Source organism: Vibrio sp. QJM3NY_27 (assembly GCF_057785955.1).
In genome coordinates this window covers 346,029-807,401 of record NZ_CM173511.1, presented here as the reverse complement: position 1 = coordinate 807,401, position 461,373 = coordinate 346,029, and the positions used below count along the sequence as shown (strand labels likewise).

The following is a 461,373-nucleotide window of genomic DNA, read 5'->3' as shown; positions in this document are numbered from 1 at the left end:
GCCAAGAACGGAGACGAGCTTTGTTGCGGTGTTTCAAGTTCTACTGAGTAAGAACTGGCGCTTTCATTTAAGGTAATGGAATGGACAGGTATGTATTCTACAAGGTGCTGTAATAAAGGTATTTTTTGATCATTGGTAGGTAGAGTTTGCTCAATGAACCTTTCCGCAGACTGCTGCATTAGTGCGATGAATGTTGTAGAGGGTAACTTATCATGCGCCTCTTTAAGTAACGTCGAAAAGGCAGAAAATGACGTGAACTGAGTTGAACTGGTTTCTAAATAAATAGGAACGTTGGCACTTTTCACCAATGGCCAAACATCATTTACTTCACGTTTGAGAGACTCAATAAAAGTAATGACTGCGTATTTATGGATCAGAGGGATCAACTCACACTCTCCTATCTCAACTTTTGTGGCTATTCACATACTAAAACGCTCACAATGTTTGATTGTGAGCGTTAAGTCTTGTTACGAAAAAGAGCGGTTAGACTCTATTTCCAAGTTTGCTCATAAACGCGTAATAGGTTACCACCGAATAGCTTAGCGAGGTCGTCATTTGAGTAACCCATCGCCCATAAACTATCAACAACGCCTGCGATGTGTTTTGACAACTCAGCACAGCCCGTCGCCCCTTTGTTAAAAGCACTGACCATGTAGCCGTTGTCTGCATACTTATCTGGATTTGCAATGGTGAAAGGCACGACTTTCGCTGTGGTCATCATATCATCGGTTGCGATACCGACATGATCAATACCAACCACTTTGACGGCTCCATCAATCATTTCTGCAAACTGCTTAGGTGTAATGTCTTCAGGCCAAACACCATCCATCATCCACTCAGTCGCGGTCACTGCAATAACACCGCCCATATCAGCCACTGTTTTAGCCTGCTCATCCGAAAGTAGGCGGTAACAAGCCGCTAGACGAAAATCTGGGTCACCTTTTTTGAGGTTCTTCTTCGCCATGCGCTTCTCTGTTTCCGTCAAGGTCTCGTGTGGTTCACAGCCATAAGTCGAGGCGATAGGAGAGTGAGAGTAGATGACAGGGACACCTTTATGGTGTTTCTGCATGTAGTCTGTAATGCCTTGCGTAGTGTAGTGAGATGTGTGAGAAAGGTCGATGGTAATACCGTGTTTCACCATCTCATCAAGTACTTCTTTACCAAACTCAGTCAAACCACTGGTATCTCCGTTGATCATTGAAATCACGCCAGAGCCTGTCAGTTCGGTTTCGTTGTAAGTGAGCTGCATGGTTTTGACGCCATACTCAGCCATGACTGCCACGTTTGCTGCATCGCCCTCTAACGGCATGGTGGTTTGGTTTGCCCACATGATGGCGTACTCGCCATTGTCGTGCGCTTTTTGAAAATCATCGACGCTCTTAACGTAACGAATCGGTGTTTTTGCTGAAGAAGACGCTTTAGTCCATTTTCCGTGCTCAGATTTAAACGCAAGCAGGTTAGGTGTATGTGGTGCGCCAAGGGTCACCGATGCGCCAGTGATGCCACGCTCATGAGCCAAATCAATATAGTTCGCCACTTCAGAATCTTTGCTAAAACCTGTACCGCTTGGAGAAGCGTAGAAGTCGAGTACGATGTTGTCGGCGACATATCTTTGAGCGTCTTTAGATGCAAATTCGTGCCAATCTTTGGTTTCAACAGATGCGGTTGCCGCAGTAGAGAGCGAGGCAATGGTCGTCGCAAGGAGTAATTTACGCATGGTAGTCCCTTATCCAATATGTGTAATGTTTAATAATTGTTTTATTTGATTGTATTGAAATAGTTAATAATTTCAACTAAGTATAGAGCATTATTTAGTATATTAAGTGACGTGTGAGTTATAGTTTGAGCAATGGGAAGGATAAGAGCGCAATGTTTGAGGCTCGTCACTAAAGGCTTAGGAAAGTGAGCTATGCTCTTCAATGTCGCAAAATGCCTATATTTGCCCAATATGAACTCTACACTCATCGAAAGGAAGTCGAGATAATGAGAGAAGCTTTAATGAATATGAAATTGTCCTCACTAAGTTTAGCGATAGTGGCCACTATGGGCTCTGGGCCTATTTGGGCTGCCAATTTTGATAGCCCAGACTCGGTTGAAAATACCATAGCGCAGCAGAAGTCTGAGCAACTCGATTGGCGCGAGTCGTTAGCGGCTGAGGGCTTTACGTTTGGTGCGGATTACTTCTCTTTGGCGATGCAGTCACCAGATGGAATCAATGGTGATTCGGTTGATGCTTCGTCTGGTGTAGCGCGTGTTTATGGTTCTTGGCACCTAACGGGTAAAAGCACAGAAAACAGCGGCAGTATCGTCTGGAAGGTAGAGCACAGACACTCATACACAGATACGTCACCGAAGCAGTTTGCTTGGCTTGGGCAAGATCAAATCGGCTACGTTGGTATGATTGGCCCGGCGTATAGTGATCAAGGTTTTCGCGTGACCGACCTCAACTGGAAGCAAAAAATCAACGATGGCAAAGGGACGATCATTGTCGGTTGGCAAGATGTTACCAACTATGCGGATGTTTATGCGTTGGCGAGTCCGTGGTCAGGTTTTACCAACCTTGCGTTTTCAACGGGTGCAGGGGCAATGGGATTACCTGATGATGGTGTTCTAGCGCTATCTGCTGGTCATATGCTGGGGGAAAATTTCTACGTTGTAGGCGGAGTTGCCGATGCTAAAGGTAAGTCGGATGATATTTTTGAAGGCTTTGATACGCTGTTTAACGACACGACGTTATTTACCACACTAGAACTTGGCTGGACGGCATCACAAGAGCAAATTTATACCGACAATTTCCACGTGACGTTTTGGCATATGGATGCGGGCTCAAGACACAGTTTGTCTTCAACGGTATTGGTTGATGGTACAGTCGTAGGTGGTGAGTCAGGTCAAGGTGTGAATTTCTCATGGAGCCAATTTGTTACGCCTCAAGTGATGTCGTTTGTTCGTGGTGGTATATCGGAAGGTGATGTTGCGCTGTATGACAAATCGTTATCAGTTGGTGTAGGCTACTTTGGCCTTGGTAAACCGACCAATAACCTCGGATTAGCAGTGAACTGGTCAGAAACGAACAGCGATACGTTGCAAACGTTCTTGAATGCAGGAAAAGACCAAATGGCTGCCGAGCTTTATTACAACATGCAGTTTGGCGATCACGTACAAATTACGCCAGATATTCAATACATCAAAGAACCAGCATTCTCCAACGAAAGCAGCGCATGGGTGTTTGGTGTAAGAGCTCGAGTGTTTATTTAAATTACTTTCTATACGTTCAACATTTATATCAGCATCGAGTTCACTGAGGGATACACAGGTTAAAAAAGTAAGTTGATTCGGCGTATCGGATGTCTCTTTTAACCTCGTTTATGCAATTGTTCTGTACCATTTATACTGGACATAAAGTTAACGACTTTCCATACCTGTAGTTATCTATGAATTACTAATTTAGGAGAAGCACTGACACACTTTTGTCCAAAGACGTGCTGACGCCGATCTCGGCAAACACGTCTTTGTCGGGTGGACGACACTTGTTACCAAGTGCCGTCTCCCTAAGAACCCAGCGTGCAACTTTCACTGCACTAGGCTCAAGCCTCCACAAAGGCATCAAATGATACCCAGCAACTTATAACGCAGTCGGGACAGGCTCTTTCCAAGAGTTACGGGCTAGCCTTTTGGACTTTCTCTTTGCCAAGTACTCTTGGTATTGAGGGTCAAATGGTGTCGCTGCACTTCGGATTTTCACATGTCTTTCTATCGGCACTTTAGCTATTTGGAAGAGATTGAACTGGCAATCCATATCCATGATCTTCTGCCAACCGTGAAACTGCCATTGTCCTTTACGGTTGATGAAGTATTTTAGGGCGATCCAAGTTTTAGACTTTGTTGGATGACGCCTTTTCGTCCAGTGCCATAACGTATGGAATAGTTTGTGACCTACATAACCGAATATCTGTTTTGCCACGCAGTGTCGATAGTAGTTCGACCATCCCCTGAGTTTCGGATTTATCAGTTTGATAAGATCATTCACTGGAAGGGTTACGTGCTTTTTGATGAGTTCACGCAGATTACTTAAGAACATTAACGTGTTGGATTTACTCGGCTTAATGAGCAATTTTCCTTTGTACTTCCTATGATTAAAACCTAGGAAATCAAAGCCATCGTTGATGTGAGTGATGTGCGTTTTCTCTTCGGAGAGTGTTAAGCCTCGTTCAGCTAAGAAGTCAGCAATCAACGGTTTGATATCGTTCTCAAGCACTTCCTTTGAAGCGCAAGTGACGATGAAATCGTCGGCGTATCCAATAAAGTTGGCTCTTGCTCCCTTTTTGAGAGCGGTAGACTTAATTTGCTGTTCGAGACCAGAGAGCGTCATTAACATCAAGGTTGGGGATATAATCCCACCTTGAGGCGTGCCTTTGTTGGTGTCATAGAACAGCCCTTTGTCTATAAAGCCAGACTTTAGCCATTGTCCCAACATACGCTTATCAACGGCAACATTATTCATCAGCCATTGATGCCCGATTTTGTCGAAACAGGCTTTGATGTCCCCTTCAAGAACCCATTGCGCTGAACGCTTCTGACTCAGGCAGATGAAACACTGTCCGATAGCATCAGCCGTGCTGCGTTTTGGTCGAAAACCGTAACTGTTAGGGTCTGCAAGGCTTTCCGATACGGGCTCTAACGCTAATAGGTGAAGCGCTTGTTGCGCTCTGTCTATCATGCACGGGATACCCAGTGGTCGAAGTTTGCCATTCTTTTTGGGGATATAGAGACGCTTGAGTGGTCTAGCTTGGTAAGCTTTTCGACTCAATTGATTAACTGCTTTCATGCGGCGTGTATCTGTATTCCAGATAACACCATCTATTCCAGGCGTTTTACTGCCTTTGTTTTGTGACACTCGCTTAACAGCAAGAAGTTTTGCTGAACGCGAGTGAGTCAGTATCCATTGCAAAGCTTTCACTTTGCCGTGTTTACCTTCTCGAGTTGCCTTTGCGATACGCATCTGGAGCTTTAATACGTGCGACTCAACAGATTTCCAGTCGATTGACTGCCATTGAATGCTGTCAGGAGAGGCACTAATCTCTTTTGAAATCATCATTTGCGTTTCTCCTTGAATAAAGTTCTTCAAATTCTCTCGCAACGGGAGACCAGTCGGAAGTGGGCTCACTTTCGTGATCAGACACAGGTCTGTATCTGCATCGTTACAATGCAGCCTTCGCTTTTTACAACCTCCTATACCTGCATCACTATCGGCCACATAGGCTTTCCCAAAGGGAGTGATACAGGCTTACCGTGTTCCGTATGTTGCGCAATGTCAGGGTAGATGCCCGCTATGGTGCGAAGAGTTCAATGATCACGAAAGAGCATGGGGCAATCTCTTTCCGACTCTCGTGCCTTTTGGCTACAGCGTATTAACCACTTCCGCTGTTTCATCACATAACGCACCTTACGCGGATTCACTTCTGTTCATCATACTGACTACCTAGCACTCACCCGATTGTGGTTATCAGGAGGATCGTTCTCTCACGATTCAGATCCCGATTGGCTAATAGCCAATCTTCGTTACATTGTCAGACTCGCTACTTTATTCAGAGCCTTAGGTTCATCTGGTGATACAGATGGTTCACACATTAAGCGGTGAACAGCGCTTCATACGACTTCACGTCGCACGCCCCATTATGAGTTAGAAGATAATTTTTCGGCGATGAAATCTACAAGTAACTTTGATATGTGTGAATGAAAATTTATTGCACGATGATGAATGAATATTGTCAGTGGAGATAAATCATAATCTACAGAAACTTGTTGTAATTCATTCTGTTTTATTTCATCTAAGCAGAAGCTACTGGGCAGAGCGACAAACCCAAGCCCACGTTGTGCAAGAGCTTTTGCCGTAAATCCACCATCTACTTTTATTCTCGATTTTGGCGATAGTGACTTATACTCATTTGACTCTGGAATAGCAAAAATCCAAGGATCACCTCCAAAAGATTTATAGCTTGATATACAAGGCATTGACTCCAGTTCAGTTAGGTTTTTTGGCAAGCCATAGCGGTTAATACACTCTTTAGAAGCCAAGATAATAGTGTCCCATTGGCAAAGTGGCTTCGATACCCAATCTCTGTCATCGAGTTCTCCTCGCTCACAGCTAATAATAATATCGGGGTCGTTTGAGATAGCATTTTCAATCGCAGTACTGTGCTCACAGTACAGTGTAATGTCTGTATATGTGGCTAAAAAATCCGCTAAAACCTCACCAATAATAGGTATATCTGGAGAACTAAGTCGAATGCTTCCTTTAAGGGAGGTCTGTGCCTCACTTAGTCGCTGTAGTGACTGATTGAGGTTGTACAATGGTTCTCTAATTTCTTGGAAAAAACGCTCACCCATCAGTGTTGGGGTTACTTTACGAGTTGTTCTATAGAATAGCTTTTCACCCAATACCGACTCTAGTTGTTGGATGTGTCTGCTGACGTTGGAACTTGGAATTGCTAGGTGTTCGGAGGCTTTAACAAAACTATGGTTTTCATAAACGGAAAAAAATGATTGTAGCCAAACATTATCAATTCTATCTAACATGATTATCCCAAAATTTGAGCTATAGAAACCCATATTAGCTCATTTAATAGGCCTAAACCATATCCTAGAATGGTTCCATAACAACCAGAGTGAGTATATAAATGAACGATAGAAATCCTTTACTTGTCCATCGTGATAATTATCATTTACAAGTCGAGCAGCATGGAACAGGCCCACATTTGTTAATTATTGGTAGTGTGAACTACTACAAGAAAGTCATTCCCGAATCTCTGCACAATTACTTTACTTGTGTGTATGTGGATCATCGCGGATTCTCAAAATGTGATGCTGTAAATCCAGTTGAGTTTGTCAGCTTAGATACTATCACTCGTGATATTCAAGCAATATGCGACAGCCTAAATCTAACTAAAACTAGTGTTTTAGGCCATTCAGGTCATGCGTATATGGCAATGCACTTTGCAAGTCATGCGAAAATAAAGATCGAAAAGTTGATTGTAGTTGGTGCTGCGCCAAGTCTGTCAGGTGATATGCAAGAGAAACAGTTTACTCATTGGTCTGAAAACGCTTCTGAACAACGAAAAAAGTTGCTAGATACAAGTATGGCTAGACTAGAAAGTGATATTGCCAAACAGCCAGAACGTAAGTTTGCGCATATCTGTCGTAGATTAGGCCCAATGAGATGGAAAGATGCATCATTTGATGAGTTACCTTTGTGGGATGATGTTGAAATGAATACACCGCTACTAGATACGCTTTGGGGAGAAATATTCAGAGATATCGAACTTACGCAGTTTTCTTCAAACTTGGATGCCACCGTCATTAATGGGGAACTAGATTTTAGCATTGCTCCGATTGAGGTGTGGGAAAGCATTGAAGGCGCATTTAAATCATTACAGCTAATTAAGTTAGAAGATGTATCGCATACGCCAATGCTAGAAGAACCAGAAAAATTTATTGAAACGATCCTGAGTATATTTAACCATTAGATAAAATTCATAGTTATGTGTAGTTGATAGTTCAAACAATAAGGAGCGGAAGTTTGAGTAGTTCAGACTCTAACAAGCTTTTGTCCAGAGGCTTCATATACCTGAAGTTTTACTCGTGGCACTTTTCTCAAAAAGTGCCAGTTAGCTCAGATCTGCCCCAATATTAGTTTCAGCCAGAACATGCACTTTCTTAGCCAGCCTAAATTCTGCTAATGTCAGATGAAATACGCGAAAAAGAACTAGACTTAAAGTCAATATCGATTTTAACGGACTGAAAGCTCTATGAGTATAGATTTTCTTACAAGAAAGAAATATTTAACGAGTCATGACTTCTATCGAGATCTCATTGATTTTTTTGTACAAGAAGCCAAGAGCGATATCGGATATTTCCACTTCTATTCTCATACTAACGAAGAAATCGCATTAAATGTTTGGTCAACCTCTGTTTTGGAACATTGCCATTGCAGCTATGAAACCCACTATCCACTATCATCTGCAGGAGTATGGGCAGATAGTATAAGAACTAAAAAGCCCGTAATACACAACCACTATGATGCAAACTATTCCATAGATGACTCTTTACCGAAAGGCCACATAAAACTAACTCATCACTTCAGTCTTCCCGTAATACAAAATAATGACGTAGTTGCGGTCATCGGTATAAGCAACAACAACGCACCATACAGTCATGACTTCGTAAGTTATTTTTACAGTATGATCAATGACATCTGGCCTCAGGTACAAACAAAGGTAAGTAAGATTGAATCTGGATTAGCTAAAAACAAGCTAGAATTTGATTCTTCTACCCCCATCGCGATTATGACTAATATGCTAGGCTCAATATCTCGTGCGCTTGAAATTCGTGATGAATACACTTCCTCTCACCAACGTAATGTCGCTCATATATGCGATCTTATAGCTAATAAACTTTCACTAGAAGACTCTGTGAAAGAAGGACTAGTCATTGGAGCATTGATTCACGACATCGGGAAAATTACGATCCCGTCTCAAATCTTAAATAAGCCTGGGAAGCTCATGCCAGCAGAGTACAAGTTACTCCAAAGTCATTCAGAAGTAGGAGCAAAGATTTTTCATGAAGTAATTTTTCCTTGGCCAATCGTCGAAATGATCAAACAGCACCATGAAAGGTTGGATGGCTCGGGCTACCCAAACGGAATCAAAGGGAATGAAATTTTACTTGAGGCTCGGATTATAGCTGTTGCAGATACCTTCGATGCTATGGCAAGTGATAGACCATATAGGAAGGCTGTCGGAGCGGAGAAAGCTATCAATACCTTAGAACAAGGCCGAAATAAGCTATACGACCCCTGTGTAGTAGACGCTTTCCTTACTTGCTACAAACAAGATGAGACTTTAGGTGGGTTGTATACACCTGTGAATTTACAATACAAATGTAGTAATAATCTTTAGCAAAGCTCCAAGTTAGCCTATTTCTAATTGTTTGGTTTGCCATAAAAAAGGTAATTCGAACATACTCAATTTAAGTAATTGCCCTAAATTATTTTTGTCCAGAAACGTTTTTAAAATTGATCAAACTCTATTGTCCTCCGACAATAATCGCTAGATATAGAGCGAGCATAGGGTCAGATAGTGTTTAAAAGTAGGTAGTGGTTAGGGGGAATTGGTGATCTTAATTACACATCCCTGTGTAACGTATTCTGAATGTCAGTTGGCTTTAAAGCGCTTCATAAATTGACTAAAGCGAGGAATCAGGTTTTGCACAGTCGGCGCATCGGGAATCTCATTTACAAAAATCATAAAGCGCTGTGCTTTACTTTTATCTCCTTGAGCAGTCCCTGCTAGTATTGCTTGAGCTAAAATTACATGCTCAGCGGTAACGTCCTTATTCGAAAATTCATGAATCAACATAGAAAATCCTAATAAGTATAAATACGGATGTAATAATACAATATGTTGATATTTATATCGATAGCTTCTGGCATTCATCAATGTCAGGTTTGTGTAAAAGCAAGACAATGATGTGCACCATCAATACTGGACAGTGAGCTTAGTGACTTTCCATACTTATGCTAATTCGTGATTTGCTAATACTTGGTTCTCCGATACTCATTTCTGTCCAGAGGCTTCATAGATCTGAAGTTTTACTCGTGGCACTTTTCTCTCAAAGTACCACTAGCTCAGATCTGCCCCTTTTTTAATCTCGATTATTGATAAGCTTAAGCACAGATGCCTTCGCCGAGCGCAAATTTTAATATGTAGACTCAAGCGGCTTTTGCAACTAATTGCTTATGGGTTACAATGTCCTTTTATCTATATGGTTATGGGGAATATGATGGAAAGAGGTGTTATTGCGTTACCGATGAACATTCAGTACAACATGACAGGTTTGTCATTCAGTTCGAAACTAACTCCTGAGATGGTTAGGTACTATATGTTGTACTGGGACAAGATGATTGTTCCCGACAACAACCTCATATCTTTCGGTATTCCCGACCAAGAAGACCTCGTCGCAACAGGAAAAGTTCTGAGACCTAAATTGAGCTTTGGCAATGGACGATACTCTAGCCAAGATATTGCTGATGCAATGCTATTAGAGCAAGCTGAACTAGCTAAAATGTTCAACAAAGATCCTAATGTTGATTGGCTTATTCATCAATCTGATTGTAATCAGTTCTACTTACCTCCTGAGTTGTCCGAGCAAAACGATCATATTCGTTTTGGCTTGACTAACGTGCTTCCTGTTCCTGATCGTTCGGTGAATATTAACGAGATACTTGAATTCAAAGATTACCGAAGTGACGAGCTAGGTGATTTACATAACTGCATAAATGAAATGTATAAAGAAGTGTTATCTGCACCCGATCAAACTCTTGAGGGCAAACAAGCAATAACTAGATTTCAAAACTCGATCAATAACCTTGACCAAGTATCAAAGGAAAGATTCCGTATTTTCAATAAGTTTGATATTGACGTTCAATACAAACTTTCTGGGAAAGACCTAATTCAAACAACAGGTTTGGCTAACCTCGGGGGGGCAGCATTACCGGCTTTTGGAATCGATATGTTCACAGGTTATTCTTTTACTATGGCAACTGCGGTTGGTGCTCTTGCTGGATTTGTGTCTGGTTTAGAAGTTTCTGTGTCAAGAGGCCAAGCATTGAAAGAGCCCACCAACAACCCATTAATGTACCTGTCTAAAGCATCAGAAGTTGGAATAATCACGATTTAAGGCTTGTAGTGATCTGAACCAGCAGAACTGGACACCTCACTGAGCGACTTTCCGATAGCAAAAGTTATCCGAGTTTTTCTATTTTACGTGATCACATATTTTACGTGATTACTCTAAGAAGGCTTTGTTCAAAACCAGTTTAGAGCATTTGATCTAAATGGTTTATGCCCCACCTTTTACTCATTCATATCCTGTTCATGGGGTTTTGTCCTACTAGAAGTTATCCATTCTTCAAATGCTGTTCGTCGTGAATCCCCGTGTTGTATCACGGGGGTAAATTCGACCAACTCAACAGAGTGCGCTTAAATGGCTTCAATAATTATGAACTAAGTGATTTTTTTATGAAGTGGTTTTCGTTATCAGTTTCAAGAACGAATAAGCACTGAAAATACTCATTTTCTTCTATTTTATTTGGTTCACATATTTTTATTAAGTTAAGAGCAAGTATGCTATAGCGGTTATACCAGATAAAGTACTCTGTACAGACATGAGCTTCCTTCTCGTCTTCTGTTTCAATTATCTTATGATTCATCATATGGCTATACGTATAAGCACATTGGACAAGAACGTTTACACTCCCAAGAATGGAATGAGCAAGCTTCAACATCTCTTGCTCTTCTTCGTTAGTAAGAACCCTAGTTGTATGTGCGTACGCTTGTAGTATTTCAACAATTTTTTTCCCTTCTAGCTCATTGTGAAAATTTTTATTGTTTACTCGAAGATTGATTTTTTCATCGAAAGCCTCTTTAAACCTTAAAAGTTTATCTTTATATGAGTCCACTTCAATTATAGCGACATTTTTTCTGTAATTTTTTCGTTCAATTTCTAATGTTTTATAAACAAACCATGCCGCTATTCCTGAAGCAGCAAACGTAAGTGGCCCAATTATTACACCGCTAAAGAATGTTGAAAAATGTGCCCAAGGTTCAGGATCATTGCTTATAGGAAGTTTATAAAAATTCATGATGTATAGCCCTAACCAAATCACAGCCCAAGATGTTACAACCCAGATTAAAGCTACTGTCTTATTTTTTTTCATTGATAATCACTTTTAATAGTCATAAGGACAAATTGTCAAACAGACACAAACCACCTCGATTGAGCATGGTGATTTCTATGAATTATATTGATTTAAGTTCTTTGACAATAGTTCTTTATAGTCCTACCAAGAAAGAAATCAATGTAGGTTCAGATAAGTTTAATAATTACTTCGTCTAGTTAAGATTACCTTCCCCTGCTAGTTAGAGGTGATTATACTTTGCATAGACTAAGTAATCAGAGGTTTAATTAATGAGTTCGAATTTTTTCGATCCCCATAAGAGTTTTTTAAGTCTTAATGTAGTGAGAGTAACAGCGTTTGCTCTACTTTCCTTTTCAGTATCAATTGCAATCACAATAGCTTGTAATTCAAACCTTACGTTTAATTGGAGTTATGACGGTTTCAATCTATTTTTTATGGTTTTCAAATTCCCTCTTTCTATTGCCGCCCTAATTATTCCAGTAATCGCTTTGCTTGCAGCGAACCACCGTTCAGAACAAACAAAGGAACAAATTCGCGTCACCAATGAACAGAATGTATTCTCCAACTACTACAAACACATAGATGAATTCACCAAGTACCTATCTCAACGTGTAGATAAAGAGATTGATTTAAGATTTGCTCATAACAATATCTACCCAGATGCGCCGACTGGCAATTATGCGATTAATCCGTTGCTATTAGCTTTACTGTCAAGACTTGACCTAGTTGTTAATGAGATTGAAAGCTCATACACTAACGCTATAGATTCAAATTTGGATCAGGAAACCCAGAAGCGTTACTACAAAATAATTTGTGACCTCTATGACTTTATGTACAGAGATAGCCAGGACTATGTGAATTTTCTGGCTGTCAAAGCTAACTCACAATACTCAAACTCTTATCTTTATCAATCTATGAGTTTTATTTATGTGTCTCGACTGGTAATTGAAAAAATAGAATTACTTTGCAAATTTTCTATCGATTACGCTTCCCCGATAAAACGATTAACATCGATACACCTCGATTTAAATAAGATCTATGTACAGACAACGCCCGACAGTCAAAAGGGATTGGACATGGGGGTCTCAAAAAAAGAAGACCAAACATTAGAACAAGCAACCACAAAATTTATGGGATTTGTACATAAAGCTTTAGAATAAAGTAAAATAAAAAAGCCGAACCCTCTCGATAAAGGTTCGGCTTATTTCTCCTTGATATGACCAAAAAGGAGGACTGACTAATCCACTAAACAAGGTATATCTTTGTGCCAGTCAAGGTAACCATATCAACGAAAGATTACCTAGTTAACTGATGCAACCTAGACTTTGAATTCGCATTGATAAAACCATACTTTTCTAATCCTATTTCTTAATATTCGCTATCGCCCTAGCTAATCCAAGTAGGTGTGTTGAAGTCTTAATCTCTAACTCTGATTGAATCCCCAACTGCTAGTATTTGTTGTGGCTTCACCACTTGGCCTGTCGACAGCTCCATACTGTCGTATAACATTTTGAACTGCACCCAATCTTCACGAATGCTAAGTTCTCTACCTTTGGCCATCCGCATAAGTCTTGTGCACTCAGGAGGTATTGGTTTTTCCTCATCTCAAGCTGTGACTGTTCTCACAGTTTTAAAACACAGTTCAGCGACTTCGTCATTTAGCACTCTAACTCTCGAAAAATGTAATTCTTACTCATTTCGCGATACTTCAATGAGCCCCCCCTAAACACAAGAGGTTGACTGATTTTACAAGGTATGCACCATTAAACATAATCAGACAAAGTGCGCACTGTACAAAGGCGTATTAATTGGCAAACTGGCCTTATAAAAAGTTATTCATGAATCACTAATATTAGAATCCCTGAAACTCAATTTATGTCCATCTTTGAGCTAGCTCATAGCTTATTCTGTGATATGTGGCGAATTTCAACCTAAACGGTGTCGGTTGAAATTGGCCGAGTTTTATCATGTTATAAAGAAAAGCTTGGGCTTAGTAGCTATGAATGTTACTGCCCGAATGGAACATGAATTAGCGGTCTTGTATCACGACTTACGTCTATGACGTGTTGGTCTGTTTCCGCTCAGAAATGTATATTTTAGAGTCGGTTATTACGCTAGTGGCTTTGCGATTAATAATATAACCTGCTTATTTATTGGACTATCGACGGATTAATCTTGATAACGAAATACATCAACAATTTGCTGTCTAAAGTCACCAACGATATCAAAATAGTGGTTGTTAGATTCAGAATTTTGACTCATTAGGTTTGCTGATTTTTGATCTTTTTGAGTTGTTCGTGATGCTTCCCATCTATCCATATCGAGTGAGTCATCTTGGCGAGTGTCGTTGGATGGTTGAGGTTCATGCTTCTTTGGGAGCGTCGAGCTTTTGGCATCTATGTGTTTGTGATGTAAGACATTGTGTTCAGGGATTTCTTCAGCAACTCGGTGTGCATATTTCACTAAGTTGGGCTCGGCGAAGGTGTACAACCACGCTTCTTGGTTCAACCCTTGGTTTATCCTCAATATACGGCCTAATACCTGCCTAAAATAAAGCTCTGTTTTTACGTTGCTTAAGTGACAACAGACTTGAAGCCTTGGAATGTCGGTTCCTTCACTGATCATTCCCACACTGACGATCCAATCAGTATCATTGCTTCTAAAATCATCAATAATGCTTGGTGGGTCATCATGCTTATAAGTAACAATAGCCGCTTTCTTTTTAAACTCCCCAGAAATAATCGCATGTAATCTAATCGCATGTTCGATGGATGAAGCAACCACTAATCCCGCGGCATTCGACTTCTTTTGTTGAATGGCTTCTAGTGTTGCTATGCCAGACTTTATTAGATACCTCATGCAGGTATCATCATTGATGATGCTTTGATAGCGAGCACAAGGTTCATCGAGATAGTCACTAATGGATGAGAAATAGCGAGCTTCGGATTCGCTAGAGGTAGCTGTGATCTGATCGTTATCTACTAAAACAATATTGGGTAAACGGCACACGCCATCTTTAACAGCTTGGCTTAACCCATATATATAATCGCATTCAATTTTTGTATTGGCGGTGTTATAGCTCGATAAGCTAATTGGTGCTTTATCTGAACGCCATGGCGTACCAGTTAGTGAAAGCGTGTAACGGGCATGAGATTGAATATGTTCAATAATCGTTTTACCCCACGCATTTGCCTCCGCAATATTTAGTCCTGCACAGTGGTGAATTTCATCAAATACCACCAGTACACGATGGTTTCGCAATAGTGTCCAAAAGGACTCATCAAAGAACGGCAAACACTGATAGGTGTACGAGGCTCCTAGAGCGCCGATAACGCCATCAAAGCGACAATTAAGACGAGCCTTAAAGGTGCGCGACAACCCTTTAGATATAGCGGAAGAAGGCGAAAAACAGAGTACAAAATCAATTTTATCTTTTTGAAATAGTCGGGATGCGACTTCTGCAGCCATGACGGATTTTCCCGCCCCTGGTGTAGCGAGGCAAAGAAAGTGATGTTGGCCTTTTTGGTAACGATTTAAAGCTAACTCTGTACACTCAGATTGCCATTGTCGTAAAAGCATCATGAGAGGGTTAATGCCATTTTGATGGCTCGTATTTCCCCGACGAGCTTTGAGCTCTGTACTTTAGTTTTATGCCTTACATCATAAAGGCTTTCTTTTAGGTGGGGGAACTGAGAACTCAGGTCCTGATAGGTTTCAAACTCATGTAAGCATGCCAAGAAATCACTTTCACACTGTTCTAGCCTTTCTTGAAGTATGGCTTTAGGGAGCGCTAGCTTGCTTTTACAAGGTGTTTTTTTTTGGCAAATAGTTTGGTCATCCCCAGTGGTTTCCCATGATGTTTTGGAAAATAGAGCTGTCTTTTGGTACGTAGCTTTCTGACCTTCATCAACGCATACCTTATTGAGTAATTTTTTCTTCACTAGACGTAAGATATGTCGATATACAAATCTTCTTGCTGTTGCTTTATCGAGCTTTGGATCAGAAAGTACCATGAAGCGATCTCTAAGTTCTAACACAGAGAAATCATCAAGTTGTTCTTCAACGAGTATTTGATAGAACTGCTGAATTAAGGTGATTGGCTTGCTTGGCATTTTGTTGACCAGAATTTCGAGTTAAACTTTTAATGCGGATTATAGTCCGTGGCTTTGTATACCGCAACTAAGGATAGTTTTCATTTTTACTTGGACTAAAAATGAAAGACTTAGCGGTTAAATTTGGCATGAAACTACGTGACGTGCGCAAAAAAAATGGCATATCTCAAGATAAGCTCGCATTGATTGCTGACATCGATAGAAGCTATGTTGGCCGTATTGAACGTGGAGAAGTGAACATCACATTAGAAAAAGTTTATGGTTTAGCGCAAGCATTAGAGTGTAATGTTACTGAATTACTACCAGGAGCTTAGTTATTCGGAATCGTCGGTCATCGTATTCAAGAAACGTAGTGCTCCCCATTAAGTATCCTGTATACACTGTTTTTTGAAATATATAATTATCGATCGGTCTCTGTGATGTACGGAATGCTTAGTTGGCTAACGATCACAGAATAGTTATGAGTTAGTTCAATAGCACTAGCTCTGTTTTACCTCATTCTTGTTGAGATCATTACTATCTATCAGTTTGTGAATCATTATTTGGCCTATTTTTCTTAATGTAGGTATGGTGTATAAGACCTATCACATAAACTTAGGCGGGGTTTAAAGTGAATAAAGAAACCAAAAAGAATTATGACAAAGCATTTCTGACTGCGCTAACACTCTTTGGAAGTGAAGAAGCCGCTAATCATTGGTTCAAGAACCCAGTTCGAGGACTGGGTAACAAACGACCAATTGATATGCTTTCGACAGCCGAAGACACTAAGGTTGTAATCGATTTTATCGGCCGTTTAGAGCATGGAGTGTTTTCGTGAGATTTTTATCCGTGGTACTTTCTAGCTCGAAAGTGTCCAGAGACGTTTCAGCGAGTGTCGTAACTCGCCTCTGTCCAGAACCTTAAAAGTCTAACACTTTACTCATGATAAAAATTTATTGTCCACCGACAAATATAACGAACGCATAAGTACAAGTTTGATTTAGAATGTTGGTATGAAAGTAGTACATTGATGAGTCATGATTTACTCTACCCGAAGAAGTAACTAGAACAACGACGCTGAGTTTAGATTGAATAAAAATAAAAAATGCAACTTACCCGAACATCACATTACTCCTGAAAATTTTGTGCGTCATGCTTGGGAGATGGACTTTAGAATCTCTACTGCTGACTCATCAGTACTTCACTCTGATTTCATTAAACATACCTCATTACTCGCCGAGCAAAAAGGTATCGGTGTTCACTATTTAGATTTTTCAGAATATGACTCAGCAGCTGCAGCATTCTCCGCAAAAGAAAATTCAAGATTTCTTGAAGCTATCGAAAATGGAAGCAAAAAAACTTTGTTATGGTTTGTTAATTGCGGATCACTGGCTCATTTAAATGTTGATGTTACGTACTCTCTCAGAACCATTTTGACGACTAGGTATGGAAGCAACACACAATCAGTATTCATAACAACTAAAGCATCATTATTAAAGATGTTTGCAGATCGCGAAGCCCCTTTTTACCAAAGTCACTTTAGGTTGACTGGCTATGGTTGCTAGCTTTGCAGCTCACTTATCATAAAACGTGTCTTACTTTTAACTTTCCGGAAAAATACTCTCTGAAGTAGAATTTCAGCACTTCATTTGCATGTACGATGTCAGTACAAGACATGCTTATAGGGCTTTTAAGTCTATTTCCTTGACCACCTCGCTTGATAACGTAACGTTGATGGGCGCATTAAAATAAAGTTAACTTAGCTAAATAGGAAGTTACAACCCAAGCTTCACTTTCAAATCCAAAGGTATTTTATCAACAGCTAAATCAAGAACATCTTTTGTCGTTTTAGCTTTCAACTCACTCAGTTCTTTATCGATATTTTGATGAATCTTAACGATTAAGTCTTTTTTCTTAGCTCTAATACCTGTGTTCATTTGTCTGCGTCTTTGTTTTAACTGCTCTTTTCCATAAGACTTTAACAAATCAGAATTGGTTTCATCAAAAAAGCCCAGAATCATAGGGCTAAATTTTGACATTCTAAAAATGCTTTGTGCACTGACTCCCAAACTTTTAGCCACTTCAGATTTTGTTATTTGATATAGTGATTTAGGAGTTTTTTCATTGGCAATCTTTCCATAGTTTTTAATGTTCTTTTCTTTTTCTTTTTTAAGTTCCAAGATCATTTCCCAGGACCTATAACTTGTATGACTCTCATTACCGACAACCCAGTCAGGTTTAATAAGAACCTCAGTCCGAGCACTAACCTTATCAAGGTCATCAAGAAATTCCTCACTCATCAGTTCATCTAAATCAAAGTCTGTCTTATCCATAATTCAACCTATCTTGTTCCAATTTAGACTCAATAGCACTTATCGAATTTTCAATAGCACTCAATATCTGTCCCACTTGTTCTTTATTTGGAGCAGTTGCCTGCAACTCTCTGATTCTCTTGTAGCCGGAACGGAGTGTTGGAAGGTGATTTTCTAACATAAATCCCAATGCATCCTTATTGAGAGCCTCTTTGACCATCGGTTGAATTGCTTCCCAAATCCCGCGAATATGACCTTTTGTAATAACTGAATTTACACAATGAAGACAAAACTCTGGCTTAGCGTCCTGCGGGTTTATGCTACCAAACTTGGCACATTTCGCACGCTTCTCACTACCTTCCCTAGGGACACAAATAGCAAAAGGACTTGGCTCAATGGTAATAATACGACGGTTAATCGTTTCTCTTAACGCTTTAACTTCACTTTCAGAAATCGCTTTTGTTAAACTCTTGGCTTTTTTTACGTACCTTGCAAAACCTCCAAGATACTCTTCTCCAATCTTATCAGCATCAAGCAGTAGCATTTCAACTATAGAATTAAGATAACGCTGCCTTGCTACCTTAATTAGACCACGTGCATCCTTATCTCTAAGGTAAGCCATAAAAAAAGAGTTATCTAGATGACAAAATTGATGCTGAATAACAGCTCCGACATCTCCTTGGTAGCGAGTTAATACGGCCTCGGCCCATACATGCCGTAAAGAATGACAGGATGGGTAACGAACTCCTTCAAGTAACTCATTCATAAGATCTGAAATAGATTTGGTGTCTAGTACCACGAAACGAGAACGAAGCAGTGACTTAGTAACATCTGACAGATAAATTTCAAACAAATTCTGATGTTGTTCATCAATTGCTTCACCAGTTTGAATATAAGATTCAAGTGACGCTTTCAGCTCTCGTTGAGCTTTGGGGGACTTAAAAGATGTAAAACGTAACCTTTTATCCCAGTCTTGCCTTACTTTAATAGCTGTTGTTAGTAGATGCGTGTAACTAGCACTCCCAACCCTATAACGCGCACTCAATTGTTCTAAATCTTGTATGTCACGCTCATCAAGCGTATTTTTTTTATGTAATGAATCTAGCTGTATTGCATCAATAAAAGGCTGATAATTTAATACGAAAAACTCCCAGTTGGACTTCACTCTCATTTCAATAAACATCCCTGATTCGTTTGTTCTTTCCTTAACGAATGTAGGCTCGTACAGACATGGGCCACCTTCTACAGGGGAAAATGCGTCATTAAGTTGAACGGCGATTTGGTAACACTGAGAAGTAATTTCCCTGTTGATTTTTGTTGATTTATTAGTTTTAGGTACAATCCATTTCAGTTTAAAGCGAAAAGGAATATACGAATTATCAAGAATATCTTGATTTCTTTCTATATGAATGGCGTCAAGTGGGAAGCCAAATTCACTTTTTCTGTAACCCAACCAAGCAGCAACAAGCGTAAGCATTGAGTGAAACACTCTGTTCAATTCAGCCCTAAAGGATCTATAATTAGGTCTAGTACCTCTTTCTAGAATCCTACTACCAAAATCTACTATATCTCTCAAAAAATCTATTTTACTTAGCTTTTGGGTCTCCGTTATATCATCCATTTGTGAATACACTTCATCAACATGCACTTCTGTCAGGTTTCGAATGTCTAGAAAACTCTTTTCGAGCGAAGATATATACCCTGCCCACACTTCCTCCGGTGATTTATGACAGCCTAAATCATAGAACTTCTGGAGCATTAAAATCCGTATAACTTCAACGACATCAAATCGCATCCCCAAACCTAATTTCAAGGCCAATTCTTCTATGCATTTTTCATTTAGTGACATAGCTTTATCAAATTCAGCTAAATACTGAGAATAGATAAATTCTTTTACTTCCTTAAAAAGGTCATTATGACGAACGCCTCTAGTAATCATGGTGTTACTTTGTAAATCATAACTGCTCATCGCAGATACAATCACACCTAGGAGTCTTGAGTATAAGCCTTTATCTCTTTCTCTAGTTAGGCCGTACTTTGAAATAAAGAAGGTAAGGGTCTTTTTATAAATGATTGTGTAGAGATAATCTTGCTGATAATTCTGCCTGAGGTAGTCAATGTAGTATTGACCAAGCTCTAACCCCAAGAAATTGAAGCTGCCTCCCTTTCGATATTCATTTAATGTAATATTGAGAGTAGAACGGCACACATCATCAAGTTTGGACTCAATTTTTTTCTGTGTGAGGCTTTCATCAATAACCCCAATAACACCTAACGATTTAAGGTGATTGCGAATTTTAGCTAGAGGCAAAAACTTGATAGCCCCGTTATAAGATGGGGGTGACAACCGGTTGTAAAAACCATTTTCATTTACCGATTGGATTAAGTAAGACTCCCAGAATGCATCTATATTACTTGAATCAATCATTTGGTACTGTGAAGCATTTAGAAAAGCAAAAATATGCTCTATCATTTGCGGAATAGCTGTAGCGCCATAGATATTTTTTTCGGGCAGAGCTGCAACAAAAAACAGCTTGCCGTACTCCTTCGCTGAAAGCGAATATCGGAGCCCATCAAGGCATAATGTAGCTGCCACATCACGATTTACATGAGGACAGTCTAAAATTGAAAAATCAATCTTAGTTACAGATTTAACAGTCTTATGATTAAAATAAACTGCATCATCAAAAAGAGTTCCTTTCCCAACAAAAAAATCAGGATGTGCTATCAGTTTTTTATTTTCACTTTCCCAAAAATCACAATAACGACTATCAAGCTTCTTCACCTCCATAATAAATCCCCTTATAATCAGCCAAATACACTCACCACCACACCGTTCCTGAGAGACTTTTCAAACATTATCAATCCAATTTTTTGACTATCTTTCGATAATTGACTTAAAGTATGCTCTATCCACTCTACTGTAGGTAATACTGTTTTATAGAAGTATTCTGGTTTTTTAGATAGTAGCTTCTTATAATCTTTCTTAAATTCATGTAAATAATTATTCATCTTCCATGCTGTTATTGGGCTATCTATAACATACAAATGGGAGAAACCGGTATTATCATCAGTACCTTGGTGTACAAACACACCAACTTCATTCATTTTCCCTTTCTTCTTACCGGTAACGACTTTAAGCCTTGCTAACATCTCTTCGGATCGGTAAGAAATATTTTCCGTTACGACCATAAACTCGCTATTAAACTCCTCGACTACCTCTTCTCTATTGTTCGGAGGCAATTTGTCAAAATTCAAATCGAAAACATTATTTATAAGATCTAACATTACCTCTCTGGTAATACGACCTGACGAATTTATCCACGCCTCATTTTCACTATTTAAGTAATTTTCTTTTTCAGTTCTATTAGTGTGGGAGTTTCTATTTACCAAGTAATTGAGCGTATAAGGATCACTATATGCGTGTACGGCACTGTTTTTTATCATTTTTAGACCAAAAATCACCGATGGACAAGTTGTTCCAAATTTATTAACTATCTGAGTTCTTTCTCGATTTGAAGTGCTAACTGGATTAGATATAGAATTATAAATGTACTTCCCGTTCCCAAGTAACTTTTCCAATGCTCTGGGAATGACCAGTGGTAAATTATCTAGCTTTAAATGTTGTTTAATTAGGCTAACTTGTATGGAATTCGTTGTTAGTAAACCATAGAGGCTACCATTTAATGAGTTTAATCCCATCAAAATAGAGGATTGAGCCTTTCTTACACACAGAGGGCTTCCTTCTTTTTTCATTGATAGATAAGTAACAAGAGCTTTACCTTCAAGGGTTTTAGTCGATAATGAGCGAATAGTACAATACACTTTAGCTCGACTCTTAAAGTACTTGCATTCAATTTCTCTTATTGCCCCACCGACTTTTAACATGCGGAATGAGTTATGGGTTAGTTTTGGGATATCATATGGTTGGACTGTTAAAGACGCCATCAGCCATGAAAACATTAACTCATCGAGAGCAGTAGTTGGACAAGAGAAGTCATTTTTACTAAGCTCCCTCAGTACCTCCAAACTAAAAAGGTTACCTGACTCTACTTGTGAAAAGTTATCTGCACAAAAGCTAATACTCACCTTTTTTTTATCTCGATTCTTATTGAGAAAAAGATCATTACAATATTCTTGAGAAATTAAAGAAAATTTAATTCTTTCAAATGACTTAAAGCTATTTGCAGTTGATAATAAAACAATTTCTAACGCACCATATAACCTTGGATTTGGGTTTATTGATTTGTGATAAAATGAAATAATTTTATATAGTAAGAGTCCAACAAACTCCCTTTTTTTTGTATGAGATAAATCTTTAGGGAGAGTAAATTCCGAAACTTTAAAATCAAAAAGTTTGAAAAAATTATGTAATTCAAGCTTGCTCTTGTACAATTCAAGAATAATATTGGATGCACTCAAACTCAACGATTGAACCGTAAGTTTCGGAGAGGCTAATATACTATATAAATCACTTCCAATTCCTACATCACTCCGCCTTAACCAATCGATCCCCCCAAAATAAGTTGCTAAAGACTTATGCGACTTATTCAAATTCGGGCTAACTCTCGTCTTCCTCAAATCGTGAAGGTACCGCAACTCTTCTGAGGTCAAATACTCATAAAGTTCTATTGAGCGATCTAATGCATGTGTAAATATAGTTTTTATAGAGAGCAAGGCACTAGACCCGCCATGATTATCAAATAAATCGAAATGATATGCTTCATAATTCTTTAATACATCATAACGGTTATCTATTTCTGTCTCGTTTAACCAATCAATAAATCGAGGAACTGCCGAACAGAATACATCGACCGACGATATAGCTGCTGATTTATCATAAAATGAATAATTATACGCCGCAATAACTAGCTTATATAAAGCTTCTTTCTCTGGGCTTTTGCTATCAGTCATAATTATTTTTAGCGGAGAAAATTTTTGCCTACTGCGAGATCTAATGATCAATGTTCTCGTGCTAAGTGGGTATATTGATTCTCTGATAGACTGATTACTACGAAGCTCAGCTTGCAGCTTTTGTTCGTAATAATCACTGTCTCGTGGGGCATCACGCTCAGGGTTTGGGTTTGGGTTGCCAACCCTCTTATCCCTCATTGGTCGCCTTTAATAAACTATCTATATGCCCACACGAATGTATGTAGGTTTTAGTCGTTTGGTTACCATATTTAGCATCTACTTTATGTCCCATGAGCCTTGCTGTCTCAATATAAACTGCAGATTCAGTAGTAATTGAATCATAAATCTTCCCCCTTTTCCTACACTCTTCGTAAAAAATGTCTGTTCCAAAGGAGTGCCGTAAATGATGGTAAACAGCACCTTTCTCAAGAGTTTGAAATCCCCGATACATATAGGGCTTATCTTTCATATCTTTAATCATTTCGTTCAATATTGCATGAAATGTATCTGACGGAAATCTCGATGATATACAGTTACCTTTGGAACCATTATTAGAATTTGATACAAAAAGGTGATTAGAATCACTTTCTGGCCTCTCTGTATCATAATAACGTTTCATCTTAATCAATAATATTCTTGGTATGTATAATGTTCTAGAGCGCCCATTTTTGGTGTATATGGAGGACAAATGATATTCAAATTCATCCTTCTCTGTTTTTTTTTCCAATTGGGAGAACAAAGTCAAAAGACCGCTATGTTTGTTTTTATTGGTTATGAAGTCCTCCAATAAAAATCCTCTATTCTCACTAGCCCTACAACCTAATTCCCCACCATTTCGTAAAACAACTTCTTCAAGCAACGTCGCGGCTCGACGATAGAGCAACTCTCTTGTTGCCGGCAAGAGGTACTTAACCAATAGGTTTTCTTTATTGTTAGATCTCGCTAGTTCTCTGTGAGAAGAGAATATAAAAATATTTTTATAGGCATTCCCAAAAAAATAATGCAACCAGTTGTAGTAACTCCTTAACGAGTAAACAGCTCTGTTTACAACAACCTCACTCTTACCTTGGCTACAAATCAGGTAATCGTTAATGTAGCTATTAATAAGTTCACTGGGCATTGCAGTATGATTCGTCAAGGATAATTGACTTCCAGAAATATTTTGTTCTTCAACCCACTCCAAAAATAATCCTATTTGATTAGATCGTACATATTGTCCATTTGTGCCTATTTCAACTTCTTCAAAACAGTGTTCAGTTTTGGATAAAATTCGATCAAATTTTGACTTCAACTCTATAGACACACCCTTATGAGTTGTATAGCGAGCATACAAAGAAGGCAAGAGTATAGGTGTATTAGAATCATCCAAATAAATCCAGTGACCATTAAAAACTTTGTCGCTGATTCTCTGCATACACTCTCCTACACAAGACAATACCTCAAAGTTTAACAGTAGCAGAGAACCGTCTACTTACAACCTGCTACAAATGCGCAACACCCTCAAGTTTAAAAACAATCCATATCAACATGGATTATTTTTCTAACTTTCTCTTCGCCCGCACTACACATTTAGGAATAACTCAACCTTACAACTGTATCTATGAACAGTATAATCAATTATTCCTAGATTTAAAATGATCTGGAGTCCAGCTCAAGAGGTTTCTCTTCAATAGCCGCCTACTATTCTGATAGTATTGTTAAGGAGTATTTAGTCTATAAGTAGGGATAGCTTTTGAGTGAGAAAATACTAGTAGTAGAAGACAGTCGTGCATTCAGAAACTACCTGTACCAGCAATTTAAAAATGATGGCTATGATGTTTCACTGGCTGAATCTGTAGCAGAAGCCAAAGCTATCTTAGAGCAAGAGACGGATTTCTTGTGTGCGGTGCTCGATTACTGCTTACCCGATGGCCAAGATGGTGAGATCATTGATTTGGTACTCGGCTATCAACAAAAAATCATTGTGCTCACGGGCATGTTCAACAACACACTTCGAGAGCAAGTACTCGCAAAAGGTGTGCTTGATTACATCCTCAAAGACAGCATGTCGTCAGTTAGTTACTTACTTCCTCTGGTTAATCGAATCTCGAATAACCGATACCATAAAGCTTTAGTTGTTGATGATTCTGCTGTGGTTCGTCGATATGTCGTCCAACTTCTTGAGCATCAATATATTCAAACGATTCAAGCGGAAGATGGAGAGCAAGCACTAGAGCTCCTCCAAAACGATCCTGATATCACTTTTGTCGTTACCGACCATGACATGCCGAACAAAGATGGCATTTCGATGACCCGTGATATTCGAGTCCAACACGATCGTAATCAACTCGCTATTCTCGGCCTATCTGGCAGTGATGATCGCACAATGACTGCTCGCTTCCTTAAAGCTGGCGCCAACGACTTCCTTTATAAGCCATTTAACCAAGAAGAATTTTTCTGCCGTATTCACCAATTACTCGACATGAAAGAAGCGACCAACGAGCTGTTTCGTCATGCAAACGAGGATGCTCTGACCGGACTTTGGAACCGTCGCTACCTATTCAATAAAACATGTAAAGGCTGCGAACATCGCAGTATCGCCATGATGGATATCGACTTTTTTAAAAAGGTGAATGATACCTACGGCCACGACGGTGGTGACGCGGTATTAATTGAGATTGGTAAAATCATCAAAGAGCACTTTAAAGATGATTTAGCGGCTCGCTTCGGTGGCGAAGAGTTTTGCATTCAGTCATGCGAACCATTTGAAGATTTTATAGAGACCTTGGAGTCGATGAGAGTCGCAATTGAAAATCATGAAGTGCAGCATGATTCACATGTGATTAAAGTGAGCATGAGCATTGGCGTGACCGACCAAGAAGGCTCTTTAGACGAGCAAATCAAAGCAGCAGACGAGCTACTTTATACCGCGAAAAAGCAAGGTCGAAACCAGTTGATATGCGCTCGTAATAACCTTCAACGCGTTAATGAGTAACTCCTGTTTTCCTAGAGCACGAATCGAGTCAGCCTTTAAAATGAAAAGCCCAAGGTGTTAACCTTGGGCTCTTTGTTTTTTGAGGAGCAGGTTTCGCTCCTAATCGTTATTGCTGCTAATCGCAATTAAGCAATACGATCTTTATTCCAAGAAGCTTCTTTTTGCTGACGCTCAGCCAGTTTCTCTTCGCGGTACGCTTCACGTGCTTCACGCTTTTTGCGCGCATCACAAGGTTCAGGACAGTTACATACTTTATCAATACCAACAGCACCTAAGCCACCACAGCTACCCTTCACAACTTTCTTTTGGATAATATAGCCAATAGACATCGCTGCGATTACTGCAAGAAAAACACCAAATGTAATCAGAAATGTATTCATAATTCTCTCGCTTACCTTATTTACCTAAGTATGGCTTAAATGCTTCTGAAGCAATTTCTTTAAAGCCATCTGCTGTTTTAACCACCATAAACGCTGGGATGTTATGCTGGTTAGCGATTTCCATTCCTCTTACTTCACCTAAGACCATAAGGCCTGTAGATAAGCCATCTGCAGTCATTGAAGACGGGTTTAAAACGGTTACAGAAACCACTTTATGATGAAGCGGCTTGCCTGTTTCAGGGTTGATGATGTGTGAGTAACGAACACCATCGCGCTCAAAATAGTTACGGTAGTCACCAGATGTTGCGATCGCCATATCACCCGGCTCGATGATCTCTTGAATGTTGCGCTCGTCGACAGTTGGCTTCTCTATGGCGATACGCCAACCCACACTTTCACGGTTTAAACCCTTCAAGCGGATTTCACCACCTACTTCAACCATGTAATTATGAATACCAATTGAATCAAGGTAATCAGCAACGACATCCACACCCCAACCTTTTGCGATAGTTGAAAGGTCAACATACAAGTTAGGCAAGTCTTTGCTTAGCTTATTACCTTCAACGCTTAAGTGATGAATACCAACCTTAGCCTTGCGAGCCGCAAGCTCTTCATCTGATGGAACCACTTCAGGACGAGCTTCAGGACCAAAACCCCAAAGGTTAACTAATGGTCCAACCGTAACATCCAATGCACCTTCAGTAAGACCGTTCAAACGAATCGCTTCTTTCACAACAATAGCTGTTTGTTCAGATACTTCGAATGCATCGGCACCTTGATGCTGGTTAAAACGGCTCAGTTCTGAGTCCTCACGGTAGGTCGACATTTGATCATTCACTTCTTCAAGCAGACGGTCGATCTCGGTATGAACTTCGTTAGACTCAGGAAATTCATCACCATTGATGTACTTAATATTGTAACTGGTACCCATTGTAGGGCCACTTAAATGCACTTGCTCTCTTGCCTGATCACAGCCCGCAAGAAAAATCAAAGAAGTTAATGCAACAAGCCAAATTCTCACTTGCTTACTCCTGTTTAAGGTTAAGGATTTATATAAGGAAAAATAAGAGTAAAAAATAGGTATTTTGAATGCCTTACTCTTTCTTATATAAGCCAGTTTGTTGTGACGAGTAGTCTTAGAAAAACAAATGGCTGACTCGTAAGAGTCAGCCATAATATCAATCACTTAAATGGATTAACCACCGAAGTCATCTAGTAGAATGTTTTCATCTTCTACACCAAGATCTTTCAGCATGCCGATAACAGCCGCGTTCATCATTGGTGGACCACACATGTAGTACTCACAGTCTTCAGGAGCTTCATGATCCTTCAGGTAGTTTTCGTACAATACGTTGTGGATGAAACCTGTGTAACCATCCCAGTTGTCCTCTGGTTGAGGATCAGACAGTGCACAGTGCCACACGAAGTTCTCGTTTGCAGCCGCTAGGCCATCGAAATCTTCAATGTAGAACATCTCACGCTTAGAACGTGCACCGTACCAGTAAGACATCTTACGAGTAGAGTTAAGACGCTTAAGTTGGTCGAAGATATGTGAACGCATTGGCGCCATGCCCGCACCACCACCGATGAATACCATTTCATTGTCTGTGTCTTTAGCAAAGAACTCACCAAATGGACCAGAAATAGTACATTTGTCGCCTTCTTTAAGAGACCAGATGTATGAAGACATCACACCAGGAGCTACATCAGGGTTATTTGGCGGCGGAGTTGCGATACGCACGTTAAGCTTGATGATGCCTTTCTCTTCTGGGTATGAAGCCATAGAGTAAGCACGAATCGAATGCTCTTTAACGATAGACTCGTAACGGAACAAGTTGAACTTATCCCAGTCACCACGGTATTCGTCAGGAATATCGTAATCTGCGTATTTCACGTGATGTGGTTCAGCTTCAATCTGAATATAACCACCCGCGCGGAATGGAACTTCTTCACCTTCAGGGATAGCAAGTGCTAGCTCTTTGATGAAAGTAGCTTCGTTATCATTAGAGATAACTGTACATTCCCACTTCTTAACACCAAAGATGTCTTCGTCTAGCTCAATCTCCATGTCAGTTTTCATAGCAACTTGACATGCAAGACGTTCGCCTTCGCGAGCTTCGCCTTTGGTGATGTGATCAAGTTCAGTTGGTAGGATGTCGCCACCACCAGACTTAACTTTTACACGACACTGACCACAAGAGCCACCGCCACCACAAGCAGACGATACGAAGATACCAGCGCCAGCTAGGGCACCAAGTAGCTTGCTACCAGGTTGAGTAACGATCGCCTTTTCAGGGTCGCCGTTTACAGCAATAGTGATGTCACCTGATGGTACTAGCTTAGACTTAGCGAAAAGAATCACTAGTACTAGAGCCAATACAATAATGGTAAACATCGCTACGCCAAGAATAATGCTTTGCATTTGTTATTCCTTATTACTGGGTGCTTACCCTACAGTTGAACACCAGAGAAAGACATAAAGCCTAACGCCATCAGACCAACAGTAATGAACGTGATACCAAGGCCACGTAGACCTGGAGGTACGTCAGAGTACTTCATCTTCTCACGGATACCCGCAAGAGCAACGATAGCTAACATCCAACCCACACCAGAACCGAAGCCGTAAACAACAGATTCAGCAAAGTTGTAGTCACGAGTTACCATGAAAGATACACCACCAAAGATTGCACAGTTAACTGTGATCAATGGAAGGAAGATACCTAGTGCGTTGTACAAAGGTGGGAAGAAACGGTCTAGAACCATCTCTAGGATTTGTACAAGTGCAGCGATAACACCGATGAATGCGATGAAGTTAAGGAAACTTAAATCGACACCGGCAACAAGTGCATTTTCTTTTAGGATGTGTGTGTAAACAAGGTTGTTTACAGGAACAGCGATTGTAAGTACTACAACTACCGCAACACCAAGACCAAAAGAAGTTTTAACTTTCTTAGAAACCGCTAGGAATGTACACATACCTAGGAAGAAAGAAAGCGCCATGTTTTCGATGAAAATCGATTTAACTAGCAGACTAATATAATGTTCCATGACTACCTTACCCCTTCGCTTCTACTTGTTCTGGTTTGAACACACGAATTGCCCAAATCAAGAAACCAATTAGGAAGAATGCAGAAGGTGCTAGAAGCATCAAGCCGTTTGGCTGATACCAACCACCGTTGCTCACTAGAGGTAGTACTTCCATACCAAATAGTTTGCCAGAGCCTAGAAGCTCACGGAAGAAACCAACAGTGATAAGAACGAAACCGTAACCAAGACCGTTACCAAGACCATCGATGAAAGATGGGATTGGCGCAGACTTCATTGCGAATGCTTCAGCACGACCCATTACAATACAGTTAGTAATGATTAGGCCAACGAATACAGATAGCTGCTTAGAGATATCGTATAAGTATGCTTTAAGCACTTGGTCTACCACGATTACTAATGATGCGATAATTGCCATCTGAACGATGATACGCACACTGTTAGGAATGTGGTTACGGATCAAAGAAACGAAGAAGTTAGACAGAGCAGTAACGAACATTACCGCGATAGTCATAACAAATGCAGTTTCTAGCTTAGTGGTTACCGCAAGAGCAGAACACACACCAAGAACCTGTAGCGCGATTGGGTTGTTATCCAACACAGGCGCTAAGATGCTCTTTTTAATTTCTTTTGCACTAGACATTAGTTCAGACCTCCGTCACGAACTTTTGCTAGGAACGGACCAAAGCCCATATCACCTAACCAGAAGTCAAATGTATGTTGAACACCAACGCTGGTCAGTGTTGCACCAGAAAGGCCATCTACACCGTGCTCAGAACCTTGAGGAGCGCCACCTTTAACAACCTGGATAGCAGGTTTGTGGTTTTCGTCGAATAATTTCTTACCAACGAATTGAGCGCGCCAAGTTGGGTTCTCAACTTCACCACCAAGTCCAGGAGTTTCACCTTGCTCGTAGTAAGTGATACCAGAAACTGTGTTGCCATCAGTTTCTACCGCAACGAATGCGTACATCATTGACCATAGACCGTTACCGTGAACAGGGATGATAACTTTAGAAGTTTCAGCGCCATCTTTCACTAGGTATACCGTACCCGTGTTAGCACGACGAATGATCTTTGCGATGTCATCTTCAGCTGAAAGCTTGATTGACTGAGCAGGATCTTTTGCCGCTTTACGTTGGTCGTATGCAGCAGCGTCGCCGTCAACGAAATCGCCAGTAGCGAAATCGACTAGACGAGGTTCGATGTTCTCTGCGTACAGTGCTGGGATATTACCCGCAAGTTCAATGCCCGCAACTTCAAGGATCTTAGTTTGCTGATCCAGAACTGCGTTAGCTTGTTGCTTAGGTTTAAGAACAACTGCAGCTGTTGAAACGATGATTGAGCACACTAGGCTCAATGCGATAACAACAAACAGCGTCTTTTTAATGCTATCGTTATTACTTGCCATAGCGCGCTAGTCTCCGCTTAATGTTCTTCTCGATTACAACGTGGTCAAACAGAGGAGCAAATAGGTTTGCGAATAGAATCGCAAGCATCATGCCTTCTGGGTATGCAGGGTTAACTACACGAATCATTACACACATTGCGCCGATTAGGATGCCGTACCACCACTTACCTTTATTGGTAAATGAAGCTGATACTGGGTCAGTCGCCATGAAGAACATACCGAATGCGAAACCACCTAGAACTAGGTGCCAATGCCAAGGCATGCTGAACATTGCATTAGTGTCAGAACCAATCACGTTAAATAGTGTTGATACTGCAACCATACCGATCATTACACCCGCAATGATGCGCCATGAAGCAATGCCCATGTAAACAATCATTGCTGCACCAATCATAAGTGCAAGCGTTGAAACTTCACCGATAGAACCTGGAATGTTACCAATGAATGCGTCCATCCAAGTGATTGCTTCACCTGATGTTACGTTCATTAGTGCACTACCGCCGCCTTGAGCCCATTGGCTAAGAGCAGTTGCACCAGAGAAGCCATCTGCAGCAGTCCAAACTACGTCACCTGAAATCTGTGCAGGGTATGCAAAGAACAGGAACGCACGACCAGCAAGAGCAGGGTTCAAGAAGTTACGACCCGTACCACCGAAGATCTCTTTCGCAACAACAACACCAAAGGTAATACCTAGTGCTGCTTGCCATAGAGGAAGCGTTGGCGGAACGATAAGCGCAAATAAGATAGAAGTAACAAAGAAACCTTCGTTGACTTCGTGCTTACGCACCATACAGAACAGTACTTCCCAGAAACCACCAACGATAAATACCGTTGCGTAGATAGGTAAGAAGTAAGTCGCACCCAAGAGCATCTTACTGCCCCAACCTGCATCGGCCCCTAAGGAGGCTCCAAGCATTTCGGTTAGCCAGTAGTGCCAGTTACCATCAATGATAGAAACTAGTTCTGCACCTGAATACATGTGGTTTAGTGCTGCGATAGCCTGACCACCTGCGTTGTACATACCCCAGAACATTGCTGGGAATACCGCAAGCCAAACCATGATCATGATACGTTTTAAATCAACGCTATCACGGACATGCGAGCTTTTCTTTGTAACAGTACCTGGTGTGTAGAAAAGTGTTGCTGCTGCTTCGTAAAGCGCAAACCACGTTTCGTGTTTACCACCTGGTTCAAAATGATGCTCGATGTCTTCAATAAACTTTTTAAGGCCCATGAAAATTACCCTTCCTTCACAATTGTATCTAGGCATTCACGAAGTAACTGACCGTACTCGTACTTACCAGGACATACAAAGGTACACAGTGCTAAATCTTCTTCATCTAGCTCTAGCGCACCAAGTGCTTGTGCACTATCAACGTCACCAGCGCATAGATCGCGAAGCAGCAAAGTAGGCTCCATATCTAATGGCATTACTTTCTCGTAGTTACCAATTGGAACCATAGAGCGATCGCTACCGTTCGTTGTCGTTGTCATGTTGAACAACTGACCTTTAAACACGTGACCAAGGAATGAACGAGTAACAGAGAACTTGTTCTTACCAGGCATAGCCCAGCCGAATAGCTCTTTATCACGACCTTCACGAAGAACCGAAACTTGTTGATGGTAACGGCCAAGGTAAGCATGTGGACCTGAAGCGTGAACACCAGATAGCACTGAACCTGAGATCAGGCGAACTTCACCTGGCATCAACTCGCTGTCCGTCAACTCTTCAAGGCTAGCACCAATTTGAGTACGAACTAGACGAGGGTTGTTAACTACTGGACCAGCCAGAGAAACAACGCGCTCAGAGTAAATCTCACCAGTAAGGAAAAGCTTACCGAATGCGATCACGTCTTGGTAGTTAATGCTCCACGCTACATTTTGTGCATTTACCGGATACAGGTAATGCATATGCGTGCCTGCAAGACCTGCAGGGTGTGGGCCATCAAAAACATGTTCTTCAACGTTTGACTGAGCTGAACGAGGTAAGCTAGTACCTTTTTTACAAACGTACACTTTACCGTTAGTCAGAGTTGAAAGAAGATCTAAACCAGCAACGAAAGCATCAGAGTGCTCGTTAATGATTAATTCTGGCTCAGCTGCTAGCGGATTAGTATCCATAGCAGTAACGAAAATAGCCTGAGTTTCAGAATCAACTGCTGGAACCTTGCTGAACGGACGAGTTCGCAAAGCGGTCCATGCGCCAGACTCAACTAATTGAGCTTTAACCGTTTCACGGTCAAGGCCTACTAGTTGGTTAGCTTCATAGCTATTGAACGTGATTTGCTCATTGCCTGCTACTTCAATCACTACTGATTGAAGAACACGCTTAGCACCACGGTTCACTTCAATAACTTTACCGCTTGCTGGAGAAGTAAATACAACACCTGGGTTCTTTTTATCTGCAAAAAGAACTTGGCCTTTCTTCACTTCATCACCAACGCGAGCATGCATCGTAGGACGCATACCAACGTACTCTTCGCCAAGCAAGGCGACTTTAGTGATGGACTTACCATCATTAATCACCTGGGATGGAGTTCCTGCGATAGGAAGATCCAAACCCTTCTTTATTGTAATCATACGCACTTGCACTACTTTATCGGGAAAAAGATTCTTTTAATTGCGTAAATTCAGGACGTTTTAAAATCGCCCTTAGACACGACATTACAGTGTCCGGTTTTGGTAAATTTGAGATACCAAAATCGCAACAATACATTAATAAACTCATCACAAGAATTATGTGAGATTTATCAGGTGCCATATTCTAGCATTTTTTGACAACTTGATGCCATGACCAATAACTTGAATACGGCCTTTATTTGGTGAGATTTGAAGCATATGGACTCTCAAATATGTATAAATTTGACGAGCCGCACAGATAGAATGGCTTTTAGAACGTGTTTTAAACAAGAGATTAATACTCTGTCACAAACTAATATTTTACGTGTTATGTTGAAACACTGTTAATAAAAACATTACTCATTGTAGGTATTTTCGCTAGGTCAATTTACCATCAGCTTGAGTGATATAACAACAGAAAACAGATAGATTTTGAGACAAAAGAGGCGGTCTAGCCGCCTCTTCTATATGGGTTAATTATCTTACTTACCACCACCCATACACATCGGGCTATCTGGCACGTTATTTAGCTGCTTCATCCATTCATCTTTTGTATAAGTGTGAATGGATAGTGCGTGAATATTATTCGCTAACTCTTCTGATAGTGCTTTATTCACCGCTCTATGACGAGCAATAAGACGCAAACCTTCAAACACATCGCTGACAACAATCACTTTAAAATGACTCTCAGAACCAGCCGGAACATTGTGCATATAGCTCTCATTCACCACGTTTAAATGACTTGGTGAAAACTCATTGTGCAATTTTGTTTCGATAACTTCTTGGATCATCGTGATTCCTTAAATAGCGTATTGGCATTATCTGTCGCTCCAGTATAAACCCTAACTAACCGACTGTCTGAGTATTTCATCGCTGACTCGAGGGGTTTAGTCGAGTTTTTTATATCTTGTTCAGGCTGCATTTGAGACAATATCTTTGTTATTTCTTACATAAGTATCTCAAGCAATGAAAACTGAACTTACCCTTCACGATAGAACTTTAACCCTAAATCGTTTCCCCAACCGTTCAAATGAAACCCTTCAAGCTTGGGATGCCGGCGACGAATATCTGATTAGCCATGTTGAAGAGATGAACCTTGAACCTGGTAAACACATCCTGATCATGAACGACAGTTTTGGTGCCCTATCCGCTTGGTTCTCCAAAGATCATGACGTGACCATGATGAGTGACTCTTTCATTTCTCATCGCGGAACGCTAAAAAACTTACAGCGCAATCAAAGTAACCGAGTGAACTTCTTGAACACGATGGATGATATCCCACACGGTATCGACCTTGTGATCATGCAATTGCCAAAAACCAACCGCCACCTAATATGGCAATTGAGCCAGTTGCGCCAAGCATTACCTGAAGGTTGCCAAGTGATTGGTGTGAATAAAGTAAAAGAGATTCACACTTCAACACTGAACCTGTTTGAAAAATATCTGGGTGAAACCAAAACCTCTCTGGCTAAGAAAAAGCATCGTCTTGTGTTCTCTTCTCCAAACTGCCAACCGATTCAAACAGTAGAACCTTATGTTGAATGGGACGTAGACGGTGAAGATATCCGCCTGAAAAATTTACCAAATGTTTACTCAGGGGAAGCACTCGATCAAGGCGCTCGTTATATGCTAGAGCACATCCCTCAAGATCCTGAGCTACGTCATATTATCGACTTAGGCTGTGGCAACGGTGTATTGAGTGTAAAAGCTGGGCAATTGAACCCACAAGCTCGTATCACCTGTGTGGATGAAAGCTTTATGGCGGTGGAATCGGCGCGCCAAAACGTCAAGGATAACCTTGGTGAAGAAGGCAACTTCCAGTTCATCGCCAACAACTGTTTAGATGGCTTCAAGAAGAACAGCACTTACTTAGTTATGTGTAATCCTCCGTTCCACCAGCAACAAGCGATTACAGACCACATTGCATGGCAAATGTTCTGTGATGCAAAGCATGTTCTAAGCAATGGAGGCAAATTAATTGTTATTGGCAACCGCCACCTCGGATACGATGTCAAACTAGCAAGATTATTTGGTGAAGCGAACGTCGAAACGCTTGAGTTGAACCAAAAATTTGAGATATTACAGGCAACAAGAGAACCTGCTAATTTTAATAAATAGGCAGTAGACTGCTTCATAAGAATTTAAAATACCGAGCTTCTGGTGTGAATTTAGAAAGGATAAAGGAATGAAAAAACTGATTTTGGCTGCCTCTATTATGGCTTTAACAGCATGTTCAGCCCCTCAGCAAGAACAGATCAATGTAATGCCAGAAGCTTCGCTAAGCTCAAGCAACCTTGTACAAGGCAAAACATACACACTAACCAGTAAAGATGTTCGTGCAGCTCAGTACGTAGCATTAGTTGATAGTGGCCGTTCAAATATCCAGCCGATTCACGCTAAACAGAACATGCGTATTTCTCTAGAGGACGCATTAGCAAAACAACTGGAATCCCAAGGTTTCCGCGCAAGCGTAAACAGTGAAAACTCAATTGTTTTAGAGATTCAAGAAGCACTTGTTACCGTAGAACACACCATTATGGAAAACCAAATGGACGGTAAAGTCACACTTGAAGTTACCGCTGAGACACCTGAAGGTAAGCTGGTAAAAACATTCAACGGCACTGCAACTCGTACCGGAGCATTAAGCGCTTCAAACGACGACATTTCAATGGTTCTAAACGATGTGATCAACTTGGTTCTTACTGAAATCGCGAACGACCCTGAACTACAAAACTACATGAAGGAACGTTTCTAATGAGCCGCATTCTAACTTCTATCGCATTAATGCTGGTTAGCGTAAGCGTTTGGGCTGGCCCTAAAGTGAACGTAGAGACAACATTAGGCGACTTCACTATCGAGCTGAACCAAGAGCAAGCACCGGTTAGTGTTGATAATTTCCTTAAATATGTCGCAGACGGCAGCTACGAAGGCACTATCTTCCACCGAGTAATTCCTGGCTTCATGGCTCAAGGTGGTGGCTTTGACCAAGATATGAATCAACAAGCAACTTATGCTCCTATCAAAAATGAAGGCAGTAACGGTCTAAAGAATGATACAGCAACGATAGCAATGGCTCGCACTAATGCGCCAGATTCTGCGACTCGTCAGTTCTTTATCAACTTTTCGGATAACGACTTCTTGAATGCAAAAGGTGGTAACCCGGGCTACGCTGTTTTTGGCACGGTAACTGAAGGGTTTGATGTCGTACAAAAGATGGCAACCATTCCGACTAAGCGAATGGGCCGCATGTCCGATATTCCAGTCGACCCTATCATCATCAACAAAGTAACACTTCTTAAGTAATCTCATACAGCGCCCTTAACCTCTTAAGGGCGTTTTTCTATACAAGGACGCCCCATGTCATCTGGCACTCCCTCTCTTTCTTGGATGCAGACTTTCCGTAGCTACCTAGATAAACGCCTACTTTGGGTGTTTATGTTGGGTTGTTCGAGTGGCTTTCCTTGGGTTCTTATCGGCTCTAACATGTCAGGCTGGCTAAAAGATGCAGGATTAACTCGTGCTGCTATCGGTTATTTCGGTAGTGTATTTGCCGTCTATGCCATTAACTTTCTTTGGGCACCACTGGTAGACCGAGTCAAACTGCCGATTCTACATGCGATATTGGGTCAACGACGCAGTTGGATATTTCTATGCCAAAGCTTTGTATTGATCTGCACGCTGTTCATTGCCGGGGTGAACCCTGCCAATGACTTGATGTTCACCTCAATGTTGGCTCTCGGAATTGCGATTGCGTCGGCAACCCAAGATATAGCCATTGATGCCTTCCGTATTGATTCATTTCCTAAATCTGAATCTACCAAATTACCGCAAGCATCCGCAATGGCAGTGATGGGATGGTGGACAGGCTACTCTCTTCCTGGTTATCTCGCATTTATCAATGCCGATACCATAGGTTGGAATGGTGTTTATTACGGTATGGCCGGTGTCGTTATCATTCTGATGCTATTCACCCTGTTTGTCGGAGAACCAACAACACAACGTGAAGCATTACAAAAAGAAGCACAACAGCGCCATAATAAAGTTGTGGGCTCTAAAGTTGTGGCCTGGCTAAGCGTTACAGTGTTGGAACCTTTCTACGATTTCTTTAAGCGAAACGGTGTTCAAGTTGCTATTACGCTTCTGCTGTTCGTATTCCTGTTTAAGATAGGTGAAGCCTTCTTAGGCAGAATGTCGATTCCCTTCTATAAAGAGATCGGCTTTAGCAATGAACAAATCGGCCACTACTCCAAGTTAATTGGTTGGGGTGCAACAATATTCTTCACCTTGCTAGGCAGTGTCTTCAATGTGAAATTTGGTATTGTACGTGGGCTAATGATTGGCGGCGTAGCAATGGCAGCCAGCAACCTAATGTTTGCATGGATTGCTCAAGTAGGACCCAATGAAAACTTATTCCTTGCAACGATTATTGTCGATAACTTCACAACCGCCTTTTCGACAGTGGCATTCGTTTCCTTCTTAACGCTACTAACTGGGCAAGCTTTCTCGGCAACGCAATACGCCTTGCTAGCATCATTGGGAAATTTCGGTCGTACAACTCTGGCTTCATTTAGCGGTGAGCTGGTCGACTTCCTCAATGATTGGTCAACCTTCTTTATACTAACGTCATTAATGGTGATTCCAAGTTTGATCATGCTCTACTCGTTACGCCACTTTTTCACTGATTTATTAGAAAAAGCCAAAAACAACCACGAATAAGAGTAGAAGAGAAGAGGGTAGCTCAGTGCTACCCTCTTTTACTTTCTGCCAGCAGAGACTTAAACGCTAATCTGTTGTATCACTTACGATTAAGTTAAAACCGGTTCCCGTCGAGTCATCAATCGCGACGACTTGATACACAACTCCGTTAGCCAAAGTTGCAGGCGCAGAGTCAATGGCAACAGTAGTTGGGTCTCCTGCTACAGTAATCGTCACGTAGTAAGATCCCGCTGCCACATAAATACCATTCGCGTAATCTTTGAACTTCACATCACTTAGTGCCGGAGTGCTACCAGAGATTCCCACGTTCTCAGTCAAGTAAATATCAACCGATGCTGCAACTGGGTTTGCCGCCGCATGAGTAATGTTTAACACCGCACTGGTCGCAACCGGGCGACGGTTTTCAGGGACAACTAGTGGTTCCAAATTGCGTGGACTTACCGTACCCACTGCATAAATGCTGTAATCCATTCCGGCAAATACAGCTAAACCATCAACATCGATAAATGTTGGAGTCGTCGTTGCAGTTTCATAAATATCAATATCGAAACTACCTGCAGCCAAGTCTAGGAAGCCGCGAATCTCTTTAAACATCAGAGCATCAAGAGGAGCAAACTTAGTAGCGTTAACGAACACATCGACATCAGGTGCACCATCAACCAAATGCCCCACTCTCACTTCTGCCTTTTCTGCCATATCGTAGATTAAAGATGATCCAGTTCCGTCCATCACCATCAATTTTACCGGTGAAGCGCTATTGGAGTCAGCTCTTGGCACCGCCGCTATGGTTAGCTCACTACCGCCAGACAGAGTGATTTCTCCAGAGTCAAAAGCAATAGCACTGCCACTTACCGTTTCAAGTCTCACACGATATTGTCCTGCGGGAATATTGAGTACGTCAGTAAAGTCTTTATAACCGAGAGTGCCAAGCGGAGCGCCCAATGGATCATTCGGTGCCGTTACGTATAAGTTCACATCTCCAACCCCTGTTGCCGCGTGAACAACTTGCACATCTAAACTTGAACTTGTTGCCGTTCCCTCAGCAGGCCTTGTAACAACTAACGCCTCAACCGGGTTATTAGAACCATCAGCATCGCCGACCACCATTACGGTGTAATCTAGATCACCGCTCAAATCGAATTGGCTTGGCGGAATCACAGTCGCTACTGCGTCACCTGGGAGTTGGGCATCTACTTGCAGGGTGGTTTGACCTTCATCTACTGAGGCATATCCGGATGCTTGAGCATAATCGACACCGCTCCAACGAGCCTGACTATTTACTAAGACATTAGCCAACGGAGCATCTGGCGATGCATGTACAGCTTGTAGTTGAGTTGTTGGTTCATCGTCATCATCACACCCAACAATGAACAGGGCTGACAACGCAACAGCGAGTAATGGTGAATATTTCATCGGTCTTCTCTCCAAAAAAGTTAGACCAGTTCGTCACACAAATGATTAGTCCAATAACTAATCTTTAAAAATTGTCTCAAAATCTAGTGCAGTGAACTGTCTTTAATTCTCCGTGATTCAAAAAGTAGCTAGGTTGAAATTCCTAGTCAGTCATCACATGAGTTGTTCATCAATTGATTCCAACATCACTACGCAGTTGGTCAAAAATAGATCAAAGACAAGATTGAAAGGAGGTTTGAATGAGTCATTTTTAAAGAGAAAACTATTAGAAAGGAATACTGTTGATTTTGATATGCATGTCACTCTATTTAGTAGAATCGTTTGCTTAGCGCAGTATTTCACCGATTTATCCACAAAATAATCTAATTTCACAAAATCAATAGAAACATGGGTGCATCAAGATGCATTGCCATCTTAAAGTTCCATCATTTAGATCGTTAGTGTGATCAACCTCACCATAATAATTATAGTTTTCACTCTGTCTCACTTTTATTTGAGAACAAAATCGCTATTATGCTCGGCATTCGGACATACAAACACGCACGGATTAGCGGGTTACTTATTTTAAACATAGAGAGTTCCATTATGCGTAAATCACTTTTAACTCTTGGCCTACTTGCAGCAGCTTCTGCTCCGGTAATGGCAGCGGATTATTCTGACGGCGATACTCACAAGAACGATTATAAATGGATGCAGTTCAACTACATGTATGTAATTGGCGAAAAAGGTCCTGGTGAAGAATCTGACCACGATTACATCGAGATGGAGTTTGGCGGTCGTTCTGGAATCTGGGATCTTTATGGTTACGTTGATTTCTTCAACCCAACAGGTAACCCAAGCAGCGATAAATCAGGTTCTGACAACCTGTTTGCTAAAATTGCCCCACGCATGTCTATTGACGGCTTAACGGGTAAAGACCTTTCTTTCGGTCCTGTACAAGAATTATACGTAGCCAATGAAATGAATATTTATGGTGGATCTTTTGAAGGTCTACAGAAAATAGGTCTAGGTTCTGATGTAATGGTTCCATGGTTCGGTAAAATGGGTTTAAACCTTTACGGTACGTACGACCTAAATCATAGAGATTGGAACGGTTTCCAAATCTCCACCAACTGGTTCAAACCATTCTTCTTCTTCGAGAACGGTTCATTCATCTCTTATCAAGGTTACGTCGATTACCAATTTGGTATGGAAGATGAATACTCTCAAGCGAGTAATGGTGGTGCCATGTTCAACGGCATCTACTGGCACAATGATCGCTATGCAGTTGGTTACGGTCTAAAACTGTACCATAATGTATACGGCTTTGAAGATGGTGAACCAGCATTTGGCCCAGGTTCAGCAGAAAGTGACTCTTCAGGTGTAGCTCACTACTTCGACGTAACTTACAAGTTCTAATTGAACTTCTAAGAAAGTTTCCTAAATGGCACCCTCCGGTGCCATTTTTTATTGCTTTCATTTAATGCCTCGCTATCCTTGCAGCATCACTTTTTTATCTCGGTATCGCTGTGAACATCACGATTGTTGGGCCAGGGGCCATCGGCTCTTTATGGGCAATAAAACTACTTCAAGCTGGTCATAATGTCTCTTTGTGGAGTCGTTCCACTGATAACTCAATTGACTTATCACTTGATGGACAAGCTTCCCTTTCCTTCAGTAACAACAATATCGAAAAGCTATCAGCGAGTGACTTGGTTATTTTCACGGTCAAAGCTTGGCAAGTAGAAGAAGCAACCACTCCACTGCTTCAACATCTCGATCCCGACACCATTCTCATGTTCATGCACAACGGAATGGGCGCGGTCGATCAGATAGCAACTCAAATTGATACTCACCCGGTAGTACTAGCGACCACCACCCAAGCGGCATTCAAACCCAATCGCAACAATGTATCCCACACAGGAATAGGCCAAACTCAACTAGGTGCTTTTAACCTCAAAGGTCAGCAATGCACTTTTTTAGTTGATGTGTTGGAGCATGCCCTACCTGTTGTAAGTTGGAATCCTGAGATAAAAACAGCGCTATGGACTAAGCTCGCCATCAATTGTGCGATCAACCCACTGACTGGGTTGGAACAGATCAAAAATGGCGAGCTTACAGATAAAAGGTTTGAGGATATTTTGAGTTCTATCGTTAAAGAGCTCACGCAGGTTATGCAAGCCGAAGGGATCGTTTGTTCATTCGATGAATTGGAAGCAAGCGTCAAACAGGTTATCCAAGCCACGGCGCAGAACAACTCATCCATGAAGCAAGATATGTTTTACCAACGCAAGACAGAGATCGACTTCATTAACGGCTACCTTATTAAGACCGCACTCAAGCATCAGATAGACGTTCCCGTTAACCAAAGACTGTTCGCTCAAGTCAAAGGGCAAGAAAATCGCTGGAATCATCAAGATTAGTCAGCAACAGTTAACAAGTCGCGATAAAATAACAATACCGCTAAGCACAACGCTAGCACCAATTTCCAAGATTTTAGGTAAGAATAGATGCTTGATATCAATCACATCCGAGAGCAGTTTCCTGCGCTATCACAAACCATCAATCAACAACCATTGATTTACTTAGACAGCGCGGCAACGACACAAAAACCTCAGGTGGTTATTGATGCCATTAGCCAATATTACTCCAAGCAAAATGCTAATGTTCACCGTGGTAGCCACAGCTTAACAGCTCAGGCGACCAGTCAATTTGAAGCAGCAAGAGACAAGGTCGCTCAGTTTATTGGCGCGACATCGTCAAAAGAGATTATTTGGACTCGCGGTGCCACCGAAGCACTTAACCTGATCGCACAAACATACGCAAGAAGCACCCTTCAACCTGGCGATGAGATCTTAGTGAGTGAAATGGAGCATCACGCCAACATTGTGCCTTGGCAAATTGTGGCTGAACAAACTGGTGCTAAAGTTGTGAAAGCACCGATGACATCAGATTGTGAGTTTGACCTTGTTGCGTTTAACGCTCTGTTGAATGAGCGAACCAAGATTGTTGCTCTGGCTCAGAGAACCAATGTCACTGGTTCTCGCCAACCGATTGAAGCAGTCATCAAGAAAGCACATAAAATGAATGCCATCGTTGTGGTCGATGGTGCGCAAGGTATCGTTCATGAGCCCGTTGATGTTGCTGCTTTAGGCGCTGATTTCTACGTTTTCTCAGGACATAAACTCTATGCTCCTGCAGGTATTGGTGTGCTTTACGGCAAGCTTGAATTGCTCGAAGCGATGCCACCTTGGCACGGCGGTGGCAAAATGGTTGAGCGCGTCTCTTTTTCCGGCACTACTTTTTCAGAACTGCCTGGCAAATTCGAAGCCGGAACGCCAAATGTGGCCGGAGCGATAGCATTAAGCACTGCATTAGAATGGTTAAGTGGTTTTGCACAGCAAGATGTCGAAAATCATATCCACCAGCTTCAACACGAAACCTACCGTGCACTCAGTAAACTGGATGATATTCAGGTTTTGGGGTATCAGCCCAACGCAAGCGTGATTACTTTTGTGATCGATGGTGTTCACCATCAAGACATTGCGACACTGTTGGATCAGCAAGGGATCGCGGTACGTGCAGGGCATCATTGTGCTCATCCATTGATGGATGCGCTTAATGTAAAAGGAACGGTTCGAATTTCATTTGGTATTTACAACAACATGGATGACGTTGATAAGCTTATAGCTGCGATAGAAAAAGCCGTTGATATGCTGTAGCGAGTAGCGAGTAGCGAGTAACGAGTAGCGAGTAGCGAGTAGCGAGTAGCGAGTAGCGAGTAGCGAGTAGCGAGTAGCGAGTAGCGAGTAGCGAGTAGCGAGTAGCGAGTAGCGAGTAGCGAGTAGCGAGTAGCGAGTAGCGAAATTATTTAGGGTTGGCGTTTAGCGTCAACCCTTTTTATTTTTGTGTATCTAAGAGATATTAAGCACTTAGTTCTTGGATTTGAGCAACGATCGCTTTTAGTCCATTACCGCGAGATGGGCTTAGGTGGGTGACTAAACCGATGTTTTCAAAGTAACCATCAATATCAAACGCTTGAACCTGCTCTGATGTTTTTCCATCATACGCAGCCATCACTAATGCAATCAGACCGCGCACGATACGAGCATCAGAATCAGCACAAAAATACCAAACACCGTCGATGTTTTGAGACACTAGCCAGACTTGGCTTTCACAACCAGAAACTACAACCTGCTCACTCTTCAGCTCATCAGGCATGCTAGGTAATTTCTTACCCCATTGAATCACTTGGCGATAACGATCTTCCCAGCCGCTGAATGTCTGCATTTTCGCGACAATATCATCACTGGTAATTTCAGTACCAAATGGAGAGCTTGGGAATGACATCATTTTAATATCCAATAGATTATGACTAAATGTACAAGTGACAATGGTTTAGTTCTTAAGCAAATAATAGAGAACTATTTAGAGTGTTTTTGAATCAGCTTTTCAACAATACGCGAAACAGCCACAAAACCAAAAGTTGCAGTGACTACTGTCGCAGCGCCAAAACCCGTCGCACAGTCCATGCGCTTTGGCCCTTCTGCTGTCGCTTTCGCAGCACATACACTGCCGTCGGCTTGAGGGTATTTCAGTTGCTCAGTCGAGAACACACAATCGATACCAAACTTACGCGCAGGGTTCTTAGGGAAATTATGATGACGACGAAGGGTGTCTTTTAGCTTCTTCGCTAGCGGATCCTGGATCGTCTTAGTCAGATCGGCCACTTTAATTTGAGTAGGGTCGATTTGTCCACCCGCGCCACCGGTGGTGATCACCTTAATTTTGTTACTACGACAATATGCCAACAGTGAAGCCTTAGCTTTCATACTATCAATCGCATCTAACACAAAGTCGAACTCTTTCGATAGGTATTCAGCCTGATTATCAGGGCCAATAAAGTCGTCAATCAGGTTCACTTTACACTCAGGGTTAATCAGTTTGACGCGTTCTGCCATCACTTCGATTTTGCTTTTACCAACCGTGCCCGACATCGCGTGGATCTGACGGTTGATGTTAGTCACGCAAACATCATCCATATCGATCAAAGTCAGCTCACCTAAACCGGTACGAGCAAGCGCTTCAACAGCCCATGAACCTACACCGCCAATACCGATCACACACACATGTGCTGCTCTAAGTATGTCGACTTCACTATTGCCATATAAACGACGAGTGCCGCCAAATCGTTGGTCATAGTTTTCTGAAGCTGGAGTGGTCAATTCACGCATTATTGCCGCCAATTTATTTCTGAGAAAAAGAAAAGAGTGCGTTTTATACGCACTCTTGAATTAAAAGTCTAGGGGATTAGCGATTCGCTTTCAATGCCCTATTTTATTGTTGTTTACTCGACCTTTTCTGGAGGCAAAGCCCAAGGCGCTTCGGTTGCACTGCCATCTAAGCCAAGCTTCCATACACGACCAAAATGCTTGTAATGACCCGCTTCAGTTCCCGCTCTTGGCCCCATTCCGTGGTAGAGATCCAAATGGTTCTGCTTAACTGCGCCACCAGTATCCAAAACCAGTAACAGTCTTAGTTGGTGCGCACCGCTCCAAGTACCGTCTGCATTCAGTAATGGAACCTCAGCTAGGATTGGCGTCCCCATTGGCAATATAGAGCGATCGCCCGCGACTGCCGCCATAGGTAATAGGGGGATGCCCGCGCTACCCATTACTGATAGGTCATCTCTCGCTTCAAAAAACACGAAAGATGGGTTTTGCTCAAGCAGCTCTTTGACTACTTCAGGATCGTTTGCCAATACCCACTCTTTGATTGCTTTCAGTGACATTTTTTCGCGTGGAACTAAGCCTCGCTCGATCAAAACACGGCCAATGCTCACGTAAGCTTTATTGTTCTTACCCGCGTATGCGAAATACTGCAACGTATCGTCATCACCGAAATGCACGAATCCACTGCCCTGCACTTCCATCATAAATGGATCGATGCGGTTCGCCGAGTAACCTAACTCAAGGCCCTGGCCTTCTAATGCACCGTTGTAGATCTCTTCGCGGGTTGGACACTCTTTATCACACTCTGGAAGTCCATAAACAGGGAAACGGTATTCTTCACTCGCTTCGTGGCGTAGCTCCATTACGGGAGAAAAGTACCCCGTGAACAAAACGTTGCCTTGCTTATCACCACCACCCAATTGAGCAGTTTGAACGCCAAAGTTAGCGAGCTCGCTTGGATCTCCACTTTGCATCGCCCACTCATTGAGTTGCTGATAAAGCGGCTCATAGATTTTAGCCATCGAAGGGGATTTAGAAACCACCATTTCAGCTTGCTCTGCAAATGCGGTGTAGTCTCTTGGTTTATTGGATTCAACCTGATCGACCTTATTTAAGGTGCGGGGAAATTCGTCATCAAGGTGTTGTTGAGCAAGATCAGTCGGTTGAGCACAGCCAAATAAGAAAGAGGCAGCGACAAGGGGAAGCCATTTTTTAATCACAAGAGTCATCCTAAAAATTCTATGCATCGAGGATGACAAAAACAGTCAGATAACACAATCGTAGATTGTAAGAGTTTACAATAAGATAACCTATCGGACTGAGTTCTCGATATGGCCTTTAAGGCGGAAGACGGGATTGTAGTGATTATCAGAATCGAGCACCATTTCTGTGTTGTCAGAATTGGTCATGCGGAAGCGATAGGTTTTATCACCCGCTTTATATTCGAAGTAGTTACCATCAAAGTCAAAGCTCGTCGAAACAACAGACCCACGCACTGACACGCCATTAGCGTTTAGTCGAAACTCGTCCGTCGCATAATGTGCAACGTCCTGCTCTACCCACGTACCGTATATCAGATTGTCGGGCGTCGCCGCATCTTGTACTCGGGAAAGCACATCACCGAACAAAGAAACCACAGCAAACGATCCCACCAAAGCTAAAACCATTAAACAGCGTTCAATAATCTTACGCTTCAACTTAGATTGATTGCGTTGCTCAGCTTCACTGTAGAGGCCTTGGGTAATCTCATCGATCTTATTCTTTGTTGCTGGAGCTTGTTGCATTCGGTTACGACTCATAAAGATGCTATGTGCATTCTACACTGAGACAGTTTATATAATGAACCCTAGATGAGAATAGTTTGCGCTTTATTCCAAAAAAGGTGTTGTTTATATTTGAATTTAAATGCTAAATTATCGAATAAATAAACACAAATGGACTTGTTCTGTGAAATTAAGAAGTACAGCGCTAGTAAAAGGTTTCAGACAATCAACCCCTTACGTGAACGCTCACCGTGGCAAAACCATGGTTATTATGCTTGGTGGCGAAGCCGTTGCCGATAGAAACTTTGGCAACATAATTAGCGATATAGCCTTACTCCACAGCCTTGGGGTAAAGATTGTTCTCGTTCACGGAGCAAGACCACAGATCAACCAACTATTAGCAAGGCAAGATTGCCACACGCCTTACCATAAGAATATTAGAGTTACTGACGAATATTCTTTAGGTGTCGCGATGCAGGCTGCTGGTCAACTACAACTAGCCATCACAGCTCGACTTTCAATGAGCCTAAACAACACCCCGATGGCAGGCACTCAACTCAATGTGATGAGTGGTAACTTCATTACCGCTCAGCCGCTAGGTGTCGATGATGGTACGGATTATTGCCACAGCGGACGTATTCGTCGAATAGACATCGAAGGGATTAATCGCACACTTGACCAAGGTTCCATCGTTCTTCTTGGGCCTATTGCTAGCTCCGTGACTGGCGAAAGCTTTAACCTGCTTTCTGAAGAGGTCGCAACCCAAGTTGCTATTCGTTTAAAGGCCGACAAGCTGATTGGTTTTTGCTCCGAGCAAGGGGTAACCGATGAAAGCGGTGATGTACTCGCCGAACTCTTCCCTAAAGACGCCAAGCAAATTCTAGAACGCTTAACGGAATCTCAGAACCCTAAAGAAGATATGAGCACTGGTACATTACGCTTCTTAAAAGGTGCTATCTCTGCTTGTCGTGCTGGGGTACCTCGTTGCCATCTAATTAGCTACAAAGTGGATGGCGCATTAATCCAAGAGCTATTCTCTTTTGATGGTATTGGCACCCAAGTGGTCATGGCAAGTGCCGAGCAAGTAAGACAAGCTCAGATTGATGATATCGGTGGCATCTTTGACCTCATTCGTCCACTGGAAGAACAAGGCATCTTAGTTCGCCGTTCAAGAGAGCAGTTAGAGCAAGAGATCTATCGCTTTACCATTATCGAAAAAGACGGCCTAATTATTGGTTGCGCTGCGCTATACGCGTATCCAGAAGACCACATGGCAGAGATGGCCTGTGTTGCTATCCACCCAGACTATCGCGATGGAAACCGTGGCCAGTTACTGCTGGATTACATGCGCCACCAATCAAAATCTCGTGATATCGACCAGATCTTTGTCCTTACTACGCACAGCCTTCACTGGTTCCGTGAGCAGGGGTTTTACGAGATAGGCGTGGACGAGTTACCGATGAAAAAACAAGGGCTATACAACTATCAGAGAAACTCAAAAATCTTAGCGCTAAACGTATAAATAAAGTTTTGGAGCGGAATCTCAATTTAATAGAAAAATAATTGCAAATGTAATCGTTTACTATATGAGATTTATCAAATATGCACTTTCACTCACACGAATAATTGTATAGAATTTAGGCGCTTTATAATATTAACAAAAGTTTTTATTGGAATTGCCATCTCGATAGTCATATCGAACTCATTGAGATGGTCACTGCACGGATTGCTATACCCGTTGACGGTCAACACGCTAGAAGCCGTTCTGACCGTTGATATAAACAGCAAAAAGAGCAACATTGATATGAGAACCATTGTTTGTAACTCGCTGCAAAGTTTTTGGGATATGGCTGATAACCAATTCTTAGAAGGGCTAGACGTACACTGCGTATTCCCTGTTAGCGAGAATCTAAAAGAGTTTATTTTGAATTGCCAAGCAAAGTACAAGATAAACCATATATCGTTTACTCGAGCGTTTTTAAGCAAAGAGTCTTAATAACGTTCAAAGCAACCAGGGATGGTTGCTTTGTGTTTATCTAGCTCTAAGTTCAAGCCCTTTTCTAGCGGCCATTAACGACTAATTCGTTAAGCGACTGCCTAAACCACTCACTCGCTCTGTTTTCACCTTAATCCCACGCTTCAACACATTTGTGTCGCTGAACATCATCAGTCGTTTCTTAGCACGCGTAATCCCTGTATAGATAAGCTCGCGCGTTAAAATGGGGCTGAAATCTGGCGGTAAGATCATTAAGGTCAAATCAAATTCACTGCCTTGAGATTTGTGTATCGTCATCGCATAAGCGGTCTCATGATCGGGGACTCGGCTTGGAAGCACGGCTTTCACACTGCCATCGGGCAACTCAAAATACACCTTCAGTCTAGGTGTGGAATTCGCACTATTTGACTCTAAAGTCGTTGAATCGGCTTCGAGCATACAGATACCAATATCACCATTGTACAAACCTAAACCATGATCATTACGCGTCACCATGACTGGTCGCCCGTGATACCACAATTCATCGTTGTGCGGATTCACCAAACGTCTTGCGGCAAGCGCCCTTTCGATTCTGTGGTTGAGGCCTTTAACACCAAAATCCCCTTCACGAATAGAACACAATAGTCGACATTGACTGAACAAATCGAGCACCGACTTCGCTCGCGCTTCTTGGGTTTCTAGCTCTTCCAACGGCACATTCATTCGGTTGAGATACGCACCATACTCATTAACCAAGGTACGCAGCATCAAATTATAGCTGTCACTCGACAGGGGATGATTTTCGATATCGCCAAATCCTTTAGCAAAGACTTGATCCACCTGACTCGCAGAACCATTATTGATTGCTTTAGCCAGTTGGCCGATACCTGAACGCGCGTCGAAGCGGTAACTCTTCTGCAGCATACACAAACTATCTGCAATCGCAGGCGGATTCACCGCTCCAGCTTTGTCTTGTCTTGGTTTAGCTATCGCATCAAAGCCTGTCATCTCCGCAATCAAATTGCCTTGCGCTGAACTATACCCGACAGAGTTGAATGAACAGATATCACCGAGCACAGCACCTGCCTCTACTGAAGCGAGTTGGTCTTTATCACCCAATAAGATGAGCCTTGCGTGCTCAGGAAGCGCATCCACCAGCTTATACATCATAGATAGATCGACCATCGATGCCTCATCCACCACCAAGATATCAAGGTGAAGTGGATTACGTCGGTTATGTCTAAATTCCGCTCGATTAGGAATCGCGCCGAGTAACCTATGTAAAGTACTGGATTCAGTCGGTATGTTGGCCTTTACTTCAGGCGCTAAAGGCAATTGCTCAATCGCTTTACCAATTGACTCAGTTAAGCGTGCCGCCGCTTTACCTGTCGGAGCCACCAGCTTGATCGTCGGTGTTTTACCTTGGCTTAGTGATTGCTCAACCATCGCCGATAGTAATTTGGTTACCGTAGTGGTTTTACCCGTGCCCGGCCCACCAGAAATCACCGCGAAACGACGACTTAACGCCACCGCTGCCGCGACCTTTTGCCAGTTCAAACATGCAGATAACGGCACCAAACCGTCTAGAACATCTAAGTCCGTTACCTGCTTAGCTTGGACAATCGCTTGGTCGATTGCACCCCAATTCAGAGATTGCTCATCGACGATATCAAGATGATCACACACCAGCTGTTGGCGTAATACCTGAGACGTTTGTTGGTTTGCTTCAGCCTTGGCTAAGGCATTAAACAGAAAATGGTAACTGCGTGCGAATAACTGATTCAACGTTTCGGTTAGCGCTTTTTTCTGTTCAATATTGAACTCTACCGGCTTACTTAAACGGTTTAAGGTGTCAGCCAGCACAACTTCGTAGTTCCAATAACGCTGTAAGTAGACACGCTGCCCATCAAACATCAGCGGCTTAACACAGTCATTGGTTGTACCTACTAGGTTTGACGATTGAAGTACCGCCACCCAATCAATCCCCAACAATTTTAGGTTCAGTTGCAGCGCCGTTTCACCATACAAACCGAGTAACTGAGCTAGATCTGTCGTTAGTTCAGGGCCTGCCGTTTGAGCTTGTATAAGCTGAGTACAAATATGCCCCTTGCCTAATTCATGGCTCACGACCCCAGCAAGAAAGCCAATCTCTTGAGAATGACTCGTCGCTTGCTGCGCAATAAAACGGGCAAATTGATAATCCAATTGGCGAATCGAACCCTTATCCGCGAGGAACTTTAATACATCCATGAGCTGTTCAGGGATAAGTGAAACTGGCTTAACTGAGCTCGCTGTTTCTATGCTGGTATTAATGGTCGTTGTTGTCATTATAGAAGCCCCATCTGTCCAGTTTCATCGTCATTCAATTGTGCTGAACGTCTGTCTATCACTTTACCGTCAATCAATTGATCCATTTCATCGAGCAAAGCCAAGGTTGGTTTAGCCGAGAAAATACCTTGTTGAGATTGGCCGTCCATTCCTCTTAAAAACAAGTAATAAACCCCACCGAAATGTTGTTCATAACTATAATTTGCAACACGGCTGCGTAAGAAGCGATGCAATGCCAACGCATAGATTTGATATTGCAGATCGTAGCGGTGGTCGGCCATCGCCGATTTCAATGCTTCACCATGGTAGACGGCAACGTCATCACCTAGATGGTTCGATTTCCAGTCGAGTACATAGTATTTACCTTGATGCTCAAACACCAAATCGATGAAGCCTTTCAGCATGCCTTGTACAGTTTGAAAACCTAGGTCACCCGCTTTTGCCGACAATGGATCGTGATACTGGATGGTTTGATTAAGTTCAGAGGATGCTAATACTTCGATCGGCAACAAGAATTCCATCTCAACCAGTCGTTGAGTTGAGTCTTTCTCACTCAGCTTTAGATTTTTGCCATCTAATGCGGTGTTAAGCACCGTATCGACAAGCTGTTGAAGTACGGGTAACCATTCGAGTTCGTATTGCTCTGACTCTAACAAGTGAGTGATTACTTGCGTGTTATGGTCACTGGTTGCAGGCTCTGTAAATTCAACATCCTCAAACAAGGTATGTAAGAAGGTACCTGGGCGAGCACCGCGAGGGAACGTGAATATAGAACGTTCCGGTTCAATAAGTTCCGACTCATCTTGCTCATCGGCTGAATCAATATCGAAGCCAGACACCTCAATCGTAGCGTCATGGCTTGCTCCATGACTGCCTTGTTTTACAAGCCCCGAGTAACTGGTGATTCGCCAAGCTCGGTCAATTGAAGCCTTCAGTTCACTAGCATGTAAGTCTTCACTCACTTGTTCTGTTTGTACAAAAACGTGCTCATGAGCAGTCGGAGTTTCAGACAGTAATACGCTTGAATTCTTACCCTCAATCGCTGACAAAGCTTGATTCAACTCGGCAATGCCTTGTTCTTGTCCGTTTTGAACCAAGTAGCCCATGGCACTCAAATGAACACCTGTCGGCTCTTTGGTTGAGCGCCCTTTACGTAAAGGAGCCATACCAATAAAACAGCCATAAACCGCACGGGTGAGAGCTACGTAAATCAAACGTAGATCTTCTGCCAATCGTTCTTTATCCGCTTGTGCTAAAGCACTATCACTGCCCGTAATATCAAGCACTGTGGTATCTGATTCATGGTCGTAGAATTTGCCTTCGCTCGCTTCACGATAGCTTGCAACGAACGGCAAAAATACTAGGTCATATTCCAAACCTTTCGACTTATGAATGGTAACGATTTGAACCAAGTTTCTCTCTGATTCAAGGCGTTGAATGTCGTCTTCACTGCCACCTAAACCATTTTGAGCATCGGAAATCGCTTCTGCCAACCAACGCAGCAAGCCATAGTCGCTGTCGAGCTCCTGCCTTGCTTGTTGCAGCAGTTCGCCAATGTGCATCAAATCAGTGAGTGAGCGCTCACCATTTTCTTCTTCCAGTAAGCGTTCCGCGAGGTGTCGTTTGCTGATCACGCTGCGTAACATTGGCAACACGCCACGTTGCAGCCACAACTTACGGTATTCTCGGAATTCGTTAACGACGTTTTCCCAAACCACTTCATCGTTGTTGAGTTCATCCAATGAGGCCGCATCCAGAGCAAACAATTCCGACGCTAAACTGGCGCGCAACGCACGGTCATTTTCCGGTGTCAGCACCGCCTGTAATAGGCGCTGAATATCTTGCGCGACCAAGCTGGTGAACACGCTATCTCGGTTGGACAAGTACACGCTCGCGATACCTTGTTCAGACAACGCGTTCTTGATCAGACGACCTTCACTACCAGTTCGAACCAAGACAGCAATATCACCTGCATTCACGGCATGTTGTTTTTTACCGTTATCAAAATAGGCTTGCTGGTTTTGAGAAGCGGTCAGAATGGTTTGAATTTGACTCGCCGTCGCCTCAGCCATTGCCTTGTGATATTCGCCTTTCGGTAAGGGCTTATCTTCTGCATCCTGCAGCCAAAAGGTAAGCGCGTGCTGAGTTTGACCATTCATCACCCATTGGCGTTTGTCAGCCGATGGGCTCGCTGCTACGGGCAAAAATGGAATGTCTTGGTCGTAGATAAACGGGCTATCCGAATTCATAAACACTTGGTTTACCGCGCTGACCATATCAGCACTCGAACGCCAGTTAGTGCCTAACGTATAGTGAGCACTAACTTGGTTTCTTGCCTTAATGTAGGTAAAGATATCCGCGCCACGGAAGCCATAGATAGCCTGCTTCGGGTCGCCGATCATAAACAGGCCGCATTGCGGGTTATCTAGGTAGATTCGGCTAAAAATACTGTACTGCAGCGGATCGGTATCTTGGAATTCATCGATCATCGCCACCGGGTAGAGCGTGCGAATTCTTTCCACCAGCAATGACTGTTCATCAACGTCAATCGACGCAGATAACTGAGTCAACAAGTCATCAAACGATAGCCACTGCTTCTGCTGTTTAGCCTTAGCCAACATAGTTCGACAATGAGTAATCGCATGTGCCAACAATGGGGCTTTTAGATCTGCTGGAGAATTTAAGAAGTCCTCAATCGCTTCGAAAACTACGTGCTGAGGTGCAGTACCCTTCGGCGTTTTTTCAATTAGAGTGGCTTGAGAGAACTTCTCTAGTTTATCTGGGAACTGGTAATCATGAGTGTCGCTTTGCGCCCATGTTGTGACGACTTCTAACCATGTCGGTAGAGACTTCTTGGTGTAGCTGCGCTTATTCACATCCGATCCTGAAATCAAAGCAAAAAAGTCCGCTTCGGATTCACACCACAACGCTTTAAGCTGCTTCACTTTGTCTAGGTTCTGATTGTGCAGAGTTTGCAGGTCGCCCGACATCGCATCTACCGTCAACTTCAGCGGAGAGCCCGTCAGGTAGCGATTTACGTCAGCTAATAGCGAAGCGGGAGAACCCCAGATATTACGAACCTCACCAGCTAATTGAATCGGCAGCGGGTAGAACTGTTTACGCCAATAGTCGGCAACCACTTGTGCTTTTAGGTGGCTTTCATCGGTCACAAATTCATTATCAAAGCGGCTTCCAGACTCGAAGGCATTTTGAGTCAACATTCGCTGACAGAAACCGTGAATGGTGTAGACCGCTGCTTCATCCATTTGTCTTTCAGCGTTAAGCAAAGTTTTTGCCGCGCCAGCATGATCATCGATAGCTTGTAACAAAGGCGCAATCACTGGGTCGTCACTTTGCCCGCGAGCAAACGCGATACGTGCATCATGGATTCGAGCACGGATACGATCTCGTAACTCAGCGGTAGCCGCTTCAGTAAAGGTCACCACCAAGATTTGGTCTACGGTCAGCGGCTCATGGTGTCGAGTAGCTTCCGTCAGATCGCCTTGCGGCGCAGCAGTGCCGTGCCCGAGCAGTAAGCGCAAATACAAGCCAGCAATAGTAAATGTTTTACCCGTACCCGCTGATGCTTCAATTAAACGCGCGCCATGAAGTGGAAACGTCATGGTATCAAGTGTTTGTGGAGCGATTACCTGAGCACTGCTTGTGGTCGTCATGCCTTACTGCCTTCTGATAAATGTGTTGTTACAAATGTGACCTAGCGTGGAAAACGTCATTCAATTTACGTCCTACGCTGATTTGTTAATAGTTAGTGCGATCTCTCTCACGGATCAATTCAGATCGCCTCGCTACTATGCGCCCACGAGTTCAGGAGCCCGATTCGAGTTTTATACTCATGCGTTACTTTGAACCACAGAATAATGGTCCCTCTGACCTGTGGCCGTACAGCGAACGCCCTACACTAATAATGATTTACTGGCGGCCACTTTATTTCCTGTACCTTGATTCCTCATAAACGACTTCCTCTCGTCATTTTATAAGCCCTGCACACCAAGTTTACATCTAACTCTTTATTTCCCATGCTTTTATTCAAACGCATCTCTTTGATAAACATATTGTTGGTGATCTTGCTGATCACTGCCGATTATTCCTGATCTTCAAGATCGGCAGCGGCGAGTCTTGCGGCCTGCAGCACAAGCGTTGAATACATTCGCGACTCAGCAGCCAGAGCATCATCCCACTTAGACCAAATACGTGAGATGTAGGTATCTCGACCCTCGCCAGTAAAGGCGAAGCTGTCATTAAAGGTATCAGCCATTTTCTTTAGGGACTTTTCTTCGTCATCAACCCATTTACCGCGGCTAAAGCCCGCTTCAACACCAGCTAACGAGGTTTTCGGGAGGTAAGGTAATGGCGTTGTCATACCTTGATAAAACAGTCGTATTAATTCAGCCAGTAAACTCTTCGCCTGTTGCACATCGCCAATAGGCTGTAGTGTTTGGTGAACCACGCCCTCTTTTCTGTCATAGCCAATAATATGAGTCGTTTTTCCGTGCCCCATAACAGCGCAAGATAGATGATCAATCCACGCAGCCAAGTAATCTTGAGAGCGTATTTTGCCGCTACGGAAACGCACTAGACCTGATTGGTAGTTTTGAGTTAACCACCCCATCAAACGAACAGGTTTGCCTTCGCCTAACACGTCAAACTCGATATTCACTTCGAGATCTTGCTGCGGCGAACCGCTCACAAATCGAATCTCTTTGGCTAAGTCTTCCGCTTGAACACGGTTAGTTTCAAATTCGATATCACCAAAAGCGCCGACCGGTAATCGGCCCTGTGCTTTTTGCTCAGAGACAAACAATCGAACCGCTTCGTCTGCGCCTTCAGGGTGGTCCAACAACACTTGCAGCAAAGCATCCTTAAGTTGGAAACTCTCTAAACCATTAAGTACGAACGGTTCATCATCTTCCATCACAGGAAGTGGCGGTTCAAACACCACTTTTAGACGGCGATTAAAGAAGTACTGTACTGGTAAACGCCAGAAACGTTGCAGTTCAACCAGATCCAACTCCAACGGGTACGTTGCACCGAACAAATAGTCATCCAATGCACGATTGAATTCACCACTGCGTTCACCGGAACGGTTAGCCGCAGGAAGCCATTCTTTGGCGTAACTCAGCACATGGTTTGCATCACCTTGAGTAAAGGCTGCAGGGCTGAACGGTGTCATGGTGTGTTCAAAGCTGATCGCTTGAGTCAGGTTGATGCCTGAATCATCACTTGGTAGCGCTTGGTCTTCGCTTAAACAGTAGTTCTGTTGGCAGTACTCTATCAGCTCTGAAACGAGCACCGATGGCACTCGCTCAGTATTATCTTGAATCGAACGGCCGACATAGCTGATGTACAAGCATTCTTGCGCTGACAGCATCGCCTCTAAGAAAAGATAGCGGTCATCATCACGACGAGAGCGATCGCCTGGACGAGCTAGACTCTTTTTGCCTACGCCATTCGGCGAGCGAGTTTGGGCGCTCATCAAATCAAAACCTTCTGGCGGCATTGAGCGAGGGTAAACACCATCATTCATGCCTAACAAACAGACGGTTTTGAACGGAATAGAACGCATCGGCATCAAGGTACAAAAGTTAACTTGGCCCGCTAAGAAACGTTGGCTAATACGAGCGCCAGATAGCTTATTATTGAGGTACTGATAGATAATGCTCGGCGACAACTCTTGTTCGTACAAGGCATCATCAAGTTGTTCATTCAGTTGTGAAAGCGCATCACGAATCGATTTGAGCACCACCTCGCCTTCCAGCTCAACCGCAAAGAAATCATCAATCATTTGCAGCAAGGTTTCACGCCACATATCGATAGATTGTGTTTCAGTTAAACGTTGGCGGTAATGGGCAATACGATCGATAAAGTGCGCTAACTTACCAGCAAGTTCGGCGTTAATGCCTTGAACTTCGTTATAAGCGGCAATCGGAGAGTGTTCAGTTTCAAATAAACCCGCAGAGTCTGACATCGCATAGCCTAAGAGCATGCGCTGAATACCGAATAGCCAAGTATTTTGCTCGGTCGCAGGTAGATCAAATTCTGTTGCAGTAGAAGAATCAACGCCCCAACGGATACCCGCTTCTTCAACCCATTGCTTGGCTTGCTCAAATTGAAACTCATCAATACCAAAGCGTGCCATCATCGCTGGGATTTCTAATAGCTCTAGCAATTCAGAGGCTAAACAGCGCGTGTTCGGTAGCGCGACCAACTGCATGAAAGCGGTCAGAATTGGGCTTTCTTGGTCTGCGGTTCTATCAGAGATCGAGTAAGGGATATAACGCTCACCCGGAGCATTACCAAATACCGCCTGAATCGCTGGGCTATAAGCATTAATGTCAGACACCATCACGATAATATCGCGTGGTTTTAGTGTCGGGTCGGCATCAAACATCGCCAACAACTGGTCATGAAGAACCTCAACCTCACGCATTGGGCTGTGACACGCATGTACGGTCAGAGATCGGTCGCCCAGTTCAACCACCTGTTTATGGTTACTGGAATCTAAGATGTGGTCGTCTTGATGCTCTTCTAACTGGAGAATATCGGCTTGCAGTTGATGCAGCAGGTTATCCCTCTCAACATCAATAAAGAACTCGTGCTCTTCGCTATCTGACTGAGACAGTAAGAGCAGGTTATCTCGGCCTAATTTTCCCATAGACGCAAGCAGGCTGTTACCTACGGCTTGGCTGATATGCAGTTCATCTTCAACATTGGCTTCAATGCCATCTTTCAATGGTGAAGCTTCGCCCTCTAATTGAGGTAAGCCATCGACCAGAGCAAACTGCTTACGGCGCTGGGCCTCGACTCTCGCCAAATATTTACGGTCACGAATATCACCCCAGTAATGCTGACAAGGGTTGGTAAACATTAAGTGAACATCAATCTGCTCACCGAGTGCTTTCAACGCATCCATGTAACGAGGTGGCAGCGACGAAATACCAAATACAAATAAGCGTTTCGGCAGATGCTGCAGTCGACCTTGTTGATTGGCTAACGCTTCAATGAAGTCGTGATACAAGTTGCCACGGTGGTATTTTGATTGGCCTTGAGACAGGGTCTGGTCATAAAGTGCTTGCCACAAAATTGGCTGCCAAGGGTGATCTTGTTGTCCTTCATCATCGACTAATTCAGCAACGGGTTCTCCTGCTTCCCACATCGCCATCCATTCAGGTCGATACACCAAGTATCCATCGAAGATATCGGCAATTTTCTCTGCCAATTGATACAGCTTCGAATCATCTTCGTCGTTTTCAAGATAGCGTTGCAAGGGTAAGAAATCAGGGTGGTCAAGCTTAGCAGGTAGCAAACTCATCAACTTCCACGTCATCGCTTCTTTGTTAAAAGCACTGCGTTTAGGTACATCAGGAAGCACTTGGGTAAACATATCCCAAATGAAGGTTGCAGGAAGGGGAAAGTCTATATTTGCTGCTACACCAAACTCTTTGGCGAGTTCCATCTTAAGCCATTGAGACATACCTGGGCTCTGAACCAAGATCTGCTCTTTTTCGAAAGGATTGGCTAAAGGATCACTTTTGATTAAGTGAACGAGAAGGATTTTTAAAGTATCGACTTTATTGGAATGGTAAACAGTAAACAAAGTGCACTCACGCTAATCTTGCCACAATATAAAGCCAGATTAGCATAAGTGCCGAGTTTGGATTAGGAATATAAGCTTATGAAATACTGAAAACTTAAGGTCCGTTTATCTTTTGAACTATTGCTTCTTACAATCTACTGCCTACCGCGCTTAGTACACGATGAGGTTTGTAATTCATGTAATAACGAACCGCAACATAACCCACTACAAACGTTGCCACAATCAATTCTAGATACGCTAGGTTGAAGACTTGATCCACATAGTGAGTTTCCACACCAACAGTTTGCATCCAAGCCGCCAATTTGAATAACGCCGTTGCACCAATCACGATTGGGAAGGTAAACGCCGCATAACCTGGGCTAAATGGCAGACGAAGTAGTTTGAAAAACGCAATGTAGATAATAAAGGTCATTAACACTGCAATGCCAAAGAGTAACCCAATGATCACTGGCGAAGGGTTTGCCGTCACCGTTAGGTAGCCTGCTAAAGATAAACTGGCTGGTGCCGCCATAATCGCAATCGTTGGTTTTGCTGCGTCAGGCACTTCATGAGAGAAGATCAAACGGTAGATCATGAGAGGTAGCATTACAGCATAAACCAATAAGCCAAAGACTAAAGTCGCGTGAGCAACGGGTTCTAAGATCGGGTTACCTGAAAAAGAAACGTCTGCCACGATAATACCGATTGGTGGTACAAACCAGCTTGGCACCATATGGTGGATCTCAAAGTTTTTAGCTCTGTGGTATAAGAAGCTCACCAAGAACACGACATGTAACGCTACCGAAGCCAACCACATTGCTTCTTGAAGAAACGGAGATATTGGAGCCAACGAAGCAGACACCACCATACAACCCATCGCGAATGTGGGTACAACACTGCCGACAACAGGGTGAGCAAGGTCTTCACGTAATAAGTGGCCGTGAATCAAAAATTTCACAGCTAAAACAAGAAGTAATACCGCCGCAATACCCGCACTGATCCACTGCACCAAACCCGGAGTGTGTAAAGTACCTTGTGCGACTAAAACACCATCCCAACACCAGCCTAAGCTTGCAATTGCGAGTGCTAACCCTGCCATGGGTGTTGGAGCTCCTGTTAATCTATATTTAATACGTTGAATCATGTCAGCCTCTCTTAAACTTAATTCACTAAACTTGTGAACTCATCAGCTTGTTGAAGCCATAATACGCTTGCGCTTCGTTAAACAATATCCAATTATATATAACAAGTGTTCATTAATACTGAACGATAACTTTCCACCAGCAGCGTAAAACTAGGAACCTGATGGCTAATATTTCAATCAAACAACTCAAAGTGTTTGTCACCATTACCCAACATTCGACGCTTACCGCCGCATCGGAAGCACTGTTTTTGTCTAAGGCTGCTGTCAGCATGGCGCTGGGCGAAATGGAGAAACAATTGGGCCACTCTCTATTTGACCGGGTCAACAACCGATTAATTCTCAATCAAGAAGGACAAAAGCTACTTCCTTTGGCTGACGAGATTCTTCACAGAGCCGCAGGCATCGATGTTTTGTTCCGCAATGACCAACCATTAAGTGGCAATTTAAAGGTTGGCGCGAGTGACACGATTGGTAATCAGGTCGCACCGTTTATTCTGTCTGGCTTTAGAGAGCGTACTCAGCATCAAGATCAGAGCTTGTTTATTTCAAACAGTGCGCTGATATGCCAAAAGTTGGTGGATTATGAACTGGATATCGCGTTAATTGAAGGAAAAACACTCCATCCGGAGTTGATCTCTAGCCAGTTCAGTAGCGATGAAATGTGTATTATCGTTAGCAATCAACACCCTCTCCTTTCTCAAGACAAAGTTGCATTGCAAGATTTAGAAGGCAGCCATTGGATACTGAGAGAGTCAGGTTCAGGAACTCGCGAGTTTTTCCTGCGTGCTGTCGCACCTCGTATTGAGCATTGGTATGAGTCCTTTGAACTCAACACCACCGAGGCCATCATCAATTCAGTTTCTGCAGGGCTTGGGCTCGCTTGTTTATCGAGGTTAGCCGCACAACGAGCGATTGATTCCGGCCGAGTAAAAGCACTCGATGTCCCGCTCGACATGAAACGCCGATTCTGGATGCTGGTGCACAAAGACAAATATCAGAGCCCGCTGCTGAAATCTTTCATGGGTTATTGTGAAGACTGGGCTACACATCAAGATTGAGGCCGCATAGTTAGGTCATCAACTGGACTTTTTGCATCAGAAACTGTATAAAAAGCCAGTAAAATTTATCAAACTTAGAGGATTAACCATGGCTGTTATCGTCAAGTACGTGGTCGAACGCAACGGAGAAGAGAAAATGACTTTTACCTCTAAAGCCGAAGCTGACGCATACGACAAAATGCTGGATATGGCTGATGAGCTTTTTGAACTGTTAAGCAAAAGCGATTTAGTTGAAGATGAAGGCAAGCAAGAAGAACTTGCAATGTACCTAGCGAAGAATAAAGAAGAAGTTCTTTACGCACTAGGTGCTAAGCGCAAACCAGCTCCGAAAAAAGAAAAGAAACTTGAAGCTGTTGAAGACGCAGAAGAAGATGCAGCATAACTAGCTGATATTTTTATAGAAAACGTCAATAACGCCTCTTATCGGAGCTCGTTATTGGCGTTTTTTTATACTTATTGAAATATAATGAAGCCTGTTTATAGTCGAAATCGCTCTAAACATTCGCTTGCACAAAAGTGTGATTAAGATCTAATCTATAGTCATCAGGTGATGGGGTTCCACCTAAGCTTTTGCTTCAACCGCCCGTTCTTTTCGAACAGTGCTAATGACTCCTACAGAATCGAAAACAGGTAATACTGTTGGATGTATCGCTATTCCTCCATTTTGAAATGGACTTAGTCTATTAAGACCGAGCTTCATGACACCTTTGGATTACCGATACTCAAGATCTGTAGTGAATTAGCCGCACCTCTTCCAACACGTCCTGTTTTCTCAACGCCCTAGGTCTTAAATGGCTCTATCAGTGAGAAAACATTATGCACTACTCTTCAGAAATTCAATCAATGTGCCCTATTCAAAGGGGTGATCTTCACACTTCAGCTCCCATTCCAGTTGAAGGCGCCATGGTTAGCCCAAAAGATGTCATCGCTATTTCTGGCTTAAGCCATGGCGTAGGCACTTGTGCACCACAACAAGGTGCAGCCAAACTGACGCTAAACGTAAAAAACGGCATCATCGAAGAAGCGCTAATCGAAACGATTGGTTGTTCAGGCATGACTCAATCAGCCGCGATGGCAGCCGAAATCCTCACTGGAAGAACCATTCTTGAAGCCCTGAATACTGACTTGGTGTGTGACGCTATTAACGTAGCCATGCGCGAAATCTTTCTGCAATTCGTTTACGGTCGAACTCAGTCTGCATTCTCTGAAGGCGGCCTAGAAATTGGCGCTGCATTAGAAGACTTAGGTCAAACACAACGCAGCCAAGTGGGTACTAGCTACTCAACCGCAGCAAAAGGTGTTCGTTACCTGGAGCTTGCAGAAGGTTACGTGACCAAGCTTGCACTTGATGACCATAGCGAAGTAATTGGCTACGAATATCTCAACCTCGGCAAAATGATGAAGGCGATTAATCAAGGTATGCCAGCCAATGAAGCAGCAGACCTTGCTATGGGAACCTACGGTCGCTTCGATGAAGCCGTCACCACCATTAATCCACGCCAACAATAATTTTTGCCAATTTAGAGGAAAGATATGATGAACACTCAATTTAATGAATCAGTAACTCGCGTATTGGCAGAAATGAACTTCGACTCTTTAGAGCAAGCGAACCAATACTGTCTATCACACAATGTCGACCCAAAAGCGTTAGTGATGGATACCCAACCTATTGCTTTTGAAAGCGCTGCCGATGCTTATATCCTTGGTTCAGCACTAGCGCTATTCCGCAAAGCAAGCAACGCTGAACAAGCTGCGAATATCATTGGCGAAGGCCTTCAAGCATTCACCAAACCTGGCAGTGTTGCTGAGCAACGTCAAGTAGGGATCGGCCACGGTGCGCTAGCTGCGCGTCTTCTCAATGAAGAAAGCCACTGCTTTGCTTTCCTTGCGGGCCATGAATCTTTTGCTGCAGCAGAAGGTGCGATTAAAATCGCACTCAACGTCAACAAATCACGTCACAACCCATTGAAGGTAATCTTAAATGGCCTGGGTAAAGATGCGGCTTACTTAATCTCTCGTATCAATGGTTTTACCTATGTACGCACTCAATACGATTACCAAACGGGTGAGCTTGTTGAAACAGAACGTCGCCGCTTCTCACAAGGCCCTCGCGGAGAGATCTTGTGTTACGGCGCTGATGATGTACGTGAAGGCGTGGCAATCATGCACAGAGAAGAAGTGGATGTAAGTATTACGGGTAACTCAACGAACCCAACGCGCTTCCAACACCCTGTTGCAGGTATCTACAAAGCAGAACGTACTCGCCAAGGTTTGCCTTACTTCTCAGTTGCTTCAGGCGGCGGTACAGGTCGAACATTGCACCCAGATAACGTGGCAGCAGGCCCAGCGTCTTACGGCATGACAGATACCATGGGCAGAATGCACGCTGATGCTCAGTTCGCCGGTAGCTCTTCCGTCCCTGCTCACGTGGCAATGATGGGCTTCATCGGTATGGGGAACAACCCAATGGTCGGTGCGACGGTTGCATTGGCTGTGGCTGTGAGCGAATCTCAAAACGCATAACGACAACGTTGAGCGCCATGATCTATCCATAGAATAGAATCCGTTAACTGAGAAACAAGCAACAACAGACGACCAAAACTCTACACCTATCACTAAAACCAAACAGCCAGCCTTATGCTGGCTGTTTTTTATTCACACTTGCTCTACTATCTATTTCTAATAATTATTTGTATCTAAGATTAAATACACAAACTATTGGTATTTAACTGCATCTTTTCAAAGGAATAATATGAAAGAGCTCATCATTCATACCATTACCGTGTTCATGGGCTTTTTTGCCATTATGAACCCTATCGCTAATACGCCAATCTTTCTTGGATTAACCGGTGATAATGACAGGGAAACGGTTAAATCTATCGCATTCCGATCGGTACTTATCGCCTTCGTTATCGTCAGTACTTTTGCGATTTCTGGCAAACTGATCTTTGACCTCTTTGGTATCACGCTGTACGCACTGCGCATCACAGGCGGCATTCTGGTCTTTTTGATTGGCTTCCACATGCTGCAAGGTGATTCAACACATTCAAAAGCAAAAGAGAAAGTAAACTCAGACGCCCAGCGCGACGCTGCGTTAAGCATCGCTGTATCACCTTTAGCCATGCCAATACTGGCAGGCCCAGGCACCATTGCCACTGCGATGAATTTTGCCAGTACTGAAGGGATTTACGAGACCATCATTACCATTGTGGCATTTGGCCTCCTCTGCACCCTAACCTACGTCTTGTTTGTATTCGGTGAACGCTTCGTTAAAGCGGTTGGACCAAGTGCACTAAACGTGATTACTCGAATGATGGGTCTAATACTCGCAGTTATCGGTATGCAGATGTTGATTGAAGGGATTGAACAGGCTTACAAGGCGCTGTTTATTTAACGTCTAATTCCACTAAGTTTTATACAAATATAGCCAGCAACTTGCTGGCTATATTTATTTTATTGTTAATCTATGACCTTGTATTTGAAGGCTTTCATTAACAATACATGACACTCCTATAAGAGCGTATCAATACTATTTATATTCCATCGTTGTTGTTTCAAATCCTAGTGGCTCTAATACTTTCTTATGCTCAGCCCAAGAAATAAATGATTCGGCATCAGTATTACATACGTCACCTGAGCTTTCCGCACATGGTTTAGTACCACCATCATAGTTGACGCTATATTTCTCGGTACTTCCATCGTATGTCAGGTTATTAACTTTGTAAGTTTTAAAACCATTGCCTGAAATGACAATGTCTTGACGATCTGTTGATGTTAATTGAGCATCGCCTAATACATTCCAACCATCACTACCACTTGCATTATAGTTATTAACGATAACAGTGTAGTTATCAACATCGTTCATTGTCGTCCACACTGGATTGTCTTCTGTTCCAGTATTTACCTCAAGAGCCGTCACTGTGCCAGATACACCTTTCACATCTTCTGTAAACGTGTAACGCATGCCCGAGACGTACGGAAACTTACCAGCATGAGCACCTTCCGCAAGCGTAGGCTCAATTGTGCTGTCGATTAGATTTCGAATCACTTCGCCTTTAACGGTTAAAATCGACAAGTAGTTCGAGAATGGTAATAATTCTAATGTCGCATTGCCTTCCCTGAAATCACCTGACGCAATATCCGTTCGAACACCACCAGCTCCCACCAAACCAATCTGAACATTTTTACCGGTAACCGCTGTTACCGACGGTTGATTTGCCCAATAAATCATACCTTGAGCAATCATCGGAGCAACATCTGAACCGTGCTTATCAGTTCCAGCATCACCAGGACGGCGCTCATGACTGATTTCAGTCGGTGCAGCTGCAACAACATCACCATACGCAGCATCGAGAGCTGGCTTATAAGTTGCGTCGATACGGGTTCTTAAATCAATATCTTCATCTTTTATCGTGATTTTTTCATTATTATCAATAAACGACGTTACATCATCTTTATCAGTGCTAATCATTTGATGTTCTCGATGAGAATCATGATAGAACTCATCATTTGATAATAAAGTATTGTTCCCAACGCATGACATGAGATTGCCATTTATGTCAAATGATACATCAACGTCTCCAATAGCTTCCGCATATTGGCCCGCTTGAACCACACAAGTATTTTGTGTTTTGTCTTTTTGTGGAATCATTTCGGCGTAAATACCATTATTACCTTGATCAAGATCGGTAAAATCACCAAGTAAAGTATGAGAATGACCGCCAACAATGATATCGATACCCGTTGTATTGGCAGCAAGCTCCTTATCGGCAGCATTACCTATGTGTGATAGAACGATGATTTTATTCACACCCTTGGTTTTTAAATCATTTATAGTGGCTTGAGTTGCTATAATTTGGTCACTAAATGTCACATCACCAGTGCCGGTAGCAATCGTTGGCATATCCCCCAAAACAACACCGATTACCGCAACAACTTTCTCATCATCACTTGCATCAGAAACAGAGATAATTGCTCTTTTTTCTGAGCCTTCAAATGCAAATAGTTGATACGGATATAAATTATCTACATTACTTAAAGACTGATCTTTTGATGCATCCATATTATTTGCTAATACAGGAAAACTAACTGTATTGATGAACGATGCGAGCTTGTCGGTATCTAAGTCGAATTCATGGTTCCCAAGTACCATTGCATCTAACCCCATCTGGGACAATAAGTCTGCGTTTGCAGCCCCTTCATTTAGCTTAAAGTAAGCGGTACCTTGCCATGCATCACCACCATGCAAGAATAACAAAGGTTCTTTGTCTGCTTTAGCCCCCGCTTTGATATCGTCAGCGGCTTTCAATAGGCGAGGATAACCGCCAAATTCGTTATAAACCTTCTTGCCATCAGCACCCATAGTAAAACTGGATTTTACAGGATCAAAATTTGAGTGGGTGTCATTCACATGTGCTATGCGCAATGTCATATCGGGGGCAATAATATTGTCGTCATTGTCCGAGCCACAACCAACCATCGCTACGCCGATAGAGAGCACCAGTAAAGACTTAGTAAAATTCATAGAAGATCCTTTATTAATCGTTTTAATGTCGTTATGGCAGGCAATATACTGACATCTTGCAGGGTTTTAGTGATCGTTCTCTTAATTACACGTCTGGAAATTGAGTATTTACCCTAACTGTAGGCACAAGCGATTAATCAACAGAAGTCGAATAATTCTGATAATAAACATGAATTTATAAAGAAAGTGTGACTCACTCTATTGATACTGCTAACAAGAGGATGGGCTAAAGATAAGTGTCAGGTGTGGAAATGAAATGGCACCGCGCTACTTAAGTAAGCGCGCCCATATTTAAGAGCGAGGTATAATATCCGGATAATGAAAACTATCTCTAAAAAGACAAGCAATATCATTTTACAGACTTTATCCCGATACGCCCTTTCATAACGAGGGCGCTCTCTTTATGATGAACGCAATTAAATTAACTTTGCTAACGGCAGCACTCATTATTCGAGTCACTGCTATGAATAGCAAAATCAAGACTCAACACATGGAGATTCAACATGGCTTACTTTTCACTAGCCTTCGGTACGGCAACCAAAAACCGCGACAATAAAATCATTGAAGCGTTCTTCCCTAACCCACTTCTAAACCCAAGCGACGCTCTTGTAGCAGCTGTAGCTGAAGTGTCAGGTTACGCTGAAGGCAACCAAGCTATAGAAATCTCTGCTGCACAAAGTGCAGAACTAGCGAAAGCATTCGCAGTAAACGACGATGCAGCAAACGCATCTTTCGCAGAAAAAGCGGCAGCGTCTGAACAGCCACTTGTTCTTGTTGTTCTTGCAACTGACGAGAAGCCAGCATCTGTTGCTGAAGGCTTCCTAAAGCTACAACTTATCTCTAACCGCCTAGTTCAACCACACGGTACGGTACTGGACGGCATCTTCGGTCTACTTCACAACATTGCATGGACAAACGAAGGCCCAATCGATCTTCCAGAGCTAGCTGAGCGTCAAATCGAAGCTCGTCTTGCGGGTCGTGCTCTCACAGTAGATTGTGTAGACAAATTCCCTAAAATGGTGGATTACGTGGTACCAACCGGTATTCGTATTGCTGATACTTCTCGTGTTCGTCTTGGCGCACACGTAGGTGAAGGCACAACAGTAATGCACGAAGGTTTCATCAACTTCAATGCAGGTACTACTGGCGTAAGCATGGTTGAAGGTCGTATCTCTGCGGGTGTTGTTGTGGGTAACGGTTCTGATATCGGCGGCGGCGCTTCTATCATGGGCACTCTGTCTGGTGGCGGTACTATGGTTATCTCTATCGGCGAAAACTGTCTACTAGGTGCAAACGCAGGTCTTGGCTTTCCAATGGGCGACCGTTGTACAGTTGAGTCAGGTCTTTACGTAACTGCGGGAACTAAAGTTCGCATGCTAGATAAAGAAGGCAACGAAGTAGAAATCATTAAAGCTCGTGACCTTGCTGGCGTTTCTGACCTTCTATTCCGCCGTAACTCGATCACTGGTCAAATTGAGTGCCTAGCGAACAAGTCTGCTGTTGAACTGAACAGCGAGCTACACAGCAACAACTAATCTACGCGCTAGATGCTAAATTACTAGATATTAAAAAATACGAGGCCGCTGGGGTTTAATCCAGCGGCTTTTCTTTTATAGCGGTAAAGCTGAGAAGATTATGCTTTTTCTGCTGCTAACTGCTCAAGGGCTTGAATTGAAGTTTCTGAAACAAGCGCTCCATCCATGTAGTAACTAACTTTGTCGCCATCACGAACACCCATCAGTACAGCTTTTTGGCCATCATTGTAGGTAATGTCCATACGTATGGTATTTTCATCGATTTGTTGCATTTCGCCTTGTTCGATATGGCGATTGTTGAAGCCAAGTGGGGCTTCTTTCAATGAATCATCTAGGCTGTCGTTCACATCAATCATGGTATCGACTTTGCTATCAAAGATGTGAGGCGCGCCAGTGAGTGGGTTTTTACCTGCCCAGAATTCGATCGAGTTAAATACGATGTAATCGGCTGCAAATGTTAAAGCGTAAACTGGAGCAAGCAAGAAGTTGACCCCAGCACGAGCGTAACGGTTATCTACAACTTCAACGTTGAACTTCATTAATTTACCAGTAACGGCATTACTACCGACACACCCTGCTAACGACATGACAATCGCTGCCACTGCAACTGCTTTTGTGATTGTTGTTTTCATAGATCCCTCTTATGCCACGATGATTGATTCATTTTTTTGTAAGGCCAAACGAGGTTCTCTCTGCATAAATACAGAAACTCGTGAGCTAACAAATTGATTCCATAACATTTAGCGTAGTGGAGATTTTTAGAACAGCAAACTGCAAACCTAATTTGTTTCGCGTTGGTTCCTAAAATTTGTGTAATAAAAAAGCGCAGACCTTTCGAGCTGCGCTTTTAGCTTTTAGTTTTTAGTTAATCCAATCTAGATTAACGCAGCATGTAGGTAAGTGATTAACCCACATTCTTACGTGCGTTTTGGAACATACGCATCCAAGCACCATTCTCGCCCCAACCTTCTGGAGACCAAGAGTTTGCTACCGTACGGAATACACGCTCGGGGTGCGGCATCATGATAGTCACGCGGCCGTCTGTAGTCGTTAAACCAGTGATAGCGTTTGGCGAACCATTCGGGTTGTTCGGGTATTGCTGCGTTTGGTTACCGTTGTTATCAACGTAACGTAGAGCAACCGTGCCTGAATTTTCGATCGCGTTTAGGTGGTCGTTGTCACGCACTTCTACGCGGCCTTCACCGTGAGAAACAGCGATTGGCATATGAGAACCTTCCATGCCGTTGAAGAATACAGAATCAGACTTCTGAACTTCTACTAGGCTGAAACGAGCTTCAAAACGCTCAGATTCGTTACGAACGAAACGTGGCCAGTACTCAGCTCCAGGGATAAGTTCACGCAAGTTAGACAACATCTGACAACCGTTACACACACCTAGAGAGAAAGTATCTTCACGCTTGAAGAAGTTTTCAAATTGGTCACGCGTAGAGTCGTTAAACAGAACCGATTTAGCCCAACCTTCACCAGCGCCCAATACATCACCGTAAGAGAAGCCACCACAAGCCACAAGGCCGTTGTACTCTTCTAGTACCGCTTGTCCCGTTAGGATGTCGCTCATGTGAATATCAGTTGCTTCGAAGCCTGCACGGTCGAATGCTGCTGCCATTTCAACGTGAGAGTTAACACCCTGTTCACGTAGAATCGCCATCTTAGGCTTAGCGCCCGTGTTGATGTAAGGAGCAGCAATGTCTTCATTTACGTCGAAGCTTAGTTTCACGTTCAGACCTGGGTCTGAGTTGTCTTTCTTCGCTTCGTGCTCTTGGTCTGCACACACTGGGTTATCACGCAGACCTTGCATTTTATGCGTAGTCTCAGCCCAGATAGTACGCAGTTCAGTACGGTTACGCTCAATCACTACAGACTCGCCAGACTTAATCACTAGCTCATCTGAATCTTGAACCGAACCAATCACGTGTGAACACGCTTCTAAACCGTTTGTTGCAAGAGTAGAAAGAACAGCGTCTAGGTCATCGTTGCGAACTTGGATTACCGCACCTAGCTCTTCGTTGAAGAGTGCTGCTAGCGTGTCTTCGCTATTCTCTGATGCAGATAAAAGCGCCGCAATATCAGCATTAACACCACAGTGACCTGCGAACGCCATTTCTGCTAGCGTTACGAATAGACCACCGTCACCTTTATCGTGGTAAGCCACAACTTGGTCGTTAGCAACAAGCGCTTGAACGCCTTCGTAGAAACCTTTTAGTTGCGCTGCGTTGTCTACATCTGCTGGCTTATCACCAAGCTGCTTGTAAACTTGCGCTAGTGCTGTCGCACCCATACGGTTTTTGCCGTTACCTAGGTCGATAAGTACTAAGCTTGTAGCGCCTAAGCCTTCAAGGTTATTCGGGGTGCGAAGCTGAGGCGTAATCGTCTTACGAACATCTTCAACACGTGCGAACGCAGTGATAACAAGAGATAGCGGAGACGTTACTTCTTTCTGCTCGCCGTTCTCTTCCCACTTAGTCTTCATCGACATTGAGTCTTTACCCACTGGGATAGTTAGACCCAGTGCTGGACATAGCTCTTCACCGACTGCTTTCACCGCTTCGTAAAGGCCTGCATCTTCACCTGGGTGACCTGCTGGAGACATCCAGTTAGCCGACAGTTTAATGTGTTTGATATCGCCGATATTAGTCGCTGCAATGTTAGTGATTGCTTCACCAACCGCTAGGCGAGCTGATGCACCGAAGTCTAGTAGTGCCACTGGCGTACGCTCACCAAGAGACATAGCCTCACCGTGGTAAGAATCGTAACTTGCTGCAGTTACTGCGCAGTTAGCAACTGGAACCTGCCATGGGCCAACCATTTGGTCACGAGCGACAAGACCCGTTACCGAGCGGTCACCGATAGTGATAAGGAATGTTTTCTCTGCCACTGTTGGTAGGCGAAGAATACGGTCAACCGCTTCGTTTAGTTCGATACCAGAACGATCAATCGCAGGGTTGTTTGCTTTTAGCGTCTTCGCGTCACGGTGCATCTTAGGTGTTTTACCTAAAAGGATGTCCATTGGCATATCGATTGGCGTGTTGTCGAAGTGTGAATCTTCTAGTTTCAGATCACGCTCTTCAGTTGCTTTACCAACCACTGCGTAAGGTGCACGCTCACGCTTACAAATCGCGTCAAATGTTGCCATGTCTTTATCAGCAACTGCCATTACGTAACGCTCTTGAGATTCGTTACACCAGATCTCAAGTGGGCTCATGCCCGGCTCATCGTTTGGCACGTCACGTAGATTAAAGATACCGCCACGCTCACCGTCGTCGACTAGCTCAGGAAGTGCATTCGAGATACCGCCCGCGCCCACATCGTGGATGAATGCGATTGGGTTCGCATCACCAAGCTGCCAACAACGGTCGATAACTTCCTGACAACGACGTTCCATCTCTGGGTTTTCACGTTGTACAGAAGCAAAATCTAAGTCTTCAGAAGAAGAACCAGAATCCATTGAAGATGCAGCACCGCCACCAAGGCCGATGTTCATTGCTGGACCGCCAAGAACGATTAGGCTTGCACCTACTGGGATCTCTTTCTTCTGAACATGATCATCACGAATGTTACCTAGACCACCAGCCAGCATGATTGGCTTGTGGTAACCACGCACTTCTTCACCTGCGTGAGAGTTTACTTTCTCTTCGTAAGTACGGAAGTAACCTAATAGGTTTGGACGACCAAATTCGTTGTTGAATGCTGCGCCACCAAGAGGACCTTCAAGCATGATATCCAGAGCAGTAACGATACGGCTCGGCTTACCAAAGTCAGTTTCCCAAGGTTGAACGAAGTTCGGGATCTTAAGGTTAGATACAGAGAAAGCAACTAGACCCGCTTTTGGCTTACCACCAATACCTGTCGCGCCTTCATCGCGGATTTCGCCGCCTGAACCTGTTGACGCGCCCGGCCATGGAGAGATTGCCGTTGGGTGGTTGTGCGTTTCAACTTTCATCAAGATGTGTGTTTTCTCTTGGTGATAGTTGTACTGACGAGTTTCTGGATCTGGGAAGAAACGACCGACTTCAGAACCTGTCATTACCGCTGCGTTATCTTTATAAGCAGACAGAACGTGTTCTGGTGTCGTTTCAAAGGTGTTCTTAATCATCTTGAACAATGATTTTTCTTGCTTAACGCCATCGATAGTCCAATCAGCGTTAAAGATCTTGTGACGACAGTGCTCTGAGTTCGCTTGTGCAAACATCATTAGCTCGATGTCAGTCGGGTTACGACCTAGCTTCTCAGTGAAGCTTTCAAGAAGGTAATCAATCTCATCTTCTGCAAGTGCTAGACCTAGGGTAACGTTTGCTTTTTCAAGCGCTTTACGTCCACCAGTTAGTAGGTCAACTTCCGCATAAGGAGCAGGCTCAGCAACAGTGAACAGCGCCGCTGCTGATTCGAAGTCAGTGAAAACCACTTCCATCATACGGTCGTGCAGAATTGCTTTCAGCTCAACAAGTTGAAGCTCAGAAAGTTCAGAAGAGGTTTCAATGTAGAAAGCAGTACCGCGCTCTAGACGTGACACTTTAGCCAGTCCGCAGTTGTGTGCGATATCTGTTGATTTTGAAGACCAAGGCGAGATAGTGCCTGGACGTGGCGTTGCAAGCAGCAGTAAACCTTCAGGTTCATGCTCTTCAATCGTTGGACCGTAAGTCAGTAGCTTTTCTAGCTTCTCAACTTCAGACTCATCTAGGTCTGCCGTTAGATCAGCAAAGTGGGCAAACTCAGCGTAAATACCTGTTACAGGTAAGCTTAATTCACGACAAAGCTCTAAAAGCTTGTTAACACGAAACTCAGATAGAGCTGGGGAGCCACGCAAAATTCTCATGTGCTTACGTCTCTTATGCAGTTGATTAAGGTAGTATTGGAATAAATTCAGTGGGTTATAGGAACAACCTAACTGTTTTCTTCGAAGCTATTCCCGAAGGTTGCCAAACCTATGCCGATTCCACCTCTTCAATGCGAGCGCATTATAAAGCATTTCTTTTTGTGACGTAACACCAAAAGCAACCGTTTGCGTTATTTTTTTTATCTTTCTGCGTAAATGGTACTTTTGCTGCATTTATCACCACTTTTACAACTGTTTAAATAAACCTGCTTTGCCAGCCTTGCGGGGTTTGGTATAAAGGGGCTTCCACTTTTCGAGATTTCATTTTGATGCCTAAATTTACGCTCATCTTTTCGTCTAAGTTCCTTCTGCTCGCTATTGCCCTATTTGGGTTGGCTGGATGCCAGATTGAATCTGAACCTAAAAGTGTCCTTGAGCAGATACGAGAGCGTGGCGTTCTTCGTGTCGGCACCCTAAATAACCAACTCTCTTATTACATCGGTCCAGATGGTCCTGCTGGCTTGGATTACGAGTTAGCTCGCGAGTTTGCAGAAGAGCTTGGTGTAAAGCTTGAGGTTAAACCCGCTTACCGTCTATCCGGCCTATTTCCGGCGTTAAAGAAAGGCGAGATCGATCTTATCGCAACGGGGTTAACACAAAACAGCAACCTGACACGTGCCTATCGCGCTGCGCCCGCTTATTACTATGTAAGCCAGCAGGTCGTGTACAAAAAAGGCCAGTGGCGCCCAAGAAACCTTGAGCAACTGATCAAGTTTGAGAATGAGCGTCAGGCTGATTTCGTAAAAGCACAAACGGAACCAGAAGAGGTAGCGTCTACTGACACATTGACGCCATCTTTGGTTGTAGTGAAAGACTCACACTTTGAGCCAACACTAAAACAGCTGCAAAACACGCACGATGACTTTATCTACGATGCGATCGGCAATGCTGACATCAACGACCTGCTAAAAGAAGTCTCTACAGGGGAACGCTTGTTTACTGTGGCGGATTCGATTGAGCTGTCACTCGCACAACGTTTATACCCAGACGTGGCTTTGGCTTTTGAACTTACAGAAGACCAACCGATCTCTTGGTATTTACAGAAGTCTGAAGATGAAAGCCTTTATGCGCTGCTGATTGAGTTTTTCGGTAACCTAAAGCAGTCTGGTGAGCTCGCTTCACTAGAAGAGAAATATATTGGCCATATCGGCACCTTCGATTATGTCGATACTCGTGCCTTTATCCGCGCTCTAGACAGCAAGCTACCGAAATGGTCGCCACTATTTCAGAAATACTCGCAAGAATTTGATTGGCGCTTAATCGCAGCTTTGGCATACCAAGAGTCACACTGGAACCCAGTCGCGCGTTCTCCTACAGGTGTTCGTGGCATGATGATGTTGACGTTGCCAACCGCGAAGAGCGTAGGTGTAACCAATCGTCTTGACCCGAAACAGTCGGTACAAGGTGGCGTGGAATATTTACGTCGTATCGTGAATCGAGTTCCTGACTCAATTACTCAACATGAAAAGATCTGGTTTGCCCTAGCCTCATATAACGTAGGTTACGGTCACATGATGGATGCACGTCGCTTAACCAAAGCACAAGGCGGCAACCCTGACGCTTGGGGTGATGTAAAAGATCGACTTCCTCTATTGAAACAAAAGAAGTACTACAGCCAAACTCGATACGGCTATGCGCGTGGTGATGAAGCAAGGAATTACGTTGAGAATATTCGCCGTTATTACCAAAGCATTATTGGTCATGTGAATAAGCGAAATAAAGAAGAAGAAGCGAGCCTCGAAGGTTTGGTGGTTATCCCACCTTTAGAGATCTCGGGCGCTGAATCGACAATCAGTGCGGCTGAATCCGCTGTCGACGAAGCTGAGTCTTCCAAATAAATAAAAAGAGCAATGCCATGTAGCGTTGCTCTTTTTTTTATACATGAGCCACTGGTTCGTATTGGCTAGTTCGCATTGAGAAACTAAACCAACAAAGTGACCGTTAAATTTTAGGTGTCATATTGCAGTAACAATCGAACTTTATAACGACACACCATAAGCGCCATGATGTTCTGTTGTATTCAGACACTGACAATCGCGATGGTTACTCAAAAAGTATCGCTAAGTTCGCGGCAGAGATCATAAACAAGTAACCACTATAATTAAAACTGAAGTCATAATTACAAAGCCAGACGACAAATAGGAAATCGTTGAAATGATGAAGAGTAAACTGAAATCGAAGCGCCTTGATAAGACCGTTGCTGCAAACCGTCGTAAGCGTATGCTTTCAAATAATAAGAAGAAAATCATTTGGCGCAACCGTGCTTTCATGCAGATACTTTCTGAGTAAATATACCGAGTAAGTTTTCTGCGGCACTCTTGCGATAGAGAGTGCCGAAAGCTTGCTGCTATTTTTTGTTACAGACCTTGTTCTTGTTACTGACCTTATTCTTATTACTTGCCTTGTCAGATTCTAAACACTGCTCTTCCAACAGACGGTCTTGCTTCCGTTTTTCTTTTATCTCTTTTCTACGACGCTTGAAAAACGCCTGCAACTGCTCACGACATTCTGCTTCTAATAAGCCATGCTCAACATCGGCATAGTGGTATGAGGCTTGGCTTTCAAAGAGATTCAATACCGTACCCGCAGCACCCGCTTTTAAGTCAGGTGCACCAAAGACAATCCGCTTCACTCGGCTGTGTAACAAGGCACCAGCACACATTGGGCAAGGCTCAAGCGTGACGTATAAGGTGGTATCAAGTAAGCGATAGTTTTCCAAGGCTTGGCCAGCTTTACGCAAGGTTTCGATTTCTGCGTGTGCCGTGGCATCGTGGCTGCCAATCGAACGGTTCCAACCTTCAGAAATAATCTCCCCCTCTTTCACCAACACAGCACCAACGGGAACCTCTCCCTCTTTCTCTGCTTGCTTAGCAACCTCAATGGCGCGTCGCATGAAGATTTCATCTTGAGGGGTGAATTGATGGTCTGACAAAGGGAACTCCAGAAAACAAAGGATAAGAACAAAAAAAGGTATGCGGAGAAGCATACCTAATCTTAGTAATAATGAACAATAAAGAGATAATGAACAACAAGCGTTGGCTTGTTCGTTTAATCTCTCGCTAGCGGCTTATCTAACTAACATCATCGCCTAGCTCATTGACTAATCTTGTCGCTTTAACACTCACGATACGGTTGTTCTCAACCGAGATGATTTCAAACTGCCATTGCTGACACTGAACCACTTCTCCCGTATCGGGTAAACGCCCAATCAGCCAAGTGACAAGGCCATTCAATGTTTGGAAGCCTTCGCTTTCCCCTTCTAACTCTGACAGCTCTAAGCGGTTCTTGAGCTCACTGATAGGGATTAATCCATCCACCAGCAATCCGTCTTCCACTTGTTCTGTCCATAGGTCATTGGGGTTATTGGATAACTCACCTGCAATCGCTTCAAGAATATCATAATGAGTCACAAGGCCTTGCACATCACCATATTCATCGACAATGAATGCCATCTCGGTACCCGACTCTTTAAAGTAGCCAAGTAGCCGCAGTGCCTTCATCGATTCTGGAACGTAGATCGGCGACTTAGACAACCCCATGATAACTTGAATACTTAAATTGCCTGCCTGATTCAGCAAGGCTTTGGACGACACCGTACCGACCACTTTATTGAGGTGATCTTGGCACAATGGAAATACACTGTGCTTTGAAGAGCGCAGTTTCTTAAATATCTGCTCTACAGGTTGCTCAATATCTAGAAAGTCGACATCTCGACGTGGCGTCATCAATGAGCTTACAAGGCGATCATCAAGCTGCAAGATATTACGAATCATCTCTTGCTCGCCGCGCTCAATCACTCCAGATTCTGAGCCCTCTTTCACCAGTGCATGGATATCGTCTTCAGTGACACTATCTTCTTCACCGCCACGCCCCATCAGCTTTAAGATGCCTTCGGTTGACGCAGACAACGCAAACACAAACGGCGTTGCGATTTTAGATAACCAGAAGATTGGTAGCGCGACTAACACAGCAATGTTTTCAGCTTGAGACTGAGCAAAACGCTTTGGTACCAACTCACCCACAACAATCGCGAAGTAAGTAATACCGACAACGACTACCGCAGTAGACAAAATATTCGCTTGTGTTGGGTCGAATCCCCACAGTTCAAGTTGAACCGCAAGTGGAGCTGATAGCGTAGCCTCGCCCACGATACCGCTGAGTAGGCCGATTACCGTAATACCGATTTGAATGGTTGAAAGGAAGCGGGTTGGGTTTTCTTTGAGCTCAAGAGCAATCTGAGCGGAGCGATGTTTTTCGGCCAAGCGTTTCAACCGACTATTTTTTGCTGCTACCAGTGCAATCTCAGACATGGCAAACAGACCATTTAAAACAATTAACCCTACTAAAAGCAGAATCTTCATGTGGCTTGGATTTCCTAATTTTACCGGCCAACAATTAGCCGTAATCCGGAGTATAAGCTGAGTGCGTTTCTTTTGGATATAGAAAGTTTTGGATATAGAAAGTCTTGGCTATAAACATCTTGGATAAAAAAACGGAAAAAAATAACGAAAAAAAGCCCGCACATTTCGGTGCGGGCTTCGATGATTTTATCTTACTAACTTTTGCTTTTATTACTTAGCGTTACTTATCTTACATTGTGTAAGTGTAAGGAGCTTGGATACCTAGTGGGATACCAAGAGCCCAGTAAGCTAGCAAGAAGATTGACCAACCGATTAGCATAGCAATCGAGAATGGCATCATTAGAGAAGCTAGAGTACCGATACCTGTCGACTTAACGTAACGTTGACAGTAAACAACAACCAATGGGAAGAACACCATCAGTGGAGAGATGATGTTAGAAACTGAATCACCTACACGGTAAGCCGCTTGAGATAGCTCTGGAGAGATACCCACAACCATCAGCATAGGAACTAGGATAGGACCAATCAGTGCCCACTTAGCTGAAGCAGAACCTACAAGAAGGTTAACTGCAGCCGTTAGTAGAATCATACCAACAACCGTTGCTTCACCAGGAAGATCCATCGCTTTCAAGCCTTCAGCACCGTAAAGCGCCAGCATAGTACCGATGTTTGATTGAGCGAATGCAGAAAGGAACTGAGCACAGAAGAACGACATTACAATGTATGCGCCCATCGTTGCCATTGTCTCAGACATCGCTTTGATAACATCGTTGCTATTCTTAAATGTACCCGCTACACGGCCGTAGACGATACCCGGAATGATAAACAGGATGAAGATCAGAGGAACAATAGACTTCATTACTGGCGCTGAGAACGCTGTTAGCTCACCTTCAGGCGAACGAAGTGCTGAGTTTTCAGGAACTAAAGCTGCGATAAGCAGACCAATACCCGCAACCATTGCCCAACCAGCAAATTTGAATGCTTTAGATTCAATCGCCGTGAACGTACCTAGATCCGGTGCTTGTTCAGCATCTTCATCTACAGGTGTTTTTGCAAGACGAGGTTCAATGATCTTCTCTGTCACATACCAACCGATACCAACAATGAGAACTGAAGACAAACCAGTAAAGAAAATATTCGCTAGAGGGTTAACCACGTATGCAGGGTCAAGAACGTTTGCCGCTGTTTGAGTGAAGCCTGCTAGTAGCGGGTCAATACCTGAAGGAATGAAGTTCGCTGAGAAACCACCTGATACACCAGCAAACGCTGCTGCAATACCCGCTAGAGGGTGACGACCCGCTGCGTGGAAGATAATACCGCCAAGAGGGATTACTAGAACGTAACCTGCATCTGCTGCTGTGTGAGACACGATAGCAACAAGGATTAGCATTGGCGTTAATAGCTTAGCTGGCGTGAAGTTCAGCATCTTCTTAAGGCCAGTCGTAATGAAGCCTGAAGAGTCAGCAACGCCAACACCTAGCATAGCAACAAGTACGATGCCTAGCGGTGCGAAGCCTGTGAACGTGGTAACCATATTCGCTAGGAAGCTAGCAAGCGCTTCGCCAGTTAATAGGTTGTTTACTTCTAGAGCAGCACCCGTTTGAGGGTTGATTAGGTCGAATGAAAGATTCGATAAAAGTGCAGATGCTACCCATACGATAACTAGAGCCCAGAAGAACAGAATTGCAGGGTCTGGAATTTTGTTGCCGGCGCGTTCAATGAAGTTTAGAAAGCGGTCCATCCCACTGATCTTCTCAGTCGATGGTGCTTTTTTTACAGCTTGGTTACTCATTGTAACTCCATATGTGATGTTGTTTGTTTAGGCCTAATAAAAGTTTTGACCATGGCCTATTGGTACAGCACATATTCTATTAAAGTCGCTGTTAAAAAGCACAAGGTTCCACATCATTTTCCATAAATGGAGACATATTTTGCAAAAATACTGTACAACAGCAACAATATAAAAACACAAAAAACACCATTCCATATACAGAGTTTTAACTGGCACGTAAACAATGTCCGAGGAGTGAAAACTATCAGTAAAGAGGATGCTTAGGCCTTGGCATGCAGTAAACGTTTGCTTAGGGATCAGTCAAACTCACTGTATTTGGAAATCATAGTATGTAATTCGATAACTCGATTACTACCAAACCGGTCTTCCCATGAACTTGTTATCTGAACGGTCTTCAGCGATCCAGATAAACTATTCGTCACTGTCCAATCAAGTTGATATTTAACATGCGAGTGATCCATACCATCAACAATATCCGTAGCAAAATCCGCAGGCGTTATACTCGATAAAGCGGCAGATGCACCACGAGTTCTAAACCATTCCAGCTTATTTTCAGCCAAATGCAGAGCTTCTACACTATGAATAGCAAAGTCAGATTTTTGCTCAACATACGTTTGTAATTTAATTAGCCCTAGAGAACCAACACCGATCAACAAAAACGAAATAAGCACTTCGATTAGGCTAAAACCTTTCTGTTTACAAATCATTCCATGAACCTTTTTGCCATCTTGGTTTAGGTGAAAAGCCGAACTCATCAATGACATCTGAATTAAATGAAAAATTCAGAGAGTTATTAAATAGCGCCATTTGCCCTTCTGTATCAAAAAATTGCCCTCCTGTGAAACTGAATGCGCCCGCTTGCGCATAAGTTGCATGGTATGGCGTAAGAGTGCTTGATGAACCATACATAGTATTAATTAGGTCACTAAATACAGTATTTACAAAAGGTTTCACTTCCGTCATCGAGTCCCATTGGGAAGGTGTGGGAGAGTAAGTATTATTAAAATGAAAAAATACACCGCTAATATCGCCAGAGCCAGTGACCCCAAAAACACCGTCATGAACAAGTAAAAACAAATCTGTTCCCGGGTGTGCAGCCTGTAAGTTTACAATATTCGTCACATCAGCTGGCGCTAGTTGGCAAGAGCCATCAATCCAAACTTTATTGGGCTGTCCATTCACTATTGAATCAGAAAATTGGCTGTAGCAATCAACACTACTAGAGGGCATTGAAACTTTAATAAATTCGTTATCTACATCATCACGAACCTCTTGCCACTTACTTTTATCGACTCCGAAAAAATCTTTAAAAGGGTCAATAGTGTCATCTCGCTGAATATCTAACCCAACATTATGAGAACTTATCACTCCAAAGGAGTTCTCCCATATCCCTGATTTAGCGGCTGTCGATGTCTTATGAGAAGGCTTACAATCCTTAGTGGGGTCATGCCCAGATCCTGGAGATTCAATAGAACTACTTACGCCATGATTGGTAATACCAGTCGCAATAAACCTATATTTAACCACAGCCCCTATACACTCATAAGCATCAGCATCCGAGTCAAATTCACCAGGGTCTGGTGGTGAAAAAAGTGCTGAGCCAAAAGAAATAACATCAGAAGTCGACCTCATAGATCCATAACCACCTGAAGATGAGAATATTATTGTTTTATTAACACTGCTATGACCAACTTGAGAAAGCAAAATTTCAGGGTTTGTAAAGTCCGCATTTAAAGAGGAAAAACTATACGAGTTACAAACTGTCGCCAAATTATTGGGTATTGATTGCAATTTTTGATTCACAATGTAAGTAAACCCACACTCTAGACCACCTTCAGCCTCCCATTGCTGCTTACGTGCTTCGACTTCATTTTGAGATCTTTTTATTTGATAAAAAACTGAACGATAACTACCAAAAGTCAACATTAACGCCGTAACTAGTAATACACTTGTTGTAAGTAAAACAACCGCACCTTGTTGATTTTTATTCATCGCCAATTCCTATTTTTTACAATCACACTTGATGAATAATTAACGGACGTATCTCCTACTAATTCAGCAGAAATCGTAATAGTTGCCATGCCTGAACTAACACCTTGAGCTTCAATACTTGATTGATTGACATTGAAATCAATCACTCGTATTTGATTCGGCTCAAAAATTGAAGAACATCCACTAGTAGCCGCTGATACCGTTTTTACGATACTGGAGGGACTATCACAAACTTTGACTAAGCCGGAATCAAATACAAAAGCAACATTTCGAATCTCTGATTGATGAGCATATGCAAACGCGACAATTTTGGAGTCTGGCGAGATATATAAGGTATTTGTGGCTCCTGATAATTTTAGAGACACACCTGTCCCTCCATCGTAGCCTGCTCGCTGGATATCCTCTTTAAAGTATTGAAGAGTGCCTGAAACTTGTTGTAATAATAGTAATTCTTTACTTCTCTCGGATGCGATGTTTTGTCCCGATATAAATACCGACCCCACACTTCCAATAACTACAATTCCCAAAATAGAAGAGATCATTAATTCGACTAATGTTGCACCGAATTGCTGCCTCTTAAGTGCAGGTCTGATAACCATAAAAGTCTCCTCCCACACCACAGATTCTCATTCTTCCAGAAGTACTATATGTTATAAGCTTTAAAGGCTTAGAGTTCATATCAAATAAAAGATGCCCATCTTTAGCTTTACCGTTTACTCCACTAAATTTAATTTGTTCAGAACTGTAGTTAACGGTGAAATCTATGTTTCGAAATGAAACTCCTTCCATTGTAAGGATTGCGGTACCGGTATTCGGAACATCGAATTCAGTCAATTCAATTTTCCAATCACCGGTGTCATTTGAGTTACCATTCATTAGAAAATGAGCCCAAAGATCGGTATTTCTCATAACTGCCTCAGATTTCGCCTGCATCATAAAACCATTCAGCTCGGTAGCTAGCCGTTGCATTTTCACTGTTTCCGAGACCGAACTAAAACTTGGAGCGGCAACTGCCAATAATATAGAGAGCACTGATATGGTTATGAGTAGCTCTAAGAAGGTAAACCCGCGAGACATTTCCCAAATTCCTATGTAAACCGATACGTAACCGTATTTAATCTTGCAAGGATGCTACCACCGAAGAAAAATAGGCTGAATATAGAGAAGGAACTACTCGTGATGATTCGAAAAAATAAATGTAACAACAACAACTTAAGTAACAAAGGGATGACATTGATCGAACTATTGATCGCAGTGGCTCTTATTGGAGTGCTAACCGCTATTGCCTACCCAAGCTATACCGAGCATGTAATAAAATCCCATAGAACAGCAGCATTAGCTGATATGGCAAAAATACAACTCACGCTTGAGCAGTCTTACAATGGTGTATATAGCTGGGGAAGTATTGTTTCAGGAGGGGCTTGTACTATGTGTGAATCACCAAGTGATCGCTATGTATTTTCTGTCGCAAGTTCAAGCAGCATGGCATATATAATAACTGCCACGGCACAGTCAACTAAGGGGCAAAGTGGTGACTCTTGCTTAGGCACACCCAAAACAATGACGCTAAAATCTTCAGGTGAAGAATCCCCTGTAGATTGCTGGAACTAGTAGAAATTAATGCCCTTGGTTTGATTAAAGAATGACTAGGCATATACATGGCTGCATTTTTTAACTAAACGAGATGATCAAAAAAGCCTGCACACTGGCAGGCTTTAAGATTTTCAAATAACTATCAATTACTTAGTTAGGTCATCGAAGAAGTTTTTCACGCCGCTGAAGAAACCTTCAGACTTTGGCTTGTGCTTGCTTGCAGCTTCACCACAACATGTCTCTTCGAATTCACGCAGTAGTTCTTTCTGACGAGAGCTTAGCTTAACCGGTGTTTCAACCACTAGTTTAACGATTAGGTCACCTACACCGCCGCCACGAACGCCTTTCACGCCTTTGCCACGCATACGGAACATACGGCCCGTTTGTGTTTCTTCTGGCACTTTAAGGTTTACACGACCATCTAGTGTTGGAACTTCAACTTCACCACCTAAAGCTGCCATAGAGAAGCTTACTGGCACTTCACAGTAAAGGTTGTTGCCGTCACGCTCAAAGATGTTGTGCTCTTTTACGTGTACTTGTACGTACAAGTCGCCAGCTGGAGCGCCGTGCTCTCCTGCTTCGCCTTCGCCAGATAGACGAATGCGATCACCAGTATCAACACCTGCTGGGATCTTAACGTTAAGCGTTTTCGTCTTCTGTTTGCGACCTTGACCATGACATGAGTTACATGGGTCTTTGATGATCTTGCCTTTACCGTTACAAGTAGGACAAGTCTGTTGAACCGCAAAGAAACCTTGGCGCATTTGTACCTGGCCGTGGCCATGACAAGTACCACACGTTTGTGCAGAAGAACCCGCTTTCGCGCCGCTACCGTCACAAATATCACACTCTACAAGAGTTGGTACTTCGATTTCTTTAGATACACCACGAACGGCTTCTTCTAGAGAAAGCTCCATGTTGTAACGCAAATCAGAACCACGTTGTGCACGCGCTTGACCACCACCGCGACGACCGCCGCCAAAGATATCGCCAAACACATCACCGAAGATATCGCCGAAGTCACCTTGGCCACCGCCGCCGTAACCGCCGCCACCCATGCCACCTTGTTCAAAAGCTGCGTGGCCGTATTGGTCGTAAGCTGCTTTCTTTTGAGAATCGGTTAGGATCTCGTACGCTACTTTTACTTCTTTAAATTTGTCTGCTGCGCTGTCATCACCCTGATTACGGTCCGGGTGGAATTTCATCGCTAAGCGTTTGTACGCTTTTTTAATATCGCGCTCTGATGCATCGCGGCTTACGCCTAATACTTCGTAAAAATCACGTTTTGACATGTTCTAGGTCACCAAATAATTGCTACTACCGAATAATCACTTCAGTAGTCTATGTATCAATCTAGATAAAAGTTCTGCCGGCTGAAATGCCGAATAAAGCTATTATCTAGATCGACAAGTCTAAATACAAATTTACGGGCGTGAGAGTTACCTCTGACGCCCGTATTAATAAGTCTTTGAGACAATGAATTTCTAAGCAAGTAGCTTGAGTTCTAGGAGGAAGCGCGGAGCCTACGCTAGTAGGTGAGCACTTCCGACAACGAAATCAGGCTACTCTGCGACGAAATTATTTTTTATCGTCTTTAACTTCTTCAAACTCTGCGTCTACCACATCGTCGTCTTGCTTCGGTTGTTCACCAGCGTCAGCACCAGCTTGTTCAGCTTGAGCTTTCTGTTGAGCAATTTCCATTAGCTTTTGAGCTGCTTGCATAAGTTCTTGAACTTTAGCGTCGATAGCTTCTTTGTCGTCACCAGACTTAACTGATTCTAGAGCTTCGATAGCTGCTTCGATTTTAGCTTTCTCGTCTGCAGGTAGAGCTTCACCAGCTTCTTCTACTTGCTTCTTAGTGCCGTGAATCATTTGGTCAGCTTGGTTACGTGCAGTTACTAGCTCTTCGAACTTTTTATCAGCTTCTTTGTTAGCTTCTGCTTCTTGAACCATTGCTTCGATCTCTTCCTCAGACAAACCGCCTGATGCTTGGATAGTGATCTTCTGCTCTTTACCCGTTGCTTTATCTTTAGCAGATACGTTCAGGATACCATCAGCATCTAGGTCGAATGTTACTTCAACTTGTGGCATGCCACGTGGTGCTGGTTGGATACCTTCTAGGTTGAACTGACCAAGAGACTTGTTGTAAGTCGCTTGCTTACGTTCACCTTGAAGAACGTGGATAGTTACTGCGCTTTGGTTGTCTTCAGCTGTAGAGAACACTTGATCCGCTTTAGTAGGGATAGTTGTGTTTTTCTCGATAAGCTTAGTCATTACACCGCCCATCGTTTCGATACCGAAAGATAGAGGAGTAACGTCTAGAAGAAGAACGTCTTTAACTTCACCAGCTAGTACACCACCTTGAACAGCAGCACCCATTGCAACAGCTTCGTCAGGGTTCACGTCTTTACGTGGTTCTTTACCGAAGAACTCAGTTACTTTAGCTTGAACCATAGGCATACGAGTCTGACCACCAACTAGGATAACGTCAGTGATTTCGCCTACAGATAGGTCAGCATCTGCTAGAGCAACTTTTAGTGGCTCAAGAGAACGTTGAACTAGGTCTTCAACTAGAGACTCAAGCTTCGCACGAGTCACTTTGATGTTCATGTGCTTAGGACCAGTCGCATCAGCAGTAACGTAAGGTAGGTTTACGTCAGTTTGAGTAGTAGAAGAAAGCTCGATTTTCGCTTTTTCTGCTGCTTCTTTAACACGCTGCATTGCTAGTGGATCAGATTTAAGGTTGATACCTTGCTCTTTCTTGAACTCATCTACTAGGTAGTTGATCATGCGGTTATCGAAATCTTCACCACCAAGGTGAGTGTCACCGTTAGTTGAAAGAACTTCGAAAGTCTTCTCGCCTTCTACTTCATCGATCTCGATGATAGAGATATCGAATGTACCACCACCAAGGTCGTATACAGCGATAGTGCGATCACCACCTTGCTTGTCTAGGCCGTAAGCCAGAGCAGCAGCAGTTGGTTCGTTGATGATACGTTTAACATCTAGACCAGCGATACGGCCAGCATCTTTCGTTGCTTGACGTTGAGCATCGTTGAAGTAAGCAGGAACAGTAACAACTGCGCCAGTTACTTCTTCGCCTAGGAAGTCTTCAGCTGTTTTCTTCATTTTCTTAAGAACTTCAGCAGATACTTGAGGAGCAGCCATTTTTTGGCCTTGCGCTTCAACCCATGCATCACCGTTATCAGCTTTAACAATGTTAAAAGGCATGATTTCGATATCGCGTTGAACTTCTTCATCTTCAAAACGACGACCGATTAGACGCTTAATCGCGTATAGCGTGTTTTGAGGGTTAGTAACTGCTTGACGTTTCGCAGGTTGACCAACTAGCGTCTCGCCTTCAGTGTATGCGATTACCGATGCTGTTGTGCGTTCGCCTTCAGCATTTTCTAATACGCGTGGTTTGTCACCGTCAAGAACAGCAACACAAGAGTTAGTAGTACCTAAATCAATACCAATGATTCGACCCATCAGGCTTTCTCCGAATAAATTCTATTTAGTTTTTTGCTATACCCACTATGTGGGGGGTAGTAATCAGGGATTCAACCCTAATACACAAAATTTAAATGCAAATGTATTTTGCTTTCGTATGCACCATAGATAAGGGCTGCAAACTAATTTTCAAGGGAAATAGGTAAAAAAAATCTGTTTTTCCCTCTATCTTTCTACTTAAAGGTAAAAAGTGGCTTACCCCTTACTGCTTAAGGCTCGAAAGTTGACATATTCACGTGTTCATCTTCATAAATAAAATGTCTCCCTATTCTATCTCGCATAAAAAAAGACCTTCATATGGAAGGTCTTTTTTCAACTAACAGCGCGTCGAACCGTTATTGATTCGGCAATATTTTTGATTAGGCAATATTATTGATTAAGAACTAACTGGTAGAAGCTTGCTTGGGTGTAGTCACCCGCTTCCATACCACGCCACTCACAGGCGGAACTCGACTTCTTAGTATTACACTGGTTATACGCACCCGCTTTGAAGTACATCCAATCTTGACCATAGCCAAGATCGATATCGTGCCCCTGATATTTACCCTTTGCCAAGTCAACATCATACGTCTTCACAATAGGATCGGCTGAGTTTGGATTCTTCGTAAAGGTTAAGTGCATGATGTTATCTTTGATATTCACATCGTATGAGAATACTTCACCTAACTTGATACCATCAGTAGGATCCGAGCTGCCTTTTTTCAGATTGTATTGGCCAAATACATCATGGCGAATGTCTTTACGAAGCTTCTTACCATTTTCATCCTTCGCATTTTTCATCTCTGTTGGCGGATTTAATTCATAGTTCCACGTTAACGAACCATGCTCGTGCTCTGGCAATTTACGGTAAACAATTTTCAGAGGTTCATTATCCGAGCCGTGGATTTGACCAATAACCACAGAGAATGCACCAGTTTTCTTATAGTTACCGCTGGTACTCACCTGATCAACAGAAAGTGTTGCCGTCATCTGCCCACCGATAGAGCCAAACTCTTCCGCGTTCTTATGGCTTGAAATCGCGAAGTTGTTGCTCGGCGCAGAGTAGCTATCCGCTAGCATCGCTCTTAGCTCACTACGCGTGTTTTTACTGTTTGGCGTCGTTGGAGCTGTATTCGGAGCCACAAACACCATCGCACCAGATTCAGCATCCGTGTAGAACCATTTAGGGTGAACGTAAGGCGTGTCTACATTCGACAGTTCCTTTTTTCCAATCTCCAGCGTTTTACCTTTTCTAGACCCTTCAGTCGTCAGCTCCGGTAAGTTAATTTTCCATTTAGATAAATCGAAGTTTTGTGCTGGTGCTTTTGCAGGGTCAAGATTGAACTGTTGACCAATATCGTGATTAGAAGCAAGAGCGGGAGCGGCTAAAAGGCTGGCAGTCAATAGGCTAAGGTAAGACAGCTTCATTATTGGGTTTCCTTTATGTCGTCATAATGTAGGTTGCCAGAACAATAAAATAATATTGTATTATTATATGTGATCTATATTAAAGATTGAAAACTGATGGCCAATTCGGCACGAGTAAAAAGAAAAAATGAGACTTAACACCAATCAAAGATCTTTTTAGCTAAGTTATCAGATAGCCCAAAGCACTTATCATCAGAAACAAAAAAGCCCCGCTCTCATTGAGCGGGGCTTCTAATTATCTAATCTTAATTAAGAATTATGCTTCTGCTTTCTTTAGCTCAGCTTCTTCGTTAGCTTCAACGCCGATTTCGTTTTCAGATTTCGCTACGATAGTGTTAACCGCAGTATCACCAACAACGTTAGAAGAAGTACAGAACATGTCACAGATACGGTCAACAGCAGCAACAATCGCTAGACCTTCTGGTGGCAAACCTAGTTGGTGCAATAGAACACCGACCATAACCACACCACCACCAGGAACACCACCAGCACCGATAGACAGTAGCAAGATAGTTAGACCTAGAGTAAAGATATCAGCAGTGTTGATTGGCTGACCGAATGCGTTTGCTACGAACATAGTTGCTAGTGCGATGTAGATAGATACACCAGACATGTTCATTGTTGCACCTAGTGGTACACCGAAACCTGCCACTGACTTAGATACGTTCAGTTTGTCCGTCAGAGTACGCATTGTTACTGGAATCGTCGCGTTCGAACTTGCAGTCGATAGTGAGAAAAGGATTTGCTCACGAGTTGCACGTAGGAACTGCTTTGGAGAAATACCAGTGAATGAACCAACCATCATTGGGTAGAAGAAGAAGATCCAGAACACAAGCATCGCTACAACAAGCGCTACATAGCCAGCAACTGACATTAGCGTGTTTGCATCAAGTGTTGCACCCAGTTGAATCATCAGAGCAAATACACCGTATGGCGCAAGGCTCATTACTAGGCCGATAAGCTTCATCATGATCTCGTTAGCCATCTTGAATGTCTTGATAGCTGGGCCACCACGAGAATCAAGAGCTTGGATAGCAAGACCAGTCAGAATAGCCATGAAGATGATTTGTAGCATGTCTCCACTTGCAAATGCTTCTACAGGGTTGCTAGGAACGATATTAACAACAAGAGAGAAGATATCTGGCGTTTCAGTTGTTGTAAGCGCAATTGTCTCAGAAACTGTACCCGCTAGATTCGCACCAGCACCCGGTTGGAAAATAAGACCAATCGTTAGCGCTGCAGAAATCGCGATGATGGTGTTAATAATGTAAAGACCAAAGGTTTTACCACCAAGACGACCGAATGAACGAATATCTTTTAGCTCAACGATACCGCAAACAATAGATACGTATACAAGAGGTACTACAAGCAACTTGATAAGTGATACGAACATACCACCAGCACCTTCAGCAGCGCCGAGTAGGTACGTATCAAAAATAGCAATGCCGCTGAATAGGTACTGAATAGCAGTACCAATAATAAGGCCGGCAAACAAGCCTACAAAAATCTTACTTGAGAGCGATTTGTCCATCGTTCTTCTCCAGTTTGTTGTGTTTAAAAATTGTACTTTTATAGTTATATATGCGACCCAAATCGCTATATTGCAGTGGATTTTACATACAAAGGTAACAATTAAAAGCATTTATTTACAAAAACATTACAAGTGTGACATCAAAACATTTCTTCATTAACAACCAGTTTCATAATATAAAACTCTAAATCACTGTTCTGGATAAAATAAAAAGAACGGCATTCTTAATGCGATTTTGGTGACTATTCACGTGGACTCTCAAGTTACAGGCATAAAAAAAGAGAGGCATATGCCTCTCTTTTCATTTCACGTTAACCAGTGAATTGTTTTGTCGCCGCTATTGTCTTACTTCGCAACTGCAATAATCAACTGCTTAGCAAGCGGCTACTCAATTACTTAGCAACCATTACCATTGCAGGGCGAATAACACGGCCGTTAAGCTCGTAGCCTTTCTGCATAACAAACATCACAGTGTTTGACTCGTGGTCTGGGCTTTCTTGAATCGACATTGCTTGGTGGAATTCAGGGTTGAATGCTTCACCTTCAGGGTTGATCTCTGTAAGACCAAATTTAGCCACTGTATCTACGAACGTTTTGTGAGTTAGCTCAACACCTTCAAGAATCGGCTTAACCGCTTCGTTCTCAGCATCTGCAGCTTGTACTGCACGCTCTAGGTTATCGATAACAGGTAGTAGGCCTTCAGCGAATTTGTTTAGCGCGTATTTACGTGCTTTATCCACTTCTTGCTCAGTACGACGACGCATATTCTCAACTTCAGCCTTTGCGCGAAGAACAGAATCTTGCTGCTCTTTCACTTTAGACTCACTAGAAAGCAGTGCGGCTTCTAGTTGAGCAATTTTTGATTCCTGCTCATCAGCCGCGTCTTCATTCAGTTCAGCTTCTTCAACTTTCTCAGCTTCAGCAATGATCTGATCTAGCTCTTCTTCGGTTACTTTGTTTTCTTCGTTGCTCATGATATCTCCAGAATTCGTTTTCAATGCCAGTGACAGGCGTGTTTGCGCCTCAAATTGATATAAAACACTCGCATAGACGTTCAACTTGCCTTTATTATGGGGATGAAGAATTTTGATTCAAGCCTAATTCGTTTGGAAACGTTATGAAAAAGCCATTTGAAGTCATCGCAATTATTGGTAAACCTCGAGATCAGCAAGCAATTCAGACTCATAGAGAGCTCTATCAGTGGTTAAGTACTGAGGGTTATCAAGTGTTTGTTGATGATAGGCTCTCCAGCATTTTGGACGATATCCCACAAGAACATTTTTCTAGCCTGATTGAATTAGGTAAACGTGCCGATCTCGCGATTGTAGTGGGTGGTGATGGAAATATGCTCGGTGCCGCTCGTATTTTGTCGCGTTTCGACATTTCAGTCATCGGTGTTAACCGAGGCAATTTAGGTTTTCTGACAGACCTGAACCCTGAAAACTTCCAAACCTCACTCACCGATGTACTTAAAGGTGAGTTTATGGAAGAAGAGCGATTCCTACTCGAAACAGAGATACATCGTCACGGCCAAATAAAAAGCCACAACGCGGCACTCAATGAAGCCGTACTTCACCCAGGTCAAGTCGCGCACATGATCGAGTTTGAGGTGTATATCGATAACAGCTTCGCCTTCTCACAGCGTTCTGATGGCTTGATCGTCTCAACACCGACAGGTTCTACCGCTTATTCGCTTTCTGGCGGCGGCCCTATCCTGTCATCAAGCCTAAATGCTATCTCACTAGTGCCAATGTTCCCGCACACCCTTTCAAGCCGCCCACTGGTGGTGGATGGCAAGCGTCGAATCAAGCTTATCGTATCGCCTGATAACCGCGGTACACAGGAAGTCAGCTGCGATGGCCAAATCTCGCTACCGGTTTCTCCTGGCGATGAGATCCACATTTACCAAAGCCCGAATGTACTTAAGTTGATCCACCCTAAAGACTACAACTACTACCATGTTCTACGTAACAAACTAGGCTGGTCGAGTAAGCTGTTCTAAACAAACGACTCTAGTAATAACCGAAATTTGAAAGGCTGACGACATGCGTCAGCCTTTTTTATTGCTAGTAAAAAGCCCGCCATCTCTCTTCGTCTCAATGATTCACATCGTCATTCCCAAGAGAGAGGAACGACTGAGTTAGGAATCTATAGCGGTTTCAGTGATCTACGAACAACCTCAATTCTGATAACGGTCACAAAAAATTTTCACCTGTCGACTTTACTGTATAAAGAAACAGTATATACTGAGCTTATATACAGTATTGTTCAGTTATACAGGTAAATAAAAATGCTGGCTCATCTAAGTGTTAATAATTTCGCTATTGTTAAGTCTTTACAGCTAGAACTCTCTAAAGGCATGACAACAATCACCGGTGAAACGGGTGCAGGTAAATCTATCGCTATCGATGCTTTAGGCTTATGTCTTGGGGGAAGATCAGATGCGGGAATGGTTCGACAAGGTGAAGAAAAAACCGAAGTCAGTGCCGCTTTTTTACTTGAGAACAATCTGCATGCTACCCGCTGGTTAGAAGACAACGAACTGCTTGATGGCAGTGAGTGCATCCTGCGCAGAACCATCTCAAAAGAAGGTCGTTCTCGTGCGTTCATCAACGGCAGTCCTGTTCCTCTTTCACAGTTAAAATCGCTTGGGCAGCTGTTGATCAACATTCATGGTCAACACGCGCACCATCAGTTGATGAAAAGCGATTACCAAATGGCCATGCTTGATCAATACGCAGGTCACTTGAACCTATTGAAGTCGACACGTAACGCCTACCAATCATGGCGACAAGCCGATAACCACTTAAAAGAGTTACGTGAAAATAGCCAGCAAAACCAAGCTCAAAAACAACTTCTTGAATACCAAATCAAAGAGTTAAATGAGCTGTCTATTGGGGAGGAAGAATATGAAGACCTCGAACAAGAGCATAAGCGCCTCTCCAATAGCGGAGAATTGGCCACAACCTGTCAGCAAGCTATCGAGCTTATTTATGAAGGCGAAGAAGTTAATGCGCTTGGTATTCTGCAATCGGCCAATCACTCCTTAATTCAGTTAGCGGAGCTAGATGAAAGATTGGCTGAATTACCTAATTTACTTTCTGAAGCCATTATTCAGATTGAAGAAACCAACAACGAGTTAAGAACATACCTAGACAGCATTGATGTTGATCCCGGTCGTATGGCTTACGTTGAGGAACGCTTCTCTAAAGTGATGTCGATGTCTCGTAAGCACCACGTGTTACCAGAAGAGCTTTACAAGCACCATCAAGACTTATTACAACAGGTTGAAGCACTTGATTGCTCGGATGAAAAACTCGAAGAATTAGCAAACGAGGTAGAAAACCAATACCAGTCGTTCGTGGCTAAATCAGAGAAGCTTCATAAATCTCGAACTCGTTACGCAAAAGAACTCAACAAGCTGATCACGCAAAGCATGCACGAACTGAGCATGGAAAAAGCGCAGTTTGCCATTGAAGTGAACAACACCAACACACACCCTTCTCCATTGGGTATGGATAACGTGACCTTCATTGTTTCGACCAACCCAGGCCAACCAATGCAGCCAATAGCTAAAGTGGCCTCTGGTGGTGAGTTATCACGAATCTCATTGGCGATTCAGGTGATCACAGCGCAAAAAGTCGATACACCAAGCCTGATTTTCGATGAAGTCGATGTGGGTATCAGTGGACCAACCGCTGCGGTTGTCGGAAAAATGCTACGTAAGCTGGGCGAATCTACGCAGGTGATGTGTGTGACTCACTTACCTCAAGTTGCCGGTTGCGGTCACCAACAGCTGTTTGTTGCGAAGAACACGAAATCAGGTAAAACCGAGACTCAAATGCACACGCTTGATGAACAACAACGCGTTTCAGAGCTTGCTCGACTGCTTGGTGGCAGCCAAATTACCGAATCGACACTTGCCAATGCAAAAGAGTTATTAATCGCAGCTTAGGTTACATATTTGGCAACTTTCTGATAATTTACCGAAAATTCTTGGCAATTTTGCAACTTAATTCAAAATTGCCAGTCATAACAAGCTCAAAGCGCAAGGAGCTTTTTACTTCTTGCTGGAGCTTGTTTATTATCAGGCAGTATTTTAGCGAAGAAAGATCTCAAACTATGCGAATTAAAAAGTGGTTAGTTGCAGTTCCACTTGCACTAACAATGTTGACCGGTTGCTCTCTACTAGAGAAGTTGGTTTATCGAATTGACATCAATCAGGGTAACTATGTTGAACAAGAAGCTGTCGATCAGCTCAAGTTTGGCATGACAAAAACACAAGTTCGTTACGTTATGGGCTCACCAATGCTTATCGAAAACGGCTACCCAGATACGTGGTATTACATTTACCACCACCAAAAAGGCCATGAAGACCCTATTCAGAAAAACCTAGTCGTTAACTTTGATGCCACAGGTACTCTAGTAACGATCAACGGTGATTTTGAAGCCAGTGATGAGTTCTTCGAAAGCCTTCGCTAGCTTTCAACCAACGAAGCTTTCCCGTCGACAAAGCTATCGGTCGACAAAGCAATAATCGCAAAAGCCTGCTCATATGAGCAGGCTTTTTAATATCAGCTAACAAATTAGCTGCGTGTCTAACCAACAGGCACAAAAAAGCTCGCCAACATAGCGAGCTCTCTTCTTAGTCAAACTTGTTTAGCACTACGATTTAGCTGCGGCCGCTTTCGCTTGTTCAGCACGCTTACGACGAATCTCTTTTGGATCAGCCAATAGCGCACGGTAGATTTCGATACGATCTTTATCGCGAACCGTCGCATCTAGCTTAACGTTACGGCTAAACACACCAACCTTGTTTTTCGCTAAGTCGATCTCTGGATACAATTCCAAAACACCAGACTGTGCGATGATCTCTTCAACGGTCGCGTTCTTGTTCACCACCAAGGTAAACACACGCTGCTCGTGCGGAAGCGCAAACACAACCTCTACATGGATCATATCCGATTCAATAGTCATGGCTTAATAAACCTGTTTCGCGCGTTGAGTAAAAGCACTGACCATATTGCTCGTCAGCTCATTGAAAACCTTACCAAATGCCATTTCGATCATTCGGCTAGAGAATTCAAACTCTAACTTAAGCTCAACCTTACACGCTTGCTCATCGAGCGGAGTAAAGTACCAACCACCCTGCAGCTTTTTGAATGGGCCGTCCACCAGCTCCATCAAGATCTCAGCACCATCCGCTAAGCGGTTCGATGTGGTAAATGTTTTGCTGATACCAGCTTTAGAGACATCAACCGAAGCCACCATAGTTGAATCTGAAGATTCGATCACACGTGAACCAGAACACCCTGGCAAAAACTCGTGATAACGAGCAACATCATTGACCAAGCTGAACATCTGGTCGGCACTAAACGACACTAATGCTGAACGAGTAACCTTTGGCATATAGACTCCTGTTAAAGACAGCGTTACATTAACACAAACTGCAATTTTAATTGTATTGGGCCAGAGCGCAAATAAAAAGGATTCCCCAACTAGGGTGCAATCCGTATAATGAGGCCATTATGGCAAAGAATAAATCAAAATCAAAAGCCGGTAGCAATACCATTGCGCTTAATAAGAAAGCTCGCCACGAATATTTCATCGATGATGAGATAGAAGCGGGGCTTGAGCTACAAGGCTGGGAAGTAAAATCCCTACGTGAAGGCAAAACCAATATCGCAGAAAGCTACGTCTACATCCGAGACGGCGAAGCATTCATCAGTGGTATGACGATTACTCCGCTAACTCAAGCGAGCACTCATATCGTGGCGAACCCAACACGTATCCGTAAACTACTTATGTCGAGAAAAGAGCTCGACAACCTTATCGGTCGTATTAACCGTGAAGGCATGACACTTGTCGCAACCGCACTTTACTGGTCTCGCTCTTGGGCGAAGATTAAAGTTGGCGTAGCGAAAGGTAAAAAGCTGCACGATAAACGTACTGATATGAAAGAAAAAGATTGGGCGAGAGATAAAGCACGAATTATGAAGAGTAATTTGCGTTAATTTTAAGCACTTAAACGCACAGTGCTAGACAGGCAAAGCTTTTCTGGTACTATGCAAATAACACTTGGGGCTGATTTAGGATTCGACAGGAATTTTGAAGTCTGAGGTGCATGCCGTGGGGCGGTTGGCCACGTTAAAAGCCGCAAAAAAATAGTCGCAAACGACGAAAACTACGCACTAGCAGCTTAATAACCTGCTCAGAGCTCTCTTACCCTAGCTTCCGCTCGTAAGACGGGGACCAATAAGAGATCAAACCCAAACTAGCTAGCGCGGATTCTCCCACCTGAGAGGAAAAGCGCGAATAACAATTCAGGTTAGCCTTTAACTAGCGTGTCGGTTCGCAGGTTGCTGGTGAAATTAAAGATCGACTAAGCATGTAGTACCAATGATGAATGATTTTTGGACGCGGGTTCAACTCCCGCCAGCTCCACCAAACGTTTGGAAAGGGCCAACTCGAAAGAGTTGGCCCTTTTTTTATGTCTCATTTGAGGATGTCTTTTTACATTAGTGAACGTACGCACTATATGATTAGATTTAGTGCATTTCCTCTAAGCCACTCTTTATGCTCTTTATAGTCGGGCATGACTCGTTCAACTTCTTTCCAGAACTGTGGCGAATGGTCATGGTGGATTAGATGACAAAGCTCATGCACCACTACGTAATCAACAACCCTGTTGGGAGCCATGACAATCACCCAGTTAAATTCTAAATCACCGTAAGGGGTACAACTGCCCCATCTACTCTTAAACTCTTTAGTACGAACAACTCCCGTTTCAACGCCCACCAACGATTCGTAACGCCTTACCTTCTCTCGAATCTTCTTATCAGCATGGCTGCTTATACCAATTCGTTAAAGCTCGGCGAATATAGTGCGTTTGTGTGGATGGGTCGGTAACGGTGACCGTAATACGTCCATTAAGTAGTTTTGTAGGCTTTAAGTCGCCTTTAAGCTCTTTTAAGCGATAATTCCGCCCTAAGTATGGCAATGACTCACCTGACACATACTCTCGCATTGTCGTAGGGCTGGTGGGGCAATGAAAGAGTGCAAACACAACAAATCATCGATGCAATCCATGATTTGCATAACATTTCATATTAATATCTATTTTTTATGCAATTAAACACCCGTGATGTATGTAAAATATCTATTACGTAAACAAATCATGAGCAGAGCACTATCAACAACGATACCCCGAAGCCCAAATTGGCTACGCCCTCTTTAAAACACTATTTACAGCAGGCTGATTGGACATTAAGTCGCTTGCTAGGATTTATTTTAAAAGCGTTAATTTACATTTTCCTCGTCAGTATGAGTATTGCAGTCATCAGTTTTGAATTACTCAATATTTTTGAATATCAAGATGGATTCTCTGATGTATCAACCATCGAGATTATCTTTTTTATCTCATTTCTTGTGTTGCTAAAACGCTATTGGGTATATACAAAACAAACCTCACTTCGCTGGTGGCATATCATTAGCACCCCGTTTTTATGGCACGGAAAATTCGTTACGGCTGCGTTACTTTGTGCCAGTACGATTGTTTTTATTGACCTATTCGAAGGTACCGAGCACTTTAAAAACCTGTTATTGCTAGAGCAAAGTTACGACCAAATCTTTTCTTTCAGCATTATATTACTGTGCTTGTATATTGCAGTTCCAAGCCAGGATCTGATTCTAAACCCAGGCTCAGACACCCCATTAGAAACCCCAAATAACGACAACGATACTAAACAAGCACAAACGGACGCTGAGGTAACAAATGCTCAATAAAAAACACGCCATGCTTGCTATTGCACTAGCGATCTTACCAATGGTTTCCAATGCTAAAAAACTCTCTCTGGTCGATAGCTGTGTTGAACTTATCAATATTTATGACTCCAAAAGTTCGAAACGATTGTTAGCGGCACAAACCACATCGCTATCAGAAAGTTTACGTGCAGGATACTGCTTGGGAGTGATTGACCAATATGAAAAGTCCGAATATGGCTGCCGTTCAGATTGGTATGAGCGAGCACAGTTTATTGCACGCGAGTCATTAAAAGATAAGCCGTTGCCAGAGCGAAAACTATTGGAGCTATCGTGTGAAATCTAACGATAGCTACACCTCAACCGATAGCTACATCTCAACGCCTGATGCAATTAAGAAGCTATTTAACATAAAGTTAGCCGAACATAAATCATTCAAAGATTTGGTGTACCCACTAGTAAGAAGCAAAGGTTTCTTTGAGGTTAAAAAAGAGCCTATGGCGCTGGGCTCAACAAAGAACAACTTGCTCATTGCAAGTAATAGCCTAACCAAACTCCATAATGCCGTTTTGCTACAAGGGTTCTTTGCTGATAGTAAACGAGTCAAAGAGATCTTTTCTCATTCTAAAAAACGCATAGAAGCGGCGGACTTTTTAGAAACAGTCGTCATGGGTAGACAATCTATTCTCGCAGTTGGCATTCAAACGACTGCGCTGTCAGAGCTGATCGTAAAATTAAAATCAGAACACATCGACCTGAGTAAGGAAAAGTTACCAAAACCTTTTCAAGAGTTACCGCAACTTTCTCTCAATGGCGTAACCAGTGTAATGCAGGCTCTATTGGCTCAAAGCGCCTTGCTGACACAAGGTGAATCAATGATCATGCACTTTTTCAATCAGGATATAGAAAAAGCCTACCTTGCAGCATGCTCTCTAGGAAATACAACTCCTGCGCTGGCTCAATACCAAACCCTTATCAAGCAGAAATACCTCGAAGCCGTCGAGTTCGATGACCTATTAAATAATTTATTAAATTAGTTGTTGCGAGTGCAGTGCACTCAATCATTCTTGCTATCAGTTCATCAGGGAGAGCAAGAATGACTTCAACTAAACAGCTTATTGATACATTCCAGTCTCAACTTCCTTCATGCTATGCAGAGCGAGCTTTCAGTATTGAAGCCCAACTCAGAGCAGGAGCTTTATACCCAAACTTAGGGGGTAAGAAGATCCGCTCTTGTCCGACCTATATTAGGTTTAAGTTGGGTAGAGGGTTCCGGTTTGTTTGGCGTGTTGCTCCTAATGGGCTTTATCCCAAAGCAATCACAACTAGGCAAGGATTTGAGCGAATCATTAAACAAATCCGCAAGGCTAGTTATTAAACAAGGAAATTGATAATGGCTAAGAAAATCACACCAGCAGACAATGCAGCAAACATCCCGAATTCTAACAAGGGAACAAGCGGCACTAACCGTCAGCATGACCAGAATCAAGGTAACCGTGGCAAACAAATAAACCCGAACCAACAAGGGAAGAAATAGTATGCCGGACTCAAGTGACATGTCTCAAGATGAGCTAGACGTTTGGTCAGACATTAACAACCCAAACAACGATGCTGATATGGATGATTGGTCTGATACACATAACCCAAATAATGATGATTATTTAGGTGATGACTAAGTAATAAGCGGCTCTCTAAGGAGCCGCTTTTTTTAACTTGTTCACAAGGCATTAATGGTTAGCCGTTTAGGCTCTTAATAAAAACCACACATCCCAATACTGAAATGTGTGGCTGTTTAGAACTGTTCTATTACGCACTTAGATAAGTTTAGAGGTTAATCCATCTCGCCCAGCAAGTAATCTTCATCGCTACTTACTACCGCGCCGTGCTTCAAGAAGTTCTTACCTAGGATCATGCTGTATTCAAAACGAGAGCGATCTTGAAGGTTTACTCTCACCTCTTTCTCTAGATCACCCAACTTAACCTTCATTTCAACGACAGGACGAATGTTCACCTTCTCGCCTTTCTTAGCTTTGATGCGCATTACATCAATCACTGGCTTAGTGAAATCTTGCTTATCGCCTTGATTGTTTTGATAGGTAAAGCTCACCATGTCTTGGCCGTCTTTCTTAAACCGTTTGATGTTGACTCCGTTCATTGAGCTTACATCAGCACCTGTGTCTAACTTGGCCGGGAACTTCATGCCGTTCACTTCAACAACTTCGATGTGCCCTACTTTAAACAGCGGCTCAGCTTTCAAAAGGTAGTCAGATCGAGTGTTCACATACACCCCATCTTTTGCCATCTTCTTGCCTAAAATAAAGTACGCTTCTTTCTCATTTGTATTGAGCACGTCGATGGCAAACTCTTGCGTACGAACGTTTCCAGAGACCGCAAACTCACCACTAACGACCGGACGAGTGTCATCACCGACTTTAAGCTTCTTAATAATTGGCTTTGTTATCTTCTGCTTCTCACCATTTACATCTGTAAGATAAAATTCAACAGAAGCATCTTTGCCTTTACCTGTCATTTCAAAACTGTCGACCTTCAACAAAGGCGTGTTGACAGTAAATGAGGCAACGGCCTTGAGAGGGAAGTCATCAAGGGTGATGTCCTCTTCTGGAGAAATAACCAAAGGTTCACTCTTTTTAGCGACATCACTAAAGCTTTCTGAACCTTCAGAAAGAATATTTTCTGCATTGGTATCAATCATGAAAAGTTCACTGGCGGTACTGGTACCAAATCTCAACTGCGACTCACTACTCGAGCGCTCACGTAGGTACACCAGAACGTCTTTAGTTGTGTTTTCATCGAGTTGAACCGGCACATACACCAAAGGTCTTTTCTTACCACTCACGCTTAACATACGAACTAATGGCAGTGTCATCTCTTTCTGCTTGCCATCGTTATCGAACATATCAAACGTCACTTCACTGTTCTTCTTATCTACATCGATGTCTTTTGCATGAAGGATGCTGTAGCGATTTTTTAATGAGAAGGTCGCGTTCATCGCCATTCCCGAGATAGACACTACCTCTTTTCGACCTACTACTGTCGCGTTTTCCTGCTCTTGCAAGTAGTCATAGCCCGCAAACACTAAAGCGTTGTCAGCAAGGAAGGTTTTACCAATCAGCACTGGCGCTGAAAAATGGCTTCTGTCGGTCAGGTTAACATCGGTTTTTAGCTCTTGGTCTGCAATGGTGAGCGACATTTTTACGGTAGGACGAAGCAAAGGCGTGCTGCTAGTGCGGCTGCGTATCATACTGACACGCTCTAAAGGCGCTTCGATTAATACCATGTCTCCCGTACGCGGGTTTTGAACCTTAAAAGACACCACAGCTTCATATTTCGCAAAGGTACTGCCATTCCAATCATCGTAATCAACATCGGAATTGTTCAACAGGTCTTCGGTTAATGCCGCCATCAGCTCTTTGTCTTTAAGATTCTTGTAATCGGCATTCGTACTCTTCACATGAATGTCTTCAGCGTGCATAGAGGTGGTTTCTGCACCAGTATCGATTTTACCAATGAAAGGAACGTCTTTTAGCCCTTGAACGCTAGATAGGTACACGCTCTCAGTACGGCCTAATACCGCCTTACCATCGAGTTCGTAAGTAGGGTTTTGCGTGGTAGGTGAAGTATCAGTAGCCAAAGCATATTGTGAAAAAAGTAGCGTACTTAGAAGAGTTAGAGCCAAAGGTATCTTTTTCATTAGTTGGTCCGTTGTGATCAGTTCACTAATAATACTGGCGTTTCGGCGAAGAGTTCCCCTACCAGTACAGGTTCTCACATAACGTTAACGCTATGAGTTTTTCAATGACAAACCGATGACTTTGCGCTGCATTCGCTTATCGATTATTGACTAATGGATACCCAATAACCTTTTCAATGCTCGGTGTTCTATTGAAGAAATGAATACAAAAAAAAGCCAACGACGAGCGCTGACCTTAGCTATTCAAAACACACCTGAAGCGAGTTTAACTTGCTAAAACACAAACGGTTCTAGATAAACATAGCACTAAAAAGTCCCGACTGTTTTCTTTGCACAGATAGCCCGAGCTTTTTCTGCGTCCTCACCTTTATTTTTGAGATAGCATTGTCGATAAGATTCGACGTAACGCTCAAATAACACCTTGGCTTCAGGTTGTGGTTTAGAAAGCAGCTGGTTAACGAATTTTCTTGAGCCGACCTCAAAATGTTGAGTATCGATGGGGCTATTCCAATCCCCTCCCCAGATCATAAATCCGTGATGGGCAAAAAGCTCAACCACATCTTCTGCCATGCCACTGCGTTCAATTTCATCACGCGCGCGAAAACGAGTACGATTCACATAGCGAGTCGCAGATTGTGAAGGCTTTACCGTGATTCGTCCGTTGCTATCGAACTCTAAGAAAGGGTTTTGAACTGGGTTGATGTCGATTGCCACACCATAGGCATGTTTCGACCAACCTCCTCCGCCAGTAATAGGACGAGCGTTAAACGCACTGCTGTTGTTCGCGTCCATTGAGGCGTTATCGTCACCTCTGAATTCACGCATTAAGCGAGCAGAATGAAGAGGAAAATTGCGCTGTTTAAGCTCTGAAAAGATTTGTTCAACAGCAAGTGCAACCACATCAAGCACGATCATATTGCCCTGTTGCGTTTCCCCTTTGAAATTAATGAAGTCGAAATCCACTTTGGATAGTCGCTCACAACCAACAGGCGCACCACTACTCAAGACATTGTTCTTTTTCATCATGTCGCATTGCCATTGAGATATAGGGGCAACTTGGGCATAACTCGCAGCACTGAGCACAGTGGCCAGCCAGCCGACAATAAAACGTTTCATATCAAAGACTCAAAAATAGTAAGAGTGAAAAGTAGCAGAGTTGGAAAATAACATATTAAGCCAAGTGGAGCGCACGCTTTGTTAGCGCGTTTTGTCCCAATAGACAATCTCTCGAACTCGTCCGTTCTGATCGACATCCGCTTCTCCACCAACATCAGAAGGCTCTGGTAAGGTCGATAATTGCGGAGCGTAATAGGCAACCAACATAAGTACAAAAGCATCGTAAATATCGTCTATCGCGACGTCTTTACGCTTGGTGTTTGAAATGGCCAACGACAAGCCGTCACACCATTGAGGGGCGAGTTGCTGAATAATAGAAAGCCGTTCTTCTTTGCCTTCTTTTGTTCGTTTAGAAAAGGTCAACGGTTCGCCTTTCAAAGCTGCAAACACCACCTCCGGGTGAGATTCTCTGATCGATAAATTTGGGAGCTCATCGATGAGTTTATCCAACTCTCGAATTTTAGGAACAATCCCCCAAGTTTGCTTAGAGAACTTCTTACCAAGCTGCTGCACATTGGCATTACACGCCGCAATGTAATCAGTTTGGTAAACCGCCTCTCGGCACGGCACCGGAAACACCGAAGAACCACGCTTGCTGGTTAGAAAACGTCTTGCCGCTTTATCGCATAATCTATCTGGAGTAAGCGAATCGCTAAAGCCAATCGGCATATCGATTAACGTTGTTGCTCCCATAAGATCATCGACCAACTCATCGAGCCTGTTTACCACTTTGAACGTAGGTGGCTCATTGCCTGAGACAATCCAAGCGATCCACCCCGCCTTGCAACCATCAATTCCGATGTATTTCATTATGTTCTCGATGATTAATTTGTTGAGGGCTATTTGGGATAACTAGCCCACTTAATGTTCAGTGCCACTCACTAATCAACAGTCGGCTTTTTACACCACGTATCTGCAATCCCATTGCATCGAACACCTCTTCAAAGTCTCGACACTGTGCAGGGATGTTAGGTAACGAAAGAGCGGCTTCTGAAAAGAATTGTTGTTCAAAATGAGCCGAATCGTTCCAAGCGAGTTGCCACCACTCTAGAATCCGCGACTTGGACGAGCGAAGCTTTTCAGCCGTAGGAACTTTGTCACTTTTACTTAAGTTCTCTTTGCTTGTAGTAGGAAAGAGATTCCACTTATCGTTGTTTGGCCAGTAAGCGAAAGGCAAACAGTGATCAACGTGATACTCATTTTTTAATGATTTTCCACTCCATACGCTGACAATACCGGCACGATCAGTTCTAAGTTGCTCGACACGTTTACGCACATCGCGAGTATCATGCTTTTGATCGATCCATACCAAGCAGTCGTGATAAGTCTGTAGTGAGATACTTCGCTGTCGGTTCAACTCGAAGCGCTGCATCTCCATTACCCATTGGTTCACCACCAGCGGTTCAATCCAAGAGTGGTAGATTCTAAAGCACTCCCACAGGCTTTCATCGAGTATGAAATAACCAAAGCTTTCTAGGAACTCACTATCAATGATCAGCGATTCTCGGCTCTTCCGTCGTTTTTTAGGAGGGTATATATCGAATAGTCGGGTGTCTTTCGAGCCTTGATAAATAAAAGTCACAGGCCCTGATTTAATGGTGCTGATCGTTTGTGAAAATAGCTTTTGTAGAGCCTTAGCTTCATCGCCGAGAAACATAGCGCCTATCGCTAGATCATCAGCACTTAAGTGTTTGAGTTTATTCCATCCGTCCTCTTTTACAAACCCAAGTCCCTTCGTTGTGTTGCTATTTTGCTGAATCCCAGCGCCTTCTATGTCGATATCAATCAGTCGCTTAAACTGCCTAACCCAATACAGAGCAACCAAGCCCACTGGTAGAGAAATTTTCCCATCAGTTCGATCAATCACAGAGCCTGAATGAGCATCAGCAATTCGCAGTAATGTTCTCAACAAAGCCAACTTGTATGTCGCCGACTTGTTGTCATTCACAATAATGTGGCGCACCTTGTTCAAGTCGCCAGAACCATCATCTGGTAATGTCATCACAACGGTTTGCCACCACACTTCACTGCGGTTCAATGTATCTTGGCTATCATCGACATGACGAACCAACAAGGCGCTGTTTTTTGATAAACGCTCAAGCTCTTCAACCGAGACTTGATACCCTTGCCGACTGTCTTGAAACTCTCCATGACGTAGAGTGATCACCAGCTTGCCATTTGGAGCTAGCAAGTTAGACAACTTTCTAAATGCACGCTCTCGATGAGACGGAGCGAGATGCATCCAAACCGCACTGACCAATATCAAGTCAAAACGCATTCCGAGGTTTTCAGTGCGGCTAAGCGAGGGAAGTGAATCATCAATCCAGGTAACACTTGGGCCTGTATATTTCGAGCCTTGTTCGCGTAATGAAGCACTTGGTTCTATCGCAATAACATCAGCTCCGGCATTGTGCATCCATAACGCATCACGACCGCTCCCAGCACCGACATCTAGTACTTTATCGCCCTCTAAAGGCCAATAAGCTTGCCAGCTTTTATGCACCGTCTCGAACGTCACTGAGTTGTACTGTTCACAAAGTGTGTAAGCATTTTTATCGTAAAAAGAAATCGATGAGGACATATGCGCTATTAGAGTAAGGAGCCTATCTCAATAGTAATGGGGAGCTTGGGTGATTGCTAGCGGCACATGTAAGTTCAGCAACACGAATCGACATTAATCGTTAGTGACTGTTTTATATCAACATCTACCTAATGAGCTCATCAGGCGAGTCACATCTCGAATCAGTTTCGTCAGAAAAATAAAACAAACAAGGTGCAAGGCGACGTGCTAACGGAGATAATTGCTTTGATAATTAAACCAACCTCAAGCACCTAGCCGATAAAAGACTAATGACCACATACTCGTACATAGACATCCCATTTAACCTGCGCCACACCTGTTGGTTTTGTGGTGAACCTTCCAATGATGTTGTTGAATTCCCTAAGACTGCACAGGCTATTGCCAAGATAGACTATTCACCGATTGCACTGCCTGCTTGCAAGGAGTGCGCGAGTGTTAGGTATGCAAAGGATCTAACCTCAATTTGGGCTGTGCGCGATCAGATAAAACACGCACTCATCGATAAATACGCAAAGCACCTAGGGATTGGTGAGAACTGGACGGAGCAAGAGCTTATTGATTCAGATTTCTCTGGCTCGACGCTCGGTGGGTTTGGGCGCAGTGCTTGGAAGATGTATCAAATCGCCAAGCAGCGAATCGACTATAAAGGTTGGCCTTTGTCGGTTGATGACATTGTAATCGAGGCCTACGACGAAACCAGTGGCTTTGAATTCGACGGTACTCGTTATGCTTCAATCAATTCATGTATCGACTATTTCACCAAGGCTGCGGGCGTAGACAAAGAACTGCTATCGCAACTTGTCGACATCGTTTCAACAGACCGTTTTAGCTACGCACTGCGAATCGCCAAGCTGAATAAGAATGTCTCTAATACCAAACGCTCAGAGATCATCGAAGAGGTGTTACAGCAAGAGTCTGAGCAAGAAGAGATACAGCTTGAGCAAGCCAATTCACTGTTCAACCCAAATGTCGAAGAAGTCAGCATTTCAGGTTCGACGGCTCCGGTGTTCGCTATTCAATGGGCAATGATGAATAACGTTAAAGATTTAGCTCACCTTTGTTCACTCGAAGATGATTATTTTGACTATTTCGAACATCTTGGTGGCCCTGCAGCTTTCATGTCCTATAACGGCCTACAACTCTATTTAGAGTCGCGTCAAGATCCGGAATGGGTAGAAAAGTCGGATCCAAATAAACAGTATTGGTGAACATGCCTCGCTACTGGTGAACACGTGTAAGCTCGATGATCGTGTCAAACACCCATTGTTAGTCATTGTTTTATATAAAGATCTAAAAACAGCCCCCTACAACAGTTAATTGTTGCAATTCGGTTAAATAGAGTGAAAACTTCAAGCATCTAAAACTATTTAATCACTGCAATCTTGCGGTGAGTAAGGAGTGAATTGTGCTTGCTGTTCTTCGTATAATTTTGGCTACGGTGTTTATTATTTTCACCACCCTCTGTGCTTTTGTTTACTGCTTGTTTAGCCCCAAGAATCCCAAGCATGTGTACGTTTTCTGTCGTTGGTTCAATCAGCTACAAAAGATCGTCGGTGTAAAACTGGTGCAGCGCGGCCTAGACAATGCGCCAACGTCAGAAAAAAGCGTATACATCTCTAACCACCAAAGCATATTAGACTTTGTGACTGACCCAGGGATGCTAAGGCCTCGTACCGTTTCTTTAGGCAAGCGTGATTTGTTGTATGTGCCTTTCTTTGGTCTGCTGTATTGGATCACCGGTAACATCATGATTAACCGCGAAGATAAATCTAAAGCACGCGATACGATCAAGCAAGTGGCGGAAGCCATTCATCAGCGAGATCTGTCTGTTTGGGTTTACCCAGAAGGAACACGCAGTAAAGGGCGTGGATTACTGCCATTCAAAACGGGCGCTTTCCGAATGGCGATTGAAGCCGGTGTACCTATCACCCCTATGTGTACCAGCACCACGCACAATAAGATTGACCTCAACCGAGTTAATAATGGCATTGTGATCACTGAGATGCTTGAACCTATCGATGTGTCTGGATACAAGCTCAGCGATGCAAGAGAGCTGGCCAATCGCTGTCACGCAATTATGGCTGAAAAAATAGCAGAGCTTGATGCCGAAGTGGCTCGTTTAGAGGCTCAACAAAACCCAGAGCTGGATTCAGACCGTTCTTCTACGCGTTAATAAGGTAGTCACAGAGGGAACAGGAGCTAACTCGCAACGAATACACTGAGTCATCGCTCAGTTACTTAAAAAGACACTCAACGATCGCAACTCTCATTGTTCTTGTTTTACATGCCGGCGCTTATCCGCAAAATAAAAACAGGCGTTAATGGCTTTATAGAGCAATGGGAGTAAACGATGGAAGTGATTCACCATGGCGGCAAACATACCGTCACAGGATCTTGTCACGAATTAAGAGATTCAGGCCAAGCGGTACTCATCGATTGTGGCCTTTTTCAAGGTTTAGATCTTCAAGGTAAAAAGCTTCAAGGGGAAGACGCACGCCCTCTTGATATTGAATTTGAAACGTCCCACCTTAACGCTCTGCTGCTGACTCATACTCACATTGATCATATTGGTCGATTACCTTGGTTACTCGCCAGTGGCTTTAACCAACCGATTTATTGCACTCAGGCGACGGCTGAACTCGCTCCTTTAATGATTGAAGACGGCTTAAAACTGCAAGGGCTCAGCCATAAACAATCCAAACTCATCCTTAAAAAAATTCATTCGTTGATTGCTCCCAAGCCTTATGGAGAGTGGTTTCCAATTGTCTCTAAACAGCAAAACGACGGAAGGGATCATCATAGGCCAAATACTCTGTATGCTCGTTTTCAAACTGCTGGGCATATCTTAGGCTCCGCCTATATTGAGCTTAAGTTACCAAACCAAGAAGTGGTGGTCTTTTCAGGCGACTTGGGCCCAAGTAACACGCCACTGCTGCCGGATCCAAAACCACCACAACAAGCCGATTACCTATTTATTGAATCCACTTATGGCACCAGCACGCACGACGATATTGCAACACGCTCTGAGCGTCTCAAAGCAATTATTGACCGTTCACTACTCAATGGTGGTGTCATCCTGATCCCGGCATTTAGTATCGGAAGAACACAAGAACTGTTGTTTGATATTGAAAACCTGATCTTTGAGCATCAACTCAGCGCCGATATTCCTATCATCCTCGATTCGCCTATGGCAGAGAAAGTAACGCGTTCATACCGACGCTTTAAAGAGTTATGGGGTCAAGAAGCTAAACAGCGCCTAGAGCTGAAACGTCACCCACTCGCTTTTGAGCAATGCATTACCGTTGATGGGCATAGAATGCACAAGAAAATCGTCAATCGTCTTAAGTCGACAGGTGAACCCGCAATTGTGGTCGCAGCTTCTGGAATGTGTCAGGGCGGCAGGATCATGAACTACTTATCGGCTTTGCTTCCAGATAAACGCACCGATTTGATTTTAGCGGGCTATCAAGCACACGGAACGCTCGGGCGCGAGTTGCAACAAGGTAAAACACAGGTTTTTATTGATAACAAAGACGTTGAGGTTAATGCTCAAATTCATGGCATGTCTGGCTACTCGGCTCATGCCGATAAAGAGGATCTCAACCGATTTATAGCAGGAATTTCCGTTCCACCAAAAGAGCTGCATTTGATACATGGCGAACCAAATACTCAGTCTGAGTTCGCTCAAGAACTACAGGCGCGAGGGTTTGTGGTTGTTTGAAACACGCATCAAACTAGCCACTTTTACTCAGTAAACATTAAGGCCAGAATTATCGAGCCTTCAAAGGCACAGTTTCTTAGACCTGCGAGATCACTCGATGAAGGTGATATATTCCAATCAAATCCATCTCGCCACTCATATATCAGCCGTTCATGCTAATCGGTTTTCACCGCTGTTTTTCTCGATTTTGTCTCTTCTGCATGGCTCAAATTTCCATTTTTGTATTAATCACTATTTATTCACTCTGCAAAACGCCAGAAAATACATACAGTTGCATATGAAGTTAAATGGAACGATTATCGAATTAGAACTAAGCGTTAACAAACCTCCTCTGTAACTTGCTTTATGTCACAGTAATCCTAATGCGCAGTTAAATAATTTAACACTTGGGTTACAAGTGAAGTATTGTGTTGTTCGAAAAACAATCATAAGTAAAACTAACAGGGAAAATACTCATGCAGTCATTCGTTGATTTTTTGAATGGAATAATCTGGAGCCCAGTACTTATCTACCTATGTTTAGGTGCAGGTTTGTTCTACTCCATCATGACTCGATTTGTTCAAATCCGTCACTTCTTTGAAATGTGGCGCTTGCTACTATCAGGTAAAAGCTCTACAAAAGGCATCTCGTCTTTCCAAGCTCTTGCCGTTTCGCTATCTGGCCGTGTAGGTACAGGTAACATTGCCGGTGTTGCTGCCGCTATCGGTTTCGGTGGTCCGGGTGCAGTATTCTGGATGTGGGTTGTAGCCTTCTTTGGCGCCGCGACTGCTTACGCAGAATCTACGCTAGCGCAAATCTACAAAGAAGAAGACGAAGGCCAGTTCCGTGGTGGTCCGGCTTACTACATTGAAAAAGCGATGGGCCAGAAGTGGTACGCATGGATCTTCGCTATCTCAACTATTTTTGCATGTGGTATTTTGCTTCCAGGTGTTCAGTCAAACAGTATTGGTAATGCTGTAGAAGCTGCATTTGGCTCAGGCGACATGATTGAAACAGCTATCGGTACATTCAGTTTCGCTAAAATTTTCACTGGTACTGTTGTTGCTATCATCCTTGCTTTCATCATCTTTGGTGGTGTTAAACGTATTGCGAACTTCACACAAATTGTTGTTCCATTCATGGCATTGGCTTACATCATTATCGCGTTCGTCATCATCTTGCTAAACATCGGTCAAGTGCCAGCTGTTTTCGGAATGATTCTTGGCGATGCATTCACACCTATGGCGGGCTTTGGTGCTGCAATTGGTTGGGGTGTTAAGCGTGGTGTTTACTCAAACGAAGCGGGTCAAGGTACTGGTCCTCACGCGGCAGCGGCGGCAAATGTAGATCACCCAGCTCAACAAGGTTTGGTACAAGCGTTCTCTATCTACATTGATACTCTTCTAGTATGTTCTGCTACAGCGTTCATGATCATCATCACTGGTGCTTACAACGTTCACGGCGGCGCTGAAGGCGTGTTCCTTGTTCAGAACCTAGCAGCAAACATTGGCGCGAATGGTCCTGTATTTACACAGCTTGCTATTGAAAGTGCACTACCAGGCATTGGTAAGCCATTCATCGCATTTGCTCTGTTCTTCTTCGCATTTACAACGATTCTTGCTTACTACTACATCGCAGAAACGAATATTGCTTACCTACGTCGTACCATCAAGATCCCTGGCATGATGTTCGTACTTAAGCTTGTTCTTATCACTGCGGTTTTCTATGGCACAGTCAAAACAGCTAACCTTGCATGGGCAATGGGTGATGTTGGTGTTGGCTTGATGGCATGGTTAAACATCGTAGGTATTCTGATCATCTTCTTCATGTCTAAGCCAGCGCTTAAAGCACTTGCTGATTATGAAGAGCAACAGAAACAAGGCGTAACTGAGTACACATTTAATCCTGTAAAACTAGGTATCAAAGGTGCTACTTACTGGGAAGAGAAGTACAAGCGTAAAACAGGTAAGTCTCCTGAAGCAGAAGCTGCAGACACTAAACCTGTAGAGCAACCTTCAGCTTAAGCTTTCCTTAGCAAATAGATCGCTTTAACAAATAGCGCTATTAATAACGCATAAAAAAGGGGTTAGCCATTTCGGCTAACCCCTTTTGTTTTATTCATAACCAATAAACGGCTTATAACAAACTAACTGTTCCCGAGTTAGAGTATTAAGCAGCGATTTCTTGTGTTGCCATTTGAGGTGCTTTCTTCTCACCGATAGGCAGTACTGTACGGCCGTATTCGTTGTTGATTACTTGTGCCATTGCAAAGTAGATAGCTGAAGCGCCACAGAAAATACCTTCAAAACCAGCGATAGTGCCGATTAGTTCACTGCCAGTGAAATCACGAGCTGCAAGTAGGAAGAACAGGATCGTTAGTGAACCGAATACTACTTGCTTCGCTACTGGGTAACATAGAGAACCGATGAACATGAAGCCTGTGAAGATGCCCCATAGTAGTAGGTACCAACCCATGAATGCAGCAGGGCTTGCTGGAAGACCCATGTAAGGCATCACGATCAAACCAACTAGAGATAACCAAAATAGGCCGTATGAAGTAAATGCTGTCGTACCGAACGTGTCACCACGTTTGAAACACATAGTGCCCACGATAACTTGGCTCAAACCACCGTAAAAAATACCCATTGCAAGAATCATAGAATCGATTGGGAAGAAACCTGCGTTGTGGATATTAAGAAGAATAGTGGTCATACCGAAACCCATTAAGCCTAGTGGCGCTGGGTTAGCTAGTTTGGTGGACATTGCGAATTTACCTTATTAAAGTGGTTGATTAAAAAAAAACGATAAAAATTATCAGAAAATTTTAATCTATAAACCGTACAACTAGGTAATCCAGTTATCGCAAACTAAGATTGTACAAATGATCTTATGGAAAATTAGTTTCATAACCAGCTTGTTTAATTCACCGAAACTATCAATAAACAGATTCCCTATCACGCTATAAAAAAGATGCGAGTAACGAGATACGAGATGCGAAAAAGTCTTTAGATTCGATTAAGCGGGATACGAAGAGCGTGTTTAGATTGAGTAAGCGAGAAACTAAATAGCAAACACGAGTAATAATAAGACGAGCTTTTCGTTACTCGTTTACTCGCATCCCGTATCTACTCATTAGAGCGTCATTCCAGAATCGAGGAACGAGATATCTGGAATCTGCCTTTCAATATATACACCAACAGTAAACGCGAGAGATTCCCTACTACGCTCATACCTCGCTATAGGGAATGATGGATAGAGTAAGGAATATGAGGTATAAAGTGACGAACGATAGGGAGCGAGCTTTTCGCTACTCGTTTACTCGCATCCCGTATCTAGTCTCTCATTTGTAATCTTAAATTACGCTTGTTGAACTTTAGAATCAGACACTTGAGATTGAACTTCTGAAGAAGCGTTTTTACTTGCATCGCGCTTAGCTAACAGAGTCACAAGGATAAGCTGAGCAACAAGCGCACCTAGAACCACCCATGCACTTCCAGTAAAGCCTGCCACGACAAAACTAACCAAAGCGATAGAGCCGTTCATCAATGCATAAGGTAGCTGCGTCTTAAAGTGTTCAAACTGGTCACACCCTGCCCCTGTTGAAGAAAGAATCGTTGTTTCAGAGATCGGTGAGCAATGGTCACCAAACAAACCACCAGACAACACAGCGCCAATTGCGACGAGTAGCGGTGCGTCAATCGCAATCGCGGTTGGAATAACCAATGGCATCATTATCGCGAAGGTTCCCCACGATGATCCTGTAGCGAATGAAATAATCGCCGACAACAAAAAAGCGACCGCTGGTACTAACCAGTATGGAAAGCCGCTCTGTGCTTGCTCGGCGATATAGGCCGCTGCACCTAGCTCTTTACCGACTGTGCTTAACGCCCACGCCAATACTAAGATGATCGCTACGGGCATCATGTTTCCCATGCCTTTTAAATACACTGAAACACCATCAGACAGTTTTCTTACACCGTAGTAAGCCATGAGTGAGATCAAGGTAATCGCCGCAAAGAAATAAGCCGATGATAAAGCAGCTCTGAACGATGAACCCGCGACCTTTTGAAACGGGAAGCCTTGTGGAACTAACATGGCACACAACACCACCAGCATCACTAACAATGGAGCCCAAACAAAAGATGCCTTTGCATTTTTATGCGAGAACGGATTCAGTGAGTCGCTATTCACGCCAGTATCGATTCCCGCTTGGCAATCACGCTCGGCTTTTGCCATTGGCCCAAAGTCTAAACCTTTAACGGACACTAACGGGACTATGAAAATCGCTAGGAATGCGTAGAACTGAAAAGGAATCGCACCGATGAAGGCATCCCAATCAGACATGTTGACATTCAACGCCGTGAGTTCTTTTTGAATCAGACTCATGATGTAAACGCCCCATCCAATGAAAGGGATAAGAATAGCAACGGGCGACGAGGTTGAGTCGATGATGAATGCTAGCTTCTGTCTTGAGAGTTTCAGTTTATCGAAAAGGGGACGAAAAACAGGGCCAACAATTAAAGGGGTGCCTAAGTCTGAGAAAAATATAACGATTCCACCAAACCATGCTGAGATTTGAGCTTGGCATTTGTTGCTTACCCATTGAGTAACACGCTTGGCAAATGCAACGCCACCACCTGATTTCTCCATCAGAGCAACAAAGCCACCGATGAACACCAACAGCATGATCACACCTGCGTTGTAGCTGTCGGTAAGTTGAGGGACTAGGTAACCTTTAACCATAGTACCAAACGTATCAAGCGGGTTAAGTTCGCTAAACATACCAGTAAGCATCGCAACGCCACTGAGTACACCAGCAAAAAGGCCTATCACCACATTCCTTGTCGCCAACGACAACACCAAAGTAATCACAATGGGGATGAGTGACGTGATATCTGTCTGTTCCATAGGTACACCTTAACCCTAAAATAAAAAGAATAAATATAAATTAAATTTGAATATAAATTCACAACCACCATTTGTACAGAACTTTATCCTCTAACTGGATAATTAGTCTTTAAATGCGCTTCAACATAGCCAAATAGACCAATAGCCCTGCTTAGATAGCCAAGTTCGAAACGAAAAAAAGCCGAAAGTAGAAACTTTCGGCTTTTGATTATTTATATCATTATGGTCGTACTACTGAACTCGTCGGTTAGACCGCTTTTCAGTATTCAGACGATCAATTACAGCTAATTTCATCCCAGAACCAATTCGACTGAACCGGGCTTTCCCATACACCCGGGCCGTTTTTAGCCACGAAACACTTGCCGTTATGTGTCACCTTGTCACCGTTACTCACTTGGCTAACGCCCGCTTGCCATGTGATAAACACCGATGGATCAACGACGACAGGCGGCTCAGTAACAGGCGGTTCTGTGATTGGTGGGTCTACCGGAGCAGGATCGACAGGTGCAGGGTCAACTGGCGATGGATCTGTCACGGGTGGAGTTGGCTCTCCAGTAACCAATTTCCAAGGGCCACCATTGGCAGGGTCATCCCCTTGTGTCCACCATTTCGCTTCGTAGGTTGCACCGTTGTGAGTAACTTGGTCGCCAGCGTTATAAACCTTAGTCGCACTCCAACCATTACCACCCGGATCTGTCCCAGGATCTACCGGATCAAGCTTATCGACCACTTTAACTTCTGGCCAGCTCGCATGAGAACCATAAAAATTGGTCACACACTTCTCGTAATCTCCAGCAACCAAGGCAGAGTATGCAGTTTGGAAACCAACAAGTTCACATTCAAATGAGTACCCTTCAGGACGGTCTGCGTAGTATTTCCAGTTGCCATCCCAGTTGGTGTACAACACATCGGTTGCACCGTTGAGGTTCAAGCTTCCGTAAGGCGTTTGCTGCCAACATGTATTAGCTTCATCCGCCTCTACAGGAATTTCATAATGCGCCGCTAACCCTTCCCAATAACGAATACGGTTAACGGGTTGGCCTTTGTCTTTATTTTGCTCGCCACACTCGATACCGCCATTAATCACGTTGATCGTGGTACCAAATCCATAACCAATTCCCGCATCCAATTCACGTTGAGATGGTGTCCAAGTACGGTCAATAACATGCAGCATTGCAGGCTTAGGTGCTTGTGGGGTTAAGAAGAACCAAATAGCAGAAGCTAAGTTCAACCATGAATCAGCAACCAAACCTGGATTATTCAATAGAACCGTTGCATCGCCATCGAACATCACTTCAGAGAACGCGCCGTAGTTAAAATGGTAAGAAAGCTGTTTAGCACCACGCCCGAAGTAGCCCTGCCCTGCCGCACATGGCCAGCGCGCATTCTGCCAGTCATTCTGGCCACACCCCGTGGTGTAACCTTCTTGGCCTTCTGACCAGCCCATTTCACGAACATGCACCAGCGCTTGCTGCCACTCTTCTAGCGCTAATGGGTTATCAGAGGTGTTGTCTATCGCGATGTGCCCGCCCGTCTCTTGAGAGAAATGAGCAAAGGCCGTGATGATGGATTTCTTACAGATGGCGTCGGAGTCACGGCCATCGGTGTACTCTCCACAGAAGGCTGGGAATTTACCAATCGCGCGTAAGAAGCGAGTGTATGTGTATTCAGGTGCAGCCATCTGAGTGAGGAAGTCCCATTCAGATTGAGGGAACACACGCTCGACTCGTTTCACGTTTTCAGGGTTAGAGGCTAAACCCGGCTCAATCGCTTCAACAATACTGTTGGGACGAGTTTGTAATGCTTGTGACCAGATCGCATACATAGGATCGGCTGTTTTCGCTTGTTCTGCAGCTTGTAATGCCGACTTTTCAACAAGGTAACCATTCGGGTTTTGCGGATCAGGTTGAATGTTCAAAGACGCGTAACTGTGTGCTGCTAAAGTGCAGCCAACTACTGTCGCCAAATATTTGATTTTTAACATGATGGATTCTCTTATCTGTCCTTAATAAGTCCATCAAAGAGTATGCGGCGCGTGGGAAATGACCTAGTTGTTGCGGTATGAATTTATAAAAAGTGCGAGTGATAGTTTTATGTATAGTTAAACGTAACAACGCGTCTCATACTTTCTTGAGCTGATATCTAGTTTCCAACTCATTCGGTTTCTAGCGGTTATATATAGCTCTTTAATACCCAGAATCAGAAAGAAAAAAGCCCCGAACTGAGTTCGAGGCTTAAGATCTTAATCAAAACTGGTTAAATCTCTAAGAGATTATTCCCACTCGATAGTTGCTGGTGGCTTACCAGAAATATCGTAAACAACACGTGAAATGCCGTTAACTTCGTTGATAATACGGTTAGATACCTTACCCAGGAAGTCGTATGGTAGGTGTGCCCAGTGAGCAGTCATGAAGTCGATAGTTTCTACTGCACGTAGAGATACAACCCAATCGTACTTACGGCCATCGCCCATTACGCCAACTGAACGTACAGGTAGGAATACCGTGAATGCTTGAGATACTTTGTGGTAAAGGTCAGCAGCGTGAAGCTCTTCAATGAAGATAGCATCAGCACGACGCAGTAAATCACAGTACTCTTTCTTCACTTCGCCAAGTACACGAACACCTAGACCTGGACCCGGGAATGGGTGGCGGTAAAGCATATTGTATGGAAGACCAAGCTCTAGGCCGATCTTACGTACTTCATCTTTAAACAGTTCACGTAGAGGCTCAACAAGGCCCATTTCCATATCATCAGGAAGGCCACCAACGTTGTGGTGAGATTTGATTACGTGTGCTTTGCCAGTCTTAGATGCTGCAGACTCGATTACGTCTGGGTAGATAGTACCCTGAGCAAGCCATTTAGCATTCTTCAGTTTCTTAGACTCTTCGTCGAAGATATCTACGAATACGTGACCGATGATCTTACGTTTCGCTTCTGGTTCAGCTTCGCCTTCCAGAGCGTTAAGGAAACGATCTTCAGCATCAACTTTAATGATGTTAAGGCCGAATTTGTCACCAAACATGTCCATAACCTGCTCGCCTTCGTTTAAACGAAGAAGGCCGTTATCAACAAATACACATGTTAGTTTGTCGCCGATAGCGCGGTGAGCAAGCATCGCAACTACAGATGAATCAACACCACCAGAAAGACCAAGGATAACTTCATCGTCACCTACTTGTTCTTTAATACGTGCAACTGCATCTTCAATGATAGACGCTGAAGTCCACAGACCTTCACAACCACACGCGTTAAGAACGAAGTTCTCAAGCATTTTCAGGCCGTTTTTAGTGTGCGTTACTTCTGGGTGGAATTGAACACCGTAGTATTTCTTATCTTCGTTTGCCATTGCTGCGTATGGACAAGTGTCTGTCTCTGCGATTTTTGTAAAATCAGCAGGGATTTCAACCACTTTGTCACCGTGGCTCATCCAAACATCTTGAGTCGTCTCAAGGTCAGCGAAAAGTGCAGATTCACCCGTTACTTGTACCGCTGCGTAGCCGAACTCGCGCTCAGTAGACGTTGCTACTTTACCGCCAAGTTGCTCAGCCATCGTTTGCATGCCGTAGCAGATACCGAAGACAGGAACACCTGAATCAAATACGTACTGAGGTGCACGTGGAGAATTCTCTTCCGTAACACTTTCAGGGCCACCAGATAGGATGATACCGTCTGGATTGAATTCACGAATATCCGCTTCTTCTACGTCCCAGCTCCAAAGTTCACAGTAAACACCGATCTCACGAATACGACGAGCTACTAGCTGTGTGTATTGAGAACCGAAGTCCAGAATTAGAATACGTTGGTCATGAATATTTTTAGTCATTGTAAGCAGTCTTATTGGCTATGTGATAAAACGGAGGCGAGTTTACTCACCTCTGATTAACTCTTCAAGAAATAAAGCAAACGTTTTCGTTAGATATCTTTAACCACGTGTTTTGAGAAAATCGGACTTTTAACAAAACAGACGGTAGATAAAATAATGTGCCGACTAAATCAGCACATTATTCAAACGTTTGGACGTATTATTAACCTAAACGGTAGTTAGGTGCTTCTTTCGTGATTTGAACATCGTGTACGTGAGATTCTTTCATGCCCGCACCAGAGATACGAACAAACTCAGCTTTAGTACGCATATCTTCAACAGTTGCAGAACCCGTTAGGCCCATGCTTGAGCGTAGACCGCCCATCTGTTGGTGAACGATCTCTTTTAGACGACCTTTGTATGCGATACGACCTTCAATACCTTCTGGAACAAGCTTGTCTGCAGCGTTGTCAGATTGGAAGTAACGGTCAGAAGAACCTTGAGACATAGCACCAAGAGAACCCATACCACGGTAAGACTTGTAAGAACGACCGTTGTAAAGGATAACTTCACCCGGTGCTTCTTCAGTACCCGCGAACATTGAACCAACCATCACACAAGATGCGCCAGCAACGATAGCTTTACAGATATCGCCAGAGAAGCGGATGCCGCCATCTGCGATTACTGGAATACCGTATTCGTTAGCCACTTCAGCTGCGTCTGCGATTGCTGTTACTTGAGGAACACCAACACCAGTAACGATACGAGTCGTACAGATTGAACCCGGGCCGATACCTACTTTAACCGCACTAACACCCGCTTCGATAAGAGCACGAGCGCCAGCGCCGGTTGCTACGTTACCACCGATGATTTGTAGATCAGGGTATGCAGCACGCGTATCACGGATACGGTTAAGTACACCTTCAGAGTGACCATGTGAAGAGTCGATAAGTAGAACGTCTACGCCAGCTTCAACAAGCGCAGCAACGCGCTCTTCGTTACCAGCACCAGCACCAACAGCTGCACCTACACGTAGGCTGCCGCGCTCATCTTTACAAGCGTTTGGTTTACGTTCTGCTTTATGGAAATCTTTTGCAGTGATCATTCCAGTTAGCTGGAAGTCATCATTTACAACAAGAACTTTTTCAACGCGCGCTTCGTGCATTTTCTCTTGAACTTCTTCACGAGTTGCACCTTCTTTAACAGAAGCAAGGCGAGCTTTAGGCGTCATTACTACATCAACTTTCTTAGAAAGGTCAGTCACAAAGCGAACGTCACGGCCAGTAATAATACCAACAAGTTCGTTTGTTTCAGTAACAACAGGGAAACCGGCGAAGCCGTGTTTTTGAGTAAGGGCTACAACATCAGCGATTGTCGCGTCAGGGTTTACAGTCACAGGGTGAGAAACCACACCTGCTTCGTAAATTTTAACCTGGCGAACCATTTCAGCTTGCTGTTCAATAGACATGTTCTTATGAATGAAGCCTATTCCGCCTTCTTGTGCCAGTGCAATCGCTAGGCGAGCTTCTGTCACAGTATCCATCGATGCAGAGATCATTGGGATGTTTAGGGAAATATTCTTCGTCAGCTGAGTGCGAAGATCAGCTGTATTAGGGAGAACGGTGGAGTGTGCTGGCACTAGCAGTACGTCGTCGAATGTCAGCGCTTCTTTGGCAATTCTTAGCATTTGCAATATCTCACAATAATAGGAGTAAAAAGAAACAATCCAATCTCATCGTTTCGCCTAATGAGGGCAGCCAATTAAGGAAAATCAAACTGCATTTGGATTAGATATTGCGGACGGATTATACGGCCAACGAAATCGCTTGGCTACACATTTTTGTATTTTTAATTTGCATTTACCCCCTTGCTATGTATTATATTGCCGCTATCTTCCATACTCACGCCCTGTGAGATTCCAAGAAAGACCTTCCTTCAAGGAAAGATAGTGCTTCTATGACTAATCCAAACATCTTTACTGTTTCTCGCCTCAACTCAGAGGTTCGTCTCCTATTAGAAAACGAAATGGGAATAGTCTGGCTCGTTGGTGAAATCTCAAATTTCTCTGCACCTGTCTCTGGTCACTGGTACCTCACGCTTAAAGACTCTCGCGCTCAAGTTAAGTGCGCTATGTTTCGTGGCAATAATCGCCGTGTGACTTTTAAGCCTCAGAACGGTAATCAAGTTTTAGTCAAAGCACGTCTGTCTCTTTATGAGCCACGCGGTGACTATCAGCTGATTATCGAAAGCATGCAGCCAGAGGGTGATGGTAAGCTTCAGCAAGAATTTGAAAAACTTAAGATGAACTTGGCGGCGGAAGGCTTGTTCGCTCAATCCAGTAAGCAGATTCTGCCAGAACATCCTAAGTGCGTCGGTGTCATCACCTCTAAAACCGGCGCAGCCCTCTTCGATATTCTCGATGTTCTCAAGAGACGCGACCCTTCATTGCCAGTCATCGTGTATCCGACCATGGTACAAGGTGAAGGAGCTTCGATTCAGATCGCTCAAGCGATTGGACGTGCCAATGAGCGCAACGAGTGTGACGTATTGATCGTGGGTCGTGGCGGCGGTTCATTAGAAGACTTATGGTGTTTCAATAACGAGATCGTCGCTCGCACCATTGCAGCAAGCCAGATCCCGATTATCAGTGCCGTTGGGCATGAAGTCGATGTCACTATCGCGGATTTCGTGGCAGATATGCGAGCTCCAACGCCATCAGCAGCCGCTGAATTGGTTAGCCGTGACAACAGTCATAAAGAGCAAGCTTATGCGTCTAAACGTGCTCGTTTAGTGAGTGCGATTCGTCATGTGCTAATCAAACAAGCACAATCAACTCAAACGTTGAAATACCGTTTGGAGAAACAGCACCCGAGCTACCAACTGCAAAAGCAGAGTCAGCAGCTTGATGACTTAGACATGCGTTTACGTCGTGGTATGACTCAATACCTAAAGCAACATGCACAGCGTGTTGAACGTAAACAGCACCAGCTTCAATTAAACTCACCAGTAAAGCGCCTTGGTGAACAAAAACTGCATCTACAACGTTCAGAGCAAAAACTATTGGATGCAATGGATAAAACACTGCTAACCACTCGCCACCAGCTAGCCATGGCTGCCGAGAAGTTAGAGACCGTTAGTCCACTTGCAACCCTAAAGCGTGGCTACAGCATTACTCATTCAGCATCGAGTAAGACCGTGTCATCGATTAATGACGTCGAAGTAGGTGAAGTGATCACCACTCAAGTTGAAGATGGCGTGATTGAATCGCAAGTGACAACAAGAGTCGCGAAGAGCGAGCTTTAGATTCAACTAGGACGTTAAAAATCATTTAAAACCAGAAAGCCCTATCGAATAATCGACAGGGCTTTTTTGTATCTATGGCTTCAAAAGAAAACGAGCAGATTCAAACTCTACTCCCTACTCACGACTCAGTCGTAGAAGGCTCCTTCATGGTTAGCATCCCTTCTGTCACGATAAAGTTGATGATGAAGTCTAAGCCTTGGCTCTCTTTTAGGTTGGTGAACACATATGGCTTGGTTGGTCGCATGCGCTGCGTGTCTTGCTCCATCACCTCAAGCGACGCTCCTACATATGGTGCTAAATCGATCTTGTTGATGACTAGCAGATCAGAACGCGTAATACCCGGCCCACCTTTACGTGGGATCTTCTCCCCTTCCGCCACATCGATTACATAGATAGTAAGGTCGGCTAATTCAGGACTGAACGTGGCACTCAGGTTGTCACCACCGCTTTCGACGAATACCACATCGAGGTTCTTGTGTAACTTAGCCAGCTCTTCTACTGCCGCGAGGTTCATCGACGCATCTTCACGAATCGCCGTGTGCGGACAGCCACCCGTTTCTACACCAATAATACGATCCGGTTCTAGAGCCTCTGCTCGCGTAAGTATCTTGGCATCTTCTTGGGTGTAGATGTCGTTGGTTACCACGGCAATGTTTAACTTGTCGCGAATCGCTTTACATAGCACTTCTAATAGCGCTGTTTTACCAGACCCTACCGGGCCACCAATACCAATTCGAAGGGGTTGCTTATAACTTTCCATTGTCTACTTCCTTATATTCTTTTTACTACACCGTTCTAGCTGGCCGCTACGAACGAAATAGTCGTGTGTATTGTGTTTCGTGCAGTGAGCTCGCTAATGCCATCGAAGGCGAAAAGCTCCCTATCATCCAATCTTCTATCGTGCGTGCTTTCTCAATGATCTCGGGAAACGTGTTGGTGATATTAATCAATGCCAACTGCCCATCGGTTTGTCCCAAAGGCACCAGTTTCACGCCTGCGGTAACGATATTTTCAAGCCAGCTCCATAAGTAACCTTGCTTGAGACTTTCTAAATCAATGCTCCAATGCTGAGCCGCCATACACATGCCCAACAATTGGTTTGGATGACTATCAACAGAATCCACCAGCGAAATATCGATATCTAAGCGCTTCAACAAGGTGTTCAATGCATGCCCGCGCTGCTTTTCTTCCGCTCGTAATTCACTGGTTTCGCGGCTTGAGTATAAGTAGTTACACCAATGCTCAATCTCATCGATTTCACCCTTTTCTAGAGCATGATAAAGACGCTCTAAGATGGGTAATTCCAAGGTCGCGACACTGGAACTAACAATGGTATTAAGCCACTGTTCCATGCTATCGCGATTGGTCACCCACCCCGCTTCAACCGCTAACTCTAAGCCTTGCGAATAAGTGAAACCACCAATCGGCAACGATGGACTGATCAATTGAAAGAGACGATAAATGGCGACATTTTCTGTTGTGGTCATACTCTTGCTCTCTGTCTTCTAGAATCGAAAAGTTCGAGAGCTTACGCGCCTAACAACAATAGTGCGCTTGCTGAAGCCACACCGACCGACATCCATTTAGAGAAAACCGCGCGGCCAACAAAAGTACCGATAACCATTAATGCCAGAGCACTGATGCTCATACCGGTTGCGAATTGAGTCAGATTACTCGCGGCTTCAACACCGTGTGCGTAACCATGGAGAAACAACATAGCGATGGAAGCGACTAATACGCTGTTTACACGCTTGGTTGATGGTGAGAATACGTGCCATAAACATAAGCTGACGACGAACAGAGAAGCGATAATGGCTGGCTCAACAATTACAGAGAAACCTAAGGCTTGGCCTGCAATAAGCCCTACCACTAAAGACGCCAATCCACCGCCAATCTGAGCGGCTTTTATCTTGGTTGAAAACGACAGTGCGCCAATTAATAGACCGAAAGCGATCAGCATAATCAGATGATCCATGCCTGTCACCGGGTGAGTTAAGCCAGACATAAATGAGTGGGACTCATGAACCGAGTGAGATCCATGACCAGGGTGAGCCAAAGCCAATGTTGATGTTGTTAGAGAAGTTATGGTGAAAGTGCATAAGCCTGCAGCTGTTTTAAAGTTCATCGCGAGTTCCTTGCGTTTATAGTTATTAATATTTGTTGTTATATAAATCGTTTAGTGAGTCATCAATGACTCGATTAATGATGGTGATGATGACCACCTGAGCGACCGCCATAAGCGCCGCCTTCTGGTTCAAACGGTTGTTTCTCGGTAGTCACTTTAGCGCCTAAGCCTTCAACCATTTCATCCAAAACATGGTCGTGTTGATAACGAACCCAACCCGCTTCCACTTGCAACGGAACATGACGGTTACCAAGGTGGTAAGCCACTCGCGTTAGCAGGAGCAGGTCTTCACAGTAAACAGTCGAAACGGTTTCAGGTGCCGCTTTCACTTCCACGATCAAGCCACATTCACTTGAGAGTTGTTCGCCGCCACGCAAGATATGACCTCGTGGTAGAAACAGCCCTGCATTGCGCCCATCATCTAGCATCACCTTAAGACGGCTTTTGATGCGGCTATCGATCGGTAGGCTTAGAAAGCCATCTGGAGCCGTGTTCAACTCGGCTTGAATTTGAGTAAGTTCAATCATGCTATTACCTCAATCTCCTTGTGAGATTTATAACGTTCAAAATAAGAGCCTTCAGCCGAGCTCTTAAAATAGAAAATATCTTTGAGCCATTGGCAGTTCTTCAGCTGGTTCACACGTCAGTAATTCCCCATCGGCGCGCACTTGATACGTCTGAGAATCCACCTCAATTTTTGGCATCCAATCGTTAAGCTTCATGTCGGCTTTGCTGATGTTCCGGCAGTTGCTCACTACGCCAATCAAGCTCTGTAAACCCAGTCGCTTATCGATGTTCTGCGCTTTGGCTTCCTTAGAAACAAACAGCATTGATGTGTTCTGACACGCCTTACCATAGCTACCAAACATAGAACGATAGTGAACTGGCTGAGGGGTTGGGATTGAAGCGTTTGGGTCACCCATCGGCGCCATGGCGATCATGCCGCCTTTCAAAATTACACTCGGTTTCACACCAAAGAAAGCGGGCTTCCACAACACTAAATCCGCCAGCTTTCCTGCTTCAATAGAGCCGATTTCATGAGACATACCATGAGTGATCGCTGGGTTGATGGTGTACTTAGCGACATAGCGTCTTAATCGGAAGTTATCGCTGTAGTCTGAATCTTCTTTTAGGCTGCCGCGCTGAACTTTCATCTTGTGCGCGGTTTGCCAAGTTCGAGTTATTACTTCACCCACTCGCCCCATAGCTTGTGAATCCGAAGCGATCATCGAGAACGCGCCTAAGTCATGAAGAATGTCTTCTGCGGCAATGGTTTCACGGCGAATACGCGATTCGGCGAACGCAACATCTTCAGCAATCGATGGTGAAAGGTGATGACACACCATCAACATATCTAAATGCTCATCGACGGTATTGATGGTGTAAGGTCGTGTTGGATTGGTTGAGGAGGGCAAAACGTTCGGCTCACCTGCAGCACGAATAATATCGGGAGCATGACCACCGCCCGCACCTTCGGTGTGATAGGTATGAATCACGCGATCACCGATTGCGCCAAGTGTCGATTCAACAAAACCAGACTCATTCAAGGTATCGGTATGAATCGCGACTTGTACGTCCATTTCATCGGCAACGCTCAAGCAGGTATCGATTGAAGCGGGTGTGGTTCCCCAGTCTTCGTGCAACTTCAAACCCACAGCACCTGCCGCTACTTGTTCGCGTAGAGCTTCTGGCTGACTGGCATTGCCTTTGCCTAACAAACCAAAGTTCATCGGGAATTGATCGAGTGACTCCAACATGCGGTGCATGTTCCAAGGCCCCGGCGTGCATGTGGTCGCGTTAGTACCTGTGTTTGGTCCCGTGCCGCCGCCGATCATGGTCGTCACACCTGACGCCAGTGCTTCTTCAATCTGTTGTGGGCAAATAAAGTGGATGTGCGAATCAATGCCACCAGCAGTCAGGATTGAACCTTCACCTGCTAAAATCTCCGTGCCCGGGCCGATCACAATATCAACGCCCGGTTGAACATCTGGGTTGCCCGCTTTGCCCAATGCCTGAACGCGGCCATCTTTGATGGCGACATCGGCTTTTACGATACCCCAGTAATCCAACACAATCGCGTTAGTGATCACCAAATCTGGAGTTTCGGCACTTGGACGTTGGCTTTGCCCTTGTCCATCACGGATAACTTTGCCGCCGCCGAATTTCACTTCGTCGCCGTATACCGTGTAATCCTTTTCAACTTCTAGCCATAAATCGGTGTCAGCAAGACGCACTCGGTCACCGACTGTTGGCCCAAACATTTCGGCATAAGCCTGTCTGGATATCGTCGCCATGTTCAATCCTTTGTTATTTTCATTATTCCGTGGGAGCGCTTAGAGCTTGCCCATCACTTTTCCTTGGAAGCCATAGATCTCTAACTTACCGGCGTAACGCACTAACTCGACGCTGCGCGACTGACCCGGCTCAAAGCGGGTTGCAGTACCTGCAGGGATATTGAGTCGAAAGCCTTTAGTAGCTTCTCGGTCAAAGATCAGCGAAGGGTTTGCTTCATAGAAGTGATAATGAGAGCCAATTTGAACAGGACGATCGCCAATGTTTTGCACCTTAACGGACGTTGTGTCGCGGCCTTCATTGAGAGTGATGTCACCGGGAGCGGTTTCGACTTTTCCGGGAACGAATCCTGAGTATTGCTTTGTGGAACCAGCCATATTACTTCTCCCTACACGATAGGTTCATGAACGGTCACCAGCTTGGTGCCATCAGGAAAAGTGGCTTCGACTTGTACATCAGGGATCATGGAAGGGATCCCCTCCATAACGTCATCGACAGTAAGCAGTGTGCGTCCAAAATCCATCAACTCTGAAACGGTTTTACCCTCGCGGGCACCTTCGAGAATGGCAATGCTGATCAGTGCAATAGATTCTGGGTAGTTGAGTTTTAAGCCTTTTTGTTTGCGCTGCTGTGCCAGCATTCCTGCGCAGAAGATAAGTAGCTTATCTTTTTCTCTTGGTGTTAATTCCATTTAGCCGCCCGCTGTTAGTGTTGTTTTCTTAGTGCTCAAAAACACATGAGCAGTAAGTGGGATTCAATCACAGCAAGCTTGAAAAAATGTACCTAGGGTCGGAAGTCACCCTAGGTACAAAAAGGGCTAATCGCTAAGTCGCCCAAATCCTTGGTAAATCAGGAGTCGTACCACATAAATGAGAGCGAGTTGCTTGCCATATCTGACCAAAGGCCTGGAGGATGTCTTCACTCCAATTACCCAAGGCTCGCACCACAATCAATCCTTCTATCTGAGTCACGCCCAATATTAATGTGGGTTCACTCGACGCTTTTGATGTAACTGATTGCTGTGAAGCTTGCTGTGTAATAGATAAGAGCAAGCTCTGTACCAACTCTAAATCTTGCTTCTCATTTGAGGTGATATAAAAGGTTCCCATCATTGAATAATCAAGTAACCCCATATTTATCATTAACTTATCGCCACCGTGAAAATTAAAACCTTCAGTCAGAAGCCTTTGATTATCAAGATAGATTTCTGTTTTCCCAACGAGGTGACCATGCTCGAATCCCTCATTCTGTGCAGGGCGTCCAAAACAGTGCATCTCCCAACCCCAAAACTGTGCACCCTTTTCTAGGCGAATTTCAGTGTCTAAACGAACGTGTGCATTCGGGAAAAAGATGTTCTCTTGCGGCATCCATTCCAAGCGTGCACCTTTCTTCACTCGTAGGGTCTGCTTCTGCTTGGCGTACTTGTTATTTGAGCGATAAAACTTGGTCGCACCGGGTGTGGTGATCAACGCATGCGCACCGCTTTCGATGGTCGCTTCAATATTGAGAGTGTCACCACCTACCACTCCGCCGGGGGGATGAAGTAAGTAGGTGTGACACGTTTCCCCATCAGGATACAAGGGACGTTGCACCGCAAGCGGACCAGACTGCTGGCGATTCTTTAATACGGTTTTATCACCACGGTCGACAAAGGTGAGGTTTAAACTCGCTTGCCAACCGTCTCGGATATCTTGCTCGATGGTCTCATTCAGAGACAACACTCCCGCTAAAGAAGTGTTTATTGCTTCACTCGAAGAATATAGAGAGCTCATACGGTTAGGTACTCCTTAATCAAAGACTCATTGAGCCCTTTCATTTCTCCTTCAGCTACCTGACGACCACGGTCGAGAATGCAAAATCGGTCACCGACCTTTCTCGCAAATGGCAGCTTCTGTTCAACAAGCAGGACTGTGAGTCCCATCTTCTCGTTGAGCATGCGAATGATGTCACCAATCTCTTGCACGATATTGGGCTGAATACCTTCGGTCGGTTCATCCAAGATCAATAGCTTTGGATTGACCACCAGCGCACGCCCAATCGCCAGTTGCTGCTGCTGACCACCAGATAAGTCACCTCCGCGACGATGCAGCATCTCTTTTAACACTGGGAATATATCGAAGATGAGCTCAGGGATCTTACGGTCGCCCTTTTCTCGAATCGGCAAGCCTACTTCTAGGTTTTCTTGAACCGTGAGCATCGGAAAGATCTGACGACCTTGCGGCACATAACCGATACCTTGGCGCGCACGCTCTTCAGCGTCGGTTTTCAGCAGCGACTCACCCGATAATGAGATATCACCGCTTTCGACCTTAACCAATCCCATGATGCATTGCAGCAACGTCGTTTTACCGACACCGTTTCGTCCCATTAACACTGTGCACTTGCCTTCAGGGATCTGCATATCCAAATCCCACAGCGTGTGGCTCTCACCGTAATATTGATTAACTGATTTAACCTCTAGCATCCTATTCTCCGAGATAAACTTGTTTAACTTCAGGGTGAGCCTGCACTTGATCCATGGTGCCTTCGGCCAACACGTGACCCTGGTGAAGTACGGTGACATGGCTAGCAATTGAACGAACGAAATCCATATCGTGTTCAACCACTACCACTGAGTGCTTGCCTGCCAGTGAGTTAAGTAACTCAGAGGTACGATCCATCTCTTGGTGAGTCATGCCTGCAACGGGCTCATCCACCAGCAACAGCTTGGGGTTTTGCATCAATAACATGCCTATCTCTAACCACTGCTTTTGCCCGTGAGACAGATTACCTGCCAAATTCGCCGCTTCGTCTTTTAAATGAATCAGCTCAAGTACCGAGGTCAGTTTGTCTTTCTGTTCGCCAGACATCACAGCTGTGAAAGTCGCCCATACTGAGCGATCGCCGGCCATGGCTAATTCAAGGTTCTGCCACACAGTTAAACATTCAATCACGGTCGGTTTTTGGAACTTACGCCCAACGCCTGCATTGGCAATTTCAGCTTCGTTCATCTTCAATAAGTTGATGTTCGAACCCAACCACACCTCACCAGTATCTGGCTTAGTTTTACCTGTGATGATGTCCATCATGGTGGTTTTACCTGCGCCATTAGGGCCAATGATGCAGCGAAGCTCTCCTTCATTGATGTAGAGGTTCAGATCGTTTATCGCTTGGAAACCATCGAAGCTTTTGTTAACGCCTTCTACATACAACAGCACGTTATGGCGAGTATCGATAGCGGGATGAATATCAGGTTTAAGGTAATCAAAGACTTGGTCTCGACGAGTGAACGCCTGAACCGATTCCTTTACGCTATTAAATGTGGTCATGCGATCACCTCCTTGGCTTTGTGCTGATCATCCTTATCTTCATCTTGGTTTTTCCCATTTGATGCCTTGCGTAGCTGCTGCCATTTTTCACTGACAAAGCCAATTACACCTTGTGGGAAATACATGGTCGAGAGAACGAATAGCCCACCCAGAGCAAATAACCACACCTCAGGGAACTCAACCGTAAACCAACTCTTGGCGTAGTTGATGATCAATGCCCCAACAATGGCGCCAAACAGAGTGGCACGACCGCCTAAGGCTACCCAAACCACAATCTCAATCGAGTTAAGCGGAGCAAATTCTCCCGGGTTAATGATGCCAACTTGGGGAACATATAAAGCCCCGGCAATACCCGCGATAACAGCAGAAAGAACGAAGACCCACAGCTTGATGCCATCGACGTCGTAGCCCATAAAGCGAGTGCGTGACTCGGTATCACGAATCGCTAATGCCACACGACCTAATCGACTGGTCACCACCATACGACAAGCGATGTAGCTGAGAATAAGCGCAATACCAGTCGCGACAAACAGACCTATCTTGACCCCATCACTCTGCAAGCTCAGGCCGATGATGTCTTTGAAATCCGTCAGTCCGTTGTTGCCACCAAAGCCCATTTCATTGCGGAAAAATGCCAGCATCAATGCGTAAGTTAACGCCTGAGTCATGATAGAAAGGTAAACCCCTGATACGCGAGAGCGGAAAGCCAGATAACCAAACAAGTAAGCCAATGCGCCCGGCACCAACACCACCATTAAGCACGCGAACCAGAACTGATCAAAACCCTGCCAGAACCACGGCAACGCCGACCAATCAAGGAACACCATAAAGTCAGGCAGGATTGGATCACCATAAACCCCACGGTCACCAATCTGGCGCATCAGGTACATACCCATGGCATAGCCACCAAGCGCAAAGAAAGCACCATGGCCTAAGCTCAAGATCCCGAGGTAACCCCACACAAGATCGAGTGCCAACGCCAATATTGCATAACTCAGGTATTTGCCCATTAATGAGATTGTAAAAGTCTCAACATGAAGCGGGTGTCCACTTGGCAACATGGTGTTAGCCAGTGGAATAAGAATCACGGCCGCAAGAATGGCAAGGATGGTCAGTTGACCACCTTTGTCACCACGCATCGCCGAAAGTACAAATGATTTAGACTGCATGATGTTGTCCTTAACCTTCAGCCGCACGACCACGTTGCGGGAACAGTCCGCGTGGGCGTTTTTGAATAAATAGAATGATGAAAACCAGTACTAAGATCTTGGCGAGAACCGCACCAGCCCATGGTTCTAAAATCTTATTAAATAAGCCAAGGCTGAGCCCTGCGACTAGTGTGCCCCATAAGTTACCAACCCCGCCAAACACCACCACCATGAACGAATCGATGATGTACGCCTGCCCCATATTTGGGCCAACGTTAGTCAGCTGAGAAAGCGCGACACCCGCGACACCGGCAACACCAGAGCCTAAACCGAAGGTCATCGCATCAACACGTTCCGATCGAATACCCATTGCACGAGCCATACCACGGTTTTGAGAAACGGCACGAACCTGCAAGCCTAGTGGTGTCTTTTTCAGAACCATTAATAAGCCCATAAACACCAAACCACAAAACAAGATGATATAAAGTCGGTTATAAGTCAGAGACAGCATTGGGTTTAATTGAAGTGCGCCAGACATCCATTCAGGCGTGCTTACTGAGCGGTTCAATGGAGAGAAAATAGAGCGAACGGCTTGCTGCAAGATTAAGCTGATACCAAAGGTCGCGAGTAAGGTTTCCAATGGGCGACCATAAAGATGACGAATCACACTTCGCTCGATCACAATGCCCACCAAACCAGAAACAATAAACGCAGCAGGGATAGAGAGTATCAGTGCCAAACCAATATGATTGGGCATCAACAATTGCATGACATAGGTGGTGTAAGCGCCAATCATGATTAGCTCGCCATGAGCCATGTTGATAACGCCCATTACACCAAAGGTAATCGCCAAGCCAATGCCCGCCAGCACCAATACCGAACCTAAGCTCAAACCAAAGAATACCGTTTCAACCCCCGAATAGAGTGCTTGGCTCTGTTGATAACCGTCCATCGCACGCTCTGCCGCTGCCAAGACTTTTGGGTCTTGCTCAGTGCTCAGTAGTTGATTCAGTGTTTTCAGAACAACCGAGTGTTTGAAGTCACCGACTCGCTCAATCGACGTGACTCGATCTTCAATGGTTGCGCTTTTATCAAGAGAGGTATAAATAGCCAATGAGAGGTCCATTAGCTCGGCTACTTTGCCATCTGATTCATTTGCTCTGAGTTCAGTGAGTCGTTCGATGATGGCAGAATCTTTGGTTCCTAATAGATCCAGAACCGCTTTGTAACGCACCTCTGTATTACTGCTGTTCAGTCCAATATAAGCAATTTCCCCGCGTAACATCCCGCGAAGTTTGTTATTCACACGAACTTTTTTAAACTGTCTAGCATTGTCGATATTAAGCGTTGAATCAGTCCATACTGACTGAGCTGACGTTGCCGTTTTGATGTTTTGAATGAGGTAGAGCTGTTTGTACTGCTCGCTCTGTTTCTCATTGAAGTAGTAAAGGTTTCCGTTTAACCAGCCATCTAAAATAGGTTTCGACACATCTTCCGTTTGCGTCTCAACCACCCAATCGATAGCTAATTCTTTATCCGATGTTTTCTTACCAACTAGCGCCTTGGTAAAGCTAGCTTCATCCGTTATTCCAGCAAAAGCCAACTGAGCACTGACTGCTATGAGCAACAGCGCCTTAAATACGTTTAATACGTTTTTCATCCCTGCTTCCTTAACCAACCAAGTTAGATATTGTTATTTTTACTTGGAGGATGTGTGGATAGTGGTTGTTACCTGAAACGATGAGCCTTCCATTCGCTTCGCCCGTTAAACAGACGCGTTCTTCCCAAACCGGAAGGCTCAATATTCCTGAATTGACGCTCTAGTTACCGCCAGAACACTTCTTCGTTTCTACGTTAAACGCACCGCATGAGAATGGCTTCGACCAACTAGAGAACAGTTTTGCCGATTCAGGTAAGTAACTCGACCAAGCATCACCCGCCACTAGTCCAGTGGTTTCCCAAACAATGTCGAATTGACCATCGTCTTGGATTTCACCGATCAGGACTGGTTTAGTAATGTGGTGGTTTGGCAGCATGGTAGAGTAGCCGCCAGAAAGGTTAGGAACAGACACGCCAATCAAGGCATCTTGCACAGATTCAGGATCGGTTGTGCCCGCATTAGTGACCGCTTGAGCCCACATGTTGAAGCCAACATAGTGCGCTTCCATTGGGTCATTGGTGACACGCTTTTCACTCTTGATGAACGACTGCCACGTTTCAACGAACTCTTCATTGGCTTCGGTATCAACACTCATGAAGTAGTTCCATGCCGCTAGGTGACCAACCAGTGGTTCTGTATCCATACCTGACAGTTCTTCTTCACCAACAGAGAATGCAATAACTGGGATGTCTTCAGATGAAATGCCTTGAGCACCAAGCTCTTTATAAAAAGGTACGTTCGCATCGCCATTCACAGTAGAAACCACAGCGGTTTTCTTGCCTGCTTCGCCGAACTTTTTGATGTCTGAAACGATAGATTGCCAATCAGAGTGACCAAATGGCGTGTAGTTGATCATGATGTCTTCTTCTGCGACACCTTTATCTTTTAGGTAGGCTTCAAGGATCTTATTGGTGGTACGTGGATAGACGTAATCGGTACCTGCAAGTACCCAACGCTCAACTTCAAGCTCTTCCATCAAGTAATCCACTGCAGGAATCGCTTGTTGGTTTGGCGCGGCACCGGTGTAGAAAACGTTTTTAGAAGACTCTTCGCCTTCATACTGTACTGGGTAGAAAAGGATGCTGTTGAGTTCTTCAAAAACAGGCAGCATGGATTTACGTGATACCGATGTCCAACCACCGAACACCACATCCACTTTCTCTTTTTCGATAAGTTCACGTGCTTTTTCTGCAAATAGCGGCCAGTTTGACGCAGGGTCAACCACGACAGGCTCTAGCTTCTTGCCAAGCAAACCGCCCTTTTTATTCTGCTCTTCGATAAGCATTAGCACGGTATCTTTTAGCGTGGTTTCACTGATCGCCATAGTGCCAGAAAGTGAGTGTAGAACACCGACCTTGATGGTCTCATCAGCAGCAAACACTGTTGCAGAAGAAAATGAAAGTGTTGTACACAGTGCAGCTAGCGATAAATTGAACACCTTGTTCATGATATTACTCCATAATTGTATTTTTGTTATTCAATTACAGAGTTACAAGAAGAGTGCCAAACTTATAAACCAACAAAATTATTTATAAGTAATTGTATTTATGGAAGTTAAAAGAAACTCACACCAATGGAGTGCATAGCGATCATGTCACTATGTTTCATGCTGGTGCAGTGGCGATGAGAATGAACCAAGATGACACATTCCTGTTCATCAGATACAAAAAAGACCCAACACTTTGGTATTGGGTCTCTGGTATAACATAACCAATGGTCGTTCAAACCATGCTGTTTAAGGCTATTCCGCTGGTTGGAATTCGAATTTTACTCTCGACTTAGACTTCAATTCGTTGCAATCGGCATTACAAAAATAACTCGCCGCACCACAGGCTTGAAGCTTCTCAAGTTGGCTGCTGCACTCAGGGCAAAACCCAACTTTAGTAAAGTGAGCCTGACAACTTTCACAGTGATACTTGCCATCCCAAGCTAGCTCAGACTGACACTTAGGGCAGATATTTTCACTCATTAGCATTTCCTAATTTACGACTATTTTTACAATCTACTACCGCTGAGACTTCGCTTGCTTGATTTGGTACATGTTCTTATCAGCTTGTGCGATCAACAGGTCTAATCCTTGAGGATCTTTCTCACAAGACAACCCAACACTCACTGAGAACTGCACATCATTGATATAAAGCGCTTGTTGCAGTGCTTTCTCTAAGCTGTGGTAGAAACTAACAACGCTTTCTTGATCATCAAAGCAAGAGAACACCACAAACTCATCGCCACCGTAACGCCCTATCTTGGCACATGCTGTGGTTGCCTCATCAAGAACTTCGGCAACCGCCAACAGCACATCATCACCAAAACTATGACCATAGGTATCGTTGATCGATTTGAACTTATCGACATCAACAAACAGACACGCCATCACCTTTTCTGAAAAACATCGCTTAGCCAACACTTTTTCGGCTTCATTGAACAGTGCACGACGATTCAAGCAATGAGTTAGAGAATCACGATTGGCGAAAAAGTTAAGCTGATTCTCCAGCTCAAACTTCTCTAGTGCTACCGAGTACAGGGAAGCCAGTAGTTCTAAGATCTCCAGCTCAAATTCATGCGGTTCAGAGATGTACTGACTATAAATAGCAAAGGTACCCAACACATTACCGCGCGACGAGATAATGGGTACCGACCAACAGGCATGCAGATTCGCTTGATTGGTGAGGGCTAAAAAAGGTGCCCAGTTTGGGTGTGCATTTATGTTGGAGACCATCACTGCTTTCTTGAGTGCAGCCGCCTCGCCACAAGAACCAATCCCTGCACCAATCCCAACCCCTTCTATCTGCTGATTGTAAAAATCAGGCAGGTTTGGGGCATATTCAAGGTGTAAAGTTTTAGACTCTGAGTTAAGCAGTAAAATTGAAGCCATACGCTGCCCAAAAATCTGCTCGGTAAGCTGAATGATCTTATGGTTTAAATCTTTGCGATCCATCCCAAGAGCAAGCTTGCGCAGCAAACTATTGACGGCTCGATGGCCTTCTAATAAAAATTGTTGTTCCATTCACTAAAGCTTTCAATTGTGTAATAGGGTACAGCTTGTTCTTATGCAAGCTTACTATTGGTTAATAATAACACACTAAATAAGCCGTACACACAATCGAAGATCATAGGTTGATCTTTCGCTTTATCTATTTTGATCAGCGATCTACCCCAAAAAGAATATTTATATCACCACACACCGAAAGCATAAGTTACATGTGCTGCATTTCAATTTTAAACAGTCATTTATGTTAAAGGTTACCTATTAAAACAAAACAAACAGCATAAGCCATTTCGATCTGTAGTCTAAATCATCGTATTACATGCGTCAGCATTTCAATATGCTGGTCATCTAACTGGGTTAACTTAACCGATAAAGACTTAAGCTCTGACGTATTCTCGATGTGAGTACCACCACAAGGAATAGACACTAAAGTGTCGCTATCCAACTGCCATTCCCAATAGCGAGAGTCTGTTAATGCCTCACCTTCCAGTCTCATTGCTACTGGCGTCGAGTCTGCGAGCCAACCTTTAATCATCTGATTGATGTCGGCTTCGATACCATCAAGATTGGTTAGCATGTCTGCAACATTCAAACCGCGCTTCTTCAGGGTTTTTCCCAAACGATATTTATCGGTACACAACTCGGGAGTCACAAAGCTAGTCACTTGCGCGTAGCTATTGAAGTCATAACTGCCAAGCGGATCTTTTCTATCTGCATCTTTACGCCAGTAGCTCTCAGCCAATACTTTATTCAAGGCTAGGAAAGCGATGTGGCCAGCGCTGTGACCACGGCTCAAACTAGCTTGATACTCTTTATCAACCGTCAACATGACTTCGTCGCTAACCTTAATCATAGAAGCAGATACAGGTAGCTGGTGGACAACCACAAACGTCCACCCTTCCGTATCACGCTTAACAGGGATATCTGCTGCGATATGAAGCTTGCCAGTAGATTGTTCTATTGCACCAACAAGACAGTCTTCAACGGGATATTGCACGTCACCAACATTAACAAAGCCTTGGTCTGCAGGGTGATCTGGCCAAATATGACTCACTGGGTGGAAAGGTGTCATGTCGGTGATCAGGTAGGTTTTGCTGTCATCGTTTTCAACGTACAACGCCTTTGCTTTGATCTGCCAAGCCTGATGACAAAATTGAGTGATGGTTGGTGTGATAACTATTATTGGTTTCATGGATGTCGCTGGTGTCATGGAATCGCTAGTGGTCATATCGTTCTTCTTTTGAAATTGAGTCTAATTCGTTAACCCATCACGATATGGAGATATGAGGTTATGGCTTAACGTGAATTTTGCTTAAAAAAATACCCGAGACAGGCTCGGGTATCAAATCTATTGGAATAGGTTTACTTACGACCTTTAACCATGCTCATCATACGCTTACGTTTACGTTCTTGAGAAATTGTCAGCTTGGTTGTCTTAGCTTCAAATGGGTTCTCGCTGTTCTGGAATTGAATGCGAATAGGTGTACCCATAATCTCTAGTGAACGACGGTAGTAGTTCATCAAGAATCGTTTGTATGAATCTGGCAAGTTACGTACTTGGTTACCGTGGATAACGATAATCGGTGGGTTGTAGCCACCAGCGTGCGCGTATTTCAATTTAACACGACGGCCACGAACCATAGGCGGTTGGTGATCATCAGTCGCCATCTTCATGATACGAGTTAGCACAGAAGTACCAACACGAGTCGTCGCTGACTTGTAAGCTTCTTGAACAGATTCAAACAAGTGACCAACACCTGTACCGTGAAGTGCAGAGATAAAGTGAATACGTGCGAAATCAACGAAACCTAAACGACGGTCTAGTTCTTTCTTAACGCGATCTTTAACATCGCTGTCTAGACCATCCCACTTGTTTACTGCAATAACAATTGAACGACCAGCATTCAACGCAAAGCCTAACAAGCTTAAATCTTGATCAGAGATGTTGTCTCGAGCATCAATAAGCAGCAATACAACGTTAGCATCTTCAATTGCTTTCAGTGTTTTAACCACTGAGAACTTCTCTACTGTTTCGTTGATATTTTTACGACGACGAACACCTGCAGTATCAATCAGAACGTATTCACGCTCATCACGCTGCATTGGAATGTAGATAGAGTCACGAGTTGTGCCTGGCATATCGTAAACAACAACACGTTCTTCACCAAGAATACGGTTAGTTAGTGTTGATTTACCTACGTTAGGACGGCCAATGATCGCTAGCTTAATTGGTTGATCTTGAAGGCGCTTGAATTCTTCTTCAGCTTCTTCTTCAGTGAAATCAACTTGCTCTTCTTCTTCGTCTTCAAACTCAGTTAAATCGCTTACTTCGCCATTCTCTGCTTTTAACGCTTCTGCGAACGGGTTAAGAGCAAGATCAATCAACGCTGTTACGCCACGACCGTGCGCTGCGGCGATTTGGTACATGTCTTCTACGCCTAGTTGCCAGAAATCAGCACTTGCAGCATCAGGGTCGATACCATCAACCTTGTTTACTACTAGCATTGAAGGCTTTTCTAGTTGACGAAGGTGCTTAGCGATAGCCACGTCTGAAGGTGTTAGACCCGCACGGCCATCTACCATAAATAGAACGACATCAGCTTCATCAATCGCCGCTAGCGACTGTTCAGCCATTTTAGTTTCAACACCTTCTTCGGTACCGTCGATACCACCAGTGTCAATAACAATAAAGTCATGCTCGCTAAAATGAGCATGACCGTATTTACGGTCACGCGTTAAGCCAGGGAAATCCGCAACCAATGCATCACGAGTTCGAGTCAATCGGTTAAATAACGTAGATTTACCTACGTTCGGACGCCCTACTAGAGCAACAACAGGTACCATAACAACCTCTACAATTTCTTCTCTAAATGTAGTTATAGGTAAGCACTTGATCGCAAGTTTAAACTCTTACCTATAACCACACGGTTTATTAATTTATAACAACAAAACGGCTCCTAGCTGTTACCAACCAGGAGCCGACTGTGAATTGTATCACGCTTTTATTGGCTAATCGTTAGTTTCTTTACATCGCCATTGCGAGTCGTCACTAAGTAGCCTTCAGGCATTTCAATTGGCGCAACCGCAAAGCCGCTATCATCGACGAGCTGTTGAGCAACAAACTCACCCGATGAACGATCTAACCAGTGCAGATAACCTTCTGTATCACCCACAACTACATAACCATTAATAATAGCAGGTGCTGTCAGTAAGCGGTTTTCTAACAATGGAGTGCTCCAAAGTTCAGTACCACTACGCGCATCAACCGCAACCACATGGTCTTTGTCGGTAACAACGAACAAACGGCTGCCATCACTTGCTAAATCAATCGCTGACGAGTAGTTACGCTTCCAAATTGGCTTACCAGAACGAAGATCGATAGCGATTAGCTGACCATTGATACCTACTGTATACAGGGTGCCGCCAAGAACAATCGGTGATGCATCAACATCAACCAAGCGATCTATTTCCGTTGCACCTTTTGGTGTGCCTACTGGCTGTTGCCAAATAAGCTGACCACGGTCAACAATAGCAGCTGCTAAACGACCATTGGCAGTCCCCCAGAATACACCGCCAGAAACAGCAACAGGCGAGCTATCGCCACGAAGTGTTAGGCTTGGAACTTCAGTGCTAATCGTCCATTTTTGTTCGCCGCTTTCTTGATCTAACGCGATCAACATACCACGACTGGTATGAACAATAACCATGTTGCTTTCAGTTGCTGGGGATGCAAGCACCTCACCATTCACTGATACACGCCACAGCTCTTCACCGGTTGATTCATCCATAGCGATCACTTCGCCATTTTCAGAACCAACAAATATTTTGCCGTAAGCCGCCGTTAAGCCACCCGATAAACGAGCCAGTACTTCTTTTTCAAGATCGACTTTCCACAGCTCTTTACCTGTTTCAGGGTCAAGCGCTTTAACCATACCTTCACGGCTCGCAACAAACACTTTGTCGTAAGCCAACTCTGGCGTTAGTTTTGAAAAGTAGTGGCCAACACCATCACCAACCGACGTAGACCATTCCTGGCTAGGAGTAAACTCGCTATTTACTGTTGGTACTGGCGCCATGATTACGGTGTCTTCTTCACCCGCACAGCCAGCCAATAGGCCAAGAGCAATCGCACACAACGCCGCTTTTGGAAACATCTTCTTCATTCAAAGCGCCTTATTTAGCTAGGTCGTCAAGTTTGATTTGAAGCGTTTGGCTCGCATCAGCTGCTTGTTGTGCTTCAGAGTAAGCACTGTAAGCCGCATCTGTATCGCCTTTACGAAGTGAGATATCACCACGCAGTTCAGCAACACGGCCTGTCCAAGATTCGTCAGTCATCGCTTCAAGATCAGTCAATGCTGCGTCAAATTCACCTTGCTCAGCTTTGATACGTGCAGCACGGTAAGTCAGTAGTGGCGTAAGTGCCGCATCCTTAGTTGCCGATTTTGCCCACTCAAGCTGTTCAAGTGCAGCTGCAAGGTCACCCGCTTGAACTTGCGCTTTTGCTAATTGCATAGCAGCAAGTACAGAGTATTCAGCGTCTTTGTTAGCGTCGATAAAAGCTTGAATATCAGATTGAGCATCAACGCCCTTAGCATCAAGAGCTGAAATTACAGAGGTGTAGCCTTCTGAAGCGACTTCACGTGCTTCAACGACTGAATCTTGGTAATAGCGCCAGCCAAATAGACCGCCTAAACCAATAACTGCACCAAAGATTACGGCTTTACCGTTCTCTTTCCACCAATCTTTAATGGCTTCAACTTGTTGCTCTTCGCTATCGTAAAGTTCCACTTCCTGTCCTCTTTAATTCTTTAAACGCCAGCATAGTGCTGACGTTGATATTCATGATGAGCGTTTGCTCAATGGCTAATTAGATTAGCGCAGCAACTTTCTCTGCAACGTCCGTTTGAGACACGGTTTCTTGCTCGCCGCCAACCAGATCTTTTAGCACAACTGTATTGTCAGCAACTTCGTTCTCACCAAGTACCAGTGCTACAACAGCACCTACTTTGTCAGCACGCTTGAATTGCTTCTTGAAGTTACCACCACCGAAGTGGTTCATTACGCGTACGCCTTCAACGGTATCGCGTAACTGATTCGCTAGTTGCATGCCTGCGATCATAGTACCTTCGCCAGCAGCAACCACGTATACGTCAACGCTACGGCGAACTTCTGTCAGCTCTAGCGTTTCCATCATAAGAACCAGACGCTCTAGACCCATTGCGAAGCCAACAGCATTGGTTGCTTTGCCGCCTAGTTGCTCAACAAGACCATCGTAACGACCACCGCCACAAACTGTACCTTGAGCACCAAGGCTATCAGTGATCCACTCAAATACGGTGCGGTTGTAGTAATCTAGGCCACGTACTAGACGCTCATTAACTTGGTATTCGATACCAACCGCGTCAAGAAGTTCACACAAACCAGCAAAATGTTGCTTCGATTCTTCACCTAAATATTCAGATAGCCGAGGTGCGTCACCTAAGATCGCTTGAACATCTGGGTTCTTAGTATCAAGTACACGTAGAGGGTTAGTGTGCATGCGACGTTTACAGTCTTCATCTAACACATCAATATGTTGCTCAAGGAAAGCCACTAACGCTATACGATAGCTAACGCGATCTTCTTGAGAACCGATTGAGTTCAGCTCGAGGCGAACGTGCTTATCAATGCCTAGTTCACGCCATAGACGTGCTGTCATCATGATAAGTTCTGCGTCAACGTCTGGACCGTCTAGGCCAAACACTTCAACACCACATTGGTGGAATTGACGGTAACGACCTTTTTGAGGACGCTCGTGACGGAACATTGGACCCATGTACCATAGGCGCTGCTCATCACGGTTGATAAGGCTGTTTTGAATACATGAACGTACACAACCTGCTGTGCCTTCTGGACGCAGCGTTAGGCTATCACCATTGCGGTCATCAAAGGTGTACATCTCTTTAGAAACAACATCAGTTTCTTCACCAACCGCACGGCTAAATAGGTTCGTTTCTTCAACGATAGGCATACGTACTTCGTTGTAACCGTATGCACTCACCACACTTTTAACTGCGCTTTCTACTTTCTGCCACAGTGGTGATTGAGTTGGAAGGCAGTCGTTCATGCCTCGAATTGCTTGGATATTTTTAGCCACAGTATTTATTCCGTAATTTCTCACGACCAGGTGTTAGTGCGAATAGACAATCACACCCCATCGCGTTGTATTAATCTTCTAAGTTTTCTACATCAATGCGATTTTCTTTATCAAGCACTGACGCTTTTGCACGAATCTTAGCTTCAAGTTTGTCGACAAGGTCATCGTTGTCAAAACGCTCTTTCTGACGCTTACCGTCTTCGTAGAAGGCACTCTTACGAGCACTACCCGCAAGGCCTAAGTGAGACACTTCAGCTTCACCAGGGCCGTTAACGACACAACCGATTATTGAGACGTCCATTGGAGTCACTATGTCTTCTAAGCGTTCTTCAAGGGCGTTAACGGTGTTGATAACATCGAACTCTTGACGAGAACAACTTGGGCACGCAATGAAGTTGATGCCACGCGAGCGAATGCGCAAAGATTTAAGAATATCAAAGCCCACTTTGATCTCTTCGATTGGATCTGCTGCTAGCGAGATACGCAGCGTATCGCCGATACCTTCAGACAATAACATGCCCAAACCTACAGCCGATTTCACAGAACCCGCACGTGCTCCACCCGCTTCAGTAATACCTAGGTGAAGTGGTTGATCAATCTGCTTAGCAAGCAAACGGTAAGAACCGACGGCTAGGAATACATCAGAAGCCTTCACGCTGACTTTGAATTGATCAAAGTTCAGACGGTCTAGGATATCGACGTGACGCATTGCAGATTCAACCAGCGCTTCTGCTGTAGGCTCTGTGTATTTCTCTTGGATCTCTTTTTCAAGAGAACCGCCGTTAACACCAATACGAATCGGGATATTCATATCACGAGCACAATCCACAACAGAGCGAATGCGGCTTTCGTTACCGATGTTACCTGGGTTGATACGCAGACAGTCAACCCCATACTCTGCCACTTTAAGAGCGATACGGTAGTCGAAGTGAATGTCAGCAACCAAAGGAACAGAGACCTGCTGCTTGATTAGCTTAAAGGCTTCAGCGGCCTCCATAGTCGGTACAGATACGCGAACGATATCTGCCCCCACTTTTTCCAAAGCTCGAATTTGAGCGACGGTCGCGGCGACATCTGTTGTTCTTGTGTTGGTCATGGATTGCACAGCAATTGGTGCACCATCACCGATCGGCACATCACCCACATAAATACGGGTTGATTTGCGACGAATAATAGGAGATTCGTGTTGCATATTAACTCTAAGGTAAGGTTATTCTAGCTACTTTGCCTGAAGTATACCCAGAAAGGTCGACAGGTTCACTTGCAAATGTCATCGATACGCCTTCAGGCGCACCCAGAATCACTTTATATGGTGCAGTTCCAGAAAGATTTAATGTCTGGCCTGCTTTTTTAATGCCAGTAGATAACGTTTTGCCCGAAGCATCTTTCACTTGGATCCAGCAATCAGCAGAAAACTGCATCACTAGCTCGTTAACCACAGCTTCAGGCGCTACAGTCTCTGGTTCCGCAGTAACCGAAGCAACGTCTGCTGCTTCTGGTGCTTCTTCAATGACTTCAACAGGGTCAAGAGTTACTGAATCTTCAGCTGAACTCACTTCAGTAAGCTCATCAGAGTTTTCAGTAACAGGTGATGTCTCTGTGTTTTGTTCTGCTTCAATCACTTCTAATGAAGTCAGCTCAGGATCAAGCGACTCTTCTACCACTAGCTCTTTCGAGCTTTCAGTATTGGCTAAAGATTGAGATAAGGTGTCTTGCTGTTGATTCTGCCACCACCAAAGAGAGGAGATACCCACAATCACAGCAAAGATGCTCCAAGTAAGGAGCATAATACGGCTATTGTGCTTCTCGGTTTTAGTCTTACGAGAGAAGCTCAACATTTCTTGTTCTTGATGTTGGGCATCACCAGAATGATGAAGCGCGTTCAACACGACTTTTTCATCAAGATTGACGTATTTCGCGTATGAACGAATGTAACCACGCATAAAGGTGGCAACCTGATCTGACTCGAATTGGTTTTCTTCAATTTGCTGGATAAGCGTAACGCGTAGCTTCAAGCGATCAGAGATCTGCTTTTGTGTTAAACCAAGAGATTCTCGTTTATTTTTGAGCAGCGTTCCCGCTTCAATTGCTGGAGCGACAGTTTCTTGCGTTTGTGTTTCTTGTTCTGTGTTCATAGAGAGTGAACTTCTAAAGTATTATTGCAGGTTGATGAGAGCATTTTTTATTTTCGTTTAAGCTCAATCTTACAACCTACTATGTGGAATTTTTCCTGTCACCCGGTTCATCAACCCTTAAAGTAGAAAACCACACACTGTTGGTGAGCGACTTTCTCAGGAAGCTAGTTTATCAAGTAGCCAACCTAAATAGACACATTGACGATTATCGGGTAACAAGCGAGCACTTAAATTAATTTAAGATTATTTAATCATAAGCTAATGCCATTACAAGGCAAAAACACTTTCGACAAAATTTACCGTCAGCTCATGGTTTTGTCCAAAATTTAACGAAAAATGTAAGAAAGCGTGGGGAAAAAATCCAATTTTTGGAAATTCACCTTCCAGAAAAGCAACAAGCCAGAAGGAATCCTTCTGGCTTGTTTAGATCTAAATGGTATTTAAACCGCTTTTACTTGAATCACATCACCTGCGATTAAGTTGGCTTCAGAGGCGGCTTTCAGCATTTTAGTACGCTTGGTTCTATCAATAACATCACCAACCAACTGACCACATGCGGCATCAATATCATCGCCACGTGTTTTACGAACCGTTACTGTGTAGTTGTATTCCATCAGCGTTTTTTGGAAGCGATCAATACGAGAGTTGCTTGGCTTCTTGTAAGGCGAACCCGGATAAGGGTTGAATGGAATCAAGTTGATCTTACAAGGCGTATCTTTCATTAGCTCAGCAAGTTCACGAGCGTGGTCCATATCATCATTCACATGATCCAATAGAACGTACTCAACCGTTACTTTACCGCGGTTAGCATTTGAAGAAGCAATGTAACGACGAACCGATGCTAGGAAATCTTGGATATCCCAACGGTCGTTGATTGGCATGATTTGGCTACGTAGTGCATCGTTTGGTGCGTGTAGAGAAATCGCCAGAGCCACATCGATGTTGTCTGTCATCTGATCAAGACCAGAAACAACACCAGATGTTGATACTGTCACACGACGCTTAGACAGTGAGAATCCTAGATCATCAAGCATCAGCTCTAATGATGGAATTAGGTTCTTCATGTTAAGCAGAGGCTCCCCCATACCCATCATTACGACGTTAGTAATTGGACGACGACCCGTATCTTTCTCTAAACCGATTTCACGTGCAGCACGCCAGATTTGACCAACGATCTCTGAAACTTTCAGGTTACGGTTGAAGCCTTGTTGAGCCGTAGAGCAGAATTTACATTCTAATGCACAACCAACCTGTGAAGATACACATAGCGTCGCACGGTCACCATCTGGGATGTATACCGTCTCAACGTCTTGGTCACCAACGCTCATCGCCCATTTAATGGTGCCATCTGCAGAGTGCTGAGCTTCAGAAACGATAGGTGCAACAATCTCACAGCGATGCAGCAGTTTCTCACGTAATTTTTTGTTGATGTTGTTCATTTGTTCGAAGTCATCGACACCGAAGTGATAAATCCACTTCATCACTTGCTCTGCTCGAAACGCTTTCTCATTCAGTTCTTCTGTGAAAAATTTACGAAGACCTTTACGATCAAAATCGAGTAGATTGACTTTAGCTGTGGTCATGATGCCTCTCAATGACGGAACAATAATTAAGGGCGCGAATTGTACAGGCTTTACGCAACTTCAACAAGCGCTGTAAAACCCTGTGTTTATTAAGACATTCAAAGTTAAGCGATTAAAACTTGAGCAATTGTTTTGTTCGGTCTGAGAATACCTAAATTAAAGAAAAGATTCCCGATTACGCTCCTCCGTCGCTTTCGGGAATGACGTAAATAATCTCCACAAGCTCACCAATACTTACCACAAGATTGTGGCCCCGCCATTCATCGCTATCAGGTCATGAACTCCTCAAAGCCCGTCATTCCAGAACTGAGGAACGAGGTATCTGGAATCTCCAACAACTAACAGAGATTCCCGATTACACTCCTACGTCGCTCTCGGGAATAACGACTAAATAGATTATCGAGAATGCAAAGACCACATACGAAAAAGGCTTCACCGAAGTGAAGCCTTTATTGATATTTGCTGTTGTCTGCTTATTCAGCTGGACGTGGGCAAATTTCAGATTCTGGGAAGAAGAATTCGATTTCGCGAGCTGCAGACTCAGGGCTGTCACTGCCGTGTACTGAGTTGTAACGCATGCTGATTGCGTAGTCAGCACGGATAGTGCCGCAAGCCGCTTCTTCTGGGTTAGTTTTACCCATTAGTTCACGGTAACGAGCGATCGCATTTTCGCCTTCAAGTACTTGAACCATGATAGGACCAGAAGTCATGAACTCTTTTAGTGGTCCAAAGAACTCTTTACCTTCATGTTCTGCATAGAAGCAACTTGCTTGCGCTTCAGTAAGAGAAACCATTTTAGCGGCAATAATCTGTAGGCCTGCTTTTTCAATGCGGTGGTAGATTTCACCAACAAGGTTACGCTTAACTGCATCCGGCTTAACAATTGAGAACGTTCTTTCTAGAGCCATAGGGATTCCTTCACTTCATTTTTTTGTTATTAAATACTGAAATTACTAAGATCATTCGATCTGAGTTTATGAATAAGCGGTATCGAAATACCGCTCACTCTTATTATTATTTTGCTTGGTCGATAAGAAGACGAGCCAGTGTACGAACACCCATACCAGTCGCGCCTGCAGCCCACTTATCACTTGATGACTTACGGTAAGTACCCGCGCAGTCCATGTGGATCCAACCTTTTTTGTAATCATCGACAAAGTAAGAAAGGAACGCAGCAGCGGTACTTGCACCCGGAGTGTAATCACCAGAGCTGATGTTTGAAAGATCAGCAAAGTTTGAAGGCAACATGCCACGGTGGAAATCAGCAAGAGGCAATGGCCATAGACCTTCTTTCTCTTGGTTTGCCGCCGTTAGTGCTTGGTGAGATAACTCATCATCGAAGCTCAATAGTGCGTGATAATCATTACCCAGTGCGTTTTTAGCCGCGCCGGTAAGCGTTGCACAGTCGATGATCAACTCAGGGTTTTGTGCACTTGCGTACATCAAACCATCAGCAAGAACCAAGCGACCTTCCGCATCAGTATTCATGATCTCGACAGTCTTACCATTTTTGTAAGTAATGATGTCGCCAAGCTTCAATGCACGACCAGAGATCATGTTCTCTGCACAACATAGGATAAGCTTGATACGCTTGTTCAGGCCGCGTTCAATCGCTAGACCTAGACCACCCGTAATAGTTGCTGCGCCACCCATGTCAGCCTTCATTGCTGTCATGAATTGACCAGGCTTGATGCTGTAACCGCCTGAGTCGAAAGTGATACCTTTACCAACCAGACAAGCAAATACAGGTGCGTCTTCGTCGCCGGTAGGGTTGAAGTCCAGTTGAAGCATTGCAGAAGTACGCTCAGAGCCGCGGCCTACCGCGTAGATGCCTTCCCAACCTTCGGTTAGTAGGTCTTTGTCTTTAACGATTTTCGCTTTAACTGTGCCCGCAGGAGCCACTGACTTGATGTATTCCGCAGCCATCGTCGCTAATTGACGAGGTGCCACTTCTTCAGCGGTTTTGTTGATAATGTCACGAGTCCAATCAGTAGAGCGAATGCGAGCTTCTAGCTCAGCTTGGTCGGTTTCTGAAAGTGCATCCCATTCCAATGCATTCTTTTTCTTTGGTCCACGGTAGCCTTGGTAGAAAGCCCAAACGCTTTCTAAATCCCACCCTTCACCGCTAAGTGAAACCAATGCGATACCTTGTCCGTCAAGCGTACGACCAGCACGTTGAACCGCCCCTAAATCGTGGCCTTCACCAATGTGAATTGTCGCTCCCGCTTCAGAAAACGATAAAATAGCTCTTGCTCCCCACTGAGGCTGGGCAGCTTCTTGACTTAAAAATACTGACATCTGTGTAGACATGATTTCTCCTTGTCATGAACCACCTTGAGTGTGTGGTTCTGATTATTTTTTATTAGCGGACTGATGTTAGCATTATGTAGGAGAAAAATGTCATTTTGATAAAAAAACGGACCATAAGGTCCGCTTTTTTTAGTAAGAATTGTTAACTTGGCTGTGTTTTATATTGGATAAATTCCAACCAACGGCCAAATTATAGAACAAGAGGGCTAGTCCATCTCATCCATCCAGCACAAAATAATGGCCTCTAGAATTTTCTCATTCGAGTGATTCGGCTCATCATCAAAATCTTCAAGATCTAACACCCATTGATGCAAGTCCGTAAAACGCACCGTTTTAGGATCGGTATCTGGGTATAAATCACATAGTTCAATCGCAATATCTCGCGAATCAATCCATTTCAAGCTCATAACACTTCCTTATATTTATCAGCGACGATTTGTCATCTTCATGATTTATATTCTATGCCAGTTTTACTAACAGTTTTAGCCGAGCTGAGTTCTTAGTGCTCTTCAGAAGCTAGGTTCAATGTGTACTTTGGAATCTCAACAACAAGGTCAGTATCCGCCACTTTAGCTTGGCAACCAAGACGAGATTCCATTTCCAGACCCCATGCTTTATCAAGCATGTCGTCTTCTAGGTCATCACTTTCTTCTAATGAGTCGAAACCTTCACGAATCACAACGTGACATGTAGTACATGCACACGACTTTTCACATGCGTGTTCAATACCAATACCGGCCTTCAGTGCAACATCAAGAACCGTCTCACCAGTTTTTGCTTCTAAAACAGCGCCTTCTGGACATAGATCTTCGTGAGGTAAAACAATAATCTTTGGCATGTTTATCTATTCTCTAACTATTAAATATTATCGACTGACTGACCTGACAGTGCAGCTCGAATTGATTTATCCATACGACGAGAAGCAAAGTCTTGGCTCGCTTTGTCGGTATTCTTAATTTCTAGTTCAATGGCATCGGCATTGTCGCCATTACGCACTTCGATCAGTGCTTCAATCGCTTGAACAAGTTGTTGTTTTCCTTGTTCATCAAGCAGCTCGTCACCATCGGCTTGCATTGCAGCAATAAGGCCTTCGATAACACGATCCGCTTCTACGCGTTGCTCAGCCAGAGCGCGCGCTTGCATGTCTTCTTTTGCAAACGTCATCGAATCTTTCAGCATGCTAGCCACTTCGTTGTCACTTAGACCGTAAGAAGGCTTAACTTGGATTTCAGCTTGAACGCCAGTGCTCTTCTCCATCGCGGTAACCGATAGCAGGCCATCAGCATCCACTTGGTAAGTGACACGAATATGCGCAGCACCTGCTGTCATTGGCGGAATGCCTTTCAGAGCAAATCGAGCTAGTGAACGACAGTCGTCGACCATTTCACGCTCGCCTTGCACGGTGTGCACTGTCATTGCAGTTTGACCGTCTTTGAACGTGGTAAATTCTTGTGCGCGAGCAACAGGGATCGTGGTGTTACGAGGGATAATCTTTTCGACCAAGCCACCCATAGTTTCGATACCTAAGGAAAGTGGGATAACATCTAGAAGTAGCATCTCAGAGTCAGGCTTGTTGCCAACTAAGATATCCGCTTGAATCGACGCACCAATCGCAACCACTTCATCAGGGTTAATGCTGGTTAATGGAGTACGACCAAAGAAGCCACCCACCATTTCACGGACAAGTAAGGTACGAGTTGAACCACCAACCATAACCACTTCCAGAACTTCGTCCGCGTCAACTTCAGCATCTTTCAGTGCGCGACGGCACGAAAGTAGCGTTTTCTTAACTAGTGGCTTGATGAGCTCTTCAAACTCTTCACGAGTTAATGAACCAGACCAACCTAGTACGTCAACATCAACACTTTCAGCTTCAGATAAGCTAATCTTCGCTTCTGTTGCTGCGTCTAGAAGAATACGGTTCTGCTCTGCCGTTAGCTCTGATAAGCCCATTTGCGCTTGGAAATGTTCTGCAACCAAATGGTCAAAATCATCACCACCTAACGCAGAGTCACCACCCGTAGCTAAAACTTCAAAGACACCTTTAGACAGGCGTAGGATAGAGATATCAAACGTACCACCACCCAAGTCATAAACGGCGATTACCCCTTCTTTACCTGAATCCAGACCGTAAGCAATCGCTGCGGCAGTAGGTTCATTAAGAAGACGTAACACGTGAAGACCAGCAAGTTGCGCCGCGTCTTTCGTACCAGCACGCTGTGCATCATCAAAGTACGCAGGAACGGTAATCACTGCACCAGATAGCTCGCCACCGAGTGTTGACTCAGCACGTTGACCTAGCGCTCGCAGAATGTCTGCTGATACTTGAATTGGGTTCTTGTTGCCTTGCTCTGTGCGAATCACAGGCAAACCATTATCACTTTCTTCAAACTGATATGGCAGAGACGGGTATCGCTGTTGAATATCCGACAGTGAGCGACCAATTAATCGTTTTACTGAGATAATGGTATTTTTAGGGTCAGTCTGCGCGTTAGCACGAGCTTCATCGCCAGTCGTATAAGATTCCAACTGGTAGTGAACAACTGAAGGTAAAATGCTTCGACCTTGTTGATCAACAAGTGTGCTCGCCTCGCCACTGCGTACTGCAGCAACCAACGAGTTTGTTGTACCTAAATCAATACCCACTGCAAGCTTATGCTGGTGAGGAGCGGCGCTTTGCCCTGGTTCTGCAATCTGAAGTAGTGCCATGGATGTGTCCTTGTTATACAAACTAGCCGATCAAACGATCTTCAACTAATTCGATTTCATTCTTTAATTTTGCAATAAACTTAAGCTTTCTTACTCGGTCTGCAGCTTCTAGCCAAGCTTCGCTTTCGAGTTCTTGTTGGATAGCACTTAATTGTTGTTTATACATTTTGCTAACCTTGCCTTCAAATGCAAATAGCGCATCTTCGGGATCAGAACTGTCTGCGATATCCTCCAGCTCTTCACGCAGTTCCATTTGCTCCATCAGGAACATAGGATCTTGCATGGTTTGTTGTTCACCACGAATGTCTTCTCCGTGCTGAACCAACAGGTATTCTGCTCGGCTGATTGGATTCTTCAATACCTGGTACGCATCGTTGATTTGTGCCGCTTTTTGCACGGCTAATAAGCGGTCACGCTCAGAAGCTATCGCAAATTTATCAGGATGGAATTGGCGTTGCAGATCTCTAAACTGAGAAGAAAGAAGGCTACCATCCAGTTGAAACTGAAGTGGTAGCCCAAATAATTCGAAATGATTCATGTAAAGGTGGTCCTAAGTTTAGGCTCTTTGTTCAGAGCCTAATTTTATTCTTCGCTTACAACGCTTAACGATTCAAGCGTTTAAACATTGAAGCTCTCACCACAACCACATTCGCCTTTCGCGTTAGGGTTGTTGAATTCAAAACCTTCGTTTAGGCCTTCTTTTACATAATCAAGCTCAGTACCGTCTAGGTATACTAGGCTCTTTGGATCAATGATGACCTTCACACCTGAGTGCTCAAACACTTCGTCTTCTTCGTTGAGCTCGTCAACGAATTCCAGTACATACGCCATACCCGAACAGCCAGTAGTTTTTACTGCTAAGCGTAACCCGAGACCTTTACCACGGTTATCTAGGAAAGCTTGAACTCGGCTTGCTGCCGTATCTGTCATGGTGATGGCCATACTACAACCTTGTGTTTTATATAAATTGAGAACTCAGGTGGGAGCACAAAGGGTGCTCCCAAATATTACTTATTTTTCGACGTGATTACGGTATTGAAGCGATTAGTGCTTCTTTTTGTAATCCGCAACCGCTGCTTTGATTGCATCTTCAGCAAGAATTGAACAGTGAACTTTCACTGGTGGCAACTCAAGTTCTTCTGCGATTTCAGAGTTTTTGATTGCAGCTGCTTCATCAATACTTTTACCTTTAACCCACTCAGTTACTAGTGAGCTAGAAGCGATTGCGCTACCGCAACCGTAAGTCTTGAATTTTGCGTCTTCAATAATACCTTCTGCAGATACTTTGATTTGCAGTTTCATTACGTCACCACAAGCTGGAGCGCCAACCATGCCGCTACCTACACTTGGGTCTTCTTTATCAAACGAACCTACGTTACGTGGGTTTTCGTAGTGATCAATTACTTTTTCGCTATATGCCATGATAGTTACCTCGAATCCTCTATTTCCGTGAGATTAGTGATGAGCCCACTCAACAGTGTTCAAATCAATCCCTTCTTTATACATATCCCATAGAGGAGACATGTCGCGTAATTTATTTACCGCTACACGAATTTGTGCAATCGCGTAGTCGATTTCTTCTTCCGTTGTAAAACGGCCGAATGAGAAACGTACTGAGCTGTGTGCCAGTTCATCGTTCAGACCAAGAGCACGTAAAACGTATGAAGGCTCTAGGCTTGCTGATGTACATGCAGAACCTGATGATACTGCTAGGTCTTTGAGAGACATAAGCAGAGATTCACCTTCAACGAAAGCAAAGCTCACGTTTAGGTTGTGTGGTACACGTTGGTCTAAGTCGCCGTTTACCGTTACTGCTTCTAGATCTTGAACACCTTTCAATAGGCGCTCACGAAGTGCTAGTGCGTGATCGTAATCTTTCTGCATGTCTTGTTTAGCGATAGCAAACGCTTCGCCCATACCCACGATTTGGTGAGTAGCAAGAGTACCAGAACGGAAACCACGTTCATGACCGCCGCCGTGCATTTGCGCTTCAAGGCGAATACGTGGCTTACGACGAACGTACAAAGCGCCGATGCCTTTAGGGCCGTATGCTTTGTGTGCAGACATAGAGATAAGATCAACTTTCATCTCTTTTACGTCTAGTGGGATTTTACCCGCAGACTGCGCCGCATCAACGTGGAAGATGATCTTGCGTGCACGACATAACTCGCCGATTGCACCGATATCTTGGATTACACCAATCTCGTTGTTAACGTGCATGATAGAAACTAAAACAGTATCTTCACGCATTGCAGACTGTAGCTTGTCTAGATCAATGATGCCGTTTGCTTCTGGCTCAAGGTAAGTTACCTCAAAACCTTCACGCTCTAGTTGGCGACATGGATCAAGAACCGCTTTATGTTCTGTTTTACACGTAATTACGTGCTTACCTTTCTTCTCATAAAAGTGCGCTGCACCTTTGATAGCAAGGTTATCTGACTCTGTAGCACCTGACGTGAAAACAATTTCACGTGGGTCTGCATTTAGTAGATCGGCAATTTGCTCACGAGCATTATCTACTGATTCTTCTGCCTGCCAGCCGTAACGGTGTGAACGAGATGCAGGGTTACCGAAGTTACCGTCCATCGTCATGCATTGAACCATTTTTTCAGCAACACGTGGATCGACTGGGCATGTAGCTGAATAGTCAAAGTAAATAGGCAGTTTCATTTTCTACTCCAATGTAAAAACTGACCGCTAAGAGCGGGCATTAACACCGTGAGGTGCTGCACTAATCGTTGTAGTGCTCGTATTTTTATGTGCAAAACCATTATTAACCGCAAGATCGATATCTTGGCGATCAGAAATCTGTAAAACTTCGTTATCTTTCATTAGCTCACCGAGCGTAATGTCGTTTAAGAAGCTGCTGATTCGGGAGCTTAAATCACGCCATAAGGTGTGAGTTAAACAACGACTACCACCTTGGCAGTCTGCTCGACCGTGACACTTAGTTGCGTCCACTGATTCGTCGACTGCAGCAATCACAGTTCCGACAGCGATGTCGCTCGCTTCAGCACCTAAACGGTAACCACCGCCAGGACCACGAACACTAGCAACTAAGCCAGCTTTACGTAACTTAGAAAATAGCTGTTCTAAGTAAGATAACGAAATACCCTGTCGCTCTGAAATGTCAGCCAGAGGAACTGGGCTTTTTTGCGAATGCAGTGCTACATCTAGCATAGCTGTTACCGCATATCTTCCTTTAGATGTAAGTTTCATATCACACCGTATCCACATTGTTTATGTGGTTGGAATTTTCCCATACCCGACTAAATTGGTCAAGTATTTAGTTGACTATTTTAGTCAGGTATTCATCCCTACAAGCAGAGTGGGTTTTATTTGTCGTTTTTGCTCTTCTCAATTGAAGTCAAAATGCCACGTAGAGTATTGATCTCTTGCAGTTCAGGACGAGCTCGGCTGAACAGACGACGTAGCTTGTTCATCACCTGACCCGGTTTATCCTTAGAGATAAATTGGGTATCAATGATCACTTTTTCAAGGTGTTCATAGAACATTTCTAGTTCTTCGTGACGTGGGTACTCATCTTGTTGCTGTGGCTGATATTGGCTCGCAACCATATCAAGGTGTGCCACGCGAACTTCATAGCTTAGCGTTTGCACGGCCATCGCTAGGTTCAATGAGCTGTACTCAGGGTTAGCTGGGATACATACATGGAAGTGGCACTTCTGAAGCTCATCGTTAGTCAAGCCCGTGCGCTCACGGCCGAACACTAATGCAACTGGGTGCTTTTGACCTTCAACGGCAAACTTTTGTCCGCATTCACGAGGCTCTAGCATTGGCCATTCAAGCGTTCTTGAACGTGCACTTGAACCGACCACCAAACCACAGTCTTTTACTGCTTCATCCAATGTAGACACAATGGCCGCGTTTTCTGCGATGTCACCCGCACCCGCAGCCAGTGCTAAGGTCTGCTCGTCAACTTCACATTGAGGGTCTACAAGAACTAATTGACTCAAACCCATCACTTTCATTGCGCGAGCTGCTGATCCGATATTCCCTGAATGAGACGTACCAACCAGAACGACTTTTACATTGTCTAACATGCTATATGACACCACTTTAAAAATAATCGCGAGATATTAACACATAGCAAAGTAAAATGGTCAGACCCTTCTCGGAATGTGAAACTAAGAGTTCAAAAAATAACCACTTCCCTTTTGGGGAAACTTTGGTATACTCGCCGCCGCTTTAAATTGTTCTTTAACATCTTGTGGGAAAAACCATATGCATCCAATGCTAAACATTGCGATACGCGCTGCGCGTAAAGCTGGCAACCATATTGCTAAATCTCTAGAAACAACTGATAAGATCGAATCGTCTCTAAAAGGTAACAACGATTACGTTACTAACATTGCTCAAGAAGCTGAGTACATGATTATTGAGACAATCAAATCATCTTACCCAGAGCACAGCATTATTTCTGAAGAGTCAGGCCTGACTGAAGGTAAAGATTCTGACGTACAATGGATCGTTGACCCACTAGATGGCACCAACAACTTTGTAAAAGGTTTCCCTCACTTCTCTGTATCTATTGCTGTTCGTATTAACGGTCGTACAGAAGTTGCTTGTGTTTATGACCCAATGCTAAACGAGCTATTCACAGCTCAACGTGGCTCTGGCGCTCAACTTAACAACGCTCGTATGCGTGTTACTCAACTTAAAGACCTTCAAGGTACTGTTCTAGCGACTGGTTTCCCATTCAAGCAAAAACAACACTCTGAATCTTTCATGAAGATCATCTCTGGTCTATTCGTTGATTGTGCGGACTTCCGTCGTACTGGCTCTCCAGCACTTGACCTATGTTACCTAGCGGCTGGCCGTGTTGACGGTTACCTAGAACTAGGCCTTAAGCCATGGGATCTAGCAGCTGGCGATCTAATCGCTCGTGAAGCTGGCGCTATCATGACTGACTTTGCTGGCGGTACTGATTACATGACGTCTGGTAATGTTGTTGCTTCAAGCGCACGTGGTGTTAAGTCTATTCTTAAGCACGTTCGTGAGAACTCTAACGAAGGTATGCTGAAGTAATTCAGACCTTACGTTAATGCTCTTTAGTTAAGAGCAGAAGATTTTCAAAGCCTCGCTATTGCGGGGCTTTTTTGTATCTGCGATACGAGATACGAGATACGAGATACGAGCAAGATGGCGGTTAGTTTGCGACGAGCACAACGCAATTCGCCAATAAGTTGCGTAGAGCTTATCGACAGAATACAGACGTAAAAAAACCGCTAGTTGCCTAGCGGTTTTTTTTGGTTCAGCGAAAATTGTTAAGCCAAGGCCTAAGGCATTTCGTCAAACTCTTCACCTTCTTTATCCACTTGTGGTGGCATTAGGTGTTCACGCGTAATACCCAACTTCATAGCGAGTGCAGATGCAACGTAGATAGAAGAATAAGTACCAACGGTAATCCCCAATAGAAGTGCAGTCGCGAAGCCGTGAATCATAGCACCGCCCTGAGCGAACAGCGCGATAACTACGAATAACGTTGTACCAGAAGTAATCAATGTACGGCTCAATGTTTGTGTGATTGAGCTGTTCAGTACTTCGGGTGCTTCACCCTTACGCATCTTACGGAAGTTCTCACGAATACGGTCAAATACTACTATGGTATCGTTGAGGGAATAACCGACTACCGTTAGCAAGGCTGCTACGATGGTAAGATCCACCTCAATTTGCATTAGAGAGAACACACCCAGTGTGATGATAACATCGTGCGCCAGTGCTAATACCGCACCTGCTGCCAAACGCCATTCGAATCGCACTGACACATAGATCAAGATACAGATCAGAGAAACAAGGATAGCAAGGCCACCCGCTTCTGTTAGCTCGTCACCCACATTAGGGCCAACGAATTCGATACGACGCATCTCAACTTGCTCACCAGTACCATCTTTAATTGCAGACAGGATCTGGTTACCAAGCGTTTCGCCAGCAACACCGTCACGTGGACGTAGACGTACCATTACCTCACGCGCAGAACCAAAGTTCTGAACCGTAGCATCACCAAAGCCTTCCGCTTCTAGTGCACTACGGATATCAGGTAGGTTTGCTGGTTGCTCAAAACCCACTTCAATCAGCGTACCACCGGTAAAATCTAGCCCCCAATTCAACGATTTCGTTGTTAAGGTAAAGATGGCAGTACCAATCATCAAGATTGAGAATAAAAAGGCAACCTTTGACCAACGCATAAAGTCGATCATTTTTTCTGCTTTTAGAATCTGAAACATATTAATTCCTAGCCTTAGATCGACAGTTTCTTAACGCGTTTGCCGCCATACATCAGGTTCACGATACAACGTGTTCCGACAATAGCTGTAAACATTGAAGTTAAGATACCGATAGACAGCGTTACCGCGAAGCCTTTAATTGCACCTGTACCTACAGCAAATAGAATGATTGCTGTCAGTAGTGTGGTGATATTGGCATCGGCGATAGTGCTAAATGCGTTCGCATAACCTTGGTGAATCGCTTGTTGTGGACTGCGTCCATCTCGAAGTTCTTCACGTATACGCTCAAAGATAAGTACGTTGGCATCGACCGCCATACCAACCGTCAATACGATACCGGCAATACCTGGCAGAGTCATAGTAGCCCCCGGGATCATCGACATAACACCGATAATCAACACCAAGTTAGCCATCAGAGCAACGTTCGCAATCAAACCGAAAGTACGGTAGTAGAGCAGAGTAAACAACATTACTGCAGCCATACCCCAAACCATCGCCATGATACCCATATCGATGTTTTGTTGCCCCATAGATGGACCAATCGTACGTTCTTCTACAATCGAGATAGGTGCAATCAATGCACCAGCACGTAGTAAAAGTGCCAAGTTATGAGCTTCAGCCGTTGAGTCGATACCCGTAATACGGAAGTTACGACCTAGCGCAGATTGAATCGTCGCTTGGTTGATCACTTCTTCGTGCTTACTTAAGATCACTCGACCTTCTGGTGTTTTACGACCGCTGTCTTTGTACTCTGCAAATACCGTAGCCATAAGCTTACCGATATTCTGACGAGAGAATGTAGACATCTTGCTACCACCTTCGCTGTCTAGCGAGATGTTAACTTGTGGGCGACCATATTCATCAACACTTGAGCTTGCATCAGTAATACTTGAACCGCCTAGAATAACGCGCTTCTTAAGTACCACAGGGCGACCATCACGGTCTTGCTTGATTTCGCTACCCGCAGGGGCACGACCAGAAGCGGCAGCGGCTAAGTCAGCACTACTATCAACTTCACGGAACTCAAGTGTCGCAGTTGCACCAAGAATTTCTTTAGCGCGCGCTGTGTCTTGAACACCAGGCAATTCCACTACGATACGGCTAGCACCTTGACGTTGAACCAAAGGCTCAGCAACACCAAGTTCGTTAACACGGTTACGTAGAATGGTAATGTTTTGCTCTACTGCGTAGTTACGGATTTCTTGAAGACGAGCATCTGTAAAACGAGCAACCAAAGAGAAACGACCATTAGATTCTGAATCTACGAACGTCATATCTTGGTGCTTAGATTGCAGTAGCGATTTCGCTTCAGCAAGCTGCTCTTCGTCACGTAGAATCACTTCAACTGCATCTTTACCCGATGGGCGAATAGCACGGTAACGAATTTTTTCTTCACGAAGTTCACTACGGAAGGCTTCTTCTTGTTGACCAACTAGCTTTTGCATCGCAGCATCCATATCCACTTCCATTAAGAAGTGAACACCACCACGTAGATCAAGACCCAGTTTCATTGGTGCAGCACCAATAGATTCAAGCCAATCAGGAGTTGAAGCCGCAAGGTTTAAAGCAACGATAACATCATCACCTAGTGCTTCTGTGATGATATCACGGGCACTAATTTGCGTATCTGTATCATTAAAGCGAACAAGAATGGAACCGTTTTCTAGAGCAACGGATTTAGTAGAAAGGTTCTCTGCTTCCAGAGCATTGGTGACAGCATCCAGCGTAGACAGATCTACAGAGGCGCCACGCGCCCCTGTAACTTGAACTGCCGGATCTTCACCGTATATATTCGGAAGTGCGTACAACGCGGCGATAGCGATGGCAAACACCACCATCAAATACTTCCATAACGGATAACGGTTTAGCACAGCGAGGATCCTCTAGCTGTTTATAGTGATTTCAGAGTACCTTTTGGTAGCACTGCTGTAACGAAGTCTTTCTTGATAACAACTTCGTTGTTTGCGTTCAGTTCGATAGCAACGTAGTCGCTGTCTTCTGCAATCTTAGTAATCTTACCGATTAGACCGCCGCTTGTTAGAACTTCATCGCCTTTGCCCATAGAAGACATAAGGCTCTTATGCTCTTTTACGCGCTTAGCTTGTGGACGGTAGATCATGAAGTAGAAGATCACAGCGAACATACCTAGCATGATAAGCATTTCGAAACCGCCGCCTGCTGGTGCACCTTCTACTGCTGCGTGAGCTTGAGAAATAAACATTAAAAACATCCTCTATTATATTTTGGTAATTGTTTGTCTAATTGGGTTGTACCCCTTTATTTTCAAGCCCCATCTCTAGGAATAGAGATGGGGCTCGCAAAAAAAGAAATACTAAGATTCTTTACCTAACGGTGGCACTTCACGCCCCATTCTTGCGTAGAACTCAGCAACGAACTCTTCAAAACGGTCTTCATCAATAGATTGACGAATGTCTGACATAATTCGTTGGTAGAAACGCAGGTTATGAATCGTGTTCAGTCGAGCACCTAGGATTTCGTTACAACGATCCAAATGATGCAAGTACGACTTGCTGTAGTTCTTACAAGTGTAACAGTCACAATCTGAATCTAGTGGTGTTGTATCCGTTTTATGCTTCGCATTACGGATCTTGATCACACCTTCAGTGACAAACAGGTGGCCATTACGTGCATTTCGCGTTGGCATTACACAGTCAAACATGTCGATACCGCGACGAACACCTTCAACCAAGTCTTCAGGTTTGCCTACGCCCATTAGGTAACGTGGCTTATCTTCAGGCAGTTGAGGGCATGTGTGCTCAAGAATACGGTGCATGTCTTCTTTTGGTTCGCCTACTGCTAGGCCGCCAACAGCGTAACCGTCAAAACCAATCTCTGTTAAGCCTTTAACGGATACATCACGAAGGTCTTCGTATACGCCACCTTGAACGATACCGAATAGTGAGTTCGGGTTTTCTTGCTTGTCAAAGTGATTGCGTGAACGCTGAGCCCAACGAAGAGACATCTCCATTGAGTCTTTAGCTTCTTTATGCGTTGCAGGGTAAGGCGTACATTCGTCAAAGATCATTACGATGTCTGAGCCTAGATCCTTTTGGATTTCCATCGACTTTTCAGCGTCCATGAAGATCTTGTCACCGTTTACAGGGTTACGGAAGTGAACACCCTCTTCAGTGATTTTACGCGTCGCACCTAGGCTGAATACTTGGAAACCGCCTGAATCAGTCAGGATAGGTCCTTTCCAGTTCATGAAATCGTGCAAGTCACCGTGCAGTTTCATGATTTCTTGACCAGGGCGTAACCATAGGTGGAACGTGTTACCTAGCAAGATTTCAGCACCTGTGTCTTTCACTTCTTCAGGCGTCATGCCTTTAACCGTACCGTAAGTACCTACAGGCATGAATGCTGGTGTTTCAACGCTACCACGTTCAAACTGAAGTTGACCACGACGTGCGCCGCTGTTTGTTTTTTTAAGTTCGTATTTTAATTTCACGAAGCCTCCAATATGCCAGAGAAACAATCTGACTGATAATTCAGAACCTTAAGCTAAACATAAGTTCAATCTAGCGAGTTCTATGAGGAGCGGTCGCGTATTCCTTGCGAGAGATTAGACAGACACCCTGCCCGACTCCTAGCTTACTGCTAGCACCCGTAAATTCTGCTTATATCGTTTATAACCAGCTAAAATTAGCTCGTTTTCTTATTGATGAACATCGCATCACCGTAGCTGAAGAAACGGTATTCGCTCTTCACTGCGTGATCGTATGCGCCCATCACATTGTCATAACCAGCAAATGCACTCACCAACATGATCAGTGTTGATTCTGGTAAGTGGAAATTGGTAATCAAGCAATCCACCAACTGGTATTCATAACCAGGGAAGATGAAGATTTCTGTGTCACCAAAGAAAGGAACTAACTCAGTGCCATTTGTCAATGCATCTTGAGCCGCACTTTCTAGTGAACGCACAGAGGTTGTACCGACAGCGATAATGCGTCCGCCGCGAGCTTTTGCTGCTGCAACGGCATCAACCACTTCTTGCGGTACTTCAACGTACTCTGCGTGCATGTGGTGATCGTTGATATTATCTACTTTTACCGGCTGGAACGTGCCAGCACCAACGTGAAGCGTCACGTAAGCAAACTCGACACCTTTTTCTTTCATGCCAGCCATGAGCTTGTCATCAAAGTGAAGACCTGCTGTTGGCGCTGCAACCGCACCCGGCTTTTCATTATAGACAGTCTGGTAGCGCTCTTTATCTGCATCTTCATCAGGACGATCGATGTAAGGAGGCAGTGGCATGTGACCAACGCTGTTAAGAATCTCTAGAACACTTTGATCGGATGTGAAATGGATTTCAAACAACGCATCATGACGCGCTACCATTTCAGCTTCATACTCATCGTTCTCACCAAGGAACAACTTCGTGCCCGGCTTCGGTGATTTAGAACAACGAACATGCGCAAGAATGCTTTTCTCATCGAGCATACGCTCCACTAGCACTTCAAGCTTACCGCCTGAGGCCTTGCGACCGAATACACGAGCAGGAATCACGCGAGTGTTATTAAAAACAACAAGATCGCCTGGCTCAACCAAGTCTAAAACGTCTTTAAACGAACCATCAGCTAGGTTACCGCTGTTGCCATCTAATTTAAGCAGGCGGCTTGCTGTGCGCTCCTCTTGAGGGTAGCGAGCAATAAGTTCATCTGGTAGGTCAAAGTGAAAATCTGAAACTTGCATGTTTGTAGTCTTGTCTTAGTTGATGAGATTTGTGCTGTTGACGAAGAATAAATCATGGTTGCAGATCAATCGTTACGGTAAGTCAATCGTTACCAGAAACACATCACAAACACGACTAAAAATTTCGCAGTGGGCTAGTATAGGCACACGAGCCGCAATAGCAAGGTTTACAGCACTGGATTATTGTAAAAAGGCGTAAAATAGTGCTACTGATTCACCACCTCAAACTAAAGAATTAGTTGCATAAAACTCACCCAAGAATGCGTCAGATCTCAGTTATTTTTTGGATAAAAAACTATAGTAATAGCAACAAATGAAAAAGAAGGAGGTTCGTATGATCAAGGTTGAAGATATGATGACTCGCAACCCTCATACCCTATTGCGCTCACACTCACTGGCCGATGCTAAGCACATGATGGAAGCGCTTGATATCCGCCATATTCCGGTCGTTGATTCCGAGAGGCAACTACTTGGCGTCGTCACACAGCGAGACGTTCTAGCCGCTCAAGAATCCAGCCTGCAAAACATCCCACAAGCTCAATCATTTACTCTTGCTACACCGCTCAACGACATCATGCACAAAAGCGTAATGTCTGTAGAACCACGAGCAGGATTGAAAGAATCAGCTGTTTATATGCAGAAACACAAAGTGGGCTGTTTACCTGTCGTAGAAAACCACGAACTAGTAGGCATTATTACAGACAGCGACTTTGTCACGATAGCGATTAACTTATTAGAGCTACAGGAAGAAGTCGAGCCAGAAGAAGCGGAAGTAGAGTGATATGACAATAAGAAGAGCCTCATAAAACTATGAGGCTCAATATTAGGTAACTTTAATCGATAGAAATGCACTGCCGCTTACCCCGTAACTCATTACAATAAACAACCAATCCGCACACCATATCAAATATAAAACCAGTTGAATAATGTATTGATGAAGTTTATATTACCCGCCATATACAACCACCTCCGTAATAAAGTGAAAAAATCATATTTATCAATAGGCTTGATGCAGAGGTTATAACGAATTCAGCTCCTGTCATTGCTTGTATCACTGTTGTTACATTCACAGTAGAGGATGTAGCTGCTTCTTCCGGAGTGTTGGAAACTTATATAAAAGCAATTGACGACTATTCATTTGGTCCACTTAATGGTTCGGAGAATATACTGGCATCTCATAATGAGGAGCCCAAAAAGTTACGGTTCTTTAGAGTACAAATGAAAGTATCAAACTATAAAAATTCAATAATATGCCTAGTTATCATCACTGTATGCAGTTACCCATTCATATACTTCCCTTCTGGAGAGTATGATTCAGATAGAGTTTACTTTGTTACTGTACTAAGCTCATTTTTTGTATTTTTTCTCTTAGTGTTTACCGTGGCACAGTTAGCACTGATAATAAAAAATAGGGATGATAAGTACCAAACTAAAAATCATCATATCGGTATTTATTTTATCATAGCCATATCGCTATCTACTTTTTATTACTTTAAGGTTGAAGAGTATAAAGAAACAAGCACTAGTCATGTATATTGCGGATCAATATTAAAGATGAGAAGTTCTCTGGGGCTTTTAGAAAAGTTTGCGCTTTCAAAAGAAAAATGTGGTAGCGGTTTATGAATAAATCATTCCCATATTTAAAGTTTTCTTTTTTCTAATAGGCTATGCTGTTGTATCTTTTGCACTTTACGAAATTGTTGGAGATACATACAAATTCTGGACATCTGGCATAGAAAAACAAGCAAAAGTAACACAACTTGATCATATTAACGTCCATATGAGAGGGTTAAAAACCTATTACTATCTATTAGATATAGAGGGAAAGCGCTCTGTACATAAGTTCAATTTTGAATTGATAGAGAAGCGATACTATAACGTATTATTTATCAACGATGGGGAAAAATAATACTAGGAAATAAAAATAGTAGCCTACTTGATGTTTATTCATCCTTGTTTGGAACACTTCCTGCTTATATGAGTATTGCAGTGATTTTTTATTTAATTTATGGAGCTTTAAAGTCTCACTTAACAAGACCTAGAAATCCATACAACTAGAAAACTCAGGTTTATCTATCGAATAAATTATCGAGATTGAATAAGATTTACAGCAGATCATAACTTCCGATAAAAATCAGGTTAAATAAAATTAAAAAATATAAATTTCAATCACTTACTAGCAGCTAACAGTGCTGTAGCAGAATGAACACAGGAAAAGATATGAAACTACGCAAGCACAAACAAGCTATTAGGTTTACGATTATATTATTAATCAGTTCTTACCCTATATTATACTTCCCACTCGGCTCTTATAGAACCGATAAAATATATCTCTTATCAATACTACTTACTCCTGCTTTCTTTTGGGCTTTTTTCATAAGTATAGTTCAATTAAAATTAATATTTAAAACAAAGAAAGATCATATTAGAATGAAGAATAAAACTTCATATGTTTTACTTGCTATATCGTTCATTCTTTCTTTTCTATATTATTTTAAAATGGAAGATTATAAAATAAACAGCCCAACTCATATATACTGTGGCCCAGAACTAGAATTAAAAAGCTCGCGTGGTATATTTGAAAAATTCGCCATCACTGAAGAAATGTGTAATGAATAAAAATATCATCAAATACTACAGGTTATATAAACCTATAGTAAAAAGAATGGATTCAATAAAAACAATCAGGTTATCTAGTAGATTATTCAAATTTTATAGTTTATTTATGTTATTTTTCATAGGTATGAGCCTAATAATATCAGGGGGGGATTCTTTAATTCCTTTAGCTACCGAATTAGTAAAAACTATAGTTATATTATTATCATCTTATTATGTAAATAGTTCAATAAATCGATTCTATGCAATTATTTTAGCGCTAACCCCACTGCTAGACATTGGAATTGGATTTTTTTATGATCTGCCAATGGAGCCTTTAAACATAATGCTTAGCTTTATTGCATTAAAATGTTTATATGCCGTATTAAAATACCACCAGTTTACAAAAAATAATTAAATACGAGCCTTACCCTGCCACTATGCAAGGTAGGGTGGGGACATCTATAACTCAGACTACTTATTACAACAACTCAGAAACCACATCCGCTAACTGATGGAATGTCTCTAGACGCGACGAACTTGGTCGCCAGACAAGACCAATGTCTCGGTATGCCTGTTGGCCTGGAGGATCGATCACCACTAGGTTTTGGTTTTCAAGCAAACCGTGGTCGATAGCCATCTGCGGAATAAAGGTGGTTCCTAAACCATTTGCTACCATTTGCACCAATGTGTGCAAGCTCGTTGCCGTGAACGGATTGATCTTCTCTTTATCAGTTAACTTGCACGCTGACACCGCATGTTCGGTTAAACAGTGCTCGTTCTCCAACAAGAATACAGACTCATCTGGCAAATCATCGTATTTAATCGGAACACGAATGCCATCGGCTTGATTACGACTGATCACCATTCTGAACGGGTCTTGCCCGACAACTTTACTCTCCATGTTGTCGATATCGACAGGCAGAGCCAGAATCAACACATCTAACTCACCATGACGTAATGCAGCCAATAAGTTAGTCGTCGTGTCTTCACGTAACAGTAAGTTCAACTGAGGAAAACGATGATTGGCTTCTTGAACCAAATCACACAGAAGAAATGGCGCAATGGTAGGGATACACCCGACTCTTAGCTGCCCTTGCATCGCATCCCCATTACACAAGTTTCCAAGTTCGACAAGATCTTGCCCTTTCGCCAATAGCTCTCGACCGTGCTTAACCACCAGCTCACCCGCTTGAGTGAAAACCAATGGGCTCTTTTTATCTTTCTTCTCATAAAGAGGACAACCAATCAGCTCTTCGAGGTTTTGAATGCCTTTACTTAGCGTAGATTGACTGACGAAACAGCGATCCGCCGCATCGCTAAAGTGACGGGTTTCGTGAAGGGTAACAAGATAGTGAAGCTGCTTAAGACTTGGCCATTTATTCATGAAATTACTTTGTAATATGAGTAGGATAAGTTACGTAAAGGTCAGTAGACCTAAGGACTGGACAAAGATTAAGCTCATCGCTTTTTTCGATTAACTTAATCTATTTAATTCGCTTTTTTCTATAGTACCGATTGTACTATAGTTTGTCCCGTAGAAACGGAGCCCAAACAAAGATGTGTTGGGCCAACTAATTTTTTAGGAGATTCCAAATGGTACTAGTAGGTCGTCAAGCCCCTGACTTTACTGCAGCAGCTGTTCTAGGTAACGGTGAGATCGTTGATAACTTCAACTTCGCAGAATTCACTAAAGGTAAGAAAGCTGTAGTTTTCTTCTACCCACTAGACTTCACTTTCGTTTGTCCTTCAGAGCTAATCGCTTTCGACAACCGTCTAGAAGATTTCCAAGCTAAAGGCGTTGAAGTAATTGGTGTTTCTATCGATTCACAATTCTCTCACAACGCATGGCGTAACACTGCTATCGCTGATGGCGGTATCGGTCAAGTTAAATACCCTCTAATTGCTGACGTTAAGCACGAGATCTGCAAAGCATACGATGTTGAGCACCCAGAAGCAGGCGTTGCTTTCCGTGGTTCTTTCTTAATCGACGCTGACGGCCTTGTACGTCACCAAGTAGTTAACGATCTTCCACTAGGTCGTAACATCGACGAAATGCTACGCATGGTAGACGCACTAAACTTCCACGAGAAGAACGGTGAAGTTTGTCCTGCACAATGGGAAGAAGGCAAAGCAGGTATGGACGCATCACCAACAGGTGTTGCAGCGTTCCTATCTGAGCACGCTGACGACCTAAGCAAGTAATTACCTCTTAAGCCCGAACTCAACACGGGTTAATGGTTGGAAGACTCTCTATAAAGAGAAATAAAGCATAACCTAATAGCGCAAAGCGCACCGCCAATCAGTTAAGAAGTAAAGTCCTATTAAAAGCCCGAAGTTAACGCTTCGGGCTTTTTGTTTTTACACGACCTCACCACTCCCCTACCTGAAAGTGAATTGGGGTAGCGACAAAGCAAAAGTTTACCCCTATTTCCCTCTGCTAACACCTATTCAAAATCATACCTAGATTGCTATTATTTAGTCAGTATCTCTTTAAATGAGCAAACATGATGAACATCGAAATTGAAGTCTGTATCGATAACTTAGAATCTCTACACAACGCGCTGTCTGGCGGCGCGAATCGAATTGAGCTTTGCTCGTCATTGGCACTTGGCGGGTTAACTCCAAGCTTCGGAATGATGAAACAAGCGGCAAAAATTTCGTCCGTTCCTGTCTACGCGATGATACGACCAAGACAAGGCGACTTCATTTTCGATAATGACGATATGCTATGTATGCTTGAAGATATTGAAGCTTGTGCAAGTGCTGGGTTGGATGGAGTCGTACTTGGTGTATTAGCGCCGAACGGAAGTATTGATATGCCAAAAATGCATCAACTGGCTGACAAAGCGCACTCATTGAATCTTGGAATGACGTTTCATAGAGCCATAGATCAATGTACCGATTACCAAGTTGCTTTAGAACAGGTCATCTCACTTGGATGTGAAAGAATCCTGACATCAGGGCTTGCTGTTAATGCCGAACAAGGCATCCATGTATTAGCGGATATGGTCAAGCAAGCCGATGGAAGAATCGATATCATGGCTGGGGCTGGCGTCAACGCAACAAATGCTAAGATTATTCGAAACAATACCCAAGTGCCTGCACTTCATCTTTCAGGTAAATCGACAAGACCGAGCCGAATGGAAAAGAGCTCTAGTGCTCAAATGGGTAACGATAACGTTGATGATTATCAAATCCCGGTAACTGATGCTAGAAAAATATCCGATATGAGAGCCGCCCTAGCTATTTAAGAGCAATAGCCATTAACAAAAATCTAAGATAACCTCACTGACTAATCTATCCCGCTAACGTATATTAGGTTTAATAGTGCAGTAAACTTTTCACGGATAGATATGGCTAAAGACTTATTCAGTACTCTTGATTTAAACCTGTTACGAACATTCCTCATCGTTTATCAAGAAAAAAACACCAGAAAGGCTGCGGAGCGTTTATTCGTTTCTCAGCCAGCGGTTAGCCAAGCCCTACAAAAGCTAAGACACCACTTCAACGATGACCTTTTCGTAAAGGTTCATGGAGGATTGCAAGCTACCTCGTTCAGTGAGCAACTCATCAATGAGATAACACCTCACTTTGATGGCTTGATGACGGCAGTAAATGCATCCAATAAATTTGATCCCAACGACATTGACTACCCTATAAAGATCGCGCTATCTCCTGTGGTACTCGCTTGCTTATCCGGCACCTTATACAAAGAACTCATGAGCCAAGCGCCAAACTCGAAACTCGAGCTAGTAAGCTGGTCTACTTCATCTTGTGAAGATATACAGAAAGGAGAGGTTCTGCTAGGCGTGGCTTACGAGCTCCCTTTTACATCAAAAGAGATCTATGTAAAAAAACTGGTTGAGATTACAGGCCGATTATTTGTAAGAAAAGATCACCCAATTAAACAAGCTTCCGTGAGTCCTGAAGAATTAGCAGGTTTTGAAATAGCATCAATGATATCTCCCGGCTGGAACGACAGTTTTAGCCATGCGGCCAACATATTAGAATCACGTTCAATTCCACACAGTATTGGCTTCCGCTCCGAAATGTTGATGGCTATCATCGATGTCGTGGCGAACTCCGATATGTACATGCCTCATTCCAACCTATTCCCCATAGATAACTATCCAACACTGCGGGCTATAGATGTAAATCTTGATGCCAAATATAAAAACATAAGCGTTTACAGCCATATACACACAAAAAATCGTAACAACCCTTTAATATCTTGGCTTTTCGATGTAATCAAAGATGCGCTATTACAACAGATTAATAAGTAATGCTTATTACAGATATACGAGAACCTATTTAGCTTAAAAATATAACACTGTTTAATATTCACTCCATCGACAGGGAGTCAATCAAATATAAGGATGCAATAATTAAACATTAAGAGCGTTATTTATATGAAATTATTAACTACAGCACTAACCGTTATCGCAATTACTTCTGCTTCATCAGCTTATGCTCAGAAAGACTATTCTGGACATCGTATTGGTTTCGGTATTGTTTCTAGTGAAGTCGATCACCTAGATTCTGATTTTTCTCGAAGCGATCTAGGTAACGGGTTAAAGCTCGAATATGGTTATGACATCAACCGAATCTTTGGTGTGAACATTTCATCCGATACGAGTAAAGAAGATGAAAAATTTGAAGGCTATGGATATGAGACTAAAGTTTCAACCTTCAAAATAGACACAGACATCGGCTATGCATTCTTCCTCAATGACTTTGATATAAAACCATACGGTGCCATTGGTCTTGCTCGTGTAGAGGAAAAGATCACGTTAAATACGCCTGACGGTAGTGCTAGTATCAAAGACAACAATACTTCCCTATTGCTAGGCACCGGAGTTAGAGCAAATTTTGATTTCGGTCTTTATACCGACCTACGCTTCAACTTCATCATGATGGATGACTATGACATCGATCAGTTATCTTTTACTGTCGGATACAAGTTCTAAGAATAGCTTTCCATCAATTAAACACTTTGTTCACAATCTGTTTGGGTTGTGAGCAAAGTAATCATGCGTACCAATAAGTAGGCATTATCACCGATATAACCAATACGAATTAGCCTACTCTTTCTAAAATATTACAATATGAGTGTTATTCAATTGCTTCACTGGTTTTACACATGGAGCGACCTAATGCTAAGGAGAGCAAACAATTACTTCGGTGGTACCATGAAATTTAAAACACTTCTTTTAGCTTCTGCTTTATTCTCAACCTCTGCATTTTCAAATGGTCTTCATTTATCCCCAGAACTAAAGATTGGTTCTTATCATGGTTTTGGAATGCAAGCAGGTATTACTGATGTGGCAAATCTAGGCGCAGTTTACCTGAGCTATTCTCACCTATGGTATGACAGCGATCGATATGATGAAACGGTTGATGCGTATCGCGTTGGTATCCAGAACATGTTTGGAAGAAACCAAAACCACGGCTTTCAGGCGGAGATTGGTGTAGCGAGTTATGACGGTACAAAAACGCGCTCAGGCGAAGTTGAAGAGAAGACTGCACATGGTTTAAGCCTAGGCGGTGCCTACGTGTACCAAGCGACACCAATGCTTGGGCTACGTGCTGGTGTTGATATGAATATTTTTGATCACAATAAGACCTTCGTGCCTTACGACACAACAATCAACCTTAACCTTGGTGCAATAATTCACTTCTAAAGTTCATGCCTACTTCAGTGCGTCATCTAGGCTTTGATCACCAAGGTGGCGTACATCTTTACCTTTCACAAAGTAAATAATGTATTCGCAGATATTTTGGCAACGATCGCCCACTCGCTCAATCGCACGGGCTGACCACATCACTTGTAGAATATTGGGGATGTTCTTAGGATCCTCCATCATGTACGTCATCAACTGACGAATCACAGCTTCATATTCCGCATCCAGCTTATCGTCAAGTTTATGTACTTCTGCCGCCGCATCGACATCCATACGAGCAAAAGCATCTAATACTTGATGCAACATAGTAATTGCCTGACGACACAATGGCTCTAACGAGACGTGAAACTTTTGCTCTTTCGTAGAAGGGATCTCAATCGCACCCTGTGCGATTTTAGAAGCAACATCGCCAATACGTTCTAGATCAGTAATGGTTTTGATGATCGCCATAATCAAACGCAGATCTTTGGCAGTCGGCTGACGCTTCGCGATAATACGAGTACATGCTTCATCGATTGAAACTTCCATCGCATTCACTTTATGGTCGTCACGAATTACTTTTTTGGCCAGTTCCGCGTCATCTTTATGAAGCGCTTGCATCGCAAATGACAACTGCTGCTCTACCAATCCACCCATAGTTAATACGTGTGTACGGATAGATTCTAATTCGACATTAAACTGTCCTGAGATATGGCGACCAAAATGCATGTCAGCTCCTTAAAAGAAATGAATAAAGTCGTTTATTTCAGAGTGACTTAGCTCTAGATAGCGCGAACTTAAACGTTAGCCGTACCTACCTGTAATGTAGTCTTCCGTTTGATTTTTCAATGGCGAAGTAAATATAGAATCAGTATCTGAGTACTCGATCAACTTACCCATATGGATAAAAGCGGTGTGGTCACTCACGCGAGCTGCCTGCTGCATGTTATGAGTAACAATAACAACGGTGTATTGGGTTTTAAGTTCGTTGATCAACTCTTCAATCGTCAATGTCGAAATCGGATCGAGTGCCGATGTTGGCTCATCCAATAACAACACTTCAGGTTCGATGGCAACCGCACGAGCGATAACCAAACGCTGCTGTTGACCACCCGATAAACCAAAAGCGTTTTCATGCAAACGGTCTTTCACTTCATCCCACAACGCCGCGGCGCGCAGAGAGCGTTCAACTGCATCATCAAGATCTCGGCTGTTGCTCACACCTTGCAACCTCAATCCATAAACCACATTCTCATAGATAGATTTAGGGAAAGGGTTTGGACGTTGAAACACCATGCCGACACGACGTCGTAAAGTCGCGACATCCACCTTAGGGTGATAGACGTTCTTGCCATGAAGCTTCACTTTTCCTGAAACCTTACAGCCTTCAACAAGATCGTTCATGCGATTAATGCAGCGCAAAAGAGTCGACTTACCACAGCCAGAAGGGCCGATAAAAGCCGTCACCTGCCCCTTAGGGATCTGCATTGAAATATCATCGAGTGCTTGGCTCTCTTTATAATAAAGGTTCAGCCCTTCAATCGAGATAGCAATTTGCTCATCCTTCAGGTTATGTACATCAAGTGGTGCTTGGTAACCCAAGGTTTCATTAATCGAGAACATCTAATCTTGTCCTAAGGTTCGGTATTTTTCACGCAAGTTATTACGGATATTGATAGCGGTTAAGTTCAAGCCAACGATCACCGTAACCAGTAAAAATGAAGTCGCATACACTAAAGGCCGTGCCGCTTCGATATTAGATGTTTGAAAACCAACATCGTAGATATGAAAGCCTAAGTGCATGAACTTTCTCTCTAAGTGTAGATATGGGAACTGACCATCTACAGGTAAGCTTGATGCTAGCTTCACAACACCTACCAGCATTAATGGAGCCACTTCCCCCGCAGCTCTCGCGATTGCCAATATCAACCCCGTGATAATCGCAGGGCTTGCCATTGGTAAAACAATGCGCCAAAGCGTCTCAAATTGAGTAGCGCCAAGCGCCAATGAACCATGTCTCACCGAGCTAGGGATACGCGTTAAGCCCTCTTCCGTTGTTACAATAACAACGGGCAATGTTAATACCGCCAAGGTCAATGCGGACCATAACAGGCCTGGAGTACCAAATGTCGGTGCTGGCAATCGCTCTGCATAAAACAAAGAATCGATAGAACCACCGATGGTATACACAAAGAAACCTAAGCCGAATACGCCATACACAATCGACGGTACACCCGCTAAGTTAATTACAGCAATACGGATCAAACGTGTCAGTGCATTGTTTTTTGCATATTCATGGAGATAAATAGCAGCAACGACACCAAGTGGCATCACTACGATCGACATGAGAATAACCAGCAACACAGTGCCGAAGATCGCAGGAAACACCCCTCCTTCAGAGTTTGAATCTCGTGGATTCTCTGATAAGAACTTCCAAACTTGTTTGCCCCAATGCCCAACCTTTTCAAGATAAGACATATTATTCGGGTACCAATAATCCAAGATATGACTGAGCGAAATTTCAACCTGCTCTCCTGTCATATCTTCCACCAACAAGCTTTCGACATTGAGCTGTGTTCTAAGATGCTCAAGCTTTACTTCTGCTTCCGCTAACTGGCGATTTAGTTCCAGTTTAGTTTGAGTATAGGTTTTAAGATATTCGTCGCTCACTGACTCATTGAGTTCAAGCTTACGTTTTTCTAAGCGCAGATTTTCCAATTGCCAACTGATATTGCGGATTTCTTGGTTCACAACACGCGACGTTTCTTTACGTAACGTATCAGCGAACGCCAAGCCTTGTTCGAGTTTTTGGTCTATGTTCGAATCAAAGGTGCCAGAAGCGGTTTTAAAACCCACCGGCTTACCAAAGAAATAACCACCTCGACTTCGTTCAATCACAATCCAATCAAGCGGCGTTGTTGGTTCTCGTAAGTTAACATCCAGAATAGAAACAAAGTCCGCAGGGTACAGTTCTCTGTTGGCGACTTTGATACTTAAGCGCTGAATTAGTCCCGTCGACAAATTTTGAGGCGACAAGAGGTCGTGTACTTGTGGAACTTGCTCTATCGGGATGTATTTACGTTCATATAACTGACCAATCAATACATCTTGCTTTGATACCGTTTCGTCAAGATCGACTACTAACGATAAGTCTTTGGAGTCGACTTGCCATTGATACAAAGGAGCTGGCCAAAAATAGGTTAAACCCTTCCAGCCAATCAACAGCATTAGACCAAGAACAGAGAGCATACTGATGCTCACCGCACCGCCCGTAAGCCAAATCCACGGAGAGCCTGATTTAATCCAAGACAATAATGACTTCAGTTTATTCATCATGGACGACCTTGCTCTGACGTGCTGAACCCAAGAAAAAGCCAAGTTTGTGAGATACGCTAATCAAACAGCTAAGAGCCATTGATAGAGGTTGAGGTGAACCTTTAAAACTACAGCGCACGATATTTATCTCTCAGTCTTTGTCTAACCCACTCTGCGACTGAGTTCACCGCGAACGTGAAAATGAACAGCAAGAGTGCAGCTAAGAACAACAAACGGAAGTGAGAACCACCTACCTCGGATTCTGGTAGTTCGACAGCAATCGTTGCGGATAGCGTCCTCATCCCTTCCAAAATATTCCAATCGAGAATTGGTGTATTACCTGTAGCCATCAAGACAATCATGGTTTCGCCAACCGCTCTCCCTAGTCCCATCATGACCGCTGAAAAGATACCTGGGCTAGCCGTCAATAACACCACATAAATTAGGGTCTGCCACGCCGTCGCCCCCAACGCCAGTGAGCCATCGGATAAATGTTTTGGCACAGAGAAAATAGCGTCTTCTGCAATCGTGAAAATGGTAGGGATGACAGCGAAGCCCATAGCGAAACCAACCACCAACGCATTACGTTGATCAAAGTCGATGCCATAGCTAGCTAAGAAGGTGCGAATATCACCATCAAACAACAAGGCTTCAATGCTGTTTCCACCAGCAAATACAGCGACCACGGTAATCATCAATACCGGAATCAATATCAAGGCGTGCCAACCATTAGCGAAGCGGCTCGTCACCATCTTCGGCAAACAGTACCAAACAAGTCCAGTCAACAATGTGCTCAGTGGTAACAACACCATTAATGAGAAGACTGCCGTTAGATGCGTTTCGACAATTGGAGCAAACCAAAGCCCAGCCAAGAACCCTATGATAACGGTCGGAAGAGCTTCCATCAGTTCTATCGACGGCTTCACGACTCTTCGCATTCTTGGAGACATAAAGTATGCGGTGTAAATGGCTCCGAGCACAGCAACTGGCACGGCAAACATCATCGCAAACAGAGCGGCCTTGATGGTACCAAACGTGATAGGGACTAAACTGAATTTTTCTTCAAAGTCATCGTTCGCCGACGTTGATTGCCAAACGTATTGCGGCTCTGGGTAGCTTTCGTACCAGACTTTTTGCCAAAGCGATGAGAATGATATTTGCGGATATTCGTTATCGACCTTAGCCACACTGATGGTGCCATCAATCAACGTAGCCAGATGCAGTTCGTTGGCAGACATAGCCGCTAATTGTGGTGACTTATCAAATGCGCGCTCGAACAGCGACAGCTTTTCACTGGTCGTATAGTGGCTTTGTAATGTGCCATTCTTATAGAAACTATAAAAACCCTTTCTATAAGTATCGGGCAAAATAAATTGCACTTGTTCAGCAAGTTGGAAGTCTCGAATATGGGTCAGGCTACGCTTTTCATCTTTGAGTACATCGAACCACTGAGAAACCTGTCCGTCCTCATGCGTAACCAACAGCGAATAGGCCCCAGATAGTAAATCGATACTTTTCACCGAGTGCTTCGCATCATTCAAGCTAAGATCAATCACTTCACGAACATCAAAACCGTTATCTGATAACTTCAATACCACTAAATCCGATTGTGCTCGAAGATATAAGGTTTGACCATCAGGTGTGACTAACAACTGTTGCTGTAAACCCAACTTATCCGACAGCCATTGACTCTTCTGAAAAACATACTGACCAGTAACATCACTCTGGTACCACTTCACCAAAACTCGTTGATCGCTTAGCTGAGCGGCAACCGTGATACCACGTCCATTCTTAGAGAACGCGAATTTTTCGATTGTTGCTCCGTTTGATGATTCATCATTTAAAAATGGTTCAGGGAGATCGATTTGCTCAATTTTAGGTTCGGCTTCACTGCCCTTTTGCAGCACGGGCGCACTATACTCAGGGTAGAAAAAGGTAAGGTTGCTTGCGCTATCGGCAAAGGCAAACCAGTTTTCAGATGGGGTATTTCGAGAAAAAGCGATGGGTTTAGCTAAAACATTACGCTCAAAGTAAGAATGTGTATTTTGAGACTCTAAATCCCAAAACTGAACCAAACCGGATTTTTCGATAGTAAACGCATGCTGACCGTATTCATCTACGGATAAGGCGATAGGCTTTTCTACAGCAACGGTCTTCACGGCTTGGTCAGTCTCTAAACCAGTATCAGAAAATACCGGTAAAATGACCATCGCCAAGTAAACAAAGATCAGCACCAGAGCAGCTAGAACACTGACTGCACCACATGTCACCGAAAAACGGACGAGACGATCTTTCAACCATCTTTTTTTGTCGCGCTCTTTCAATGAAAATTGGGCTGAAGCCATCTGTTTATCTACCTTTTTTTAGCTACTGACATAATATGTACGTTAGATGACAATTATATTACAAGTTACGTTAAACAACTGAAACTAATAACAAGTTTGTTGACCATATTTCTTAAAGTAAGATCATAGATTTTGTGAATTTTGTCATTCTAAATTAAAGTAATCAGCTCTATAGCCAGCACTAAAGGATTATCATCTCGATGGAAAAAGACTATGTCACAAAAGAACTTAGCTGGTTATCCTTCAATGAAAGAGTGCTCCAAGAAGCAGCCGACAAATCAGTACCCTTAATCGAAAGAGTTCGTTTTTTAGGTATTTACTCGAAAAACCTCGATGAGTTTTACAAAGTCCGATTTGCTGATGTGAAACGAAAGATCTTACTTCAAGATCCTCAATTACCTGCCAGCTCGCAGAAAACCCTACTAACTCAAATGCAGAGCAAAGCAAGTAAGCTCGATGCTCGATTCCATGAACTGTATAGCGACTTACTATTGGAACTGGCGCGCAATCGTATTTTTCTGGTCAACGAACAGCAAATCAGCGAAGAGCAAAGTGAGTGGATCAAAAAGTACTTTAAGAAAAAAGTGCTTCCACATTTAACTCCGTTTCTCTTGAACGAAGATAGCCAGTTGCTCAATATTATGAAAGACGAGCAAAGTTACTTAGCCATCGACATTGAGCGAGAGACATCTTCTCAATACGTGTTACTCGAAATTCCATCAGAAGCCCTCCCTCGGTTTGTTAAGCTACCGGAAGCTTCTGGTTCACAGCGTACGACTTTGATCTTGTTAGATAATATAGTTCGATTTTGTTTAGATGACTTGCTCAAAGGGTTCTTTGAGTATGACTCATTACGTTGTTTTGCTATAAAAATGACTCGTGACGCCGATTATGACCTTCAAGAGAACAATGAAAGCAGCTTATTAGAATCTATGTCTTTAGGTTTAGAACAGCGCTTAACGGCACTACCGATACGCCTTATCTATGAGTCAGAAATGCCAGCTGAAATGCTCAGTTTCTTACAAGTCAGACTAAAACTATCTGACTACGACAGTGTTATCGCCGGAGGTCGCTATCATAACTTCAAACATTTCTCTGAGTTCCCAAGCCTTAATCGACGTGATTTAGTTAATCGTCCACTACCCGTGATTAAGTGCGCGCATTTCAGTCACTACCCAAACTATTTCGAAGCGATCAAAGCTCGTGACATCTTGTTGCATTACCCTTATCACACCTTTAATCACATTACTGAACTCGTGAGGCAGGCTTCCTTTGACCCGAAGGTAACCTCCATAAAAATAAACGTTTACCGTGTTGCAGAAGGCTCAAAACTCCTTAGCTCGATCATCGATGCGGCACACAATGGTAAAAAAGTAACTGTCGTCGTTGAGCTGCAAGCCCGCTTTGATGAACAAGCCAATATTCAGTGGACAAAGAAACTTCAAGAAGCCGGTATAAAAGTCATCCATGGTATCCCAAGTTTGAAAATTCACTCTAAGCTGCTGCTCATTAAACGGAAAGAAGGCAAGCATACGGCGCATTACGCTCATATTGGCACCGGTAACTTTCATGAAGTAACAGCGCGCGTGTATACCGATTTTTCTCTGCTCACTGCGAATGAAGATTTGACCCAAGAGGTGAGACAAGCCTTTAAGTACATTGAAAACCCTTATCAAGAATCACAGTTCAAACAACTGATTGTGTCACCAAAGAATACAAGAAAACGTCTGTATCAATTGATAGATAATGAAATACAAAACGCGATAGAGAACAAGCCTGCAAGCATCACTCTAAAACTCAACAATTTGGTCGACCGAGAGATCATTGAGAAGCTCTATCAGGCCAGCCAAGCCAATGTAAAAGTGAGAATGGTCATTCGTGGTATGTGCTCTCTCGTACCAGGAGTCCCCAACATCAGTGAGCAGATTGAGATTGTTAGTGTGGTCGATCGTTTTCTCGAACACCCAAGAGTGATGATCTTTGGTAACGCTGGAAATCCAAAAGTCTATATCTCCTCTGCCGACTGGATGACACGAAACTTTGATCATCGCATCGAAGTTGCAGCCCCAATTTTAGATCCAAAGATCAAGCAAACCATTATCGATATCACCGAGTTTCATTTCGATGACAGCAACAAAGCCCGAGTGCTAGAGCAATCGATGAGCAACCCTTACATACAACCACCAGCAAACTCACTTGATTACCCGACGTCACAACTCTCCACTTACCACTATATTAAACGTATGGAGAAACTTGCTCGCAAGAAGAACAAACAAGAGAAGAAGTCATGCCGCTAATTGATAACAAACATTCTCGATGTATTGCCGCTATCGATTTAGGTTCGAACAGCTTTCATATGGTGGTTGCCCGAGTATTCGAACAACACCTGCAATTAGTCAGCAGACATAAACAGAAAGTGAGGTTAGGCGATGGGTTGGATGAGCGTAACTTCTTATCCGAAAGCGCTATCGAACGGGGATTGGAGTGCCTCAAGGTATTCGCAGAACGACTAGCGGATTTTGAACTTGATGATGTCAGAGTCGTCGCGACTCATACCCTAAGAAAGGCTAAAAATACCAAAGACTTCTTAGAGCAAGCTAAACCATTGTTTCCTTTTCCAATAGAGATCATCTCAGGTCAAGAAGAAGCTCGAATTATCTATAACGGCGTAGAGCACACTCAAGCCGCTTCCGAGTCCAAATTAGTTATTGATATCGGTGGCGGGAGTACCGAAATCGTCGCAGGGCAAGGCTTTACACCCCAAATAATGCGTAGCTTACCGATGGGATGCGTCAGTTTTACTCAGCGCTTCTTTGCCGATGGAGGACTGACATCACAGCACTTCTCCGATGCTTATGTCTCTGCTACTCGCCTGTTGATGCCATTAATTGAAGAATATAAACAAATCTCTTGGGAAGTTGCCTTTGGCTCATCAGGGACGGCTAAATCAATAAAAGAGGTACTCATTGGCCTAGGGTTCACCGATGGTCTCATTACGCCGCAACGCCTATCCTATTTGAAGAACCACTTATGTGAATTTCCATCATCTAAGGGATTAGACCTTTCAGGTTTAAGTGATGAAAGAAAGCCGGTGTTTGCCGCTGGCGTCACCATTCTTTCAGCAGTTATGGATATGCTCAACATCAATGAATTGCATTTCTCCGATAGTGCCTTAAGAGAAGGGGTTCTTTATGACATGGAAGATCGGTTTAAAGATATTGATGTTCGAACAAGAACCGCCGAAACGCTTGTCTCTCGATACCATGTTGACGTAGTTCATGGCCAGAAAGTCAAAGCACTCGCCCTTTCATTACTGAAACAAGCGCAACCTCAGGTGAGTACTGCGGTAAATAATGAACTTTATGATCTAATTGGATGGGCTGCATTGCTTCATGAAGTTGGACAAAGTATCGCATTCCAAGGTTATCACCGTCATTCAGCTTATCTACTTAAACATACGACTATGCCCGGTTTCAATACTGAGCAGCAGCGTCTGATCTCAACATTAGTTCGCTATCAAAGAAAAGCGATTAAGCTTAGTTACTTACCGGATCTCACGCTATTCAATACAGGGCAGGTAGCGTTGTTAATTCGAATACTGAGGATAGCAATCCTGCTCAATCGACAGCGAAGCCAATCGCCAATACCGAATGTAAAATTAACCATTGAGCAAGATGAGAATTGGTGTTTAGAAGGAGATACCATCGACTGGTTAGCTGAAAATCAACTGCTTGATTATGAACTCAAAGAAGAACAACGACGCTGGCAAGATGTTGGGTGGTCGTTGAAGCTTGAATGATGCGCCTACAAAATAAAAACAGCCTGCGGCTAGCAAGCTGTTCATACGTTAAATTTCTACGTTCATTGTACCTAAATCAGAGTCCGATTTTTGCCAACTCTTGCTCAGCAAACTCTGACGGTATCGCTAAATAACCATCTTTCTCTACCAGTTCTTGCCCTTGCTTTGAGAACACAAAAGTGAGGAACTCTCTTTCAACAGGAGAAAGTGGTTTATCTGGGTGCTTATTCACATACACATAAAGAAAGCGAGATAGAGGGTAATCACCGCTCAAGATATTCGTTCGAGTCGGCTCTACATAATCAGAACCGTACTCTGCGATAGGAATTAACTTAACACCGGCCACTCGATAACCAATACCTGAGTACCCTATCCCGCTGATTGATGAAGCGACCGACTGTACAACCGACGCAGATCCTGGCTGTTCATTGACTCGGTTTTTGAAGTCGCCACTACATAATGCGTTTTGTTTGAAGTAGCCGTAGGTTCCCGAAACGGAATTACGACCAAACAGTTGGAATCTATGTTTTGCCCATGGCTGGCTGATACCTAAATCTTGCCAATTATTTAGCGGCTTAGTCGCGCCACAGCGCAATGTCTCTGAAAATATGCTGTCAATTTCGCGAAAATTAAGCCCCTCGATAGGATTATCACGATGTACAAAAAGACCAATCGCGTCGATAGCAACTCGAAGCGCCGTCGGCTTATAGCCATGCTCCCTTTCGAACGCTTCCACTTCTCGTAGGCGCATTGGACGACTCATCGGCCCAAGGTGAGCAGTACCTTCCGTTAATGCAGGAGGTGCAGTGGATGATCCAGAAGCCTGAACTTGAGCATTCACGTTCGGGTAGTAAGACTTAAACTCTTCAACCCATAACGTAGTCATTCCCGCTAAAGTATCCGAACCGACAGACAACAAGCTGCCAGAAATACCCGGTACCTTAGAATAATCAGGAAGAGAATCTACACCTTGCTCGGCATGAACTGGGTTAACCAAAGCAAATGTTAACAATAAGCTGACGGGTAAACGCATCCTGCGAGTCAAACAACTCATGACACGGTCAATCGATTAGGTAGCGTGAAATGGAATCGGCTACCAACGCCAACTTCACTTTGAATTTCTAAATGTGAGTCATGATGGCTAAGCGCATGCTTCACAATCGCTAACCCAAGACCACTACCACCAGTATCGCGTGAACGCGCTTTATCAACACGATAGAAACGCTCTGTAAGTCGATGCAAGTGTTGTGGTTCGATACCGTCTCCAGTGTCTGACACATCCAAACACGCGCCTTGACTGGTTTGGTACCAACGCACCTTTACGGTCGCACCAGACGGCGTGTATTTCACTGCATTGTAAACTAGATTCGATATCGCACTTCTTAACTGATCTTCATCAGCTAATACGCGTAAGCTCTTATCAATATCAAATTCCAGCTTGTGTTCTCGCTCTCCACTGAGACTAGCGGCTTCTTTTTCAAGAACTTCCAACATCGCCGGAACGTTAACCACTTCATCCAATTCATGCATTGGCGCCGCTTCTATCTTAGAAAGAGTAAGAAGCTGATTGACCAAACTGTTCATGCGATTCAATTGCTCTGTCATCACACCATGAGCCTTAGGCCACATAGGCCCAACGACCATGTCTGGATCTTCCGTCATTTCAAGATAGCCCTGAAGTACGGTCATTGGAGTGCGTAGCTCGTGAGAAACGTTAGCGAAAAAGTTACGACGCATGCCTTCCAGTTGTTTTAGCTGGGTAACATCACGTACTACCATCAAATGCTCACCTTCAGTGTAAGGCACGATACGCAGCTCAAGCATGCGCTCCACGTTAAGTGGCGAAGGCATCTCTAACGGTTCTGAAAAGTCTTGTTTATTAAGATACTTGATGAAGTCCGGCGTGCGGATCAAGTTAGAGATCGGTTGACCTGAATCGTCTGGCCAGCGAAAACCCAGTAAATACTGAGCAAGCTTGTTACACCAAACAATATTGCCTTCACCGCGAAACACCACAACGGCATCGGGTAAGGATTCAGCACCATTTCTGAAACGGCGGATCAGGTTAGTCAGTTCTTTTCTTTTACGGCGCTGTCTCTGCTGCATACGATAAATACCGTTAAACAGAGATTCCCAGTTTCCAGAACCTGATGGTGGTGTTAAACGCTTTTCATCCCATAACCAAGCGGACAAACGCATTTGATAATGTAGATGCCAGCCGAGCTGCAATACCGTAGCAGCCAGCAATAACCAAGGTAAGTAGCCGAATATCCAACCGACTAAAACCCAAGGTGCGTAAAAAAAAGCCAGCTCCCAAGCCAGCTTTTTCCAGGTTAACTTTTCAACCATTCAGGACTCCGTAAACTGGGTAGCGAAGCCACATTAAGCCTTTGTAGAAAAACGGTAGCCCGCGCCGCGAACCGTTTGAATTAGCTTATCGTGACCTGCAGATTCAAGTGCTTTACGCAGGCGTCGAATATGTACATCAACAGTGCGATCTTCAACGTAAACGTTGGTACCCCAAACGTTGTTCAGTAGTTGCTCTCGACTGTACACACGCTCTTGGTGAGTCATAAAGAAATGCAGCATTTTGAACTCTGTTGGTCCCATATCAACTGGACCTTCGCTTGCGGTAACACGATGAGATACAGGGTCTAGCTTAAGGCCTTGTACATCAATCACATCTTCTAATGCAGTAGGCGTTACACGGCGGATAACCGCTTTCAGGCGAGCCACGAGCTCTTTGGGTGAAAATGGCTTGGTGATGTAATCATCAGCGCCCACTTCTAAACCACGCACCTTATCTTCTTCTTCGCCACGAGCCGTCAGCATCACCACTGGGATGTTGCGAGTTAACTCTTCACGCTTCATGTGCTTGATAAAGTTTATCCCGCTACCACCAGGTAGCATCCAATCTAGTAATACTAGATCTGGGAAAGGTTCACATAGCTTGTTTACCGCTGTATCGTAATCTTCAGCCTCTACTGCTTGGTAGCCTTTTTGCTCAAGTACAAAACACAACATCTCACGAATAGGTGCTTCATCTTCAACGACCAGAATCCTTCTCGACATAATTGAATAGCCTTAGTATTTAATCAACGCATTGCATTATCTGGTTTAATTATGACACTTTTGTGACCTTTGAAAACAAATTTTCATATAACTGTCTCAAACATTTCACTTTTAATTTTTATTGCAGGTATAAGACAAATGGATCGAAATCTCCTATGATGAGCGTCTTCAGATAAAGGTATGAGAAATATTTATGTGGTTTAAGAATTGCCTCGTCTATCGCTTTAATCGTGATATAGACTTCAACGCAGATCAGTTAGAGAAACAACTTGAAGAGTTCCGTTTTACCCCTTGTGGTAGCCAAGACAAACAGAAGTTTGGTTGGGTAAATGCGATGGGTAGACACGGCGATATGATGACGCACGTATCAGAAAACCGCATTCTCATCTGTGCAAAGAAAGAAGAGAAAATGCTTCCAGCTTCTGTGATCAAAGATTCATTGAATGCAAAAGTAGAAACGCTTGAAGCGGAGTCTGGTACTCCTCTGAAAAAGAAAGAGAAAGACAGCCTAAAAGAAGACATCATCATCGATCTTCTTCCTCGTGCTTTCAGCCGCAGTAACTTCACTTACGCACTGATCATGCCGAAAGAAGGCTTTATTGTAGTTGATGCTAGTAGCTACAAAAAAGCAGAAGATGTATTGGCATTGCTACGTAAGACAATGGGCAGCCTGCCAGTAGTACCTGCAATTCCAGAGCAAGCGATTGAAACAACGTTAACTGAGTGGGTTAAATCAGGCGATACGCCTCAAGGTATCACTATGCTTGATGAAGCAGAGCTTAAATCAATCCAAGAAGACGGCGGCATTGTTCGAGTTAAGAAACAAGAACTAGAAGCGGATGAGATTAAAAACCACATTGAAGCCAACAAAGTTGTGACTAAGCTTCTGATCAACTGGCAAGATCGCATTGAGTTCATCCTTGCTGAAGATGGCAGCATCAAGCGCCTGAAATTCAGTGATGAACTAAAAGATGAGAACGACGATATTCCTCGCGAAGATCAAGCTGCGCGTTTTGATGCAGACTTCTCTCTACTTTGTGGTGAGTTCAGTGTTTTCCTTCCAAACCTATTTGAATCATTAGGCGGGTTAACTCAACCTAACGCTTAATTGTTTCGATTTAGAGCTCAGGTGTCGACGATATCTGAGCTTGTTTTCTTCTCCACCCCGCTTATCAACACCTAACAACACTCTTCGCAATACCATTGTTATCTTTAGGGCTATCAACCAAACTCATTTTAGCGTAAAATTTGCGCCCCTTTGATATCACTTGGTGGTATCAACCTGACTTGAGATCAGATTAGAGAACGAAGCAATGACTACACAAAAACCATTTGTACCTGAACTATTATCACCGGCAGGAAGCCTTAAAAACATGCGTTACGCATTCGCCTACGGCGCAGATGCAGTTTACGCTGGCCAGCCACGTTACAGCCTTCGTGTTCGTAACAACGAGTTCAATCACGAAAACCTACAAATCGGTATCGATGAAGCTCATGCTCAAGGCAAAAAGTTATATGTTGTATGTAACATTCAGCCACACAACTCTAAATTAAAAACATTCATTCGCGACCTTAAGCCAGTTGTTGAGATGGGCCCAGACGCTCTTATCATGTCAGATCCAGGTCTTATCATGATGGTACGTGAATCATTCCCTGAAATGCCGATCCACCTTTCAGTTCAAGCAAATGCCGTAAACTGGGCGACCGTTAAGTTCTGGTCAACTCAAGGCGTTGAGCGTGTGATCCTATCTCGTGAGCTATCTCTTGAAGAAATCGAAGAGATTCGCGAACACTGCCCAGAAACAGAGCTAGAGATCTTTGTTCACGGCGCACTATGCATGGCTTACTCAGGTCGTTGCTTACTTTCTGGTTACATGAACAAACGCGATCCAAACCAAGGTACTTGTACTAACGCTTGTCGTTGGGAATACAAAACCGAAGCTGCGAAAGAAGATGAAAACGGTCAGATCGTTGAAGCAAACCCAACAGGTGTTGCAATTCAAGAAGTAGAAACTCAGGGTATTGAAGTTCAAGACGAACGTCCAGATAACACTCTAGGCCTTGGCAAGCCAACTGATGAAGTCGTGTTGCTTTCTGAGTCACACAAACCTGAAGAGAAAATGGCAGCGTTTGAAGATGAGCATGGTACTTACATCATGAACTCAAAAGATCTTCGCGCAATCCAACACGTAGAGCGCTTAACTAAGATGGGTGTTCACTCATTGAAGATTGAAGGCCGCACTAAGTCTTTCTACTACTGTGCACGTACAGCACAGGTCTACCGTAAAGCTATCGATGATGCGGTAGCTGGCAAACCATTTGATGAAAGCCTTATGGGTACGCTAGAGAGCCTAGCTCACCGTGGCTACACTGAAGGTTTCTTGCGTCGCCACACTCACGACACATACCAAAACTACGAGTACGGTTACTCAATCTCAGATACTCAACAATTCGTAGGTGAATTCACTGGCAACCGCCGTGGTGACTTAGCGGAAGTCGAAGTGAAGAACAAGTTCCTAGTTGGCGATAGCTTAGAAATGATGACACCAAAAGGTAACATCGTTTTCAAGTTAGAAGTTATGGAGAACCGTAAATCTCAGCCAGTAGAGGACGCAAAAGGTAACGGTCACTTTGTATTTATTCCAGTACCGGCTGACCTTGACCTAGAATTTGGTTTGTTAATGCGTAACTTGAGCGCAGGCCAAGATACACGTAACGCTTCAGGTAAATAACTTTACCTAGAAACTCTACTGAGAAGAAAGCAATGGCTCTGTTAATAACTGACAAGTGCATAAACTGCGATATGTGTGACCCAGAATGCCCAAATGGCGCAATCACGATGGGTGACAGTATCTTCGAAATCGATCCTGATTTATGTACTGAGTGTAAAGGTCACTATGAGAAGCCAACATGTCAGTCAGTGTGCCCTATTACAAAGTGCATAATCACTGACCCAAACCATATTGAAACTGACGACGAGCTACTAGAGAAGTTTGTTATCATTCAAGGCTTGACCTAAAAAAGAAAAGGTTCAACTTAACCATAAGTTGAACCTTTTTTTTATCCCGATTTACCAATTGGATAAATATTGCAGAAGAGCTCTTTTTCAAATTGATATTCGAGTCGCTCTCGCCAATTTATCGCTTGCGCTATAGGAACAAGATAAAAATTTTCCCTACTGGTGTCTGTTACAAATGCCATTCCATACTGCATTAATTCATAGTGCACATCATTGACGAAACTGGGGGCTAATCGTTGTCTACCGGTCAGTTGATTAATATCATCTCTTGAGATAGAAATACCTGAGTTTTCCGTACTGAACCTATGTCTTAACCATTCTGAAAATTCCTTTGCACAAATCATAGTCATAGTCTTATCCTTGAATTATCTATCGACGGGTATCAGACTCTGATTTCACAACTGCACATAAGCCGTATCTTTCACCCCAAAACTCTCCATCCCTGACCAAACGTTATCAAATTCGCCATTGTTACTACTGTTGTCGTTGTTGTTTTTTTAATATCAAACGATGTTCTTAATTACGTGTTTATAAACTCTAGGCAAAAGTGTGACATTTCTCCAGTTTTAAGGTCAAGAAAACCAGTGGCATTACCACTGCAAAAAGCCTCGATAAACTCGATTACTTATTCGATATCAAAGCCAAACACTGGCTAGGCATCACTTTAACTTTCTTTTTTTTCTTACTGTTAGCCACTTTTTTAGGTGGAGGAACTGGAATGGTCTGCGGAGCCCAACTTGCAAGTTCATCTCCACAACCATCACCTTTTGGCGGATTTGCTTGAGCTATACAGTTAGAACTGCCTTTAGGACATTTTAAACGAACATGAAAATGAGAATGGTGTCCCCACCAAGGCCTGATTTTACCTAGCCAAGCTCGCTCATTAGCATCAGAATTTTCTTGGTCACAAAGAGTTTGTTTAATGACAGGATGAACAAAAATTCGTACCACTTTTTCATCTTTGGCTGCATAGCGAATCACTTGAAAATGATCATTGGTCCAATTTGATTTACGTAATTTGTAATTGGTAAGGTCGACAACGCTTATAGGCTTAGGAACCGCGAGTTCATTCTCGGAAAGTCTCTCATCAGTGAGCCTTAACCATATATCAATATCCAACCCTGTCTGGTGGCTTGAATGACCAGATGAGAAGCGTCCCCCTCGAGGTAACGAAATGTCGCCAACTAATAAGTTGGTGTTGAACTGCTCGCTTGTAATTACACCTAGTCTTTCAACAAATTGAATGGCCTCGGTATGACCATAGTAGCGTTCTCGCTGAGGGCGAATAATTTGGTAGCCCTGCCCATCAATAGGCAAAGCCTCTGCGCCATCAAGGCACCCATTGGCATAACTTCCGATTGATGAGGTTGAGTGTCTTGTCGGGCTCTTTTCTTTTTCCCATGAGGTTGCCGATACGTAAAACGAACAAAAGATAAGAGCTGATGTACAAAATAACCTCATAACAATTCCAAATAAATGATCTCTATTTTCATACTAGTCGTCATTAGGAAATAGGTGCATATCGAGGATGATATTTTGAAGATAAAGAGAGGTTTTTATTTGGATAGATGGTTAATATCCAAATAATAGAAAACAAAGAGGCTCGAGCATTTCTGCCGGGACGCGCAGTCTAGAGCCTTAAATATGGCAGGGGTGGAGAGATTCGAACTCCCAACACGCGCTGTTTTGGTAAGTCGGGGAATCCGCTGCTTTGCTAATGGCGTATATTAGATTCAGAAAGCAAAAAGGCTCTAGCATTTCTGCTAGAGCCTTAAATATGGCAGGGGTGGAGAGATTCGAACTCCCAACACGCGGATTTGGAATCCGCTGCTCTGCCAATTGGAGCTACACCCCTATTTCAGTTTTAAAGAGCTGAACCTCTGAATAAGTGGCGGAGTGGACGGGACTCGAACCCGCGACCCCCGGCGTGACAGGCCGGTATTCTAACCAACTGAACTACCACTCCGCAGTGGTCAACTCACTAAGTGAGCGTCCATATCTCCAGGTCGGTCAACCTAAAGACTTAATTTAAAGCCTGGCGATGTCCTACTCTCACATGGGGAAACCCCACACTACCATCGGCGCTATTGTGTTTCACTTCTGAGTTCGGCATGGAATCAGGTGGGTCCACAATGCTATGGTCGCCAAGCAAATTTTAAAATTCGGAAAACTGATTTAAAAGTTATATCTCTTCAAACTCATTCAAGGTCTGGTACATCTGAGTCCACAAAACCCCTTGGGTGTTGTATGGTTAAGCCTCACGGGCAATTAGTACAGGTTAGCTCAATGCCTCGCAGCACTTACACACCCTGCCTATCAACGTCGTAGTCTACGACAACCCTTTAGGACACTTATAGTGCCAGGGAAAACTCATCTCAAGGCTCGCTTCCCGCTTAGATGCTTTCAGCGGTTATCGATTCCGAACTTAGCTACCGGGCAATGCCATTGGCATGACAACCCGAACACCAGAGGTTCGTCCACTCCGGTCCTCTCGTACTAGGAGCAGCCCCTTTCAATTTTCCAACGCCCACGGCAGATAGGGACCGAACTGTCTCACGACGTTCTAAACCCAGCTCGCGTACCACTTTAAATGGCGAACAGCCATACCCTTGGGACCGACTTCAGCCCCAGGATGTGATGAGCCGACATCGAGGTGCCAAACACCGCCGTCGATATGAACTCTTGGGCGGTATCAGCCTGTTATCCCCGGAGTACCTTTTATCCGTTGAGCGATGGCCCTTCCATTCAGAACCACCGGATCACTATGACCTGCTTTCGCACCTGCTCGAATTGTCATTCTCGCAGTCAAGCGGGCTTATGCCATTGCACTAACCACACGATGTCCAACCGTGTTTAGCCCACCTTCGTGCTCCTCCGTTACTCTTTGGGAGGAGACCGCCCCAGTCAAACTACCCACCAGGCACTGTCCGTAATCCCGATTCAGGGACCAACGTTAGAACATCAAAACTACAAGGGTGGTATTTCAAGGACGACTCCATCACATCTAGCGACGCAATTTCATAGTCTCCCACCTATCCTACACATGTAGGTTCAATGTTCAGTGCCAAGCTGTAGTAAAGGTTCACGGGGTCTTTCCGTCTAGCCGCGGGTACACTGCATCTTCACAGCGATTTCAATTTCACTGAGTCTCGGGTGGAGACAGCGTGGCCATCATTACGCCATTCGTGCAGGTCGGAACTTACCCGACAAGGAATTTCGCTACCTTAGGACCGTTATAGTTACGGCCGCCGTTTACCGGGGCTTCGATCAAGAGCTTCGTCCGAAGACTAACCCCATCAATTAACCTTCCGGCACCGGGCAGGCGTCACACCGTATACGTCATCTTACGATTTTGCACAGTGCTGTGTTTTTAATAAACAGTTGCAGCCACCTGGTATCTGCGACTCTCGTCTGCTCCATCCGCAAGGGACTTCACTGATAAGAGCGTACCTTCTCCCGAAGTTACGGTACCATTTTGCCTAGTTCCTTCACCCGAGTTCTCTCAAGCGCCTTGGTATTCTCTACCCGACCACCTGTGTCGGTTTGGGGTACGATTCCTTACAATCTGAAGCTTAGAGGCTTTTCCTGGAAGCATGGCATCAATGACTTCACTACCGTAGTAGCTCGACATCGTATCTCAGCGTTAGTAGTGGTCCGGATTTACCTAAACCACCCGCCTACATACTTGAACCTGGACAACCGTCGCCAGGCCCACCTAGCCTTCTCCGTCCCCCCATCGCAATTGTAAGAAGTACGGGAATATTAACCCGTTTCCCATCGACTACGCCTTTCGGCCTCGCCTTAGGAGTCGACTTACCCTGCCCCGATTAACGTTGGACAGGAACCCTTGGTCTTCCGGCGAGGGAGTTTTTCACTCCCTTTATCGTTACTCATGTCAGCATTCGCACTTCTGATACCTCCAGCATGCCTTACAGCACACCTTCAACGGCTTACAGAACGCTCCCCTACCCCACATACCCTAAGGTACGTAGCCGCAGCTTCGGTGTATAGCTTAGCCCCGTTACATCTTCCGCGCAGGCCGACTCGACCAGTGAGCTATTACGCTTTCTTTAAATGATGGCTGCTTCTAAGCCAACATCCTGGCTGTCTGAGCCTTCCCACATCGTTTCCCACTTAGCTATACTTTGGGACCTTAGCTGGCGGTCTGGGTTGTTTCCCTCTCCACGACGGACGTTAGCACCCGCCGTGTGTCTCCCGGATAGTACTTACTGGTATTCGGAGTTTGCAAAGGGTTGGTAAGTCGGGATGACCCCCTAGCCTTAACAGTGCTCTACCCCCAGTAGTATTCGTCCGAGGCGCTACCTAAATAGCTTTCGGGGAGAACCAGCTATCTCCAGGTTTGATTGGCCTTTCACCCCTAGCCACAAGTCATCCGCTAATTTTTCAACATTAGTCGGTTCGGTCCTCCAGTTGATGTTACTCAACCTTCAACCTGCCCATGGCTAGATCACCTGGTTTCGGGTCTAATCCTAGCAACTGTACGCCCAGTTAAGACTCGGTTTCCCTACGGCTCCCCTAAACGGTTAACCTTGCTACTAAAATTAAGTCGCTGACCCATTATACAAAAGGTACGCAGTCACACCACGAAGGTGCTCCTACTGCTTGTACGTACACGGTTTCAGGTTCTATTTCACTCCCCTCACAGGGGTTCTTTTCGCCTTTCCCTCACGGTACTGGTTCACTATCGGTCAGTCAGTAGTATTTAGCCTTGGAGGATGGTCCCCCCATATTCAGACAGGATATCACGTGTCCCGCCCTACTCGTTTTCACTGATTATGATGTGTCGGTTACGGGGCTATCACCCTTTATTGCGAGACTTTCCAGACTCTTCACCTGCATCATTAAAAGCTTAAGGGCTAATCCAATTTCGCTCGCCGCTACTTTCGGAATCTCGGTTGATTTCTCTTCCTCGGGGTACTTAGATGTTTCAGTTCCCCCGGTTTGCCTCCTGTTGCTATGTATTCACAACAGGATACTTGCTTATGCAAGTGGGTTTCCCCATTCAGGAATCCCAGACTCAAAAGGTTATTACTACCTAATCTGGGCTTATCGCAAGTTATTACGCCTTTCATCGCCTCTGACTGCCAAGGCATCCACCGTGTACGCTTAGTCACTTAACCATACAACCCGAAAGGGTTTCTATTTGCTTTCACTTTAAAAAGTGAAGACAAATAAGCGTATGGCAACTAACCAAGGTTTTTGGTTGTCATTAAGAAGGGTTAATTCTCAATGACTGTTTGCCGGACTCAATTGTGAATCAAATAAATTTGATTCGAATACAAGACACTTGAATGTGTTTGTTGTGTTTATCTAATGAAAGATAAACATTGAGAACTTTTAAATTTGATTGAATTACTCGTAAGTAATCAATCAGTCAGCTTTCCAAATTGTTAAAGAGCTTGATTCAACTTCTACTAAAAGAAGGGAACCATTTTTAAATATTTTCAAAGAAAAACACTTAAAGATGGTGGAGCTATGCGGGATCGAACCGCAGACCTCCTCGCTGCCAGCGAGGCGCTCTCCCAGCTGAGCTATAGCCCCATCTGGAAAAGTATTTCTACTCTTTTACTTTCTAAACCTAATCAATCTGTGTGGACACTCATCGTGACTATCTTCGTATAAGGAGGTGATCCAGCCCCAGGTTCCCCTAGGGCTACCTTGTTACGACTTCACCCCAGTCATGAACCACAAAGTGGTGAGCGTCCTCCCCGAAAGGTTAAACTACCCACTTCTTTTGCAGCCCACTCCCATGGTGTGACGGGCGGTGTGTACAAGGCCCGGGAACGTATTCACCGTGACATTCTGATTCACGATTACTAGCGATTCCGACTTCATGGAGTCGAGTTGCAGACTCCAATCCGGACTACGACGCACTTTTTGGGATTCGCTCACTATCGCTAGCTTGCTGCCCTCTGTATGCGCCATTGTAGCACGTGTGTAGCCCTACTCGTAAGGGCCATGATGACTTGACGTCGTCCCCACCTTCCTCCGGTTTATCACCGGCAGTCTCCCTGGAGTTCCCGACATTACTCGCTGGCAAACAAGGATAAGGGTTGCGCTCGTTGCGGGACTTAACCCAACATTTCACAACACGAGCTGACGACAGCCATGCAGCACCTGTCTCAGAGTTCCCGAAGGCACACCTGCGTCTCCGCTGGCTTCTCTGGATGTCAAGAGTAGGTAAGGTTCTTCGCGTTGCATCGAATTAAACCACATGCTCCACCGCTTGTGCGGGCCCCCGTCAATTCATTTGAGTTTTAATCTTGCGACCGTACTCCCCAGGCGGTCTACTTAACGCGTTAGCTCCGAAAGCCACGGCTCAAGGCCACAACCTCCAAGTAGACATCGTTTACGGCGTGGACTACCAGGGTATCTAATCCTGTTTGCTCCCCACGCTTTCGCATCTGAGTGTCAGTATCTGTCCAGGGGGCCGCCTTCGCCACTGGTATTCCTTCAGATCTCTACGCATTTCACCGCTACACCTGAAATTCTACCCCCCTCTACAGCACTCTAGTTCACCAGTTTCAAATGCAGTTCCGAGGTTGAGCCCCGGGCTTTCACATCTGACTTAATGAACCACCTGCATGCGCTTTACGCCCAGTAATTCCGATTAACGCTCGCACCCTCCGTATTACCGCGGCTGCTGGCACGGAGTTAGCCGGTGCTTCTTCTGTTGCTAACGTCAAGATGCGCAGCTATTAACTACACACCCTTCCTCACAACTGAAAGTACTTTACAACCCGAAGGCCTTCTTCATACACGCGGCATGGCTGCATCAGGCTTTCGCCCATTGTGCAATATTCCCCACTGCTGCCTCCCGTAGGAGTCTGGACCGTGTCTCAGTTCCAGTGTGGCTGATCATCCTCTCAGACCAGCTAGGGATCGTCGCCTTGGTGAGCCATTACCTCACCAACTAGCTAATCCCACCTAGGCATATCTTGACGCGAGAGGCCCGAAGGTCCCCCTCTTTGGCCCGTAGGCATTATGCGGTATTAGCCATCGTTTCCAATGGTTATCCCCCACATCAAGGCAATTTCCTAGGCATTACTCACCCGTCCGCCGCTCGACGCCCATTAACTCACCCGAAGGATTGTTAGTGTCGTTTCCGCTCGACTTGCATGTGTTAGGCCTGCCGCCAGCGTTCAATCTGAGCCATGATCAAACTCTTCAATTTAAGATTTTGTGACTCAACGAATACTGACTTCAAAACTAATATTTACCGCTCTTTCGAAAAAGAACAGAAACATGTAATTCTAAAGCTATTACCATTCCAACAGAATGATAATGAATTGACTGTGCCAAAATTAAGTAAACTTAATTTTGTATTGGTCACTCAGTTCATTGAAATCAAGTTTGTTACCGAAGTAACTGTCATTACCTAAGTAATAACGTTTTGATATTCATCAACGAGTGCCCACACAGATTGATAGGTTTAAATTGTTAAAGAGCTTTACTTATTGAGCGTTCCTTTTAGTAAGGAGCCTCTCTAAGTGGACGGCCATTCTAGCGAATTGGGTTCCAGTGTCAAACACTTTTTCCAGCTAATTTTTCAAAGCATCTTAAATGCTTAATGTCGTCTCGTTACTTAGTTCAAACTGCTTAGTTATCCCTGGCAACGGAGGCGCATTATAGAGAGAATCCCCCTTTGTACAAGGCCAAAAACGAAAAAAGACCGCAGCAGGCGATCGTTCGGATACTATTCACACAAAGCGTTCAAAATAGGTACGATTACGTCTTAATTTCGACTAATCGTACCTATCGTTCTTACCTTAATTATTGGTGAGCAATAATTCGGTCGTTATTCACTAATAGCTGCACTTTCTTATCCGGATTGATTTTCCCTGCAAGTATCGCTTTAGCTAATGGGTTCTCAACACTCTGCTGAATTGCTCTTTTAAGAGGCCTCGCACCATAGACAGGATCAAAGCCGACTTGAGAGATCAACTTCAGTGCTTTGTCCGAAACTTCAAGCTCATAGCCGTTGTCTTCCATTCGTTTCTTCAAATGCTCAAGCTGAATAGCGGCTATTGACTCGATGTGAGCTTGGCCTAATGGATGGAACACGACACTTTCATCAACACGGTTCAAAAACTCAGGGCGGAAATGCTTACCTACCACTTCCATCACCTCATTCTTTATTCCTTGGTAATCGAGCGTATTGAAGTTTTCTTGAATTCTCGAAGAGCCAAGATTAGATGTCATGATCACTACGGTATTTCTGAAATCGACCGTGCGACCTTGTCCATCGGTTAATCGTCCATCATCTAAAACCTGCAATAGAATATTGAAAACATCAGGGTGCGCTTTCTCTACCTCATCAAGCAGAATCACAGAATAAGGTTTTCGACGAACAGCTTCAGTTAAGTAACCACCTTCTTCATACCCAACGTAACCTGGAGGAGCACCAACCAAACGAGCCACTGAGTGTTTCTCCATAAACTCAGACATATCGATACGAACCATGGCATCGTCACTATCAAACATGAAGTTAGCCAATGTTTTACACAGTTCGGTTTTACCTACGCCCGTTGGACCAAGAAATAAGAAAGAACCAATCGGCTTATTTGGATCTGATAAACCAGCACGACTACGACGAATTGCATTCGATACCACTTCTACCGCTTCGGCTTGCCCAATAACCCGCTTATGCAGAACACCTTCCATTTTCAGAAGCTTCTCTTTTTCTGCCTCTAGCATTTTAGAAACCGGAATGCCGGTTTGCTTTGAAAGAACATCGGCAATTTCAGCATCAGTTACCTTATTACGTAATAAGGTCATTTCTTGCATTTCAGCTTGAGTCGCGAGGTCTAACTGCTTCTCCAACTCTGGGATTCGACCATATTGCAATTCAGACATTCGGTTAAGATCGCCAGCACGCCTTGCAAAGTCCATATCCATACGAGCTTGTTCTAACTCTGATTTGATATGTTGCGTCCCGGAAAGCGCCGCTTTTTCAGCGTTCCAAACTTCTTCAAGCTCAGCAAAATCCCGCTCCTTCTCAGAAAGTTCACTTTGCAGCGTGCGAAGCCTCTTTTCACTGGCTTCATCATTTTCATTAGTGAGAGCTTGCTGCTCGATCTTCAATTGAATGATTTTGCGCTCGAGCTTATCTAGCGACTCAGGTTTTGAATCGATCTGCATGCGAATGCTCGAAGCCGCTTCATCAATGAGATCAATCGCCTTATCTGGTAACTGACGATCTGAAACGTATCGATGAGATAACGTTGCCGCCGCTACAATCGCTGGGTCAGTAATTTCTACATGATGGTGAAGTTCATAGCGCTCTTTCAAACCACGAAGAATCGCAACCGTGTCTTCAACGGTTGGCTCATCGACTATCACTTTTTGGAATCGACGCTCTAATGCAGGATCTTTCTCTATATACTGACGATGTTCATCGAGTGTCGTTGCGCCTACACAATGCAGCTCACCACGAGCCAATGCTGGTTTCAGCATATTACCGGCGTCCATAGAGCCTTCGCCTTTACCTGCTCCTACCATGGTGTGAATTTCATCGATGAAGAGAATAATGTTGCCCTCTTCTTTCGATAATTCGTTGAGAACCGATTTCAAGCGCTCTTCAAATTCACCACGATATTTAGCACCTGCAATCAAAGAGCCCATGTCTAATGAAAGAACTCGTCGCCCTCTCAAGCCTTCCGGTACTTCATTATTGATAATGCGCTGCGCCAAACCTTCAACGATTGCCGTTTTTCCGACACCAGGTTCACCAATAATAACGGGGTTATTCTTAGTACGGCGTTGAAGTACTTGGATAGTACGACGGATTTCATCGTCTCGACCAATCACAGGATCTAGTTTGCCTTGCTCTGCTCTTTCAGTCAGATCAATGGTGAACTTCTCTAATGCTTGGCGTCTATCTTCCGCATTCGGGTCATCGACTTTTTGACCACCACGAACTTGCTCGATAGCTTGAGATAGTTTTTGCTCAGTAAGGCCTAACTCTTTAAGTAAGTTCCCTAAAGGACCTTTGTCTTCAATTGCAGCGAGTAGGAATACTTCTGAAGATATGTAACTGTCTTGGCGCTTTTGCGCGACCTTGTCACATAGGTTGAACAACGTTCCCATGGCATTCGAAAGCTGAACATCACCACCAATACCACTTACTTTTGGCACTCGGTCTAATATTTCGCTCAATTTAGAACGCAATTGAACAACATCAATGTTCAGCATAGTAAGCAATGGACGAATCGCACTGCCATCTTGATTAAGCAAAGACACCATTAGGTGTACAGGTTCTATATATTGGTGATCACGACCTAATGCGAGCGACTGAGCATCAGATATCGCAATTTGGAATTTACTAGTGAACCGATCGAGACGCATGCCAACCTTCCTACTCTTAGATATGTTTATCTTATGGTTAGAAGATGGATACGGTAACGCGGATTTTCAAGGGATAAGAGTGAAGAATAGAGCTTATATGAAAATATAAATGAGCTGGATGAGTGGTTGTGCTAGCCAGAGATTACTCTAACCAAATAAATGTAGCCTGACGTCCAGTAATGCCATCACGGCGATAAGAATAGAAAGCATCTGAATCTGCGTATGTACATAGATTCGAGTCTGTCACTGAAGTCACGCCAACTTTCATTAATCGTTGAGTCGCGAGTTGAGACATGTTTGCCAGCCATTTGCCAGATTCAGCTTTGGTTTGAAATGCTAATCTCGCTTGAGTGTCAAAACGAACAAAAGCTTCCAACACATCGTTGCCAACCTCAAATGCATCTTTGCCAATTGCTGGGCCAAGCCAAGCCATGATCTGATTATCTGAATCTAGATTTGAAAACTTTGCGACGGCATTTTCAAGAATGCCACCAGCAAGACCACGCCAACCCGCATGAACAGCCGCGACTTGAGTGCCTTTGGTATCGGTAAGAAGTACTGGCAAGCAATCAGCCGTCATCGCTGAACACACGACACCTTTTGCAGAGGTAAATGCACCATCAGCATCAAGAACATTCGTCACCGGTTCTAAAACCGTAACGACATCCGTTGAGTGAGTTTGATTTAGCCATACTGGAGCTGTGGGCATCTTAGATTGTTGCTTTAGCCATATTCGATTGCTTTCAACAAACGAAGTATCATCCCCAACGTGCATACCGAGGTTTAACCCTTGATAAGCACCTGTAGAACAACCATCGAAACGAGTCGAAGCAAATGCTTTCACGTTTTTTGGTGCGTTCCAGTCAGGGATGATCATTGACACGATTAAATGTCGTCTTCTATGTTTTCGCGAGCATCAACACGTAATGCTTCTGCCATCACAACCATGTCATTTGGAACAGGTGCGTGGAACTCAACTTCTTCACCAGTAATAGGGTGAACAAATTTAAGCATTACAGCATGTAGCGCTTGGCGATCAAAAGAACGAATCATTGTCGTCAGCTCTTCAGATGCACCTTTTGGAATACGTGCACGACCACCGTATGCAATATCACCTAACAGAGGATGCTGAAGGTATGACATGTGAACACGGATTTGGTGAGTACGACCTGTTTCTAGGCGTAGACGAATACGAGTATGTTCGCGGAAGTGCTCCGCAACACGGTAGTGAGTTACCGCAGGCTTACCCAATTCATTCACGTCCATTAAAGTACGTTTAGTTGCATGACGGCTAATGCCTTTCTCAACCACACCACCCGCGGTCATTTTACCAATAGCAATTGCTTCATATTCACGAGTGATACGACGTTTAGCAAGTGCACGTACAAGGCGAGTTTGAGCTGGAACCGTCTTAGCCACAACCATAAGACCGGTTGTGTCTTTATCAAGACGGTGCACAATACCCGCACGAGGTACTTCTGCAATCTGAGGGTAATGGAAAAGCAATGCGTTTAGTATGGTTCCATCCGGCGTACCTGCACCTGGGTGTACAACCAGATCGCGAGGCTTATTGATAACCAATAAATCATCATCTTCATAGACAATGTTTAACGGAATATCTTGTGCTTCCCAGCGCTCTTCATCTGCAAGCTCCGCTTGTAGGATGATCGCTTCACCGCCCAAAACTATGGTGCGCGGTTTAGTGATAACTTCGCCATCCACTTGGATTTTGCCGTCAAGAAGCCACTCTTTAATACGAGAGCGAGAAAAATCGGTAAATAGTTCAGCGACAGCTTGGTCTAAACGTTGACCTAACTGGCTGCTTTTTACTGTGTCTGTTAATGTTATCTGCTGAGCCATATCGAACTTTTTTAAAAACCGTGAGACTAATACCCATTAGTATGGATAAAATAGAATAATTGCATCATTGTATCTGTTACTGGTTAGAAAGTAACGGAAGCTTACGAAATATTTAATTCAAGGAATCGACGCCTGACATGAAACACCTTACTTTATCGGGTCTATTAGCCGTATCACTCTTAGTTGGCTGTTCAAGTACTGAAGAAATAGTACCGGATGTACCACCATCGGTTCTTTACTCTGACGCTCAAGAGTCCCTGCAGAGCGGTAGCTGGCTTTCTGCAATCGAAAAGCTAGAAGCTTTAGATTCTCGTTACCCATTCGGCGCCTATTCGGAACAAGTACAGCTAGATCTGATTTACGCGTACTACAAAAATGATGACTTGGCGTTAGGCCTTGCCACCATTTCTCGATTCCTACGCTTAAACCCGACTCATGAAAAACAAGACTGGGTGCTTTACATGCGCGGCCTAACGCACATGGCACAAGACCGTAACTTCATGCACGACATTTTTAATATCGACCGTAGTGACCGAGATCCAGAGCCAGTGAAACTCGCGTTTGCTGACTTCAAACGACTACTGGAACGCTTCCCTAGCAGCCCTTATGCGGAAGATGCGCAAAAACGCATGTTCGCACTTAAGAACCGCCTCGCAGAGTATGACTTAGCAACCGCTGATTTCTACCTACGCCGTGAAGCTTGGATTGCAGCTGTAAACCGAACACAAGAGCTGCAGAAGACTTACCCAGACACCATCGCTGCACGTAAGTCTTTGGATATTCAGTTAGAAGCTTATAAACAACTAGGTTTAGAAGACGCAGCTTCAAGAACAGAAAAATTGATTGAGTTAAACCCACTGCCTTAATCAACGTTGTCATATTTATTCGAAAACGCGCTAATTTATTAGCGCGTTTTTTTTGAACTTAATTTCGTAAACTTGATGAATCGCATAATACACGGTATCTTCAAAAGATAACTTTTAACAAAACATCAACATGGAGTGTGGATGTGAGTAGGTTGTTATTATTTATCTGGATATCGCTATTTAGCCAATTATCCTACGCATTAGAACTGTCCCCGTTAAGCAACAAGCCTTACATGGGTGACTTAGATGTGCTCAAAACCAAAGGGACGGTTAGAGTGCTCGTGTCTGCTGATCTTGGTTTTTATTATATCGAGGATGGCAAACCAAAAGGCATCGTGGCTGAAATGCTCTACCACTTTGAGAAGAGCCTTCGTAAGAAACACCCTTACCTCAATGTTCAAATCATCCCAGTGCAGCGAGATGATCTACTTCCCTCATTAGAATCTGGTTATGGCGACGTCGCTGTCGCGAACCTGACGATCACCGACAAGCGATTGCGAATCATCGATTTTTCCGACCCAATGATTAAAGATGGAAAAGAACTGATTATCACCGGCAAGAACTCAGCCCCTATCACCGAAATCAAGCAACTGAGCGGTAAAGAGGTTTGGATCCGTGCAAGTTCGAGTTACTTCGAGAGTGTACAAAGAGTCAATAAAGAACTGAATGAATTAGACTTACCACCGCTGCATGTCCACTTTATTGAGGAGTCATTACAAGACTACGAGCTGATAGAGTTGGTCAACCAAGGCTATATACAAGGCACAATCCTAGATAGCCATAAAGCAAAGTTATGGACTGACGTAATGGAAAACATTCAGGTCCATCACGATTTGCCCTTACGTGAAAATGGCCAAATAGCGTGGGCATTAAGAAAAAATAGCCCTCAACTAAAAAAAGAGATCAACAAATACGTTAAAACATCCCGCAGTGGCACCTTACTCGGCAACGTGATTTATCAAAAATATATCGATAACACTCGCTGGCTAGGACGAGCTCTCAACCCCAACAAAGTCGACAGAGTGGCTAAACTCGCTGATGTGTTTGAAAAATATTCTAATGAATACGAATTTGACCCTTTGATGATGTCTGCACAAGGTTTCCAAGAGTCAGGACTTGATCAGAGTAGGGTTTCTCATCGCGGGGCAATTGGTGTGATGCAGGTGTTGCCGAGTACCGCCAAAGACAAAAACGTCAACATCAAAAACATACATAAGGTGGATAACAACATCCATGCGGGCGTGAAATACATGCGTTTCATTAAGGACAGGTATTTTGACGACCCTGCCATTACGCCAGATAACCAAATCTACTTCACTTTGGCTTCTTACAACGCTGGTCCTGCTAAGATCAGAAAGATGAGGCGCATTGCCAAGCAGAAAGGTTACAACCCAAACATCTGGTTTAAAAACGTAGAAATCATCACTCGTAAATACGTGAGCAAAGAACCGGTGACCTATGTCGCCAACATCAACCGTTACTTTGTAATCTATAAGCAGTTACAAGCTATCAATGCTATCCGAGAAAATGGGACAGCGAGACTACTAAAAACCAACGATTAGTTTGTCTTAAACCCTAAGAGCCTGAGGATCAAAGGTACTAAGGTAAATTAAAAACACAAAAGCCGCATAAGAAAACTTATGCGGCTTTTGCTTATCAAATTCAGAGAAAGCTTATATAGCGATATACATTACGAGATCTACATCACAAAACACTATTGAGTAAATTTCAATCAAACACTTTCAATAAGCTGTAAGGCGCCCCTAAAAACTGGTTTAATTTTTAGCGAAGCCTTGCCTCCAAGTTATCGTTTTTCATAGAGATAACAAGCATTTTTCGCCAAAAAGATACTAAGACTTGCGTGAGATCACATTTGATTTTAATGCTTATCCCACCCAACCAAAACAAGATCTAGATCACATTCTTTATTCCTGAAAGTCGTAATCTGAAGTTAACCCATGAGGGATACAACAGAGGAAAACTTCTATGAAAATGAACATCACTGGTAAAAACATCGACATTACCTCTGCAATCCGTGATCACATAGAAAGCAAATTTAAAAAGCTGGATAAATGGCAAGTAGACATCATTGGCTGCCAAGCGAGCTTTAGCGAAGAACCAAACAAGAAGAAAAAATTTGAAGCGGTTCTAACCGTACCAAAAGGCCAACTTGTTGCTTCATCAATCCATGACGACCTCTACGTAGCTATCAACGAAGTAGAACAAAAACTAGAGCGTCAACTCAACAAGCTACGCCATAAACCTGAAGCGCGCCGCGCTGAAAAGCCTGAAATCGAAGAGCTAGAAGCTGAAGTAGAATAAGGAAAGAGAACAGATTAAAAAATAGCGCCTCAGGGCGCTATTTTTTTGCTTGACGCTCGTAGCTCGCTTGCTTATTGTGTTTAAACATTCATAAAACAATCACTTTTTATGCACACTCAATCTTTGTTTATTTTTGACTTCTTTTTTCTTCCGTAAATCGGAGGCTGAGTCGTTTTAGAAAAACAAGTCAAAAACGAACAAGAAGCCTCCCACACTAGGGAGGCTTTTTTATAAGGACACATTTATGACTGACCGTTCAATTTCACTGGATGATATCCGCCTTCGTCTTAATGATTTAGATGACGAACTGCTGAGTTTACTTTCCGAACGTCGCAAACTCAGTATCGAAGTTGCGAAAAGCAAGGTAGAAACATCAAAACCTGTACGCGATGCCGTTCGTGAGCAGCAGCTTCTGGTTAAGCTGATTAACAACGGCAAAGATAAATATGAGCTTGATGCGCAGTACATTACTAAACTGTTTCACACCATCATCGAAGATTCGGTTTTACTACAGCAGTCATACTTACAAAACCTAGCGAACCCGCAAAGCCGTAAACCTCTGGCTCGAGTTGCATTCTTAGGTTCTAAAGGTTCATATTCTCATCTTGCTAGCCGTGAATATTTCAGCCGCAAGAATATGGAATTGATAGAGCTTAACTGCAATCACTTCAAAGAAGTGGCATCGACGGTGGAATCTGGTCATGCCGATTACGGTGTGCTGCCGATTGAGAACACCAGTTCTGGTTCAATCAACGAAGTTTATGACCTTCTGCAACATACAACGCTATACATCGTGGGTGAGCTGTCTCAGCCTATCGAACACTGCTTAGTTGCGAAAAATGATATTCGTTTAGAAGACATCAAAACCCTCTATTCACACCCACAACCTCACCAACAGTGCAGCGAATTTTTGAGTCGTCTTAAAGGTGTCAGCCTTGAGTCTTGCGCAAGTACAGCTGATGCAATGAAGAAGGTTAAAGATCTGGAGGGCGATGATGTGGCAGCAATTGGCAATGCATCGAGCGGCAAGCTTTATGGGCTTCAGCCAATCCAAGGCAACATTGCAAACCAAACTGAGAACCACACTCGTTTCATCGTTGTGGCGCGTAAGCCGGTAGAAGTATCAACTCAAATCCCAGCTAAAACGACACTGATCATGTCGACTTCTCAAGAGGCGGGTTCTTTGGTAGAAACTCTACTAATCCTACAACGCTTGGGTATCAACATGACTAAGCTGGAATCTCGTCCTATCATGGGTAACCCATGGGAAGAGATGTTCTACGTTGATTTAGAAGCACACTTGGATGCAGATAATATGCAGCAAGCGATAACAGAACTAACTGCCATTACTCGTCACCTAAAAGTGTTGGGTTGTTATCCAAGTGAAAACATCAAAGCGACGCAGGTTAAGTTGTCATAGCTTTTAACAAACATAAGCTCTTAACAAACATAAGTTTTCAGCGAATATAAGCTGTTGGCAAACATAAGCTTTGGCGAACATAAGTTTTTAACGAACAAACGTTTAAAGCTGGCATAAGTTTAAATCTCCTATATGCATTTGGCCTACAGTAGGCCAAATGCTAAAACCAGCGGCTAGTGGAATAACTCGTACTCAGGAATACTCACACTACGTATTCCTGAGACATGACTCGATTATTTCACTGGCTGTACATGCCTTCCAACCCACACCATTCAACACCTTCTTAACAAAAAACTCATTAGTGGCTTTTTTATCAATAAAGACAAAACCTTACCCCCTTCACAGGAAATCATCGAACTACGTGTAATTAATAGCGAGTAAGTATTAAGTAACATAAACTTACGCGCTTAAATTATAAATAGTGTTGTCATTAACTATGAAGCTAAGTACGAAAATCTTACTACTGATAACCCCTGTGATACTGATCAGTACCGCAGCTTCTAGCTATATTATTTATTCAACGCAGAAAAGCAGTTTTATCAAACGCGAAGACAACGCACTTCAGCTGAACATGGAAAAGTTGGCAGGATATTTTCGACAGTCTCGCTCGTTCCTAAATAGCTACTCTTACACCTTGACCCAAAGTGACATGGTGAAGCGTTACTTTCTCACTGAACAAAACTTATCTCGCGATCTTGAACTGGTTAGTAACCTTCGAGAAGCCATACACTTCTTGCAAGATGACGATGAAAGCTATACCGGGTTAGCGCTTCTCAATAGTCAGCGAAAGTTGAGTTATTACGCTGATAATAACAGCGACTCACGCACTCAGATTGACAGCAAAATATTGGATTTTGTGGATCAGTACTATCAAGACACCTTAGCAGCATCAAGTACCAACTATATTCAAAACTCTCAAGGTGAAGGGATGTTGGTTCACTACGAAAAGGTAGACAAAAAAACGATTTTCCCAACCGCAAACAATCACCCCGACGATGTGTTCTTTGTTGTTGTGTCAGTCTCTCTCGATAAATTTAATGCGCTGAGAAAACAGATAGAGTTCGACTACCAAACCAGCTTATTCTTCACATCTATAGCGGTTTCTCTGGAAAATAATGTCACCCACTCAGTCAAGCTTGCGCCAGAACTATACGCCACAGTTGACCCGGCGCCATTCCTATTGGAAAACAAGCTCGAATCAATTTGGAATAAGCTGAGTTTGTCCTTTGCACTATCCGCGTTTGTGACGGTTGCTCTGCTACTCATGCTTTTGTCTCGCAGTGTGATATCCCCGATAACACGACTCGACCGACAACTGCAGCAAGTCGAAAAAAAACAACGTAAGAACATCGAACGCTTAGGCACTCGTGATGAGCTTGGCCGCCTATCACAGCGTTTTTATGACATGTACCAAGAGTTAGATAACACCTACCAACAGACCAAGCTATTGGCCGAGAATGATCAATTAACCCAAATAGCCAATAGGCATCAATTTCAAACCTTCGTTCAGCAATCATTACCCAAGCCTAGCTCGAATACCAAAACCTGGGTTCTCTACTTTGACCTAGATAACTTCAAGTTTGTGAACGACAAATATGGACATCAAATCGGCGACTCCATTCTAGTCAGTTTTGCTCAGCGTATTTCAGATATTTGTAGCCACTATAAAACAGAGTTTGACGCTCATTGTATGCCAGCCCGACTTTCTGGAGACGAGTTCGTTGTGTACATTAACGCGCCTACTCGCCAAGGGAATATCGCGCATAGATTCTCTGATAGCTTACTGACGCCACTACAAAAAGGTTTTATCACAGAATCAGGGAGCTTTCCGATCACGGTCAGTATTGGTATTGCTACCTACCCCAATGATGGCCACTCCATCGAAAAGCTACTGTCGAACGCTGATACCGCGATGTACCAAGCCAAACGCGCAGGTAAAAACCAATTTGCTGACTATTCACGAGATTTAGACAAAGCGATTCAACGCCAAGCAAACATTGAACGCGCACTCAGAGACAAGAACTTTGATGATGAATTTAGGCTCGTTTATATGCCGTACATGGATTCAACCGGAACCCATGTTATTGGTGTTGAGGTGTTATTACGTTGGAATTCGGAGCAACTAGGCTTGGTTCCACCTGATGAATTCATTCCAATTGCCGAGCAGACTGGATTATTCGATCAGGTTGATCAGTGGGTCATTCAGAATGCATTTGCTTCTTTTCATCGACTTCAGGCTCAGTTTGATCACGCAATTCAGTTGTCGATTAACTTATCTTCTGCTGGGATTGAAACGACTGATCTTGCTGACTTCATCAAAGAGCACGCCGATTTAAATCGAATTCCGCCAAGTTTGATTGATTTTGAAATTACCGAAACCTTTTACTCAAACTCTGAAGGTTTTCCGCTGCTTAACGAACTATCTGATATGGGCTATCGATTAGCCATTGATGACTTTGGATCTGGCTACACCTCCATCACTCAACTGGTGCAGTATCCAACTCAAAAAATTAAGCTCGATAAAGCCTTTTTAGACACCTTAATTGAAACCGATAATCAGAACATAGTAAAACCGGTTATCGGGTTATGTCATGCTCAGGGTAAGAAGGTCACAGCCGAGGGCATCGAAACTGAAAGCATGCATCAGTGGTTGCAAGAAGCACAGTGCGATATGCTACAAGGCTATTACTTCGGTAAACCTATGCCATTAGAAGAACTGAGTGATTGGTACCGACAGCATCAACTCAATTTAATCGATAACAAAAAGAATCCAATACATGAAATCTGTAATCATCGCATCGCTGAACCCAGCTAAAATTAACGCAGTTAAAAGTGCATTCTTATCTGCTTTTCCTGATACTGAATTGGATTTCAAAGGCATCAGCGTCCCTAGCGGTGTCGCCGATCAACCGATGAGCAACGACGAAACCTATCAAGGTGCGGTAAATCGCGTTAACAACGCAACTCAAGCTCAACCTGATGCGGATTTTTATGTTGGATTAGAGTCTGGAATAGAAGGAAAGGTTACATTTGCTTGGATGGTCGTTGAAGCAAACGGTCAGCGCGGAGAATCTCGATCTGCAAGCTTGATGCTGCCACCCGTTGTGCTTGATAAACTCCAGCATGCGAATGAGCTAGGTGATGTGATGGATGAAGTCTTCGGCACCGACAACATAAAACAAAAAGGCGGTGCGATTGGCTTATTGACACATAACCAACTATCTCGCAGCTCTGTATATAGCCAGGCTTTAATCTTAGCGCTGATCCCATTTGTTAACCCTAAGCACTTCCCTGCTTAGTCTTGTTTAAGAAACACGATATTTCGCCTCTCTAGAGGTAATATCATTGAGCGGGATAAAAACAAAAAACGCTAACCTATGGTTAGCGTTTTTATCAAGTTCTTAAGGCTTACTGTTTTAAATGCTTACTTGAGTAACAGCTCTGCAATTGCCGCTTTCTCTTGCTCAGATTTAGCCTTTAGCTCATTAGAGCCTCGCGTGATCGTAGCCACACCCACACCTAACATTTGGCTCACCTGTCTTTGTGACATGTCCCCTTTCATGAGTTCACAAAGAATATTCACTCGAGCGACCAAAGCGTCTCGCTCATCAGGTGTCATCATCATGGTCAACAACAGTTCATGCTGATCTTTCTCAGCCGCTGTTTTTACCAAATCCATTAGTTGTTGCCAATTCTCATATTCAGGTTGTGATGCCATATCTCTACACTTACTTTTAAATTTTGGCTTGAAGTAGCCGCTTAATGATTGAAAGCGTTTAACACTTTATACCGAAACACTTGCTTTGATCCAATGTAAAAAGGCAGCAAGTGGAACTGGTTCGCACTCACTGCCTTTAATATTACTCAGTTTCGGAGAAAGTACCGACCCCCTAGTATTTCGTTTCGGCCTCATGAGGCGCTAAAAACACCCCTTTCTCGCCCAAGATATCTCGATAGTAGGTCTCAAACATCAAGATATTCTGAACGTAACCACGAGTCTCTTTGAATGGAATCATTTCGATAAAAGCAAATGCATCGAGCTTTTCATCGCTGCGTGAACGCCATTGTTTCACACGACTCGGGCCTGCATTATAAGCAGCAAATGCAAAAATACGGTTGTTATCATATTGAGCTAATAGGCCATCTAGATAGTGGCTACCAATCTCAATGTTCTTGCCGACATCATAAAGATCATCGCTGTCCTGGTACTTAATCTTATGTTTTTTAGCCGTATATTGAGCCGTCTTTGGCATAATTTGCATGATGCCACGCGCGCCAACTGGAGAGCGAGCCTCTGAATCCATCGCACTCTCTTGCCTCGCTAAAGACATTAAGGTAATCGGGTCTATATCGTGCTTTTCTGCATAGAAGTTAAACCACCACTTATGAGCAACAGGGAAGCGTAAAGCGATGTTGTCCCACATCTTCGCAGAGATGCTCGCAGTCACTGTAAAGTGGTTCCAACGCTGCGTCGCAGCATGAGCTGCGAGCATTGATTTCTGATCTTTATCAGCATTGGTTAACAACCAACGCCATTCACTCTTCGCTGCCGCAATTTTATCTCGGTCAATCAGCTCGCTGATTCGAACCAAAGAAGTCTCAAATGGCTTTACTGTTTCAGCGTTGTATTTGAGTGTCGATGTTGGGTACTGAACTGGCTTACCTAACTGCTTAGCCGCAGCCACACTGTAGAAATTACGCTGACCCAAGATATCTGACAGTCGTTTGTTACCCTTAGCAGTATCACCGAGTGCTATCTCTGCTCTACCCTGCCAATACTGCCAGCGAAGCGAAGCTTGATGCTTATCATCTAAGCGCGCTATCCACTCTTTCAAGCCAGTCCAATCTGCATGCTGAATAGCTAAACGAGCACGTCTTTCCAACAAGACTTGCTTTGATGAACTCTCGAGCATTTTGTCTCGCCACGCCATCAACTCTTCAGAGTCGGTATTGATCAATCGGAACGTTAGGTAGTCCGCTAGCTCTTGGGATTTTTCTTTAGATAACTTTTGAGCTTGAACAACATCATTAAAAATCTCTTGAGCGCTGCTTGCTGATTCCCTTGCTAACTTCTCGAAACCAAATTCGGTTTGAGCTTGGTAGAATTCATTTGCAGGGTGCTTCTTGGCAAACGCGAGAACATCTTCAGGCTTGTTGAACAACGCCTTCATCTGCCTGGCTTGAGCAATTGCCTCATCATGATCTAATTGCTTGACCAGATAAGTCATTAATTTGCCGTTTCGTTTATCAAATGCCAGTAGCATTCGCTCTAGTATTAGCTCATCCGTTCTTAAGCCAGCTTCATCCCAACTTTCGAAGAGCGGGTCACAGGCGTCATCAACACCATTACCACTTAACCAAAGCTGTTTCGCACCTTTGAAGGCAAGCTCTTTGTTTCCTTGCTCATAGTTCGCACGGTAGTAGATACATTGGTATTTTTCACCAGTCGGCTCTTGGGTTTGAAACTCAAGGATCGTCTTCCACTGTTTTTGAGCCGCCAATAAATCTAAATAAGGCGCACGCATACGATTCGAAAATGGTAGGGCTTTATTCTCTTCAATAAAGGCATCCACTTCAGTAGGTGTGCGATCACCTAAACCTAATAAGAAGGCTCGATAATCAGTGTAAGGCGTTAACGGATATGTTTGAATTTTGTTACGTAGCGCGGAATAAGCTTCTAGATCGCGGTTGTCTAAAATCTCTTGCGCTCTGTCATAAACATCACGCTGCATTTCAAGCTCGGAGGCATTGCTAGCCATAGCCATCGGAGCCAGTGAAAATGAAGACAAAATTGCCGATGCAGCCACAGCAATTTTCGTATTACCAATGCGGAAAAACATTCGCTCTTTCCTTAGTGCGTGTATGAATACGTGAAGTCTATTTACGCCCGACATCACATCAAATGTAAAGAGATTGAGTGTAAATATTATTAATATTTAACACTTCGCCTCAGAAGCTTATTAAATATAGTTTTAATGACCAATGTGACAATAATAGGTAAGGATTAGTTCAAGAATGGCTTTTCTGTCCTAGGAGTAACATCTTTGGGGATATTGGTATAAAATAGACGACAATTTTGAACAATAAATTAGGATCGATCGGCAATGGCTGAATACGTATATACCATGTCTCGGGTGAGCAAAACTGTTCCACCTAAGCGTCAAATTCTTAAAGACATTTCTCTTAGCTTTTTTCCTGGCGCTAAAATCGGTGTTTTGGGTCTAAATGGTTCAGGTAAATCTACCCTACTACGTATCATGGCTGGTATTGATACTGATATTGATGGTGAAGCTCGTGCACAACAAGGTCTTAAAGTCGGTTACCTACCGCAAGAGCCTGTACTAGACGAATCAAAAACAGTGCGTGAAATCGTAGAAGAAGCGGTTTCTGATGTTGCAGATGCACTTAAGCGTATCGATGCGGTTTACGCAGCTTACGCTGAACCCGATGCAGATTTCGATGCTCTTGCTAAAGAGCAAGGCGAGCTTGAAGCACTTATCCAAGCGAAAGACGGCCACAACCTAGAGACAGCTCTAGAGCGTGCTGCTGATGCCCTTCGTCTTCCTGAGTGGGATGCGAAAATCGAATTCCTATCAGGTGGTGAACGTCGTCGTGTTGCGATCTGTCGTCTACTTCTAGAGAAGCCAGACATGCTGCTTCTTGATGAACCAACCAACCACTTGGATGCAGAATCAGTGGCTTGGCTTGAGCACTTCCTTGTTGATTACAGCGGTACTGTTGTGGCAATTACCCACGACCGTTACTTCCTAGACAACGCAGCTGGCTGGATTCTAGAACTTGACCGTGGTGAAGGTATTCCATGGGAAGGTAACTACACATCTTGGCTAGAGCAGAAAGATGAGCGTCTGAAACAAGAAAAATCAGGCGAAAGCGCACGTCAAAAGACAATCGAGAAAGAACTTGAGTGGGTGCGTCAAAACCCTAAAGGCCGTCAAGCTAAGTCTAAAGCTCGTATGGCTCGTTTTGAAGAACTAACAACTGGCCAATACCAGAAGCGTAACGAAACCAACGAACTGTTCATCCCGCCGGGTGAGCGTTTAGGTGACAAGGTACTTGAAGTTAAGAACCTAACTAAGTCATTTGGTGACCGTGTTCTTATCGACGACCTATCGTTCAGCATGCCTAAAGGCGCTATTGTAGGTATCGTAGGTGCCAACGGTGCAGGTAAATCAACACTATTCAAGATGCTAAGCGGCGCAGAACAGCCAGATTCAGGTTCAGTTGAATTAGGCGAAACGGTTAAGCTTGCTTCTGTTGATCAGTTCCGTGACAGCATGGACGACACCAAAACAGTATTCCAAGAGATCTCTGAAGGCGCTGATATCATTAAGATCAACAACTTCGAAATCCCTGCACGTGCTTACTGTTCTCGTTTCAACTTCAAAGGCAACGACCAACAGAAAATCATCGGTCAGCTTTCTGGTGGTGAACGTAACCGTGTTCACCTTGCTAAACTGCTGAAAGCGGGCGGCAACGTACTGCTACTCGATGAACCAACCAATGACCTTGATGTCGAAACTCTACGTGCACTTGAAGAAGCGCTGCTTGAGTTCCCTGGCTGTGCAATGGTTATCTCGCATGACCGTTGGTTCCTTGACCGTATTGCGACCCATATCTTAGACTACCGTGATGAAGGTCAAGTTAACTTCTACGAAGGTAACTATACTGAATACACAGAGTGGCTGAAGAAGACTCTGGGCGCACAAGCGGCTGAACCGCACCGTATCAAGTACAAGCGTATTGCTAAGTAAATTAGCTTGTATTTTGAACAAAGGCCGCGATAATAGCGGCCTTTGATATATCTGGCTTACTATTTACCCATTGATATAGAGAAATTACCTATGCTTGAAAGACGTCAATTTTCACGAGTTATTTATCAAGTCCCGACTGAGATCTCACAAGGACAAGTAAATGTATCAGGCTCGGTGCAAGACTTATCTCTTCATGGTTTACTCATTCAGTGTGATAAATGGCAACAACTCAGCCACGATGCTCCTGTTCAAGTCAGCTTTAAGCTCACCAACAGTGATATCAATATTCAGTTAGAAGCAACGATAGTCTCTACCATCAATACCTCAATGCGTTTACGCATAGAGCATTTAGATATTGATAGTATTAGCCACCTTAAGCGCCTTGTTGAGCTTAATGTCGGCGACGATGAACTGCTTTACAGAGAGATTGAACACCTTACCGATTTGGGTAAGGAATAATGTCTCCATTACCCTTTTTTCTATTAGAAGCATTTAGTTAATACAGAACCATGTCTAAAAAAATTTCCATTACTATTCCCTCTAACAATGGGGAACAGACGTTTTACTTCGGCCGAAAAGCCGTGCTCATGTGCACCACTGCCATTTTTTCAGTACCACTGTTAATTGGCGGAGCTGCATACATGCACGTCGAAGGTAAACAAGAGCTCGCAATGCAAGCGGGTGATGCACAACAGTTGATTGAAACGCTGATTGTTGAAAAAGAGCAAACCGAGTTTCTTTACGCTGAGCAAGTAGAAACCAACCATTCGCTATCGCAAACACTGACAGAAAAAGAAGGCACCATTCAACTGCTTGGTAAGCGTGTATTTGATGTGGAATCCGTGCTGGGTCTTGCTGATGAAGAACTGCTTACCGATGATATTTCTTTAGAAGATCGCATTGATGCGGCTGCAGTCGATTCAGCAGTAAGAGCGACTATGTTCCGTTTGATTCCAAACGACAGTCCGATGGCTTATCAACGTATCTCTTCTTCTTATGGTAGCCGCACTAACCCTATTTCAGGTAAACGCCATGTACATACTGGTATCGATCTAACGTGTAAGCGTGGTGAAGATATTGTCGCGCCCGCAGATGGCGTTATTGAAACGGTACGGCCAAGTAAAAAAGGCTTCGGTAACTTTATTACTATGCGTCATTCGTTCGGCTTCATGAGTTCTTACGCACATCTACAAAAATTCAAAGTTCGCAGCGGTCAGTTTGTTAGTAAAGGTGATGTGATTGCGAGTTGTGGTAACTCAGGTAACTCAACCGGGCCACACCTGCATTATGAAGTACGCTTTCTTGGTCGCTCCCTAAATCCGCAATACTTAATGGATTGGACACCGGAAAACTTCAACTACGTGTTCGAGAAAGAGAAAAAGGTTAAGTGGGGTCCACTGGTTCAACTGATTGATAATGTGGTTCGCTTGCAGATCAACCTGACGAATGTGCCTTACATTAGCTCGACTATCGACACGGTATCAAGTGAAGATACTAAAAAGCCTATCGCGACTAACTAGTTATTAGCTGTTGGTTATTAGCTATTGATTATTAGGGCCAGTTGGTTTGGCCTATGATGATCTAATTGCTTTTAGCCTACTGTAGGCCAACTACTTTTAGTCCTGAATTAGATAAAAAAAGAGCGACCATCAGGTCGCTCTTTTTTTATAATTTCAAATAGTGATTAGCCACGATGAATAGAGTCATGTGCTTGTTTTAAAAGGTTTTGGCTCTCTTGCAAGAACTGTTGCGAGTAATCTCCAAACCAATCACTGACTTGATTAAAGCTATCAACAAACTTGGCTTTATCTTTCCCATCCAAGATTTCTAATGCTTCACCGAAACGACTGTGGAAGCGTCGAATCATCTCAATATTCTCATCCGAAGAAAGAATGATATCACCGTACAAGTTCGGGTCTTGAGCAAACAGACGGCCAACCATCGCAATTTCAAGTCGGTAGATTGGTGAGCTTAGCTTCAGAAGCTGATCAATGTTCGGGTTCTCTTTACTCAGGTGCAATCCGTAAGCAAAAGAGGTGAAGTGGCGAAGTGCTTGAATCAAGGTCATGCCGTGGTCGTGTTCAGCAGCATCCATTTGGCACAGGCTCGCGCCCCAAATACCAAATTGATTCAGCAACCATTGGTAGCTTTCAGAACCACGTCCATCACTGTAAACAATCACTTGTTTCGCAAGGCTTGGAACATCAGGACCAAACATTGGGTGTAATCCAACCACTGGGCCTTGGTGCATGTTCATCATGGCTTGTAGAGGTTTTGATTTAATCGACGTCAAATCACAAAGAATACAATCGCTTGGTAGGTTACCCAGCTTCGCAATAACACCTTCAGTTAGATGAATTGGAACCGTTACAACCACAAGGCCAGCATTATCTAAGATCTCATCGGCTTTATCCCAATCTTGGCTGCCGAGAATTTTCACTTCGTAACCAGAAAGCTTGAACATACGTCCAAACAAACCGCCAAGCTGACCATTACCACCAACGATAACCACTGAACGCAACTCGGGGTTAAGGCACTTAAAGCCAGAGTCTTTCTCACTGGCATAAGACTCACGCATAGTACGACGCAAAATATCTTCGATTAACTGCGGTGGAACCCCTATTTTCTCGGCTTCTTGACGACGAGATGCCAGCATCGCAGCTTCGCGCTCTGGTACATAAATAGGTAAACCATGTTCGCTTTTCACTTCGCCTACTTTCTCTACTAGAGCAAGACGTTGAGCCAGTAAATCCAACATTTGTTTATCGACAGCATCGATTTGGTCGCGTAATTCGTTCAGTTCAACGGCCATTTTATTCCTTACTCATCTATAAGCCCGTGCTAATCTTTAAGCCCACCTGGCGCAGGTTCGTTAGCAACAGATCTTAAAATGCCCCATTAGATGAGGCACTTAAATTTTAAACCCTGACTAACCTTTCAAGCGGTTCTCTAAGAACGGGACTAATTCCGTATGTGCATGCTTCAATAGTGCCTCAGTTGACTCCCAATTGATACACGCGTCCGTGATAGATACCCCGTATTTCATCTCATTGAGAGGTATATCTGAAGATTGGTTTCCTTCGTTAATATGGCTCTCAATCATCAGGCCGATAATCGACTTATTACCTTCACGAATCTGATGGATGACATCTTCAGCCACCAGCGGTTGGCGACGGAAATCTTTACGAGAGTTCGCATGGCTACAGTCAACCATTAGTGCCGCCTCTAAGCCAGACTTACCCAGCTCTTGCTCACATTCGTGTACAGATACTGAATCGTAGTTCGTCTGCTTACCGCCACGTAAAATTACGTGACCATTTGGGTTACCTTGCGTCGTGAGTAGTGCGACTTGACCTTCACGGCTGATACCCATGAAACGGTGGCTAGAAGAAGCCGCCTGCATTGCATTGATTGCAGTACCTAGATTGCCATCCGTACCATTCTTAAAGCCGATTGGCATTGAAAGACCACTCGCCATTTCGCGGTGGGTTTGTGACTCAGTCGTACGTGCGCCGATTGCTGCCCAGCTGAATGTATCTGCTAGGTATTGTGGGCTGATTGGGTCTAGCGCTTCGGTCGCTAGTGGGATTTCCATCTCAGCTAACTCAACTAAAAGCTCACGACCAACATGCAGACCATGCTCAATATCGAACGTACCATCTAGATGTGGGTCATTGATCAAGCCTTTCCAACCAACAGTGGTACGAGGCTTTTCAAAGTAAACACGCATAACAATATACAGTTGGTCGCTCAGTTCTTCAGAAAGTGCTTTGAGGCGTTTCGCGTACTCTTTCGCAGCTTCAATATCATGGATAGAACATGGGCCACATACTACAAGCATGCGATGATCTTTCTTATGAATGATATTTGCTATAGTTTCACGAGACTCTTGAATGAAACGACGAGCATTATCACTCAAAGGCAGTTTTGCTTTTAACTCCTCTGGAGTAATCAGTACCTGTTCGTCGATGATATTGACATTGCTTAATTCACTTTTCTGCATAACTCAACCTGTATATTTATTTTTACACCCAATATTTCCATTTGGGCTGACAATCTTTAAAAACACAATAACAGCTACAAAAACGATTGCAAGTGTAAACAATAAAAAACATTTACTGTAAATTTAAATTTACACGCTCTCTTTAGTTCACTCTGATACACAAACCAGTTTAAACCGCGCCCCACACATACAAAAAAGGCGATATTTCTCATATCGCCTTCTTCAAACTTATAGAGTGTTTATTTATCACCCAGCGTTTAACATTCGCTTAATTTGCTCTGAGGCCTTTTTCCATCGACTATCTGAGTGAAGCGTCGATAAATCAAAGCTGTGCTTTTTAAGCAATGAGTTGGCTAAAAGCACCTCTTGAATCGCTAAGTGATCAAGAGCCTCAATTTGTGCATCTCGCTTATTACACATCAGCACCATGTCACACCCCGCATTCAGAGCAGCCTTCGCTCTATCGGCTGGCCCACCCATAATCGCAGCACCTTCCATAGTTAGGTCATCAGAGAACACCAAGCCTTTAAATCCAAGCTGTTGCTTCAATACTTTCTGCAACCAATACTCAGAGCCACTCGCTGGCTGATCATCATAGTGCGAAAAAACCACGTGCGCAGGCATCATCGCATCTAATATTCCAGCTTCAATTTGAGCCTTGAAGATGGCCATGTCGGTTTCAAAGATGTCGTCTCTAGGATCGTAAGGCGTTTCAAGATGCGAATCAGCAATCACACCGCCGTGTCCTGGGAAGTGCTTGCCTGTTGTCGCCATGCCAACCGATTTCATGCCCTTAATAAAAGCACTACTGTGGCGAACGATAGTATCAATATCTTCACCAAACGCTCGGCTACCAATCGCTTTACACTCATGGCCTTTGTCTAATACAGGCGCAAAGCTAAGATCGATATCATGGGCAATCAATTCCGCCGCCATCAACCAACCGGCTTGTTCTGCTAACTGCTCACCATTATTCTTAGTCGCGAATTCTTGAGCGGCAGGGGTAATTGAAAATCCATCGCGGAAGCGCTGAACTCGGCCACCTTCTTGGTCAACACCAATCAAAATAGGACGTTTCGCTACCTTGCGGATCTCTTTGTTTAACGCCGAAAGCTGTTTGCTATCGTGGTAGTTTCGAGCAAATAAGATGAGACCACCAACGGTTGGATGCTCTAAAATTTCTCTGTCTTCAGCTGTTAGCTCATAGCCCGCAACATCTACCCACAACGGTCCCATATTTATCCCTTATTAAACCTAATTTCATAAACTTCCCGAGATTATTCTCTTTAAATTTGCTTTACAATGTTTTTAAACCAATCTGTGGAAGACTTTAAGAATGCAGGGCAAGAGCTTAGGAATGGATCATAAAGAACTGTATATAGGTGTGATGTCGGGGACGAGTATGGACGGCGTTGATACAGCGTTAGTCTCGATTGAAGACGATAGTATTACATTACTGGCTCATGATGAGTTCCCTATGCCAGATGGTCTCAAAGCCCGTCTGCTTGAAGTTTGTATTGGTCAGAAAACGGATTTGATTGCTATTGGTGAACTCGACCACCAGCTTGGTCATCTATTTGCTGATGCCGTTCTGCAACTTCTCGATAAGTCAGGTACACCTGCATCCTCTGTGAGTGCGATTGGTAATCATGGCCAAACGGTATTCCACCAACCAACGGGTGATTCGCCATTTACCATGCAGTTGGGTGATGCCAATATCATTGCCGCTAAAACACAGATTCAAACAGTCGCTGATTTTCGACGTAAAGACATGGCACTTGGCGGGCAAGGGGCACCGTTAGTACCGGCTTTCCACCACACTATTTTTCACCCGCAAGACAGCTCGGTTGTGGTCTTGAATATTGGTGGTATCTCGAACATTTCAGTACTGCGCCCTAATCATCCGACGCTTGGCTATGATACTGGCCCGGGCAATATGTTAATGGACGCTTGGGTAGATAAACACATCGGTGATAAGTTTGACCGTGATGCGCAGTTCGCACTAAAAGGCCAACTTAATCAAGCCTTGCTCGAACAGCTTCTAAGTGAATCTTATCTATCTCAAATGCCACCGAAAAGCACTGGTAGAGAGCTGTTTAATATACCGTGGCTAGAACAACAACTTACAGAATTTAAATACCTTGCGGCAGAAGATGTTCAGCGCACGCTTTGTGAATACACCGCATTAACGATAGCCAATGAAGTAGAAACTTATCGCTTGGGTAACCAACCTGCACTGTATGTGTGTGGCGGTGGTACGAGAAATCCATTGTTGATGAAGAGACTGTCTGAACTGCTTCTTAGCTGGGAGGTTGAGTCGACGACCAGTAAAGGCGTTGATGCCGATTACATGGAAGCCATGGCCTTTGCGTGGCTTGCTCAACGTCATATTCATCAACTGCCAAGCAATTTACCGGAAGTGACTGGCGCAAGCAGAGCGGCCTCTCTAGGCGTTCTATATCGTGCAGATTAACTTGATAGCCGTGCTGACTTAGTAACAATACTGACTTCGCGGTGCTGTCTAAACAATTTTAGAACCATCATTTAAGGATCACTATGAGTAACGACGCTCTCATATCAGCGCTCTCGCACCTCGTTTCGGAGGGGAGAAACCCTGATACTATGGATATTGATCTGCTCACCTCTCTCGAAGTGGTTGAAAAGATTAATCAACAAGATAAGCAAGTCCCACTGGCAATCGAAGTAGAGCTGCCACAGATAGCTCAAGCCGTTGATAAAATCGCTCACGCCTTTCAACATGGTGGCCGATTGATTTACATGGGCGCAGGAACCAGTGGTCGATTGGGCGTGTTAGATGCCTCAGAATGCCCTCCGACTTTCGGCGTTTCAGACAAGATGGTTATCGGTCTCATCGCTGGCGGACCAGAGGCGATTTTAAAAGCCAAAGAAGGTGCGGAAGACTCGCTGACTCTCGGAATTGAAGATCTCAAAGCGATTCAGTTTTCAGAAAATGATGTCGTGGTAGGCATCGCTGCTAGTGGCCGTACACCTTACGTAATTGGTGCACTCAACTACGCAAATCAAATAGGAGCAGTAACGGTTGCGCTGTCTTGTAATCCTGGCTCTCCGATTGCTGAGATTGCTCAAATCGCGATAAGCCCAGTGGTTGGCCCGGAAGCATTGACTGGCTCAACACGCCTCAAATCAGGTACGGCGCAAAAATTAGTGCTAAATATGCTAACGACTGCCAGCATGATTCGTATCGGTAAGAGCTACCAAAATCTGATGGTCGACGTAAAAGCAACCAATGAAAAATTGGTTGCCCGCGCTGCTCGTATCGTTATCCAAGCGACGGAGTGTGATAAAGCCCTTGCTGTTTCGACACTTAAAACCACCGATTATGATGTGAAACTGTCTATTTTGATGATTCTGACAGGGCTGGGGTTAGAACCAGCTAAGGCTCAACTTGATCAACAAAATGGTTTCTTGAGAAAAGCGGTCGAGAATAATCAGTAATCTTAATTTGGTTTGTAGCTTCTCATTTAGACAGCTACTTTAACGACATACAAAAAGACCAGTACACATGCGGCACTGGTCTTTTTATTTTCTAATCGCTAGTTTGAGCTTAGTAGTCGTTAGAAAACTCATCCCAGCCGCGCTGCCATTCCATACGGAAACGTTGAGCGTCTTCCGTACCTGAACAAACGCCTTCATAAACCTGGCCAGATAAGCCAATTTGATAAGCATGGTTTGGGTTGCAGTATTCAGCAACACCTAGATAGTAACCTTTGCTGTAGCTTGATTGGTCTACCGTTCCAAGCTTAGTCATCTCTTGGTAAGAACGTTGAGTGTTACCTTTGATACCGTCACGATAGCCAATCTCTTGCCAATTGCCTTCGGCCGCTAAATCTTGAACATTGGCGCTGCATCCTGCAAGGCTAAATGCCACAGCGAATAGTGCTATTATTTTTTTCATTTCAATCCTTTATATTGTTACTTCACCACTTCCTACGAAGCGCTGCCATTGTGGCGATTCTCCGCTGAACACGTACTGATGTCCACTCATTGTCTATTGTTGTCCTCTTAAGCAAGAGAACAAACCGCTCAATCAGTTATAACACCACTTAATTAGCTATTCGACCACTCACTCTCATAGCGGAAGTTTCTTCTCATACACTCCTTTAATATACACCCTGACTTAATTAATACATTCAGGGATAACAAATTATGATGTGGTTTCTTACCTGTGTTGCAGCACTCATTGGTGGCTACTTTATTTACGGTGCCTTTATCGAGAAGATTTTCGGTATCAATGAAAAGCGTCAAACACCCGCTCACACCAAGCAAGACGGCGTGGACTTCGTTCCAATGTCGACGCCAAAGGTTTACCTAGTTCAACTGCTTAACATTGCAGGTGTAGGTCCAATCTTCGGCCCTATCATGGGTGCCCTTTACGGCCCAGCAGCAATGCTTTGGATTGTACTAGGTTGTATCTTCGCAGGTGCAGTACACGACTACTTCTCAGGTATGTTATCTATCCGTAATGGCGGTGCTTCGGTTCCAACCATCACTGGACGTTACCTAGGCAATGGCGCAAAACACTTTATGAACATCTTTGCCATTGTTCTACTGCTTCTTGTTGGTGTGGTATTCGTTTCTGCTCCAGCAGGCATGATCACTAACCTAGTGAACGACCAAACTGATTTCGTAATGTCTACGAGCACCATGGTTGTCATCATCTTTGCTTACTACATCATCGCAACGATTGTCCCTGTCGATAAAATCATTGGTCGCTTCTACCCACTGTTCGGTGCACTGCTTATCTTTATGTCTGTTGGCCTAATCACTGCGATTGGTCTATCTGACGAGCACCAAATCATGGGTGGCTTCGAGATGAAAGACATGTTCACTAACATGAACCCTAACGATCTACCGCTTTGGCCAGCTCTATTCATCACCATCGCTTGTGGTGCTATCTCTGGCTTCCACGCAACTCAGTCTCCACTAATGGCGCGTTGCATGGAAAACGAGAAAAATGGTCGCTTCGTATTCTACGGTGCAATGATTGGTGAAGGCATCATCGCTCTAATCTGGTGTGCGCTTGCTCTGTCATTCTTCGGTTCAGTTGAGTCTTTGTCTGACGCGATTGCAAACGGCGGCCCTGGTAACGTGGTATACAGCGCTTCATTTGGCCTACTGGGTGTATTTGGCGGTATCCTTGCTTTCCTTGGCGTGGTTATCCTACCTATCACTTCTGGTGATACAGCGTTCCGTTCAAGCCGTCTTATCCTTGCTGAATACTTCAACATGGAACAGAAGACACTGCGTAACCGCCTACTGATGGCTCTACCACTGTTCGTTATCGGTGGCATCCTGACTCAAGTAGACTTCGGCATCATCTGGCGCTACTTCGGTTTTGCTAACCAATCAACAGCAGTCATGATGCTATGGACAGCTTCAGCTTACCTACTTCGTCACAATAAACTGCACTGGGTAACAACGGTTCCAGCTGTGTTCATGACATCTGTATGTATCACATTCATCCTGAACAACAGCCAACTGGGCTTCGGTCTACCAATGCAGCTTTCAACCATCATCGGCGTAGTGAGTGCATTCGGAATTGCGGCTTACGTTATCAAAATTTCAAAAGGCAAAGGCGATATCGACCTTGCTGATGAAGAAGAAAAAGAAGCAAAAGGCGTCACCAAAACCGCCTAGTTCTTTCAGACTCTTGAGAACAAGAGACACGTCTTCATAGAGAGACAAAAGAACAAGCCAAACACACTTCGCTTGCTCCCGTAATCACCCAGTGATTCGTGGAAATTAAGACTAAAGCCCGTCCTCTGTGATTAATGCCGTTCGGATAAGCATTACTGCTTGAACCTAAACGGATATTTGGCTGGAACAAAGAGGACTGAACGTGGAAACGTTCGGTCCTTTCTTTTATCTGGAAGAATGAAGTGACTCAGACTTTCTCTCATCCTTTTAAGTTTGACTGGTAGGGTTCCGTCTGGACTTAAAGCTAACCAACGTAACTGAGCATCTATAAGGTTAATTGCAGCAGTAAAGCTTACCCTAGTCGCTCGAACCCCGGCTTCTGAAGCTATCTTAACCATCTCTAATCGCACTAAGTTATAGGCAAGTAATACGCCCCAAAGCTCTTGCTTCACACCGGCAGAAAAACGACTTCGTAAAGTGACGTGACTTTGCAGTTGAGTCTGTTTAATTTCACCATAACCCTCTTCAATCTCCCAGCGTTGCCAATAAACACGCAGCAGGCTTTCTAGCGAGTATTTGCTAGGGTCTGTAAGTGAAGTAATAAAACCTTTTATCTCACCTTTTGGCTCTTGATATAGGACTAATCTGGCTTCCCAACGTGCGGGTAAATTCGGATTCTGCCGTTGAGCTTGAGGAGAGATAGGCATTGAAATGAGCATGTCGTTTTCCGCATATTTCTCCAACACTTCATAGCGTAGTTTACGTTTTGCAGGCATTAACCAGTGAGTATTTTCCGCACTCTCTTGCCACGACAACAAAAGGTCTGCCGAGAAATAACAACGATCAAGTAAGGTCAATGAGTGTGCGGGGATATCATTGAATAGGCGCTTAGCTAAGGTCGTTTCACCGACATGACAACCATCAAAAGCCGCCCCCATAATCATTCGTGTTTCTGTTGACATCAAAGCGACTAAACGAAGTTGAGGGTAAGGTTTCAATTTTTTAGAGATGAACCCAAATTCTTCAGCGTTCTCTGTGGAATCTTGACATCTAAATGTTGTTCCATCCACAGCAAGTACATTAAGTTCTAAGTCTCTGTCTTGTTGAAGGATATCTCCGTGCCAAGCCTTCACCGTTGTGTTAAATAGAGCTGCTAATGGGCTCTCATCTAGACGTCGACGTGAATCAGTTAGGACACTAGGTGCGACACGAGACCAACTATCTTCAGGTTTAGGCTGAAGCGCAATGTCTAATGAACTGCATACCTCTTTGATAGACATGTTGCGTTGCAACCCCATCCAAATAACTAACCAGACAGCTTGCTGCGCGGGAAGTCGGCGTCGTCTTATGCTCGCTTTATTTGTTTCAAGAAGAGCTTGTTCTATCCACTCAATCTGAATAGCGTCGACGACAGATTCATAATTATCGGCATCTTCAATGGTCTCGTGTGCCATTGCTAATTCTTGTTCAAGCATAAAAAATCCCCATCAACATTGTTGATGAGGATTATCTTCTAACTGCAGGATCGTTCAAGTCTTCTTAAACGATCGGCATTAGTCCTCTGTGATGGGCTTTACTGTATCTCAGCATTGGTACATCAACATTAGTACATCAATATTGGTATCTCCGCCTGAAAAGCAATCGCAACTCGATATAACCAACGAAAACACAAGCAAAGCTACCGTTACCAAGCAATGAGCTTTACACTTAACAAGCGTCTCAATAGGTGAAAATATGGAACTCATTCTCTCTCTGCTGCAACAAACCTGTGTCTACTTAGTGATTGCTTACATGCTCAGTAAGACTCCACTGATTCTCCCTTTGTTGAGCATCTCTTCGCGCTTAAGTCATAAAATAAGCTGCTACGTTCTGTTTTCCCTGTTCTGTATTATGGGCACCTATTTTGGCTTACAGATCAATGATGCCATCGCCAACACGCGCGCGATGGGAGCGGTCATGGGTGGTCTGTTTGGTGGTCCGGTTGTCGGCTTTGCGGTCGGTTTTACTGGCGGTATCCATCGTTACTCTTTGGGTGGGTTCACCGATCTAGCTTGTGCGATTTCAACCACAGCAGAAGGCTTGATTGGCGGCCTATTGCACGTTTACCTAGTGAGAAAGAACAAAGCCAGCCAGCTGTTTAATCCATTGGTGGTTTTCTCTGTTACCTTGTTTGCAGAGATTATTCAGATGCTAATTCTTTTAGCGGTCGCGAAACCATTCGAGCAATCCTATGCTCTGGTTTCTGATATTGCCGCACCAATGATCATTGCTAACTCTGTGGGTGCCGCATTGTTCATGAGCATCATCCAAGACAGGAAAACCATCTTCGAGAAGTATTCGGCAACTTTCTCACGCCGCGCATTAACCATCGCCGAGCGTTCAGTGGGTATTTTGCATGGTGGATTCAATTCGGATAATGCGCAAAAAATCGTGCGTATCATTTACGAAGAGACCAATGTTGGCGCAGTGGCGATCACCGACCGAGAAAAAATCCTAGCGTTCATCGGCATTGGTGATGAACACCATATTCCGAACACCCCTATTTCATCGCAGAGCACGCTCACTTCGATGGAACAGAACGACATCATCTACCTTGATGGCAAAGAGAATCCATACCAATGCTCCCTTTCGCAGGATTGTAAGTTAGGCTCCGCGCTAATTATCCCGTTAAGAGCAGGAAACGAAGTCATCGGAACCATCAAACTGTATGAGCCAAAGTTGAAACTATTCTCGACCATCAATATGTCGATGGGTGAAGGTATCGCTCAACTATTGTCGAGCCAGATCCTGTTTAGTAATTATCAACAACAGCAAACGCTACTTACCCAAGCAGAAATAAAACTGCTGCACGCTCAAGTGAACCCACACTTCTTGTTCAATGCGCTTAACACCATCAGCGCAGTGACACGTCGCGACCCAGATAAAGCTCGGGAGCTAATTCAGCATCTGTCTCACTTCTTTAGAAGTAACCTGAAGCAGAACATCAACACTGTAAAACTCAAAGATGAACTGGCACACGTTAATGCGTATCTAACCATAGAGAAAGCACGCTTTACCGATCGATTAGAAGTGGAATGGGATATCGACCCACAACTGTATGAGTCGCAACTGCCAAGCTTTACCCTGCAGCCACTGGTTGAAAACGCCATCAAGCATGGTATTTCAAACATGTTGGAAGGCGGCCAAGTGAAGATCTATAGCGAAGCCTTCGAGGGTGGATTTAAGCTGATCGTGGAAGACAATGCAGGCAACTATCAAAAGCCTTCTCAAGACCATGTCGGTTTAGGGATGGAAATTGTTGATAAACGACTCACTAATTTCTTTGGACAAGATTCAGCACTAAAAATAGAATCTCAACCACAGCAATTCACTCGAATGAGCTTTATCATACCTATACTAAAATAAAGGTATTTTCGGAGACGAATCGCTCCGAGTTGAAACATTTAGAAGCAGACATTTAAAAGATAAGCGTAAATCAAGCAGGGATAGAACCAAGATGAAGATTGTAGGATGTTAAAGGCATTAGTTGTCGATGATGAGCTTTTTGCTCGCGAAGAACTGATTGAACTACTGACCGAAACCGGAGAAGTGGAAATCATCGGCCAAGCAAGTAACGCGATCGAAGGACTTAAACAGATCAATCAGCTCAAGCCTGATGTGGTGTATTTGGATATCCAAATGCCGCAGGTTACCGGGATTGAACTGTTAAGCATGCTTGATCCAGATACCATGCCTTACGTGGTATTCGTCACTGCCTACGACCAATATGCAATTCAGGCATTTGAAGATAACGCTTTTGACTACCTACTCAAGCCGGTTGAACCTTGTCGATTAAACAAGAGTGTTTGTCGTCTGAATAAGGTCATCAAGCAGAACCACAAAGCGCCGGAACAAGACATCTCTGCCATTGCTCCTTGCCGTTTAGAACAGATCCCATGTATCGGCCATAACCGCATAGTGATTATGGCAAGCCAAACGGTCGAGTGCGCTTATTCGGATATCAGTGGTGTGCATGTTCGTAGCTCCTCACAAACGGCGACCTCACAGTTAACGCTCAAGATCTTGGAAGAAAAAACCGATTTGATCCGTTGTCATCGACAATATTTGATCAACATAAAATCAATCCAAGAGATCAAACTGTTGGAAAATGGATTAGCGGAGATCATCACAGTGACTGGTTTTAAAGTGCCTGTCAGCCGTCGCTACCTCAAGACACTGAAAGAGCTACTCGGTCTCCAGTAACCCGTTCGAAACTCGACAACCGGCTCCAAAGCACGATCAAAAAAGCCAACGCATCAACGTTGGCTTCCTGCTGTTTACAAATCGATAGAGTTACGAATCGATCTTGTCACACATCAATAGTGATTAGTCGACTTGCTTAATCTGCAGCTCTTTCGGTACTTCGAAGAACATGTTCTCTTCACGACCTTGAATCTCTTCAACCTCGGTAGCACCCAGCTCACGAATACGATCTAAGATTTGGTTTACCAACTCTTCAGGAGCAGAAGCACCGGCTGTTACACCGATTTTCTTTTTCCCTTCAACCCATTCAGTTTGAATGTCTTCAGGGCAGTCTGTTAGATAACCTGGCGTACCGAGCTTCTCAGCTAGCTCTTTTAAACGAGTTGAGTTCGATGAGTTCTTAGAACCAACAACTATCACCACATCAACATCACCGGCCATCTCACGAATTGCGTCCTGACGGTTTTGAGTCGCGTAGCAGATGTCGTCTTTACGTGGGCCTTGGATCTCAGGGAACACGCGGCGTAACTCTTCAATCACATCAGCAGTTTCATCAACGGACAATGTGGTTTGGCTAACGTAATGCAAGTTACTCGGATCGTTTACCACTAAGTTCTGTACGTCCTCTGGTTTCTCAACCAAGTACATTCCACCGGTTTTGCTAGCGTACTGACCCATGGTGCCTTCCACTTCAGGGTGACCCGCGTGACCAATCAGTACTACTTCCATATTCTTGCGGCTCGCACGAGCAACCTCCATATGGACTTTGGTTACCAAAGGACACGTTGCATCAAATACGGTGAGTTCGCGCTCTTTCGCTTCTTTACGAACGGCTTGAGAAACACCGTGAGCAGAGAAGATCACGATGTTATCGTCTGGCACTTCACTTAACTCTTCGACAAAAATAGCACCACGTTGCTTTAGCCCTTCAACAACAAAGCGGTTGTGTACCACTTCATGACGAACATAAATCGGTGGCTGGTACATTTCGAGTGCACGCTCAACAATACTGATCGCACGATCGACACCGGCACAAAAGCCACGAGGGTTAGCTAACATTATTTTCATTTCATTGCTCATCATTTACCGCGGTACTAAGGTTGCTTCTATAGAGTTCGCTGTCAGCGAGGCTCGCATTCTACAGTGAAGCGCCTAGACAGTGAAGCTCTGGGTTACATCACAGCGGTAAGGTGATGTTATTCAACCGTCAAGATAGCGATTCTAACGTTAAGATAGTTATTCTAACGCTAAGATAGTTAGTCCACCGCTAAAATAGTTAATCCACTGCTAAGATGTTGACGTCAAACGTAACGTCTTGGCCTGCTAATGGATGATTAAAATCAACCGTCACTGAATCACCCGCGATCTCAGTGATAATACCTGGGATTTCCATACCATCAGGACCTGAGAAAGCCATAATAGTGCCAACTTCGACTTCAGAATCGCCAACAAACTTAGCACGATCCATATGATGGATATGATCTGGATTTGGCATACCAAAGGCGTCTTGCGCCTTCAATTCGATAGACTTTTCAGTCCCCGTTTCAAGACCAATCAGGCACTGTTCAAAGTTCTCACTTAGGCTGCCATCACCCATAACGAACTTCGCAGGCTTACCCATATTTTCGGTGCTATCGGCAACTGAACCATCCTTCATTTTAATCGTAAAATGTAGAGTTACTGCTGAATCATTTTTAATTGCTGCCACGTTACTTTCCTTAGATTTCTTTATTATTTGAGGATGCGCTGTGCTTTGCTTCCTTGTTGACTGAAGCATAAAAAAAAGCGCCGTCGGAATCAACCGACAGCGCTTAGGGCTATTCTATTCTGTGAGTCATAGACTGACTTTAGGGCAATCTATTTAAAAGCGATTTACTTAATACTCATTAATGCTTGAGTCGCCTATTTACTTTCATCTTTCTTGCGAAAGCCATCTAAGATAATCATCGCAGCACCGATACAGATCCCCATATCAGCCAAGTTGAATGCAGGCCAATGGTAAGTACCCCAGTAGAAATCTAAGTAATCGACAACAAAGCCGTGTACTACTCGGTCAAATACGTTACCTACCGCGCCACCAATGATGATCGCATAAGCAATGTTATTCCACTTCTCTGCTGCAGGTAGTTTACTCATCCAGTATGTCAGCATGCCAGTTACCGCAAAGGCGATACCAGTAAACAACCAACGTTGCCAGCCACTCTGATCGCTCAGAAAGCTAAATGCTGCACCATAGTTATGGACATACAAAAAGTTAAAGAATGGTAACACCTCAATACGGTTTGCCCAGCCATAACCCATATTGTCCATAACGAATAGTTTGATGCCAATATCTGCAAGGAAGACCAACAGAGCCAGCCATAACCAACGCACACCAGATTGTTTTAACGAAACTTCACTCATTTCTATTCCTAGTATCTACTCAGTCAAATCATCTCATTATCCACTCTCAAGAATAAACACGAGAAGTCAGCTTGGTTAAACACATTTCCTATAATTAAAAATAACCCCAGTTGATACTGGGGCTATTATTTTTACAAAAAGTTCAGTCTTTCTCTGAGTCGTTATGCGAACTTACGCACTTCGCCTTCACCGTCGATGTTCGACACACAACGACCACAAATTTTCTCGTGACCTTCGATTGTGCCTACATCTGGAGTGTGGTGCCAGCAACGGTCACACTTCTCAGCTTCAGTTGCTGCAACTTCAACGTATAGGCCTGCAACGTCTGTCGCTTGAGCTGTATCAGACTTATCGCTAAGCGGCTTAACAACAGCAGCAGAGGTGATAAGTACGAAACGTAGCTCATCTTCTAGCTTGTTGATTTTAGCAGCAAGTGCGTCGTCAGCGTATAGAGTCACTTCAGCCTGCAATGCACCACCGATCGTTTTCTCTTTACGAGCATCTTCAAGAAGCTTGTTCACTGCGCCACGAACTGACTGGATTTCAGTCCAGAATTCGTTGCTTAGCTCTTCGTCATCAGCAAGACCAAATAGGCCTTCGAACCACTCGCCAGTGAATACAAACGTGTCGCGTTCGCCAGGCATCTCGTTCCAGATTTCATCTGCAGTGAACGACATGATAGGCGCCATCCAACGAACTAGAGCTTCTACAATGTAGTAAAGCGCCGTTTGACAGCTACGTTGAGCATGGCTGCCCTGTTTCGCTGTGTACTGACGGTCTTTAATTACGTCTAGGTAGAAAGAACCCATTTCGATAGAACAGAACTGCATTAGACGTTGAGTTACACCGTGAGTGTTGTACTCACCGTATGCTTTAACGATCTCTTCTTGTGCAGCTTGAGCACGGCCAACAGCCCAGCGATCAAGTGCGACCATTTCTTCAGCAGGTACTAGGTCAGTTTCAGGGTTGAAACCGTTCAAGTTCGCTAGGAAGAAACGAGCCGTGTTACGAATACGACGGTATGCATCAGCAGAACGCTTAAGGATCTCGTCAGAAACCGCAACTTCGTTAGTGTAATCCGTAGAAGCAACCCATAGACGTAGAATATCGGCGCCTAGCTTGTTGGTTACATCTTTAGGAGCAACAACGTTACCGATAGATTTAGACATCTTACGGCCGTTACCATCAACCACGAAACCGTGCGTTAGTACTTGCTTGTATGGTGCTTCGTCTTTCATCGCGATAGATGAAATCAAAGATGACTGGAACCAGCCACGGTGTTGGTCAGAACCTTCAAGGTAAAGATCAGCACTGTGCGTTCTTTCTTCATTCGGGAAGTTGTACTCTTCACGTGAATCCACAACAGAGAAGTGCGTTACACCTGAGTCAAACCATACGTCTAGCGTATCAAGTACTTTCTCGTACTTGTCAGCGTCTTCAGCACCCATCAGTTCAGCAGCATCTACATCCCACCAAGCTTGAATCCCTTTTTCTTCCACAAGCTTCGCTACTTTTTCAATAAGAGCAGGGCTTTCTGGATGAAGTTCTGACGTTTCTTTGTGAACGAATAAGGCAATAGGTACACCCCAAGTACGTTGACGAGAGATACACCACTCAGGACGACCTTCAACCATACCTTCGATACGGCTTTGACCCCATTCAGGCAACCACTCAACACTCTTGATTGACTCTAGTGCTTTCGCACGTAAGCCAGCTTGATCCATAGAGATGAACCATTGTGGTGTTGCACGGAAGATGATTGGAGTTTTGTGTCTCCAACAGTGTGGGTAGCTGTGCTCGTAAGCATGGTGATGCAATAGTGCACCTTTCTCTTTTAGAACTTCTAAAACAGAATCGTTCGCTTTGAATACATGCTGACCAGCGAATAGCTCAGTATCTGGCAGGTAAACGCCATTTGAACCTACTGGGTTAGCGATTTCTAGGTTGTATTTCTTACCAACCACGAAATCCTCTTGACCGTGACCAGGCGCAGTGTGAACCACACCAGTACCTGAATCCGTTGTAACGTGATCGCCAAGAACGGCAGGAACAGTAAAGTCGTAGAACGGGTGGTTGAACTGAGAAAGCTCAAGATCAGCACCAGTAGCAAAACCAAGATTATGGAAGTGCTCGATACCTGCACGATCCATAACGTCTTTTGCTAGTTCAGAAGCAACAACGATACGTTGAGCTGGCTGTTCGCCATTAGCTTCAACTTGGATAAGTACGTATTCAAGATCATCACGTAGACATACTGCGCGGTTCGCCGGCAGAGTCCATGGTGTTGTTGTCCAGATAACGATAGAGATTTCGCCTTGACCAGCGTGGCCTTCAGCTAGAGTAAATTTCTCTAGAAGAGCCGCTTCGTCAGCTGCAGAAAATTTCACATCGATAGATGGAGAAACTTTATCTTTATATTCAACTTCAGCTTCAGCCAAAGCAGAACCACAGTCAGTACACCAGTGAACTGGTTTGAAACCTTTAAGAAGGTGACCTTTGTCTGCGATTTTGCCTAGAGAACGAATGATGTTCGCTTCAGTGCCGAAATCCATAGTGCGGTAAGGTTTATCCCACTCGCCCATGATACCAAGACGTTTGAAGCTCTCTTTCTGACCTTCAACTTGGCCCGCAGCGTACTTACGACACTCTTCGCGGAATTCAGCAGCCGAAATCTTCTGACCAGGCTTACCTTTCTTCTTCTCAACCATTAACTCGATTGGAAGACCGTGACAGTCCCAACCTGGGATGTACGGTGCATCAAAACCAGAAAGGGTCTTAGATTTGATAATAATGTCTTTAAGAATCTTATTCAGCGCGTGGCCAATGTGAATGTCGCCGTTCGCGTATGGAGGGCCATCATGCAGCACGAAAGATTTTTTACCTTTCTTTGCCTTACGGATTTCACCGTAAAGGTCTTCTTTGTACCAACGCTTAAGCATTTCTGGTTCACGATTTGCCAGATTGCCACGCATTGGGAACCCTGTTTCTGGTAAGTTCAGGGTATCTTTATAATCACTCATCGATTCTTAATTCCGTTATATTGGGCGAAGTTAGACATTATGTTAATCGGTGGAATCATCCGACTAATTCTTTAGCTGAAGCAGCCACACCCTTGCGGCTTCAGCATCCAATTCTATTTGATTCTTTAGTGCGTCGAACGATTCAAATTTTATCTCGTCGCGCAGTTTGTGCAAAAGTCGTACTTCTAACTGTTTACCATATAAATTGGCTTTAAAGTCAAAAAAGTGCACTTCTAATTGCTGCCTTACACCATTAACCGTTGGTCGTTGTCCAATATTAGCAACGCCACCGACAGGAACACCGTCGATATCCAATGCTTCAACAACATACACTCCCGATACAGGAGAAACACAACGTTTTAATGGAATGTTAGCGGTAGGGAAACCGATAGTTCTCCCTAATTTACGACCATGAGACACACGACCACTAATACTGTAGTCACGCCCTAACATGGTAGCACTTGCAGCCAAATCATCGACCGCTAGTGCATTCCGTATCTCAGTACTGCTTACTCGTAATTGATTTAAGCAATAGCTTTGGGTGCTTACCACCTCAAAACCATATTTTTCACCCGCTTCTTTAAGCATCGCGAAATTACCTGTTCGACCTTTGCCAAAGCAAAAATCGTCACCAACCACCAAGAATTTCACACCAAGCTTATCAACCAAAAGATCCTTAATGAATGCTTCTGCGGATAAGCTTGCAAAATACTGATTAAAATTCACACACAACAATCGACTGATATCTAGCTTACTCAATTGCACATATTTATCTCGTAAGCGAGTTAAACGTGCTGGCGCTTTACCTCGGGCAAACAGCTCCATAGGCTGTGGTTCAAACGTCATGACAACAGAAGGGAGCCCTAATGCTGCAGCTTGTTTAGAAACCTGACTCAGAACCTCTTGATGTCCTAAATGAACACCATCGAAGTTACCTATGGTTAATACACAGCCATGATGCTGCGCTTTAATATTGTGTATACCTCGGATCAGTTCCATTATGATCAGCTAAAACCTGTTATTTGCATCATTTATTGTGTGAAACCGACGGATTATATACTAATCAGTATTAATCTGTCGCTGCTTTTAAATGTTTTACTCGGATACCTAAAATCAGTACCGAAACAATATAAACAAAGCCACCAAGTCCAATCAAGCCTGTTAATGTCAGCGCTCTCTGGCTAAAGCTCCATTCAAGCCAATGTTGCATATTATCCAACTGCCATAAAATCGCCGCGACCATCACTACGCCAGAGATAATCAATTTGGCACTGAACAACAAGGTTGTCTTAGATAATTGATACACACCAGCAAGATGTAATCCACGATACAACAAGGCCATATTCACAAAGGCAGACAATGCCGTCGCTATCGCCAAACCAACATAACCATAGAAATACGCAAAAATCGCGTTGAACACCATGTTGGTGACCATGGCGATAATACCGTACTTCACAGGGGTTTTAGTATCTTGGCGAGAGTAATAGCCCGGAGCTAACACTTTAATCAGCATGAAGTTAAGCAAACCCGATGCGTAAGCAACCAATGACATTGATGCTTGCTGTACATCATGTGGCGAAAACTCACCACGCATGAAGAGCACCATCAGCATCGGCTTAGCTAACACTATCAGGCCTAACATCGCAGGAATGCCAAGCAGCAACACCATACGCACACCCCAGTCCATTGTGTGCGCAAACCCTTCACCTTGAGCTTCAACGTGTTTACGAGACAAAGCAGGAAGAATGACAGTCGCAATCGCAATACCGAATAGACCTAGTGGGAATTCAAGCAGTCGGTCTGAATAATACAACCAACTGATCGAACCGGTCGCTAGGAAGCTAGCAATAAAGGTATCAAACAATAAGTTAATTTGGCTGACCGATACACCGAACAGAGCTGGGATCATTAGCGTGCGGATCTTTACAACACCCGGATCTCTCCAGCCCCACTTCGGCTTAACCAGAACACCCGCTTTTATCAAGAAAGGCATTTGGAAAAGGAATTGGACTAAACCACCAAGAAACACACCGATTGCCAAGCCAATTTCAGGCTGTTCTAAATTAGGAGCAAGAAACCAAGCACAAGCAATGATCATTACGTTCAAGAACACAGGCGTAAATGACGAAACCGCAAACTTACCTAATGTGTTAAGAATGGCACCAGATAAAGCAACAAAGGTAATAAACCATAAATAAGGAAAGGTAATCTTGAGCATAAAGCTCGCCAGCTCAAATTTAGGGGCTGCTGGGCCGTCATTCAACCAGTCGATAAACCAACCCGCACCAAACATCGCAGTGATCACACCCGAGCCCAAGACTCCGATAACGGTCACTATAGACACTAAAACCCCGAGCGTACCCGACACTTTAGCAATTAAATCTCGTGTCTTATCTTTATCACCTGCGGCGTGATATTCTGTTAATACAGGAACAAACGCTTGAGAAAACGCACCTTCTGCAAAAAGTCGACGTAAGAAATTAGGAATTTTATTAGCGAAGAAAAATACGTCGGCACTCGCTCCTGCTCCCATCAAATTTGCTACTACTACATCACGTACTAGCCCCAACACACGGGAAACAAAAGTCATTGCACTGACAATCAGGCCTGACTTTAATAGTCGTTTACTCACAGAAACCTCTGACACTGGTTGATTACTTTCAAGCAAGGATAAATACTATCCTGTCCTTAGAAGCATAATTATTAGCATTGGTCTAAAAATGCTGTTAGAATCCCCGCCATCTTAACCGCGATGACCTTTCCATACCAAAATTTGTTTTGGCTGAGATTGGTTTTTGCACAAATCATTTGACAATTAAGCGCCTATGAGGGATAGTCCTCGCCCTTAAATTGTCACCGAACTAAGTTTTTGGGAGTTAGACCTTGGCAAACAGTAAATCTGCTAAGAAGCGCGCTATCCAAGCTGAGAAACGTCGCCAGCACAATGCTAGCCGTCGTTCTATGATGCGCACTTACATGAAAAAAACTATTGCAGCTATTGAAGCTGGCAATAAAGAAGCTGCAACTGCTGCTCTTGTAGAAGTTACACCTCTTCTAGACCGCATGGCGACTAAAGGCCTTATTCATAAGAATAAAGCTGCACGTCATAAGTCTCGTTTCGCTGCTGCAATCAAAGCTCTTTAATAGAAATTTGATTACAACGCAAAACGAAAAAAACCGGCCTCGGCCGGTTTTTTTATATCTAAATTTTGAGTAACACAGCGATTTTTCTTACTGAACATTACTTAGCTTACTTAAAAGCACGTGGTTTGCCGACAGACACCAGCTTACTAAAAGGCATTTGGCTAACTGACACGCATTTGCTTACTAAAGGTATATCGCTGACTACAAGATATATCGCTGACTACAAGATATATCGCTGACCGATAGACAACTAAGCATATAAAAAACAGACAACTAGAAAATAAACAGACAAGAAAATAGATAAATAGGTAGGTAAATAGATAGGCACTAACATTCGACATGAAATACTGACACTTCCTTGTGTCATTCTATCACTGATAAGAAATCCCCCTCCTACCAGCAATAAGCTACTTGCAGTAAATACCATGCAGTAGGTTAATCATCGCTTTTACTTCTTCACTGCTCAATGTGTAATACACAGTTTGAGCTTCTTTGCGAGTTTCGACCAAACCATCTCTTCTCAACCAAGCAAGATGTTGAGATAAAGCAGACTGACTCAGTTCCAACTTGCCACACAACTCCCCAACTGACAGTTCAGTACCATGTAATAGGCACAAAATCTGTAAGCGACGCTCGTTGGCCATGGCTTTGAGTAGAATCACAGCTTGCGCTGAGTTCTTCTCCATCTCTTTTAAGTTCATAGTTTGGCTCCCTACAACCTTTACACCAACTACGGCTATTAGTATTTCCGGCATATGGTGGCGTTATGATAATCGATATCAATTCATTAACAAACCGCCTCACTCGAACAATTTGCTAAAATCTGCGTCACATACATTTTTTACTGCTGGATGTTGGATCATCCTCTCAGCAAATATGACGTAGTACTCCTCTTTTAACTCTTCAATACCAACCAATAACTGCAGTGATGAATCCTCTTCAACTTCAGACATATAAAGCGTAGGCGCTAAGAAGATAGCGTCATCGTGATAACGAGCAAAGGCCTTCATCAATGCCGCGTCATCAAACTCACCCAAAATATCGGGTTTAAGTCCTTGTCTATCAAACCATTGCAGCACTTTACGCCCCATCGAGGTTCGACTTCCTGGGATCAAAAGCTTTCTTTGCTCTAATACAGCCGGGAAGCTAACACCTTCAACCTTACCCGAACTGAAAAAACTCATTCCACTCTCACCCAACTTCTTACTAAACAGGCCAGGACTTTGACTAGAATCCACCGGACAGTCAGACAAGATCATATCGAGCTTATGTTGAGATAATTGCTCAAGTAGCATTTCATGGGTCGATTCAAAGCAGCGTAAATGAATACTGTTATCTGGGGGAATAGTCGACATCAGAATCTTGCTAACAAGCCTTTTAGACAGCGCATCTGCAACACCAACATCAAACAGAATATTGGAGTGCTGGCTGTAATTCACTATATCCAACATCTCGTAGCTCAGGCCAAACATACGATCGGAATATTTAAAGACTAGCTGTCCAAGCTCTGTAGGCTCAACACTGCGACCATTGCGCTTGGTCAACTTGCCATCCATACGCTCTTCTAATGCTTTTATCTGACCTGTTACCGTTTGTGGTGTTAGGAATAGAGCTTCTGCTGCTTTAGTAACAGAGCCTTGCTTGCAAACCATCCAGAAGTAATAAAGGTGGTTATAGTTGAGGTGCGACATAGATGTGCCGTAATAAAAGAGTAGATACCCTTGTTATATCAAATATGACACCTTCGCTCAACAAACTCGGAAAAACCTAACCAAACTAGTTATTACCACTTATTTTTTCGAAGTGTCTGATTTCATAATGTAATATTTCAGCAATTATTTTTAATTTTTCTCTAACTTTTAAGATCTATATCACCTATCAAAAACACGAATAAAACCCTATAAAAACAACAAGTTAAACCAACACCATTTCAAGACCAAATATTTAAAGGGCAAATCATCACAAAAAAGTCTCACCTAAACCAAAATGTAATATTACTGAAATATTTATTCTCTAACATCACGCTCAGATTAAACAAACAGACCAAACACAGACTTAAACGGTCCAATGGAGAAAACATTATGAACCAAGCTACTACTGCAGCAGCGCCTATCTCGAGCACAACTCGTTGGCTACGCTGGGCTAACTTGGCATTCATGCTTTACCTACTATTACTTTCAGTTTCAATGGTTGGTACAGGCTTCAAATGGGCAACAGGCGAGCAAGCAAAGGTTCTTTTCGAATTTGCTTCACACCCAGTTGCAGGCTTAATGATTGGTTTAGTGGCAACAGCACTTATTCAATCATCAAGTACAGTTACTTCAATTATCGTTGGCCTTGTGGCAGGTGGTTTACCTGTTGAGCTAGCAATCCCTATGATCATGGGTGCGAACATTGGTACTACAGTAACCAATACGCTAGTTAGCCTTGGTCATGTTCGTTGTAAAGATGAGTTCAAACGTGCATTCGCAAGTGCGACGATTCACGACTTCTTTAACCTATTAGCTGTTGCTATCTTCCTACCACTAGAGATGGCGTTTGGTATTCTAGAGAAGATTTCTCACTGGTTAGTATCACCGATGCTAGCAACAGGTGATATGAGCATGGGTGGTCTTAACTTCATCAAGCCAATCACTAAACCAGTAGTCAGTGCGATTAAAGAGCCACTATCGACATTTGGCGACACTGTTGGCGGTATCATGCTTATCGTTCTAGGTATAGCGACTATCTTCGTAGCTATCACGGTAATGGGTAAGCTAATGAAGAGCCTGATGGTGGGTCGTGCTCGTGAGATTCTAAAGAACGCAATCGGTCGTGGTCCTATCCACGGTATCGCTTCTGGCTCTATCGTTACTATCCTTGTTCAGTCTTCTTCTACGACAACAAGCTTGATGGTTCCACTAGTAGGTTCAGGTGTTCTTAAAGTACGTGACGTTTACCCATTCACTCTGGGTGCAAACATCGGTACGTGTATTACCGCGCTATTAGCAGCGACAGCAGTATCTGGTGAGTTCGCAGTATTCGCACTACAAATTGCTCTAGTACACTTGGTGTTCAACATCATGGCAACGGTATTCATCTTTGGTATTCCGTTCCTACGTGAACTACCAGTAAAAGCCGCTGATATTATTTCTGACATGGCTGTGAAGAATAAATCTGTAGTGGCTGGTTACCTTATTGCGGTATTCCTTGTACTGCCTGGTACCGTGTTAGCACTGACGGCTTAATCGCTAAATAATTAGATAGCTTAACCGCTAACAAGACACATCGCTTATAACAAAGCCCGCAACCTCCTAGGTTACGGGCTTTTTCTTTTTAAGAGCAGATGAGGGAAGAAAAAAGCAGATACGGGATGCGAGTGAACGAGTAACGAAGAGCTAAAAGCAGATACGATATTCGGGTAAACGAGTAACGAAAAGCGACTGCCTCTCATTATCTGCGTTTTGATATTTCGTATCTTACTGACTCAAATCTAAACACGTTCTTCGTATCCCGCATCTCGTTTACTCGTATCTAGCTACCCTTCGTATCTCACATCCCGTTTATTCACATCTAAAAAACCACTTACTTACCCTGCTCGTTACGAAGGTACATAATGGCAACCATGCCAAAGCCGATAAATTGCCATAAATACTGCCCGTCGCTTGCGCCAGTGATGGTTTGAGTGAAAGCCATACAAGCAGTCACAAACAAAGAAGCGAAAGCAGCATAGAGCAACCACGGACGCTCTTTACCCACCATGAACTCACCTGCAAGTACCGAACGGATAACCAGTAAAAACGGCACACATTGCAAAGCAATCAAAATAGGGAACATAAAATCGAATGTTGGACTCAGTAGAGCATGACCGATTTGGCTCTTATCCCAAGTTCCTACAATATAGCCTTTCCAGCCAGCCCAAGTGTCACCTGAATAAGCGGTATCTGGCGTAATAAAGCCAAGCACAACGCCCATCACTTTATCGATAAAGCCATTTTTGAACCAAAAGACGAATAAGAAGATCTGAATTGGAATGATCTGAAAAGCAAACTTCTTCAACATGTGTGTACCCCAAATAATTAATGATTTGGTTACCAGTATGTGGAAGTCGATGTTTTTACGCTTGATGCAAGGCAATCGAGCCTAAGTCCAAACAATAATCAAACATGTTGAGAAGCCTGTTGGCACAAGGAAACCTTGCGGAAGAGCCGTTACTATTAGCGGTAACTCAACGTCTTCACTTCAGAGAGAATTTTGTGGTTTAGGAAAGGTTTGTTTTTTATAAAGATTCAATAAGATCAAACAGTTGGCCATTATACTCTTTTTTCACTTCGGTATAGCGCTGATAGTTGTATTGCGAACCTTCGGGATTATCCGACAGCTTGTCAGCCACACTAAGTAGATAAAAACTGATTGGGCTCGGTGTACTTTCGGCCGCGTAAAAAAGGTAAGGGAAAGCTTGATTGGCATGTTGGTTAATTAACAATGCAAGACCCAAGGTAAGATTAGCGATGTCACAACGTGGGTTCATCTCGAAGGCTTGCTTTGCCAGTTGCAGTGCATGTTCGCGATCTTCTTGCTCATGACTTTGCAAATAAGCCAAAGATTCCGAATACGACAATAAGGCATTGACCAAATAATTGTCTCTTCCTTGCTGTTGAATCGTATCCAACTGAAGTGCGATATCTGCAAATGGCTGTCCACCTTTGCCTTGGTAGAAAAGCGATATTCCCTCTGAAATAACCTTCCAATCATCGTAGTTATCAATAGCGGTCACTCGATGACTGACTACGCCGTATTCTGAACTCATAGGGGCAATTATGGCTTTAATCTCAAGAATCACATCCCCAATGGCATCAAAGAAGTTGTCTTGGCTAAAGCTCTTTTCCACTTTCTGGCTTTGATTGGGCTGGCGGTTGTTTTGTATCAGCACGCTCAGTACATAGTCACCGCCCTTTTTCTTGAGCCAACCTTTAAGTTCGACACCATTATTGGCAAGTGATTGCTTGCCCTGTTTCGATAGCTGAGAGAAGTGGTAACCCGATAAGTTTTTAGCCGAATTCAATCCATAGAAAAGATAGTTGTATACACTTTCCGACATCTCATAATCGTCCGCAGAATCGAGCGTAATATCATGGATATAAACGGGAATCACATTACTTTGATTAGCGGCAATACCCACAGTGTCATTGGTTGGGACATCGTTTTTCCATGCCAAAATTGCGATCAAACCGAACGCTAATACAGCGGTTGTAATAAAGGCGATAGTTCTATTTTTGGTCTTAGAAACAACAACTTTGGTTTCAGGTGGGAGTATATCTTCTACAGGAGTAGTCTCAACGCTAGGCTGAATTATCTCAATATCAAACAGATAACCTCGCTTAGGAATGGTTTGAATGATGCGATACGGACGTGCTTTATCCAGAAGCTGACTACGCAATAAACTGATGACCTGTCTGACCAAGTTGTCAGACACTTGAGTTCTTTGCCACACATCAGCAGCTATCTGCTGAGTGCTCACGACTTGCCCGCGATTTTCGATGAAATAGCTGAGCAACTTTGCCTGTAATGGCTCTAAATGAATCGCTTCACTATCAACCACCAACTGATTTTTGTCAGGGTAGAAAGCAATAGGAAAGTCGTGTTGCAATACAAAGCAATGCGAGCGAGTCATAGTAGTTCTGTAGTTAGAAAAGACCACTCAAGATTATTGGTTTTACAAATAGTAAGCAAGCCAAGCATCAGAAATAAAAAAGGCTGCACAGAGGCAGCCTTTCAATCAAACAAAGCTAATTAAATTAAACCGAGAATGGGTACTTAATCGCTTCGTGGCATTCGTAGCCTTCAACCCAGAAGTCATCCATCGTTACCCACGTTTCTAAATCTTCTAGAGACTTAATTTCAGGATTGATATGGAATGTAGGGCCAGCTAGAGGCTCACGCTTCAACTGAACATCGCGCATTGGTGCAAGTTGATCTTCATAGATATGAGCGTTAACAAGCTTGTGATAAGCCACACCCGCTTTCTTGCCGGTGATCTGCGCCATGATAGCGAGGAACACATACACTTGAACCATATTGAAATTCAAACCTAAAGGTACGTCACAAGAGCGCTGAGTACTGTTTAGGTACAGAGTGTCACCAAGCAGAGAGAAGTGGTGGCTATACATACACGGACGCAAACAACCCATGTGGAACTCACCTGGGTTATAGAAGTTTAAGATCTCGCCGCGGTCATCAATGCCGTTTGTTAGATCATCAACAATCTTCTTCAGTTGGTCGATATGACCGCCGTCAGGTTTTGCCCATGCACGTCCTTGAACGCCATAAACACGGCCCATGTCGTCTTCACCCTTGCGGTAAGGGTTATTCAGCCATGCTTCATTCAGGTTAGAATTCGCATCCCAAGTTTTAGTCCCTAGTTTGCGAAAATCTTCAGCATTGTCGTAACCGCGGATATAGCCAAGCAGCTCAGCAACTGCGGCTTTCCAAAAACTTTTACGTGTTGTTACCAGTGGGAATTGGTTATTACCAACATCATATTCAAGGTCAGCATTGATTACGGTTAGGCAGCGCTTGCCTGTGCGTTCATTTTCAATCCAAGTACCGTCATTAACGATACGCTGACAGAGATCTAAATACTGTTTCACACCAATTCCTTACTTCGTTTGTTGTGGTAATTCATCTTTGTAGTGACCACGCTTGTATGCCCAAACCATCATCAGCACACCGATGATAACCATTGGCAGTGACAAAATTTGTCCCATAGAGATAAATCCACCGAACAAACCTAGCTGAGCATCAGGTTCACGTACGTATTCAACTAGGAAGCGGAATGTACCATATCCTGCTAGGAATAACCCTGATACAGAACCAAGAGGGCGCGGCTTTTTGATGAACCAATTCAAGATGAAGAACAGTACAATACCTTCAAGCGCCATTTCATAAAGCTGAGATGGGTGACGAGGAAGTGGACCACCGTTAGGGAATACAATCGCCCATGGCACATCAGTAACACGACCCCATAGCTCACTGTTCATGAAGTTGCCCATACGCCCCATACCTAAACCAAATGGCACTAATGGTGCAATCATGTCAGCGACACCAAAGAAGGTTCGACCGTTCTTTTTGGCATACCAAAACATCGCGGTGATCACACCAATCAAACCACCGTGGAAAGACATACCGCCAGTCCATACCTTAAATAGGTAGAGTGGATCTTCAATGAAAAGGCCAAAATTGTAGAAAAGTACGTAGCCAATACGACCACCCAATACCACACCTAGAAAGCCGGCAAACAGTAAGTCTGATACTTGCTCTCGAGTCCAACCACTACCGGGTTGATCAGCTCGGCGATTTGCTAACCAAAGAGCAAACATAAAACCGACAAGGTACATTAGGCCGTACCAACGAACTGAGATTGGTCCTAGTTCAATAAGAACAGGATCGATATTTGGGAATTCGATAAAACCCTGAGACATACTTGGCTCTCTATCTAAAATTGAATAACGGTTAACTCAACAGCTAACAGAAAAGACACTACAGCAGCATAGTGGCTGCTATAAACATTAAAAATACCGCAAAGAATTTCTTCAGCACGGGGGTTGGCAATTGAGTGGCCAGTTTAGCGCCAACTCGTGTGGTCAGAACTGAGGTACAAGATATCGCGATCAAAGCCGGTAGATAAACATAACCTAAGCTATACGCCGGAAGATCATCTACAGAAGAGCCATGCCAAATAAAGCCTAACATTCCCGAAATCGCGATAACACAACCACATACAGAGGATGAGCCAACCGCTTTGCGCATTTCCACACCGTGATGGTTAAGGAAGGGTACCGATAAAGAACCACCACCAATACCAGCCAAGCTTGAAACCAAACCAATACCGCCACCACATAACATGGTCTTAGCTGAACCCGGCATCAACTTTTGACTCTTAGAGCGGATCGACAACAGCATCTGCAACGCCAATACCAAGACAATCACACCAAAGACTTTTGGCAGATATTGAGCTGGAATAACGTCGGCGACAAAAGAACCTAGGAAACCACCAATCACCACGCCAGGCATCAACCACTTAACGACAAAAAGCTCCACATTACCCAATTTTAAATGGTTAATCGCAGACGACCCTGAGGTAACAATAATGGTTGATAACGAGGTTGCCAATGCCATTTGCATCGCAAACTCTTGAGGAATACCCGCTTTAGGAAGCAAAAACAGCAAGGCAGGAACTACCAGCAAACCACCGCCAATGCCTAGCAAGCCAGCTAAAACACCAACAATAGCACCAAGGCCTGCTAACAAGCCTATCAGTTCATATGACACGTTAAATCCTATTTTTTACCTGCTCGAATGAAGCCTGTAAATTCACGCTCTTCGAAATAGTTCAGCATCATACTATATATGTCACTACCATATGGTTTTGAAAGCGCTCTATTTGCCAAATCCTGTAATTCACTCAAGTTAGATTGGCGAATCAAATATTTAGTCCTCGCGACATTTGAGGTATTCATACTTAACGTCTCATACCCCAACCCAATCAGTAACAACGCGCCCATAGGATCACCGGCTAGCTCGCCACAAATACACACAGGTAATTGATGTTGCTTACAAGTATCATGAATTTGTTTTAATGCCATGATCACCGCTGGGTGCATTGATTCATAGACATCAGATACTCGTGAATTGTTCCGATCAACCGCTAATAAATATTGAGTTAAGTCGTTGGTACCGACTGAAACAAAGTCGACCTTATCAGCAATCAGCGGCAGTATGTAAAGCATTGATGGCACTTCAATCATGATACCAACGCGAGGCATACGCACTCGGTTATCAAGCTCATGCACTTCGTCATACGCTTGTTCAATAAGTTGTAGCGCGTCATCCAGTTCCTGAGCACCAGAGATCATCGGCAGCAAAATACTCAAGTTATGGCTTTCACAGCTCGCACGTAGCATGGCACGTAACTGAATAATAAAGATGTCAGGATGATCGAGCGTAAAACGAATACCACGCCAGCCAAGGAATGGGTTGTCCTCTTCGATTGGAAAATAAGGTAAGGCCTTATCGCCACCGATATCGAGTGTACGCATCACCACTTGCTTCTCAGGGTAGCTCGCGAGTACAGAACGGTATTGCTTGAACTGTTCGTCCTCTGACGGAAACCTCTGCTGCAACAAGAAAGAAATTTCGGTTCGATACAGACCCACCCCATCAACGCCTTGGTTGATAGCGATATTGGTGTCGGCACTCAAGCCCGCATTAAGCAGGATCTCGACTTGCTGGTTGTCTTGCGTTTTTGCCGGTAAGTATAATTCTCGATTGACCATAGAAGAGAGCTCACTCTCTTCTAGAATCAGCCCTTGATATTCTTTGAGCAGGTTTTGAGTCGGCTCAATAAAGATCTCGCCACTATACCCGTCAACAATCGCTTGCTTACCATTAGCTTGAGCAAGATTTAGGTTAACCCCCATAACAGAAGGAATACCCAAAGCTCGAGATAAAATCGCGGCATGTGAGTTCGCCGCCCCTTCCAAAGAAATAACAGCTAAAAGTTTTTCTTTGGGAATAGAGGCCAATACCGAAGCCGTTAACTCTCGAACCACCAAAATAATTGGCTTATCTAGCGTGCGAAGTTCATGTTCAGAATTGTGAAGGAAATACAGCAATCTTTGACCAAGCTCTCGGATGTCTTGTGCCCTCTCACGAAGGTAAACGTCTGACATACGAGCAAAGCGATTCGAGTAACTCTCAACAACCTGCCTTAATGCCCAATCGGCTTTATCGCCTTTCTGGATTTGGCTCTTAAGATCCTTACGCAACATTGGATCGTTGAGTAAGTGAGTAAACAGGTCAAAGATCGCCAACGCGTCTTTATTGATTTCACTGTCTAGGCGCTTTCGCATTCGCTTAAAGTCATTGAGAGCATTTTCGACGGCGACTGCCAGCATTTCATGCTCTCTTTCAACATTAAGCGTCGATGCTGGATAAACATCGGTGAGTTCAGGCTGAGTGTTATCCCACCATAAATCACCAATCGCAACTCCCGATGAAGCTGCAATGCCTTTAATCTTAGGTAGCTTCTGTTGCTCTAAAAGCCAATGGCCTTGAGTTTGAGCGTGCGCCACAATGACCGCAAGTTGTGCTGAGAGTGTGACAAGGAAGGATTCTTCCATCTCACTGAATAAACGAGGAGACTTCTGTTGAATGACCAATACGCCAAGCACTTGCTTGCGATGGATAATCGGAGTGCCGAGAAAAGAGTGATAAACCTTTTCTCCAAGCTCTGGAAAAAACTTATAAGCAGGGTGAGCAGACGCTTGTGCAAGGTTGATAGGTTCAGCACTTCTTTTGACAAGGCCAACCAGACCTTCGTCAAAACCAATGTGAATGCTATTGCCTTTGAAGATCAGGCCTTGAGTTGCCATCAACTCAAGACGCTGCATATCATTATTTGCCAAATACACGGTGCAACATTCCGTCTGCATCGCACTGCATGTCTCTTTAACCAAAATATCAAGAGCCGTCGACACATCTTCAACTCTTGATACGTGTTCAACTATTTCCCTTAGTTGACTGAGCATGCTTAACCTCTACGCAATTTGCGTTTTCCTTTTGTTTTTCGCTCTTTAAACGGCATTGCTAAAGATGCGAATTCTTTCATCGCTCGACGGTAAACATCTCGCTTGAAAGAAACAACTTGTCGAACTGGGTACCAGTAACTCACCCAACGCCAACCATCAAACTCAGGTGTACTTCCACGCTGCATATTGATCTGCGATTCATCGCAATCTAAGCGTAAAAGGAACCACTTCTGTTTTTGTCCAATACAGACAGGTTTAGAATCCCACCGAACCAGTCGTTTGGGCAGCTTATAGCGTAACCAATGACGACTTGTCGCGACGATCTTTACATCCTTTTTAGTAAGGCCAACCTCTTCATACAACTCGCGGTACATTGCCTGTTCCGGAGTTTCACCTTCATCTATTCCCCCTTGAGGGAATTGCCATGAATGTTGCCCGTATCGTTTAGCCCAGAAGACCTGACCATGGTTGTTACAGATTACAATACCAACATTTAATCGGTAACCATCGCCATCTATCACTGGCCAACCTCTATCTAAATTTTTAATTACTCTGATTTTTCCACATATCCCCAATCGGAGCAAACTTAGTGACGTGACAAGCGCTATATTTATGAATATTAACTAAGAATATGGATAAGTTTTGCTCAAATTCTAGTTACCCACACAAGAGTGAGACATAGACCACATTTATTCACCTTTTCTGTGAATAACTATGTGAAGAATTACCCGCAATCGTTTTTTTTAATCCATAGATTCATCAACATCAAAAACACCAAGTCGAGTAAATATAATTTATTTAATTAAAAATCAATTAATTAGAATTAGAATTTCATTTTTAAAAACATTAAAAAAGTAAAAGATCTTTCAAAAACAGAACATGGTTAAAGATCAACCACTCCGATGTTTATCCACACTAGTAAGTGAAAGATTCATTTTGAACCCCATTTGGCAAGCATTTAATCCACCACAAACCCCTGTTTATTTATCCACTAAATTAATATTTCAATTAATTACCTTTATGTCCTGTGGATAACCATGAGTTTGATCCCTTTCCTAACAAGGAGATCATTTCTTAACCAGTCGTCATATGGTGATAACTTCTGGTAAAATCATTTTTTTGATCATGCCTTTTATTATGAAACCAGAACCACAAACACAACAAGAGCTGCTAGACAGAGCGTATGCTATCGCCGGAATGACCTTTAAAGAGCTCGCCGATGAAGCTGAGATGGTGATGCCAAACAACCTCAAGCGTGATAAAGGCTGGGTTGGACAGCTATTGGAATGGCACTTGGGTGCGCCCGCTGGCAGTAAACCAGAACAAGATTTTGCCAAACTCGGTATCGAGCTTAAAAGCATCCCGATTGGCTACTCTGGAAAGCCACTCGAAACCACCTTTGTTTGTGTCGCTCCATTGATGGGCGTGCAAGGCATAACTTGGGAAACCAGTCACGTTCGAAACAAGCTGTCTAAAGTGTTGTGGATCCCAGTTGAGGGAGAAAGAGAGATCCCGCTGGCAGAAAGGCATGTTGGCTCCCCATTACTCTGGACACCAAGCCTAGCTGAAAACGAACTCCTGAAAAGAGACTGGGAAGAACTGATGGAGTTGATCGTGTTGGGTAATGTTGAACAGATAACAGCAAGACACGGTGAAGCACTGCATTTAAGACCAAAAGCGGCCAACAGTCGCGTGTTAACAGAAGCTTACGGTGCAAGTGGAAAACCTATCAAGACTAAGCCACGTGGTTTCTATCTACGGACTCAATTCACCCATAAATTGCTGACAACCCATTACGCATAGAGCTCTTATCTAGCATAGATGGACCAAACTATCAGTATGTTACAAACCGCCTGTAACTAGAATCAATCTCTAGCTACGAACGCTCTCTAATGAGGTTTGAGCGCCAGTTCAATATCGCAGTAGCTTTGGCTTGGCTCATTACCAAACTCGTCATAGGCGTTGTGTAAGCGAAGATACGCCTTTTCAAAACCGAGCCGGAGCAACTCTTCTTTCACTTGATCCAAGGATCCAAAGTGAAGCGGCTCACCGTCTTGCTTTACCGGTTCTAGCTTGTGTTTATATTCCACTGCTAATAGATATTCCGAGATATCGGAACAGCCAATAACGTATACCTTTGGTGTTTGATAAGAGTCTTTGTGCTCTCCATGTAACCACATATCTAATTGATGCTTTTGCATAGCCAGCCTCCCTTGCTCTATAAAGCGTAGTAGAACTCTTTTTCTTTACTAGATAACGACTTAAAAAAGCACACATAACGGCTTAAAAAAGCAAAAAAGAGAAACAAGTGCTTCTCTTTTTTGGCCAGTTTTAGTTCAAAAGCTTGCACTTCCGACGCCACAACTATCACTGATATTTATCTTAAGGGGTGAAAGGCGCTATCACCCCACAAGATTACGTCGGTATTCGCGCGCTTAAGACTCGACGAAGGTGACGAACTCGACGTTCAATCGTAACGACTTCAGGTTCAGAAAAACCAATTGGTCGACCATCGGCTTCAAGGCCAATATCTCTCAATAAATGAGTATTGTTCCATGGTAGATCGTATGAACTACGACGAACTTTTCGTTGCCATTCACGTTCTTCACGACGAAGATCTGCACGGATAAGGACTGTTGCTAGTTTTAAGTATACTGAGTGACGCATAATAACTCTCCAGTTGTAAAATAAACTGAGGAAAAATAGCGTGTTAGATAGTATGAGGGCTTCTCACTTAGCTGCTATTTTTCCGCAGCCAAATAAGGGTACGGATCTATTAGTTAGGTTTATCTTGGGTGTTTCGATCGGCCATGGCTGATGTTTGTGACATAACAGTCACCATGTCAGTACACGGATCAAACGACGCGCAAATATGCTGTATAAAATCGAAATGTTTCATTTGCGCCTCCAAACTAACTAAAAAATCCAAAAAGAAATGAGATAATAAAAGCAAATAAGTCTTTGTTAAGCTATTGCTTTCACGGTTAAAGTCTAACCAAGTGAGTATATTATTCAACCGATAATTGATTAACAATTTCAAAACAAATTATTCACCCAAAATATCAGTTGCATATCACTTTATATATAACATATTCACTATGATTATATAAAATCACAGAACATCTCTCTTAAAGACCGAGCCTCCAATAGCTCAATCTATCAATCTGTCAGCAATCAGCAATCAACGATCAACGATCAACGAGAAGTTGTAGCAATAGATATAAAAAAACCACGCATCATGCGTGGCTCTTATATTTACATTAACTGGATAGAATAATGAATAGAGAGCTCTAAACAACACCTTCAGAAATCAGGCCATGTTTATTCAGCAATCTGTACATGGTTGCACGCGAAACTCCAAGCTCCTTAGCGGCCAACGATACTTGACCACCATAAGATTCCAGAACAATCAACAACGCATCTCGCTCTGAACGCTCACGGATACTTTTGAGACTGCGGCGCTCATCATTCTGTTTTGGTAAATCAAGTTGTTGATCGTCAATGATCACCGCATCCGACATCAGCACGACACGCTTAATTTGATTCATCAGCTCACGCACATTGCCCGGCCAGTGATAACGATTCATCGAGCGGATAGCATCGTCTGAAAAGCTCTTGGCTTGAGCATTAAACTCTTTTGAATACTCACGTAAAAAATGATTAGCCAGTACTGAAATATCACTCACTCGCTCTTTCAAGCTCGGAACGTGAATACGCAGAACATTGATGTAATGATAAAGCTCTTCATTGAAGTCGCCCTCGATCAATGCCTTTTCGATATCAGAAGAGTTCGCGGCCAGAATACGCACATCGACAGGTTTAGGACCATCCGCAGTTTCAATTTTACCTTCTTGTAAGAAACGCAGCAGGTTCAACTGCTGATTACGTGGCATCGCCAATACATCATTGAGTAAGATGGTTCCGCCGTCGGCTTCTTCCAACAGACAAGGTGCTGCAGCGGGCTGTGCTGAGATACCAAATACCTCGGCTTCTATTCTCATTTCAGATAAGGCACGACAATTGACCGTTAAAAATGGCTTTTGCGCTCGCGAAGAGTTTTGATGAATTGAGCGTGCAACCGTCTCTTTTCCTGCTCCACTCTCTCCGTAAATCAGGATACTGACATCTGTCGGCCCAATGCGCTTTACTTGGTCTCTCAAACGCTTCACAGCCACAGAGTCGCCAAGCAAACCCATATTGTTGTTGATGCCGTAGTTTGGCCATACTTTCTGCTCAAGCTTGAGCATACCCAGTTGGTGACCAATGGTACTCAATAACTGGGCATCTGGGATTGGCGCCGTGAAAAAGTCGATACAGAAGTTCACGATAAATTGGCAAATGGTATCAGAGCTCAATTGCGATTCACGAATAAAGGCGAGCCATCTTACTTGCTTGTTGTTACTCACGAGATTAGCGATACCGTTAAGGCTAAACTCATCATGACTAAGATCCACAATGCCAATGCATGGGCCAATGTCAGCAATCAAGGCATCGGCTTTTCGTAAATCTGCACACTGGGTACATTGCCAACCCACTTGCTCTAACACTGATAACCAGGGTTCGTACGCACCACCAACGACGATAAGAGAACCTGGTAAGGAATCCATCTTAAATTGAGTTCCCATCCTTCTTCCTTATTCTATTTTTATTTAAATCAAGCTAATACGAGTCACTGCTTCATCGTTCGACAAAATGCCACGAGATCGTATTCAGCGCAGGACGTATAGTAGTGAGACTATCTTAGATTTTATGTCTCAATAGTAAGACTATGTCAGAAATAATGGTTTTTCGAATCAAGAGTGCGGTACAGGCTAGGTTTTGCAGCCTAAAAACAGAAAAAGCCACCCGAAGGTGGCTTTTTTAATTAGATGGGCTGTTACATCACATAAGCGAGTATTACGCTTGAGGACGCATTGCCGGGAACAAGATCACGTCACGAATTGTGTGCGTGTTAGTAAATAGCATCGCTAGGCGATCGATACCAATACCTTGACCCGCTGTTGGCGGTAGGCCGTGCTCTAGTGCAGTAATGTAGTCTGCATCGTAGTACATAGCTTCGTCATCACCCGCGTCTTTTGCGTTAACTTGCGCTTTAAAACGCTCGTCTTGGTCTTGTGCATCGTTAAGCTCAGAGAAACCGTTCGCTACTTCACGGCCACCGATGAAGAACTCAAAGCGGTCTGTGAAGAATGGGTTGCTGTCGCTACGACGAGCCAGTGGAGAAATATCCGCTGGGTAGCCCGTGATGAACGTTGGTTGAATTAGCTGAGGCTCAGCCGTTTCACCAAAGATCTCTTCAAGAAGCTGACCACAAGTCCAGAATTTCTCAACGTACAGACCCACTTCTTCTGCAATTTTAACCATCAATTCTCTGTTCTGAAGATCATCTTCAGTCAGAGCTTGAATGTTTGCATTTTCAGGCGTGTAGTGTTTGATTGCATCGAACATGCTCATGCGAGCGTAAGTGCCACCGAACTCAACCGTTTCGTCACCGTAAGGCATAGAAGTAGAACCAAGAACGTCCATCGCTGCTGTGCTTAGCATCTCTTCAGTTAGATCCATTAGATCTTTGTAGTCAGAGTACGCTTGGTAGAATTCCATCATTGTGAATTCTGGGTTGTGACGTGGAGATAGACCTTCGTTACGGAAGTTACGGTTGATCTCAAATACACGGTCAAAACCACCAACCACTAGACGCTTAAGGTAAAGCTCAGGTGCAACACGTAGGTACATGTCGATGTCTAATGCGTTGTGATGAGTGATGAATGGACGTGCTGTAGCACCGCCTGGGATCACGTGCATCATTGGCGTTTCAACTTCTAGGTAGCCTTTTGAGCTCATGAAGTTACGGATTGAAGACACAAGCTTAGAACGCACGATGAATGTGTTACGAGAGTCTTCGTTCACGATTAGGTCAACGTAACGCTGACGGTAACGCATCTCTTGGTCAGTTAGACCGTGGAACTTCTCTGGTAGAGGACGAAGTGCTTTCGTTAGCAGTTCAAACTCTTCCATGTTCACGTAAAGGTCGCCTTTACCAGATTTGTGAAGCGCACCTTTAACACCGATGATGTCACCGATATCTAGGCCTTGGTACTTCTCTTTCAGTACTTTTTGTACGTCTTTCGCTGCGTATGCTTGGATACGACCAGAAGTTTCTTGAATCGCAAGGAATGGACCACGCTTCGCCATGACACGACCAGCGATCGCAACGATGTGGTTAAGCTCTTCTAGCTCTTCCTTAGTCTTCTCACCGAATTCCGCTTGAAGATCGCCAGCTAGGTGCTCGCGACGGAAATCATTTGGGTGACCGTTCGCTTTGCAGTTTAAGCGGATGTGATCCAGCTTGCTACGGCGCTCAGCGATTAGTTTGTTCTCTTCAGGTGAAGAAGCTTCTTGTGCATTTTCGTTTTGAACAGCATCAGTCATTAGAGATGTACCTTGCTTTTATAATTTGGACAGCTATATTTTTGAAAATATAGGCATTTTTACCAATATTATTGGTAAAGCTTAATAGTTGGTAAAGCTTATAGACCTGATTTCAGGCTAGCTTCAATAAACTTGTCTAAGTCACCGTCAAGAACCGCTTGAGTATTACGGTTTTCGATGCCGGTGCGCAAATCTTTGATACGAGAATCATCCAGTACGTAAGAGCGGATTTGACTGCCCCAACCAATGTCTGATTTCGTTTCTTCGCTCGCTTGTTTTTCAGCATTTTGTTTTTGAATCTCAAGTTCAAAAAGCTTAGCACGTAGCTGCTTCATCGCTTGGTCTTTGTTCTTATGCTGCGAACGGTCATTCTGACATTGAACCACGGTGTTGGTTGGAACGTGAGTAATACGTACCGCCGATTCCGTGGTGTTTACGTGTTGACCACCAGCACCAGAGGCACGGTATACGTCAATACGTAAGTCAGAAGGATTAATATCGATCGTAATGTTGTCATCAATCTCTGGGTAGATAAACGCAGATGCAAATGAAGTATGACGACGGCCACTTGAATCAAATGGTGACTTACGAACTAGACGGTGAACACCTGTCTCTGTACGTAACCAACCATAAGCGTATTCACCAGAAATACGTACCGTTGCGCCTTTAAGGCCAGCAACATCACCATCAGACACTTCGATCACTTCAGTCTTGAAGCCTTTCGAATCTGCCCAACGTAAGTACATACGCAACATCATTGAAGTCCAGTCTTGAGCTTCTGTACCGCCCGAGCCTGACTGTAAATCGATGTAGCAATCTGATGCGTCGTGATCGCCAGCAAACATACGACGGAATTCCAGTTTTTCTAGCTTAGCTTCTAGCTCTGCAAGTTCTGGTTCGATTTCGTCAAACGTTTCTTGGTCTTCTTCTTCAACCGCAAGCTCTAATAGACCCTCAACATCCTCAACACCTTGGTCAAGTTGGTCGATCGTTTCTACTACTGCTTCCAATGCAGAACGTTCTTTACCTAGCGCTTGAGCACGCTCAGGTTCGTTCCATACATCCGGTTGTTCTAATTCTGCGTTTACTTCTTCTAGACGCTCTTTTCTAGCGTCATAGTCAAAGATACCCCCTCAGGATATTTGTGCGTTCAGACACATCCTGCAGACGGTTTTTAATAGGATTGATTTCAAACATTTTAGCTCATCATTTATGAGTAGAATTTAACCGAAGAATTGTACTCAAAAGTGTGACGGAGATACAGAATTTTTTAGAGCGGAAAGCCAAGATTCAACAACTTAATGGAATATAAAATTGACAGACAGAAAAAACACGTGAAATTTGTAAGGGAAAGAAAGAAAACAAGCCCTGTTTTTGAACAGAGCTTGTTGAATTTGGGGCTAAATGATGAACATCATTCAGTGAACGATACCGCTATTTGGCTTCAATATGGTCAACCATCAACTGCAACGATTGGTTGCCACGAAACTCGTTGATATCCAGCTTAAATGCAAGATGAACCGTTTTCACGGACGCATCAGGCCAGCGACGTAAATCAACATTGAAAGCAATACCATCAATCATCACATTGGTTGGGTGGCCTTTGTATAGAGGTTCTAGCATCAATTTAAGGTGCTTTTCACCTACCAGTTTTTGATGCAGCACTTTAAACTCACCATCAAAGATGGGTTCTGGAAAAGCTTGGCCCCACGGACCACCTGAACGCAACGTCTCAGCGGTATGCATTGAGAACTCTTCAGGTAACAGCTCACCATCAGACAAGATAATACCCTTCAGTGCCGTCTCACCGAGTTCTTTACGCACAACGTCATCAAACATCTTGCTGAATCGCTCGAAGTCTTTTTCCATAATGGTTAAGCCAGCAGCCATTGCGTGACCACCAAACTTCAAGATCAGGCCAGGGTTTTGAGTATCGATTCTATCTAGCGCATCGCGCATGTGCAAACCTGGAATCGAACGACATGAACCCTTAATGCTGCCTTCACCACCATCAGCAAATGCGATTACTGGGCGGTGGTATTTGTCTTTGATACGCGAAGCCAAAATACCAATCACACCTTGGTGCCAATCACGTTGGAACAGGGCTAAGCCGGAAGGCAAATCGTCTTTACCGAACTCAAGGCGCTCACAAAAAGCCATCGCCTCTTGTTTCATGCCCTCTTCGATCTCTTTACGTGTTTGGTTCAAGCCATCTAACTCGCTGGCCATTCGACGCGCGGCGTGAATGTTATTGCTCATCAACAACTCAACACCAAAAGACATGTCATCCAATCGGCCAGCCGCATTGATACGTGGACCAAGCGCAAAACCAAAATCGGAGGCAACCAATCGCTTAGCATCTCGCTTAGCAATTTCAATCAAGGCTTGAATACCCGGACGAGCTTTACCCGCACGAATGCGTTGTAGCCCTTGGTGCACCAAGATTCGGTTATTTTCATCAAGTGGAACCACATCCGCAACAGTACCCAGTGCCACTAGATCAATCAGTTCCATCAACTTAGGTTCTGTCATACCGTGTTGAGCAAACCAGCCCAACTTACGCATGTGAACACACAACGCCATCATCAGATAAAAGGCGACGCCAACACCCGCTAGCGCTTTTGAAGGAAATGCGCAGCTTTCTAGGTTCGGATTGACCATCGCATCGGCGATTGGCAGTTCATTGCCCGGTAAGTGATGATCAGTAACCAGAACGTCTAGCCCTTTCTCTTTAGCGAAACGGACACCGTCAATCGAAGAGACACCGTTGTCGACCGTCATGATAACTTCAGCACCAAGTTCGATCGCCTGTTCGACAACCTCAGGGCTCAAGCCATAACCATCTTCAAAACGGTTTGGTACTAGATAATCAACGTTAGAGCTGCCCAACATACGCAGAGCAAGCACAGACAACGCCGAACTGGTTGCGCCATCGGCATCAAAGTCACCAACAATGATGATGCGTTTTTGCTGCTGAATGGCTTTGAACAACAATTCAACCGCAGCATCAATGCCGCCTAGTTTTTGATAAGAGTGCAAGCCTTTCGCTGCTGTCTCTAGTTGGTCAGCACTGTCGATTCCGCGACTCACATAAATGCGCTTTAACAAGTCAGGTAAGTGAGCAGGTAAGACTGAAGTGTCGACCTCAGGACGGCGTTGGATCTCTATCATATAAAAATGGGCCTGATATTAATCAGGCCACTCCTTAAATCAAAAACATGAGGGATAAATTGGCAATACAGAAACGATATTATTGCTCTAAACGTTGAAGAAGTTGTGCTGGCGGTAAGTAACCACTCACCAACTCACCACTTGCTAGCACGATAGCAGGTGTGCCATTGATGCCAAGCTCACGACCTAGTTGGTATTGTTTAGCGATGATCTGCTTCTGCTCTGCTAGGTCTTTGCCAGACGCTGGCATTTGACGGTTTACTTTAGCATCGTGCATGGCTGTTTTTGGATCATCTGAAGCCCAGATTGCCGCCATTTGATCGGCAACTTGTCCTGTCGCACCTTGGCGTGGGTAAGCCATGTAACGAACGGTAATACCTAGATCGTTATAGCCTTGCATTTGGCTGTGCAGACGAACACAGTAACCACAGGTAATGTCAGTAAATACCGTCACAACGTACTTTTCGTTATCGGCTTTATATTCGATAACCGTATCCGACATCGCCGCGACCTTTTCAGCATTAAGTGGAGCTTGACGCTCAGCCAAAACGTCACTGAATTTGCCGTTATCATCCAGAGAGTAAAGAGTGCCGGCTAGAAAGTGATCGCCCTCTGGAGAAGAAAAGATAATGCCACTGTTAGTTTGAATTTCTAATAGGCCATCGATGTCTGAAGGAACGATCTTCTCTACCTTGATACCGATTTTTTCAAAACGCTTAGTTAACGCTGCTGTATCAATAGCTTGAGCTGGAGCAACTTCTACGGCTGTTGATGTTTGTTCTACTTTCGCTTCTGATGCATTACATGCAGTAATCATGAGAGGAAGCACTAATAGAGGAAGACGGCGTAATACGCTCATTAAGTTCACCTTAAAAATAAATGGATTTAAGCACGTGGGTGATGCTGCGCGTGAATTTGCTTCAGCCTTTCGGTCGCCACGTGAGTATAAATTTGGGTTGTCGATAAGTCACTATGCCCAAGCAACATCTGTACGACCCTGAGATCTGCACCATAGTTCAGTAAATGAGTCGCAAAAGCGTGTCTTAATACGTGTGGTGACAATAGCTCTGTATCTATACCAGCAACAACCGAGTAATGCTTAATACGATACCAGAACGTCTGACGGGTCATTTGCTTGGCGCGTTTACTCGGAAAAACCACATCAGAACTGTTTTCGCCGAGCAGTTGTGGCCGACCTTGTTCAATAAAAGTCTCAATCCAGTCCACGGCATTTTCGCCCATTGGCACCAAGCGCTCTTTACCGCCTTTACCAATAACACGCACTACGCCTTGTCTTAGACTGATATTTTCCATCGTCAAACTGACTAACTCGGTAACACGAAGACCAGTTGCATATAATAACTCAAGCATCGCTTTATCGCGAAGCTCTATAGGGTCATTGGGATCAGGAGCCTCTAGCAGTGCATTAACTTGCTCTTCACTCAAATCTTTTGGCAAGCGCTGTGGCAGCTTAGGGCTAATCAACAATGCACTCGGGTCATCGCCTCTCACTTTCTCGCGGTGTAAGTATTGGAACAAGCGACGAATCGCCGACAACATACGGGCACGAGAAGTCTGCTTAAAATCGGCGTCGGCTAACCAGCCTTGATAATCCTGTAAACCTGAAAGGCTAATGAAGTCGAGGCGGTAATTGTTCTTTTCCATCCACGCTAATAACTTGGACAAATCGGTACGATATGAGACAAGCGTATTCTCCGATAACCCTCGCTCCATCCACATAGCATCTAAAAACTGCTCAACGAGACCGTGGTCTGCGCTCTGCCCTTGAGGCGACTGCATAGTGTTACTCACAATATTGGAAACTGTTTTGAGAGTATGTCAGAGCAAATATGAATGCCATAAAAATTACGACTTGAGCGGATAATCGCTGCAATCGAAGTCGATTTATGGTTAGAATTCGCCATCTGAAATTAAAATCGAACGTTTGCTATGAAAATTGGATTATTTTACGGCTCAACCACCTGCTATACCGAAATGGCAGCAGAGAAAATTCGCGGCATTATTGGTGAAGACCTAGTTGATATCCATAACGTGAAAGAAACCCCTCTTTCTTTTATGGCGGACTACGACCTTCTACTGCTTGGTATCTCAACGTGGGATTTCGGTGAAATTCAAGAAGACTGGAATGAGTTGTGGGAAGACATCGCAACAACGCCAATGAAAGGTAAGGTGGTTGCTCTGTTTGGTCTAGGTGATCAAGAGGGCTACGGTGAATGGTTCCTAGATGCGATGGGTCTATTGCATGATGAACTGAAAACCGCAGGCGCTGAGTTTGTCGGCTTCTGGCCAAACGATGACAGCTACGAATTCGAAGCATCTAAAGCATTAACAGAAGACAAGTCTCAGTTTGTTGGTTTGGCTCTCGATGAAGATTCACAGTACGAACTCAGCGACGAACGTATCGCAACTTGGGTTGAACAAGTCCTCGTCGAGTACAGCGAAAAGCTATAAGTTCTGCTTCCTTAGAGTTCAGAACTAAGCACTATGAGCTAAGAACTAAGAACTAAAAGCTTCAGGCAGAAAGAACATCATCGATTAGATACAAAAAGGCCTCATTACTGCGAAGTAATGAGGCCTTTTCTATTTCATCTCGAAGGACAATCTAATCTCAACGGAAGATTAAACGGTCTCTTCAGCCATCTCTTGTTCTGTTGCTTTACCAACAAAGAACATACAGATGATTGCAGCAGCAGTTGGAAGCAACCAACCCATACCAATCTCGAACAATGGCAGCATCTTAAGTGCAGACACATCGACACCCGCTACTTTAGCGCCATCAATAAGAGCAAACAGTAGAGACACTAATACAACCACACGGTAAGCGGCTTTTGGATTAGGGAAACGGCTACGCAAGAACGTCAGAGCAACCAACGCGATAGCGACTGGGTACAGTGCAAACAGTACTGGAACAGACAGAGAAATCAGTTGAGAAAGGCCAACGTTCGCTACGGTTGCACAAGCTACACCGTTGATGATTACCCAAGTCTTGTAAGACAAAGGCGTTAGCGAGCTGAAGTAATCAGAACATGCTGAAACAAGGCCAATCGCCGTTGTTAGACATGCCAGTAATACGATCACTGAAAGCACTAGCTGACCTGATGGGCCAAACAGTGATTGAACGTAAAGGCTTAAGATAGCACCGCCATTGTCCGCACCCGCTGCGACTGTTGCGCTTGTTGCGCCCAAGAAGAACAGAGAGATGTAAACAAACGCTAGACCAGCCGCGGCAATACAACCTGCGCTGATAAGGTACTTAGTCGTCGCTGCACGATCAGTAATGCCCTTGCTGCGAATCGCATCAACAATCAGCATGCCAAACATCAACGAAGCAAACGTATCCATGGTGTTGTAGCCTTCAAGGAAACCTTTGGTCAGTGGCTGAGTAATGTACTCACCGTGAGCCGCAAGAATGTCGCCTTGTGGGTTAACGAACACAGCAACTGCCAGTACAACCAAACCAACAAATAGTGCAGGTGTCAGTACCTTGCCGATTACGTCGATAAGCTTACCTTGCGACCATGAGAAGAACATCGCTACCACAAAAAATGCAATCGAAAAAAGAGTGAGGTGAGCTTGAGAGACATCGATGAAGAACGGTTTCACCGCCATCTCATAAGCAACAAGGCCGGTACGTGGCGCAGCAAATGCAGGACCGATGATAATAAAGATCAACACAGCCATGATAGTTGCAGCTCGCTTTGGAAGATCTTTGGTTAGATGACCCCAAGAACCACCAGCCACTGCAACTGCGACGATAGTGATTAACGGCAGACCAACGGCGGTCAGCAGGAAACCAGACATCGCTGGAAGAAAGTGGTCACCAGCTAATTGGCCAGCAAGAGGTGGGAAGATGATGTTACCCGCACCTAAGAAAAACGCAAAAAGCATAAAGCCCAATGCCATTATATCTGTTAGTTTTAGACTCTGTTTCACAGATAATCCTTAATTATATTTATGAATTTATGTTGTGCTTACGTGAATGTTACAGCTAGAAGCTGCCAACCAATCTATAAAATAGTCGCGCATAATGACGAAACACTTGGCTAGCTGCAAGTCACCACAAAAAAACACCATATAAATTTGCATTTGAGAACCAAAAGCAGTGGATTCCACTAGATATGGAAATATTGCCATAATTATAAACTAACCATAATTAACAACAATGAATTCTCAAATAGAACATTGAGCCATACAATTAATTAACATTAGAGCTAATCACTTAAAATATATCGATATCCAGAACATTCATGAAAGACAAAAAAACCGAAACCAAAAGCTTCAATTTCAAAAAATTCTCTATTTACGGAGGACAAAGTGGCATGCCCGTCAGTACCGATGGCGTGTTACTTGGCGCTTGGGTAAGCCTGCCACAAAGATCATGTGTACTCGATATTGGAACAGGAACAGGTCTGTTGGCCTTGATGGCTGCGCAGCGTTTTGAGGATGCTTCAATCTCTGCGATAGATATTGATCAGCACGCCATTGATGCTGCCACAGTCAATATTGAGCAGTCGCCTTGGCAAGATCGCATCTCCCTTCATCATGGCAGCGTGTTAACCACGGACTTCTCGCAACGATTTGATGCAATAATTTGTAATCCGCCCTACTTCAACTCTGGAGAGCAGGCACAGCAAAGCCAAAGAGCCACCGCGAGGCACACCAACAGCTTGGATCACCTTGAGCTTGCTCAGCGTTGTTTCGAGATAACGACCGATGTCGCCACCGCCAGTTTTATACTGCCGACGACCGAGGGAGAAGGCTTCATCAAGCTTGCCCAACAATGTGGTTGGTACCTAGCAAAGCGCCTTGATGTGAAAACAACAGACAGAAAACCGGCAATTCGAGTTCTGTTTGAATTATCTAAAGATCCTGTTTGTGAGCAAGATTTGCAGCGTGAATCGCTTACGATCCATCATGATGGCGGTTATAGTGAGGCATTTATTGCCCTTACTAAAGATTTTTATCTCAAGATGTAGCAAATACCATGTGATCCTAATCACTAATGCTTCTATAATGTCCGACTACTCTTTTTTATCGTCTGCTTTTTGAGGCAGAAACATTTATTGCTTGTGGAGAAACAACAGTGATCAGAACCTTTGCAGAACTCGATCTAAACCAAGAGCTGCTTAAAGCAATTGACGAAATGGGCTACGAACGTCCAACACAGATACAAGCTGAAGCAATCCCGCAAGCGTTAGATGGAAGAGACGTTTTGGCTTCTGCGCCAACAGGTACTGGTAAAACAGCATCATTTGTATTGCCAGCACTGCAATACCTACTGGATTTCCCACGTAAGAAATCTGGCCCTGCACGTATGCTTATCCTGACGCCAACGCGTGAGCTAGCAATGCAGATCACCGAACAAGCACGTGAGCTTGCTAAATACACCAGCCTGAACATCTTTACGATCACGGGCGGTGTGATGTACCAAGAGCACGCTGACATCTTAAGTACAACCCAAGATATCGTGGTGGCAACACCCGGTCGTCTAATGGAGTACATCGAAGGCGAGCGTTTCGATTGTCGTGCGATTGAATGGCTAGTTCTCGATGAAGCCGACCGTATGCTAGACATGGGCTTTGGCCCTGTTGTTGACCGTCTGTCTGCAGAATGTCGCTGGCGTAAACAAACTTTACTGTTCTCAGCAACGCTAGAAGGTAAAGGCATTGAAGGTTTCACTGAAGATCTACTGAAAAACCCAGCAGAGATCGATGCTAAATCATCACTGCGTGAACGTAAGAAGATCACTCAATGGTATCACCGCGCCGATTCAGCTAAGCACAAGCTTGATATCCTAAAACATATCATCACAGAGCAAGCTGAACGCAGCATCATCTTCTTGAAGACGCGTGATCGCCTAGGTGAGCTACGAGGTCAACTAGAAAGTGCACAGATTCCATGTGTGTGGATCCAAGGTGAAATGCCTCAAGATCGTCGTAACAACGCGATTTCTCGTTTCCGCGATGGTTCTATCAACGTACTGCTGGCAACTGACGTCGCAGCTCGTGGTATCGATCTTCCAGATGTGAGCCACGTTATTAACTACGACATGCCGCGTACAGCAGATGTCTACCTTCACCGTATCGGCCGTACGGCTCGTGCAGGTAAGAAAGGTAACGCGGTTTCTATCATTGAAGCGCACGATCAGCTAATGATTGAACGCGTGGCTCGTTACACTGAAGATGCGATCAAAGAACGCTTCATCGAAGGCATGCGCCCAACGCATAAGAAAGCCGCGGTAACGAAGAAGAAGAAACCGAAGAAAGAAGACAAGAAAGCGGTCGCAAAGCAAAAAATTGCTAAGAAAAAGAAAATCGCTAAGAAAAAGAAAGCCGTTAAGAACAAGTAATCTAACCGCCTTTCAATGATTCAATAAAAAGCCCCATGCAGTTCTCTGCATGGGGCTTTTCTTTGTCTGGTTTATTATTGTCTGGCTTGTTATCAGGCTAAATAACTAGGCCTCTAATTTTAATTACAGACTCAAACCGAGAGTAACTCATTAACCAAGAGTGACTAATTAACTAAGAGCTACTAGTTTTGCTCTTCACGCTTGAAGACAAGCTCTTTCGCATTCGACTCTTCTTCAACGAAGTAGTAACCCGCCGTATCAAATTTGGTCAGCGCTTCAACTGAATCGATTTTGTTCTCAATGATGTAGCGAGCCATCATGCCACGCGCTTTCTTGGCGTAAAAACTGATCACCTTGTACTGACCATTCTTACAGTCTTTAAAAACTGGCGTGATGATTTGACCATCAAGGCTCTTCGGCTTCACCGCTTTAAAGTATTCGTTCGATGCTAGATTGATCAACACATTGTCGCCTTGAGCATTTAACACTTCATTCAGCTTGTCTGTGATGATGTTGCCCCAGAACTGGTACAAGTTAGTGCCACGCTCATTAGCTAAACGTGTGCCCATCTCTAGGCGGTAAGGCTGCATCAAATCCAATGGCTTCAATAACCCATATAAGCCAGAAAGCATGCGCAGGTGATTCTGTGCGTAGTCAAAATCATCGTCCGACAGTGTTTCAGCATCTAGGCCAGTGTACACATCGCCCTTAAAGGCTAGGATTGCTTGGCGTGCGTTGTCTTGGGTAAAGGTCTCGCTCCATTGCTCAAAGCGCGCTACGTTCAGCCCAGCAATCTTATCGCTTACTTTCATCAGAGCTGAAACATCAGCAGGTGTCAGCTTGCGGCACTCTTCAATAAGCTCTGCAGAGTGTTCAACAAACTCTGGCTGGCTGAAGCGCTCAGTCGCTAATGGTGATTCGTAATCTAATGTCTTGGCTGGAGAAACGACAACTAACATAACTTTACCCTAATCGGTTATCTAACTGGATGCAGCTAGAGTATAGAAAAAACATCAACTTGTCTTTATGACTCTTCCTATTACTTTGATAGACAGATCTAGCGATAAGTCGCTTACAAAGAAGAATCGCTTGCAAAGAAAAATCGTTAACAAAGAAAAAGTCGCAGACAAAGTAAAAATTACTCACCAAGAAAAATCGCAGACAGATAGAAATTGCAAACAGATAGAAATCGCAGGCAAAGAAAAAGGCTAAGGTCGAAACCTTAGCCTTTCTAATGATTTTAGGATGAGTGATGAATCACTCCAACAAGATTACTTCTTCTTGTTGTTAACCCAAATACCATCTTCCAATTGAGCCTTAAGCTCTGGGAAATCATCCGCATCAAACGTGGGTACTTTACCCGCGTCTAATTGACGGTTGTAGTCTTTCGCTAGCTTAATCACGATGCCCGATAGCAAGATGATCGCAACCAAGTTCACAATCGCCATTAGACCCATCGATACGTCAGCCAATGCCCATACCGTTGGCAATGTCGCCAAAGAACCGAACATAACCATACCCAGTACAACGATACGGAACAGCACGAGGCCCTTCTTGTTGTTGTGCTCTAGGAAGATAAGGTTTGTTTCAGCGTACGAGTAGTTTGCAATGATTGAAGTGAAAGCGAAGAAGAAAATCGCTACCGCGACAAAGATGCCACCCCATTCGCCCACTTGTGCCGTTAGTGCACGTTGCGTTAGTTCGATACCCGTTACTTCACCGTGTGGTACATATTCACCAGACATCAGGATGATTGCTACTGTTGCAGAACAGATAACAATTGTGTCCATGAACACACCTAGCATTTGCACATAACCTTGCGATGCTGGGTGCGGTGGGTAAGGCGTAGCAGAAGCTGCTGCGTTTGGCGCAGAACCCATACCCGCTTCGTTCGAGAACAAACCACGTTTGATGCCGTTAATCATCGCTTGTGCGATCGCGTAACCTAGGCCACCCGCTGCTGCTTCTTGCAGACCGAATGCACTCTTGAAGATAAGAGCCAGAACTTCAGGCACTTTCTCAATGTTCATTAGCATTACGTAGATAGCGATAGCTAAGTAAGCCAGTGCCATGATTGGAACAATGATTTCGGCAGTGCGGGCAATCTTACGGATACCACCGAAGATAACGAATGCAGAGATAATTACGATACCAACACCAACGTAGCCACGCTCAAAGTCGAATGCCGTGTTCATTGCACTTGCAATCGCGTTCGCTTGAACCGCGTTGAATACTAGACCAAATGCGATGATTAGGAAGATAGAGAATAGAACCCCCATCCAACGCATACCTAGGCCTTTCTCCATGTAGTATGCAGGGCCGCCACGGTAGTTACCGTCGTTATCACGCGTTTTGTATAGCTGAGCTAGTGTGCTTTCAGCAAATGATGTTGCCATACCTAGCATGGCGATTAGCCACATCCAGAAGATAGCACCAGGGCCACCGGCGGTTAGTGCCACAGCAACACCTGCCATGTTACCTGTACCTACACGAGCAGCAAGACTAGTACAAAGAGCTTGGAAAGAAGAGATACCAGCACTGTCTGCTTTACGGCTGTTTCTAAGAACAGAGAACATGTGGCCGAAATGGCGGAATTGAATGAAGCCTAGTCGTACAGTGAAGTAGATACCCACACCAACGAGTAAGTAAACTAAGATAGATCCCCAAAGGAGATCGTTCATCAAATTGATTAAGTCTGTCACGTGAACCTCGTAATTGAGTTTAAGCACCGATCTTGCTTCCGAGCCTTCCTCTAGATCACCTATGCCAGTGTCAATAGTTGTGTCGGCATTAGATTTATATTTATTTGTTGCGATCTAGATTGTAAATGTCGCTTCATGCATCCATTTTACGTATCAGTGTATTTTTTGACGGGCGGATAATGCAGCGAGACGGCCTAAAAATCAATATGCAAATACATTTATATTAAAATGACATTTCACTAATAACACACCTTTTGTTAACACAATTTTCAACAATACAGCCCAATAAAAGTCACATTATCGGGACATAATATCAACAACAACCAAGGTACCACCAAAACAAGAACGACATCCTATAAAGATGACGTCAGCCTAGGTTTTACAAGGTATAGTGAAGATCTGTATTTTTTTCTAGAGCAATGAGAACCCTCTACCGCACGGCACAATACGCACTTAAATGCATTATAGTAAAAATACCATTCCATTCGCACAATGAATTAACATTCCATAACCCCTAATTTAATCGTTTACTTAGGTTTGTTTGCTTATTTTTTGTACATGAAAATCCCCACAATGTGTGAGCATGCATAAGAAAACAGAACAAAAACTTCATAGATTTGAAACGAATGAGAAACAAATCAAGGTTATTGCGAACCTAAATATGATATTTAATGGTTCGTAAGAACGATTCCCACGGAAGGAGATATGGCTTATGGATAGCTTTCAATTCGATGAACTATCAGAACTAGAAATGCCTCGTGCAACTCAAAAAACTCGCTCTAAACCACTCAAGCGTAAATGGCGTGAAATCGAGGCAATCAACGATCGTAGACAGCTTGAGAAAGAGCTCAGAGAGATGAATCTCGGTCTCGATTTTAGCCTTGATGATATAAAGCTTTAATCTGCACGACAAGAAATCAGATAGCAAAAGGCACCTATACAGGTGCCTTTTTTATTGTATGAAACCACTCTTCGATTTAGAGCACAATTTGAAAGCGAGCATCTTAATAGAGAGCGCCTAATAATAGCAGCGTTTCAATACGACAACGGGCTACACGCACTCTTGCTCATTCTGTCGAACACGAGCCGCAAGTTGGCGGTACTGATCGGCAATTGTCTCTCCAAAGACAGGGTCGTCTTCCGGTTGAAGCCATTGAGACTCTACCTCTTGCCAGTCTTTGACCGTGAATGCCTTCACAATCATCGGTAACACATGCTTCTCTTCATATTCCATGTGCTTTCGTTGAGCTTTAACAAAGGCTTCAAGCTGCTCAATAAAGACTTGTTGAGGAACAACCGCATCTTGGAGGATCATATCGACCACACCTAAAAAGTCCGCTGTTTTCTCAGAAAGCAATTGATGTTCCAGCTCCAAGTCTTCAATCATTTGCTCGCTGCCATATTGCTTGAGGTAGTAACGATAAATAACGTCTTCTTTCGGGTGATGCACCTTATCTGAATGGTTCATGAGATAATGAACCACCTCTGCGATCAAGCTATAGTTTATTTCTCGCTCTTGTTTTAGATGCTCTAACTTATTGTTGAGTATCGCGAGCAAACGAGCCATATAGCCATGCTCTCGTCTTATCCTTTCAATCATCATAGTATTGCACTCCATTACACCTACTATTTACAAGTGTATACGAAGATACTCATTTATGATTTGACCCTGCTCAGAAAACCACCAACCTACAACTCTGTTGGTAATCGCCAATCTATAGGTTGTTGATCCATAGAAGAAAGTAGCTTGTTGGTTGTTGAGAAATGCTGACAACCAAAGAAGCCACGACGGGCGGATAATGGCGATGGATGAGGAGCGACCAAAACATGATGCTTGTTTTCATCAATAGCTTGGCCTTTCTTTTGGGCATGCGCGCCCCAGAGTAAGAATATGATCGGCTCAGAACGCTGATGTAGCTCAGCAATGATGGCATCGGTAAAGGTTTCCCAACCACACTTAGCATGTGAGTGTGCTTTTGCCTCTTCTACTGTAAGTACCGTATTCAACATTAATACCCCTTGAGATGCCCAAGTGTCGAGGTAACCATGACTCGGGATCTCAAAGCCGTCTATATCTTGTGCGAGTTCTTTGTACATATTACGTAGAGACGGTGGGATTTTAACGCCAGGCAGCACAGAGAATGCTAAGCCGTGAGCTTGGTTGGCACCGTGATAAGGGTCTTGCCCAAGGATAACCACGCGTACAGACTCAAAAGGCGTCATATCAAAAGCACTGAACACCTGCTCTTGAGGAGGGTAGACGGTTTTCCCACTATTGCGTTGCTGTTCAACAAACGCGAGCACACTCTGAAAGTACTCTTTGTCACGTTCATCATTAATAATGGATTCCCAAGTCTTTGGTGCGCTCATCGTTTTACTTCCCAATCATCAAGGTTTCTAGCGGCTTTCGCCAGACAAAAAAATAGCTGTATCGGCTAACTGTCCTAAATTAGGCTCTAGTTATACCTCATACAGCTATCAATAAACATGATGTGTAGGGTTCACTTGTTGATGAATCATAATAATCAGTTCAAGTTGTGTTTATCTCGATTAACCACTTTTCTGCTGTGTACGATGGTGCCCGTGGTTATGCACGTGACGGTTTGGTGTTGGTAAACGGCGTGCGACAGCAACAGTTGAAGTTTGGGTGATTGAATACATAAAGGCACCTCCTGTAAGACATCGTGAACTACATATTCACTTTAGTACTATGAAAGAAAGGTGCCAATTTTTAGAAATAGACGGAAATAAATTCCCCCTCTATTATTACTCTTCTTCGCTCACTGCCGTTGCTGAGCGATGGAACATTCTAAGTTGTTGAATTTCTTCTTTCCAGATCGTCGAATCAATGGTTTCCAAGATAAGAGGAATACCATTAAAGCGAGAATCCGAGGCAATATACTCAAAACAATCCCAGCCAATCTCGCCTTTTCCTAAAGAATGGTGTCGATCGACTCGGCTTGCGAACTCAGCTTTTGAATCATTGATGTGCATTGCTCTTAGATAGTGCATACCCACAATGCGCTCGAACTCTGCAAAAGTATGCTCACACGCTTCTTTTGTTCGTAGGTCATAACCGGCCGTAAACGTATGGCAAGTATCTAAACACACACCGACACGCGACTTATCTTCTACTTGGTCGATGATCTCTGCTAGGTGCTCAAACTTCCACCCCAGGTTAGTGCCCTGCCCTGAAGTATTCTCAATCACCGCAATCACATCAGGTACTGCTTGGTGCGCCAGGTTGATCGATTCAGCGATCTTCGCCAAACATTCGCTTTCTGAGATTTTCTTTAAATGACTCCCAGGATGAAAATTCAACAGCGTTAACCCAAGTTGATTACAACGCTCCATTTCATCAATAAAGGCCGCACGCGATTTCTCTAGCTTCTCTTCTTCTGGTGCTCCTAAGTTAATAAGGTAGGAGTCATGAGGAAGAATGTGTTCGGCACTAAAACCTAACATTTTGCAGTTGGCTTTAAAGGCGCTGATGGTTTTAGCTTCGAGTGGTTTTGCAGCCCATTGTCTCTGGTTTTTAGTAAACAGTGCGAACGCATTCGCACCAATCTCGCGAGCGCGCATTGGCGCTTGATCAACACCGCCAGCAGCAGACACATGAGCACCAATAAACTTAATATTAGTTTCAGGTTTTGAGGATGAATTATTGTTTGTCATTAAATCACTTTACACTTTTAGAATGCTTAATAAATAAAGGGTCGTATCGTTTGTAGTTCAATAAAAACACAACAAATGTAGTAAACTTACAACAAATAAGACTGTTAAATATTTTTTATACTTTAAAATATTTTGTAATTAGTTTGTTTTCAAAGGTTTTATTGATTTACCTCAATATAATCACCTTTGTAAAAATATGGTTTTTGGTTGTTTTTTGACTTAAATCAATGTTAACCTTACTGATATTAGGTATATATTACCCAGCTCAATAAAAATCGAAAGTTAACACCATAATCAAACCACATTCAGTGGACTAGGAGATAGTTATGATCCAAGGTATTCAAATTACTAAAGCAGCAAACGATGACCTACTAAACTCAATCTGGCTACTAGATAGCGAGAAGAATGAAGCTCGTTGTGTTGTTGCTACTTCAGGTTTCGAAGCTGACCAAGTTATCTCAGCAGCAGACCTAGGCGAGTACGAAAGCCGTGAAGTTGCTATCGAAGCAGCACCACGCATCGAAGGTGGTCAGCACCTAAACGTTAACGTTCTTAAGCGTGAAACGCTAGAAGACGCCGTTGCTCACCCAGAGAACTACCCACAGCTAACGATCCGTGTATCTGGTTACGCTGTACGTTTCAACTCTCTAACAACTGAACAGCAACGTGACGTTATCGCACGTACTTTCACTGAGTCTCTATAATTTTTAGAACTTAGATTAGAATACAAAAACGGCGCTCATTGAGCGCCGTTTTTATTTATTCAACAATACAGATAAACGTTACGGTTGAACTCGGCGAAGTACCGTTTTCAGAGCGTCAAAGTCATTGTCTAGATCTTCAGATAACAATTCCATCACTGCGTGCTTAGCCAATGGACCTGGCAACTCAATATCCGTACCTAAAATATCATCAACCACTTCTTTGAATTTCGCTGGGTGTGCAGTACACAAGAACAGACCAGTTTCGTTCTCTTGCAGTTGCTCTTCCAGTAGACGGTAAGCAATCGCACCATGTGGTTCACATAGGTAACCCTGTGCTTTTAAGTCACGTACTGACTCAGCACTTTGCTCGTCAGATACCTTACCTTTACCTAGTGTATCTAAGCCCCAACCTTTCAGTTGGCAAAGCTCTTCGATACGAGGCCAGTTGTTTGGTTGGCTTACGTCCATCGCGTTTGATGTTGTTGCTACCGTTGGCTTTGGATCCCATTGACCTGTTTCTAGGTAACGAGGAACCGTGTCATTTTCGTTGGTTGCAGCAATGAAACGCTTCACAGGTAGGCCTAGTGCTTTAGCAAGTAGACCTGCTGTAAGGTTACCAAAGTTACCACTTGGTACTGAGATAACAAGGTTCTCACGTTGCTCTTTGGTTAGCTGAGAAGCCGCTTCAAAGTAGTAACAGATCTGAGCCATCAAACGGCTGATGTTGATTGAGTTTGCCGAGTTAAGGCCAATCTCTTTACGCAGCTCAGCGTCGTCAAATGCATCTTTCACTAGCGCCTGACACGCATCAAAGTCGCCATCGATCGCCACAGTATGGATGTTCTTACCTAGCGTACAAAACAGCTTCTCTTGCAGTGGGCTGATCTTGCCTTTCGGGTAAAGGATCACAACATTGATGTCTTCCATACCGTAGAAAGCGTGCGCAACCGCCGCACCAGTATCACCTGATGTTGCCGTTAAAATAGTGATTTGACCACCATCTGAAACAGCTGCTAAAGATTGAGCCATAAAGCGGCCACCAAAATCTTTAAACGCGAGTGTTGGGCCGTGGAAAAGCTCAAGCGCGTAAACACCATCTTTTACTTGCTTGATAGGTGCAGGGAACTGGAACGCCGCATCTACCAATTGAGCAACCTGTTCTTTTGGTAGCTCATCGCCGATTAAAGCCGAAAGAATCTTTGAACTACGAGGGACAAAGTCCTCTGCTAGCAGCGCATCGATGTCATCAAACTTTGGCAGTTCAGATGGGAAAAATAGACCTTGATTGCGGCCTAGACCTTGACGAACGGCTTGGCCAAAAGAGACTTGCTCGTCATTTTCTTTGATGTTGTACAGCTTCATAACTCACTTCCTGTAACGATCGAACCTTGCTTATCTAAGCGACAAACGTGGACGAATCCTTCTTCGTTTTGTACGTAATTTTGTTCTAACCAGCGTGCAACACGCTCGGCGACATCTTGTTCTTTGCAAATGCTAAATAGAGTTGGACCACTACCGGAGATCCCAGTAGCAAGCGCTCCAGCTGAGGTTGCGTATTTACGCGCATCAGCAAACCCTGGAAGCAGTTTCTCACGATATGGTTCAGCAATCACGTCTTTGATCATCTTCGCTGCTAGCTCTGGCTGATCAGAGTGGCAAGCATGGATGAAACCCGCTAAATGGCGACCATGAGCAATGACATCTTGGCGACGATATTGAGAAGGTAGAATCTCGCGAGCTTCTGCCGTTGAAACCTTAATGCCCGGATATGCCATTACCCAGTACCAGTCATCAAAACATGGAACTTCTTGACTAATGATACCTAACTCTTCCAGCATTAATTGCACACCACCAAGGTAACAGGGTGCAACGTTATCGTAGTGGATGCCACCTGAAATTTTACCTTCCATTTCGCCCATCAGAGCAAGCAGTTCAGTTTCATTCAGTGGCTGACCATGAAAACGGTTTAAAGCATCCAGTGCCGCAACAATTGAACAAGCACTTGAACCTAAACCAGAACCAATAGGCATGTTCTTTTCTAGTGTCATTTCCAAAGGCTTAACCGCAACGCCTTTTTTATCAAGCTCTCTAGAGAACACAACCCAGCAGTCGTAGACAATGTTTTCTTTGGTTTCAGTTGGCAGCTTAGAAACAAAACTGCCTGCTGTTTTTAGTGAGAATGATTCATCACCTGCTTTAACCATAACTCGGTCACCGAGCAGCGTGCCATCCACTGGAGACACAGCTGCCCCCAGCACATCAAACCCTACACTGACATTGCCGATTGATGCAGGCGCATAAACAACAACATCCATATCACTTGAACTCATTCCTAAACTCCTAATTTCCAACCAAGAGTACGCATCACATCAGAGAATACGCCTGCTGCTGTAACTTCAGTACCCGCACCGTAACCACGTAATACTAGAGGGATCGGTTGGTAGTAACGGCTGTAGAATGCTAATGCGTTCTCGCCATCTTTAATCTTGAACATTGGGTCGTCGCCATCAACAGCTGCAATACGAACTTTACACTTACCATCGGCGATTTCACCAACATAACGAAGCACTTTGCCTTCTTCTGCTGCGATCGCTGACTGTTCTTGGAAGTAAGCATCCGCTTCTGGCAAGCGAGCCATAAAATCTTCAACCGTGCCTGAATCATCAAAACCCGGTGGCAATGCTTGGTCAACTTCAACATCTTCAAGCTCAAGTGCCATGCCCGCTTCTCGAGCGAGAATAAGCAGTTTACGCGCCACATCCATACCCGATAAATCATCACGAGGATCCGGTTCAGTAAAGCCGTTATCTTTTGCAATATTGGTTGCTTGACTGAGTGTCATACCTTCATCAAGCTTACCGAAGATGTAAGACAGTGAACCAGAAAGAATGCCGTTGAATTTCTCAAGTTCATCACCCGCAGAGATTAGGTTCTGTAGGTTTTCGATGACCGGTAGACCTGCGCCTACTGTTGTCTCGTACATCAACTTACGACGTGAATTACGTGCAACTTCACGAAGCTGATGGTAGTAAGCCATGCTCGCTGTATTTGCTTTCTTATTTGGTGTTACCACGTGGAAACCAGCCGCTAGGAAATCAGCGTATTGCGCCGCAATGCCTTCGCTAGACGTACAGTCAACCAATACTGGATTGATAATGTGGTTACGTTGAACAAGTGCATTTAAGCGCGCTAAGCTAAACTCTTCTGTCGCGCTCGACATGCGATCACGCCACTGCTCTAGCGGCAGACCATCGCTATCTAGCAACAAGCCTTTGCTGTTTGCTAAACCACATACGCGAATCACGATGCCTTTTTCAGCCAGTTTGCCTTGTTGACGTTGGATCTGGTCAACAAGCTCACCACCAACACCACCAACACCAACAACGAATACGTCAAGGAAGTGCTTAGAGTTAAATAGGTTCTCGTGACACGCTTTGATCGCTTCAGAGATTTTGTCTTCAGGAATAACCGCAGAGATCGCACGCTCAGAAGAACCTTGCGCGATAGCAACGATGTTGACGTTCACTTCAGCTAAAGAAGAGAAGAACTGAGAAGCAACGCCACGTGAAGTACGCATACCGTCACCCACCAGCGTCACAATCGCAACATCATCCATGAACTCAACAGGCTCTAATAGGCCATCTTTAAGTTCAAGTTCAAACGCGTCTGACAGCACTTGCTTCGCTTTCACTTTGTCAGCCGATTCAATACAGAAGCTGATGCTGTACTCTGAAGAAGATTGAGTAATAAGGACGATAGAAACGCCGGCAGAAGACATTGCGCCGAATACACGACTCGCCATACCTACCATGCCCTTCATACCTGGGCCTGATACGTTAACCATCGTTAGGTCACTTAGCGTAGTGATGCCTTTGATTGCTAGGTTATCTTCGCCAGTGTCTTGGCCGATCAAAGTACCTGCACCCTGTGGGTTGAAGCTGTTTTTGATTAGGCAAGGAATATGGAATTGCGCGATAGGAGCGATAGTCTTCGGGTGTAGAACCGAAGCGCCGAAGTAAGAAAGCTCCATCGCTTCTTGATAGCTTAGCGATTTAAGAAGACGAGCATCATCCACTAAACGCGGGTCACAGTTGTAAACACCATCGACATCTGTCCAGATCTCACAACAATCAGCGCGTAGACATGCCGCTAGAACCGCTGCTGAATAATCAGAGCCATTGCGACCAAGCGTTACTAACTCACCTTTTTCATTACCAGCCGTAAAGCCCGGCATGATGTTTACGTGACCTTCTGGAAGCGGTGATTGACGGAAGTTCTGAGTTGAAACATCCACATCGACCATCGCTTCAAGGTGGTCACCTTTAGCGTATAGGTATTGAACTGGGTCAATCAGGCTTGCCGGTTGACCTTTCGCTTCAAGTACCGCTTTCATCAACTGGATTGAAATTCGCTCACCTTTACTGATGATGCGAGCATTTACGTGATTTGGACACATACCCAGTAGGTTAATACCATTCACGAACTGCTTAAGTTGAGCAAGAGAGGTATCGACCTGCTCTTGAAATGCAGAGCCATCGACTGACGGCAATACAGCTTGAATCTCTGCAAACAATGCAGCGAATGATGATTCGATCTCGGTGATCTGTACGTCTGCTTCACCATTTTTTAGTGCTGCTTCAATTACAGCAACCAGCTTATTGGTTGTTTTTCCTGGAGCCGATAGTACAACGGCTAGCTCTTCTTGCTGGGCATTATTAGCGATGATATCTGCTGCTCGTAAAAAACGATCTGCATCAGCTAATGATGAACCTCCAAACTTTAAAACGCGCATCCCTTTCTCCATAAGTCATAAAAATGGTACAAAAAAAGGCCTGTATCTTGTTGGATACAGGCCTTTTTTTTAAAATCCGTTACTTAGCAGCCTGCCCCAACAATGTGAATGTCGGTAATAATAATGGTGGTGGTCATTACTAGGTGGCTTACGTGCTGCATATCAAATTCTCTGCTTGTGCTTTACTCTACGTGTATCAATTTTTAGCACTACACGTCAATGAAAAGTTGATTTTTTTTTACATTCACACCATTTTTCAGAGCAAACCGCCATTTCAAGGATAAAACAGCGGCTATAAGCCTACAATTCAAAGATTGGGTTTGATATCAGAACAACAAAGTTAACCCATTGCATATATAGCCATAACAAAATGCTATATCGATTGTGCAGCGAACGTACAGATCTTGTGCTTTAATTGAACGATAACGTTCGAAGAACAATAATAATGACATCAGGAGTGGGAAGTGAAGAGATTACTTATTCTTTTAGCCTTTGCTATGCCTGTTGTTTGTTCAGCGAACAGCCTACCTCTGTTAAACAATTTGCCTTTGCTACCCAGTCAAATCGATCGTTCTGCCCATAAGTTTTTTATCTCAACACAAAATGCATCGAGTGAAAGCTTTGACACTTGGAAAGTCGATAGTGGCTATTCTTATAGTCTGTTTGCTGATGTAGATCTTTATGTCGGTACACGTATTAATAGTGATTCACTAAAATATGAGAGTGGATTCTTGAGTGGTGTCAGCTATCAATTCTCAGAGAGAGTCTCTTTCAACAGTTCTCTACACACTTATAAAGATGAAACCGAGGACAGTGAAAAGTCGGTCGCCGCTGAGGTTTCAAGCCGAGTACAACTGACCGACAATCTAGATTTGCATGCCACCCTTGATTATGAAGAGTGGCAGCAAGGTGTTGAAGTGGGATTAGGATTTCGTTTCTAATCTATCTCATTTCGTGATTGATAAGCCCGTTAAGATTCAATCAACAATTCCGTTGAAATTAGCACACCATTCCAATCAGCATATATATAGTCACCAGGCTGAATCAGTTGATTGTGTACCGTGAGCGTGACATTAACTTGCCCAACACCGTGCTTCTCGGTTTTAAATGGTGATGCCCCAAGCGCTTGAATACCAAGATCCATCTGCGCCATCATCGCTACATCACGAACCGCACCATTCACAATCACGCCTTCCCAACCGTTTTCTATAGCTAGAATCGCCAATTGATCACCAAGCAGTGCTTTCTGACACGAGCCATTACCGTCTACGACGAGCACTTTGCCACTGCCGTCAGTCTCTAAAACCTCGCGAACCTTGGAATTATCGTGATAACAACGAACTGTTACAATTTTCCCCCAGAACGCACCACGTTGACCGAAGTTCTGCAATGGCATGTTCAGTTGGGTGACTTTGCTCTCAAATTCATCACACAAGTCGGGTGTTATATCGTGCATATATCCTCCGTGAGTAAGGCGTTACCTATTAAGTCAGGCGAGCCTCTATGCTTTTATATGTTATTAAAATTAATCCTTTGTTTTCATCATTCTATGCTCAATTTATTACTGAATAAAAGTTGATTGAGCATATTTATCTACTAGACTCTAAGGACAGCTTTCAGCTTCCTTGGTTCATAATCTGGTCTTTAGCAGGCGAGATGTAAGAACTATCTCGAATAATCATTCTGGTTTTGCTGCTAAATAATCACCATAACATTGGTTAAGTTGTAGCCATACTATTAAAGTTTGTTGCGATACGGCAATTGATGTAAATCAACAAAGTGAATGGAATTAACATTCTCGCGTTGTTAGCATGCTGTTAACATTATAGAATCCTCTGCAATCACTAAAAGAATGATTAAAAGGCGTACTGGATCTACGTTATTGGGCAATACTTCAAGGAAGGCAGATAGCTGGAAGTAAGTGTTTTTTTGAAAACTTTAAGTTATCATCAAAAATACATTACCTGTATGTTATGTTTTTGCCTAGAATTTATTCTATTAGCACAGTTTCGTCACAAATTTAGGTACCGCCAAATGCAAACCCCGCAGATTCTTATCGTTGAAGATGAGCAAGTAACTCGTAACACTCTAAAGAGTATTTTTGAAGCAGAGGGATATGCTGTTTTTGAGGCTAGCGACGGTGAAGAGATGCACCAAGTGCTATCTGACAACCAAGTTAACCTTGTAATTATGGACATCAACCTTCCTGGTAAGAATGGCCTACTACTTGCGCGTGAACTACGTGAGCAAGCAAATGTAGCGCTTATGTTCTTAACGGGTCGTGATAATGAAGTTGATAAGATCCTTGGCCTAGAGATCGGCGCTGATGACTACATCACTAAGCCTTTCAACCCTCGTGAACTGACTATCCGTGCACGCAACCTTCTTAACCGTTCAATGAGCACAAGCTCTGTTCAAGAAGAAAAGCGTAGCGTTGAGAAGTACGAGTTCAATGGTTGGGTACTAGACATCAACAGTCGTTCTCTGGTTAGCCCAGATGGCGAAGGCTACAAGCTACCTCGTTCAGAGTTCCGTGCTCTACTTCACTTCTGTGAGAACCCAGGTAAGATCCAAACACGTGCAGACCTTCTTAAGAAGATGACTGGCCGTGAGCTTAAGCCACACGATCGTACTGTAGACGTAACAATCCGTCGTATTCGTAAACACTTTGAGTCTGTTTCTGGTACGCCAGAAATCATCGCAACGATTCACGGTGAAGGCTACCGCTTTTGTGGTGACCTAGAAGACTAATTCGATTCGCGCTTCGGGCCGTTTAGTTCTTGTCGTCGGTTAGCTGTTCTAAACCGATAGCACTTCTAAACCGTTAGTACTTATAAACCAATAGCACTTCTAACAGTCGAAGCGTAATCAATAGTGATTAAAAAGGGAGAATGCCAATGCATTCTCCCTTTTTTATTGTTCATTGATCGCTAAGGTTTTAGTAAACCGTATCAACCTTAACGTCTTTCTCGACGAGCCACTTCACGGTTTCGCCGTCTTTGAGTTCAATCGCAACATCAACAGGTTTGTCACTATCGATCTCTAGCTGCCATACAAAAGCGACTTCCCACTGAGTTTCACTGTGTGTTCTTAAATCAAGATCGTCAGCTGTTACCAACAAGGTATCCGCACCCTGTTTAACCGTCACACTTTCAACCGCAAGCGTTGCTGGTAGTTGTGAGTCAGACTCTAGGTAGATAGAACCGTGCAGAGTCTTATCTTGAGCCTCTCCAATCGTAGGCATCTTGTTGTGCCACAGGTTGCTTTTCATTGTGACTGTCGCTGCAGATATTTCTACTTGGTTATCTTGCTGCCATTCTACTTGTGGTGCAGAACAACCCGCTAATGCCACGACACATGCGGCGAATGCTAATTTTTTCATTATTCTTCTACCTTTGATTTAACCAACTCTTTAAGACTTCAATGTCATTCTGGTATTCGTTATTTATTTCATCAACCCAATCTGAAATGTTCTCCCACCACGCAGGCATATCTGGAGATTGAGCTTTCTGAGCAACTTGCTGTATGCGCTTCAGGCCAATTGAACCTGCCGCACCTTTAATCTTATGCGCTTCAGAAACGATGCTGTCTTGATCTTTCGCCACCATGTTGGAATTCAATATTTCCATATATTCCGGCATCATATCTTCAAACATCACGATGCTGTCCAAAACCGGTTTCGACCCGACAATGTCCACATAAGACTCTAGCATATCAATATCAAGCAAAGAGGTATCAATCGTTGAAAGAACAGGCTTACTCGCTACTACTTTTTCAGCACCTGTTACTTTCTTAACACCTGTTACTTTCTCAATACCGGTTACTTTTTCAACATTCTTTGCTGTATCAATACCCTTAGCTTTCTCAATAGTCTCTGGCGCATCCTCGATAAGATCGCTGATGACATCCTGGATTGCACGAACCGACAGTGGTTTACTGATCGCTTCGTCCATGCCTTTCTGGAAGTACTCTTGCTTGTTGTTTAATACGTTCGCGGTTAATGCCACCAAAGGCGGCAGCTTGCTGTATTTCTCGCGGTAGTATTGAGCAATATCGAAGCCTGTCATATCTGGTAACTGGATATCCAGTAATACCAAGTCATAATCTTTCGGGTTGAAAACGATTTGCGCCTCTTTACCCGTCATTACGACTGTCACTTCATGACCAAGGCTTTCAAGTAGAGAGCGAGCTACTGTGATATTAAGCTCAATATCTTCGACCATGAAGATCTTGAGGTTGGACTGCTTTCTTGGCGTTTTGATCAGAGCCTGAGTATCGTGATTAACAGGCACTCGAATCGAAACCGTAAAGGTACTACCAAAGCCCTCTTCACTGGTGACTTCAATGTGACCATCCATCATATTGATCAGCTGTTGAGACACGGCAAGACCAATTCCGGTACCTACAGCGTGTAGATTATCTGTTCCCGATTTCACCTGGTAGTACATCGCGAAGATCTTCTCAATTTCACTTTCAGGAATACCAATTCCGGTGTCTTCTACTTCCATCGTGATGTTGGCAAAGTCGCCATCAACTTCAGCGCTGACTGTCATCACCACACCACCATCTTTGGTGAACTTCATCGCGTTGCTGACAAGGTTCCACAACACCTGTCTAAGACGAGTACCATCCACTTCGACCGCAGCAGGAAGATCCGATAACCTTTCAAGATCAAACCTTAACCCTTTTTGCTCTGCCATTAACGCAGAAATACTCTCGATCTCGACAACGAAATCTTCAAAGTTGAGTGGAGTTGGGAATAACTCAAGTTTACGACGATCAAATTTGTCCATATCGATAATATCGTTAAAGATATTACCCAATGTCACCGCGCTCACCTTGATGGTTTGCATCTGCTTGCGCTGCTCGGTCGTCAGTTGGCTATCCAACAACATACGACTCAAGCCGATGATGCCATTGAGCGGCGTTCTTAACTCGTGGCTAATGGTTGAGATAAAGGTGGTCTTATCACGACTGGCTTTCTCCAGTGACTCTTGGTGCTCTTTACGCTCAGTAATATCACGGCCAAAACCGACCAAGCCCAAGTGACGACCTTCTTTACTGTAGAAAGGCACCTTACGCAGTTCGAAGTAGCTCTTACGACCATCAGGGTATTCCAACCATTGGTCATAAGTCAGCGCTTGGTTGTCAGCAAATACCTTCTTATCGGTTTCAACAACTTGTTGAGCGATCTCTTTGCTATACACATCCCAAGGCGTTAAGCCAACGAGATCTTTTTCTGTCTTGCCAGTAAGCTCTTCAACTGCACGGTTACAACCCGAAAACACACCATCTTCATTGCGATAGTAAATAAGATCAGGAGAGGCATCAATAAATGAGCGTAGCAGTGCCGTACGCTCTGCAAGTTCAAGCTGAGTTCGCTCACGCTGGAACACCTCATTTTCGAGATCGTGCATTGCTTCTGCACGCGCTTCTTCCGCTTTTTCTCGCTCTTCAATTTCTTGATTAAGCTTCTCGATATTGAGTTGCAGTTTATTATTGAGCTCTTGATCTCGCTCTCGCATGTCACCAAGCTTAGAGACCAATTTCGCCAACCTTTGACGAGACTCTTCCAGCTGGTCTACGACCACTGATAGGAAATAAACCGCCCAAGGCGTGATCACTAAACCGAAGAAAACCGAACGGACAATGTCGATATCATCAACATTACCTTTGAGTGCGAGGGTTATACCCACTTGCACAACAACTGCGAGGGCTACAAGCGCTAAGGCGAGTAAGATAGAAAAGCGGACAATCCCCAGTTTTACGAGTAGATCCACGTAATACTGAGCGAGATTTTTCATGGGTTTCATTTAACGCTCCATGCGATAAGACTAGCAATATTCTACCCTGTTTAAAGAGAGGAGGTAAGCTAGCTACATCACACGCAGCAAGAGAGCTACAGTTATATTGTTTAAAACAGATAAGTGGGATAAATAGAGGGGCAGCAAGAGATAAATGTGCTTATCGAATTGAGGAAGGATGCACCATCGAACGGTTTCGACCGTCGGATTTAGCTTGATACAACGCACTGTCAGCCAAGGCAACCGCCGAATCCATTTCATCATCAGGTGTCGGAATGTAAGAGATAATACCAATACTCACAGTGATGAATTCAGAGACATTCGATTTCTCATGCGCCAGTTCCAATTTAAGGATCCCATCATGGATACGCTGTGCCACCAGCTGAGCACCCTCAGCCGTGGTATTCGGTAGAATAAAGCCGAACTCTTCACCACCGTAACGAGCCACACAATCCGATGAACGGTTCAGCACCTGCTTAAATGCCTGAGAGACTTGGATCAGAGCATCATCACCTTGTTGATGTCCGTAAAAATCGTTGTAACCTTTGAAGAAATCGATGTCACACAGCATAATCGTCAGTGGTAATTTCTCACGCACATGATAATGCCACAGCGTCGAAAGCTGTTCATCAAAACGACGGCGGTTGGAAACCTGAGTCAGGCTGTCCATAAAGCTAAGACGCTCAAGTTCAAGGTTGGCTTCTTCAAGTTTCTGCTCCGCAAGGTAACGTTCTGTAATATCACGCGCCATGATCAACACACCATTAGTGCTTGATGCCAGATCTTTAAACGGTGATTTCACCACATCATACCAAGTGTATTCACCATCACTAGAGACAACCTTATCGATATAGCGTAATGACTTACCTTGATGAAGCACTTGGTGATCGGTGTCTGAAATACGCATATACATACTATTAGGCACCACATCTTGCAGACGCTTGCCGACTAAATCACTCACTTCAGAGATACCCAGCGCAGCCACAAATGGCTTATTACATGCTTGGTAAACCATATTTTCGTTGAAGATACCAATCGAGTCAGGGCTCGCTTCCAAGATGTTTTGGAGGATGGTGTCACGTTGGGCAAGCGCGACTTCAGTATCTTTTCGCTTTTCCATTTCACCGCGCAGCTTTTGCTGCATGTCGTGCCAATCGGTCACATCATGGCTAATTGAGAGCGTGCCTATGGTTGATCCATCTTGCGAGAGCAAGACACTTTGGTAGGTTTCAAGCAAACATCCCTTACCGTCTTGATCCGTTGTCCACGAACGTTCACTGACTCGACCTTTTAAAGCCCCGCCAGAAACACTCAAAGTGCCCTCTTCTGAGCGACCATGCCAAAACTTTTTAAACGAGCGATTACTCGTCACCAACTCACCCTTTTGATCTTTTACATAGATCAGCTCAGATAAAGAATCCAAAGCGGTACGCGCGACATTAAGCTCACGAACTTCTTGAGACACCTCTTCATCTGTATTTTTATACGGTGATGCGTGAATCATCCACGCTTTCTTGCTTCTAAAACGGATCCTGCGACCAACCAAATTGATCTTAAAGGACTCAAATTCAGACAGCGCCCACAGAGAGACCTGCTCAAATGATCGAGAGTTGATGTGATTGGTTAAGTAATGACGAAAGCTATTCTCGCTTTCAACGGTAGGGAATCGAAAGTTAACGCCAATTTGGCGAATACCAAGCAGCTGCATAGCTTGGCGATTGGCATATAAGATCTCTCCACTTCGAACATCAACAAAGTAGAGTGGCGATGGAGTAGCAAGTAGAAGTTTTTCAAGATGCGACTGATAACGTGAATAAAGATGCCAGCAGATGAGAGCAATCAGCAATACAACAACGATATAAATACCGTAGCCATACGCCCTGTCCCACAACCAAGTCATTACCAGTTCCATTTACTCTCAATCTATACCATAAAATCTGTGAGGGAAATGTTACCACTATTTGTTGGTTTTATCTGCTGTTACCGACAGTCACCATTTTCTATCAATTGACTGCGTTTAAAACGGGCAGTGTGTACTCGAATGCAGAGCCAGTTTTGATGCCTTGTGCGCCAGTTTTATCAAGCGAACGGCCAATCTCAGTCATCGCTAACCAACGGTTCTCACACCACAAAGGTGAGAGTAACGTCGGGCGCCTCGCCGCAGAAGATACTCGGTGATAAACCACGTTTGCTGGAGTCCGTTGAATCACCTCAGTCGCGATATCAATGTACTCCTCAAGGCTTGGTGCTTCTAGCTTTCCGGCCTTCCACGCCTTAGCCATGGTACTGCCCTCTACTATATGGAGCCCGTGTAGCTTAATACCGTCGGTGCCAACGGCTAATACCTTATCTAAAGTTTCAAGGTTATCCGCTTTGGTTTCTTTGGGCAGGCCAACAATAAGGTGGGTACATATCTTGATCCCCAAAGCACGAGCGCGCCGAGTGATCGTTTCATACACCGCAAAATCGTGGCCACGGTTAATTCGCTTGAGGGTTTTATCATTGGCCGTTTGTAGCCCGAGCTCTAGCCAAATCTCATAGCCTTGTTTCACGTAACCCGACAGCAGTTCCAATACAGAATCAGGCACGCAATCGGGTCTTGTACCAACGCAAAGGCCAACAATATTGGCACCCGGAGCTTTAAGGGCTTCTTCGTACATGTTCTTGAGCACCTGCACTTCAGCATAAGTGCTGGTGTATGCCTGAAAGTAAGCAAGATACTTCTTAGCACGGGCAATCTCACCCGCACGGTCTTTTAATTGATCGGCAATACTTTGAATCTGAGTTTGTTCGTCGGAAAAAGACGCCACATTGCAAAAAGTGCAACCACCGCGACCGATTGTGCCGTCTCGATTTGGGCAGCTAAAACCACCATGAAGTGTCAGCTTGTGAACCTTTTCGCCATAACGACGTTGAAGGTCTTGGCCGATAGTATTAACCAACTCGTGTAATTGCATATTTTCAAAGTGCTCAAGTAAATAAAAATGAATCTCAGTCTTTTTCTGAAAAAAAATTACATCCCTGCAAAATTCGACCAATTAGTTTACGCAAGGCTTTTTGCGAGCAACCTATCAAATATCAATAAACATGCAAAAAATCGGCTCTATTTGCCTAATGTTGCACATTTGTTAGACATTAAATTCAAAATAAAACGAAAAAAATGGTCTACATGGACCAACTTTCATTGCAATTCGCCTAGACAAAATTGTAGGATACTTACACATATTGGCTATTTTTGAGTATTTGCTTACATCTAAAACTTGCCAATAAGTCGGTGATACCCATATCCCACCTATATAAACCACTAGTTTGTGGCTAAAAATAAACGGATATCACTAAGGATTGTTTTTCTCGCAATACTTTTCCTGCGAGATACGGAAAGGATTCAAACCGCCAGCATAGGCAGGTTTAGACCCATAAATATAAAAGGACAAGGCTAACTTAATACAAATAAGTTGCGCCTAGATTTAACTGGAAGGATGTATCTATGGTAGATCAAGAGCAGAACTCACAGGGTCTGTATACTCCTGAATTGGAGCATGACGCTTGTGGTATCGGTTTTGTTGCGCATCTAAAGAATCGCAAATCTCATGATGTAGTAACTCAAGCACTCGATATGCTTGCACGTATGGAACACCGTGGCGGCCAAGGCTGCGATCCGTGTTCTGGTGATGGTGCAGGTATCCTGCTACAGAAGCCGCACGAATTCTTACTAGAAGAAGCCGTAAAGCTTGGAATTAAACTGCCATCTTTTGAAAAATATGGTGTTGGTGTTGTACTTTTCCCTAAAGATGAATACAAACGTGCACAGTGTCGTGACATTCTAGAACGCAATGCACAACGCCTTGAGTTAGAAGTTATCGGCTACCGTGAACTTCCAACTGACAATTCAATGATTGGTGCTGACCCATTAAGCACTGAACCTCAATTTGAACACGTATTTATTTCTGGCGGCCCTGGTATCACACCAGAAGAGCTTGAGCGTAAACTGTATGTTCTACGTAACTACACGGTTCGTGTATGCCTAGAAAGCGTTTCAAATATCGGTGATGACTTCTACATCAACTCTATGTCTTACAAGACATTGGTGTACAAAGGTCAGCTAACAACTGAACAAGTTCCTCAGTACTTCCTAGATCTGCAAAACCCAACTATGGTGACAGCTCTAGCACTCGTACACTCTCGCTTTTCTACCAATACATTCCCTCGTTGGCGTCTAGCTCAGCCTTTCCGTTACATCGCGCATAATGGCGAAATCAATACGGTTCGCGGCAACCTGAACTGGATGAAAGCACGTGAAGCAATCCTAGAATCGGATCTGTTTACACAAGCTGAAATCGACATGCTGCTTCCTATCTGTCAAGAAGGTAGCTCAGACTCATCAAACTTCGATATGGCGCTTGAACTACTTGTTCTTTCAGGTCGTACTCTGCCACATGCGTTGATGATGATGATCCCGGAAGCATGGCAAGAAAACAAAAACATGGATCCAACTCGTCGTGCGTTCTACCAGTACCACGCGAACGTAATGGAACCATGGGATGGCCCAGCGTCAGTATGTTTCACCGATGGTGTTCAAGTTGGTGCAACTCTTGACCGTAACGGTCTGCGTCCTTCTCGCTACACAGTAACTAAAGACGACTTCCTAGTGATGGCGTCTGAGTCTGGTGTTGTTGAGATCGCACCTGAAAACGTTGAATATCGTGGTCGTCTACAGCCTGGTCGTATCTTCGTTGCTGACCTTGAGCAAGGTCGCATCATTTCTGATGAAGAAGTGAAAGACGGTATCGCTAAATCGCAACCCTACGAAAAATGGGTTGAAGAGAACCTTCTGAGCTTGAAAAAGCTACCGGATGCGAGCAACGAATTTAACCAACCTTCTCCAGAGAAACTGCTACACAAACAACAATCGTTTGGTGTGAGCTCTGAAGAAGTAAACGAAATCATTCTCCCTCTTGCAAAAACAGGCTACGAGCCACTTTCTGCAATGGGTGCTGACTGGCCGCTAGCGATTCTTTCTCATCAATCGCAGCACCTTTCAAACTACTTTAAGCAGTTGTTTGCACAAGTAACTAACCCGCCGATCGACCCGATTCGTGAGCGTATGGTTATGTCTCTGAACACTTACCTAGGTAAAGATCAGAACCTACTTGCTGAAACGCCTGAACACTGTCAAAAAGTGGAACTTGAGTCTCCAGTTCTTTCTAACTCAGAGTTAGAGAAACTGCGTGCAATCGATAATGAGCACCTTCAATCGAAGACGCTGGATATCGTATTCCAAGCAAACGGAGACCAAGGTAAGTTAGAGCGCGCACTTAAACGGATCTGCCAATATGCGGAAGATGCGGTTATTGATGGCTACTCTATCATCCTACTAACTGACCGTGCGGTTAACTCAAACCACGCCGCTATCCCAGCAATGCTGGCGGTTGGCGCAGTTCACCACCATCTAATCCGTAAAGGGCTACGTGCTAAGTGTGACATCGTTGTTGAAACGGGTGACGCGCGTGAGACACACCACTTTGCAACCTTGATCGGTTACGGTGCAAACGCAGTTAACCCATACCTAGTTATCGAAACGATTGTTGAACTTCAACGTACTAAGAAGCTAGATCCAAACGTTCATCCACGTGAGTTATTCGATAACTACCGTAAGGGTGTTAACGGCGGTCTACTGAAGATCTTCTCGAAGATGGGTATCTCTACGCTGCAGTCTTACCACGGCGCTCAAATCTTTGAAGCACTTGGTGTTAGCAAATCAGTGGTTGAAAAATACTTCACTGGTACTGTTTCTCGTATCCAAGGTCTAACGATCGACGATATCGCACGAGAAGTATTAGTTCGTCACCGTGTTGGTTACCCTGCTCGTGAAATCCCAGCTCAAGTTCTTGATGTTGGCGGTGTTTACCAGTGGAAACAACGTGGTGAGAAGCACTTATTCAACCCAGAAACAATTTCTCTACTTCAAGAATCGACGCGTAACAAAGATTACGGTCAATTCAAGAAGTACGCGAACGCCGTTGATGCTCAAGGCGACAACGCAGCAACACTACGTAGCCAACTTGATTTCATCAAGAACCCAGCAGGCTCTATTCCTCTAGCGGAAGTAGAACCTATTGAGAAAATCCTTAAGCGTTTCGCAACAGGCGCAATGAGCTTCGGTTCAATCTCGCATGAGGCTCACTCAACACTCGCTGTTGCAATGAACCGCATTGGCGCGAAGTCGAACTCAGGTGAAGGTGGTGAAGACCCAGCACGTTTCGAGCGTAAAGAAAATGGCGACTGGGAACGTTCAGCAATCAAACAGGTGGCTTCTGGTCGCTTTGGTGTAACGTCTTACTACCTATCTAACGCTGATGAGCTGCAAATCAAGATGGCTCAAGGTGCGAAACCTGGCGAAGGTGGTCAACTACCTGGTGATAAGGTTGATGACTGGATCGGCGCAACGCGTCACTCGACTCCGGGCGTAGGTCTTATCTCTCCACCGCCACACCACGATATCTACTCAATCGAAGATTTGGCTCAGCTAATCTACGATCTGAAAAACGCGAACCGTAACGGCCGTGTCAACGTGAAGCTAGTATCAGAAGCAGGCGTAGGTACGATTGCATCAGGTGTAGCAAAAGCGAAAGCTGACGTGGTACTTATCGCAGGTTTTGATGGTGGTACGGGTGCATCTCCGATGTCTTCTATCCGTCACACCGGTCTGCCTTGGGAATTAGGTCTAGCGGAAACGCACCAAACACTACTGAAAAACGGCCTACGTAACCGTATCGTTGTTCAGTCTGATGGTCAGATGAAAACACCACGTGACCTTGCAGTCGCAACCTTACTTGGCGCTGAAGAATGGGGCGTAGCAACAGCTGCTCTAGTTGTTGAAGGCTGTATCATGATGCGTAAGTGTCACAAGAATACGTGTCCTGTTGGTATCGCAACACAAAACAAAACTCTTCGTGAGCGTTTCGACGGCCGCGTAGAAGACGTAGTAACGTTCTTCCAATACATGGCTGAAGGTCTACGTGAAGTAATGGCTGAACTTGGTTTCCGCTCTATTGATGAGATGGTAGGTCAATCGCACAAACTTAAAGTTCGTGATGACATCGGTCACTGGAAGTACAAGAACCTAGATCTAACACCGGTACTGCACATTGAGCAGGCTCGTGCAGAAGATGGTATCTACAACCAGACAACACAGAATCATAATCTTGAAGACGTTCTAGACCGTAAGTTGATTCAGGCTGCAATCCCAGCGCTTGAGAAAGGTGAAGCGGTTACCGCTCAGTTCCCTATCATCAACACGGACCGTTCAGCAGGCACGATGCTGTCGAACGAAATCTCGAAGGTTTACAAAGACCAAGGTTTACCACAGCCAATGAACGTTAAGTTCCACGGTAGTGCAGGTCAATCTTTCGGTGCGTTCCTTGCGAAAGGCGTTAAGTTCGAAGTAGAAGGCGACGCGAACGATTACTGGGGTAAAGGTCTGTCTGGCGGTACGTTGGTACTGTACCCAGATGCAAGATCTACTATCGTTGCTGAAGATAACATCGTGGTTGGTAACGTATGTTTCTACGGTGCAACCTCTGGTGAATCTTTCATTCGCGGTATGGCTGGCGAACGTTTCTGTGTTCGTAACTCTGGTGCGAAGGTTGTTGTTGAAGGTGTTGGTGACCACGGTTGTGAATACATGACTGGCGGCGCGGCAATTATCCTTGGTTCAACGGGTCGTAACTTTGCTGCAGGTATGAGTGGCGGTGTCGCTTATGTTTGGGATAAAGCAGGTGACTTCGAGACTAAGCTCAACGCAGAACTTGTAGACCTAGATCCAATTGAACAAGAAGATAAAGATCTTCTACTAGATATGCTAACTAAGCATGTTGAATTCACAGGAAGTGAAGTTGCTCAGTCTTTCCTAGACAACTTTGAAGCAAGTGTTGCATCGCTAGTTAAAGTAATGCCACGCGACTACAAAGCGGTTCTTCAAAAGCGTAAAGCTGAAGCACAACAGGCACAAACGGAAGAAGTGGAGGCAGTATAATGGGTAAGCCTACTGGATTTTTAGAACACGGTCGTGAGCTTCCAAAGAAGCTCGACCCGTCAGTTCGAATTGAAGACAACAAAGAGTTCGTACTTAACGAAGAGTTTGGTGAAAAGATCAATACTCAAGCATCTCGTTGTATGGACTGTGGCGTACCTTTCTGTCACAACGGCTGTCCGATTGGTAACATCATCCCAGAATTCAATGACGCTGTTTATCGCGACAGCTGGGAAGAGGCTTGGAACATTCTTAGCTCTACCAATAACTTCCCTGAGTTTACAGGTCGTGTTTGTCCTGCTCCTTGTGAAAGTGCCTGTGTTCTTGGCATCAACCAAGACCCAATCACTATCTGTAATATAGAGAAAACGATTGTAGAAACTGCGTACCGTGAAGGGTACGCAAAGCCTAAAACACCACGCTCTCGCACAGGGAAAACTGTCGCAGTTATCGGTTCAGGCCCAGCAGGCTTAGCCGCAGCTGAACAGCTAAACAGTGCAGGTCACTCGGTAACGGTATTTGAACGTGACGAGAAAGTGGGTGGTCTACTTCGCTTCGGTATCCCAGATTTCAAACTGGGTATGGACGTAATTGATCGTAAGATCAACCTAATGGCTGAAGCTGGCGTTGAGTTTAAAGTGAACCAACACATCGGTGTTGATGTTAATGCTCAACAGCTACGCCAAGAGTTTGATGTGATATTGCTAACAGGTGGTTCTACGGTTCCACGTGACTTGCCAATCCCAGGTCGTGAGCTGAAAGGCGTTCACTTTGCCATGGAATTCCTTGGTCAAAACAACCGCCGTGCCAACGACTTAGATCTTAAGACAGAAGAGCTTCACGCTAAAGATAAACACATTGTGGTTATCGGTGGTGGTGATACAGGCTCTGACTGTGTAGGCACATCAAACCGTCATAAAGCAGCAAGCATTACTCAGGTTGAGATCATGCCGATCCCACCAGAGAAACGCCCTGCAAATATGCCTTGGCCTCAATACCCAATGATCATGAAAACCACCACTTCTCACGAAGAAGGTTGTGAACGTCATTGGAACATCTTAACCAAAGAGTTCATTAGCGACGATCAAGGTCAAGTAACGGGTCTACGTATCGCTGACATCGTTTGGCAAGACGCAAAACCAGGCGAACGTCCAGGTTTTGATGAAGTAGCTAACTCTGAACGTGTTATTCCATGTGACATGGCATTCCTTGCAATGGGCTTCTTACACCCAGAGCCAACAGGCGTGCTTGCTCAACTAGACATTAAACTGGACGAGCGCGGTAACGTCGCTTCTGAAGGTTTTGCGACAAACCAGAAAGGCGTTTTCGCTGCTGGTGATATGCGTACTGGCCAATCTCTGGTTGTACGTTGTATTAATGAAGGTCGTGAATGTGCAATTGCCATTGATGACTTCTTAATGGGTAACTCAAACTTAGAAGCGAAAGCAGATTCACTCATGCTTTCCGCATAATATTTCTCGGGCTAGCGTCGATGACGTTAGCCTAGAGGAAAAGCAACACCCTTCCTAACTTTTATGTTTGGCTAGCACTCGATGCTAGCCTTTTTTCTATCTGCCTTACGGCTCCTGCGACATTCCCTTCGTTGCACATGTTAAATCCCATTAACATCTACCTTTTATATCCCTTTGATATCACTCTACTATTTTAGATTATTACGTGGTTAATCGCGTTTACGCATGATAATTAACCATGAACTTGACCTTAAACACAATTAGCTATACGTTGTAAAGCTGGTGAAAATAAAACCAATCGGTTTTGTTAACACAACCAATAACGTTTTAACTAGCTAAAGACAAACTATAAGCTTATAAAAAATAACAAGTATATGAATAGTTAGTCATTTACTGTCTGGATGACAGAGAAGCAAAAGGGAGAATTGCAATGGCTCTATATGATCCTAGTCTTGAAAAAGACAACTGTGGATTTGGTTTAATAGCGCAAATGGAAGGCCAACCGAGTCATAAGTTGGTACGAACTGCTATTTCAGCCCTCGATCGCATGACACACCGTGGTGGTATCGCTGCGGATGGTAAAACCGGAGATGGCTGTGGCTTATTGCTACAGAAGCCCGACTCTTATCTCAGAATTATTGCTGAAGAGAATAACTTCAAGCTCGGCAAGCAATACGCTGTCGGCATGATTTTTTTCAGCCAAGACCCAATCAAAGCGCAATCGGCGCAAGACATCGTCAATAAAGAGCTCGCTCAAGAGACTTTAACCGTAGCTGGCTGGCGTGTTGTGCCAACCAACACCGATGTTTTAGGCCCAATCGCCAAAGATTCTGTTCCCAATATTCAACAAGTGTTTATCTCGGCCCCTGCGGGTTGGCGTGAACGTGATATTGAACGACGCCTTTATATCGCTCGTCGTCGAATTGAAAAGCAGATCACCGAAGACAAAGATTTCTATATTTGTAGCCTGTCGACTCAAGTCATGGTCTACAAAGGCTTGTGTATGCCCGCCGATCTTCCGCGATTTTACCTCGATCTTGCTGACTTACGTATGGAATCGGCGATATGCCTGTTCCACCAGCGCTTCTCTACCAATACTCAGCCGCGTTGGCCACTGGCTCAGCCATTCCGCTATTTGGCGCACAATGGTGAGATCAATACCATCGAAGGTAACCGTCAGTGGGCTAAAGCTCGTGCCTATAAATTCTCTTCACCACTGCTGCCCGATTTACAAACGGCCGCACCCTTTGTGAATGAGACAGGCTCAGATTCATCAAGCCTAGATAACATGCTCGACCTGTTCCTTGCTGGGGGTATGGATGTATTCCGAGCGATGCGTATGCTCGTGCCGCCCGCTTGGCAAAACCACCCAGACATGGATCCCGATCTACGTGCATTCTACGACTTCAACTCTAAGCACATGGAACCGTGGGATGGCCCTGCAGGTATCGTCCTTTCTGACGGTCGTTACGCTGCGTGTAACCTAGATAGAAACGGCTTACGCCCTGCGCGTTATGTGATTACCAAAGACAACCTGATCACGCTGGCCTCTGAAGTGGGCATCTGGAATTACGCGCCAGACGAAGTGGCAGAGAAAGGGCGTGTCGGCCCGGGTGAACTACTCGTCATAGATACGCGCCGCGGTAAACTGTGGCAATCTAATGAGATCGACAATGATCTGAAAGGTCGACACCCTTATAAAGAGTGGATGGAAAAGAACGTTCACAAATTAACACCGTTTTCCGAATTGTCAGATGATCAAGTCGGTAAGCGTAGCTTTGGCGATGACACACTAAAGACTTATCAAAAACAATTTGCGATGAGTAACGAAGAATCAGACCAAGTACTGCGCGTACTCGGTGATATGGGACAGGAAGCGGTCGGCTCGATGGGCGATGATACGCCGATGGCTGTACTGTCTTCGAAAGAGCGTCTCGTCACTGACTATTTCCGTCAAATGTTTGCACAGGTCACCAACCCACCGATTGATCCACTGCGTGAAAAGCATGTTATGTCTTTAGCCACCAGTATCGGCCAAGAGATGAACGTGTTCTGCGAAACCGACGGTCACGCCTACCGTGTGACATTTAATTCGCCCGTTCTGGTCTACTCTGACATGCAGCAACTTCTGCAGTTAAATCAAAAACACTATGGCCACGCGATTCTTAGCATGCACTATGATCCTGCTGATAAAGATCTCGAACAAGCCATTAATGACTTGTGTGATCGTGCGGTGCAAGAGGTCCGTAATGGTGCTGTTTTGATTGTACTTTCAGACAAACACTTAGAGAAAGGCAAGCTCCCGGTTCCAGCAGCGATGGCTGTCGGTGCGGTGCAAACCAGACTTGCTGACAACAACCTACGTTGTGATGCTAACATCGTGGTTGAGACTGCAACCGCACGTGACCCGCACCAATTTGCAGTTCTGCTTGGCTTCGGTGCAACCGCAGTTTATCCATATCTCGCTTATGAAGCATTGGGCAAAATGTTGGACGACGGTTCATTAAATAAAGACTATCGCACTGCATTACAAAATTACCAAAACGGCATCAACAAAGGTCTGTATAAGATCATGTCGAAGATGGGTATCTCGACGATTGCTTCTTATCGCTGCTCGCAATTATTTGAGGCGGTCGGTTTGCATACCGATGTCGTTGACTTGTGTTTCCGAGGCGTAACGACTCGTATCCAAGGCGCTAGCTTTAGCGACTTCCAACAAGATATCTATAACCTATCTCGTAAAGCATGGACTAAACGTAAACCACTGGAACATGGTGGCTTGCTCAAATACGTACATGGCGGTGAATACCACGCCTACAACCCAGACGTAGTCAGTACCTTACAAACCGCCGTAAAGACAGGAGAAACATCAGATTATCAATCTTTTGCGAAGCAAGTTAATGCTCGTCCTGCTGCTATGCTGCGCGACTTAATGAGCCTCAAAAAAGCCGATCAACCTCTGCCACTAGAACAAGTCGAGCCAAGTAGCGATCTCTTTAAACGCTTCGACTCTGCAGCGATGTCGATTGGTGCCTTAAGCCCTGAAGCTCATGAAGCACTGGCCATGGCGATGAACCGATTAGGAGGCTACTCCAACTCTGGTGAAGGTGGTGAAGATCCACGACGCTTTGGTACTGATCGTAATTCTCGTATCAAGCAGATAGCTTCCGGCCGTTTTGGTGTGACACCACATTACTTAACCAATGCGGATGTTCTGCAAATCAAAGTCGCACAAGGTGCGAAGCCGGGCGAAGGTGGCCAACTGCCGGGGCATAAAGTCACCGCAGAAATCGCCAAACTGAGATACTCAGTTCAAGGGGTAACACTGATCTCCCCTCCTCCGCATCACGATATTTATTCTATAGAGGATCTGGCGCAGCTTATTTTCGACCTTAAGCAAGTGAACCCTAAAGCCTTGGTTTCAGTGAAGTTAGTATCAGAACCGGGTGTGGGCACCATTGCTACTGGTGTAGCGAAAGCCTATGCCGACCTGATTACGATCTCCGGTTACGACGGTGGTACCGCGGCAAGCCCGCTGACTTCGGTAAAATACGCAGGTTGTCCTTGGGAGCTTGGCTTAGCGGAGACTCAACAAGCACTAGTCGCCAACGGCCTACGCCATAAGATCCGCTTGCAAGTCGATGGGGGTTTAAAAACCGGACTCGATGTTATCAAGGGCGCGATTCTCGGTGCTGAAAGCTTTGGTTTTGGTACCGCGCCAATGGTCGCGATGGGTTGTAAGTTCTTACGAATTTGTCACCTAAACAACTGTGCAACGGGTGTGGCGACTCAAGATGAAACACTACGCCGTGAATACTTCAAAGGCCTGCCTGACATGGTAGTGAACTACTTTACCGGCCTAGCCGACGAAGTTCGCCAGTACCTTGCAGAACTTGGAGTCGAAAAGCTCACAGACCTGATTGGTCGCACGGATCTACTTGAAGCCGTTCAAGGCCTGACGGCGAAACAGAGTAAACTCGATCTCTCTTCAATACTCGAAGCTCCGGTATCTCCAGAAGGTCACCCACTGTTTTGGACCGAGCCAAACGCACCATTTGATAAAGCGCAACTCAACCAACAGATCCTTGATGATGCCATTGATGCGATTGAGAAACGTCAATCCACCAGCCTTTACTACAACGTAATCAACACCGATCGCTCGATTGGCGCTCGTATCTCTGGCGAAATAGCGAAACGCTACGGTAACCAAGGCATGGCGGGGTCACCAATTAAGTTGTATCTCGATGGCACAGCAGGCCAATCCTTTGCGGTTTGGAACGCTGGCGGCGTTGAGCTGTATCTGACGGGTGATGCCAATGACTATGTCGGCAAAGGCATGGCGGGCGGTAAGGTGGTTATCAAACCTCACCAAGGCACAGCCTTTGTTTGTAACGAGGCGACCATCATTGGTAACACCTGCTTATATGGAGCGACTGGAGGCAAACTATTTGCAGCGGGTACCGCAGGCGAGCGATTTGGCGTGCGTAACTCAGGTACTGTTGCCGTGATTGAAGGCGCAGGCGACAACGCTTGTGAATACATGACAGGCGGTATTGTAGCGATTCTTGGCGCAACTGGAGTGAACTTCGGCGCCGGTATGACAGGTGGTTTCGCTTATGTGATGGATAAGAACGAGGACTTCCAAGGTCGAGTTAATAACGAGTCGGTCGAGGCACTTTCTCTGTCTGACCTATTTATCCACCAAGAACATCTGCGTGGCTTAATTGCAGAACACTTAGAAGAGACTGGCTCAGTACACGCTGAAGCTATTCTGGCGAACTTTGATGAATGGATTCCAAAGTTCTACCTAGTGAAGCCGAAGACGGCGGATCTCAACACCTTGCTCGGTCACCAAAGCCGCAGCTCTGCTGAACTTCGTGTTCAAGCGCAATAATTGGAAGGAGCCAATCATGAGCCAGAATGTATACCAATTTATTGATGTGAATCGCGTAGACCCAGCGAAGAAACCAATCAAGATACGTAAGATTGAGTTTGTAGAGATCTACGAACCTTTCACGAAGCAACAAGCTAAGGCACAAGCCGACCGCTGTTTAGACTGTGGTAACCCCTACTGTGAATGGAAGTGCCCAGTCCATAACTACATCCCTCAATGGCTCAAACTTGCCAATGAGGGGCGCATTATCGAAGCGGCTGAACTGTCCCATCAAACCAACAGCTTGCCTGAGGTTTGCGGACGAGTTTGTCCTCAAGATCGTCTATGTGAAGGCTCTTGTACCCTCAACGACGATTTCGGCGCAGTAACCATCGGCAACATTGAAAAATACATCAATGACAAAGCGTTTGAGATGGGCTGGAAACCAGACATGTCTCACGTTGAATGGACCGACAAAAAGGTCGCGATCATTGGCGCTGGCCCCGCAGGTCTTGCTGCAGCTGATATCTTAGTTCGAAACGGGGTGAAGGCCGTGGTATTTGACCGCTACCCTGAGATCGGTGGCCTGCTAACGTTTGGTATCCCATCGTTCAAACTCGAGAAAGGCATCATGGAAAACCGTCGCCGTATCTTTAGTGGGATGGGCGTTGAATTTAAGATGAATACCGAAGTCGGTAAAGACGTTCAACTACAACAACTTGTCGATGACTATGATGCTGTTTTCTTAGGGGTCGGTACTTATAAAAACATGCGCGCTGGGTTAGACAACGAAGAAGCACCGGGCGTTTATGATGCCCTACCATTTCTTGTTTCCAACACCTACAAGGTCATGGATCTGGATAACCCAACGCCATTCATCGACATGAAGGGCAAAAAAGTGGTTGTGCTTGGTGGCGGTGATACCGCGATGGACTGTGTCCGGACGTCGATTCGTCAACACGCTGCTAATGTTGTTTGTGCTTATCGCCGAGATGAAGCAAACATGCCGGGCTCTCGCCGTGAGGTGAAAAATGCAAAAGAGGAAGGCGTGAAGTTCATGTTCAACCTTCAACCATTAGCACTGGAAACCGATTCATCCGGTCATGTGACTGGCGTAAAAGTGGTGAAAACAGCCTTGGGTGAACCCGATGACGCAGGGCGCCGTCGTCCTGAACCCGTAGAAGGCAGTGAGCATGTTCTTGAAGCCGATGCTGTGATCATGGCGTTTGGTTTCCAACCTCATGCAATGGAATGGCTAGAACCATTTGGTGTAGAGCTTGATCAATGGGGTCGCATCAAGGCACCCGGCAAACAAGAATTTCAATACCAAACCACCAACAGCAAGATCTTTGCAGGTGGTGATGCGGTTCGAGGATCTGACTTAGTAGTGACCGCTATCGATGAAGGCCGTAAAGCCGCAGAAGGGATCTTGGACTACCTAGAAGTGTGACTAATATAAGGTTTCCTTTATTACTCAGCTCGTTACTATAAAAAAAGGATCCAATGATGGATCCTTTTTTGAATTAGATACGTTTATCACAAGCATATCGAAAATTCGTAAAACAATCGCAAACAAGCCAATACCGATAACTAGAATTAAAACTAAAACAACGCCATAGGAAACACTATGAAAAAAGCCGCTCTCCTTTCTCTATCTCTTTTGACTTTAACCGCTTGCAGCCAAGGAATCACGGACATGAAAGACAGAACTTCATCACCTTGTGGAGACAAACCAAACTGCGTATCAACTCAAGATGACCGTGAACAGCATACATTGGCCGCGTTTGAGTTATCAGATTCAGCAAACTTAGATGCCATTGAGCAGGTTGCGCTAACCTTACCGGGATCGAAAACCGCGAGTAAAACAGAAGATTACCTGCGTGTTGAATGCACTTCTCGCATCATGCGCTTTGTCGATGACTTAGAGCTTAAGATCACTGATGGCAAACTGATCGTGCGTTCAGAGTCTCGTACTGGTCACTCTGATTTTGGCGTAAACCGAAAGCGTGCTGAACAACTTCGCGCTAGCTTAAAAAGCGAAGGCCTGATCAAATAGATAAAAGAATACGCAGATAAATCGCTGCTATTCGGATGAGAAGTGCCTCTGGGCAGTCGCTCGACACTTCTTATCCATGCTACAATTTCGCTCTACTGTTTAAATATTATTTATTAAGAGACTACACATGAAAATCGGCATCATTGGCGCAATGGAGCAAGAAGTTGCGATCCTAAAGGCAGCAATTTCAGACATTACTGAAGTTAATAAAGGCGGTTGTACCTTTTTCTCTGGTCAGATAAATGGTGTTGACGTTGTTTTGCTTCAATCAGGCATTGGTAAAGTAGCCGCTGCAGTGGGTACTTCAATCCTACTAAGCGAATACCAGCCAGACGTAGTACTAAACACGGGCTCTGCTGGCGGTTTTGATTCAACACTGAACCTTGGCGATGTGGTTATCTCAACTGAAGTTCGTCACCACGATGCAGATGTTACAGCTTTCGGTTACGAAATCGGCCAAATGGCAGGTCAACCTGCAGCGTTCAAAGCGGACGACAAACTGATGGCTGTTGCTGAACAAGCACTAGCACAAATGGAAGATAAGCACGCCGTTCGCGGTCTTATCTGTACTGGCGACGCATTTGTTTGCACAGCAGAACGCCAAGAGTTCATCCGCAAGCACTTCCCATCGGTCGTTGCTGTAGAGATGGAAGCATCTGCTATCGCTCAAGCTTGTCACCAATTCCAAGTACCATTCGTGGTTGTTCGTGCAATCTCTGACGTTGCAGACAAAGAATCACCAATGAGCTTCGAAGAGTTCCTGCCACTAGCAGCACAAAGCTCTTCAGAAATGGTTATCAAGATGGTTGCCCTACTAAAGTAAGCGACTAGACATGCAAACACTGTTTGATCAGGTATTTGCAAATGGCGTGCTCCTTGTAATGTGGGGAGCACTGCTTTTTCATTTGATTTTACCTATCCCCCATGCCGCACACCCTACGACCTTATGGCATAAGTTTGCTGAGCTTTTAGCAAGCAAGGTTAATAACAACCAAAACTATTCCCAAAGCTTAATCTCGGGCACATTAGCCTGGGGCGTAATGGTACTGCCGACTCTGATAATTCTATTGGCACTGCAACCATTGGTTTGGCAATCTCAACTGTTTGAATTAGCGCTGTTATTACTGGCGATTGATTGGCGCAATAATGAAAAGCTAGCAAATCAGCTGATCAAAGCGCTTGGTCGAGAAGATAAAGCTGCTGCTCGTCAGGTACTGGCTCCGGTTGTAAATCGTCAAACCGAATCACTGTCATCACTTGGGCTTGGCAAAGCCGCTGCTGAAACCATCATCATGGGTTACGCTCGCAATGTGGTATGTGTTTTATTCTGGTACGCCATTGGTGGTGGAATTGCGGCTTTAATGTATCGCCTTGTTGTCGAGTTAGCTCGAGCTTGGTCGCCAAGTCGTAAGCAATTTTCTCCGTTCGGCTCAACGGCTATCAAGATCGTCGCTATTCTAGAATTCATACCGATGCGTCTGTTTGCTTTGATGATCGTATGTGGTGATAAAGCAACGCACACATTTAAGATGATGCTTACCCAGAGCCGTTCTTGGCCACTGCCCGGGCCTGCATGGTTGATCACGGCCGTTGGCAACAAGCTGGAATTATCATTGGGTGGCCCTGCTATTTACAACAACACCAAAGCCATTCGCGCAAAATTGGGGGGCAGAATCGCCCCATCAGCTCTGCATCTATCTCAGGTTCAGAAGCTGCTGTTTGGTCGTATTGCTATCTGGATATTTTTACAAAGCCTAATCTTACTATTTGTTCACCAAGGGATTTAGAGTGAAACCTTCAGCACTTGTTACAAGCCTTACTCTTTTGTCTTCCAGCTTATGGCTGCCTTTATCATTTGCGGAAGAAACATCGCTGACTCCAGAAAAAGTACAGCCAGCTCAACGCGTAGTAAGCCTTGCTCCTCACGCCACTGAACTCGCATACAGTGCTGGTTTAGGTGATAACCTTGTTGCGGTAAGTGAGCGGAGTGATTACCCACCACAAGCAGACCAGCTTGAAAAAGTGGCAAACTATCAAGGCATCAAGGTTGAGAAGATCATCGCACTGCAACCTGATTTGATTCTTGCGTGGCCAGCGGGAAACCCGCCCAGAGAACTCGCGAAACTAGAGCAATTTGGGTTTAATATTTACTACTCGAAAACCAAAAGCCTAGACAGCATTGCGACCAATATTGAACAACTCAGCCAGTACTCAAGTGATCCGAGTATTGGGGAAAACAATGCCAAGCAATACAAAGAACAACTCAACGCATTGAGGCTAAAATATAAAGATGCCGAACCAGTAAACTACTTTTATCAGCTAAGTGAAAAGCCGATCATCACCGTCGCTCAAGGGCACTGGCCAAGTGAGGTGTTTGAATTTTGTGGCGGCCAGAATATTTTCGAAGACAGTGCTTCCCCTTATCCGCAAGTTGGTATTGAACAAGTTGTATTAAGGAAACCGCAAGTGATCTTCACTTCTCAGCATGCAATTGAGAATGGAACCATGTGGCAAACTTGGGAAGATGAGATCCCGGCAGTCGCTCAAAATCAGATTTGGTCACTCAACTCTGACTGGATTAATCGCCCGACGACAAGAACTTTGAAAGCGATCCAACAAGTATGCGATTTCTTCGATAGAGCTAGGCAAAATCACTAACTATTTGCTGCGTTTTTTCGTACAATTCGCCACCGACCTGTCCCTACAATTTTAACTATAAGAGCACCAGTATCATGGACTCCATGCTGCTTTATATTATCGATTTATTTGGCACTGCCATTTTTGCTGTCTCAGGCGTATTTGTCGCGGGCCGTCTTAAGATGGATCCCTTTGGTGTCGCCGTTTTAGGTAGCGTAACCGCGATTGGCGGCGGTACGATTCGTGACATGGCACTGGGTGCAACTCCCGTGTTTTGGATCACCGATACCACCTACCTTTGGGTCATCATCACCACCTGTTTGCTGACCATGATTATAGTAAGACGTCCAAAGCGTCTGGCTTGGTGGATCCTGCCAGTATGTGATGCGATCGGCTTAGCGGTATTTGTTGGCATTGGTGTTGAAAAAGCGCTGAATTATCAAGACTCTGCATTGGTTGCTATTATCATGGGGGTTATCACAGGCTGCGGTGGCGGCATTATCCGTGACGTACTTGCTCGTGAAGTTCCAATGATCCTAAGAAGTGAAGTCTACGCCACGGCTTGTATCATTGGTGGTGCTTTCCATACCATGGCGATTCTCATGGGGCACGATTCAGAAACCGCATTTTTAGCCGGTGTGTTCACAACACTATTAATTAGGCTTGGCGCTATTCGCTGGCACTTGTCATTGCCAACCTTCGCTATCAAATAGATAGAACGATGACTAAGAGGCTCCGCAAAGGAGCCTTTTTTAATTCGCTTTCAAATTACTTATCCCCTCAATTTCCCCCTTCAAAGATCCCCCTTTTTTCCTGACACTCAATTTAGTTAGCTTGTTAGTTCATAGCTCTTAGCTTGTTAGTTAGTTAGTTAGTTAGTTAGTTAGTTAGTTAGTTAGTTAGTTAGTAATGCTTTTTGTTTACTTACCTAGTTAACAGGCTATATTAGTAAATAAATATCTTTATAAATTGTTTTATTTACTAATATAGTCTGCCAATAGGGAGTTCAAGATGAGTATCAATAACGTGGGCATTGTTTTCTTCTCTAAGAATGGAGCGACTAAGCAAGTCGCAGAGACAATCGCTGAAGGCATTAACACTCAACAATCTAACTCAGCACTGCTCATCGAGGTGCTCTCTTCTGAAATAGTCGAAGGAAGATATGACAATGACGATAAACTCAGCGCATTAGACAATTGTGATGCGATTATTTTTGGCGCGCCAACCTACATGGGCTCACCAGCGGCTCAATTTAAGAGCTTTATGGATGCGAGCAGTGATACCTACTGTAAAAAAGCATGGCGAAATAAGCTCGCTGCAGGTTTCACCACTGGTGGTAGCCTTAACGGTGAACAACAGCAAACCCTACTGAGCTTTTTCACTCTGGCTTGTCAGCATGGCATGATTTGGGCAGGGCTTGATATCTCAAAGCATATTGATGATTTAGGTTTGAATCGCACAGGTTCAAGTATTGGTTTGGTCGCCAGTGATGATCAGACGGTTGAGAGCACCAATAATCACATCAATAGTAATGATCTTAAAACCGCTTTCTATTTTGGCCAACGCATCGCGAGTCTAGTTAAGGAAACCTAACTAGATAATTGACGAGCTAACGTCAAAACCCCTAGCTTGTCTGATATCTATGAGCTCAGACTAGAGAATGAATGGCGTTTGAGGTAACTTGGTTTAATCATTCCCAACTTTCATGAATATAACCCTATGCTCCTCGAAGGAATCGAAACTCTACTGGTTTTAAGTAAAGCAAAAACCATGAGCCGCACCGGCAGTTTGCTTTATATCAGCCAATCAGCGGTCAGCAAACGGATTGCTAATTTAGAAAAGAAGTTAGGCAAGAAACTCATAGAACCGAGTGGCCGACAGATCAAACTGACGCCAGATGCGATTGCATTAATCGAGAGTATCGGCCCTGCATTCAATGAGCTTCGTGGTCTTATTTATGAGCAGCAAGAGTTGGAAGACACCACCCTCATCACCTTAGATAGCTCTAAGTCGCTGATCGCAGGTTATCTAGGTGAAATGATGGGGAAATTTATCCAGCAAGATAAATACATCACCATTACCACGAACCATACCCCAAGAATCATAGAGCGAGTGCAATCTGGCAAGGCGACCTTAGGGTTGTGTGCTGGCTTACTGCCACCGCATCATGGCTTGATGACATTCCACCTGTTTGATGAGCCTTTTTACATCGTGAGTAAGTCGCCGTTAACGGAGCTTCCTCCAATGGTTATCACTAACGACATGACCAATCCGGCAAACTCGTATCAGTTATCTGTGCTCGAAAAGTTCGGCATCAAACCCTTGATGGAGATGGATGCTTACACTGCAGCAGCCCAGCTAGCATTGGGTGGGACAGGGCCCGCTTTGATCCCGCTCTCGATCGTAAAGACACTCAATATTGAGCCTCAATACCTATTTAGCTTTCCGGAGTTAGAGGGGTTAATTCGACCGATTCATATATGTGTGAGACCAAATAGCTATCAGTCTCCAAGGGTTAAAATACTGATAGAATCCATTGTTGATGCTGTTCCCAAAGCAGTTTAGATGCCATTAACATAGACATCACGATCACAAGGGGGCGAATCCACTTCTGCCCTTTTGTCACCACTACTTTAGCGCCAAGTTGAGCGCCCATAAAGCCACCAACTGCCATCACTAATCCCAACTCCCAAATTGGCAAGCCAGCCAAAATAAAGAAGATCAATGCGGCTATATTCGAGGTAAAGTTAAGAACCTTAGTACGTGCTGTTGCATCCACTAAAGAGAAATGGCCGATAGCAACAAAACAGACGGTAAAAATAGAACCCGTTCCTGGGCCAAAGAAGCCATCGTAGAAACCAACACCGCCACCAATGCACAAAGCAAACACGGCTTCAGACATCTTTTGCTTACCTTCAGACGCTCTGGTTTGGGGTGCTAATAGGAAATAGAGAGAGATGGCGATAAGTAGTAAGGGGATCATGCTGGTCAGCAAACTTGCGTCAATATGCTGCACTAACTCAGCGCCAATCGCAGAACCAATAAAGGTACAGAGAATGGCAAGACGCATCTCTTTTATGTTCACGATACCGTTGCGTACGAAATACCAACTGGCGGAGAAACTACCAAAAGAACTTTGAAGTTTGTTGGTGGCCAATGCCTGCGTTGGTGGTACTCCTGCCGCTAGCAATGCAGGTAGAGTCAACAATCCACCGCCGCCAGCCATTGCATCAATAAAGCCTGCCGCCGTTGCAACAACAAACAAGATAGCCAATATTTCTAGAGTGATTTCCATATACCCAACACCTTAAATTCTCGTGTAGCGACAACTTACCACCGTGAGCAAACAATCAACAACGAAACACAAGATTGTAACCTATTCCAAATTTTCATCATTTAGCCATTACCAGATTTTCACCAGATGACAGGCATAAAAAAGCCCACTCCGAAGAGTGGGCTTTGAGCATTTATATCCGCTTAACAGCGATACACGTTAGTCAATTAAGCTAGAGAAGCTTTAACCTGTGCGTGCAGTTCTTGAACTGAAGTTACTGACGTTTTCGCGTCTGCAGTGTGCGCCATACAAGTCGCAAATGCAGCATTTAGCGTCGTCGTGTAGTTCACTTTCTCAGCCAACGCGCCACGACGAAGAACTTTCGAATCTTCAATCGCTTGACGGCCAGCCGCAGTGTTCACGATGTACGTGTACTCGTTGTTCTTGATACGGTCAAGAATGTGAGGACGACCTTCGTGTACCTTGTTGACTAGACGTGGGTTAATACCCGCTTCGCCAAGGATAACTGCAGTACCGTGTGTTGCGTCTAGCTGGTAACCAAGCTTAGATAGCTTAGATGCTAGGTCAACAACGCGCTCTTTGTCGCCTTCACGAACAGAAAGAAGTGCACGGCCGCCTTCTGGGTAGATGTTGCCACAACCCAATTCAGCTTTAGAGTATGCTTCAGCAAACGTTGCACCAACACCCATAACTTCACCAGTAGAGCGCATTTCTGGGCCTAATAGTGGGTCAACACCAGGGAATTTGTTGAACGGAAGAACAACTTCTTTCACTGAGTAGTATGGTGGGATGATTTCTTTCGTAAAGCCTTGAGACTCTAGCGATTGACCCGCCATAACACGAGCTGCAATCTTAGCGACTGCTGCGCCTGTTGCTTTCGATACGAACGGTACTGTACGTGCTGCTCGAGGGTTAACCTCGATTAGGTATACTTCGTTGTTCTTAACAGCAAACTGCGTATTCATTAGACCACGAACACCCAACTCGAACGCTAGCTTTTCAACTTGCTCACGCATTACGTCTTGGATTTCTTGGCTTAGCGTGTAAGCAGGAAGAGAACATGCTGAGTCACCTGAGTGAACACCTGCTTGCTCGATATGCTCCATAATACCCGCAATAACAACGCGCTCACCGTCACAAATCGCATCAACGTCTACTTCAATTGCATCATCTAGGAAGCTATCAAGTAGTACTGGAGATTCGTTTGAAACACTTACAGCTTCGTTGAAGTAGCGACGTAAATCTTGCTCGTCGTATACGATTTCCATCGCACGACCACCAAGAACATAAGAAGGACGAACAACCAATGGGAAGCCGATTTCGCGAGATTTTTCTACCGCTTGCTCCATTGTTGTTACTGTCGCGTTTTCTGGTTGTAGAAGACCAAGACGGTCAACAGCAACTTGGAAACGCTCACGGTCTTCTGCACGGTCGATTGCGTCTGGGCTAGTACCAATGATTGGTACGCCAGCAGCTTCAAGCTCACGAGCCAGTTTCAGTGGTGTTTGACCACCGTACTGAACGATAACGCCTTTTGGCTTCTCAACACGAACGATTGCTAGTACGTCTTCCAGAGTTACTGGTTCGAAGTACAGACGGTCAGACGTATCGTAGTCTGTCGAAACTGTCTCAGGGTTACAGTTAACCATGATTGTTTCGTAGCCATCTTCACGTAGTGCTAAAGATGCGTGTACACAACAGTAATCGAATTCAATACCTTGGCCGATACGGTTTGGACCGCCGCCTAAGATCATGATTTTCTCTTTGTCTGTTGGGTTCGATTCACATTCGTCATCGTAAGATGAGTACATGTAAGCCGTATCAGAAGAGAACTCAGCCGCACACGTATCTACACGCTTATAGACTGGGTGAATATCGTATTGGTCACGTAGACGACGAATTTCACTTTCTGCCACACCTAGAATCTTAGACAGGCGAGCATCAGCAAAACCTTTACGCTTAAGCTTCATTAGTTCGTCTTTATTCAGCCCAGCAAAGCCTTTCGCTTTAAGTTCTTGCTCTAGTTTTACGATGTCTTCGATTTGAACGAGGAACCAACGGTCAATTTGCGTTAGGTTGAATACACCATCAACTGACATACCAGCACGGAAAGCGTCTGCGATGTACCAAATACGGTCAGAACCGGCTTCTTTAAGCTCATGGCGAATCGTCGTTAGAGCATCAGGTGCATCTAGGTCGACCATTTCGTCGAAACCAGTTGCGCCAACTTCTAGACCGCGAAGTGCTTTCTGTAGAGATTCTTGCTGGTTACGGCCGATAGCCATAACTTCACCAACCGACTTCATTTGCGTCGTTAGACGGTCGTTAGCACCTGCAAATTTCTCGAAGTTAAAACGAGGAATCTTAGTTACTACGTAGTCGATTGTTGGTTCGAATGATGCTGGCGTTGCGCCGCCAGTGATGTCATTCATTAGCTCGTCTAGCGTAAAGCCAACAGCCAGTTTCGCTGCAATCTTAGCGATTGGGAAACCTGTTGCTTTAGAAGCAAGTGCAGAAGAACGAGATACACGTGGGTTCATCTCGATGATAACCATACGGCCATCTTTCGGGTTGATACCAAACTGTACGTTTGAACCACCCGTTTCAACACCAATCTCACGCAGTACCGCTAGAGAAGCGTTACGCATTAGTTGGTATTCTTTGTCTGTTAGCGTTTGAGCCGGAGCCACTGTGATCGAGTCACCAGTGTGAATACCCATTGGGTCAAAGTTTTCAATCGCACATACGATGATGCAGTTGTCGTTCTTGTCGCGAACCACTTCCATCTCGTACTCTTTCCAACCGATAAGTGATTCATCGATAAGAAGTTCGTTGGTTGGAGACAAGTCCAAACCACGACGACAGATTTCTTCAAATTCTTCTTTGTTGTAAGCGATACCACCGCCTGTACCACCCATCGTAAACGATGGACGAATGATACAAGGGAAACCAACCATTTCTTGAACTTTGTAAGCTTCTTCCATCGTTTTCGCTGTATCAGCCGTTGGACACTCAAGACCAATCGATTTCATTGCTTTATCAAAACGAGAGCGGTCTTCAGCTTTATCGATAGCGTCAGCAGTTGCGCCAATCATCTCTACGCCGAACTCTTCAAGTACGCCGTATTTTTCTAAATCTAACGCACAGTTAAGTGCAGTTTGGCCGCCCATTGTCGGTAGAACTGCATCTGGCTTCTCTTTAGCGATGATGTTACGAACCACTTCCCATTGGATAGGTTCGATGTAAGTCGCATCAGCCATGTCTGGGTCAGTCATGATTGTCGCTGGGTTCGAGTTTACAAGAATAACTCGGTAACCTTCTTCGCGAAGTGCTTTACAAGCTTGAGCACCAGAGTAATCAAACTCACATGCTTGACCGATAACAATCGGACCAGCACCTAGAATTAGAACACTTTTAATGTCAGTACGTTTTGGCATTATCTACTACTCCGGATTACGCTTTGTCTTGTTTGTTTGCAACAGACTGGTTAATTAATTCAATGAAGTGGTCGAATAGCGGTGCCGCATCTTCTGGACCTGGGCTTGCTTCTGGGTGACCTTGGAAGCTAAATGCTGGTTTGTCTGTACGGTGGATACCTTGTAGAGAACCATCAAATAGAGACTTATGAGTCGCTCGTAATGTCTCTGGAAGCGTATCTTCGTCAGCAGCAAAGCCGTGGTTTTGTGAAGTAATCATCACAACATCACGATCTAAATCTTTAACCGGGTGGTTTGCACCGTGGTGACCAAACTTCATCTTCACTGTCTTAGCGCCTGACGCAAGAGCAAGAATCTGGTGACCTAGACAGATACCAAAGATTGGCAAACCTTTTTCTAGAAACACTTTTGTTGCTTCAATTGCGTAAGTACATGGTTCTGGGTCACCAGGGCCATTTGAAAGGAAAACACCGTCTGGGTTCAATGCGAGTACTTCTTCTGCTGAAGTTTCAGCAGGAACAACCGTTAGGCGGCAGCCGCGGTCAACAAGCATTCGTAGGATGTTTCGTTTTGCACCGAAGTCATAAGCAACAACGTGGTATGGCAATTCAGAGTCTGCTTTCGCTTCAGGAAGTCCACCCGTAAGCGTCCACGAACCTTGTTTCCATTGATACGCTTCTTTTGTTGTAACTTCTTTCGCAAGGTCCATACCTTTCAGGCCAGGGAATTCTTTTGCTTTAGCTAGAGCCAAAGCTTCGTCTAAATTGTTACCCGCTACGATACAACCGTTCTGTGCGCCTTTTTCACGAAGAATACGCGTCAGCTTACGAGTATCGATATCAGCGATACCAACAACGTTTTGCGACTTAAGGTAATCAGAAAGGGATTGTTCATTACGGAAGTTAGAAGCGATTAGAGGGAGATCGCGAATCACAAGGCCTTGAGCGTGGATTGAAGAAGATTCTTCGTCTTCGGAATTGGTTCCGGTATTGCCAATGTGAGGGTAAGTAAGGGTAACGATTTGTTGAGAATAGGAAGGATCAGTGAGGATTTCTTGGTACCCCGTCATCGAGGTATTAAAAACGACTTCACCAACTGCAGAACCTACAGCGCCAATGGCTTCACCGTGAAATACTGTCCCATCTTCTAGGACGAGTAGTGCTGACTTCTTCAAGACAACCTCCAGAAATAAAAATGCATTAAAATTGATTTAATTTGCAAATCTACCTTCCTGTAACACCAAAAACTGCGTGTTTATGGAAATTAGACAAATTGGCGATATTCTAGTGATCTGCGTGATACGTGTCAACATTTAACGAGAAAGAAATTAAACATTTGTAAGAACTAATTCAATTTCCCCCATCAAAGCTTCAAAAGTTCAACTTTTATACTCTATTAATAGGAATATTACGATTTTCTAATTTTAACCCGTCATTTTAGCTAACCATAGAGTGCCAAAAATATCAGCAACAAAACGCAATCGATAAATACCAAGAGAAAACATAGTAATTTAAAGACCTAAAACAAAAAACACACTAAAGACCGCATAAATAGCACAAAAATAGAGAAAAAATGGCGATAAAAAGAAAGTAGAAGGAAGATCGTAGAAGAGAGATTATTAAGGAAAAGCCACCAAATAAAGAAAGCGCCGGCAATTGCCAGCGCATAAATATCTATTTACAGGTCATTCAAACCAAGGACATCCGTCATGGTATAAAAGCCTGCTGGCTTGTCATTTAGCCAAACAGCCGCCTTGATCGCACCATTGGCAAAGGTCATTCTATCCGTTGCTTTATGGGTAATTTCAACGCGCTCGCCAATATCAGCAAACATAGCGGTATGCTCACCAATGATGTCACCGGCACGAATGGTCGCAAAACCGATCTCATCTTTTGTACGCTCGCCCGTAATGCCTTCGCGTGACCATACAGCGACATCATTTAGCTCGTTGCCCATCGCTCCGGCTATCGCTTCGCCCATGCCAATCGCAGTACCAGAAGGTGCATCGACTTTATGACGGTGGTGAGCCTCTACGATTTCAACATCACAGTAATCGCCCATCACTTTAGCGGCCTTTTCTAGCAGCTTAAATACTAGGTTCACACCAACGCTGTAGTTTGGTGCCATTACAATAGACATCTCTTTTGATGCTGCATCGATGACCTGCTTTTCTTCTTCAGAGAAACCAGTAGTGCCGATGATCAGTTTTTTACCGTGACGTTTACAAAGTTCAATATTCGCTAATGTGCTCACAGGTGCGGTAAAGTCGACGATCACATCAAACTCTTCAATCGCTTTCGAAAGGTCATCAACTAGAGCTACATCAAAACGACCTTCACCGCATAACTCGCCAACATCAACACCGACCAAAGATGATTCTGGACGCTCTGAACCAGCGCCAACGCTTGCTTCTGAATTTTGGTGAGCGGCTTTCACCAAGTTACGACCCATACGGCCAGCTGCTCCTGCAATTGCAATTCTTACCACTGCGAATATCTCCATTGTTTTGGTTACCATTACTGCTCATCTGTCGCAGCAACGTTCATTCGATTAATCTCTTTAAACTAACAACAATCTCAAACTCAGGCTAGCAATTACGAAAACTCTTTTATTACTCGCTCTAAAATTGGCACATTCGCTTCAGGGAATGCGTATTGGCTCAATGATTCAAGATCGACCCATTCACCTTGTTGCCCTTCTTTACCATAAGGCTGTTGCTCGAAATCAGTCACAAGGATGAAATCAAACTTAAGCGACTTGTCACTGTAATCAAATTCAAGGTGCTCAAACAGAGACTGATCTGTCACCTTAATGCCAATCTCTTCATCAAGTTCACGAGCCATCGCTTGCTCAATGGTTTCGCCCGCTTCTACTTTACCACCAGGGAATTCCCAGAAACCGCCTTTGTGCTTGTCGTCTGGGCGTTTAGTGATAAAGACCTGTGACTTATCTTGGTTGAAGATAATGCCCGCGACAATATGGATTCTTTTCATATGATGATGTTCCTTAATAAACGCTTGGCCTACGTTGCCCCTAAATTCGTCACCCTCCAGAAGGAGTAACGACTGAGGTGGGAAACTAATACAACAACCTTAAGCCAAACTATCAAACAAGATTCCCGACTGCGCTCGCTCCTCGCTATAGGGAATGACGACTTTCCTTTCGACAAAAAGATAAGTCATGAAATTTACATACAAAAAGAGCCGCCTAAGCGACTCTTTTTATCAATAAGTTTGTGTGAAGCTAAGCTGTGACGTGGTGAGTGCAAGGAGGAGGCGCGGAGCTTACGTTAGTAAGTGAATACCGTTAGTAAGTGAGCACGTCCGACACTGCAATTATCCGTTACAGCGAAGATTCACCAAACTTAGTCAATTTTACCGTGACACTGTTTATACTTCTTACCGCTTCCACATGGGCATGGTTCATTACGACCCACTTTACGCTCATCACGTACTACCGTTTGTGGAGATGCCGCATCCGCTTCATCGTCAGCTAGCTGATTTTCAGCCGTTGCATGTTGTGCTTGTGCACGACGCGCCGCTTGTTCAGCTTGAGCTTGACGTTGAGCTTCCATCTTTTCAACTTCTTCTTGTTGCTGAACGCGAACTTTAGAAAGGATGGTCACAACGTCTGTTTTCAGTACATCGAGTAGACCTTCAAACAGTTCAAACGACTCACGCTTGTACTCTTGTTTCGGGTTCTTCTGCGCATAACCACGTAAGTGGATACCTTGACGAAGGTGATCCATCGCAGCCAAGTGCTCTTTCCAAAGACCATCTAGCGTTTGTAGCATCACAGACTTCTCGAAGTTACGCAGTACTTGAGCACCAACCACTTCTTCTTTCTGTTTGTACGAATCTACCGCCATACCAAGAATGCGCTCACGCAATGCTTCTTCATAAAGCTTGTCGTCTTCGTCTAACCAACCTTGAATATCAAAGTCTAGGTCGAAATCATTCTTCAGACGATCTTGCAGACCCGCGATATCCCACATGTCTTCAAGAGATTGAGGAGCGATGTATTCATCAATGACTGACGCCAGTACATCTTCACGGTTGTGTTCGATCATCTCGCTGATGTCATCAGAACTCATCAGTTCATCACGTAGCTCATAAACAACCTTACGTTGGTCATTGGCTACATCATCGTACTCAAGAAGCTGCTTACGGATGTCGAAGTTACGACCTTCCACTTTACGTTGAGCTTTTTCAATTGAGCGAGACAGCATCTTAGATTCAATCGCTTCGCCTTCGTCCATACCACTTTGGATAAGACCAGCCATACGATCAGACGTAAAGATACGTAGTAGAGAATCTTCCATTGATAGGTAGAAACGAGAAGAACCCGCATCACCTTGACGACCAGAACGACCACGTAGCTGGTTATCGATACGGCGAGATTCATGACGCTCAGTACCAATGATGTGCAGACCACCTGACTCAAGAACTGTATCGTGGACAACTCTCCAGTCAGCTTTGATCTTGTCGATCTGCTCTTTCGTTGGATTATCTAGCTTCTCAATTTGTGCCTGCCAGCTACCACCTAACACGATATCGGTACCACGACCTGCCATGTTAGTTGCGATAGTTACCGCACTCGGCATACCAGCCTGCGCAACGATCTCAGCTTCCATCTCGTGGAACTTAGCATTTAGTACGTTGTGCTTAATTTTTGCTTTTTTCAGTGCGTTAGACAGCAGTTCAGATTTCTCGATAGAAACCGTACCAACCAGTGATGGCTGACCAGCTGCAACACGGTCTTTGATGTCTTCAATGATCGCATTAAACTTGTCTTCTTCAGTACGATAAACCACATCTGGCATATCGTTACGAACCATAGGCTTGTTGGTTGGGATAACTACCGTTTCTAGGCCGTAGATAGACTGGAACTCGAAAGCTTCAGTATCAGCAGTACCTGTCATGCCTGACAGTTTTTCGTACAGTCGGAAGAAGTTCTGGAATGTAATCGATGCTAGCGTTTGGTTTTCATTTTGAATCTTCACACCTTCTTTAGCTTCAACAGCTTGGTGTAAACCTTCAGACCAACGACGACCTGGCATAGTACGACCAGTATGTTCATCAACGATAACCACTTCGCCTTCTTCAGTAACGATGTAGTCGACGTTTTTCTCAAACAATACGTGTGCACGAAGCGCAGCATTCACATGGTGCAATAGGCTGATATTGGTTGGAGAGTAAAGTGTGTCACCCTCTTCCATCAAGCCGTTTTTGACCATTAGTTCTTCTACAAATTCTTGACCGTTTTCAGTCAGGTGAACCTGTTTTGATTTTTCGTCCATGGTGTAGTGACCTTCACCACGGTACTCTTCTGAATCTTCTTTATCTTGACGCTCTAGAGAAGGAATTAGAGTGTTAATGCGCGTATAAAGGTCAGAACTATCTTCAGCTGGGCCAGAGATAATTAACGGAGTACGAGCTTCATCAATTAAGATTGAGTCAACCTCATCGACTACTGCGAAGAAGCGCTCACGTTGAACTCGGTCTTCAGCACGGAAAGCCATGTTGTCACGCAGGTAATCAAAACCAAACTCGTTGTTTGTTCCGTATAGGATATCCGCTTGGTACGCTTCTTTTTTCTCTGGCGGAGCCATGTTTGCCACATTCACGCCAACAGTCATGCCAAGGAATTCAAATAATGGACGGTTTGTTTCCGCATCACGCTTCGCTAGGTAATCGTTCACCGTTATTACGTGAACACCTTTGCTTGGTAGCGCGTTTAGATAAGCTGGTAGGGTAGCAGTAAGTGTCTTACCTTCACCAGTACGCATCTCTGCAATTTGGCCAGCATTTAGAACCATGCCACCAATCATTTGCACGTCAAAGTGACGCATGCCGTAAACACGCTTAGACGCTTCACGTACCGTAGCGAAAGCTTCAGGTAGAAGTTGATCTAACGATTCACCTTTATCTAAGCGCTCACGAAACTCAACCGTTTTTGCTTTTAGCTCTTCATCAGAAAGTGCTTCAAACGTTGGTTCGTAGTTATTAATTTCTTTTACAATTTTTCTAAGGCGGCGCAGTGTTCTGTCATTGCGACTGCCAATTACCTTTGTCAGCAGCTTAGTAATCATGTGCTTGGAATCTCTTCGTTCTCAGATCGTCCGCGATCTATTTTAAATGCCGTCAGTCTCTACTAGCTATGAACTAGTCTTCAGTTACTAACCAAGGATACTGAGATAAATCTAGTATCTTTGATATTGTACTTGAGAGTAGAGTTTTCAAGGCTTGAGTTAAAATTAATGCCCTTTAGTGTAAGTAATTTTCACACTAACGACCATTTAGAACACCATTTGTTTGATGTGCTTGGAACTTTTCTTTCTAATTGCTGATGGATTAAGCAGACAGCAGCCCATTAGCCAGCAATTTCCGGAGGTTAACGACACTGTATCTGGAAAATAGATACAAAAAAACCAGGCCAATGGCCTGGTTTTTGAAATCTTATATTGTTGTAAACAACAATTACGCTAGAACCATACCCGGTTCTGCGAAAGCAACTGGAGAGCCAGCTTCTTCTTCGAATGTTGCCCACTCCCAAGCTTCTGCGTCAGCAAGAACTGCACGTAAAAGTTGGTTATTTAGGCCGTGACCTGATTTGTATGCACGGAACTCACCAATAATAGCGTGTCCACACATGTAAAGGTCACCAATCGCATCCAATACTTTATGAGTTACAAACTCATTGTCGAAACGAAGGCCTTCTTCATTAAGAATTCGGTATTCGTCCAGTACGATAGCATTATCAAAGCTACCGCCAAGTACTAGGTTTTGAGACTGAAGGTACTCAATATCGCGCATGAAACCGAAAGTACGAGCGCGAGAAATCTGCTTCACAAAACCTTGTGATGAGAAATCAAACAACAAACGTTGCTCATCCGATTCAATCGCAGGGTGGTTAAAGTCGATCTCAAAGTCCATACGGAAGCCGTTAAATGGAACAAACTCTGCCCACTTATCGCCATCTTCAAAACGGATAGGCTTTTTGATTCGAATAAAACGCTTCGCTGCATTCAGTGTTTCAACACCCGCTTGCTGTAGCAAGTATACAAATGGGCTTGCGCTACCATCCATAATTGGAATTTCTGGAGCATCGACTTCAACAATAATGTTGTCGATACCCATTCCAGCTAGAGCTGCGTTAAGGTGCTCCACTGTAGAGATACGTACGCCTTCGTCATTAACAAGAGCAGTACATAACATAGTGTCACGAACTGATGCTGGATCAGCTGGGAAATCTACAGGTGGATTTACATCTGTACGACGATAAACAATACCTGTATTTGCAGCTGCCGGGCGAAGAGTAAGTGTGACTTTACGACCAGAGTGGAGACCCACACCAGTTGTTTTCACAATTTCTTTCAGAGTACGTTGTCTGATCATCTGCTTGCCTCGTTATCAGTGCTACAAATCACGGTCAGTATTTACCAACCGCGAATTTTACCATTAATTCGACGATAGTCAAACTTTGGGTATTTGTTAATCAGCCTGACGTCGTAAAAATGCTGGAATATCTAAATATCCGCTCTCTTTCTCAGCTTTAGGTGCTGCACTCTGGCTAGCGCCTGTACCCGAAGAAACAGGTGACGTTGTTGGCTGTGGTTTAACTTGAGGTTTTACCTCAGTTTTTTCCTGCAATGGTTGTGCCACTTTCTCTTCCACTTTTGCTGCCGTTTGAACAGCAACTTGAGGTTGAGGCGTTGGCGCTACTTTTGCTTTACCACCAGCAACTAGAGTAATGTCTGGTTTTTTCTCTGTGCCGATACCTGTTGCAACAACAGTTACACGGATTTCATCCGTCATATCAGGGTCTAGAGAGGTACCAATAACAACCGTTGCGTTATCAGAAGCGAATGCCTTAACTGTATTACCCACAGTCTCGAATTCATCTAAACGCATATCTAGGCCTGCAGTGATGTTCACAAGAACGCCACGCGCGCCAGCTAGGTCGATGTCTTCTAGTAATGGGCTAGAAATTGCCGTTTCAGCAGCTTCTTCAGCACGGTCTTCACCTTTTGCGATACCGCTACCCATCATTGCATGACCCATTTCCGACATCACAGTGCGAACATCCGCGAAATCGACGTTAATCATACCAGGGCGAGTAATTAGCTCAGCGATACCTTGTACAGCGTTTTTAAGTACATCATTTGCACTTGCGAAAGCTTCTAGCAGTGTTACGCCACGGCCAAGTACTTTAAGTAGCTTTTCATTTGGAATCGTAATTAAAGAATCCACATGTTTAGAAAGCTCTTCGATACCTTGCTCAGCAAACGCTAAACGCTTTTTGCCTTCAAAGCTAAATGGCTTAGTTACAACAGCAACCGTTAGCACACCCAACTCTTTCGCAACTTCAGCAATAACTGGAGCAGCACCTGTACCTGTACCACCGCCCATACCAGCTGCGATAAATACCATATCGGCGCCAGTTAGAACTTCTTTAATTCTTTCTCGATCTTCGAGAGCTGCATCACGGCCTACTTGTGGATTTGCACCAGCGCCCAAACCTTTAGTGATATCACCACCAATTTGGATCACGCTGCTCACGCTCGTTTTACGAAGGGCTTGAGCATCAGTATTAACACTGATGAACTCTACGCCTTCGATCGATTCACGTACCATGTGCTCAACAGCATTACCGCCACCGCCACCAACTCCAACGACTTTAATTACTGCATCGTCAGACATTTCCATCATCGGTTCAAACATGTGTTATCTCCGTTTTTTCCTGCAACTCAGGTTAAAACTCTTTTTGTATCCAATTACGCAATTTACCAAACAAGCCTGACATAGAAGGTGCTGAACGCTTAGGTTCGCTGTAATCACCCTCATCACTTATCTGACAATCTCTTGCGTAATGAAGTAAACCAACCGCCGTAGAATGATACGGCTCTTTAACATAGTCAGTTAAGCCACTAACTTCTAACGGCTTACCAACTCGAACTTGATTGCGGAAAACACGTTCCGCACACTCTACCAATCCGTCAATTTGTGCCGCTCCACCAGTGAGAACGACGCCAGCTGCAAGGTGGTGTTTAATACCTTCATCTCGTAGCTGTAATTGAACCGTATCAATAGTTTGGTTAACGAGACCCATAAGTTCAGTGTAACGTGGTTCAATCACTTCCGACAAAGTTTGTCTTTGCAAACTTCTCGATGGGCGGCCACCTACACTAGGGACGTTAACAGAATCATCCTTGCTTACGAGTTCACTCAGAGCGCAACCGTGGTTTACTTTTATCTCTTCAGCATCGCTCACTGGCGTGCCGAAAGCGAAGGCAATATCACTGGTTACTGCATTTCCTGCGTAGGAAAAGACTTCTGTGTGTCGCAATGCGCCGCCAGTCCAAATGGAAATATCCATCGTACCAGCACCAATATCAACAACACATACTCCAAGCTCTCTCTCGTCGTCAGTAATTACCGCATTGCTTGAGGCAAGTCCTGAAAACACGATTTGTTCTACAGTGAGACCACATCGTTCAACAGCTTTAATAATGTTTCTCGCCATGTCGCTATGGCAAGAAATTAGGTGAACACTGACTTCCATTCGAACACCAGATAAACCAAGTGGATTCTTGATCCCCTCTTGATAATCGATGGTAAATTCTTGTGGGATCACGTGCAGAATTCTCTGCTCATCACCTATTTTAATTGATTTCGCGGTATGGATCGCTCGATCCATATCGTCTTGAGACACCTCTTCATCAGAAATAGTGCCCATGCCTTTTTCAATTCGGCTTGCGATATGTTTGCCCGATAGCGAGATAAACACATTGCTGATTTGGCATTCCGCCATCAACTCTGCTTGATCAATGGCTCGCTGAACTGACTTCACTACCGACTCTAGGTCGTTTACACCACCTTTATCCATACCTCTGGATGGGCTTTGCCCTGAACCAATGATATTGATTTGACCATCAGGCAATATTTCACCAACTAGAGCTGATATGGTCGCAGTGCCTATATCAAGACCAACGATTATGTTGTCATCTGCGGTCTTAGTCATCTGTGCTCTCTTCTAACTCTTGCTCTGGAAACCAGCCTACAGCGGCTCCCGTATCATACCTGAGGTCGATGTAGCTCACTTGATTCGCTTTACTACCAAGTTCGTTGTAAAGCGAAATGAAGCGTTCAACACGCTCATCTAAAGAATCTTTACCTAGTTCTAAACGGATACCGTTATCTAGGATTATTTGCCAAGCGCGACGCTCATTGAGAACGAGCGAAGTAACGGTTAACCCTAGATTGTTAATCAAAGGAGTTATTTGTCGCCACTTTTCTATCACTTTTTGGCTGGTGCCGTCTGGGCCGTAAAGCTTGACTCTATCGCCCTTCAAAAGACCGATATCACCATTAAACACCTGACCATTATCATTCAACAGCATGTTACCATTCCAGATTGCTGCTGCATGATACTCAGTCAAAAATACTTTTATTGTGTCTGGCCACTGCTTACGAATGGACACCACTGAAACCCAAGGTAACGCTTCTAAACTGTCTTGCAAAACACCGATGTCTTGCGACATGAACGTGCCAATATGCTCTAGCTCGCCAAAGGCATGTTGAACATCACCAGCGGTTACGTAAGTTAAGTCGCCTTGAAGTACTATTTTGGAGAGAGGCAATCGCTGATCATCCCACATCCAAGTCAGTGTGGTATAGAAAAGAAATCCAATGAATAGCAGTACCATGACAAAAAAAGACCCGCCTACAGCGTGTTTCTTTAGCGATGGTAAACTGAATAGGTGGCGGTTTTCGCTAAAAGTACTTTCTACCAAAGCCCGCATTCCCTGTCGTTGGTTCGCAATTCTATTCCCTATCTTCGTAATAGAGGTAAAAGCACTTACTTTAACCTATGAATTATACTGAGCAAAATCAAACTATCAAACGTTGATAATAAGATTTTTGGTCAATTTTAGGTCAATCGCAAGAAGTGAGCGATCAACCACAGTCTGTATACAGTATTCTGTTACGCGTTTTGCATCTTATTAATGTCTAATTGTAGCGATTCAAGTTGCTTCGCTACACGACCAACATCACCAGCACCCTGTGTTAAAACAAGGTCTCCGCCTTGAATAACGTTGGCTAAAACCGACGGCAGCGTGTTGATATCAGCAACAAAGATGGGATCAATCTTACCACGCCCACGAATAGTTCGACTTAACGAGCGTCCGTCAGCCCCTGCAATAGGTTTCTCACCTGCAGAATAAACATCTAACAGAATAAGCACATCAACCTGCTCAAGAACGTTCGCGAAGTCATCATACAGATCGCGAGTGCGGCTATAACGGTGCGGTTGGAAGATCATCACAAGACGTTTATCAGTCCAACCACTTCGTGCAGCTTGAATGGTGACATCAACTTCGGTTGGGTGATGGCCGTAATCATCGACCAGCATTGCAACACCCTTACCCGTTTCATATTCACCAAGGTGATCGAAACGACGGCCAGTACCTTCCGTTCCAGCCATCGCTTTTAGAATCGCTTCATCGCTGATGTCATCTTCCGTCGCAACCGCAATCGCCGCTGATGCGTTCAGTGCGTTATGGCGACCGGGAATGTTCAACGTAATATCGAGATTGGCTTTACCTTTGCGAACAACCGTAAACTTGCCTTGCTGACCTTGTTGTACATAGTTTTCAATGCGGATATCAGCGTCTTCTGAGAAGCCGTAGGTAATCACTTGACGGCTAACCTGAGGAATAAGCTCACGTACTACCGGATCATCAACACACATCACAGCCTGACCGTAGAATGGCAGATTGTGTAAGAAATCAATAAACGTCTGCTTTAGCGTTTCAAAATCGCCGCCGTAGGTATCCATATGATCCGCTTCAATGTTAGTCACAATACTAACCATTGGTTGCAGGTGTAAGAATGACGCGTCACTTTCATCGGCTTCAGCGATAAGAATACGACTCGAACCTAAGCGAGCATTGGTACCAACACTTTTTACCAAACCACCGTTTACGAAAGTTGGATCTAAACCCGCTTCCGAATATATTTGTGTCACTAGCGCGGTCGTAGTGGTTTTACCGTGCGTACCTGCCACAGCAATGCCATGACGAAAACGCATCAGCTCAGCCAGCATTTCTGCACGACGAACGATAGGTGTACGCGCTTCACGAGCAGCAATAATCTCTGGGTTTTCTTCGTTGATAGCGGTTGAAACCACCACCACACTTGCATCAGCAACGTTACTTGCTTGGTGGCCGATGTAAACGGTAGCACCCTTGCTAACTAAACGATCGGTCACTGGGTTTTGAGCAATATCAGAACCCGTGATCTGGTAGCCTTCATTAAGCAAGACTTCAGCAATCCCGCTCATTCCTGCGCCACCAATACCGATGAAGTGGATAGATTTAACACGGCGCATCTCTGGCACCATTGCACGGATTTGCGCTAAGTCTTGGGTATGTTCAATCGTCATCAATTCAATCTCATTATTTTGCTAAAGCTTTAATCGCTTCAGCGACGGTCACATCAGCATCAAGCTTGGCTGCTTGACGAGCTTTTGTTGCCATCATTTTTAATTCATTTCTATCAAGCTGAGCAATCGTGTTCGCTAGCTTATCAGCCGTCAATTGAGGCTGTTCAATCATTAACGCTGCGCCACATTCAACTAGGTGATCGGCATTCAACGCTTGTTGTCTGTCTTTATGCATAAACGGAACGAAGATAGAACCCACACCAGCTGCAGACACTTCTGATACGGTTAATGCACCTGAGCGACACACTAATAGATCTGCCCACTCATAAGCTTGCGCCACATCATCAATAAATTCAGTCACTTGAACATTATCTACAGAATGTGATTTGTATTGTTCAATCACTTGCTGCTGATTGTTTTTACCGGCTTGGTGCATCACAGTAAAACCAGCGCCTAACTGAGCCAAAGTCACAGGCAGAGTATCGTTAAGAATTTTAGCACCTTGGCTGCCACCCATAACTAGGATACGAATATCGCCGTCACGCTCTGCCATGCGTTGCTCGGGGTCAGCTAAGGCAACAACATCTTCTCGTACTGGGTTCCCCACAACTTCTGCGGCAGAGAAAGCACCTGGAAAGGCTTGGAATACCTTTTTCGCAATTTTAGATAGCCATTGGTTGGTTAAACCCGCCACGGCATTTTGTTCATGAAGAACCACGGGAATACCGGATAGCCATGCCGCAATGCCACCGGGGCCACTCACGTAACCCCCCATTCCAAGCACCACATCTGGTTGCCATGCTTTGATGTGCTGTCTTGCTTGAAGTATGGCATTAATAATCTGGAATGGCGCTTTAATTAGCTTGCTAATGCCTTGACCACGCAGGCCTTTCACCTTGATGAAGTCGATCTCAATACCATGCTTTGGCACTAAATCCGCTTCCATTCTGTCTGCGGTTCCTAACCAGCGAATTTCCCAACCTTGTTGCTGAAGCTTTTTAGCCACCGCTAACCCTGGGAAAACGTGACCGCCAGTTCCACCAGCCATCACTAAAAGTTTTTTGTTTTGTTTCATCACGTTAGATTCTTATTCTACTAATTCGTTTTGATTGTCGGCTTGTTCTTTTTGTTGCATTCGGCATTCGTGATCGATACGCAGCAGCATAGAAACCGCTACTGACATGACGATAAGGCTTGAACCACCGTAACTGATAAGCGGCAGGGTTAGACCTTTGGTCGGAACAATACCCGATGCAGCACCTACGTTAACAAGCGTCTGAAAAGCAAACCAAATACCAATACCAAAGGCAAGATAACCACTGAATAACTGGTCGTTCTCGAAGGCTTTTTTGCCAATTAAAATGGCTTTAAGCACCAAACTAAAAATAAGGATCAGCACTAAGGTCACGCCAACAAAACCCAACTCTTCAGCTAATACCGCAAACACAAAATCGGTATGTGCTTCTGGTAAATATTCTAACTTCTGAACCGAGTTTCCAAGGCCTTGCCCCATCCAATCACCACGACCAAATGCCATTAGCGATTGAGTTAACTGGTAGCCACTGCCAAACGGGTCATTCCACGGTTCCCAAAATGAGGTAACACGTCGAACTCGATAAGGTTCTATAACAATCAAGCCAACGACCGCAGCAATACCCGCCACCATCAAGGCAATAAACTGTGAAAGCTTGGCTCCTGCGATAAATAACATTCCGAACAAGGTCACCAACATTACAACTACTGTACCTAAATCGGGCTGGCCAAGTAGTAACACAGCAAAAGCACCGAATACCATGATCGGTTTACCAAAGCCACCGAAGAAGGTTTTCCTCACTTCGTCTTGTTTACGAACTAAATAACCCGCCATAAAGATAAACAGCGACAACTTAGCGACTTCAGCGGGTTGTAAGTTAAATAATCCAAGAGGGATCCAGCGCGACGCACCGTTAACCGACTTACCGACAGCCAATACCACGACCAGCAAAAAGAAGGATAAACCCAATAAGTACATACTGTACTGAAACCAACGTTTCATTGGAATTTGCAATATGACGCTGGATACGATTAACGCCAACACAAGGAAAATGGCATGGCGGAACATAAAGTGAAACGGCTGATCAGTTAAACGAGCACTGATTGGGAACGAAGCAGACGTTACCATCACCAATCCGGTCAGCATCAGTCCAAGAGCAATCCATACCAACTGACGATCGTAGAGCGCCTCTGGTGTGGCACGGTTTAGCCATTGCCAAATGGATTGATTAATCTCTTTCACTCTTTGCACTGAATGTTAGTCCTTCAACACGTTAGGCATACTCATGGGCAAGGTCAGTGAACGCATCACCTCTCGCCATGAAGTTATTAAATTGATCGAAGCTCGCACACGCTGGAGACAACATCACCATATCACCGGCAACTAACTGCTTCGAGACACTCTCGATAATGTCACGCATGGTATCAAACGTCTTAGCCGATGGATGCAATGGCATAAATTGCGCGGCATCTTCACCGAAGCAACACAGTTGAACATGCTCTAACTGTGACAACACAGGTTCAAGCTCACTGAAATCGGCACCTTTACCCACGCCACCAACCAAAAGATATAAAGTACCTTGGTACTCTAGCCCCGACAAAGCGGCTAATGTGCTGGCTACATTGGTTGCTTTCGAGTCGTTAACCCATTTGATAGCGCGTTTATCTGCCACCACTTGGCAACGATGAGTTAAACCGTTGTAGGTTTTCAAAGCTTCAAGGCTTTTGTTGTAATCGATACCGACTAGCTTAAGTAGTGCCAACGAGACTAACGCATTCGCCACATTATGACGTCCAACCAATGTCAAATCTTGGGTAGGAAGTACTGGCTTAGCGTTATCGATTAGCCATTCAGTGCCATCAATTGTTGCCACACCAAACTCTTGGTCATCGAGACCAAATGTCACTACCTGCATCTCGTGATCTGGATAAGTTTCTTTGTCGTCGCGGTTTACAATCGCGCACTGAGCATTGTTAAAGATTCTCAATTTAGCATCGCGGTAATCGGCCATGCCTTGGTAGCGATCCATATGATCTTCTGACAAATTCAAAAAGGCCGCCGCTGCTAGGTTCAAGCTAGATGTTGTCTCTAGCTGAAAGCTTGAAAGCTCAAGGACATATAGATCGGCATCAAGCTCTAAAAGATCTAAGGCAGGAATACCGATGTTGCCACCGACACCAACGTTAAGACCAGCAGCCTTAGCAAGCACACCCGTTAGATCGGTCACCGTACTCTTACCATTGGAGCCTGTTATTGCCACGACGGGTTTGTCTACCGCCCAGCCAAACAGTTCAATATCGCCAACAACCGGAGTTCCCGCTTGAATAACATCTTGTATTTCAGGGGTCGCTAAGGCGATACCTGGGTTAGCAATCACCAAATCAGCTTCCGCTAACCATTGGCTATTCCAACTTCCAGAATGCAGTTCTACCGATTCAGGTAAAGATTCCTTTCCTGGTGGTAGCTCTCGAGTATCAATCACCTTCACATGAGTATGAGGCTGATATTTTACGAGATGTTTAACGACAGAGAGCCCGGTAATACCGAGCCCCACAACCACTACATTTTGAATATTTTGCCAACGTTCCATTTAAACAAGATGCTCTTAATAGTTTTAAAGAGCCTCTAATCAGAGGCTCACATAAGATTAACGAACTTTCAGTGTCGCTAGGCCAACCAGTACTAATACCATTGAGATGATCCAAAAGCGCACGATTACGCGCGGCTCTGGCCAACCTTTCAGTTCATAGTGGTGGTGAATCGGAGCCATGCGGAAAATACGCTGACCACGCAATTTGTAAGAGCCCACCTGCAGAATAACTGACAAGGTCTCCATTACAAACACACCGCCCATGATAACCAGTACCAACTCTTGGCGAACTAACACCGCGATCACACCCAGTGCACCACCAAGCGCTAGTGAGCCAACATCGCCCATGAATACTTGCGCTGGGTAAGTGTTGAACCATAGGAAGCCTAGTCCGGCACCGACGATAGCAGTACATACAACCACAAGCTCAGAAGTGTATGGGATGTATGGAATGTGTAGATATGCTGCAAAGTTAACATTACCTGTTGCCCATGCAATTACAGCAAAACCAGCAGCAACCATCACCGTTGGCATAATTGCCAAACCATCTAGGCCGTCTGTTAGGTTTACCGCGTTACTGGTACCCACAATAACAAAATAAGTCAGTACGATGTACAATAAACCAAGCTGTGGCATCACATCTTTAAAGAAAGGAACCACTAATTGAGTTGCTGCAGTATCGTGCCCGTGAGCATACAGAGCAAATGCCACAACCAATGCAATCGCAGATTGCCAGAAGTACTTCCAGCGAGCAATCAAGCCATCGGTGTTTTTACGAACCACTTTACGGTAGTCATCAACAAAACCGACCGCGCCATAACCAGCAAGTACCACTAATACCGCCCAAACGTAAGGGTTAGAAAGATCAGACCACATTAATACTGTAATAATAATGGCAGCTAGGATCATCACGCCACCCATGGTTGGTGTACCACGTTTGCTAAAGTGAGATTCAGGGCCGTCATTACGAACAACTTGGCCAATTTGTAGCATTTGCAGACGCTCAATTAAACGAGGTCCCATCCACAGCGACAGGCATAACGCCGTCAAAATACTCGCGATTGCACGAAACGATAGGTATTCGAACAAACGGAAAAAAGAAAGGTGTGGCTGTAGTAGCTCTGCAAGCCAAATTATCATGAAAAGTTCTCCTTTAAAGCAGCGGCTATTTTACTCATTCCTGCACTATTCGCGCCTTTTACCAACAAGGTATGTGACGCGTTTTCTGGCAAGCGTAAGTGCTGCTCTATGTGCGCGATCATCGCTTGATGCGTTGCAAAGTGGGTACCGTTACAGACCTCACTAATCACCTTGGTATCATCACCGTAAGTGAGTACATGCTCAAAAGCGAATGGGGCAGCATATTCACCGACTTGACGGTGAAGTGCAAGACTTTCGTCGCCTAATTCAGCCATATTACCTAAAATCAACCAACGTTGACCTTTGAAGCTCGACAGCAGTTTGGCTGCCGCCTTCATTGCAGGCACGCTGGCATTATAACTGTCATCTATCAGCTTGATATTCTGACTTAATTGTTGAACCTCAACTCGCCCTTTAACCGAGATAAGATTCGCTAAACCACTTTTTATTTCATCAAGCGTTGCACCAAATTGGATGCTCAACGCTGCAGCTGCCAACGCGTTCGCCACGTTATGCTGACCAATAATACCAAGTTCAACAGCTGTAACACCTAGTGGCGTTTGCATATCAAAGCAAGCTTCGCCTTGGTCGTTGATTTCGATATTTTCAGCAAAATAATCAGCTTCATGGTTACTTTCAGAAAATGTCAGAACCGTTTTATCCGCAAGTACTTCATTCCAAAAGTCACCACCGTTGCTCTCTAAATTAACAATAGCAGTATCACCAGCAGCAAGCCCCTGAAAAATTTCACCTTTCGCTTGCTTCACACCATCAATCGAACCAAAGCCTTCTAAATGAGCCGCGGCTACATTATTAACTAAGGCAACTTGTGGCTTCACTAGCTGAGTGGTGTAGGCAATTTCACCAATATGGTTAGCGCCTAATTCGATCACTGCATAGTCATCATTGGGTTCACTGCGTAACAAGGTCAAAGGCACACCAATATCATTATTGAAGTTACCCGCCGTAAACAGCACCTTGCCACGCTGCTGTAAAATGCTCGCCACCATCTCTTTAACGGTCGTTTTGCCACAGCTGCCTGTAATCGCCATCGTTGGCACGTCACATTGTTTGTGAATCCAAGCACTTAGTTCACCTAAAGCAAGTTTAGTGTCTTCGACAACAACTTGAGTAATATTTAGGTCAAGTTTTCGTTCGACTAACAACGCGCTCGCGTTTGCCTCAACGGCTTGATGGCAAAAGTCATGCGCGTCGAAACGCTCTCCAACGATAGCGACAAACAAGGCGCCTTCTTCAACGGTACGAGTATCCGTTGAAACTGCATTGATTACGTTATTGTTCGAGTTGCCCGCTTTGATCAGCTCACCACTGACCACGGAGCAGATTTGCTCAAGTGATACATCAATCATTATGAAATACCTAAAAGTTGAAGCGCAGACTCTCGGTCTGAGTAATGTACCGTTTTATCTTTCAATACTTGGTAATCCTCATGGCCTTTACCAGCCAGAAGAATAATGTCATCGCTGCCTGCCTGCTCAAGCGCAAACTTAACCGCTTGGTAGCGATCGTGTTCGACAAACGCAGCTTCAGGTTTGCTTAAGCCAGCTAGCATGTCTTTGACAATCAGTGCCGGTTCTTCGCTACGAGGGTTATCATCTGAAATAATGATTTTATCGGCGAACTGCTCTGCGGTCGCAGCCATCATTGGGCGCTTACCAGTGTCTCGATCTCCACCACAACCAAAGATTGCCCACAGTTTTCCTGAGCAATGCACGCGCAGTGCTGCCAATGCTTTCTCTAGCGCATCGGGCGTATGAGCATAATCGACAACTACTTTTGCTTTGTTGGGAACTTGGAAAAGCTCCATTCGGCCAATCACAGGTTGAAGCTGAGGCGCAGTGTCGACCAAGGTTTGCTTTTCGATACCCAAAGAAAGCAAAGTAGCAAAAGCAACCAGTACGTTTGATGCGTTGAACTGACCAATCAGTGGAGCAGAAAGCTTCCCTTGTCCCCAACTACCATCGAAAGAGAGCTTAATACCGGTTTCTGCATAACCGACATCAGATGCCCACACCGACTGTTGATAGCCCGTTAGCGGTAACAGTGAGACTGCAATAGCATTGGATAAGTCCGGCATCCAAGCTTTACCCACTTCGTCATCCACATTGATCACTGCGTGCTTGCATTTATGTTGAGTAAACAGGCTCTTCTTAGCCAATGCGTACTCTTCCATCGTGCCATGGTAATCAAGATGATCACGACTCAAGTTAGTAAATACACCTACCTCAAAGTCCAAAGCCTTTACTCGACCTTGCACCAAACCGTGAGAAGATATTTCCATTGCCGTGTAGACAGCTTTTTCTGCAGCTAACTCACTCAGTGTGCGCTGTATTTCAATCGCACTGCCTGTGGTATTCGCTGCGGTTTTTAGATTATCTAAGAAACCATTACCTGTCGTACCCATTACCGCTGAGCGTTGACCGACGAGATCAAGCCATTGAGCAATCAGTTGGGTGATGGTGGTTTTGCCATTGGTGCCGGTAACACCAATCAACTTAGTCGCTTGACACGAGTAAACACGACCAGCTAACTCAGATAGCACCAAGTTAAGGTTGTTAATGTAAATAACAGGGACAGTATCCAACCATTCAATCAGACCATGAGGCTTTTCAGCATCGGCCTGTGCAATAACAGCATGAGCTCCCAGTGCGACCGCTTTGTCGATAAAACGACGGCCATCAACAGCATGTCCGACTACGGCAACAAAAATATCACCTTCCTTGATGGCTCGGCTATCTAGCTCCAATTGCTCAACAGCAATCGACTCCAGTTCAGGTGAACTAAAGTCTCCCCAAGGAGAAAGTAAAGATGACAGCGTGAGGCTATTACTCATATTGAATCCTGATTAACTCTATTCTTGAAACTTATTTTCATCAGCGGGGACGTTCATTATTTGCAGTGCGCCCTTCATGATTTCAGAAAAGACGGGGGCTGCGACTGAACCACCATAGTAAAGGTCGCCTTGAGGCTCGTTGACCACAACAACCAATGCCACTCTTGGATCACTAACTGGAGCAAAGCCTGCGGTAACCGCGATGTATTCATCACTGTAGCCGCCAGCTTCAGCCTTACGAGAGGTACCCGTTTTGGCTGCAACGCGGTAACCCGGAACGGCAGCTCTTGTCGCCGTACCGCCTTTTTGAGTCACCCCTTCTAGCATATTCAAAACCAGTTCAGCGTTCTCGCGCTTGATGATTTGCTTAGAAAAATCTTGGTCGTTACTCTTAATAATATGAATCGGCTCATACAAACCTTTATTAGCTAACGTCGCATAGGCATGTGCCAACTGCATCGGCGTAACAGACAAGCCATAACCGAACGCTAAGGTGGCAATTTCAAACTTTGACCAACGACGGCGATTCGGGAAAATACCGCTCGTTTCACCAACCAAATTCAGCCCAGACATCTCGCCTAGACCAACCGAACTGTACATCCCAAGCAAAGCTTCAAGTGGCATGTTAAGCGCCAATTTAGCAACACCGATGTTACTCGACTTCTTGAGGATCAGTGCTAAGTCAGCCTTACCGACTTTAGAAGAATCTCGTACACGACTACCACCGATCTGCATAATGCCATTGCCAGTATCAATCACGATATCTGGGTCTGCAGTGCCGTTCTCTAGCGCCGCCAAAACCACAAAAGGTTTCACGGTCGAGCCAGGTTCCATTGCATCAGTCAGAACGCGGTTACGCATCTTAAAGCTTTGTAAGTCAGCGCGGTTGTTCGGATTATAAGAAGGGGCATTAACCATGGCTAACACGGCACCCGTTTTTACATCGAGTAGTACAGCAGAGCCTGAAGTCGCCTTGTGATCGGCCACGGCTTGCTTAATAGCGCGATAAGCAATGGCTTGTAATCGTTGATCGATCGTTAATTCGAGTGGTTTGCCTTCTTCACGCTCTTCTAAAGCAATGTTTTCAACAACGCGTCCATAGCGATCTTTACGAATCGTCCGCTTACCCGCTTCACCCGTGAGCCATTTGTCATAGCTGCGTTCAACGCCTTCTAAACCGTGCCCGTCAATGCCGGTAACACCGATAAGGTGTGCACTGACTTCGCCTGCGGGATAGTAACGTCGAGATTCCGCTTTCAGGCCAACACCCACCAGCTTTAATTCACGAATATACTTAGCCATCGCTGGACTAACTTGTCTTTGTAGGTAAACAAATCGGCGGGACTTGTTGCTAGAGATCTTGTCGATCATCGATTGTCGTTCTAAGCCAAGTACATCAGCTAACGCATACCAACGATCAATCTGGGCCATGCCATTTTTATCGAAAATCGTTTTCGGGTCGGCCCATACCGCCTCAACTGGAACACTCACAGCAAGCGGTTCGCCATTGCGGTCTGAGATAATGCCGCGGGCGGAAGGAATAGCCTTAACACGTACCGAGCGAAGATCGCCCTGACGGATTAAGTTATCTGGTTCAATAATTTGGATGTAAGCCACACGACCAACGAGTGCAGCAAAGGCAAGAAACACGAAAGCAATAACGACGTTGAAACGCCATTTAATAAGAATTGGATCCGAATCCTTTTCGCTCTTCACTCGCTCTTTCGTTGATTTCTTAACGGGCTTGGCGGGTGCTTTTTCCTTTTTACCGGTCATTTCAGTGTGATCACAACTTCTTTGTCAGAGTCTGGACGTTTCATGTCTAGCTCTCGTTTTGCCGATGCTTGAACGCGGCTATGTTCAGCCAAAGCCGTCTCTTCAAGCATTAAATTTCGCCACTCATCATCAAGCTGTTCTCGTTCCACTAATGCCATGTCTTTTTTCGTGATCGCCTGACGTGAATTATGTGTCGTAAGAACGACCCCCATCGCACTCGCAAAGATACAGATAAGAAGTACCAATGGAACCTTGCCCACGGAGATCAAATCAAAAAATATTATCTTGGCTAAGTTAGGCTTGGAGGTCTTCATTGACTATAGCTTTTCTGCGATTCGTAGTACTGAGCTACGCGAACGAGTATTCTCATCCACTTCATCTTTAGAAGGCTTGATCGCTTTACCAATTGGTTTTAGATCGGCACTGCCTAAAGCTTTAATTTGATCTTCTGTTAGCGGTAAACCGTGAGGAACTTGTGGCCCTTGGCTCTCTTTACGAATAAAGCGCTTCACCATACGGTCTTCAAGCGAGTGGAAACTGATAACAGAGATACGACCTTGAGGAGCAAGAATGCTTGCTGCACCTTTCAGTGCGGTATCGATCTCTTCAAGTTCGCTGTTGATGTAGATACGGAATGCTTGGAAAGCACGTGTCGCTGGGTGCTTTTTCTCTTTGAAGCTCTTTGGAGCGACGTCAGAGATAAGCTTAGCCAGTTGACCAGTACGCGTTAGCGGTTCGTTCTCTTCATTCTCTTGATAAGCGATGATGCCTTTCGCGATACGACGAGCGTGTTTGTCTTCACCGAACTCACGAATAACCCATGTAATGTCATCAAGATCCGCATCAACTAGCCACTGAGAAACCGGAATACCCGTTGTTGGATCCATACGCATGTCTAGCGGGCCATCTTTCATGAAGCTAAAGCCACGTTCTGCATCATCTAGCTGTGGTGAAGAAACACCTAAATCCAATAAAACACCATCCACTTGACCGACTAAGTCATAACGCTCTGCATATTCAGCCATACCCGAGAATGGGCCATGGATAATTGTAAAACGGGGATCATCAATATTCTGAGCTTCAGCAATCGCTTGTGGATCGCGGTCGATACTAAAGAGTCGTCCATTCTCGCCCAGTTTAGACAGGATTGTACGGCTGTGACCACCACGGCCAAAAGTACCATCGATGTAGGTACCGTCAGGTTTGATCGCAAGTCCGTCAATAGATTCGTTAAGCAATACTGAAATATGTTTGAATGCTTCTGTCATAGTCTTCTCAGTGAGTGGATTGAGCCGTTAGTTAGGCAATAATTTGTTCTATTAACGTTTTAGTGTACTGATTTCGCGCTGTATCTCCACCATATTGTGTATAGGCTTTGGGAATTTTTGACCCAAGCTCATATCAGGATGAAGGATTCTAAGGAAATCTAAATAATTTACGTCAATATAAAGCAAAAAACCCATCACTACCGTTAAGTAATGATGGGTTCTTTATATAGGTGGAGTTGACACATACGCCGGGTTCTGTTCCGCTTGCGCGGCGGTAACCATTCGTCTAGGCCTGCAATCGCTCACAGGCTCAAGCAATCTACCCGCCCCCATACGCGAGCAGCGCAATGCGAGGGCCTATTTGATCTTGCTCCGGGTGGAGTTTACCTTGCTACGAACTGTTGCCAGTCGCACGGTGCGCTCTTACCGCACCCTTTCAGCCTTACCTGTGCCTCTTCCGAAGAAATGAGGCCATCGGCGGTCTTCTCTCTGCTGCACTTGTCGTGGGCTCGCGCCCCCCAGACGTTATCTGGCACCCTGCTCTATGGAGCCCGGACGTTCCTCCCCTCTACCAGTCTCCCGAAGGACTTCAACGTCAGTTTCCCGAAGGACCTCAACGTCAGTCTCCCGAAGGACATCAGCAAAGCAGCGATTACCCGTTCAACTCCGAGGGCGGATTGTATAGAGATTAGTGAGCAGTGTCTAGCGAGATCACAAATATGCTGCAAACCTCTAATCGAATGCATGATTTTTACACAATCTAGACAAAAAAAGAGGAATAACGGTAATACCATCATTCCTCAGAAGCTTTTTCAATAAAGGTTATCTACTCTATAAAGAGGTATCTAGTTGTCTAGATGCTCTAAGCCCCATTTGTATAAAGCGTTCTTTTTCAGATTGTAGATTTCTGCTGTCATCGCCGCCGCTTTTTTAAGGGGTAACTCTTTGGTTAGAATACCAAGGGTGCGGGTTGCTTCGTCTGGCAGATCGGTGCTCGCCTCTTCACGGTGACCATGGATCAGCAACACCATCTCACCACGTTTGCGGTTCGAGTCTTCTTCTATCCATTCAATCAACTCACCTAATGGTAAACCTTGAATGGTTTCAAATGTCTTGGTTAGCTCACGAGCCAACACGACCTCACGGTCTGGTCCTAAGATCTCTAGCATGTCCTGCAGAGAATCCGTAATACGGTGCGGTGATTCGTAGAAAATACATGTGCGCTCTGCTTTTGCAATCTCTAAGAACTTATCTTTGCGCCCCTTACTCTTTGGTGGCAAGAAGCCTTCAAAGCTGAAACGATCCGACGGTAAACCTGACGCACTTAGTGCGGTAATCACAGCACAAGCACCAGGAAGTGGCACAACTCTCACACCCGCTTGACGACATTGTGAGACAAGATGGTAACCTGGGTCACTGATTAAAGGAGTACCCGCATCAGAGACTAATGCGATAGACTGACCTTCTAATAACCTTTCGACTAGAACTTGTGCTTTAGTTTGTTCATTATGATCATGTAAAGCGAACGTTCTGGTTGATATATTGAAGTGAGCAAGCAGCTTACCCGTGTGGCGTGTGTCTTCGGCTGCAATAACATCGACACTTGATAAAATTTCAATTGCTCTTTGAGTGATATCTCCCAAATTTCCGATTGGGGTTGGCACAATGTAGAGAGTTGGGCTCTCTGTGAGCAAGGTTTTGTTATCTGTCATTTGTTTACCATCACTTCAACGATTAATATAGATACAAATTTATACGGAATTTAAAGAACTCATGGCAACGATGAACCATAAGAGACTCAGTGTACCACGCTTACTAACTCCAATTGCATTAGCAATTACATTGGCGGCTTGTTCTTCAGGTCCTCAAGCACCAACGCGTGTTGATATTACACTAGATCCAGCGCAATCAACTGAAAGTTACATGATGCAGGCGGATAGTAGCAAAGGAAGTCTACAAAACGACTGGTTAATCATGGCACTTAAGGCTTCTGTGCAAGCTGGAAAAACCGATCAAGCGACTCTGCTGATCAAGCGCTTAGCCAAACAAGAGCTGAGTGAAGTTCAACAAGCAGAATGGCAATTAGCTCGCGCTCAACTGCTGGTGAATAACTCGCAACCACAGCAAGCGTACAGCCAGCTGAACTTTCAGCCTTGGTGGAAGCTTCCGAACGAGCAGTGGAAAGATTATCACGAGCTACGCGCTAACATTTCTGAAATGCAAAGCGAGTATTTCGAAGCAAGCCGTGAGTTAGTCCTTTATTCAGAATACGTAGACGCTGATGACGAAAGCCAACAGATAACTGCCGACCGTATTTGGCAGAACCTGAATAGCTACTCTCAATATGAGATTCTAGAACTTAAGACTTCTCCAACAGAAGACGTTCTAGCAGGTTGGTTACAGCTGGCTATTTATATGAAGACGCTGAACTCTAACCTTCCAGACCTACAGAAAACTCTGTCTGATTGGCTGGCTGAGAATCCTCGTCATCCTGCAGCAACCTACACACCTCAGGCGATCACTGACATATTGGCGCTAGAGATCAGCAAACCAACCAGCACTGCGCTATTACTGCCGCTCACGGGTAAGTACGGCAAGCAAGCACAGCTTGTGCGTGATGGTTTCATCTTTGCGATGATGAATGACAAAGAGCGCGAAGAAAACGCAACGCTAACGGTTATGGACACCAACGTACAAAGTGCTGCTGAAATTAAAGCGACACTGGAAGAGAATAAGGTAGATTTCATCGTTGGCCCGCTGATTAAGAGCAATATTACCAAGCTTCAGCAAGCGCAGAAAAACCACGAAAATTCGATTCCAGCTTTAGCTCTAAATATTCCGACGCAGCTAGAACCTGATACCAATATTTGCTATCTCGCTCTATCGCCAGAGCAAGAAGTCGCTCAGGCAGCGAAACACCTTTTTGCTCAAGGCTACAAGTACCCGCTTATTCTTGCGCCAAAAGGGCGTTTAGGTGACCGCGTTAAGCAAGCGTTTGAGAAAGAGTGGAAAAAATACAGCAACAACGAAGTCGCGATTACCTTATTCTCTGACAAGCGCCAACTTCAGCGCAATGTGAATCAGGTATTCGGCTTACAAGAGAGCCAACAACATATCGCTCAAATGGACGGGCTACTTAACCTAGATCTAGAAACTGAACCGCGCAGCCGTCGTGATATCGACTCTGTTTACATTGTGGCGAAGAACTCAGAGCTCACGTTGATTAAGCCTTTCATTGAAGTCGCGATTAACCCAGATGCTGACCAACCAGCCTTGTTCTCAAACTCACGCAGCAACAGCGGTGACAAGCAGTACGAAGATCTAACAGGTGTGTTCTACAGTGACATCCCACTATTGGTTGAGAGCAAGAACGAGCTTAACAAAGAGCTAAACGACCTATGGCCTGCACATTCAAACGGCCAAAAACGTCTGCAAGCACTGGGGATGGATGCCTACTACCTAATGGATGCATTGCCACAGATGAAAGCCGTACAGGGTTACAGCATTCCAGGTGAAACCGGCGTGTTAACCATCGACAACAACTGTGTTGTTCAACGTGAAATCAGCTGGGCAGAGCATGGGGCTTTTTAGCCGAAAGTTCCTGTCCAAACCAACAATCACCCACAAACAAGTGGGTGATAAATACGAGACCGTGGCTAAAAATTATTTAGTTGGCCACGGATTATCGTTAATTCAAGAAAACTTCATAGCTAAATGTGGCGAGATTGATCTTATAATGCGCCATAACAATACGGTTGTGTTTGCTGAGGTAAAATACCGCAAGCAAACCCGCTACGGACATGCCGCCGAAATGGTGACAGCAAAGAAGTCACAGAAGCTGCTCAAAACAGCCAATGTTTGGCTTATGCAGCAAGGCTTGTCGGTGCACTCTACAGATTTCAGGTTTGATATCGTTGCCATAGAAGGGCCGAATGACAATATCGACTGGATTCAAAACGCGATTACCCAAGGATAAACATGCTAGACAGCATTAAAGAAAGTTTTACAGAAAGTATTCAGATCCAAATTGCGGCTGCAGAAGCACTGCCAGACGCAATTACGCATGCCGCTCAAGCAATGGTTGCGACCTTGCTTAACGGAAACAAAATTCTTTGTTGTGGTAATGGTGGTTCGGCGTCGAATGCTCAGCAATTTGTATCGTGCCTACTTAATCGCTTTGAAACCGAGCGCCCTAGCCTACCAGCAATGGCTCTCACAGCAGACAACACCACGCTAACGGCAGTAGCCAACGACTATCACTACGAAGAGATTTTCTCTAAGCAGGTACGTGCGTTTGGTCAAACTGGCGATATTTTACTGGCTATTTCTACTAGCGGTAACAGCAAAAACATCATCAAAGCAATGGAAGCAGCGGTAACACGTGACATGACGATCATCGCCTTTACGGGTAAAGATGGTGGTGAAATGGCTGGCTTACTTGGCGAACACGATGTAGAAATTCGTATCCCTTCACACCGTACAGCACGCATTCATGAAGTACACATGGTGACACTGCATTGCCTATGTGACCTAATCGATCAAGTACTCTTCCCTGCTCACGAAGAGTGATATACGGAGCATCACAATGAAATCATTAACCTCTATGAGGCTGTTTAAGCTGATTAGTGTTTCGCTACTTACACTGTCCCTGTCTGGTTGTGCTGGCATTTTCATTGCTGGTGCTGCAACCACAGCGAACTTAGTCACTGACACACGAACCACCAAACAAATCTGGAACGATAACAATATCGAATTTGAAGTCGCAGCCATCACCAACAAGCAGCCATATCGTGGCAACGTTCGTATCACAGCGAGCTCTTACCGAGGTTCGGTTGTATTGATGGGGCAAGCGACCACTGACTCAGAGCGTCGCGCGTTTGAAAACCAAGCCAAAGAAGTGGCAGGCGTAGAAAGCATCCATAATCAGGTGCGAGTAAAAGAGCCATTGACCATCAGTGCTATTAGTAACGACAGCTGGATTACTACCAAGGTGAAATCAGCCCTTCTAGCAAACGCTGATCTCAACGGCATCAAGGTTAAAGTCATCACTGAAGATTCAGAGGTGTTTTTACTTGGGTTAGTATCTCGAGAGCATGCTGATATCGCGACAGAAGTTGCGCGTAATGTTTCAGGCGTAAAGCAGGTGATTCGAGCGTTTGAATATGGCGAAGAAGAGACGGCCGTTAACTAGCCTTAAGCAAGCCAATTAAATGCTATTTAGCAGAAAAGAAAAAGCAGCGACGAGTCGCTGCTTTTTTATTTGAGTCGTTATTTAGCTAACGTTATTTGATAACACGGAGGCTTGGGCGACCTTTTGCTGGACGAGGAGGCTCAGGATCTGAGTCAGGCTCTTCAGCATCTAAGTCTGCCGTTGCTACGCTCAAAGATGGGCCTTTCTCTTGTTCTTCAAAAGGACTTTCTTCAATCCCTTCTTCAAAAGATTCCATGTAAGCCTCTTCAGGTTCAAACATGGTACCAGCACCATTCTCACGAGCATAAATCGCTTGTACTGCGTAAAGCGGCACGATCACAGAGTGTGGACGACCACTAAAGCGAGCACTAAACGTCACAGCTTCGTTACCCAGTTCAAGTTGTCCAACCGCACGAGGCGCGATGTTCAGAATGATCTGACCATCTTGAACAAACTCTTCTGGAACTCTTACACCTGGTAATGTTGCTTCAACAACAAGGTGTGGAGTTAATTCGTTATCAACCAGCCATTCATAAAATGCACGAAGCATATATGGTCGGCGTGGAGTCATATTTGAAATATCCATAAACGCTTAGCGAACGAGTCGCATCTCACGCTCAGCTTCAGTTAGAGAAGCTAGGAATGAATCACGTTCGAATACGCGGTTCATGTAAATCTTAAGCTCTTTAGAACCAGGGCCAATTAATTCGATACCAAGCTCAGGTAAACGCCATAGTAGCGGAGCTAGGTAACAATCAATTAGGCTAAATTCTTCGCTCATGAAGTATTCATACTCAGCGAAGATAGGAGCAAGAGTCAGTAGGTCGTTGCGCAGTTTCACGCGAGCTGCTTCAGATTCTTCAGCGTTGCCTTTAACGATCTTCTCTGCAACTGAATACCAGTTACGCTCAATGCGGTACATCATTAGACGACTATTACCACGAGCAACCGGGTATACAGGCATCAACGGTGGATGAGGGAAACGCTCATCCAAGTACTCCATAATGATCTTTGAGTCATATAAAGCAAGCTCACGATCAATAAGAGTAGGTACTGATTTGTACGGGTTCAGTTCAACAAGCTCTGCTGGTAGATTTTTTTCATCAACCAACTCAACTTCAACACTTACGCCTTTTTCAGCAAGAACAATGCGCACCTGATGGCTATACATATCAGAAGCACTTGAGAAAAGAGTCATTACAGAACGTTTATTGGCAGCTACAGCCATGGAGCCCTCCAGTACACTTTAAATAAAAACAATGGAGGCCTAAAGCCTCCATTGAACATTAACATAATTTGGGAATTAGCACGGTATTATAGCACAATTAGTGCACATCACGCCAATACTCTTTCTTCAGCAAAATCACGATGATAGTGAAGATTACTAAGAAGGCCATTACCCACCAACCCATTGCATGACGCTCAAGTTGAACTGGGTCGCCCGAGTAAACCAAAAAGTTAACAAGGTCACGAACTGCTTCGTCGTATTCACCAGCACTTAATTCGCCAGAACCGTCAGTTTCAGTGCCAACAACAGTTGTCACTTCCTCGCCATCTACCATATGAGTATCGTAGATTGGTGTTGGAATACCTTGCAGCTCTTCAAGAACGTGCGGCATACCAACACTTGGGAAAACAATGTTGTTCACGCCAAACGGACGAGATGGGTCTTCATAGAAGGTACGAAGGTACGTGTATAGCCAATCTGCGCCACGAACACGAGCAACCAAAGTTAGATCTGGCGGCGGAGCACCAAACCAACTTGCCGCTTGATCAGAGGGCATAGCATTAACCATCAAGCTACCGATTTTCGCTTCAGGGTCGAAAATCAGGTTTTCCTTCATTAGATCTACAGGGATCTCTAAATCATTCGCAACACGTTCATAACGCTGGTACTGCGTTGAGTGACAAGCAAAACAGTAGTTCATGAACATCTTAGCGCCATTTTGCAATGAGGCTTTATCTGTTAAATCATTGTTTGCTTTGTCTAATGGTACGCCTGCACCCGCTGCCATCGCCAGTGACGGCAACATAGCAAATAAAATTACAATCCACTTTTTCATTTGAATGTCACCCTTTCTGGTAATGGTTTCGTCGCTTCATTTTTACTGTAGAACCACAGTAGAACGAAGAACATGAAATAACCTAAGCTAAAGATCTGAGCCAGTAGCGTGTACGTTGGCGTTGCTGGAAGCGCACCAAGTACACCAAGCGCAATAAAGCTTATTGTGAATTGGATGATGTTAATCAAATGCAGTTTGCTACGGTAACGGTAAGAGCGCACTTTACAACGGTCGAACCATGGCAGTAGGAATAGCACAACAATAGATGCACCCATTGCAACTACACCTATCAGCTTATCAGGAACAGCACGAAGTACAGCGTAGAACGGCGTGAAGTACCAAACTGGAGCAATATGCTCAGGTGTTTTCAGTGGGTTAGCAGCTTCGAAGTTAGGCGGCTCAAGGAAGTATCCACCCATCTCTGGGTTAAAGAACAGCACGTAACAGAACAAGAATAGGAAACCAGCAACACCGACCATATCTTTCACCGTCCCGTATGGGTGAAAAGGAACAGAGTCAATGATGTCGTATTTCTTAGTGTAATCCTTGTGGAATGGGAACTGAGTTTTGTAGTCGTCGCCCATTGTGCCTTTAGGAAGCTTAGTCTCGATACCGTCTGGGTTGTTCGAACCCACTTCGTGCAGTGCTAGTACGTGAAGTACGATAAGCAGCAGAAGTACGATTGGTAGAGCGATAACGTGCAGTGCGAAGAAACGGTTCAGCGTTGCACCAGAGATGATGTAATCACCACGGATCCAAAGCGTTAGGTCATCACCAATAACAGGAATCGCACCAAACAGAGAAATGATTACCTGAGCACCCCAGTAAGACATTTGACCCCATGGTAGTAAGTAACCCATGAAAGCCTCGGCCATAAGCACTAAGAAGATCAACATACCGAAAAGCCAAAGTAGCTCACGAGGCTTTTGGTAAGAACCGTAGATTAGACCACGGAACATATGCAGGTAGATAACCACGAAGAATGCCGAAGCACCTGTCGAGTGCATGTAACGCAGTAACCAGCCGTATTCCACATCACGCATGATGTATTCAACAGATGCAAATGCGCCATCACCAGACGGAACGTAGTTCATTGTTAGCCAAATACCTGTAAGGATTTGGTTAACCAGTACCAACATTGCCAAAGAACCGAAAAGGTACCAAAAGTTAAAGTTCTTAGGCATTGGGTATTCAGATAAATGCTTTTTATAAGCATTCATTGCGGGTAGACGTTTTTCTACCCAATCAAGCAATCCTTGCATTATGCGTCTCCCTCGTCCACACCGATCATGATCTTAGTGTCACTCAAATACATATGCTTTGGCACTACAAGGTTCAATGGGGCTGGTACGCCTTGGAATACTCGACCTGCCATATCAAACTTTGAACCATGACAAGGACAGAAGAAACCAGACTTAACGCCCTGAACTTGTTCTGCAAAAGAATCTGGCAGGTAAGTTGGAGAACAACCTAAGTGCGTACAGAAACCAACAGCAATGAAGAACTCCGGCTTAATAGAACGAAACTCGTTCTGTGCGTAGTCTGGTTGTTGTTCAGTTTCAGATTGAGGGTCACGAAGTTGACCACCGATCGCTTTTAGGTTCTCTAGTACCGACTCAGCACGGCGTACAACCCATACAGGTTTACCTTGCCACTCGACACGAACCATTTGTCCCGGTTCTAACTTACTGACTTCCACTTCCACCGGCGCGCCCGCAGCTTTCGCTTTGGCACTCGGGTTCCATGATTTAATAAAAGGCACGGCTACAGCAGCTGCTCCCAAACCACCAACAACGGCTGTTGTTGCGGTTAAGAAACGCCTGCGACCGTTATTTAAAGGCGCGTTGCTCATCCAAACATTCTCCCATTTGCTCCTTATGGATTGAAATAATTCCGATTAAAGAGCATGGCTAACAAAATATGTATTTAGTTCTATTTATTGACGGCAAATGATAAATAAAACCCTACTTTTTGACAAGATAAAGCTACCTTTTTGTAACAATCATGAGGCAAAGCGCACATTGGGTTACAAAAGCTTTCAAAATATAAGAATTTAGGAATAAAACGAGGAGGGGGAAGCGTTTAGCGGGGGCCAGAAAGACAAAAAGCCCGGCATATAGCCGAGCTTTGAACCACAATTCCAGTAATAAAACTGGTCGCGTGTATTTTTCGGTAAGGAAAAATTAACGCTTAGAGAATTGAGGTTTACGACGTGCTTTACGTAGACCAACTTTCTTACGTTCAACGCAACGAGCGTCACGCGTAACATAGCCAGCTGCACGTAGAGCAGGACGTAGAGTTTCATCGTATTCCATAAGAGCACGAGTGATACCGTGGCGGATTGCGCCAGCTTGACCTGAAATACCACCACCAGAAACAGTGATGTAAAGGTCAAGTTTCTCAGTTAGTTCAACTAGCTCAAGAGGTTGCTTAACAACCATACGAGAAGTTGGACGACCGAAGTAAACATCAAGGCTACGCTTGTTGATTACGATCTCACCAGAGCCTGGTTTGATGAAAACACGAGCTGCTGAGCTTTTGCGACGACCAGTGCCGTAGTATTGATTCTCTGCCATTGTCTTAATCCCCAATTAGATGTCTAGTACTTGTGGTTGTTGAGCAACATGGTTGTGCTCAGTACCAGCGTATACTTTAAGCTTACGGTACATCGCGCGGCCTAGAGGACCACGTGGAAGCATACCTTTAACTGCTAGTTCAAGAACCATTTCTGGTTTCTTAGCAATTAGCTTTTCAAAAGTGATAGTCTTAAGACCACCTGGGAACTCAGAGTGACGGTAGTAAACCTTACCCTTAGCTTTGTTACCAGTCACAGCTACTTTCTCAGCGTTAACAACGATGATGTAATCACCAGTGTCTACGTGAGGAGTGTATTCTGCTTTGTGCTTGCCGCGTAGGCGAGAAGCGATTTCACTTGCTAGACGGCCAAGAGTTTTGCCTTCAGCGTCTACAACATACCAGTCGCGTTTTACAGTTTCTGGTTTAGCAACGAAAGTTTTCATGCTAATAATTACCTATTTAAAAAATTTACACTTAAGGAATACTCGCGTATTCCCACTGTCTAAGAGTTACCATCATCACCCCTTCGAGTGTTGGAAAACTCTTGGCATAACGTGATTTTACTCATCGCTAGAGGCCCGCAGTAACGGTAGGTCGCAGGATTATAGAGAAGAGCGAAGAAAAAATCACCTCTTTTTGAACAAAATCACGATTTTTTTAATTCTCTTTCTTATTCGAGATAATCAAAGCTAACTTAAGTGTTCTTTTGCCAAATATTCATGGCTCTGCATTTCGATTAAACGCGACTGACAACGTTTAAACTCAAATTCTAACTGACCATGGGTATATAGCTTTTCTAGCTCCACTTCCGCTGAAATAATCAATTTCACGTTACGCTCATAGAACTCATCAACTAACGCAATAAAGCGTCTTGCTGCGTCATCTGAAGTCGCACCCATTTGCAACACATCAGCCAGCAGAACCGTGTGATAAACCCTAGACAGCTCAATATAGTCATTCTGGCTGCGAGCCGACTGACAAAGCTGAGCAAACGTACCATGTAGCACACCATCGCTTGCTTCGACTACATCCAGTTGACGGTGATTGACCTCAATCTGTTTGAGTTTCTCTTTATCTTCACCGACCAACTGCGCGTAATATTTCTCTAGATTAATATTGGCTTGGTTATCTAATGGGTAATGATAGATCTCAGCTTGCTCTAAAGTTCTCAGTCGGTAATCAATACCGCTGTCTACATTAAGGATGTGACAGTTTTCTTGAATCAGCTTAATCGCAGGTAAAAAGCGTGCACGCTGTAAGCCATTACGATACAGATCTGCAGGTGGGATATTAGAAGTCGCCACCAAGATAACGTTACGCGCAAAGAGCTCTTGGAACAAAGTCCCTAAGATCATGGCGTCTGTAATATCTGAAACAAAGAACTCATCGAAACAGATAATATCGGCTTCTTGCTTTAGTTTGTCAGCCACCAGTGGTAATGGATCACTCACATTACCGAGCGCTTTCAGCTCATCATGAACTCGATACATAAAGCGGTGAAAGTGAACTCGCATTTTTTTAGTGGTCGGTAAGGCTTCGTAAAACGTATCCATGAGATAAGTTTTGCCACGACCTACACCGCCCCAAAAATAGAGGCCTTTGGGAGGCGTTGGCAACTCGGGCTTTTTACCTAGCAATTTCTGGAATCGCGTAAGTTGAGGAACAGGGGTATTCATGTAATCTTGGAATTGATGAAAGAGTTCATCTAAAGATTTAACTGCTTGCTCTTGTGCTGGATCTCTTTGAAATCCATGTTCTTTTATATCTTGTTCGTATTTTTTAACGGGATTCATGACGACATTTCCACAATGAAAGCGATATCAGACAGCGAAGAAAAATGTGCCCAAACAGCACGAGAGATGGTTTGATGCGATGAATAAAGCAACACTAAACTGCTATCTAGCGCACACGCATTTCTCTTTATACTGCGGCTTTCTCATAGTACCATGGAGCCGTATCACGTGTAACTAAGCAGTAACAAACATGTTAAAAAACAATAATAAGGAGCTGTTATGCCTTGGATGTATGCCGTTGCCGGTTTACTAGTCGGAGTTATTTTAGGGGTCGCTATTTCTCGTCTCATGACGCCTGAATACAAAAAACAAAAGAACGTACAGAAAGAATTAGATAGCGCAAAGTTTGCCCTTGAACAGCAGCGACAAGAGCTAGCTGACCACTTTGCGAAATCAGCAGAAATGTTGGACACCTTAGGTAAGGACTACACAAAATTGTACCAACACATGGAAAAAACAAGCTCAGAGCTGATCCCTAATCTGCCAGAGCAAGATAATCCATTTGTGAAAACAGCCGCAGCCCATTCGGACAAATCACAAGACAAGCCTTCAGTTAAAGAGGCGACACTTGAAGAACAACCGAAAGATTACGCTAATGGCGCAACCGGTTTATTTACAGAGCAGAAGAAAGAAATCATGGATGCTCCCGATGTTGTAACAGCAAAAGCATCGTAAACATTTAACACTTCTGTGAACTTTACAAAGGTTTTTGAGTCATAACTTTCACTCAGGTCATTTGAAACTTCTCATACTTATTAAACGTATAAGAGGATTAAGACCTAAACTAGAGAGGAGTTTATGATGAAAAAACCTTTGCTTGCTTTATCAGTACTGACTTTAAGCTTAAGTTCAATCATCACCCCCATTCAAGCAACGGCCGCACTGCCATTAAGTGCGGGTAATGAACAATTACCAAGCCTTGCACCTATGCTTGAACAAGTGACCCCCGCTGTGGTTAGTATTGCCGTAGAAGGCAAACAGGTACAACGTCAGCAAATCCCTGAACAATTTCAATTCTTTTTTGGTCCAGAACAAACACGAGAACGCCCATTCCGCGGGCTAGGTTCAGGTGTGATCATTGATGCCAAGAAAGGCCATATTGTCACCAATTATCATGTCATCAATGGTGCCGACGATATCAAAGTAAAACTTCATGATGGTCGAGAGTACGATGCCGAGCTCATCGGCGGCGACCAGATGTCGGATATCGCGCTATTAAAACTCGAAACAGCCAAGAACCTTACCCAGATAAAAGTCGCAGACTCCGACAAGTTAAGAGTCGGTGATTTCAGTGTCGCTATCGGCAACCCATTTGGACTCGGTCAAACCGTGACATCCGGGATCGTTTCTGCACTCGGTCGTAGCGGCCTAAATCTAGAGAACTTTGAAAACTTCATTCAAACCGATGCCGCTATCAACAGTGGTAACTCTGGAGGTGCGTTAGTGAATCTCAACGGTGAGCTGATTGGTATCAACACGGCTATCCTTGGCCCTAACGGAGGCAATGTCGGTATCGGCTTTGCAATCCCATCCAATATGATGAAAAACCTGACAGAACAAATTCTCGATTTCGGTGAAGTAAAACGCGGTATGCTAGGTGTTCAAGGCGGAGAAGTGACCTCTGAATTGGCCGAAGCGCTTGGTTATGAGTCCAGCAAAGGTGCCTTTGTCAGCCAAATTGTACCCGACAGTGCTGCGGACAAAGCCGGACTGAAAGCGGGCGATGTTATCGTTTCGATTAATGGCAAGCGCATTGACACCTTTAGCGAGTTAAGAGCCAAAGTGGCAACCCTAGGTGCAGGTAAACAGATCGAACTTGGTGTCGTTCGTGACGGAAAGAATAAGACCTTTGATGTGACTCTGGGTGAATCCACCAATAGTAAGACACAAGCTGAAAAGCTCCATGAAGGACTTGCCGGTGCAGAGCTCACCAACACAACCGACAGCGACTCAACGACAGGCGTCAAGGTATCAAGTGTCGCTCAAGGTTCGCCAGCAGAAGCCTATCAACTTCTTAAAGATGACATCATCATCGGGGTAAACCGCCAACCCGTTAAGAACCTTGCTGAATTTAGAAAGATTCTTGAAAAACAACCTGGCGTGTTGGCGCTTAATATCCAAAGAGGCGATAGGACTATCTATCTAGTTATTCGATAGTCATACGTCAGCGCAATTACAGGGAGGCTCAGTAAGTTTGCTTTAAACTTACTCAGTCTCCCTTTTCTTTAGATCAATCAAAATGCTATGCTTCACTCGTAATCAAGTCAGTCATCCATTGACGGATGCTCCATACCTTACTTGTTGAAGAGGGAAACATGCTGTCCTTTCTATTTCGTTCTATTTCCCTTGGACTCGTTTCAGCGGCACTTATTCTTCTCGCATTTCCGAGCTTAAGGCCAGCTATAGTTTCAGATGTCACTAGTCCTCAAGTCGATAATATTGGCTCTCTTCAGATCTCATTTAACCAAGCGGTGCGACGTGCTGCACCCGCTGTGGTCAATATTTATAGTCGTAAATACGCAGAAAGCGATCGCAATAAGCTACTGACTCAAGGTTTGGGTTCAGGGGTCATTGTTAGCGAAAAAGGCTACATCATTACCAACTTTCACGTTGTTGCTCAAGCCGACCAAATAGTTGTGGCACTTCAAGACGGACGAGTAGCCGCCGCACAGCTTGTCGGTTCAGATAAGCGCACCGATATCGCGATACTCAGAGTCAGCGGTGACAACTTACCAGTGATTCCACTGAACCAAGATTACACTGCAAATGTCGGAGATGTGGTTCTCGCTATCGGTAACCCGTATAACCTAGGTCAAACCACAACCTTTGGTATTATCTCGGCAACCGGTCGCTCTTCAATCAGTGCAGATGGTCATCAAGCCTTTATCCAGACCGATGCGGCAATCAATGAAGGTAACTCCGGTGGTGCACTTGTCAATTCACAAGGTGAGTTAGTCGGTATCAATACCGCGTCTTTCCAACAAGCTACCGACATGGAAACCTACGGGATTTCATTTGCTATCCCCTACCCACTAGCGAATAAAATCATGCAAAAAATCATCGCTGATGGTCGTGTGATTCGTGGTTATATTGGCATAGACGGACAAGATATCAACTCGGTGACGTCACGCTTACTCGGCAATAAGAATATCGGCGGTATTGTGGTACTAGGGATAGACCCGAACGGTCCTGCGGCTGATGCAGGCTTTGAAGCACAAGATATTATTATCAGCATAAATAATACCCAGATTAGTGGACGACAGAGCGTAATGGACATTGTTACTGATCTGCGCCCAGGAACGGTCATTGATGTTGGTGTATTGCGCAAAGGTGAAAACAAGACCCTCAAGGTGACTATCGCTGAAGATACACGCCTGTAGCCTATATACGTATGTTGATTGCTAACATGAAGTTAGCGCCCCCACACTGTTAAACTTCCAGACACAAAAAACCCAGCTCTTAAGCTGGGTTTTCTTTTATCAATCAAGCGAATTATACACTCAATGAAAACTAACTATATAACTAAGCGTCATTGCTAAGTGTCAGAGCTAAGTGTCATAACTAAACGTCGCTAGGTTCATCGATATCAATGCGCGTCACTCGTTGTAGTCCTCTTGGGAGTAGCCCACCACGACGACCACGTTCACCACGGAAATTTTCTAGATCCGCAGGTTTCAAGCCAAGCTTGCGTTTACCCGCATAGATTGTCAGTGTCGCATTCTCTGGGATAGCCATTAGATGCGAGACAAACTCTTCACGCTCTTTTGCTTTCGCAGAAGGAATGTTGATGATCTTGTTACCCTTACCTTTGCTCAACTGAGGTAGGTCTTTAATCGGGAACAACAACATACGGCCTTGGTTAGTAATCGCCAGGATCTGGTTAGAGTCCAAGTCAGCAATCGGGCTTGGCAACATCACTTCAGAAGCTTGTGGCAAGTTAACCAACGCTTTACCGCTCTTGTTCTTAGACAGCAGATCACTACCTTTACAAACAAAACCATAACCCGCATCAGAACCGACTAACCATAGCTGTTCATTCTCTCCCATCACCACTTGGCGAATAGAAGTACCAGGGCTGACATTCAAGCGGCCTGTAATTGGCTCACCTTGGCTTCGCGCCGATGGCAGTGAGTGAGATTCAAGGGAGTAGCTTCGGCCATCACTGCCGAGGAACACCGCTTGTTGGTTACTCTTACCCTTAGTGCTTGCTAAGAATTTATCACCTGATTTGTAGTTCAAACCTTCAGCGTCAACTTCATGCCCTTTAGCATGACGAATCCAACCTTTCTCAGAAAGCACGACAGTAATTGGCTCACTTGGAACTAAATCACGCTCAGTCAAAGCTTTTGCTTCAGCACGCTCAATCAACGGTGAGCGACGATCATCGCCGTATTTATCTGCATCTGCTTGGATTTCTTTTTTGATCAGCGTATTCAAGCGACGCTCTGAACCTAATAGCTTTTCAAGCTTTTCACGTTCAGCTTCAAGCTCTTCTTGCTCAGCTCGAATTTTAAATTCTTCTAACTTAGCTAAGTTACGAAGTTTAATATCGAGAATTGCATTGGCTTGAACTTCAGAAATGTTGAAACGGTTCATCAAAACAGGACATGGTTCGTCTTCTGTTCTAATGATTTCAATCACTTCATCAATATTTAGATAAGCGGCAAGTAAGCCTTCTAAGATGTGCAAACGTGCCAGTACTTTATCTAAACGGTACTGCAAACGACGGCGAACCGTTGTACGACGGAACTCAATCCACTCTTTCAGGATTTGAACTAAGCCTTTAACTTGAGGACGGTTATCTAAACCAATCATATTCAAGTTAACGCGGAAATTTTTCTCTAAATCCGTCGACGCGAATAAGTGACTCATCAGCTGGTCACAGTCGATACGGTTTGAACGAGGAACCACGACGATACGCGTTGGATTCTCGTGATCTGATTCATCACGCAAGTCGTCAACCATAGGCAGCTTCTTAGCTCGCATCTGGTTCGCAATTTGCTCAAGTAACTTCGCACCTGACACTTGATGAGGTAAAGACGTGATAACAATATCAGAGCCTTCCTTGTGCCATACCGCGCGCATCTTGATGCTGCCACGGCCTGTACGGTAGATCTTTTCGATATCCGACTTCGGCGAAATAATTTCAGCTTCTGTCGGGTAATCTGGGCCTTGAATGAAACCCATCACATCTGGAAGTTCAGCTTTCGGCGTATCAATCAAATGAATCGCCGCGTTCGCCACTTCACGTACATTGTGAGGAGGGATGTCGGTCGCCATACCAACCGCAATACCTGTGATGCCGTTAAGTAAGATATGAGGAAGGCGTGCTGGCAACATCTGAGGCTCTTTCATCGTGCCATCAAAGTTGGGTTGCCAATCAACGGTTCCCTGACCTAATTCACCAAGCAGAACTTCCGCAAACTTTGACAGTTTTGCTTCGGTATAACGCATCGCAGCGAACGATTTCGGGTCATCCGGTGCACCCCAGTTACCTTGACCATCCACCAATGGGTAGCGGTAAGAGAAGGGTTGCGCCATCAGTACCATGGCTTCATAACAAGCAGAATCACCGTGTGGGTGATACTTACCTAATACGTCACCAACGGTACGTGCTGATTTTTTATATTTCGATGCAGCGGATAGGCCTAGCTCAGACATCGCATAGATAATACGACGCTGTACTGGCTTCAAGCCATCACCGATATACGGCAATGCACGATCCATAATCACGTACATTGAGTAATTTAAATAGGCATCTTCGGTGAACTTGCGCATTGGCAACTGTTCAACGCCATCATATGTAATTTCGTTAGACATCCATTATACCTCGGCCATATCACCGTTAGTCTGTAGCCATGTACGGCGATCATCTGCACGTTTCTTACCAAGCAGCATGTCCATCATCTCGTTGGTCGCGTCGTTGTCATCAATCGTTAATTGAACAAGGCGACGAGTATTTGGATCCATAGTGGTTTCACGTAACTGAAGTGGGTTCATTTCACCCAGACCTTTAAATCGTTGCACGTTGATTTTGGCTTTCTTCTGCGATAGTCGTTCAAGCACACCATCTTTCTCTGAGTCATCGAGTGCGTAGAACACTTCTTTACCGCAATCGATACGATACAGAGGAGGCATTGCCACATAGATATGACCCGCTTCAACCAAAGCATGGAAATGGCGAGTAAATAGTGCACATAGCAGTGTCGCGATATGAAGACCATCCGAGTCCGCATCGGCAAGGATACAGATCTTACCGTAACGCAGGCCCGACAAATCATCGTTATCTGGGTCGATACCTAGAGCAACTGAAATATCATGTACTTCTTGTGAAGCCAATACTTGGTCTGCTGACACTTCCCACGTATTTAGGATCTTACCGCGAAGTGGCATAACCGCTTGGAACTCACGATCACGTGCTTGTTTAGCAGAACCACCTGCCGAGTCCCCTTCCACGAAGAAGATTTCGGTACGGCTTAAATCTTGAACCGAACAGTCGGTTAGCTTACCCGGCAGTGCTGGACCAGAAGCAATCTTTTTACGTACAACCTTTTTGCTTGCGCGCATACGACGATGTGCGTTAGCAATACAAGCTTCTGCAAGTAATTCTGCTAGCTGAGGCTTTTCATTCAGCCACAAGCTGAAAGCATCCTTCACTACACCAGAAACAAACGCAGCAGTTTGACGAGAAGATAAGCGCTCTTTTGTTTGACCTGCAAATTGTGGATCTTGCATCTTCACCGATAGAACGTAAGAACAACGGTCAAAGATGTCATCACCCGTTAGCTTAACGCCACGAGGGAGAAGATTACGAAATTCACAGAACTCACGCATAGCATCAAGCAGACCTTGTCGAAGACCGTTTACGTGCGTACCACCTTGCTTAGTTGGTACTAAGTTCACGTAACTCTCGGTGATCATATCACCGCCTTCAGGCTGCCAAATGATCGCCCAGTTCGCCATTTCCGTTTCAGCAACGAATTCGCCAACATAAGGTTCTTCAGGCAATAAGGTATAACCTTTCACACCTTCAGCAAGGTAGTCTTTTAGACCATCTTCATAGAACCATTTATGCTCTTCACCGCCAACCTTGTCGATAAAGGTGATTTCTAAACCAGGGCAAAGTACGGCTTTAGCTCGCAGGTTATTAATAAGGCGTAAAACAGAGAACTTAGAGCTATCGAAGTATTTTGGATCTGGCCAGAAATGCACGGTAGTACCGGTATTACGGTGACCACAAGTCCCCGTAACAGTAAGGTCAGTTACAGCATGACCACCCTCAAGGGCGATTTCATGTACCTGACCGTCACGGCGAACCGTTACTTCAACACGTTTTGACAGCGCGTTTACCACCGAGATACCTACCCCGTGCAAACCACCTGAAAACTTATAGTTGTTGTTTGAGAATTTACCGCCTGAGTGGAGCTTAGTTAAAATCAGCTCAACACCCGAGATGCCTTTTTCAGGGTGGATATCAACCGGCATACCACGGCCATCATCGGTAACTTCTAACGATTGGTCAGCATGAAGCACAACTTTAATTTTCTTAGCGTGTCCCGCTAGTGCTTCATCGACCGAGTTATCAATGACTTCTTGGGCAAGGTGGTTTGGTCTTTCTGTCTCTGTATACATTCCCGGGCGGTGTCGCACGGGATCGAGACCTTCAAGTACCTCGAGGTCTTTTGCATTATATTGTTCAGTCATAATACGGAGTTTACTCAAAAAGTTTGCGTCTGTTCGCTGGCTCTAGTTTCACTAAAGCAGAATCATTACTATGAACCTTCATAGTAGAGCGAACGAGCGAAGTATTGGGGAATATAGTCTGGAAGCTGAGTAATGATGTCAAGCTAGTTCAAAAACTAAGACATCAAACTATGATATTTCACCATTGATAGATGAAATAACAGGCAAACAAGAGAAAATCACTCTGTTGATGAAACAGATTAGAGGTTTAGAAAAGTGACGATTTGTTGTGGGTAACGTTCAAAATCAACAAAGCTATGATCCCCGCCCTCTTCTACTGTCTGTGTCGCACCTTGGTACTTCTCTACCGCTTGTCGGTAATCCAGAACTTCGTCTTCCGTTTGCTGAAGTAACCAGAAGTCACTCGGCTTAGCGATAGCCGGAACCTCTAACGCCTTCAGTTCATCGATATGCTTTATTTCCAGCACATATCGTTCATCTGTGTATGGGTTTACTTGCTCTCCTAAATAATCAGCAAGAAGCTCATACGGCTTCACGGCTGGATTTACAACCACCGCCTTGAAACCATAATGACTATTTAGCCATGTTGAAAGATAGCCACCCAACGAGCTACCGACTAACGCGATCTGATATTGATCTTTATATCGCTCCACCAGCTGCTGTAAATGCAGAGCTGCTTGCTGAGGGAAGCTCGGTAGTTGAGGCGTCACAACTTTAATATCAGCGCGATGCTTCGCACAGTAATCAGCCATTACGTTCGCTTTGTGAGAACGTGATGAACTGTTAAAACCGTGAATATAGAGAAGCAGCGATGGCTTAGCGGTTTGCTGATTAAGGTCCTGCATATTAGTAACCACCTGCATCAAAGTCTGGCGAGAACTGCCCATTAGGCAAACGGCGAACCTGCGTAGTTACCGTTCCATCTTGGTGCAATTCAATCTCTCGCCAGCCTGGAGATAAAGTATCAACCGCAAAGTCGTTCGAGTTTGGTTTGAATTGAACACAAGTCGATGGGGTTGCCATGACTTGTACACCATGATGATTGCGATTCATATCTTGATGAACATGACCACAAAGTACCGCTTTCACATTGGTGTGCTGTTGAACCACATCCCAAAACTGCTCAGCATCTTTCAGGTTATGTTGATCAAGCCACGCACTACCGACCAATAAAGGGTGGTGGTGCAGCAAAACCAAGGTGTTACGCTCAGGGAATTCAGTCAGCTTTTGTTCTAGTAGGTCAATCTGTTGATCACTAAGGCGTCCGTGAGGTACACCCACCACTTGCGAGTCCAGCATAACCATCTGCCAGTTATCGCCTAGCAAGACATGCTCAACACACTGTATTTGTGGTGATGGTAAAACACTGCCCATATTAGGCTTGAAGTCATGGTTCCCGGGTAGCCAGTAACATGGCTTTTCCAAAGGCTTTATCCCTGACTCAAATTTCTGGTACGACTCAGCACTGTGATCTTGAGAGATATCACCAGTTGCTAGAACCGCTTGATAGTCAAAGCCCTGACTAACAATACCATCGACTACAGCACGAAAGCTATCTTGAGTGTTGATGCTTAATAAGCTGCCATTGCTCGGCGCAAATAAATGCGTGTCCGTTAGCTGCACAAGCTTAATAGTGCTCTCATCAAATTTTGAAGTGTGTGATAATTCCAAAATAACAAATCCAGATACGTTACTGTTTAGACTTTAAAAGTGTTGTTTAAGTAGGTTCAATTAAAAGGCAATTGGGGTTCGGCTGATACCCGTTTTTAAACAAAACGTTAACCATTCCCCAAGAAATTTATTCAATTGAAATTTCTCGTCCTTTTGCAAAAGCTTAGTGTTGGGGTAGTCATATTTCGCTTTGACTCGCGAAAAATCCCCGCTAGCGCACACTTCTGCAACTCGAGCGTCGTGATATAGCCTGACAGACATTTTTGGCAAAGGAAACACTGGCATCGCGTCACTCTGACATATATCTATTAAAGTGGTGTATTTTGTGACCTCATTCACTGTCAATTGATACACCATATTAACGGCTTGGTAACAGCGAACGTCACCAACCTCATGCCCAACCGGTAACAGAGCGTTAAGTTTGGCATAGTTAGTCTCGTAAACTCGCATCAATTCAGCAAGATCAACATGATACGGTTTTTTGACTGCTATATTTGGCATGACGTTAATCTATCCACTCTGACTGTAATTCTTGGTAGTTCAATTGTAGCCACTGTAGCGCAATGATCGTGGCGCCATTTTCAAACACACCGTCTTTTACCAACTGATAAGCCGCTTCGCGACTCATCACTTGCACACGAATGTCCTCACCTTCGTAGTCCAATCCGTGTACCCCTTTGGCTGTCGTTGCATCAACACTGCCAACAAATACGTCGAGCTTTTCTGAACAACCGCCAGATGAAGGGTAATACGAAGTGATAGGCAATACAGATCCGACTTCAACGCCCGCTTCTTCCATCGCTTCACGTCGGGCGACATCTTGTGGTGATTCATCGGTATCAATAATCCCAGCAACAATTTCGTATTGCCATGGGTTCTCATGCTCTAGAGCACCAACACGGATCTGTTCAACGATCACCACTTCATCACGAATAGGATCATAAGGTAACAAAGCGGCAGCATGTCCACGTTCAAACATCTCGCGCTCTATTGGTTGGCTCCAGCCCCCCTCAAACAGCTTATGTTTAAATGTGTATTTAACCATTTTGAAAAAACCACGAAACAGCGTCTCTTTTGAGACTATTTCCACATCTTGAGGAGTAAACTCATGTCGTTGATTGTCATACTGTTGCATTTGGTACCTCACTAAGTGATCTTTATAGTTTACTCATTGTCCGAGTTAACTACCAAGGATAAGGTTCAACTTTTTATATAAAATTTATAATTAAAGTTAAGTTTTAAAAAATAAATATTGCACAAGTGGATAGTTAAATGTAAAAAAGTGCAAAGTTTCGAGTAAATTACCACCAAACTGGGTTAAACTCTTTTGAAGAAAATTCCATTAAAGGCAGGAATAGGAAAATGAAAAAACTGCTTCCACTATTTATCAGTGCAGCAATCGGCAGCCTGAGTTCATCAGCTTTTGCTGATACGCTAGCTGAAGTTTACGACCAAGCAAAACAGAACGATCCACAACTTCTTCGTTCCGCAGCGCAGCGCGATGCCGCTTTTGAAGCAGTAACGTCAAGCCGTAGTGATTTGCTACCACAAATTGATTTAAGAGCTAACTACGATATCAACCGTGGTGATTTAAGCGATAAAAACAATGACAATAACCAATGGGGAGCTGGGATTTACTTTTCTCAAGAGCTCTACCAACGCTCTTCATGGATCACGCTAGATACGGCAGAGAAAACTGCTCGCCAATCTGATTCAGCGTACGCGGCAGAGCAACAAGCTTTGATCCTACGTGTAGCAACGGCATACTTTGAAGTACTTCGAGCTCAAGATAACCTAGAATTTGTTCGTGCAGAGAAAGCCGCTGTTGCTCGTCAACTAGAACAAACAAAGCAGCGCTTTGAAGTAGGTCTTTCAGCAATCACCGATGTACATGATGCGCAAGCTCAGTACGATGGCGTTTTAGCTGATGAAGTTTTAGCAGAGAACACTCTGATTAATAACTACGAAGGTCTACGTGAGATTACAGGTCAGGAACACTCTAACCTAAGCATCCTAGACACTGATCGTTTCTCAGCAAGCAAATCTTCTGAATCTGCAGCAGCACTTGTTGAACAAGCAGAGCAAAAGAACCTGAGCCTTTTAGCATCTCGTATTTCTCAAGATGTAGCGAAAGATAACATCACACTAGCAAGTTCTGGTCACCTACCAAGCTTGACGTTAGATGGTAGTTACTCTCTTGCGGATCAATCAAATAGCTCAAATAATTACGACCAAGATAACCTAAACCTAGGTTTGAACTTAGTTGTACCTCTATATACGGGTGGTAATACAACTTCTTTGACTAAACAGGCTGAATACAACTACGTTGCAGCAAGTGAAGATCTAGAAGCCACTTATCGTAGCGTTGTAAAAGACGTTCGTGCATTCAATAACAACATCACAGCTTCGATCGGCGCTCTACGTGCTTACGAACAGTCTGTTGTCTCTGCTCAGTCTGCTCTAGAAGCAACAGAAGCAGGTTTTGATGTCGGTACTCGTACTATCGTTGACGTACTAGATTCGACTCGTCGTCTATACGATGCGAACAAAAACCTTTCAGATGCTCGTTACAACTACATCCTAAGTGTGCTTCAGCTTCGTCAAGCCGTCGGTACGCTAAGCGAACAAGACATCGTTGATGTAAACGCAGGTCTAAAAGTAGCAAGTAAGTAATTCTTAATTACTCAGTTACCGTTACAAAAATGCCGCTCATTGAGCGGCATTTTTATTATCGGTTAAAAGCGATATTTACTGCCTAGCTAAAAGCTTAACGCCAAAAACTAAGAACTAACCTCGACCACCTTTAATCGCTTTAATGATTTCAGTCGTAGAGCAACCATCTTCAAAGTTAAGTACTTTCACTTCACCACCAGCCGCAATCACTTCTTCACCACCAGCAATCTCTTCAGGTTTGTAATCACCACCTTTCACTAGAATGCTTGGTAGAACCTCAGAGATCAAACGTTGAGGTGTATCTTCAGAAAACGGAACCACCCAGTCAACCGCGCCTAAGCCAGCCAATACCGCCATACGACGATCAGTTGGGTTCACAGGGCGACCTGGACCTTTCAAACGTTTGACTGATTCATCAGTATTCACTGCAACGATCAAACGATCACCCAGCTCAGCCGCGTGGTTCATGTAGGAAACATGGCCGGCATGCAGAATATCAAAGCAGCCATTGGTCATAACCACTTTCTCGCCTTTCGCACGAGCACGCTTCACCGCTTCAACTAGTGCGGCTTCAGAGATCACGCCGTAGTCAGTGTCTTGGCTACCATGAATCGCTTCCGCTAATTCAATCGTAGACAACGTCGATGTACCAAGTTTGCCAACTACCACACCAGCAGCAGCGTTCGCTAATGCACACGCTTCATCCAATGGCTTACCAGCAGCCACAGAAGCCGCGAGTACCGAGATCACCGTATCACCCGCACCTGTCACGTCATACACTTCTTTCGCTTGAGTCGGCAAGTGGAATGGCGCCTGATCTTTACGAAGTAGCGTCATACCATGCTCGCTACGAGTCACTAACAAAGCTTCAAAGTCGTATTTTTCGATCAAGGCAATGCCTTTCTCGATAAGATCTTCTTCTGATTTGACCTTACCTGCAACCAGCTCGAACTCAGCCATATTTGGCGTAAGCAAAGTTGCACCACGGTATCGCTCTAAATCAGCACCTTTCGGATCGATAAATACCGGAACCTTTGCTGCGCGTGCTTTTTGAATAAAACTTTGCACATGCTCCAAGGCACCTTTTGCGTAATCAGATAGGATCACCGAACGTACATTAGGAAGCGCTTGTTCCATGCGAGACAGAACTAACTTAGGATCCGTGTTCTCGAATTTGTCTTCAAAATCAAGACGGATCAGCTGTTGACCTCGACTCATTACTCGCAGTTTAGTGATAGTTGGGTAATCGTCCAACTCAACAAAGTCGCACTTAACATTGAGCGCTCCTAAGGTGTTTTTTAACACCTCAGCGGGTTCATCTTTACCAGTTAAACCAACGACATGAGCATGACCACCAAGAGAAGCAATATTCATTGCTACGTTGGCAGCACCACCAGGGCGCTCCTCGTTATTTTCTACTTTCACAACGGGTACAGGTGCTTCTGGTGAAATACGGCCAGTTGGACCATACCAGTAACGATCAAGCATTACATCACCGACAATAAGAACACCTGATTGGCTGTAGTCAGGTAGAATTGGTTTCATTATTGATCTCCAAAAATCAAATCTGGCTAGAGTCTAGCACACTGATTACAGAGGCTAAACCATAGAAAAATTAGCAAACGCTTACCGAAATAAGGGCTGTGTCATACAAGCCATAACTAGGGTTAAGCTTCCATCCACTGCTTCCATGCTTGAACAACATGTTCTCTTTCCATCTCAAACTTCTCAATCGCCACATCCGCATCAAGGTTGAGTAGATTACGGTGATGGATTTCATCTCTTAACGTCGTATAGACGTTGGTTAATGCGATGCCTTGTTGCTCATCCATAATCCCTTGCGACAACAAGCTTTCAAAGATTCGTACATTGTCACACCAACGGGTGAGCTTAGGTTTTTCGTTGCTGTATCTCAGCACTAAGTATTGCGCCAAAAACTCAATATCAGTAATACCGCCCGCATCTTGTTTCAACATGAATCGATCGGCTTTTTTACCGCCTAAATGACCGCGCATTTTTTCACGCATATCCACAACAGACTTTTTGAGCGTTGCCTCATCACGAGCCAAGCACAGAACCTCATGGCGAGTTTTGTTGAATGCCGAAGCCAATAAGTCATCGCCGTAAATCATGCGAGCGCGAGTTAGAGCTTGGTGCTCCCAAGTCCACGCATCATTGTGCTGATACTCGTCAAAGGCATCCGTTGGACTAACCAATAGACCAGAAGCACCTGAAGGGCGCAGACGTGTATCAACCTCATACAAAATACCGGAAGCGGTTCTCGTTGAGAAAATATGAATAATTCGCTGTGCCAATCTTAAATAGAACTGGCGTCCATCAATCTCTTTCTTACCGTCAGTATAGATGTGTACCGGGCAGTCGTGCATGAACACGATATCGAGATCGGAGTTGTAGCCCAGCTCCCAGCCGCCAACTTTGCCATAACCAACAACTGCGAAGCCGCGGCCTTCACGATCTTTTACATGAGTCGGTTCACCAAACTTGGCCGATACTTGTAACCAAGCTTGGTTAATACCCGCCTCAACAATCGCTTCGGCTAAATAGGTAAGGTGATCACTGACCTTCATAACAGGTAATGCGCCCGCAATATCCGCGGCAGCAATTCTCAGGATACAAGTCTGCTTAAACTGACGCAGACCTTCCATCTGTTGCTCCATATCATCTTCAGGAATTCGAGCTAGGTAATCTCTCAGCTCAGTTTTGTAAGACTCTAAAGGTACTGGATTATAGAGTTGTTGAGGGTCAATAAGTTCATCTAATAGAATTGGATAACGGCCAAGCTGCTCCGAAATCATCGGGCTCGCAGTACATAAACGAACTAACTGAGTTAACGCGGCTGGGTGCTCATCCAATAGCTCAAGGTAAGTGGTACGCGTGACTATTTTATGGAGAAGGTGCAACACTCGAGACAAACCAAACTCTGCATCCTTGGCGGTGTACAACGCCTGGAACACTTTAGGCATCAAGCGATTTAAAACCTCTCGCCCACGTGGTCCAAGGGTTTTCTTCGCTAAATCCGCTTTAAATTGGATAATGGTTTTCGCCGCTTCCAGCGGGTTAGCAATCGCGATGTCATGCTCAAGAACCTGCTCAATCACGTCTTGCTTATGGGCCATATCCCACAGTTCACTAAAGTGGCTCGCGATTGGATTGGCGTCGTCTTCATCGACACCAATCAGATCTTCGAAAACAGTATGTACATTCGCCATATGAACACGAGTTGCCGTAATCAAACTATCCCAATCAGAAAATTGCATTGCGACAGCGAGCTGCAGTTGCTCAAGCTCACCATCTGGTAAGGTTTGAGTTTGCTTGTCAGACATCGCTTGCAATAAGTTTTCAAGGCGACGTAAAAACAGGTAGGCCTCACGTAAATGACCGACTTCTTTGGTCTCTAATAAATTGAGAGACTCAATAGCACTTAATGTTTCTAGTAACCCTCGACCACGCAGACTAGGCTCACGCCCGCCACGAATCAATTGGAAAACTTGCGCAATAAATTCAACTTCACGAATACCACCAGAACCAAGCTTGATGTTATTGGAGAGGCCACGACGGCGAACTTCACTGCTGATCATCGACTTCATTCGACGCAGAGATTGAATGGCACTGAAATCGATATAACGACGAAACACAAACGGGCGCAGCATCTGGCGAAGCTCTTGATATTCAGGGTACATTTCACTACCCATCACTCGCGCCTTAACCATCGCGTAGCGTTCCCAATCTCGGCCTTGTTCTTGATAGTAATCTTCTAGCGCAGCGTAACTCATGACCAGTGGACCACTCTCACCGAATGGACGCAGACGCATGTCTACTCGATAACAGAATCCATCAAAGGTTTGCTGATCAAGCGCCTTGATAATCCGTTGCCCTAAACGCGTGAAAAATTGGGCGTTGGCGATACTTCGTCGTGCCCCTTGGGTTTCACCATTTTCAGGGTAAGTAAAAATCAGATCGATATCAGAAGAGAAATTAAGCTCACCGCCACCGAGCTTGCCCATACCGATGATCAACATCGGCTGCGCTTCACCCTGATCATTACAAGGTGTGCCCCACTCTTTACAGCAAATATCGTACTGCCACTGATAGGTCTCGAAGATCATCGCCTCTGCCAACATCGATAGATGGCTTAAGCTCTGCTCTAGCTCCCACTCGCCCAAAAAATCACGCCAAGCAATGTAGGTCATTTCTCGATTACGGAATTGACGCAGCACACGCTGGCCACTCATTTCATCGGCACAACCTGAAAGTAACTCGGCTAATCGCTGACGATACCCTTCAGCACGCTCTTCACATGCCAGCATATCAGGTAGAGAGTTGGATAAAACCGTATCACGCTGTAAGCAATCAGCAACAAAACAACTTAAACCGAGTACACGTTTAAGATCTTCAATCATTGGCTCTGGCCAAGCATTGATGGCTTCACTTTGATGCTCTAATAATTGCTCAAAAGCAGACTGGGAATGCGTGGTGAGTTGAGAAGGCAATGGCATGTTTCTTCCTTGTGTAAGCTGCGCGCCGAACAATTGGTTCTGTTCTTTAGTAAATAGTTTTAACAGGCAAGTTTAACAACGAGCTTTGAGAACCTGTTTTAATATCTAAGGATAAGTTATACCAAAGTTACGCCAATAAAAAACGCCCACATTAGCAATGTGGGCGTTTTATCGGTTAACTTATCGAATCGGGTCTTTCCTAGCTATCGAATACTAGAAGTACCTCTGAGGAATAAAAGCCAAGATCCCATGATTAAACCTTAAATTGTTTAATCTTACCGTCCAGTTCTTGCGCGTTGGTTTCCATGAGCTGAGAAGTCTCTAACAGTTCACCAACGACCACTACAGAGGCTTCAACAAGCTCACGAACATTCGTTAGGTTTACACTCATCTCTTCAGCAACACTGCTCTGTTGGCCTGCAGCGGTCGCGATCTGGAAGTTCATATCATTGATTTGGTTGACTTGGCTTACGATGCCATCTAGCTCTGAACCAGCATTGGTTACCAGATCAACGCCTTCAGCCGCTTCTACAACACTCTTCTCCATCAACTCTACGGCTGAGTTAGCGCTGCTTTGTAGGTGACTGATCATGTCTTGAATCTCGACTGTCGCTTGTTGAGTACGCTGCGCAAGGTTACGAACCTCATCGGCAACAACCGCAAAACCACGTCCCGCTTCACCTGCACGCGCGGCTTCAATCGCTGCGTTCAGTGCTAACAGGTTCGTTTGTTCTGAAATACCTTGGATAGTACCCACAACGCTACCAATTGAGTCAACGCGCTCTTCTACTTGGTTTACCGCTGCTGCAGATGCTGCGATATCTGAAGATAACTCACTCATCTTAGAAACTGAGCCTTGAACGAACTTCTGACCAGTCAATGCTTGGCCTGATGCCTGTTCAGTCAATGAAGAAGCACTTTGCGCATGCTCAGCGACAGTTTGCACGGTAGACGTCATCTCACTCATTGCTGTCGCTAGCTGATCGATCTCGTTGAACTCTTCTTGAGCCGAATCTTTGGTTTCTGACATGCTAATGGTCATCACTTCTGTCAGAGCGAATAGCTCGTCAGAAGAAGCCACTTGAGTTTTGATCATGTCGTTCAGTTGGACGCGAGTTTTTTCAAGCTCGCGTGCCACATCGCCGTATTCATCTTTACAGTCCATTTCAATCGGCACTGATAGATTCTTATCGGCCATGGTTTTAATGGCGTCATTAAGGTACTGAGTTTGGCGAAGCATAACGCGCGCCGCCGCTAATAGAAGAACCACAAACACAATGATCATCAAGGCTGTTTGCCAAGCCACTTGAACTAGGTAAGTCTCATAATGCTGCTGTGCAACTTGCGCATTATTGGTTACAGCAAGCAATGAATCGTAAAACGTACTTGCGTCCCATAACTGCTTCGAAATGATCAAGATAGTGCTGAATATCATCAGCATGACCATTTTTGGAACGAGACGAACGTCAGAGATTATCCTTTCCCACGGCTTGAATGACAGTTTAGTCATTGTCAGTTCTCCATTAATTCTTATATATTGATGGCTTCTATATCCGCGAGGTGGCTATGTCAGTCAAAGTTCGCGATTTATTTTGAGCCTCGTATGAATGTCAAATAGTATCAAAGACACAACCAAGCCGATGAGCTTATTATCACTGATTCTCTCTTTCTTAGCGTTATTTGTGATCTCAGGCTTATTGTTTGCACCGATTGATAAAGAATCAAAACAAGTTCTTATCGGCCTCGATTTTATAATCTGTAGTGTTTTTCTTTTTCAGCTCACGATTGATCTATTGAGATCACAAAATAAGAAAGAATATCTAAAAGTACACTGGATCGATTTCTTAGCAAGCATCCCAATGATCGAACCACTTCGTTTCGCTCGCATTTTTCAGATCCTGCGTGTCATTCTTGTGCTCCGCTCGGGTAAACGTGTTTTTAGAGAGCTGTTTCGTAATCGCAAAGAAACCACACTCGCCTCAATTATTCTGCTACTGGTTATTCTCCTAACCATAGGAGCAGGAACAATCCTGCTGTTAGAACACAAAGATCCCAATGCCAACATTACCACTGGCCAAGATGCTTTGTGGTGGGCTTTCGTTACCATCAGTACCGTAGGGTACGGCGATCATTACCCCGTGACGAACTCAGGGAAATTAGTCGCCTCTCTGGTGATCATTTGCGGTGTGGGTGTTTTTGGTATGATTTCAGGCTTGATTACTTCTCTGATCACCTCCCCCACTCACCATGAGAATCAACGAGCAGAAAACAAAGAGAAGCATCTTGAAAAGATCATAGAGCAACAACAAAAAATACTAGAGCGACTAGAAAAGCTCGAGCAACAAACAAAAAAATAGGGCCGAAGCCCTATTTTCAAATTCATACTTATACTGATATCGGTATTGAGTTTAGTCTTGCCAGTATGGCTCAACCTCAACGCTGATTTGTCGTGTCTGCTCCATCGCATGCAGAATAGACACTTCTTGGCGAGCCAACCAACGCTCTAGCTGAACCTTCTCATCGCCTTCCAACTTCTCAGTCAAAGGCTCTAACGTTTTAAGTGCCAGCAAGTCATCAATGCCTTGCACCATATCGGCCCATGGCAAACGGAAGCTGTTTCGTTCATCGTCATTATACAAGCTCGCGAAACCAACGCCAGAATACAGATTACGCATCAAACGGTATTGCTGATCAATATACGCTTGGCTGGTCATCACTCGCTCTGGCGGGAAAGCTTCCATCAAATCGGCCCATGTACGATCGAGTTGCTGCACGGAAAACCATTCGATACCACGAGCCATTTGCTCACGTGCCTTTTCATCTAAGAAAGGTTGCCAGCCACGAGACAAGATCCAACGGCTCAGATCTAATAATAAACCGGTGTATCGAGCAGAACTCAGCAAGGTCAGAAGGTCTTCACGATCTGGCAGTTGCTCTTGCATCTCTTTAAGCTCAGCGACCAAGAACTTACGTGCATCTAGCTTACGCAGCACGTGACCTTTATCTTCGAGTAAATCTTCGAAGTGGTCATAACTTTTTAGCCAATCAAGTTCTTGCTCAAGCCACTTAAGTTCTTGGCGTAAAATAGCACTCGCGCGTCTTGGAACAATGTCACCATAGATAGTGAAGGTTTGACGAATAAAACTTAGCGAATGGCTTATCTCATGTAACGCTTCAATCGATTGACGCTCAGTAAAAATCTGCTCGTGAGAGTGCCAATGAGCGAGAGCATGCTCTAAAGATTGAATGAAACATGATTCAACAGTATCACTTTTGTCAGTATCAACTAAGGTCAAAGGAGTGACTTCATCTCCTTGATAACCTTGAGCAAGGCGGTAACCTTTAGCAGCTTTGCTGAGATTCCCCAAACGCATGCCACCTTGTTCGCAGAATTGACGAGACAATGTAAATAGAGCATCCGTTTGACCCGATTTAAGTTCCAATTCGACTTCGCAAATCGGTTCTTGCAGATCGCCTGACTCAACGAAGCCTTGGTCGAACGCAACCTCAACCTGGCTGCCATCTGGCATACCAATCAACCACTGCTCACGAGTGAAGTTGGTAGAGAACAGAGGAGTCAGCTCAGTTTGCAACGTTTCGATGTCTTTACCCGCTGGCCAGATATCCTCTGGATGTAGGGCTAGCTTAGGTTCATTGCTATCGTGTTCTGCATTGTATTCAGGCCTTTGATGTAGACCAGCAACCACACGACCAGCCGTCTTTACGGTTTGTACAAATACGTCATCAAAACGTCGAATACGAAAGCCAATATCGTGCTTACGTAGCCAGTTGTCAGGGGTGTCAAAGTAGATGTTACCTAGCTCGCGACAACTGTGCTGAAGTACTTTAGTTTCAGCAATTTTATTGCGTAAAGTCTCTGAAAAATCAGGAGAAACAAAAAACTTCAGTTCTATCTCGGTTTCCATAGTTATACCTTTCTGTGAAGATAGGGACAGGATATTGCCAATTTGAAAACTCAGCAAGTCAGAAATATCGCCCTTATGATGATCTAAAACAGTTTTAATGAGACATTGATTAGGTTAACATGCGCGACTTTGTAGCCATCGCTTAACATTTCACCATGAATATGGTGTATGTTGTTTTAAGGTTATTATTTATTAGGTTGGATGACCATGCCAGTAAATACAATTATGGGGTTATTTGCAAAGTCCCCAATTAAACCTTTGCAGCGTCACGTAGTATGCGTGAACGAATGTTGTTCTCACCTAGTTAATTTCTTTGAAGTTTCTTCAAAGGGTGACTGGGAGAAAGCATCAGAAATTCGAGCTCAAATTTCTCACCTTGAGAAAGAAGCTGACGTACTAAAACGTGAAATTCGCCTTAAACTTCCTCGTGGTTTGTTTATGCCAGTTGATCGCACCGATATGTTGGAGCTATTAACTCAACAAGACAAACTCGCAAACCTAGCGAAAGACATTGCTGGCCGTGTATATGGTCGTCAACTTGTCATTCCTGCTCCAATGCAAGAAAACTTCATCGCTTACGTTAAACGTTGTCTAGATGCAGCGAACCAAGCACAAAACGTAATCAATGAATTAGACGAATTACTTGAGACTGGCTTTAAGGGCCGTGAAGTAACACTCGTTGCTGAAATGATTCATCAGTTAGATGTAATTGAAGATGACACGGACGCGATGCAGATCGAATTACGCCAACAATTAATGGCGATTGAAGACGATATGAATCCAGTTGACATCATGTTCTTATACAAAATTCTTGAATGGGTTGGTGGTATTGCAGATCAAGCACAGCGTGTAGGCGCTCGTCTTGAAGTAATGCTTTCTCGATCTTAAATCATACGCTAACTATATAACGAAGAGCATTTTTTAACCAAACCACTTATGCGCTGAGTATTCCTCTCGCTGAGCGGTTTTTTGCGTCTAAATTTGTTCCGCTTGTTATCAAACAACTAGGTATTACGATGGATATCCTTGCTAACTACGGCACTGTCCTGATTATTGTTGCAGCAGCTTTCGGTTTCTTGATGGCTATTGGTATTGGTGCAAATGACGTTGCGAATGCAATGGGCACTTCAGTAGGCTCTAAAGCTCTAACCGTTAAACAAGCGATCATTATCGCAATGATCTTTGAATTCGCAGGTGCTTATCTTGCGGGCGGCGAAGTAACAGACACGATCCGTAAAGGTGTTATCGAAACGTCTCTATTCGCTCATCAACCTGATGTACTTGTGTACGGCATGATGTCGGCGCTGCTGGCTGCTGGTACATGGTTGCTTCTAGCATCATACATGGGCTGGCCAGTATCAACGACTCACTCAATTATCGGTGCAATCATCGGTTTTGCTTGTGTGTCTGTAGGTACAGAAGCTGTAGATTGGAACAGCGTTCAAGGTATTGTGGGTAGTTGGATTGTCACACCGTTGATTTCCGGCATCTTCGCCTATCTTATTTTTGTCAGTGCCCAACGACTGATATTCGATACAGAAAATCCGTTGTTTAACGCTAAGCGTTTTGTGCCTGTGTACATGTTCATTACGACAATGGTTATTGCACTTGTAACAATCAAGAAAGGTCTTAAGCACGTTGGCCTTCACCTAAGCGGCACTGAAGCCTGGTTATGGGCAGCTGGTGTTTCTGCTCTAGTCATGGTTGGCGGTTACTTATACATTCAAAAGAAATTTGCTAATCGCGAAGAAGACCATGGCTTTGCTGGCGTTGAAGGTATCTTCAGCGTACTAATGGTTATCACAGCTTGTGCGATGGCATTCGCACACGGTTCAAATGACGTTGCGAATGCGATTGGTCCACTGTCTGCTGTTGTTTCAACGGTTGAGCACATGGGTGAAATCTCAGGTAAGAGCACTATCGCATGGTGGATTCTTCCACTAGGTGGTATTGGTATCGTTGTTGGTCTTGCTACCATGGGTCATAAAGTAATGGCAACCGTGGGTACTGGTATTACAGAACTAACACCTAGCCGTGGCTTTGCCGCTCAACTAGCAACGGCATGTACGGTTGTACTTGCTTCTGGTACTGGCCTTCCGATTTCAACCACGCAAACATTGGTTGGTGCGGTTTTAGGTGTCGGTTTTGCTCGTGGTATCGCAGCACTCAACCTAGGCGTTGTGCGTAACATCGTTGCTTCGTGGATTGTAACGCTACCTGCAGGTGCTCTACTTGCTGTTGTGTTCTTCTACGCAATTCAGGCTATGTTTACTATGTAATAGCCCTGGCGTTAGTAAATATTAGCGTCAGAAAACGGTGAGCTTCGGTAATGATATGTAAATACCATGTCATTATTGACTCAAACGCACAGAAAGGGAGGCTTTGCCTCCCTTCTTTGTTGCACCGCATAAAGAAACTAAATATTATTTGCTCATTGAGGCTGACTCATACGCCTACCCAATTTGAATCGTTAAGGGATTTACTGTGAAAAAACTGATTAGCTTAGTTTTGCTCGCAATGCTTGCGGCTCCAGCTGCCTTTGCACAAGACCGTTATATTGCTGACAAACTATTTACTTATATGCATTCTGGCCCAAACAACACATTCCGTATCATCGGTAGTGTTGATGCTGGTGAAAAGATTACTTACCTACAAACTAACAAGAGCACGGGTTACACCCAGGTTCAAGACAGCCGCGGCCGTAAAGGCTGGGTAGAAAGTAAGTTTGTAAGCACTCAAGAAAGCATGGCTCTGCGTATGCCTAAGCTAGAGAAAGAGCTAACTGAAGTTAAAGGCAAGCTAGCGAATGCACGTCAAAGTGCTGACAGCGAAAAAGCTGGCCTAGCGAGCTCTCTAGACTCTCGTAACAAGCAAATTTCTGAACTTGAGCAAAACTACAGCGAGATTAGCCAACAACTTACGAGCTCTCAAACAGAGAACCGTGAGCTACGCGCTAAGCTAGACACTCAAAAAGATGATCTACTACTGAAATACTTTATGTATGGTGGTGGTGTTGCTGGTATTGGTCTACTTCTTGGCCTTGTCCTGCCACACATTATACCTCGTCGCAGAAAGTCACCAAACGGCTGGTCATAAGCTGATCACTCTACCTGTTTGGCTTATCTTGCGCTAAACAGAGTAAATTCAGTATCGAATATCAAAAAGGAGCACCTCGGTGCTCCTTTTTATTTGTCTGTTCTCTAAGTCACTGGGGCTATCTAGCTTTTAGCCTTTCCACTCGTACAGAGCGGGGATTTCTATTTTCTGTTGATTGAACTCGATAATCACTGATTGTGGCTTAATTTCCAGTAATTGAATGTCTTGTCCAATCCAATCTCCTTGCGCCACTTCTTGGCCATTCACTTTGACCCAGCGCTTGGTTTCACTACTCGAATACATGTGAGTTTGCAGGTCTAGCTTAGGTAATACCCCAGATAAACTATTGCTGTGAGACTCTAATTCTATGACCTGAGCCCCTACCTGCCCTGCTGGACGTGAGTCCATTGGCTCAGGTGCGCTTTGTTGCTCACCCATCATTGATTCAAGCTTTAAGGCCAAATCAGGTGGTAACTCACTGAGATCTAGCCCTTGCAGTAAATCACTGTCCGATTGCAGAGTCGTATTCTCATTGCTAACACCTGGCTGAACCTCTTGCTGAGCTAGTGATAACTCTGACTCTTCTGATGTTCGCGCACTACTCTCTGAACTAGCCACAGGCACAATAGCTCCACCAGCGACATTCGTACTTTCAGAGCCAATCTGCGCATACACCTCTTGGCGTGGCAGTGCTTTCAAAGGTTGGCTTACTGGTGCTGGGCGAACTGCGAATAATACTTCATCTTCTGCATCCACTGACACAGCATCCACATTGGCTATATCAGCATCAGCGATCTGAGGCTCAAGGTCTGATTGAGATTTTGATTCAGGTAGAGCTACATAGGTAGCTTGGCTAGCCGAATTTTTTTGTTGGTTATACGATTGATAAGCCAGAACACCACCCACCAACAAAGAAGGCACCAAGATAAGGAGTAGCCCCATGGCTAACGATGAGCCTCGTTTATTGCTAATCCCTTTAACAGAACTTGGCACATGATGATTTTGGTAGCCTTTGAAGCTGGGGCTATTAAAAGATGATTGGTTAAGAGACGCTTGGTTAAGAGGCGGCTGCTTAGCAGACGACTGATTAAGCTCATGCATAATGCGTGACATTAACTTGCGCCTCCATCGAGTGACATCAACTTAGGCGAGTCGAGTTGAGCCAATCTTTGTAATCTTGCCAGCGTGCGTTTTCCTGCAATGCCATCGACTGACATGCCTTGCCACATTTGAAACGCTTCAATTTTCATTTTTAACTCATAGTCAAATACATCACTGCCCGATACGTCTTCACCCAAAACTTCAGACAATAGCAGATCAAGTAGTGCAATCGCCTCACCTTGATAACCCTCTTTGAGCGTCTCTCTGAGTGGCTGTTTCCAAATCGCGACATAATCACCTTGCCAGATTTTCTTTAAGGTACGCTTAGGCATCACCAAAAGCTTTTCGTTAACCAGGAGCTCGACAGACTCCTCAGACGCACCATAAAGCACAGCAAACACTGGCTCTTGAACAATATCCAGATTAAGGACCACGGGTACGCCAAGATCTAACAATGTATCCAAATTTGACTGTTGTTGCTCGCACACAAAGACACTTTGCGGCTCACTTAAGCACAAGCCATCACGCAGTGAAGACTGATATCCCCAGAGCGTATACAAGTCCTTAATAGCGAGAGAACGATTGGTTCCCTGCATCAAGTGCTGTTGAATATCTTGTGGTAAAGCAAACTTGGAAGGTTTTGGCTCAGCAACCAACTGAGGTTCATTCGCCACCAAAGAGCGCTGAGTCTGTGCAGACACTTCTGTTTTCATTTCACTTGAAGTCTCAGCCGACTGCCATGAATTGATATAGCTTGGAGCAAAATTAAAGGTCGCCATTGCAAGGCCGACACTTAATGTAGCAATCCCAGCGTATTGGAATAACTTGGGTACTACGTGAGAAGCTCGAGGCTTTTCGACATGATACACATCGGCCTGAAACGACATAACTTGCTGACACGCTCGGTTAACCGTTTCATTGTTCGGTAATTGCTCACCATCATGAAAAGCCAATTGCAGGGCTTTGTCACACACCAAGTTAATGAGCCTTGGAATACCATGAGTATATTGGGCGATCAACTTGATTGAACGATTCGAAAACAGCATCTGCTCGCCACCCGCCGTTTCTAAACGAAACGCGATGTACTTGCCTGTCTCTTCAGTATTAAGAGGCAGTAAGTGATAGCGACCTGTAATACGCTGTGCTAGCTGACGTAATTGAGTGGTTTGTAAGTGCTGTTGTAATTCCGGCTGGCCGACCAACAGTACTTTTAACAGCTTGCGACTGTCGGTTTCTAAATTGGTCAGAAGGCGCAGCTGCTCCAGCACATCAGCTGCGAGATGTTGGGCTTCATCAATCACCAATAAGGTTTGAATGCCTTCAGCATGACTATCGAGCAGGAAGTGATGAATGGCCTGACTCAGCTGTTTCAACGATGCTTGTTCAGGGTACTCAACCTCAAACTCATCACAGATAGCTTCCAGTAAATCCGTATTGGAAAACGTAGGGTTAAGTATAAGGCCAGCTTGAGTCTGATTATCGAGTGATGACAACATCGCTTTGGCGACCGTTGTTTTTCCTGTACCGACTTCACCAGTAAGCATCGCAAAGCCCCCACCTTCGCCTAAACCGGCTTGTAGGTTCTGCATCGCTTCTTGATGGCGCTGACTTAAAAACAAGTAGCGAGAATTTGGTACAATCGAAAATGGCATCTCAACGAAGCCAAAATATTCCTTATACATGTGCTGCCCTATAATTACGATTAATGGAAAGTACCATTGCTTGCAGTAAAGTCCAGCAGTGATAAAACATTTCGAGGTGATAAGTTGCAAATATACGATAGCCTACCAAAAGAGAATGGGCTACAACGCTACCTAGTCGGTGGAGCAGTGCGCGATAAGCTGCTCAACATTGATAGCTATGATAGAGATTGGGTCGTGGTAGGGAGTACCCCTCAAGAGATGGAAAACCTTGGCTTTACTGCAGTAGGCAAAGACTTCCCTGTATTTTTACACCCAAAGACCAAAGAAGAGCACGCACTGGCTCGCACCGAAAGAAAGTCAGGTTCGGGTTACACAGGTTTCGAATGTTACTTTGCACCAGATGTGAGTTTGGAAGAAGATCTCATGCGTCGAGATCTGACCATCAACGCCATTGCTCAAGACGATAAAGGCCAACTTTACGATCCGTACCATGGCCAGAAAGATCTCTCTGATCGTGTTCTAAGGCACGTCTCGGATGCTTTTGTTGAAGATCCTCTGCGTGTGCTGCGTGTGGCTCGCTTCGCCGCCAAACTCCATCATCTCAACTTTATGGTTGCACCAGAAACCATGGTGATGATGAGTGAGATAGTTCAATCCGGTGAACTGGCACATCTTACGGCAGAGCGAGTTTGGCAAGAGTGGCATAAATCCCTTAGCACTCCGCATCCTGAGGTGTTCCTTTCTGTACTGAAAGAGTGTGGTGCATTGGCTGTTGTGTTGCCTGAAATTGACGCGCTGTTTGGTGTACCTCAACCTGAAAAATGGCACCCTGAGATCGACACGGGCATCCACACTCTGATGGTTGCTCAACAAGCTGCGCGATTAAGCTCATCATTACCCGTGCGTTTTGCCGCTCAAGTACATGATTTAGGTAAAGGCGTCACGCCAGAAAGTGAGTGGCCAAGCCACAAAATGCATTGCCATACAGGCTTAAAAATCATTAAGAAGCTGTGTGAAAGAGTCAGAGTGCCCAATGAATTCAGAGATCTCGCACTGTTAGTTTGCGAGCAACATTCTAATATCCACCGTGCAGGCGAGCTCAAGCCAACCACCTTTCTCAAGGTTCTGAACAAGTTTGATGTTTGGCGTAAACCAGACAGGCTCAACGACATACTGCTTTGCTGCCAAGCCGATCATGCTGGTCGTAAAGGGTTAGAAGATCAGCCTTACCCTCAGAAAGCGCGTTTTGAAGTGGCTTACCAAGCAGCGCTTCAAGTCGAAGTCAAAGTGATAATTGCCGATGGTTTTAAAGGTAAAGATATTCGAGAAGAACAAGAGAAACGTAGATCCATCGCAATTGAAAATGCCCTATCAGAAATCGCTGATAATTAATCGCCATAACGCTGATTACCATGCATTAAAAAAACCGCGACTAGGCGGGTTTTTCGTTTCAATCTGTAGAGCGGAACATTTGTCTACGTAAGGCGAATGCTACTGCATCATCAAGAAAGCAAATAGACCAAAACCTAGAATCAGGCGGTAGATAACAAACGGTGTCATACCCATACGTGAGATAAGCTTCAAGAAGAAGTGAATACAGATATAAGCACTGATGAAAGAAACCACGATACCCGTTAGCAAGGTGCCAACATGGATAGGGTCACCACTGGTCACTAACTTCAAACCTAAGTAACCACCCGCCAGAGTGATGATTGGGATAGACATTAGGAAAGAGAATCGAGCCGCGGCTTCACGTGTGAAACCAAGGTAAAGTGCTGCGGTAATCGTTGCGCCAGAGCGAGACGTACCTGGGATGATCGCCATTGCTTGAGCAAGACCAATAAACAGCGCCTTTTTCCAACCCGCTTGGTATTCGTCATCACGCAGGCTTGAGTTCTTATCCACCCACCATAGCAACAGACCAAAAATAATCGTTGTCGTCGCAATCACCCACGCACTGCGCAAATAAAGCTCAACAATATCTTTCATCAACAAACCAAAGATACACGCGGGAATCGTCGCGAGAATGATCATCCACGCGAGCTTCGCTTCTTTACTACGATCACCTTTAAACACGGAACCAAAGAATGCGCTCAAAAGAGAGACCACTTCTTTGCGGAAATAGATAACTACTGCGGCCAAAGTACCAACGTGGACAGCCACATCAAAAGCCAAGCCTTGATCTTCCCAACCTAATACAGCAGAAGGAAGGATTAAGTGTGCAGAACTGGAAATAGGTAAAAACTCAGTAAAGCCTTGCACCAACGCCAACATAAACGCTTCAAAATAACTCATTACTTACCTTAAAAATTATAGTTTTATATCTACGACAGAGAGCGAATCTAATTGCTGCATCTTCTGCCATATTTCACTGACGGTTCTTCCATCTTGCGGGATCACTCTCGCAGGACACAGATCATAAAGTGGTTGTGTTACAAAAGGATATTTATAGATATCACTGCGTGGTAATTCTGGTTCGCTTTCAGAAACCACGTCTCCAAACAGCACAATATCAAGATCGAGCTTTCGATCTTGAAGTTTATGAGCATCTTGAGATCGACCCCATTTAAACTCAATTTTACGAAGTTGCTGTGAAAATTCAGTCAATGAGAGTGACGTGTCGAGCTCTATCACAAAGTTATAAAACGAATGGCTTTCAAACCCTACAGGCTCACAATGATAGATCTTAGAGCATTTAAGGTTAGTCCCTAACGATTGAAGCTCTGTCCATGCCACCCTTGCATGCTTGTCGCGGTCTATGTTCGTGCCAACACCAACATAGGCTATTGTCATGCTTGACCTCGTTCGATGATCACACCGACTGCTTTTGCTTGTGGCACTGCGCCAGGCTTCGCTAAACGGATTTTAATCCAAGGCACTGAGAACTGAGTCATGATTAATTCAGCGACTTCTTCTGCCACACGCTCAACCAATAGGAATCGGCCATTCGCAATGTGGTCAAGTACGGCAGTGCTGACTGTCGAGTAATCCAAAGCATCGACAACATCATCACTCTTACCTGCAGGGCGGTTGTCATGAGCCATTTCAATATCAAGCACAAGTTTTTGTTTAATCTCTTGTTCCCAATCGTAAACACCGATCGTTGTAATTACTTCTAGCTGTTCAATGAAAACTTTATCCAGTGCCATGACTTGTCCTTTTAGAGGTCGGATACCCATATGGGGGAAAAAAACGTATTATTCGTGTAATTCCAGATATGATATCAATTACTCTTGGATTGAGCATTATTTTCCCATCGTTAGACTTATAACCGTTTAAGGAAAAACATGACCCCTTTGGCACTTATCATGATCATTGCAGCCTATTTGCTAGGTTCAATTTCGAGTGCGGTCTTGATATGCCGAGTCTTAAGACTTCCTGATCCAAGAACGGTAGGCTCCAACAATCCAGGGGCCACCAATGTACTGCGTGTGGGCGGCAAAGGCGCCGCTGCAGCCGTGCTACTTTGTGACATGCTTAAAGGCACCATTCCAGTCTGGCTTGGCTACTACCTCAATATCGACTCGATCATTTTAGGCGTCGTGGCGATTGCTGCATGCCTTGGTCATATGTACCCTATATTCTTCCACTTTAAAGGTGGTAAAGGCGTCGCAACAGCACTCGGAGCCATCGCCCCAATTGGATTCGATCTAACGGGCATGATCATGGCGACTTGGTTGGTTGTGGCATTTTTGTTTCGTTATTCTTCTTTAGCGGCACTGGTTACTGTGTTGCTCGCACCTTTCTACGCTTGGTTAGTCAAACCTCAATACACACTGCCTGTGGCCATGCTGTGTTGTTTGATCGTCCTACGTCACCATCAGAATATTCGTCGCCTACTCGATGGCAGTGAACCCAAACTCGGGCAAAAAAAATCGGCTTAAACTGTCATGTCTAAGCCGAACCATTTTTAAACTGGGATAAATTTAAACCGACACAAGTCTCAGTCGATCAAGACTATTCAGTCTTTAAGAGCTTACAGCAGATGTTTATCTAAAAACGTCTTCAGCATTGTGTTCACAAACTCTGGCTGCTCTAGCGAGCTAATATGACCAGCACCAGGAATCACCACTAACTCACTGCCCGTAATGCAATCGTGCATTAGGTATGACTCAAGTGCCGGACGTGGCTTATCTTCTTGTCCAACGGCAATCAAAACAGGCAGTGCAAAGTTCTCTACCGCTTCAATCATATCGCGACGCCCAAACACCATTCGACCGATTCGTGCGACTTCTTCTGCTTTCTCACCCTCAAGTGACGATAGCTGCTGAGTAAAACCTTCCACTAAAGCTGGTGAGTTAGTTTGAGCATCATTGGCGAAGAACAGTGGAACAACCGCTTCTACAATCGGCTGAGGAACCATTTTGGTTTGAGTAATGGTGTCTAGCATGCTGAAGTATTTAGCATGAGCAACTTCTGGCTCTAAACCAACAAAGGTATCCATAAGTACCAGAGACTTGATTCGTGCAGGAGCTAACTCCGCCAACTCTGTTCCCCACATACCGCCAACCGATAAGCCAACCACAGAGAATTCTTCGATCTCTAAATGATCAAGCAGAGCCAAAACGTGCTGAGCGTAATCTTTCAAGTTACGCATCGAAGCTGGTGCAGCCTGTGACTCACCATGAGACCAAAGCTCTGGAACAATACAGCGATACTGAGTTTTTAATGCATCGATCTGCGGCTTCCACATTGCACTATCCCAAAGGTAGCTGTGACCTAACACAACAACAGGGCCTTGACCTTCATCTAGGTACGCCATCGACTGATTGTCTACTGTAAACTTGTTCATTGTTCTTCCCTAATCTCTATTAGCAATTATTTATCGACATATAGTCGGTAAGCTAGGATATAAAAACGGCCGCACAAGGCGACCGTTTATCGAAACACACTGGTTTATTCTGCGCTTAGCTTTTGTTGATCGATTGTTTCTTGTTGATCGACGGTTTCTCGTTGAACTATTGCTACTGGTTAAGCAATTGGCTCTAGTTGGTCAATTGGCCAACGCGGCGTGGCATGAACAGACAAATCAGCCGTTTCACCATTTTTAAGGCGTTGCATACCCGCGTAAGCAATCATCGCACCATTATCAGTACAGAACTCAGTGCGTGGGTAGTAAACCTCACCACCGATTTTCTTCGCCAGCGCTTCAAGCTCAATACGTAGCTGTTTGTTGGCACTAACACCGCCAGCAATCACGATACGTTTCATGCCCGTCTCTACCAAGGCACGCTTACATTTTATTACCAAGGTCGCACAAACGGCTTCTTGGAACGCGTAAGCAATATCAGCACGAGTTTGGTCATCATTGTCATTAGCGCGAATGGTATTTGCCGCGAACGTTTTCAAACCAGAAAAGCTCATATCTAGCCCTGGGCGATCGGTCATTGGACGTGGGAACTTAAAACGCCCCGGAGTCCCTTTTTCTGCAAGTCGAGATAACAACGGGCCACCCGGGTAATCTAAGCCCATCAGCTTCGCGGTTTTATCAAACGCTTCACCCGCCGCATCATCAATCGATTCACCAAGGATTCGGTATTCACCAATGCCTTTTACTTCGACCATCATGGTATGACCGCCAGAAACCAGCAGAGCAACAAATGGGAATGGTGGAGGATTGTCTTCTAGCATTGGCGCAAGAAGGTGACCTTCCATATGGTGCACTGGCACAGCAGGCACGCCCCACGCATAAGCAATACTGCGACCAATCGTTGCACCCACAAGCAATGCACCAACTAAACCGGGACCAGCTGTGTAAGCCACGCCATCAATGTCTTTCGACGTTAGGTTCGCTTCTGCCAATGCCGCTTTAATCAGTGGAATAGTTTTTTTTACGTGGTCACGCGACGCTAGCTCAGGTACCACACCACCGTAATCGGCGTGCAGTTTTACTTGGCTGTATAACTGATGAGAAAGCAGCCCTTGCTCATCATCATAAATTGCGATTCCTGTTTCATCACAAGAGGTTTCAATACCAATAATGCGCATAATTTTCTCGGCACGCTTTCGTCTAAAATGGGAAATTAGCGCAATATTACCCTGCCTAAGCTCTTCAAACAAATATTGTACAGACTATAATCGACAAAGTGCTTTACAAAGCCACTGTGATCGGATTAAAATTCCGCACCATTTTTGATCAAGCTGGTTAATGGCCAAACGCGAATAGAGAGTTAGCTCGATGGGTAACTTCTCTGATTTGGTACTGAGTAACCAGCGATAATGAATAACCCCTGAGGTGAAAGGCATATGCCAATAGTTAAAGTACGTGAAAACGAACCGTTCGACGTTGCACTACGTCGTTTCAAGCGCTCTTGTGAAAAAGCAGGTATCCTTTCTGAAGTGCGTCGTCGTGAGCATTACGAAAAGCCAACTACAGTTCGCAAACGCGCTAAAGCAGCAGCTCAAAAGCGTCACGCTAAAAAGCTAGCTCGCGAAAACGCACGTCGCGTTCGTCTGTACTAATAACTTAATCCATAAGGACTGAGTTATGGCTCTTATTGAACAACTCAAAGAAGAGCAAAAATTAGCGATGAAAGCCAAGGACAAACCGCGCCTTGGCACTATCCGCTTAGCTCTTTCAGCAATTAAGCAACGTGAAGTTGACGAACGGATCACTCTGAACGACGACGACATTATTGCTATATTAGTTAAAATGGTTAAGCAACGTCGCGATTCTGTTGCTCAATATGAATCGGCAAATCGTCAAGATCTTGCTGACGTGGAAAAAGCAGAAATTACGGTACTTGAAGGCTTTATGCCTCAACCGCTAACTGAAGAAGAAGTTATTGCACTACTTGATAGCGCAATTGCAGAAGCTCAACCTGCGGGCATGCAAGACATGGGTAAAGTAATGGCTATCTTGAAACCACAAATTCAAGGGCGTGCAGATATGGGTAAAGTTAGTGGTTTAGTTCGTTCTAAACTCGCTTAATCCCAAATCAAATTGCAACAAGCCGTGCAATCCTTCGGAACGCACGGCTTGTTTGTATCTGTAACCTATTCAAACTATTATTATCCACACTCTCAGTTAGTGCATTTTTCTAAGGTTTTATGGCAGGACACATCCCGCGTAGTTTCATCGATGATCTCCTAGCGCGTCTCGACATTGTCGATATTGTGGACGCACGCGTGAAACTTAAGAAAAAAGGCAAAAACTATGGTGCTTGTTGCCCATTTCACAACGAAAAGACCCCTTCTTTCAGCGTAAGCCAAGAAAAACAGTTTTATCACTGCTTTGGTTGTGGCGTACACGGCAACGCTATCGACTTCATTATGGAGTTCGAACGTCTCGATTTTGTTGAAGCGATTGAAGAGCTGGCCTCATTTTTAGGACTTGATGTTCCTAGAGAACAGCGCAGCGGTGAAATATCCACGGCGCCAAGAGCCAACAGCGAACAAAAACGTAACCTCTACGATTTGATGGGCGGCATCAGTAATTTTTACCGCTCTCAACTGAAAATATCAGCCAATAAACCTGCGATTGATTACCTAAAGAATCGTGGTCTTTCTGGTGAAATCGTACAGAAGTTTGGGATTGGCTACGTCGCTGATGAATGGGACTTGGTTCGTAAGAACTTTGGCCAACAAAAAGAAGCTCAAGACATGCTCGTTACTGGCGGCATGTTGATAGAAAACGATAAAGGCAACCGATACGATCGATTCCGTGGACGCGTGATGTTCCCGATTCGTGACCGTCGAGGCCGAGTAATCGGGTTTGGTGGTCGTGTCTTAGAAGACGGCACGCCAAAGTATCTAAACTCGCCAGAAACGCCGATCTTCCATAAAGGTAAAGAGCTTTACGGCCTTTATGAAGTGTTACAAGCATACCGTGAACCGCCTCAAGTACTTGTGGTTGAAGGTTATATGGATGTTGTCGCACTAGCGCAATACGGTGTCGATTACTCAGTGGCATCACTGGGTACCTCAACAACCGGTGACCACGTTCAGATGTTGTTCCGCCAGACCAATACTGTGGTTTGTTGTTACGATGGTGATAGAGCAGGTAAAGAGGCCGCGTGGCGCGCACTAGAAAATGCGCTTGAATACCTGAAAACAGGTAACACACTCAAGTTTCTGTTCTTGCCAGACGGTGAAGACCCAGACAGCTATATTAGAGAACACGGTCAGGCTGCTTTCGAACAGCTCGTCCACAATGCGACGCCGCTTTCGACCTATTTGTTCGATAATCTGATTGAAATACACAAGCTGAATTTAGGAACAACAGAAGGAAAATCGGCACTGCGTGCACATGCCAGCGCCTTGATTAGTAAAATTCCTGACAGTTACTTCCAAGAACTGCTCGAAAAATTGCTCGATGAGCGAACTGGATTTGATAACCAATTGAGGCGTGCTCGCGTTCACACAAAGAACCCGACACCTCAACCGCATAAAGAGCTCAAGCGCACTCCAATGCGTGAAGTTATCGCTTTGCTTATCCAAAATCCGAGCTATGCTGATATGGTACCGGATTTATCAAGTGTCAAAGGCTTACAGCTGCCTGGACTAAGTTTATTCGTCGAAGTACTTGATATCTGCCGAGTGAACCCCCATATCAGCACAGGCCAATTATTAGAACATTGGCGAGAGAACAAACATGAGGCACTTCTGTCTCGTCTCGCGAGCTGGGAAATCCCCCTCGACGAAGACAATCAAGAAGACATATTTTTAGACTCATTGGACAATATCCTTGCCCAGTGCGTTGAAAAACAAATTGAAAACCTGCAGGCCAAAGCAAGAAGTGTCGGTTTATCAGCCGAAGAAAAAAGGGAGCTACTAGCTTTAATGCTAGATCTAAAAGCGTAACCCTGTTTGATTAGTCAGCATTTAATAAATTTGTTAACATAATTGGTTTGCATTTGAGAATGCAACGTCCTTCACCAGACCTGAAGTTGGATATCATCTATGGATCAAAATCCGCAGTCACAGCTAAAATTACTTGTTATTAAAGGCAAGGAACAAGGCTATCTGACCTACGCCGAAGTAAACGACCACCTACCTGCAGAAATCGTGGATTCTGAACAGGTAGAAGACATCATTCAAATGATCAATGACATGGGTATCAAGGTAGTAGAAACTGCACCTGACGCTGATGATCTAGCTCTTAATGATGACGATGCCAATATAGATGAAGATGCAGCTGAAGCTGCTGCTGCTGCGCTTTCAAGCGTAGAAAGCGAGATTGGCCGTACAACTGACCCAGTTCGTATGTACATGCGTGAAATGGGTACAGTTGAACTACTGACTCGTGAAGGCGAAATCGACATTGCGAAGCGTATTGAAGATGGTATCAATACCGTTCAATTATCTGTTGCTGAGTACCCAGGCACGATTCCATACATCTTGGAACAGTTTGACCGCGTACTCGCTGAAGAGATTCGCTTAACAGATCTAATCAATGGCTTTGTTGACCCAGACGACGATGGCACAGCTGCGCCAACGGCGACTCACATCGGTTCAGAGCTCGCTAAAACTGATCTAGAAGACGAAGACAAAGAAGAAGCAGAAGACGACGAGGAAGAAGAAGAGGAAGATACAGGTATTGATCCTGAGCTTGCTCTTGAGAAGTTCACAGCGCTTCGCACTAGCTACCAAAACCGTCAACTAGCAATCAATGAATACGGCCACGAAAGCCCGAAAGCAACGCTTGCAACAACAATGATGCAAGACGTATTCAAAGAATTCCGTCTGACGCCAAAACAGTTTGATTACCTAGTAAACGAACTGCGTACTTCAATGGATCGCGTACGTACTCAAGAACGCCTAATCATGCGTCAAACGGTTGAGTACGGCAAAATGCCGAAGAAATCTTTCATTGCACTATTTACTGGCAATGAATCTAGCGAAGCATGGTTGGACGAAGTTCTTGCTTCAGACAAGCCATACGCTGAAAAGATCAAACGTAACGAACACGACATCCGTCGCTCTATCCAAAAGCTGGATATCATCGAACGTGAAACGTCTCTTACTGTTCAAAGCATCAAAGATATCAGCCGTCGTATGTCTATCGGTGAAGCGAAAGCTCGTCGTGCGAAGAAAGAGATGGTTGAAGCGAACTTACGTCTAGTAATCTCGATTGCTAAGAAGTACACAAACCGTGGTCTACAATTCCTGGATCTAATCCAAGAAGGTAACATCGGTCTGATGAAAGCGGTAGATAAGTTTGAATACCGTCGTGGTTACAAGTTCTCTACTTATGCTACATGGTGGATCCGTCAAGCAATCACTCGTTCGATTGCCGACCAAGCTCGTACTATCCGTATTCCAGTTCACATGATCGAAACGATCAACAAACTAAACCGTATCTCTCGTCAAATGCTACAAGAGATGGGTCGTGAACCGCTTCCGGAAGAGTTGGCTGAGCGCATGCAAATGCCTGAAGACAAGATCCGCAAAGTACTGAAAATCGCTAAAGAGCCTATCTCAATGGAGACACCAATCGGTGACGACGAAGATTCGCATCTAGGTGATTTCATCGAGGATACAACGCTAGAACTGCCTTTAGACTCTGCAACGGCAACAAGCCTGCGCGGTGCAACTAAAGACGTTCTTGCAGGCCTAACGCCTCGTGAAGCGAAAGTACTGCGTATGCGTTTCGGTATCGACATGAACACTGACCACACTCTTGAAGAGGTTGGTAAGCAGTTCGACGTAACTCGTGAACGTATCCGTCAGATCGAAGCAAAAGCACTGCGTAAACTTCGTCACCCAAGCCGCTCAGAAACTCTGCGTAGCTTCCTAGACGAGTAATTACACGCTTTAGTGTGGTTAGCTTTTAAGCATAAAATAAAAAAGGTGAGCGTTGGCTCACCTTTTTTGTGCCTACGTGATTTAAGTGGCTAAGATGTAAGCGGAATTGCCCCTCATAGTGTCTAGACACCATTGATTGGTTCCCCTATAATCTATGCCCTACGGCCCCTTAGCTCAGTGGTTAGAGCGCACGACTCATAATCGTTCGGTCCCCAGTTCAAATCTGGGAGGGGCCACCAAATTAGAAAAGCCAGAACAGTTCACGCTGCTCTGGCTTTTTGCTTTTCTAGTCCTTTATCTTCTAGCTCAACGCTCTGTCCCATTCGTCCAATTTCTTCTATGTGACTAAACATACTTTTCTTTTATAAAAAAATCGGCAATATGAGAGTACACAAATCATTCAATAGTTCAGGGAAGACTCATGAAAGACGAAACGCTCTCGATTCACTTCGGCTACGACACTGATCCAACAACCAAATCGGTTGCGACTCCTATTTACCAAACCGTTGCTTACGAATTCGATGACGCACAACACGGTGCCGACCTGTTTAACCTTGCGGTACCAGGCAATATCTACACTCGTATAATGAACCCAACCAATGATGTGTTGGAAAAACGCATGGCAGCCTTAGAAGGTGGTATTGCAGGCTTAGTGGTGAGTGCAGGCAGCGCGGCGATCAACTACGCGATTCAAACGTTGGCACAAATCGGTGACAATATCGTTTCAACACCTCAACTTTACGGCGGTACTTACACCCTATTTGCTCATATGCTACCAAACCAAGGGATAGAAGTTCGCTTTGCCAAAGACGACAAACCTGAAAGCTTAGCGGCATTGATCGATGAAAAGACCAAGGCGGTTTATTGTGAAAGTATCGGTAACCCAGCAGGCAATATTATCGACTTAGAACGTGTTGCTGAGCTTGCTCACGCACAAGGTGTACCTGTGATTGTCGATAACACGGTGGCGACACCAGTGTTGTGTAAACCTATCGATTTTGGTGCCGATATTGTGGTGCACTCGCTAACCAAATACGTTGGTGGTCACGGAACGACGTTGGGTGGTGTTATTGTCGATTCAGGCAAATTCCCATGGGCAGAACACAAAGATCGCTTCCCGGTCTTTAATCAACCAGAACCTTCTTACCACGGTGTGGTTTATACCGAAGCCTTTGGCGAAGCCGCATTTATTGGCCGCGCTCGAACCGTTCCATTGCGTAATACAGGCGCAGCACTGTCACCTATGAATGCCTTCATGTTGATGCAGGGTCTAGAAACGTTGTCGCTACGCATGGAGCGACACACCGAGAATGCACTGAAAGTAGCAGAATACCTTAAGCAACATGAGAACGTGAGTTGGGTAAGCTACGCGGGGTTACCAACCTCTGAGTTCTACCCATTGGCTGAGAAATACATGCAAGGTAAGCCGTCTGCCATTTTATCTTTTGGCTTGAAAGATGGTTATGAAGCCGGTGTTCGTTTCTATGATGCGCTGCAAATCTTCAAACGCTTGGTGAACATTGGCGATGCAAAATCTCTCGCTTGTCATCCTGCTTCTACAACACACCGTCAATTAAGCGAAGCGGAACAAAAGCAAGCAGGTGTGTCACCAGAGATGATTCGTCTGTCGGTCGGTATTGAACACATTGACGATATCTTGGCTGACCTAGAGCAAGCACTTAATGCTTAATGCTTAATGCTTAATGCTTAATGCCGTTAAAGCTAGATCTAACGCTGATCGTTAGCTAACAGACACAAAAAAGCCCATCACAGGATGGGCTTCTTATTATCTAATTTTCTTAGACAAGCTAACGATTATTCAACCGTAACCGCTTTCGCTAGGTTACGAGGTTGGTCAACATCGGTACCTTTGATTAGTGCTACGTGGTAAGACAACAGCTGCATCGGTACTGTGTAGTAGATAGGTGCTGTTACTTCACTTACGTGAGGCATCTTGATGATCTTCATGTTCTCATCGCTTTCAAAGCCTGCATCTTCATCTGCGAATACGTAAAGTAGACCGCCACGAGCACGTACTTCTTCAACGTTTGATTTCAGCTTCTCTAGTAAGTCGTTGCTTGGTGCAATAACCACAACAGGCATATCTGCATCGATAAGAGCCAAAGGACCGTGCTTAAGCTCACCAGCCGCGTATGCTTCTGCGTGGATGTAAGAGATCTCTTTCAGTTTAAGAGACGCTTCCATCGCGATTGGGTAGAACTCACCACGACCCAAGAACAGTGTGTGGTGCTTATCTGCAAAATCAGGTGCTAGCGCTTCGATCTCTTTATCAAACGCTAATGCTTTCTCGATATCAGCAGGCAGTTGATGCAGTGCTTGAACGATCTCTGCTTCTTTCTCTTCATTGATGCGACCTTGTAGACGACCAATTGAAGTTACCATCATCAGCATTGCCGCTAGCTGTGTTGTGAAGGCTTTAGTTGAAGCTACGCCGATCTCTGTTCCTGCGCGAGTCATAAAGGCAAAATCAGATTCACGAACTAGCGAAGAACCTGCAACGTTACAGATAGTCATTGCTGACATGTAACCCTTCTCTTTTGCAAGACGAAGTGCAGCAAGCGTATCAGCCGTTTCACCAGACTGAGACAGAGTCACCAATAAGCTGTTCGGGCGAACAACAAAATCACGGTAACGGAATTCAGAGGCAATCTCTACGTCACAGCTTACGCCTGCTAGAGATTCAAACCAGTAACGAGCTGCCATGCCTGAGTTGTAAGACGTACCACATGCGATGATCTGCACGTGTTCAACCTTGCTTAGGATCTCTTCCGCTTTAACACCAATCGCGTTAGTGATAACCGAAGTGTCAGAGATGCGGCCTTCCATTGTGTTGATCAGCGCTGTTGGCTGCTCAAAGATCTCTTTCTGCATGAAGTGACGGTATTGACCTTTGTCACCGGCATCGTGTTCTGCGTTTGATTCAACGATTTCACGCTCAACACGCTCGCCCGCTACATCAAATACCGTTACATCACGACGAGTAACCTCAGCAACATCACCTTCTTCTAGGTACATGAAACGACGAGTTACGCTTAATAGTGCAAGTTGGTCAGAAGCAAGGAAGTTCTCACCGACACCAAAACCGATAACAATCGGGCTACCAGAGCGAGCCACAACAATACGGCTAGGATCTTTACGATCAACTGCCACTGTGCCGTATGCACCGTCTAGTTGTTTTGCTGTTTTCTGTAACGCTTCAACCAAAGAAGCCGACGTACGAAGTTCCCACTCAACAAGGTGAGCGATAACTTCAGTATCCGTTTGTGAAGTAAACACGTAGCCACGCTCTTGCAGCAGAGCGCGCAGTGCTTCGTGGTTTTCGATAATGCCATTGTGTACAACGGCAATATCGCCCGACATGTGTGGGTGTGCGTTTGCTTCAGAAGGCTCACCGTGTGTCGCCCAACGTGTATGAGCGATACCAGTACCGCCAATAACATGTTGTTGATCGACTGCGTCTGCTAGCTCTTGTACTTTACCAAGGCGGCGTACACGAGTTAGGTTAGATTCGCTATCAACTACAGCGACACCCGCTGAATCGTAGCCACGATATTCTAGGCGGCGAAGGCCTTCTACTAAAATTTCGGCTACATCACGCTGTGCTACTGCACCAACAATTCCACACATAGTTTCACTCCATCAATTTCGTTTTATTCCTATTGGCAGCAAGCAAAGGCCAGATCTTTATTAAGATCAATTATAGGAAGGTAAATGCATAATACTTAAATTTGTTTTTACGCTGGATCAGTCAGGATCACTCGAACATCATGTGATTCGATACTTGCTTTGGATTCTTCGACTAAGTCTGTATCGGTAATTAAGATGTCAATGTGTTCCCATGCCAGCTCTAAGTTCGGGATCTTTCGTCCCACCTTTTCCGACTCAACCATCACGATCACTTCTCGTGACACTTCAGCCATTACTTTACTTAAGCCAACCAATTCATTGAACGTGGTTGTGCCTCTATCAAGGTCGATACCATCAGCCCCGATAAATAGTTGATCAAAATCGTAAGCTCGCAGTACTGATTCTGCGACTTTGCCTTGAAAAGAATCCGAATGGGTATCCCAAGTGCCGCCGGTCATTAGCAGTGTTGGTTCGCTTTCCAACTCATTAAGTGCATTAGCAACATGCAACGAGTTGGTCATTACAACCAAACCACGCTTGCTATTGAGCTGCTGAATTAGCGCTCCTGTCGTGCTACCGCTATCGATCACAATGCGATTATGGTCGCGAATTAAATCTGCAGCGGCTTTCGCTAATGAAATCTTTCGAGTCGAAACTTGTGGACCCAGTTCTTCGTTCACAACCTCTTTCGGTAATGAAATCGCACCACCATAACGGCGCAAAAGCTGACCGTTTTTCTCTAAAGACGCTAAGTCCTTTCTAATCGTGACCTCTGAGGTTTCGAATTTAGCGGATAGTTCATCAACACTAACCTCCCCCTTTTCATTAACGAGGTTAGAAATAGCATGTCTTCTGAGCTGGGTGTTTCGTTTCGACATTTAAAAAAGGCCAGTAAGTTTCGATTTGAAACATATTATAGTTACAACGAAACTATTTAGTCCATTTATTTTGATCCAAAAAATTAATAAATAGCGATAAAACCTTGTCCTAAGACAATTGTTAAGCAGTGATATTGAACTGATTAGGTGGTAGAATCCGCACCCGAAAAGAAAAAAAATTACAAAACTGACTGTTATTTTTTTGCAACTTACCTCTTATATAGTGGGGTAAGTCACATAAAACCGATATTGAATCAAAATCTTTTGGTCATAAAATGACTAAAATTGATGAAAGACTTACAACTCTGAAGGACATATTGGAAGTCCCGCACTTTTACACAACAGGCACAAAATGTTGATGTAGCGGACCAATCTTCAGACCTTAAATAAATTTCAAATTGTAACAATACTTACCGGAGAGTACCTTCCATGAAAAAGACCAAAATCGTATGTACGATTGGCCCTAAAACTGAATCTGTAGAGAAGCTAACTGAACTAGTAGATGCTGGCATGAACGTTATGCGTCTTAACTTCTCTCACGGTGACTTCGCAGAACACGGCACTCGTATCGCGAACTTCCGTACAGTAATGGAAAAAAAAGGTGAGCAACTTGCTATCCTTCTAGATACTAAAGGTCCAGAAATCCGTACTATCAAACTTGAAGATGGTAACGACGTAGATCTAGTAGCTGGTCAAGAGTTCACTTTCACAACTGACGCAACAGTTGTTGGTAACAAAAACGTAGTAGCAGTAACTTACCTAGGTTTCGCTAAAGACCTAACTGCTGGTAACACTATCCTTGTTGATGACGGCCTAATCGAAATGGAAGTTATCGCAACAACAGAAACTGAAGTTAAGTGTAAAGTTCTTAACAACGGTGCTCTAGGCGAAAACAAAGGTGTTAACCTTCCTGGCGTTTCTGTTCAACTTCCAGCTCTTTCTGAGAAAGACAAAGCTGACCTTAAGTTTGGTTGTGAGCAAGGCGTTGATTTCGTAGCTGCTTCTTTCATCCGTAAAGAAGACGACGTTAAAGAAATCCGTGAGCTTCTAAACGCTAACGGCGGCGAGAACATCCACATCATTTCTAAGATTGAAAACCAAGAAGGTGTAGATAACTTCGATTCAATCCTTGAAGCTTCTGACGGCATCATGGTTGCTCGTGGTGACCTAGGTGTTGAAATCCCAGCTGAAGAAGTAATCTTCGCTCAGAAGATGATGATCGAGAAGTGTAACCGCGCACGTAAGATGGTTATCACTGCAACTCAAATGCTTGACTCTATGATCAGCAACCCACGTCCAACTCGTGCTGAAGCGGGTGACGTTGCGAACGCAATCATGGATGGTACTGATGCAGTAATGCTTTCTGGTGAAACTGCTAAAGGTAAGTACCCAGTTGAAGCTGTAACTATCATGGCTCAAATCGCGAACCGCACTGATTCAGCTCTTAAAGCTGAGCTAGGTTCTCGTCTAGACAGCCCACGTCTACGCATTACTGAAGCAGTATGTAAAGGTGCGGTAGACACAGCAGAGAAGCTAGCGGCTCCTCTAATCGTTGTTGCAACTGAAGGTGGTAAGTCTGCACGTTCAGTACGTAAGTACTTCCCAACTGCAAACATCCTTGCTCTAACAACTAACGAAAAGACAGCTGCACAGCTAGTTCTTACTAAAGGTGTTAAACCAGTTCTTGTTGACTCTATCGAGAACACAGACACGTTCTACATCAACGGTAAAGAAATCGCTCTACAATCTGGCCTAGGTAACAAAGGCGATATCGTAGTAATGGTTTCTGGCGCTCTAGTCGCTTCTGGTACTACAAACACGGCATCTGTTCACGTTCTATAAGAATGAACCGATTCGCATAAAAATATAAAAGAGGGCTTCGGCCCTCTTTTTTTATGAAACAAATCTTGCCTAACTTTTCAGTACGCTGTATTATCAATCACAGTAGAATCACGTACTGTTAACTTCCATGGGCTCTTTCTAAGAGACGGATTAGCAGACTAGAATCAAATATGCATGAGGTTTGTAATGTCTAGTCCTACGCTCACAGACAAAGTATCAAAGATGATTCGCCAAGATATTCTCAATGGTGAGTTAACCCCTGGCCAAAAACTCGTTGTTGCTGATCTAAAAGCACGATACAACGTAGGCGCATCTCCAATTCGTGAAGCCTTAGTGCAGTTATCTTGGAGTAAATACGTAAAGCTAGAGCCACAGAAAGGCTGCTGGGTATCTCCGGTATCAAAGAAAGAACTCAATGACCTATACGAAAGCCTTCGACTGGTCTCTTCCGTTCTGCTTAAAAAAGCGATCTCAGCTGGCGATGAAAGCTGGGAATTAGAAGTGTTGACCTCTTACCACAAACTATCACGCCTTCAGAACGTAGAAGAAGAATTTGATTCTGTTGAATGGGAAGAACGCCACCAACAATTCCATGTCGCGTTGCTTGAAGGTGCTGATTCAGAGAACATGTTTAAGTTCTTTGATGAACTTATTAACCAAGTTAAACGTTACCGCTTCTTAGCAATGTCAGCTGAAACAGCATCTGATGATCTGTTCAATATTGATGAGCACGAAATGATCATGAAGCTAGTACTCTCTAAGAATGCAGAACAAGCAACAGAGTTACTTGATCAACATTTACTAGGTTCAATGAAACGAATTGAAGAAGTTATCGAAGCGGCATAACGCTCAAGTAATTTCTTACCAAATAAAAACGGAGCCCAACGGCTCCGTTTTTTGTTTCCAGTATCACGACTGAACTACCACCCAAAAAACTCTTTGTGATGAGTATTGAGCAGTACAACCATAGGTAAAAAATACAGTGCACTCAGTTGAAAGCCAAGAATGACCAATGTGCCTATGGTTAACCTCACTAAAAAATCGACAAACATACCACGCCTCTTTTAACCAGACAGTATGATCCCCAAACTCTTGCTACAGCTAACCTAATTCTACTGCTATCTCTCAAGCCATTGATAAGGCGAGCTAACCAGCTGAATTAAGTTAACGGTGTCATCCCTTTTATATCGGGTAAACACTCTGTTTATTGGTTCGCTTAACACGACGCAACCTGAAGCAAGGTAGTTTACTTATTGTTTATTTTAGCTCAAATTTTCATCAGCATTAGACTTTAGTCTAACTACATAAGACTTGTGACATAGGTCGCCTCAAAAGTGAGATTCCTATTATAGATGTTGAAAGGAACTGCTGAAGGGTAGCTTTAAAAGATACGAAGCGAGAAAGATGGCTTGATAGGAAAGTGGTTAGTCACTTAAAACGTAAATCTTTTTAAGGGCTAAGTCTGTTGAAAGCCAAGTGAAATATTAAAAACTAATCGAGTAATGAAAGATTAAGCGACATCAGCATGACTAGGGCACATAGAGACGGTATTGCGCCCAGACGATTTAGATTCGTAGAGCCCAACATCGGCACATTTGTATGAGCGAGTGCTGTTGCTTGTCAAATCAGTGAAACCGACACTCACCGTCACTTTAGTCCCTGAGGATAGCTCTATTTCTATTCGTAATCGATCCAACACACGTTTCGCTTCCGGCAGTGAGGTGTGTGGCATCAGTAATGCAAACTCCTCCCCCCCAACGCGAGCAACAAAATCAGTACTGCGTAGACTGTCTTGTAGAAGCCTTGCAACACTTGCAATCACTCGGTCGCCTTCATCGTGGCCCAGTTCGTCATTGATTCGTTTGAAGTTATCAATATCGACTAAAGCTAAGCAAGTGGTCGCTTCATTAGGGTAACGCTCGACCAAGCGAGAATAATACGCGAGCTGTTCTTCGAACTTGCGTCGGTTCCAAAGGTTACTCAAAGAGTCTCTCTCACTGAGTACACGCAAACGCACTTCAAGCTCTTTTCTAACAGAAATATCGACTAAGGAAGTAATATAATAGCTGACCTTTCCAGAGTTATTTTTAACCGCCTGGACTCTCATGATCGCGGTGAAAGGAATACGCAGTTTGTTCTTACACTCTACTTCACCTTCCCAGACTTCTTCTTGCTCTAAATGACTCCAGATATCAGAACTTGAGAGCTCTTGGTCGGTATTCTCAAGCAATAGCTGCAATGCGTTCTTTCCGATAACTTGAGTTTTGCTGTACCCCGTCATGTTCTCAAACTCGTTGTTGATCATCATAGTACGATGCTGCTTATCAGAGATCATGACGGCCGACATGCCGCTCAATGCGGCGCGTGCCAACTTACTTTCTAGACTTCGACGTCGGTAATGAGTCACTAAATAAGCAAACGGAAACGCAAAGACCAGTACCGTTAGCAACACAAACACTTCTTCTTGAGAGAGGTCACTTAAGCTCGGTTCAGCTCGATCCATCAGTTGTTTCTGATTAAGTTGAATCAGTAAATGGACCTTTTGATTATTCGCGAGCATCACCGTGTTAAACGCAAACAAATTGCCATCTTCAAAAACGTGCCCCACCTGATCATTAGAGATCGCTTCCCATGCCTTTGGTGCGATGTTTTTCAGGTTGTAGCCTTTTCTTTCTGGAATAGAATCGCCAAACAGCTTACCGCTATGGTTACTCGCTATGTAATAACCCGCTTCATTAAGAACTTCTGCTCTAAGATCATTATCAGGTGAAAAACTAAGACGCGACGATAAACCCCATACATCGAGGTTAATAACAAGGTAGCCCACTCTTTTGTCAGATGTTTCTACGGGGGTAAAGACACGAATTACCGGCATATAAGGGAAGGTGATCTCACCATGTTCCATTTCAAGCTCAATGCCCCAGCCGCCAATTTGTTCAGCTTCTAGTTTTTGGGCGTATTGAAAATAGCTCGAGTCAGATTTATCTTGAAGCTGTTGCGGTACCGTTATGTGGCCTGAATCAGCGGAGTAGTTCACACGAACCAGCTCTTTACCCGAGATATCTAGCAGGTGGATCTGTGTATACCATTTCTGATTAACAAGGACAGACTGCCAAACCTCTTCAAGTAGATCTTTGGTTTGGTCAGAGGGAGAAGAGGCAAAGTTAACCAAGCTTTGGCTGTGGCTCAACAGGCCCATTACGGAAACTAATTGAGTCTTAAGAAGCTCGTAGTCTCGCTTGGCGTACACCAATTGATGGACGGCTTGCTTGGCCGAGTAGTCAAAACTCTGCTGCTTCACTTCTTTATATCGCTGCAAGTAATATAGAGCGACAGCTGAACAGAGTGTGATTGAGATGATTAGTAATGTAATTATTGATTTTTTATTTCGCATTACTAGCTCAGGAAGAAAAAGAGAGCGCCAGATTATAGCACTCTAGGAAATTAACAAAATAAAAGCCGCTTAAAAAAGCGGCTTTTAAACTATTTTTTAAATACTTCTTGTTTAGGCTTTCAACGCTCGTTCACCACGTGCGATGCCAACAACCCCACTTCGAGCCACTTCAAGTACTTCCGTTACTTCAGACAATGCCTGAATGAAAGCATCCAACTTCTCGCTAGTGCCAGCCATTTGAACCGTATATTGCGAAGCCGTCACATCAACGATTTGGCCACGAAAGATATCCGCTGTGCGTTTCACTTCAGCACGAGCAAAGCCGCTAGCGCGTACTTTTACCATCAAAAGTTCACGCTCGATATGCTCAAGCTCAGACACTTCTTGTACCTTAAGTACGTCGATTAACTTGTGTAGCTGTTTTTGGATCTGCTCAAGCTGCATTTCGCTCGAGTTAGTGGTGACGTTCAGACGAGAAAGCGTTGGATCATCCGTAGGAGATACATTCAAAGACTCGATGTTGTAGCCACGCTGAGAAAACAAGCCAACCACTCGAGAAAGTGCACCTGGTTGGTTTTCCATTAATAGTGAAAGGATGTGTCTCATATTATGTTCTCTCCGTTTTGCTTAGCCACATGTTATCCATACCCTCGCCTTTGATCTGCATTGGGTATACGTGCTCGGTGTCATCCACACTGATATCGACAAATACCAAACGGTCTTTCATCGCAAGTGCTTTTTCCAAACCTGATTCCAGTTCATCCGGAGATGAAATACGCATGCCAACGTGGCCATAAGCCTCGGCAATCGCAGCAAAATCAGGAACAGAGTCCATATATGAATTAGAGTAACGACCTTGATAAACAATGTCTTGCCACTGTTTCACCATGCCTAAGAAACGGTTGTTAAGGTTAATAATCTTAACGGGAATATTGTATTGCAGCGCAGTCGACAGCTCTTGAATATTCATTTGAATACTGCCGTCACCAGTAACAATCACAACTTCTTCATCTGGTTTCGCAAACTTAACGCCCATACCAGCAGGTAAGCCAAAGCCCATAGTGCCTAGACCACCAGAGTTAATCCAACGGCGTGGCTTGTCAAACGGGTAGTACAAAGCAGCAAACATTTGGTGTTGGCCTACATCAGAAGCAACATAGGCATCGCCATTGGTTACTTTATGAAGTGTTTCAATAACTTGTTGTGGCTTAATACGACCAGACGTTTTGTCATACGCTAAGCAGTCACGTTCTTGCCACTGTTTAATTTCACTCCACCAGCTTTCCATCGCGTCAGCATCGTTAGTTCCACCTTGCTCAATAAGCAGGTTAACCATGCTCTCTAGTACTTTTTCCGCAGAACCTACAATCGGTAGATCCACTTTAACGTTCTTAGAGATAGAAGATGGATCGATATCAATGTGCATGATCTTCGCATCAGGGCAGTACTTATCTAGGTTATTGGTGGTTCGATCATCGAAACGTACGCCAATACCAAAGATCAAGTCCGCATTGTGCATCGCCATATTGGCTTCATACAAACCATGCATGCCCAACATACCCAAAGAGTTTTTATGGGTACCAGGGAAAGCGCCAAGCCCCATTAGGGTGCTTACCACGGGTAAATTCAGTGCCTCTGCTAATTTTAACAGCGGCTTATCTGCCTCAGAAATAACCGCACCACCACCGACATAAAGTACCGGCTTCTTCGCTTCAAGAAGGGCTTTTAGCGCCTTTTTGATCTGACCTTTATGACCCGTAACCGTTGGGTTATATGAACGCATTTTGATCGTTTCTGGGTATTCATAAGGAAGCTTGATTTGTGGGTTTAAGATGTCTTTTGGCAGATCAATAACCACAGGACCAGGACGTCCTGTCGTTGAAATATAGAATGCTTTTTTAACGACTTCAGGGATATCTTCCGCTTTCTTAACGAGGAAGCTGTGTTTAACGATCGGACGGGATACACCCACGATGTCACACTCTTGGAAGGCGTCATTACCAATTAAGCTATTTGGTACGTTACCAGAAATAACTATCATTGGAATTGAGTCCATGTAGGCTGTGGCAATACCAGTAACGGTATTGGTCGCACCTGGACCAGAACACACAAGTACCACGCCCGGCTTACCGGTAGAACGAGTATAGCCATCTGCCATATGGGTAGCGGCTTGTTCGTGTCGTACTAATACGTGTTTAATTTCAGCAGTTTTAGCATGCAGCGCATCATAGATATCAAGTACAGAACCACCTGGGTAACCAAAAATTTGTTCTACACCCTCTTCAATTAGAGACTGCACCACCATCTCAGCGCCGGATAACATTTCAGCGCCGGATGACATGGCTGTTTCAGGTTTTGTTGTCATATTGCTCTCCTCACCAGTTTCCAACCATATTTGGTGAACATGTTGGGCTGGTTTTTCATAGTCTAGGGCTTATTCGTAGCCTAATTCGAAATACTTCCACTTTTTCGGCTATGGCTGTCTGTCGTGATAACAACAAACAGTAATACGAAACAACTTTAACGCTTTATTATCATCTGGTCTAACACCTGTTATCCGATAATTACGTCAAAAAACCAACTATTAGCTGAAAGCATTAAATAAAACCCAAACCAAACCCAATAGTTAGATTTAAAAACCAATTAACACCTAAAAAAAAGAGCTTAATATTCAAATGAATCACGGTTTATCGATTAATTACGCCCTTATTGGTGTGCGCTTTCGCACATTGTGCTGTGTCAGCAGGCATAAAAAATCCCCCTAAAAATGCAATCACATTCGTAGGGGGATTTTTAAACAACTGAAAATTTATCTAAGCAGAAAACTACTTATCTTTAGGCTTTTCATTGTACATTTCTTCGATTTCGTCTTGATACTTATCGTTGATAACTTTACGACGCAATTTTTGAGTAGGTGTCAGTTCGCCATCATCCATAGAAAATGCTTTTGGCAGCAACTTGAATTTCTTCACTTGCTCAAACTTAGCCAACTCTTTCTGTAAGTCATTCACGCGCTTCTCTAGCATCTCAACAATCTGGTGATGTTTAACAAGCTCAACACGGTCGTGATACTTGATATTCAGCTCTTTGGCATACTCTTCTAGCGAGTCATAACAAGGAACGATCAGCGCAGAAACGAATTTGCGCGTATCAGCGATAACGGCAATCTGTTCGATAAAGTGATCTTTACCGATCGCGCCTTCAACCACTTGCGGTGCAATGTACTTACCGCCAGAGGTCTTCATCAATTCTTTAATACGATCAGTAATGAACAGGTTACCATTTTCATCAAAATGTCCCGCATCACCAGTCTTTAGGAAACCGTGCTCGTCAAATGTCTTAGCGGTCTCTTCGGGCATCTTGTAGTAGCCACGCATCACCATTGGACCACGAACAAGAATCTCGTCCTTAGCACCAATTTTTACTTCAGCGCCCGGCATCGACATACCAATCGAATCAGGGTTAAAACAGCGGTCATCCCAGCACGATACTGTTGCCGTGGTTTCTGTCATGCCGTAGCCAAGTTTTACGTTGATACCAATCGCGTGGAAGAAGCGACCAATGGTTTCATCAAGCTTCGCACCACCACATGGCATAAAGTTAATGTTTCCGCCTAACAGAGCTCGCAGTTTAGATAACACAAGCTTATCGGCAAGCGCATGGCTCTTCTTCAGCATGAATGATGGAGTACGACCTTCTTGGTGACAAACAGAAAGCTTCGCTCCCATATTTACCGCCCAAGTAAACAGCACTTTACGGATAAACGGTGCTTTAGATACCTTCTCGTGAATCGCTGAGAAAATCTTCTCGTAGAAACGGGGAACTGCACACATTACTGTCGGTTTCACATCGCTTAGAGCATCACGTACTTGCATCGTGTCTTGCAGGTAACAGTTGGTTGCACCTTTATAAAGGGCATAGAAAGTCCAAGCGCGCTCAAATACGTGTGACAAAGGTAAGAAACACAGTGATACGTCATCTTTAGTTAAGCTAAGACGTTCATCGTGACCTTTCAATTGATAGCCAATATTAGTGTAATCAAGCATCACACCTTTTGGTTGGCCTGTGGTACCAGAGGTATAGATAAGGGTCAGTAAGTCATCCATGTTTGCATCAGCTAAGCGAACGTCAAGTTCCGCTTGTTGAGCTTCAACACCACGAGTCATGAAGTCCTGCCATGAAACAGCAAAACTATGTTCTTGAGTGTCGATATCAGCAGACATCGCCACAACAACTTCTAGCTGTTCACACTCTTCAAAAAGGCTAACCGCCGCATCAAATTGAGCTTGCTCGCCAACGAATAAGATCTTCACATCTGCATTTTGGATAATGTAAGAAGACTGCGCCGCTGTGTTGGTTGGGTAGATTGGTACCGTTACAAGACGCGCTTGTAAAGATGCAAAATCTGCCACAGTCCACTGAGGCATATTGTTCGAAAAGATGCCTATCTTATCCTGAACTCTCAGTCCGTGAGCCAACAGTGCTAACGAAAGCGTATCGATCTGTTGTCCAAACTGTTCCCAGCTAATACCTTGCCATACATTGTCGACTTTATGCTTCAAAGCTGTACGGTTGCCACCTTGGGCAATTTGGTCACGAAGTCTTTTTACGATATGAAAATCTAAATTGGCCATCTCTTTACCTTTGGCTTACACCTGTAAGCTTTTTTGAGCGCACAAGTGTACCTCTGATCATGGAAAAGGCAACTGATGAAGCTCAAAGTTATAAGTAATAGTACGTCTCACGCTAAGTTTTCTATCAACAAAAATAGCAGGTACAAAAAAGCCCTAAGCCAGACTCCCAGCTTAGGGCTTATAAATCATAGGGATTAGTGCTTAGTTAAGCGCCACTACTTCGCCACAGATCATCATTAACTGATCTCGTAACCAAATGTGTCCTTTATCCTTTTCACTTGATTCGTGCCAGCTTAGGAAGCCTGAAATTGCCGCATTATCGAATGGGAAATCTAGAATCTGAAGCTGATCTTTGTTCGCGGCATGTTCTACCATCCAACGAGGTGCAATCGTCACTAATTCAGATTGACCAACAACGTAAAGAACGTTACTCAAGCTCGTACCTTCGTAGAAAGGCGTGCAATCTAGGTCACGGTAAGCTTGCTCAGAGAAGCTACGTTGACCGTGAATGCGAGACAATTTTGCGTGCTTTTCGTTAAGCAGCTCTGCCGCTGAAACTTCACCGTTGATACGTGGGTGAGAAGCAGAAGCAACAACAACTAATTCGTCTTGGAAGATCTCAGTGCTTGAAAAGCCCTGCTCATCAAAACGAGCGTAATCAATAACGAAGTCGATTTCTTGGTAGCGCATACGCTCAGAAAGTTGACGATCGAATTCTGCATCCATGTGCAGTTTAACGCTAGGTGCTTGGTCGTTGATTGTCGACATAATCTTAGGTGCAAAACGCATGTCACAAGGGCTACAAATCGCAAGTTTGAACAGACGAGAAGACGACTCTGGAGAGAACACAGAACTTGGCAGTTCATTGCGTACTAGCTGTAGTGCTTGGCGGATTGGACCAAACAACTGACGAGCACGTTGAGTCGGCTGAATACCACGACCTTGACGCATGAATAGTTCGTCGTTAAACATCACTTTTAGACGAGCAACAGCGTTACTTACAGCAGGCTGAGACATACCCAGATTATGAGCTGCACGTGTAATGTTTTGCTCTTGCATAACTGCATCAAATACAGTCAAAAGATTTAAGTCGACTCCACGAAGTGTGCTTTCCATTCTGTAGCTTGCAATAGCACTCATTGCGTCTTTTTTCTCTAACATTCAAGTTGCCTCTTGTCGGTTCGACAGCGTTAAATTGGTAATGGTATAGGAATAGATAACCACTAATTCTTATATTTATCAGACCGATGTTTTTCGGATTACCATTACTATTAACCAATAAATCTCGAGCTACCAACAAGATTGATAAAGAATAATTTTATTTTACCTTAATGATTAAATAACATCTAAAAATCAATTATTTATAGAGTTATAAAAAAACATAAAATGCATCACTTATGAGTTTCATTTCGACTTATTTAGCTGTTCTATCGTTTGGTTACATTTGTTACAATTTATTGAACTCATGAATTGTTTGGCTAGTTGATTCAGAAATAACACTTATGAGTTAAGTGAGCGATGCATAACTAGGAAAATCTACCTTGTCCCAAAGTTGCTTTCTTAAGTCATCTTGGTTGGACCAATTGCCCGCTAACACCCACTCAACAAGTGCACTTGCCACGTCGGGATAAGTAACCACTTCGGCCTGCTTTTCACCGAGCCAACCACGCAAGGTAGCCGCATCTAAAAAGCTCATACTTTGAGCCAACCCGAGCGCTTCAAGCGTCGCAACATTACTCTGTTGTTCGAACTGCCCCTCAAGTGGTTTGAGAAGCAATTTCTTACCCAAGGTTAGGGCTTCCGATGGCAATTCAAAACCGCCATTAGCCACTACACCAGCGCATTGATTGAGGTCGAATTGGAAGCCGGTATGACTCAGTGGTTTGAACTCAATATTTTCGACTCGACGGTGCTCAATGACATTCGGGTGATAACAGACAAAGTTGTGCGAAATAAACTTCATCAACAGATCCGAGATCGACTCAAGATCCTCAAACGGCAAATAGACCAACGTAAAGTCTTGTGCTGTTTTGGTCTGTTGATCACCAGCCAGCGTGTGAACGATAGGCGGCAGTATTGGTTGTTCAAAGTGATACCAATGCAAACCAATCGAATGCTCAGTTGGGGCGAAATGTTGAATCACCGAATGTTCAATCCAGTTGCCCCCTTCTTTGGGTACATCGTAGCGGAACGCATTCTGGTGGCTTATGCCAATGCATGGCACACCTTGCCTCTTAGCTGCCCATGCAGTCACAGGTTCAAAGTCATTCAACACTAAGTCATAAGGCGTCAAATCGATCTGATTAATCTCACTGAGAAATCGCCAGATGTTGTTCTTGATGAATGTCTTGCCGTATTTAACCTGCCCCTGCTCGCTGTAAAAAGTTAAGCCGCTGCGGGTCTGATAATTACCAAATGCTTCCATCGAGAAGTACTTGCTCTCGTCTCGCCCAGAGAACAGAAAGTCGACATCGATATTTTGCTGACGAAAAGCCACAGCCATTGCTCTCGCTCGAGCGATGTGCCCATTCCCTGTGCCTTGTACGCCATATAAAATTTTCATGCATGTTCCTTTATGTTTGCCACTTAAGCTCGGCAGTGGTTGTTGCCAAAAAAATGATTACAGGATGAAACTGATAGCAAGGCTAGTACAAGCGATGCCCAAGGCTGCGCCAATCAGTACGTCCGTTAAAAAGTGCACACCAAGTAGGATTCGAGAGCCAGCAATCGCTGCCGCCCAAATCAGGCTAAAGAGATATAAGCTCGGATAGAAATGTCCGATTAGAGTCGCCATAACAAAAGCCGCAGCGGAATGCCCAGAAGGCAGGCTGTATTTATCAGATGGCACAATATGGGAGTAAAGCAATGAAGAGAATTCAGCGGGTCTGCGACGCTTGAGGGTATTTTTGGCAAACCAGTAAATAGGTAACTCGATTGCAAAGGCAGTTAAGCCCACCAAGAGAAAATCTCGACCGGTGTAACTGTCAGCCAGTAGTGCAACCAAAGCAATCAAAACGTAAAGGTGTCCATCTCCAGTATGAGACACCGCCTTACTGAGTGTCGCCTGTTGTCCGCTATAACGGTTCTTTAAACAAAAAACAGAAAATGCCACATCCCAGCGGACAATAGGTTCGATAGTACGCATACAATCTCCTTAACAATCCTTATTCAGTTAAGGCTCAAGTTATGCCCCTGAAATGACAGTTAAGTGACGTTTTGAATGAACTAAAATGAATTTTGAGGCGAATTGACCGCTTTCGCTAAGCAAGCTGATGAGGCCTAGAAACTGCCGATAAAAATAAAGCGACCCAAGGCCGCTTTATTCTTCTATGTTTTTACTTCTGTATATAAGCAAGCAAACGCTACTTCTATCGTGTTAATGGTTATAGCGTTCGATAATGATAATAGTGCTCGCTAATGATAATAGCGCTAAAGGTTATAGCGCTAATGGCTCATGCTTTTTCACCAAACCAAAGTCCGCCAGTATCGCGTAGGCCGCAGGGATCATAAACAACACCAGTAAGGTCGAGGCAAATATGCCAAACACAATCGAAATGACCAATGGTTGGATAACCTGAGCCTGCAAGCTGGTTTCCGTCAGCAGCGGTAGCAAACCAGCAGCGGTCGTCATTGATGTCAAAAATACCGCACGGAAACGCTCGCGACTGGCCTTCACCACCGAGTCATGCACGCTATCTCCCTCATCGACATGGTGACGAATGTACTGGACTAACAAGATGGAATCATTAACCACAATCCCGGCAAGCGACACAAAGCCCATCATGCTTGGCATACTCAAAGAGTGCCCAAGTATCCAGTGCCCAACGACCACCCCAATAAAGGCGAGTGGAATGGCTAACATCACGACCACAGGCTCTAAGTAGCTTCGGAACTGATAGCTAAGAATCGCAAACACGCCGAATAAGCCGAGCAAAAAGCCTTTGCCCATCGAGGCTCCAGTCTTAGCCGCATCTTTAGCTTCCCCTTCGAAATCAAAGCGCAAGCCTGGGTATTTTTGAATGAGCTTGGCTGCTTCATCTTTTTGGAACTGAGCCAAAATCGCCGACGAGCTCGCCTTCTTATTATCAATATCACCAAAGATGCTGATGGTTCTCAGCCCATCAATACGCTGAATTCGCACGTAGTTACGTTGGAAATCTAATGTCGCCAACGTTGCTAACGGGATCTGACTGCCGTCGGCGGTAATGATCGGGAAGTTAGCCAGCTGCTGTATGTCGCCCGCTTGTTCCTTATCAAGACGCACCTCAATCGAGATGTTCTCAACACCGATTTGAATCTCGTCTGCTGTTTGTCCAAAAAAGGCTGCACGTAATTGGGACGCAATCATCTGCCCATTCACATTGTAGGTTTCGGCTCCAGGGCGCAGCTTGACTAAGATCTCTTCTTTACCCATGCGCATGTCATCAAGCACACCATGCACCCCGTCAAACTGATTGAGGTATTCCTGAATCTCCAGAGAAGCAGACTTCAATTCAGCCAGATCATCATGCTTGGCACGGATCTCGATAGCACGACCACCCGGCCCCATAGTTGGCTGCTTGAACACTAATGAAATAGGATCCGCCAGCTCACCGATATCTTCGCGCCATGCATTGATGAAATCATCGATAACCGTGTTACGGCTCTCTGCACCGCGTAAGTCTAAACGCACAGTGGCTAAATGTGGGCCTGACTCACTGGCATCAGCATTAGCATTGAATTGGCTCGTGATGTGTTCCACCAACTCATTGCCCTCTTCGACCTCTTCACTCCACTGCACGTTCAAACGTTCAGCAGACGCGACTATTTTATCGACAACTCTCTCGGTTTGAGACAATGACGCACCCGGCGGAAGAATGATACGCGCTTCAGCGATGTCTCCATCCAATTCGGGGAAGGGTTGGAACTTAACAGCACCACCCGCAATCAAGGCAATAGAAAGTAACAACAGTGTCAGCACTCCGCCCATAAAGGCATAGCGGAACGTCACGACCTTCTCGACCATGTTCATCAAAGTTGTATTGCGGAAGTTCTCAAATTTTTCAAGCAACACCACTTTGAAGCGCAGCGCTGGCTTGTCATTCTTTTCTTTGTGTAATGAATGAGACAAGTGATTAGGTAGAATTAGGAAGGCTTCAATCAAGCTCAACGAGAGCACTAATATCAATACTTGAGGAACAGCCTTAAGCACTGCGCCCATCTCTCCATCGAGGAACAACAAGCTACCGAAAATACACACCGTGGTTAGGAAAGAAGACAAGACTCCGGGGAGCACCTTCTTAACACCGTTGTACACCGCATCGTCAACGTTTTGCCCCCGGTCCAGATGGGAGGCGATCGATTCGGCAATCACGATGGCGTCATCCATCATGATACCAATCGCCATCAACAAGCCGACTAGAGACATGATGTTGATCGACAAGCCTAGGTTCGCCATCAAAAACAAACCACCAAGGAAAGCTACAGGCAGACCTGCCGCCACCCAGAACGAGTAGCGTAAACTGAAGAACAGCCACATAGTTGCGAACACCAACACAATACCTTGCCAGCCATTGCGTACCATCATGGTTAAGCGATCCCAAAGCACCGACGAGAGATCATTGGTCATTTGTAATGTCACGCCATCAGGGGCAATCGCGCTTTGATCTTCAACGAATCGGGTGACGTTCTCTTTGATTCGTAGCGCATCATCTTCTTTATTCTTGCTGATCTTCAATAGCGCAGACGGCTTACCATCAAACAGAACCTTCTGTTCATCAAGCTCAAAACGATCGGTGATCTTCGCGATATCTCTTAAACGGATCACAGAACCATTTGGTGCCGATCCAACAACAATACTCTCAAGCTCAACAGGCGTGACCCGTCTCTCATCAAAACGAATCAGGAAGTTTTTGTCTGGCGTTTCAACATTACCGCTCGGTAGCTTTACATTCTGACGACCAATCTGGTCTGCAATATCACCGACACTCAAACCTAACTGACGAATGGCTTGGGTATCCAGTTCCACACGGTATTGATGATCAGAGAAGCCGCTAACATCGACCAGTGAAACATCATAATCAAGCTTCATGATACGTTTGAGGTCTTCAGCGTAGGCCTTAAGCTCCGGCCACGACGTTTCTGCTGTAATCGCGATATCAACAACCGGTTCATTCCAATCCAGTTCTTGAACAACTGGAGATTCAATCTCGCTCGGAAAATCATTGATCGAGTTGATCTGAGTTTGCACGTCCACCAGCATTCGACCGATGTCTGCTTTCTCATTGAGCTTCAGAATTAAACGCGCGCTGCCTTCAATCGCCTCACACTGAGTTTCTTCAATGTTGGCTAGGCCATCGACGGCATCTTCCATTCGTACACACAAGCTTTCTTCCACTTCTTGTGGTGATGCACCAGGATAAACGATGGCAGCCATAATATAAGGCGGATCATAAGCGGGGAAGGTTTCACGCTTGATGGTTGATAATGAGCTGATACCCATGATCAATAACCCAAGCATCAACAAGTTTGCCGCTGTTGGGTGCCTAGAAAAGAACTTGATCATGACGCACTCTCCTGAGTATCAGATTCAAGCTTAACCTCTTCAGAGTTCGACTCTTTCAGTAACATGCCTTTGATAGCTGGCAGGACGTCATTAAGAACCAATTTATCTCCCGTTTGTAGCTCGCCACTCACAGCCACTTGGTTATCTCTGCGATAAAGCACTTCAACACTCACCACTTGCAAGCGCTGATTGTCATCCATCAGGTAAACCTTATCACCATGCAGGGCTCGCTCTGGAACCACCCAACTTAGATTCGCGACACCTTCAATCTCAGCTTTTACAAACATGCCGTTGACCAACGGGGTCGCATTGCTTGGCTGCAGTTGTGAATAGTCTTGAGCGATCTCGAGAATAATCCCTGCTGTCGCTTGGTTTTCATCAACCGTCTCACTGATTCTTGCCACCTTCGCAGGCCAACTCAGGTTCAGGTTGCCGCTGTTAAGTTGAATCGTCGCTTTGATTGGCGCTTCATAAGGATTAGGGATCCCTGCAGCATCGCGAGGGAACTGATTAAAGCTCGAGGCTAAAGTTTGCATATCGTGAATAGAAAGTTGCGCCTCCACTTCCATGACATTAATCCCGTGAGCAACAAACATCTCTTGCTGAAGGTTAACCACTTGATTTTGTTCGATATAAACCTGAGCAATTCGCATCGCTCTTGGCAAAATGATGGTGGTCTTATCGAGAGATCGCTGCGCCTCTTTCACTTTAGACACATTGACCTTTATCACCGCTTCCGCAACACGTTTTTCATCAGGCATTAAAGCGATTTGGTTCGCGATATCCAACACTAGCTTCTGTTGAGACAGTGCACTTTGCTGTTGCAGGTCGACATCCGATTGAGAAGTCAGCCCTTTCTTACGCAGATCTTGTTTACGTTGTAGCTCTTTGTTGCTGATCACTAAGCGATTCTTTTCGATCTTAAGAGTCTGATTCAGGTTGTCTTCTTCTTGATTCAATTTCGCTAATGAGGTTTGGCTTGATTTAAGATCGGCCTCTGCTTGTATCAGCTTCAATTCGTAATCCAGTGGATCAACCTTGAGCACAACCGTTCCCGCAGGGATCACCTGACCTTTCTCAAGATCCGGATGACGATAAACGATCTGTCCTGTCACCTCGGCAATCGCTTTCCATTCGACTTTCGGCACCACTTTGCCAAAACCAACCGCTAACGGTGCTATCAGTTGTTGCTCTAGGCTTACTGTGTCAACTAAGCGAGCTCTATCACCCGCAGGCTTGGTTGGAAGATCCGGCTTCAAGTTAATCGCAACCACAAGGCCAATGACACCAACCGCAAGTGCCGGAAAGAAGAGTAGTTTTTTATTTATTTTCATTATCTTTGGTCCTGCACGGAAGAAGGGCTAGGCGTGTTTATAAAGCCTTCTGTCATCAATTGAATGTTGTGTTCGATTAAACGGTTAAGAAATTCTTCATTAATCTCAATACCATGGATTGCTAATAAAGGGGGCGGCGCAATGAATGGAAATACCATCAAGCTTATATACGACACGCGACAGAGCTTGGGATCCATCTCTTTTCTCAAGACACCTTGTGCCACCAACTTTTCAAAAATGACATCTTGGGCTGGCTTCGCCACATCGAGGAAAACCTTTTCGAGCAACTCTCTTTGCACTTCCGAGGGAGGCATATTCATCACTTGGGCAATCAAGCGAGGAAACTTGGGCACCTTGACCATCTCTTTGTAGTAAGTCCGCATTAAATCGAGAAAGTTTTCATGACTGCTCTCTTCAACTAACTTCTGCATTTGTAGCTGCATCGGTCGTAGGGTTTCACGTAGCATCGCCTCAAATAACCCAGCCTTACTGCCAAAGTAATAACGGATCATCGCAATGTTCACACCCGCACGCTCAGCGATCAGGCGTGTCGAGACCTTGTCGTATGGCTGAACAACAAACAGATCGCGAGCATGCTCAATCAATAACTGTCGAACATCTAAGTTCTGCTGAGGCCGCCCCGCTTTTCGTGCCGTCATGGCAAAAATCCATCTCTATAATTAATCATCCGATTAATTATAGAGATAAACAGACGTAACAGTAGAAGATTAATTACTCACTATTTAATCAAGTGATTAATTAATTGGGTCACACTTATAATTTTTTTGGTGAATCGTTCCATCAAAAAGATTTACTACAAAGTTTTAACCTACACATCAGCCAAACGATAAACTAACCCGCCAATACAAAACCACCAATCAGTCGATTTAGCCAAATATGAGATAAAAAACAGCACAAACCAAACCAAAACACTACCAATGTACGCTGATATTGGATTTTCTTGTTTGACGCTCAGAATAAATTACGGTAAATATGGTGTTAACAGTTTATTTACGGATATTTGTGTAATGATTTTTTCTTCTTCTCTACTGCTGAAACTTCTCCTTATCGTGAACCAATCGCGCGGGTAAGTTGTGGGTCAAGAACTACACAAATATTAAAACCCGCACTGAGCGGGTTTTTTTGTAACTGGCACTTTTAAAAGAACATCATTCTTAATAATAATTTGGATAGCAATCGATTCATTATCGATATAAGGAAGCACCCATGAACGATCAAGTAATAATTTTTGATACTACCTTACGTGACGGCGAGCAAGCATTGGCTGCAAGCCTTACGGTAAAAGAGAAGTTACAGATCGCTTATGCTCTTGAGAGACTGGGTGTCGATGTTATCGAAGCTGGCTTCCCTATCTCTTCTCCAGGTGATTTTGAATCGGTTCAAACGATTGCAAAACACATCAAAGGCAGCCGTATTTGTGCGCTTTCTCGTGCCGTTGCAAAAGATATAGACGCCGCAGCAGAAGCGCTTAAAGTTGCTGACCAATTCCGTATTCACACTTTCATTTCAACATCGACGGTACACGTACAAGATAAGTTACGCCGCAGCTACGACGATGTTGTCGAGATGGCAGTGAAAGCCGTCAAACATGCGCGTAACTACACTGACGATGTGGAGTTCTCTTGTGAGGATGCCGGTCGTACCCCTATCGATAACCTATGTCGTATGGTTGAAGCCGCGATTAACGCAGGCGCTAAAACCATCAATATTCCAGACACGGTGGGCTATACAGTACCGAATGAGTTTGGTGGCATTATCAAAACGCTATTCGATCGCGTACCCAACATCGACCAAGCGATCATCTCTGTTCACTGTCACGATGACTTAGGTATGTCGGTTGCGAACTCAATTGCAGCAGTGCAAGCGGGCGCTCGCCAAATTGAAGGCACAATCAATGGTATTGGAGAACGTGCGGGTAACTGTTCTCTAGAAGAAATCGCAATGATCATCAAAACTCGCCAAGAGTTGTTAGGTGTTCATACTGGTTTGGATCATAAAGAGATTCACCGTACCAGTAAGCTAGTGAGCCAACTTTGCCACATGCCAATTCAAGACAATAAAGCCATCGTTGGTGCAAATGCATTTAGCCACTCTTCAGGTATCCACCAAGACGGCATGCTTAAGAACAAAAACACTTACGAGATCATGACACCTGAGTCGATTGGTTTGAAAAACAAAGCATTGAATCTAACAAGCCGTAGTGGCCGTGCGGCAGTTAAGAGCCACATGGACGCAATGGGTTATAAAGATAATGAGTACAACCTAGATTCATTGTACGAAGACTTCTTGAAGCTTGCTGACCGTAAAGGACAAGTCTTCGATTACGACCTAGAAGCATTAATGCACTTCGCGAATCTACGTGACGAAGATGACTTCTATAAACTTAACTACCTAAGCGTACAATCTGGTAGTGTTATGTCTACCACCAGCATCAAGCTGCAATGTGGTGATGAAGAGAAATGCGAAGCGGCTGTCGGCAACGGTCCTGTTGATGCTTTATACCAATGTATTTACCGCTTAACAGGCTACGAAATCGCGTTGGATAAATTCGACCTTACTGCGAAAGGTGAAGGCGAAGATGGCTTAGGTCAAGCGGACATCATTGCTAACTATAAAGGCCGTAAGTACCACGGTACGGGCGTTTCAACGGATATCGTTGAAGCTTCTGGTCAAGCGTTGCTACACGTTATCAATAGCATTCAACGCGCAGACACTATTGCTGAAATGAAGCAGCAAAAATTCGCGACAGTTTAAGACCCCGATAACAGAGCCCTAGAGCCGATGTTGTTGGCTTTAGGGACAAAATTTAAAACGAGCCAAACCGCTCAGTAACAAGAATTAAAGGATTAACATGACAGATAAATCATACAAAATTGCCGTACTACCTGGTGATGGCATTGGCCCAGAAGTAATGCAACAAGCACATAAAGTGTTAGACGCGATCGAAAAGAAGCACGCGATTAGCTTTTCTCGCGAAGAGTATGATGTTGGTGGTATTGCAATTGATAATCACGGCTGTCCACTTCCAGAAGCAACAGTCACGGGCTGTGAAGAATCTGACGCGGTACTTTTTGGCTCAGTTGGCGGTCCTAAATGGGAACACCTTCCACCAAACGATCAACCAGAGCGTGGTGCCCTACTTCCTCTGCGTAAGCATTTCCAACTGTTCTGCAACCTACGACCTGCACAAATCCACAAGGGTTTAGAGTCTTTCTCTCCTTTACGTGCTGACATTTCAGGTAATGGTTTCGACATCGTTGTTGTTCGTGAACTAACAGGCGGTATCTACTTCGGTCAACCAAAAGGCCGTGAAGGCGAAGGCGCAACTGAAAAAGCGTTTGATACTGAGGTTTACCACCGTTACGAAATCGAACGTATTGCAAAGATTGCGTTTGAATCTGCTCGTCTACGTAACAAAAACGTTTACTCAATCGATAAAGCGAACGTTCTACAAAGCTCTATCCTATGGCGTGAAGTGGTTGAAGAAGTCGCGAAAGACTACCCAGATGTGAAACTGAGCCACATGTACATCGATAACGCGACCATGCAGCTAATCAAAGATCCATCTCAATTTGACGTGATGCTTTGTTCGAACATCTTCGGTGACATCATCTCTGATGAATGTGCAATGATCACTGGCTCTATGGGCATGCTTCCTTCTGCAAGCTTGAACGAAAGCAACTTCGGCCTATACGAGCCAGCGGGCGGCAGTGCGCCTGACATCGCAGGTAAGAACATCGCGAACCCAGTAGCGCAAATTCTTTCTGCAGCACTAATGCTTCGTTACAGCCTAGGCGAAGAAGCCGCAGCGCAAGACATCGAAACAGCGGTATCTAAAGCACTTTCTGCAGGCGAGCTAACTGCTGACCTTGCAGGCAAAAACCAAGCGCTGACTACCTCTGAAATGGGTGACAAGATCGCTGAGTACATCTTAGCTTCATAAGCTAGATGCTTAGATTAGAAGCAAGTACATAAGAATAATATCAAGCCAAGTCAGCTTAAATAGCATGACTTGGCTAGAAACAAACACTGGGACTGATGCTCCCAAGGAAGAAAAGCTATGTCGACAAACCAGCAAGCAAAAACCTTATACGAAAAAGTTTATGACGCTCACGTTGCGGTTGCAGCGAAAGGCGAAACGCCAATTCTTTATATCGATCGCCACTTAGTCCATGAAGTAACGTCGCCACAAGCCTTTGATGGTCTGCGTGAAAAAGGCCGTAAAGTTCGCCAAGTAGGCAAAACTTTTGCGACCATGGATCACAACGTATCGACACAAACCAAAGACATCAACGCTTCTGGCGAGATGGCTCGTATCCAAATGGAAACGCTATCGAAGAACTGTGAAGAGTTTGGTGTCACGCTTTACGACTTAAACCACAAATACCAAGGTATTGTGCACGTAATGGGCCCTGAGCTAGGCATTACGCTACCGGGCATGACCATCGTATGTGGTGACTCACACACGGCTACACACGGTGCATTTGGTTCTCTTGCATTCGGTATCGGTACTTCTGAAGTTGAGCACGTTTTAGCAACGCAAACGCTAAAACAAGCTCGCGCTAAAACCATGAAGATTGAAGTAAAAGGTCAAGTAGCAGAAGGTATTACCGCAAAAGATATCGTACTGGCGATCATCGGTAAAACAACGGCGGCTGGCGGTACTGGCTACGTGGTTGAATTCTGTGGTGAGGCGATTACCGACCTTACAATGGAAGGTCGTATGACGGTATGTAACATGGCGATCGAGCTAGGCGCGAAAGCGGGCTTAATCGCTCCAGATGCAACCACATACGAATACATCAAGGGTCGTAAGTTTTCTCCTGAAGGTAAAGACTTAGAAGCCGCGATTGAATACTGGAACACATTGAAAACCGATACTGATGCAGAGTTCAATGCGGTTGTAACGCTAGAAGCGGCTGACATCAAACCACAAGTCACTTGGGGTACTAACCCAGGCCAGGTGATCTCAGTAGACACACCAATCCCTGCACCAGAAAGCTTCGCAGACCCTGTTGAAAAGGCATCTGCAGAAAAAGCTCTGGCTTATATGGGTCTTGAAGCGGGTAAATCTCTATCGGATTACAACGTCGATAAAGTCTTCGTAGGTTCTTGTACTAACTCGCGTATCGAAGACATGCGTGCAGCTGCTGCCGTAGCAAAAGGCCGCCAAGTAGCGAAACATGTTCAAGCATTGATCGTTCCAGGCTCTGAGCAAGTAAAAGCGCAAGCTGAAGCAGAAGGCCTAGATAAGATCTTCATCGAAGCAGGTTTTGAATGGCGCCTACCGGGTTGCTCTATGTGTCTTGCAATGAACAATGACCGTCTAGGTCCACAAGAGCGCTGTGCTTCTACATCAAACCGTAACTTTGAAGGTCGCCAAGGCCGTGATGGTCGTACGCACCTAGTTAGCCCAGCAATGGCAGCTGCAGCGGCTATCGCTGGTCACTTTGTCGATATTCGTGAACTTTAATTAGAGGATTTAACATGTCAGGTTTTCAACAACACACCGGATTAGTCGTTCCTCTAGATACGGCCAACATCGATACTGATGCGATCATTCCAAAGCAGTTTCTACAGAAAGTGAACCGTATCGGTTTTGGTAAGCACTTATTCCATGATTGGCGCTTCCTAGATGACGCAGGCCAACAACCAAACCCTGAATTTGTAATGAACGCACTACGCTATAAAGGTGCTTCAATTCTACTGGCGCGTGAAAACTTTGGTTGTGGTTCATCTCGTGAACACGCACCTTGGGCACTTGCCGATTACGGTATTCAAGTGATGATCGCTCCAAGCTTTGCTGATATTTTCTACGGTAACTCGATCAACAACCAGATGGTGCCTGTTCGTCTTACTGATCAAGAAGTTGATGAGATTTTCCAATTCGTTGAAGCGAATGAAGGTGCTGAGATCGACGTTGATTTAGAAGCAATGACAGTCAATGCTAATGGAAAAGAGTACTCATTTGAAATTGATGAGTTCCGTCGTCACTGTTTGCTGAATGGTCTAGATAACATCGGCCTAACGCTTCAACACGCCGATAAAATTTCAGAATTTGAAGCTAAGATTCCTAGCTTCCTGAAATAGCATCACACAGTTTTGTATATATAAAAGGTTGGCCTAGTGCCAACCTTTTTTATTTGGCTGAGCTTTTAGCTTAACTTAATGTGCTTATTAAGCTCTGCCCTTTATTTAGAGCAGTTCCGCTATTTAACTGAAGAGCTATGAAAGAAAATCGTAAAGCATAAGGTCTTAGTAGTCAGTCATCAGGAGAATGCCATGAAACAACTACTTTTTATTGTCAGCCTACTTTTCTCAACCTTAGCTTGGTCTGCGCCTAAATCTGATCTTTGGCCATACTGGAACCAAAGCAATGAAACCAATCAAGAACAGGTATCTCATCAAGACTGGCAGCAATTTATCGATAGCTACTTAGTTAAACAAGGGCAAAACACCCTAGTTCGCTATCAAGCGGTTAGCACTGCAGATAAGGCAAAGCTCAAGCAGTACATCAAGAGACTAGAACAGTTGAATCCAATCGACTATTCAAAAGCAGAGCAGTATGCCTACTGGGTTAATTTATATAACGCCGTGACTGTCGATTTGATTCTTGATGCGTACCCGATTAAATCCATCACCAAGCTCGGCGGACTGTTTAGTTTCGGGCCATGGGGAGATGATGTAGTGGTAGTCAATGGAAAATCAATGTCACTGAATGATATTGAACATCGAATCTTAAGACCTATTTGGCAAGACCCACGTACGCATTACGCAGTGAATTGTGCGAGTCTGGGTTGCCCTAATCTGCAACCTGAGGCCTTTACGTCTGATAATACAGAGACGTTGTTAGAACTCGCTGCTGCTGAGTATATCAATAGTGCCAAGGGTGTATTGGTTAGCAACAATAAACTTCATCTGTCATCGATTTACGAATGGTTTGCTGTTGATTTTGGCAACCCACAACAACTTATTCAACACTTAGATCAATACAGAACAAAGCAGGTAACAAACACTGAAAAAATCAGTTATGACTATGATTGGTCGCTTAACCAAGCAAACTAGTTCTAACGCGAGAGTTAATCACTAAAGCTAAACAAAAAAAGAGGCTAGAGGTTTTATTAACCACTAGCCTCTTCTCAATTCTTTGACCGTATCTCCACAATTAAAAGCTTGAGTCTGGTTGCTGTAAGAACTCAATTTCCTCAGGAGTCGAAGCTCGCCCTAGTACTTCATTGCGGTGTGGGTAACGACCAAAACGCTCAATGATCACCTTGTGCTTAAACTCAAAATCAAGATTATGTTCTAATCCCGCTTGAGAAAAGAGCTCCACGGCTTGTTCATGAACCAACAAAGACTCACTGTGCATATAAGGCATATACAGGAAGCTTTTTTGTTGCTCGTTAAGCTGGTGATCAAAACCACCCGCTACCGCCTCTTGCGCTAAAACCAACGCCATAGGATCAGCCAAAAATGCTACTGGACTGTTTCGACCAATATTTCGAGAAAACTGATCAAGCACGATAATTTCAGCCAAGCGCCCTTCTGCATTTTGTCGCCATTCAAATAGCTCACCTTGGATAGCGGCTTTGTGCAGTTTAGCAAAACGAGACTCAATCAAAGCGTCAATCTCGGCGCCGCCAGTAAACCAATCTTTAGGCGTCAATTCATCGAACCAAAACTCTAGAACATTCTGATACGTTACCGTCATATAATTCCCTTTAATAAAAAACCGGGTAATTTTGTTATTACTCGGTTTAGTGTTTGATTACTTAAAACCTTTGACCTTCTTTATCAAGTCATAAGCATTTTGAATTTCTTGCGACTTTTCTTTCGCGACATTCATCATTTCTGGTGGTAAGCCCTTCGCCATCAACTTATCAGGGTGGTGTTCATTCATCAGCTTACGGTAGGCTTTCTTCACCTCTTTACCGTCGGCACTTTCACTCACTCCTAACACCTTAAAAGCATCTGCCAACTGGTTTTGCTGTGAAGCTTGTTGCCACCCCGATGACTGTCCATGACCTTGATGGCCACCAAAGCTTCCACCTTGCTGTTGAAAACGAAATGCTGCTTCTTGCATCTGTAAACGGCGCTCTAGCTGTTCCGCAGAAAACCCAAGACCTTGCGCTATCTTATGCAAAACCTGACGCTCACTTGGGTGCAAGCTTCCATCGGCAAATGCTGCAGATACTTGTAGCTCAAGAAAAAACTGCAGAAGATCAAAACGACCACCCGATGAGATTTTCACACGCTCAAGCACATCGCTTAACGGGAAGTCACTCTCTTTGCCATCGCGGAAAGCATCTTGAGCCGCTTTACGTTGTTCACCATGCAGGTTCATACGCTCCATCATTGTAGAAGCGAGCTGAATCTCTTCTGGTGTAACCTGCCCCTTAGCTTTAGCAACGTGTCCCATAACCGCAAAAGCAGATTTGAAAAACTCGTTTTGTCTTTCAGCTTGGCTTGGACCTCGGCCAAAACCAGAGCTATTGAAGCCCGATTGGCTTAAACGTCGAGCCTTATCAAATTGATGCCCTAAAAACAGGCCAAAAAATAAACCGGGGATGTGCCCAAATAAAAAGCCAAAAAAAGCGCCCAAAATTTTGCCAAATATTTGCATTATGTGTTCTCTATCTATGAATTTTATCTGAGTAACGCTGTCTGATGATGCTGAATGCTAATATTTCCTTTATCATAAGGAAAATGCTTTATTAATTGGATTGATACTAGATCAACCCTTCATCTAGTGACACAGGATAGTTCAACTTCATGCAATCTTTTTCCCGCACCTTGTTAGCCGCGTCTATAAGTACGGCATTATACGTGTCGACAACTCAAGCTGAAACAATCACCGATAGTAGTGTGCAGGAAATGCCCTCTATAGATCAATGCTTGATCGAGCCCGCAGCAGAAAACGAGACACAGCTACCCGCTCATGTTGAGTCAGATCGCTTAGAAGCTATCAATGGTGATAAGGCAATCTATTCGGGTGACGTAAGAGTTACGCAAGGGAATAAGACCATCCTTGCCGATAATGTGACCCTACACCAACAAGAAAATATCGTTGTAGCTGAAGGCAACGTAAACTTTAGTGATGGTCAAATAAAATCAGTGTCAGACAGAGCAACCAACAATCTGACTACCGATGAAATGACGCTAGAAAATACCGACTACGAATTTCTTTGCGAACCAGGTCGCGGTGATGCGGTTTATATCGCAAAAACAGGTAAAGCGGTTTACGAAATAGAAGATGGCTCAATTACCTCTTGTCCTATTGGCGACAACGCTTGGCGCCTAAGAGCATCAAGCATCAGTGTCGACCAAGATGAAGAACAAGCCACCTTTTATAATCCACGTTTTGAAATCCAAAGTGTTCCCGTCTTTTACTTACCCTACTTAACGGTACCTGTCGGCGACACACGCAAAACTGGTTTCTTGTACCCAACTGTTTCATACGGTTCAAGTGATGGCTTTGAAGCTGAAATCCCTGTTTACTGGAACTTGGCGCCAAACTATGACTTGGAAACCACCTTCAAGTACATGCAAGAGCGTGGTACACAACTTAACAGTAAATTCCGTTACTTGAGCGATTTTGGCTCAGGTAGTATCGAGTCTGAATATTTACCGGATGACAAAAAACACTCCGAAAAAGGCGACCGTTGGGGGGCTCAACTCCAGCATTCAGGGATATTCCAGCAATCGTGGTTGTTTGAAGTCGACTACTCAAAAGTCAGCGATATTGATTACTTTACCGATCTAAGTTCTGGTATTGGTAACCGTGAAGATGGTCAATTGCTCCAAGAAGGCCGAGCAACATACCGTTCACAGAACTGGGATGCTTCTGTACTTGTGCGAGATTTCCAAGTTCTTACTACGAGTAACAATCTACCTTATCGCCTAATGCCGCAACTAGAGTATAACTATTATGCTCCTGAGGTGATGGAATATTTAGACTTTGACATGATCAGCCATGTCTCAATGTTTGATACCGACGCAAGTGGCAAACCCTCTGCGAATCGTATTCATGTAGAACCTGGAATTACAATCCCCGTAGGCAATACATGGGGAACATGGACAACAGAAGCTCGCTTACTTGGTACATATTACCAACAAGATCTTGATGGTGTTGATACGGGCGCAGGATCTGATTATGAAGGCTTGGAAGAATCAGTAAGTCGTGTGATCCCTGAGTTTAGAAGCCATGCGGGTGTCGTACTAGAACGAGATACCACTATTGTTGGCAACTATACTCAAACACTAGAGCCGCAAGTCCAATACTTGTATGTTCCAGAAGAAGATCAAAGTGATATTGGCCTTTACGATACAACACTACTGCAGACTGATTACTACGGCCTGTTCAGAAGCCGTAAGTACAGTGGCGTGGATCGTATAGCAGCCGCAAACCAAGTGAGTTACGGCGCATCCTCTCGTTTCTTTGATGACGAATACAAAGAACGCCTAAATATATCATTTGGTCAAATATTCTATTTTGATAAAGATACAAAGCAAACCCTGAGTAGTGAAGGTTCTGATGCTAAAACTAATTATTCTTCTTGGGCTATTGAAATGGACTTCAACTACGATGACTACCTGTTCTACCATGGTGGCGTGCAATACGATATCGACACTTCGGCTATGCAGCTAGCAAACAGTACTATTGAATACCGTTTTGGTGGTGGTTACATACAAACCAACTATCGCTACGTTACAGAAGAATACATAAATGAAACGGTTGATTTTGACGTATCATCAATAACAAGAGATGGCATCTCTCAAGCCGGCTTACTTGGCGCTTACCAAATTTCACCGAAATGGAATACCAGTGCTCAATATTTCTATGATTTGACTACACAAGAGAACCTCGAGTGGTTAGCTCGGTTAAACTATAAATCGGATTGTTGGTACATCGGCTTTACCTATAGTAACCGTTTGACAAATAACATTAGTGACCCAAACACCACGCCTGAATATGAAAACAACTTCAGTGTGAACTTCGGTATTGTCGGCTTTGGCACTAATATCGGCTCTGACTCTGGCGCTGTTGGGGATAGTAGTTCTGATAACTCTCTGAGCTACGGCCGCCCATTCTTCTTAAACAACTAATTTTCTTTACTGATAAAACATCAGTAAATTTAAAGGATTACACATGACATTGTGGAAACGCACATTAATTGCCATCGCAGCCGCTTGTACTGTATCAGTAAGCTACGCAGCGCCGGTAGAACTAGACAGCGTAAAAGTTATCGTTAACGAAGGCGTGATCTTACAAAGTGACATCGATGCTTCAATGAAGACGCTGCGCGCAAATGCTAAGAAAAGCGGCCAAACACTACCATCGCAAGACGTGCTCAATGAGCAAGTGCTTGAAAAGCTGATCATCGATACCATTCAAACACAAGAAGCGGAACGTATTGGCGTTCGTATTGATGATGCTCGACTTGATCAAGCAATCGAAGGCATCGCGAAAGACAACAACCAGACTGTAGAACAATTAACAGCATCGGTTGCTGAAGAAGGCCTTAGTTACAATGCATTTCGCGAACAAGTAAGAAAAGAGATTGCGGCAAGTGAAGCGCGTAACGCCTTAGTGCGTCGTCGTATCAACATTCTTCCAGCTGAAGTCGATAACCTTGCGGATATCTTGGCGCAAGAGACTAACGCGACCGTTCAATACAAAATCGGACACATCCAACTTCGCTTTAATGATGACCAAACCAAAGAAGAGCTAGAAGCTCAAGCTAAAGAAGTGGTTGAGGAGCTTAACTCAGGCAAAGATTTCAGCACCATGGCTTATACTTATTCAAAAGGCCCTAAAGCGCTACAAGGTGGTGACTGGGGTTGGATGCGTAAAGAAGAGATGCCTACCATTTTTGCAGACCAAATCAAAATGCAGAATAAAGGCAGCATCATCGGTCCTTTCCGAAGCGGCGTTGGTTTCCATATTTTGAAAATTGAAGATGTGAAAGGCTTGGAAACGGTAGCGGTAACGGAAGTTAATGCTCGTCATATCCTAATTAAGCCGACCGTCATCTTAAGTGACGACGGTGCCAAGGAGCAATTAGAGGAAATCACGCGTCGTGTTAACGCGGGTGAAGCGAGCTTTGGTGAACTTGCGCAGCAATACAGCCAAGATCCAGGCTCTGCAGTGCAAGATGGTGAACTAGGCTACCAAACACCGGATTTGTATGTACCTGAATTCAAGCACCAAGTAGAAACACTACCTGAAGGTAAAATCAGTGCACCATTCAAAACCGTGCATGGCTGGCACATTGTTGAAGTACTAGACCGTCGAGAAGTAGACCGTACCGATTCAGCTTTGAAAAACAAAGCTTACCAAATTCTATTTAACCGTAAGTTCAACGAAGAAGCTGGTGCTTGGCTGCAAGAAGTAAGAGCAAGTGCCTTTGTTGAAATGGTTGAGGATGACCAAGATGACAACTAAACGCCTTGTCATTACGGCAGGTGAACCTGCGGGAATTGGGCCAGATTTAACTCTCGCCTTATCCCAAGAAAGCTGGCCACATCAGCTCGTGGTGTGTGCGGACAAAACCCTACTAGCAGAGCGAGCTCAAATGTTAGGGATCGAGGTGGAGCTGTTGGATTACGATTCAACCGCGCCCAAGCAACCTCAACGCTCTGGAACATTGGTTGTGAAACATGTTCCACTCGCTGAAGTCGCCGTTGCGGGTCAACTTAATGAAGCGAACGGCCACTACGTATTAAATACATTAGAAACCGCAGCAATTGGCTGTATGAATGATGAATTTGATGCTATTGTCACCGGCCCTGTTCACAAGGGTGTAATTAACCGAGCTGGCGTTGCTTTTAGTGGCCATACCGAGTTCTTTGCAGAGAAGTCCAATACACCGCTCGTGGTGATGATGTTGGCAACAGAAGGGCTGCGTGTTGCGCTAGTAACAACGCACATCCCACTAGCTTATGTATCTCAAGCAGTGACCGAAGACAGATTAGAGCAAATTATTGCAATTCTGAATAAAGATTTGGTTGAAAAGTTTGCTATTGAGAAACCAACTATCTACGTGTGTGGCTTGAATCCACATGCAGGTGAAGATGGTTGCTTGGGACGTGAAGAGATAGAAACCATCACCCCGACGCTAGAAAAAATTCGCCAAAAAGATGGCATCAATTTAGTTGGCCCATTGCCAGCAGATACCATCTTTAATGAAAAATATTTGCAAGATGCAGATGCTGTTTTAGGTATGTATCACGACCAAGTACTCCCAGTATTGAAATACAAAGGGTTTGGTCGTTCAGTGAACATCACGCTTGGCTTACCGTTTATTCGAACATCAGTCGACCACGGTACCGCCTTAGACTTGGCAGGGAAAGGCCAAGCCGATACAGGGAGCTTTAGAACAGCGCTCACGCACGCCATTGAATTAGTAGAGAAAAAGCAATGAGAAATGATGTCCACTTAGGGCACAAAGCGCGTAAACGTTTTGGTCAAAACTTCCTTAACGATCCATACATTATTGATGGCATCGTATCTAGCATTAACCCACTACCAGGTCAAAACTTGGTAGAGATCGGTCCTGGTCTAGGCGCAATTACTGAGCCAGTGGGTAAGCTTGTCGATAAATTTACAGTTATCGAATTGGATAGAGACCTGGCTGAACGTCTTCGCAACCATCCCGATCTGGCTGATAAGCTAACGATCTATGAAGGCGATGCAATGAAGTTCGATTTCGAACAACTTGTTAAGCCAAACAACAAGCTACGTATTTTCGGTAACTTGCCATACAACATCTCGACACCATTGATGTTCCACCTTTTTGAGTTCCATAAAGACGTGCAAGACATGCACTTCATGCTTCAAAAAGAAGTGGTTAACCGATTAGCGGCCGGCCCAGGTACTAAAGCTTATGGTCGTCTTACGGTAATGGCTCAATACTACTGTAAAGTGACGCCTGTGCTAGAAGTGCCACCAACGGCCTTCGTTCCGCCACCGAAAGTAGATTCTGCAGTAGTACGCCTACAGCCATACGAAGTGCTACCTTACCCGGCAAAAGATCTGAAATGGCTAGATCGTGTATGTCGTGAAGGCTTTAACCAGCGTCGTAAAACGGTTCGTAACTGCTACAAGAGCCTAATCGACAAGGAAGTACTTGAAGAGTTGGGTGTTAACCCAGGCATGCGTCCTGAAAATTTAACGCTCGAGCAGTTTGTCGACATGGCAAACTGGTTGTACGACACTCACAGCGCTGACAAATAATTCTAAAAGGCTCCTACACTTCGGTGAGGAGCCTGTTTTTTATGTAATACTTTAAAGTATACCAACAACAAAAGGTGCGAATATGGATATATCTACGCCTTGTATCAAATGTCAGGTTCACTCTAAATACATAGAGGAACAATCTGAACCAACGAAGAACCGCTACGTCTTCGCCTACATTATTACCATCAAAAATCTCAGTAAAACAACGGTTCAACTAATGTCTCGCCGTTGGCTGATTACCGACTCCAACGGCAAACAACTCACCATAGAAGGTGATGGCGTGGTTGGGCAACAACCCGTGATTGAAGCCAACGACGAATACACTTACACCAGTGGTACCGTCATCGAAACTCCTGTGGGTGTTATGCAAGGTCATTATGTGATGACTGATAACAAAGGCATCGACTTCATAACTGAAGTTGATCCATTCAGACTCGCAATCCCTAATATTCTTAATTAGTCGTACATCCGTATCTACAGGAAATTATTGTGTCGAATTATATTGTCGGAGACATCCAAGGGTGCTTCGACGAACTTCAATTACTGCTTAAAACCGTCAATTTTGATAAGCAGCAAGATACCTTATGGGTTGCTGGTGATTTAGTCGCCCGTGGTCCTAAATCATTGGAGACGCTACGCTTTATTCGTAGCCTAGGTAACGCTGCTAAGGTTGTATTAGGCAACCATGACTTGCATCTACTTGCGGTTTCCTTAGGGCTATTTCCAGCTAAAGCAAAAGACAAGACTCAACCCATTCTTGATGCAGAAGACCGAGAACAGCTGCTCGAATGGTTAAGACAACAGCCTTTGATTCAAGAACATCCAGAGTTCGTAATGTCTCATGCTGGCATCTCACCTCAATGGGATCTAGAGCGAGCGCGTATTGAAAGTCTGGAAATAGCTGATTTATTAAAATCAGAGCAGTGGCAATGGCTTATCGAAAACATGTACAGCAACACGCCTGACTCATGGTGTCAAAATTTAGAAGGGATTGAGCGCTATCGCTATGCGATAAACAGCCTGACTAGAATGCGCTTCTGTTTTACTGATGGCCGACTCGATATGGCCTGTAAACTTCCGCCAAGCGAAATTACCACTGAGCCGTTAGTGCCTTGGTTTGACCTACCACAACGTATAAAGCTGGATAAAACAGTTATTTTTGGACACTGGGCTGCGCTAGAAGGTTACTCAGGAAAAAATGTGATTGGACTTGATACTGGGTGTGTGTGGGGGGGAGACTTGACGATACTTCGCTGGGAAGACAAACAGTTTTTCACTCAAAAAGCGCTATAGAAACACGAGATACGAGATACGAGATACGAGATACGAGATACGAGATACGAGATACGAGATACGAGATACGAGATACGAGATACGAGATACGAGATACGAGATACGAGATACGAGAAGCTTGCGCTAGCTGTGCACAGTAACGCAAGCATTTTCAGAGCCTAACTCTTAATAACCACCGTTAACGCTCGAGAACCACAAACTCCATATCGTGCTTGTTTTTCTCATCCGCTTGATAAGTATCATTAAAGCTCTGCTTCCAACCTTCTCCCCAGTCTGGGAATTGAGTATCACCATCCACATCAAAATCGATATAAGTCAGGTATAACTTGTTCGCTCTTGGTAAGCAGGTTTCATAGATTGAACCACCACCGATGATCATCACTTCATCAACATCACTTACCAGCTCTAGTGCTTTTTCAATCGAAGTTACCGTCGTTACGCCTTCGATTTCTAAACTCTCGTCGCGGCTGATTACAACGTTCAGCCTCCCCGGCAAAGGGCGACCAATTGAATCGTAAGTTTTACGCCCCATCACGACAGGTTTGCCCATAGTTGAACGTTTAAACCATGCGAAATCTGCAGGTAAATGCCAAGGCATCTGATTGTCTTTACCAATTACACGGTTGTTCGCCATTGCCGCTATCATGCTGATGATCATAAATCGAAAGTCCTGTCCTTACTTGAAAATGAAGTTGAAGCTAGACGATAGGTCTACGACGGTAGAATAACAGCCCAGGCACTGCTAAGCCAACCGCAAGCCCTGCGATAATGAACATCGATTTCAAAAAGTTCTCCATCAACAATGCCAATAGTTCTGGGTTGTATCCGGCTCGGTTAATCTCAACCATGGCAATCATCGCCTTAAAGGCAAACACGCCAGGGACCATCGGAATCAAGGCTGCAACCGTAAATACTTTCGGGTGTGCTAACAATTTATGCGACCAATGCACCCCTATCATGCCTACCAATGTAGCAGCAAAGAACGTCGCCCATTCAATAGGAATACCAAAGTGCATCATCAAATAACGGCTACCGTGACCAATGGAACCTCCCAGCGCACAATAAATTAACGCTCGTTGCGGGACGTTAAACACCAATGCAAAACCAACCGCAGGAATCGCAGCAAAAAACATGTCGTTGAGTAACCCAACAAAAAGTTCAAAAATAGTCATTAGTTCACCCACCCCCATACGTCAGATAGGCTCATCGCTGCGACAATACCTAAGCTTGTCGCTAGAGTTAATAGACTGGCCATGGTAAAACGCGCTAACCCCATATTAATGTGGCCTTTAAGCATATCTGCTACAGAGTTAATCAAAGGAAAACCGGGCACTAGCATCAATACTGACGAAGCCATCACGATGGTGGGCTGACCTCCAATATTGTAGAGCACCGCCTGAGCTGAGATGGTGGTGGTGACAAAAGCGGTAATAGCGAAATTTAATAACGGATTGAAATGACGATGACCGATCTCTTGTCTCACAATCATACCGCAAGCCGAAGCTATAAACGTCATCATAAAGACATGCCAATCTCCGCCAGCAAGACGGCTAAAAGAAGCACACGATAGCCCTATCATTACGACAACTAACCAACGGTTGTAGCGTTCAGGACTGATCCCTTGGATCTTATTATAAGCTAAATCATAATCTAGAATCCCTTTCTCCATCATGATACACACGCGTTGAATCTCGGTTATCACCTGCATATTAATGCCACGATCAGCGCAACTTCGAGTCGTCGTTATGCAATGATCATCCATTACTGTTGTCACAACCAACGCATTGGCTGACAGTGCAACTTCAACCTCATTCACCCCACAAGCAATACCGATGCGGCGCATAATGTCACCGACCAATGTGCTCTCGGCGCCATGAGCTAATAACATTTGTCCTGATTGAGCGACTAACCTTGAGATCGCTCTTTGTTTTGATGCCATGATTTCCTTCCCATAGGCGTTAATTATCTAAAGATAAATTTTGCATAAAAAACAGCAAGACGTCATGATTTAGATACAAAAAAACCGCAATTTTCATTGCGGTTTAATAAAACTATCAGCGTATCTTAGAAAAAGCGACCAAAGTGCTTATAAGAAACGACGAGGATTATTAATCACGAACATAGATAACATGACCGTCATCTTCTTCGTCATCCCAATCATCCCAGTCGTCGTCATCTTCAGTAACGACATTCTTACCGGCCATCGCATCTTTATGGTAGTCATCCCACATAAAGTTAACTTTTTCTTCTTCTTCAATTGCTTCAACTTCACGAGGTAGGTTCTCCATGAACTCACCCAGTTTAAAGCAAAGATCTTTGGTACCGATCTTGTTTACAGCAGAGATCTTGAAGTACTCGCCTTCCCAACCTAAAGCTTCGACGATTTCTTGAATCTTTTCGTCAGCTTCTTCTTCAGGCATTAGGTCAACTTTATTGAACACTAACCAACGAGGTTTCTGTGCAACTTTCTCACTGTATTGCTCAAGCTCATCGATGATCGTCAGTGCATTCTGAATAGGATCAGAACCATCGATCGGCAAAATATCGATCATATGCAGAAGAACGCGACAACGCTCAAGGTGCTTCAAGAAACGAATACCAAGACCAGCGCCATCAGCTGCGCCTTCGATCAAGCCAGGGATATCGGCAACGACGAAACTCTTCTCAGGGACAACACTTACCACACCTAAGCTAGGGATTAGCGTCGTAAACGGGTAATCAGCCACTTTTGGTTTCGCAGCAGATACTGAGCGAATAAACGTAGATTTACCAGCGTTTGGCAAACCAAGCATACCAACATCCGCTAGCAGAAGAAGCTCTAAACGTAGTTCGCGAACTTCACCTTTAGTACCCATTGTCTTTTGACGAGGAGCACGGTTAACAGACGACTTAAAGCGCGTGTTACCAAGACCGTGCCAACCACCTTTACCAACCATAACTTTCTTGCCATGCTCAGCAACTTCAGCAACGATTTCATTCGTGTGGATATCAACAGCGCGAGTACCTACCGGTACTTTCATCGTCATATCTTTACCACGTTTACCAGTACAGTTACCACCGCGGCCATTTTCGCCACGCTCAGCATTGTAAAAACGTTGGAAACGGTAATCGATCAGTGTGTTTAAGTTTTCATCCGCTTGAATGTAAACATCACCGCCATCACCGCCATCACCGCCGTCAGGACCACCTTTAGCGACGAATTTTTCGCGCCAAAAGCTTACTGTACCATTACCGCCATCACCGGCTTCTATTTTTACTGATGCTTCATCAACGAATTTCATTTTTTAACTCCGCACTTACGTTGCGTTACCACTCATCAAGGAATGATATAAATTCTAGCAGATCCGTGTTTAGATCGATCACCTAAGATCTAGATCGATCTGCAACCAAGGAACAAATAAGGAGAGGTTCTTTGCTTTCTGTATCTTAAAAAACAAACGGCTTCTTAATAAAACCAAACTGTTTCTCAAAAATAGAACGGCTTATCAAAACCAAAACAAGAGCGTCTACTTTTTTATTCTCGCTATAAATAAAAAACCCTGCCGAATCGGCAGGGCTTTTGAATTCAGCTTGAAAGCTAGTATAAATAATCTAATAAAAGACTAAATTACTCAGCTTCGATGCTTACAAACTTACGGTTTTTAGGACCTTTTACTGCAAATTTCACTTTACCTTCAGTAAGAGCGAAAAGAGTATGGTCTTTACCGATGCCAACGTTTGTGCCAGCGTGGAACTTAGTACCACGTTGACGAACGATGATGTTACCTGCAAGAACAGATTCACCACCAAAACGCTTAACACCAAGACGTTTGCTTTCTGAATCGCGGCCGTTATTAGTAGAACCGCCAGCTTTTTTATGTGCCATTGTTAAACTCTCCTAATACTTAAGCGTTAATGCCAGTGATTTTCACTTCTGTGAACCACTGACGGTGACCAGCTTGCTTACGCGAGTGCTTACGACGACGGAACTTAACGATTTTTACTTTATCGCCACGACCGTGTTGTACTACTTCTGCAGTAACTTTGCCACCTTCAACAAGAGGTGCACCAACAGCGATTTCTTCGCCGTTAGCAACAAGAAGAACTTTATCAAATTCTACAGTTGCACCAGTTTCAACGTCTAATTTCTCTAAACGAAGTGTTTGACCTTCGCTTACTCGGTGTTGTTTGCCACCAGATTGGAAAACAGCGTACATATTTTACTCCGCTTTTTCCGCACAGCCTATGGTTGTTAATTCTACAACTCGGGTGTGCGCTAAACTAATCAATAGGGCGCAGATTCTACGGGAATCATGCCGCTATGACAAGCCATATTTTTAAAATATTGGCGAAAACATGTTCGCCAAAGAAAAGTGCGGCAATGATGCCTTTAAGTGATGTATTAATCAACGTTTTTTAGTGTATTATTCAACAATTAAATACAACGTATAAGCCTTACAGGGTCTAACTTCAGCCGGATGAACAATGGATTTTAAAGCTATCCAAACGCTTACTGCCAATGATATGGCAAAAGTGAATGAAACAATTCAAGCCCAACTTAATTCTGACGTAAGTTTAATCAACCAGCTTGGTTTTTATATCGTTAGCGGTGGTGGCAAACGCCTACGTCCTTTGCTTGCTCTTTTATCTGCTCGTGCTCTTGGTTATCAAGGTGAAGCTCATATCACCTCTGCAGCTTTTATCGAGTTTATTCACACAGCTACCCTTCTCCATGATGATGTCGTCGACGAGTCGGACATGAGACGCGGTAAAGCGACAGCCAACGCAGCTTTTGGTAATGCCGCTAGCGTTTTGGTGGGTGACTTTATCTACACTCGCTCGTTCCAGATGATGACAACGCTAGGATCCTTAAAGATCCTTGAGTTAATGAGTGAAGCAGTTAACGTGATTGCCGAGGGTGAAGTTCAACAATTAATGAACTGTAATAACCCGGACACCACAGAAGAAAGTTACATGCAGGTCATCTACTCGAAGACCGCTCGCTTGTTTGAAGCTGCAACGCAAATCGGTGCAATTCTTAGCGAATCATCACCTGAAATCGAAACGGCTATGCAAAACTACGGTAAATACCTAGGCACTGCATTCCAATTGATTGATGATGTGATGGATTACACTGCTGATGGTAAAGAGATGGGTAAGAACGTTGGTGACGATCTAGCCGAAGGCAAACCAACACTGCCTCTACTTTACGCAATGCACAATGGTTCTCCTGAACAAACCAGCATGATTCGAGAAGCGATTGAAAAAGCCAATGGTATGGAGCGTCTCGACGACATTATGGCTGTTATGAAAGAGACAGGCTCATTAGAGTACACAACAAATAAAGCCTATGAAGAAGCAGATAAAGCCATTGCTGAGCTTTCTGTACTTCCTGATTCAGAATATAAGCAGGCTTTAACCACGCTAGCTCACCTTGCAGTAAAACGTAGTAAGTAAGCAGGTTAATAGACAACTCGCTTCTAGCTTCTATATAAATAACAAAAAAGAGCCGGTTGGCTCTTTTTTTGATCCTGTTAGATATAACTCCGGGTTTCAATATCGACTCGATTCTAATGATAAAGGTAATTGCGCTTCGATCTCTTCAAGTTCTTCCAATGGAACCGCATATTGCTTATGACTATTGTAAGACTCAAATAAAGCGAACTGCTCTTGCTCATCGATAACCAATATCTTGCCCAAGCGACCTAGATAGTTAACATTCATTCCTTTTTGTACTCTAGTCATCGTTCAATACCCTAATTCTTCGTGGTTATAAAAGTATTACGAGCGGGTTGAATGCAAGGATCAAAAAAGCCGATCATAATGATCGGCTCTTATTAACTATCTTTTGGCTGAGTTAAATGGTGTCCCGCTTATTTAGCGAATTCAACACCGATCTCAATATCGCCATTTAGCGTTTCTAGCATGCTGTCTAATGCGTTGCGTTCGAAGTCGCTCAGTTCACCGTAGCTAAGGATCGCTTCTGCGCCCTCTTTGCCAAGTTTAACTGGTTGTGCGAAGAATGGTGCGTGCTCGCCTTCACCTTCAACATATGCACATTCAATTACGTTCTCTTCGCCTTGAAGCGCTTTCACTAGAGCAAGACCGAAACGACATGCCGCTTGACCCATAGATAGTGTTGCACTGCCGCCGCCAGCTTTAGCTTCTACTACTTCAGTACCCGCATTTTGGATACGAGTTGTTAGCGCTGCGATTTCTTCATCAGTAAACTCTACGCCTTCAACTTGAGAAAGTAGAGGAAGGATCGTTACACCTGAGTGACCGCCGATAACAGGAACACGGATGTCGCTTGGATCTTTATCTTTCAGCTCAGCAACAAACGTTTCAGAACGAATAACATCAAGAGTAGTAATGCCGAATAAACGACGCTTGTCGTAAACGCCCTCTTTCTTAAGTACTTCAGCAGCGATTGGTACTGTTGTGTTTACTGGGTTAGTGATGATACCAACACAAGCAGTAGGACAAGTAACTGCGATTTTCTCTGCAAGAGACTTAACAATGCCAGCGTTCACATTGAAAAGATCCGCACGATCCATACCAGGCTTACGAGCAACACCCGCAGAAATAAGTACAACATCCGCACCTTCTAGTGCTGGTGTTGGATCTTCACCCGCGTAACCTTTGATCGAAACAGGTGTTGGGATATGGCTAAGATCGGCAGCGACACCCGGTGTTACCGGAGCGATGTCGTAAAGTGCAAGATCTGAACCAGCAGGTAGGCGGTTCTTTAGTAGTAGGGCTAGGGCTTGACCGATGCCACCAGCGGCACCAATAACAGCTACTTTCATTGTTATTCTCCTTGAGAGATTTCTCTTATAAATTCTTGGTAGGGTAGTTCTTGAGCTAAATTATGGTTAAAAAAATATATTAATCACAAAGTGATTACAATCAATTAACGCCAGCTTTGCGACTTCGCGCAAGTCAATAAAACCGTGCTACACAGCAAGTTCGCATTATGGCGATAATCGACTGAAATAACAAAATAAGTCGACACTAATAACACATTATTCTATTAAATTTTTACAGTGATATGACTAACAAATTGCCGTGATATTTTAGCTAAAATTGAATATGTATGCGAGAATATGCAAACATCTTTGTTAATGAATAAGAATGACATATGCGCAATACAGAAAAACAAGACAACTTAGTTCGTGCTTTTAAATCATTACTAAAAGAAGAACGTTTTGGTTCGCAAGGCGAGATTGTCGATGCCCTCAAACATGAAGGTTTTGAAAGTATCAACCAATCTAAAGTTTCGCGTATGTTAACCAAGTTTGGTGCTGTTCGAACTCGTAATGCAAAAATGGAGATGGTTTACTGTCTTCCTGCTGAACTTGGTGTTCCGACAGTTTCTAGCTCTCTGAGAGAATTAGTATTAGATATCGACCACAACAATGCATTGGTGGTGATACACACCGGCCCAGGTGCGGCGCAGCTTATTGCTCGTTTATTGGACTCATTAGGTAAGTCGGAAGGTATACTAGGTGTCGTTGCAGGCGATGATACTATCTTCATCACGCCAACCTTGTCAGTTACCACGAAGCAATTGTTTGATTCTGTGTGCGAACTGTTTGAATACGCAGGATAATTGGTCACAGTTTCATAACCATAAACCTGATTAATGGATCACGAACACCGATTCGCATCGTGATCCAAATCACATCCTAGAATATCTATCTCCCCCTCCTCAAACACCACTAAACCATTGATTTTAAAAAACTCAGTAGCAAATCAAACACAAGATCTAACCGTCATTTGTTAGATTTTTTAGCTATATCTTTTAACATTTGAGTAATTTTCTGCCAATTTTTGATATTATTCAGCCACTTTTTCATCACATGGATTGAAAAAGGTGCCGTTTCCAAATAGGAAACTCCAGAAACGACTACACTTGTTTCAGGGTTAATAATGAATAAAGGAAGGGAAATTCATGGCATTTACCAAACTTATTAAAGTTGGGGCTATTGCAGCTGCTGTAATGGGCGCTGGCGCAGTTAACGCTCAAGAGTTCATCACAATTGGTACAGGTTCAGTAACGGGTGTTTACTACCCAACTGGTGGTGCTATTTGTAAGCTTGTGAACAAAGGCCGCAAAGACCACAACATTCGTTGTTCTGTAGAATCTACTGGTGGTTCGATCTACAACGTTAACACCATCCGTGCTGGTGAACTAGATTTCGGTGTTGTTCAATCGGACTGGCAATACCACGGCTACAACGGTACAAGTAAATTCAAAGATCAGGGCGAATACAAAAAACTTCGCGCTATGTTCTCTTTACATACAGAACCGTTCAACATCATCGCTCGTACCGATGCTGGTATCAACAATGTGTCTGACCTAGCAGGTAAGCGTGTAAACATTGGGAACCCAGGCTCTGGTGACCGTGCAACGATGGGTGTTGTAATGGACGCTATGGGTTGGACTAACGATAGCTTCAAGCTTGCTTCTGAACTTAAAGGTTCTGAGCGTTCACAAGCACTTTGTGACAACAAGATTGATGCATTCATCTACATGGTTGGTCACCCGAACGGATCAATCAAAGAAGCAACGACTTCTTGTGATGCAAAACTAGTTTCAGCAACTGGTCCACAGATCGACAAGATCGTAGCTGAAAACCCATACTATGCATACAGCACAGTTCCAGCTGGCATGTACCGTGGTACAGATGCTGACGTAAACAGCTTCGGTGTTGCAGCAACTATGGTAACAACGTCTGACGTTTCTGATGAAGTCGCATACAACGTTGCTAAAGCGGTATTTGAAAACTTCGCTACATTCAAACGCCTGCACCCAGCATTTGCAAACCTGAAGAAAGAAGACATGGTTAAAGCGGGTATCTCAATCCCTCTTCACCCTGGCGCAGTAAAATACTACAAAGAAGTAGGCCTTCTAAAGTAATTCTACTTTAAGCCTGCTCTACCAATAAGGAGGCATGTCCTCCTTATTGGCTTTTCACGTTTTATAAAAATAACCCAAGTGAAAAGAGACAAACCTTTAAGTTTCTCCAATTTGGCGAACTTACCTTCGTATCAAGCCTAAGACAGAGACGAACAAAAAACGCATTTCCCTATCCATTCGCTACACTAGATAGGAAATAAATAACGTCTCGTTGTTCGTAAGAAAGGCAGACCATCAATAATAAGGATAAAGTACATGACGCAGACAACATCACCGTCTCCAGATGTGCAAGAAATGGTGGCACAATCAGACACTGGTGCGCGTAGCCCTCGCGGTATCCAAGGCCGTATTTTATGGTTTGTGCCTCTATGTTGGTCACTGTTCCAACTTTGGTATGCATCTCCGCTGCCGTTCATTTTTAACTTCGCAATTTTAAACGACACTGAAGCTCGAGCAATTCATCTTACGTTTGCCATCTTCCTAGCCTTTACCGCTTACCCAGCCATGAAAAATTCACCTCGGGATAGAATTCCTGCGGTCGATTGGATATTAGCGCTGGTTGGTAGCTTTTCAGCTTCGTATATCTATATTTTCTATACTCAACTCGCTGAACGTTCAGGCGCACCAACAACATTCGATATTGTTGCTGCTGTATTTGGTATGGTTCTACTGCTTGAAGCAACACGACGCGCTTTAGGTCCACCTCTTATGGTTGTGGCTGCAGTATTCCTACTTTACACCTTTGGCGGTCCACACATGCCAGACGTTATCGCCCATAAAGGTGCAAGCCTGAACAAGGCAATGTCGCATCTGTGGCTAACAACTGAAGGTGTATTCGGTGTTGCTCTTGGCGTCTCTACGTCATTCGTATTCTTGTTTGTACTGTTTGGTGCAATGCTAGAACGCGCAGGCGCAGGTGCTTACTTCATCAAGGTTGCGTTCTCTTTACTTGGCCACATGAAAGGCGGCCCAGCGAAAGCAGCCGTTGTTGCATCTGGCCTATCCGGTCTTGTGTCTGGTTCATCTATCGCTAACGTGGTAACCACGGGTACTTTCACGATCCCTCTCATGAAAAGAGTCGGATTCTCAGGTGAAAAAGCCGGTGCTGTAGAAGTTGCCGCTTCAACCAATGGTCAATTAACTCCACCAATCATGGGTGCTGCTGCATTCTTGATGGTTGAATATGTGGGTATCTCGTATGTAGAAGTGATTAAAGCGGCGCTATTGCCTGCTCTTATCTCTTACATCGCCCTGATTTACATTGTTCACTTAGAAGCATGTAAAGCAGGTATGACTGGCCTACCTCGTCGCCACACACCAACTATCGTACAAAGCCTACTGTCTTTCACTGGTACCATTCTTGGACTATGTGTCATCAGTGCGGCGGTTTACTACGGTGTCGGCTGGACGAAAGATGTGTTTGGCGATGCAGCGACACCTATTGTTACCGTTGCTCTATTGATCGCTTATGTAGCCTTGGTTCGAGTATCAGCAAAATATGCCGCTGAAGGTGGCATGGACATCGATGCCGAGCTAACAGAAGTACCCGATCCAGGCCCAACCATTAAATCTGGCCTGCACTTCCTACTGCCTATCGTGGTGCTTGTTTGGTGTCTGACTGTAGAGCGATTCTCTCCAGGTCTTTCTGCCTTCTGGGCAACAGTATTCATGATCTTTATTTTGATCACACAGCGTCCTTTGATGACTCTGATGAACAAATCGGACGATCTTGCAGAGCAAACTAAAGCAGGTTTCGTTGACCTATTAGAGAGCTTGGTTTCAGGCGCGCGAAACATGATCGGTATCGGTGTAGCAACAGCTGCAGCAGGTACGGTTGTAGGCGTGGTGACTCTGACGGGTATCGGCTTGGTAATGACGGACTTCGTTGAGTTTATCTCAGGCGGTAGCATCATTCTTATGCTGCTATTCACTGCGGTAATCAGCTTAATCTTAGGTATGGGCTTACCAACAACGGCAAACTACATCGTTGTATCAACGCTGATGGCTCCGGTAATTGTTACCTTAGGCGCGGCGCATGGCCTGATCATCCCTCTGATTGCAGTTCACTTATTCGTGTTCTACTTCGGTATCTTAGCCGATGATACACCTCCGGTTGGCTTGGCAGCCTTTGCGGCCGCCGCGATTGCAAAATCAGACCCGATCCGTACTGGTATTCAAGGCTTTACCTATGATATTCGGACCGCGATCTTGCCATTCATGTTCATCTTCAATACCCAACTACTGTTGATGGGCATTGATTCTTGGTGGCATCTATTCCTCACTATTTTCTCTTCTGTAACTGCGGTACTTATCTTTGCCGCTGCAACGCAAGGTTGGTGGTTTACCAAGAACAAATGGTGGGAAACGATCCTATTATTGGTTCTAACTTTCTCTTTCTTCCGCCCTGGCTTCTGGTGGGACATGATTTATCCAGAGAAAGTTCTTTCACCTGGAGTTGAGATCGCTCAAATCACAGAAGGTCTATCTGTGGGACAATCTCTTGAGTTAAGAGTGGGTGGCGAAAACTTAGAAGGTGACTATTCTGAGAAGACGGTTCGCCTTCCATTTGAAGATTCTGCGACAACAAGTGAAGACCGCATTGCTTCAATGGGCTTAATGCTGACGAAATCTGAAGGCAAGATGATTGTCGACATGGTTGAGTTCGGTAGCCCAGCAGAAGCGGCTGGCATTGACTTTGATTGGGAAATTAAATCAGTTATCCAAGACGCAGAAAGACCAATGAAAGAGTGGGTATTCTTACCATCCCTACTGATTCTAATTGGCTTAGCGATGAACCAAAGAAGGCGTGCTCGTAAGGATGAGATTAGCGCGTAATGGATAGAGCCAAGTAGTGCTCAACTCTATTTGGCTTTATTACATGGAAAGGATAATCACAGCGCTTGGTCAATACTAAGCGCTGATAAAAAAGAGAAAAACACATGTATAAACAAATCCTTGTTCCTGTTGATCTTAACGACAAAGGCTTTTCTGACAAAGCTGTTGAATTAGCGGTATGGCACGCAAAGCACAGTAATGCTGAAATCCACATCTTGAACGTATTGCCGGGCATTCACATGTCGATGGTTGCGTCTTACTTCCCGAAAGATGCAGCAAACCAAATGAAGCTCGATGTGAAAAATCAGCTGAAAGAGTTTGCAGACAAGTACATCGACGATGAAGTGGTTTATAAGGTTCACGTTGCAGAAGGTAAAACCTACACAACGATTCTAGATTACGCAGAAAAGCTTGGGGCAGACCTGATTGTGATGCCTAGTCATAAGCGCTCGAAAATCGACAAAGTGGTACTGGGTTCAGTGGCGAGTAAAGTCGTACAGAATTCACCAATCAATGTATTGGTCATCAAACCTCAAGGCTAATGGCTTCTGGCAGATAAGCTAAGTCGAACTACAGACAAAACATCTAAAAAGGTTGGCTCAAAGCCAACCTTTTTTATGTCTGAAGCTGAGCATATAACCGCTTACTGTGAATTAACTGACGAGATTCTGCGGCTTACCTGAAGCAAAGGCATCAATGTTATCGATTAAGATATCAGACAGCTTTTGAATTGAGCTATCACTGCCCCACGCCACATGTGGCGTTAACAGTAAATTTGGCAAATGACTGTTAGCCAGTAATGGATTCGAGTTGTCAGCCGGTTCTTGTGTGAACACATCCATACCCGCGCCCGCAATCTCTTGATTTTTCAAAGCTTCAACTAAGGCTTGTTCATCCACGAGTCCACCACGGCCAGCATTAATTAACACCGCATTTGGTTTCATCATGGTTAGCTCCCGCTCTGAGATCAGGTCTCGAGTCGCTTTGGTCAATGGGCAATGTAAGCTGATTGCATCTGCTTGTTGTAACACTGTATCAAAAGGTAGATACCCTTCTCGACAAGAGTCAGCCCCTTTACGCTCAGCAAAGATAACATTCATACCAATCGCTTTAGCCAATGCCGCCGTTGCTCGTCCTAAGCCACCACTACCGATTAAGCCTAATGTACTGCCTGCAACATCTTGAATCGGATGAGTAAAGAAGCAGAATTGTTGATCCTTTTGCCACTCGCCGGCTTCGATGTCTTGATGGTAACCAACGAGATTACGCTTTAACGCAAATAGCATCGCGATAACATGCTCAGGTACCGATTGAGTCGCGTAACCTTGCACGTTTGTCACTGCGATATTGTTACTCTTACAGTAGCCAACATCGACATTATTCACACCCGTTGCTGAAACGGCTATTAGCTTAAGCTGTTGTGCTTGAGCTAAATTCGATTCGTTGAGCACCACCTTATTGGTAATAACCACATCAGCGCCTTCAATTCGTTCAGACACTTGCTCCGGCGAAGTAAAATCATACTCAACCCACTGATGTTCAAAGCTGATAGGTTTTAAATGAATTTGAGATGGGATGGTGGCTCTGTCGAGAAAGACCACTTTCAACTTCGGCATTGTACGTCCTTGTATTGGTATTGGTATTGATTTAACCATTCTAAGCTTTTAGCTTGTTGTAGTCTGGAAGCTCTGGCGCAATTTCAAAGTGCTGTTCAATTTGCGGTGATGCTTGAGGATAAAATTCACACGGAACAAAGGCTTTGAAAAGCTGATTATTAGCCGGATGATAAAAGCTCAGTTCACACGCGTGCAGAGCTAACCTATCACTATAGTTAAACGCATCTGGCGTTGCATAAAACTCGTCGCCAACGATTGGATTCCCTAGTTCCATGCAGTGAACACGTAACTGATGAGAGCGGCCAGTGATCGGCAGCAACTTCAACAATGCCGTTTGAGCCTCTTGTCGCTCCACCACATAGCGAGTCTGTGATGACTTACCATCCTCGAAGCACACCTTTTGTCTTGGTCGATTTAGCCAATCACAAATGAGTGGCAGATCAATCAAACCTTCTGCTTCTTCTACTGAACCCCATACTCGCGCGTAATAGAGTTTGTGTGTCAGTCGATATTGAAACTGCTTCTTCAAATGACGCTCAGCTTGTTTGTGTTTAGCGAGCAGCATCAAGCCCGATGTCGACATGTCCAGTCGATGCACCACCTGAATATCCGCAAATTCGACAACCAACCGACTCCACATACTGTCGTAATGCTCTGGCAATCTCCCTGGCACCGAAAGCAGGCCTGCAGGCTTGTTCACCACAAGAATATCGTCATCTTGATAAACAATATCAATCCACGGCTCACACGGTGGTGTGTACTGTTCTAACGCCATTAAAGCCTCTTAATTACTGGTTAATAAATAATTTACGGTTGATTCGTTTATTAATAAATACAATTTTCAACATTTCCGTACATAAAAGTTGACGACCTTACAAAACATGGTATTGATAGGGTAACGGATAACAAGAAGTCAGCATCAAAGGAAAAATGATGGAAAGTACGGTTAAAACCACCAGCACAAAAACACCAACTTCAGCTCCCCTATCAAGTTTAATTAAGTCTCTTGGCCCAGGCATTATGATGGCCGCAGCAGCCGTAGGTGGCTCTCACTTAGTCGCCTCAACCAAGGCTGGTGCGATTTATGGTTGGCAGCTAGCCGCGCTTATTATCCTCGTAAACATATTTAAGTACCCATTCTTCAGAGCCGGTATCCAATACACACTAGGAACGGGTCAAAGCTTGGTGGAAGGTTACTCTAACCTAGGCCGCCCATACCTTGTGATCTTTTCTATTTTGAGTGCAATTTCCGCGGTTGTGAATACCGCAGCCTTACTGTTATTCAGCGCAAGCTTACTCAGCTACTTTATCCCTTTCGATTTAGCCACCAGTACACTTTGCATGATTGTTTTAGCAACGTGTTTGGTCATTCTATTTGCGGGTCACTATCGAGCTCTTGATACGCTATCTAAAGCGATCATGGCGATCCTGACCATCACCACTCTAGCTGCTGTGGCTATTGCTATTGGCTCTCCAGTCGAACCTGATGCTGCATTTGTTCCACCGTCGCCTTGGTCATTGGCTGCTATTGGCTTTATCGTGGTAACCATGGGTTGGATGCCTGCGCCTATCGAGATATCAAGCATCACCTCAATGTGGTTAAAAAGCCAAAAAGAGAAACAAGAAGTGACCGCTCAATCAGCATTGTTTGATTTCAACGTAGGCTACATTGGTACGGCATTACTGGCGCTGGTATTTGTCGCGTTAGGCGCCCTAGTACTTCACGGCTCAGGTGTTGAACTGTCTCGCTCAGGTGTTGGCTTCACTCATCAATTAGTCGGCATCTACGCCTCGACAATTGGCGACTGGTCTCGTCCATTAATCGCACTTATCGCCTTCTTCTGTATTTTTGGCAGTACCATTACCGTTATCGATGGCTATTCACGTGTGCTTGCCGAATCACAGCGCCTGTTATTGAAAAAAGAATCGAGCCCAAGAATGCTGCAAGGCTGGATTATCATTGTTTCTATCGCGGCATTGGCGATTGTGATGTTCTTCAGTGCAGCACTGATGCCAATGCTCGATTTTGCGATGGTACTCGCCTTTATCACGACCCCCTTCTTCGCGTTACTGAATTTCATTTTGGTGAGCAAAGCAGAGCTACCTAAAGCGCTTGCGATTGGTAACAAACTGAAATGGTTATCGATAGCTGGTCTCACTTACTTGTTTGGCTTCTTAGCTCTGTTCGTTTGGTGGAAATGGTTGATGTAATCAGCGATCCAAATTATTAGCCAAACTCTTAAACGAACTATTAACCAAACGGTTAACCAAGCTACAGATACAAATAAGGCCTTCGTGATGAAGGCCTTATTTCGTTAAAGCGTAAAGCTAGCGATATTCGAGTTCTTGGCTTAGTTGTGAGAAACCACAATCAAGCGTAACGAATCCAGCTGAACCTGAGCTTTACTGATGTAACCCGTCAGTTCATTGATTTGAGCTTCGATAACTTCTAGCTCTTCATCACGAATGTTAGGGTTCACCGCTTTAAGCGCTTGTAGACGCTCTAGCTCACCGTTCAAGTTGGTTTGCATATCTTTCTGGGCTTGCTGACGAACTTCTTCAACCTTCGGCAGTACATGCGCCTCACCCGCTTCGATAAGCTTATGAATCTCACCTTGTACCGAATTCACGAGCTTGCTCGCTAAATGACGGTTTACAGGACTTAGTTGACGGTTAAAGCTGTCAAACTCAACCTGAGCTGATAAGTCGTTACCACGACCATCCATCATCAAGCGAATTGGCGTCTTAGGTAAGAACTGGCTGATACCGCTGCGCTTTGGCGCTTGTGCATCAACAAGGTAAACCAGCTCAAGCAGGATAGTACCAACAGGTAACGCTTTGTTTTTCAATAGCGATACCGCAGACGCACCCACACCTTCGCTCAATAGCAGATCAATACCGCCCTGAATCATTGGGTGTTCCCAACTAATGAAGTTCATGTCTTCACGAGACAGCGCAGTTTCACGATCAAACGTGATGGTTGCACCTTCATAAGGTAGGCCTGGGTAGCTTGGAACCATCATGTGCTCAGATGGCGTTACAACTAGCGCATTTTCACCCTTATCGTCTTGGTTCAAACCAATGGTATCGAACAGACTCAGTGCAAAAGACACTAGATTAGTATCACCGTCAGTCGACGAGATCTTTTCTGCAATCTCATGCGCTTTTTCGCCGCCATTTGAGTGCATTTCTAGTAGGCGATCTCGGCCTTTTTCTAGATCCGATTTCAGGCTTTGGTTTAGCTTCGCTGATTCTTCAATCACTTCATCAAGCTGCTCGGTATTACCAGATGCCAGCATTTCGATCAGTACATCAGAATACTTATCGTAAACTGTGCGACCTGTAGGGCACGTCTCTGCAAATGCGTTCAGACCTTCATCGAACCAACGCGCTAGAATCGCTTGCGATGTGCCTTTTAGGTAAGGAACGTGAATGTCGATATCACGCAGCTGACCGATACGGTCCAAACGACCAATACGTTGCTCAAGCAAGTCTGGGTTGAATGGCAAATCGAACATCACTAACTGGTTAGCAAACTGGAAGTTACGACCTTCAGAGCCGATTTCGCTACAGATAAGAACCTGAGCGCCACCCTCTTCTTGAGCAAAGTAAGCCGCCGCTTTATCACGCTCTAAAATCGACATGCCTTCGTGGAATACGGTTGCACGCACACCTTCACGCTCACGTAGTGCTTGCTCTAATTGAAGAGCAGTACTCGCACGAGAGGCGATCACTAGGATCTTTTCGCTGCGCTTATCTTGGATCTTTTCAATCAACCAGTTAACACGTGAATCGAACTGCCACCAGCTTGAATCTTCACCTTCAAACTCTTGGAAGATCTCTTCTGGGTACAGCATCTTCATCGCACGAGCTTCGGGAGCCATTTTGCCACCGATCATGCCTGATACACGCATAGAGGTTGTGTACTGCGTTGGAATATCCATCGGCAGTAAGTTTACATTGCGCTTAGGGAAGCCTTTGATTGCAGCACGTGTGTTTCTGAAAAGAACACGACCTGTACCATGGCGATCCATAAGATTATCAATCAGTTCTTGGCGAGCTAACGCTTGCTCTTCTTCGCTGCTATCGCCCTCGATAACGCGGAATAGAGGCTCAACATCTTGTTCAGATAGAAGCTCAGTGATCTGATTCTTCGCGCTGTTTTCAAGCTTCACGCCAGAGAACAATGCCGTTACTGCATCAGCAACAGGGGCGTATTGGTCTTCTTCTTCCACGAATGCTTCGTAATCGTAGAAGCGATCAGGATCAAGCAGACGCAGACGTGCAAAGTGACTCTCACGACCCAGCTGTTCAGGGGTTGCTGTCAGTAGCAGTACGCCAGAAGTATTTTCCGCTAATCCTTCAACCACTTGGTATTCGCGGCTCGGTTTGTCTTGGCTCCACTCAAGGTGGTGCGCTTCATCGACAACCAACAAATCCCACTCACCTTCAAGTGCTTGCTCGTAGCGCTTACGGCTCTTGCGTAGGAAATCCAAAGAACACAGAACATATTGCTGTGTATCAAATGGGTTATCTGACTCCGCGAAGGCTTCAATACAACGCTCTTCGTCAAAGATAGAGAAGTGCAGGTTGAAACGGCGCATCATCTCTACTAACCATTGGTGTTGCAGAGTTTCAGGTACCACAATCAGAATGCGTTCAGCACGGCCAGACAACACCTGTTGGTGAATGATCATGCCTGCTTCAATGGTTTTACCTAGACCCACTTCATCAGCCAGTAAAACGCGAGGTGCGTGACGACGACCTACTTCATGAGCAATGTACAACTGATGAGGAATCAAACCAGCGCGCATACCACACAAGCCACGCATCGGGCTCTTATGTTGTTGGTATTGATTGCTTAGCGCGCGGTAACGAAGCACAAAGTTATCCATACGGTCGATTTGACCTGCGTACAGCTTATCTTGTGGTTTGTTAAAACGGATCTGGTTGCTTAAGAATATTTCACGCAGAGTCATCTCTGTCTCTTGAGTGTCTTCACGAGTGCCCAAATAAGTCAGTAGCCCTTTATCTTCGATAACTTCTTCGACAGATAGAGACCAACCTTCTTGGCATTCGATGACATCGCCAACATTAAACGTTACTCGGGTTACGGGAGCATCAGTGCGTGCATAGACACGATTCTCTTCTGATGCTGCAAACATTACTGTCACTGTTCGAGCATCCATTGCTACAACGGTACCTAAACCTAAATCGCTCTCCGTATCGCTTATCCAGCGTTGCCCCAAAGCAAATGTCATGAATCGACTACCTCAATCTTATAGTTGGAATTTGGTCATGTTAACTGCAGTTTTAAACAAGAGCGTTATCGCGCTTGAACTAAAAATATAGCTAAAGATGCCTAGTTTGCAGCCACTTTTTAAGTGCGCTCTTAATAATAAATATCTCGAGAAAATGGTGCAGAAAAAGGTCGCTAATCTTACTCGATGCTGTGATTTAGGTCACGCCTAAAGGAGATGATTTCATACTTTTTTTCTGTTTTCGCCAGTGCAATCAAACTGTCAAAAAATCATGGGTAATCTATAGGTAGCAGATTGCTGCTCTCAAACGAATACACCATATTCATTCACAACGATATGGCGATATTTCTCTAGATGAAGTTTAGGTGAGTAGTTGACTATCACCGGAATGAGATACTAATCTTTATATGAGCTTTATCTACGTTCAATGAATGCAAGGCAAGCCGCACGTCGGCAAGGAGATGCTATGGGCGAGACCAACCGGAAGCTATTTGTTTTAGACACTAATATCCTACTTCACGAACCCTTCGCTATATTTTCTTTCCAAGAGCACGATGTCGTTATCCCCATGACCGTGCTAGAAGAACTCGACAGAATCAAAGACAGTAAAAGAGACGTTGCTCGAGATGCGAGAATTGCGATTCGAACGCTCGAAGACTTGTTCAGGGAAGCCACACCAGACCAAATATCGGAAGGCATTCCTTTTTCTAAAGACATAAACGCATCTGGCAGTATTTCCATACTCGCTGACTACGAACTTCAAGAAAGCATCAAAGCCTTCGCCGATGACAAGGCAGGCGATAACCGAATCCTCAATGCAGTTCTTTACCTTCAAAACAAACGCGCGCCACGCGAAGTGGTTCTTATCACTAAAGACATCAACATGCGCTTACGAGCCAAAGGCGCTGGGGTCCGCTTTGTTGAAGACTATCAAACCGACCAATTGATTGATGACATCCAATACCTCACTAAAGGCTTTCAACAACTCGAAGGCTCATTCTGGGATGGCGTCGATAACGTCGAGAGTAGAAGTTTAGGCGGAAAAACGCTGCACACCCTAGCGAGAGCACCTTTCGATCCAACCTTCCTCAATCAATATGTGATTGACGAAGAAAGTGACTTTGCTGGTCGTGTAGAAGAGATTGAGGCCGAACGCATTACGCTCAGAGATCTCAGTCGAGAAAGGTTAATGAACCGCAAGACATGGGACATTACACCTAAGAATGTCTATCAAGGGATGGCGATTGATGCACTGCTCGACCCTGATATCGATCTGGTGATTCTAACGGGCGCAGCAGGTAGTGGTAAAACACTGTTAGCCATGGCTGCCGCACTTGAACAAACCATAGAGCGTAAACAATTCGATAAGATCATCGTAACCCGAAACACGCCCGATATCGGTGAGTCGATTGGTTTCCTTCCCGGCACTGAGGAAGAAAAAATGCTGCCTTGGTTAGCGGCGGTGACCGATACACTGGAAGCTCTGCACAAGAACGATCACTGCACCGAAGGGTCAATGAAGTACATCTGTGACAAAGCCAATATCCAGTTCAAATCGATTAACTTCATGCGTGGTCGCTCAATCCAAAATGCCTTTGTCCTTTTGGATGAGTGTCAAAACCTCACCGCTTCACAAATCAAAACCATCATCACCCGTTGTGGTGAAGGCACCAAGATCGTCTGTTCAGGAAACCTAGCTCAGATAGATTCATCCTACTTAACCCCTGTAACTTCAGGCTTAACCTACATGGTCGAGCGTTTTAAAGACTTCGAAGGCAGTGCCAATATTCACCTCAATGGTGTGGTACGAAGCCGACTGGCCGAGTTTGCTGAAGAAAATATGTAACTGTTCGGTTTAGTAAATAGCGTTCCAGAAACAAAAAAGCCCAAAAACAGAAAAGCGCCTCACATTGGAGGCGCTTTTAGCTTCTAGCTTCTAGCTTCTAAGAAACTAAAACTCTAATCAAACGGGGTTAGCCTGAATTACTCAGTACCACCAACCGTTAACGAGTCTAGTTTCAATGTTGGTTGACCAACACCGACTGGTACGCTTTGGCCGGCTTTACCACACACACCAACACCACGGTCAAGGCTAAGGTCGTTACCCACCATAGACACTTGCTGCATCGCTTCGATACCCGAACCGATTAGCGTTGCACCCTTCACTGGGTGAGTGATTTTGCCGTTTTCAATCATGTACGCTTCAGAAGCGGAGAACACAAACTTACCAGAAGTAATATCAACCTGACCGCCACCGAAGTTTGGCGCGTAGATGCCTCTTTCAACCGTTGAGATAATCTCTTCAGGAGTATGTTCACCCGGCAGCATGTAAGTGTTTGTCATGCGCGGCATAGGAAGGTGCGCGTAAGACTCACGACGACCATTACCTGTAGGCGCTACACCCATTAGACGAGCATTAAGCTTATCTTGCATGTAACCTTTTAGGATGCCGTTTTCGATTAGTGTGTTGTACTGACCATTAACGCCTTCATCATCGACGTTCAATGAACCACGCAGATCCGTTAATGTACCGTCATCAACAATCGTACATAGGCTTGATGTGACTTGCTCGCCCACTTTGCCAGAAAATACTGAAGACTCTTTACGGTTGAAGTCACCTTCTAAACCGTGGCCTACCGCTTCATGCAGAAGAACGCCCGGCCAACCCGAACCGAGAACGACAGGCATTGCACCAGCAGGCGCCGCAACAGCTTCAAGGTTAACTAACGCTTGGCGGATTGCTTCATCAGCAAATTGGTAAGCAACCTGAGAGCCATTAGCATCGCTTAGGAAGAAGTCGTAACCAAAACGACCGCCACCGCCAGCACTGCCGCGCTCACGACGATCGCCTTTTTGTGCCAGTACGCTGATAGACAAACGAACAAGCGGACGAATATCACCCGCGAAAGTGCCGTCAGTAGCAGCAACAAGCATCTGCTCATGCACACCGCTTAAACTCACTGATACTTCAGTGACCATAGGCTCTTTGGTACGAATGTAAGCATCAAGCGCTTTTAGTAATTCTGTTTTTTGTTGTTTTTCCCAGCTTGCTAGCGGATTAACAGCGTCATAGTAAGCTTGGTTCGAATTGCGTTTGAAAGCGTGAACCTTGCCGTTTTGGCCTTGCTTCGCGATACCACGAGCAGCAATCGCACTTTGCTTCAGACCCTCTAATTGGATTTGGTCAGAGTAAGCAAAACCGGTTTTTTCACCAGAGACTGCTCGTACACCAACACCACAATCGATATTGAAAGAGCCGTCTTTAATAATGCTGTCTTCTAGCACTAATGACTCGTGCCAGCTTGACTGAAAGTAGATATCAGCATAATCAATTTGGCGGGTAGCAATGCTCGCCAATGTATCTGCGATATTTTGCTCCGTCAGCCCTGTTGGGTTCAGTAGCGCTTCTTCAATTTGATTAATGCTCATAAATGGCTCTTGTTTGTAATTAAAATTGATTGGTGAATCGAGAATGTTGCGCTATTGGCATATTTTGCCTAATTGACTCACAACTGGATGTGTCTATCTCAACCACCATACTTTTAGGCTCTTGGTCTAATTGTGCGACCACTCGTCCCCATGGATCAACCACCATTGAGTGTCCCCATGTTTCTCTTTGGCAAGGATGTTTGCCACCTTGCCCTACCGCTACAATCCACGATTGTGTTTCGATGGCACGGCACCTTAATAAGGCTTCCCAATGCGCTTGACCTGTTACTGCCGTAAACGCTGCTGGTATCACTATGATTTGTGCACCTTGCTTGCGTAACTCTGAATACAAGTGTGGAAAGCGCACATCATAACAAATACTCAAACCTAAGCGACCAAAAGGCGTTTCTGTCGTCACAACTCGGTCACCCGGAGTGAAAATATCGGACTCTCGATAACACTTATGCGCATCGGCCACATCAACATCAAACATATGTAGCTTGTCGTAATGAGCCACTAAGCTGCCAAAATCATCAATCACCAATGTTGTAGTAGTCACGCCTTTAATCGTACTTATCGGCATGCTACCGACAATAATCCAGATTCGATGAAGCGTAGCTAACTCAGACAGTTTCTTCTGTAATGGGCCATCATTTAAGGGCTCTGCATACTGGTGATAATCGGCTTTGCTACCAAAAACTAACGTGTTTTCAGGGCAAACAACCCACTTAGCCCCTAACGCTTTGCACTTTGCTACTTCTTGAGCAAGGTAAGCAAGGTTCAATTCAGGGCTAGGGCCAGATGTCATTTGAATCAACCCAACACTATCCATGTGTCTCGCTCCTCTATTCATTATGATTCAGAAATCGGCATTTGACCGTATATTAACCGACTGGCTTGTTAACAACTACTCTGCTAATTTTCTCAATTTTTCGGGTAACTGGAACTCGCCAGAACTACGAGAAAGCTCACTCACCGTAGGTGAATCCAATGGGCCTTTTACCGAATAATTCACTTGAGTAAAGACTTCAACCACCGGCGATATAACCGTAGTCACCGCCAATACATACAGCGCCGTTTGAGGCGTTACCGCAAAGGCCGTTAATACTGGAATACCCGAGGTAATATCTGGAGTAAAGTTCACCTCAGCATCGACCAAGCGCGTGTTGAGGTTAGCGATTCCTTTGATCTTCATCTCACCTGCGACCGCATCCATATTCAGATCGTTCGTCAGGAATATGCCATTTTGAATCTTGCCGGTTCCTGTGATGCTATTGAATGCCATGCCTTTATCAAACACATCAGAGAAATCGAGCTGCATCTTACGGATAATCGAATCTAGGCTAAATAGACCAAGTAATCGAGCCGCACCACTGACATCCGAGATGATACCTTTACCAAACTTGGTTTTAACGTTGCCATCAAGGGTATCCATTTTGATCCCCCAAGGCGAACCATCCCAGTTCAGTTGACCTTCTAACTCGAATGGCGCTTTTTGAATTCCGGATGTAATGCCGAAACGCTCCATGAGCTCGCTATTATTTTCACCTTCAATATCAACGGTTAGCGATGAATGACTCTTGTCACCATTCAGTGCCCACCAGCCACTCACGTCGGCTTTATTACTCCCGCTTCGAACTTGAATCTTGTTCCACTCAAGCCGGTCGCCTTGTCTAGTTAACTCAACATCGACGGTACCGACCTTATAGCCTTGTAACCAAAAATCGTTCAGCGTTAACTTCAGATTAGGCATCGCATCATAGATCTCTCTATCTAGCTTAGAGATCAATGGGGCTTCTTGCTCTTTTCGTTGCAGTAGTTGTTCTTGGTTTTTCTTGTCACTCCACTCAGGAACGAACAAATGTAGGCGATCCAGCGAAACCGTTAAATCGTATGGAGGCAGATAATTAATATCCCCTTCGATCTCTTGGCTAGACACTTCCATCTGCCACGCCTGTTTGTTCTTACGAGCGCTAAAATCGACATCATTCCAAGAAATACCGCCTAAGATCAGCTCTTTACTCTCAAAGGTAATACGGCTTGGCGCTGGAATGGTTGGCGTGTTCATCTGGCTAAGCACGGCTGTTGACGGCTTTACTGGTTCCATAACAACCGATAACCAATCATCGGCATTAAATTTGTCGGTACGAATTAATGCATGATGGCCAACGACAGGGCTAATTTTATAGCCACCACGACCGAGCACTAAGTTAGTCGCCGTTAACTCAGGAACATCGCCTGTAATATCAATTTCAGCTTGGTATTTAGTGTTCGGCAGTTGCAGACGCGCGGTAATCGACTCTTGGTTGCCCGAGGCTTGAAGCCTTGCAGAACCACTTTCTAGTGATTTTTTCGCCAATGGATACGGGTAATCACTCGCCAAGTATTTAAGATCTGACTGTAAATCTAATTGGTAAGTAAACCCGATGTCATTAAGTTGAATATCAATCTGGCTTTGCCATTGCGCATGACCTGACAAGCGGCTCAACCACTGCTCACCAACATAAGGCTCTAGAGGCTTAACGTCCCAATCGCCCAATACATCGATATCAACGGCATATCCAGGCCCATCGTTGAGCCCTTTAAAATCAACGGAAATACCTTGCTTTAATAAATCGGCAGCGAGACCGTTGGCCGTAATCACATCATTATCAAATTCAATACGCCCAGTGGTATTTTCAAGCACCATTGGCGGCGCTTCAATCTTTACATGGTTATCTTTGAGATCAGCATAACCCCACGCTCTTGGCTCTTTTTCGGAATCAAAAGGAATATTAAGTTGGAATTCAGACGATACATCACCACTCACTTGCAGCGCCGTTAGGGCAGCACCCACAGAATCAACCAACGGTGAAGCCGTCATGTAATCACGAACCGCATTACCTGACGCCGTCGCTTTAGCTTCAATTTCAATATGGCCGCCTTCCCCTAAATAAGGAATGCGTCCTGTGATTCGGTCTGCCGTCACATCCATCAATTGAGCGGAACGAGAATCAAGATGCATCGCATCATTTTCAAACAACAGATCAAGTTGAAGATCGGTAATCAATGGCCATGCGGTATCAAAACTGAACTTAGCGTCCTCTAAGCCAACCCAAACTTGGAAAATGCCATCGTGGTTGGTGTATGGATACTGAGACAAATCGCCATGCCACAACAGTTTTACGGTATCCGCTTTACCCGCTTGAATCGCAGTAGAAAGGTAGTCGGTGAGATCTTGTCCAAGTGCCAATGTAGGTAAATAACGCCATGTTTCGCCGACATTGTAAGCATCAGCTTCGCCGTAGAACGATAAGAATGGGCTAGCATCCTTTGGAAAGTCCAAGCGAAATGCGCCTAGGACTTGTAAATCTGGCGTGGCTGCCGTGATTTTATCGGACCAAAGCTTCCAACCGTTTTCATCTTGCTGCCAAACAATATCAACCTGACCTTGTTTGATATTCAAAGGCGCTTGAAAGACGTCACCATAAGGAAACACATCATCAATCACATGCAGACTGGCTTTAGCTTCCGATGCAGAGCCAAACACACTGCCTGAAACTTGGCTAAAGCCCGGAACCAACTCCCATTGCTCAATGGCGAGATCAGAAAAATTCGCCGAGTAACGTAGGCTATCGATCCCTGAACCCATGGAAACACGGATATCAGAAACGGAACCGCCCGGCGCCAGTACGTTAATCATGTTGGTTGATTGCTCAGAATCAGGCAGCAACTTAATCAACGGCGTCAGAGTTTCGATATCGAGTTCAGAAACATTGAGCTCCCAAGGACCGCTATTCCACTTGAAGGCAACATCAAGTTCAGACCATGGTCTATCGTCGGTTCTTAGGTTAAGAGAGTGCCCATTTACTTGCCAACCTTCAGCGAGTGGAGACAGTTTAAACACCCCTGACTCAATCATCAGATCATGTTGGCCGTCTTCGTTCCAAGTCAATTCAGAAGGTAACACCTCAACATACGCACTCACTGGTTTGCTGTTTCTCAAGGTCAGCCAGCTATTCAAACTCACTGTACCGGTTTCAACACCAGACTCAGCCTGCATGTAACGGGTTAGCCATGGTTTAACCGAGATGTTATCTGCACTCACATAGAACTCACCGGTTACATCGGTTAATGAGCCACCATCGATAAAGTTAGCACTTACTGACAACGAGTTAAGATTAGCGTCTTTAATGCTAACAACCCCTTCAGCAAGGTGATGTTTATCTGTGTTTTGCCATTTTAAAATGTCGATATCAAGCTGACGATCTTCGCCCGAAACTGAGCGATAGAGAAGTGAAGAGTCTTTAGCGGTCACATCCACCAAAGTTTTCAATAGTAAATTATCTAACTCTTTCATCACACGCTTCGAAGAACCGGGATCTTTAGGTTCGTCTGTACCGTTTCCAGCAAACAGATCAATTGAGCGAATATCAAGATACATTTGATTCATGACCAGATCGGCCACAACTGGACGCATCTGAACGAGCGATTGAATCAAGTCAAACTCGACTTCAACACGCTCAACAGAGAAGGTCACATCTTCTGCATTTGGGAGGCTAGCTTTAACGCCTTGTAGAGCAATCGAAGGGTGAGTGTTGCGCCAAAAACCGCCCACATCTTGAATAGAAAACTCAAAACCGGAATGTTGGTTTACCCAAAGCTCAATTTCAGATTGATACTTATTTAAATTAGGTAAGGCTACACGCAGTGTAGTAACAGCAATGGCTAGCGTTACTAAGAGAGTAACCACTAACCATAGACATGCACGAAGAATCAGAGTAACGCTTGAACTCACAAAATATCCATTACATCATAACAACATCAAACTGCTCTTGTATGTACAGAGGCTCAGCTTGGATTTTAACTTGTTTACCAATAAACACTTCAAGCTCCGCAAGCGCATGTGACTCATCGCCCTCTAGCGCTTCGGCAACGGCAGCTGCCGCATAGACCACAAACTTATCAGCGTCATACGCACGATTCACTCGTGTGATCTCTCGAAGGATTTCATAACAAACGGTTTCAACTGTCTTCACACTGCCACGCCCTTCACAGGCAGGACAACTCGAACACAGAATATGCTCAATACTTTCACGAGTACGTTTACGCGTCATCTCAACCAAGCCAAGCTGTGTGAAGCCATTGATATTGGTTTTCACACGATCTTTGTCTAGCGCCGCCTCTAAAGAAGTCAGTACTCGCTTACGATGTTCCTCAGACAGCATATCGATAAAGTCGATAATGATGATGCCACCTAAGTTACGCAAACGCAGCTGACGAGCAATGGCTTGCGTCGCTTCTACGTTGGTGTTGAAAATCGTCTCTTCTAGATTACGACGACCGACAAAGGCACCGGTGTTGATGTCGACGGTCGTCATCGCTTCCGTTTGGTCGATAATCAGATACCCACCAGACTTCAATTCGACTTTACGATCCAAAGAGCGTTGAACTTCGTTCTCGGTATCGTACATATCAAAGATAGGCTTGTCGCCTTCATACAACTCAAGCTTTTCAGTCAGCTCTGGCACGTACTCAGAAGTAAATTCTTTTAGGTTTTCATATTCTAAACGCGAATCGACCTGGATTCGGCTCAACTCAGTACCCACAAAGTCACGTAAGATACGCTGACTTAGGCAAAGTTCACCGTATAGACGAGTACGAGCTTTATGTTTACCACGGCGCTCTAACACTTTGAGCCATAATCGCTTCAAGAATGCCGCATCTTGTGCCAACTCATTCGAGTCTGCGCCTTCAGCTGCAGTACGGATAATGAAGCCACCGTGTTCGTCACAGTAACGAGAGACCACTTTTTTAAGGCGGTTACGTTCAGACTCACTGTCGATACGTTGAGAAACACCGACATGGCTTGCGCCCGGCATAAAGACCAAATAACGAGACGGTAAAGTAATATCAGTCGTTAAGCGGGCACCTTTGGTACCAAGAGGATCTTTGACGACTTGAACCACAATGTCTTGTCCTTGGCGAACAAGCTCAGAGATGTCACGAACCTGAAATTGCTTCTTTTCGTTTTCAGCGACACATTCAGTGTGTGGAACAATATCAGAGGCGTGTAGAAAAGCTGCTTTCTCAAGGCCTATATCCACAAAAGCCGCCTGCATTCCCGGAAGAACACGGCTTACACGTCCTTTGTAAATATTTCCTACGATACCGCGTCGAGCATCTCGTTCGACATGGATCTCTTGAAGAGCCCCCCCTTCAATCATGGCCACGCGAGTTTCACTCGGGGTCACGTTCAGCAACAATTCAGCACTCATGGTGCACCTCAGATTAGTAATTATAAGAATTCTTGCAGTAGCTGGTCCGTTTCATATAAAGGCAAGCCGACAACGGCGTAATAACTACCTTCGATTCGGGTAACAAAGCGCCCACCCAAACCTTGGATCCCATAGCTACCGGCTTTATCGCATGGCTCCCCTGTTTGCCAGTATTGTTCTATTTCTTGTTCACTGAGGGGTTTAAACCATACGTCGGTAATAATGATTTCTGTTTTTTGTTTTTTTTCTGAAACCACAGAAACCGCCGTCATCACTTGGTGACGCTCATTTGCTAACTGAGTAAGCATGCGCTTAGAGTCGGCAAAATCGGTGGGTTTCTCGAGCACTTGCCCTTGGCTTACGACGACTGTGTCAGAACCAAGAACGACTGTTTCAGAATCAAGAGAAATAGCATCAGAGTCAACAGCTACATTATCAACACTAGAAACTACATTATCAGAACTAGGAACGACATGCTGCTTTTCAGAAGGGTTATCTTTCAATAAAGACAACGCAGCTAAGGCTTTATCTAAAGATAGTCGCTTAACGTACTCTTCGGCGGTTTCTTGGGCGTGTTTACACTCTTCAACATCAGTTACAAGGACAGAAAACTCATAACCAAGTTGAGATAGCAGTTCTTTGCGGCGTGGTGAACCGGATGCCAAAACTAAATGCTTCTTTTCCATTGTCACTCTACCTTACATGCCAATGACGACGTACGCGTCTCATTAATAGAAACATCCACGGCCAAAGTATACAGTTTATCAATGCGCTCCATAACGATAATGGATTGAAAACGACATCTTGGATCAAATATTCACCAAAGAAGATCAACACCTCAAACAATACCGTTAACGCGGCAATAATCATCGCTTGTTGCCATAGCGCCATATTACGAATGACTAGGAAATTCATCGCAATAATGTACATAACGATTGCCATCATCATGCCTCGAATACCTAACGTCGAGCCTATCAATAGGTCCCACAATAAGCCCAGAATCAAAGCGCTACCCACGTTAACACGGTGAGGTAGAGCCAAAACCCAATAACAGGTAACCAGTAGCAACCAAGATGGTCTAAATAGATCCAAGCTACCAGGCCAAGGAATCGTTTGCAGAATAAGGGCTACTAAAAATGAGCAGCCAATGACTACCTTGCTTCTTAAAACGCTATTGGCCATCTTCGCCCTCTAACAATGCTTGTTCTATGCTGGATTGATCCGCTTGCATCTGTTTGTTTTCATCAGGCCATACTAGCAGCAAGTATCTGAGCTTATCGAACTCAACCACAGGCTCCGCTTTGATAACGGCAAACTCACGTTTCGGGTCGTAATCAACGGCAGTAACGTAGGCAACTGGATAACCTTCTGGATATACTCCACCGAGTCCAGATGTCACCAATAGATCTTCTTCTTGTATATCGGTACTGGTTGGAATGTGCTCTAGCTGGATCTCATCAATCATGCCATTGCCCGAAGCGATCACTCGAATATCGTTGCGAATAACTTGTACGGGAATCGCATTGTTTGCGTCAGTCAGTAACAGGACACGACTATTGTGAGCAGCAACAAAAGTCACTTGGCCGACAATGCCTTTTTCGTTGATCACCGGTTGACCTTCATACACCCCATCAATCTGACCTTTGTCGATCACAACTTGATGACGATATGGTGAAGTGTCTACCGCCATAACTTCAGTGACGACTTTCTTTTCATCACGGATAAACGGAGATCCTAACAACTTACGGAGGCGCTTGTTTTCTTCTTGGTATTGCTCAAGCAGAATCAGCTCGCTCTTCAGACGCAAGACTTCTCGTTTAATATTATGGTTGGATTCGATAAGGCCTTTACGAGTACTAAAACGATCGTAGACACCATCGAACATAGTACGAGGTAAGTTGGCTGCATATTGAATAGGTGCAACCATGCTGTTCAATAGATAGCGTACATTTGAGAAAGCATCTAAACGACTATCAGCCAGCATAAGGCTGGCTGATAAAGTTACAGCAAAAAACAGGCGCAATTGTAGAGAGGGACCTCTACCAAAAATTGGCTTCATTCTATATTTGGTCCTAGAGCTACATTTGATCCTATAGACAAGGTCCTAGGCTCTTTACATAAAACTAGATAAGAAAAGAGCCTAACACTAGATATTATTCTTCGCTGAACAGGTCGCCGCCGTGCATGTCGATCATCTCTAGGGCTTTACCGCCACCTAGAGCAACACACGTTAATGGCTCTTCTGCCACAACAACAGGGATACCCGTTTCTTCAGTAAGCAGACGATCAAGGTCTTTAAGCAGTGCACCACCACCTGTCAGTACCATACCGTTTTCTGAGATATCAGAAGCAAGCTCTGGCGGACACTGTTCTAGTGCAACCATCACTGCAGATACGATGCCAGATAGCGGCTCTTGAAGTGCTTCAAGAATTTCGTTTGAGTTCAGGCTAAAGCTACGAGGTACACCTTCAGCAAGGTTACGACCACGTACTTCGATCTCATCGACTTCATCGCCAGGGTAAGCTGAACCGATTTCGTGTTTGATCTTCTCTGCTGTCGCTTCACCGATCAAGCTACCGTAGTTACGACGAACGTAGTTGATGATTGCTTCATCAAAACGGTCACCACCGATACGTACAGAAGACGAGTAAACCACACCGTTTAGTGAGATAACCGCAACTTCAGTCGTACCACCACCGATATCAACAACCATTGAACCCGTTGGCTCAGATACACGTAGGCCAGCACCAATCGCAGCAGCCATAGGCTCATCGATTAGGTAAACCTCACGAGCACCAGCACCTAGCGCTGATTCACGGATAGCACGACGCTCAACCTGAGTTGAACCACAAGGTACACAAACCAAAACACGAGGGCTTGGTTTAAGCACACTGTTGTCATGCACTTGCTTAATAAAGTGCTGAAGCATTTTTTCGGTTACGTAAAAATCAGCAATTACACCGTCTTTCATTGGACGGATCGCTGAAATGTTACCAGGCGTACGACCAAGCATTTGCTTAGCAGCGTGACCAACAGCAGCTACACTCTTTGCAGACCCCGTACGATCTTGGCGAATAGCGACAACGGAAGGCTCATCAAGAACAATGCCTTGGCCTTTTACATATATAAGGGTATTGGCTGTACCTAAATCAATCGATAGGTCGTTTGAAAACATGCCACGAAGTTTTTTAAACATATTCTTCGCTCATCCTGCAAGAATTAGAAGACAAAAATTGCACTAAATGTACCAATGCCTTGCTGTCACGGCAAGGCATTGAAGTATAAACATGGACTGAAACCCGCAATTTCTTACAGATTCCTAACTTAAGGGGCAAAAATTATATTTTTACTGACCTGTTAAACCACTTTCACCTCGATAGATCACTCGATCGTTACCGCGGTAGATGCCAAATGTGACGACGGAGGAGGGATCTTCATCACCTAGCAGTCTCCAGTTGTAGCGCAGCCATGGCTGATCTTGATCGCTGCCTGAGCATGCAACAGGATTCTCGCCAGATTTAGCCTGTGGTGTCGACGCATCCATTCTTAACCACAATCGTACCTGCTCACGTGGCGCATCTGCACCAGCAGGCGTATTTTGATTCGCTGTTACTTCTTCTTCGCCATCATCAACACTTCCACTGCCATTGAGTAAAGCTAGTGTAGTTTTGACTGTATTACTGGTCCAAATGACTTGCTTACAGAAATTTGAACCATTAAAGGTGCTGCGATCATCATCGTCATTCACAACAAAGTCACTACCATCCCAAAACTCAGCACGAAGTGGAATCGTCAAAGTACTACCGGAGTTACCGCCAATATCATCAAGCGCCATTCGGCCATAGCGGGCAGGAGGTTGAACTGGGAATGCTGCCGAACTGGTAACAGGGTCAGAATCTGTAAATGACACAGGATCTGTTCCCTCGATTGTTAAACCAAAGTTTGTAATCGTCGAGTTAGCATCTGATGTATTAAACGGTGTATCTCTGCGGCTAACACCATCTAAATCCACAACTCGTTGAAGCTCAGCTGCATTGTCATTCAGCAACCAATGTTTACGATCAGCTGACCATGTTCCAGAGCCCGTATCTAACAAGAAGCCGTTATCAGTGTTGCTATCATCTAAAACACCAAACTTTGCTTGTAACTCCGCATTAAAGAACCGGTAATTATTAAGAACATTATCCGTATCATCTTCACCAGAAGCCATTGGATATACTTGGTGAACTGTAGAATCATAAGGTTGACTTAGGTATGCGATATCATTTTGATTGGCGACATTCCATTCCGGAGTAGCTTGCACAAAGTATTTAGGGTAAAAGCGACCTATCGATTTGCTGCCAGATAAGCCACCTAAAATTGAACCGTAGAAACTCCCAGTTTCTGTCGCAATAAAGTTAAAGCTACCCGCTTCTGAGTACTTCAAACTATCGAACTTATAACCTTTACTCGCCTGGTCATTCGACGAAATTTGCTTAGTTAGCTGAGCTACAGGGGTTAAATCACCTAACTTAGCGTCAGGATAAACCGTAATTAGAGGTGTATCTAAAGTCGTTGTAACTTCGACGCTTGCTGTCGACTTAAAGTAATTGTTCGTCAACAAGTTATCATTAGTGCAAACTGCAGATGAATCGGTATGCTTTATTGGACGAGCATAAACATCAAATGGCGCTCCGGCAGCAGCAAAACTATCTGAGTCTTTCTCGTTGCTGTTTCCATCTGAGCTCTTGTTGGTGCAAATCGCAAATTTCCAAGGGCGAGAGTAGACAGAGAAACTTCCCTCTACATCATAATTCCCATCTTCGGGACAACCAGCGAAACCAGTACAATCAAAGCTACTATCTTTTAAAGTAACATTGAAAAGACCTGATTCAGAAATAGTTAAGTCTGTTGAGGCGCTGCCTTTTTTGAACTCAGGTAAGTAAGTCAGCGAACCATCGGAACCACTCCAAGAGCTATCAAGCTCATGAGCAATAGTAACTTCATCCCCAGCTTCACCCACATAGTTTTCAGCAACTACGATTGAATCACCAGAATCACACGCTAAAACTTTAGTTACTGTCGGTGTAGCCTTCCCCGCAATAACGTCAAAGCGATTTGTTGGAGTATTGCCATCCACTAAAGAGAATTTAAATGGCACGAACTTGAACTGACTTTCGACCTCTTTGCCAGAATCATCGACTAATGTCGCTGTTAGCTTATAACCTGTATCAAAATCAATATTGGCAGTATCTTTAGCGACAACTTTTAAAGTTAATTCACCATCGTCATTTGAAACATAATTAGGGTAAGTACCTGAACCTTGTCCTTGTCCTTGTCCTTGTAGTACAGAAACGTCGAATTCATCAGCGTCTGGCGTAATAACTACGGTAACGCCTAGACTTTCAGCCACACCATTATTAGAGGTATTAATGGTAAATTGAGGGGAGTCGTCGCCACACATCAAAGCTAAATCGGTTGCCGGGGAAATATCTATCTCGTAATCATCGACAGGTACAATACAGCTTGTCTCAGCATGAATTAAAGAGCTTGATGACATATTGACTGATTTAGCGGAAACTGCACCATACACCCTAGCAGTCCCGCTCATATCAACATTTTGCTCACTATAAAGTAAACCTACAAACGTATTACTTCCATTTAGACTGACAAATTGGCCACCATTTTGTAATACGTTCACCCTAAAGTCTGTGTCACCCGCAAGCACTGGCTTATTACCATTCCAACTAACAATTGGGATCCCCGCATAGCTATCATTATTAACTGATAAGTTTTTAGTAAAGATCGTAACCGTATCACCACTCTTTACGCGTAACTCACCAGTACCATTAATATTAAGTGTGCCAATTTTATATTTACCAGACTCTATTTCGACCACAGCACCAGTACCAATTGAGATGCTGTCATATTCGTAGATCTTCACACCACCAACAGTGATAGGTAAGGAAGTGATATTATGGGTGTAAGGAATATCTAATGAGTTACCTAAATTATCTGGAACATCTTCTAATGCTTCTTTATCAATAAGTAAATCATCTAAGCCGAAGCATTGCTGGCCTTCACAAGCGACACCCGTTCTATCATTGGTATTCGAATTTAAAAAGCCTACGTAACGATTCCCGCCATCTCTCAGCGCCCCTACTATTTGGGGAGAACCATTGATTTCCAAACTCCCATTGGAGCCTTTCCATGTTTGTACAGGACTTTTATTATTAAAACCTTCACAAATCCCGATGTCATTAGGCCTGTCAAACATGAAGAAACCAACGTCTTCTTTTACGTGACCACGCTCTTTATCTTTATTCATGTCCTCTTCAACGACGAAGTAGACTTTGTTTTGAGTGACATCACAGCGACGCAACCAACCGCCATTATTACCGTCACGAGAGTTCTTGTTAGCAACTAGAATCGGTGGAGCATCAAAACCCGCAAATGCTATATCGGTATATTCTAAACATCCCTGTTCAATAGGAGAGATGACCTTCTCATTAAGTTCGGTCGTTTTGAGAGTCTGCCCATCTCCTAACCAAAAACGTGCACCTTGAATAAACCCGTTACCCTCACCAGCAACGAAACCCACGGTCTCTTTCTGAGTAAGATTATTGTTATTCGTCACCTCTGACTTCTCTAGTGACAAGAAAAATCTATCTTTTTTGACCTCTCTAGCCATACCCGTAAACCACTTAGAGCTGTTTCTTTTGGTTTGAGGTTGAACAAGAACCCCCGGAGTATTGGAGAAGTTGGAAGGTAAGCCATAATCCTGATAGTTAATCGTAACTTTGTTGCCTCGTTCACTTTGAATATATGAAGCGGCAACCTTAGTTTCAATCGATCCTGCGACTATCTTCGCCTTGTTACCTAAGGTGATAACTCCAGGTTCGATAACAAAGTAATCAATATTATGCATTGGGGCATCATTTACAAAATTAACGTGATTCGCTGCATTTCTATGGGGAGCCACCTCTTGAACAATGGTGGCAGTTAGTCTTGTAGTAGCAGTAACGGAAGCTGTTGAAGGTAATTCAGTTTGATTAAGAGACAGCTTAGATAAACCTGCATCGATAGTAGGCATAACGAAAACTAATGGCTTTGGCTTAGCCGAATCATAAGTGTTGTCAAAAATAATCGTACAAGTACGTTGGCCATTTTGAGACGTAGTACACTCTGTATCAGTTAGAGTACCAAACTCAAATTGAGGATTTAAGTTCACAGGAGGGGGCAGGGGGGGAGATATGCCGTCACTACAACTGACGTTAGTAATATCGTCATCATCATAGACCGGAGATAAGTTACCATTTTTCAAAGATTCGTATTTAGTTTCAATAAGGTTAGCACCTAATCCACTATCAATATCTCGTCGATAATATTTAACTTCATCATTAGAGGCATCATTAGTAATTGTTACTTCATACAGACGATCATCAATGAGATTTTGCTCATTGAAAATATATGATGGATCCCACCTTTTATGGTTTGTATACCAAATGACATGCCCATGGCTACCTTGTTTTAAATAAAAATCTTGATAGTCATCATCACCTTCTACCTGAAATGAAATGGTAAAATCCTCATTTCCCTTCAAGTTAGAACATTGGTTTGCGTAAGTATTTCCTACAAAAAACAAACAAACGAAGATAACTAAATACCTTAACAAGTTCATACTCATTCCCTCACCCAAACTTCTTGAATTCGTTGCACTTGGTTAATACCCGAACCACAAATGGCTGTTGATTCTATTTTGAAAAAGCCAACGCCATCTAAAGTTCCAATCTGGTTACAAGTTAATTCTCCGACAGTACAGATAGTCGACATGCCGCTGCTCACTTGATTTGAATTTAAGTTGCTACAGACAGCGCTAACACTTGTTGAAACCGAAGGTGATACCGTCAAAGGGTAAACTTGAGTAAGTACCCACTCATTCGCTGAATGTGCTAATAGCCAAGCCTGTGTTCCAAGCTGCTTACGCGTTAATGTATCGTGATTTGACCACTGGACTTGTACTAAAGAGATCGCAAAGAAGCCCATCACCACAATAACAAATATCGCGACGACCAAAACACTGCCTTGTTGAGATGATTTTCTATGGCGCATTGAGTACCTGCACATCTTGTTGGTAAACGCTTACTTCACTGTTTTGCTCAAGCACAAGATCGATGTGAATCACGCCACCTCGCTGCAAGCTTGGCTCTTCGTAGCGGAAGTTACTTTGAGCATAATTGATGCTATCCGCAACGGTGATTCCATTGCGCTGAATTAAGCCTTGATTCTGAACAGTATCATTCACTAAACAGTAACTCACCGAGGCACTACTATCATAAATATAGTGGCGTTGAGCAATTGACTGACTACTAAGGCTTACGGGAGAAGCGGTAAACACATTATTCGTGGAAACTAAGCCTGAGACCGAAATCCGTTTAATCGAACCAGCTTCTAGCTCGGAGTAGTTGGTTGGGTTAATAATTAGGAAATCGTCTGCATCAAGTATTGGGGAGTCCTGTCCGATAATAAAATTCAGATCGTCGGTCGCTTCATCAAGGTGATAAAAACCTGAGTACTTAATAGCGTAAAAGGTAAGACATTTTTGAGCAAAGGCCGAAGTAGGGGTAATACTCGAATCAAAACTGTTGGGAACCGCGTGACTGATTTCTCGCGACATTTTCTCAACAACAAATTGACCTTTTACTTGCACTTTTTGTCGATCGATAGTCTCAACATACCCTTTCATGCCATATTCAACAAAACCTGCGATAGCGAGACCGATGACAGCAACCACAACAATGGTTACGATCATTTCTATAAGAGTAAAACCACGTTGTTTCATTAGTAGTTCCCCTTATAGGCAATCACGCTGTAGCGGTTATTACCACCAAATATTTGTATTTCAACGCGCTTCATCGTGCCAATAGTATTATCGTTAGTTCCGTCCATGTTTTGGTCATAAAACACCGAAATTTCAACACGAAAATTGGCGTAACTGTCTTCAATATTTTCGTCTAGAATATTAGCGAGCGGGTACTTCGTTGATGATACACACGCAGACTCCGTCGTATCGGTGTACCAACAACCGATATAGTCATCAACATCATTGAACGCTGCGGGGGTAGCCTCTGAACCATCCACTCCGAGTTCATTGGGAGCAGAACAAGCGGTCGCACCTGCATCGCCACAGCGAATCAAACCACCATCAAAATCACTGTGTTCATCAAAGCCGCGAGCTAAAATTTGATTCATCAAACTCTGCCCTAACGCCACTGAACGATTTTGATATTGCGGGTCGGCCGAGCTTGCCACTTGAGGTGCCAAAAAGCTGGTAATCGTGACCATCGCAATGCCTAATACGATAATCGCAACAATGCTTTCAATTAGAGTAAAGCCACGTGAGCGAATCATAGGCACGTACCTTCACGCACATAGCCTTGAGAATTAATACACACCTGAGCGCTATTACTGGAGGTATTTGAATTAATAGTAATATTAACCCCAGCTCTCACCGAAGGGTTACCCAATAGATCAAAGTCGATAATGGTATTCGCAGGGGAAAATGAAATGTCGGATTCTCTCACATAATCACTACGGGCATCGGCTTGTGCTTCTTGAGCGCTATTCGATAGATTCAAACTGCAAGCAGTTACTGAACCTAGACAATTACTATTAATAGCAAGACGAAAACTATCATTAGCAGCCGAAACATTCGATTGCATTCGGTTCACTTGAATTTGGCGAATAACGGAGATGGCCTGCTCTTGCGCAGTAAAAGTAGAATAGCTAGAAGTACCAGCGAAGCGACTCGCGGCAAAAGTTGAAATAATACCGAGGATAATGATAACGATGATCAGCTCTACCAGAGTAAAGCCGTTGGGTATAGGACTGTTATCCATAATAAGCCTCTAACTGCCAAGCGAATACTGATTATACAAGATAACGAGACTTACGATCTTATGTATATGAATAGTTTTGATATTTGTGTGTAGTAGATAGAAAAAAGGCCAGCAGGTGCTGGCCTTAAACAATGCATACTAATTAGTCACACGCAGTGTTTGGTTCGCTATCTTCACCAGGAACCACAATAATAGTTGTAGCTGGAACATTGGCCGCTGTCGCTTCTGAGTATCTTACACAGCTACCATTGAAGTTTTGAATACCGTAAACAAGCGTAGCGTCAGTACCAACAGTACCACCTGAGCTTAATTCTACAAACTCACCTGATTGATCAATGGTAGCGCCAATACCAGCTGAAGTTGCAATAGGGTAACCAAAAGAATGAGCAATCCCGTCAATAGATGTTGCTGCTGCGCTCGCCGCTACATATTTTTGCCCTTCAATACCTTCAATTGCAGCTTTACCATAAGAAATGCCCATAGCACCAGAAATAGCCCCACGTAAACCTTGCAATGTCGAGTTCTTCGCATCATCTTGCAAGTTTAGGAAACGTGGTGCCGCAGTTACAGCAAGAATACCCAGAATAACAATTACAACCACTAGTTCGATTAGGGTGAAACCGCCTTGTCTTTTCATAGTTAAGCTCTCTCTATGTTTAATTTTACGCAGACTTACTGCAAAGTTACGGTCACACGACCAGTTTTAATTTCGTAAACAAATTGGTGCTCGGTATTACCTTCTAATTGAATGTAAGTACACGTTGCATCACCTGAATTCGCTTGCGCTGAATATTTGTAATTTGAGTCGCTAGCAACATCTGAAACCGCACCTACTTTAGGTGGGTTTTGCAGTAAGTTTTCCATCAACTCAGAACAGGTTTCATCTGAAATATCTTGTGGTGCAGTACTCGAATCGTTGTTCAGAGTCCATGGGTAGCCATCTCTAAAATCGGTATCGACATTGTTACTGTTCTTTGATCTTGTTAACCAAAAATCAACACCATCATAATTTACAGTATTGTATGTTTCAACACCAATCTTCTCAGATGGTCTAGCTTCAGCTTCCCATTGTGCTCTTGCCGACAAAACAGCGGTTGCAAAACCACCAGCGACACCTTCAATGCTTGATTTTTTAGCCTCATCTGTCACGTCGAGGAAGCGGGGTAAAGCAGCGACCGCCAATAAACCAACGACCACGATGACGATGACTAATTCGACAAGGGAGAAACCCTTTTGATTTTTAAGCATTTTCTACCTACTCATCTAATTATTAACGCGCATTATACATTCACGCACGTATAAAACCACAGAAAAACTGTCAATATTTTCACAAAGCCAAAATATTGGCTTTTACACTAAATCTTTCTTTTTTGAGCAATATATCTATTTGATACTTATCACTATAGTGATAACGGCAATGAAACTGTATGTTATCACTTTTATCTTCAACACTCGGTGAACTGAGCCCTAAAATGCTCTCTTGAGGGTATAATTCCTCAAGCCAATAATGACAGTCTCGCTCATCTCCTTGAATCGGCATTATCCAGCCTGTTCGGCTATAAATTTTAGGATGTTCCGAGCCATTGTCTTGCTTAGCACCCGATAACAAATACTGTTGTTTGAACAAATTTGCTTGCTCTAAAATCCGCTTGCTCGCGACGATCAATGCCGTATTAGTCGCTTCTTCTTCTACCGTTTTAAAGGCAGAGAGCACACCCACGATAAGAAAAAGAATAACGACACTCCAAATAACAAAACGTGAGCGTTGTAGGTTATTTAGCATTCCCTAGCCTTTGATTGCATCCAGCATTCCCCACATAGGTAGGAAAATACCCAGAGCTAAGATCAGCACCATACCAGCCACAACCACCAATAAAATAGGTTCGATCCTTGCGGTTAAGGTCTTTAAGTCATAATCGACTTCTCGATCATAAAAATCGGAGACCTCAAGTAGCAGCTCATCAATACGACCTGTTTCTTCACCCACCGAGATCATTTGTATCACCAGTGGGGTGAAAATTTCGCTATTGATCGCTGTTGAAGAAACCGTACTACCGGCTTCTATTGCGGCTTTCATAGCTTGTACTCTCAACTCAAGGAATCGGTTATCCAACGCTTCCGCAGACAACGACAGCGATTGGTTCAGTGGTACACCGGCTTTTAGCATCAAGGCGAATGTACGTGAAAAACGCGAAAGTAGCGCTCGATTCACTACCCCACCAATCACAGGTATTTTTAAGCGTAATCTGTCCCACTTTTCCAATCCTTTGTCTGTCTTAACCCATGCTTTGAAAGCAAAAATAAGACCAAAGATAACCGCGAGCATTAAGCCCCAGTAATTAACAAAGAACTCCGACATACCAATTAAGATACGAGTTGGGAGCGGCAGGTCGACACCAAAGCGCGCAAACATACTAGAGAACTGTGGAATAACCTTAATATTGAGAATGAACATCGCGACCAAAATAAAGCTAATCACAAAGGTTGGATAACGCATCGCAGTCTTGATTCGTTTGCGAGTCTCTACTTCTTGCTCATAGTATCCAGCCAATTGCAGCAAAGCTTGGTCTAAGCGACCGGTATTTTCACCAACCCCAATCATAGAGACAAACAGCGGGCTAAATACCTTGGGATGCATCTGCATCGATGCAGCTAATCCACGGCCATTGGTTAGCTCAGCAACCACTTCTTCTAGCGCTGCTTTCAGCTGCTTATTTTCACAATTTTGAGTCAGGCCTTTCATCGACCTTAATAGTGGTACGCCTGCCTTGGTTAGGCTGTATAACTGTCTACAAAACAGAACCAATACTTCAAGCGGAACATTGGGTGAAAACAGGCTAGATACATCCATATCCAAGACTGAACCACCACTTTTACCCAGCTTGATTGAGGTGGGAATAATCCCCTTACTCATCAAACTTTCTGCGGCAAGATCTTCGTTATTCGCCTCTAACTGACCCGTAACCTGGCTGCCATCAGAACTGCGACCTACATAACGATACGTTGGCATATCACTCTACCCCTACAGATAAATTGGGTCAGTGGCACCGGAAGCATCTCCTTCACCAAGGTGCATGATCTCATCGAGGCTCACTACACCTTGCAAAGCTAACTCCATCGCAGAAGCCAACAACGGTTTGTAGTTTTTAGACCGCCTTGCCGTTTGAGCAAAGCCAACCGCATCATTCGCTCTGAGTGCATCCATCATGTCTTGCTCTAGCTCCAACATTTCAAATACACCAATACGCCCGCGATAACCGGTTAGGTTACAGTTCTGGCAACCACGACCTTTCATGAATGGCACAGCCACTTGATTAGGGAAACGTACGCTCAACCACTGCTTACGAGGTTCATCCAATTCATCCTCAACCTTACAATCAGTACACACTTTACGAACTAATCGCTGTGCCACCACCGCTCTCACGGCACTTGCCACGAGATAACCGGGAGCACCCATGTCCATCATACGTAACGCACTGTCTACTGCATCGTTGGTATGCAGCGTACTTAAGACTAAGTGACCTGTCAGTGCGGCTCTCAAGCCAATCTCAACGGTTTCGTGGTCGCGCATCTCACCAATAAGGATAATATCGGGATCCTGACGAAGGAAAGTTCTGAGGATAGTAGAGAAATCGAGATTGATCTTAGGGTTTACCTGAACTTGGTTCACTCGAGGGAGGCGGTATTCCACCGGGTCTTCCGCGGTAATGATCTTTTTGCCCGGCTCGTTTAATTCGCTTAGCGCACCATAAAGGGTGGTTGTTTTACCTGAACCCGTCGGGCCAGTAACCAAGATCATGCCATGTGGACGGCGTAACTGTTGACGAAGTCGAACCAACAGATCACTTGGTATTCCTGATGCTTCTAATTTACGAAGGCCGGCTGATTGGTTGAGAAGACGCATAACCACAGACTCCCCATGTTGCACGGGCATAGTCGACATACGAATATCAACAGACTGACCTTTGGCTCGAATATTAAAACGACCATCTTGAGGAAGACGCTTCTCTGAGATATCGAGGTTTGCCATTAACTTCAAGCGCAGTACGAGTGCAGAGGCAATATTGACTTCATTCAGCAGTGTTTCATGCAGCACGCCATCAATACGCTGACGAAGACGCAATACGTTTGAATCTGGCTCAATATGAATATCAGATGCACCGACTTGGATTGCATCTTCAAATAACGAGTTGATCAGCTTAACGACCGTCACTTCGTCACTGTCTTCACCAGCAATATCAAAATCAAAGGCGTCATTGACTTGGTGTTCGGCATGAAGCTGCTCGGCGAAAGACGCAATTTCTTTGGTTCGGCGGTAATAGCGATCAAAGCCATCCACTAATTGTCTTTCTTGAGCGACAACGAACTCAAGCGCGTAGTCACCTAGTTGCCCAAGTAATGATTCCTGAGCAAACAGATCCGCAGGATCACTCATTGCGACACGTAACGTATCGCCTTGGCGTCCAATCACCAATGCACGAAGACGACGAGCATGTACTTCAGGTAAAAGCTGCACCGCTTCAACATCAACAACCGCTCGACTTAAATCAATGAGAGGAATAGCGAGTTGCTGGGACAAGAAACTCAACATCTGTTGTTCTGATAAAAAACCAAGTTCAATCAGCGCATCACCCAGCTTACGACCGGTACTTTTTTGAGCAGAAAGAGCTTGTTCAACTTGGGCCTCAGTGATGATTCCCTCTTCGACGAGCAAATCACCTAGCCTTTTTCTTAATCTAATTTGCATCGCCACTCTCCTCTAAAGCTTTGATTATGTTTAAGCGGTCACGCACAAAGTTTTGCGATTGAGATGAGATTCCAACTCTGGTTAAGGCACCTTGGTATGACTCTTTTGCAGCAGAAAAATCAAGTTGACGCTCTTGTTGAATCGCAAGGCCAAGCCACCAGCGAGCATTATCTGAATCAACCTCGACTAACTTTTGGTAACTCTCGAGCGCGATGTCTTCTTGCTGAGATTTTTGACTCAATGCAGCACGCATTGCCAAATAATCTTGAGTAGGATTTGGTGGCATGTGGATTAACGGGCTTAAAGCCGCTTCTGCTTGGTTAGCTTTAACCAGCAGTTTAGATAAACCCAACCGTAGCTTTTCGCTGTTGATATTAAGTTTGATACCAGATTGAAACAGCTCGTAGGCTTTGCGAGTGTCACCCTTGCCAAAATAGAGAATCGCGAGTTTCTGACGAACCTCTTCATTGCGTGGCGTATAACGCAAGGCTTCAGTGTAACCTTTCAAAGCACCAGTAAGATCATTCGCATCAAGTGCTTTCTGAGCTCGCCCTTGTGCATTCACTGATAATTGCTCAGGCGTTAGCTCTACCTGCTCAATCAACATTTCGCTATTTTCTGAACTGTCAGAAGATTCTTTCTCATTAGAGATAGGAGCCGGATCTTTTTTTGCCACGCTAGCAACGTAAATCGGCTTTGGAATGCCAGTATTAGTCGCTTTAGCCGTGCTTAACGGTTTAGGCGTAACGTTAGGGGTTGTCGTTTTAGAAGTACTCGACCTTGTCGTTGGCTTAGCTTGAACGTTATTGGCCACTACTGTGTTTTCTGCTGAACGGGGCGTTAAATCTAGCGTCACTAATTTCTTGGTTGGCGATGAGAGTGTTTGAGTGACAACATCCTGCATTTCTCCAGAACTCTCTACGACAGAGACCTGGACTTGAGCATCTCGAGTTGAGATTGAATGTTCAACGGCTGGGCCTTGTGATATTGCCCAACCGCCCATCGCTAAGCTCAAAGTGAAACCTGTCACTAACCAAACCAATGGGGAGTGTGTTTTCACTTTAGGCACCACTGCCGCTTCAATCGACGTCGCTGACTTTTTCTTTGCCAATTCAGACAAGGCGTTATTTATGACACTCATAATTAATTCCAACCCCACAGTATTGGCGTTTTAAATTTAGGCTTACATACATCGTAAGTTTCATGCATGGCTGAAAACAGGTGCTGATTGTCGATACTTTTTTCATCTTCACTGAACGAGAGCAAAAGAGCCTTATGGCATAGTTGATTTATCAATCTTGGAATACCTAACGAGGAGCGACAAATCGCCTTTTTTTGATTCAAACTGAACAATTCAGGATTACCACCAGATTTAACAATCCGATTATCAATATACGCCACCGTTTCATCGAGAGTCAGCGGCCTCAGTGTTGAACTAAACGTGATTCTTTGACGAAACTGCCTAAGGTGATAAGCCTCTAATCGAGCATCCAACTCAGGCTGCCCTAATAAAACAATTTGCAGCAGTTTTTTATCTTCAGTTTCAAGGTTACCGAACAACCTTAATGTTTCGAGAGCTTCATCCGATAGAGCTTGAGCCTCATCAAGAATCGCTACCACTCTTAAACCTGAGTTGTGTAACTCAATGAGCTTATGCTGAATGTTATCAACTAAGGTTGCTTCATTATCGATAGTCAAACCCAGCTCTTTAGCAACGGCTTGGCGTAAATCAACACCAGAGAGCATAGGGTTTGGTAGGTAAATAAGAGCTGTACAATCATTTAGGTGATTGACCAACATCCGACAAACCATGGTTTTTCCAGTACCAACCTCTCCGGTGACCTTAATCACGCCCTCGCCCATTTCTAACGCAGAGATCACCGTTTGAATCGCTTCGAAATGAGGCGCTAAACCATAAAATAAACCGGTATTCGGCGTTAAAGTAAATGGCAGTTGTTCAAAACCAAAGTGAGCTTGATACATAAGTGACCTAGCTTAGTTAGATGCTGCCAATCTACATTGAGAAAATAAGCGATTACTCTTCATCAGGGAACCACTGCTGCAGCAGATCTCGAGAGCGTTCTAACTCAGTTTGCCAAGTGTTCACGCCAACGATTGTCGGTTTAAGCAAGATCACAAGCTCAGTTTTTTGAGTCAACTGGCTAGTATTTCGGAACAAATGACCGAGTGCTGGGATATCGCCAAGGAATGGTACTTTCGACGTGATATCACTGGTGTTTGACTTCATTAATCCACCAATCACCACAACATCACCATCTTGCGCACGAATCACTGAGTCAGATTCACGAATAGAGCTTTTTGCCAATGGAAGTGAAACAATACCTGTAGTTGAACCAAGGTTAAGCTCTTTCACCTCTTCTGCAACCTCAATAACGGCAGGATGGACATGCAAAAACACACTGCCTTTATCATCGATCTGAGGGGTCACATCCAGAGAGATACCAGAGAAGAATGGGGTTAACTCAACCTCAGGGGCCACATTCGCGTTATCACCACTACCAACTGCACTTGATAAGTCAGTTACGTAGTATTCGTCGGTACCCACTTTTATCACTGCTTTTTGGTTATTCGCAGCAGTCACCCTTGGGCTAGATAGGACGTTCAAGTCACCCTGTGTACCCATGAAACTCAATACCGCCTCAAAGCTACCACCAGAAACAACAAGGTTAGATTGACCACCTAAAGCAGCGCCGATTGGGTCCATGCCTGGCAATGTACTTGGGATAATCGCACCAGCGGCATCTTTAACAATAGAGCCCATACCTATCGTATAGTTAGTACCATTCGACGAGAACATCTTGGTCCAGTTGATGCCTTGTTGATAGCCATCACTTAAGGTCACTTCCATGATTTTGGCTTCCAAGATAACTTGGCGCTGCAAACGCTTCTGAGAAATACCTAAGAACTCTCGAACCTCACGAATTTCGTCAGGGTAAGCACGAACCGTAATCACACTGGCTTGCGGCGTTACCACTACGCTTTGCCCATCACCAGAACCAATGAGGTGAGCAACTGCCGCTTCAAGCTGTGGCCAGAAATCACTTTCAGAGGTCGTTTCAATCTCTGTACCGCCGTTCGATGTAGAATTCGATGAGTTAGAAGAGTTGGATGAATTTGACGAGTTTGAGTTCGAGCTTGAAGAGCTCGATGAATTCGAGTCAGAAGTCGTGATCGTTCCGGTGGTGATGGTCGTCAATGAACGACCTGAACGCTTCACTTGTAAGTAATCAACTGGGATCGTCACTGTGCGTAGACCAGCAGGGTAAATCTGAATAACTTTGCCACGTTTTTCTATATCGTAGCCATACATATCCTGAGCAACAGCCAACACTTCATCTAACGTCACATCTGTCAGGTTTAAAGTCAGCTTCCCGGCAACGCTTGGGTGAATAGCCGCGCTGTATTCAGTGCCTTTTACCAAGCTAGCAAAAAAGGTTCTCGCTTCAACACCTTTAGCTTGAATACGAAAACGCTTAACAGTTTCCATACCTGGAGACATGGCATCCGAATTAAGCTGAGGCATCAGATCATCTTGTACCGACGAAGGAAGATCACGAAGCGCTTTGCTATTCGCTTCATTAATTGATTCGTTTAAAGACTCTTTGATCTCAACGGGATCTCTATGTCCCATCGAACAGCCGACTAAAGATGACACTAGGATTGCTACTACAAGTTTACGCATGTCTTCACTCTAACCTTAATTATTCTTAACATCTAAAGAGAACATCTCTAATTTCCACTGCTTAGAGCTTCTCTGCAGAGTGACGTATTCTGGATCTATGTTCTTAACTCGGTACCCTCTGATCGTTTCTCCTTGACCGAGAATCTGACCATTCATAATGGCATAGCAAGGTGTATCGCCTTTGCACACAATGCTTTCTAGAGAAGGTAAGCGATAACGAGTTGGCGCCTTTTTAGCTGACGTTGTTTTTTGTTGTGGCGTCAACCAGCCTAATGGCGCCGTAGGATCCTGTTCGGCCCAAGCCATTTGGCTACTAAAAAGTAATGACAACAAAAGAGTTCTAACCACCGATAAACTCCTGTCTAGTACCTAGTGTGTAAACCTCAAACACCAGTCGAGCTTTAGGGTATTCTTCGACCGAATACTGAAATGTGCGCCAGTAATAACTGACAGGAAGAGACTCAAGCGCTTGAAGATAAGCGGAAATATCAAAGTAACTGCCCGTTAATTCCATTCTTACAGGGTGAAGAAAGTAGCCTGAATATTCACTGGTCTCTTGATTATTCGAAATTGCTTCTGGTTTTAACGACTCTAGCGATTCGAGCTTAAGTCCATTTCCGGCATTAAGAACACTCTCCAATAGTTGAGACATTTGAGAAGGCGTGATCAGTCCATCGACAATCTGGGAAAGCTGAAGTGACAGATCTTGGCTCTCCACCAGCAGTTTTTTGTACTCTCGATTAATGTCTTTGTCTGGATCTTTGTTTAACTTAGCTTGAAGAACGAGCAACTCACCTTGCTGTCTCTGGTTTGCCTGAGTCAGATTCATCGTCTTAGCATTTTTAGCCTGTAAATCGAGATACGCTGGCTCAACCAACAAGGTGAACAACAACATAGATAGGCCAACAAAACCACACACGAAAAGTAGCCATTTTTCTCTCTGACTTAATGCAAGAAACTTATCGCTGAGCTGGTTCCACTGCTGCATTATTTACTCTCCCTGCGAGTACTTAGCTCAAACGTCACCACATCCTGATCATTGCGCCCAATTTTTAGTTTTTCAAAAGCACGTCCAACTAAATTAAGCTCACTTTTAAACTGACCAATCCAGTTAGGAACCACATTTGCGTTACGAGCAAAGCCACTAAGATCTAAAGTATCGTGAGTCATGTAGATGTGCGAAAGAGAGATGTCATTTCGGCCTAATTTAGCTAAGGAATTCATGACGCCAGAATACCCGACTTGTTGTGATTCGTCGTATTGTCCTACCGCCTTCAAAGCCTCTTTTTTAGCCTGAGTCTCACGTTTGAGACGCGCAACTGCCGCCACTTTCTCTGGAGACGGTTTATGCTGAGTTAACTTACTATTCAATTGGTTAACTTGCTTGTTAAGCTGGTTCGAGTCATGTTGCAAAGCTGTTAGGGTTTTATCTAGATTAGAAGCTTGATACTGCATGACAAAGTAACCACCAAGTAGCAGCACACAAACGAGCCCCCAGCTCGCAACAACATTCGTCAGCGTAAAATATTCTTTCTTAGGCTTGAGATGTTCAGGGTAAAGATTGACATTAAAAGCCTCTTTCTCAGCCGCAAGCTTAACCAACAAACTCTCTGAATTATCACGCTCACCTTCAACGAGCAGAGAAACGGTCGAACTCAATGTGTTATTTAACGCGCCTTGTAACTCAGACTCATCTTCCTCATCACAGCAGATTTTCAACTGATGAAGTTGAGTACCTTTAATTTGAGAAGAAAGGTAATCAATCGAGCGTTGGAGTTCTAGAGCAAGGCCATCTAACTGCAGAGCGCTTGATGCAACACCCGTTAAAGGTGGAACAACACTACGGATGGTTCTTTGAAAGCAAACGGTATTTTCAACAAACGCACCCAGCTTAAAGTGTGAATTGGCGCTGCGCTGTAAAAGGATGAAATTAGACAGTTCGCCAGCACTGTAACCCCAGATTTCATCTTCAGGAGCAACACCTATTAATTCAACCTGAACCGAATTAGCAATATTCAAAAGCTTGTCTAACAGCTTTTTAGGCAGAACATACACTTGCAGCTTATTCGACGTCGGCAACGCGACCGCACTTGCAATAATTTCGGTCACTCTTTCAGAGACAAGATCTTTGAGTAAAAAAGGCAGGGCAACCGACCATTCACTCTCTGGAATGTCCGGTTTATCAATTTGGTAAGTTTGGTAGTAGTTAGCACAGACAATCAGCTGGAGGCTATTACTAGTAAACGCCTCACTGCTAAGCGATTTTTTTAGCGCACTCTCCCAGTCCCCATTAACCACGGGAATGCTAGTTACTTGAGGTTCTTGTTCTGTCGATGAAATATAAATGGCATCGTTGCCTAACATGACAACTTGAGAGCTGCCTTTATTATTAGTTGGCTTTATCTTGTCTAAAATCGCTTTAAAATTCATTGTTAACTACTACTCTTACGCCATCGATTTCTTCGTCCAACTTTCACAACAGATTCCGCTTTCGCGACCTTTTCAGCTTGATTAGGCAAAGGGATAATTTGTTGTTCTTCGTCGAAATATCTCCCTTGATAGCCGTTAATGCCTAACTCTATCAAGGTGTTCTTTTCTTGTTTTGTCTCGACTCCAACAGCAATAACTTGAGTTGGAGAGTCACCGCATGCCCCAATTAAGCTTCGGACAAACAGTTGATTCTCATGCCTTTGATCGATTTTCTTTATTAAGCTTCGATGAAGCTTAATGTAATTGACCTTCAAGTCCTTTATATAGTGAGTGCTAACAATGGTTCGTCCAGCTTGGCCAACCACCACTTTACACCCTAAACCTCGCAGCATCTTTGCTACCGGTCTCATATAATCAAGGTGGGCAATCAAGTGCCCTTCAGGAAACTCAAACGCAAGCTGAGAGCGATGCTGAGCAGAGAGCTGTAATAACTCACTTCTAAACCACTTAAAATGCTGTTTATTCGCAAATGGAGTAACATTCAGATTCACCGAATAGTTGAGAGGCTGAGTTGACTCTTTCAGCGATTTCAACAAAACCTTTAGAACCGATTGGTCCATTTGAGCTTGATAACCCACTTGCTCTACCGCAGGCATAAATCGAGACGATTTCAATAAACCTTTATCAGGATCCTGAATTCTAGTGAATATTTCTCTATGTAATTCATTGGCTTGACCAGATTCCGGCATAAGATAACATCGCTGAGCAAAGATTACTAAATTTTCAGGAAGCAGCGCTTTATCCAATAATGTTCTCCAACGAACACTGCCTCTATCCAACTCATTTGTATTCTGCTTAGGGTAACGGCTCCAGTTATTAATACGCTCCAGCTGGGCACTCTTTAATGCCGTTTCCGTTTCATCCATGATCTGACTGTGACGCTCACCTTCGGTATACATGGTTACGCCAATATGGCACCAATTATCAGAATCTAAAGGTTCCGGCGGGGTTATCTTGTCTAACTGCCTTAAACACTGAGCCGCCAAGGTAGCAATATCTTTAGCCCCTTGATGCGGAATAAATACGGCAAAATCAGCATCGTAATAACGAGAAAAAATAACATCAGGATAGCGTTGAACAATATTCGACAACACTTCGCCAACTTCGATAATAAAGCCGTCAGTGATTTGCTTGTCATTAGCATCACGGACTTGCTCCCATTCGTCGATACGTATCAATAACACACCACCTCGAGCACCGCTTTCATGCAAAGCCGATTCAAGCTTGTTATCGAATAAGACTCGGTTTGCCGTGCCTGTGAGTTTGTCTAGGAAGGTATGGGTACGAATAAAGGTATCGAAGCGGCTTCTTTCTTGACGAGCATCTTGCAGCTCTTCGATCAAGACATCCAAGGCTTCACTTGCCGTGTATGGCCATTCAAGTTCATCTCCCTTTGCATGAGCCTCAACTTGCCCAGCGAGGATCATTCTTCCTCGTTCTTCCAAGATCTCAGAACCCATCAACTGTTCCTTCAACCAACGAACACCACGAGCCAGACAGAAAAGGATCAATGCAACCGCCAAAGTAATTGACCACATTGCTTCCATTGAGTAGCTATAACCAATATAAGGAGGCAATGCTTTAAACTCGATTCGATAACCTTCATTGCGCTCTAGAATGAAGCTTCTTTCATAAAGACGATTGGGATCAATTTGCGGGGAGGTATCTTTGAAGCGATAAACGATGCCAGTCTGGTTCGAGAGTTTCATCTCAACAATATTGCTCGCCTGCAACATCTTAGGCATCCAACGCTGCATCGAATACGCGGCGTCAGGATCTTCCATCTCTTTATCTACAACGTCGACAATACCAACCAAATAATGGTCTAAATATTCCTGTCCGATACGCTTAAAGGAAAGTGTGCCACCAATAAAAAGAATGAACATCGCACTGATCACTATCACAGTGACAAATGCGACCAATCGAGTGCTCAATTTTAGTGTCGGGGTATATCTCATGAATAACGAAATCCTTTTCAACTCACATTATACCGTATTGCTACTTATACTATAAATTGACGTTGTAAATAAAGCGTTAAGAATTCTAGGTAACAAAAAGCCGCGATAAACGCGGCTTTTTCCAATTTAATACTGTCTTTATAATATATTAAAAACAGAGCTTAAAATGGGATGTCATCATCAAAATCCATTGGCGGCTCATTATATTGAGGTTGAGCCTGCTGAGGAGCTTGTTGAGGTGCTTTCGGCTGCTGTTGAGCTGGAGCACTGTATTGTTGCTGTGCTTGTTGCTGCTGTTGTGGCTGTTGTGGCTGACCCCAACTACCTTGCTGTTGGTTGTTACCCATACCACCTTGAGCAGGAGCACCGCCTTGAGCACGACCGCCAAGCATTTGCATTACACCGTTGAAGCCTTGAACAACGACTTCTGTTGTGTAGCGATCTTGACCGCTTTGATCTTGCCATTTACGCGTTTGAAGTTGACCTTCAATGTAAACTTGAGAACCTTTACGTAGGTACTCACCAGCAACTTCCGCCAGCTTGCCAAACAGAGCAACACGGTGCCATTCTGTTTTTTCACGCTGTTCGCCAGTTGCTTTATCACGCCATGACTCTGACGTTGCAATGGTAATGTTCGCTACTGCACCG

General features: G+C 44.2%; 383 protein-coding genes, 4 tRNA genes, 3 rRNA genes, 2 other RNA genes, 2 pseudogenes, 1 riboswitch and 2 other annotated features (2 of these 397 running past the window's edge). Of the genes and pseudogenes, 135 read left to right on the top strand and 259 right to left on the bottom strand.

Going from position 1 to position 461,373, the window contains the following annotated elements; genetic code table 11:
- Nucleotides 1–386: the start of a helix-turn-helix transcriptional regulator gene (locus tag AC3CIA_RS03585; RefSeq protein WP_341634774.1), read on the bottom strand. Its footprint begins 562 nt before the window's first position; the window shows 386 of its 948 coding nt (coding positions 1–386); its start codon is at nt 384–386; its stop codon lies off the left edge, out of view.
- Between the two features lie 104 nt (nt 387–490).
- Nucleotides 491–1,717, bottom strand: a complete 1,227-nt coding sequence (locus tag AC3CIA_RS03580) for a membrane dipeptidase (protein WP_372045661.1) — start codon at nt 1,715–1,717, stop codon at nt 491–493.
- A 281-nt stretch (nt 1,718–1,998) separates the two neighbouring features.
- Here AC3CIA_RS03580 and AC3CIA_RS03575 point away from each other — a divergent pair, with 281 nt between their 5' ends.
- Nucleotides 1,999–3,255: a carbohydrate porin gene (locus tag AC3CIA_RS03575; protein ID WP_372045662.1), complete on the top strand. Its 1,257-nt coding sequence runs from the start codon at nt 1,999–2,001 to the stop codon at nt 3,253–3,255.
- Between the two features lie 367 nt (nt 3,256–3,622).
- On the opposite strand, the gene ltrA is transcribed toward AC3CIA_RS03575, so the two are convergent.
- Nucleotides 3,623–5,095, bottom strand: a complete 1,473-nt coding sequence (gene ltrA, locus AC3CIA_RS03570; RefSeq protein ID WP_488518527.1) for a group II intron reverse transcriptase/maturase — start codon at nt 5,093–5,095, stop codon at nt 3,623–3,625.
- 578 nt (nt 5,096–5,673) lie between these two features.
- The gene (locus AC3CIA_RS03565) at nt 5,674–6,609 is read right to left on the bottom strand and encodes a LysR family transcriptional regulator (RefSeq protein ID WP_488518526.1); all 936 of its coding nucleotides are present in this window, start codon (nt 6,607–6,609) and stop codon (nt 5,674–5,676) included.
- A 68-nt stretch (nt 6,610–6,677) separates the two neighbouring features.
- Here AC3CIA_RS03565 and AC3CIA_RS03560 point away from each other — a divergent pair, with 68 nt between their 5' ends.
- Together AC3CIA_RS03560 and AC3CIA_RS03555 are read left to right on the top strand one after the other, a co-directional pair.
- Nucleotides 6,678–7,523, top strand: a complete 846-nt coding sequence (locus AC3CIA_RS03560; protein WP_488518525.1) for an alpha/beta fold hydrolase — start codon at nt 6,678–6,680, stop codon at nt 7,521–7,523.
- Nucleotides 7,524–7,805: 282 nt separating this feature from the next.
- Nucleotides 7,806–8,954 (top strand): HD domain-containing phosphohydrolase, encoded by a 1,149-nt coding sequence (locus tag AC3CIA_RS03555; RefSeq protein ID WP_488518524.1) that lies wholly within the window; start codon nt 7,806–7,808, stop codon nt 8,952–8,954.
- A 255-nt stretch (nt 8,955–9,209) separates the two neighbouring features.
- On the opposite strand, the gene AC3CIA_RS03550 is transcribed toward AC3CIA_RS03555, so the two are convergent.
- Nucleotides 9,210–9,413 carry a pyrophosphatase gene (locus AC3CIA_RS03550; protein WP_488518523.1) on the bottom strand — a complete coding sequence of 68 codons (204 nt, stop codon included), beginning with the start codon at nt 9,411–9,413 and terminating at the stop codon, nt 9,210–9,212.
- Between the two features lie 421 nt (nt 9,414–9,834).
- Between AC3CIA_RS03550 and AC3CIA_RS03545 the strand changes: the two genes are divergently transcribed.
- A complete protein-coding gene (locus AC3CIA_RS03545) occupies nt 9,835–10,734 on the top strand; it encodes a DUF6236 family protein (RefSeq protein ID WP_488518522.1) in 900 nt (299 codons plus the stop codon).
- 319 nt (nt 10,735–11,053) lie between these two features.
- On the opposite strand, the gene AC3CIA_RS03540 is transcribed toward AC3CIA_RS03545, so the two are convergent.
- Nucleotides 11,054–11,773 carry a BTB/POZ domain-containing protein gene (locus AC3CIA_RS03540; protein WP_488518521.1) on the bottom strand — a complete coding sequence of 240 codons (720 nt, stop codon included), beginning with the start codon at nt 11,771–11,773 and terminating at the stop codon, nt 11,054–11,056.
- A 251-nt stretch (nt 11,774–12,024) separates the two neighbouring features.
- Between AC3CIA_RS03540 and AC3CIA_RS03535 the strand changes: the two genes are divergently transcribed.
- Nucleotides 12,025–12,915 carry a hypothetical protein gene (locus AC3CIA_RS03535; RefSeq protein ID WP_488518520.1) on the top strand — a complete coding sequence of 297 codons (891 nt, stop codon included), beginning with the start codon at nt 12,025–12,027 and terminating at the stop codon, nt 12,913–12,915.
- A 201-nt stretch (nt 12,916–13,116) separates the two neighbouring features.
- Here the strand turns inward: AC3CIA_RS03535 and AC3CIA_RS03530 are convergent.
- The 3 genes and pseudogenes from AC3CIA_RS03530 to AC3CIA_RS03520 form a co-directional block, all read right to left on the bottom strand.
- Nucleotides 13,117–13,467: pseudogene (locus tag AC3CIA_RS03530) on the bottom strand (regulator).
- A 457-nt stretch (nt 13,468–13,924) separates the two neighbouring features.
- Nucleotides 13,925–15,334 (bottom strand): DEAD/DEAH box helicase, encoded by a 1,410-nt coding sequence (locus AC3CIA_RS03525; RefSeq protein ID WP_488518872.1) that lies wholly within the window; start codon nt 15,332–15,334, stop codon nt 13,925–13,927.
- A complete protein-coding gene (locus AC3CIA_RS03520) occupies nt 15,334–15,867 on the bottom strand; it encodes a hypothetical protein (protein ID WP_488518519.1) in 534 nt (177 codons plus the stop codon). The genes AC3CIA_RS03525 and AC3CIA_RS03520 overlap by 1 nt, the downstream gene beginning before the upstream one ends.
- Nucleotides 15,868–15,968: 101 nt before the next feature.
- Here AC3CIA_RS03520 and AC3CIA_RS03515 point away from each other — a divergent pair, with 101 nt between their 5' ends.
- The 3 genes from AC3CIA_RS03515 (at nt 15,969) to AC3CIA_RS03505 (ending at nt 17,411) form a co-directional block, all read left to right on the top strand.
- Complete coding sequence (locus AC3CIA_RS03515) at nt 15,969–16,181, top strand: helix-turn-helix domain-containing protein (protein WP_372276220.1); 213 nt, start codon at nt 15,969–15,971, stop codon at nt 16,179–16,181.
- A gap of 296 nt (nt 16,182–16,477) precedes the next feature.
- On the top strand, nt 16,478–16,684 hold the full coding sequence (locus tag AC3CIA_RS03510; protein ID WP_102522755.1) for an antitoxin Xre/MbcA/ParS toxin-binding domain-containing protein: 207 nt from the start codon (nt 16,478–16,480) through the stop codon (nt 16,682–16,684).
- A gap of 250 nt (nt 16,685–16,934) precedes the next feature.
- Complete coding sequence (locus tag AC3CIA_RS03505) at nt 16,935–17,411, top strand: hypothetical protein (RefSeq protein WP_488518518.1); 477 nt, start codon at nt 16,935–16,937, stop codon at nt 17,409–17,411.
- A gap of 210 nt (nt 17,412–17,621) precedes the next feature.
- Here AC3CIA_RS03505 and AC3CIA_RS03500 read toward each other — a convergent pair whose 3' ends face one another.
- Genes AC3CIA_RS03500 through AC3CIA_RS03485 form a run of 4 tightly spaced genes read right to left on the bottom strand, consistent with a single transcriptional unit; the run spans nt 17,622 to nt 24,486 of the window.
- Complete coding sequence (locus tag AC3CIA_RS03500; RefSeq protein WP_488518517.1) at nt 17,622–18,179, bottom strand: hypothetical protein; 558 nt, start codon at nt 18,177–18,179, stop codon at nt 17,622–17,624.
- On the bottom strand, nt 18,172–20,949 hold the full coding sequence (locus AC3CIA_RS03495) for a hypothetical protein (RefSeq protein WP_488518516.1): 2,778 nt from the start codon (nt 20,947–20,949) through the stop codon (nt 18,172–18,174). The genes AC3CIA_RS03500 and AC3CIA_RS03495 overlap by 8 nt, the downstream gene beginning before the upstream one ends.
- A gap of 17 nt (nt 20,950–20,966) precedes the next feature.
- The gene (locus AC3CIA_RS03490; protein WP_488518515.1) at nt 20,967–23,270 is read right to left on the bottom strand and encodes a hypothetical protein; all 2,304 of its coding nucleotides are present in this window, start codon (nt 23,268–23,270) and stop codon (nt 20,967–20,969) included.
- Complete coding sequence (locus AC3CIA_RS03485) at nt 23,260–24,486, bottom strand: site-specific integrase (protein WP_372137098.1); 1,227 nt, start codon at nt 24,484–24,486, stop codon at nt 23,260–23,262. Before AC3CIA_RS03485 ends, AC3CIA_RS03490 begins: the two co-directional genes overlap by 11 nt.
- A 318-nt stretch (nt 24,487–24,804) precedes the next feature.
- Between AC3CIA_RS03485 and AC3CIA_RS03480 the strand changes: the two genes are divergently transcribed.
- Nucleotides 24,805–26,046: a diguanylate cyclase gene (locus AC3CIA_RS03480; protein ID WP_054548041.1), complete on the top strand. Its 1,242-nt coding sequence runs from the start codon at nt 24,805–24,807 to the stop codon at nt 26,044–26,046.
- A gap of 125 nt (nt 26,047–26,171) precedes the next feature.
- On the opposite strand, the gene nqrM is transcribed toward AC3CIA_RS03480, so the two are convergent.
- From nqrM to bolA, 9 genes are all read right to left on the bottom strand, one after another.
- Nucleotides 26,172–26,426: a (Na+)-NQR maturation NqrM gene (nqrM, locus tag AC3CIA_RS03475; RefSeq protein ID WP_004735214.1), complete on the bottom strand. Its 255-nt coding sequence runs from the start codon at nt 26,424–26,426 to the stop codon at nt 26,172–26,174.
- A 16-nt stretch (nt 26,427–26,442) separates the two neighbouring features.
- The gene (locus tag AC3CIA_RS03470) at nt 26,443–27,447 is read right to left on the bottom strand and encodes an FAD:protein FMN transferase (protein WP_146457511.1); all 1,005 of its coding nucleotides are present in this window, start codon (nt 27,445–27,447) and stop codon (nt 26,443–26,445) included.
- Nucleotides 27,448–27,621: 174 nt separating this feature from the next.
- Nucleotides 27,622–28,848 carry an NADH:ubiquinone reductase (Na(+)-transporting) subunit F gene (nqrF, locus tag AC3CIA_RS03465; protein WP_004735212.1) on the bottom strand — a complete coding sequence of 409 codons (1,227 nt, stop codon included), beginning with the start codon at nt 28,846–28,848 and terminating at the stop codon, nt 27,622–27,624.
- Between the two features lie 29 nt (nt 28,849–28,877).
- On the bottom strand, nt 28,878–29,474 hold the full coding sequence (nqrE, locus tag AC3CIA_RS03460) for an NADH:ubiquinone reductase (Na(+)-transporting) subunit E (protein WP_004735211.1): 597 nt from the start codon (nt 29,472–29,474) through the stop codon (nt 28,878–28,880).
- A 7-nt stretch (nt 29,475–29,481) separates the two neighbouring features.
- Nucleotides 29,482–30,114, bottom strand: coding sequence for an NADH:ubiquinone reductase (Na(+)-transporting) subunit D (locus AC3CIA_RS03455; RefSeq protein ID WP_004735210.1), 633 nt, complete (start codon nt 30,112–30,114; stop codon nt 29,482–29,484).
- On the bottom strand, nt 30,114–30,881 hold the full coding sequence (locus tag AC3CIA_RS03450) for a Na(+)-translocating NADH-quinone reductase subunit C (protein WP_004735209.1): 768 nt from the start codon (nt 30,879–30,881) through the stop codon (nt 30,114–30,116). The genes AC3CIA_RS03455 and AC3CIA_RS03450 overlap by 1 nt, the downstream gene beginning before the upstream one ends.
- A complete protein-coding gene (locus AC3CIA_RS03445; protein WP_004735208.1) occupies nt 30,871–32,115 on the bottom strand; it encodes an NADH:ubiquinone reductase (Na(+)-transporting) subunit B in 1,245 nt (414 codons plus the stop codon). The genes AC3CIA_RS03450 and AC3CIA_RS03445 overlap by 11 nt, the downstream gene beginning before the upstream one ends.
- A 5-nt stretch (nt 32,116–32,120) precedes the next feature.
- The gene (locus AC3CIA_RS03440) at nt 32,121–33,461 is read right to left on the bottom strand and encodes a Na(+)-translocating NADH-quinone reductase subunit A (RefSeq protein ID WP_488518514.1); all 1,341 of its coding nucleotides are present in this window, start codon (nt 33,459–33,461) and stop codon (nt 32,121–32,123) included.
- 521 nt (nt 33,462–33,982) lie between these two features.
- Nucleotides 33,983–34,291, bottom strand: a complete 309-nt coding sequence (gene bolA / locus AC3CIA_RS03435; RefSeq protein ID WP_017079929.1) for a transcriptional regulator BolA — start codon at nt 34,289–34,291, stop codon at nt 33,983–33,985.
- A gap of 175 nt (nt 34,292–34,466) precedes the next feature.
- On the opposite strand from bolA, the gene AC3CIA_RS03430 reads away from it, so the two are divergent.
- The 4 genes from AC3CIA_RS03430 (at nt 34,467) to AC3CIA_RS03415 (ending at nt 38,216) form a co-directional block, all read left to right on the top strand.
- A complete protein-coding gene (locus tag AC3CIA_RS03430; RefSeq protein WP_004735205.1) occupies nt 34,467–35,618 on the top strand; it encodes a methyltransferase in 1,152 nt (383 codons plus the stop codon).
- A gap of 67 nt (nt 35,619–35,685) precedes the next feature.
- On the top strand, nt 35,686–36,255 hold the full coding sequence (locus AC3CIA_RS03425; protein WP_017074206.1) for a YajG family lipoprotein: 570 nt from the start codon (nt 35,686–35,688) through the stop codon (nt 36,253–36,255).
- On the top strand, nt 36,255–36,803 hold the full coding sequence (locus AC3CIA_RS03420; RefSeq protein ID WP_054548043.1) for a peptidylprolyl isomerase: 549 nt from the start codon (nt 36,255–36,257) through the stop codon (nt 36,801–36,803). Before AC3CIA_RS03425 ends, AC3CIA_RS03420 begins: the two co-directional genes overlap by 1 nt.
- 54 nt (nt 36,804–36,857) lie before the next feature.
- Nucleotides 36,858–38,216: an AmpG family muropeptide MFS transporter gene (locus AC3CIA_RS03415; protein ID WP_017079927.1), complete on the top strand. Its 1,359-nt coding sequence runs from the start codon at nt 36,858–36,860 to the stop codon at nt 38,214–38,216.
- A gap of 66 nt (nt 38,217–38,282) precedes the next feature.
- Here AC3CIA_RS03415 and AC3CIA_RS03410 read toward each other — a convergent pair whose 3' ends face one another.
- Nucleotides 38,283–39,629, bottom strand: a complete 1,347-nt coding sequence (locus AC3CIA_RS03410) for a DUF4397 domain-containing protein (RefSeq protein WP_171311481.1) — start codon at nt 39,627–39,629, stop codon at nt 38,283–38,285.
- A 585-nt stretch (nt 39,630–40,214) separates the two neighbouring features.
- Here AC3CIA_RS03410 and AC3CIA_RS03405 point away from each other — a divergent pair.
- From AC3CIA_RS03405 to csdA, 3 genes are all read left to right on the top strand, one after another.
- Nucleotides 40,215–41,027 carry a nucleoside-specific channel-forming Tsx family protein gene (locus tag AC3CIA_RS03405; RefSeq protein ID WP_171311479.1) on the top strand — a complete coding sequence of 271 codons (813 nt, stop codon included), beginning with the start codon at nt 40,215–40,217 and terminating at the stop codon, nt 41,025–41,027.
- Nucleotides 41,028–41,137: 110 nt separating this feature from the next.
- Entirely contained in the window at nt 41,138–42,031 is an 894-nt protein-coding gene (gene panE / locus AC3CIA_RS03400; RefSeq protein WP_171311478.1) for a 2-dehydropantoate 2-reductase, read from the top strand.
- A gap of 87 nt (nt 42,032–42,118) precedes the next feature.
- Nucleotides 42,119–43,330, top strand: a complete 1,212-nt coding sequence (csdA, locus tag AC3CIA_RS03395) for a cysteine desulfurase CsdA (protein ID WP_488518513.1) — start codon at nt 42,119–42,121, stop codon at nt 43,328–43,330.
- A 202-nt stretch (nt 43,331–43,532) separates the two neighbouring features.
- Here the strand turns inward: csdA and csdE are convergent, their stop codons facing one another.
- The 4 genes from csdE to AC3CIA_RS03375 form a co-directional block, all read right to left on the bottom strand.
- On the bottom strand, nt 43,533–43,961 hold the full coding sequence (gene csdE, locus AC3CIA_RS03390; RefSeq protein WP_146457524.1) for a cysteine desulfurase sulfur acceptor subunit CsdE: 429 nt from the start codon (nt 43,959–43,961) through the stop codon (nt 43,533–43,535).
- Between the two features lie 71 nt (nt 43,962–44,032).
- Complete coding sequence (tcdA, locus tag AC3CIA_RS03385) at nt 44,033–44,842, bottom strand: tRNA cyclic N6-threonylcarbamoyladenosine(37) synthase TcdA (RefSeq protein WP_102557806.1); 810 nt, start codon at nt 44,840–44,842, stop codon at nt 44,033–44,035.
- A gap of 113 nt (nt 44,843–44,955) precedes the next feature.
- Nucleotides 44,956–46,068 (bottom strand): murein transglycosylase A, encoded by a 1,113-nt coding sequence (gene mltA / locus AC3CIA_RS03380; RefSeq protein WP_017093429.1) that lies wholly within the window; start codon nt 46,066–46,068, stop codon nt 44,956–44,958.
- An 81-nt stretch (nt 46,069–46,149) separates the two neighbouring features.
- A complete protein-coding gene (locus AC3CIA_RS03375) occupies nt 46,150–46,623 on the bottom strand; it encodes a DUF2850 domain-containing protein (protein ID WP_029405215.1) in 474 nt (157 codons plus the stop codon).
- A 163-nt stretch (nt 46,624–46,786) separates the two neighbouring features.
- Here AC3CIA_RS03375 and argA point away from each other — a divergent pair, with 163 nt between their 5' ends.
- Nucleotides 46,787–48,124 (top strand): amino-acid N-acetyltransferase, encoded by a 1,338-nt coding sequence (gene argA / locus AC3CIA_RS03370; protein ID WP_102554247.1) that lies wholly within the window; start codon nt 46,787–46,789, stop codon nt 48,122–48,124.
- Between the two features lie 282 nt (nt 48,125–48,406).
- A complete protein-coding gene (locus AC3CIA_RS03365) occupies nt 48,407–48,598 on the top strand; it encodes a hypothetical protein (RefSeq protein ID WP_004735192.1) in 192 nt (63 codons plus the stop codon).
- An 81-nt stretch (nt 48,599–48,679) separates the two neighbouring features.
- On the opposite strand, the gene recD is transcribed toward AC3CIA_RS03365, so the two are convergent.
- From recD to AC3CIA_RS03345, 4 genes are all read right to left on the bottom strand, one after another.
- Nucleotides 48,680–50,905 carry an exodeoxyribonuclease V subunit alpha gene (gene recD, locus AC3CIA_RS03360; protein ID WP_488518512.1) on the bottom strand — a complete coding sequence of 742 codons (2,226 nt, stop codon included), beginning with the start codon at nt 50,903–50,905 and terminating at the stop codon, nt 48,680–48,682.
- Complete coding sequence (gene recB / locus AC3CIA_RS03355) at nt 50,905–54,579, bottom strand: exodeoxyribonuclease V subunit beta (RefSeq protein ID WP_488518511.1); 3,675 nt, start codon at nt 54,577–54,579, stop codon at nt 50,905–50,907. Before recB ends, recD begins: the two co-directional genes overlap by 1 nt.
- Nucleotides 54,580–55,007: 428 nt before the next feature.
- Nucleotides 55,008–58,520, bottom strand: coding sequence for an exodeoxyribonuclease V subunit gamma (gene recC, locus AC3CIA_RS03350; RefSeq protein WP_488518510.1), 3,513 nt, complete (start codon nt 58,518–58,520; stop codon nt 55,008–55,010).
- A 127-nt stretch (nt 58,521–58,647) separates the two neighbouring features.
- Nucleotides 58,648–59,643: a TDT family transporter gene (locus tag AC3CIA_RS03345; protein ID WP_167853016.1), complete on the bottom strand. Its 996-nt coding sequence runs from the start codon at nt 59,641–59,643 to the stop codon at nt 58,648–58,650.
- A 161-nt stretch (nt 59,644–59,804) separates the two neighbouring features.
- Between AC3CIA_RS03345 and AC3CIA_RS03340 the strand changes: the two genes are divergently transcribed.
- The 5 genes from AC3CIA_RS03340 to AC3CIA_RS03320 all read left to right on the top strand — a co-directional run bounded on the left by AC3CIA_RS03340 (nt 59,805) and on the right by AC3CIA_RS03320 (nt 64,095).
- Nucleotides 59,805–60,701 carry a LysR family transcriptional regulator gene (locus AC3CIA_RS03340; protein ID WP_488518509.1) on the top strand — a complete coding sequence of 299 codons (897 nt, stop codon included), beginning with the start codon at nt 59,805–59,807 and terminating at the stop codon, nt 60,699–60,701.
- A gap of 88 nt (nt 60,702–60,789) precedes the next feature.
- Complete coding sequence (locus AC3CIA_RS03335; RefSeq protein ID WP_004735185.1) at nt 60,790–61,083, top strand: YebG family protein; 294 nt, start codon at nt 60,790–60,792, stop codon at nt 61,081–61,083.
- A 155-nt stretch (nt 61,084–61,238) separates the two neighbouring features.
- A riboswitch (Fluoride riboswitch) is annotated at nt 61,239–61,323 on the top strand.
- A gap of 194 nt (nt 61,324–61,517) precedes the next feature.
- On the top strand, nt 61,518–62,210 hold the full coding sequence (locus AC3CIA_RS03330) for an iron-sulfur cluster assembly scaffold protein (RefSeq protein WP_488518508.1): 693 nt from the start codon (nt 61,518–61,520) through the stop codon (nt 62,208–62,210).
- Between the two features lie 24 nt (nt 62,211–62,234).
- The gene (locus AC3CIA_RS03325; RefSeq protein WP_108093485.1) at nt 62,235–63,224 is read left to right on the top strand and encodes a GGGtGRT protein; all 990 of its coding nucleotides are present in this window, start codon (nt 62,235–62,237) and stop codon (nt 63,222–63,224) included.
- A gap of 229 nt (nt 63,225–63,453) precedes the next feature.
- The gene (locus AC3CIA_RS03320; protein WP_017079911.1) at nt 63,454–64,095 is read left to right on the top strand and encodes a MarC family protein; all 642 of its coding nucleotides are present in this window, start codon (nt 63,454–63,456) and stop codon (nt 64,093–64,095) included.
- A gap of 135 nt (nt 64,096–64,230) precedes the next feature.
- Here the strand turns inward: AC3CIA_RS03320 and AC3CIA_RS03315 are convergent, their stop codons facing one another.
- Nucleotides 64,231–66,225 carry a bifunctional metallophosphatase/5'-nucleotidase gene (locus tag AC3CIA_RS03315; protein ID WP_488518507.1) on the bottom strand — a complete coding sequence of 665 codons (1,995 nt, stop codon included), beginning with the start codon at nt 66,223–66,225 and terminating at the stop codon, nt 64,231–64,233.
- A gap of 503 nt (nt 66,226–66,728) precedes the next feature.
- On the opposite strand from AC3CIA_RS03315, the gene dapD reads away from it, so the two are divergent.
- A complete protein-coding gene (gene dapD, locus AC3CIA_RS03310) occupies nt 66,729–67,760 on the top strand; it encodes a 2,3,4,5-tetrahydropyridine-2,6-dicarboxylate N-succinyltransferase (RefSeq protein WP_428785496.1) in 1,032 nt (343 codons plus the stop codon).
- 98 nt (nt 67,761–67,858) lie between these two features.
- On the opposite strand, the gene AC3CIA_RS03305 is transcribed toward dapD, so the two are convergent.
- Nucleotides 67,859–68,392: a DUF3332 domain-containing protein gene (locus AC3CIA_RS03305; protein WP_017074183.1), complete on the bottom strand. Its 534-nt coding sequence runs from the start codon at nt 68,390–68,392 to the stop codon at nt 67,859–67,861.
- 272 nt (nt 68,393–68,664) lie between these two features.
- Complete coding sequence (purL, locus tag AC3CIA_RS03300; RefSeq protein WP_488518506.1) at nt 68,665–72,594, bottom strand: phosphoribosylformylglycinamidine synthase; 3,930 nt, start codon at nt 72,592–72,594, stop codon at nt 68,665–68,667.
- A 329-nt stretch (nt 72,595–72,923) separates the two neighbouring features.
- Between purL and mltF the strand changes: the two genes are divergently transcribed.
- Nucleotides 72,924–74,492, top strand: a complete 1,569-nt coding sequence (mltF, locus tag AC3CIA_RS03295) for a membrane-bound lytic murein transglycosylase MltF (protein ID WP_428786155.1) — start codon at nt 72,924–72,926, stop codon at nt 74,490–74,492.
- 316 nt (nt 74,493–74,808) lie between these two features.
- Nucleotides 74,809–74,943: a hypothetical protein gene (locus AC3CIA_RS03290; RefSeq protein ID WP_004735176.1), complete on the top strand. Its 135-nt coding sequence runs from the start codon at nt 74,809–74,811 to the stop codon at nt 74,941–74,943.
- 58 nt (nt 74,944–75,001) lie between these two features.
- Here AC3CIA_RS03290 and tadA read toward each other — a convergent pair whose 3' ends face one another.
- From tadA to AC3CIA_RS03255, 7 genes are all read right to left on the bottom strand, one after another.
- Nucleotides 75,002–75,640: a tRNA adenosine(34) deaminase TadA gene (gene tadA, locus AC3CIA_RS03285; RefSeq protein WP_171329468.1), complete on the bottom strand. Its 639-nt coding sequence runs from the start codon at nt 75,638–75,640 to the stop codon at nt 75,002–75,004.
- Between the two features lie 85 nt (nt 75,641–75,725).
- A complete protein-coding gene (locus tag AC3CIA_RS03280; RefSeq protein WP_054548062.1) occupies nt 75,726–77,015 on the bottom strand; it encodes a hemolysin family protein in 1,290 nt (429 codons plus the stop codon).
- A gap of 229 nt (nt 77,016–77,244) precedes the next feature.
- Nucleotides 77,245–78,807, bottom strand: coding sequence for an AbgT family transporter (locus AC3CIA_RS03275; RefSeq protein WP_065607463.1), 1,563 nt, complete (start codon nt 78,805–78,807; stop codon nt 77,245–77,247).
- Between the two features lie 296 nt (nt 78,808–79,103).
- Nucleotides 79,104–79,514, bottom strand: coding sequence for a type IV pilus modification PilV family protein (locus tag AC3CIA_RS03270; protein WP_488518505.1), 411 nt, complete (start codon nt 79,512–79,514; stop codon nt 79,104–79,106).
- Nucleotides 79,504–80,799 carry a hypothetical protein gene (locus tag AC3CIA_RS03265; RefSeq protein WP_488518504.1) on the bottom strand — a complete coding sequence of 432 codons (1,296 nt, stop codon included), beginning with the start codon at nt 80,797–80,799 and terminating at the stop codon, nt 79,504–79,506. Before AC3CIA_RS03265 ends, AC3CIA_RS03270 begins: the two co-directional genes overlap by 11 nt.
- On the bottom strand, nt 80,796–81,398 hold the full coding sequence (locus AC3CIA_RS03260) for a PilW family protein (protein WP_017087725.1): 603 nt from the start codon (nt 81,396–81,398) through the stop codon (nt 80,796–80,798). Before AC3CIA_RS03260 ends, AC3CIA_RS03265 begins: the two co-directional genes overlap by 4 nt.
- Nucleotides 81,376–81,876, bottom strand: a complete 501-nt coding sequence (locus tag AC3CIA_RS03255; protein WP_017095315.1) for a GspH/FimT family pseudopilin — start codon at nt 81,874–81,876, stop codon at nt 81,376–81,378. Before AC3CIA_RS03255 ends, AC3CIA_RS03260 begins: the two co-directional genes overlap by 23 nt.
- A gap of 102 nt (nt 81,877–81,978) precedes the next feature.
- Between AC3CIA_RS03255 and AC3CIA_RS03250 the strand changes: the two genes are divergently transcribed.
- Nucleotides 81,979–82,410, top strand: a complete 432-nt coding sequence (locus AC3CIA_RS03250; RefSeq protein WP_065206899.1) for a type IV pilin protein — start codon at nt 81,979–81,981, stop codon at nt 82,408–82,410.
- Between the two features lie 128 nt (nt 82,411–82,538).
- On the opposite strand, the gene dnaJ is transcribed toward AC3CIA_RS03250, so the two are convergent.
- From dnaJ to grpE, 5 genes are all read right to left on the bottom strand, one after another.
- On the bottom strand, nt 82,539–83,684 hold the full coding sequence (dnaJ, locus tag AC3CIA_RS03245; RefSeq protein WP_004735166.1) for a molecular chaperone DnaJ: 1,146 nt from the start codon (nt 83,682–83,684) through the stop codon (nt 82,539–82,541).
- A gap of 286 nt (nt 83,685–83,970) precedes the next feature.
- On the bottom strand, nt 83,971–85,884 hold the full coding sequence (dnaK, locus tag AC3CIA_RS03240) for a molecular chaperone DnaK (RefSeq protein ID WP_114633039.1): 1,914 nt from the start codon (nt 85,882–85,884) through the stop codon (nt 83,971–83,973).
- A 390-nt stretch (nt 85,885–86,274) separates the two neighbouring features.
- Entirely contained in the window at nt 86,275–87,312 is a 1,038-nt protein-coding gene (locus tag AC3CIA_RS03235) for a polysaccharide lyase family 7 protein (RefSeq protein WP_017079897.1), read from the bottom strand.
- Nucleotides 87,313–87,568: 256 nt separating this feature from the next.
- Nucleotides 87,569–88,843, bottom strand: coding sequence for a dicarboxylate/amino acid:cation symporter (locus AC3CIA_RS03230; RefSeq protein WP_004735163.1), 1,275 nt, complete (start codon nt 88,841–88,843; stop codon nt 87,569–87,571).
- A gap of 392 nt (nt 88,844–89,235) precedes the next feature.
- Complete coding sequence (gene grpE / locus AC3CIA_RS03225) at nt 89,236–89,817, bottom strand: nucleotide exchange factor GrpE (RefSeq protein WP_017059864.1); 582 nt, start codon at nt 89,815–89,817, stop codon at nt 89,236–89,238.
- Nucleotides 89,818–89,960: 143 nt separating this feature from the next.
- Here grpE and nadK point away from each other — a divergent pair, with 143 nt between their 5' ends.
- The 3 genes from nadK (at nt 89,961) to bamE (ending at nt 93,325) form a co-directional block, all read left to right on the top strand.
- Complete coding sequence (gene nadK / locus AC3CIA_RS03220) at nt 89,961–90,845, top strand: NAD(+) kinase (RefSeq protein ID WP_017084432.1); 885 nt, start codon at nt 89,961–89,963, stop codon at nt 90,843–90,845.
- A 288-nt stretch (nt 90,846–91,133) separates the two neighbouring features.
- Entirely contained in the window at nt 91,134–92,798 is a 1,665-nt protein-coding gene (recN, locus tag AC3CIA_RS03215) for a DNA repair protein RecN (protein ID WP_372110598.1), read from the top strand.
- Nucleotides 92,799–92,965: 167 nt separating this feature from the next.
- Nucleotides 92,966–93,325, top strand: coding sequence for an outer membrane protein assembly factor BamE (gene bamE, locus AC3CIA_RS03210; RefSeq protein WP_004735159.1), 360 nt, complete (start codon nt 92,966–92,968; stop codon nt 93,323–93,325).
- A gap of 183 nt (nt 93,326–93,508) precedes the next feature.
- Here the strand turns inward: bamE and AC3CIA_RS03205 are convergent, their stop codons facing one another.
- Nucleotides 93,509–93,820: an RnfH family protein gene (locus AC3CIA_RS03205; protein ID WP_004735158.1), complete on the bottom strand. Its 312-nt coding sequence runs from the start codon at nt 93,818–93,820 to the stop codon at nt 93,509–93,511.
- Between the two features lie 3 nt (nt 93,821–93,823).
- Nucleotides 93,824–94,252 (bottom strand): SRPBCC family protein, encoded by a 429-nt coding sequence (locus AC3CIA_RS03200; protein ID WP_004735157.1) that lies wholly within the window; start codon nt 94,250–94,252, stop codon nt 93,824–93,826.
- Between the two features lie 119 nt (nt 94,253–94,371).
- Between AC3CIA_RS03200 and smpB the strand changes: the two genes are divergently transcribed.
- Nucleotides 94,372–94,857 (top strand): SsrA-binding protein SmpB, encoded by a 486-nt coding sequence (gene smpB / locus AC3CIA_RS03195; protein ID WP_004735156.1) that lies wholly within the window; start codon nt 94,372–94,374, stop codon nt 94,855–94,857.
- 66 nt (nt 94,858–94,923) lie between these two features.
- Nucleotides 94,924–95,290, top strand: a transfer-messenger RNA (tmRNA) gene (gene ssrA / locus AC3CIA_RS03190).
- 87 nt (nt 95,291–95,377) lie between these two features.
- On the opposite strand, the gene AC3CIA_RS03185 is transcribed toward ssrA, so the two are convergent.
- Nucleotides 95,378–95,641: a M48 metallopeptidase family protein gene (locus AC3CIA_RS03185; protein WP_261383280.1), complete on the bottom strand. Its 264-nt coding sequence runs from the start codon at nt 95,639–95,641 to the stop codon at nt 95,378–95,380.
- A 40-nt stretch (nt 95,642–95,681) separates the two neighbouring features.
- Nucleotides 95,682–95,870, bottom strand: coding sequence for a YgjP-like metallopeptidase domain-containing protein (locus tag AC3CIA_RS03180; protein ID WP_488518871.1), 189 nt, complete (start codon nt 95,868–95,870; stop codon nt 95,682–95,684).
- Nucleotides 95,871–96,166: 296 nt separating this feature from the next.
- Between AC3CIA_RS03180 and AC3CIA_RS03175 the strand changes: the two genes are divergently transcribed.
- The 6 genes from AC3CIA_RS03175 to AC3CIA_RS03150 are packed head-to-tail and all read left to right on the top strand — an operon-like array spanning nt 96,167 to nt 98,280.
- On the top strand, nt 96,167–96,628 hold the full coding sequence (locus AC3CIA_RS03175) for a hypothetical protein (protein ID WP_146457563.1): 462 nt from the start codon (nt 96,167–96,169) through the stop codon (nt 96,626–96,628).
- A complete protein-coding gene (locus tag AC3CIA_RS03170; RefSeq protein ID WP_054542203.1) occupies nt 96,618–96,950 on the top strand; it encodes a hypothetical protein in 333 nt (110 codons plus the stop codon). Before AC3CIA_RS03175 ends, AC3CIA_RS03170 begins: the two co-directional genes overlap by 11 nt.
- Nucleotides 96,940–97,641 carry a hypothetical protein gene (locus AC3CIA_RS03165; RefSeq protein ID WP_146457565.1) on the top strand — a complete coding sequence of 234 codons (702 nt, stop codon included), beginning with the start codon at nt 96,940–96,942 and terminating at the stop codon, nt 97,639–97,641. The genes AC3CIA_RS03170 and AC3CIA_RS03165 overlap by 11 nt, the downstream gene beginning before the upstream one ends.
- A gap of 59 nt (nt 97,642–97,700) precedes the next feature.
- A complete protein-coding gene (locus AC3CIA_RS03160; protein ID WP_146457567.1) occupies nt 97,701–97,982 on the top strand; it encodes a ParE family toxin-like protein in 282 nt (93 codons plus the stop codon).
- Between the two features lie 15 nt (nt 97,983–97,997).
- Nucleotides 97,998–98,141, top strand: a complete 144-nt coding sequence (locus AC3CIA_RS03155; protein WP_017091462.1) for a hypothetical protein — start codon at nt 97,998–98,000, stop codon at nt 98,139–98,141.
- A gap of 1 nt (nt 98,142) precedes the next feature.
- Entirely contained in the window at nt 98,143–98,280 is a 138-nt protein-coding gene (locus AC3CIA_RS03150) for a hypothetical protein (protein ID WP_171329480.1), read from the top strand.
- A gap of 155 nt (nt 98,281–98,435) precedes the next feature.
- Here AC3CIA_RS03150 and AC3CIA_RS03145 read toward each other — a convergent pair whose 3' ends face one another.
- The 4 genes from AC3CIA_RS03145 to AC3CIA_RS03130 all read right to left on the bottom strand — a co-directional run bounded on the left by AC3CIA_RS03145 (nt 98,436) and on the right by AC3CIA_RS03130 (nt 104,013).
- Nucleotides 98,436–100,316 (bottom strand): ATP-dependent zinc protease family protein, encoded by a 1,881-nt coding sequence (locus AC3CIA_RS03145; RefSeq protein ID WP_488518503.1) that lies wholly within the window; start codon nt 100,314–100,316, stop codon nt 98,436–98,438.
- 306 nt (nt 100,317–100,622) lie between these two features.
- A complete protein-coding gene (locus AC3CIA_RS03140) occupies nt 100,623–101,432 on the bottom strand; it encodes a M15 family metallopeptidase (protein ID WP_488518502.1) in 810 nt (269 codons plus the stop codon).
- An 81-nt stretch (nt 101,433–101,513) separates the two neighbouring features.
- Nucleotides 101,514–102,242: a DUF429 domain-containing protein gene (locus AC3CIA_RS03135; RefSeq protein WP_146457572.1), complete on the bottom strand. Its 729-nt coding sequence runs from the start codon at nt 102,240–102,242 to the stop codon at nt 101,514–101,516.
- Between the two features lie 58 nt (nt 102,243–102,300).
- Nucleotides 102,301–104,013, bottom strand: a complete 1,713-nt coding sequence (locus AC3CIA_RS03130) for a class I SAM-dependent methyltransferase (protein ID WP_146457573.1) — start codon at nt 104,011–104,013, stop codon at nt 102,301–102,303.
- 269 nt (nt 104,014–104,282) lie between these two features.
- Here AC3CIA_RS03130 and AC3CIA_RS03125 point away from each other — a divergent pair, with 269 nt between their 5' ends.
- The 4 genes from AC3CIA_RS03125 to AC3CIA_RS03110 all read left to right on the top strand — a co-directional run bounded on the left by AC3CIA_RS03125 (nt 104,283) and on the right by AC3CIA_RS03110 (nt 109,737).
- Entirely contained in the window at nt 104,283–105,221 is a 939-nt protein-coding gene (locus AC3CIA_RS03125) for a hypothetical protein (RefSeq protein ID WP_065113463.1), read from the top strand.
- A 197-nt stretch (nt 105,222–105,418) separates the two neighbouring features.
- Nucleotides 105,419–106,186, top strand: a complete 768-nt coding sequence (locus AC3CIA_RS03120) for a 1-acylglycerol-3-phosphate O-acyltransferase (RefSeq protein WP_146457575.1) — start codon at nt 105,419–105,421, stop codon at nt 106,184–106,186.
- 177 nt (nt 106,187–106,363) lie between these two features.
- Entirely contained in the window at nt 106,364–107,734 is a 1,371-nt protein-coding gene (locus tag AC3CIA_RS03115) for an MBL fold metallo-hydrolase (RefSeq protein ID WP_054548081.1), read from the top strand.
- Nucleotides 107,735–108,189: 455 nt separating this feature from the next.
- On the top strand, nt 108,190–109,737 hold the full coding sequence (locus AC3CIA_RS03110; RefSeq protein WP_065206930.1) for an alanine/glycine:cation symporter family protein: 1,548 nt from the start codon (nt 108,190–108,192) through the stop codon (nt 109,735–109,737).
- 145 nt (nt 109,738–109,882) lie between these two features.
- Here AC3CIA_RS03110 and AC3CIA_RS03105 read toward each other — a convergent pair whose 3' ends face one another.
- The 5 genes from AC3CIA_RS03105 to guaB all read right to left on the bottom strand — a co-directional run bounded on the left by AC3CIA_RS03105 (nt 109,883) and on the right by guaB (nt 118,113).
- The gene (locus tag AC3CIA_RS03105) at nt 109,883–110,476 is read right to left on the bottom strand and encodes an acetate uptake transporter (RefSeq protein ID WP_010440610.1); all 594 of its coding nucleotides are present in this window, start codon (nt 110,474–110,476) and stop codon (nt 109,883–109,885) included.
- Nucleotides 110,477–111,070: 594 nt separating this feature from the next.
- Nucleotides 111,071–112,621 (bottom strand): Na+/H+ antiporter NhaC family protein, encoded by a 1,551-nt coding sequence (locus AC3CIA_RS03100; protein ID WP_146457577.1) that lies wholly within the window; start codon nt 112,619–112,621, stop codon nt 111,071–111,073.
- A 274-nt stretch (nt 112,622–112,895) separates the two neighbouring features.
- Nucleotides 112,896–114,605: a chitinase gene (locus tag AC3CIA_RS03095; protein WP_488518501.1), complete on the bottom strand. Its 1,710-nt coding sequence runs from the start codon at nt 114,603–114,605 to the stop codon at nt 112,896–112,898.
- Between the two features lie 288 nt (nt 114,606–114,893).
- Nucleotides 114,894–116,447, bottom strand: a complete 1,554-nt coding sequence (gene guaA, locus AC3CIA_RS03090; protein ID WP_065206933.1) for a glutamine-hydrolyzing GMP synthase — start codon at nt 116,445–116,447, stop codon at nt 114,894–114,896.
- 202 nt (nt 116,448–116,649) lie between these two features.
- Nucleotides 116,650–118,113, bottom strand: a complete 1,464-nt coding sequence (guaB, locus tag AC3CIA_RS03085; protein ID WP_004735127.1) for an IMP dehydrogenase — start codon at nt 118,111–118,113, stop codon at nt 116,650–116,652.
- 269 nt (nt 118,114–118,382) lie between these two features.
- Here guaB and xseA point away from each other — a divergent pair, with 269 nt between their 5' ends.
- A complete protein-coding gene (xseA, locus tag AC3CIA_RS03080; protein WP_029405079.1) occupies nt 118,383–119,729 on the top strand; it encodes an exodeoxyribonuclease VII large subunit in 1,347 nt (448 codons plus the stop codon).
- A gap of 118 nt (nt 119,730–119,847) precedes the next feature.
- Here the strand turns inward: xseA and ureG are convergent, their stop codons facing one another.
- From ureG to trmJ, 34 genes are all read right to left on the bottom strand, one after another.
- Nucleotides 119,848–120,489, bottom strand: a complete 642-nt coding sequence (gene ureG / locus AC3CIA_RS03075) for an urease accessory protein UreG (protein ID WP_004735125.1) — start codon at nt 120,487–120,489, stop codon at nt 119,848–119,850.
- A 46-nt stretch (nt 120,490–120,535) separates the two neighbouring features.
- A complete protein-coding gene (locus tag AC3CIA_RS03070; protein ID WP_428784816.1) occupies nt 120,536–121,216 on the bottom strand; it encodes an urease accessory protein UreF in 681 nt (226 codons plus the stop codon).
- A 41-nt stretch (nt 121,217–121,257) separates the two neighbouring features.
- Nucleotides 121,258–121,854: a HupE/UreJ family protein gene (locus AC3CIA_RS03065; protein WP_488518500.1), complete on the bottom strand. Its 597-nt coding sequence runs from the start codon at nt 121,852–121,854 to the stop codon at nt 121,258–121,260.
- A 74-nt stretch (nt 121,855–121,928) separates the two neighbouring features.
- The gene (ureE, locus tag AC3CIA_RS03060; protein ID WP_488518499.1) at nt 121,929–122,381 is read right to left on the bottom strand and encodes an urease accessory protein UreE; all 453 of its coding nucleotides are present in this window, start codon (nt 122,379–122,381) and stop codon (nt 121,929–121,931) included.
- A gap of 63 nt (nt 122,382–122,444) precedes the next feature.
- Nucleotides 122,445–124,148, bottom strand: coding sequence for an urease subunit alpha (gene ureC / locus AC3CIA_RS03055; protein ID WP_488518498.1), 1,704 nt, complete (start codon nt 124,146–124,148; stop codon nt 122,445–122,447).
- 39 nt (nt 124,149–124,187) lie between these two features.
- Nucleotides 124,188–124,523: an urease subunit beta gene (locus tag AC3CIA_RS03050; protein ID WP_004735120.1), complete on the bottom strand. Its 336-nt coding sequence runs from the start codon at nt 124,521–124,523 to the stop codon at nt 124,188–124,190.
- An 11-nt stretch (nt 124,524–124,534) separates the two neighbouring features.
- A complete protein-coding gene (ureA, locus tag AC3CIA_RS03045; protein ID WP_488518497.1) occupies nt 124,535–124,837 on the bottom strand; it encodes an urease subunit gamma in 303 nt (100 codons plus the stop codon).
- 133 nt (nt 124,838–124,970) lie between these two features.
- The gene (locus AC3CIA_RS03040; protein ID WP_171308767.1) at nt 124,971–125,918 is read right to left on the bottom strand and encodes an urease accessory protein UreD; all 948 of its coding nucleotides are present in this window, start codon (nt 125,916–125,918) and stop codon (nt 124,971–124,973) included.
- On the bottom strand, nt 125,915–126,610 hold the full coding sequence (urtE, locus tag AC3CIA_RS03035) for an urea ABC transporter ATP-binding subunit UrtE (protein ID WP_171329508.1): 696 nt from the start codon (nt 126,608–126,610) through the stop codon (nt 125,915–125,917). The genes AC3CIA_RS03040 and urtE overlap by 4 nt, the downstream gene beginning before the upstream one ends.
- Before the next feature lies 1 nt (nt 126,611).
- Nucleotides 126,612–127,454 (bottom strand): urea ABC transporter ATP-binding protein UrtD, encoded by an 843-nt coding sequence (urtD, locus tag AC3CIA_RS03030; RefSeq protein WP_050633805.1) that lies wholly within the window; start codon nt 127,452–127,454, stop codon nt 126,612–126,614.
- On the bottom strand, nt 127,451–128,623 hold the full coding sequence (gene urtC, locus AC3CIA_RS03025) for an urea ABC transporter permease subunit UrtC (protein WP_488518496.1): 1,173 nt from the start codon (nt 128,621–128,623) through the stop codon (nt 127,451–127,453). Before urtC ends, urtD begins: the two co-directional genes overlap by 4 nt.
- A 10-nt stretch (nt 128,624–128,633) precedes the next feature.
- Nucleotides 128,634–130,262, bottom strand: coding sequence for an urea ABC transporter permease subunit UrtB (gene urtB / locus AC3CIA_RS03020; RefSeq protein WP_488518495.1), 1,629 nt, complete (start codon nt 130,260–130,262; stop codon nt 128,634–128,636).
- Between the two features lie 160 nt (nt 130,263–130,422).
- Nucleotides 130,423–131,709 (bottom strand): urea ABC transporter substrate-binding protein, encoded by a 1,287-nt coding sequence (gene urtA, locus AC3CIA_RS03015; protein ID WP_004735113.1) that lies wholly within the window; start codon nt 131,707–131,709, stop codon nt 130,423–130,425.
- Nucleotides 131,710–132,003: 294 nt separating this feature from the next.
- Nucleotides 132,004–132,231, bottom strand: a complete 228-nt coding sequence (locus AC3CIA_RS03010) for a zinc ribbon domain-containing protein (protein WP_004735111.1) — start codon at nt 132,229–132,231, stop codon at nt 132,004–132,006.
- Between the two features lie 36 nt (nt 132,232–132,267).
- Nucleotides 132,268–133,269 carry a sensor domain-containing diguanylate cyclase gene (locus tag AC3CIA_RS03005; protein WP_017084411.1) on the bottom strand — a complete coding sequence of 334 codons (1,002 nt, stop codon included), beginning with the start codon at nt 133,267–133,269 and terminating at the stop codon, nt 132,268–132,270.
- A gap of 289 nt (nt 133,270–133,558) precedes the next feature.
- Nucleotides 133,559–134,479 carry an alanyl-tRNA editing protein gene (locus AC3CIA_RS03000; protein ID WP_237291094.1) on the bottom strand — a complete coding sequence of 307 codons (921 nt, stop codon included), beginning with the start codon at nt 134,477–134,479 and terminating at the stop codon, nt 133,559–133,561.
- A 134-nt stretch (nt 134,480–134,613) separates the two neighbouring features.
- Entirely contained in the window at nt 134,614–136,095 is a 1,482-nt protein-coding gene (gene der / locus AC3CIA_RS02995) for a ribosome biogenesis GTPase Der (RefSeq protein ID WP_004735108.1), read from the bottom strand.
- A gap of 158 nt (nt 136,096–136,253) precedes the next feature.
- A complete protein-coding gene (bamB, locus tag AC3CIA_RS02990; protein ID WP_004735107.1) occupies nt 136,254–137,414 on the bottom strand; it encodes an outer membrane protein assembly factor BamB in 1,161 nt (386 codons plus the stop codon).
- Nucleotides 137,415–137,424: 10 nt separating this feature from the next.
- Complete coding sequence (locus tag AC3CIA_RS02985) at nt 137,425–138,039, bottom strand: YfgM family protein (protein ID WP_004735106.1); 615 nt, start codon at nt 138,037–138,039, stop codon at nt 137,425–137,427.
- 79 nt (nt 138,040–138,118) lie between these two features.
- Nucleotides 138,119–139,387, bottom strand: a complete 1,269-nt coding sequence (gene hisS / locus AC3CIA_RS02980) for a histidine--tRNA ligase (protein WP_488518494.1) — start codon at nt 139,385–139,387, stop codon at nt 138,119–138,121.
- A 70-nt stretch (nt 139,388–139,457) separates the two neighbouring features.
- Nucleotides 139,458–140,579, bottom strand: a complete 1,122-nt coding sequence (gene ispG, locus AC3CIA_RS02975) for a flavodoxin-dependent (E)-4-hydroxy-3-methylbut-2-enyl-diphosphate synthase (protein WP_171317022.1) — start codon at nt 140,577–140,579, stop codon at nt 139,458–139,460.
- A 7-nt stretch (nt 140,580–140,586) separates the two neighbouring features.
- Entirely contained in the window at nt 140,587–141,522 is a 936-nt protein-coding gene (gene rodZ / locus AC3CIA_RS02970) for a cytoskeleton protein RodZ (protein WP_488518493.1), read from the bottom strand.
- A gap of 440 nt (nt 141,523–141,962) precedes the next feature.
- Nucleotides 141,963–143,105, bottom strand: a complete 1,143-nt coding sequence (rlmN, locus tag AC3CIA_RS02965) for a dual-specificity RNA methyltransferase RlmN (protein WP_065206949.1) — start codon at nt 143,103–143,105, stop codon at nt 141,963–141,965.
- A 473-nt stretch (nt 143,106–143,578) separates the two neighbouring features.
- Complete coding sequence (gene ndk / locus AC3CIA_RS02960) at nt 143,579–144,013, bottom strand: nucleoside-diphosphate kinase (RefSeq protein WP_488518492.1); 435 nt, start codon at nt 144,011–144,013, stop codon at nt 143,579–143,581.
- 106 nt (nt 144,014–144,119) lie between these two features.
- The gene (gene pepB / locus AC3CIA_RS02955) at nt 144,120–145,415 is read right to left on the bottom strand and encodes an aminopeptidase PepB (protein WP_017079868.1); all 1,296 of its coding nucleotides are present in this window, start codon (nt 145,413–145,415) and stop codon (nt 144,120–144,122) included.
- 206 nt (nt 145,416–145,621) lie between these two features.
- Complete coding sequence (gene iscX, locus AC3CIA_RS02950) at nt 145,622–145,822, bottom strand: Fe-S cluster assembly protein IscX (RefSeq protein ID WP_004735099.1); 201 nt, start codon at nt 145,820–145,822, stop codon at nt 145,622–145,624.
- Between the two features lie 92 nt (nt 145,823–145,914).
- The gene (gene fdx, locus AC3CIA_RS02945; protein ID WP_004735098.1) at nt 145,915–146,253 is read right to left on the bottom strand and encodes an ISC system 2Fe-2S type ferredoxin; all 339 of its coding nucleotides are present in this window, start codon (nt 146,251–146,253) and stop codon (nt 145,915–145,917) included.
- A gap of 20 nt (nt 146,254–146,273) precedes the next feature.
- Nucleotides 146,274–148,124 (bottom strand): Fe-S protein assembly chaperone HscA, encoded by a 1,851-nt coding sequence (gene hscA / locus AC3CIA_RS02940; protein ID WP_488518491.1) that lies wholly within the window; start codon nt 148,122–148,124, stop codon nt 146,274–146,276.
- A gap of 22 nt (nt 148,125–148,146) precedes the next feature.
- Entirely contained in the window at nt 148,147–148,662 is a 516-nt protein-coding gene (gene hscB, locus AC3CIA_RS02935; protein WP_009848288.1) for a co-chaperone HscB, read from the bottom strand.
- Between the two features lie 80 nt (nt 148,663–148,742).
- Nucleotides 148,743–149,066: an iron-sulfur cluster assembly protein IscA gene (gene iscA, locus AC3CIA_RS02930; protein WP_004735095.1), complete on the bottom strand. Its 324-nt coding sequence runs from the start codon at nt 149,064–149,066 to the stop codon at nt 148,743–148,745.
- A gap of 102 nt (nt 149,067–149,168) precedes the next feature.
- Nucleotides 149,169–149,546: a Fe-S cluster assembly scaffold IscU gene (gene iscU, locus AC3CIA_RS02925; RefSeq protein ID WP_004735094.1), complete on the bottom strand. Its 378-nt coding sequence runs from the start codon at nt 149,544–149,546 to the stop codon at nt 149,169–149,171.
- A gap of 33 nt (nt 149,547–149,579) precedes the next feature.
- Complete coding sequence (locus tag AC3CIA_RS02920) at nt 149,580–150,794, bottom strand: IscS subfamily cysteine desulfurase (protein WP_004735093.1); 1,215 nt, start codon at nt 150,792–150,794, stop codon at nt 149,580–149,582.
- A gap of 27 nt (nt 150,795–150,821) precedes the next feature.
- A complete protein-coding gene (iscR, locus tag AC3CIA_RS02915; RefSeq protein WP_017079865.1) occupies nt 150,822–151,343 on the bottom strand; it encodes a Fe-S cluster assembly transcriptional regulator IscR in 522 nt (173 codons plus the stop codon).
- A 116-nt stretch (nt 151,344–151,459) separates the two neighbouring features.
- Nucleotides 151,460–152,188: a tRNA (cytosine(32)/uridine(32)-2'-O)-methyltransferase TrmJ gene (gene trmJ / locus AC3CIA_RS02910; RefSeq protein WP_488518490.1), complete on the bottom strand. Its 729-nt coding sequence runs from the start codon at nt 152,186–152,188 to the stop codon at nt 151,460–151,462.
- A gap of 181 nt (nt 152,189–152,369) precedes the next feature.
- On the opposite strand from trmJ, the gene suhB reads away from it, so the two are divergent.
- Complete coding sequence (suhB, locus tag AC3CIA_RS02905; protein ID WP_488518489.1) at nt 152,370–153,173, top strand: inositol-1-monophosphatase; 804 nt, start codon at nt 152,370–152,372, stop codon at nt 153,171–153,173.
- A gap of 251 nt (nt 153,174–153,424) precedes the next feature.
- On the opposite strand, the gene secF is transcribed toward suhB, so the two are convergent.
- From secF to queA, 5 genes are all read right to left on the bottom strand, one after another.
- Nucleotides 153,425–154,372: a protein translocase subunit SecF gene (secF, locus tag AC3CIA_RS02900; RefSeq protein WP_004735089.1), complete on the bottom strand. Its 948-nt coding sequence runs from the start codon at nt 154,370–154,372 to the stop codon at nt 153,425–153,427.
- Between the two features lie 14 nt (nt 154,373–154,386).
- Nucleotides 154,387–156,243, bottom strand: coding sequence for a protein translocase subunit SecD (secD, locus tag AC3CIA_RS02895; RefSeq protein WP_488518488.1), 1,857 nt, complete (start codon nt 156,241–156,243; stop codon nt 154,387–154,389).
- Nucleotides 156,244–156,263: 20 nt separating this feature from the next.
- On the bottom strand, nt 156,264–156,593 hold the full coding sequence (gene yajC / locus AC3CIA_RS02890; RefSeq protein WP_004735087.1) for a preprotein translocase subunit YajC: 330 nt from the start codon (nt 156,591–156,593) through the stop codon (nt 156,264–156,266).
- A gap of 111 nt (nt 156,594–156,704) precedes the next feature.
- A complete protein-coding gene (tgt, locus tag AC3CIA_RS02885) occupies nt 156,705–157,841 on the bottom strand; it encodes a tRNA guanosine(34) transglycosylase Tgt (RefSeq protein ID WP_004735086.1) in 1,137 nt (378 codons plus the stop codon).
- Nucleotides 157,842–158,035: 194 nt separating this feature from the next.
- Complete coding sequence (gene queA, locus AC3CIA_RS02880) at nt 158,036–159,088, bottom strand: tRNA preQ1(34) S-adenosylmethionine ribosyltransferase-isomerase QueA (RefSeq protein WP_488518487.1); 1,053 nt, start codon at nt 159,086–159,088, stop codon at nt 158,036–158,038.
- Nucleotides 159,089–159,422: 334 nt separating this feature from the next.
- Between queA and AC3CIA_RS02875 the strand changes: the two genes are divergently transcribed.
- The 4 genes from AC3CIA_RS02875 to AC3CIA_RS02860 all read left to right on the top strand — a co-directional run bounded on the left by AC3CIA_RS02875 (nt 159,423) and on the right by AC3CIA_RS02860 (nt 162,101).
- Nucleotides 159,423–159,869 carry a CBS domain-containing protein gene (locus AC3CIA_RS02875; protein ID WP_488518486.1) on the top strand — a complete coding sequence of 149 codons (447 nt, stop codon included), beginning with the start codon at nt 159,423–159,425 and terminating at the stop codon, nt 159,867–159,869.
- A 437-nt stretch (nt 159,870–160,306) separates the two neighbouring features.
- Nucleotides 160,307–160,711 carry a hypothetical protein gene (locus AC3CIA_RS02870; protein WP_488518485.1) on the top strand — a complete coding sequence of 135 codons (405 nt, stop codon included), beginning with the start codon at nt 160,307–160,309 and terminating at the stop codon, nt 160,709–160,711.
- A gap of 597 nt (nt 160,712–161,308) precedes the next feature.
- Nucleotides 161,309–161,707 carry a hypothetical protein gene (locus AC3CIA_RS02865; protein WP_016790472.1) on the top strand — a complete coding sequence of 133 codons (399 nt, stop codon included), beginning with the start codon at nt 161,309–161,311 and terminating at the stop codon, nt 161,705–161,707.
- Nucleotides 161,700–162,101, top strand: a complete 402-nt coding sequence (locus AC3CIA_RS02860; protein WP_016790471.1) for a hypothetical protein — start codon at nt 161,700–161,702, stop codon at nt 162,099–162,101. Before AC3CIA_RS02865 ends, AC3CIA_RS02860 begins: the two co-directional genes overlap by 8 nt.
- Before the next feature lie 63 nt (nt 162,102–162,164).
- Here the strand turns inward: AC3CIA_RS02860 and AC3CIA_RS02855 are convergent, their stop codons facing one another.
- Nucleotides 162,165–163,070 carry a hydrogen peroxide-inducible genes activator gene (locus tag AC3CIA_RS02855; RefSeq protein WP_004735078.1) on the bottom strand — a complete coding sequence of 302 codons (906 nt, stop codon included), beginning with the start codon at nt 163,068–163,070 and terminating at the stop codon, nt 162,165–162,167.
- Between the two features lie 209 nt (nt 163,071–163,279).
- On the opposite strand from AC3CIA_RS02855, the gene AC3CIA_RS02850 reads away from it, so the two are divergent.
- The 5 genes from AC3CIA_RS02850 (at nt 163,280) to AC3CIA_RS02830 (ending at nt 167,367) form a co-directional block, all read left to right on the top strand.
- Nucleotides 163,280–163,888 (top strand): peroxiredoxin C, encoded by a 609-nt coding sequence (locus tag AC3CIA_RS02850; RefSeq protein WP_004735077.1) that lies wholly within the window; start codon nt 163,280–163,282, stop codon nt 163,886–163,888.
- A 305-nt stretch (nt 163,889–164,193) separates the two neighbouring features.
- On the top strand, nt 164,194–164,937 hold the full coding sequence (locus AC3CIA_RS02845) for a copper homeostasis protein CutC (protein WP_488518870.1): 744 nt from the start codon (nt 164,194–164,196) through the stop codon (nt 164,935–164,937).
- A 102-nt stretch (nt 164,938–165,039) separates the two neighbouring features.
- A complete protein-coding gene (locus AC3CIA_RS02840; RefSeq protein WP_171309469.1) occupies nt 165,040–165,969 on the top strand; it encodes a LysR family transcriptional regulator in 930 nt (309 codons plus the stop codon).
- A gap of 126 nt (nt 165,970–166,095) precedes the next feature.
- On the top strand, nt 166,096–166,653 hold the full coding sequence (locus AC3CIA_RS02835; RefSeq protein ID WP_171309468.1) for a porin family protein: 558 nt from the start codon (nt 166,096–166,098) through the stop codon (nt 166,651–166,653).
- A gap of 222 nt (nt 166,654–166,875) precedes the next feature.
- Nucleotides 166,876–167,367 carry a hypothetical protein gene (locus AC3CIA_RS02830; RefSeq protein ID WP_054548119.1) on the top strand — a complete coding sequence of 164 codons (492 nt, stop codon included), beginning with the start codon at nt 166,876–166,878 and terminating at the stop codon, nt 167,365–167,367.
- A 9-nt stretch (nt 167,368–167,376) separates the two neighbouring features.
- On the opposite strand, the gene phoU is transcribed toward AC3CIA_RS02830, so the two are convergent.
- From phoU to AC3CIA_RS02810, 4 genes are all read right to left on the bottom strand, one after another.
- Nucleotides 167,377–168,075: a phosphate signaling complex protein PhoU gene (gene phoU, locus AC3CIA_RS02825; RefSeq protein ID WP_004735072.1), complete on the bottom strand. Its 699-nt coding sequence runs from the start codon at nt 168,073–168,075 to the stop codon at nt 167,377–167,379.
- A gap of 75 nt (nt 168,076–168,150) precedes the next feature.
- On the bottom strand, nt 168,151–168,969 hold the full coding sequence (gene pstB / locus AC3CIA_RS02820) for a phosphate ABC transporter ATP-binding protein PstB (protein ID WP_004735071.1): 819 nt from the start codon (nt 168,967–168,969) through the stop codon (nt 168,151–168,153).
- Nucleotides 168,970–170,679, bottom strand: a complete 1,710-nt coding sequence (pstA, locus tag AC3CIA_RS02815) for a phosphate ABC transporter permease PstA (protein WP_054548110.1) — start codon at nt 170,677–170,679, stop codon at nt 168,970–168,972.
- A 110-nt stretch (nt 170,680–170,789) separates the two neighbouring features.
- Nucleotides 170,790–173,006 carry an ABC transporter permease subunit gene (locus tag AC3CIA_RS02810; protein WP_171329531.1) on the bottom strand — a complete coding sequence of 739 codons (2,217 nt, stop codon included), beginning with the start codon at nt 173,004–173,006 and terminating at the stop codon, nt 170,790–170,792.
- Nucleotides 173,007–173,206: 200 nt separating this feature from the next.
- On the opposite strand from AC3CIA_RS02810, the gene ppk1 reads away from it, so the two are divergent.
- Both ppk1 and ppx read left to right on the top strand, forming a co-directional pair.
- Nucleotides 173,207–175,303 carry a polyphosphate kinase 1 gene (gene ppk1, locus AC3CIA_RS02805; protein WP_488518484.1) on the top strand — a complete coding sequence of 699 codons (2,097 nt, stop codon included), beginning with the start codon at nt 173,207–173,209 and terminating at the stop codon, nt 175,301–175,303.
- Nucleotides 175,294–176,805, top strand: coding sequence for an exopolyphosphatase (ppx, locus tag AC3CIA_RS02800; protein WP_488518483.1), 1,512 nt, complete (start codon nt 175,294–175,296; stop codon nt 176,803–176,805). The genes ppk1 and ppx overlap by 10 nt, the downstream gene beginning before the upstream one ends.
- A gap of 76 nt (nt 176,806–176,881) precedes the next feature.
- On the opposite strand, the gene AC3CIA_RS02795 is transcribed toward ppx, so the two are convergent.
- Genes AC3CIA_RS02795 through phoB form a run of 3 tightly spaced genes read right to left on the bottom strand, consistent with a single transcriptional unit; the run spans nt 176,882 to nt 179,877 of the window.
- Nucleotides 176,882–177,859 (bottom strand): PstS family phosphate ABC transporter substrate-binding protein, encoded by a 978-nt coding sequence (locus AC3CIA_RS02795; RefSeq protein WP_488518482.1) that lies wholly within the window; start codon nt 177,857–177,859, stop codon nt 176,882–176,884.
- Nucleotides 177,856–179,154, bottom strand: a complete 1,299-nt coding sequence (phoR, locus tag AC3CIA_RS02790; protein ID WP_488518481.1) for a phosphate regulon sensor histidine kinase PhoR — start codon at nt 179,152–179,154, stop codon at nt 177,856–177,858. Before phoR ends, AC3CIA_RS02795 begins: the two co-directional genes overlap by 4 nt.
- Before the next feature lie 33 nt (nt 179,155–179,187).
- Nucleotides 179,188–179,877: a phosphate regulon transcriptional regulator PhoB gene (phoB, locus tag AC3CIA_RS02785; RefSeq protein ID WP_004735064.1), complete on the bottom strand. Its 690-nt coding sequence runs from the start codon at nt 179,875–179,877 to the stop codon at nt 179,188–179,190.
- A gap of 193 nt (nt 179,878–180,070) precedes the next feature.
- On the opposite strand from phoB, the gene rdgC reads away from it, so the two are divergent.
- From rdgC to AC3CIA_RS02770, 3 genes are all read left to right on the top strand, one after another.
- Entirely contained in the window at nt 180,071–180,985 is a 915-nt protein-coding gene (rdgC, locus tag AC3CIA_RS02780) for a recombination-associated protein RdgC (RefSeq protein ID WP_004735063.1), read from the top strand.
- Nucleotides 180,986–181,190: 205 nt separating this feature from the next.
- A complete protein-coding gene (trhP, locus tag AC3CIA_RS02775) occupies nt 181,191–182,609 on the top strand; it encodes a prephenate-dependent tRNA uridine(34) hydroxylase TrhP (RefSeq protein WP_017106506.1) in 1,419 nt (472 codons plus the stop codon).
- A gap of 32 nt (nt 182,610–182,641) precedes the next feature.
- Nucleotides 182,642–182,896 carry a YfhL family 4Fe-4S dicluster ferredoxin gene (locus tag AC3CIA_RS02770; RefSeq protein ID WP_004735061.1) on the top strand — a complete coding sequence of 85 codons (255 nt, stop codon included), beginning with the start codon at nt 182,642–182,644 and terminating at the stop codon, nt 182,894–182,896.
- 41 nt (nt 182,897–182,937) lie between these two features.
- On the opposite strand, the gene AC3CIA_RS02765 is transcribed toward AC3CIA_RS02770, so the two are convergent.
- From AC3CIA_RS02765 to rluD, 11 genes are all read right to left on the bottom strand, one after another.
- Nucleotides 182,938–183,246, bottom strand: coding sequence for a hypothetical protein (locus AC3CIA_RS02765; RefSeq protein ID WP_488518480.1), 309 nt, complete (start codon nt 183,244–183,246; stop codon nt 182,938–182,940).
- Nucleotides 183,247–183,517: 271 nt separating this feature from the next.
- Nucleotides 183,518–184,357, bottom strand: a complete 840-nt coding sequence (gene mepA, locus AC3CIA_RS02760; protein WP_488518479.1) for a penicillin-insensitive murein endopeptidase — start codon at nt 184,355–184,357, stop codon at nt 183,518–183,520.
- A gap of 317 nt (nt 184,358–184,674) precedes the next feature.
- Nucleotides 184,675–184,751: transfer RNA gene (locus AC3CIA_RS02755), tRNA-Trp, on the bottom strand.
- Between the two features lie 34 nt (nt 184,752–184,785).
- Nucleotides 184,786–184,862 (bottom strand) — tRNA-Asp (locus AC3CIA_RS02750).
- Between the two features lie 67 nt (nt 184,863–184,929).
- A 5S ribosomal RNA gene (gene rrf / locus AC3CIA_RS02745) occupies nt 184,930–185,045 on the bottom strand.
- Between the two features lie 98 nt (nt 185,046–185,143).
- A 23S ribosomal RNA gene (locus tag AC3CIA_RS02740) occupies nt 185,144–188,037 on the bottom strand.
- 345 nt (nt 188,038–188,382) lie between these two features.
- Nucleotides 188,383–188,458: transfer RNA gene (locus AC3CIA_RS02735), tRNA-Ala, on the bottom strand.
- A 78-nt stretch (nt 188,459–188,536) separates the two neighbouring features.
- Nucleotides 188,537–190,091: ribosomal RNA gene (locus AC3CIA_RS02730) — 16S ribosomal RNA — on the bottom strand.
- The 16S, 23S and 5S rRNA genes sit together here with 3 tRNA genes alongside, the layout of an rRNA operon.
- A gap of 599 nt (nt 190,092–190,690) precedes the next feature.
- Entirely contained in the window at nt 190,691–193,264 is a 2,574-nt protein-coding gene (clpB, locus tag AC3CIA_RS02725) for an ATP-dependent chaperone ClpB (protein ID WP_017077748.1), read from the bottom strand.
- A 142-nt stretch (nt 193,265–193,406) separates the two neighbouring features.
- Nucleotides 193,407–194,141: a peptidoglycan editing factor PgeF gene (pgeF, locus tag AC3CIA_RS02720; RefSeq protein ID WP_054548365.1), complete on the bottom strand. Its 735-nt coding sequence runs from the start codon at nt 194,139–194,141 to the stop codon at nt 193,407–193,409.
- A gap of 8 nt (nt 194,142–194,149) precedes the next feature.
- Nucleotides 194,150–195,124 (bottom strand): 23S rRNA pseudouridine(1911/1915/1917) synthase RluD, encoded by a 975-nt coding sequence (gene rluD, locus AC3CIA_RS02715; protein WP_054548366.1) that lies wholly within the window; start codon nt 195,122–195,124, stop codon nt 194,150–194,152.
- A gap of 137 nt (nt 195,125–195,261) precedes the next feature.
- Here rluD and AC3CIA_RS02710 point away from each other — a divergent pair, with 137 nt between their 5' ends.
- The 6 genes from AC3CIA_RS02710 to yjjX all read left to right on the top strand — a co-directional run bounded on the left by AC3CIA_RS02710 (nt 195,262) and on the right by yjjX (nt 203,031).
- Nucleotides 195,262–195,990 (top strand): outer membrane protein assembly factor BamD, encoded by a 729-nt coding sequence (locus AC3CIA_RS02710; protein ID WP_004735032.1) that lies wholly within the window; start codon nt 195,262–195,264, stop codon nt 195,988–195,990.
- 137 nt (nt 195,991–196,127) lie between these two features.
- A complete protein-coding gene (locus AC3CIA_RS02705) occupies nt 196,128–197,552 on the top strand; it encodes an MltF family protein (RefSeq protein ID WP_372244537.1) in 1,425 nt (474 codons plus the stop codon).
- 424 nt (nt 197,553–197,976) lie between these two features.
- Complete coding sequence (hpf, locus tag AC3CIA_RS02700; protein ID WP_004735034.1) at nt 197,977–198,312, top strand: ribosome hibernation-promoting factor, HPF/YfiA family; 336 nt, start codon at nt 197,977–197,979, stop codon at nt 198,310–198,312.
- 110 nt (nt 198,313–198,422) lie between these two features.
- Nucleotides 198,423–198,544: a sequence feature (Phe leader region), on the top strand.
- A gap of 12 nt (nt 198,545–198,556) precedes the next feature.
- Nucleotides 198,557–199,732, top strand: coding sequence for a prephenate dehydratase (gene pheA / locus AC3CIA_RS02695; RefSeq protein ID WP_004735035.1), 1,176 nt, complete (start codon nt 198,557–198,559; stop codon nt 199,730–199,732).
- Between the two features lie 436 nt (nt 199,733–200,168).
- Entirely contained in the window at nt 200,169–202,547 is a 2,379-nt protein-coding gene (locus tag AC3CIA_RS02690) for a putative bifunctional diguanylate cyclase/phosphodiesterase (RefSeq protein ID WP_065207264.1), read from the top strand.
- The gene (gene yjjX, locus AC3CIA_RS02685) at nt 202,510–203,031 is read left to right on the top strand and encodes an inosine/xanthosine triphosphatase (RefSeq protein ID WP_488518478.1); all 522 of its coding nucleotides are present in this window, start codon (nt 202,510–202,512) and stop codon (nt 203,029–203,031) included. The genes AC3CIA_RS02690 and yjjX overlap by 38 nt, the downstream gene beginning before the upstream one ends.
- A 125-nt stretch (nt 203,032–203,156) precedes the next feature.
- Here the strand turns inward: yjjX and trpR are convergent, their stop codons facing one another.
- Together trpR and sltY are read right to left on the bottom strand one after the other, a co-directional pair.
- The gene (trpR, locus tag AC3CIA_RS02680) at nt 203,157–203,450 is read right to left on the bottom strand and encodes a trp operon repressor (RefSeq protein WP_017084809.1); all 294 of its coding nucleotides are present in this window, start codon (nt 203,448–203,450) and stop codon (nt 203,157–203,159) included.
- Between the two features lie 172 nt (nt 203,451–203,622).
- The gene (gene sltY, locus AC3CIA_RS02675) at nt 203,623–205,572 is read right to left on the bottom strand and encodes a murein transglycosylase (protein WP_488518477.1); all 1,950 of its coding nucleotides are present in this window, start codon (nt 205,570–205,572) and stop codon (nt 203,623–203,625) included.
- A 264-nt stretch (nt 205,573–205,836) separates the two neighbouring features.
- Between sltY and ettA the strand changes: the two genes are divergently transcribed.
- The 3 genes from ettA (at nt 205,837) to AC3CIA_RS02660 (ending at nt 209,024) form a co-directional block, all read left to right on the top strand.
- Complete coding sequence (gene ettA / locus AC3CIA_RS02670; protein ID WP_102327090.1) at nt 205,837–207,504, top strand: energy-dependent translational throttle protein EttA; 1,668 nt, start codon at nt 205,837–205,839, stop codon at nt 207,502–207,504.
- Between the two features lie 90 nt (nt 207,505–207,594).
- Nucleotides 207,595–207,963, top strand: a complete 369-nt coding sequence (locus AC3CIA_RS02665) for a PilZ domain-containing protein (protein WP_004735041.1) — start codon at nt 207,595–207,597, stop codon at nt 207,961–207,963.
- A 50-nt stretch (nt 207,964–208,013) separates the two neighbouring features.
- On the top strand, nt 208,014–209,024 hold the full coding sequence (locus tag AC3CIA_RS02660; protein ID WP_488518476.1) for a M23 family metallopeptidase: 1,011 nt from the start codon (nt 208,014–208,016) through the stop codon (nt 209,022–209,024).
- 164 nt (nt 209,025–209,188) lie between these two features.
- Here AC3CIA_RS02660 and tyrA read toward each other — a convergent pair whose 3' ends face one another.
- The 3 genes from tyrA to nagZ all read right to left on the bottom strand — a co-directional run bounded on the left by tyrA (nt 209,189) and on the right by nagZ (nt 212,743).
- Nucleotides 209,189–210,316 carry a bifunctional chorismate mutase/prephenate dehydrogenase gene (tyrA, locus tag AC3CIA_RS02655; RefSeq protein ID WP_017072892.1) on the bottom strand — a complete coding sequence of 376 codons (1,128 nt, stop codon included), beginning with the start codon at nt 210,314–210,316 and terminating at the stop codon, nt 209,189–209,191.
- A 117-nt stretch (nt 210,317–210,433) separates the two neighbouring features.
- Entirely contained in the window at nt 210,434–211,507 is a 1,074-nt protein-coding gene (locus AC3CIA_RS02650) for a 3-deoxy-7-phosphoheptulonate synthase (protein WP_237291130.1), read from the bottom strand.
- 246 nt (nt 211,508–211,753) lie between these two features.
- Entirely contained in the window at nt 211,754–212,743 is a 990-nt protein-coding gene (nagZ, locus tag AC3CIA_RS02645; protein ID WP_488518475.1) for a beta-N-acetylhexosaminidase, read from the bottom strand.
- A gap of 121 nt (nt 212,744–212,864) precedes the next feature.
- On the opposite strand from nagZ, the gene AC3CIA_RS02640 reads away from it, so the two are divergent.
- Together AC3CIA_RS02640 and murQ are read left to right on the top strand one after the other, a co-directional pair.
- Nucleotides 212,865–213,980, top strand: coding sequence for an anhydro-N-acetylmuramic acid kinase (locus AC3CIA_RS02640; protein ID WP_488518474.1), 1,116 nt, complete (start codon nt 212,865–212,867; stop codon nt 213,978–213,980).
- Nucleotides 213,981–214,063: 83 nt separating this feature from the next.
- Nucleotides 214,064–214,984 carry an N-acetylmuramic acid 6-phosphate etherase gene (gene murQ, locus AC3CIA_RS02635; protein WP_065207256.1) on the top strand — a complete coding sequence of 307 codons (921 nt, stop codon included), beginning with the start codon at nt 214,064–214,066 and terminating at the stop codon, nt 214,982–214,984.
- 109 nt (nt 214,985–215,093) lie between these two features.
- Here the strand turns inward: murQ and AC3CIA_RS02630 are convergent, their stop codons facing one another.
- Complete coding sequence (locus tag AC3CIA_RS02630; RefSeq protein ID WP_017091341.1) at nt 215,094–215,444, bottom strand: DUF2799 domain-containing protein; 351 nt, start codon at nt 215,442–215,444, stop codon at nt 215,094–215,096.
- A 251-nt stretch (nt 215,445–215,695) separates the two neighbouring features.
- Here AC3CIA_RS02630 and AC3CIA_RS02625 point away from each other — a divergent pair, with 251 nt between their 5' ends.
- The gene (locus tag AC3CIA_RS02625; RefSeq protein ID WP_017077728.1) at nt 215,696–217,186 is read left to right on the top strand and encodes a carbon starvation CstA family protein; all 1,491 of its coding nucleotides are present in this window, start codon (nt 215,696–215,698) and stop codon (nt 217,184–217,186) included.
- Between the two features lie 152 nt (nt 217,187–217,338).
- On the opposite strand, the gene AC3CIA_RS02620 is transcribed toward AC3CIA_RS02625, so the two are convergent.
- A complete protein-coding gene (locus tag AC3CIA_RS02620) occupies nt 217,339–218,661 on the bottom strand; it encodes an IS4 family transposase (protein WP_488518169.1) in 1,323 nt (440 codons plus the stop codon).
- Between the two features lie 259 nt (nt 218,662–218,920).
- On the opposite strand from AC3CIA_RS02620, the gene AC3CIA_RS02615 reads away from it, so the two are divergent.
- Together AC3CIA_RS02615 and btsR are read left to right on the top strand one after the other, a co-directional pair.
- A complete protein-coding gene (locus AC3CIA_RS02615; RefSeq protein ID WP_488518473.1) occupies nt 218,921–220,591 on the top strand; it encodes a LytS/YhcK type 5TM receptor domain-containing protein in 1,671 nt (556 codons plus the stop codon).
- A 105-nt stretch (nt 220,592–220,696) separates the two neighbouring features.
- Nucleotides 220,697–221,428 (top strand): two-component system response regulator BtsR, encoded by a 732-nt coding sequence (gene btsR, locus AC3CIA_RS02610; protein ID WP_488518472.1) that lies wholly within the window; start codon nt 220,697–220,699, stop codon nt 221,426–221,428.
- A gap of 123 nt (nt 221,429–221,551) precedes the next feature.
- On the opposite strand, the gene ispH is transcribed toward btsR, so the two are convergent.
- The 6 genes from ispH to murJ form a co-directional block, all read right to left on the bottom strand.
- Nucleotides 221,552–222,508, bottom strand: a complete 957-nt coding sequence (gene ispH, locus AC3CIA_RS02605; protein WP_488518869.1) for a 4-hydroxy-3-methylbut-2-enyl diphosphate reductase — start codon at nt 222,506–222,508, stop codon at nt 221,552–221,554.
- A gap of 196 nt (nt 222,509–222,704) precedes the next feature.
- The gene (gene fkpB, locus AC3CIA_RS02600) at nt 222,705–223,136 is read right to left on the bottom strand and encodes an FKBP-type peptidyl-prolyl cis-trans isomerase (protein ID WP_012603277.1); all 432 of its coding nucleotides are present in this window, start codon (nt 223,134–223,136) and stop codon (nt 222,705–222,707) included.
- A gap of 194 nt (nt 223,137–223,330) precedes the next feature.
- Nucleotides 223,331–223,831 (bottom strand): signal peptidase II, encoded by a 501-nt coding sequence (gene lspA / locus AC3CIA_RS02595; RefSeq protein WP_004735054.1) that lies wholly within the window; start codon nt 223,829–223,831, stop codon nt 223,331–223,333.
- A gap of 161 nt (nt 223,832–223,992) precedes the next feature.
- Complete coding sequence (gene ileS, locus AC3CIA_RS02590; protein WP_488518471.1) at nt 223,993–226,851, bottom strand: isoleucine--tRNA ligase; 2,859 nt, start codon at nt 226,849–226,851, stop codon at nt 223,993–223,995.
- Nucleotides 226,852–226,914: 63 nt separating this feature from the next.
- Nucleotides 226,915–227,850 carry a bifunctional riboflavin kinase/FAD synthetase gene (ribF, locus tag AC3CIA_RS02585; protein ID WP_017077722.1) on the bottom strand — a complete coding sequence of 312 codons (936 nt, stop codon included), beginning with the start codon at nt 227,848–227,850 and terminating at the stop codon, nt 226,915–226,917.
- A 70-nt stretch (nt 227,851–227,920) separates the two neighbouring features.
- Complete coding sequence (murJ, locus tag AC3CIA_RS02580) at nt 227,921–229,483, bottom strand: murein biosynthesis integral membrane protein MurJ (RefSeq protein ID WP_065207270.1); 1,563 nt, start codon at nt 229,481–229,483, stop codon at nt 227,921–227,923.
- Nucleotides 229,484–229,734: 251 nt separating this feature from the next.
- Between murJ and rpsT the strand changes: the two genes are divergently transcribed.
- Nucleotides 229,735–229,995 (top strand): 30S ribosomal protein S20, encoded by a 261-nt coding sequence (gene rpsT / locus AC3CIA_RS02575; RefSeq protein ID WP_012603273.1) that lies wholly within the window; start codon nt 229,735–229,737, stop codon nt 229,993–229,995.
- 407 nt (nt 229,996–230,402) lie between these two features.
- Here the strand turns inward: rpsT and AC3CIA_RS02570 are convergent, their stop codons facing one another.
- Both AC3CIA_RS02570 and nhaR read right to left on the bottom strand, forming a co-directional pair.
- The gene (locus AC3CIA_RS02570) at nt 230,403–230,696 is read right to left on the bottom strand and encodes an ArsR/SmtB family transcription factor (protein WP_004735028.1); all 294 of its coding nucleotides are present in this window, start codon (nt 230,694–230,696) and stop codon (nt 230,403–230,405) included.
- Between the two features lie 99 nt (nt 230,697–230,795).
- Nucleotides 230,796–231,686 carry a transcriptional activator NhaR gene (gene nhaR, locus AC3CIA_RS02565; protein WP_004735027.1) on the bottom strand — a complete coding sequence of 297 codons (891 nt, stop codon included), beginning with the start codon at nt 231,684–231,686 and terminating at the stop codon, nt 230,796–230,798.
- A gap of 390 nt (nt 231,687–232,076) precedes the next feature.
- Here nhaR and AC3CIA_RS02560 point away from each other — a divergent pair, with 390 nt between their 5' ends.
- Nucleotides 232,077–233,222, top strand: coding sequence for a Na/Pi symporter (locus AC3CIA_RS02560; RefSeq protein ID WP_004735026.1), 1,146 nt, complete (start codon nt 232,077–232,079; stop codon nt 233,220–233,222).
- 337 nt (nt 233,223–233,559) lie between these two features.
- On the opposite strand, the gene AC3CIA_RS02555 is transcribed toward AC3CIA_RS02560, so the two are convergent.
- The 7 genes from AC3CIA_RS02555 to rppH form a co-directional block, all read right to left on the bottom strand.
- Nucleotides 233,560–234,036: a hypothetical protein gene (locus tag AC3CIA_RS02555; RefSeq protein ID WP_488518470.1), complete on the bottom strand. Its 477-nt coding sequence runs from the start codon at nt 234,034–234,036 to the stop codon at nt 233,560–233,562.
- Between the two features lie 217 nt (nt 234,037–234,253).
- Nucleotides 234,254–235,648, bottom strand: a complete 1,395-nt coding sequence (locus AC3CIA_RS02550; RefSeq protein WP_488518469.1) for a winged helix-turn-helix domain-containing protein — start codon at nt 235,646–235,648, stop codon at nt 234,254–234,256.
- Nucleotides 235,649–235,772: 124 nt separating this feature from the next.
- Nucleotides 235,773–236,624: a thymidylate synthase gene (locus AC3CIA_RS02545; protein WP_171314943.1), complete on the bottom strand. Its 852-nt coding sequence runs from the start codon at nt 236,622–236,624 to the stop codon at nt 235,773–235,775.
- Between the two features lie 9 nt (nt 236,625–236,633).
- Nucleotides 236,634–237,455: a prolipoprotein diacylglyceryl transferase gene (lgt, locus tag AC3CIA_RS02540; RefSeq protein ID WP_054548382.1), complete on the bottom strand. Its 822-nt coding sequence runs from the start codon at nt 237,453–237,455 to the stop codon at nt 236,634–236,636.
- Between the two features lie 58 nt (nt 237,456–237,513).
- Nucleotides 237,514–238,305: a sulfite exporter TauE/SafE family protein gene (locus AC3CIA_RS02535; protein WP_054548383.1), complete on the bottom strand. Its 792-nt coding sequence runs from the start codon at nt 238,303–238,305 to the stop codon at nt 237,514–237,516.
- An 8-nt stretch (nt 238,306–238,313) separates the two neighbouring features.
- Nucleotides 238,314–240,563: a phosphoenolpyruvate--protein phosphotransferase gene (ptsP, locus tag AC3CIA_RS02530; protein WP_004735019.1), complete on the bottom strand. Its 2,250-nt coding sequence runs from the start codon at nt 240,561–240,563 to the stop codon at nt 238,314–238,316.
- Between the two features lie 2 nt (nt 240,564–240,565).
- On the bottom strand, nt 240,566–241,084 hold the full coding sequence (rppH, locus tag AC3CIA_RS02525; protein WP_004735018.1) for an RNA pyrophosphohydrolase: 519 nt from the start codon (nt 241,082–241,084) through the stop codon (nt 240,566–240,568).
- 616 nt (nt 241,085–241,700) lie between these two features.
- Between rppH and mutH the strand changes: the two genes are divergently transcribed.
- A complete protein-coding gene (mutH, locus tag AC3CIA_RS02520; RefSeq protein WP_488518468.1) occupies nt 241,701–242,366 on the top strand; it encodes a DNA mismatch repair endonuclease MutH in 666 nt (221 codons plus the stop codon).
- 86 nt (nt 242,367–242,452) lie between these two features.
- On the opposite strand, the gene AC3CIA_RS02515 is transcribed toward mutH, so the two are convergent.
- The 8 genes from AC3CIA_RS02515 to xerD all read right to left on the bottom strand — a co-directional run bounded on the left by AC3CIA_RS02515 (nt 242,453) and on the right by xerD (nt 251,963).
- Nucleotides 242,453–242,764 (bottom strand): DUF6482 family protein, encoded by a 312-nt coding sequence (locus AC3CIA_RS02515; protein ID WP_004735016.1) that lies wholly within the window; start codon nt 242,762–242,764, stop codon nt 242,453–242,455.
- A gap of 214 nt (nt 242,765–242,978) precedes the next feature.
- Nucleotides 242,979–243,230 (bottom strand): hypothetical protein, encoded by a 252-nt coding sequence (locus AC3CIA_RS02510; RefSeq protein WP_004735015.1) that lies wholly within the window; start codon nt 243,228–243,230, stop codon nt 242,979–242,981.
- A 623-nt stretch (nt 243,231–243,853) separates the two neighbouring features.
- Nucleotides 243,854–245,188: a cyclic-di-GMP-binding transcriptional regulator VpsR gene (vpsR, locus tag AC3CIA_RS02505; protein ID WP_054547795.1), complete on the bottom strand. Its 1,335-nt coding sequence runs from the start codon at nt 245,186–245,188 to the stop codon at nt 243,854–243,856.
- 271 nt (nt 245,189–245,459) lie between these two features.
- On the bottom strand, nt 245,460–246,992 hold the full coding sequence (gene lysS, locus AC3CIA_RS02500; protein WP_004735013.1) for a lysine--tRNA ligase: 1,533 nt from the start codon (nt 246,990–246,992) through the stop codon (nt 245,460–245,462).
- Between the two features lie 98 nt (nt 246,993–247,090).
- Nucleotides 247,091–248,189 (bottom strand): peptide chain release factor 2 gene (gene prfB, locus AC3CIA_RS02495; RefSeq protein WP_099426155.1). Its coding sequence is split into 2 segments (ribosomal slippage): nt 247,091–248,113 and nt 248,115–248,189, totalling 1,098 coding nucleotides; the frame shifts between segments, so codons are not numbered across the junction.
- A 237-nt stretch (nt 248,190–248,426) separates the two neighbouring features.
- Nucleotides 248,427–250,163, bottom strand: a complete 1,737-nt coding sequence (gene recJ, locus AC3CIA_RS02490; protein ID WP_017087527.1) for a single-stranded-DNA-specific exonuclease RecJ — start codon at nt 250,161–250,163, stop codon at nt 248,427–248,429.
- 79 nt (nt 250,164–250,242) lie between these two features.
- Nucleotides 250,243–251,022, bottom strand: a complete 780-nt coding sequence (locus tag AC3CIA_RS02485; RefSeq protein WP_017077716.1) for a thioredoxin fold domain-containing protein — start codon at nt 251,020–251,022, stop codon at nt 250,243–250,245.
- 26 nt (nt 251,023–251,048) lie between these two features.
- Nucleotides 251,049–251,963 carry a site-specific tyrosine recombinase XerD gene (gene xerD / locus AC3CIA_RS02480; RefSeq protein ID WP_054547797.1) on the bottom strand — a complete coding sequence of 305 codons (915 nt, stop codon included), beginning with the start codon at nt 251,961–251,963 and terminating at the stop codon, nt 251,049–251,051.
- Between the two features lie 150 nt (nt 251,964–252,113).
- On the opposite strand from xerD, the gene fldB reads away from it, so the two are divergent.
- Nucleotides 252,114–252,635 carry a flavodoxin FldB gene (gene fldB, locus AC3CIA_RS02475; RefSeq protein WP_004735008.1) on the top strand — a complete coding sequence of 174 codons (522 nt, stop codon included), beginning with the start codon at nt 252,114–252,116 and terminating at the stop codon, nt 252,633–252,635.
- 168 nt (nt 252,636–252,803) lie between these two features.
- Here fldB and brnQ read toward each other — a convergent pair whose 3' ends face one another.
- Complete coding sequence (gene brnQ / locus AC3CIA_RS02470; protein WP_488518467.1) at nt 252,804–254,117, bottom strand: branched-chain amino acid transport system II carrier protein; 1,314 nt, start codon at nt 254,115–254,117, stop codon at nt 252,804–252,806.
- Nucleotides 254,118–254,431: 314 nt separating this feature from the next.
- Here brnQ and AC3CIA_RS02465 point away from each other — a divergent pair, with 314 nt between their 5' ends.
- Nucleotides 254,432–255,160, top strand: a complete 729-nt coding sequence (locus tag AC3CIA_RS02465; protein ID WP_108091685.1) for a tRNA1(Val) (adenine(37)-N6)-methyltransferase — start codon at nt 254,432–254,434, stop codon at nt 255,158–255,160.
- A 107-nt stretch (nt 255,161–255,267) separates the two neighbouring features.
- Entirely contained in the window at nt 255,268–256,533 is a 1,266-nt protein-coding gene (gene srmB / locus AC3CIA_RS02460; RefSeq protein WP_054547801.1) for an ATP-dependent RNA helicase SrmB, read from the top strand.
- Nucleotides 256,534–256,715: 182 nt separating this feature from the next.
- On the opposite strand, the gene yaaA is transcribed toward srmB, so the two are convergent.
- A complete protein-coding gene (gene yaaA, locus AC3CIA_RS02455; RefSeq protein WP_171311870.1) occupies nt 256,716–257,492 on the bottom strand; it encodes a peroxide stress protein YaaA in 777 nt (258 codons plus the stop codon).
- A gap of 130 nt (nt 257,493–257,622) precedes the next feature.
- Here yaaA and AC3CIA_RS02450 point away from each other — a divergent pair, with 130 nt between their 5' ends.
- Nucleotides 257,623–257,745 carry a hypothetical protein gene (locus tag AC3CIA_RS02450; protein WP_488518466.1) on the top strand — a complete coding sequence of 41 codons (123 nt, stop codon included), beginning with the start codon at nt 257,623–257,625 and terminating at the stop codon, nt 257,743–257,745.
- 59 nt (nt 257,746–257,804) lie between these two features.
- On the opposite strand, the gene AC3CIA_RS02445 is transcribed toward AC3CIA_RS02450, so the two are convergent.
- Nucleotides 257,805–259,235, bottom strand: coding sequence for an alanine/glycine:cation symporter family protein (locus AC3CIA_RS02445; RefSeq protein ID WP_017084788.1), 1,431 nt, complete (start codon nt 259,233–259,235; stop codon nt 257,805–257,807).
- 712 nt (nt 259,236–259,947) lie between these two features.
- Between AC3CIA_RS02445 and AC3CIA_RS02440 the strand changes: the two genes are divergently transcribed.
- Nucleotides 259,948–260,136, top strand: coding sequence for a DUF3545 family protein (locus AC3CIA_RS02440; protein ID WP_004735002.1), 189 nt, complete (start codon nt 259,948–259,950; stop codon nt 260,134–260,136).
- Nucleotides 260,137–260,286: 150 nt separating this feature from the next.
- Here AC3CIA_RS02440 and AC3CIA_RS02435 read toward each other — a convergent pair whose 3' ends face one another.
- The 3 genes from AC3CIA_RS02435 to nfo all read right to left on the bottom strand — a co-directional run bounded on the left by AC3CIA_RS02435 (nt 260,287) and on the right by nfo (nt 262,910).
- On the bottom strand, nt 260,287–260,838 hold the full coding sequence (locus AC3CIA_RS02435; RefSeq protein ID WP_054547802.1) for a hemerythrin domain-containing protein: 552 nt from the start codon (nt 260,836–260,838) through the stop codon (nt 260,287–260,289).
- Nucleotides 260,839–260,924: 86 nt separating this feature from the next.
- On the bottom strand, nt 260,925–261,605 hold the full coding sequence (ung, locus tag AC3CIA_RS02430; protein ID WP_488518465.1) for a uracil-DNA glycosylase: 681 nt from the start codon (nt 261,603–261,605) through the stop codon (nt 260,925–260,927).
- A gap of 396 nt (nt 261,606–262,001) precedes the next feature.
- A complete protein-coding gene (nfo, locus tag AC3CIA_RS02425; protein WP_488518464.1) occupies nt 262,002–262,910 on the bottom strand; it encodes a deoxyribonuclease IV in 909 nt (302 codons plus the stop codon).
- Between the two features lie 326 nt (nt 262,911–263,236).
- Here nfo and grcA point away from each other — a divergent pair, with 326 nt between their 5' ends.
- Nucleotides 263,237–263,614 carry an autonomous glycyl radical cofactor GrcA gene (grcA, locus tag AC3CIA_RS02420; RefSeq protein ID WP_009848415.1) on the top strand — a complete coding sequence of 126 codons (378 nt, stop codon included), beginning with the start codon at nt 263,237–263,239 and terminating at the stop codon, nt 263,612–263,614.
- 78 nt (nt 263,615–263,692) lie between these two features.
- On the opposite strand, the gene thrC is transcribed toward grcA, so the two are convergent.
- The 3 genes from thrC to thrA are packed head-to-tail and all read right to left on the bottom strand — an operon-like array spanning nt 263,693 to nt 268,406.
- Complete coding sequence (thrC, locus tag AC3CIA_RS02415; RefSeq protein WP_488518463.1) at nt 263,693–264,976, bottom strand: threonine synthase; 1,284 nt, start codon at nt 264,974–264,976, stop codon at nt 263,693–263,695.
- A complete protein-coding gene (thrB, locus tag AC3CIA_RS02410) occupies nt 264,973–265,929 on the bottom strand; it encodes a homoserine kinase (protein ID WP_488518868.1) in 957 nt (318 codons plus the stop codon). Before thrB ends, thrC begins: the two co-directional genes overlap by 4 nt.
- 17 nt (nt 265,930–265,946) lie before the next feature.
- Nucleotides 265,947–268,406 carry a bifunctional aspartate kinase/homoserine dehydrogenase I gene (gene thrA / locus AC3CIA_RS02405; protein ID WP_488518462.1) on the bottom strand — a complete coding sequence of 820 codons (2,460 nt, stop codon included), beginning with the start codon at nt 268,404–268,406 and terminating at the stop codon, nt 265,947–265,949.
- A 29-nt stretch (nt 268,407–268,435) separates the two neighbouring features.
- Nucleotides 268,436–268,554, bottom strand: a sequence feature (Thr leader region).
- 316 nt (nt 268,555–268,870) lie between these two features.
- Between thrA and AC3CIA_RS02400 the strand changes: the two genes are divergently transcribed.
- Nucleotides 268,871–269,347: a DUF7840 domain-containing protein gene (locus AC3CIA_RS02400; RefSeq protein ID WP_017077706.1), complete on the top strand. Its 477-nt coding sequence runs from the start codon at nt 268,871–268,873 to the stop codon at nt 269,345–269,347.
- A gap of 29 nt (nt 269,348–269,376) precedes the next feature.
- On the opposite strand, the gene AC3CIA_RS02395 is transcribed toward AC3CIA_RS02400, so the two are convergent.
- Nucleotides 269,377–269,862 carry a putative 4-hydroxy-4-methyl-2-oxoglutarate aldolase gene (locus AC3CIA_RS02395; RefSeq protein ID WP_004734993.1) on the bottom strand — a complete coding sequence of 162 codons (486 nt, stop codon included), beginning with the start codon at nt 269,860–269,862 and terminating at the stop codon, nt 269,377–269,379.
- A 47-nt stretch (nt 269,863–269,909) separates the two neighbouring features.
- On the opposite strand from AC3CIA_RS02395, the pseudogene AC3CIA_RS02390 reads away from it, so the two are divergent.
- Nucleotides 269,910–270,068, top strand: a pseudogene (locus tag AC3CIA_RS02390) (ribonuclease activity regulator protein RraA).
- A 372-nt stretch (nt 270,069–270,440) separates the two neighbouring features.
- On the top strand, nt 270,441–271,157 hold the full coding sequence (gene arcA / locus AC3CIA_RS02385) for a two-component system response regulator ArcA (RefSeq protein WP_004741534.1): 717 nt from the start codon (nt 270,441–270,443) through the stop codon (nt 271,155–271,157).
- 187 nt (nt 271,158–271,344) lie between these two features.
- Here the strand turns inward: arcA and AC3CIA_RS02380 are convergent, their stop codons facing one another.
- The 4 genes from AC3CIA_RS02380 to mnmL all read right to left on the bottom strand — a co-directional run bounded on the left by AC3CIA_RS02380 (nt 271,345) and on the right by mnmL (nt 277,167).
- Nucleotides 271,345–271,788, bottom strand: a complete 444-nt coding sequence (locus AC3CIA_RS02380; protein ID WP_004734990.1) for a hypothetical protein — start codon at nt 271,786–271,788, stop codon at nt 271,345–271,347.
- A 7-nt stretch (nt 271,789–271,795) separates the two neighbouring features.
- Complete coding sequence (arcB, locus tag AC3CIA_RS02375) at nt 271,796–274,219, bottom strand: aerobic respiration two-component sensor histidine kinase ArcB (RefSeq protein WP_171311858.1); 2,424 nt, start codon at nt 274,217–274,219, stop codon at nt 271,796–271,798.
- Nucleotides 274,220–274,370: 151 nt separating this feature from the next.
- Complete coding sequence (locus tag AC3CIA_RS02370; protein ID WP_108202937.1) at nt 274,371–276,122, bottom strand: sensor domain-containing diguanylate cyclase; 1,752 nt, start codon at nt 276,120–276,122, stop codon at nt 274,371–274,373.
- A gap of 91 nt (nt 276,123–276,213) precedes the next feature.
- Nucleotides 276,214–277,167 carry a tRNA modification radical SAM protein MnmL/YtqA gene (gene mnmL, locus AC3CIA_RS02365; RefSeq protein ID WP_017087516.1) on the bottom strand — a complete coding sequence of 318 codons (954 nt, stop codon included), beginning with the start codon at nt 277,165–277,167 and terminating at the stop codon, nt 276,214–276,216.
- 530 nt (nt 277,168–277,697) lie between these two features.
- Here mnmL and gltB (AC3CIA_RS02360) point away from each other — a divergent pair.
- The 11 genes from gltB (AC3CIA_RS02360) to AC3CIA_RS02310 all read left to right on the top strand — a co-directional run bounded on the left by gltB (AC3CIA_RS02360) (nt 277,698) and on the right by AC3CIA_RS02310 (nt 295,845).
- Complete coding sequence (gene gltB / locus AC3CIA_RS02360) at nt 277,698–282,245, top strand: glutamate synthase large subunit (RefSeq protein ID WP_004734986.1); 4,548 nt, start codon at nt 277,698–277,700, stop codon at nt 282,243–282,245.
- Entirely contained in the window at nt 282,245–283,714 is a 1,470-nt protein-coding gene (locus AC3CIA_RS02355) for a glutamate synthase subunit beta (protein ID WP_488518461.1), read from the top strand. Before gltB (AC3CIA_RS02360) ends, AC3CIA_RS02355 begins: the two co-directional genes overlap by 1 nt.
- Nucleotides 283,715–284,144: 430 nt before the next feature.
- On the top strand, nt 284,145–288,608 hold the full coding sequence (gltB, locus tag AC3CIA_RS02350; protein ID WP_488518460.1) for a glutamate synthase large subunit: 4,464 nt from the start codon (nt 284,145–284,147) through the stop codon (nt 288,606–288,608).
- Nucleotides 288,609–288,624: 16 nt separating this feature from the next.
- Nucleotides 288,625–290,037, top strand: a complete 1,413-nt coding sequence (locus AC3CIA_RS02345) for an FAD-dependent oxidoreductase (RefSeq protein WP_102567297.1) — start codon at nt 288,625–288,627, stop codon at nt 290,035–290,037.
- A 177-nt stretch (nt 290,038–290,214) separates the two neighbouring features.
- Nucleotides 290,215–290,643 carry a DUF1499 domain-containing protein gene (locus tag AC3CIA_RS02340; protein WP_065207238.1) on the top strand — a complete coding sequence of 143 codons (429 nt, stop codon included), beginning with the start codon at nt 290,215–290,217 and terminating at the stop codon, nt 290,641–290,643.
- A gap of 127 nt (nt 290,644–290,770) precedes the next feature.
- A complete protein-coding gene (mtnN, locus tag AC3CIA_RS02335; protein WP_017090520.1) occupies nt 290,771–291,466 on the top strand; it encodes a 5'-methylthioadenosine/S-adenosylhomocysteine nucleosidase in 696 nt (231 codons plus the stop codon).
- A gap of 10 nt (nt 291,467–291,476) precedes the next feature.
- Nucleotides 291,477–292,430, top strand: coding sequence for a cobalamin biosynthesis family protein (locus AC3CIA_RS02330; protein WP_017095759.1), 954 nt, complete (start codon nt 291,477–291,479; stop codon nt 292,428–292,430).
- A 1-nt stretch (nt 292,431) separates the two neighbouring features.
- Nucleotides 292,432–293,301, top strand: a complete 870-nt coding sequence (btuF, locus tag AC3CIA_RS02325) for a vitamin B12 ABC transporter substrate-binding protein BtuF (RefSeq protein ID WP_017090518.1) — start codon at nt 292,432–292,434, stop codon at nt 293,299–293,301.
- A gap of 74 nt (nt 293,302–293,375) precedes the next feature.
- Complete coding sequence (locus AC3CIA_RS02320; RefSeq protein ID WP_004734978.1) at nt 293,376–293,993, top strand: TRIC cation channel family protein; 618 nt, start codon at nt 293,376–293,378, stop codon at nt 293,991–293,993.
- A 298-nt stretch (nt 293,994–294,291) separates the two neighbouring features.
- The gene (locus AC3CIA_RS02315; protein ID WP_488518459.1) at nt 294,292–294,873 is read left to right on the top strand and encodes a flavodoxin family protein; all 582 of its coding nucleotides are present in this window, start codon (nt 294,292–294,294) and stop codon (nt 294,871–294,873) included.
- Nucleotides 294,874–294,999: 126 nt separating this feature from the next.
- Nucleotides 295,000–295,845 carry a LysR family transcriptional regulator gene (locus AC3CIA_RS02310; RefSeq protein ID WP_017102972.1) on the top strand — a complete coding sequence of 282 codons (846 nt, stop codon included), beginning with the start codon at nt 295,000–295,002 and terminating at the stop codon, nt 295,843–295,845.
- Here the strand turns inward: AC3CIA_RS02310 and AC3CIA_RS02305 are convergent.
- The 22 genes from AC3CIA_RS02305 to rsmI all read right to left on the bottom strand — a co-directional run bounded on the left by AC3CIA_RS02305 (nt 295,796) and on the right by rsmI (nt 324,832).
- Entirely contained in the window at nt 295,796–296,575 is a 780-nt protein-coding gene (locus AC3CIA_RS02305; protein WP_017080245.1) for a TSUP family transporter, read from the bottom strand. The two genes, AC3CIA_RS02310 and AC3CIA_RS02305, sit on opposite strands and share 50 nt — an antisense overlap.
- A 206-nt stretch (nt 296,576–296,781) precedes the next feature.
- Nucleotides 296,782–300,012, bottom strand: a complete 3,231-nt coding sequence (gene carB / locus AC3CIA_RS02300; RefSeq protein WP_017077692.1) for a carbamoyl-phosphate synthase large subunit — start codon at nt 300,010–300,012, stop codon at nt 296,782–296,784.
- Nucleotides 300,013–300,028: 16 nt separating this feature from the next.
- Nucleotides 300,029–301,186, bottom strand: a complete 1,158-nt coding sequence (gene carA / locus AC3CIA_RS02295) for a glutamine-hydrolyzing carbamoyl-phosphate synthase small subunit (protein WP_017072829.1) — start codon at nt 301,184–301,186, stop codon at nt 300,029–300,031.
- A gap of 503 nt (nt 301,187–301,689) precedes the next feature.
- Nucleotides 301,690–302,514, bottom strand: coding sequence for a 4-hydroxy-tetrahydrodipicolinate reductase (gene dapB, locus AC3CIA_RS02290; RefSeq protein WP_081009011.1), 825 nt, complete (start codon nt 302,512–302,514; stop codon nt 301,690–301,692).
- A 92-nt stretch (nt 302,515–302,606) separates the two neighbouring features.
- Entirely contained in the window at nt 302,607–303,005 is a 399-nt protein-coding gene (gene mutT / locus AC3CIA_RS02285) for an 8-oxo-dGTP diphosphatase MutT (protein ID WP_017084773.1), read from the bottom strand.
- Nucleotides 303,006–303,376: 371 nt separating this feature from the next.
- Nucleotides 303,377–306,103, bottom strand: coding sequence for a preprotein translocase subunit SecA (gene secA, locus AC3CIA_RS02280; protein WP_017077687.1), 2,727 nt, complete (start codon nt 306,101–306,103; stop codon nt 303,377–303,379).
- Nucleotides 306,104–306,491: 388 nt separating this feature from the next.
- Entirely contained in the window at nt 306,492–307,409 is a 918-nt protein-coding gene (lpxC, locus tag AC3CIA_RS02275) for a UDP-3-O-acyl-N-acetylglucosamine deacetylase (RefSeq protein ID WP_017087510.1), read from the bottom strand.
- A 96-nt stretch (nt 307,410–307,505) separates the two neighbouring features.
- Nucleotides 307,506–308,735 (bottom strand): cell division protein FtsZ, encoded by a 1,230-nt coding sequence (gene ftsZ, locus AC3CIA_RS02270; protein ID WP_017084771.1) that lies wholly within the window; start codon nt 308,733–308,735, stop codon nt 307,506–307,508.
- 31 nt (nt 308,736–308,766) lie between these two features.
- The gene (ftsA, locus tag AC3CIA_RS02265) at nt 308,767–310,035 is read right to left on the bottom strand and encodes a cell division protein FtsA (protein ID WP_004729844.1); all 1,269 of its coding nucleotides are present in this window, start codon (nt 310,033–310,035) and stop codon (nt 308,767–308,769) included.
- Nucleotides 310,028–310,720: a cell division protein FtsQ/DivIB gene (locus AC3CIA_RS02260; RefSeq protein ID WP_004729846.1), complete on the bottom strand. Its 693-nt coding sequence runs from the start codon at nt 310,718–310,720 to the stop codon at nt 310,028–310,030. Before AC3CIA_RS02260 ends, ftsA begins: the two co-directional genes overlap by 8 nt.
- A gap of 278 nt (nt 310,721–310,998) precedes the next feature.
- Nucleotides 310,999–312,459 (bottom strand): UDP-N-acetylmuramate--L-alanine ligase, encoded by a 1,461-nt coding sequence (murC, locus tag AC3CIA_RS02255; protein ID WP_017084769.1) that lies wholly within the window; start codon nt 312,457–312,459, stop codon nt 310,999–311,001.
- A 13-nt stretch (nt 312,460–312,472) separates the two neighbouring features.
- Nucleotides 312,473–313,534, bottom strand: a complete 1,062-nt coding sequence (gene murG / locus AC3CIA_RS02250) for an undecaprenyldiphospho-muramoylpentapeptide beta-N-acetylglucosaminyltransferase (RefSeq protein ID WP_146457921.1) — start codon at nt 313,532–313,534, stop codon at nt 312,473–312,475.
- Nucleotides 313,535–313,546: 12 nt separating this feature from the next.
- Complete coding sequence (gene ftsW / locus AC3CIA_RS02245; protein WP_017087507.1) at nt 313,547–314,743, bottom strand: cell division protein FtsW; 1,197 nt, start codon at nt 314,741–314,743, stop codon at nt 313,547–313,549.
- 22 nt (nt 314,744–314,765) lie between these two features.
- Complete coding sequence (gene murD / locus AC3CIA_RS02240) at nt 314,766–316,082, bottom strand: UDP-N-acetylmuramoyl-L-alanine--D-glutamate ligase (protein WP_488518458.1); 1,317 nt, start codon at nt 316,080–316,082, stop codon at nt 314,766–314,768.
- 57 nt (nt 316,083–316,139) lie between these two features.
- The gene (gene mraY, locus AC3CIA_RS02235) at nt 316,140–317,222 is read right to left on the bottom strand and encodes a phospho-N-acetylmuramoyl-pentapeptide-transferase (protein WP_054547819.1); all 1,083 of its coding nucleotides are present in this window, start codon (nt 317,220–317,222) and stop codon (nt 316,140–316,142) included.
- Nucleotides 317,219–318,592 (bottom strand): UDP-N-acetylmuramoyl-tripeptide--D-alanyl-D-alanine ligase, encoded by a 1,374-nt coding sequence (locus tag AC3CIA_RS02230; RefSeq protein ID WP_054547820.1) that lies wholly within the window; start codon nt 318,590–318,592, stop codon nt 317,219–317,221. The genes mraY and AC3CIA_RS02230 overlap by 4 nt, the downstream gene beginning before the upstream one ends.
- Nucleotides 318,592–320,076 (bottom strand): UDP-N-acetylmuramoyl-L-alanyl-D-glutamate--2,6-diaminopimelate ligase, encoded by a 1,485-nt coding sequence (gene murE, locus AC3CIA_RS02225; protein WP_171328955.1) that lies wholly within the window; start codon nt 320,074–320,076, stop codon nt 318,592–318,594. Before murE ends, AC3CIA_RS02230 begins: the two co-directional genes overlap by 1 nt.
- Before the next feature lie 18 nt (nt 320,077–320,094).
- Nucleotides 320,095–321,852: a peptidoglycan glycosyltransferase FtsI gene (locus AC3CIA_RS02220; protein ID WP_017077679.1), complete on the bottom strand. Its 1,758-nt coding sequence runs from the start codon at nt 321,850–321,852 to the stop codon at nt 320,095–320,097.
- A complete protein-coding gene (ftsL, locus tag AC3CIA_RS02215; RefSeq protein WP_004735995.1) occupies nt 321,849–322,166 on the bottom strand; it encodes a cell division protein FtsL in 318 nt (105 codons plus the stop codon). Before ftsL ends, AC3CIA_RS02220 begins: the two co-directional genes overlap by 4 nt.
- A 3-nt stretch (nt 322,167–322,169) precedes the next feature.
- Nucleotides 322,170–323,120, bottom strand: coding sequence for a 16S rRNA (cytosine(1402)-N(4))-methyltransferase RsmH (gene rsmH, locus AC3CIA_RS02210; RefSeq protein WP_488518457.1), 951 nt, complete (start codon nt 323,118–323,120; stop codon nt 322,170–322,172).
- A 228-nt stretch (nt 323,121–323,348) separates the two neighbouring features.
- An RNA gene (rnpB, locus tag AC3CIA_RS02205) (RNase P RNA component class A) lies at nt 323,349–323,788 on the bottom strand.
- A 177-nt stretch (nt 323,789–323,965) separates the two neighbouring features.
- Complete coding sequence (rsmI, locus tag AC3CIA_RS02200) at nt 323,966–324,832, bottom strand: 16S rRNA (cytidine(1402)-2'-O)-methyltransferase (RefSeq protein ID WP_004735998.1); 867 nt, start codon at nt 324,830–324,832, stop codon at nt 323,966–323,968.
- A 61-nt stretch (nt 324,833–324,893) separates the two neighbouring features.
- On the opposite strand from rsmI, the gene AC3CIA_RS02195 reads away from it, so the two are divergent.
- Genes AC3CIA_RS02195 through AC3CIA_RS02180 form a run of 4 tightly spaced genes read left to right on the top strand, consistent with a single transcriptional unit; the run spans nt 324,894 to nt 328,311 of the window.
- Nucleotides 324,894–326,711, top strand: coding sequence for a penicillin-binding protein activator (locus tag AC3CIA_RS02195; RefSeq protein WP_488518456.1), 1,818 nt, complete (start codon nt 324,894–324,896; stop codon nt 326,709–326,711).
- Nucleotides 326,698–327,096, top strand: a complete 399-nt coding sequence (locus tag AC3CIA_RS02190; RefSeq protein ID WP_017084761.1) for a YraN family protein — start codon at nt 326,698–326,700, stop codon at nt 327,094–327,096. The genes AC3CIA_RS02195 and AC3CIA_RS02190 overlap by 14 nt, the downstream gene beginning before the upstream one ends.
- Nucleotides 327,097–327,098: 2 nt before the next feature.
- Nucleotides 327,099–327,689, top strand: a complete 591-nt coding sequence (locus tag AC3CIA_RS02185) for a phosphoheptose isomerase (protein WP_004729817.1) — start codon at nt 327,099–327,101, stop codon at nt 327,687–327,689.
- 16 nt (nt 327,690–327,705) lie between these two features.
- The gene (locus AC3CIA_RS02180) at nt 327,706–328,311 is read left to right on the top strand and encodes a BON domain-containing protein (protein WP_004729818.1); all 606 of its coding nucleotides are present in this window, start codon (nt 327,706–327,708) and stop codon (nt 328,309–328,311) included.
- A gap of 91 nt (nt 328,312–328,402) precedes the next feature.
- Here AC3CIA_RS02180 and sspB read toward each other — a convergent pair whose 3' ends face one another.
- The 8 genes from sspB to zapE form a co-directional block, all read right to left on the bottom strand.
- Nucleotides 328,403–328,882, bottom strand: coding sequence for a ClpXP protease specificity-enhancing factor (gene sspB, locus AC3CIA_RS02175; RefSeq protein ID WP_029222456.1), 480 nt, complete (start codon nt 328,880–328,882; stop codon nt 328,403–328,405).
- Nucleotides 328,883–328,903: 21 nt separating this feature from the next.
- Entirely contained in the window at nt 328,904–329,539 is a 636-nt protein-coding gene (gene sspA / locus AC3CIA_RS02170) for a stringent starvation protein SspA (protein ID WP_010434700.1), read from the bottom strand.
- Between the two features lie 97 nt (nt 329,540–329,636).
- Nucleotides 329,637–330,374 (bottom strand): cytochrome c1, encoded by a 738-nt coding sequence (locus AC3CIA_RS02165; RefSeq protein WP_004729828.1) that lies wholly within the window; start codon nt 330,372–330,374, stop codon nt 329,637–329,639.
- Nucleotides 330,371–331,636, bottom strand: coding sequence for a cytochrome b (locus AC3CIA_RS02160; RefSeq protein ID WP_004729830.1), 1,266 nt, complete (start codon nt 331,634–331,636; stop codon nt 330,371–330,373). The genes AC3CIA_RS02165 and AC3CIA_RS02160 overlap by 4 nt, the downstream gene beginning before the upstream one ends.
- Nucleotides 331,636–332,226: a ubiquinol-cytochrome c reductase iron-sulfur subunit gene (petA, locus tag AC3CIA_RS02155; protein WP_017072804.1), complete on the bottom strand. Its 591-nt coding sequence runs from the start codon at nt 332,224–332,226 to the stop codon at nt 331,636–331,638. The genes AC3CIA_RS02160 and petA overlap by 1 nt, the downstream gene beginning before the upstream one ends.
- A 331-nt stretch (nt 332,227–332,557) precedes the next feature.
- On the bottom strand, nt 332,558–332,950 hold the full coding sequence (rpsI, locus tag AC3CIA_RS02150) for a 30S ribosomal protein S9 (RefSeq protein WP_004740758.1): 393 nt from the start codon (nt 332,948–332,950) through the stop codon (nt 332,558–332,560).
- Between the two features lie 15 nt (nt 332,951–332,965).
- Nucleotides 332,966–333,394, bottom strand: a complete 429-nt coding sequence (rplM, locus tag AC3CIA_RS02145) for a 50S ribosomal protein L13 (protein WP_010434689.1) — start codon at nt 333,392–333,394, stop codon at nt 332,966–332,968.
- 246 nt (nt 333,395–333,640) lie between these two features.
- Nucleotides 333,641–334,744 carry a cell division protein ZapE gene (zapE, locus tag AC3CIA_RS02140; protein WP_488518455.1) on the bottom strand — a complete coding sequence of 368 codons (1,104 nt, stop codon included), beginning with the start codon at nt 334,742–334,744 and terminating at the stop codon, nt 333,641–333,643.
- Nucleotides 334,745–334,963: 219 nt separating this feature from the next.
- On the opposite strand from zapE, the gene zapG reads away from it, so the two are divergent.
- From zapG to degS, 3 genes are all read left to right on the top strand, one after another.
- Entirely contained in the window at nt 334,964–335,419 is a 456-nt protein-coding gene (gene zapG, locus AC3CIA_RS02135; protein ID WP_017077673.1) for a Z-ring associated protein ZapG, read from the top strand.
- Nucleotides 335,420–335,545: 126 nt separating this feature from the next.
- Complete coding sequence (locus AC3CIA_RS02130; protein ID WP_488518867.1) at nt 335,546–336,901, top strand: Do family serine endopeptidase; 1,356 nt, start codon at nt 335,546–335,548, stop codon at nt 336,899–336,901.
- A gap of 158 nt (nt 336,902–337,059) precedes the next feature.
- The gene (gene degS / locus AC3CIA_RS02125) at nt 337,060–338,124 is read left to right on the top strand and encodes an outer membrane-stress sensor serine endopeptidase DegS (RefSeq protein ID WP_065681782.1); all 1,065 of its coding nucleotides are present in this window, start codon (nt 337,060–337,062) and stop codon (nt 338,122–338,124) included.
- A gap of 181 nt (nt 338,125–338,305) precedes the next feature.
- On the opposite strand, the gene parC is transcribed toward degS, so the two are convergent.
- The 6 genes from parC to nudF form a co-directional block, all read right to left on the bottom strand.
- Nucleotides 338,306–340,564, bottom strand: a complete 2,259-nt coding sequence (gene parC / locus AC3CIA_RS02120) for a DNA topoisomerase IV subunit A (RefSeq protein WP_488518454.1) — start codon at nt 340,562–340,564, stop codon at nt 338,306–338,308.
- A 3-nt stretch (nt 340,565–340,567) separates the two neighbouring features.
- Nucleotides 340,568–342,448 carry a DNA topoisomerase IV subunit B gene (gene parE, locus AC3CIA_RS02115; protein ID WP_017077669.1) on the bottom strand — a complete coding sequence of 627 codons (1,881 nt, stop codon included), beginning with the start codon at nt 342,446–342,448 and terminating at the stop codon, nt 340,568–340,570.
- 239 nt (nt 342,449–342,687) lie between these two features.
- Nucleotides 342,688–343,293 (bottom strand): esterase YqiA, encoded by a 606-nt coding sequence (gene yqiA / locus AC3CIA_RS02110; protein WP_488518453.1) that lies wholly within the window; start codon nt 343,291–343,293, stop codon nt 342,688–342,690.
- A 1-nt stretch (nt 343,294) separates the two neighbouring features.
- The gene (gene cpdA / locus AC3CIA_RS02105; RefSeq protein ID WP_065207221.1) at nt 343,295–344,119 is read right to left on the bottom strand and encodes a 3',5'-cyclic-AMP phosphodiesterase; all 825 of its coding nucleotides are present in this window, start codon (nt 344,117–344,119) and stop codon (nt 343,295–343,297) included.
- Nucleotides 344,120–344,179: 60 nt separating this feature from the next.
- Nucleotides 344,180–344,620: a DUF1249 family protein gene (locus AC3CIA_RS02100; protein ID WP_008222561.1), complete on the bottom strand. Its 441-nt coding sequence runs from the start codon at nt 344,618–344,620 to the stop codon at nt 344,180–344,182.
- Nucleotides 344,621–344,624: 4 nt separating this feature from the next.
- The gene (gene nudF, locus AC3CIA_RS02095; RefSeq protein WP_054547827.1) at nt 344,625–345,254 is read right to left on the bottom strand and encodes an ADP-ribose diphosphatase; all 630 of its coding nucleotides are present in this window, start codon (nt 345,252–345,254) and stop codon (nt 344,625–344,627) included.
- Nucleotides 345,255–345,481: 227 nt separating this feature from the next.
- Here nudF and tolC point away from each other — a divergent pair, with 227 nt between their 5' ends.
- The gene (gene tolC / locus AC3CIA_RS02090; protein WP_065207219.1) at nt 345,482–346,792 is read left to right on the top strand and encodes an outer membrane channel protein TolC; all 1,311 of its coding nucleotides are present in this window, start codon (nt 345,482–345,484) and stop codon (nt 346,790–346,792) included.
- 114 nt (nt 346,793–346,906) lie between these two features.
- Here the strand turns inward: tolC and hldE are convergent, their stop codons facing one another.
- From hldE to AC3CIA_RS02075, 3 genes are all read right to left on the bottom strand, one after another.
- Complete coding sequence (hldE, locus tag AC3CIA_RS02085) at nt 346,907–348,337, bottom strand: bifunctional D-glycero-beta-D-manno-heptose-7-phosphate kinase/D-glycero-beta-D-manno-heptose 1-phosphate adenylyltransferase HldE (protein WP_488518452.1); 1,431 nt, start codon at nt 348,335–348,337, stop codon at nt 346,907–346,909.
- A 122-nt stretch (nt 348,338–348,459) separates the two neighbouring features.
- Entirely contained in the window at nt 348,460–351,309 is a 2,850-nt protein-coding gene (gene glnE / locus AC3CIA_RS02080; RefSeq protein WP_488518451.1) for a bifunctional [glutamate--ammonia ligase]-adenylyl-L-tyrosine phosphorylase/[glutamate--ammonia-ligase] adenylyltransferase, read from the bottom strand.
- A 253-nt stretch (nt 351,310–351,562) separates the two neighbouring features.
- Nucleotides 351,563–352,819: a methyl-accepting chemotaxis protein gene (locus tag AC3CIA_RS02075; RefSeq protein WP_017084751.1), complete on the bottom strand. Its 1,257-nt coding sequence runs from the start codon at nt 352,817–352,819 to the stop codon at nt 351,563–351,565.
- 97 nt (nt 352,820–352,916) lie between these two features.
- On the opposite strand from AC3CIA_RS02075, the gene AC3CIA_RS02070 reads away from it, so the two are divergent.
- Nucleotides 352,917–353,666, top strand: a complete 750-nt coding sequence (locus AC3CIA_RS02070; RefSeq protein ID WP_488518450.1) for a potassium channel family protein — start codon at nt 352,917–352,919, stop codon at nt 353,664–353,666.
- A 51-nt stretch (nt 353,667–353,717) separates the two neighbouring features.
- Here AC3CIA_RS02070 and AC3CIA_RS02065 read toward each other — a convergent pair whose 3' ends face one another.
- The gene (locus tag AC3CIA_RS02065) at nt 353,718–355,235 is read right to left on the bottom strand and encodes a CYTH and CHAD domain-containing protein (protein WP_488518449.1); all 1,518 of its coding nucleotides are present in this window, start codon (nt 355,233–355,235) and stop codon (nt 353,718–353,720) included.
- Nucleotides 355,236–355,442: 207 nt separating this feature from the next.
- Between AC3CIA_RS02065 and AC3CIA_RS02060 the strand changes: the two genes are divergently transcribed.
- From AC3CIA_RS02060 to AC3CIA_RS02050, 3 genes are all read left to right on the top strand, one after another.
- A complete protein-coding gene (locus tag AC3CIA_RS02060) occupies nt 355,443–356,123 on the top strand; it encodes a TIGR00153 family protein (RefSeq protein ID WP_004735960.1) in 681 nt (226 codons plus the stop codon).
- 128 nt (nt 356,124–356,251) lie between these two features.
- Nucleotides 356,252–357,514, top strand: coding sequence for an inorganic phosphate transporter (locus tag AC3CIA_RS02055; RefSeq protein WP_017077661.1), 1,263 nt, complete (start codon nt 356,252–356,254; stop codon nt 357,512–357,514).
- A gap of 205 nt (nt 357,515–357,719) precedes the next feature.
- Nucleotides 357,720–358,331, top strand: coding sequence for a TIGR04211 family SH3 domain-containing protein (locus AC3CIA_RS02050; RefSeq protein WP_054547835.1), 612 nt, complete (start codon nt 357,720–357,722; stop codon nt 358,329–358,331).
- 129 nt (nt 358,332–358,460) lie between these two features.
- Here the strand turns inward: AC3CIA_RS02050 and AC3CIA_RS02045 are convergent, their stop codons facing one another.
- Together AC3CIA_RS02045 and AC3CIA_RS02040 are read right to left on the bottom strand one after the other, a co-directional pair.
- Nucleotides 358,461–359,444 (bottom strand): general secretion pathway protein GspB, encoded by a 984-nt coding sequence (locus AC3CIA_RS02045; RefSeq protein WP_488518448.1) that lies wholly within the window; start codon nt 359,442–359,444, stop codon nt 358,461–358,463.
- Nucleotides 359,444–361,114: an ExeA family protein gene (locus AC3CIA_RS02040; protein WP_488518447.1), complete on the bottom strand. Its 1,671-nt coding sequence runs from the start codon at nt 361,112–361,114 to the stop codon at nt 359,444–359,446. The genes AC3CIA_RS02045 and AC3CIA_RS02040 overlap by 1 nt, the downstream gene beginning before the upstream one ends.
- 36 nt (nt 361,115–361,150) lie before the next feature.
- Between AC3CIA_RS02040 and AC3CIA_RS02035 the strand changes: the two genes are divergently transcribed.
- Entirely contained in the window at nt 361,151–362,467 is a 1,317-nt protein-coding gene (locus AC3CIA_RS02035) for a multifunctional CCA addition/repair protein (protein ID WP_488518446.1), read from the top strand.
- Between the two features lie 99 nt (nt 362,468–362,566).
- Here the strand turns inward: AC3CIA_RS02035 and AC3CIA_RS02030 are convergent, their stop codons facing one another.
- The 3 genes from AC3CIA_RS02030 to folB are packed head-to-tail and all read right to left on the bottom strand — an operon-like array spanning nt 362,567 to nt 364,224.
- Complete coding sequence (locus tag AC3CIA_RS02030; RefSeq protein WP_004735967.1) at nt 362,567–363,370, bottom strand: undecaprenyl-diphosphate phosphatase; 804 nt, start codon at nt 363,368–363,370, stop codon at nt 362,567–362,569.
- 15 nt (nt 363,371–363,385) lie between these two features.
- Nucleotides 363,386–363,868, bottom strand: a complete 483-nt coding sequence (folK, locus tag AC3CIA_RS02025) for a 2-amino-4-hydroxy-6-hydroxymethyldihydropteridine diphosphokinase (RefSeq protein WP_054547839.1) — start codon at nt 363,866–363,868, stop codon at nt 363,386–363,388.
- The gene (gene folB, locus AC3CIA_RS02020; protein ID WP_004735969.1) at nt 363,865–364,224 is read right to left on the bottom strand and encodes a dihydroneopterin aldolase; all 360 of its coding nucleotides are present in this window, start codon (nt 364,222–364,224) and stop codon (nt 363,865–363,867) included. The genes folK and folB overlap by 4 nt, the downstream gene beginning before the upstream one ends.
- 138 nt (nt 364,225–364,362) lie before the next feature.
- Between folB and plsY the strand changes: the two genes are divergently transcribed.
- Complete coding sequence (gene plsY, locus AC3CIA_RS02015; RefSeq protein ID WP_004735970.1) at nt 364,363–364,959, top strand: glycerol-3-phosphate 1-O-acyltransferase PlsY; 597 nt, start codon at nt 364,363–364,365, stop codon at nt 364,957–364,959.
- 92 nt (nt 364,960–365,051) lie between these two features.
- Here plsY and AC3CIA_RS02010 read toward each other — a convergent pair whose 3' ends face one another.
- Both AC3CIA_RS02010 and tsaD read right to left on the bottom strand, forming a co-directional pair.
- Nucleotides 365,052–365,867, bottom strand: a complete 816-nt coding sequence (locus AC3CIA_RS02010) for an alpha/beta fold hydrolase (protein WP_054547840.1) — start codon at nt 365,865–365,867, stop codon at nt 365,052–365,054.
- Between the two features lie 179 nt (nt 365,868–366,046).
- Nucleotides 366,047–367,063, bottom strand: a complete 1,017-nt coding sequence (tsaD, locus tag AC3CIA_RS02005; RefSeq protein WP_004735972.1) for a tRNA (adenosine(37)-N6)-threonylcarbamoyltransferase complex transferase subunit TsaD — start codon at nt 367,061–367,063, stop codon at nt 366,047–366,049.
- Between the two features lie 258 nt (nt 367,064–367,321).
- Here tsaD and rpsU point away from each other — a divergent pair, with 258 nt between their 5' ends.
- From rpsU to AC3CIA_RS01975, 6 genes are all read left to right on the top strand, one after another.
- The gene (rpsU, locus tag AC3CIA_RS02000) at nt 367,322–367,537 is read left to right on the top strand and encodes a 30S ribosomal protein S21 (RefSeq protein ID WP_004396009.1); all 216 of its coding nucleotides are present in this window, start codon (nt 367,322–367,324) and stop codon (nt 367,535–367,537) included.
- A 25-nt stretch (nt 367,538–367,562) separates the two neighbouring features.
- Nucleotides 367,563–368,006: a GatB/YqeY domain-containing protein gene (locus AC3CIA_RS01995; RefSeq protein ID WP_009847797.1), complete on the top strand. Its 444-nt coding sequence runs from the start codon at nt 367,563–367,565 to the stop codon at nt 368,004–368,006.
- Between the two features lie 119 nt (nt 368,007–368,125).
- Nucleotides 368,126–369,877, top strand: a complete 1,752-nt coding sequence (gene dnaG, locus AC3CIA_RS01990; RefSeq protein WP_017080230.1) for a DNA primase — start codon at nt 368,126–368,128, stop codon at nt 369,875–369,877.
- Between the two features lie 99 nt (nt 369,878–369,976).
- The gene (rpoD, locus tag AC3CIA_RS01985; protein ID WP_009847799.1) at nt 369,977–371,821 is read left to right on the top strand and encodes an RNA polymerase sigma factor RpoD; all 1,845 of its coding nucleotides are present in this window, start codon (nt 369,977–369,979) and stop codon (nt 371,819–371,821) included.
- Between the two features lie 163 nt (nt 371,822–371,984).
- Nucleotides 371,985–372,060, top strand: a tRNA-Ile gene (locus tag AC3CIA_RS01980).
- 182 nt (nt 372,061–372,242) lie between these two features.
- Nucleotides 372,243–373,511 carry an O-acetylhomoserine aminocarboxypropyltransferase/cysteine synthase family protein gene (locus AC3CIA_RS01975; RefSeq protein ID WP_017080208.1) on the top strand — a complete coding sequence of 423 codons (1,269 nt, stop codon included), beginning with the start codon at nt 372,243–372,245 and terminating at the stop codon, nt 373,509–373,511.
- 125 nt (nt 373,512–373,636) lie between these two features.
- Here AC3CIA_RS01975 and glmS read toward each other — a convergent pair whose 3' ends face one another.
- Together glmS and AC3CIA_RS01965 are read right to left on the bottom strand one after the other, a co-directional pair.
- Nucleotides 373,637–375,469, bottom strand: coding sequence for a glutamine--fructose-6-phosphate transaminase (isomerizing) (gene glmS, locus AC3CIA_RS01970; protein ID WP_017098929.1), 1,833 nt, complete (start codon nt 375,467–375,469; stop codon nt 373,637–373,639).
- 107 nt (nt 375,470–375,576) lie between these two features.
- Nucleotides 375,577–376,347: a DeoR/GlpR family DNA-binding transcription regulator gene (locus AC3CIA_RS01965; RefSeq protein WP_114632956.1), complete on the bottom strand. Its 771-nt coding sequence runs from the start codon at nt 376,345–376,347 to the stop codon at nt 375,577–375,579.
- A gap of 429 nt (nt 376,348–376,776) precedes the next feature.
- Between AC3CIA_RS01965 and pykF the strand changes: the two genes are divergently transcribed.
- Together pykF and AC3CIA_RS01955 are read left to right on the top strand one after the other, a co-directional pair.
- Nucleotides 376,777–378,189 (top strand): pyruvate kinase PykF, encoded by a 1,413-nt coding sequence (pykF, locus tag AC3CIA_RS01960; protein WP_488518445.1) that lies wholly within the window; start codon nt 376,777–376,779, stop codon nt 378,187–378,189.
- A 222-nt stretch (nt 378,190–378,411) separates the two neighbouring features.
- Nucleotides 378,412–379,035 carry a GntR family transcriptional regulator gene (locus tag AC3CIA_RS01955; protein ID WP_004735872.1) on the top strand — a complete coding sequence of 208 codons (624 nt, stop codon included), beginning with the start codon at nt 378,412–378,414 and terminating at the stop codon, nt 379,033–379,035.
- Between the two features lie 664 nt (nt 379,036–379,699).
- Here the strand turns inward: AC3CIA_RS01955 and AC3CIA_RS01950 are convergent.
- From AC3CIA_RS01950 to AC3CIA_RS01905, 10 genes are all read right to left on the bottom strand, one after another.
- Nucleotides 379,700–381,583 (bottom strand): sensor domain-containing diguanylate cyclase, encoded by a 1,884-nt coding sequence (locus tag AC3CIA_RS01950; protein ID WP_488518444.1) that lies wholly within the window; start codon nt 381,581–381,583, stop codon nt 379,700–379,702.
- 111 nt (nt 381,584–381,694) lie between these two features.
- Nucleotides 381,695–382,189, bottom strand: a complete 495-nt coding sequence (ilvN, locus tag AC3CIA_RS01945) for an acetolactate synthase small subunit (RefSeq protein WP_004735875.1) — start codon at nt 382,187–382,189, stop codon at nt 381,695–381,697.
- A gap of 1 nt (nt 382,190) precedes the next feature.
- Entirely contained in the window at nt 382,191–383,948 is a 1,758-nt protein-coding gene (locus AC3CIA_RS01940; RefSeq protein ID WP_004735876.1) for an acetolactate synthase 3 large subunit, read from the bottom strand.
- Nucleotides 383,949–384,408: 460 nt separating this feature from the next.
- A complete protein-coding gene (locus AC3CIA_RS01935; RefSeq protein WP_114632955.1) occupies nt 384,409–386,217 on the bottom strand; it encodes an AMP-dependent synthetase/ligase in 1,809 nt (602 codons plus the stop codon).
- 201 nt (nt 386,218–386,418) lie between these two features.
- The gene (leuO, locus tag AC3CIA_RS01930; RefSeq protein ID WP_004735878.1) at nt 386,419–387,378 is read right to left on the bottom strand and encodes a transcriptional regulator LeuO; all 960 of its coding nucleotides are present in this window, start codon (nt 387,376–387,378) and stop codon (nt 386,419–386,421) included.
- Between the two features lie 346 nt (nt 387,379–387,724).
- Nucleotides 387,725–388,780 (bottom strand): MJ1255/VC2487 family glycosyltransferase, encoded by a 1,056-nt coding sequence (locus tag AC3CIA_RS01925; RefSeq protein WP_171308575.1) that lies wholly within the window; start codon nt 388,778–388,780, stop codon nt 387,725–387,727.
- A gap of 57 nt (nt 388,781–388,837) precedes the next feature.
- Nucleotides 388,838–389,362, bottom strand: a complete 525-nt coding sequence (locus AC3CIA_RS01920) for a phosphatase PAP2 family protein (protein ID WP_102568778.1) — start codon at nt 389,360–389,362, stop codon at nt 388,838–388,840.
- A gap of 291 nt (nt 389,363–389,653) precedes the next feature.
- Nucleotides 389,654–392,761 carry an efflux RND transporter permease subunit gene (locus tag AC3CIA_RS01915; protein ID WP_146457959.1) on the bottom strand — a complete coding sequence of 1,036 codons (3,108 nt, stop codon included), beginning with the start codon at nt 392,759–392,761 and terminating at the stop codon, nt 389,654–389,656.
- Nucleotides 392,758–394,095: an efflux RND transporter periplasmic adaptor subunit gene (locus AC3CIA_RS01910; protein ID WP_488518443.1), complete on the bottom strand. Its 1,338-nt coding sequence runs from the start codon at nt 394,093–394,095 to the stop codon at nt 392,758–392,760. Before AC3CIA_RS01910 ends, AC3CIA_RS01915 begins: the two co-directional genes overlap by 4 nt.
- Entirely contained in the window at nt 394,095–394,754 is a 660-nt protein-coding gene (locus tag AC3CIA_RS01905) for a TetR/AcrR family transcriptional regulator (protein WP_065207192.1), read from the bottom strand. The genes AC3CIA_RS01910 and AC3CIA_RS01905 overlap by 1 nt, the downstream gene beginning before the upstream one ends.
- Nucleotides 394,755–395,322: 568 nt before the next feature.
- Between AC3CIA_RS01905 and leuA the strand changes: the two genes are divergently transcribed.
- From leuA to AC3CIA_RS01880, 5 genes are all read left to right on the top strand, one after another.
- Nucleotides 395,323–396,870 carry a 2-isopropylmalate synthase gene (gene leuA / locus AC3CIA_RS01900; protein WP_065207191.1) on the top strand — a complete coding sequence of 516 codons (1,548 nt, stop codon included), beginning with the start codon at nt 395,323–395,325 and terminating at the stop codon, nt 396,868–396,870.
- A 97-nt stretch (nt 396,871–396,967) separates the two neighbouring features.
- Nucleotides 396,968–398,059 carry a 3-isopropylmalate dehydrogenase gene (gene leuB / locus AC3CIA_RS01895; RefSeq protein ID WP_102298541.1) on the top strand — a complete coding sequence of 364 codons (1,092 nt, stop codon included), beginning with the start codon at nt 396,968–396,970 and terminating at the stop codon, nt 398,057–398,059.
- A 117-nt stretch (nt 398,060–398,176) separates the two neighbouring features.
- On the top strand, nt 398,177–399,589 hold the full coding sequence (gene leuC / locus AC3CIA_RS01890; RefSeq protein WP_488518442.1) for a 3-isopropylmalate dehydratase large subunit: 1,413 nt from the start codon (nt 398,177–398,179) through the stop codon (nt 399,587–399,589).
- Nucleotides 399,590–399,603: 14 nt separating this feature from the next.
- The gene (gene leuD, locus AC3CIA_RS01885) at nt 399,604–400,206 is read left to right on the top strand and encodes a 3-isopropylmalate dehydratase small subunit (RefSeq protein ID WP_488518441.1); all 603 of its coding nucleotides are present in this window, start codon (nt 399,604–399,606) and stop codon (nt 400,204–400,206) included.
- Nucleotides 400,207–400,398: 192 nt separating this feature from the next.
- Complete coding sequence (locus AC3CIA_RS01880) at nt 400,399–401,181, top strand: DUF547 domain-containing protein (protein ID WP_065207188.1); 783 nt, start codon at nt 400,399–400,401, stop codon at nt 401,179–401,181.
- 100 nt (nt 401,182–401,281) lie between these two features.
- Here the strand turns inward: AC3CIA_RS01880 and AC3CIA_RS01875 are convergent, their stop codons facing one another.
- Together AC3CIA_RS01875 and djlA are read right to left on the bottom strand one after the other, a co-directional pair.
- Nucleotides 401,282–401,827 carry a DUF924 family protein gene (locus AC3CIA_RS01875; protein ID WP_488518440.1) on the bottom strand — a complete coding sequence of 182 codons (546 nt, stop codon included), beginning with the start codon at nt 401,825–401,827 and terminating at the stop codon, nt 401,282–401,284.
- Between the two features lie 57 nt (nt 401,828–401,884).
- The gene (djlA, locus tag AC3CIA_RS01870; protein WP_488518439.1) at nt 401,885–402,739 is read right to left on the bottom strand and encodes a co-chaperone DjlA; all 855 of its coding nucleotides are present in this window, start codon (nt 402,737–402,739) and stop codon (nt 401,885–401,887) included.
- Between the two features lie 149 nt (nt 402,740–402,888).
- Between djlA and lptD the strand changes: the two genes are divergently transcribed.
- The 6 genes from lptD to apaH all read left to right on the top strand — a co-directional run bounded on the left by lptD (nt 402,889) and on the right by apaH (nt 409,648).
- Nucleotides 402,889–405,222: an LPS assembly protein LptD gene (gene lptD, locus AC3CIA_RS01865; RefSeq protein ID WP_488518438.1), complete on the top strand. Its 2,334-nt coding sequence runs from the start codon at nt 402,889–402,891 to the stop codon at nt 405,220–405,222.
- A gap of 43 nt (nt 405,223–405,265) precedes the next feature.
- Nucleotides 405,266–406,561 carry a peptidylprolyl isomerase SurA gene (gene surA, locus AC3CIA_RS01860; protein ID WP_017087006.1) on the top strand — a complete coding sequence of 432 codons (1,296 nt, stop codon included), beginning with the start codon at nt 405,266–405,268 and terminating at the stop codon, nt 406,559–406,561.
- The gene (pdxA, locus tag AC3CIA_RS01855) at nt 406,551–407,540 is read left to right on the top strand and encodes a 4-hydroxythreonine-4-phosphate dehydrogenase PdxA (protein WP_162808203.1); all 990 of its coding nucleotides are present in this window, start codon (nt 406,551–406,553) and stop codon (nt 407,538–407,540) included. Before surA ends, pdxA begins: the two co-directional genes overlap by 11 nt.
- Complete coding sequence (gene rsmA / locus AC3CIA_RS01850) at nt 407,537–408,352, top strand: 16S rRNA (adenine(1518)-N(6)/adenine(1519)-N(6))-dimethyltransferase RsmA (RefSeq protein ID WP_004735898.1); 816 nt, start codon at nt 407,537–407,539, stop codon at nt 408,350–408,352. The genes pdxA and rsmA overlap by 4 nt, the downstream gene beginning before the upstream one ends.
- A gap of 82 nt (nt 408,353–408,434) precedes the next feature.
- On the top strand, nt 408,435–408,815 hold the full coding sequence (gene apaG, locus AC3CIA_RS01845) for a Co2+/Mg2+ efflux protein ApaG (protein ID WP_004735899.1): 381 nt from the start codon (nt 408,435–408,437) through the stop codon (nt 408,813–408,815).
- 29 nt (nt 408,816–408,844) lie between these two features.
- Nucleotides 408,845–409,648 (top strand): bis(5'-nucleosyl)-tetraphosphatase (symmetrical) ApaH, encoded by an 804-nt coding sequence (gene apaH, locus AC3CIA_RS01840; protein WP_488518437.1) that lies wholly within the window; start codon nt 408,845–408,847, stop codon nt 409,646–409,648.
- 178 nt (nt 409,649–409,826) lie between these two features.
- Here the strand turns inward: apaH and folA are convergent, their stop codons facing one another.
- The 6 genes from folA to rplU form a co-directional block, all read right to left on the bottom strand.
- The gene (gene folA, locus AC3CIA_RS01835) at nt 409,827–410,306 is read right to left on the bottom strand and encodes a type 3 dihydrofolate reductase (RefSeq protein ID WP_065207181.1); all 480 of its coding nucleotides are present in this window, start codon (nt 410,304–410,306) and stop codon (nt 409,827–409,829) included.
- A 40-nt stretch (nt 410,307–410,346) separates the two neighbouring features.
- The gene (locus AC3CIA_RS01830) at nt 410,347–410,820 is read right to left on the bottom strand and encodes a threonine/serine exporter family protein (protein ID WP_009847830.1); all 474 of its coding nucleotides are present in this window, start codon (nt 410,818–410,820) and stop codon (nt 410,347–410,349) included.
- On the bottom strand, nt 410,820–411,587 hold the full coding sequence (locus AC3CIA_RS01825) for a threonine/serine exporter family protein (protein ID WP_114632943.1): 768 nt from the start codon (nt 411,585–411,587) through the stop codon (nt 410,820–410,822). The genes AC3CIA_RS01830 and AC3CIA_RS01825 overlap by 1 nt, the downstream gene beginning before the upstream one ends.
- Nucleotides 411,588–411,756: 169 nt before the next feature.
- A complete protein-coding gene (gene cgtA, locus AC3CIA_RS01820; RefSeq protein WP_009847831.1) occupies nt 411,757–412,929 on the bottom strand; it encodes an Obg family GTPase CgtA in 1,173 nt (390 codons plus the stop codon).
- 326 nt (nt 412,930–413,255) lie between these two features.
- Entirely contained in the window at nt 413,256–413,513 is a 258-nt protein-coding gene (gene rpmA / locus AC3CIA_RS01815) for a 50S ribosomal protein L27 (protein ID WP_004735905.1), read from the bottom strand.
- A 19-nt stretch (nt 413,514–413,532) separates the two neighbouring features.
- Nucleotides 413,533–413,844 carry a 50S ribosomal protein L21 gene (rplU, locus tag AC3CIA_RS01810; RefSeq protein ID WP_004740823.1) on the bottom strand — a complete coding sequence of 104 codons (312 nt, stop codon included), beginning with the start codon at nt 413,842–413,844 and terminating at the stop codon, nt 413,533–413,535.
- Between the two features lie 268 nt (nt 413,845–414,112).
- Here rplU and ispB point away from each other — a divergent pair, with 268 nt between their 5' ends.
- The gene (gene ispB / locus AC3CIA_RS01805; RefSeq protein ID WP_004735906.1) at nt 414,113–415,084 is read left to right on the top strand and encodes an octaprenyl diphosphate synthase; all 972 of its coding nucleotides are present in this window, start codon (nt 414,113–414,115) and stop codon (nt 415,082–415,084) included.
- 96 nt (nt 415,085–415,180) lie between these two features.
- Here ispB and AC3CIA_RS01800 read toward each other — a convergent pair whose 3' ends face one another.
- Together AC3CIA_RS01800 and mdh are read right to left on the bottom strand one after the other, a co-directional pair.
- A complete protein-coding gene (locus AC3CIA_RS01800; RefSeq protein WP_009847833.1) occupies nt 415,181–415,372 on the bottom strand; it encodes a hypothetical protein in 192 nt (63 codons plus the stop codon).
- A gap of 128 nt (nt 415,373–415,500) precedes the next feature.
- Nucleotides 415,501–416,436 (bottom strand): malate dehydrogenase, encoded by a 936-nt coding sequence (gene mdh / locus AC3CIA_RS01795; protein WP_488518436.1) that lies wholly within the window; start codon nt 416,434–416,436, stop codon nt 415,501–415,503.
- A gap of 332 nt (nt 416,437–416,768) precedes the next feature.
- Between mdh and argR the strand changes: the two genes are divergently transcribed.
- The 4 genes from argR (at nt 416,769) to AC3CIA_RS01775 (ending at nt 421,927) form a co-directional block, all read left to right on the top strand.
- Nucleotides 416,769–417,239, top strand: coding sequence for a transcriptional regulator ArgR (gene argR, locus AC3CIA_RS01790; protein WP_004735909.1), 471 nt, complete (start codon nt 416,769–416,771; stop codon nt 417,237–417,239).
- 342 nt (nt 417,240–417,581) lie between these two features.
- Nucleotides 417,582–418,550 carry a TAXI family TRAP transporter solute-binding subunit gene (locus AC3CIA_RS01785; RefSeq protein WP_017078819.1) on the top strand — a complete coding sequence of 323 codons (969 nt, stop codon included), beginning with the start codon at nt 417,582–417,584 and terminating at the stop codon, nt 418,548–418,550.
- Between the two features lie 255 nt (nt 418,551–418,805).
- Nucleotides 418,806–421,385, top strand: a complete 2,580-nt coding sequence (locus AC3CIA_RS01780) for a TRAP transporter permease (RefSeq protein ID WP_065606654.1) — start codon at nt 418,806–418,808, stop codon at nt 421,383–421,385.
- A 104-nt stretch (nt 421,386–421,489) separates the two neighbouring features.
- Entirely contained in the window at nt 421,490–421,927 is a 438-nt protein-coding gene (locus AC3CIA_RS01775; RefSeq protein WP_004735912.1) for a universal stress protein, read from the top strand.
- Between the two features lie 111 nt (nt 421,928–422,038).
- Here the strand turns inward: AC3CIA_RS01775 and AC3CIA_RS01770 are convergent, their stop codons facing one another.
- Entirely contained in the window at nt 422,039–423,001 is a 963-nt protein-coding gene (locus tag AC3CIA_RS01770; protein WP_488518435.1) for a D-2-hydroxyacid dehydrogenase, read from the bottom strand.
- A gap of 40 nt (nt 423,002–423,041) precedes the next feature.
- Nucleotides 423,042–423,776 carry a pseudouridine synthase gene (locus AC3CIA_RS01765; protein WP_488518434.1) on the bottom strand — a complete coding sequence of 245 codons (735 nt, stop codon included), beginning with the start codon at nt 423,774–423,776 and terminating at the stop codon, nt 423,042–423,044.
- A 158-nt stretch (nt 423,777–423,934) separates the two neighbouring features.
- Between AC3CIA_RS01765 and AC3CIA_RS01760 the strand changes: the two genes are divergently transcribed.
- Nucleotides 423,935–425,212, top strand: a complete 1,278-nt coding sequence (locus tag AC3CIA_RS01760; RefSeq protein ID WP_488518866.1) for an NRAMP family divalent metal transporter — start codon at nt 423,935–423,937, stop codon at nt 425,210–425,212.
- A 140-nt stretch (nt 425,213–425,352) separates the two neighbouring features.
- Here the strand turns inward: AC3CIA_RS01760 and rapA are convergent, their stop codons facing one another.
- A complete protein-coding gene (gene rapA / locus AC3CIA_RS01755; protein WP_488518433.1) occupies nt 425,353–428,262 on the bottom strand; it encodes an RNA polymerase-associated protein RapA in 2,910 nt (969 codons plus the stop codon).
- Nucleotides 428,263–428,728: 466 nt separating this feature from the next.
- Here rapA and AC3CIA_RS01750 point away from each other — a divergent pair, with 466 nt between their 5' ends.
- On the top strand, nt 428,729–430,108 hold the full coding sequence (locus AC3CIA_RS01750; RefSeq protein WP_004735919.1) for a PhoH family protein: 1,380 nt from the start codon (nt 428,729–428,731) through the stop codon (nt 430,106–430,108).
- A gap of 137 nt (nt 430,109–430,245) precedes the next feature.
- Here AC3CIA_RS01750 and tldD read toward each other — a convergent pair whose 3' ends face one another.
- From tldD to AC3CIA_RS01620, 26 genes are all read right to left on the bottom strand, one after another.
- Nucleotides 430,246–431,691, bottom strand: a complete 1,446-nt coding sequence (tldD, locus tag AC3CIA_RS01745) for a metalloprotease TldD (RefSeq protein WP_145564581.1) — start codon at nt 431,689–431,691, stop codon at nt 430,246–430,248.
- Nucleotides 431,692–431,710: 19 nt separating this feature from the next.
- A complete protein-coding gene (locus AC3CIA_RS01740) occupies nt 431,711–432,523 on the bottom strand; it encodes a carbon-nitrogen hydrolase family protein (RefSeq protein ID WP_171314869.1) in 813 nt (270 codons plus the stop codon).
- A 75-nt stretch (nt 432,524–432,598) separates the two neighbouring features.
- Nucleotides 432,599–436,468: a YhdP family protein gene (locus tag AC3CIA_RS01735; protein ID WP_488518432.1), complete on the bottom strand. Its 3,870-nt coding sequence runs from the start codon at nt 436,466–436,468 to the stop codon at nt 432,599–432,601.
- A gap of 10 nt (nt 436,469–436,478) precedes the next feature.
- Entirely contained in the window at nt 436,479–437,948 is a 1,470-nt protein-coding gene (gene rng / locus AC3CIA_RS01730; protein ID WP_004735923.1) for a ribonuclease G, read from the bottom strand.
- Nucleotides 437,949–437,968: 20 nt separating this feature from the next.
- A complete protein-coding gene (locus AC3CIA_RS01725) occupies nt 437,969–438,634 on the bottom strand; it encodes a Maf family protein (RefSeq protein ID WP_488518431.1) in 666 nt (221 codons plus the stop codon).
- A gap of 7 nt (nt 438,635–438,641) precedes the next feature.
- Complete coding sequence (gene mreD / locus AC3CIA_RS01720) at nt 438,642–439,130, bottom strand: rod shape-determining protein MreD (protein WP_004735926.1); 489 nt, start codon at nt 439,128–439,130, stop codon at nt 438,642–438,644.
- Entirely contained in the window at nt 439,120–440,007 is an 888-nt protein-coding gene (gene mreC / locus AC3CIA_RS01715) for a rod shape-determining protein MreC (protein ID WP_488518430.1), read from the bottom strand. The genes mreD and mreC overlap by 11 nt, the downstream gene beginning before the upstream one ends.
- A 94-nt stretch (nt 440,008–440,101) precedes the next feature.
- A complete protein-coding gene (locus AC3CIA_RS01710; protein WP_004735928.1) occupies nt 440,102–441,145 on the bottom strand; it encodes a rod shape-determining protein in 1,044 nt (347 codons plus the stop codon).
- 150 nt (nt 441,146–441,295) lie between these two features.
- The gene (locus AC3CIA_RS01705; RefSeq protein ID WP_488518429.1) at nt 441,296–445,615 is read right to left on the bottom strand and encodes a DUF6701 domain-containing protein; all 4,320 of its coding nucleotides are present in this window, start codon (nt 445,613–445,615) and stop codon (nt 441,296–441,298) included.
- Nucleotides 445,612–446,040: an MSHA biogenesis protein MshP gene (locus AC3CIA_RS01700; protein ID WP_488518428.1), complete on the bottom strand. Its 429-nt coding sequence runs from the start codon at nt 446,038–446,040 to the stop codon at nt 445,612–445,614. Before AC3CIA_RS01700 ends, AC3CIA_RS01705 begins: the two co-directional genes overlap by 4 nt.
- Nucleotides 446,030–446,770 carry a prepilin-type N-terminal cleavage/methylation domain-containing protein gene (locus tag AC3CIA_RS01695; RefSeq protein WP_488518427.1) on the bottom strand — a complete coding sequence of 247 codons (741 nt, stop codon included), beginning with the start codon at nt 446,768–446,770 and terminating at the stop codon, nt 446,030–446,032. The genes AC3CIA_RS01700 and AC3CIA_RS01695 overlap by 11 nt, the downstream gene beginning before the upstream one ends.
- On the bottom strand, nt 446,770–447,339 hold the full coding sequence (locus AC3CIA_RS01690; RefSeq protein WP_488518426.1) for a type IV pilus modification PilV family protein: 570 nt from the start codon (nt 447,337–447,339) through the stop codon (nt 446,770–446,772). The genes AC3CIA_RS01695 and AC3CIA_RS01690 overlap by 1 nt, the downstream gene beginning before the upstream one ends.
- Complete coding sequence (locus AC3CIA_RS01685; RefSeq protein ID WP_488518425.1) at nt 447,336–447,827, bottom strand: prepilin-type N-terminal cleavage/methylation domain-containing protein; 492 nt, start codon at nt 447,825–447,827, stop codon at nt 447,336–447,338. The genes AC3CIA_RS01690 and AC3CIA_RS01685 overlap by 4 nt, the downstream gene beginning before the upstream one ends.
- Before the next feature lie 142 nt (nt 447,828–447,969).
- Entirely contained in the window at nt 447,970–448,464 is a 495-nt protein-coding gene (locus tag AC3CIA_RS01680; RefSeq protein WP_488518424.1) for a type II secretion system protein, read from the bottom strand.
- A 35-nt stretch (nt 448,465–448,499) separates the two neighbouring features.
- Complete coding sequence (locus AC3CIA_RS01675) at nt 448,500–449,075, bottom strand: prepilin-type N-terminal cleavage/methylation domain-containing protein (protein ID WP_054547874.1); 576 nt, start codon at nt 449,073–449,075, stop codon at nt 448,500–448,502.
- A gap of 79 nt (nt 449,076–449,154) precedes the next feature.
- Nucleotides 449,155–449,610 carry an MSHA biogenesis protein MshF gene (locus tag AC3CIA_RS01670; protein WP_488518423.1) on the bottom strand — a complete coding sequence of 152 codons (456 nt, stop codon included), beginning with the start codon at nt 449,608–449,610 and terminating at the stop codon, nt 449,155–449,157.
- Nucleotides 449,611–449,613: 3 nt separating this feature from the next.
- Nucleotides 449,614–450,837, bottom strand: coding sequence for a type II secretion system F family protein (locus AC3CIA_RS01665; RefSeq protein WP_065207165.1), 1,224 nt, complete (start codon nt 450,835–450,837; stop codon nt 449,614–449,616).
- A 12-nt stretch (nt 450,838–450,849) separates the two neighbouring features.
- Nucleotides 450,850–452,574: an MSHA fimbrial ATPase MshE gene (mshE, locus tag AC3CIA_RS01660; protein WP_017078837.1), complete on the bottom strand. Its 1,725-nt coding sequence runs from the start codon at nt 452,572–452,574 to the stop codon at nt 450,850–450,852.
- On the bottom strand, nt 452,564–453,715 hold the full coding sequence (locus AC3CIA_RS01655; RefSeq protein WP_488518422.1) for a tetratricopeptide repeat protein: 1,152 nt from the start codon (nt 453,713–453,715) through the stop codon (nt 452,564–452,566). The genes mshE and AC3CIA_RS01655 overlap by 11 nt, the downstream gene beginning before the upstream one ends.
- A 2-nt stretch (nt 453,716–453,717) precedes the next feature.
- A complete protein-coding gene (locus tag AC3CIA_RS01650; protein WP_488518421.1) occupies nt 453,718–454,557 on the bottom strand; it encodes an ExeA family protein in 840 nt (279 codons plus the stop codon).
- A gap of 52 nt (nt 454,558–454,609) precedes the next feature.
- Nucleotides 454,610–456,277 carry a pilus (MSHA type) biogenesis protein MshL gene (gene mshL, locus AC3CIA_RS01645; protein WP_065207161.1) on the bottom strand — a complete coding sequence of 556 codons (1,668 nt, stop codon included), beginning with the start codon at nt 456,275–456,277 and terminating at the stop codon, nt 454,610–454,612.
- Nucleotides 456,278–456,292: 15 nt separating this feature from the next.
- Entirely contained in the window at nt 456,293–456,625 is a 333-nt protein-coding gene (locus AC3CIA_RS01640; protein ID WP_004735948.1) for a hypothetical protein, read from the bottom strand.
- Entirely contained in the window at nt 456,618–457,265 is a 648-nt protein-coding gene (locus AC3CIA_RS01635; RefSeq protein ID WP_004735949.1) for a type IV pilus inner membrane component PilO, read from the bottom strand. Before AC3CIA_RS01635 ends, AC3CIA_RS01640 begins: the two co-directional genes overlap by 8 nt.
- Nucleotides 457,265–458,707: an MSHA biogenesis protein MshI gene (locus AC3CIA_RS01630; RefSeq protein WP_108194355.1), complete on the bottom strand. Its 1,443-nt coding sequence runs from the start codon at nt 458,705–458,707 to the stop codon at nt 457,265–457,267. The genes AC3CIA_RS01635 and AC3CIA_RS01630 overlap by 1 nt, the downstream gene beginning before the upstream one ends.
- Before the next feature lie 2 nt (nt 458,708–458,709).
- Nucleotides 458,710–460,725 carry an RNase E specificity factor CsrD gene (gene csrD, locus AC3CIA_RS01625; RefSeq protein ID WP_054547883.1) on the bottom strand — a complete coding sequence of 672 codons (2,016 nt, stop codon included), beginning with the start codon at nt 460,723–460,725 and terminating at the stop codon, nt 458,710–458,712.
- 161 nt (nt 460,726–460,886) lie between these two features.
- On the bottom strand, nt 460,887–461,373 hold the 3' portion of the coding sequence (locus tag AC3CIA_RS01620) for a single-stranded DNA-binding protein (protein WP_017078845.1). 80 nt of this gene lie beyond the right edge of the window; only the last 487 of its 567 coding nucleotides appear in the window; its start codon lies off the right edge, out of view — the gene reads right to left on this strand; its stop codon occupies nt 460,887–460,889.

Bases quoted from the DNA above. Each gene is read 5' to 3' on its own strand.
- AC3CIA_RS02795 (WP_488518482.1), bottom strand. From the start codon at position 177,859: ATGAGTTGTTTGACTCGCAGGATGCGTTTACCCGTCAGCTTATTGTTA.
- mdh (WP_488518436.1), bottom strand. From the start codon at position 416,436: ATGAAAGTAGCTGTTATTGGTGCCGCTGGTGGCATCGGTCAAGCCCTA.
- AC3CIA_RS01655 (WP_488518422.1), bottom strand. From the start codon at position 453,715: ATGAGTGTCATAAATAACGCCTTGTCTGAATTGGCAAAGAAAAAGTCA.
- pdxA (WP_162808203.1), top strand. From the start codon at position 406,551: ATGACAACTAAACGCCTTGTCATTACGGCAGGTGAACCTGCGGGAATT.
- recN (WP_372110598.1), top strand. From the start codon at position 91,134: ATGCTGGCTCATCTAAGTGTTAATAATTTCGCTATTGTTAAGTCTTTA.
- AC3CIA_RS03525 (WP_488518872.1), bottom strand. From the start codon at position 15,334: ATGCTTTTACGACAATGGCAATCTGAGTGTACAGAGTTAGCTTTAAAT.
- AC3CIA_RS02630 (WP_017091341.1), bottom strand. From the start codon at position 215,444: ATGAAAAAAATAATAGCACTATTCGCTGTGGCATTTAGCCTTGCAGGA.
- AC3CIA_RS03315 (WP_488518507.1), bottom strand. From the start codon at position 66,225: ATGAATTTTACTAAGTCTTTACTGGTGCTCTCTATCGGCGTAGCGATG.
- AC3CIA_RS01775 (WP_004735912.1), top strand. From the start codon at position 421,490: ATGTATAAACAAATCCTTGTTCCTGTTGATCTTAACGACAAAGGCTTT.
- nhaR (WP_004735027.1), bottom strand. From the start codon at position 231,686: ATGTCGCACCTCAACTATAACCACCTTTATTACTTCTGGATGGTTTGC.
- mltA (WP_017093429.1), bottom strand. From the start codon at position 46,068: ATGACTCTTGTGATTAAAAAATGGCTTCCCCTTGTCGCTGCCTCTTTC.
- AC3CIA_RS02160 (WP_004729830.1), bottom strand. From the start codon at position 331,636: ATGCAAGGATTGCTTGATTGGGTAGAAAAACGTCTACCCGCAATGAAT.
- AC3CIA_RS03555 (WP_488518524.1), top strand. From the start codon at position 7,806: ATGAGTATAGATTTTCTTACAAGAAAGAAATATTTAACGAGTCATGAC.
- AC3CIA_RS02485 (WP_017077716.1), bottom strand. From the start codon at position 251,022: ATGAGCGTATTACGCCGTCTTCCTCTATTAGTGCTTCCTCTCATGATT.
- AC3CIA_RS03490 (WP_488518515.1), bottom strand. From the start codon at position 23,270: ATGAGGGATAAGAGGGTTGGCAACCCAAACCCAAACCCTGAGCGTGAT.
- murC (WP_017084769.1), bottom strand. From the start codon at position 312,459: ATGACGATTGAACATACCCAAGACTTAGCGCAAATCCGTGCAATGGTG.
- AC3CIA_RS03150 (WP_171329480.1), top strand. From the start codon at position 98,143: ATGCCGGACTCAAGTGACATGTCTCAAGATGAGCTAGACGTTTGGTCA.
- AC3CIA_RS02260 (WP_004729846.1), bottom strand. From the start codon at position 310,720: ATGGTACTGCTATTCATTGGATTTCTTTTCTATACCACACTGACTTGG.
- ispH (WP_488518869.1), bottom strand. From the start codon at position 222,508: ATGAGCAATGAAATGAAAATAATGTTAGCTAACCCTCGTGGCTTTTGT.
- AC3CIA_RS03305 (WP_017074183.1), bottom strand. From the start codon at position 68,392: ATGAAAACAACAATCACAAAAGCAGTTGCAGTGGCAGCGATTGTCATG.
- AC3CIA_RS03365 (WP_004735192.1), top strand. From the start codon at position 48,407: ATGAGAACCATTGTTTGTAACTCGCTGCAAAGTTTTTGGGATATGGCT.
- leuO (WP_004735878.1), bottom strand. From the start codon at position 387,378: ATGTTAGAGAAAAAAGACGCAATGAGTGCTATTGCAAGCTACAGAATG.
- folB (WP_004735969.1), bottom strand. From the start codon at position 364,224: ATGGCACTGGATAAAGTTTTCATTGAACAGCTAGAAGTAATTACAACG.
- bamE (WP_004735159.1), top strand. From the start codon at position 92,966: ATGCGAATTAAAAAGTGGTTAGTTGCAGTTCCACTTGCACTAACAATG.
- ureC (WP_488518498.1), bottom strand. From the start codon at position 124,148: ATGGCGACGATATCCAGACAGGCTTATGCCGAAATGTTTGGGCCAACA.
- AC3CIA_RS01950 (WP_488518444.1), bottom strand. From the start codon at position 381,583: ATGCGAAATAAAAAATCAATAATTACATTACTAATCATCTCAATCACA.
- AC3CIA_RS02920 (WP_004735093.1), bottom strand. From the start codon at position 150,794: ATGAAACTGCCTATTTACTTTGACTATTCAGCTACATGCCCAGTCGAT.
- AC3CIA_RS01975 (WP_017080208.1), top strand. From the start codon at position 372,243: ATGAAAGACGAAACGCTCTCGATTCACTTCGGCTACGACACTGATCCA.
- AC3CIA_RS02660 (WP_488518476.1), top strand. From the start codon at position 208,014: ATGTCTAAAAAAATTTCCATTACTATTCCCTCTAACAATGGGGAACAG.
- degS (WP_065681782.1), top strand. From the start codon at position 337,060: ATGCTGTCCTTTCTATTTCGTTCTATTTCCCTTGGACTCGTTTCAGCG.
- yajC (WP_004735087.1), bottom strand. From the start codon at position 156,593: ATGTTTATTTCTCAAGCTCACGCAGCAGTAGAAGGTGCACCAGCAGGC.
- nadK (WP_017084432.1), top strand. From the start codon at position 89,961: ATGAAAAAGCCATTTGAAGTCATCGCAATTATTGGTAAACCTCGAGAT.
- clpB (WP_017077748.1), bottom strand. From the start codon at position 193,264: ATGCGTCTCGATCGGTTCACTAGTAAATTCCAAATTGCGATATCTGAT.
- recB (WP_488518511.1), bottom strand. From the start codon at position 54,579: ATGACGACCACAAGCAGTGCTCAGGTAATCGCTCCACAAACACTTGAT.
- murQ (WP_065207256.1), top strand. From the start codon at position 214,064: ATGAGTAACGACGCTCTCATATCAGCGCTCTCGCACCTCGTTTCGGAG.
- AC3CIA_RS02875 (WP_488518486.1), top strand. From the start codon at position 159,423: ATGATCAAGGTTGAAGATATGATGACTCGCAACCCTCATACCCTATTG.
- AC3CIA_RS02835 (WP_171309468.1), top strand. From the start codon at position 166,096: ATGAAATTATTAACTACAGCACTAACCGTTATCGCAATTACTTCTGCT.
- ureA (WP_488518497.1), bottom strand. From the start codon at position 124,837: ATGGAATTAACACCAAGAGAAAAAGATAAGCTACTTATCTTCTGCGCA.
- AC3CIA_RS03115 (WP_054548081.1), top strand. From the start codon at position 106,364: ATGGAAGTGATTCACCATGGCGGCAAACATACCGTCACAGGATCTTGT.
- AC3CIA_RS02770 (WP_004735061.1), top strand. From the start codon at position 182,642: ATGGCTCTGTTAATAACTGACAAGTGCATAAACTGCGATATGTGTGAC.
- ftsZ (WP_017084771.1), bottom strand. From the start codon at position 308,735: ATGTTTGAACCGATGATGGAAATGTCTGACGATGCAGTAATTAAAGTC.
- petA (WP_017072804.1), bottom strand. From the start codon at position 332,226: ATGAGCAACGCGCCTTTAAATAACGGTCGCAGGCGTTTCTTAACCGCA.
- AC3CIA_RS01995 (WP_009847797.1), top strand. From the start codon at position 367,563: ATGGCTCTTATTGAACAACTCAAAGAAGAGCAAAAATTAGCGATGAAA.
- rpsU (WP_004396009.1), top strand. From the start codon at position 367,322: ATGCCAATAGTTAAAGTACGTGAAAACGAACCGTTCGACGTTGCACTA.
- mutH (WP_488518468.1), top strand. From the start codon at position 241,701: ATGAAACCAGAACCACAAACACAACAAGAGCTGCTAGACAGAGCGTAT.
- AC3CIA_RS02435 (WP_054547802.1), bottom strand. From the start codon at position 260,838: ATGATGATTGAAAGGATAAGACGAGAGCATGGCTATATGGCTCGTTTG.
- iscR (WP_017079865.1), bottom strand. From the start codon at position 151,343: ATGAAACTTACATCTAAAGGAAGATATGCGGTAACAGCTATGCTAGAT.
- AC3CIA_RS02130 (WP_488518867.1), top strand. From the start codon at position 335,546: ATGAAAAAACCTTTGCTTGCTTTATCAGTACTGACTTTAAGCTTAAGT.
- AC3CIA_RS02570 (WP_004735028.1), bottom strand. From the start codon at position 230,696: ATGAACTTAAAAGAGATGGAGAAGAACTCAGCGCAAGCTGTGATTCTA.
- AC3CIA_RS03455 (WP_004735210.1), bottom strand. From the start codon at position 30,114: ATGTCTAGTGCAAAAGAAATTAAAAAGAGCATCTTAGCGCCTGTGTTG.
- AC3CIA_RS02165 (WP_004729828.1), bottom strand. From the start codon at position 330,374: ATGAAAAAGTGGATTGTAATTTTATTTGCTATGTTGCCGTCACTGGCG.
- guaB (WP_004735127.1), bottom strand. From the start codon at position 118,113: ATGCTAAGAATTGCCAAAGAAGCGCTGACATTCGACGACGTACTGCTA.
- phoU (WP_004735072.1), bottom strand. From the start codon at position 168,075: ATGCATTTTGGTCGCCATATCTCAGGACAGTTTAATGTCGAATTAGAA.
- surA (WP_017087006.1), top strand. From the start codon at position 405,266: ATGACATTGTGGAAACGCACATTAATTGCCATCGCAGCCGCTTGTACT.
- AC3CIA_RS01920 (WP_102568778.1), bottom strand. From the start codon at position 389,362: ATGCGTACTATCGAACCTATTGTCCGCTGGGATGTGGCATTTTCTGTT.
- thrA (WP_488518462.1), bottom strand. From the start codon at position 268,406: ATGCGCGTTTTAAAGTTTGGAGGTTCATCATTAGCTGATGCAGATCGT.
- tsaD (WP_004735972.1), bottom strand. From the start codon at position 367,063: ATGCGCATTATTGGTATTGAAACCTCTTGTGATGAAACAGGAATCGCA.
- nqrF (WP_004735212.1), bottom strand. From the start codon at position 28,848: ATGCAAAGCATTATTCTTGGCGTAGCGATGTTTACCATTATTGTATTG.
- AC3CIA_RS02860 (WP_016790471.1), top strand. From the start codon at position 161,700: ATGAATAAAAATATCATCAAATACTACAGGTTATATAAACCTATAGTA.
- AC3CIA_RS02030 (WP_004735967.1), bottom strand. From the start codon at position 363,370: ATGAGTTATTTTGAAGCGTTTATGTTGGCGTTGGTGCAAGGCTTTACT.
- recJ (WP_017087527.1), bottom strand. From the start codon at position 250,163: ATGATAGAGATCCAACGCCGTCCTGAGGTCGACACTTCAGTCTTACCT.
- iscU (WP_004735094.1), bottom strand. From the start codon at position 149,546: ATGGCATATAGCGAAAAAGTAATTGATCACTACGAAAACCCACGTAAC.
- purL (WP_488518506.1), bottom strand. From the start codon at position 72,594: ATGAGAATTTTGCGTGGCTCCCCAGCTCTATCTGAGTTTCGTGTTAAC.
- AC3CIA_RS01925 (WP_171308575.1), bottom strand. From the start codon at position 388,780: ATGAAAATTTTATATGGCGTACAAGGCACAGGGAATGGGCACATCGCT.
- AC3CIA_RS01910 (WP_488518443.1), bottom strand. From the start codon at position 394,095: ATGAAAATAAATAAAAAACTACTCTTCTTTCCGGCACTTGCGGTTGGT.
- urtB (WP_488518495.1), bottom strand. From the start codon at position 130,262: ATGAAAAACGTATTAAACGTATTTAAGGCGCTGTTGCTCATAGCAGTC.
- glnE (WP_488518451.1), bottom strand. From the start codon at position 351,309: ATGCCATTGCCTTCTCAACTCACCACGCATTCCCAGTCTGCTTTTGAG.
- AC3CIA_RS01800 (WP_009847833.1), bottom strand. From the start codon at position 415,372: ATGACTAGAGTACAAAAAGGAATGAATGTTAACTATCTAGGTCGCTTG.
- rpsI (WP_004740758.1), bottom strand. From the start codon at position 332,950: ATGGCAGAGAATCAATACTACGGCACTGGTCGTCGCAAAAGCTCAGCA.
- AC3CIA_RS02330 (WP_017095759.1), top strand. From the start codon at position 291,477: ATGCAAACACTGTTTGATCAGGTATTTGCAAATGGCGTGCTCCTTGTA.
- AC3CIA_RS03425 (WP_017074206.1), top strand. From the start codon at position 35,686: ATGAAAAAACTGATTTTGGCTGCCTCTATTATGGCTTTAACAGCATGT.
- AC3CIA_RS01650 (WP_488518421.1), bottom strand. From the start codon at position 454,557: ATGTATCAAGCTCACTTTGGTTTTGAACAACTGCCATTTACTTTAACG.
- AC3CIA_RS02830 (WP_054548119.1), top strand. From the start codon at position 166,876: ATGAAATTTAAAACACTTCTTTTAGCTTCTGCTTTATTCTCAACCTCT.
- queA (WP_488518487.1), bottom strand. From the start codon at position 159,088: ATGCAAGTTTCAGATTTTCACTTTGACCTACCAGATGAACTTATTGCT.
- parE (WP_017077669.1), bottom strand. From the start codon at position 342,448: ATGACTGAACAATATAATGCAAAAGACCTCGAGGTACTTGAAGGTCTC.
- sspA (WP_010434700.1), bottom strand. From the start codon at position 329,539: ATGGCTGTAGCTGCCAATAAACGTTCTGTAATGACTCTTTTCTCAAGT.
- AC3CIA_RS01935 (WP_114632955.1), bottom strand. From the start codon at position 386,217: ATGGCCAATTTAGATTTTCATATCGTAAAAAGACTTCGTGACCAAATT.
- AC3CIA_RS03265 (WP_488518504.1), bottom strand. From the start codon at position 80,799: ATGAATAAAAATCAACAAGGTGCGGTTGTTTTACTTACAACAAGTGTA.
- AC3CIA_RS01940 (WP_004735876.1), bottom strand. From the start codon at position 383,948: ATGACAACAAAACCTGAAACAGCCATGTCATCCGGCGCTGAAATGTTA.
- AC3CIA_RS03515 (WP_372276220.1), top strand. From the start codon at position 15,969: ATGAAAGACTTAGCGGTTAAATTTGGCATGAAACTACGTGACGTGCGC.
- AC3CIA_RS02810 (WP_171329531.1), bottom strand. From the start codon at position 173,006: ATGGCTTCAGCCCAATTTTCATTGAAAGAGCGCGACAAAAAAAGATGG.
- AC3CIA_RS02845 (WP_488518870.1), top strand. From the start codon at position 164,194: ATGAACATCGAAATTGAAGTCTGTATCGATAACTTAGAATCTCTACAC.
- AC3CIA_RS02220 (WP_017077679.1), bottom strand. From the start codon at position 321,852: ATGACCGGTAAAAAGGAAAAAGCACCCGCCAAGCCCGTTAAGAAATCA.
- rplM (WP_010434689.1), bottom strand. From the start codon at position 333,394: ATGAAAACTTTCGTTGCTAAACCAGAAACTGTAAAACGCGACTGGTAT.
- pstA (WP_054548110.1), bottom strand. From the start codon at position 170,679: ATGAATAAACTGAAGTCATTATTGTCTTGGATTAAATCAGGCTCTCCG.
- AC3CIA_RS03205 (WP_004735158.1), bottom strand. From the start codon at position 93,820: ATGACTATTGAATCGGATATGATCCATGTAGAGGTTGTGTTTGCGCTT.
- fdx (WP_004735098.1), bottom strand. From the start codon at position 146,253: ATGCCAAAGATTATTGTTTTACCTCACGAAGATCTATGTCCAGAAGGC.
- AC3CIA_RS03230 (WP_004735163.1), bottom strand. From the start codon at position 88,843: ATGGACAAATCGCTCTCAAGTAAGATTTTTGTAGGCTTGTTTGCCGGC.
- AC3CIA_RS02665 (WP_004735041.1), top strand. From the start codon at position 207,595: ATGCTTGAAAGACGTCAATTTTCACGAGTTATTTATCAAGTCCCGACT.
- AC3CIA_RS03520 (WP_488518519.1), bottom strand. From the start codon at position 15,867: ATGCCAAGCAAGCCAATCACCTTAATTCAGCAGTTCTATCAAATACTC.
- plsY (WP_004735970.1), top strand. From the start codon at position 364,363: ATGACCCCTTTGGCACTTATCATGATCATTGCAGCCTATTTGCTAGGT.
- AC3CIA_RS02515 (WP_004735016.1), bottom strand. From the start codon at position 242,764: ATGCAAAAGCATCAATTAGATATGTGGTTACATGGAGAGCACAAAGAC.
- AC3CIA_RS03540 (WP_488518521.1), bottom strand. From the start codon at position 11,773: ATGAAAAAAAATAAGACAGTAGCTTTAATCTGGGTTGTAACATCTTGG.
- lpxC (WP_017087510.1), bottom strand. From the start codon at position 307,409: ATGATCAGACAACGTACTCTGAAAGAAATTGTGAAAACAACTGGTGTG.
- phoB (WP_004735064.1), bottom strand. From the start codon at position 179,877: ATGTCGAGAAGGATTCTGGTCGTTGAAGATGAAGCACCTATTCGTGAG.
- ilvN (WP_004735875.1), bottom strand. From the start codon at position 382,189: ATGAGACACATCCTTTCACTATTAATGGAAAACCAACCAGGTGCACTT.
- rdgC (WP_004735063.1), top strand. From the start codon at position 180,071: ATGTGGTTTAAGAATTGCCTCGTCTATCGCTTTAATCGTGATATAGAC.
- hldE (WP_488518452.1), bottom strand. From the start codon at position 348,337: ATGAAACCAATTCTACCTGACTACAGCCAATCAGGTGTTCTTATTGTC.
- AC3CIA_RS02855 (WP_004735078.1), bottom strand. From the start codon at position 163,070: ATGAATAAATGGCCAAGTCTTAAGCAGCTTCACTATCTTGTTACCCTT.
- grpE (WP_017059864.1), bottom strand. From the start codon at position 89,817: ATGAGCAACGAAGAAAACAAAGTAACCGAAGAAGAGCTAGATCAGATC.
- AC3CIA_RS03495 (WP_488518516.1), bottom strand. From the start codon at position 20,949: ATGGAGGTGAAGAAGCTTGATAGTCGTTATTGTGATTTTTGGGAAAGT.
- mshE (WP_017078837.1), bottom strand. From the start codon at position 452,574: ATGCAAATTAGATTAAGAAAAAGGCTAGGTGATTTGCTCGTCGAAGAG.
- urtE (WP_171329508.1), bottom strand. From the start codon at position 126,610: ATGCTAGAGGTTAAATCAGTTAATCAATATTACGGTGAGAGCCACACG.
- AC3CIA_RS03170 (WP_054542203.1), top strand. From the start codon at position 96,618: ATGCTCAATAAAAAACACGCCATGCTTGCTATTGCACTAGCGATCTTA.
- yaaA (WP_171311870.1), bottom strand. From the start codon at position 257,492: ATGTTAGTTGTCGTTTCTCCAGCCAAGACATTAGATTACGAATCACCA.
- ispG (WP_171317022.1), bottom strand. From the start codon at position 140,579: ATGCAACACGAATCTCCTATTATTCGTCGCAAATCAACCCGTATTTAT.
- btsR (WP_488518472.1), top strand. From the start codon at position 220,697: ATGTTAAAGGCATTAGTTGTCGATGATGAGCTTTTTGCTCGCGAAGAA.
- nqrM (WP_004735214.1), bottom strand. From the start codon at position 26,426: ATGAATACATTTCTGATTACATTTGGTGTTTTTCTTGCAGTAATCGCA.
- AC3CIA_RS02690 (WP_065207264.1), top strand. From the start codon at position 200,169: ATGAAGCTAAGTACGAAAATCTTACTACTGATAACCCCTGTGATACTG.
- smpB (WP_004735156.1), top strand. From the start codon at position 94,372: ATGGCAAAGAATAAATCAAAATCAAAAGCCGGTAGCAATACCATTGCG.
- AC3CIA_RS01785 (WP_017078819.1), top strand. From the start codon at position 417,582: ATGGCATTTACCAAACTTATTAAAGTTGGGGCTATTGCAGCTGCTGTA.
- leuA (WP_065207191.1), top strand. From the start codon at position 395,323: ATGAACGATCAAGTAATAATTTTTGATACTACCTTACGTGACGGCGAG.
- carB (WP_017077692.1), bottom strand. From the start codon at position 300,012: ATGCCAAAACGTACTGACATTAAAAGTGTTCTAATTCTAGGTGCTGGT.
- ung (WP_488518465.1), bottom strand. From the start codon at position 261,605: ATGAGCGCACCAAAGACTTGGGAATCCATTATTAATGATGAACGTGAC.
- nfo (WP_488518464.1), bottom strand. From the start codon at position 262,910: ATGACAAACAATAATTCATCCTCAAAACCTGAAACTAATATTAAGTTT.
- AC3CIA_RS03410 (WP_171311481.1), bottom strand. From the start codon at position 39,629: ATGAAATATTCACCATTACTCGCTGTTGCGTTGTCAGCCCTGTTCATT.
- urtC (WP_488518496.1), bottom strand. From the start codon at position 128,623: ATGCAGTCTAAATCATTTGTACTTTCGGCGATGCGTGGTGACAAAGGT.
- arcB (WP_171311858.1), bottom strand. From the start codon at position 274,219: ATGAAACCCATGAAAAATCTCGCTCAGTATTACGTGGATCTACTCGTA.
- AC3CIA_RS02550 (WP_488518469.1), bottom strand. From the start codon at position 235,648: ATGACTCGCTCGCATTGCTTTGTATTGCAACACGACTTTCCTATTGCT.
- AC3CIA_RS01680 (WP_488518424.1), bottom strand. From the start codon at position 448,464: ATGAAAAGACAAGGCGGTTTCACCCTAATCGAACTAGTGGTTGTAATT.
- AC3CIA_RS01635 (WP_004735949.1), bottom strand. From the start codon at position 457,265: ATGCAGCAGTGGAACCAGCTCAGCGATAAGTTTCTTGCATTAAGTCAG.
- AC3CIA_RS01965 (WP_114632956.1), bottom strand. From the start codon at position 376,347: ATGTCGAAACGAAACACCCAGCTCAGAAGACATGCTATTTCTAACCTC.
- AC3CIA_RS03200 (WP_004735157.1), bottom strand. From the start codon at position 94,252: ATGCCAAAGGTTACTCGTTCAGCATTAGTGTCGTTTAGTGCCGACCAG.
- AC3CIA_RS03320 (WP_017079911.1), top strand. From the start codon at position 63,454: ATGAAAGAGCTCATCATTCATACCATTACCGTGTTCATGGGCTTTTTT.
- AC3CIA_RS02045 (WP_488518448.1), bottom strand. From the start codon at position 359,444: ATGTCACGCATTATGCATGAGCTTAATCAGTCGTCTGCTAAGCAGCCG.
- AC3CIA_RS02440 (WP_004735002.1), top strand. From the start codon at position 259,948: ATGGATAGCTTTCAATTCGATGAACTATCAGAACTAGAAATGCCTCGT.
- rng (WP_004735923.1), bottom strand. From the start codon at position 437,948: ATGAGTGCTGAATTGTTGCTGAACGTGACCCCGAGTGAAACTCGCGTG.
- rpmA (WP_004735905.1), bottom strand. From the start codon at position 413,513: ATGGCACATAAAAAAGCTGGCGGTTCTACTAATAACGGCCGCGATTCA.
- mraY (WP_054547819.1), bottom strand. From the start codon at position 317,222: ATGATAATTTGGCTTGCAGAGCTACTACAGCCACACCTTTCTTTTTTC.
- pepB (WP_017079868.1), bottom strand. From the start codon at position 145,415: ATGTCTACACAGATGTCAGTATTTTTAAGTCAAGAAGCTGCCCAGCCT.
- AC3CIA_RS03450 (WP_004735209.1), bottom strand. From the start codon at position 30,881: ATGGCAAGTAATAACGATAGCATTAAAAAGACGCTGTTTGTTGTTATC.
- AC3CIA_RS03255 (WP_017095315.1), bottom strand. From the start codon at position 81,876: ATGTCTCGCGGGTTTACCTTCTTAGAGCTACTCATAACCATATCAGTG.
- rodZ (WP_488518493.1), bottom strand. From the start codon at position 141,522: ATGAACACAGAACAAGAAACACAAACGCAAGAAACTGTCGCTCCAGCA.
- ppx (WP_488518483.1), top strand. From the start codon at position 175,294: ATGCCGCTAATTGATAACAAACATTCTCGATGTATTGCCGCTATCGAT.
- mnmL (WP_017087516.1), bottom strand. From the start codon at position 277,167: ATGCAATTACACGAGTTGGTTAATACTATCGGCCAAGACCTTCAACGT.
- AC3CIA_RS03375 (WP_029405215.1), bottom strand. From the start codon at position 46,623: ATGCAACAAGCTCCAGCAACAAAGAATAAGATCGATGAGATTACCCAA.
- AC3CIA_RS03100 (WP_146457577.1), bottom strand. From the start codon at position 112,621: ATGGAACAGACAGATATCACGTCACTCATCCCCATTGTGATTACTTTG.
- ureE (WP_488518499.1), bottom strand. From the start codon at position 122,381: ATGATTGAACTTACTCAAATTCAAGCCGAGTTGAACACGGCTCCAGAT.
- lptD (WP_488518438.1), top strand. From the start codon at position 402,889: ATGCAATCTTTTTCCCGCACCTTGTTAGCCGCGTCTATAAGTACGGCA.
- tcdA (WP_102557806.1), bottom strand. From the start codon at position 44,842: ATGCGTGAATTGACCACTCCAGCTTCAGAAAACTATGACCAACGATTT.
- bamB (WP_004735107.1), bottom strand. From the start codon at position 137,414: ATGAAGAAGATGTTTCCAAAAGCGGCGTTGTGTGCGATTGCTCTTGGC.
- nqrE (WP_004735211.1), bottom strand. From the start codon at position 29,474: ATGGAACATTATATTAGTCTGCTAGTTAAATCGATTTTCATCGAAAAC.
- AC3CIA_RS02190 (WP_017084761.1), top strand. From the start codon at position 326,698: ATGGGGCTTTTTAGCCGAAAGTTCCTGTCCAAACCAACAATCACCCAC.
- mepA (WP_488518479.1), bottom strand. From the start codon at position 184,357: ATGAGGTTATTTTGTACATCAGCTCTTATCTTTTGTTCGTTTTACGTA.
- ftsA (WP_004729844.1), bottom strand. From the start codon at position 310,035: ATGACTAAGACCGCAGATGACAACATAATCGTTGGTCTTGATATAGGC.
- AC3CIA_RS03335 (WP_004735185.1), top strand. From the start codon at position 60,790: ATGGCTGTTATCGTCAAGTACGTGGTCGAACGCAACGGAGAAGAGAAA.
- urtA (WP_004735113.1), bottom strand. From the start codon at position 131,709: ATGAACAAGGTGTTCAATTTATCGCTAGCTGCACTGTGTACAACACTT.
- yjjX (WP_488518478.1), top strand. From the start codon at position 202,510: ATGAAATCTGTAATCATCGCATCGCTGAACCCAGCTAAAATTAACGCA.
- AC3CIA_RS03415 (WP_017079927.1), top strand. From the start codon at position 36,858: ATGTCATCTGGCACTCCCTCTCTTTCTTGGATGCAGACTTTCCGTAGC.
- AC3CIA_RS02230 (WP_054547820.1), bottom strand. From the start codon at position 318,592: ATGATTGATGTATCACTTGAGCAAATCTGCTCCGTGGTCAGTGGTGAG.
- iscX (WP_004735099.1), bottom strand. From the start codon at position 145,822: ATGAGCTTGAAATGGATTGATTCGCGAGATATTGCGATTGAACTATGT.
- sspB (WP_029222456.1), bottom strand. From the start codon at position 328,882: ATGACTCCACGCCGACCATATATGCTTCGTGCATTTTATGAATGGCTG.
- ileS (WP_488518471.1), bottom strand. From the start codon at position 226,851: ATGAGTGATTATAAAGATACCCTGAACTTACCAGAAACAGGGTTCCCA.
- AC3CIA_RS03065 (WP_488518500.1), bottom strand. From the start codon at position 121,854: ATGAACTTTAAAACAGCTGCAGGCTTATGCACTTTCACCATAACTTCT.
- AC3CIA_RS03325 (WP_108093485.1), top strand. From the start codon at position 62,235: ATGATGAACACTCAATTTAATGAATCAGTAACTCGCGTATTGGCAGAA.
- cgtA (WP_009847831.1), bottom strand. From the start codon at position 412,929: ATGAAATTCGTTGATGAAGCATCAGTAAAAATAGAAGCCGGTGATGGC.
- thrB (WP_488518868.1), bottom strand. From the start codon at position 265,929: ATGGATGTTGTTGTTTATGCGCCTGCATCAATCGGCAATGTCAGTGTA.
- AC3CIA_RS03040 (WP_171308767.1), bottom strand. From the start codon at position 125,918: ATGAGCTCTCTATATTCTTCGAGTGAAGCAATAAACACTTCTTTAGCG.
- AC3CIA_RS02070 (WP_488518450.1), top strand. From the start codon at position 352,917: ATGTCAAATAGTATCAAAGACACAACCAAGCCGATGAGCTTATTATCA.
- AC3CIA_RS01630 (WP_108194355.1), bottom strand. From the start codon at position 458,707: ATGAATTTTAAAGCGATTTTAGACAAGATAAAGCCAACTAATAATAAA.
- ltrA (WP_488518527.1), bottom strand. From the start codon at position 5,095: ATGATGATTTCAAAAGAGATTAGTGCCTCTCCTGACAGCATTCAATGG.
- AC3CIA_RS02310 (WP_017102972.1), top strand. From the start codon at position 295,000: ATGCTCCTCGAAGGAATCGAAACTCTACTGGTTTTAAGTAAAGCAAAA.
- csdA (WP_488518513.1), top strand. From the start codon at position 42,119: ATGCTTGATATCAATCACATCCGAGAGCAGTTTCCTGCGCTATCACAA.
- AC3CIA_RS02620 (WP_488518169.1), bottom strand. From the start codon at position 218,661: ATGCTTGAACAAGAATTAGCAATGGCACACGAGACCATTGAAGATGCC.
- AC3CIA_RS01685 (WP_488518425.1), bottom strand. From the start codon at position 447,827: ATGGATAACAGTCCTATACCCAACGGCTTTACTCTGGTAGAGCTGATC.
- rsmA (WP_004735898.1), top strand. From the start codon at position 407,537: ATGAGAAATGATGTCCACTTAGGGCACAAAGCGCGTAAACGTTTTGGT.
- nagZ (WP_488518475.1), bottom strand. From the start codon at position 212,743: ATGGGACCGTTGTGGGTAGATGTTGCGGGCTATGAGCTAACAGCTGAA.
- AC3CIA_RS03010 (WP_004735111.1), bottom strand. From the start codon at position 132,231: ATGAGTGAAAATATCTGCCCTAAGTGTCAGTCTGAGCTAGCTTGGGAT.
- AC3CIA_RS03110 (WP_065206930.1), top strand. From the start codon at position 108,190: ATGCAGTCATTCGTTGATTTTTTGAATGGAATAATCTGGAGCCCAGTA.
- gltB (WP_488518460.1), top strand. From the start codon at position 284,145: ATGGCTCTATATGATCCTAGTCTTGAAAAAGACAACTGTGGATTTGGT.
- AC3CIA_RS02615 (WP_488518473.1), top strand. From the start codon at position 218,921: ATGGAACTCATTCTCTCTCTGCTGCAACAAACCTGTGTCTACTTAGTG.
- AC3CIA_RS02465 (WP_108091685.1), top strand. From the start codon at position 254,432: ATGAAAGACAAAAAAACCGAAACCAAAAGCTTCAATTTCAAAAAATTC.
- AC3CIA_RS02100 (WP_008222561.1), bottom strand. From the start codon at position 344,620: ATGCCAAATATAGCAGTCAAAAAACCGTATCATGTTGATCTTGCTGAA.
- apaG (WP_004735899.1), top strand. From the start codon at position 408,435: ATGGATATATCTACGCCTTGTATCAAATGTCAGGTTCACTCTAAATAC.
- AC3CIA_RS01695 (WP_488518427.1), bottom strand. From the start codon at position 446,770: ATGAAACAACGTGGTTTTACTCTTATAGAAATGATCGTAACCATTGTT.
- ptsP (WP_004735019.1), bottom strand. From the start codon at position 240,563: ATGCTCAGTCAACTAAGGGAAATAGTTGAACACGTATCAAGAGTTGAA.
- AC3CIA_RS01915 (WP_146457959.1), bottom strand. From the start codon at position 392,761: ATGATCAAGTTCTTTTCTAGGCACCCAACAGCGGCAAACTTGTTGATG.
- AC3CIA_RS03445 (WP_004735208.1), bottom strand. From the start codon at position 32,115: ATGGGCCTTAAAAAGTTTATTGAAGACATCGAGCATCATTTTGAACCA.
- AC3CIA_RS03155 (WP_017091462.1), top strand. From the start codon at position 97,998: ATGGCTAAGAAAATCACACCAGCAGACAATGCAGCAAACATCCCGAAT.
- AC3CIA_RS01905 (WP_065207192.1), bottom strand. From the start codon at position 394,754: ATGACGGCACGAAAAGCGGGGCGGCCTCAGCAGAACTTAGATGTTCGA.
- leuC (WP_488518442.1), top strand. From the start codon at position 398,177: ATGTCGACAAACCAGCAAGCAAAAACCTTATACGAAAAAGTTTATGAC.
- ispB (WP_004735906.1), top strand. From the start codon at position 414,113: ATGGATTTTAAAGCTATCCAAACGCTTACTGCCAATGATATGGCAAAA.
- AC3CIA_RS03180 (WP_488518871.1), bottom strand. From the start codon at position 95,870: ATGCGAGAGTATGTGTCAGGTGAGTCATTGCCATACTTAGGGCGGAAT.
- trhP (WP_017106506.1), top strand. From the start codon at position 181,191: ATGACTACACAAAAACCATTTGTACCTGAACTATTATCACCGGCAGGA.
- AC3CIA_RS02180 (WP_004729818.1), top strand. From the start codon at position 327,706: ATGAAATCATTAACCTCTATGAGGCTGTTTAAGCTGATTAGTGTTTCG.
- urtD (WP_050633805.1), bottom strand. From the start codon at position 127,454: ATGACCACATTTAATAGCGTAAAGGAATCGGTTCAGGCGTTCACTCGT.
- AC3CIA_RS02355 (WP_488518461.1), top strand. From the start codon at position 282,245: ATGGGTAAGCCTACTGGATTTTTAGAACACGGTCGTGAGCTTCCAAAG.
- AC3CIA_RS02305 (WP_017080245.1), bottom strand. From the start codon at position 296,575: ATGGAAATCACTCTAGAAATATTGGCTATCTTGTTTGTTGTTGCAACG.
- mshL (WP_065207161.1), bottom strand. From the start codon at position 456,277: ATGCGTAAACTTGTAGTAGCAATCCTAGTGTCATCTTTAGTCGGCTGT.
- csrD (WP_054547883.1), bottom strand. From the start codon at position 460,725: ATGAGATATACCCCGACACTAAAATTGAGCACTCGATTGGTCGCATTT.
- suhB (WP_488518489.1), top strand. From the start codon at position 152,370: ATGCATCCAATGCTAAACATTGCGATACGCGCTGCGCGTAAAGCTGGC.
- pheA (WP_004735035.1), top strand. From the start codon at position 198,557: ATGACTGACCGTTCAATTTCACTGGATGATATCCGCCTTCGTCTTAAT.
- pykF (WP_488518445.1), top strand. From the start codon at position 376,777: ATGAAAAAGACCAAAATCGTATGTACGATTGGCCCTAAAACTGAATCT.
- AC3CIA_RS03560 (WP_488518525.1), top strand. From the start codon at position 6,678: ATGAACGATAGAAATCCTTTACTTGTCCATCGTGATAATTATCATTTA.
- secA (WP_017077687.1), bottom strand. From the start codon at position 306,103: ATGATTACTAAGCTGCTGACAAAGGTAATTGGCAGTCGCAATGACAGA.
- AC3CIA_RS03405 (WP_171311479.1), top strand. From the start codon at position 40,215: ATGCGTAAATCACTTTTAACTCTTGGCCTACTTGCAGCAGCTTCTGCT.
- AC3CIA_RS03070 (WP_428784816.1), bottom strand. From the start codon at position 121,216: ATGACCACAACAGAAAATGTCGCCATTTATCGTCTCTTTCAATTGATC.
- ndk (WP_488518492.1), bottom strand. From the start codon at position 144,013: ATGGCTCTAGAAAGAACGTTCTCAATTGTTAAGCCGGATGCAGTTAAG.
- AC3CIA_RS03175 (WP_146457563.1), top strand. From the start codon at position 96,167: ATGAGTATTGCAGTCATCAGTTTTGAATTACTCAATATTTTTGAATAT.
- AC3CIA_RS02510 (WP_004735015.1), bottom strand. From the start codon at position 243,230: ATGCGTCACTCAGTATACTTAAAACTAGCAACAGTCCTTATCCGTGCA.
- secF (WP_004735089.1), bottom strand. From the start codon at position 154,372: ATGTTTCAGATTCTAAAAGCAGAAAAAATGATCGACTTTATGCGTTGG.
- AC3CIA_RS02650 (WP_237291130.1), bottom strand. From the start codon at position 211,507: ATGCAGAAAAGTGAATTAAGCAATGTCAATATCATCGACGAACAGGTA.
- rplU (WP_004740823.1), bottom strand. From the start codon at position 413,844: ATGTACGCTGTTTTCCAATCTGGTGGCAAACAACACCGAGTAAGCGAA.
- AC3CIA_RS02340 (WP_065207238.1), top strand. From the start codon at position 290,215: ATGAAAAAAGCCGCTCTCCTTTCTCTATCTCTTTTGACTTTAACCGCT.
- sltY (WP_488518477.1), bottom strand. From the start codon at position 205,572: ATGTTTTTCCGCATTGGTAATACGAAAATTGCTGTGGCTGCATCGGCA.
- AC3CIA_RS02010 (WP_054547840.1), bottom strand. From the start codon at position 365,867: ATGAACAAGTTTACAGTAGACAATCAGTCGATGGCGTACCTAGATGAA.
- AC3CIA_RS02040 (WP_488518447.1), bottom strand. From the start codon at position 361,114: ATGTATAAGGAATATTTTGGCTTCGTTGAGATGCCATTTTCGATTGTA.
- hpf (WP_004735034.1), top strand. From the start codon at position 197,977: ATGAAAATGAACATCACTGGTAAAAACATCGACATTACCTCTGCAATC.
- AC3CIA_RS01765 (WP_488518434.1), bottom strand. From the start codon at position 423,776: ATGGCGTTAGAACAGTACACACCACCGTGTGAGCCGTGGATTGATATT.
- guaA (WP_065206933.1), bottom strand. From the start codon at position 116,447: ATGACTAAAAATATTCATGACCAACGTATTCTAATTCTGGACTTCGGT.
- ettA (WP_102327090.1), top strand. From the start codon at position 205,837: ATGGCTGAATACGTATATACCATGTCTCGGGTGAGCAAAACTGTTCCA.
- parC (WP_488518454.1), bottom strand. From the start codon at position 340,564: ATGTCTAACGAAATTACATATGATGGCGTTGAACAGTTGCCAATGCGC.
- AC3CIA_RS01880 (WP_065207188.1), top strand. From the start codon at position 400,399: ATGAAACAACTACTTTTTATTGTCAGCCTACTTTTCTCAACCTTAGCT.
- AC3CIA_RS02765 (WP_488518480.1), bottom strand. From the start codon at position 183,246: ATGACTATGATTTGTGCAAAGGAATTTTCAGAATGGTTAAGACATAGG.
- AC3CIA_RS03235 (WP_017079897.1), bottom strand. From the start codon at position 87,312: ATGAAGCTGTCTTACCTTAGCCTATTGACTGCCAGCCTTTTAGCCGCT.
- AC3CIA_RS02710 (WP_004735032.1), top strand. From the start codon at position 195,262: ATGAAACACCTTACTTTATCGGGTCTATTAGCCGTATCACTCTTAGTT.
- dapD (WP_428785496.1), top strand. From the start codon at position 66,729: ATGGCTTACTTTTCACTAGCCTTCGGTACGGCAACCAAAAACCGCGAC.
- lysS (WP_004735013.1), bottom strand. From the start codon at position 246,992: ATGACTGATGCTGTTCAAAACGAAAATGCACAAGAAGCTTCTTCACCT.
- AC3CIA_RS02555 (WP_488518470.1), bottom strand. From the start codon at position 234,036: ATGTTGAAGAAGTTTGCTTTTCAGATCATTCCAATTCAGATCTTCTTA.
- AC3CIA_RS02560 (WP_004735026.1), top strand. From the start codon at position 232,077: ATGAACCAAGCTACTACTGCAGCAGCGCCTATCTCGAGCACAACTCGT.
- AC3CIA_RS01830 (WP_009847830.1), bottom strand. From the start codon at position 410,820: ATGACTATTTTTGAACTTTTTGTTGGGTTACTCAACGACATGTTTTTT.
- murG (WP_146457921.1), bottom strand. From the start codon at position 313,534: ATGAAACAAAACAAAAAACTTTTAGTGATGGCTGGTGGAACTGGCGGT.
- pgeF (WP_054548365.1), bottom strand. From the start codon at position 194,141: ATGATCATCCCTGACTGGAACGCACCAAAAAACGTGAAAGCATTTGCT.
- AC3CIA_RS02395 (WP_004734993.1), bottom strand. From the start codon at position 269,862: ATGCACGATATAACACCCGACTTGTGTGATGAATTTGAGAGCAAAGTC.
- mreC (WP_488518430.1), bottom strand. From the start codon at position 440,007: ATGAAGCCAATTTTTGGTAGAGGTCCCTCTCTACAATTGCGCCTGTTT.
- rapA (WP_488518433.1), bottom strand. From the start codon at position 428,262: ATGACATTTGCTTTGGGGCAACGCTGGATAAGCGATACGGAGAGCGAT.
- AC3CIA_RS02865 (WP_016790472.1), top strand. From the start codon at position 161,309: ATGAAACTACGCAAGCACAAACAAGCTATTAGGTTTACGATTATATTA.
- AC3CIA_RS03565 (WP_488518526.1), bottom strand. From the start codon at position 6,609: ATGGGTTTCTATAGCTCAAATTTTGGGATAATCATGTTAGATAGAATT.
- AC3CIA_RS01725 (WP_488518431.1), bottom strand. From the start codon at position 438,634: ATGGAAAAGAAGCATTTAGTTTTGGCATCCGGTTCACCACGCCGCAAA.
- recD (WP_488518512.1), bottom strand. From the start codon at position 50,905: ATGACAACAACGACCATTAATACCAGCATAGAAACAGCGAGCTCAGTT.
- AC3CIA_RS01760 (WP_488518866.1), top strand. From the start codon at position 423,935: ATGGAAAGTACGGTTAAAACCACCAGCACAAAAACACCAACTTCAGCT.
- ppk1 (WP_488518484.1), top strand. From the start codon at position 173,207: ATGGAAAAAGACTATGTCACAAAAGAACTTAGCTGGTTATCCTTCAAT.
- AC3CIA_RS03000 (WP_237291094.1), bottom strand. From the start codon at position 134,479: ATGACCACTAGCGATTCCATGACACCAGCGACATCCATGAAACCAATA.
- AC3CIA_RS02065 (WP_488518449.1), bottom strand. From the start codon at position 355,235: ATGGAAACCGAGATAGAACTGAAGTTTTTTGTTTCTCCTGATTTTTCA.
- AC3CIA_RS03260 (WP_017087725.1), bottom strand. From the start codon at position 81,398: ATGGTTATCAGACCTGCACTTAAGAGGCAGCAATTCGGTGCAACATTA.
- AC3CIA_RS03280 (WP_054548062.1), bottom strand. From the start codon at position 77,015: ATGAAGATTCTGCTTTTAGTAGGGTTAATTGTTTTAAATGGTCTGTTT.
- AC3CIA_RS02850 (WP_004735077.1), top strand. From the start codon at position 163,280: ATGGTACTAGTAGGTCGTCAAGCCCCTGACTTTACTGCAGCAGCTGTT.
- trmJ (WP_488518490.1), bottom strand. From the start codon at position 152,188: ATGTTAGACAATGTAAAAGTCGTTCTGGTTGGTACGTCTCATTCAGGG.
- xseA (WP_029405079.1), top strand. From the start codon at position 118,383: ATGACTAATCCAAACATCTTTACTGTTTCTCGCCTCAACTCAGAGGTT.
- AC3CIA_RS02060 (WP_004735960.1), top strand. From the start codon at position 355,443: ATGCCAGTAAATACAATTATGGGGTTATTTGCAAAGTCCCCAATTAAA.
- ftsL (WP_004735995.1), bottom strand. From the start codon at position 322,166: ATGAAGACCTCCAAGCCTAACTTAGCCAAGATAATATTTTTTGATTTG.
- AC3CIA_RS03545 (WP_488518522.1), top strand. From the start codon at position 9,835: ATGATGGAAAGAGGTGTTATTGCGTTACCGATGAACATTCAGTACAAC.
- zapE (WP_488518455.1), bottom strand. From the start codon at position 334,744: ATGAATCCCGTTAAAAAATACGAACAAGATATAAAAGAACATGGATTT.
- AC3CIA_RS03340 (WP_488518509.1), top strand. From the start codon at position 59,805: ATGGCTAATATTTCAATCAAACAACTCAAAGTGTTTGTCACCATTACC.
- tolC (WP_065207219.1), top strand. From the start codon at position 345,482: ATGAAAAAACTGCTTCCACTATTTATCAGTGCAGCAATCGGCAGCCTG.
- AC3CIA_RS01690 (WP_488518426.1), bottom strand. From the start codon at position 447,339: ATGATTCGCTCACGTGGCTTTACTCTAATTGAAAGCATTGTTGCGATT.
- nudF (WP_054547827.1), bottom strand. From the start codon at position 345,254: ATGCAACAGTATGACAATCAACGACATGAGTTTACTCCTCAAGATGTG.
- AC3CIA_RS03420 (WP_054548043.1), top strand. From the start codon at position 36,255: ATGAGCCGCATTCTAACTTCTATCGCATTAATGCTGGTTAGCGTAAGC.
- murD (WP_488518458.1), bottom strand. From the start codon at position 316,082: ATGGAACGTTGGCAAAATATTCAAAATGTAGTGGTTGTGGGGCTCGGT.
- pstB (WP_004735071.1), bottom strand. From the start codon at position 168,969: ATGTTCTCGATTAATGAAACCTTGGGTTACCAAGCACCACTTGATGTA.
- zapG (WP_017077673.1), top strand. From the start codon at position 334,964: ATGCCTTGGATGTATGCCGTTGCCGGTTTACTAGTCGGAGTTATTTTA.
- lgt (WP_054548382.1), bottom strand. From the start codon at position 237,455: ATGTCTCAGGGTTTTATCGAATTCCCAAATATCGATCCTGTTCTTATT.
- der (WP_004735108.1), bottom strand. From the start codon at position 136,095: ATGGTACCTGTTGTTGCTCTAGTAGGGCGTCCGAACGTAGGTAAATCT.
- AC3CIA_RS03345 (WP_167853016.1), bottom strand. From the start codon at position 59,643: ATGATTCAACGTATTAAATATAGATTAACAGGAGCTCCAACACCCATG.
- glmS (WP_017098929.1), bottom strand. From the start codon at position 375,469: ATGTGTGGAATTGTTGGTGCAGTAGCACAGCGTGATGTAGCCGAAATT.
- tadA (WP_171329468.1), bottom strand. From the start codon at position 75,640: ATGCTTCTCCGCATACCTTTTTTTGTTCTTATCCTTTGTTTTCTGGAG.
- AC3CIA_RS03095 (WP_488518501.1), bottom strand. From the start codon at position 114,605: ATGTTAAAAATCAAATATTTGGCGACAGTAGTTGGCTGCACTTTAGCA.
- bolA (WP_017079929.1), bottom strand. From the start codon at position 34,291: ATGATCCAAGAAGTTATCGAAACAAAATTGCACAATGAGTTTTCACCA.
- AC3CIA_RS02195 (WP_488518456.1), top strand. From the start codon at position 324,894: ATGGCAACGATGAACCATAAGAGACTCAGTGTACCACGCTTACTAACT.
- AC3CIA_RS01675 (WP_054547874.1), bottom strand. From the start codon at position 449,075: ATGCTTAAAAATCAAAAGGGTTTCTCCCTTGTCGAATTAGTCATCGTC.
- phoR (WP_488518481.1), bottom strand. From the start codon at position 179,154: ATGGTTGAAAAGTTAACCTGGAAAAAGCTGGCTTGGGAGCTGGCTTTT.
- AC3CIA_RS01710 (WP_004735928.1), bottom strand. From the start codon at position 441,145: ATGTTTAAAAAACTTCGTGGCATGTTTTCAAACGACCTATCGATTGAT.
- AC3CIA_RS01700 (WP_488518428.1), bottom strand. From the start codon at position 446,040: ATGCGCCATAGAAAATCATCTCAACAAGGCAGTGTTTTGGTCGTCGCG.
- AC3CIA_RS03140 (WP_488518502.1), bottom strand. From the start codon at position 101,432: ATGAAACGTTTTATTGTCGGCTGGCTGGCCACTGTGCTCAGTGCTGCG.
- rluD (WP_054548366.1), bottom strand. From the start codon at position 195,124: ATGGCTCAGCAGATAACATTAACAGACACAGTAAAAAGCAGCCAGTTA.
- AC3CIA_RS01705 (WP_488518429.1), bottom strand. From the start codon at position 445,615: ATGAGTATGAACTTGTTAAGGTATTTAGTTATCTTCGTTTGTTTGTTT.
- grcA (WP_009848415.1), top strand. From the start codon at position 263,237: ATGATCCAAGGTATTCAAATTACTAAAGCAGCAAACGATGACCTACTA.
- AC3CIA_RS03135 (WP_146457572.1), bottom strand. From the start codon at position 102,242: ATGAAATACATCGGAATTGATGGTTGCAAGGCGGGGTGGATCGCTTGG.
- AC3CIA_RS01670 (WP_488518423.1), bottom strand. From the start codon at position 449,610: ATGCTAAATAACCTACAACGCTCACGTTTTGTTATTTGGAGTGTCGTT.
- AC3CIA_RS01875 (WP_488518440.1), bottom strand. From the start codon at position 401,827: ATGACGGTAACGTATCAGAATGTTCTAGAGTTTTGGTTCGATGAATTG.
- dapB (WP_081009011.1), bottom strand. From the start codon at position 302,514: ATGGAGATATTCGCAGTGGTAAGAATTGCAATTGCAGGAGCAGCTGGC.
- AC3CIA_RS03580 (WP_372045661.1), bottom strand. From the start codon at position 1,717: ATGCGTAAATTACTCCTTGCGACGACCATTGCCTCGCTCTCTACTGCG.
- ureG (WP_004735125.1), bottom strand. From the start codon at position 120,489: ATGGAAAGTTATAAGCAACCCCTTCGAATTGGTATTGGTGGCCCGGTA.
- AC3CIA_RS03330 (WP_488518508.1), top strand. From the start codon at position 61,518: ATGCACTACTCTTCAGAAATTCAATCAATGTGCCCTATTCAAAGGGGT.
- AC3CIA_RS03275 (WP_065607463.1), bottom strand. From the start codon at position 78,807: ATGAGTAACCAAGCTGTAAAAAAAGCACCATCGACTGAGAAGATCAGT.
- lspA (WP_004735054.1), bottom strand. From the start codon at position 223,831: ATGAGTGAAGTTTCGTTAAAACAATCTGGTGTGCGTTGGTTATGGCTG.
- rsmH (WP_488518457.1), bottom strand. From the start codon at position 323,120: ATGACAGAAGCATTCAAACATATTTCAGTATTGCTTAACGAATCTATT.
- AC3CIA_RS03145 (WP_488518503.1), bottom strand. From the start codon at position 100,316: ATGAAAAAGATACCTTTGGCTCTAACTCTTCTAAGTACGCTACTTTTT.
- gltB (WP_004734986.1), top strand. From the start codon at position 277,698: ATGGTAGATCAAGAGCAGAACTCACAGGGTCTGTATACTCCTGAATTG.
- rlmN (WP_065206949.1), bottom strand. From the start codon at position 143,105: ATGACCACAGCTAAAGTCAATCTACTCGATTTTGATCGTAAAGGTCTT.
- rsmI (WP_004735998.1), bottom strand. From the start codon at position 324,832: ATGACAGATAACAAAACCTTGCTCACAGAGAGCCCAACTCTCTACATT.
- AC3CIA_RS01665 (WP_065207165.1), bottom strand. From the start codon at position 450,837: ATGCCAACGTATCGTTATGTAGGTCGCAGTTCTGATGGCAGCCAGGTT.
- fldB (WP_004735008.1), top strand. From the start codon at position 252,114: ATGAAAATTGGATTATTTTACGGCTCAACCACCTGCTATACCGAAATG.
- AC3CIA_RS01780 (WP_065606654.1), top strand. From the start codon at position 418,806: ATGACGCAGACAACATCACCGTCTCCAGATGTGCAAGAAATGGTGGCA.
- AC3CIA_RS02320 (WP_004734978.1), top strand. From the start codon at position 293,376: ATGGACTCCATGCTGCTTTATATTATCGATTTATTTGGCACTGCCATT.
- AC3CIA_RS03270 (WP_488518505.1), bottom strand. From the start codon at position 79,514: ATGATTTGTAAACAGAAAGGTTTTAGCCTAATCGAAGTGCTTATTTCG.
- murE (WP_171328955.1), bottom strand. From the start codon at position 320,076: ATGAGTAATAGCCTCACGCTGTCATCTTTACTTTCTCCTTGGGGAGAC.
- djlA (WP_488518439.1), bottom strand. From the start codon at position 402,739: ATGCAAATATTTGGCAAAATTTTGGGCGCTTTTTTTGGCTTTTTATTT.
- AC3CIA_RS02075 (WP_017084751.1), bottom strand. From the start codon at position 352,819: ATGACTAAACTGTCATTCAAGCCGTGGGAAAGGATAATCTCTGACGTT.
- yqiA (WP_488518453.1), bottom strand. From the start codon at position 343,293: ATGCAGGACCTTAATCAGCAAACCGCTAAGCCATCGCTGCTTCTCTAT.
- AC3CIA_RS03485 (WP_372137098.1), bottom strand. From the start codon at position 24,486: ATGCAGAGAATCAGCGACAAAGTTTTTAATGGTCACTGGATTTATTTG.
- AC3CIA_RS02870 (WP_488518485.1), top strand. From the start codon at position 160,307: ATGAAAGTATCAAACTATAAAAATTCAATAATATGCCTAGTTATCATC.
- arcA (WP_004741534.1), top strand. From the start codon at position 270,441: ATGCAAACCCCGCAGATTCTTATCGTTGAAGATGAGCAAGTAACTCGT.
- AC3CIA_RS03250 (WP_065206899.1), top strand. From the start codon at position 81,979: ATGATTCGAAAAAATAAATGTAACAACAACAACTTAAGTAACAAAGGG.
- ribF (WP_017077722.1), bottom strand. From the start codon at position 227,850: ATGGAACTGATCCGAGGTATACACAATATTAAAGCGCAGCATCATGGC.
- AC3CIA_RS03440 (WP_488518514.1), bottom strand. From the start codon at position 33,461: ATGATTACAATAAAGAAGGGTTTGGATCTTCCTATCGCAGGAACTCCA.
- AC3CIA_RS03290 (WP_004735176.1), top strand. From the start codon at position 74,809: ATGATGAAGAGTAAACTGAAATCGAAGCGCCTTGATAAGACCGTTGCT.
- AC3CIA_RS01750 (WP_004735919.1), top strand. From the start codon at position 428,729: ATGGGCGAGACCAACCGGAAGCTATTTGTTTTAGACACTAATATCCTA.
- AC3CIA_RS03575 (WP_372045662.1), top strand. From the start codon at position 1,999: ATGAATATGAAATTGTCCTCACTAAGTTTAGCGATAGTGGCCACTATG.
- AC3CIA_RS03105 (WP_010440610.1), bottom strand. From the start codon at position 110,476: ATGTCCACCAAACTAGCTAACCCAGCGCCACTAGGCTTAATGGGTTTC.
- trpR (WP_017084809.1), bottom strand. From the start codon at position 203,450: ATGGCATCACAACCTGAATATGAGAATTGGCAACAACTAATGGATTTG.
- AC3CIA_RS03160 (WP_146457567.1), top strand. From the start codon at position 97,701: ATGACTTCAACTAAACAGCTTATTGATACATTCCAGTCTCAACTTCCT.
- thrC (WP_488518463.1), bottom strand. From the start codon at position 264,976: ATGAAGCTGTACAACATCAAAGAAAATGACGAGCAAGTCTCTTTTGGC.
- xerD (WP_054547797.1), bottom strand. From the start codon at position 251,963: ATGCAGTCGCCTCAAGGGCAGAGCGCAGACCACGGTCTCGTTGAGCAG.
- AC3CIA_RS03550 (WP_488518523.1), bottom strand. From the start codon at position 9,413: ATGTTGATTCATGAATTTTCGAATAAGGACGTTACCGCTGAGCATGTA.
- argR (WP_004735909.1), top strand. From the start codon at position 416,769: ATGCGCAATACAGAAAAACAAGACAACTTAGTTCGTGCTTTTAAATCA.
- AC3CIA_RS02380 (WP_004734990.1), bottom strand. From the start codon at position 271,788: ATGAAAAAATTAGCATTCGCCGCATGTGTCGTGGCATTAGCGGGTTGT.
- AC3CIA_RS01740 (WP_171314869.1), bottom strand. From the start codon at position 432,523: ATGGATAGTGTTGGGTTGATTCAAATGACATCTGGCCCTAGCCCTGAA.
- mutT (WP_017084773.1), bottom strand. From the start codon at position 303,005: ATGAAAAGAATCCATATTGTCGCGGGCATTATCTTCAACCAAGATAAG.
- AC3CIA_RS03430 (WP_004735205.1), top strand. From the start codon at position 34,467: ATGAAAACTGAACTTACCCTTCACGATAGAACTTTAACCCTAAATCGT.
- AC3CIA_RS03535 (WP_488518520.1), top strand. From the start codon at position 12,025: ATGAGTTCGAATTTTTTCGATCCCCATAAGAGTTTTTTAAGTCTTAAT.
- dnaG (WP_017080230.1), top strand. From the start codon at position 368,126: ATGGCAGGACACATCCCGCGTAGTTTCATCGATGATCTCCTAGCGCGT.
- mtnN (WP_017090520.1), top strand. From the start codon at position 290,771: ATGAAAATCGGCATCATTGGCGCAATGGAGCAAGAAGTTGCGATCCTA.
- AC3CIA_RS03500 (WP_488518517.1), bottom strand. From the start codon at position 18,179: ATGGATAAGACAGACTTTGATTTAGATGAACTGATGAGTGAGGAATTT.
- AC3CIA_RS01955 (WP_004735872.1), top strand. From the start codon at position 378,412: ATGATTCGCCAAGATATTCTCAATGGTGAGTTAACCCCTGGCCAAAAA.
- csdE (WP_146457524.1), bottom strand. From the start codon at position 43,961: ATGATGTCATTCCCAAGCTCTCCATTTGGTACTGAAATTACCAGTGAT.
- AC3CIA_RS03050 (WP_004735120.1), bottom strand. From the start codon at position 124,523: ATGGCTGGTTCCACAAAGCAATACTCAGGATTCGTTCCCGGAAAAGTC.
- folK (WP_054547839.1), bottom strand. From the start codon at position 363,868: ATGACAATAGCCTATGTTGGTGTTGGCACGAACATAGACCGCGACAAG.
- AC3CIA_RS02370 (WP_108202937.1), bottom strand. From the start codon at position 276,122: ATGGAACTGGTAATGACTTGGTTGTGGGACAGGGCGTATGGCTACGGT.
- AC3CIA_RS02640 (WP_488518474.1), top strand. From the start codon at position 212,865: ATGGATCATAAAGAACTGTATATAGGTGTGATGTCGGGGACGAGTATG.
- AC3CIA_RS02345 (WP_102567297.1), top strand. From the start codon at position 288,625: ATGAGCCAGAATGTATACCAATTTATTGATGTGAATCGCGTAGACCCA.
- AC3CIA_RS02840 (WP_171309469.1), top strand. From the start codon at position 165,040: ATGGCTAAAGACTTATTCAGTACTCTTGATTTAAACCTGTTACGAACA.
- mltF (WP_428786155.1), top strand. From the start codon at position 72,924: ATGCCTAAATTTACGCTCATCTTTTCGTCTAAGTTCCTTCTGCTCGCT.
- AC3CIA_RS02625 (WP_017077728.1), top strand. From the start codon at position 215,696: ATGATGTGGTTTCTTACCTGTGTTGCAGCACTCATTGGTGGCTACTTT.
- tyrA (WP_017072892.1), bottom strand. From the start codon at position 210,316: ATGGCCGTTGAACTGAACGAATTACGCGACCAAATCGATGCTGTCGAT.
- AC3CIA_RS03130 (WP_146457573.1), bottom strand. From the start codon at position 104,013: ATGTCCTCATCGATTTCTTTTTACGATAAAAATGCTTACACACTTTGT.
- leuB (WP_102298541.1), top strand. From the start codon at position 396,968: ATGACAGATAAATCATACAAAATTGCCGTACTACCTGGTGATGGCATT.
- AC3CIA_RS03005 (WP_017084411.1), bottom strand. From the start codon at position 133,269: ATGGAACAACAATTTTTATTAGAAGGCCATCGAGCCGTCAATAGTTTG.
- mreD (WP_004735926.1), bottom strand. From the start codon at position 439,130: ATGGCCAATAGCGTTTTAAGAAGCAAGGTAGTCATTGGCTGCTCATTT.
- iscA (WP_004735095.1), bottom strand. From the start codon at position 149,066: ATGGCCATCACCATGACAGATACGGCAGCAAGCCGAGTTCAAGCTTTC.
- folA (WP_065207181.1), bottom strand. From the start codon at position 410,306: ATGATCATCAGCATGATAGCGGCAATGGCGAACAACCGTGTAATTGGT.
- AC3CIA_RS02185 (WP_004729817.1), top strand. From the start codon at position 327,099: ATGCTAGACAGCATTAAAGAAAGTTTTACAGAAAGTATTCAGATCCAA.
- dnaK (WP_114633039.1), bottom strand. From the start codon at position 85,884: ATGGGTCGAATCATTGGTATTGATTTAGGTACTACTAACTCTTGTGTT.
- AC3CIA_RS02315 (WP_488518459.1), top strand. From the start codon at position 294,292: ATGAGTATCAATAACGTGGGCATTGTTTTCTTCTCTAAGAATGGAGCG.
- AC3CIA_RS01770 (WP_488518435.1), bottom strand. From the start codon at position 423,001: ATGCCGAAGTTGAAAGTGGTCTTTCTCGACAGAGCCACCATCCCATCT.
- hscB (WP_009848288.1), bottom strand. From the start codon at position 148,662: ATGAATCATTTCGAATTATTTGGGCTACCACTTCAGTTTCAACTGGAT.
- leuD (WP_488518441.1), top strand. From the start codon at position 399,604: ATGTCAGGTTTTCAACAACACACCGGATTAGTCGTTCCTCTAGATACG.
- AC3CIA_RS01825 (WP_114632943.1), bottom strand. From the start codon at position 411,587: ATGGCATCAAAACAAAGAGCGATCTCAAGGTTAGTCGCTCAATCAGGA.
- tldD (WP_145564581.1), bottom strand. From the start codon at position 431,691: ATGAGCATTAATCAAATTGAAGAAGCGCTACTGAACCCAACAGGGCTG.
- vpsR (WP_054547795.1), bottom strand. From the start codon at position 245,188: ATGGGAACTCAATTTAAGATGGATTCCTTACCAGGTTCTCTTATCGTC.
- AC3CIA_RS02055 (WP_017077661.1), top strand. From the start codon at position 356,252: ATGGATATCCTTGCTAACTACGGCACTGTCCTGATTATTGTTGCAGCA.
- hscA (WP_488518491.1), bottom strand. From the start codon at position 148,124: ATGGCACTACTTCAGATTGCAGAACCAGGGCAAAGCGCCGCTCCTCAC.
- rpoD (WP_009847799.1), top strand. From the start codon at position 369,977: ATGGATCAAAATCCGCAGTCACAGCTAAAATTACTTGTTATTAAAGGC.
- dnaJ (WP_004735166.1), bottom strand. From the start codon at position 83,684: ATGTCAAAACGTGATTTTTACGAAGTATTAGGCGTAAGCCGCGATGCA.
- AC3CIA_RS03125 (WP_065113463.1), top strand. From the start codon at position 104,283: ATGACCACATACTCGTACATAGACATCCCATTTAACCTGCGCCACACC.